We start from the raw sequence: 461,373 nt of genomic DNA on the forward strand, positions 1-461,373 counted from the left end.
ATGTGGCGTCCGACCGTGCCTGTTGCGCCTGTGACCAGGATTGTCATGAGGAGTCCCTTCTTCGTGTGAGACTCACTCTCTCGGTCGATGCGGACAGATTCGGTCCGCGATCGATTCTGAGCCGGAACCCGCAGGGAGCGGGAGCGCCAGCGGGAGCGCCTATGCGGTGAAGTAGCTGCTCGTGGCGTTGTCGAGGATGCGCTCCATGCCGTGCATCCAGTTGAGCTTGAGGGCCTCGACGGCACCGGGGATGTCGCCATCGGCGAGGTGTCGTGCGATCTCGGCGTGCTCGGCGGCGACGCGTTCGACCTTCACGTCTTCGGGGACGAGCAGCGACTCGTAGCGGTGGAACGAGCTGCGCACGCTGTCGATCACGGCGAGGAGTCGGGTGTTCGGGCAGGCCGACAGCATCACGCTGTGCCACTCGTCGTCCTTGGTGATGACGAGCTGGTGCTCGACGAGCTCGTCGGCGAAGGCGTCGGCCATCTCCTGGAGCTGTTCGCCGATGCGGCGCAGCTCCTCGAGCGGGCTCAGTTCGAGGGCCAGGCTCTCGAGGGCGGCCATGACGGGCGCGAGGTCGCGGAACTCGGAGGCGCTGAGCGGGACGAACCGGAAACCCTTGCCGTTCTCGCTCTCGATCTGCCCCTCGGACTCGAGCGCGATGAGAGCCTCGCGAAGGGGAGTGCGACTGACGCCGAGCTCGGTGGCGAGCTGCACCTCGTTGATGCCCTCGCCGGGCTGCACGAGTCCGGCTCGCATACGGGTCAGCAACTCCTGACGGACCTGCGAGCGCAGGTTCTTGCGTTCGATCGCCATGCGTCCCCTCTTCTGCCGCCTGCCCGTCAGCCTATGGGTTGACGGGCTTCTGACGACGTCTTAGTGTGTTGTATACAGAATACAGGTGATCGTGGATTCGCACCAGTGAAATACCCGATCAGCAGGTGACGACTCAGAGAGGAGACTTCGTGCCCGCACCCGGTGGCGACCAGCCCATCCGACGTGTCCGCCTCGATGCCCTCGCCTACGGCGGCGACTACAACCCCGACCAGTGGTCGGAGGAGACCTGGCACGAAGACATCCGTCTGATGCGCGAAGCCGGCGTGAACATGGTGAGCCTGCCGATCTTCAGCTGGCCGCAGCTGGAGCCGGAGCCCGGCGTCTACGACTGGGCCTGGCTCGATCGCATCATCGACCTGCTGTGGGAGGCGGGCATCGCGATCGACCTCGCCACGGCCACCGCGACCCCGCCGTCGTGGCTGCTGCGCGCCCACCCCGAGATGGCGCCCTGGGACTCCGACGGGCACCGGCTCGAGTTCGGTTCCCGCCAGACGTACTGCCCCTCGTCGCCGGTCTGGCGCGAGAACGTCGCCCGCATGACGCGGGCCATGGCCGAGCGCTACGGAGATCACCCCGGCCTCGCCATGTGGCACATCTCGAACGAGTACGGCGATCACACCTCGCGCTGCTGGTGCCCCGAGTCGGCCCGGCACTTCCGCCGCTGGCTGCAGGACCGCTACGGCGACCTCGACGGTCTGAACGAGGCGTGGGGCGTGAACGTGTGGGGTCAGCGCTACACCTCGTGGGATCACATCGAGACGCCGAAGAAGGCACCGGGCCCGATCAACCCCACCAAGCTGCTCGACTTCGAGCGCTTCTCGTCCGACGCGCTGCTGGAGCTGTTCCAGATCGAGATCGATGTGCTGCGCGAGGTCACACCCGACATCGCGGTGACGACGAACTTCATGAGCATGTTCCGCGACCTCGACTACTGGGACTTCGCCGCGGTCGAAGACGTGGTGACCGACGACGCCTACCCCGAACCCGCCGACCCGACTTCGCACGTCGGCGCCGCTCTCAACTATGGACTCATGCGCTCGCTCAAGGGCGGCCAGCCGTGGCTGCTGCTGGAGTCCTCGGCGAGCGCGACCAGCTGGCGCGACGTGAACGTGCCGAAGGCCCCGGGCAAGATCCGCATCGAGAGTCTCCAGGCCATAGCGCACGGCTCGGATGCGGTGATGTTCTTCCAGTGGCGCCAGGCCAAGTACGGCCAGGAGAAGTTCCACTCCTCGATGCTCGGCCACCGCGGCGAGCGCTCGCGCAGCTTCCGCGAGACCAAGGCGCTGGGTAACGAGTTGAAGAAGCTCGAGCCGGTGCGCGGCACCCGAGTGCGCTCACGCGTGGCGCTGGTCGTGGACTGGGACTCGTGGTGGGGTATCAGCGCCGTCGAGTCGCTGCCTTCGCAACGACTGCAGTGGGCGCAGCAGGCCCGCGCGTGGCACCGGGCGCTCTACACGCTCGGCCAGCCGGTGGATGCTGTTCGCGCCACGGGCCCGTTCGACGCATACGACGTGGTCGTGGTGCCGAACCTCTACATCGTGGAGCAGCCTCAGGCCGAAGCGTTGCAGGCGTTCGTCGAGCGCGGCGGACACCTCGTGGTCGGACCGTTCTCGGGAGTGGTGGATGCCACCGAGAAGGTGCACGACGGCGGAGCCCCCGGGCCGCTGCGCGACCTGCTCGGCATCGAGGTCGACGAGCAGTGGCCGATCGCCGACGGTCTGACCGAGAGCATCGACTACTCGGGCGAGACGCTGACCGTACCGACCTGGAGCGAGTGGATCGAAGCGGATGCCGACGTCGAGGTGCGCGGCACCTATGCGAGCGGCGAGCTCGACGGGCTGCCGGCCGTGACCCGTCGCGCCTCGGGTGAGGGATCGGCCTGGTACGTCAGCGCGATGTTCGAGCCCGCAGGCCTGCTCCCGGTCTTCCGCGACGTGCTGCGCTGCGCCGGAGTCCCTGCCCGCGAGCACACCGACATCGACGTCGAGGTCGTCACCCGCGCCGACGACACCACCGACTACACGTTCTACCTGAACCACGGACGTATCCCCGTCGTGTTCGAGATCCCGTCCCCGGCGGTCGACCTGCTCACCGGCATCCGCCATGCGGACCGCCTGGAGCTCGACCGCTACGGCGTCGCCGTGCTCGCCGCGCCCCGCGCCGAGTCCATCCCTTTCGCCACCCTCATCCCCGTGAAGGAGGACGCATGACCACCTCGTTCGTGCATCCGTACATCCCCAACACCGCTCCGGAGTCGCGCGCGGCGATGCTCGCCGCCGTCGGTGCCGCGTCGGTCGACGAGTTCTACGCCGACGTCCCGGCAGCCCTCCGGCTCGGCCGCCCGCTTGATCTGCCGGCACCCTTCGTGGCCGAGCAGGACCTCGCCCGCCACGTGCGGGGGCTGCTCGCCAAGAACCGCTCGACCCAGGAGCGGCTGAGCTTTCTCGGCGCGGGCACCTACAACCACTACGTGCCCGCCGTGGTCGACGAGGTCATCGGCCGCAGCGAATTCCTGACCGCGTACGCCGGCGAGCCGTACGAGGACCACGGCCGGTTCCAGGCCCTCTTCCAGTACCAGTCGCTGATGGCGGAACTGCTCGAGATGGATGTCGTGAACGTTCCGGTCTACGACGGGTACCAGGCGACGGCCACGGGCCTCACGATGTCGGGCCGCCTCACCGGTCGGGACCGGGTGCTGGTCGTCAGCGATGTGCTCCCGGCGAAGCTCGCCAAGGTGCACGACTACGTGCGGGCTCATCTGACGCTCGAACACGTGGCACCGGTGAACGGCACGGCAGACGTGGCCGCCGTTCGCGCGGCGCTGAGCGACGACGTCGCTGCAGTCTGGGTCGAGACGCCCAGCGCCACCGGCGCGGTCGAAGCGGCGCTGCAGGAGATCGCGGATGCCGCGCACGTGGCGGGTGCCGTGCTCGTGGTCGGCACCGACCCCATCGGCTACGGCACCCTCACCCCGCCCTCGGTCTCGGGAGCGGACATCGTCACGGGCGACATCCAGTCGCTCGGACTGCACCAGTGGTTCGGCGGCGCCCACGGCGGCTTCATCGCCGTGCACGACGACCCGACATTCGTGATGGAGATGCCGTCGCGACTGTTCGGCCTCGCCACCACCGACGTGCCCGGTGAGTACGGCTTCGGCGACGTGGCCTACGACCGCACCTCGTTCGCGCACCGCGAGGAGGGGAAGGAGTGGGTCGGCACGGCCGCCGCCCTCTGGGGCATCGCCGCCGGGGTCTACCTCGCGCTGATGGGACCGGCCGGCATGGCCGAGCTCGGCGAGGTGCTGCTCGCCCGCACCCGGTACGCACAGCACGCGCTCGCCGCGGTGCCCGGCGTCTCGCTCGACGACGACGCCGTGCATCTGCGCGAGTTCACGGTGACCTTCGCCGACGTCACGGCCGACGCGGTCGTCACCGCGCTCCGCGCCCGGGGCATCGAGCCCGGGGTGATCGTGGGGCAGAACCGCCTGCTCGTCTGCGTCACCGAACTCACCTCACAGGCCGACATCGACACCCTGGCGGGCGCGCTCGCCGAGGTCACGGCATCCGATCTCGCTGCGAAGGAGCAGAACCGATGAGCCTCCCCGTCGCCCCGAAGCCCGCCCTGCGCCGCTTCCAGCAGGCTCGCTGGGACGAGCCGATCATCTTCGAACTGACCACGCCCGGCGAACGCGGCGTGCTGGTCTCGCAGGTCGAGCCGGGCGTGCGCGAGGTGGTGGGCGATGTGGTCGCCGCGCTGCCCGCCTCCCTGCGTCGTGCCGCTAAGCCGAAGCTGCCCGAGATGGGGCAGATGCGCGTGCTCAAGCACTACCTGCGCCTCTCGCAGGAGAACCTCGGCGCCGACTTCAACGTCGACATCGGGCAGGGCACCTGCACCATGAAGTACGCGCCGAAGATCAACGACCAGCTCGCGAACACCCCGCAGCTCACCGCCATGCACCCGCATCAGGACCCGGCCGACGCGCAGGGCGTGCTCGAGATCGTCTGGCAGCTGGAGCGGATGCTCGCCGAGATCTCCGGCATGGATGAGGTCTCGCTGCACACCCAGGGCGGATCGGCCGCGATCTGGGCGAACATCGCCATGATCCGTGCCTTCCACGAGGCCAACGGCGAGGGCGAGCAGCGCCGCGAGGTCATCACCACCATCTTCAGCCACCCCTCGAACGCGGCGGCCGCGAAGGCCGCGGGGTACGAGGTCATCACGGTCTACCCCGACGCCGAGGGATATCCGTCCCTCGACGCGCTGAAGGCAGCACTGTCGCCCCGGACCGCGGCCATCATGGTCACCAACCCCGAGGACACCGGCATCTACAACCCGGCGATCCGGGAGTGGGTGGATGCCGCGCACTCCGTCGGAGCCCTCGCCTCGTACGACCAGGCCAATGCGAACGGCATCCTCGGTGTCACCCGTGCCCGCGACGCCGGCTTCGACGTGTGCCACTTCAACCTGCACAAGACCTTCGGCACCCCGCACGGCAGCGGCGGTCCGGGCTCGGGCGCGAATGCCGTGAGCGCGGCGCTGGCCCCGTTCCTGCCGGGTCCGCGCGTGGTGCGGGCGGACGACGGGACCTTCGGCGTGGCCGAGGGCGGGGAGCTCTCGATCGGCGCGGTCGGCCCGTTCTTCGGAGTCATCCCCGCGCTGGTCAAGGCCTACTCGTGGATCATGGCGCTCGGGGCCGAGGGGCTGCTCGCCGCCGCCGAGACCGCGGTGCTGAACAACAACTACCTGATGGCGCGCGTGCTCGCGATCCCCGGGGCATCGGCGCCGTACGCCACCGGGCGCCGGCGCATCGAGCAGGTGCGCTACTCGTGGGAGGACCTGCACCAGGAGACCGGCATCTCCTCGGAGGAGATCGGCGTGCGCATGTCCGACTTCGGGATGCACTACTGGACCAGCCACCACCCCTACGTGGTGCCGCAGCCGTTCACCCTCGAACCCACCGAGTCGTACTCGATGGCCGAGCTCGACGAGTACGCGGCGACCCTGGCCGAAGTCGCGCGCGAGGCGCGGGAGACGCCCGAGGTGGTGCGCACCGCCCCGCACAACCAGACCGTGCACCACACGCACCATGACGATCTGGACGACCCCGACCGGTGGGCGATCACGTGGCGCGCGTATCAGCGGAAGTACTTCCCCGCGGAGTCCGTCGACGGCATCGCGGAGTCCGTCGCGTCGTGATCGGACTCGTCGTCAATCCTGTCGCCGGTGTCGGCGGGCCCGCGGGCCTCGCCGGCTCCGACGGTGCGGACGTGCAGCGCCTCGCGCTCGCGCGCGGCGCCCGTTCGCGCGTGCAGGAGCGGGCGGTCATCGCCCTGACGACGCTCGCGGAGCGGCATCCGGGGCTCGTGGTCGCGACCGTCGCCGGGCGCATGGGCGCCGATGCCCTCCGTGCCGCCGGCCTCGTGCCCCGCGTGCTGTGCTCTCCTCCCGCCGCTCTTCCCGCTGTCCTTCCCGCCGCTCCTCCCGCTGTCCTTCCCGCCGTCCAGGCTTCGCCGAGTGCACGGCTTGGTGCCGAGCGCACGGCGTATTCGCGTGAAGAACACGTGCGTTCGGCAGGATCCCGTGCACTCGGCGGAGAGCCGGAAGCGCAGCCGGAGCCGGAGCCGGACACGGACGCGGACGCGAGGACGGATGCGGGGGATACCTCGCGGGCGGTGGCGGCACTTGCCGCGGCGGGGGTCGACCTGATCCTCGTGGTCGGCGGCGACGGGACGCTGCGAGACGCGGTCGCGGGGCTCGGTGCGGCCGACCCCGCGCGCATGACTCCGCAAGAATCTGGCGATCCGGGGGATTCGAGCCGAGCGCCCGAGCCCGGCGCCCAGCTGCCCGCAGTGCTCGGGGTGCCGGCGGGCGTGAAGATGTACTCGCCCGTGTTCGCGGTCAGCCCTCGCGCGGCGGGGGCGATCGCCGCCGACTGGGTCGACCGCGGTGGTCTCCCCACCGACGACCGCGATGTGCTCGACATCGACGAGGTCGCGATGCGCCGCGCTCGCGTGGAGCCCACCCTCTACGGCATGCTCCGGGTGCCGTATCGTGCCGGTCGCACCCAGGCGCGCAAGGCCCCGACCCCGGCGACCGAAGCGGCAGCGGTCGACGCTGCTGCCCGCGGTGCCGTCGCCCGCATGCGTCCTGGTGTGCGCTATCTCCTGGGCCCCGGCGGCACGACGGCCGAGATCGCCCGACGGCTCGGCGTCGAAGGGTCCCCGCTCGGAGTGGATGTCGTGCTCGACGGCGCTGTGATCGTCCGCGGTGCGAGTGAGCACGAGCTCCTCGCCGAGGTCGCACGCGGTCCGGCGCAGGCCGTGATCACCGTGATCGGCGGCCAGGGATTCCTCCTCGGCCGCGGCAACCAGCAGCTCTCCGCGGCCGTCGTGCGTGCCCTCGGCGATGACTCGCTCCTCGTGGTCGCCCCCGAGCAGAAGCTCATCGACCTGCACGGACGACCGCTCCTCGTCGACACCGGCGACCCCGAATTGGATGCGAGACTCGCCGGACACGTGCGCATCGTCACCGGCGTCGGCACCAGCAGCCTCTACCCCGTGACCGCCCCCGAGCTCATTCCCGACCCCTCCCTCGTCTGAACGAACCCGAAAGGACACCCCATGCGTCTCGAGAACAAGAAGGCCATCGTCACCGGCGGCGCCGGCGGCATCGGTCGTGCCACGTCGATCGCGCTCGCCGCCGAGGGCGCGGCCGTGGCCGTCGTCGACCTGAACGTCGAGGCCGCCGAAGCCGTCGCGGAGGAGATCCGTGCGGCGGGCGGCACCGCGATCGCCATCGCGGCCGATGTCGCGAGCGAGTCCGACATCGAGCGGGTCGTCGCGACCTCGGTCGCCGAGCTGGGTGGCGTGAACGTCGTCTTCAACAATGCCGGCATCATCCGCCGCACCACTGCGGTCGAGACGACCGTCGAGGAGTGGGACCGCGTGTTCGGCGTGAACGTGCGTTCGATCTTCCTCATGTGCAAGCACATCGTGCCGATCATGGAGGCGGCGGGCGGCGGCTCGATCATCAACACGGGCTCCGGCTGGGGCCTCAAGGGCGGCGGCCAGGCCATCTCGTACTGCGCGTCGAAGGGCGCGGTCGTGAACATGACCCGCGCGCTCGCGATCGACCACGGCCCGGCCGGCATCCGCGTGAACTCCGTGAACCCCGGTGATGTGAACACCGGCATGCTCCGCGACGAGGCCCGCCAGCTGGCGCAGGACACGAACGCGTTCCTCGCCGAGGCCGCCGACCGCCCACTCCGTCGCATGGGTGAGCCGAGCGAGGTCGCGCAGGCGGTGGTGTGGCTGGCGAGCGACGATTCCTCGTACGTGACCGGCTCCGCGATGGTCGTCGACGGCGGCGGCATCGCCTAGCGTGAGCCGCGCCGTCGCGGCGCCCCGCGCGTCACATGCCGACTCCCGTACCCTGACCAGGTGAGCACCCCTGACCTCGCCGGGTTCCTGGACCGACTGGCTCCGCGAGACGAAGCCGCGGCCTGGTTGGCGCGCCGCCTGCTCGAGAGCGGGTGGTCGGTGTGTGAGCTCACCGGTCCGGTGCAGATGGACGTGTGGCAACTGCTGCTCGAGCGCGGGAAGCACCGCGTCCGGTTCGGGATCGAGCGCGGCCGATCGGACGGAGTGCTCGTGAGAGACGACGCGGGCGCCTACCGTCCGATCCTCGACGCGGTGTCCGTGAACGGGGAGGTGCCCGGCTCTCTTGCGGAGGACCGGACCGTTGTCCTCCGATGGCTGGATGAGGGGTCGGACGGTGACGACGAGTGACGCGCAGGGGGTGACACTCCTCCAGTCCTAGGGCTATCTTTGTTTGACTACCGAAACAAGATGATTCGAGGACACCGTGGCACCGGCTACCCAGACCGTACATTCCGAGGGTGAGATCTTCCGGCTGGTGCGCACCGGGGCGGCGCAGTCCCGCGCCGATCTCGCTCGCCTGACCGGGCTCTCCCCCTCGACCGTCGCACTCCGCGTCGAAGAGCTGATCGCCCATGACTACATCGAGGAGAACGGCGAGGGCGAGTCTCGCGGCGGCCGCCGCCCCCGTGTGCTCACGGTCAAGGCCGGTGGCAGTGTGGTCGCGGGCGTGGAACTCGGCGAGAAGCACGCCACGGTCGCGCTCTTCGATCGTCGCGCCGAGGTCGTGGCCTCGACCGTCGCGCAGGTGTCGCTCCTCGACGGCGTCGAGAGCGTCGTGAGCCAGGTGTGGGAGTGCGCACAGAAGCTGGCGAAGGACAACGGCGGCCTCACGGTCGAGGGCATCGCGATGAGTCTGCCCGGCCCGGTCGACTCGCGCACCTCGCGCCTGCTGGCGCCCATGCGCATGCCCGGCTGGAACGGCGTCGACGTGGGCGAGGTGCTCGGCTCGGTCACCGGACTCCCGTTCCTCATCGACAACGACGCGAACGCCATGGCCGTCGGCGAGTTCATCGAGCGCGGCGGCGAGCAGGAGCAGCTGGTCTTCGTGAAGGCGGGCAGCGGCATCGGCTGCGGCATCATCCTGGACGGCGCCGTCTATCGCGGGTTCCGCGGGGTCGCCGGCGACATCAGCCACGTCGCCCTGCACAACGCCCCGCCGATCATCTGCTCGTGCGGCCGGGTCGGCTGCCTCGACGTGGTCGCCAGCGGCGCCGCGATCGTCGATGCGCTGCGCGACTCCGGTGTGGCGGTCGAGACCCTCGACGACGTGCTGGCGCTCGCCCAGGATGCGCACCCCAAGGCCACGTCGGCACTGCGCGAGGCCGGAGCCCGCACGGGAGAGGTGCTCGCCACGATCATCAACTTCTTCAACCCGCAGGCGCTCGCGCTCGGCGGGCGCCTGGCCACGGCCGACGCGTTCGTCGCGGGCGTGCGGCAGGCGCTGTTCACCCTCTGCCTGCCGATGTCGACGGATGCCCTCGAGATCGGCGTAAGCCGTGCGGGTGCGCTCGCCGGCGCTCGCGGCGTCGCGTGGGAACTCCTGGAGCGGATGCTCGACCCGGCCCGGATCGACGAGGAACTGCGCACCACGGCCGCGCAATAGCTTCGATTATCGGCCCAAGTTCGCAACAAGGCGGAACAAGATGGCAGTTTTGCTTCGAGGTCCGATCTAGACTCGGAGTATGACCGAGACGTCTCCGCTCCCGCGCATCGCCATCGCCGGCATGGCCATCGAGTCCAGCACCTTCTCGCCGCATCGCGCCGGCGAACGCGACTTCCTGCGCGTGGAGGGCGAAGAGCTCATCACGCGCTACGACTCCCTGCGCGACGGAGAGCTGCGCGGCCGCGCCGAGTGGCTGCCGGTCTACTACGCACGCTCGATCCCCGGCGGCGCGGTGCTGCGCGAGGTGTACGAGAGCATCAAGGCACGCATCTGCGACGGCTTGCGCGCACTCGTGGCCGACGGCGAGAAGCTCGACGGCCTGTTCTTCGACATCCACGGGGCGATGAGCGTCGTGGGCATGGACGACGCCGAGGGCGACCTGATCACCGCCATCCGCGAGGTGATCGGAGCCGATGTCGTGGTGTCGGCGTCGATGGACCTGCACGGCAACGTCTCGCGCACCCTGATCGAGAACGTCGACATCATCACGTGCTACCGCCTGGCTCCGCACGAAGACACCTGGGAGACCCGCGACCGCGCGATCCGCAACCTCGTCGAGGCGCTCGAGAGCGGCGTCACCCCGCGCCGCGCCTGGGTGCGCGTGCCCATCCTGCTCCCGGGGGAGAAGACCAGCACCCGCGTCGAGCCGGCCAAGAGCCTGTACGCGCGCATCCCCGAGATCGAGGCGCGGCCTGGCATCACCGATGCGGCGATCTGGATCGGCTACGCCTGGGCCGATGAGCCGCGCTGCCACGCGACCGTGGTCGTGACCGGCACCGACGATGCCGCGACCGCTCGCGCCGCGGAGGAACTCGGACGCGCGTTCTGGGATGTGCGGGACGACTTCGAGTTCGTGGGTCCTCCCGGCACGCTCGACGAGGGGGTCGCGGCCGGCCTCGCCGCCACCGACACCCCGTACTTCATCAGCGACTCGGGCGACAACCCCGGTGCCGGCGGCACGGGCGACGTGACCTGGACGCTCGCGCAGCTGCTGCAGAAGCCCGAGCTCACATCCGACGACGCCCCGGTCACGCTGTGCGCCTCGGTGTTCGACAAGGGTGCCCTCGACATCCTCCGCGGTCACGCCGTGGGGGAGCGAGTCTCGGTCGAGGTCGGCGCACGCGTCGACAGCGGCCCGCACGGACCGGTCCTCGTCGAGGGCGTGCTGCACAGCCTGCACGAGGGCGATGTGGATGCCGGCGGCATCGCGGTGATCCGCGTCGGCGGCCTGCACGTGATCGTCACGGAGTTCCGCAAGGCATACCACGACGTCTCGGACTTCACCTCGATCGGACTCGACCCCGTCGCGGCGCAGATCGTCGTCACGAAGATCGGCTACCTCGAGCCGGAGCTCTACGCGATCATGCGCGGCTGGACGCTGGCCCTCACCCCTGGTGGGGTGGATCAGGACCTCGAGCGCCTCGGTCACCACCGCATCCAGCGTCCGATGCATCCGTTCGACGCGTTCGATCAGGCACCGGATCTCGCCGCCGAGATCGTCGGCTGACGCGACTCTGCGGCTTTTCGCCGCAATCGAAGAAAGTTAGTTACTTAAACGTAACAAGACCGACTTTTGCCCTGAACTTAGTTCGGGCATGATTCAAAGTACGTCATAAATCGGACGAACGCCTTGGGTGACGAGGCGTTGAACAAGGAGGTTTACATGCGATCTCAGTCGCTGCGCCGCCGGCTGCTCGCCCCCCTGGGTGCGCTCGCCGTCGCGACGCTCGCCCTCACCGCCTGTCAGGCCGGCGCCAACGGCGACACCGGCTCGGGCGAGAAGGACACCGTCAGCTTCGCGCTGCAGGTCGGCACCGGACCCAACTGGATCCTGCCGATCTCGTCGCCCGACAAGATGGCCACGCACAACAGCGCCATCAAGGCGACGATGTGGCCGCGCCTGTTCGAGTACAACGGCGTCGACGGCGAGATGGGCTGGGACGAGCTGGCTTCCGCCGCCAAGTCCTACGAGTTCTCCGAGGACCGCAAGACCATCACCATCACGCTGAACGACCTCGACTGGTCGGACGGCGAGCCCGTCACCTCGCGCGACGTGGAGTTCTGGTACAACCTGGTGCGCTTCAACGGCGAGAAGACCGGTGGCTACTCCGCCGGCCTGATGCCGGACAACATCACCGAGTTCACGACCATCGACGACAAGACGTTCTCGTTGACGATGGACAAGGTCTACAACGAGGAGTTCCTCCTCGGCAACCAGCTCAGCCTCATCTACCCGATGCCGCAGCACGTCTGGGACAAGACCAGCGCTGACGGCGAGATCGGCGACCACGACCGCGACCAGGCCGGTGCCACCGCGGTGCTCGACTACCTCTTCTCCGAGGCCGAGGACATGAAGACCTACGCCACCAACGACCTGTGGAAGACCGTCGCCGGTCCCTACACGGTCAAGAGCTGGTCGGACTCGGGCCTGGTGGAACTCACCGCCAACAAGGAGTACACCGGCGAGGACAAGCCGAGCATCGAGAACGTCGAGTTCCTGCCGTTCACCTCGGCCGACGCCGAGATGAACGTGGTGCGCTCGGGTGACGTCGACTACGGCTACGTCACCAGCTCGCAGCTCACGAACGAGAAGCAGTTCACCGACCTCGGCTACAGCATCGAGCCGTGGGCCGGCTGGTCGATCACGTACATGCCGTACAACTTCGCCAACCCGGAGAAGGGCTCCTTCTACAAGCAGCTCTACGTGCGCCAGGCACTGCAGCACGCCATCGACCAGGAGACCATCTCCGAGGTCGTTTGGCACGGTGCGGCGACGCCCGACTACGGTCCCATCCCGCAGACCGCGGACTCCAACGGACTGTCCGACGTGCAGAAGGACAACCCGTACCCGTTCGACCTGAAGAAGGCCGAGAAGCTGTTCACCGACAACGGCTGGGTCAAGGGATCCGACGGCACGCTCGAGTGCGCCGAAGCCGGTGCGGCCGAGGGCCAGTGCGGCGAGGGTATCGCTGCCGGTGACAAGGCGGAGATCGTCGTCACCACGCAGAACGGCTCGCAGGAGACCGACAACATGATGGCGGAGATCCAGTCGTCGCTCGGCAAGATCGGCGTCAAGATGACGATCGACTCCAAGCCGCTCGACACCGTCCTCACGCAGGCGCAGGAGTGCAAGACCGGCAGCTCGTGCACGTGGGAGCTCGTCTTCTTCGGCACCGCGGGCAGCTGGTACTTCCCGCCGTACGCCACCGGTGAGCGCGTCTTCGCGAAGGACACCAAGTGGAACGCCGGTCAGTACGACAACCCCGAGGCCGAGGAGCTCGTCCAGGCGATGGCGTTCTCGACCGACCCCGAGATCGCGAAGAAGTACTCCGAGTACCTCGCCACCGACCTCCCGGTCATGTGGATGCCGAACCCGGTGTACCAGGTCTCCGTCGTCCGTGACGGACTCGACATCGCCCACCAGGACCCGGGTGCGTCGTTCCTTCCGCAGCGTTGGTCCTGGACCAAGTAACGAGCAGGTGACATGAGCGTGGTGGAAGCAGCGCAGAACGCGCAGCAGAAGAAGGAGAGGGCCGGCGGCCCGCGGTTCTGGTGGTACCTGTTGCGACGGGTCGGCCAGGGCGGGATCGTCATCCTCATCGTGACGCTGATCGTGTTCGCGCTGCTCCACCTCGCGATGCCGCAGGGGCCGGCCGCCGGCATCCTCGGCATGCAGGCCTCGCAGGAGCAGATCGACGCCTTCAACAAGGAGAACGGCTTCGATCTGCCCCTGTGGCAGCAGTACTTCAACTTCCTGCTGCAGCTCGTGCAGGGAGACCTGGGCGACTCCTTCAAACTCAACCGCCCCGTGGCGGATGCCATCGGCCAGCGCCTCCCGAAGACGCTGATCCTGGCCCTCATCTCGATGCTCTTCGCGCTGATCATCGCGATCCCGATGGGCATCTTCCAGGCCGTGCGCCGCGGCAAGGCGGCGGACTACGCGCTGACCACCTGGAACTTCATCGTCTACTCGACGCCGTCGTTCTTCCTCGGCCTGATCCTCGTGATCGTCTTCGCCCAGTGGCTGCGGCTCGTGCCCGCCCAGGCGCCGCAGGGCGAGACCGTCGGCGATGTGCTGTCGAACCCGGCCGGCCTCGTGCTTCCGGTGCTCACCGCGGCACTCGGCATCATCGCGACGTTCTCGCGCTACATGCGCTCCGCCACGATCGACAACCTCTCCGAGGACTACGTCCGCACCGCCAGGGCCAAGGGCACCTCGGTGCCCGTGGTGATCACCCGCCACGTGGTGCGCAACTCCCTGACCCCGGTGATCGCCATGCTCGGCTACTACCTGCCGGTCATGTTCGGCGGCATGATCGTCGTCGAATCGCTCTTCAACTACCCCGGCATGGGGCTGCTGTTCTGGACCTCGGCTCAGACCTCCGACTACCCCGTGCTGATCGGCTGCATCCTGGTGATCGCGCTCGCGACGGTCATCGGATCCCTCCTCGCCGACATCATCCAGGCGCTGCTCGATCCGCGCACCCGAGAGGAGCTCTCGTGAGCACCACGACCATCGTGATGCGCACGCTGACCCCGCGTCAGCGGGGCACGCGCCGCTTCCTGCAGAACAAGCTCGCGGTCTTCGGCATCGTGACCATCGTGCTGTTCCTGCTCTTCTGTTTCCTGGGTCCGCTGATCCACCCGACGGATCAGATCCACACCGACCTGCGCAGCACCATGCTGCCGCCGGGCAGCCCCGGACACCCGCTCGGCACCGACGACGTCGGCTACGACGTGCTCGGACGCCTCATGGTCGGCGGCCAGATCTCGATCCTGATCGGCCTCGCTGCCGGCATCCTCGCCACCGTCATCGGCACCCTCTGGGGCGCGATCGCGGGCTACGTCGGCGGTGCCGTCGACACCGTGATGATGCGCGTCGTCGACGCCGGCATCGCGATCCCCGCGACCTTCCTGCTGCTGATCCTCTCGGCGATCCTGCGCCCGAGCGTCCCGCTGATGATCTGCGTGATCGGCCTGGTCTCCTGGCTCGTCCCGGCCCGTCTCGTGCGCGCCGAGTCGATCTCGCTGAAGTCGCGCGAATACGTGCTGGCGCTGCGGGCGATGGGCGGGACGCACTCGCGGGCCGTGCTCAAGCACATCGTCCCGAACACCGTCGGCACGATCGTCGTGAACGCCACGTTCCAGGTCGCCGACGCCATCCTGCTCGTCGCCTACATCTCGTTCCTCGGCATGGGGCTGCAGAAGCCGGCGACCGATTGGGGCGCCATGCTCACCAGCGGCATCACCTACACGTACGCGGGCGCCTGGTGGCTGATCTTCCCCGCCGGATTCTGCATCGTGCTGACCGTCTGCGCCTTCAACAGCATCGGTGACGGCCTGCGCGACTTCTTCGACGTGAAGGGGCGTGCCGCATGAGCGACGCACTGCTGTCGATCTCCGACCTCTCGGTCACGTTCCGCACCGAGGACGGATCGGTCGAGGCCGTGAAAGGCATCGACCTCGAAGTCCGCCCCGGAGAGGTGCTGGCACTCGTCGGCGAGTCCGGTTCGGGCAAGTCCGTGACGGCGATGGCCATCCTGAAGCTGCTGCCGCGCTCGGCCACGGTCACCGGTTCGATCCGGCTCGCCGGGCGCGAACTCCTGCCGCTCGCGGAAGCCGAGATGAACGCCGTGCGCGGCGCCGAGATCTCGATGGTGTTCCAGGAGCCGATGACCGCGCTCAACCCGAGCATGCGGATCGGCGACCAGATCACCGAGGCGATCCTCAACCACCGCAAGATCTCGAAGGCGGAGGCCTGGGAGCGCGCGGTCGAGATGCTCCGTCGCGTGGGCATCCCCGAGCCCGCCCGTCGGGCGAAGAGCTACCCGCACGAGCTGTCGGGTGGCCAGCGCCAGCGCGTGGTCATCGCGATCGCCCTCGCCTGCGAGCCGCAGCTGATCATCGCCGACGAGCCGACGACCGCGCTCGACGTGACCGTGCAGGCCGAGATCCTCGACCTGATCCGCGGTCTCGCGGCCGAGTCGGGGACCGCGTTCCTGCTCGTGACGCACAACATGGGCGTGGTCGCCGACATCGCCGACCGGGTCGCGGTGATGTTCCGCGGCACCATGGTCGAGGTGGGCGACACCCGCACGGTGCTCACCGCGCCGCGCGAGGACTACACGAAGAAGCTCCTCAGCGCCGTGCCGTCGCTCCCCGACATCGCGAGCGTGATCGAGCGGGAACCCGAGACCGAGATCCCGGCCGCGGTGCTCGAGCTGGATGCCGCCAGCGTCACGTATCGCCGCGGCGGACGACCGTTCCTCGCGCTCGACGGGGTGAGCCTGCGCATCGCGCCAGGAGAGATCCTCGGCCTCGTCGGCGAGTCCGGATCGGGCAAGTCGACTCTCGGACGCGCGGCACTGGGACTCCTGCCCCTGTCGAGCGGCGGGATCACCCTGTTCGGCGAGAAGGTCGGACGCGGTGGCGTCTCCGGGCGTCGGGAGCGCGCGCTGCGCGGGCGTGTCGGTGCGATCTTCCAGGACCCGGGTTCCAGCCTCGACCCGCGTATGACCGTCGGCGAGGCCATCGCCGAGCCGCTGCTCGTGCAGCGTCGGCGCTTCCCGACCTCGGCGAGCACCCGTCGCACCCGTGTCGCGGAACTGCTGGATGCCGTCGAGCTGCCCACGAACTACGCCTCCCGCTATCCGCACGAGCTCTCCGGAGGGCAGCGTCAGCGCATCGGCCTCGCCCGCGCCATCGCCCTGGAGCCGGAGCTGATCATCGCCGACGAGCCGACCTCGGCGCTCGACGTCTCGGTGCAGGCCGCGGTGCTCGAGGTGCTGCGCACCCTGCAGGAGAAGATGCACTTCGCATGCCTCTTCATCAGCCACGACCTCGCCGTGGTGCACGAGATCTCCGACCGGGTCGCCGTGATGCTCAAGGGCGAGATCGTCGAGACGGGCTCCGCCGACGACGTGCTCCTGGCGCCGCAGCATCCGTACAGCCGACGGCTGCTGGCCTCGGTGCCGGTTCCCGATCCCGACAAGCAGGCGCTGCGGCGGGAGGCCCGTGCGGCCGCCCGGGTGATGGCCCCGTGACCGGGGGAGATCCGACCCGATCGACCTGGAGTGCGCGCGCTGCGGGCCCCGTCGTGCTCGGGCTCGACGTCGGCGGATCGAGCGTCAAGCACCTGCTCGCGCCCGCGCGCACATCGCTGGATGCGCCGCCGACGCCCCTCGCACGAGGCCGCCACGCGACGCCCAAGGACTCGCCCGTCGAGGGGCTGGCGGCGATCGCCGGTGCGCTCCGCGGTGATGCCGAGCTCGAACGCGTGGTGCTGTCGATCCCGGGACTCGTCGACGAGGCGGCGGGGGTGGTCGTGCGCTCGACCAACATCCCCGCGCTCGACGGTCGTGCGCTCGGAGCAGAGCTGAGCGCCGAACTCGGCATCCCGGTCGACGTCATCAACGACGGTCACGCCGCCGCGGTCGCGGAGGCTTCCTGGGGTGCGGGCGCCGGTGTGGACGACGTCTTCGTGCTCGCGCTGGGCACCGGGATCGCGGGCGCACACGTGGCGCACGGCCAGGTCGTCCCCGGCGCACACGGCTCGGCCGGCGAACTCGGGCATATCACGATCGAGCCAGACGGCAGCATGTGCTCGTGCGGGCGCCGCGGCTGCCTGGAGACCATCATCGGCGCGCCGGCTCTGCGGCGGGCGTGGGCCGCGGTCGGCGGAAAGGGCGGTCCGGAAGGGCTGCTGGCGGCGAGCAGCGAAGGGGATGCCGTGGCCACTGCGATCGTGGAACGGGCGTCGTCGGCGCTGGCGGAGGCGATCCTCACCCTGTGCGCGCTCGTGGATCCCGGCTGCATCGTGATCGGTGGGGGCCTCGCGCAGGCGCCGCATCAGCTCGTGACGCTGGCTGAGCGCTACGTCGGCGAGCGCGCCTCGTTCCACCGCGTTCCGCCCATCGTGCCGGCCACGCTGGGTGAGTGGGCGGGCGCGAACGGCGCCGTGCTGACGGCGCTCCGTCGCCAGCGCGCCCTCGTCTGACGCGTCGCGCTGCGCCGCTCCGCGCTGCCGCGTCGAGTGCACGGGTTCGTGTCGAGTGCACGGCTTCCCCGCGTCGACAGCCCGTGCGCTCGGCACCAAGCCGTGCGCTCGGCGGCGGGGCGGATGCTTCCGCTCGTCGCGCTGCGTGCCGCGCATCGCGTCTCTCCGTGCGCATCGCATCCCACCGAGTGCACGGGTTCGTGTCGAGTGCACGGCTTGCCTGCGTCGACAGCCCGTGCGCTCGGCGACAAGCCGTGCACTCGGCAGCAGGGCGGATGCCGGGGAACACGGGCGGGGCATACCCCCAGGACACTCGCGTAAAATCGGCACAATGACCGACGCCCCCTCCGACGCAGCACCCGACCTCGGACCGGGCGTCGACCCCGACGATCTCGCCACGACTCTTCGCGTGCTGGCCGAGTTGCACCAGATCGACAACGAGCATCCGGACTTCGTCGCCGTGCGCCATGCGACCGCAGCGATGTTCAAGGCCGTCAAGCGCGTGCGCCGCAAGGAGATCCGCGACGCGATCGCCGAGGCCGACAAGGCCGTGGTCGCCCGCACCGCCACGGGAGCGCCCGACCGCATCGACGACGAGACCCGCGGCAACGACCTCGCCACCAGTGTGGTGGACGCCCCCATCGCAGGCGAGCTGCTCAAGCCTCGCAACTGCTACATCTGCAAGCAGCCGTACACCCAGGTCGACGCGTTCTACCACCAGCTCTGCCCGGACTGCGCGCGCTTCAGCCACGGCAAGCGCAACGCCCGCACCGACCTCGCCGGCAAACGTGCCCTGCTCACCGGCGGCCGCGCCAAGATCGGCATGCACATCGCGCTGCGGCTGCTGCGTGACGGCGCGCACACCACGATCACGACCCGGTTCCCGCGCGACGCCGTGCGCCGCTTCTCTGCCCTGCCCGACTCGGCCGACTGGCTGCACCGTCTGCGCGTCGTCGGCATCGATCTGCGCGACCCCGCTCAGGTGATCGGCCTCGCCGACTCGGTCGCTGCGCAGGGCCCGCTCGACATCCTGATCAACAACGCCGCCCAGACCGTGCGTCGCTCGCCGGGTGCCTACTCGCTGCTGGCGGATGCCGAGCTGCAGCCGCTTCCCGACGGTCCGCTGCCCGAGATGGAGACCTTCGGGCACACCGCCGACCCGCACCCGCAGGCGCTGCAGGCCTCGGTCGACGCGCATCCGCTGCTCTCGGTCGCGGCCCTCGGCGGCACGGTCGCCGAGCAGGGCGGCCAGGCGCTCACGGCCGAAGACCTCGCACGCCTCGCGATGGCTCCCGGATCGTCGTCGCTCGAGAAGCACGCCGACGGCACGGCCATCGACGCCGGCGGACTCGTTCCCGATGTGAACCGGGTCAACAGCTGGGTGCAGTCGATCGAGCAGGTCGATCCGCTGGAGATGCTCGAGGTGCAGCTGGCCAACACGACCGCACCGTTCCTGCTGATCAGCCGGCTGCGCGCGTCGATGGCGGCATCCGACTCGCACCGCAAGTACGTGGTGAACGTGTCGGCGATGGAGGGGCAGTTCTCCCGCCGCTACAAGGGCCCCGGACACCCGCACACGAACATGGCGAAGGCCGCGCTCAACATGCTCACCCGCACCAGCGCGGGCGAGATGCTCGAGAAGGACGGCATCCTGATGACCGCCGTCGACACGGGATGGATCACCGACGAGCGCCCGCACTACACGAAGGTGCGGCTGGCGGAAGAGGGCTTCCACGCCCCGCTTGACCTCGTCGACGGCGCCGCCCGCGTGTACGACCCGATCGTGCGCGGCGAGGCCGGCGAAGACATCCACGGCGTTTTCCTGAAGGACTACGAGCCCAGCCCCTGGTGAGGCGGCCGTGCTGCGGCCCCGGCTGTGCCGCGGCGCCGGCTGTGTTGTGCCGTGCGGGGATTGGTGAGGGGCCGCAGAACGCCGCATCTTCGATCCACGACACAGCGTGTCTTGACCTCTCGCCAAGATTGGTGCGGGCGCGCGTGCGGGGCGCGCGTGCGGGGCGCGCGTGCGGGGTGTGCGTGCGCGGTGAGACGTCTGCGTCAGTGCGCGCGTGCGGCGAGGTTGGCGGAGGCCCAGCGGCCGAGGTCGTCGAGGATCGGCAGGAGCCCCTCGCCGCTGGTGGTGAGGGCGTACGACACCGTGATCGGCGGGCCGGCATCGACCGTGCGCGCGACGAGACCGGCATCGGCGAGTTCGGCCAGGCGGTCGGAGAGCACGGTGTCGCTGATTCCCGCGACCGCGCGGCGCAGCGCGACGAAGGTCGAAGGGCCACCGCCGAGCGTCGACACGATCATCCCGTTCCACCGCTTGCCGAGCACGCTGAAGGCCAGTGTGACGGCGGCGTCACACACCTGACGTTCTTCCTCGACCTCGGCCATGCACACATCCTACCCGTGCTACGTTAACCGGTGTTGCTAATAAAAACCTAGCGACTACGAAAACGAGAGGTAGGCCCATGTCCCTGTTCCGCCTGGATGCCAGCATCCTTCCCGCGTCGTCCGCCAGCCGCGCGCTCGCCGACCTCGTCGAGGCCGAGTGGACCGCGTCCCACCCCGACTCGACCGTCACCCGCCGCGACCTGGCGAGCGACCCCGTGCCCGCGACCGCCTGGGCGGATGCCGTCACCGGCGGCTTCGTCGACGAGGCCCAGCGCACGCCGGCGCAGGTCGAGGCCCGTGCGCTCGCGACCTCGTTCGCCGATGAGCTGATCGGCGCCGACGCCCTGCTGTTCGCCGTGCCGCTGTACAACTACGGCGTCTCGCAGCACTTCAAGACCTGGTTCGACCTGGCCTACACCGACCCGCGCATCGACCCGACCGGCACCGCGCTGAACGGCAAGCCCGCGACGCTCGTCACCGTGCTCGGCGGCAACTACGCGCCCGGCTCCCCCAAGGAAGGCTGGGACCACTCGACGGGCTGGCTGCGCCGTGTGCTCGAAGACGTCTGGGGCCTCGACCTGCGCGTCGTACAGCGTCCGTTCACCCTCGTGGGCGTGAACCCGGCGCTCGACGCCTTCGCCGACACCGCACGCGAGCTCAAGGAGAACGCCGAGGCCGACGCCCGCACCTTCGGCCGCGAGCTCGCCGCCACGCGCGACCCCCGCGTGGCCTGAGCCGCGGCATCCGGGCCCGGTTCACCTTGCCCGGGTCCACTTGTCCGGGTCCACTTGCCCGGGTCCACTTGCCCGGGTCCACTTGTCGGGAGAATGTCCGGATGTCGGACCGGAAACCGCGTTCCGGTCCGACATCCGTAAAAACTCCCGACAGGTGAGCCTCGGGATGCGGGACGGACCGGGCGGGGCGGACCGGGCGGGGCGGACCGGGCGGGACGGATGCGGACCGCCGGGAGTCAGGCGGGTACGGCCGCCGGGTACGGGTGCGGCAGCCACACCGTCACGATCAGGCCGCCGTCCGGGCGTGGGGTGAGCACCAGGGTGCCGCCGTGCGCCTGGGTGATGCGGTCGACGATCGCGAGGCCGAGCCCCGCCCCGGCATGGTCGTCGCCGCGGGTGCGCTCGGCCCCGCGCTGGAACGGCTCGACGAGGGTCGCCACGAGATGTGCCGGCAGCACCTCCCCGGTGTTCTCGACCACCAGCGCGACCGCCTCGGGCATCGCGTGCGTGCGCACGGCCACGGCCCCACCGGACGACAGGTTGTGCACGATCGCGTTGAGCACGAGGTTGGTGACCAGCTGCGGCAGCAGTGCCGCCGACCCGAGCACCGGCGCGGGCGCACCGCCCACCTCTACAGCCACGCCACGTCGGTCGGCGAGCGGCAGCAGTGCTTCCACCGCCCCCTCGGCGAGGAGGGAGAGGTCGACGATCTCGCGCGGGAACGTCCGGCGGTCGGCGCGGCTCAGCAGCAGCAGCGCCTCGGTGAGTTCGATCGCCCGGGTGTTCACCTCCCGCAGACGCGCGATCAGGGCGTCGACATCCCGGTCGGGATCGGCTTCTGCCACCTCGAGCAGGGTCTGCGAGATCGCGAGCGGGGTCCGCAACTCGTGCGAGGCGTTCGCGGCGAACCGCTGCTGCTCGGCGACGTGCGCTTCGAGCTGCTCGAGCATCGAGTCGAAGACGTCGGCCAGATCGCGGAACTCGTCGCGGCGGCCCGCGAGGGCCACCCGGTGCGACAGCGAGCCCTGCGCGGCGAGACGGGCCGCGTCGCCGATGCGGTCGAGCGGCGCCAGCATCCGTCCGGCGAGCAGCCACCCCGCTCCGAGACCGAACGCGAGCAGGACCAGCATGACCATCGAGGCCACCGGCACGAAGGCCCGACTGAGGTCGCCGCGATTGGGGAAGAAGTCGACGGTGTCCGGCACGTAGCGCAGCAGGAACAGCCCGACCGCCGCGAGGAGCAGACCTCCCGACACCACCACGATCACCGCATAGCTCAGTGTGAGTTTGAGGCGGGCGCTCATCCCGCGGCGCCTAGGCATCGGCATCCGTCCCGATCCGGTAGCCCACTCCGGGCACCGTCAGGATCAGCCACGGCTCGCCCAGACGCTTGCGCAGCGACGACACCGTGATGCGCACGGCGTTCGTGAACGGGTCGGCGTTCTCGTCCCAGGCCCGCTCGAGCAGCTCCTCGGCACTGACCACCCCGCCCTCGGCGTCGACCAGCACCTCCAGCACGGCGAACTGCTTGCGGGTGAGGGCGACGTAGCGGTCGTCGCGGTACACCTCGCGGCGGAACGGGTCGAGGCGGAGCCCGGCGACCTCGAGCACCGGCGGCCGGCTGCGCTGACGGCGGCGGTCGAGGGCGCGCAGTCGCAGCACGAGCTCGCGCAGCTCGAACGGCTTGGTCAGGTAGTCGTCGGCCCCGATCTCGAAGCCGCTCGCCTTGTCGTCGAGGCGGTCGGCGGCGGTGAGCATCAGGATCGGGATCCCGCTGCCGGAGGCGACGATCCAGCGGGCGATGTCGTCGCCGGACGGGCCGGGCACATCGCGGTCGAGCACGGCGATGTCGTAGGAGTTGATGCTCAGCAGCTCCAGGGCGGCGTCGCCGTCGCCGGCGATGTCGGCCGCGATCGCCTCCAGGCGCAGCCCGTCGCGGACCGCCTCGGCGAGGTAGGGCTCGTCCTCGACGATCAGCACACGCATGGCTCAGATCCTACGCAGTGCGACATATCGGGAGCATATGGAAAAGCACATACGCCCTCGCAACCGGCGGGATCCTTCACTGGAGACATGAACACCCGCACCATCCCCCGCTCCCCGAGAGCGCGGCGCCACCATCGGTTCGTCGTCGTGGCCGTCGCCCTCGCCCTCGCCGTGATCGTCGTGTTCGCGGTGCAGCAGTCGCTGTCCGTCGCGTTCGCCGACGCCGCACGCACCGGTCCGCTGCCGGGCCTCACGCCCGTACCGAACGGAGGTGTCACCGGCTCGGTCATCGCGCCGAGCGAGGCCGACGGCGTGATCCGCGACGGGGATCAGCCGACCGTGTTCGACGTGGACAGGGTGGCGGTCGGCAACCTCGATCCCGACCTGCTCGCGGCTCTGCAGCGAGCGGCATCCGATGCCGAGGACGACGGCATCACGTTCCGTGTGAACAGCGGATGGCGCACGCCCGCCCTGCAGGAGCGGATGCTGCAGGACGCGATCGTGCAGTACGGCTCGGAGGCCGAGGCCCGGCGCTGGGTAGCCACGCCCGAGACCTCGGAGCACGTGACGGGCGACGCCGTCGACCTGGGCCCGCTGCCCGCGCTCGACTGGCTCGCGCAGCGGGGGTGGCGCTACGGACTCTGCCAGATCTACGCCAACGAGACCTGGCACTACGAGCTGCGTCCGGATGCCGTCGACGAGGGCTGCCCCGAGATGCTCGCCGACCCGACCGCCGACCCGAGGACGAAGCGATGACCACTCTTCTCGCCTCCGAGCGCGTGACGCTCTCGCGCCTGCACGCACCGACCCTGCAGACGATCCCGGATGCCGTCGCCGAGAACCTGCGCCAGGTGCGGACCGCGACGACCGCCCGCATCATGGCCGTGGTCAAGGCCGACGGCTACGGGCACGGCGCCGTCACCGTCGCGCGGGCCGCGGTCGATGCCGGTGCCGAGTGGCTCGGCGTCACGGATGTGGCCGAAGCCGTCGCGCTCCGCGAGGCCGGCCTCACGGTGCCGATCCTCTCCTGGTTGAACCCCTCCGGTGTGGATGCCGCCGCCGCAGCCGCGCACCGCGTGGACATCGCGGTCGGCTCGATCGAAGAGCTGCGTCAGCTGATCGCGGATGCCACGGACCCGGTGCGCGTGCACCTGCAGCTCGACACGGGGATGGCCCGTGGGGGTGCTCCGCTGGAGGAGTGGCCGGAGCTGCTCCGGCTGGCGCGCACCGGTCGGGGGCGGGTGGAAGTCGTCGGAGTGATGGGCCATCTGCCGCGGGCGGACGAGGCCGATCCCGCGGCGAACGCGGCGGCGGTGCGGCGCATGCGGCACGGGAGGGATGCCGTGCTGCGCGCGGGCTTCGGCCCGGTGCTCGTGCATCTCGCGGCGACGTCGGGGGCGCTGACGGATCCGGCGACGCACTTCGATCTGGTGCGGGTCGGCGCGGGTCTCGTGGGGATCGACCCCTCGGAGACGACCGTGCTCGCCGGTGCATCACGGTGGACCGCACCCGTGGTGCACAGCGCCCTCGTGCCGGCGGGAACGGCGGTCGGCTACGGGGGAACGCACACCGCCGATCGGGAGACGCACTTGAGCGTGGTCGGTGTCGGGTACGCCGACGGCATTCCGCGCGAGCTCGCCCCGGGCGCCGGGGTGGAGATCGGCGGCGTACGGCATCCGATCGTGGGGAGGATCTCGATGGACCAGATCGTCGTCGACACCGGTTCCGCGCTGTTCCCGCGCGGTGCCGTCGCGACCGTGTTCGGGCCGGAGGGCGGGGCGGTGCCGTCGGTGCAGGAGTGGGCGCGGTGGGCGGGCACCATCCCGCACACGATCGTGACGGGCATCGGCGCACGAGTGCAGAGGAGTGTGGCATGACGACGAAGGTGCTGGTCATCGGGGGCGGGCAGAACCCCGAGCACGAGGTCTCCCTGGCATCCGCGGCGGCGGTGGCCGCGGCGCTGCGGATGGGCGATCACGACGTGACGACCGTGACGATCGACCGCGACGGGATCTGGCGTGTGGAGGGGCGCCCGAACGGGGGATCGGCGGCGGAGTCGCTCGCGCTCGCGCTGCCGCTACTCACCCGCACCGACGTGGTCTTCCCTGCGGTGCACGGTGCGTTGGGGGAGGACGGCGCACTCGCGGCGCTGTGTGCGCTCGCCGGAGTGCGCGTGGTCGGGTCGGGGCTGCGGGCGGGAGCCATCGGCATGGACAAGTGGACGACCAAGCTCGTGGCGGATGCCGTGGGCCTCGGCACCGCCCGCGGCCGACTGGTCTCGTCCGACGACATCGGCGACGTGGAGTTCGAGGGGGAGGTCGTGGTCAAGCCCGTGTCGGCGGGTTCGAGTCACGGAGTGGGTCTCGTGACGGAGGAGGGCCAGCTGCTCGCGGCGCTACGGGAGGCGGCGCGCTTCGATCGCCGCATCCTCGTCGAGGAGGTCGTGCGGGGGCGCGAGATCGACGTGGCGGTGCTGCGCGAGAAGGGCGGCATCCGGTGGGCGGCGCCGCCGCTGGAGATCCACGCGACCGGGCTCTTCGACACGGCCACCAAGTACGACGGCAGCGCGCGGTTCACGGTGCCGGCGCAGCTGGAGGCCGCCGAGGCTGGCGCGCTCAAGCGGGCCGCGATCACCGTGTTCGATGCTCTCGGGTGCGACGGCGTCGCGCGCATGGACTTCTTCCTCACCGAGCGGGGGCCGGTGCTGAACGAGGTCAACACGATGCCGGGGCTCACCGCCGCCTCGCAGGTGCCGCGCATGTTCGCCGCAGCGGGCGTGACTTACGTCGACCTGGTCTCGCGACTCGTGCGCGCGGCCTCGTGACCGCGCCGGCGCCACGGGTCGGATGGCCGGATGTCGCAAAGGGCATCTGCATCCTGCTCGTCGTGCTCTGGCACGTGGTCACGAAGGTCGCGGTCGGCATCCCCGGCGCGGGTCCGGTGACAGATGCATGGGTGATGCTGAACGCGCAGCTGCTGCCGTTGCGTATCCCGCTGTTCTTCCTGGTCTCCGGGATGTTCGCCGCACGGGCGGTCTCCGCGGCGAGCGGCGACTCGTGGCGACGACGGGCCGGGCGGCTCGCGCTGCTCTACCTGGTGTGGGTGCTCATCCAGACGGTCGTGCTCGCGCTGGCGCCGGAGTTCGACACGGCCCGGGCGACCGACGGGTGGCAGCTGCTCGCGCAGCTCACCATCAGTCCGACGAACCTCTGGTACCTGCTCGCGCTCGCCGTGTACCTGGCGGTCGGACGGGCGACGCGCGGGCTCCCGACCGCCGTGGTGCTGCCGGCCGCGTTCGTCATCGCGGCGGTCGCCGGTGCGGGACTCCTTCCCGATCTCGGCAACCTGTGGCAGCTGGTGCAGAACCTGTTCTTCTTCCTCTTCGGGTTGCGGCTGCGTGCACTCGTCGAACGCTTCGCGACGAGGAGCGGGGTCGGGGTGCTGCTCGCGCTCGCCGCCGGGTACGCGGGAGCGCTCGCGGTCGTCTCGGTGCTCGGTATCCGCCTCGTTCCGGGAACGTGGCCGGTGCTCTGCCTGGTCGCCGTGGCGTTCGGGGTGTCGCTCAGCGTGCTCCTCGACCGGCACGCGGAGGTCATCGCGCGACCGCTGCGGTGGATCGGCCGACGGACCCTGCCGATCTACGTGCTGCACATGATGCCCCTCGCGCTGATCGATGCGGGGCTGCACGCTGCCGGATGGCGGACGACGCCGGTGCTCGAGGCGGTCGGCCCGATCGTGCTGACGGCGGTGGTGATCGCGATCTGTCTGGGGGTGCATGCGCTGCTCGTGCGTTGCGGTCTCGAAGTGCTGTTCGACCCGCTGCGGGCGACCGACCGGCTCGCGGCCGGCATCCGTCGATGACCCCCTCGACAACCGCCGGGCGACGGCGGACCATGGAGTCATGGCGGCCTTCACAGCGGACAACGCATTCAGCGGATTCAGCGTCGACGACATCGATGCGGCGAAAGAGTTCTACGGCACGACCCTCGGCCTCGACGTCGAGGTCAACGCGATGGGGTTCCTCGACCTGCGACTGCCCAGCGGCGGGTCGATCCTCGTGTACTCGAAGCCGAACCACACACCGGCGAGCTTCACGATCCTGAACTTCCCGGTGGCGGATGTCGATGCCGCGGTGGACGAGCTCATCGCGCGGGGCGTGCAGACGAAGATCTACAGCGACGAGGAGTTCCCCTCCGACTCCCGCGGCATCGTCCGCGGCAACGGGCAGGGCCCGGACATCGCGTGGTTCCGCGATCCTGCCGGTAACGTGCTCGCGGTCATGCAGGCGTGATCCGGGGCGTGGCCTGAGTCGGATGCTCTCCGGGGCGGATCGGGTCGGGTGCCGTGTCTGAGGTCCCTCCTATCGTTCAGGGATGATCTTCGACGGCACTCCTCTCCGGTGATTCATGAGTGAACTCGTGCCCGACGACTACGCCGCCACGCTCGAAGACGTGAAGCGACACGTCCATGCCGCACGTCTGAGGGTGCAACGCCAGGCCAATAACGCGCTCCTCCAGTTGTGGTGGCAGATCGGCCACACGATCCTGGATCGACAGGCGGCTCAGGGGTGGGGCACCAAAGTCCTGGACCGGCTTGCTGCTGACCTTCGGGCAGAGTTTCCGTCGATGAAGGGGTTCTCGCGTCGGAATCTGCTCTATATGCGCGCCTTCGCCGTTGCATGGCCTGACGCTGAGGCAGTTGTGCAACGACCCATTGCACAACTGCCGTGGGGGCACGTGATCGAGCTGCTCGACAAGCTCGATGATCAGGAGCTGCGTGACTGGTACGCGGCCAAAGACGTGCATCACGGGTGGAGCCGATCAGTGCTCGCACACCAGATCACCACACGGCTGCACGAGCGGGAGGCAGCGGCGCCGAGCAACTTCGCCGGTGCGCTCGATCGTGCCGATTCCGACCAGGCGCAGGAACTCACGAAGGATCCGTACGCGCTGCAGTTCCTCGCCGTCGACGGCGACACCTCCGAGCGCGAGCTCGAGCAACGCATGGTCGATCGGATCCTCGACACCATGCGCGAGCTCGGTCCGGGTTTCGCATTCGTCGGCCGGCAAGTGCACCTTGAGGTGGGCGACAGCGACTTCTACATCGACCTCCTCTTCTTCCACGTCGAGCAACTGCGATACGTGGTGATCGAGTTGAAGACCACAAGCTTCACTCCAGCGGATACCGGTCAACTCGGCTTCTATGTCACGGTTGTCGACGACATGCTCCGGATTCCGGACAAGCATCAGCCGACCGTAGGGATACTCCTTGTCGCGGGCAAGGACGACACCGTCGTTCGGTACGCGCTCGCGTCGACGACCCAGCCGGTCGCAGTCAGCCGTTACGAGCTGACAGAGGACGCGCAAAAAGCGCTTCCCGATGAAGACGTGATCACCCGGGCCTTCGCCGACGAGTTGTCCCGCAGCGCCTAGGATCCGAGCGGAGTCGGAGCGCTACAGCCGGTCCACGCCCGTCACGGTCACGACGGCTTGACCTGCTTCGTCGGAGGCAGCCAGGTCGATCGTCGCGGTGATGCCCCAGTCGTGGTCGCCGGCGGGGTCGTCGAAGATCTGTCGCGCGGTCCAGGCCGTGGCACCCTCGGTGAGGATCAGCAGCTTCGAACTGCGGGCATCTCCGCCGGTGAGGATCTCGTCGTGGTCGTCGTAGTAGCCGTCGAGCGCATCCGACCAGGCGTCGGCGCCGAAACCGGGGTCGAGCTCGGCCAGGGCGTCCACGTCTTCTCGCGCCGCGAGCTGCACGCGGCGGAACAGCTCGTTGCGCACCAGGATGCGGAAGGCGCGGATGTTGCTCGTGAGGCGCTTGGGGGCTGGGGGGACGATCGGTTCGTCAGGCGCGTGCGGATCGAAGCGGCCGTTGTCGACCCCGGCGATCAGCTCCTCCCACTCGTCGAGCAGGCTGGAGTCGACCTGGCGCACCAGCTCGCCGAGCCACTCGATGAGGTCGCGCAGATCCTCGTCCTTGAACTCCTCCGGGATGGTCTGCGAGGCCGCGCGGTAGGCATCCGAGAGGTAGCGCAGCACCACGCCTTCGGAGCGAGCGATCTTGTAGTAAGCGACATATTCCCCGAACGACATGGCCCGCTCGTACATGTCGCGCACGACCGACTTCGGATGCAGCTCGAAGTCGCGGATCCACGGTTGCGCGGCACTGAAGGTCTCGAAGGCGGCGGTCAGCAGCTCGTCGAGCGGTTTCGGGTACGTGATCTGCTCGAGCAGCTCCATCCGCTCGTCGTACTCGATACCCTCGGATTTCATCGCGGCGACCGCTTCGCCGCGGGCGAGGAATTCCTGCTGGCTGAGCACCGCACGCGGATCGTCGAGGGTCGACTCCACGATCGAGATCATGTCGAGCGCGTACGATCCGGTGCCAACCCCCTGGGTCGCTGAGCTGTTAGAAGCGTCGGGGTCGAGCAGTTCGAACGCGGCGAGGGCGAATGGCGACAGCGGCTGGTTGAGCGCGAAGTTCGGCTGCAGGTCGACCGTGAGGCGGATGTCGCCCTCCGGAGTCTTCTCGACGATGCCCGATTCGCGAAGCGTGCGGTAGATGCCGATGGCGCGGAGCGCGAGCTCGCGCTGCCGTTTCCGCGGCTCGTGGTTGTCGTATACCAGCGAGCGCATATTCGCGAAGACATCGCCGCCGCGCGCGATCACGTTGAGCATCATGGCGCTCGTGATCTGCATGTGAGAGGTCAGCGTCTCGGGGACGGCGTCGATGAGCTTGCGGAATGACGGCTCGCCCCACGAGACGAAGCCGTCGGGCGCCTTCTTGCGGACGATCTTGCGCTTCTTCTTCGGGTCGTCGCCGGCCTTCTTCACCGCGGCGACGTTCTCGCTCTCGTGCTCCGGAGCCTGGGCGACGACCGTCCCGGCGGTGTCGTACCCCGCCCGCCCGGCGCGACCGGCGATCTGATGGAACTCGCGGGCGTTCAGCTGCCGCATCCGGGTGCCGTCGAACTTCGTGAGCGCGGTGAGCAGGACGGTGCGGATCGGCACGTTGATGCCGACGCCGAGGGTGTCGGTGCCGCAGATGACGCGCAGCAGTCCGCGCTGGGCCAGCTGCTCGACCAGACGACGGTACTTCGGCAGCATGCCGGCGTGGTGCACGCCGATCCCGGCGCGCAGGAAACGCGAGAGCGTCTTGCCGAACGCGGTCGTGAAGCGGAATTCGGCGATCAGCGCCGCGATCGCATCGCGCTGTTCGCGGGTGGCGACCTTCGTGCTGGAAAGTGCCTGCGCCCGCTCCATGGCCGCGGCCTGCGAGAAGTGCACGACGTAGATCGGCGCCTGACCGGTGTTCAGCAGGTCGTCGATGGTCTCGTGGATCGGCGTGGTCTCGTAGAAGAAGTGCAGCGGCACCGGGCGCTCGACGCCGGTCACGGTCGCCGTCTCGCGACCCGTGCGACGGGTCAGGTCGGCGGCGAGCTCGCTCACGTCGCCGAGAGTCGCCGACATCAGGATGAACTGCGCCTGCGGCAGTTCGAGCAGCGGCACCTGCCACGCCCACCCGCGGTCGGGGTCGGCATAGAAGTGGAACTCGTCCATCACGACCTGGCCGACGTCGGCATCCGTGCCCTGGCGCAGCGAGAGGTTCGCGAGGATCTCGGCGGTGCAGCAGATGATCGGGGCGTCGGCGTTGACTGAGGAGTCGCCCGTGACCATCCCGACGTTCTCGGCGCCGAAGACGTCGACCAGCGCGAAGAACTTCTCGCTCACGAGCGCCTTGATCGGGGCGGTGTAGTAACTGCGCCGGCCGGCGACGAGAGCGGCGAAGTGCGCGCCGATCGCGACGAGCGATTTCCCGGTCCCGGTGGGAGTGGAGAGGATCAGGTTGTTTCCCGAGACGATCTCGATGACCGCCTCGTCCTGTGCGGGGTAGAGGCTGATGCCGGTCGACTCCGCCCATTCGACGAAGGCGAGGTAGACGGCATCCGGATCCGCGGCGTCCGGAACGAGGGCGGGATCGAGCCGCGGTGGGGAAGTCATGGTCCCTCGATCATCCCCCATGCGCGTGCGTGCCGCGTTTCACCCCTCCTGCGCCGGCCGCATCAGGCAATCGCGCGAGATCAGGAGGATCTGTCGCTGGATCGCCTGATGCGGCGGTTTCGCCTGATCTCGCTGACCGGCCGAACGGCCAGGCGCGGCGAATCGCGCGGGAGAGGAACGGTGCCGCGCTCGGCGGGGGAGCAACGGATGCCGCGCTACGCGGTCGCGGCGCGCAGGGCGATGCGGATCATGTCGCCGAAGGTCTGTTCGCGCTCCTGCGCCGTGGTCTCCTCGCCCGTGACGATGTGGTCGCTGACCGTGCAGATCGCGAGGGCGCGCCGACCATAGAAGGCCGCGAGCGTGTAGAGCCCGGCCGCTTCCATCTCGACGCCGAGGATGCCGTGCTGCACGAACGGCTCCGTGAGCTCGGGGCGGGTGCTGTAGAACTGGTCGCTCGAGAACAGCTGCCCGACATGCACGGTCGACTCGAGGTCTTCCGCCTCGCTCGCCTCCACGGCCGCGCGCAGGAGGCCGAAGTCCGCGACCGGCGCGTAGTCGAGTCCGAGGAAGCGCACGCGGTTGATGCCGGAATCCGTGGATGCGCCGTTGGCGATGATGATGTCGCGGGTCTTGACGCGCTCGGTCAGCGCGCCGCACGACCCGACCCGCACGATCGTCTGCACGTCGTAGGAGTCGAACAGCTCGTTCGCGTAGATCGCCATCGACGGCTGGCCCATGCCCGAGCCCTGCACCGAGATGCGGTGCCCCTCCCACGTGCCGGTGAAGCCCAGCATGCCCCGGGTCTCGGAGTACAGCTCGGCGTCGTCGAGGAACGTCTCGGCGATCCACTTCGCTCGCAGCGGGTCGCCGGGGAACAGGACGATGGGGGCGATCTGGCCGGGCTCTGCGGCGATGTGCGTGCTCATGGCCCCAGCGTAGCCAGCGACCGCGGGGCTAGCCGGGCACGCCGGCGAGTCCCAGAGCGGTGATGAGCTCGTATGCCGCGGAGCGTGCCTGCACGATCACGGTGCCGACCTGGACTCCCGCTGCCGACACCGACAGGAGCAGTTGGCCGTAGGGTGCGAGGACGAAGCTGAGCAGTGACAGCTGGCTCTGTCCGATCGACACCGAGACGACGGCCGACAGACTCGGTTCCGTCCCGCCGGAGATGATCTCGGCCTCGGCCCTGGCGACGCCGAACAGCGAACCGTTGATCGCCGCCAGCCGCTCGCCCGTCTCCTCTCGCGTGCCGACGGAGGCGATGTGCAGGCCGTCGGCCGTCGAGAGGACCGCCGTCGTCAGCTCGGGGAAGCGCTCCTGCAGATGACGCAGTCGAGTGAGCGCGGCCTGGCTGACGACGCTCGACCAGAGCTCCCAGTGAGCCGCGATCTCCGGATGCATGAGCACGGGGTCGCCTCCGTGGGGCGCGTCGTCCCGCTGCGCGGCGTCGTTCGGCAGAGGGGGTTCGTCTGTTCGGATGTGTGTGTTCACGACTCTTCTTCCGGAAGGTCAAGGGCCACGCAGGCGACGCGCATCACGCTGTCGCGATCGCGGGCGTCGGCGGGATGAACGCGGTTCGCGGGGATCCCGTATCGCGCCAGGACCTCAGTGAGTTCCCGGCGTACTGTGCCCATCGCCTCTTCTGCGCAGTGGCTGACGGCGATGACCATTCGATGACCGTCGCCGGCGAACCGAGGAATCCACGCGGCGGCGTCGGCGGCGAGGCTCGTCCGATCGGCGCGCAGCCAGAGCAGGATGCGCGTGTCTGCGGTCGAGGATCTTCGTCGGGCGGGAGCGAAACGGTCCTGCCCGGGAACCCCGATGAGGGTGACGGAGATCTCGGGCGTGGGTTTCCACGCGCCGTAGTCCAGGCCCACCGTGGTGGTGGTCTTCTCGCCGTCGCCGTACTCCGCCGATCCGGCCGAGATCGGAACGTCGGTGTCGACCGGCGGGACGTCACTCAGTGCGCGGACGGCCGTCGTCTTCCCCGCGCCGACCGGCCCGGCGAAGATGAGCCGGTAGCGGTTCGGCAGATTCACGTGCCTCCAGCGCGCCCGCCGCATCGGCGTCTCCACCGACGCGGCGCGCACCCACGAGATCTCCTCGAGGCCGTCGTTGCGCACGGCCTCCCTGGTCAAGCGTTCAAAGCCGCCACATGGCGGTTCACGGCGGAGCGGAGAAGTGCGAGGTTCGTCGCCTGGCGGTCGGCTGCGAGATAGATGAAGGTCTCGTCCGTGATCATCTTGAGCAGGTGGAGCTGCGTGTCGAGGGTGAGCAGCATGTCTTCGAGGGTCGCGTCGAGACCGAGCGCCTCGATCGTGCGCATCTTGTTCTTGACGATCTCACTGTTGTAGGCGCTGGCCACATCGAGGTCGAAGTCCGGTCGGACCGAGCTCGAGGCCAGTAGCATCCCGGATTCCAGATCGACGACGGAGGCTCCGATGAAACCGTTGATGTCGTGCGCGATGTCGGTGATGAGCGCGTTCAGTTCGTCTTGCGTAGCCATGATGCTCCCCAGGTCGTGTCGCACGCGCAGAGACCACCCTGTGCAGTCCCCCCAGAGCCCGCGCAACTCATAAAGTGTATAACGTTACTGTCTCAAATGCGGAATCGCGGTGGGACACGCCTGGTGGTCTCCCAGGCGGATGCAGCGGAAGCCCGTTCCGAAGGAGTTCTCACGAAATGAAGGAGCGGATGCCGGATGCTCTCCTTCAGAGCGTGAGATCTCCTTCGCGTCGTGTGTGCAGTCGGCGGGTCGGACGAGCGCTCAGCCCTCGCGGCGCCGCACGAGCTCGCCGATCCACAGCGGCGCGAAGGGGGAGGTGCAGCCCGGCGCGGTGGGGTAGTCGGCGAGGACCTGCAGGCGCTCGCCGATCTCCAGCGCCCTCGCGCGGTACGCCGGGTGGTAGATGCCGATGTTCGCGAGGGTCTCGTTCATCGCCCACTGCAGGCGCGACGGCGCATCCTTCAGCTCGCGCTCGATGAGGTCGAGCAGGTGCGGCAGGTCCAGGCCGTCCGCTTCCTTCATCACCCGAACCGTCGTGAGCGACCAGGCGGCCGCGGCAACCGTGGGATCCGCGTCGTCGAACCAGCGCAGCCGCAGCTCTTCGGCGAGCGGCGACTTCTTGGCGACGTAGTTTACGAACCAGTCGTTGACCTTCGGCGGGCGGGTCTCTCGCAGCATGGCGTCGAGTTCGTCGGCGGTGAAGTCGCGCGGGCGGCAGATCAGGAGGGCGAGGAGCCGCGCCGGGGTCTCGCCGGTCGCCCAGAGCTCCTGCGCGAGCGGCTGGTCCGTCTTGATCCGCTTCGCGAGAGCGCGCATCCGGCTGAGGTTGATGCCGTGGTCGTCGCCGCGCTTCTCGTTGGCGGCGCGCATCTTCGGGTCTTCGAGCGCGGCGAGCTCGCCCAGCGCTTCCGCGACGGTCATGTCGGACATGCCACCAGGCTACTCATCCGGATTCTCGAACCACCTCCTTCTCGCCGAGCCACCCCTCTGCGCACGTACGCAGAGGGGTGGCTCGGTCGTAAAGGGCCGGGCCGGGCCGCGCGGCTGGGGAGGAGAGGAAGATCAGTCCTCGTCGAGCAGCTCGCCCCGGATGCGGCGGAGGTCCTCCATGAGCGAGCCGATCAGGATCCAGTGCTGCGACGCCGGCGGGCGGATCACGAGCGGTGCGGTGAGCGCGGGGATGGCGCTCGTCTCCGTGTCGGGCTCGGGCGACGCCTCGGCGACCTGCACGGCCAGGCGCACATCGTGTCCGGCGCGACGCAGCTGCTCGGCGATCGCGGCCACCGCGGGCTCCTCGCCGATCGTGTCGTCGTAGTGGTCGAAGTACGCACGCGTCATGCCGATCGTCTGGGTCACGATCGGTGACAGTCGCTCCAGCAGCTCCCGCAGCTCCTGCAGTTCGCTGCGGTGGTTCGAGCGCCGCGGGTTCAGGGTGAGCGACTCCTCCCCGGCGGCGATGGATGCGTCGGCGGCATCCTTCATCGGACGCAGCAGCCGCACCTCCAGCATCAGCTCCTGCAGCTGGGCGGCCGTCTGCGGCTCCGGCAGCGCGACGGCCAGGCGGTCGAGGCTGGCGGCGAGCTCTCGCCCGAGCAGCCCGACGTCGCGCCGAGCGGGGGCGACCAGCACCGGCGGCACGATGAGCGCGTTCACGACGATGCCGATCACGACGCCGATCAGGGTCTCCACGATGCGCGCGAACGCGTACTCCGGGCTGGACGACCCCAGCGCCAGCACGAGCATCGCCGAGATCGCGACCTGATTGCCGGTGCCGGGCGAGGCGCGGAAGATCCACGCCACGAGCATCGCGACGACGATCGCGAGCAGCACGATCCAGCTCGGCGAGCCCAGGAGCAGCCCGAGCGCGACGGCGATCACCACGCCGGCGATCACCCCGATGCTGCGCTCGAGCGCCTTCGACAGCGACTGGTTCACACTCGGCTGCACGACCAGGAGCGCGGCGATCGCGGCGAACACCGGCAGCTGCGCGGGGAACACCCATCCCGCGATGAGCCACGCCGCGATCGTCGCCGCGGCCGACTTCACGACCTGCAGCAGCGGGGAGCGCTGGGAGGCGCGGATCGCGGCGGGGATGCGCATGACCTCAACGGTAGCGCCGCGACGCCGCGGATGATCGACGTGCGATGACGCGGCTGTCAACCCCGTGGCCGATCCTCGAGGCTCCGGGCTGAATGGGACCACACGAACGACGAGAAGTGAGGAGCATCACATGGTGCAGATCATCGAGACCATCGACGTCGACGTCCCCGTCCGCACGGCGTACAACCAGTGGACGCAGTTCGAGAGCTTCCCGAAGTTCCTCGACGAAGTCGAGTCGATCACTCAGATCGACGACACCCACACGCACTGGAAGGTGAAGGTCGGCGGCGCGACCCGCGAGTTCGACGCCGAGATCACCGAGCAGCACCCGGATGAGCGCGTCGCGTGGAACAGCACCGGCGGCGAGACCGAGCACGCGGGTGTCGTGACGTTCCACAAGCTCGACGACACGTCCACGCGCGTGACCGTGCAGCTGGACTGGGCGCCCGAGGGGCTGCTCGAGAAGATCGGCTCCCTCGTGGGCGCCGGCGGGCACGCGGTGAAGAAGGACCTCCAGAACTTCAAGGAGTTCATCGAGGGCCGCGGCGTCGAGACCGGAGCCTGGCGCGGCGACGTCGACGCCTGACCTCGAACCACAGGTGGCGAGGCCCGGATGCCGTTCAGGCGCCGGGCCTCGTCGCGTCGAGCGCTGTACGATCGCGCCATGACGAAGACCACATTCAAGCCGGGCGACGAAGTCATCACCCCGCGTTCACGCGGAAAGGTCATCGACATCTGCGCGACGCCCTCGGGGCAGTTCATCTTCGGCATCGAGGATGAGACCGGAGAGGTCACCTACTTCACCCCCAAAGCTCTGCAGCACGCCTGACCGGCCTTCCCGGACGACTCGAAGCGCGAGCGGACCGGAGCGGGATCTTCCGCGCGTCCGGGGTGCGTGCTTGCATGGGCGCATGGAGCGGGACGAGAAGCTGCGCGGCGAGACGAGGGCCGTCTGGGCGACCGCGGTCTGCTTCGTCGTCGGTGCCGTCGCGGGCATGCTGCTCCTTCGTGGTGACCCACGCCCGCTCACCGGTCCAGGATCGCTCGCGGTGCCGGTCGCGGCGGTCGCCGGTATCGTCGCCGCCGCCGCGTTCCTGACGAGCACGCTGATGCACCGTCGCGCGGAGACCGGGCCGATGCCGCGCTGGCAGGCCGTGGTCTCCGACCTCTCGACGGTCGCGCTCACCGTCGCTTTCGGAGCGGTCACCGTGATGGGTGTCCTGCTCACCGCCGAGATCCTCGCCGTCGGCCTCCAGGGTCTGCAGCTCGCGGCAGCCGGGGGCAGCCTGCTCGCGGGTGTCGCCTCGGCCGTCGGCGGCCGTTTCGCCTTCGGAGCCGGCATCGGACTGCGCACGGCCGACCTGTCCGCCCTCCTGTTCGGATTCCTCGTGATCGGCACGCTCTTCGCCATGGTCACCTCCGCCGACCCGCGCTGGTGGGAAGAGAACTTCTCGCAGCTCGGGTCCGGGTGGGCCTTCAACGGCACCCTCGTCGTCGCGGGGCTCCTGATCGCGACCGTCGGCTCGTACATCGGCCGCGACCTGCACCGGATGCTCGGCGACTCCGCTCTGCGGCGCATCGCCGCGGTGGTCGCGCTGTGGGCGGCGGCCGGTGTCGCGCTCGCCGCCGTCGGTCTGCTGCCGCTGCACCGGGTGCCCCTCCCGCACGACATCGCCGCCTTCGCCACACTCGTCCTGTTCCTCGGTTCTGCGGCCGCCACGGTGGCCGCGATCCCCGGTCCTCCCCGCGCATTGCTGATCACGTCGTTCGGCGTCGGACTGCTCATCGTGGTGGCCGTCGTGCTGTGGGTGCCGTTCGGCCTGTACTCGGCCACGGCGGTCGAGGCCGTCGTCGTCGGGCTCGGACTGCTGTGGATGGCCACGCTCGTGCGGGTGATGGCAATCCTCGTGCCGGCGCGGTCGCGCCCCTCGGCCCGGCGGTCGCCGCTGCGCGCGGAGACGCCGCCGGCCTAGTCGCCGGCATCACCCAGGTGCGGCATCCCTAGGCATCGGCGCAGGAAAGATAGGGAATCCGTCCGATGTCGGCGGGGCACCTCAGAGCGGAGTGTAGGGATACACCACACCGACGAGGAGATCCCATGTTCGAGCACACGTTCTTCACCGAGCAGCAGACCAGGTTTCAGCAGGAGGAGCTGGAACGTGCAGCCGCGCGTCGGCGCATGCTCATCGAGCGCGCGGACCAGATCGTTCCTCGTTCCCCGGGGGCGGTGCGTCGGATGCTGCGCCGCATCTTCCGCGCGGGCGCCGGGCGACCCGTGACGACCCGCCCCGCGACCGCGGCGACCTCGCATCCGGCCTCCGTCTGCGACCGGACGGCCTCCGTCGCACGGTGAGTGACGCGGCCGTTCGGACCGGATCGCGGTCCGCCCCGAATGTCGGCGGAGGGTGGGATCATGAACCCATGCCTTCCTCCGCACCGAGCACCGTGATGGTCGGTCGTGCGGCCGAGCTCGCCGAAGTGCGCCGGCTGTTCGACGACGTGCGTGAGGGGGTTCCGGCGGCGCTGCTCGTCGAGGGCGATGCGGGGATGGGCAAATCCCGGCTGCTGCGCGAGTTCACCGCCGAGATCGAGCACACCGCCGACGTCCATGTGGGGTGGTGCCTCGACCTCGGCGGTTCCCGCACGCCATACGGCCCGCTCACCGGCATCCTCCGCTCGATCGTCACGCGCATGGGAGTCGAGCGGGTGCGCGAGTCGGTCGGCGTGGGCGCCGAGGCCCTGGCCATGCTGCTGCCGGAGCTCGTGGATACGCCGACCGACCGCGAGCGCACCAGCCCCGAGCGACTCCGCGACGCCATCGCCTCCCTGATCGAGGCAGCCGCCGAGCGGGCACCCCAGGTGCTCGTGGTCGAAGATCTGCACTGGGCCGATGATTCGACGCTCGCCATCCTGTCCTTCCTCCTGCGCGCGCTCGACCGTGGGCGCATCCTGCTGCTCCTCACCTGCCGGAGCGACGACGTGCGACGCGGAGACGCGGTGAGCCGCTTCATCGGCGAGGCCACGCGTGGGCGTCTGCTCGAGCGCCTCACGCTCGCCCGGCTCGACACAGCCGCGGTGCGGGAACTGGCCGAGCGGATCAGCGGCCGTCCGCTCTCCGAGGCCGCCTTCGATCGCATGCAGGAGCGGGCCGAGGGCGTGCCGTTCTTCGTCGAAGAGATCGCGGGATGCGCGAACGGCCCCCTCCCCGACGGACTCCGCGACCTGCTGCTGGCTCGGTTCGACCGTCTCGGCGACGATGCGCAGCACGTCGTCAAAGTCGCGTCCGGTGCCGAGCGTCCGCTGTCGCATCCGCTGATCACCCGCCTCGCTGACCTTCCGGAGCAGCGGCTCGACGAGGCGATCCGCGAGGCGACGCGCAGCGGCATCCTGGTCGTGGCCGAGGACGACTACCGGTTCCGGCATGCCCTCCTGCGCGAGGCCGTGCACGACGACCTGCTTCCCGGTGAGCGCGCCCGCCTGCATCGCGCCTATGCCGAGGCCCTCGAGGCTGCGGCTTCGAGCAGCGACACCAGCGAAGACGCCGCCGCGCTCGCGTACCACTGGCAGCTCGCGCAAGACGATCGGAAGGCTCTCGTCGCGGCGGCCGATGCCATGCGCCACGCGAAGGCGCAGTACGCGTTCGCGACCGCCGCCCGCTTCGGCGAACTGGCGCTGGAGCTGTGGCCGCTCGTTCCCGATGCCGCCGATGCCGCGCGCCTCGAGCGCCTCGATCTGCTTCTGGTGCTGGGCTCGATCCTTCGCAACGCCGGAGACGGCGAGCGGGCGCTCGCCGTGGCGAACCTCGCGCTCGCCGAGGTCGACCCCGAAGCCGTCGAGCCGCGTCTGCATGCGCGACTTCTGCGCAACAAGGCGCTGTACCTGGTCAACCTCGGCCGCCTCGGGGCGATCCCGCTGCTGCAACAGGCCCTGGCCATCGCCGAGGCGCGTGTCGACGACGAGGTCTTCCGGGCCGAGCTGCTCAACCAGCTCGCGAGCCGGCGCATGATCGCGGGCGACCGCGAAGAGGCGATCCGGCTCGCGGATGAGGCCGAGCGGGGGGCCGCAGGGGCGCCGTCCACCGATCAGCTGTCGATCGCGGCGAATGTCCGTGGCGGCTCCCTCGCGCATCTGGGCGAGGTCGAGGCGGGCGTGCGCGAGTACGAGCGTGCCCGTGAACTCGCGACCGGCTCGAACGCCGAGATGCGGTACCGGGTGAACTACTCCGACCTGCTGACCCTGCTCGGCCGCTACCGCGAGGCCGTCGAGGTCGCCGAAGAGGGCCTGCGCCGCGCGCGCGAACTCCGCGTCGAGCGCACCTCGGGGTCGATCATGGCGCAGAACATGGTGGTGCCCCTGCTCGAACTGGGCGAGATCGACCGGGTCGAGGAGATGCTCTCGCGTGACTTCGTGCAGGGCACCCTGCGGGTGTTCCGCATGTACATGAGCATGACCCACGTGCGGGTGCTGGCCTGGCGCGGCCGGTCGGTGGAGGCCGCGGAGATGCTGCAGGTGTGGCTGCCGGCGTTCGAGGAGACCGGCATCTCCGAGCGGCAGATCTGGTACGACCGGGTGATGATGGCGGTCGCGGTGGCCGAGAGCGCGGGCGACCTCCGCGGAGCGCTCGACACCATCCTCGAGATGCTGAGCGACGAACGGCCCGCGCTGCTGCACCAGAGGCGGCTGCTGCTTCAAGGAGGTGCGCTCGTCGCCGAGCTGCGGGCGGAGGGTGCCGATGTCGCCGCTGCGGCCGGCACGATCAGTGCCGCGTGGCGTGCTCAGCCTGCACAGTTGCGAGACGACGCCTGGTCGACCATCCTCGACGCCCTGCTCGAACCGCACCCCGACTCGCTCGACGCGGCACTGTTGTTCGCCGACGGCGACGACGTTCCGGTCACGTTCCGCATCGTTCTCCGGCTCGAACAGGCGCGCATGCGGGTGCATGAGGGCGACCGGGCGGCGGCGTCGGCCGTGCTCGCCGAGGCGGCCGAGATCGCGGAAACTCTGGGGCATGCGCAGCTGCAGGCCGCCGTCGCGCGGTTCGCGACCGACGCGGGGCTCGGCGTCCGCCGCATCGCGGAGCCTTCCCCCGGCGCCGACCCGCTGACTGCGCGGGAGAAGCAGGTGCTCGAGCTGATCGCCGATGGGTTGAGCAACCGCCAGATCGGCGAGCGGCTCTTCATCAGCGTGAAGACCGTGAGCGTCCATGTGTCTGCCGTGCTGCGCAAACTCGGGGTGAGCACGCGCACCGAGGCCGCCCTTCTGCAGAAGAATCCGTCGCACAGTGCTACTCCTCAGCCTGTCGTGGTAGCGTGACAGAGCGCGCGTGTCGGATGTTCCGACTCGGCGTAGGCCGTGTAAACGGCTAAGTCAACAGAAAGTAGAAACACATGGCCACTGGCACTGTGAAATGGTTCAACGCGGAAAAGGGCTTCGGCTTCATCGCTCCCGATGACGGCTCGGACGACCTCTTCGCCCACTACTCGGCTATCGCCGGCTCCGGTTTCAAGGAGCTCCGCGAGAACCAGAAGGTCGAATTCGACGCTGAGCGTGGCCCCAAGGGCATGCAGGCGGCGAACATCCGCGCTCTCTGAGCGCGCGCTGACTTCCTGAAGCCGGCCGGATCCTCACGGATCCGGCCGGCTTTTTCTGTGCCCGCAGCATTCGAGTCGCGCGAATCGTCCGATTCGGCGGTGATCTGCAACCATTCGCGCGATTCGAAACGAGGTCTGTGGCCAGGACTCGAAGTGAGGCGGACCTAACCTCCGTGTTAGATTAGGCCAGGCTTACCAAAGGCTGGGCGCATCTCTCGCGCCGCCCCCTCACCCCGAACCCCGAAGGGAACGCCTGTGCGCACCTCTCGAATCCTCGCCATCGGCGCGGCCGCTGCACTCGCCGTCGGCCTGTCCGCCTGCGCCTCCTCCGCCCCGGAATCGACCGGGACCGCCGGCGGCAACCCGGCTTCGGCCGATGCCTTCCCCGTGACGGTCGAGCACGTCTACGGCGAGACCACCATCACCGAGAAGCCCGAGCGCATCGCGACGGTCGCCTGGGCGAACCACGAGGTGCCGCTGGCCCTCGGCATCGTCCCGGTCGGTATGAGCAAGGTGAGCTGGGGCGACGACGACGGCAACGGCGTGCTGCCCTGGGTCGAGGAGAAGCTCGACGAGCTGGACGCCGAGACACCGGTGCTCTTCGACGAGACCGACGGCATCGACTACGAGGCCGTCGCCGACACCGAACCCGATGTGATCCTCGCCTCGTACTCGGGTCTCACGCAGGAGGAGTACGACACCCTCTCCAAGATCGCACCGGTCATCGCCTACCCCGAGGTCGCCTGGGGCACCTCGGTCGACGACATGGTCGAGATGAACTCGAAGGCACTGGGTCTCGAGGATGAGGGTGAAGCACTGATCGAGGAGCTGCACGCCGAAGCGGAGGCCGCTCTCGAGGAGAACAGCATCCTGAAGGACAAGAAGGTCCTGTTCGCCTACCTCGACCCGACCGATCTGAGCCAGATCGGCTACTACACGGCGACGGACACCCGCCCCGGATACCTGCACGACAACCTCGGGCTGCCCTACCCGTCGCTCGTGGAGGACACGGCGGACACCGACAAGTTCGACCTGACGATCAGCGCCGAGGAAGTGGCGAAGTTCGCCGACGTCGACGTGTTCGTCACGTACGGCGACGACTCGCTGATCCCGCAGCTGCAGGCGGACCCGCTGCTGTCGAAGATCCCGGCGATCGCCGAGGGGCGCATCGCGATCCTCCCCAACGCGACGCCGATCGCGGCATCCGCGAACCCGTCGCCGCTGTCGATCCCGTGGGGACTCACCGACTACCTCGCGATGCTGGCCGCGCCGCTGTCGAAGTAATCGTTCGATCCGCATCGGCGGAGTGAATCCCCCGTGACCTCAGCAACCGTCATCGCACCCGCACCGGGCGCCGCAGACCTGCGACGCCCGGTGCTGGTGCGCACCCTCTGGCTGCTCATCGGGGTCGCGGTGCTCGTCATCCTCAGCATCCTGTCGATCTCGTTCGGCGTGCGCGCCGTCTCGTTCGACGACATCGTCGCGGCCCTCGGCGGCCACACCGACACGATCGCCCAGGCCGCGATCGTCAAACGCATCCCGCGCACCGTGCTCGCCCTCCTCATCGGCGCCGCCCTCGCGCTCTCCGGCGCGACCATGCAGGCCGTGACCCGCAACCCCATCGCCGACCCCGGCATCCTCGGCGTCTCGAACGGGGCTTCGCTCGCCGTCGTGTGCGGCATCGCGTTCTTCGGGCTCAGCAACCCGTATGGACAGATGGGGTTTGCCATCGCCGGAGCCGGGATCGCCGCCGTCTTCGTCTACACGGTCGGCTCGCTCGGACGCGGGGGCGCGACGCCGCTCAAACTCGCGCTCGCCGGTGCCGCCACGTCGGCCGCCTTCGCGTCGCTCATCAGCGCAGTCATGCTGCCCCGCGTCGACCTGCTCCAGACGTTCCAGTCGTGGCAGATCGGCGGCGTCGGCGGGGCGGAGTGGCCGCGCATCGCCCTCACCGCACCCGTGCTGGCCGTCGGCGCCCTGATCTGCTTCCTCAGCGCGCGCGGCATGAACTCCCTCGCCCTCGGCGACGACATGGCCAAGGGGCTCGGCGAGCACGTGTTCCGCACGCGCATGATCTCGGCGCTCGGTGCGGTGATCCTCGCCGGCGCGGCGACAGCGATCGCCGGACCCATCGGCTTCGTCGGCCTCATCGTGCCGCACATGTGCCGGATGCTGGTGGGCACCGACCACCGCTGGCTGCTGCCGTTCTCGGCCATCGCGGGCGCCGCGCTGCTGACCGCGAGCGACATCATCGGCCGCGTGATCTCGCCGTCGGCGGAGGAGATCCAGGTCGGGATCATCACCGCGATCATCGGCGCCCCCTTCTTCATCTGGATCGTCCGTCGGCAGAAGGTGCGTGAGCTGTGAGCACGACCGAGCACACCGAGCACACCCTCGATCGCGTCGACGAGCCGGCATCCGCCCGCATCGCCCGGATCGTCGCCGGCCGTCGCTCGCGCCACCGCCGGCACGCGATCGCGACGATCGTGCTCGGCGTCCTGCTGCTCGTGCTCTTCGCGGTCGCCCTCATGGTGGGCAACACCTTCTACTCGTTGGATGAGGTCATCCGCGTGCTCCTCGGCGAGACCGTCCCCGGAGCCTCCTTCACCGTCGGCGACCTCCGACTGCCGCGCGCGGTGCTCGCGGTCCTCACCGGCATCGGCTTCGGCATGGCGGGCGTGTGCTTCCAGACGATGCTGCGCAACCCGCTCGCCTCGCCCGACATCATCGGCATCTCGAACGGCGCCGGGGCTGCCGCGGTGTTCGGCATCGTCGTGCTGTCGGTGAACGGACCGGTCGTATCGCTGCTCGCCCTCGGCGGTGCCATCGTCACCGCTCTCGCGATCTACCTGCTCTCGATCAAGGGCGGCTTCGCGGGCACGCGCCTGATCCTGATCGGCATCGGCGTCGCCGCGATGCTGCAGAGCGTCATCTCGTACATGCTGTCGCGGGCGGCGAACTGGGACATCCAGACCGCGATGCAGTGGCTGACCGGAAGCCTCAACAACGCGTCGTGGGAGCGGGTGCTGCCGATGGCGATCGCCGCGGCGATCATCGTCCCGTTGATGCTGTCGCAGGGCCGTGCGCTCGGCACCCTCCAGCTCGGCGACGACTCCGCGGCCGGCCTCGGGATCCGTGTCGACGCCACACGCCTGCTCCTCATCCTCGGCGCCGTCGCGCTGCTCGCGTTCGCCACCGCGGCGACCGGCCCCATCGCGTTCGTCGCGTTCATGGCCGGGCCCATCGCCGCCCGCATCACCGGGCCGGGAGCGAACCTGCTCCTGCCGTCGGCGTTCGTCGGGGCCGTGCTCGTGCTCGGCGGCGACCTGATCGGCCAGTTCGCCTTCGGCACCCGCTATCCGGTCGGCGTCATCACCGGCGTGGTCGGCGCTCCGTACCTGATCTACCTGCTCATCCGCACCAACCGCTCCGGGGGTTCGCTATGACCGTCTCGCACAGCCTGTCCGCCGAAGGCGTGAGCCTGGCGTACGGCGACCGCACCGTCATCGACGGCCTCGACCTGCAGATCGCGCCCGGACGCATCACGACCATCGTGGGCGCGAACGGATGCGGCAAGTCGACGCTGCTGCGCTCGCTCGCCCGCCTGCTCTCGCCGACCGAGGGGCAGATCGTGCTCGACGGCAAGTCCGTGCACGCCCGCCCCACGAAAGAGGTCGCCCGCATCCTGGGCCTGCTGCCGCAGTCTCCGGTCGCGCCCGAGGGCATCGCGGTGGCGGATCTGGTGGGCCGCGGCCGGCACCCGCACCAGAAGATGCTCGCGCGCTGGAGCACCCACGACTACGAGGTGGTGGCCGATGCCCTCGACGCGACCGGCATCACCGACCTCGCCGACCGCAGCGTCGACGAGCTCTCCGGCGGGCAGCGGCAGCGCGTCTGGATCGCGATGGCCCTCGCGCAGGAGACCGACATCCTGCTGCTCGACGAGCCGACCACGTTCCTCGACGTCGCACACCAGGTCGAGGTGCTCGACCTGCTCACCGACCTGAGCGTCTCGCGCGGCACCACCATCGTCATGGTGCTGCACGACCTCAACCTCGCCGCCCGCTACGCCGACGAGCTGGTGGCCATGAAGGACGGGCGTGTGCACGCGACCGGCGCCCCGCAGGACGTCGTGACCGCCGAGCTCGTCGAAGAGGTCTTCGGCCTCGCCAATCAGATCACCATCGACCCGGTCTCCGGCAAGCCGATGGTCACACCCATCGGGAGGCATCATGTCCGCTGAGACGACCACGACCGAGCGTCCGACCTACATCCTCACCCGCGCCGAGGTGCGGGCCGTCGCTCGGGTCTCGCCCTCGTTCGTGCGGGTGACGTTCGGCGGCGACGATCTGTTCGAGTTCGGCACCCCCGGCGAGGTGTTCGACAGCCGCATCAAGCTGGTCTTCCCGCCGGCATCCGGGGTGCTGCCGGAACTCGACCGGGCCTCGGACAACTGGTGGCAGTCGTTCCTCGCGGTGCCGGAGGAGGAGCGCGGCTCGATGCGCACCTACTCCGTGCGCGAGCTGCGGGTCGACCCCGCCGCGGGCACCGAGGTCGACGTCGACTTCGTGCTGCACCTCGAGCCGGGACTCACCGGGCCCGCGTCGCTGTGGGCGAGCCAGGCCGCGGTCGGGCAGGAGCTGTACCTGGTCGGACCGCGTCGCGGAGTGGACGTGGATGCGCACGGCGGGGCCGAGTTCGCGCCGGGCACTGCGGCCTCGGTCGTGCTCGCCGGCGACGAGACGGCTGCTCCCGCCATCGCCCGCATCCTGGAGGACGCGCCTCGCGACCTGCGGGGAGTGGCCTTCATCGAGGTGCCGTCGCCCGCCGACATCCTGCGTATCGACGTGCCGGCCGGCGTCGAGGTGCACTGGCTGCCGCGCGACGCGGGCGACCCGCACGGCCTGCGCCTGATCCCCGCGGTGCTCGGCTACCTCGGCGACGCGGACGCGGCGGACGAGATCCGCGTGAAGGACATCGACGGCGAGGATCTGCTGTGGGAGACGCCGGATTACTCCGGCCTCGGGGAGTCGATCGACAGGGCGGATGCTCCGGCCGAGCGCTACTTCTGGATCGCGGGGGAGAGCGGCGTGGTCACCACCCTGCGCCGCCACCTCGTCAAGGACCTCGGCATCGACCGCGGGCAGGTCGCGTTCATGGGCTACTGGCGCCGCGGCGTCGCGATGCGGGGCTGACATGACGACGACAGCGCCCCACGCCCTGCAGGGCGAATCCCTCGTGCTCGGATACGGCCGTGCCCGGGTGGTGCACGACGTCTCGCTCCGCCTCGCTCCCGGACGGGTGACCGCCCTCATCGGCCCCAACGGCAGCGGCAAGTCGACCGTGCTTCGCGCCCTCGCCCGCCTTCACCGCATCGAGGCGGGGAGTGTGCGCATCGGCGGAGACGAGACGCGCGACGCCACCGCCCTCTCGGCGAAGGAGTTCGCGAAGGCCGTCGCGATGCTCTCGCAGTCGCGGCCGCATCCCTCCGGCATCGAGGTGTCCGACGTCGTGGCGTACGGCCGTCACCCGCACCGGGGTCGCTTCTCCGGTGTCAGCGACGCCGACCGCGCCGCCGTCGCCCGGGCGCTCGAACTGACCGGGCTCGCCGCCATGGCCTCCCGCCCCGTCGACCAGCTCTCGGGCGGCGAACTGCAGCGCGTGTGGCTGGCGACCGCGCTGGCGCAGGAGACCGGCGTACTGCTGCTCGACGAGCCGACGAACCACCTCGACCTGCGGTACCAGGTGGAGACGCTCGACCTGGTGCGCGAGCTCGCCGACGACCACGGCACCGCCCTCGGCGTCGTGCTGCACGACCTCGACCACGCGGCATCCGTCGCCGACGACGTGGTGCTGCTGCACGCCGGTCGGGTGCACGCGGCCGGCACCCCCGCCGAGGTGCTGACGGGCGAGAACCTCTCGCACGTCTACGGCCTGCGCATCGACACCGAGATCGACGACGAGACCGGCCTCGTGCGGGTGCTCCCGCGCGGTCGGCACCACGGTCGGCATCGCACCGCTGCAGCATCCTGAACCCCCTCACCCCTCCCGGAGGAAGAACCGAATGAAGAAGAAGCCCCTCGCCCTGATCGCCCTCGGCGGCGCACTCGTGATGGCCCTCGCCGGCTGCGGCACCACTCAAGCGCCCGCCGCCTCCGACTCCGACGCCTCGGCCTCGACGAGCGCGGGCTGCGGCGACGACACCACCGCGACCTCGACGGGCGCCGTCTCCGTCACGGACGACCTCGGCCGCACGGTCGAGCTCGACAAGCCCGCCGAGCGGATCGCGGTGCTGGAGTGGCAGCAGATCGAGGATGCGCTGTCGCTGTGCGTCACGCCGGTCGCGGTCGCCGACGCCGAGGGCTACAGCACGTGGGTCAGCGCGGAAGAGCTGCCGGAGGGCGTGACCGATGTGGGCACCCGCCAGGAGCCGAACCTGGAGACGCTGTTCGGCACCGAGCCCGACCTCGTGATCGTCGAGGTCAGCGCCGCAGACGACCCCATCGTCTCCCAGCTCGAGGCCTACGACGTGCCGGTGCTCGCGACCGTCGGTGCGGATGCCGCCGACCCCATCGCGAAGATGCTCGGCACGCTCGACCTCATCGCCCAGGTGACCGGCCGCGAGGAGCGCGCCGAGGTCGTCGCCGACGAGTTCCAGGCGCACCTCGACTCGGCCTCGGCCGAACTCGCCGATCTCGACCTGCCCACGAAGGAGTTCGTGTTCTTCGACGGCTGGGTCGACGGCGGCAACGTCGCGCTGCGTCCGTTCGGTCAGGGCTCGCTGGTCGGTGAGATCGGCGAGAAGCTCGGTCTCGAGAACGCCTGGACCGGCGAGGTCGACCCCACCTACGGCCTCGGGCAGACCGATGTCGAGGGCATGACCACGGTCGGCGACGCCAGCCTGTTCTACACGGGCACCGAGGACCCCGAGTCGGAGAGCTTCATCGACGCCCTGCAGGACAACCCGGCCTGGACCTCGCTGCCCGCCGTGGCCGACGACCGCCTCACCGCCTTCCCCGCCGGGATCTGGACGTTCGGCGGACCGCGCTCGACCCAGCAGATCATCGACGGCTACGTCGAGGTGCTCTCGAAGTGACGGGTGCCCTTCGCCTCGACGACGCGGCGGCCACGACGGAGCCGGCGCGCCCGGCTCCCGCTGTCGCGCCCGGCGAGGCGGAGGGACGCCGGCCGGGCGCCCTGCTGACGGGCATCGGGGTGCTCGTGGCCCTCGCCGTGGTGCTCTTCGCCGTCGCCTGCTGGCATCTCACGCAGGGCACGAGCGGTGCCGTGTTCGCCGACACCGAGGTGCTGTGGGGGTCGCGGGTTCCGCGCCTCGCGGCAGGCATCGCCGTGGGCGTGGCGCTGGGCGTGGCCGGCATCCTGCTCCAGTCGCTCGCCCGCAACGCCCTCGCCTCGCCGGACACACTGGGCGTGACCGCCGGTTCCTACCTCGCGGTCACGGCGCTCGCGGCGTTCGGCATCGCGGTGCCGGTGTGGGCGTCGGGCGCTGTCGCGTTCGCCGGCGGCCTCATCGCCGCGGGGATCGTGCTCGGGCTCGCGGGCGGCGCGGGTTCGTCCACCACGCGGCTGATCCTCGCGGGCACGGCACTGGCCCTCGCGTTCCAGGCCGGCACATCGACCCTGCTGATCCTGTTCGACGAGGAGACGAAGGGCCTGCTCGCCTGGGGAAGCGGCAGCCTGTCGCAGCTCGGCCTGACCGCGTTCCTGCAGGCGGCCCCGGTCGTGGTCGTGGTGACCGCGGCGGCCCTGCTGCTCGCGCGACGGTTCGACATCCTGGCGCTCGGCGACGACACGGCATCGTCCCTGGGCGTGCCGATCCGCTCGACGCGGGCCATCGGCATCCTGCTCGCCGTCACGCTGACCGCGGTATCGGTGACGCTCGCGGGGCCGATGGGCTTCGTCGGACTGTGCGCACCCGTGCTCGCCCGCCTGCTGACGCGGGTGGTGCCGAGCCTGAACCGCCATCTGCTCCTGATCCCGGCCGCCGGGCTGCTCGGCGCGATCGTCGTGATCCTCTCGGATGCTCTGCTGCGGGCGATCATCGGGGCCGAGGCGGCGATCCTCATCCCGACCGGCGTCGCGACGACGCTGCTCGGAGCGATCGTGCTCGTGCTCATGGCGCGGCGCCTGCGTGACGCCGGTCCGACGCGAGAGCCTCCGCGGGTGCGCTTCGGCGTGCGCAGCCGCCTGCGGTTCCGCATCACCATGGTGGTCGTCGTGCTCGGCGTGATCGGGGTGCTGATCCTCGGCCTGCTCGCCGGGCACACGTGGCTGCTCACCGGCGACATCGCGCTGTGGCTGCAGGGCGAGGCGCCGGCGGCGATCGCCTTCGCGCTGGACGAGCGCGCGCCGCGCATCGTGGCCGCCGTCGTCGCCGGTGGGGCGCTCGCGCTGTCGGGGGCCATCATCCAGGGTGTGAGCCGGAACCCGTTGGCCGACCCGAGCATCCTCGGCGTCACGGGGGGTGGCGGACTCGGTGCGGTGCTCGTGATCACGAGCGCCGTCTCGTCCACCGCGGGCATGATCGCGGGCGCCATCGCCGGGGCGCTGCTGGCCTTCGCGCTCGTGTACCTGCTGTCGTGGCGCGGCGGGTTGAACGCCGACCGGTTCCTGCTGATCGGCATCGGCGTCTCCTACTTCACGGTGTCGCTCACGACGTTCTTCCTGCTGAGGTCGAACCCCTGGGACACCCCGAAGATCTACACCTGGCTGTCGGGCACCACCTACGGCCGCGTGTGGGAGCAGGTGCTGCCGCTGGCGATCGTGCTGGCCATCGCGCTGCCGTTCGTGGTGATGAGCCGTCGCGAGCTCGATGTGCTGTCCCTCGATGAGGACACCCCGCGGCTGGTCGGCATCCGGCTCGAGCCCGTGCGGCTGACGCTGCTGGTTGTGGCGGCGGTGCTCGCGGCGCTCAGCGTGACGGCGATCGGCGTGATCGGCTTCGTGGGGCTCGTCGCTCCGCACGCGGCACGGGCGCTCGTCGGGGCCAGGCACGCCAGGGTGATCCCGGTCGCGGTGCTGCTGGGCGGTCTGCTCGTCGGGGTCGCCGACACGATCGGGCGCACCGTCATCGCCCCGGCGCAGCTTCCGGCCGGACTCGTGGTGGCGCTGATCGGAGCCCCGTACTTCGTCTGGCTGCTCTGGCGCTCGCGCGACGCGTAGCTCGGGCCAGGACGCAGCAGCGACGAGGCCCGGCATCCGTGGGGATGCCGGGCCTCGTCGTCACCGAGGGGTTACTTCGCGAGGAAGTCCTTCAGTGCGGCGTTGACCTCGTCGGCGTGCGTCCAGAGCAGGCCGTGCGGGGCACCCTCGACCTCGACGTAGTCGGCATCCGGCACCGCCTGGTGGAAGCGGCGGGCGGTCGCATCGATCGGGAGGATGTTGTCCTTCGTGCCGTGCAGGATCAGGGTGGGCTTGGCGGCGGCGCGGACGGCTTCGACGTCTTCACGGAAGTCCTCGATCCAGGCCGAGACGACCGCATAAGCGGCGACGGGCGCGCTGCCGACGGCGACGTTCCAGCTGCCGGTCACGGCCTGCTCGCTGATGCGCGAGCCCAGGTTCTCGTCGAGGTTGTAGAAGTTCTTGTAGAAGTCGGTGAACCACGCGAAGCGGTCGCCCTTGGCGGCAGCCTCGATGCCGTCGAAGACCTCCTGCGGCACGCCCTCGGGGTTGTCGTCGCGCTGCACGAGGAAGGGCTCGAGCGAGGCGAGGAAGGCGAGCTTCGCGACACGGTCGTGGCCGTACTTGGCGACGTAGCGGGCGAGCTCTCCGGTGCCCATCGAGAAGCCGACGAGCACGACGTCGCGCAGGTCGAGGGTCTCGAGCACCGTGTTCAGGTCGGCAGCGAAGGTGTCGTAGTCGTAGCCGGCGTTGACCTTGGAGGATCCGCCGAAGCCGCGGCGGTCGTAGGTGATGACGCGGTAGCCCTGGGCGAGGAGTTCGCGGGTCTGCCGCTCCCAGCTGTGACCGTCGAGCGGGTAGCCGTGGATCAGGACGACGGGCTGACCCGAACCCTGGTCTTCGTAGTAGAGCTCGATCGGAGTGCTGTTCTCGTTGCCGACGGTGATGTAGCCCATGATCCTGTCCTTTCGGTTGCGGTGAGAACGACCGTTCTCGCTCGATATGAACAATCTAGAGAACGTTCGTTCTCATGTCAAGTAAACTTCTGGGTATGACCGAAGACGAGGCCCGCGAGCGCATCCTGTCCGCCGCCGAAGAGCTCTACTACCGCAAGGGATACGCGGCCGTGGGCATGGACGAGCTGCGCGCCGCGGCCGGCGTGTCGCTGCGACGCCTCTACGCGCTGTTCCCCGCGAAGACCGACATCGTCACCGCCGTCCTCGCCCGCAAGCACGCCCAGTGGGAGTCCGGACTTTCGGGAGCCGTGACGGATGCCGGCGACGACCCGCGCACACGTCTCCTCGCGGTCTACGGGTACCTCGAGAACTGGTTCTGCGCCGACGACTTCCGCGGGTGCGCTTTCATCAACGCGTTCGGCGAGCTCGGCGGCACGAACCCCGAAGTCGCGGAGATCGTGCGCACGCACAAGGCGTCGTTCCAGGAGTACATGGCGGGGCTCGTCGCCGACACCGGTGCGCCCGCGGCGCTCGCCGCACAGCTGTCGATCCTCGCCGAGGGCGCGCAGAGCACGGCCGCGATCTCGAAGGACCCTTCCGTGGCGGTGCAGGCGCGCGGCGCGGCGGAGGTCTTGATCGACGCAGCCTTCGCTCGGGCCTGAGCGCCGCCCGTCGCTCGGAGCCCGTGCATCCGTAGGACCCGCACGCCTGTCGGGAGAATTCGCGGGTGTCGGGGGATCTGACGGCGTTTCTCCCGACAGGTGTGCTTTCTCCCGACGGATGCATGCGTGCGGACGGCGGTCGGGACGTTTTCCTAACCTGGTTAGCGAAAGCCTCGGCCGGTGTCAACCCCGATGCGCGGCGGCTCACCGCGCCGTAGCGTCGCGGCCATGGACTCACGTACGAAGGGCATCGGCCGGCAGACCCTGATCATCGCGGCGGCATCGTTCATGCTGATCGCGGCCGCCATCGGCGCGGGAGCGTTCGGCGGAACATCGGTCGATGACCTGCAGGACGGCGCGCTCTCGGCACAGGGCTCCTACCTCGCGCCCGCCGGCCCCGCCTTCTCGATCTGGTCCCTGATCTACATCGGGCTGATCGCCTACACGGTGTGGCAGGCTCTTCCCGCTCAGCGACAGGATGCTCGGCAGCAGGCAGTGGGCGGATGGATCGCTGCCTCGATGGTGCTGAACGGGCTCTGGCTCGTGACCGCACGGTATCTGACGCTGTGGCTCACGGTCGTCGTGATCGCCCTGCTGTTGGCCGTGCTCGCGCGGGTGATCGTCGTGCTCGGGCGCTTCCCGGCGCGCAACCTCGCCGACCGCATCCTCACCGACGGGGCGAACGGTCTGCACTTCGGCTGGGTGACGATCGCGACGGTCGCGAACACCGCGGCGTGGCTGACGCAGATCGCGCCCGAGAACTGGGCGCAGGCGGCGGATGCCTGGGCGATCGCCGTGCTGGTGGTCGTGCTCGTGATCGGAGCCGCCGCCGCGTGGGCGACCGGTCGCATCGCACCCGCACTCGCGACGGCCTGGGGTCTGGCCTGGCTCGCGGTCGGCCGACTCACCGGGGAGCCCGAGAGCACCCCGACGGCGATCACCGCGATCATCGTGGCCGTGCTGCTCGTCGTCGTCGGGGTCGTGGCGGTGCTGCGTCGCGGTGCTCGCACGGCTCAGAGAACGAGCCGGTAGCCCATCCCCGCCTCGGTGAGGAGGTGCACCGGAGCCCCGGGCGCCCGCTCGAGCTTCTTGCGCAGCTGCGACATGTACAGCCGCAGGTAGCCCGAGTCGGACACCTGCTCGCTGCCCCAGATCTCCTTCAGCAGATCCTGTCGGGTGACCAGGGCTCCCGGATGCCGTGACAGGTGCTCCAGCATCCGCCACTCCGTCGGCGTCAGGTGCACGCGCGTTCCGGCCCGGGTGACGGTCTTCGTCGCGAGGTCGACCACGACATCGCCGAACGCCACGGTCGACTCCCCGTTCGCCGGCATCGACCGGCGGGAGAGCGCCCGCAGCCGCGCGAGCAGTTCGTCCACCTGGAAGGGCTTCGTCACGAAGTCGTCGGCTCCGGCATCCAGAGCCTCGACCTTGTCGGCCGACCCGGTGCGGCCGGAGACCACGATGATCGGCACGTTCGTCCATCCGCGCAGCGCCTGGATGACCTCGATGCCGTCGAGACGCGGCATCCCCAGGTCGAGCATGATGAGGTCGGGATGCGTCTGCGCGGCGGCGGCGATCGCGGCGGCGCCGTCTGCCGCCACGACGACCTCGTATCCGTGGGCGGCGAGGGTGATCCGCAATGCCCGCACCATCTGGGGGTCGTCGTCGGCGATGAGGAGCTTCACTCCGTGCCCTCCGTGTCGGGAAGCCCTGCGCCGAGCGGCAGGGAGATGACCATGGTGAGGCCTCCGCCCGGGGTGTCCTCGGGTGTCAGGGTACCGCCCATGCCCTCGGTGAACCCGCGCGACAGGGCGAGTCCGAGACCGAGGCCCGTGGTGTTGTCGGTGTCGCCGAAGCGCTGGAACGGCTGGAAGATGCGGTCCCGTCGCTCGGGCGAGATACCGTCGCCACGATCGATCACCCGGATCTCTGCGCGATCGCCGAGAGTGCTGGTCGACACGATCACCCGGCTCCCCTCGGGCGCGTGGCGGTGCGCGTTGGCGAGCACGTTCACCAGCACCCGCTGCAGCAGCACCGGGTCGGCGAACACCGGCGGCAGCTCGGCGTCGAGGGCGAGTTCGACGTCGGCCGGGCCCAGCCCGAGCTCGTCGATGGCCGCGAGCACCGTGCCGGCGGCATCCATCCGCGAGGAGGAGACCGCGAGCACGCCGGCCTGCACGCGGCTGACGTCGAGCAGGTCGGTGACCAGCGTCGACAGGGTGGCGAGGCTCTCGTCGGCGGTCGCGAGCAGCTCCTGACGATCGGATGCCGACAGCTCGTGCGCACCGCGGAGTCCGCCGATCGCGGCGACCGCCGAGGCCAGCGGGCGCCGCAGATCATGACTCACCGCCGACAGCAGCGCGCTGCGCACCTGGTCGGTCTCGGCCAGCGCTTCGGCTTCGCTCGCGGTCGCCCGCAGGTCGGTGTGCTCGATCGCGGCCGACAGCTGCGCCACGATCGCGTCGAGCAGCCGACGTTCCGGACCCGCCAGCGGCTCGCCGTTCAGCTCGAGCACCGCGCGCGGGCCGCCGCCGGGGCGGACGCCGACCGGGATGTTCGTGGCGCGGCCGTCGGCGACCGGCTCCCCGTCGCTCGCGAGCACCTCCCCGTCGGGGGAGAGCACGCGCACGCCGCTGAGTCCGAACGCCTCCCGGGTGCGGCTGACCAGGGCCAGCACGGCGTTGTCACCCCGCAGCACGTTGCCGGCGACCGCGGCGAGCAGCTCGGCCTCGGCGGTGGCGCGCTGCGCGGTGCGGGCGCGGCGGGCGGCCTGGTCGACGATGATGCTCACCAGGATCGCGATGAGCACGTACAGGGCGAGGGCGAGCACGTGCAGCGGGTGCGCGATCGTGATGGTGAACAGTGGCGCGACGAAGAGGAAGTCGAGCGTGACCCCCGACAGCACCGCCGCGAACACCGCAGGACGGATGCCGCCGATGAGGGCGACCACGACCACGAGCAGCTGATAGGCGAGCACCTCGGCGGTGATCGACTCGGGGCTGCGGAAGGTGAACATCAGCCACGACAGCAGCGGTCCGAACACGAGGGCGACCGCGAAGCCGAGCAGCTGCCGCCGCCACCCCAGTGCCCCGCCGGTCATCCGCGGCAGGGCGAGCCGCCCTCCCGCCGCGGCGTGGGTCACGATGTGCACGTCGATGTCACCCGAGCGGCGGATCACCTCGGACCCGATGCCGGGGCCGGTGAGAGCGGCGGCGAGTCGACTGCGACGGCTGACGCCGATGACGAGCTGCGTGGCATCCACGCCCTGCGCGAACTCGACCAGGGTGGCCGGAATGTCGTCGCCGACGACCTGGTGATAGCTCCCGCCGAGAGATTCCACGAGGGTGCGCTGCGCGGCGAGAGCCCCCGGAGTCTCGTTCCGCAGCCCGTCCTGGGCCGAGATGTGCACCGCCAGCAGCTCGCCGCCTGCCGAACGGGCGGCGATCCGCGCACCGCGACGCAGCAGCGTCTCGCCTTCGGGGCCGCCGGTCAGCGCGACGACGACGCGCTCCCTGGCCTGCCAGGTGCCTTCGATCCCCTGCTCGGCGCGGTAACTGCGCAGGGCGCTGTCGACCTCATCGGCCAGCCAGAGCAGGGCGAGTTCGCGTAGGGCGGTGAGGTTGCCGAGGCGGAAGTAGTTCGACAGGGCGGCATCGATGCGCTCGGCCGGATACACCAGCCCCGCGGAGAGCCGGTCCCGCAGCGACTGCGGCGCGAGGTCGACGACCTCGATCTCGTCCGCGGCCCGCACCACGGCATCCGGGATCGTCTCCCGCTGCGCGACGCCGGTGATCTTCTCGACCACGGCGTTGAGCGACTCGATGTGCTGCACGTTGACGGTGGTCACCACGTCGATGCCGGCGGCCAGCAGGTCGTCCACGTCCTGCCAGCGCTTCGGATGCCGCGAGCCGGGGGTGTTCGTGTGCGCGAGTTCGTCGACGAGGGCGATCTCCGGGGCGCGGGCGAGCACGGCGTCGAGGTCGAGTTCGGTCAGGGCGACACCGCGGTGGTCGTCGACGCGGCGGGGCACCTCCGGCAGCCCGACGGTCTGCGCCAGGGTGGCCGCGCGCTCATGGGTCTCGACGATGGCGATGACGACGTCGTGTCCCTCTTCGCGCAGGCGCCGTCCCTCGGCGAGCATCTCGAACGTCTTGCCGACACCGGGAGCGGCACCCAGCAGCACGCGCAGGCGGCCGCGTCGGGGGTGTTCCGGTGCCGGGCGCTGCGTCCGATCTGCGCTCATTCGCCCTCCTGGCCGTCCAGCGCGAGGTTGAGCTCGGCGACGTTGATGCGCTCCTCGCCGAGGAATCCCAGATCCCGCCCTTGAATCCTAGACTCCACCAGGTCGCGCACCTCTTGTTCGGGCATGCCGCGTTCCTCGGCCACTCGCGGCACCTGCAGCAGGGCGTACGCGACGCTGATGTGCGGGTCGAGTCCGGAGCCCGAGGCGGTGACCGCGTCGGCCGGCACCTCGGAGGCATCCACGCCCTCGCGCTCCGCGATCGCGGCCTTGCGCTCCTCGATCGAGGCGACCAGGTCGGGGTTCTCCGGGCCGAGGTTGCTGCCGCTGGAGCCGGCCCCGTCGTAGCCGTCGCCGGCCGCGGAGGGGCGGGACTGGAAGTACTGCGGCTGGGCCTCGCCGTCGGCATCCGTGAAGGACTGGCCGATCAGCGCGCTGCCCCTGTCGTCGGGAAGGGGGGAGCCGTTCGCCTGCCCGGGGAGTGCGAGCTGCCCGATGCCCGTGACGAGGAGCGTGTACCCGACGCCGAGGATCAGCGTGAGGACGAGCATCGCGCGGACGGCGACCCCGGTAGTGCGGAGGGCGGTGCGAGTGGAGGACATGAGTGGGTTCCTTTTCCGATCCGGGTCAGAAGCCCGGGATGAGGCTGACGACGAGGTCGATGAGCTTGATGCCGATGAACGGGGCGATCACGCCGCCGAGGCCGTAGATCAACAGGTTGCGCTGCAGGATCTGCGAGGCGCTCGCCGGGCGGTACTTCACTCCGCGCAGGGCCAGCGGGATCAGGAACACGATGACGATCGCGTTGAAGATGATCGCGCTGGTCACGGCGGATGCCGGTGAGTGCAGCTGCATGATGTTGAGCGCGGCGAGCCCGGGAAAGACCCCCATGAACATCGCCGGGATGATGGCGAAGTACTTCGCCACGTCGTTCGCGAGCGAGAACGTGGTGAGCGCGCCCCGCGTGATGAGCAGCTGCTTGCCGATGCGCACGATGTCGATGAGCTTGGTCGGGTCGGAGTCGAGGTCGACCATGTTGCCGGCCTCCTTCGCGGCCGAGGTGCCGGTGTTCATGGCGACTCCGACATCCGCCTGGGCGAGGGCGGGGGCGTCGTTCGTGCCGTCGCCGGTCATCGCGACCAGACGCCCACCCTCCTGCTCGCGTCGGATCAGGGCCAGCTTGTCCTCGGGGGTCGCCTCGGCGAGGAAGTCGTCGACCCCGGCCTCCGCGGCGATGGCCTGGGCGGTCAACGGGTTGTCGCCCGTGATCATCACCGTGCGGATGCCCATGCTGCGCAGCTCGTCGAACCGCTCGCGCAGCCCGTCCTTGACGATGTCCTTGAGGTGCACGACGCCGAGGATGCGGCCTTCGGCGGCGGGTTCGCCGGACACCTGTCGGGAGTTCGCACGGATGTCGGTCCGTTCCGCGGCGTGTCCGCCGACATCCGTCTGTTCTCCCGACAGGTGGACGGGGGCGGATGTGCCGGGTGTCCGCACGGCCACGACGAGCGGGGTGCCACCGCTTTCGGCCACGGAGTCGGTGCGGGCGGTGAGCTCCGCATCCTCGGCGTCGAGCCCGAGCCAGGCCCGCACCGCGGAGCCGGCGCCCTTGCGGATCTGCGTGCCGTCGGCGAGGTCGAGCCCCGACATGCGCGTCTGCGCGGTGAAGGGCACGACCACGGCATCCTCCGGAGCGGTCACGCGGATGCCGCGGTCGGCGGCGAGCTCGACGATCGAGGCACCCTCGGGGGTGGGGTCGGCGAGCGAGGACAGCGCCGCGACCCGCAGCAGCTCGTCGGCCTCGACACCCGGGAGGGGCAGGACCTCGTGCGCACGGCGGTTGCCGTACGTGATGGTGCCGGTCTTGTCGAGCAGCAGCGTGGTGACGTCGCCCGCGGCCTCGACCGCGCGTCCCGACATCGCGAGCACGTTGCGCTGCACGAGACGGTCCATGCCGGCGATGCCGATGGCCGAGAGCAGCGCGCCGATGGTGGTCGGGATCAGGCAGACGAGCAGGGCGATGAGCACCGGGATGCTGACGGGCGAGGCCGCGTACGAGGCGATCGGGTTGAGGGCGAGCACCACGACCACGAAGATGATCGACAGGCTCGCGAGCAGGATGTTCAGGGCGATCTCGTTGGGGGTGCGCTGGCGGCTGGCACCTTCGACCAGGGCGATCATCCGGTCGACGAAAGTCTCGCCCGGCTTCGAGGTGATGCGCACCACGATCCGGTCCGACAGCACCCGGGTACCGCCGGTGACGGCGCTGCGGTCGCCGCCAGACTCGCGGATCACCGGGGCGCTCTCGCCCGTGATGGCCGACTCGTCGACGGTCGCGATGCCCGCGATGATGTCGCCGTCACCGGGGATCAGCTCACCGGCGGTCACGACCACGACGTCGTCGCGCTGCAGTTCGGCGGAGGAGACCTCAAGCGTCTCGGCGCGCTCGGCGGCGGCATCCGAAGCATGGTCGTACCCGACCACTCGACGGGCCATCGTGCTGGTGCGGGTCTTGCGCAGGCTCGCCGCCTGGGCCTTGCCGCGGCCCTCGGCGACCGACTCGGCGACGTTCGCGAACAGCACGGTGAGCCAGAGCCACACGGCGATGCCCCAGGTGAACGGAGCGGGCACCGGGGTGCCGCCCGAGTCGGCGGGGCCGCCGAGGAACGGTTCGGCGATCGCCAGCACGGTCGCGAACGCGGCGCCGACCCAGACCAGGAGCATCACGGGGTTGCGGATGAGGGCTGCGGGGTTCAGCTTGCGCAGGGCGCCGGGCAGGGCCGCCACGAGCTGCGACCAGCCGAAGGAGCGTGTGGGCTGCGCGGGGGTGGATGCCGCGGCATCCTGCTGTTCGGACGGGGATTCGGAAGGGGTGGTGAGGAGGGTCATGGTCAGACGAGTCCTTCGGCGAGGGGTCCCAGCGCGAGCACGGGGAAGTAGGTGAGGGCGGTCACGACGACCGTCACGGTGAGGAGGAGGCCGACGAACTGCGGCCGATGGGTAGGCAGGGTTCCCGACGTGGCAGGGACCCGTTCCTGCGCCGCGAACGATCCGGCGAGGGCCAGGACGAGCACGATGGGGAGGAAGCGTCCGAGCAGCATCGCGACTCCGAGTGCGGTGTTGAACCACGGGGTGTTCGCGGTGAGTCCGGCGAACGCAGAGCCGTTGTTGTTCGCGGCCGACGTGAACGCGTAGAGCACCTCGCTCATGCCGTGCACGCCCGGGTTCAGGATGCTGGTGGACTCCACGTCCTCCCGGATGCCGGGGATCGCGAAGCTCAGGGCCGTGCCGCCGAGGACGAGCGCGGGAACCACGAGGATGTACAGGCTGGCGAGCTTGATCTCCCGCGGACCGATCCGCTTGCCGAGGTACTCGGGGGTGCGGCCGACGAGGAGTCCGCCGACGAACACCGCGATGATCGCGAGCACGAGCATGCCGTAGAGACCCGAGCCGACGCCGCCGGGGGCGACCTCGCCGAGCATCATGTTCAGCATCGGCATCATGCCGCCCAGTGCGGTGTACGAGTCGTGCATCGAGTTGACGGCACCGGTCGAGGTGAGGGTGCTGGCGCTGCCGAACAGCGTGGATCCGAGGATGCCGAACCGCACCTCCTTGCCCTCCATCGCGGCGCCGGCGAGCTCGGGGGCGCTGCCCCGTCCGGCGAGTTCGAGTGCCGAGAGGGCGAAGGTCGAGATCAGGAAGATCGTGCCCATGACCGCGGCGACCGCGTAGCCCTGGCGGTGGTCGCCGACCATGCGTCCGAAAGTGCGGGGGAGGGAGAACGGGATCACGAGGATCAGCAGCACCTGCAGCAGGTTCGTGAAGCCGGTCGGGTTCTCGAACGGGTGCGCGGAGTTGGCGTTGAAGAAGCCGCCGCCGTTCGTGCCGAGGAGCTTGATCGCCTCCTGCGACGCCACCGGTCCGCCCGGAATGGTCTGGGTGCCGCCCGACACCGTCGTCACGTCGGTGAAGCCTGCGAAGTTCTGGATCACGCCGCCCGCGAGCAGCGCCACCGCGCCGATCACGGCGATCGGCAGGAGGATGCGGCCGAGGCCGCGGATGAGATCGACCCAGAAGTTGCCGATGGTCGCCGAGCCCCGGCGCGCGAGGCCGCGGATCAGGGCGATCGCGATGGCGAGGCCGACCGCGGCCGACACGAAGTTCTGCACCGTGAGGCCCGCGAGCTGCACGGTGTACCCCATCGTCTGCTCGGGCGAGTACGACTGCCAGTTGGTGTTCGCGACGAAGGATGCCGCGGTGTTGAAGGCCAGTCCCTCGGGCACGGCCGGGAGACCGAGCGACTGCGGCAGGAATGCCTGGAGTCGCTGCAGCCCGTAGACGAGCAGCAGCCCGACGACCGAGAACGCGAGCACGCTGCGGGCGTAGGCGCGCCAGGTCTGCTCGGAGGAGGAGTCGACGCCGATGAGCCGGTAGACGCCGCGCTCGACGCGCAGGTCCTTCGCCGAGGTGTACACCCGGGCGATGTAGTCGCCGAGGGGGCGGTAGAGGAGGACGAGCACCACGACGACGGCCGTGAGCTGCAGGATGCCGAACCAGATCGCCGCGCTCATCAGAACCGCTCCGGGGCGACGAGCGCGACCACGAGGTAGACGACGGCGGCGACGGCGAGGACGGCCGCGATGATCTCGAAGACGATCATGCGCGGTCCACCGCCTTGGCGACCAGGGACACGAGGGCGAACAGCGCGAGAGTCAGCGCGATGTAGATGATGTCGAGCACGGATCCGATCCAACTCCCGCACGCGGGCGGATCCGTCGATCCTCACGGTTCCCCTACGCCCCCCGCGCGGATGCATGCGGGTTGCTCACGGCATCCGGGTCCCTGTTTCCTCGTCGCACTTTCTGTCGCTTTCCCACAGCGAGAGCGACAGAAAGTGCGACGGGAAGGTGTCGGCAGGGGTCAGACCCGCCGCATCTCCGCCGCGAGTGCGCCGTTGGTCTCGGCGAACCGCGCGGTGATGTTCTCCCGCACCTCTGGCGGCTTGTTCTGGCTGAGCTTGGCGCGTGCGTCGAACCGGGTGACGCGCATCCGCAGGCCGACCGTCCCCTTCGCCGCTCGGCGGGTGCCCGGCTCGTCCTCCGACAGATGCCGGCCGTGCTCGCGCCCGTCCTCGAAGTGGTCGGTCAACCGCGTGAGCATGGCGTAGTTCTCCTCCTCGCTGAGGATCTCGGGGGTCCCGTAGAGGTGCGCGGTCACGTGGTTCCACGTCGGCACCAGATCTCCCGGCGCGTACAGGCTCGGTGAGACGTAGTCGTGCGGCCCCTGGATGATCACGAGCACCTCCTGCCGACCGAGTTCGTGGAGCTGATCGTCGGGCCGGCCGAAGTGGCTGGCGATCACGATGTCGTCCTCGTCCTCGATCAGCAGGGCGGGGTAGTGCGAGGCGACCAGTCCGGTGCTCGCCGGGGAGACGAACGTCGCCCACGGGTTGCCGCGGATGAGGCGCTTGACCTCGTCGGGGTCGGTCATCAGGTAGCGGGGTGTGTGGCGCATCAGGACTCCTCTTCTCGGGGCGGTCGTTCGGTTCGGGGGCGGTCTTTCAGACGGGTGCGCACCGCGAGTGCGGCGCAGAGGATCACGGCGAATCCGCCGACGGCGGTGGCCCAGCCGATCGGCTCGTGCAGCAGGAGGGCGGCCCACGCGATGCTCATCACGGGCTGGACGAGCTGGATCTGGCTCACCTGCGCCATCGGTCCGATCGCGAGCCCGCGGTACCAGGCGAAGAATCCGAGGAACATGCTCACCGCGGCGAGGTAGCCGAAGGCGAGCCACTGCACGGGGTTCGCCGCGGGTGGCTGCTGGATCGCCGACACCACGGTCAGGACGCCCATGAGGGGAGCGGCGACGACGAGCGCCCACGACACGGTCTGCCAGGAGCCGAGTTCGCGGGCGAGCAGACCCCCCTCCGCGTAGCCGATCGCCGCGGCGAGGACAGCCCCGAACAGCAGCAGGTCGGCCGTGGTGAGGGAACCGAGTCCGCCGTTCTGCAGAGCCGCGAACACGACGGCGGCGACCGCGCCGAGGATCGCGAAGACCCAGAAGGAGCGGTTCGGGCGCTCGCCGGTTCGGAGCACCACGGCGACGGCGGTCGCGGCGGGGAGCAGGCCGACCACGACGGCGCCGTGACTGGCCGGGGTCGTGGTCATCGCGAACGAGGTGAGCAGCGGGAATCCGGCCACGACCCCGCCGGCGACGACGGCCAGTCGCCCCCACTGCGCCCTGGTCGGGATGCGCTGTCGCGTCGCGGTCAGGGCGATGCCCGCGAGGAGGGCCGCGACGACCGCGCGCCCTGCGCCGATGAACAGCGGCGAGAAGCCATCGATGGCGATACGCGTGAACGGGAGGGTGAACGAGAAGGCGACGACACCGAGAAGCCCCCACCCGAGGCCGGCGCGCGTCGATAGCACTGTCGATCGCGGTGCGATAACGCTACTCTCTAGTTTCATGAATCAGGATAGCAGTGACCGGATCGTCGCCGGTGTCCGTGCGTGGATCGCCTCCGCCTCCCCGGGCGCACGAGTGCCGTCGAACCGTGCGCTGATGGCCGAGTACGGGGCGAGCCCGGTGACCGTGCAGAAGGCGATGCAGCAGCTCGTCCGGCTCGGGCTGGTGGAGTCGCGTCCGGGGGCCGGAACTTTCGTCCGCGCACTCCGCACCGCGCGATCGGCCGACTACGGCTGGCAGACCGCCGCGCTCGGCACGGCCCCCTCGGGACTCGTGGGCCTGTCGTCCACACAGCGCACGATCTCCCCCGATGCGATCGGACTCCACTCCGGCTACCCCGCGGTCGAACTGCTCCCGGAGCGGTTGGTGCGACAGGCGCTCGTGCGGGCCGCGCGCACCGACGCGGCACTGACCCGCTCGCCCGCCGCCGGCCTTCCCGAGCTGCAGGCGTGGTTCGCCGCAGAGCTGGCATCCACCGCGCCCGCCGGGGTCACGCCCGCGTCGGCGCGCGACGCCCTCATCATCTCGGGCAGTCAGAGCGGGCTGAGCTCGATCTTCCGTGCGGTCGTGGGCCCGGGGCAGCCGCTGCTCGTCGAGTCACCCACCTACTGGGGCGCGCTGCTCGCCGCCGCGCAGGCGGGTGTGGTGCTGGTCCCGATCCCCTCCGGGCCGCAGGGACCCGATCCGGATGACGTGGAGCGGGCGTTCGCGCAGACCGGCGCGCGGGCCTTCTACGCGCAGCCGACGTTCGCCAACCCGACCGGCGCGCAGTGGCCGATCGCGACCGGGGAGGCCGTGCTCGACACCGTCCGCCGACACGGGGCGTTCCTGATCGAGGACGACTGGGCGCACGACCTGGGGATCGATGCCGAGCCGTGCCCGGTCGCCGCATCCGACGACGACGGTCATGTCGTGTACCTGCGCTCACTCACCAAGAGTGCCTCTCCCGCCCTCCGCGTCGCGGCCGTGATCGCTCGGGGGCCGGCGCGGGAGCGGATCCTGGCCGACCGCGCGGCGGAGTCCATGTACGTGAGCGGGTTGCTGCAGGCCGCCGCGCTCGACGTGGTCACGCAGCCCGGCTGGCGCACGCACCTGCGCGGGTTCCGCGAGCACCTGCGCGCGCGCCGCGACCTGCTGGTCTCGAGCCTGACCGAGCACGCCCCGTCTGCGCAGGTCGAGATCGTGCCGGCGGGTGGCCTGAACCTGTGGGTGCGGCTGCCCGAGGGGACGGATGTCACACAGGTCGTCCGCGACTGCGAGGTGCGGGGCGTGATCATCTCCCCGGGATCCGAGTGGTTCCCCGCCGAGCCCTCCGGCTCGTACGTGCGGCTCAACTACGCGAACGCCGACCCCGCGCGCTTCGCCGAGGCCGCCGGCATCCTCGGTTCGGTGCTCGACGGCTGACGGCTGACGGCTGACGGCTGACGGCTGACGGCTGACGGCTGACGGCTGACTCCGGTCGCACTTGATGCCGGAATTGCTGCGTCAATGCGACATAAAGTGCGACCGGAACGGAAGAGGCACGGAACGGAAGCGGCGCGGGAGCGGAAGAGGCGCGGAACGGAAGAGGCGCGGGAACGGAAAGGGGGCCGGGTCACTCCTGCGGCGGACCGGCGGGACGATGCGCGCGGCGTCCGTTCACGACCACCGGCCGCCCGGCGCGCTCCTGACCGGGCAGCGGACGGGAGCGGCGACCGTAGATGAGCTCCGACGAGTCGAGCAGCCAGGGCACGAGGGTGATCGAGACTCCGTGCACGAGCATCAGCTGATTCGCGAGGCGGCGGGCGCGACGGTTGTGCAGGAACGACTCCCACCAGTGCCCCACGATGTACTGCGGCAGGTACACGGTGACGACGGACGAGCCGTGCTTCTCGCGGTACTGCTTGATGAACTGCGTGACCGGCTGCGCGAAGGAGCGGTACGGCGATTCGACGATCACGAGCGGGATGGGCACGAGGTGGTCGGCCCACTCCTGCTGCAACGTCGCGGCATCGTCGGAGGCGACGGCCACGTGCACCGCGAGCGTCTTGCCGTGCTTGGCCGCGATCGCATAGTCGATGGCCTTCACGACGGGCTTCTGCAGGCGGTTGACGAGCACGATCGCGAGGTCTCCGGTGGCGCCGAACTTCGTCGTGTCGTCGATCGCGATCTCGTGTTCGACGTCGCGGTAGTACCGCTTCACACCCAGCATGAGGAACGCGAGGATCGGGATCGCGAAGAACACCAGGTAGGCGCCGTGCGTGAACTTGGTGACGGTCACGATCAGCAGTACGGCCACCGTCATCACGGCGCCGGCGGAGTTGATGATGAGCCCGATCTTCGCCGAACGACGATCGGAGGCGGATGCTCCGTCGATGCCGGATCCTGCCCTGTCCTCGACCGGTCCTCGCAGCACGCGTCGCCAGTGCCGCACCATGCCGATCTGCCCGAGGGAGAACGACACGAAAACGCCGATGATGTACAGCTGGATCAGGGTGGTGAGCTTCGCCTGGAACACCACGAGCACCGCGATCGCCGCGATGCCGAGCAGGATCATGCCGTTCGAGAACACGAGGCGGTCGCCGCGGGTGTTGAGCGACTTCGGAGCGTAGCCGTCGCGGGCGAGCACCGCCCCCAGCAGCGGGAAGCCGTTGAAGGCGGTGTTCGCGGCGAGCAGCAGCACGCACGCGGTCGCGGCCTGCACGATGAAGAAGGCGATGCTCCCGCCGCCGAACGTCGCCGAGGCGATCTGCGCCATCAGGCTCGGCTGCGGGTTCGTGCAGTCGAAGCCGATCAGGTCGCACGGGTTCTCGGCGTAGTGCACGCCGGTGATGAGGGCGAGCGCGGTGAGCCCCGCGAACAGGCAGGCCGCGATCGACCCCATCAGCACGAGCGTCGACTGGGCGTTGCGCACCTTGGGTGCCCGGAACGCGGGCACCCCGTTCGACACCGCCTCGACGCCGGTGAGGGCGGAGCATCCGCTCGAGAACGCACGCAGGATCAGCAGGATCACGGCCGCCTGGCTGAGACTCTCCGCCTGCACGGAGAAGTCGTGGCTCGAGGCGACGGGGGCATCGCCCAGGAACGTGCGGATCAGGCCGGTGACGATCATGACGCCGACCGAGCCGATGAACACGTACGTGGGGATGGCGAAGACGAGCGAGGCCTCGCGCACCCCGCGCAGGTTCACGACGATGATGAGGATCACGAAGCCGACCGCGAGTTCCACGCGGAACGGGTCGAGGCCGGGCACCGCCGAGATGATGTTGTCGACACCGGAGGCGACCGACACGGCCACGGTCAGCACGTAGTCGACCAGGAGCGCTGCGGCGACGATCACCCCGGGGATCTCGCCGAGGTTCTTCGATGCGACCTCGTAGTCGCCACCGCCCGAGGGGTAGGCCTTGATGAGCTGCCGGTAGCTGAGCACGACCACGATCAGCAGCACCACGACCGAGATCGCGACGAGCGGCGTGAACGAGAGGAAGGTGAGCCCGCCGATGAGCAGGATCATCACGAGCTCCTGCGGCGCGTAGGCCACCGAGCTCAGCGCATCCGACGCGAAGATCGGCAGCGCCATGCGCTTGGGGAGCAGCTGGTCGTCGACCTGCTGGCTCGTCAGGGGTTCCCCGATGATGATGCGCTTCGCGCGCGGTGGCGCGTCCGCGCCTTCCCTGTTTTCGACTGACACGTCCGGCGACACTACGCCCGCTGACGGCATCCTCACGCGATCCTCACGGAATCCCTACGGCCGGATGCGCGACCCTCACGGAATCCTTACGCCCGCGGGAGAGGGACGGTGAGGGGGAGTGGATCACCGTCCCCCGGTCCGATGGGCACCGCCGCTGCCGAACGGAAGAGCGGTGCACCTCGACACTCTCCGTCCCGGTGTCCCGGGCGCGAGGGGCCGTCGTCCCGAGCCCGGGGGAGACCTCGTCCGGGTGCCCGACGGCGCCGCCCGTCGAGTCGTGACGCCCGCCCCTGACGCCCGGGATGGCCGGACGCCGAGAGTGGCGGCGTGCCCGCTCGGGGCGCACTGACAGAACAGGAGAGACGGATGTCTCAGACCACCGCCGCGCGAACCCGCGGCTCACGCCCACCGGCCGCACCCCGTGCAGGCCGCCTCTGGCTGCTGTGGGGTGTCGCCGCCGGCCTTCTCGGCTTCGCGGCCACCATCCTCTTCGACGTGCGGCCGTGGACCGAGGCCGACTACGAGCGCGGCGGTGTGCTCATCGCCGCGGCCGAGGATATGCCCAACCTCGATCCGATGGGCAACCAGCTCGGCTTCCTCTTCGGGTTCGCCGCCGTCGCCTGCCTTCTCGTGCTGCACGGCGCCTGGCGCGTTCGCACGGAGCGGGTCCGGAACTCGGTGGCCTCCCGGGTCTTCTCCGCGGGACTCGTCACCTCGGCGGCGGGGCTCACGTTCGGGTACGGGTGGAAGGGCTCCCTCGCCCTCTACGGCCACGGCGGCCCGGAGTTCGGGAGCTTCGGCGACGAGGGCCTCCTCGTGTTCTACGCGCTGACCGACTTCGGCGCCTTCATCCCGTGGTTCGGGGTGCTCGTGTCGCTGGGAGCGCTCGCCGCCATGGCCTGGGTCGAGCGCTCGGTGTCGCGCATCCTCGGCACTCTGCTCGCGGGGCTGGTGCTGTTGGTGACGGCGGGGTACATCGTCACCGGCGTCCCCGGACTCGCGGGCCCCGTGGGCGGTCTCGGCCTCGCTTTCGCGTCGCTGTGGATGCTGGTCGGCCGCCGCGGCGTTGCGATCGGGGACCGTGTGGCGACGCACCAGGTCGCGGCGGCCTCCGCCGAGTCCGGCGCGGAGCAGCGGCGCTGATCATCTCAGCCGTGGGTCGGCGGCACGCACCAGCACGAGCGTGCCGCCGTCCGCCGGCTGTTCCCAGGCGATGCGGAGCCCCGCCTCCTGCGCCCACTCGCGCATCGACGCGAGACCGACGCCCGCGCCCGAGGCCTCACGCATGCCGCGCCCGTCGTCGCGCACGCACAGGACCACGCCCTCTTGGCCGCCCAGCGTGACCTCGACGGACGCGGCCTCGGCGTGGCGCACCGCATTCAGAAGAGCCTCGGCCGCGATGCGCAGCAGGATGCCGGAGCGGCCGGGATCGAGGACGAGGGTCTCCGCGACGGAGAGATGCACCGTGCTTGCCGCGCCGGCGAACGACGTCACGAGGCTGTGCAGCTCGGCCGCGAGGTCGTGCACCTCAGTCGTGCCTCCGCGCGCCAGTCCGGTCAGCGTCACGGTCTGCGCGTCCAGCAGAGCGTCGACTCCGGCCGCGGCGGCCTCCGCTGCCGCGCGATCGCCGCGGGCCAGGAAGTTGGATGCGGCGGCGAGTGAGAATCCGGCACCGGCGAGTGCGGGCCCCAGGCCGTCGTGCAGCTCGCGGCGGAGCGCCCGACGCTCGGCATGCCGCGCCTCCGCCGCCCTCCCCCGCGCCTCGTCCAGTGCGGTCGATGCGATGGCGAGGCGCACGACGACGCCGATCACGGGGACGAGATCGGCGATGGCTTCACGGGCTCGTCGCCCCACGGGCAGCTCCGGGTCCGGGCCGGTGACGGCGAGCACCGTCATCGCCCCGCTCTGCCCTCCGGGTCGCAGGGTGAAAAGGGAGGGGAGACCCTCCGGTGTGCCGACCAGCACCCCCACGGCGTCATCGCCCGCCGACGGCGCCCCCGGCTCGGCGGTGGTGCTGATGCGCACCGAGCCGAGTCGCAACGTGCGGCGCAGCGCCGAGGCCAGCGCGCGCAGGCCATCGGTGCCGGTGGCGATCTCGCCGACCTCGGCTCCGAGAGTGCGCACGAGACGTTCCGGCGCTCCGGATTCGCCGTAGACGAGCCGGTCGACGCGGCGGTGGATGAGGCGCCTGGCGGGGAGCAGGCCGATCGCGATCACCGCGGCCGTCGTGAAGACCGCGATCGGGGTCGGCGGCGCCAGGGTCTCGAGTGTCGTGACGATGAGCAGGTATCCTCCGGCGGCCAGTACCGCGAGGATGCTGGTGGTCAGCACGGCGCTGACGGCCACGTCGATGCCGCGAAGACGGTGTTGCAGGCCCATCACCAGCACGGCGGAGGGATAGAAGATCTGCCCGACGATCGGGGCGATGGTGCCGAAGACCCAGATCGGCGCTGCGAGCTGAAGCGACGCGGGCAATACGGTCACCACGTAGGACGCCGTGAGGAACACGTGGCCGACGAACAGCCACAGCAGCGGCGACCTCTCGTCGCGCTGTGCCCGCATCGCCTGGCGCGCCAGGATTCCGGCGACCACGAGCGACGAGCACAGCGTCAGCGCCGCCGCGACCGCGTACGCGCCCGGGAGCAGGCTCTGATACTCGGGCCAGGGTGGTGCGAGTGGGTTCTCGAGGGGGCCGTCGCCCTGCTGCGTCAGGGACGACACGGTGGCCACGGCGGCGGCGACCACGACCACGCGCACCAGCACGCGGCGGAGCACGGACCGTCGTCTGGGCAGGAGCAGCACCGGCACGATCGCCGTCAGGAAGGTCCCCGGCACGAAGGCCCACCCGCCGGCATACGCGAGCAGTCCCGCTCCGGGGAGCGATGGATGCGCGAGCGACAGCAGACCGTACTGCACCCCGAACGCCGCGAGTCCGGAACCGACCGCGTGCACACCGAGCAGGATCGCCACCGGCTGCGGGCGGCGCAGCAGCAGCACGGCGGCGAGCGGCGCGTAGACGACCGCGACGGTGACGCCGATGTCGTCGAAGCGCGCCTGAGCCTCCGGCGGCGCCGGGGAGAGGAAGGTGCCGGCGACGGGGGCGGCGGGGAGCTGGAAGATCCAGGCGAGGGCGACCGACGCGGCAGCCAGTCCCCACGCCGGGATCAACACGGCGAGTGCGGCGAGGGTCCGTGCCGGTGCGGGGCGGTTCATGCCTTCCCCGTCACGGTCAGAGTGGTGGTCGACCCGTCGTCGTCGGTGCGGTATCCGGCCTCTTCCGCCCGTGCTCGGATCGCACCGAGTATCGGTCGGACGTGCTGTCGGGCGCCGACCAGCCGCAGCTGCCACCGGTCGTCGGAGTCCACGACGACTTCGATGCGCTCGATGCCGCCGCGACGCCGAGCGCGCAGGACCGCCTCCGCGACGAGGTGGTACACCGCCTCCGGGCGCTCGGGCTCGTGCCGCACATCTGCGAGAAGGGTCGGGTGTTCGAAGCGTGCCGCCAGATCGGCGAGGGCGCCCGGCAGGTCGCCGGCATCCAGCGATCCGGGCAGGAGCGTACGTGCCAGGTCTCTCACGTCGGTCGTGGCCGCCTGCAGCGCCACGGTGGTCCGGCTGAGGAGCGCCCCTGGATCCGTGGCTCCCGGCAGGCCCTGCAGGTCGCGGCGGATGCTCGCGAGCGCCGGAACGATCCCGGCCTCGATCTCGGCACGGGCGAACCGGCGCTCACTCGCGGCGATGCGTCGGGCCCGATCGCGCGCCTCGCGAAGTCCCTCGTTGACCTCGGCGAGGAGCACGGCGACGCTCAACACCCCGCCGATCCGGCGCAGCGCATCGATCGTCCGCGGTTCGGGGCGACGACCTGCGGTTCCGCACACCTCCACCGTTCCGCATGGTCCGTCTGCCGCGACGAGGGTGATGGTCTGCCGGGTCGCCGGATCGATGCGCCCGGCCTCGACGCGGGTCCCCTCTCCCGTCGAGGAGGTGATGGCGACCCCGCCGAGCCGCAGGGACTGCCGGAGGGCAGCAGCCAGGGCGCCGAGCGACCCGCTCTCCCCTCCCGCGATCTCCTCGCTGACCGTCCGGAGCAGTGCGCGGGGATCGGCCGATCGCCCGTAGAGCAGCTGGTCGACCGCACGCTGGATGCCGCGGCGGGCAGGCTCGGCGCCGATGGCCAGGAGCACGACGGCGATCATCCCTCCACTGGTGGGAGTGGGCGGGGCAAGCTGGGCCGCGCTCGCCGCGACCGCGCCGTACGCGACGAGCAGGGCGGACACCAGCAGCACCCCGACCGCGAAGCGCGCACGCGGTGGGTCGACGGCATCGGGAGCACGCGCGATCGCCGTGAGGAGGAAGGATGCCGCGGCGAACAGCACGCCGGCGGGGAGGAATGCTGCGGCGAACGCCGTGCCGATGAGGGAGGGTCCGCTCTCGTCGCCGACGATGTAGCCCCCGACGCCCGAGAGCAGGAGTGCGAAGTGCGCGATGGCGAGCCAGAGCGCGGCTTCTCGATCCGGGGAGGGACGACGCGCCGCCGCCCACAGGATCATCAGGCCGGATCCGAGCGCGAGCGCGAGCCACACGATCCACAGTGCGGCGGCGAGCGGGACAGGCCGACCCTGCTGGAGTTCCGCGGCGCTCGTGACACCGATCGCGGTGGAGAGCAGGGCTCCGGCGACCAGGAGGGAACGCGACCGGAGCATGACCGCCGCTCCGAGAACGCCCGCGACCGTGAGGCCGCCCGGCATCCAGGCGACGCCGAGGATATCGAGCCAGAGGCCGCCGTCGATCCCGGTCGCGTGGAGTCCCGAGGCGAGGGTGGACAGCCCCGCACCGACGGCCGTCACCGCCAGGGCGATCGGGAGCAACGGACCGCCGCGCCCCCCATGCCCGCCTCGGGCCGGGAGCAGGGCTGCGGCACCGCCGAATCCGAGCGCGGCGCTGAGGGTGCCGACGGCCTCGATGCCGGAGGCCGAGAGCAGGCACAGCACCATGCCGGTGAGGGCGGGCAGCCACGAGGACACGAGCAGGAGAGCGACGGGCAGCGTGCGGGTGGCGCGCGGCAGTGCCTCCGTCGTCGTGCGTGCGGCGGCCGTCATGGGCACGGGCGCTCCTCTCTGCGCCTCAGTGTGCCCGAGCGGTGACCGGCGAATCCAGCATCCGACGCGTCCCGGGTCGCATCTCCCGTGACGTCGGGACGCGGCCCCCTCTCGATCGGGACATCGGGACGCCTATCGTCGGCTCTGGTCGACGATGTCACGTCGACGCGAGGAGGGACCATGCGCGGTCGAGCGGGGCGAACCGTGCCAGAACGGGCGCAGACTGCGGTCGGCGTCCGTCGGCGTGCTGGGGGACGCCGATCCGGGTGGCTCTCGACGGCTTCGAGCCGGTCGGGCGACAACGGGGACTCGGCGGAAGCAGATGGGGCTGCTTCCGCCGAGGATGCGCCGCGCCCGCGCCCGCGCCCGCAGCCGCCGGAGCGCAGCGGTGATGCGCCACGGTCTGGGGACCGCTAGCGTGAGCGGCATGCCGGAGCAGCCGATCGATGCGGGTGCGTCGGAGCTCGAGGGCTCCGTGCGCATCTTCGTCGTCGACGACCATCCCGTCTTCGCGTACGGCATGTCGAGCTTCCTCGAATCGATCGAGGGCTTCGAGGTGGTCGGTCGGGCGGGCACGGAAGACGACGCCGTCGAGGGGGTCCTGGCCGCGCAGCCGGACGTCGTGCTCATGGACGTGGACCTCGGCTCGGGGTCGGGTATCGAGGCCACGCGCCGCATCGTCCGCGCCGCCCCCGGTATCGGGGTGCTCATCGTCACGATGCTCGGCGACGACGATTCCGTGTTCGCCGCGCTGCGTGCCGGAGCCCGCGGCTACCTGCTCAAGAGCGCTCTGCCCGACGAGATCGAGCGGGGGCTGCGGGCGGTGGCCGCGGGCGACGTGCTGCTCACCGCGGAGGTCGGGCGGCGGGCGATCGACCTGCTCTCCGGGGCACGCACGACCGGGCCGGTGGTGTTCCCCGAGCTCACGCACCGGGAGCGCGAGGTGCTCGACCTCATCGCCCGCGGGCTCGACAACCAGGCGGTCGCCCGCCGGCTGGTGCTCTCCTCGAAGACGGTGCGCAACTATCTGTCCGGCATCCTCGCGAAGCTCGCGGTCTCCGATCGCAGCGCGCTCATCGTCCGGGCGCGCGAAGCCGGACTCGGCCAGGACGCCGCCGCGCCGCATCCCGACCCGGGCTGAACGCGCAGCTACACTGGCACGCTGTGGAAGATCAGGTGCTGCTCGGGTTCATCGCGATCGCGATCGGAGTGGCTTTCGGCATCCTCCTGTTCGTGCCGTTCGTGGCGATCAGCTACCGCCGGCGCGGGCGGCTCGGCCTCGGGCGCACGCTGCTCTGGCTGTCGGCCCTGATCTACTTCTGGGCGATCTGGACATACACCCTGCTTCCGCTGCCCGACCCCGACATGATCCGCTGCGTCGGGGCGATCACCGATCCGATGTCGGTCGTGCGCGACGTGCAGAAGGCGTTCGCGGCGCCGGGCAACCCGCTGCGGCAGCCGGCCCTGCTGCAGCTGGTGTTCAACGTGCTGCTGTTCGTGCCGCTCGGATTCTTCGTCCGGGTGCTCGCCGGCCGCGGCATCCTGACGGCGCTCGTGGCCGGGTTCGGACTCTCGCTGCTGGTCGAGACGACGCAGCTGACCGGAGTGTGGGGCGTCTACCCCTGCGCGTATCGCTTCTTCGACGTGGGCGATCTGATGACGAACACCCTCGGCGCCGTCGTCGGCTGCACCCTGGCGCTCATCGTTCCACGGCCGATGCGCGGCGCGGAGGCGCGCCCCGACGCCGATCTGCCCCGTCCGGTCACCCGCGGCCGCCGTGTGCTCGCGATGTTGTGCGACTTCCTCGCCTACGGGTTCGTGAGCATGGGAGCCGGCGTGATCGTGCAGGTGTGGCTGGAGTTCGTCGTGGACGATCGCGCCGCGGTTCTCGACGGCAGCCTCGCGTCGGCGGCGGCCACGATCGTCCCGTCCGCGCTGTTCCTGGTGCTCATCCTGGTGGGCGGGCGTTCGATCGGCGACGTCGCCGTGCAGCTCCGCTACGGCGGGTCGCGTCTGCCGGCACCGTTCGCACGTCTTCTCCGCTGGGCGGGCGGCATCGGCGGGATCAGCGCTCTTCAGCTGCCGGGCGGGATCTTCGGGTTCGCGGCGGCCGTCCTGTTCCTCGCCGCGGTCGTCCTGCCGTTCACCACCCGCGCCGGGCGCGGGCTCCCCGGCATCCTCTCCGGCCAGCACCTTCGGGATGCCCGAACCCCCGCCTCCACCTCGGCGCTCTAGCCCCCACCCGCCGCGACCGGAAGCGCCCGGTGGCGCGCCCGCATGGGAATCGTGAGGACATCGGACTTCCACAGCGGTTTCCGATCACGAACGCGTAACGTCGATGCCATGTCGACCGTTCACGTCACCGAGGACACGATCAACCAGGCCCGCGAGTTGCGTGACGAGCTGCAGCGGTTCCTGCGCGAGTACGAGTTCGGGATGCGCGAGGTCGAGACCAAGATCTCGATCCTCCGCGACGAGTTCACGCACGACCACGCGTACAACCCGATCGAGCACGTGAAGAGCCGGCTGAAGTCGCCGGACAGCATCGTCGAGAAGATCGCCCGCAAGGGGATCGATGAGCCCGACTTCGACCGCATCCGCGCCGAGATCACCGACATCGCCGGCGTGCGCGTGACCTGCAGCTTCGTCGCCGACGTGTACCGCCTGTTCGACCTGCTCACCGCGCAGGACGACGTGACCGTGCGCACGGTCAAGGACTACATCGCGCACCCGAAGGACAACGGCTACAAGAGCCTGCACGCGATCATCGAGGTGCCCGTGTTCCTGTCGACCGGTGCGCTGTCGGTGCCGGTCGAGGTGCAGTTCCGCACGATCGCGATGGATTTCTGGGCCAGCCTCGAGCACAAGATCTACTACAAGTTCTCGAACCAGGTGCCCTCGCACCTCGTCGACAGTCTGTCCGACGCCGCGGATGCTGCCTCCGAACTCGACAGTCGCATGGAGCGCCTGCACCGCGAAGCCCACGGCGTGCCCCAGCGTCAGCTCGCGCCGCCGCCGCCCCCTGCGCCGCGCTCGACCCCGCCCGCCCCGGCTGATCCGCGGGTCGTCGGGGTCTAGCCATCCGGCGCCCACCCGCGTCGTCGCTGCTCGCGCCAGCTGCGGCCAGTCGCACTTCCCGCGGACGTTTGGCGGCAGAACGGCCGACGGGAGTGCGATTCACCGACGGGAGCGCGATTCACGCTCGCACGAGCGGGCCGCCTCAGCCCTCAGTCTCCCGTCGCTGACCCGAGCTCGGCCGGGTGGGTGAGCCGCCACCACTCGGACGGCGGGTCAACGCTCCCCTTGATCTCGACCGGGGCGGTCACGGTCTGCGGCCCGGCGGTCCAGGTGATGCTCCCCACGACCGTGCCGTCGCGGTAGGTCGGCGGAGTCTCGATGTCCATCGTCGCGACGATCGGGGTGTCCGACCAGGTGAAGATCGCCGCATCCTCGCCGACCACAAGCTGGGCCGTGGATCCCCAGGGTGTCGTGATCGTGCCGATCTCCTGTCCGGATGTCGCGACGGGCACTTCGTGGAAGCCGGTACGGATGCTGTCCAGGGTGGCGAGCACGCTCCCGTTCACGGATTCGCGTGTCGGTCCTCCGAGGATGACGCCGGTCACCGCGAGTGGGTCGGCGGTGCCCACGACGAGTGTCGCGGTGTACAGCAGGCTGTACGTGCCCTGGCCGAGGGAGCCGGTCTTCAACCCGGTGATGCCACTGGTTCCGAGCAGGCCGTTGGTGTTGTACAGCTGGCCGGCGCCGGGGAGAGAGATCGACGGGGTCGCGACGATCTGAGCGATCGTCGGATCCGCCGCGGCCAGCTTCCCGATGGCCAGGAGGTCGGCAGCCGTGCTCGTATTGCGCGGGCTGATGCCGGTGGGCTCGGTGATCGTGGTGCCCGTCAAGCCGTGGGCGGAGAGCCAGTCGCGCGTCGCGCCGAGGAACGCGTTCTGCGATCCGAAGATGTGGGAGGACAGTGCCTCGGCGTAGTTGCTCGCCGAGGGGATCAGCATGGCGGCCAGGGCATCGTGCAGCGACATCGAGGTGCCCGTGGGCATGGGGGCGATGGTCGCGCCCAGCACGTAGTAGCGGTCGTAGAGATCGTGGTCGGCCTTGCTGAAGGTGATGGTGGGCCCGGGATCGTCGGCGGAGGCGAGCGGCACGGCGTCGAGGATCACGAGCGCGGTGATGAGCTTGGTGATGCTCGCGATGGGGAGCGGGTCGCCGGTTCCGCTCGACGACCAGATTCCGCTCGCCCCTGCACCCAGGTATTCGTCCGCGCCGGAGATGCTGATCGCCGATGAAGAGGCGGGGACTGCGGCGATGGACGCGGCCGCACCGGCCGGCACGGGCGGAATCTGCGACGTCACCTTCGGCGGATTCACGGGAGCGGTGAGAGCCCACGCGATGTAGCCTCCGGTCGCGGCCAGCAGCAGGACGACACAGACGGCGGTGATGAGGAGCCCCCGGCGTCGGCGTCGTCTGCGGACCCCCGGATCGAGATCGCGAGAGGAGGCGAACTCCTGCTCGTGGGTCATCAACTCCGCGAAGTCGGACAGCTCGTCCGTCGGTCGGTCCGGCCCCGTCAACGAGAGAGCCCGTCACCGAGCGCGTCCGGCATGAGCACGAGGTACCTCCATGAAAGTCCGCTCCGACCTCGAGGCAGAGCCCTTCCGAGGAACCATGTGTAGTCATCATGGCGGACAACCGCCGCCCGCGCTATCGGCCATTCGGGGGACACGCGCCCTGGCCTCGCACCGGCCGCGGAGATCGGCACTTCCGTCGGCCGTTTCTCGCCAGAACGGCCGACGGAAGCGCGTTTCACCGAAGGAAGCGCGGGCGGGCCGGGCCGCAGCCGCGACCGAGCCCGCGGTCTAACCCAGGAACTCCCGCGCCGCGGCCGACAGTGCCGTCACGCCGACCTCGATGGTCGGGTGGATCTCCGGGGCGAAGAACGGCGAGTGGTTGGTCGGGATATCCTTCTCCAGGCGCCCGGCCGCGCTCGCCTCGGCAAAACGGACCGGGTCGATGCCGCCCCAGAACCAGAACACCAGCGGCACCCCGGCATCGCGAGCGAACCACGAGACGTCCTCGCTGCCGGTGAACATGCCGGGGTCGATGACGGATGCTTCGCCGAGGGCACGCTGGAGTGCTGCGGTCACCCGTGCCGTGGCATCCTCGTCGTTGATCGTCGCCGGAAGTGTGTGGTCGGTGCGGATCTCGGGCTCACGCTCGGCGCCGGATGCCGTGGCCTCGGCCCGCACGATGCGCTCGACGCTCGCGAGCACCTTCTCGCGCGCCTCTTCGTTCGGATAGCGCAGGCTCAGCTCGAGCTTCGCCTCCGCGGGGATGATGTTGTTCTTGAGGCCGGCGTGGATCGAGCCGACCGTCACCACGGCCACGCCCTGCGGGTCGATCTCGCGCGAGGTGATGGTCTGCAGACGCATGACGGTCGCCGCGGCCATGACCACCGGGTCGATCGTGGCGTGCGGGCGGGAACCGTGGCCGCCGCGTCCGTGCAGTGTCACGGTCAGGCCGTCGGATGCCGCCATCTGTGTTCCGCTGCGCACGCCGATGATGCCGGCGGGCAGCGGGGTCACGTGCTGGCCGAGCACGACGTCGGGCTTCGGGTAGCGGTCGAGGATGCCGGCGTCGAGCATCGCGCGCGCGCCGGCGCCGTACTCCTCGGCGGGCTGGATCACCACGACGAGGGTGCCCGACCACTGATCGCGTTCGGCGACGAGCTTCTCGACCGCGCCGATCATGGCGGTCACGTGCATGTCGTGGCCGCAGGCGTGCATGACGGGAACGGTCGTGCCGGCGGGGTCGACGCCGTGGGCGGTGCTCGCGTAGGCGAGACCGGTCTGCTCCTCGACCGGCAGTGCGTCCATGTCGGCGCGCACCCACACGACCGGCCCGTCGCCGTTGCGCAGCACGCCGACGACGCCCGTGACGCCTACGCCCTCTTCGACCTCGAGCCCGAGGTCGCGCAGATGCTGGGCGGCGATGCCGGCGGTGCGCGTCTCCTGGAACGAGAGCTCCGGATGCTGATGCAGGTCGATGTACAGCGCTTCGAGGTCGATCGTCATGGCCCGAGCCTAGCCGTGGCAGCTCGCCTCGCCGAGACCCCTGGTTTCCGCCGACACCCCGCCTCCGCGACAGCGCCAGGGCGGGGTCTCGACGAGAAGTCGGGGTCTCAGCTCGTGGAAGCCGCGTACCTCGACAGCTCGGGTCCGGGGTGCAGCACGCCGTTCACGATCGCGCGGATCGCGAACTCGCTCGCGCCGCCCAGCTCGACCGTTCCGGGGTGCAGGAGCCACTGCAGCTGCAGCCCGTCCATCACCGCGAGGATCGCGGCCGCCGCGTCGGCGATCGTGTCGGGGTCTCGCACACCCTCCTGGGCGCACAGCTCGTGGAACGCCGCGGTGACCTCGCGCCGGAGCGTCGTGTACCGGTCCTCGAAGTACTCCCGGCCGGGGTGGTCGTCGGTCACGGATTCGGACGAGAGCACGGTGTACGCCTGCACGATACCGGGGCGACGCTCGTTGGCGTAGGCCGTGCGCACCAGGTGCAGGAAGAGCTCGGGGCCGCCGGGGATGTGCTTCTCGGCGAGTTCGGCGACGTCGGTCTGATCGCGATAGGAGAGCACTTCGAGCAGCAGCTTCTGCTTCGATCCGAAGTGGTGGAGCACCCCGGCGTGCGTGATCCCGACCTGGTCGGCGACGTCGGCGAGGGTGCCGTTGGTCGAGCCCTTGTTGCCGAAGATCTCCACGGCCGCCTTGAGGATCTGCTCGCGTTTCGCGAGGGTCGCCGGGCGCACGCGGACGGTCTGGTCGCTGTCTGCCACCGCGGCCTCCTCTCTCTCGCAAGCCGTGCTTGCGAACTAACTTACTCCTCGGTAACCTCACGGAAGCTTACTTTCTCGACAGTAAGCAAATCACGACGGCCGGCGGACCCCCATCCACCGGCGCCACAGCACAACGACCGTGCCCAAGGAGAAGCAATGAAGCTCAGAAAGTCTCTGATCGCGGCGACCGCGATCACCGCCCTCGGTATCTCGGCCCTCGCCGGATGCTCCGCAGGAGGTAACGACGACTCCGGCAGTGCCGCCGGCGGCGCCGCCCTCACGATCGCGAAGCCGGATGGCGCGATCACCACCGAATCCAACAACCCGTACGTCGGCGACTCGTCCGCATCGAAGTACGGCTACGGCAAGGTGATCTTCGAGACCCTCGCCCTCGTCAACCAGACCGGTGACCGCGGAGTGACCCCGTGGCTCGCCGAGAGCCTCGAGTGGAACGACGACTACACGCAGCTCACGGTCGTCCCGCGCAAGGACGTCACCTGGAGCGACGGCGAGCCGTTCACCGCCGACGACATCGTCTACTCGTACGAGCTCGCCTCCACGCCCGCGCTCGACACGGCCGGTCTCCAGCTGGACAGCGCCGTGGTCGAGGGCGACAACGTCGTGCTGACGTTCGGCGCATCGAAGTACGTCAACCTGGGCCGCGCCCTGCACGTGCCGATCGTCCCGAAGCACATCTGGGAGAACCTCGACGACCCGGCCACCGATCCCGTCAAGGGCGACGACCTGGTCGGCACCGGCCCCTACGTCCTGTCGAACTGGTCGACCGAGTCGGTCACGCTCGACGCGCGCGACGACTACTGGGGCGGCGACCTCGCCGTGCCGGAGCTGCACTACGTCTCGTACGGTGACAACACCGCGCTCACCACGGCTCTCGCAGGCGGCGACGCCGACTGGGCGCAGGCCTTCATCCCGCAGATCCAGGAGCAGTTCCTCGACGCCGACCCCGAGCACAACAAGTTCTGGGCAGCTCCCACCACCGGCTCGGCGACCCTGTTCATGAACCTGCAGCAGAAGCCGTTCGATGACCCGGCCTTCCGTCAGGCGCTCGCCTGGGTGATCGACCGCGACGCCTACGTCGACATCGCACGCGAGGGCGCCAGCGAGGCCGTCTGGTCGGTGACCGGTCTGTCGTCGATCCTCGAAGACGAGATCCAGCCCGAGTTCAAGGACGTGGACTACTCGGTCGACGCCGAGAAGGCCCGTGACCTGCTCGAGACCGCCGGCTACACCTGGAAGGACGACGCGCTGATCGACCCCGACGGCGCACCCGTCTCGTTCACGCTCTCGGTGCCCTCGGGGTGGAGCGACTGGAACACCGCGCAGGAGCTCATCGCCGAAGACGTGACCGATTCCATCGGCGCCGAGGTCAAGATCGACATGCCCGACTGGGGCGGCTGGGCGGACCCGCGCGACAACGGCACCTTCTCGGCGATCATCCACTGGCTCGAGGACAGCGGCACGGCCTACGGCCTCTACACCTCGACCATGGACCCGCGCTGGATCTCGGACGGCAAGGCCGGTTTCAACTTCGGCCGGTTCGAAGACCCGGAGGCGACGGCCGCGCTGAACTCGTACGCCAACGCCTCGTCGGATGAGGAGCGCACCGCGGCACTCGACACGCTGCAGACGATCTTCTCCGAGCAGGTGCCGGCGATCCCGCTGGGCGCGCACCCGCTGCTGGGCGAGTTCAACACCCGCAACTACGTGGGCTGGCCGTCGGAGGAGGACCCGTACGCGTCCGCCGACCCGACGCAGCAGAACATCGTGCAGATCCTCACGAAGCTCAAGCCCGCCGAGTAGGACTTCGACAGGCTCAGCCACCCACGGCCGGACTTCGACAGGCTCAGCCACCCATCTGGGTCCCTGAGCCTGTCGAAGGGCCCGCCCCCCCACGAAGGACACCCCATGCCAGACCCCCTGCTCAGCGTGCGCGACTTCTCGGTCGTGTACGACGTCGATCCGCCCGTCGAGGCGGTGAAGAACGTGACCCTCGAACTGCAGCGCGGCGAGATCCTCGGTCTCGCCGGCGAGAGCGGATGCGGCAAGACCACGCTCGCCTACGGGGTGCAGCGCCTGCTGCGCGCCCCGGCCGTCATCACCAGCGGAAGCGTGACGTTCCACGATGCGACCGGCGTCGACATCGACATCAACGCGCTCGATGTGGATGCCATGCAGCGGTTCCGCTGGGACAAGGTGTCGATGGTGTTCCAGGGCGCGATGAACGCCCTCAACCCGGTGGCGACGATCGGCTCGCAGCTGGAGGACGTGTTCGAGATCCACCGCCCCGACATGAACCGCAAGCAGCGCCGGGCCGAGGCCGAGGAGCTGCTCGAGATCGTCAAGGTCGGGCGCCAGCGCATCCGCTCCTTCCCGCACGAGCTGTCCGGCGGCATGCGCCAGCGCGTGATGATCGCGATGGCCCTCGCCCTCCGGCCGCAGCTCATGGTGATGGACGAGCCGACCACCGCGCTCGACGTGCTGGTGCAGCGGGAGATCCTCAAGCAGATCTCGCAACTGCGGCACGAGTTCGGCTTCTCGGTGATCTTCATCACCCACGACCTTCCGCTCCTCCTGGAGATCAGCGACCGGATCGCGATCATGCGCGAGGGCGAGATCATCGAGCTCGCGACCGCAGAGCGAATCTGGACGCAGCCCGCGCACGAGTACACGAAGACGCTGCTGTCGTCGTTCCCGCGACTCACCGGCGAGAGAGGAGTGCTGGTGCGATGACCACCCTCGAATTCCGAAACGTCACGAAGGCGTACAACGTCCGCGGCGCCGGCCAGATCAAGGCGCTCGACGAGGTGAGCTTCACCCTCACCTCCGGCCAGACGATCGGCCTGGTGGGCCAGTCCGGCAGCGGCAAGTCCACGATCGCGAAGATCCTCACCCAGCTCGAGACCCCCACCAGCGGCGAGGTGCTGCTCGACGGCACACCGATTCCCCGTCGCGGCAAGGGACTGCGGAGGTACCGGCAGCAGCTGCGCATGGTGTTCCAGGACCCGTTCGCCTCGCTCAACCCGTACCACTCGATCCGGTACCACCTGGAGCGCCCGATCCGTCTCGACGACGTCGCGCCGAAGAAGGAGACGGAGAACGAGGTGCGCCGGCTCCTCGACCGCGTGCGCCTGGATGCGGATGCCGTGATCGACCGTCGACCCCACGAGCTCTCCGGCGGGCAGCGGCAGCGCGTCGCGATCGCCCGCGCGCTGGCCTCCCGTCCGTCGCTTCTCGTCGCCGACGAGCCGGTCTCGATGCTCGACGTCTCGATCCGTCTCGGCGTGCTGAATCTGCTCGCCGACCTGCAGCGCGAAGAGGGGCTCGGCGTGCTCTACATCACCCACGACCTGGCGACCGCCCGCCACTTCAGCGACGAGATCATGGTCCTCAACCAGGGGCGCGTCGTGGAGTACGGCACCGCCGACGACGTCATCCTCAACCCGCAGGATCCGTACACGCGAGAGCTGCGATCCGCCTCCCCCGACCCGGACAAGTTCTTCGCACAGGCCGCATCGAACGGAGGCGCACGGTGAGCTCCGCATTCCCCCAGCTGGATGACAACGATCTGGTCGCCCGCGACGCCCTCGAGGTCGGAACCACCGCGACCACGGCGCAGCGCGGGCAGCGGCTCGTGCCGTGGCGCTTCTTCGCCGGGCGCGCGGGCTTCTACCTGTTCACCCTGTGGGCGGCCATCACGATCAACTTCTTCCTGCCGCGCCTCATGAAGGGCGACGCGGTCAGCTCCTACCTCGCCCGCAACCCCAACGTCAGCCCCGAGGCGGCCGACGCTCTGCGCATCCTGCTCGGCATCGACACCGACAAGTCGGTGTGGCAGCAGTACATCGAGTACTGGGCGATGCTGCTGCGCGGCGACCTCGGCATCTCCACGCTGCACGGCCTTCGGCCGGTCGCCGAGGTGCTCGCCGCCGCCCTGCCGTGGACCCTCGGTCTGGTCGGCATCGCGACGATCATCTCGTTCACGATCGGCACGGTCGCCGGCGCGATCGTCGGCTGGAAGCGCGGCAGCAAGCTCGACGCGATCATCCCGGTGACGACGTTCTTCAACACCATCCCGTACTTCTGGCTCGGCCTGATCGCCATCGCGATCTTCTCCTCCACGCTGAAGTGGTTCCCCTCCTCACACGCGTATGACAAGGGGCAGTCGCCGGAATGGAGTTTCGACTTCATCGGCCAGGTGATCATGCACGGCACTCTGCCGGCGCTGACCATCGTGATCGCCTCGCTCGGCGGATGGGTGCTCGGCATGCGCAACATGATGCTGACCGTGCTCGACGACGACTACATCACGGTCGCGCAGGCCAAGGGCATGCCCAACAAGCGAGTGCTCTGGGGCTACGCCGCTCGCAATGCGGTGCTGCCGCAGATCCAGAGCTTCGCGCTGTCGATCGGCTTCATCGTCGGCGGCACGATCGTCATGGAGATGGTGTTCAGCTACCCGGGCGTGGGCAAGCTGCTGCTCGACGCGACCAACGCCAAGGACTTCGCCCTCATGCAGGGCGTGTTCCTCGTGATCACGCTGTCGGTGCTCGTGGCCAACATCCTCGCGGATGTCGTCTACGCCTACCTCGACCCGCGCACGCGCCAGATGGAGTCCTGAGATGACCGTTCCCACCACTGCAGCGAGCACCGCGCCCGACGGGTCGCCCGTCGTCTCGGGCATGCCCGAGACCGCGACACTGCGCACGCCGCCCACCGGCGCCCCGGCGCACAAGACGTTCTGGTCGCAGCTCGGCCAGGCATTCGCGATGTTCCGCAACCCCAAGTCGATCGCGGGGCTCATCATCCTCGGCGTGTTCGTGGTCATCGCGATCCTCGCACCCTGGATCGCGCCCTACGGACCGACCCAGAAGGACCGCACCGCGCTGCGTCAGCCGCCCTCCTGGGAGCACTGGCTGGGCACCACGCACATGGGGGAGGACGTGCTGAGCCAGATCATCTACGGCACCCGCGGTGTGATCGTCGTCGGCTTCCTCGCAGCCTTCATCGCCACGATCATCGCGATAACGATCGGCGTGATCGCCGGCTACGTGCGCGGCTGGAAGAGCGAGTCGCTCTCGGCGCTGACCAACGTGTTCCTGGTGATCCCCGGCATCCCGCTGATCATCATCATCGCCTCGCAGTTCGACAACCCGCCACTGATCGTGATCGCCGCGGTGCTCGGGTTGACCGGATGGGCGTGGGGTGCACGTGTGCTCCGCGCCCAGACGATGTCGCTGCGCAACCGCGACTTCATCCAGGCCGCACGCGCCAACGGCGAGCCGCTGCGCCGCATCATCACGGTCGAGATGCTGCCGAACCTGATGGCGCTCATCGCGTCGAGCTTCGTCGGCACGGTGACCGCGGCCATCCTCGGCCTGACGACGCTGGCCTTCATCGGCGTGATCCCGGTGAGCAACCTCAACTGGGGCACCATCCTGTTCTGGGCGCAGCAGAACGGGGCCTTCCCGCGGCTGTGGTGGTGGTACGTGCCCGCCGGGCTCTGCATCGCGATCATCGGCGTCGCCCTCTCGCTCATCAACTTCGGCATCGACGAGTACGTCAACCCGCGCCTGCGCTCGGCGGGAGAGCGGGCCAGGGCCATGAAGAAGAAGGGGCTGGACGTGAACGACGCCGTCACGGCCGTCCGCAGCGTGCCCCTGCCGCGAAAGAGCGCCGATCCCGTAACGTCGGCGGCCTCGCCCGACACCTCCGACTCGCCCGACACCTCCGACTCGCCCGACACCTCCGACTCCTCGACGATCTCGACCCAGAACCCGAAGTGATGACCTCTCAGACCCTCACCACCGCCCTTCCCTACCAGGACCCGGCCCTCTCGATCCCCGAGCGCGTGGCCGACCTCCTCTGCCGCATGACGCTGGAGGAGAAGGTCGGGCAGATGCTGCAGCTCGACGCGCGCGACGACCTCGACGACCACATCGCCCGGCGGCACGCGGGATCGATCCTGCACACCTCGCCCGAGCGCATCCTGCAGGCGAACGAGCTGACGGCCGAGACCCGGCTCCGCATCCCGCTGCTCGTCGGCGAGGACTGCATCCACGGGCACTCGTTCTGGCCGGGAGCCACGATCTACCCGACGCAGCTGGGCATGGCCGCGTCGTGGGATGCCGAACTGCTCGAGCGCGTCGCCCGGGCGACCGCCGAAGAGGTCGCGGTGACCGGCATCCACTGGACGTTCTCGCCCGTGCTGTGCATCGCCCGCGACCTGCGCTGGGGCCGCATCAGCGAGACCTTCGGCGAGGACCCGTTCCTGATCGGCGAACTCGCCTCGGCCATGGTTCGCGGCTACCAGGGCGACGGCCTCGACGACCCGACCGCCATCCTCGCGACCGCCAAGCACTTCGCCGGGTACTCCGAGACCCAGGGCGGGCGCGATGCGAGCGAGGCCGACATCTCGCGCCGCAAGCTCATCTCCTGGTTCCTGCCGCCGTTCGAGCGCGTCGCCCGCGAGGGGTGCCGCACGTTCATGCTCGGCTACCAGACCACCGACGGCGTGCCGATCACGACCAACGACTGGCTGCTCAGCGACGTGCTGCGCGGCGAGTGGGGGTACACCGGCACCCTCATCACCGACTGGGACAACGTCGGACGCATGGTGTGGGAGCAGCGGATCCAGCCCGACATCACGCATGCGGCCGCAGCGGCTGTGCGGGCCGGCAACGACATGATCATGACGACGCCCGCCTTCTACGAGGGGGCCCTGGATGCCGTGGCCCGCGGGATGCTCGCCGAGGATGCCTTCGACGCCGCAGCCGCCCGCATCCTGACGCTCAAGTTCGAGCTCGGACTCTTCGAGAACCCGCGGTTGCCGGGTGCCCAGCTCGACGCCGTGGTCGGCAGTGCCGCCCACGCGGAGCTGAACCTCGAGACGGCCCGACGCTCGATCGTGCTGCTCGAGAACGACGGGGTGCTGCCACTCGACCCGACTGCCCCGCTGCGGGTGGCCGTCACCGGACCGCTCGCCGACGACGCGCAGACGCAGCTCGGCGACTGGGCCGGCGGCTCGGGGCAGGCCGGCTGGCTCGACGGACAGCCGCGCGAGATGATCACGACCGTTCTCGACGGCCTGCAGGCAGTCGAGGGGTGGAGTGTCATGCACGCCCGTGGTGCCGACATCCTCACGCTGGAGGAAGACCCGAAGGGCGCCTTCTTCCCTGATCACCAGCCGCGTCCCCCGGTGGTGAAGGCCTGCGCGCCGGATGCCGCGCTGATCGCGGAGGCCGTGGCGGCGGCATCCGACTCCGACGTGGTCGTGGCGGTCGTGGGCGACCGGATCGAGCTCGTCGGAGAGGGCCGCTCGACCGCGACGCTCGAGCTCATCGGCGGGCAGAACGCCCTGATCGACGCGCTCATCGCGACCGGAAAGCCCGTCGTGATCGTGCTGCTCGCCTCGAAGCCGCTCGTGCTCCCGGCATCCGCGTCGAAGGCCGCCGCCGTGATCTGGGCGGCGAACCCGGGGATGCAGGGTGGTCGTGCGCTCGCCGAGATCATCTCCGGCGCGGTCGAGCCCTCCGGTCGGCTGCCGATCTCGTTCGCCCGGCACGTGGGCCAGCAGCCGACGTACTACAACCAGATCCGCGGACAGCACGGCGATCGGTACGCCGACCTCACGCAGTCGCCGGCCTGGGCGTTCGGTGAGGGCCTGTCGTACACGACGGTGGAGTACTCCGACCTGGAGTTGGAAGCGACCACGCTGGGGGAGTCCGACACGATCGTCGGGCACGTCACGGTGGCGAACACGGGCTCACGGCCGGTGCGCGAGACGGTGCAGGTGTACGTGCGCGATTCGGTGACGAGCGTGAGCTGGACCGACAAGGAGCTCAAGACCTACCGCCAGGTCGACATCGCTCCCGGGGAGTCCGCGCGCGTGCGCGTGGAGCTGCCGGTCGCCGACTGCACGATCGTGGATGCCGCCGGAACGCGTCTGGTCGAGGCCGGCGCGTTCGAGCTGCTGGTCGGCCCGAGCTCCCGCGACGAGGTGCTCCTCTCCGCTGACTTCGAGGTCGCCTGACCCACGCCGAGACCCCCGGTTCCCGCCGAGACCCCGTGCTGCAGCCGCAGCTGCGAGGGGGTCTCGGCGGGAGGGCGGGGTCTCGGCGCGGCGCCGCGTCAGTCCTGCAGGCGCTGCGGGCCGACGCCCTGCGTGCCGAGGGCGTCATCGGGGTTCAGCAGTCCGCACGCCTTCATCGACAGGCAGCCGCAGCCGATGCATCCGGTCAGCTCGCGCTCGAGACGCTCGATCCCTTCGCGCCGTTTCTCGAGCTCGCGCTTCCAGCGTCGTGACGCCTTCTGCCAGTCGGCGTGACTCGGGGTCTCGGTCAGCGGCACGTCGGCGAACGCCGTCTGCACGTCGGACAACGGGATGCCGAGGCGCTTGGCGACCGTGATGAGCGAGACCCGCCGCAGCATGTGGCGGGCGTAGCGGCGCTGATTGCCGGGCGTGCGGGTCGAGGCGATGAGGCCGAGCGTCTCGTAGAAGTGCAGGGCGGAGGCGGCGACACCGGTGCGTCGGGTCATCTCGCCGATCGTCAGCGGCTCGTCGGGTGCGTGCGTGCTCATCCGGTTGCCTCTCCCTCGATTTGACCTCAAGTGTACTTGAGGTCTTACGGTTGTCGAGTGGCCCCGACGTGGGCCGATCGACCCGAACGAGGACAGCGTGACCCGAACGAAGACCCCGCGATGACCTATGTGATCGCCCTGCCGTGCGTCGATGTGAAGGACAAGGCCTGCATCGACGAGTGCCCCGTCGACTGCATCTACGAGGGTGAACGGTCGCTCTACATCCACCCCGACGAGTGCGTGGACTGCGGTGCCTGCGAGCCGGTGTGCCCGGTGGAGGCCATCTACTACGAAGACGATCTGCCCGACGAATGGCAGGACTACTACAAGGCCAACGTCGAGTTCTTCGACGAGATCGGCTCGCCCGGCGGCGCCGCCAAGACCGGGATGCTCGCCTTCGATCACCCGATCATCGCCGCGCTCGCACCCCAGGGGGAACACGCATGACCGTCTCCGAACCGCGCATCGCCATCGTCGGAGCGGGGCCGGCCGGAATCTACGCCGCCGACATCCTCCTCGGCGTCGCCCCGACCGCGTCGATCGACCTGTTCGAGAAACTGCCGGCTCCCTACGGACTTGTGCGCTACGGCGTCGCCCCGGACCATCCGCGCATCCGCAAGATCACCGATGCCCTGCACGACGTGCTCGTGAACCCGCGCATCCGTCTGCTGTGCAACGTCGAGATCGGCGTCGACGTCGAGATCGACGCACTGCGTGCGGCTTATGACGGTGTGATCGTGGCGACCGGCGCCGACCTCGACGTCGCGCTCGACATCCCGGGCATCGATCTGCCGGGGTCGTTCGGCGCGGCCGCGTTCGTCGCCTGGTACGACGGGCATCCCGATGTCGCGCGCACCTGGCCGCTCGAGGCAGAGTCGGTCGCGGTGCTCGGCGCCGGCAACGTCGCCCTCGACGTCACGCGGATCCTCGCGAAGCACGCCTCCGCACTGACGCACACCGACACCCCGGATGCCGTGCTCGATCAGCTCGCCGCCAGCCCGCTGCGCGACGTGCACCTGTTCGCCCGCCGCGGCCCCGCCGATGTGCGCTTCTCGGCGATGGAGCTGCGTGAGCTCGCCGAACAGGACGACGTCGACGTGATCGTCGACCCGGCAGAGCTCGCCCTGGACGAGCATGCCGAGCGGATGGTGGCGCAGTTCTCGCAGCGCCGCATCATCGTGCGCACCATGACCGAGTGGGCCGCGCGCGACCCCGCGACGAGAACGGCCTCGCGCCGCATCCACCTGCACCTGCGGCAGCGTCCGGTGCGCCTGCTGGGCGCGGACCGCGTGACCGGCATCGAGATGGAGCGCACCGCATCCGACGAACTGGGCCGGATGGTCGGCACCGGCGAGCTGCTGCGCTACGACGTCGGTGCGGTCTACCGGGCCGTGGGCTACCGCTCGACCCCGGTTCCCGGCATGCCGTTCGACGCGGAGCTCGGAGTGGTGCCGCACGCCGAAGGACGGGTCGTGGATGCGGAGGGCACACCGATCCCGCGACTGTACGCGACCGGCTGGATCAAGCGCGGTCCGGTCGGGCTCATCGGCTCGACCAAGTCGGATGCCGCGCAGACCGTTCGGCACCTCGTCGACGATCTCGCCGATGCCGAGCCGGCCGCGTCCGGCGAGGACCCGCTCGCCCACGTGGACCACGCCGTCGACCTCGCCGGCTGGCTGCGCATCGACGCCGCCGAACGCGGGGCCGGATCGGAACGCGGACGGGAGCGCACCAAGATCGTCGAGCGCGCGGAGATGCTCGCCCACGCGAAACAGGAACAGATGACGGAGGCCGGCCGATGACCGCGATACCAGTACCCACCCCGGTCGGCGAAGGACTCAAGACCGCCTTCCGCACGCACCCCGCCGGAGTGGCGATCATCACGGCATCCACCCCGGCGGGCCCGGCCGGGCTCACGGCCTCGAGTGTCGCGTCCGTCGCGGTCGACCCGGGCGATCGTGTTCTCGGTCACTCGGGCGACCGGCTCCGCGGGCGCGATCCTCGGCGCCGACACCTTCGTCGTCCACCTCATCGACGACGAGCATTCCGATCTCGCGCAGAGCTTCGCGGTCAGCGGCTCCGAGCGGTTCACCCCCGAGCAGGGGTGGTCGGCCCTGGAGACGGGGGAGCCGCACCTCGCTTCGGCGCGGGCCGCCCTGCGCTGCCGCACCCTGCAGACCGTGGCCGTCGGCTCGTCGACGGTCGTGATCGCCGAGGTCCTCGAGGTGCTGGCGGGGCCGCAGGGGCGCCCGCTCGTATACCTCGACCGCCGCTTCCACGCCCTCCCGCACGACACCCACCACTGACCCTCATCGAAAGGAAGACGCAATGTCCACTCTCTACACACTCCCCGAGCTGCCCTACGACTACTCGGCCCTCGAGCCGCACATCTCCGGCAAGATCATGGAGCTGCATCACTCCAAGCACCACCAGGCCTACGTGACCGGCGCGAACACGGCGCTCGAGCAGCTCGCGACCGCCCGCAGCGCCGGTGACCTCGCGAACGTCAACAAGCTCGAGAAGGATCTCGCGTTCAACCTCGGCGGCCACATCAATCACTCGGTGTTCTGGCAGAACCTCTCGCCCGAGGGCGGCGGCGCTCCCGAGGGTGAGCTCGAGGCCGCGCTCGTCGACGCGTTCGGCTCGGTCGACACCTTCCGCGCGCACTTCACCGCGACGGCACTGGGCGTGCAGGGATCGGGCTGGGCCGTGCTCGCCTGGGACAGTGTGGGTGCCCGCCCCGTGATCTTCCAGCTGTTCGACCAGCAGGGCAACGCGCCGCTCGGCGTCACCCCGCTGCTGCAGCTCGACGTCTGGGAGCACGCCTACTACCTCGACTACCTCAACGTGCGCGCCGACTACGTCAAGGCGTTCTGGAACCTCGTGAACTGGCCCGACGCGCAGCGCCGCTTCGAGGCCGCCCGCACCGCGACCGCGGGTCTGATCGTCGCGGGCTGAACCTCCCGTACTCTGCTCGACCCGGCCTCATATGTGCGACCCAGCCCGTTGCGGACGTCCGCAAGGGGCCGGGTCGCACATAACGGGCCGGGTCGAGTTCGATGGGTCGAGCTAGATCAGGCGCGCGGTCGTCCCGCGCACGTTCAGCTCGTACGGCAGCGCCGACGGGATGTGCACCTCGTCGGGGGTGGTGAGCTTCGCGAGCACGGCATCCGCCGCACGCTCACCCTGCCCGAGCGGAAACTGGTCGACCGTGGTCAGGCGGAAGAACTCCCCGAGCTCGTGCCCGTCGATGCCGACGATCGACAGCTCCTCGGGCACGCTGAAGCCCAGGTCGCGCGCGGCGAGCAGCGCACCGATCGCCATCTCGTCCGATGCTGCGAACACCGCGGTCGGTCGTGGCCCCGGTCGTCCGAGCAGCTGTTTCGCCGCGCGGTAGCCACCTTCGACCGTGAAGTCGGCCGGCTCGAGGAAGGCGTGGTTGAGGGGGATCCCGGCCTCCGCCAGGGCCTTCTCGAACCCGAGTCGGCGGTTGGTGGGGATGTGGAAGTCGATGTCGAACTCGGGGTTCGCGCCGATGTGGGCGATGTCGGTGTGGCCGAGGCCGATGAGGTGCTCGGTGGCGAGCTGGGCGACAGCGACGTCGTCGACCGTGAGGGTGTCGAGCTTCGGATTCGGGCCGCCGATCGCGATCACCGGCAGGCCGAGGTCGAGCAGGTGCTGTGTCTCGTCGGCGTCGAGTTCGATCGACACGGCGATGACGGCATCCACGCGCTGCCGCCGCAGGAACGTGTCGAACACGTGCCGGCGCACATCCTTGTCGGCGGTGATGTTGTAGAGCGTGATGTCGTAGCCGGCGCGCATCAGCGCGGCCGAGACGCCCGACAGTACCGTGCTGAAGAACCACCGGTCGAGGAACGGGACGACGACCCCGATGTTGCGGGTGCGCCCGGAGGCGAGGCTCGACGCGCGCGAGGAGACGACGTACCCGAGCGACTGCGCCGCGGCCTGCACCCGCTCCCTGGCGGATTCGGACACGTGGCCGCGGCCGCTGAGGGCGCGCGAGACGGTCGCGGTGGAGACCCCGGCGAGCCGGGCGACCTCATCGATGCTGGCCATATGTTCCTCTTCGAAAAGTGTTCCGGTCGCGATTTCTGTCGCTTCACGCGGGTGTGAGCGGCAGAAATCGCGACCGGAAGGGGCTTGTCAGACCTGGGCGGCGGTGGTGTACCAGACGGCGGTGTCGACCGGGATGGCCGCTCCGTCGAAGGGCTGGCTCTGCAGGATGACCGTCGCGTCGGTGGGCAGCTCGATCGGCTCGGTGCCGAGGTTCGCGACCACGCGCACGTCGCCCCGGCGGAAGGCCACCGCGTCGGCGCCGGCATCCTCCCAGATCAGTGAACCGCTGCCGAAGCCGTGCTCGCGGCGGGCGGCGAGCAGTCGCTTGTACAGCGCGAGCGTCGAGCCGGGGTCGACCTCTTCGACGTCGCGGGCGTAGGTCGCCCACTCGGCCGGCTGCGGGAGCCATGACTTCCCGGTCTCGTTGAAGCCGAAGGCCGGAGCCTCGGCCTCCCAGGGCAGCGGCACGCGGCATCCGTCGCGGCCGTAGCGCTTGCCCTCGGTGCGGAACCAGGTGGGATCCTGACGGAACTCGTCCGGGATCTCCATCGCCTCGGGGAGACCGAGCTCCTCGCCCTGGTACAGGTAGGCCGAGCCGGGCAGCGCGAGCATGAGGGTGGTCGCCGCGCGGGCGCGGGCCAGACCGATCGCGGTGTCGGGCTTGCTCGGGGTGTTCGGCCCGATGCCCTCGCCCTGGGGGTTGTCGGCCGTGAGCGCGAGGCGCGAGGCGTGCCGCACGACGTCGTGGTTCGAGAGCACCCACGTGCTGGGCGCTCCGACGCCGCCGAACTCGTCGAGCGACTCGCGGATGACATCGCCCAGTCGCTGCGCGTCCCACGGGGTCATCAGGTACGGGAAGTTGAAGGTCTGGTGCATCTCGTCCGGACGAACCCAGAGGGCCGTCTGCTTGAGGGTCGGCATCCAGGCCTCGCCGCACAAGGCGCGGTCTCCGTCGTATTCGGCGAGCACCTTGTGCCAGTCGCGGTAGATCTCGTGCACGCCGTCCTGGCCCCAGTACGGCACGTTCGACTCGCCGCCGCCCATGGAGTCGGAGTCGGTGGGAGGCGTGTAGTCGGGGAGGCCCTCGGTCTTGATCATGCCGTGGGCGACGTCCACTCGGAAGCCGTCGACACCGCGATCGAGCCAGAAGCGCAGGATCGAGCGGAACTCCTCCTGCACCTCTTCGTTGTTCCAGTCGAAGTCGGGCTGCGTGGCATCGAAGATGTGCAGGTACCACTGGCCGGGGGTGCCGTCGGCCTCGGTCACGCGCTGCCACATGCCGCCCCCGAACACCGACTCCCAGTTGTTCGGGGGGAGCTCGCCGTTCTCGCCGCGGCCGTCGCGGAAGATGTACCGCGCGCGCTCCGGGCTGCCCGGTGCCGCCTTGAGGGCTTCCTGGAACCAGACATGCTGGTCGGACGAGTGGTTCGGGACCAGGTCGACGATCACGCGGATGTCGCGGTCGTGTGCCTGAGCGAGCATCTCGTCGAAGTCGGCGAGCGTGCCGAACAGCGGGTCGACGTCGCGGTAGTCCGCCACGTCGTAGCCGGCGTCGCGCTGCGGGCTGGTCATGAAGGGGCTGAGCCAGATCGCGTCGACGCCGAGTTCCTGCAGCGCGTCGAGTCGGCTGGTGATGCCCGGGAGGTCGCCGATGCCGTCGCCGGAGGCGTCCGCGAAGGATCGGGGGTAGATCTGGTAGATGACGGCGCTGCGCCACCACTCGGAACCGGGGGCTGCGATCTGCTCAAGCTGTGCCATGCGAACAGGCTACTGCAAACGCTTACAGTCTTGCCAGAGCGGGCATCGAATCGGTTCGATCCCGGGAGGGCGTCCATCGGGGGAGTAGCCTGACGGCATCGATTCAAGGAGGAATCATGGTTCCCGAGATCAACTACTGGGCGGTGCTGCTGGCCACCGCGTCGAGCATGCTCGTCGGCTCGGTCTGGTACGCCCCGAAGGTGTTCGGCACACGGTGGTCGAAGCTCGCGAACGTCGACATGGATCGTCCGGCGGCCACGGCGATGTGGCCGATCATCACCACCGTCATCGTGAGCTTCATCACGGCCTGGGTGCTCGCCGGGGCATCCGCCATCGCCTGGCATTTCTACGGCGGCCCGTTCTTCTGGGGCACCATCGTCACGGCGGTCACGCTGTGGGCGGGGTTCACCGCCGCACGCTTCATCACGCACGACGCTTTCGAGGGCCGCTCGACGAGACTGACGACCCTGAACATCGCGCACGAACTGGTCACGGTCGTGGTGATGGCCGTACTGATCGGCGTCTGGCCGCCGGCACTGGGCTAGGGTCCGTACGGGGTCGACGGCGGGGAGCCGTCGACGACCCCGTCTGCTCACGGCGTGGGCATGCCGCCGTTGACGTTCAGCGTCTCACCGGCGACGTAGCTCGACTCGGCCGACGCCAGGAAGACATAGGCGGGGGCGAGTTCGGCCGGCTGCCCCATCCGGCCGAGCGGGGTGTCTTCGCCGAAGCTCTCGAGCTTCTCCTGCGGCTGTCCGTCGCTGGGCTGCAGGGGCGTCCAGATCGGGCCGGGCGCCACGGCGTTCACGCGGATGCCCTTCGGGGCGAGCTGCTCGGCCAGTCCCTTCGTGAAGGCGTTGATGGTCGCCTTGGTCGAGGCGTAGTCGACGAGGATGCCGGAGGGTGAATACGCCTGGATCGACGTCGTGTTGATGATCGTCGACCCGGCGGGCAGGTGCGGCAGTGCTGCCTTCGTGATCCAGAACATCGCGTACACGTTGGTCTTGAACGTGTCGTCGAACTGCTCGTCGGTGATGTCGATCAGCGACTCCTGGTAGACCTGCTTCCCGCCGTTGTTGACGAGGATGTCGAGCCCGCCGAGCGAGGCCACCGCGTCGGCGACGAGGGTCCGGCAGTACTCGGGGTCGCGGAGGTCGCCGGGAAGTGCGGCGACCTTCACGCCGGCGTCGCGCAGGATGCCGGCGATGCGGCTCGCATCCTCCTCCTCTTCGGGCAGATAAGAGATCGCGACGTCGGCACCCTCACGGGCGAAGGCGATCGCGGTGGCCGCGCCGATGCCGGAGTCGCCGCCGGTGATCAGCGCCTTGCGTCCGGTCAGGCGTCCGGTGCCGCGGTAGCTCTCCTCCCCGAGGTCGGCCTTCGGCGCCAGATCGGCGTCGAGGCCGGGCTCCGGCATGTGCTGCTTCTCGGGAGCGATGTCCGCATAGAGCTCGGCGGGGTTGGTGAAGGTGTACTGGTCGCGGGGCATGAGGCGTCCTTTCGACAGCGGCTGCGGATGGGGCCATCGTGCGCGCGGTCAGGGGGCGCAGGCAAAACCCTTGTCAGCCTCCGCCCCCTTTGATACGGGTGAGCGGCTCGGCGTCGCTCGACGTCAGCTGATGTTCGCCGTGATGGCCGCGAGATGGGCGGCGGACTCCTCGACCGACGACGGACGCCCCTCGACGCCGGGTCGCTGCTGCCACGGGCGCGGGCCGTCCGGATGCCGGTACTCCACGCCCGCCGCATCCAGCCGGGCGAGATGCTCGATGAGCCGAGGCCGGAATTCGGCGAAGTCGCGTTCGCCGTCGGTCCACAGCGCTTCGGCGACAGCGCAGAGCCGCGGGAAGGCGCGGTAGTCGATACCGCGTGCCGAGTCGATGTGCTCGGTCCACAGGTTCGCCTGGCCGCCGAGCACGTGACGAGCCTCTGCGGCATCGAGCTCTGCAGGCACCGGATCGAACGCGTAGACGGTGTCGAGCGTGGTCACCGTGCCCACCGGGATCGGCTCCGTCGGCAGCGCCGATTCGCGGTAGTCCAGGTACACCGTGTCTTCCGGGCATGCCACGACGTCATGCCCGGCGCGCGCAGCCGCCAGCGCGCCGACCCGCCCCCGCCACGACAGCACGCTCGCCCCGGGTACGAGGCCGCCCTCGAGGATCTCGTCCCATCCCAACGGTTTCTTCCCCCGAGAGCGGAGGTGCTCTGCGATCCGGCCGATGAACCAGCTCTGCAGCTGCTCCTCGTCGTGCAGACCGAGCTCCCGCATCCGCTCCTGCGTGCGCGGGTCTTCGCGCCACTGCACCTTCGGGCACTCGTCGCCTCCGATGCAGACGTACTCCGAGGGGAACAGGTCGATGACCTCGTCGAGCACGTTCGTGAGGAAGTCGATCGTCGCCTCCTCCGCGTTGAAGATGACGGGGTTGATGCCCCACTTCGTCCACGGCGCGGCCGGCGCGTTCTGCCCGACTCCGAGATGCGGATAGGCGGCGACCGCCGCCTGCGCGTGCCCCGGCAGCTCGATCTCGGGGATGACCGTGATTCCGCGATCCGCCGCGTAGGAGACGATCTCGCGGATGTCGTCCTGCGTGTAGAACCCGCCGTGCGGCCGGCCGTCGCCGGGAGAGCCGTGGGTGGCGCCGACCTGGCTCTCTGGGCGCCAGCCGCCGATCTCGGTGAGCAGCGGATAACGGTCGATCGCGATGCGCCAGCCCTGGTCGTCGGTCAGGTGCAGGTGCAGCGTGTTGAGGCGGTGCATGGCGAGCAGGTCGATGAAGCGCCGCACCTCGCGGGCCGGGGTGAAGTGGCGGACGACATCGAGCATGGCCCCCCGCCAACCGAATCTCGGGGCGTCGCGCACGTGCGTCGCCGGCGCCGCCCAGCGCGTGCCGCGTGCGGGGGAGTGTCGATGGATCGCCGGCGGGAAGAGCTGCAGCAGGGTCTGCATGCCCCAGTGGCCCCCGCGTTCCTCGGACGCGGAGACGCGCACGGTCGCCGTGGCGACCTGCAGATCGAAGCCCTCCGGCTCGAGCTCCGCGTCGAGGTCGAACCGGATTCCCCGGCCCTGGTCGCGCGAGCCGTCGTCGTCGACCGTGAGCGGAAGGACGAGGCCGGTCGCGGCGCGCAGCCGTTCCTGCAGGCGCAGCGCCGGCTGCAGCAGCGCGGGATGCGTCGACACCGTCGTCTGGGGCGTGAGTTCGAACTCCCCCTCTGTCGAATTCCGGCTCTGAGCTCGGGGAAGGAGAGTCGGCGAGAGCATGTGGGCTGAATGCATGGGAGGCAATCCTGAATTCGTTGGTTTCATGGCCTAATAGTTAGTAAATAAAGTGACCTAATTGCAGAACGCTAATCACGGCCGATTTGGAAACAACACCGTCATCGCGCAGAAATATAACAGTTCCACATCGCGCAAGGAAATGATTGACAAGGGATATGAAACAGAGGTGTACTAACGTTCACCGCCACACACATCGACGTGTCAATTGCGGTTCCCATTCACCAAGGAGAGTTCTGTGGCAATCAAGAAGTTGACAGCGATCGGCGCACTCGGCGTCGTGACCGCTCTCGCGCTCAGCGCATGTTCCGGTTCCACCGGTGCCGGTCAAGGAGCCGCACCCACCGACGGCAAGGTCCCCGAGGTCGACGGCAAGGGACAGAAGCTCATCGTCTGGGTCATGGACGGCGACTACACCCCCGAGACCCTCGACGCGATCAACGCGAAGTTCACCGAGGTCACCGGGGCCGAGGTGAATCTCCAGGTGCAGACCTGGGACGGGATCACCACGAAGATCACGACCGCGCTCGCCACCGACACGCCCCCGGACGTTCTCGACGTGGGCAACACCCAGGTCGCGAGCTACGGTGCCAACGGCGGTCTGCTCGACCTCACCCCCTACAAGGACGACCTCGCTCAGGGGCAGACGTGGCTCGATGGACTCGTCGACCCTGCAACGATCAGCGGCAGCCTGTACGGCGTTCCTGGCTTCGCGGGCGCTCGTGCCGTCATCTACAACAAGACCATGTGGGCCGAAGCCGGCGTGACCGAGGCGCCGACCACATACGAGGAGTTCACCGCGGCGCTCGACAAGGTCAAGGCCGCCAACGCCCAGACCCCGGACTTCTCTGCGTTCTACCTGCCGGGGCAGTACTGGTACGCGGGGCTGCAGTTCGTCTGGGACGCGGGCGGCGACATCGCCAGCGAGAAGGACGGCGAGTGGACCTCGGGCTTCAGCACCGACGAGTCCCTCGAAGGGCTCGAGGCGTTCCAGTCCTTCCAGAACGAGTACTCGTCCGCGGCATCCTCGACGCTCGACACCCTGGAGCCGAACCAGAGCCAGATCTTCGCCGACGGCAAGACCTCGGCGATCCTCAACACCAACACCGGCGCCATCCTCAAGATCGACCCGGAGCTCGAAGACGACCTCGGCACGTTCCCCTTCCCCGGACTCTCCGGTGAAGCGCAGCCCGTCATGCTCGGCGGCTCGGACTGGGCGATCCCGGTGAAGTCGAAGAACAGCGATCTCGCGCTGAACTGGGTCAAGATCGCGGCCAGCCCCGAGATCCAGCAGGAGTACGTGTTCGGGGTCGACGGCTGGATTCCCAACAGCACCGAGGGCATCGAGTTCGCCCAGGAATCCCTGGACGACGTGAAGGTCAGCTTCTTCACCGCCGCGCTCAGCTCGAAGGCCACGCCGGCGAACGCCAACTGGACGACGATCGAGAGCAACAAGGACATCAACGGCCTGTTCTCGTCGATCGCCTCCGGCTCGAAGTCCGTCGAGGACGCCGCTGCCGACTTCGACGCCGCCGCCGACAAGGCACTCAACACGAAGTAGCGCGGCCGGTGCCGTGCGATCGCCCCCGATCGGTCGCACGGCACCCCGCATCCGACGGCGACCGCGCCCCGACGTCGTCGTCCCGATCCCCACGAAAGGCGAGCCCTTGGTCGACACCGCTGTTGCCGCACCTCCGCCCCTGCAGACCGTTGCGCCCCGCCCCTCTGGGCCGACCGGGCGGAAAGGGCAGCGCCGATCGACCGCGCCCCTATGGCTGCTGACGCCCGCGGGACTGATGATCGTGTTCGTCACCCTGCTCCCGATCGGGTTCCTGATCTTCACGTCGTTCACCGACTACAACCAGCGGACCCTCTTCACCGGAGCCTTCTCGTTCGTCGGACTCGACCAGTACGCGGCCGTGCTCTCCGATCAGGAGTTCTGGTGGTCGCTCCTGCGGACCGTCCTCTTCACGGCCGCCCTGGTCGGCGGCAGCGTCGTCATCGGTGCGGGCATGTCCCACCTGATGACGCGACTGCCCTCGTCGCTGCGCTACCTCACGACGGTCGTCCTGATCCTCGCCTGGGCGATGCCGAACGTCGCCTCCTCGATCGTCTGGTCCTGGCTGTTCCAGCCGCAGTACGGCGTCATCAACTGGATGCTGACGCAGACCGGCCTCTTCGGAGACATGACCAGCGTCGACTGGGCGTCCGATCCCACGCTCGCCTGGGTGTGCATCTGGCTCCTCGTCGTCTGGCAGGCCGTGCCGTTCATCGCCCTCACCCTCTACGCCGCCGAGACGCAGGTGCCCCCGGAACTGAAAGAGGCGGCGCGTCTGGACGGAGCATCCGAATGGAACATCTATCGGGTCGTCGTGCTCCCGTCGATCGCGCCGACGATGCTGCTGGTGACGATGCTCTCGATCATCTGGGACTTCAACGTGTTCAACCAGATCTGGCTCATCTCCGAAGGCGGTCCGGACGGGGCGACATCGACCCTGGGGGTCTTCACCTACACCACCGCCTTCTCGGGCAACCTGCAGATCGGGGCGGGATCGGCCATCGCGGTCGCATCGACGCTCATCCTCGTGGCGCTCAGCGCCCTGTACATCCGCAACCTCGTGCGTTCGGGAGAAGACCTGTGACCATCACCACCCCCCGGACGCGCCGCCGTCGCCGGCGTCTGCCCTGGATCAGCAGCACCATCGCGATCCTCTTCTGCATCGTGTGGGCGTTCCCCGTCTACTGGATGGTCAACACGGCGTTCAAGCCGCGGTCCGAGATGCTCAGCAGCACCCCGCACTTCCTGCCGGAGTCGCCGACGCTCGACAACTTCTTCACGGCGATCGGCAAGGGGCAGTTCCTCGTCTACCTGCAGAACTCGGTGATCGTGGTCGCCGGCGCGGTCCTCTTCTCGATCGTGCTGGGACTGTTCGCGGCCGCGGCCCTCTCCCGCTTCCGGTTCCGGGGGCGGCGGCCGATTCTCGTGCTCATCCTCATCATCCAGATGCTGCCGGCGACCGCGCTGCTCATCCCGCAATTCCTCATCTTCAATTCGATGGGGCTGCTCGGGACGTACTGGGGGCTGATCTTCGCCTATGTGGCGGGTGTGCTGCCCTTCTCCATCTGGGTCATGCGCGGATTCTTCCTCGCGATCCCGATCGAACTCGACGAAGCCGCGCGTATCGACGGCGCATCGACCTGGCAGGTGCTCACGAAGGTGCTGTTCCCGCTCGTGATGCCCGGCATCATCTCGAGCAGCGTGTTCGCGTTCATCGCCGCCTGGAACGACTACATCGTCGCCTTCACGTTCATGAAGGACCAGGCAAACTACACGCTGCCGGTCTGGCTGAATTCCTTCACGGTCTCGGTGGGCGGCGAGATGGGCACCGACTACGGCGGGCAGATGGCCGCGGCCACCCTGTTCGCGCTGCCGGTCGTGGTGTTCTTCATGATCATCCAGAGGAACCTCGTGACCGGCATGTCGGCCGGCGCGGTCAAGGGCTGACGACGTGCACCTCAACGCAGAGAGAAGCGTCATGAAGAGATCATCGGGAACATCCCTGCGTCGTGTGCTCGCCACTGCCGTCGTGGCTGCGGCGATCGCGGTCGGCGTTGCTCCCGCAGCTTCGGCGGCCGCAGCGACGGCCGAGGACGGTTGGTTCACGAGCCCCGACGGGACCACCGACTACGCGCGGTCCGCCGCGGCGGCGTACGAGTTCCTCGACAGTCGGGTCGACGAGTACTGCAGCGCCGACGGGATGTGCCTGCCGCGCAGCTACCAGGGCGGGTTCTTCTCGACGCCGACGTGGGAGTTCACGTCGTCGTTCCTCTACGACGACGCCCTGACCGTGATGGCGTACGCGGCGCGCGGCCTGCCGGACGATATCCGCCGCGCGCGGTCGATCGGCGATGCGATGCTCTTCGTCCAGGCCAACGACCCGGACTACAGCGACGGGCGCACCCGCGCCTCGTATCAGCCGGGAAGTCTCCGCGACGGTGCCGTGGAGATCGGGTCTCCGGCCTCGTACACCGGCAACCAGGCGTGGGTGGGGATGGCGCTCGCCCGGCTCTTCGACATGACCGGGGAGCAGAAGTACCTCGACGGCGCCCTCCGCCTCGGTGAGTGGATCGAGACGAACACGGCCGACACGGTCCGCGCTCCGTTCGGCTACACCGGTGGGCAGGATGCCGCCGGCACGCCCTTCACGTTCAAGTCCACCGAGCACAACATCGATGTGACCGCGTTCTTCACCCAGCTCGCGACCCTCACCGGAGACACGGTGTGGGCGGACCGGGCCGCGATCGCCGAGGAGTTCATCGCCGCGATGCAGGCGGACGACGACGGGCACCTCTGGACGGGGACGAACCCCGACGGCGTCACGACCAACTACTACCCGACGCCCGAGGACCCGCAGGCCTGGAGCTATCTGGCGACGCTCGACGACCGCTATTCGACGTCGCTGACCTGGACGGTCGCGAACCTGCATGCCGTGGACGGGCCCTACCAGGGGCCTTCGTTCAGCAGCGCCGATGTCTCGAAGGTGTGGTTCGAGGGCAGCGGTCAGCTCGCTCTGGCCCTGCGCGCTCGCGGCGGCGAAGGCGATGCCGCCTACGTCCAGACGATCCTCTCCAGCGTCGAACTCGCGCAGCGGCAGGCGGCGAACGGCGACGGCAGAGGAATCGTCGCGTCGTCGAGCGATGGCCTCGACACCGGATTCGGCGACCTCTACTACGCGAGTCTGCACACCGGGGCCACCTCCTGGTATCTGCTCGCCGTCACTGGTTACAACCCGTTCCGACTGGCCGCCGACCCTGAACCGCCGACCAGTCCCGGCACCGGCGGTCCGACCGGCGCGCCGGTGGTGTCCGACGGTGGCGGGGAGGCCCTCGCAGAGAGCGGATCCGCGACCCCGGTGGGGGTCGTCGCCGCAGCGGCCGTCATCACAGCGATCGGCGCCGTGCTGATGTTCCGGCGACGACGTGCCCGGGGCTGACGCGGCACCGCCCGTCGCAGCCGGTATCCGGACGAGGGAGGATGGAGCCGTGGCAGAACTCCGCATCACGACCAAGGCCCTCCCGGAGCACGGCCGCGTCCGCAATCGCGCGATGCTGCTGCAGGCGCTGTTCCACGACGGACCGCGCAGCCGGGCCGACATCGCGCGCCTGTTCGCTCTGAACAAGGTGACGGTGTCGGCGATCGTGGGCGAGCTCATCGAGCAGGGCATCCTCGTGGACGCGGGGCATTCCGCCGCCGTGCGCGTGGGCAAGCCCGCGACCCTGGTCGCCATCGACGACGACTCGCGGTCGATCGTCAGCCTCGACCTGTCGGATGAGCAGGCGTTCCGGGGAGCGGTGATGAACCTGCGCGGCCAGGCCTCGACGCTGACGCGTTTCGACGGGGAAGTCGACCGACGCGACGCCGCGGCCACGATCGCGCGCGTCATAGAGATGGTGGACGAGCTGATCGGCGCGGCGCCGGCGCCCGTGCTCGGCATCGGTGTGAGCAGCCCCGGCCTCGTGGATCGTGACGGCGTGGTCCGGTACGCCCCGCACCTCGGCTGGTTCGACGCCGACGTGCGAGGTGCGCTGAACGAACGCTTCGGTGTGCCCGTGCACATCGTCAACGATGCCAACGGCATGGCGCTCGCCGTGCACACCTTCCGCGAGAACGACGGTCGGAGCATCCTGATCCTCACCATCCAGAGGGGCGTCGGCGCGGGCCTGATCGTCGGCGAGAAGTTGATCGTCGGTGAGGACTTCGCCGCGGGGGAGATCGGGCATGTGGTCGTGGCTCCGCAGTGGGAGAAGGTCTGCGCGTGCGGGCGGCGCGGATGCCTGGAATCGATCGTCGCGATCCCGGAGCTGCGTCGTCGGATGGACGAGGGGGAGGCGCGCGAGAGCGTGGTTCAGGACGCCGCCGACGCCATCGCCGCGGCCGTCGCGCCCATCATCGCTGTGCTCGGCGCCACGCGCGTGGTGCTCGCCGGGCCGGACGACGTCCTCGACGACGACTTCGCTGCCGCGGTGCAGCGATGCCTGACGGCCCGGACCCTCCCCGCCACGACGCGGCCGATCGGCGTGGACATCGGCTCCGACGGCGGGCTGCTCGGCCTGCAGGGGGCGGCCGTCGCGGTACTCTCGGCGGAGCTGGGCATCTCGTGACCACGGGGGTCGGATGCCGTCATGAGCGGGGGCGTGCCTGATGGGGTCGAGGAAAGCGGATGCGATCGTGGCGAGCCGCGGCACCGAGAAGGCGCTTCCGGAGCACACCCGTCAGGTGAACCGCTCGCTGATCCTGCGCACGCTGTTCCACGGAGCGGCCATGAGCCGTGCGGATCTCGCCAGGGTCACCGGGCTGACCAGGGTCAGCGTCTCGCGCATCGTGGACGATCTCATCGCCGAGGGGCTCGTCCTGGAGCACGAGCCGAGCTCCGGTGGCCGCGTCGGCAAGCCGAGCACCTCCATCGCGCTGAACCCCCACGCCTACCACGTGGTGACCCTCGACCTCTCCGCCTACGCCGAGCTCACGGGCGCGATCATGAGCCTCGACGGCGAAGTGGTGCACTCCATGAGCGTGCCGATGGACGGGGCGACGGGACCCGCACTCCTCGAGAAGGTGTGCGCGCTGGCGTCGGCGCTCGTGAAGCGCTCCACCGTCCGGGTCCTCGGAGTGGGCGTCGGGTCGCCCGGCGTCGTCGATGCCACGGGAGTCGTGCGCGAGGCGGTCGCCTTCGACTGGCACGATCTCGACGTCGGGTCCGCGATCGCCGCGGTGGTCCCGGTGCCGGTGCACATCGCCAACGACGCCAACGCCGCCGCCCTCGCCGCCCGGACCTATGGTCAACCGGCCGTCGACGACCTCGTCCTCGTGCGGATCGGGCAGGGCATCGGCAGTGGTGTCGTCGTCGGGGGCACGCTCGTCACCGGCCATCGGTTCACCGCAGGAGAGATCGGTCACGTCCTCATCGACCGTGACGGCGCGCGGTGCCGGTGCGGTCGCCGTGGTTGCCTGGAAGTCGTCGCGGCCGTCCCCTACGTCCGGCAGCTGCTGGCCGAACCGAGTGCATCCTCCGCCGAGGTCCTCGGTGCCGCCGGGAGGGCGCTGGGGCGGGTGCTGACTCCGGTCGTCACGGCTCTCGGGCTCGAGCAGGTCGTCCTGTCCGGTCCGGAAGACATCGTGGGAGGCGTGTTCCTCGAACAGGCCAGGGCGACGATCGAGGAGCAGACCCTGGCGATCGTCACCGACGCGCTCGACATCCGCGTGGCCGTGCGCGGGGACGACATCGTGCTGTTGGGCGGCACGGCACTCGTCATCGCCGAGGAACTCGGCATCCGCTGAGTCGAGCCTCCAAGCCATGTGAGATGCGGTCACGGGCGACGGAATCTAGACCTTCGCCACTTCTGCGAGGCTCCGCGATATGCGAATGTTCCTCTGGTGGCCGTCCGGCCGCCCGCGGGCCGCACCCGGACCGTGGTCCTGCCAGAGGGGTTCCGATGTCCGGTTCGTCGCGCCGAAGGATGCCGTCGGTGGTCACCGCCGCGCTCGTCGCAGCGGCGCTCGCGGCCGCCGTGCCCGCCGTCTCAGGCGCCTTCGCCGCGGCCGACGGCTCCGCATCCGGGGGCGATGCACCGGACCCGTCGCGCTCGGTGGCCCTGGCCTACGAGTTCCTCGACGCGCGCGTGGACCAGTTCTGCGACGGCGCGGGCCGCTGCCTGCCGCGCAGCTACGAGGGCGGGTTCTTCACCACGCCGAGCTGGGACTTCACGCCGTCGTTCGTGTATGACGACGCACTGGTGATCATGGCGTACACCGCCCGAGGTCTGCCGGACGACATCCGACGTGCGCGGACGATCGGCGACGCGCTCCTCTTCGTGCAGGAGAACGACCCGATCGGCGACGGCCGCACCCGTGCGTCGTACGAGCCGCACGGTATCCGGCAGGGGCGCGTGGAGATCACCGGGCCCGGCACGTTCACCGGGAATCAAGCCTGGGTCGGGATGGCGTTCACGCGGCTCGCGCGCACGACCGGGGATCCGCGGTACCTCGAAGGGGCACTGCGTGTCGGTCAGTGGATCCAGGACCACACGGCAGATATGGCCCGCGCGCCCTACGGCTACACCGGCGGCCAGCTCGAGGATGGAACGTCGCTGACCTGGAAGTCCACGGAGCACAACGCCGACGTGGCGGGGTTCTTCACGCAGCTGGCGCAGCTCACCGGCGATGCGGTGTGGTCGGATCGGGCAGCCGTGGCCGCGGGTTTCGTCGCGGCGATGCAGAGCGCGGACGGTCACGTGAACACCGGCACCGGCCTCGACGGCTCGACGATCAACACCCGGCCCATCCCCCTGGACGCACAGACGTGGAGCTCGCTCGCCACCGGCGACCCGCGGTACGGGACAGCGCTGGATTGGACTCTCGAGAACCTGATCGCGACGGACGGCCCGTACACCGGTCCGTCGATCAGCGAGGTCGACGTGTCGAAGGCGTGGTTCGAGGGCAGCGGACACCTGGCGCTGGCCCTCCGGCTGCGCGACGGATCGGAGGATTCCGCGACGGCGGAGACGCTGCTGGAGAGCATCCGCCTGGCGCAGCGCGACGCGCCGAACGGCGACGGCAAGGGGATCGTCGCGACCTCGAACGACGGTCTCGATTCAGGCTTCGGCGACCTCTACTACGCGAGCCTGCACACCGGTGCGACCGCGTGGTACCTGCTCGCGTCTGCGCAGGACAACCCGTTCGTCCTGCCGGTGGACTGAGCCGGACTACGCGGCGACGCGGGCGACGGCGGCGATCGCGCTCGTGAAGAAGTCGAGTCCGTCGACACCGCTTCGCATGGCGGCTGCGGTGTCGGGGCCGAAGCCGGCTTCGGTGGCGTGCTCGGGGTGCGGCATGAGGCCGACCACGTTGCCCGCTTCGTTCGTGACGCCGGCGATGTCGCGGAGGGAGCCGTTCGGGTTCACGCCGGCGTAGCGGAAGGCCACGAGACCTTCGCCCTCGATGCGGTCGAGGGTCTGCTCGTCCGCGATGTAGCCGCCGTCGGCATTCTTCAGCGGGATCACGATCTCCTGGCCGCTGCGGAACGCGTTCGTCCAGGCGGTGTCGGAGTTCTCGACCGTGAGGCGCTGGTCGCGGCGCACGAAGTGCTGGTGGTTGTTGCGGATGAGTCCGCCGGGCAGCAGGTGCGCCTCGACGAGCATCTGGAAGCCGTTGCAGATGCCGAGCACGGGCATGCCCTTGGCAGCGGCATCCTTCACCTCGGACATGATCGGGGAGAGCGCGGCGATCGCGCCGGCGCGCAGGTAGTCGCCGTAGCTGAAGCCACCGGGGAGGACGAGCGCGTCGACGCCCTCGAGGTCGTGCGAGCCGTGCCACAGGGCGACGGGCTCGGCGCCGGCGATGCGGACGGCGCGCTGTGCGTCGCGGTCGTCGAGCGAGCCGGGGAAGGTGACGACGCCGATGCGGATGGTCACTCCGCGACCTCGATGCCGACGACGTCTTCGATCACGGAGTTGGAGAGCACCTCGTCGGCGATGCGGCGGGCCTCGGCGAGCACCTCGTCGGTGACCTCGCCCTCGACCGTGAGCTCGAAGCGCTTGCCGATGCGGACGTCGGTGAAGCCCTCGACGCCGAGGCGGGCGAAGGCGCCGGACACGGCCTTGCCCTGCGGGTCGAGCAGTTCGGGCTTGGGCATGACGTCGACGACGATGGTGGGCATGACGGCTCCAAGAGTCGCGGGCGGACGGGCGCACCCAGTCTACCGTCCCCGCCCTGCCTCTCCCGCCCCTCCCGTGCACCGCGCGCCCGCGCGCACACTTCCGCCGAGTGCACGGCGTGGTGTCGAGCACACGGCTTGTTCACGCGCCGAGGCCGTGCACTCGGCGAGAAGCCGTGCGCTCGGCGACGGGAGTGCGGGCGACGGGGAGCGCGGGCTACGGGGAGTGCAGGCTACGCGGAGTGGAAGACGGTGTGCAGGTCGCCGACGGCTTCGCGACCGCCGAGGCCGTCGATCTCGAACAGCACCGAGATGCCGATGACGTGGCTGCCGAGGCGTTCGACGAGTTCGCGCCCGGCGGCGAGCGTGCCGCCCGTGGCCAGCACGTCGTCGATGAGCAGCACGCGGGAGCCGGCGGGCAGGTCGTCGTGCATCTCGATCGTGGCGGTGCCGTACTCGAGGGCGTAGTCGACGGATGCTGCCGGGCGGGGCAGCTTTCCCGCTTTGCGGATCGGGATGAGGCCGACGCCGGCGGCAATGGCGGCGGCGCTGGCGAGGATGAAGCCGCGCGCCTCGATGCCTGCGATCACGTCGAACTGGCCGGCGAAGGGCTCGATGATCGCCTCGGTCGTGACCCGCAGCGCCTCGGCGTCGGCGAGGAGTGGCGTGATGTCGCGGAAGATGATGCCCGGCTGCGGGTAGTCCGGCACGTTGCGGATCAGGGTTTCGGCACGGACGAGGGCAGGAGACAGGGCGGCTTCGGGCACCGGACAAGGGTACGCCGCTCGACCCGGCCTTGACGATTCGCCGACGGGGCGACGATCGGCCGAGGTTTTCGCGGCATCCCCTCGGTGAATCGTCCTTCCCTCGGCGGATCGTCGGCAACCAGACCGGCTTGACACCGTGGGAGCGCTCCCATAGAGTGACTGCTCAGTTCGTGGGAGCGCTCCCACGGCGTCCCGAAAGCAGCAACACCGCACGACCCCCACCACACAAAGGAGTGAACCGTGAACACACGTGCCCGCCACCGGATCCTCGCGATCGCCGCCGTGGCATCCGTCTCCGCCCTCGCCCTCGCCGGCTGTGCCGGTAACGCCGACGGTGCCGACGAAGGCAGCGCCGACGAAGAGGTGACGCTCACCGTCACCACGTTCGGCACCTTCGGCTACGACGACCTCTACAAGGAGTACGAGAAGGCGCACCCGAACGTCACGATCGAGGCGACCAACATCGACACCGGCGGCAATGCCCGCACCGATGCCTTCACCAAGATCGCCGCCGGCTCCGGCCTCAGCGACGTCGTCGCGATCGAGGAGGGCTGGCTCGGCGCCGTCATGGACGTGTCCGACACCTTCGTCGACCTGCGCGATTACGGCATCGAAGACCGCAAGGCCGACTGGGTCGACTGGAAGTACGGACAGGCGACGGATGCTGAAGGCCGCGTCATCGGCTACGGCACCGACATCGGCCCGAGCGGCATCTGCTACAACGGCGCAGCGTTCGAGGCCGCCGGCCTCCCGAGCGACCGCGAGTCCGTCGCCGAGCTGCTGAACGGCGATTGGGAGAACTACTTCCAGGTCGGCGCCGACTACACGGCCAAGACCGGCAAGGCCTGGTACGACCACTCCGGCTTCGTCTGGAACGCCATGGTCAACCAGCTCGACGAGGGCTACTACACCACCGACGGCGAGCTGAACGTCGAGGACAACGCCGAGCTCAAGGAGCGCTTCGAGCTGCTGGGAGCGGCGACCGAGGGCGGCCAGTCGGCTGCCCAGACGGCGTGGGACTGGAACGGCGGCAAGTCGTTCGTCGACGGCACCTTCGCGACCTTCGTGTGCCCGGGGTGGATGCTCGGTGTCGTGCAGGGTCAGGTCGAGGCCGGCGGCGGAGACGCCTCCACCGGCTGGGACTTCGCCGACGTGTTCCCCGGCGGCGCAGCCAACTGGGGTGGCGCGTTCCTGTCGATCCCAGAGTCCTCGCAGCACAAGGAGGCGGCCGCCGAGCTCGCCGACTGGCTGACGCAGCCCGAGCAGCAGGTCAAGCAGTCCGCCGCCGCGGGCAACTTCCCCTCGACGATCAAGGCGCAGGAGACTCTGGCCGCCGACGCGACGCCGAACGAGTTCTTCAACGACGCTCCCACCGGGGCGATCCTCGCCGAGCGTGCCAAGGGCGTCGTGGCGCAGTTCAAGGGCGCCGATGACTCGGTGATCCAGGAGAACGTGTTCGGCCCGGCCCTCAGCAGCCTCGACCGCGGCGAGACCGACACGCAGGGCGCCTGGGATCAGGCCATCGGCCTGCTGAACGACCTCGTCGACTGACACCCCCGTTCCGGTCGCAGTTCCTGCCGCCTCCACCCCACGGTCGGCGGCAGGAACTGCGACCGGAACCCTCGGAACCCCGGGACAAGGACCCCTCCATGACTCTTACCGCCCCGCCCGCGGAGCAGCAGGCCGCGGCATCCGCCCACAAGACGGATGCTCCGCCGAAGCGCTCCTGGCGCCACCGCGTCTCGCGGTTCGACCAGAACGCCTCCCCATACTTCTACATCTCTCCGTTCTTCCTGCTGTTCGGGCTGGTCGGCCTGTTCCCGCTGCTGTACACCGTGTGGGTGGCCGTGCACGAATGGGACCTGCTCAAGGGCGAAGGCGACTTCGTCGGCGTCGGCAACTTCGTCGAGATCCTCGGCGACGCCATGTTCTGGAACTCGATCGGCAACACCCTGAGCATCTTCCTGCTCTCCGCGATCCCGCAGCTCTCCGTCGCGCTCGTGATCGCCTACCTCCTCGACCGGGGCCTGCGCGCCCCGACCTTTTGGCGGATGAGCGTGCTGATCCCGTTCGTGGTCACCCCGGTCGCGGTCGCCATCATCTTCTCGAGCATCTTCAACGAGGCCGACGGCCTGGCCAACAACCTGCTCAACCTCATCGGCATCGCCGACCAGGAGTGGAAGCACAACACCGCTCTGTCGCACATCGCGATCGCCGTCATGGTGAACTTCCGCTGGACCGGCTACAACGCCCTGATCCTCCTCGCCGCCATGCAGGCCGTGCCGCGCGATCTCTACGAGTCGGCCGCCCTCGACGGGGCAGGCGCCGCCCGCCGATTCTTCTCGATCACGATCCCGACGATCCGGCCGACCCTGATCTTCGTGATCATCACCGCGACGATCGGCGGCCTGCAGATCTTCGCCGAGCCGCGCCTGTTCGACGTGTCGACGGCCGGCGGGATCGGCGGCAGCGATCGGCAGTTCCAGACGACCGTGCTGTTCCTGTGGGAACTCGCGTTCTTCCGCCGCGACCTCGGTGAAGCGTCCGCGGTCGCCATCCTGCTGTTCCTCCTCATCGTCGGAATCGGCGTGATCAACTTCCTCATCTCCCGGCGCATCTCCACCGGGGACGGGCCGAAGAGCCGTGCCGCCCGCCGGCGCGCCCGCACCGCCGACACGACGGCCGCCGCCGCGGGAACGACGATCGCCACCATCACCGAGGAGAACGCGCGATGACCGCCACCCAGGCACTCAGCGTGCCCGAGAAGATCCGACGTCGGCGCAGCGCAGCCGGAGGCACCGCCGGCATCGGCAGCCGCCCTGGCTTCCTCACCTACGGGCTCCTCGCCGCCTTCATCATCGGCAGCGTGTATCCGCTGTGGTGGTCGGTCGTGGTCGCCAGCGGCACGAACGCCACCCGCGGCGAGACGCTGCCGCTGATCCCCGGGGGCAACTTCTTCGCCAACGCGGCCAAGGTGTTCGACGCGATCCCGTTCTGGCTGGCGCTCGGCAACTCGTTCCTGATCTCCGGCATCATCACGATCTCGGTCGTCACGTTCTCCACCCTCGCGGGCTACGCGTTCGCGAAGCTGAAGTTCAAGGGACGCGACGGGCTCATGATCTTCGTGATCGCGACGATGGCGATTCCGACGCAGCTGGGCATCATCCCCCTGTTCATGCTCATGCGTGAGCTGGGCTGGACCGGCTCGATCGGCGCGGTCATCGTGCCGACCCTCGTCACCGCATTCGGGGTGTTCTTCATGCGCCAGTACCTCGTCGACGTCATCCCCGACGAACTGATCGAGGCCGCGCGTATGGACGGCGCGAACCAGTTCCGCACGTTCCTGACCGTCGGGCTGCCCGCTGCTCGACCGGCCATGGCCATCCTCGGACTCTTCACCTTCATGACGGCGTGGACCGACTACCTGTGGCCGCTGATCGTGCTATCCCCGCAGAACCCGACGCTGCAGACGGCGCTCAGTCAGCTGCAGTCGGGCTACTACATCGACTACTCGATCGTGCTCGCCGGTGCGGTGCTCGCGACCCTTCCGCTGCTCGTGCTCTTCGTGGTCGCGGGTCGGCAGCTGGTCAGTGGCATCATGGCGGGCGCGGTGAAAGGATGACCCCTATGACCCGCTCCTTCCCCGAGAACTTCCTCTTCGGCGCCGCGACCGCGGCGTACCAGATCGAGGGGGCGGCGTTCGAGGACGGACGCACGGCATCGATCTGGGATACGTTCGCCCGCGTTCCCGGTGCCGTGATCGGCGGCGACAACGGCGACGTGGCCTGCGACCACTATCACCGGTACCGCGACGACGTCGCCCTGATGACCGAGCTCGGCCTGCAGACGTACCGCTTCTCCACGTCGTGGTCGCGGGTGCGGCCCGACGGCGGCACCGTGAACCCGGCAGGCGTCGACTTCTACGAGCGCCTGGTCGACGAGCTGCTCGCCGCCGACATCCTGCCCTGGCTGACGCTGTACCACTGGGACATGCCGCAGGCGCTGCAGGATGCCGGTGGCTGGACCAACCGCGACACGGTCGACCGGTTCCTCGAGTACGCCGGCACCATGCACGACGCTCTCGGCGACCGGGTCAACGTGTGGACGACGCTCAACGAGCCGTGGTGCTCGTCCTTCCTCTCCTACACCGGTGGTGAGCACGCGCCGGGGCACACCAGTGTCGCCGAGGGGCTGCTCGCGTCGCACCACCTGCTGCTCGCGCACGGCAGGACGGTGCAGGAGCTGCGGGGCCGCGACGCCTCGCTGAACCTCGGCATCACCCTGAACCACACGGTCGCAGACCCCGCCGACCCGCAGAACCCGGCCGACGTCGATGCCGCGCGCCGGGTGGACGGGCAGTTCAACCGCTGGTTCCTCGACCCGATCTACCGCGGTATCTACCCGGCCGACATCGTCGAGGACATCCGCGCGGTGGATGCCGACGCCGTCGCACAGTTCGAGGCCGCGGTCCGCGACTGCGACCTCGAGACGATCTCCCAGCACATCGACACGCAGGGCGTGAACTACTACCACGGCGACTTCCTGTCGGGCACGGCTCCGGCCCAGGCGCCGGTGTCCGGAGGGCCCGCCACCGAGCGGCCCGGCCGCAGCCCCTACCCGTCGAGCGACGGCATCCACTCGGTCGAGCGCGGTCTGCCGCGCACGGCGCAGAACTGGGAGGTGCAGCCCGAGGGGCTCACCCGGGTGCTGCAGCGGGTCTGGAACGAGTACGCCGAGCCCGCGGGCACCGTGCTGTACATGACCGAGAACGGTGCCGCCTATGACGACGTCGTGGTGGTCGAAGACGGCGAGACGCGCGTGCACGACGCCGACCGCACGGAGTTCCTGCGCCTGCATCTCGGTGCGGTGCTCGATGCCGCGGAGTCGGGCGTCGACGTGCGGGGCTACTTCTACTGGTCGATGTTCGACAACTACGAATGGGCCTGGGGTTACGACAAGCGCTTCGGCATCGTGCGCGTGGACTACGACACGCAGGAGCGGAGCCTCAAGGACTCCGCCCGGGAGTACGCCCGCATCATCGAGTCCCGGTCGCTGTAGCCCTCCCCGGCTTCCGAATCGTGCGAATGGTCCCATCCGGGGCCGGGATGGGACCACTTGCGCGATTCGAAGCAGGACGTCAGTGAGAATAGGGCGATGGAAGAGTGCGTACGTTGATGTCGCCACGAGCGACCATCGAAGAGGTGGCCGCGGCCGCCGGTGTCTCCCGGTCGACCGTGTCGCGGGTCGTGAACGGGTCGACGGCGGTGAGTCCGGAGGCGCTCGCCGCGGTGCGCGCCGCGATCGATGAGCTGAACTACGTGCCCAACCGTGCGGCCCGTTCGCTCGCTTCCCGCCAGACGCACGCGATCGCCCTGATCGTGCCCGAAGACACGAACCGCTTCTTCGGCGACCCGTTCTTCGCCGCGATCGTCGCCGGCATCACGGGTGCCCTCGGCGGTTCCGACTACCTGCTCAACCTCCTCATCGCGAGCGACGACCCGGGCGACAAGATGACCGGCTTCGTGCGCAACGGCGGCGTCGACGGCGCGCTGATCGTCTCGCATCACACCAGCGACGCGTTCATCGACCGGGTCGCGGATGCCGTGCCGGTGGTCTACGGCGGTCGGCCGGTGCGTCGGCTCGAGGGCGACTACGTCGTCGACGTCGACAACGTCGCGGGCGCCCGCGCGGCGACCCGTCGACTCATCGACATCGGGCGCACGCGCATCGCGACCATCTCGGGTCCGCTGACGATGGTCTCCTCGGGCGACCGCATCCAGGGCTTCCGTGCGGCGCTGGCGGATGCCGGGCTGACGCCGTTCGCCGAGGAGGAGGGCGACTACAGCGAGGCCAGCGGCGCAGATGCCGTGCGGCGCATCCTCGCCGCCGGTCGCCCCGATGCGATCTTCGTGGCCAGCGACCTGATGGCGCGGGGTGCGCTGACCGCGCTGCGTGCCACCGGTGTGCGTGTCCCGGAGGACATCGCCCTCGTCGGCTTCGACGATTCTTCGGTCGCGCTCACGACCGATCCGCAGCTCACGACGATGCGGCAGCCGATGTACGCGCAGGGTGAGACCATGGCCCGCGTGCTGCTGTCGCGTCTCGCGGGGCAGGATCCGCCGCAGACGACCATCCTGCCCACCGAGCTCGTGGTCCGCGCCTCGGCCTGAGGTCGGTCTCGGCCCGAGCGTCTCGGCCCGAGCCGGGAGGAACACGGGCGCGCCCCTGACGCCCCCTCCTGGCCAGGGACGCACCCGTGCGTCTTTGCTGCACAACTTCGGAGATCGGCGGCGAACCGCCGGTGGAAGGCGCGGATGCCGCGGCGTGGCGCCCCGGATCTCCGAAGTTGTGGTCGGCTGAACTGGTCAGCCGAAGATCGCATCCATTCATAGGTTGAACGGGCGTTCAGTGAGTAATCTATACGGCAGGGGGCGCATTCGGAAAAACGGACCGGTTGAACTCAGGAGGTGGATGCCGCGTGGCACGCTCCGACGAGCAGAACCGACTGGCCCGTCAGCGCGCCAGGGAGAACATCCTGGAGGCCGCGATCGAGGTCTTCAGCGAACGGGGCGTCACCGGCGCGAGCATCGCCGCGATCACCAAGCGGGCGGGCGTCGCACAGGGCCTCGTCAACTACCACTTCGGCGGCAAGGAACAGCTCGTCGCGGCCGTCATCGATCGATGGTTCGAGACGGTGCTCGGCTTCGCGCGCGTGGAGGGCAGCCCCGACGAGATGCTCGCCGCCGTGATCGACGGAGCCCTGACGGCCACCGCCTACGCGATCCCGCTGCAACGGGCGGTGCTGGCGATGCAGCAGCAGCCCGCCACACATCGACTCTTCGCCGAATCGGAAGCTCGCCATGAAGCGCGCGCCACTGCGGCGGAGGATGCCGTGCGACAGCTGTTCCGCGCCCGCGGCGCCGAAGACCCCGCCCTGGAAGAGGTCATGCTCCGCAGCACTCTCGAGGGTGTCTTCGTGAAGTTCGCCGTGTTCGGCGATACCTATCCGCTCGAGGACGCCCGGCGCTGGGTGCATCGCCGGTACGGACTGCCCGAGCCGACGACACCCATCGCGCCGCCGGTTCCGCTCCGTGACGGCGAACCGCGCCCGCGCGCGACGGCGGCGCTGGGCTCGGGGCGGCAGGCGTGATCGCATGACGTCGATCGACCTGAACTCGGACCTCGGCGAGAACGTCGCCGACCGGATCGTCAGCGACGACGCGAGCATGCTGCGCCTGGTCACGAGCGCGAACGTGTCGTGCGGATTCCACGCGGGCAGCCCGGAGGGGATCCGCGAGACGCTCGCCGCCGCCGTCGAGGGCGGCATCGTGATCGGTGGGCACCCCGGCTACCGCGACTACGAGAACTTCGGCCGCACCAGGGTGGACATCGACTCGGCCACGCTCCAGGCGCATGTCGAGTATCAGCTCGGTGCCCTCATGGGTCTCGCTGCCGCGGTCGGTGGCACGGTCTCCTACGTCAAGCCGCACGGGGCGCTCTACAACACCATCGCCCGTGACGAGCGGCAGTCGAAGGACGTGGTCGCGGCGATCCGCGCGATCGACCCGAGCCTGGTGCTGCTGGGTCTCTCCGGGGGAGTCGTGCTCGACGTCGCCGAGCGGGCCGGGCTGGCGGTCGCCGCCGAGGCCTTCGCCGACCGGACCTATCAACCCGACGGGCAGCTCGTGCCGCGCACCGAGGCGGGAGCCGTGCTGCATGACCCGGCCGTGGTGGCGGAGCGCATGGTGCGTCTCGCGGCCGACGGCGTGATCCGCGCGATCGACGGCACCGACGTGCCCGTGATGGCGCAGTCGATCTGCGTGCACGGCGACAGTCCCGGCTCGGTGGCGATGGCCGCCCAGACCAAGCGGATGCTGCAGGACGCGGGCATCACGATCGCCCCGTTCGCGGGCACCCGATGACACAGTCGGCGCAGGTCGGCTGATGCGCATCCTCACGGCATCCGATCACGCGCTTCTCGTCGAAGCGGACGACCTCCATGAGGCGATGCGGCTGAACCGGGCGTGGGAGGGCGTGCCCGGCATCGTCGAGCGCATCCCGGGTGCCCGGACCGTGCTGGTGCGCTTCAATCCGCTGCGGGTATCGGCCGCCGATCTCGCGCAGACGTTGGCGGCGACCCGAGTCGATGCCGCATCCCTCCCGGGCACCGGGGAGGTCGTGATCCCCGTGCGCTACGACGGCGAGGACCTCGATGAGGCGGCATCGCTGCTCGGCGTCTCGGTGGAGGAGCTCGTGAACCGGCATCTCGCCGCGGACTGGCGGGTCGCGTTCGCCGGGTTCGCCCCCGGCTTCGGCTACCTGGTGAGCGACGATCCGCTCTTCGCCGTGCCGCGCCGCTCGTCTCCGCGCACGCGTGTGCCTGCCGGGTCGGTCGCGCTCGCTGGGGTGTTCACGGGTGTCTATCCGCGCGAGAGCCCCGGTGGGTGGCAGCTGATCGGCCGCACGGATGCCGTGATGTGGGACATCGACCGCGATCCGCCTGCGCTCCTGTCCCCGGGGACGGCGGTGCAGTTCGAGCGGGTGCGGGCGGATGCTCAGTCGGGGGCGGCTCAGCCGGGCCGAAACGGAGACGTTCCGGCGTACGCCCGGCGCGCCGTCGAGCGACTCGCCGGCGCGGATGCGGATGCTCCGGGATTCGGCACGGCATCCGCGGTCGAGGTCATCCGGCCGTCGCTGCAGCTCCTGGTGCAGGATGCCGGGCGCCCGGGTTACGCGGCGCTCGGGGTCTCGGCATCCGGAGTCGCCGACCGGCGCGCGATGCGTGACGCGAACCGCGCCGTGGGGAACGACGCCACAGCTGCGGTTCTCGAGAGCGTCGGCGGAGCGGTGCTCCGGTTCCACGGGGCAGGCGTCGCGGTGGTCACCGGCGCGATCGGCGCGCTCACCCTGAGCGGCGCTGCGGGGCTCGTCCGTCCGGTCCTGCACGGCGAGCCCTTCGCGACCGTCGACTGCGACGAACTGACCCTCGGCCATCCGGACCGCGGTCTGCGGTACGTCATCGGGGTTCGCGGCGGAATCGAGGCGACTCCCGCGCTGGGCAGCCGTGCGGCCGACACCCTCGCGGGGCTGGGGCCGGAGCCGCTCACCGCCGGTGCGGCGATCGCGATCGGCGATGCCGCCCCGAACCTGGTCGATCCCGGGTCCGTTCCGCGCGACCTCCCGGCCTCCGGCGACCTCGTCGAGCTCGACATCACCCTCGGTCCTCGCGATGAGTGGTTCACGGCCGACGCCCTCGAGGTGCTCACGACCCAGGAGTGGACGGTCACGCCGCGCTCCGACCGCGTCGGCATCCGACTCCATGGCGCGATGCCGCTGGAGCGTTCCGTCGGCGGCGAGCTGCCCAGCGAGGGTGCGGTCACCGGCGCGATCCAGGTGCCGCCCGACGGGCAGCCGGTGCTCTTCCTCGCCGATCACCCGCTCACCGGCGGATACCCGATCATCGGCGCCCTCACCGACGGCAGCCTCGACCTCGCCGGTCAGCTGCCGCCGGGAGTGCGCCTGCGGTTCGCCCTCCGGGTGCCGTCCGACGGCTGAGTTCCGCCGCCGGTCGGTTCACAACTCAGGAGGAATCGCACGCATCTGGCGTGATGCCGCCGTACGAGGCCGTGCGGGCCCGTTTCTGAGGAGTTGTGAACGCGCCAGGTGCCGCAGTCGACGACGCGGGGTCGGGTCAGGCGGGGTCGCCGCCGAGCGGGCCGACCGCCTCGAGCGGCTTCGGGTCGTCTGCGCCGGTCTTGCGCAGGCGGGCGATCAGGTTTCCCAGGTGGTAGATGAGGATCGCCGCGACCGTGGCGATGACGATGCCGCCGAGCTCGAAGCCGGATGCCTCGTCCTTGATCATGAAGCCGCCGACCGCCATGATCAGCGCCACGGCTGCCGTGTACTGGTTGACCGGGCGCGAGAAGTCGACGCGGTTGTCGACCCAGATCTTGATGCCGATGACGCCGATGAGGCCGTACAGCGCAGTGGTCACGCCGCCGAGCACACCGGCCGGCACGGAGTTGATGACCTCGCCGAACTTGGGCGAGAGGCTGAGCAGGATCGCGGCGGCTCCAGCGACCCAGTAGGCGGCCGTCGAATACACGCGGGTGGAAGCCATCACGCCGATGTTCTCGCCGTAGGTCGTGGTGCCCGAACCGCCGAAGAAGCCGGCCAGGGTGGTCGAGACGCCGTCGGCGATCAGAGCCTTGCCGGTCTGCTGGTTCACGCTCGCGTCGCCGGTCATGGTCGCGACGCCACGCACGTGCCCGACGTTCTCGGCGATCAGCACGAGCACGACCGGGAGGAACATCGCGAGCGCCGTGAGGGTGCCGGGCTCGGTGAAGTTCGGGAAGTGGAAGGTGGGGAGGCCGACCCAGTCGGCCTTCTCCACGGCGGAGAAGTCCAGTTCGCCGCGGAACACCGCGAAGATGTATCCCGCGATCACGCCGAGGAAGATCGAGATGCGTCCGAGGAAGCCGCGGAACACGACGGCGAAGAGGATCGTGATGGCGAGCGTGAACGTCGCGGTCACGGGGGCTGCGGCGTAGTTGTTGTGCGCGGCGCCCGCGAGGTTGAATCCGATGAGGGCGACGATCGTCCCCGCGAGGACCGGAGGCAGGAAACGGTCGACCCACTTCACGCCGACCGTGTGCACCACGACGCCGATGATGGCGAGCAGCACACCGACCGCGACGATGCCGGCCAGGGCGGTGCCCATGTTCGCGGAGGCGGTGGCGGCGGTGACCGGTGCGATGAACGCGAACGACGAGCCCAGGTAGCTGGGGAGCTTGTTGCGCGTGACGAGGAGGAACAGGATCGTGCCCACACCGCTGAAAAGCAGGGTCGTGGCGACCGGGAAGCCGGTGATGATCGGCACCAGGAACGTCGCGCCGAACATCGCGACGACGTGCTGGAGTCCGATCGCGATCGTGGCGGGCCAGTTCAGGCGCTCGTCGGGACGGACGACGGCGCCGGGCTCGACCGTGCGGCCGTTTCCGTGCAGCTTCCACAGGGCCATGCGGGCTCCTCAAGGTTCGGGGGATGGCGGGAGTGCTGGAGCAACACTATCGATTCCTGAGTTTTCCCTGAGCGCTTCTACCATGGTAGACGCGACGGTAGAATGGTAGACATGAGTCTGAACATCAAGAACGAGACGACGCATGAGCTGGTGCGGCGGCTCGCGGCGCTCACCGGGCAGAGTCAGACCAGTGCGGTGGAAGACGCCGTTCGGCGGCGCCTCGCCGAGTTGGAGCAGCAGCGCACGGATGACGATATGGAGCGCCGTCGTCGTATCCGTGCGGTGATCCGGCGAGCGCAGCAGATTCCCTCCACCGGACGAACGACCGAAGAGATCATGGACGAGCTCTATGACGAGACGGGAATGCCGCGGTGATCGTCGACTCCTCGGCCCTGGTCGCCGTGCTCATGGCAGAACCGGAAGCCGACGAGATGAGCGATCTGTTGGAGTCGCGCAGCTTCTCCCTCTCCGCGGCCACGCTCACGGAGTGCACGATCGTGCTCCGCAGCAAGGGGGGCGAAGCGAAGATGCTCGCGCTCGACGAGCTTCTGGAAGCAACTCGAGCAACGGTCGTTCCCGTCGACGAGGCGCAGGCGCGCCTGGCGGGCGGGGCATACGCCAGATATGGCCGAGGGTCAGGCCATCCGGCTCGCCTGAACTACGGCGACTGCTTCTCCTATGCGCTCGCGATCACCCGTGACGAGCCGCTGCTCTTCAAGGGAGACGACTTCGTCCACACCGACGTGCGTCTCGTCGAACCGGCCGGTCCGACCGGCGACTGACCGGCGCGAGATGGGGAGTCAGGCGCCGAGACGGTCGATCAGCTCGCGGTAGCGGTCGGCGGTGCGCTCCACCACGTCGTCGGGGAGGGCCGGCGGCTCGCCCTGCTTGTCCCAGTTCGCGGTCATCCAGTCCCGCACGATCTGCTTGTCGAAGCTCGCCATGCGCGCGCTCGGGGTGGTGCCGGTGCGCCAGGCCTCGGCGTCCCAGTAGCGCGAAGAGTCGCTCGTGAGCACCTCGTCGGCCAGGCGCAGGGTGCCGTCGGCATCCGTCCCGAACTCGAACTTGGTGTCGGCGAGGATCAGCGCCTTCTCCTCGGCGATCGCGGCAGCGCGGGTGTAGATCGCGAGCGAGGTGTCGCGCAGCTCGGCCGCAGGCTCGGCGCCGACCAGTTCGACGGTGCGCTCGAACGTGATGTTCTCGTCGTGCTCGCCCATCGGCGCCTTGTAGGCCGGGGTGAACAGGGGCTCCGGCAGGCGGTCGCCGTTCTGCAGGCCGGCGGGCAGCGGAATGCCGCACACCGTGCCGCTCTCCTGATACTCGGCCCAGCCGGAACCGGTGATGTAGCCGCGCACGACGCACTCGATCGGCAGCATCTCGAGCGACTGCGCGAGCATGGCGCGGTCGGCGACTTCCTCGGGCAGCTCGCCCTCGGCGATGTGGTTGGGGAATTCGGAGAGCTGAGCGAACCACCAGCGGCTCAGTCGCGTCAGCAGCGCGCCCTTGTCCGTGATGCCGGGCGAGAGCACGAAGTCGAAGGCGCTCACGCGGTCGGAGGCGACGACGAGGATGCGCGTGTCCGCCGGATCCTCGGAGGCGTACAGGTCGCGGACCTTGCCCGAGTAGATGTGCCGCCAGCCGGGGATGCTCTGTGCCGTGCCTTCTGAAGGAGTGCTCACCCGCCCATTATCCCGGTTCCGCCCGACCGTGAACGCCGTCGGTCGTGGGTCGCGCCGCCCGGTGTCGGAGCGTTTGTCTAGCGTGGAGGCGTGGCTGACGACATCTTCACCGACCGGCTCCGCCTTTCGCGGGCGACCCCGTCCGACCTCGATGCGGTCTTCGCGATCCAGAACGATCCGCGGGTGTGGACGCACTTTCCGAGCCTTCGACACACCGACCCCGCGACGACCCTCGACATGATGGAGCGCTGGGAGCGCAGCTGGGAGCAGGCGGGGCTCGGATCCTGGGTCGCGCGTCTGCGTGACACGGGCGAGATCATCGGCAACGGTGGGTGCACGCTGCTGCGCGGCGAGGTGTGGAACGTCGGCTACCGGATCGCGGCCGACCATCACGGACACGGGTATGCGACCGAGCTGGCGCGCGCCGGCATCGAGCAGGCACGCATCATCGCACCCGATCGCCCCGTGATCGCCTATCTCGTGGAGCACAACCGGGCGTCGGCGCACGTCGCGGAGAAGCTGGGCCTCCAGCTCGTGCATCGGGCGCCGGATGTCGGGAACCCCGATCCCGCGGTGATGCGGCTCGTGTACGCGGATCGCGCGCTCACCCCGAAGCAGCTCGCGGCCGCCCTCGGCTGACCGACCGCGGGGCCGTCGCCTTGTCGCTGTCGGCGGTCCGGCGTATAGTCCATATGGACTATTTGAGCGCGACACCCGGGGAGGAGCCATGCAACGACTGACCCCGATGGGGGTGATGATCCTCTCTCTGCTGCGCGAGGGCGACATGCACCCCTACGAGATGGTGCGACTGATGCGGGTGCGCCGCGACGATCGGCTGCTGACCATCACGAACGGCACGCTCTATCACACGGTCGCCCGGCTTCAGCGGGCGCGACTCATCGACGAGGTCGGCAGCGACCGCGAGGGGAATCGCCCGGAGCGCACGACGTATTCGCTGACCGACGCTGGCCGGGAGACCCTCATCGCCTGGCTGCGACGCGAGCTGTCGACGATCGATCGTCCCGCCGAGTTCCGGATCGCGCTCGCCGAGGCGCACAACATGGAACGCGGCGATGTGCTCCAGAGCCTGCGGTCGCGTCGCGTCTCCCTCGACGACGAGCACGTCGCGCATCGCGACGGACTGATCGAAGCGAGACGCGATGGCGTGCCCGAGCAGGTGCTCGTGGAGTACGAGCGGCAGGAGGTGCTGCTCGAGGCCGAGCTGCGCTGGGCCGACGCGCTGATCGCCCGCCTCGAAGCCGAAGACCTGCCGTGGGGACCCGCGGCATTCCCGAACTCAGACCGCTACCGCGCTCAGCGAAAGGCTGCACAGCAATGACAGATTCCACCCGCGACGGAGACCGCCCACCGGTCTCCGCGCCCGCCTCATCCGGCCCCTCGACCGGCACCTACTCCCTCGGGCACAAGCCCACGAGCCCCTGGCCTGCCCTCTGGGCCCTGGTCATCGGCTTCTTCATGATCCTCGTCGACACCACGATCGTGTCGGTCGCGAACCCGGCGATCAAGGCCGCGCTCGATCCGAACACGAACAACCTCGACAACGTCGTGTGGGTCACCAGCGCCTACCTGCTCGCCTACGCCGTGCCGCTGCTGATCACCGGACGCCTCGGCGACCGCTTCGGCCCGAAGAACATCTACCTGATCGGCCTCGCGATCTTCACGCTCGCCTCGCTGTGGTGCGGACTGTCGAACTCGCTCGAGGGACTGATCGTCGCCCGCGCCGTGCAGGGCCTCGGAGCGGCGTTCATGACCCCGCAGACCATGGCCGTGATCACCCGGACCTTCCCGCCCGAGCGCCGCGGCGCCGCCATGGGTCTCTGGGGTGCGACGGCCGGTGTCGCCACACTCGTCGGTCCGCTCGTGGGCGGCCTGCTCGTCGACGGCTTCGGCTGGGAGTGGATCTTCTTCGTGAACATCCCGGTCGGCATCGTCGCGTTCGTGCTCGCCTGGCGTCTGGTCCCGAAGCTCGCCACCCACCCGCACCGCTTCGACATCGTGGGCGTCGTGCTCAGCGCCGTGGCACTGTTCCTGATCGTCTTCGGACTGCAGGAGGGTGAGAAGTACGACTGGGGCGTGATCTGGGGTCCCATCTCGGTGTGGAGTCTGATCATCGTCGGCCTCATCGTGCTCGGGCTGTTCATCGTGCAGCAGGCCAAGACCCGCAGCGAGCCGCTGGTCCCGCTCGAGCTGTTCCGCGACCGCAACTTCTCAGGCGCCAACGTCGCGATCGCCGCGGTCGGCTTCACGGTGACGAGCATGTCGCTGCCGATGATGTTCTTCCTGCAGTCGGCGCGCGGGCTCACCCCGACCGAGGCCGCGCTGCTGCTGATCCCGATGGCGGTGCTGTCGGGTGTGCTCGCCCCGGCGGCGGGCAAGCTGCTCGATCGGGTGGATCCGCGCATCATCCTGATCCCCGGTCTGCTCTGCGTCGCCGGCGCGCTCGTCTGGTACTCGGTCCTGATCAACATGGACACCCCGATCCTGATGTTCCTGCTGCCCTCGGCTCTGATGGGCATCGGCAACGCGGGCATGTGGGGCCCTCTCGCCACCACCGCGACGCGCAAGCTCCCGCCGCGCCAGGCGGGTGCCGGAGCCGGCATCTACAACACCACCAGGACGATCGGCTCGGTCATCGGCTCGGCATCCATCGCCGCGTTCATGCAGTCCCGCCTCGAGGCCAACCTGCCCGGTCTCGCCGATGCGCCGGCCGGCATCTCGACCGGGGGGACGCTGCCTCCGCAGGTGGCCGACGGGTTCGCGGCCGGCATGTCGCAGGCGATCCTGCTGCCGGCCTGCGTCATGGTGATCGCGCTCGTCGCCTCGCTGTTCCTCGGCCGCTACGACAAGGCGGATGCTGCGGCTCCGTCGACCGCGCCGTCGGAGTAGGAGGCGTGGCATGAGCACTTCGGTGGATGACGCTGTCGCGACCGGATTCCTGATCGACGACCGCGAGCTGCACGTGCACATGAAGGACGGACGCACCATCAGTGTTCCTCTCGACTGGTTCCCGCGCCTTGTCGACGCGAGCGCCGATGAGCGAGCGGACTGGCGCCTGATCGGCGCGGGGGAGGGTATCCACTGGCGGCAGCTGGACGAAGACCTCTCCATCGCCGCGCTGCTCCGAGGCCGCTGACGCCCTTTGCGGGGTATCGCGGAATGTGATGTCATCGGGCGATGACGATCGCACTCGCTCGACCGACCATCGACCTCTTCGACTCCTGGGCCGCGGCCGTGGCCGAGTTCGACGGCGGACACATCGACGGCGGCGGTTACGAGCAGGGATTCGTGCCCGACCGGGCGGCATGCGCGGCGTTCGTCGAGAAGGCGGAGCTGTATGCCACTCCGGGGGCGGTGCTGCCCGAGGGGCGCGTGCCGTGCGACTTCTTCTGGATCACTGAGGGCGACCGCGTCGTCGGGTTCATCGCGTTCCGGCGTGAGCTGAACGAGTGGCTGCGTCGCTTCGGCGGCCACATCGGCTATGCGACGGTCCCCTCGCGGCGCCGGGAGGGAATCGTGCGCGAAGCCCTCCGCCTCGTGCTCCGCTTCGCGAAGTCCGAAGGCTACGACCGCGTGATGCTCACCTGCGACGACGACAACGTCGGCTCCATCCACACGATCCAGGGTGCCGGCGGGGAGCTCGAAGGCGTGATCGATGCCTCGGCGCCGGGGCAGCCGCGCGTGCGGCAGTACTGGATCGAGCTGTCGCTGGCCTGAGCCGCCGGACGCGACGCGGAGGTCTTCGGTCACCCGCGCGCACCCCCTTCTCGCGGCTGCGGAGTCCGGCCGCGGGCGTGGGCGCGCGCGGCGTGGCGACTAAGGTGGATGCTCGGCGATCGTCCGGTCGCATCATCCGATCCCGAGGAGCACACGTCGTGATCCGAAATCCATCCGCCGCGACCGGCCGCCTGCGCCGATCGATGCGCCGCGCCGGTGCGGCCGCACTCGTCGCCTTCGTCGCCGTGGGAGCGCTGCTCGCCGGAGCCGCCCCCGCCACCGCCGCCGATGACGGCGAGAAGTACGTCATCGGCACCGACACGACGTTCGCCCCGTTCGAGTTCACGAATGCCGACGGCGACCTCGTCGGCATCGACATGGACCTGCTCCGTGCGATCGCGAAGGACCAGGGCTTCGAGGTCGAGATCCGCCAGCTCGGATTCGACGCCGCCGTGCAGGCGCTGCAGTCGAACCAGGTCGACGCCGTCATGGCCGGCATGTCCATCACCGAGGCGCGGCAGGAGACGTTCGACTTCAGCGAACCGTACTTCACCAGCGGCATCCAGCTGGGCGTGCTCGAGGAGAGCGACATCCAGTCCCTCGACGACCTCGACGGCAAGGCCGTCGCCGTCAAGACCGGCACGCAGGGTCAGACCTTCGCCGAAGAGAACAAGGACGAGTACGGCTTCAAGGTCACCCCGTACCAGGACACGACCGACATGGTGGATGCCGTGAAGGCCGGCCAGGCTGTCGGCTACTTCGAGGACTTCCCGGTGCTGGCCTACGGCATCCAGCAGGGCTCCGGCTTCCGGCTCATCGGCGATCCCGAGTTGGGTGGCGAGTACGGCTTCGCGGTCAACAAGGGCGAGAACCCCGAGCTGATCGAGATGTTCAACGAGGGTCTCGCGAACCTGAAGGCCTCCGGCCAGTACGACGAGATCGTCGACACCTACCTCTCCGGCGGCGAGGAGTCCGCGCAGCCGACCGACATCATCTCGGTGGCCGTCGAGTACTGGCCCGCGCTCATGCAGGGGCTCTGGCTCACGATCCTCGCGACGATCGTCGCGATCGTGGCCGCGTTCATCCTCGGCATCATCTTCGGGTTCGGCCGTCTCGCGAAGTTCGCTCCCCTGCGGTGGATCTCCACCGCGTACGTCTACGTCTTCCGCGGCACCCCGATCCTCATCCAGGCATTCTTCGTGTTCTTCGCGATCCCGCAGCTGATCCCCGATCTGAAGTTCGATCCGTTCGTCGCCGGTGCGATCACGCTCTCGCTCAACACGGGTGCGTACATGACCGAGATCATCCGCGGCGGCATCCAGGCCGTCGATCCCGGTCAGAACGAGGCCTCGCGTTCGCTGGGGCTCAGCCACTGGAAGACGATGCAGAAGGTCGTGCTCCCGCAGGCGTTCCGCATCATGATCCCGTCGTTCGTGAACCAGGGCATCATCACCCTCAAGGACACGTCGCTGATCAGCGTCATCGGGCTCGCGGAGCTGACGTTCGTGTCGCGCCAGATCATCGCCTCGACCTATCTGTCGGCCCAGGTGCTGACGATCGTCGCCATCATCTACTTCATCGTGATCACGCTGCTGACGCTGCTCGCGAACCGCCTGGAGAGGACGTTCAACGCATGAGCAAGATCGTGGTGCAGAACCTGCACAAGTCGTTCGGCGACAACGAGGTGCTCAAGGGCATCGACCTGGCGGTGGAGGACGGCGAGGTCGTCGCGGTCATCGGTCCGTCGGGGTCGGGGAAGTCCACGCTGCTGCGCTGCCTCAACAAGCTCGAGGAGCCGACCTCGGGGCACGTCATCATCGACGGCGTCGACCTCACGGACAAGAGCGTGAAGCTCGACGAGGTGCGTCAGCGTATCGGCATGGTGTTCCAGCACTTCAACCTGTTCCCGCACATGACCGTGCTCGAGAACATCACCCTCGCGCCGGTCGAGTGCGGCAAGATGACCAAAGCTCAGGCGCGCGAGCGTGCGCTGGCGCTGCTGGAGCGCGTGGGCCTGTCGGAGAAGGCGGACGCGAAGCCGGCATCCCTCTCCGGTGGTCAGAAGCAGCGCGTGGCGATCGCCCGTGCGCTGGCGATGGACCCCGAGATCATGCTGTTCGACGAGGCGACGAGCGCCCTCGACCCCGAGATGGTGGGCGAGGTGCTGCAGGTCATCCGCGACCTGGCCTCGGGCGGTATGACGATGGTGCTGGTGACGCACGAGATGGGCTTCGCCCGCGAGGTGTCCGGACGCACGGTCTTCATGGACGGCGGCGTCGTGGTCGAAGAGGCCCCGCCCGCCGAGCTCTTCGGCGCCCCCAAGAACGAGCGCCTGAAGGACTTCCTCTCGAAGGTGCTCTGACCCTCCCTTCCCGGGGGTCGAGCGTTCCCTTCGCCTCCGTCGAGTGCACGGGTTCGCGCCGAGTGCACGGGCAGTTCACGTGAACAGGCCGTGCACTCGGCAGCATCCCGTGCACCGGAGGCGACGGGGATGATGGCGCGGGGATCCCGGGGCGGATGCCGGGACGGTGGGGAAACGGGACGGACTACTCGCGGGCGCGGGCGCGGGCGGGGGTGGGGTGTCGACGGATGGTCGCGCTGACGAGGGCGGCGACCGCGCAGAGGCCCGCGGCGGCGAACCACGCGAACGTGTACTGACCGGTGTGGTCACGCACGAGCCCGGCGAGCACGGAGGCGATGCCCGCGCCGATCTGGTGCGCCGCGAACACCCAGCCGAACACGAGCGGTCCCTTGTCGCCGAAGACCTCACGGCACAGTGCGATGGTCGGCGGCACGGTGGCGACCCAGTCGAGCCCGTAGATGACGATGAACACGATGATGCTCGGCTGCACCTCGGCCGAGAGCAGGCTCGGCAGGAACAGCAGGCTCACCCCGCGCAGCGCATAGTACGCGGCGAGGAGGATGCGCGGGTTCACGCGGTCTGTCAGCCAGCCCGAGAACACGGTACCGACGATGTCGAAGACGCCGACCACCGCGAGGAGACCTGCCGCGGTCGTGGTCGCCATCCCGTGGTCGTGCGCGCTGGGGATGAAGTGCGTGCCGATGAGTCCGTTGGTGGTGGCCCCGCAGATCGCGAAGCCGATCGCCAGCGCCCAGAATGTCCGGGTGCGCGCCGCCTCGCGCAGAGTGGTGAGGGCGAGCTTCGCGGCTCCCCACGCCGTTCCGCGGCGAACCGGCGCCGGCGCCACGGTGGGAGTGGTCTCCCCATAGCGGGCGACACCGAGGTCGATCGGGCGGTTGCGCAGGAAGATCCAGACCAGAGGCATGACCGCGAGGGCACCACCCGCGATGATGAGCGAGGCCCCGCGCCATCCGACGTCTTCGGCCGCCGCCGCGATCACGGGCAGGAAGATGAGCTGTCCGGTCGCACTGCCCGCCGTCAGCACGCCGGAGACCAGTCCGCGCCGAGTGGCGAACCAGGTGTCGGTGATGGTCGCGGCGAACACCAGCGCCATGGATCCGGTGCCGAGCCCGATCAACACACCCCAGGTCAGGATGAGCTGTCCGGGTGTGGCGACGAACACGCTGAGTGCCGCGCCCGCCCCGATCACGAAGAGTGCGACGACCGTGACGGCGCGGATGCCGAAGCGCTGCATGAGCGCAGCGGCGAACGGGGCGATGAGGCCGTAGAGCAGCAGGTTGATCGAGACCGCCAGCGACAGCTCGGCCGTGCTCCACCCGAACTCCTCTTCGAGCGGCACCATGAGCACGCCGGGGGCTGCGCGGAATCCGGCGGCTCCGATGAGGGCGATGAGGGCGACGAGGGCCACGGTCCACGCCGGGTGGAAGCGGCGCTGACGCGCGCGGACGGGCTCGGCGGTCGGCTCGGCGGTCGGCTCGTCCACTGATTCGGCGGTCATGCCGCGCGCCCGGCGTGGAGCGCGAAGGGCTCCCCGCCCATGCTGCGTCGTGCCCAGCGGGTGCTGTCGGCGTCGAGCGGCGCCGCACAGGTAACGCACCAGTCCACCGACTCCGAGACGTCGCCGCACCGGCTGCAGCTGACCGTCAGGCCCCAGGACCCCTCCGGGTCGGTGATGCGGGAGAAACGTGCGTAGGCGTGCAGGATCGGGAGCGTCTGATACCCCGCCTCCGTCAGCCGGTAGCCGCTGCGGGCGTCGTCGGATTCTTCGCGCGCGACGAGGTCGGCCTCGCCCATCGCGGTCAGCCGCCGGGAGAGCACCGAGTCGGCCGCGCCGGTCGCCTCGCGTAGCTGCTCGAAGCGCGTGCGACCCGAGAAGAGCTCGCGCAGGATGAGCAGCACCCACGGGTCGGCGAGCACATCGGCGGAGTGAGCGATCGGGCAGGTCGAGGACGACCAGTCGGAGCGGAGCGGCATCCACCTACTTTCTTGAAGAAAGCCAGCCGCGTCAACCGCGAACTCGACGTTGGCAGGATTCGCGTCGGGATTCGTCCGGAATCGCGCGCCAGCGCTGCCGTGCGCGCCGGATGCTGCCGAGTGCACGGGATGCTGTCGAGCTCACGGGGTGTTCGCGTCGATAGGCCGTGCGCTCGGCGCGAAGCCGTGCGCTCGGCGAGGTGGTCGGTGGCGGAGACTAGTTTGCGACGCGGGCGGCGATGTCGGTGCGGTAGTGCGAACCGTCGAGGCGGATGCGTGCGATCGCGTCGTATGCGCGGTCGCGCGCGGTGCGGAAGTCGGAGGCCACAGCCACCACGTTCAGCACGCGTCCGCCCGTCGCGATCAGCGATCCGCCGGGAGCATCCGGGCTCGCGGTCGCGGCGTGCACGAGGCGGACGCCCTCGACGGCCGCGGCCTCTGCGAGACCCTCGATCGGGCGCCCGGTCTGCGGTGCCTCGGGGTAGCCCTCGCTGGCCAGCACGACCGTGATCGCCACGTCGTCGCTGAACTCGGGCTCCGGCTGGTCCTCGAGGGTGCCGGATGCCGCGGCGAACAGCAGCTGCGACAGCGGGGTGACCAGGCGGGGCAGCACGATCTGCGTCTCGGGGTCGCCGAAGCGCGCGTTGAACTCGATCACGCGAACGCCCGCCGGGGTGAGGATCAGGCCCGCGTAGAGAAGCCCGATGAACGGGGTGCCCTCCGCGTCGAGCTGGCGCACCACGGGGAGAGCCACGTCGCGCGTGACCTCTTCGACGAAGGCCCGCTCGCTGCCGAACTGCTCGGCGAGCCAGGGCAGCGGCGAGTAGGCGCCCATGCCACCTGTGTTGGGGCCGGCGTCGCCGTCGAGTGCGCGCTTGAAGTCCTGGGCGGGGCTGAGCGCGCGCACGGTGTCGCCGTCGCTCAGGAAGAACAGGGAGACCTCGGGGCCCGAGAGGAACTCCTCGATCAGCACCGGACCGGCGGGGAGGTACTGCTGGGCGTGGGCGAGGGCCTCGGCGCGATCGGACGTGACGATGACGCCCTTTCCGGCTGCGAGGCCGTCGGCCTTGACCACGTACGGTGCGCCGAGATCGTCGAATGCGGCCTCGACCTCGCTCGTGCTGGCGGCGCGGACAGCGCGCCCGGTCGGTACTCCGGCGGCATCCATCACCCGCTTCGCGAACGACTTCGAGCCCTCGAGCTGTGCCGCGGCCTTGCCCGGTCCGAACACCGGGATACCGCGGACGCGCAGGGCGTCGGCCACTCCGGCGACGAGGGGGGCTTCGGGTCCGACGACGACCAGATCGATCGCGTGCTCGTGGGCGAAAGCGGTGACCGCTCCGCCGTCGAGAGGATCGACCGAGACGGGGGTCGCATCCTGCGCGATGCCGGCGTTGCCGGGAGAGACGAAGATCTCGTGCTCCGTCTGCTCGGCCCGCAGGGCGAGGATGATCGCGTGCTCACGGGCACCGGAACCGAGGACGAGAATCTTCACCCGTCCAGACTACCGAGGCTCGCGCTCCGGGTTTCGGCGTCGCGGGCAGAACCCGGCTCCTCAGATGGCTCAGACCTCGACGGTCCGTTCCACCGATGAGTCCCACGGAACGGTCCAGCCCGCCGCGTCGAACAGCGCATCGAGCACCATCGCGGTGAAGCCCCACACGATGGTCCCGTCGACGTCGAAGGCTGGTCCGCGGAAGGTGCGGCCCATCCGCGTGAGTGTCGAGGTGAACCGGGTCGCGGGGTCGAGCAGCTGCGCGACCGGAACCCGGAACACCTCGACCGTCTCGGCATGGTCGACGGCCACGACCCTCGACGGAGACTGCCACCAGGCGAGCACCGGTGTGACGAGGTGGTTGCTCGCGGCGAGGGGGATCACGGGCAGCGTCGCCAGGATCTCGACTCCGGTCGGATCGAGCCCGGTCTCCTCCTCGGCCTCGCGCAGCGCCGTGGCGACCAGATCGGCATCGTCGGCCTCGACTCGACCGCCGGGGAACGAGACCTGTCCCGGGTGGGAGGAGAGGGTGGGCGCTCGCCGTTGCAGCAGCACGTCGAGGTCGCGGGCGACGGCGGCGTCGGTCGTGGGGGCGGGAGTGCGGTCCAGCACCCCGAACAGGATGAGCACCGCGGCATCGTGCGCGTTGTGCGGGTCGGCGAGGGGCGGGATCCGGACGCCCCAGGAGTGGTCGGCGACAGCGGCGAGCAGCTCGGCGCGGGCGCCCTGCGGATGCATGCTCATGCGTCCGAGCTTAGGACGCGTCGGGAGCGCGTGGCCGGTTCTAGGCTGGGGGAATGGCCAGGAAGATCGACATCATCGACGGGCGATCAGCGCTGGATGCCGTACGCGCCGCGGACGCCTCCGGCACGAAGCCGCAGCGGACCGACCTCGCCACCGCCGTGCGCTACCTGCTACAGCTGCTCGACGAGAAGGCGCCGGGCAACAGCGTCGAAGTCCGGGTGCCCCCGTTCGGCGCGGTGCAGGTGATCCAGGGCCCTCGCCACACACGCGGAACCCCGCCGAACGTCGTCGAGATGGATGCCGCGACGTGGATCGCCGTGGCCACCGGCATAGAGCCTTGGGCGGATGCCGCAACGGCGGGCCGCATCCACGCCTCGGGCACGCGCGCGGATCTGAGCGACGTGCTTCCGGTTCGGCCGTAGCCGCCACTCAGCGCCGCGCGACCACCAGCGGAACTCCCGTCGCGGGGTGCGGGAACACGTCGACCGCCTGGCCGTAGACCTGCTCGATCCGTTCGGCCGTGAGCACCTCGGCTGCCGGGCCCGTCGCCGCGACCCGGCCGTCGGAGAGCAGCGTGACCCGGTCGGCATGCGCGAGCGCGGCGTTGAGGTCGTGCAGCACGATGGCCACCGCGACACCGTCATCCGCGCGCCCGCGGATGAGCCGCATGACGTCTTCGTGATGCTTGAGGTCGAGGGCGGCGGTCGGTTCGTCCAACAGCAGGATGCCGGTGCTCTGGGCGATCACGCGCGCGAGGGCGACGCGAGCGCGCTCGCCCCCGGAGAGCGAGGGCACCGCGCGGGCTTTGAGGGCTGTCACCTCCGTCTGCGCCATGGCCGCCGACACCAGCTCGTCGTCTTCGTCGGCCGCGGGCGTGCGTGCCCACGGCGTCCGCCCCATGCGCACGACCTGCTCGGCGCTGAACGGGAAGGTGACCGTGTTCTCCTGCAGCAGCACGGCCCGCTCCCGAGCGAGGAGGCGGGGCTTCACGCGCTCGATGGGCTGACCGTCGATCTCGACCGTGCCCGCCTGCGCGCCGACATCGCCGGCGAGCACCCCGAACAGGGTGGATTTGCCGGCGCCGTTCGGGCCGACCAAGGCATGGATCTCCCCGGCGTGGATCTCGATCGAGGCATCGTCGAGGATCGTGCGGCCCTCGCCGACGCGCACCGTGAGCCCCGCCCCGCGGAGCCGCACGGTCACGCCCATCCTCCCGAGCGACGGCGCGTGCGCACGAGCAGCCAGAGGAAGAACGGGCCGCCCACGAGCGAGGTGATCATGCCGATCGGCAGGTCGGCGAGCGGCACGGCCGTGCGCGCGACGAGGTCGGCGACGGCGATCAGCAGCGCACCGCCGAGAGCCGAAGCGATCACCAGCGGCAGGTGCGCCGGGCCGATCAGCATGCGCATCAGGTGCGGCACGACGAGCCCGGCGAAGCCGATGATCCCGGCGAACGCGACCGCCGCGCACACCAGCAGAGCGACCGTCACGATGACCACGACTCGCAGCAGCTCGACGTTGACGCCGAGGTGCCGTGCGGTGCGCTCACCGAGGGCGAAGAGATCGAGGCTCGGAGCGACGATCAGGGCGACGACCACGCCGATCAGGACCAGCGGTGCGACCAGCTGGATGTTCGACCACAGGGCGCCGTTCAGCGACCCCAGCTGCCAGAACACGATCTGCTCGCGGGTCGACGTGGTGCCGAGGAAGGTGAAGAACGCCATTCCCGCGCCGGCGATGGCGTTGATCGCGATGCCGGTGAGCAGCAGGGTCACGACCTCGGTGCGGCCCCCGGAGCGACTGATGAAGTACACCGAGAACACCGCGATCAGGCCGCCGAGGAACGCGAACGCAGGTGTGGTCCACATGCCGAAGGTGGCCAGGCCGAACGTGATGCTCGCCGCCGCACCGAGCGCCGCGCCCGAGGAGACGCCGACGACACCGGCATCCGCGAGCGGGTTGCCGAAGATCGCCTGCATGAGCACACCCGAGACCGCGAGCGCGGCGCCGACCAGGAGCCCGAGCACGATGCGCGGCATCCGCAGGTTGAAGATGACGCCGTAGTCGGTGGATGCCGCGGGCGCCCAGGCGGTGTCGATGCCGATGCCGCGCAGCAGCACGCCCACCAGCGAGGTGGGGGACAGGTCGTACTGCCCGCTCGTGATCGAGACGACGCAGGTGATCGCGAGCGCGACGATCAGGCCGGTCGTCACCAGGGCGAAGCGCAGCCCCCGGTGCCTGGTCGGCGTGGGCGTGACGACCTCCCCGGTCACGTCGCCGGCTCGGGGGCGTACAGGGCACGGGCCAGCGCGCCGATCACACCGGCGGTGCGCGGACCGAAGCTGAGGATCTCGCTGTCGGCCATGTCGATCACGCGACGGTTCGCTCCGGCGGGCGTCTCGGCGACGGCGGGGATCCGCTCGATGAGACCGTCGATGCCGCCGACCGACTCGAGTCCGTCGGTCATCATCACCAGCACGTCGGGCTGCGCGGCGACGAGGGCCTCCGCGGTCATGGGCTTCATGCCCTCCCAGCCGATCTCGGCCGCGACGTCGACCCCGCCGACCGCGTCGATGAGGGAGTCGGCGCCGGAGTCCTCGCCGAAGATGTAGTAGACGTTGGCGCTGCCGCGCACGTAGAGGAAGAGCATCCGCGCGCGATCGGCCTCGTCAGCGGGCACGATGTCGGCGATCTCGGCGAGCGTCTCATCGACCGAGGCGTCGAGCCGCGCGATGAGCGCCTCGCCCCGGCTGGGCACCCCGAGGGCCGTGGCGATCTCGGTGACCAGCTCATCGGTGGTGTCGAGCCGCCGGTCGCTGGAGATCACCACGACCGCGATGCCCGCGTCGCGCAGCTGCTGACGGACCTCCTTCGGACCGATCGTGGTGTCGGTGAGGACGACGGTCGGCGCGAGTTCGAGGATCGCCTCGGCGTTCAGCGTGTGACCGGTCTTCGTGACGACCGGGAGGTCTTCCGTTCCGGCGAAGACGGTGGACGCGTCGCGCCCGACGACCTGATCGCCGAGTCCGAGGGCGAACACGGTGGAGGCGATCGTGCCCGAGATATCGATCGGGAGGATGCGGTCGACGTCGGTGATCTCGATCTCGCGGCCTTCGCTGTCGGTCACCGTGACCGGGAGCGTCGGCGCGGTGTCGTCGTCGACGGCCTCGATCGCGCGGCTGGAGAGGCACGCGGTGGAAGGGCCCTCATGCCCGCGGACGTCGTCAATCAGATCGAGCGAGGCGAGGGGAGTGGATGCCTGCGGGCAGGTGTCTTCTGCGGCGGCGGGTGGTGCGGCGGTCGCTCCGGGCTCGGCGCACGCGGTGAGACCCATGGCGAGAGCGGCGACGAAGAAGACGGCAAAGACGCGACGCATTAGGCAAGGCTATCCTAAAACTTGACGCGCGCTGATTCGCACCTCTACGCTCAGGAACGGCGGCTTGCTTAGCCAAGCCTAACCAACATCCGACCCTTCGCCCGACTGCATTGCGGCACCGCCGGCGCGCGTGCTCTTCTGCGTGCCCGGAGCCGTGGAGAAACGTGAACGCCACAGCCACAGCATCCTCAGGGAGCACCCGCATACGCGTGCTGCTCGCCGCTTTCGTCTCCTTCCTCCTCGTCGCCGCCGGTGTGGTGATCGTCCCGCCCGCGCATGCCGCCGGAGCCGCGGTCACAGCGACGGTCGCCTCCGCGACCACCTCCGGCGTGAGCGCGCAGGTGCAGGTGAGCGGCCTGCCGGAGGTCGAAGGCGCATACGCGGCCCTCATCGTGAAGGGCACCGAGGCCGGCCTCAGCGGGAGTGGCGGATACGCGGCGTTCGTGATGCCGACGGTCGCCGGAGGGGCGAGCACGTTCACGCTCGATGCGCCCGCCGGCTCGCTCGATCGGACGAAGTCCTACGAGGTGCTCGTGTGGCAGAAGCACTCGAACCCGAACGAGACGACGATCTACGGCCGCGGCGACGTCGCGATCTCGGCGGGGCAGTGGGACGCCGTGTTCGGTCCCGTGCCCACCGACCCGGGCACCGATCCGGGGACCGACCCTGGCACGGATCCCGGCACCGATCCCGGGACCGACCCTGGCACGGATCCCGGCACCGATCCCGGGACCGACCCTGGCACGGATCCCGGCACCGACCCCGGCACGGACCCGGGTACGGATCCCGGCACCGACCCGGGCACCGACCCCGGCACAGACCCGGGCGAGACGCCGTTCTCCCCGGCGATCGAGGTCTTCCTGGCCGACGGCACGACCCCCGCGACGGGCAAGGCGCTCAAGGCCGGCGACGAGATCGTCGTGAAGGGCTCGGGCTACGACCCCGCGGCCAACGTCGGAGGCCGCGGCGCTCCGATCCCGAAGGATCTGCCGCAGGGCACGTATGTGGTGTTCGGCAACTTCGCCTCGGCATGGCAGCCGTCCTCCGGTGCGGCGTCGTCGACCCGCTCGGTCGGAGCGCAGGTCTGGGCGCTGTCCGAGGGAGTGCTGAACCAGGTTCCGCAGCAGTATCAGGGTGCGATCCGCGCGCAGTGGGTCGACATCGCAGCCGACGGCACGTTCCGGGCGACCCTGACGTTGAAGGACGCGGCGGCGACCCCCGGCTCCTACGGCGTGTACACCTACGGCGCGGGCGGAGTGTCCAACGCCGCCCAGGAGAAGAGCGTCGCCCTCGACTACACCGAGAACGCTGTCGCCTCCGCGAGCGTGAAGGCCGCGACCGCGAAGGAAGGGCTGACCGTCACCGCATCCGGTTCGAAGCTGGGCACGATCACCGGCGCGTACGCCGCACTGATCGAGACGGGCACCGAGTCGGCGGTCACCTCGGGCGGCGGGTTCCTCGCGATGCAGTACGTGCGCGGGATCGAGGGCGGCGCGTTCACCGTCGAGCTCACCGCCCCGGCCGACAAGCTCGACCGCACGAAGTCGTACGAGGTGATCGTATGGAAGCAGCACACGATGCCGAACGCCGACACCATCTATGCTCGCGGCGCCGTCGCGATCAGTGACGCCGAGTGGGATGCGCTCGTCGCTCCGACGTTCGCTCCCTCGATCGAGGTCTTCCTCGCCGACGGCACCACCCCGGCCGGAGGCTCCGCACTCGCGGCGGGCGACAAGATCGTCGTCAAGGGCTCCGGCTACGACCCGGCGGCCAACGTCGGGGGCCGCGGCGTTCCGATCCCGAAGGATCTGCCGCAGGGCACGTATGTGGTGTTCGGCAACTTCGCCTCGGCGTGGCAGCCGTCCTCCGGTGCGGCGTCGTCGACCCGCTCGGTCGGGGCACAGGTCTGGGCGCTGTCCGAGGGAGTGCTGAACCAGGTTCCGCAGCAGTATCAGGGTGCGATCCGCGCGCAGTGGGTCGACATCGCCGCTGACGGCACGTTCCGGGCGACCCTGACGTTGAAGGACGCGGCGGCGACCCCCGGCTCCTACGGCGTGTACACCTACGGTGCCGGCGGAGTGTCCAACGCCGCGCAGGAGCAGAGCATCGCACTGAACTACGGCGACGCCGCGGGCCTCACCGCCACGGTGAAGGCGGCGACGGCGAAGGACGGCCTGACCGTCACGGCCGCGGCCACGAAGCTCGGTGCGATCCCCGGCGCGTATGTCGCACTGATCGAGAAAGGCAGCGAGGCGGATGTCACGGCCTCCGACGGCTTCCTCGCGATGCAGTACGTGCGCGGGATCGAGGGCGGCGCCTTCTCCGTCGACCTGACGGCTGCCGCCGACAAGCTCGACCGCACGAAGTCCTACGAGGTCATCGTGTGGAAGCAGCACACGATGCCGAACGCCGATACCATCTACGCCCGTGCGACCGTGCCGGTCAGCGACGAGCAGTGGAACGCGATCCTCCCGGAGGGCCCCGCACTCGGCGCGACCGTGAAGACGGCGACGGCGAAGGACGGGCTGACCGTGACGGCCGCGGCCACGAAGCTCGGGTCGATCCCGGGCGCATACGTCGCACTGATCGAGAAGGGCACGGAGGCGGATGTCACGGCCTCCGGAGGCTTCCTCGCCATGCAGTACGTGCAGAGCATCACGTTCGGCTCGTTCGCGGTCGATCTCACGACGGCGGCGAAGAACCTCGATCGCACGAAGTCGTACGAGGTGATCGCGTGGAAGCAGCACTCCATGCCCACCGCCGACACGATCTATGCGCGCTCGACGGTTACGATCACGGACGCCCAGTGGCGCGCGCTGTTCGGTGAGAAGCCCACCGACCCGAAGCCGCCGACGACGCCGACGACCCCGCCGGCGAGCGTTCCCGGCGGGTCACTCCGCTGGGCGATCTCCTCGGACTTCGCCCGCTACGTCACCGGTGGCATCGCCCAGGGGGCCATCTCGGTCTCCGACGGTGCGACGCGCTCGGGCAGCCAGTTCCAGTTCGGTCAGACCGTCGGGGGCGACTTCGACGTGAAGACCGGGCTCGGCAGCGTCGTCTACCGCGGATCGGTGCGCTTCACGGGCCACCACGGGGTGCTCGACGTCACCGTGTCGAACCCGCAGATCCGCATCACCTCGGCGGGAGCGGCGACACTTTCCGTGACCAGCGGCGGTGCGCAGGTGCCGTTCGCGACGCTCGACCTCTCGCGGGCGGCGCGCATCTCGGCGAACGGTGCCGTCACCTACACCGCAGCACCGGCGTCGTTGACGGCCGCCGGACGCGATCGGGTGCTGGCGGGGTACTCGACCGACCTCAACCCGGTCACGTTCACGATCGGCTCCGTCGCGGCGGCGCCCGCGGGGAACACGGGCACCGTGGCTGCGGCCGCCGTGAAGGCGAAGACGACCCTGCCCGCGGCCCCGCCGGCATCGGACGGCATCGACGTCGACGCGGAGAACCTCGCCGCGCTCGAGTCCGGGCAGCCGGCCACCATCACCGCATCCGGTTTCCAGCCGAACGAAGAGGGCATCAAGGTCGTCGTGTACTCGACCCCCGTGCTCCTCGACTCCGTGACGGCGGATGCCGCGGGCGTCGCGACCTGGTCGGGCACGCTGCCCGCCAGCCTCGAAGACGGCGCGCACACGCTCACCCTGCAGGGCTCGGTCGACCGCGGTCTGTCGTTCACGCTCACCCGCGCGAAGACCGTGATCGGCGCGTGCACGGTCGAGGGCGCCACGCTCCAGTGGGGGTACAAGGAGTCGTTCCGCACCTACATCGAGGGCATCGCGAAGGGCGGCTGGACGCTGACCGACGTCGAGTACCGCTACCCGGACTACGTCTGGGAGAGCGGCACCGGCTCGTTCGATGACGAGACCCTCTCCGGTGTCATCACCTACGGAGGCAGCATCACGTTCACCGGCCACGACGGCGCGCTGAACACGACGCTGGGGAACGCCCGACTCGAGCTCGCCGGCGACAACGGCTACCTCGTCTTCGACGTGAGCGGCACCACGCAGGACGGCGCGAGCGTCGACCAGAAGGCCGTCCGCCTCGCGGAGTTCGCCCTCGGTGATGCCGCAGTCGTCGACGGGAAGCTCTCGCTCGACGCGATCCCGACGGCACTCACCGAGGCGGGGGCTGCCGCTTTCGGCACCTACGCCGCGGGCGAGGCGCTCGACCCGGTGACCGCGGTCGTCCCGGTCGACGCGGAGTGCGGCGTCGCGGTGGAGGAAGAGGCCGAGGTCGACTCCGAAGCCACCACCGCCGTCAACGCGGTGACCGAGCCGGCAGACGAAGAGGGCGCCCCGGTGTGGCCGTGGATCGTCGGCGGCCTGGTGGTCGTGGCGCTCGCCGCGACCGGCGGTGTGCTGATCGCCCGTCGCAACCGCAAGTCCGAGACCGCGGAGACGACGACCGAGGTCTGAATCGAGAACCCGGTACGGATGTCGGGAGAAAGTACGGATGCAGGGAGCGGTGGGCCTGATTGGTCCGGCATCCGTACTTTCGCCCGACAAGTGCACGACCTCGCGGACGCCACCCCGGGTTCCCGGCATCGGCCGACGGTGGGACAATGGAGGTATGGCCCCCACCGATACCCACCAGACCGTCGAAGCGACCGTGCGCCGTGTGCCGCGGTACGGCGTGCTCATGGGCATCGGCGTGGTGCTCGGCATCATCGCCGCCGGCATCCTCACCTGGACCGGCAGCTTCGACGAGTCGCAGGCTCTCGACATCGTCTACCCGCCGGGCCAGGTCTTCGGCTTCCTGCTGCTGTGGACGGTGCCGATCGGCATCGCCCTGGGGGGCGTCGCGGGGCTCGTCATGGAGCGCATCGCCCGCCGTCATGACCGCGTCGTGCAGGTCGACCGCGAAACCGTCGTCGAGGACTGAGCTCCCTCCGCACCTGCTTTCGCGCCGAGTGCACGGCTTGTTGCCGAGCGCACGGCTTTCGCGCGCGCGTTTCCCGTGCACTCGCGAGCAACCCGTGCACTCGGCGCCCCATCGGCGCCCTCGCGGAGCGCTACGCCAGCTCGGCGATCACCGGGCGGATGGCGGTGTCGAACGCCACGACGTCGCGGCGCAGCCCGTCGGTCACCGCGACCGTGAGGTCTCCGATCCACCAGATGCCGCGCTGCGAGAACGGCAGCACCTGCACGTTCAGCTCGAACGAGTGCGCGCGACGGCCGACCTCGCGCTCGAACTCCGCGATCGCGCTGGCATAGGCGCGGTAGGCGTCGCCTCCGGTGTGGCTCTTCATCGAACTCACATACCGATCGTGCGCGGCGTGCGCATAGAGGAGAGCGGATGTCGCCTGCGGGGCGATCGCGGCGGCGAGCTCTTCCGCACCCGTGGCGGGCAGGGCCACGAGGGTCTCGAAACCGTCGATGAGCTCGAGCGGCACATCCGAGGGGTGCGCGCGCGGCTCGACCGTCATGTCCCAGTAGTTCCGCCACTGCTGTTCGACGGCCGAGGAGGCATCCGTGGCATCCGGCGCGCGCACGGCGAGGTCGCGAAGGGCGGGAAGGTCCTCCGGTGCGCGGATCCCGAGTCGCTGACGCAGCGCGAGCGCGACGAGCACCGGAACGCTCGCGTCTTCGCGGATGAGCCACTGCGGCTTGTCGGCCATGGCCCCATCGTAGGCGGCGAGGGGGTCCGGATCCGAGGTGCGACTTCGCGGAGAGTCGGACCGGCTGCGGGCGGTAGGCTGGAGGGGTGGCTGCCTCCCCCACCAATCCCTATTCCGAAGCCGGCGTCGACACCGCTGCAGGTGATCTCGCCGTCGAGCTGATGAAGTCTTCCGTGCGCGCGACGCACGGCCCCGAAGTGCTCGGCGGTGTCGGCGGATTCGCCGGCCTGTTCGATGCCAGTGCGCTGCGCGACTTCCGTCGCCCGCTGCTCGCGACCAGCACCGACGGCGTCGGCACGAAGGTCGCGATCGCGCAGGCGATCGACAAGCACGACACGATCGGCCAGGACCTGGTCGGCATGGTCGTCGACGACATCGTCGTAGTGGGAGCGAAGCCTCTCTTCATGACCGACTACATCGCGTGCGGAAAGGTCGTTCCCGAGCGCATCGCCGACATCGTCCGCGGCATCGCCGAGGCGTGCGCGGCCACGGGTACCGCGCTGGTCGGCGGCGAGACCGCGGAGCACCCCGGACTCCTCGGCCCGCGCGACTACGACGTCGCGGGCGCGGCCACCGGAGTGGTCGAGGCGGATGCCATCCTCGGCGCGGATCGAGTGCGCGACGGCGATGCCGTGATCGCGGTGGCCTCCAGCGGACTGCACTCCAACGGCTACTCGCTCGTCCGCCACATCGTGACCCGTGCCGGCATCGGCTACGGCGACAACGCCGCCGACTTCGGCACCACCTGGGGCGAGGCACTCCTCGAGCCGACCCGCCTCTACACCCTTCCCCTGCTGCGTCTCATCGAGCAGCTCGGCGGCGGGGTCCACGCGCTCAGCCACGTCACCGGCGGCGGCATCGCGGCGAACCTCGCGCGCGTGCTCCCGCAGGGCAGCTGGGCCGAGGTCGACCGCAGCAGCTGGTCGCCGAGCCCCGTCTTCCGGGTGCTCAGCGATATCGCCGGCTCCACGCTGGAGTCCGCGGAGGGCACCTGGAACCTCGGCATCGGCTTCCTCGGCGTGGTGGCCGCAGACAAGAAGGATGCCGCGATCGCGGCGCTGAACGCTGAGGGCATGCCCTCGTGGCAGGTCGGGACCGTCGGCTTCGGCGCGCGTCCGGCCGGCGAATTCGAACAGGGCGCCAAGGGCGTCGACGGTGGAGCAGTGCGCCTGGTCGGCGCCTACGCGGACGGAGCGAAGTAAGAGCCCATGTGCGGCATCGTCGGAATGGTGGGCTCTGCCCCGGTCAATCAGGACATCTACGACGCACTCCTGCTGCTGCAGCACCGCGGCCAGGATGCGACGGGCATCGCCACCGCCGAGGCGAACGGCGTGATGCACAACGCCAAGGCGCAGGGCATGGTCCGCGAGGCGTTTCGCACTCGTGACATGCGCGCGCTGCTCGGCAACGTCGGCCTCGGTCACGTGCGCTACGCGACCAAGGGCACGGCCTCGAACGAAGAGGAGATGCAGCCGTTCTACGTGAACGCGCCGTACGGCATCATCCTCATCCACAACGGCAACCTCACCAACACGCGTGAGCTCACCGCCGACATGGCAAAGCGCGATCGCCGTCACCTCAACTCGTCGAGCGACACCGAGCTGCTGCTCAACGTGCTCGCCGGTGAGCTGCAGAACACGACGTCGACCGTCGACCTCGACCCCGAACGGGTCTTCGAGGCCGTCGCCCGCACGCACGAGCGCATCGAGGGCGCCTACGCCGTGATCGCCGTGATCGCCGGCTACGGTCTGCTCGCGTTCCGCGACCCCTTCGGCATCCGTCCGCTGATCCTGGGTCGTCGTCCTTCGACCGTCCCCGGCGCGGAGGGCAAGGACGAGTGGGTCGTCGCCAGCGAGTCGCTCGTGCTCGAGAACGGCGACTACGAGGTGGTCCGCGAGGTCGAGCCCGGTGAGGCCGTCTTCATCACCAACGATGGCGAGCTGTTCTCCAAGCAGTGCGCCACGGCCGCGACGCTCGCGCCCTGCGCGTTCGAGTACGTCTACCTCGCCCGCCCCGACTCGGTCATGAACGGCATCTCCGTCTATGAGTCGCGCCTGCGCATGGGCGACCGTCTCGCCGACACCATCGCCAAGCACGTGCCGATGGACAAGATCGACGTCGTCATGCCGATCCCCGACTCCTCGCGCCCCGCGGCCATGGAGGTCGCCCGCAAGCTCGGCATCGAGTACCGCGAGGGCTTCTACAAGAACCGCTATGTCGGCCGCACCTTCATCATGCCGGGGCAGGCGGTGCGCAAGAAGAGCGTGCGCCAGAAGCTCAACGCCATGTCGACCGAGTTCCAGGGCAAGAACGTGCTGCTGATCGACGACTCGATCGTGCGCGGGACGACCTCGAAGGAGATCATCCAGATGGCGCGGGACGCCGGCGCCGCCTCGGTGACCTTCGCCTCTGCGGCGCCTCCCGTGCGGCATCCGCACGTCTACGGCATCAACATGCCGTCGCGTCACGAGCTCATCGCCCACGGGCGCACGATCCCCGAGATCGCCGCCGAGCTCGGCTGCGATCACCTGGTCTATCAGGAGGTCGAAGACCTCAAGGCCGCGATCATCGAGGGGTCGGTCCTCACCGATCTCGACATGAGCTGCTTCGACGGCCGGTATGTGACCGGCACGGTCTCGGATGAGTACCTCGCGTGGGTGGAGGGGTCACAGACCTCTTGATGTCCGGGTCCCTGAGCTCGTCGAAGGGCCGACCGCTGTGGCAGGGTCGGGCTCTCGCGCTCGTGGGGATCGTCCTGGTGGCGTTCTCGCTGCGCTCGGCGGTCGCCTCCCTGTCGCCGGTCATCGACCACGTCGCCGCGGACTTCCCGGTCTCGCCGGTGGTCGTCGGCCTGATCGGCGCCGCACCCCCGGTTTGCTTCGCGATCTTCGGCCTGCTCACCCCGCTGCTCGAGCGCCGATTCGGGCTGGAGCGGATGGCGGTCGCCGCGATCACCCTGATGGCGCTGGGCATGCTGCTGCGCGGGTTCGCGGTGGACTCGACGACCCTGCTCGCCGCGACCGTCGTGGTGTTCGCGGGTGTCGGCTCGGGCAACGTGCTGCTGCCGCCGCTGGTGAAGAAGTACTTCCCGGATCGGCTCGGGATCGTGATGACGATCTACTCGACCACGTTGGCGGTGTCGACGTTCCTGCCGCCGCTGGCGGCCGTCCCGGTCGCCGACACCCTCGGCTGGCGGGTGTCGCTGGGGATGTGGGGCATCGTCGCGGGGATCGCGCTCGTGCCGTGGGTGGCGCTGCTGCTCAAGAACGGCTCGCGCCGCGATGAGCCGATGAAGACGGAACTCCTCGTCCCCGATCCCACCGACGGAGTCGACGACTTCCGCGATGCCGTCGCGACCGCCACCGGACCGATCTCCAACGCCCCCGCGAACCGGCGGCACTTCGCTCGCCTGTGGCGGCTGCCTCTCGCGTGGGCGCTCGCGGTCGTCTTCGGCACCTCGTCGACCATGGCCTACGTCTCGTTCGCGTGGATGCCGACCATGCTGATCGACATCGGCGGTGTGACCCCGGCGACGGCCGGCTTCCTGCTCTCGCTGTTCGCGCTGATCGGTCTGCCCTGCTCGCTGCTGGTGCCGGTGCTCGTCGTCCGCTTCCAGGCCACGCGCCCGCTCTTCTTCGTCGCCGTCATCGGCGGTCTGGTCGGGCTCGCCGGGCTCCTGCTGTTCCCGACCGTCGCGCTGCCGCTGTGGGTGAGCATCTTCGGACTCACAGCCATCATGTTCCCGCTGAGCCTCGTGCTGCTGAGCATCCGCGCTCGCACGTCGGAGAGCGCGGTCGCACTGAGCGGTTTCGTGCAGAGCATCGGCTATGCGATCGCGGCGACCTTCCCGCTGCTGGTCGGTCTTCTCCACGAGACGACCCATGGCTGGCAGATCCCGTTGCTCGTGATCGCAGGTGTGCTGATCGTCGCGATCCCCGCGGGTATCGTCGCGGGCCGTCGGCGCACCGTCGAAGACGAGTGGGAGCGCCGGCACGGACGCTGGTGAGTTCGGAAGCTGGGATCTGACTCGCGGTCGCAGCGATCCAGCGGTCGTCGACCCGCCATCGGGGACGAGGTGGACTGGAACTACCTGCTCTGCCCCGAGCACTCGATGAGCAAGGAGTTGAATTCCCGGTTACTCGCCGCTTCCCTGACGGACTCGAATTCGTCTCGGGGAATAACTCCAAGAGCCAGGCTCTCACCTAAGGTCGATGACTCTTCGCCACCATTGCATGCGGCCACGATGGCCCAATCGTCTTTCTTGTCAGAGTCCTCGTAAGTCGGTTCGATGCCGAGGATCGGAAATGAGAGGTCGTAGATGAGCCAGGCGTAATCACGCTCTTCGGGCAGATCGGAGAGTGTCCTGCCCACCAGCCGGTCCGCCTCGTAAGGTTCGCCTGACTGGCACCCTGCCAAAGCCAAGAGTGAAACAAGAAAAGCGGCGACGATGGCCCTGGTGCCGAAGGGGTGGTTGCTCAAGACACGCCACATGCAATGTCCTTCGATCGGTGTGTTAAACCGACCGTAAGTGCCGCAACTGAATATGCCAATATTCTCTGAATGGACGTCGGTTGGAGCTGATGACCGCCCACATTCGTCTGCGCCCGCAGGTGCTCGAGAACGTCGATCTTCTGTCGCTGCCTGCTGCTGCGGACGCTGGTGAGGGGGATCTCCGGCGTCAGCGTGCCGAGCGCGGGGGTGCCGTGGACGAGCGCACGATGAGCTGCGGGTCGGTGGACGGCACCTCGCCGACCGCCTCGTGCCCCTCGATCTGGGCGATGACCCGGAGAGCGGCCGCGCGCCCCATCGCCTCGAACGGCTGGCGGACGGTCGTGAGCGCGGGAGAAGCGTAGGCGGCGAGGGCGATGTCGTCGACGCTCACCACCGAGACGTCGTCGGGCACGCTGCGGCCGGCCTCGTGCAGGGCCCGGATGAGACCGAACGCCATCTCGTCGCTGCTCACGAACACCGCGGTGACCTCGGGGATGGCCGCGATCGTGCGGCCGGCGCGGTAGCCCGATTCTGGGGTCCAGTCGGCGGGGATGACGGGCGGCGGCGCGATGCCGTGGTCGCGCAGCGTCTGCTCCCACGCTTCGCTGCGCTGCTGCGTCTCGGTCCAGTAGTCGTCGCCCGACACATGCCAGACGGTCGAGTGGCCGAGGTCGAGGAGGTGCTCCACGGCGAGACGGGCGATCGCGCGCTGGTCCACGGCGAGCGGCGCATCCTCGTCGAGGGAGGTGCGCTCGCTGCGGGTGGCCGGGGTGCGCTCGGTGCGGGCCCGCATCGCGGGGCTGTCGAGTTCGACCGGCACGCCGAGGATGATGCCTTCGGCGCCCTGACGTTCGAGTCGATCGAAGGCCTCCAGGAACGATTCGGCGGAAGCATGATCGGCGACCGCCGCCGTGGTCACCGTGTACCCGTTCGCCGCGGCCGCCTGCTGGATGCCGACGCCGAGGGCTGCAGACGAGTAGCGGTCGGTCGAGACCACGATCACGCCCAGCACGCGCGTGCGGCCCGAGGCGAGGGAGGCGGCGGCGGCGTGCACGCGATACCCGAGCTCTTCGACCGCGGCCATCACTCGCCGGGCGGTGTCGGGGCGCACGGTGTCCTGCCCGGACATGACGCGCGAGACGGTCTGCGTCGAGACGCCGGCCAGTCGGGCTACATCGACCTGGCTGGGCGCGCGGTCGTCTTTCGGGCGGCGTGGTGACATGTGACCAATGGTAGCGATCAATCGCCGGAATATCAGGAGGCGGTCGCCATGGTGATGCGATAATGTGAACGCAAACACTCGTGCTTGGAGCGCTATGCCTGACCTTCTCGCCTCGGCTCTCGACGGCTCTTCCGCTGCCGTCGACGCCCCGGAAGCCGCGCCGCGGATCGACGTGCCCACCCTGACCTGGCGGGACGGGGAGATCCTCCGCGAGGGCGTCTCGCATCGCATCCTCGCCGGTTCGATCCACTACTTCCGCGTGCATCCGGACCAGTGGGAAGACCGCCTCCGCCGCCTCGCTGCGATGGGCGCGAACACGGTCGACACCTACGTCGCCTGGAACTTCCACGAGCGTGTCGAAGGAGACATCCGCTTCGACGGCTGGCGCGACATCGAACGCTTCATCCGGCTCGCGGGCGAGGCGGGTCTGGATGTGTTCCTGCGGCCCAGCCCGTACATCTGCGCGGAGTGGTCCAACGGCGGCATCCCATTCTGGCTCTCGGGTCGCGTCGCGGCGCTGCGCACCAGCGATCCGGCGTTCCTCGCCGCGGTCGATGCCTGGTACGACGAGCTCATCCCGCGGCTCGTCCCGCTCCAGGCCTCGCAGGGCGGGCCGATCGTGGCCATCCAGGTCGAGAACGAGTACGGCTCGTTCGGCAGCGATGCGGGCTACCTCGCCCACCTCCGTGACGGGCTGCGCCGACGGGGGATGATCGAGATGCTCACGACGGCCGATGGCATCACCGGCGACATGATCGAGCACGGCAGCGTGCCGGGCGCGATGGCCACCTTCACCTTCGGCACCGGCGTCGCGAGGGCCGTGGAGCTGCGACGCGAGGGCGATGCGCTCATGTGCAGCGAGCTGTGGGGCGGCTGGTTCGACCACTGGGGCGAGCGGCACCACGTGCGCTCCGCCGCCAGCACCGGGGGCACGATCGGAGAGCTGCTCGCCGCCGGCGGATCCGTCAGCCTCTACATGGCGCATGGCGGCACGAACTTCGGTCTCTGGAACGGCGCGAACCACGACCGGGTGCTGCAGCCGACCGTGACGAGCTACGACTCGGATGCGCCGATCGGCGAAGACGGAACGCTCAACGAGAAGTTCCACGCGCTCCGGGCGATGTTCGCGCCGTTCCATGCGCGCGAACTCCCGCCCGTTCCCGCAGCCCCGCGGCGACAGGTCGCGTCGTCGGCCACGCTGCATCCCCGGGGGTCCCTGCTCGACCTCGTGGCGAGCCTGCCCGTGACCGGCCACGTCACCCCGCGCCCGCTCACGTTCGAAGAACTGGGTGCCGAAGACGGCCTCGTCGCCTATGAGGCCGAGGTGTCGTACCCCGCCGATGCGGCGCTCACGATCGACGGACTGCACGACCGCGCGGTGGTGTTCCTCGACCGTCGTCCCCTCGGGGTGCTGGAGCGCGACGGTGAGACGTCTCTCGCTCTGCCCGCCGCCGGCGGGGGCGGCCGACTCACGATCGTCGTCGAAAGCCTCGGCCGCATCAACTACGGCCCGTACACGGGCGAGGGCAAGGGGATCATGCGCGGCGTGATGATCGGCCGTCGCCTGGTGAACGGATGGACGCACCGCCTCGTCCCGCAGGACGCTCCGGACTCCGCCGCGTGGATGGATGCAGGAGTGCGGGGTGGCCTCGCCACGGATGCGGGAACCGAGGTCTCCGACGGCGTGGCCGCGGCATCCTTCGAGATCTCCGAGCCGCTCGATGCCTGGCTCGCCTTCCCCGGGGGGTCGAAGGGGATGGTCTGGCTCAACGGATTCCTCCTCGGCCGGTACTGGAAGGTGGGTCCGCAGGAGACGCTTTACGCACCGGCGCCCCTGTGGAGAGCCGGGCGGAACGACATCGTGGTGCTCGACACCGACGGTCTCGGCGCGATGGTCGAGATCCGCGAGGAGCCCTCCTTCGGCGAGACCGAGGAGTTCATCGGCTCCTGAGTCGCGCGCTCGTGCTCGTGCTCGTGCTCGTGCTCGCTCGCTCGCCGAGTGCACGGCTTGTTGCCGACTGCACGCCTTGTTCTCGTGTGTAGCTCGTGCACTCGTGTGCAACCCGTGCACTCGCGGTCGTGGTGGCGGTGGCGGTGGCAGTGGCAGTGGCAGTGGCAGTGGCAGTCGCAGTGGCAGTGGCGGTGGCGGTGGTGCTCGTGCTCGTGTCGCCCAGTGCACGGCTTGTTGCCGAGTGCACGCCTTGATCTCGTGTGTAGCCCGTGCACTCGTGTACAACCCGTGCACTCGCGGTGGCGGTGGCGGTGGCGGTGGGCTGGCGGTGGCGCGCGGCGGTGGGCTGGGGGTGCGGTGGGGTGCGGGCGGCGAGTCCATGTGGGCGACTTTCGGCCAATGTTTGCGCTCGCTCTCGGCGGATGCTTGATATGGCCTCGGACGTCACTCTAGAGTGATAGCGCAAACATCGATGTGAATCGATGGCATCCATCTGCGACGCATCGGGGCGTCTGTTCTCCCGGGCTTCGCTCCGCTCGAGAGGCAAGACGTGTCGAAACCTTCCCGACCGCCCCGCACCGCCGTCGCCGTCAGCTCGCTGCTGGCGACCGCGCTCGCGTTCGGCGGTGTGTTCGCCCAGGCGCCCTCCGCGCAGGCCGCCGACCTCATCCCCGTGCCCAAGTCCGACTATCGCCTGCATGCGGTGTCGAGCGAATCCGATCCGTATCCGGCACCGCCGTCGCTCGACGGCACGGCGCTCGGGGCGTTCGACGGTGACTTCGGCACGCAGTGGACCTCGCGGTACTCCGTGAACGCGCCGTTCCCGCACTGGATCTCCGTCGACCTGCAGCGGTCGCTCTCGGTGAAGGCGCTCGACTACTCGGTGAAGCGCGGGCAGAGCGTCGCGGCGAAGACGGTCGAGGTCTACGTGACCGACGACGCCGCCGTCGCTCTCACCTCCCCGGCGGACGGCGGCTGGGGATCGGCCTCCGCCACGGCGACCCTGCACGCCCCGACCGCGAACGACGAGAAGCAGCGCATCGCGCTCGACGCCGCGAAGGACGGCCGCTACGTGGCCCTGCTCGTGATCGACGCACAGGGAACGACCGGTGGGGGTGCGGGCGAGATCGAGATCCTCTCGGACGAGGAGCTTCCGCCGATCCTCACCGAACCCGAGAACCCCTCGGCGGGCGAGACGATCGAGATCACCCGGGGCGGGACGACCGCGACCGTGGCGAAGGCCTTCCCGCAGATCACCGGCTACCGCATCGGCAGCACGACGTTCGGCGGACAGCGCACGTCATCCGAGAAGTGGGCCGTCAACGGCACCGCCTACGCCGCGGCGACCACAGCGACCGCGTCGGCATCCGGAGTCGACTATGTCTCGGTGCTCGACGGGATCGACGTCACGGTGCAGAGCACCATCCGCGTCACCGACGAGGGGACGGTCGAGTTCGAGGTCACCGGCGTCGAGGGATCGGCCGCCGTGAACACCCTCGGTCTGCCCGACAACGCGTTCCTCTCCTCGAGCGCGGCGGATGCCGGATCGGTCCTCGACCGCACCGTGATCAGCCCCGACAGCACGAAGAACGCCGACGAGCACATCGCCGTGAACGGGTCGACGGCCGTCGGCCAGAAGGGCGCGGCCTTCGCGTTCCTCGGAAACGGCACGCTCGTCGGCAGCGTCATCACCAACGCGACCACGCAGGCCTCCGGGGGAACCGCCTCCTGGAACACCCGCCTCACCACCCGCGTCACCGAGGCGGCAGGGCGCACGGCCGAGATCGGCTCCAACACCTGGCTGATCCACCCGACCACCGCGGTCGACGATCGTGTGAAGACGTTCGCGCTGCCCCGGGTGACGGTGCTCTTCACCGCTGACCGCAACGACGACTCCGCGGTCGACTGGCAGGATGCCGCGATCCGCTACCGCGAGGTCGACACCCCGCGGCTCGGAGCTGATCGCGTCGCCGAGCGCGTCGTCAGCCGCATCCCGTTCAACTTCGCCTCCAGCGCGACCAACTACTTCGACCTGGTGCTCGACAACACCAAGCGCATCGCGAACCAGACCGACGGCCTCGGCCAGTGGGTGCTCAACAAGGGCTACGGCAGCGAGGGCCATGACTCGGCGAACACCGACTACGGCGGGAACTACAACGAGCGCGCCGGTGGGCTCGCCGACCTGAACACCCTCGTCGACGAGGGCGCGAAGCTCAACGCCGACATGAGCGTGCACGTGAACGCCACCGAGATCTACCCGCAGGCGAACGCCTTCGACTCGGCGATCCTCGACGGCACGGCACCCTACAAGCCGGGCTGGAACTGGCTCGACCAGTCGTACTACATCAACCAGCAGACCGACCTCGGTACCGGGCGTGTGCTCGACCGCTTCCAGCAGCTGCGCGACGAGGTGCCCGGCCTCAGCGGCGTCTACATCGACGTGTACTACTCCAACGGCTGGGTCGCCGAAGAGCTCGCGGACGAGCTGAACGGCATGGACCTCGAGGTCGCGACCGAGTGGGGCGACAAGTTCGTCGACAGCACGGTCTGGTCGCACTGGCCGAACGACCTCGCCTACGGCGGCAAGGACAACAAGGGCATCAACTCCACCATGGTGCGCTTCATCCAGAACGGACAGGCGGACGTCTGGAACGACGACGCCCTGCTCGGCCAGCAGCGGCTGATCGACGCCGAGGGCTGGGTCGGCAACCGCAACTGGGACGGCTTCGTCGACAACATCTGGAAGCAGAGCCTGCCGACCAAGTTCCTGCAGCACTTCGACCTGCTCACCTACGAGGCGGGAGCCGAGGCGACGCTGACCGACGATGTCGCGGTGCGCATGGACGGAAGCACCAGGGTCGTCACGATGGAGGGGGCGACGGTGCTGCGCGGCGACTCGTACCTGCTGCCGTGGCAGTCGCTGGAGTCGAATGAGGATGCCGGCTCGCCGGTCGACGCCGACAAGATGTACTTCTACTCCGCATCGGGCGGCGAGAAGACGTTCGGTCTCACCGGGGCCTTCCGTGGAAACACCGCCTTCGACCTCTTCGAACTCGGTGACCAGGGGCGCGTCAAGGTCGGCACTGTCAACGCGACGGGTGGCGAGCTCACTCTCAGTGGCGACAAGGGCACGGCCTACGTCGTGGTGCCGCAGGGTGGCGCGCAGCGCGCTGCCGTCGAGTATCACGATGCCGGCCTCGACGACCCGGGGTTCAACTCCGGTTCGCTCGATGTCTGGCACCCGAAGGGCGATGTGACGATCGAGCGCACCGACCTGGGCAGCGCGAAGAACGAGTCCCGCGGCGACAACATCGCCGTGTTCGGAGCATCCGCATCGTCGATCTCGCAGACCGTGGCCGGGCTTAACCCCGGCCAGCGGTACGCGTTCTCCGCGCAGGTGCAGATCGACCCCACCGCGACCCGCGACGTGAGCGTCTCGGTCGACACCGGCTCCGGTGCGGTGACCCGCACCTGGAACCTCTCGCCGACCTACAACTACATGCGCGCGGATTCCAAGGCAGGTCAGTACTACCAGCGCGGTTCGACGTCGTTCCTGGCTCCGGCATCCGGCGAGGTCACGGTCTCGGTCGGTGCTGCCGCGGGTGACGCGAAGGTCCGCATCGACAACGCCCGCGTCTCGGCCGACACCACGTCGCCGTTCGCGGCCGGCACGGTGTACTCGAACGACTTCGAGGGCAACGAGGCGGGCTGGGGCCCGTTCGTGAAGGGCGACGCCAACGGCATCGACGATCCGCGCACCAGCATCTCGCGTCGTCACGATCCGTACGCGAGCAGCGACTGGCGCAACACCGCCAAGCCGTTCGATGCGGGTCCACTCGCCGGGCTGGCGGTGGACACCACCCTGACCGGCGAGCACTCGCTCATGTCGCACTCCGAGAACAACGGCGTTGTCTACCGCACCGACCCGACGCTCGTGCCGCTGCAGGCGGGGCACTCCTACCGCATCGGCTTCGACTACCAGGTCGGCGCGAGCGGGGCGTACCGCTGGCTCACCGGGACGGATGCCGTGGCGGGTGGCAAGATCACCTCGACCACGCTCAGCCGCACCGGAATCACGCAGGCGCTGGAGACGACGGAGTTCTCGCAGGATGTGATCGTCGGATGCGGTGACTACACCTGGGTGGGCCTCGAGCGGGTCGGCGGGCCGGACGTGGACTTCGTGCTCGACGACTTCACCGTCACCGATCTCGGCCCAACGACCGGCGGCACTCCCTGTGCGACCGTGTCCGGCGAAGCCGGCGTCTTGAGCCCCGGCGCCCAGACCGCATTCACCACCACCTTCACCAACAGCGAGCCCATCGCGGTCGAGAACATCGGCGTGCAGCTCGAGGTGCCGGAAGGCTACGCGGTCGAGGTCGCCGACGACTCCTCGAACCTGTTCGATGAGGTCGCGGCCGGCGACAGCGTGCAGACCACGTGGCTGGTCACCGCGCCGGCGGAGGCTGCCGGTACGACGGTCGGCATCGGGATCGCGGCGACGTACCTCGCGGACTGCGATGTGCGCACGGTCGGCACGACCCAGGAGGTGTCGGTGTCCTCGCGGGCCCGCATCCCCAACGCGCAGATCACCGCGTCGGCGAACTCCGAGGAGACCTCGGGCGAAGACGGTGCGGCCGCGAACATGCTCGACGGCGACGCCGGGTCGTTCTGGCACAGCCGGTGGAGTTCGGCCGCGACGTCGTACCCGCACGTGCTGACGTTCGACCTCGGTGACGCGGAGCAGGTCGACGGCATCTCGTACCTGCGCCGTGGGGCCAACCAGAACGGTCCGATCAAGGGCTACGAGGTCGCGGTGTCGACCGACGGTCAGGCGTACACCCCCGTCGCGACGGGCGAATGGAAGAACGTCGCCGAGTGGCAGGACGTGGACTTCGCGGAGACCACGGCCCGCTACATCCGGGTGATGGCCACCTCGTCGATCTCGGGCACGCAGTTCGCCGCCGTCGCCGAGATGGCCGTGTACGGCTCTTCTGCTCCGCAGGAAGGTCACGCCCCCGAGGCGCGTCCGACGGACGACCTGAGCGAGTGCAACCCGGTGACGGATCCGAAGCTCGGACTCGACGCCGACTCGGTGCGGGCCGGCGAGACGGTCGGCATGGAGCTCACGGGCTTCGCGCCGCGGTCGACGGTCTCGGTCTGGCTCGACGGCGAGAAGCTGACGGATGCCGCGGTCGATGCGAAGGGCGCCTTGACGACGCGACTGCTGATCCCGGCCGATGCCTCGGTCGGGAAGCACCGGGTGATCGTGCAGGACTCGGCGGGCGTCGAGCTCGCGAGTGCGGCGCTGAAGGTCAAGAAGGCAAAGCCCGGGAAGGATGCGCGCATCACGGCATCCATCGGCTCGGTCGCGGCCGGAGCGAGCCTGACCGTGCAGCTGAGCGGCTTCGACCCCGACGCGCTGGTTCAGCTCTGGCTGCATTCCGAGCCGGTGCGCATCGGCGAGGTGACGACGTCGGCTGCGGGCGACGCCGTGGCCACGGTGACGATTCCCGCGGCGACACCGGCGGGGGCGCACGCTCTCGTCGCGACGGATGCGCAGGGTGCGGAACTGGCGCGCGCGGACCTCGCGGTCACGGCGGGCGCGGAAGGCAGCCGGGGCGACCTCGCCACGACCGGTGCCGACGGAGCGCTCTGGGCCGGGGCGGCAGCGGTCGGTCTGGCCGCGGTCGCTCTCGGCCTGGTCCTCTGGCTGCGGAGACGCCGCCTGAGCTGATCCCGCCGACGCACGACGGCCCGGAGGAGTCTCCTCCGGGCCGTCGTGCTGTCCGCCTCCTGCATCCGCCCGCTGCATCCGCCCGCCTGCTGTCCGCCCTCTGCATCCACGTCCCCCGCCTCTCGCCCCTCGTGTCCGTCCTAGCGCCGCTCACTTCTTCCCGAGTGCACGGCTTGCTGCCGAGTGCACGGCTCAGCGACGTGAGCAACCCGTGCGTTCGTGAGCAACCCGTGCACTCGCGAACCATCCCACTCGCGAAGCCGTCGCTGCGTGCGCCATCGCGCTCCCGCTCATCTCTTCCCGAGTGCACGGCTTGCTGCCGAGTGCACGGCTCAGCGACGTGAGCAACCCGTGCACTTGCGACCAACCCGTGCACTCGCGAACCATGCCACTCGCGAACCATGCCACTCGCGAACCATGCCACTCGCGAACCATGCACGCACGCTCACGCAGAAGTCCGCCCTCAGCATGGTGCTGAGGGCGGACGGGATGGGGCGACGGCGGGGGAGGATCAGCCCTTCACTGCACCCGCGGCGAGGCCGGAGCGCCAGTACTTCTGCAGAGAGAAGAACAGCAGGATGAGGGGGATCACGCCGAGCAGGGCGCCGAGCATGACGGCACCCTTGTCGGGAGCGAAGTAGCTGACCATGCCGTAGAGGCCGAGCGTCACCGGCTTCAGATCCTGGCTCGAGATCATCATGAGCGGCAGCAGGAAGTTGTTCCAGGTGGCGACGAAGATGAACAGGAAGATGGTCACCATCGCGGGTCCCAGCAGCCGCAGCACGATCGTGAAGAAGATGCGTCCCTCGCCGGCGCCGTCGATGCGGGCGGCCTCGAGCAGCTCGGTCGGAACGGATGACTGCGCGTAGACCATGCCGAGGAACACTCCGAAGGGCGACACCGCCGAGGGGATGATGATCGCCCATATCGTGTTCGTCAACCCGAGCGCGTGGAACTCGATGTACAGCGGGACGGTCAGCAGTGCCACGGGGAGCAGGAGTCCCGCCATGATCACGCCCACGGCGATGCGCTTGCCGGGGAAGGCGAACTTCGCGATCGCGTAGCCGGCCATCACTGCGAACAGAGTGCCGATGACCCCCGCGCTCACGGAGTACAGCAGGGAGTTGCCCACCCAGCGCCAGAACAGCCCCTGGGTCCAGCCCATCAGGCTGTCGTAGTTGGTGTCGAGGTTCCACTCGGCGAACCAGAAGCCGAACGTCGACGTGAGGTCTGCGTTGTTCTTGGTCGATGCGACGATGAGCCAATAGACCGGCACCAGGAAGTACAGCGTCGCGATGACCAGCGCGATGATGCCGAACGCGCGGGCGACTGGGGTGGGCGCGATCGAGGGCGGCGGAGCATCCACGTCGGGCGCGCGGCGGGGGCGCCGGCGCGGGGATGCCTCGGTGGTGATGAGGCGTGTGGTGGTCATGCGTCGCCCTTTCGGCGCTGCAGCAGCGCGTAGACGATCGCGAGTACGCCCGCGATCAGAGCCATGAGCAGGGAGTATGCGGATGCCGGGCCGCTGCCCGACGGCGAGATCTCGCCCATCATCGTGTTGTAGGTGAGCATCATCGGGGTGAAGTCCTTACCCATCCACGAGTTCGCGGCCTGCAGCACCACCGGCTCGTTGAACAGCTGGATCGTGCCGATGATCGACAGCAGCACCGCGAGGAGTGCTGCTCCCCGCACCAGGGGCACCTTGATGCGCATCGAGATCTGGAATCCGGATGCTCCGTCGAGGCGAGCCGCTTCATAGAGGTCGCGCGGCACCGCCTGCAGGGCCGACAGGAAGATGAGCATGTTGTAGCCGGTGTACGTCCACGTGGTCATGTTGGCCATCGAGAACAGGATCGTCCCCGGCGCCATGAGGTCCGTGCCCTCCGGGAGATAGGGGAGGAAGGGCGAGACCGCCGGTGTGTAGAGGTAGAGCCACATCATCGCCGCGATGATGCCGGGCACCGCGAACGGCAGGAAGAAGGAGAGACGGAAGGCCGCGGGCCGGCGCACGATGAAGGAGTCCAGCAGCAGCGCCAGGCCGAGCGCGACGAGGATCATCACCGGGATCTGCAGCGCGGCGTAGAGGACGACTCGCCCCATCCCGGTCCAGAATGCGCCGTTGGTCGCCGCGGTGACGAAGTTCTCGATGCCGACGAACGTGTCGACGAGCTCGCCGCCGCCGTAGAGTCCGTCACCTGCCGGCACCTGCGCGAAGAATGACGAGCGGATCGACACGATGATCGGCACCAGGAAGACGACCACGAACAGCACGGCGAACGGCGTCATGAACAACCACCCCGTGAGCCCTTCGCGTCGGGTCCCGAACCGGCGTCGGCGGGCGGGGTCCGCGGGGGTGCGCGGTGTCGGCGCCGGTGCCGTCCCTCGCGTTTCGGTCACTGTGACCATGGTGTCGCCTCTCGATCTCAAGACGACGGCGGAGTGCACGATTGCACGTGCACTCCGCCGTCGATCATCCGATGATGCCTTCTCGTGCGCTCACTTCGCGACCGGGAGGCCGAGGTCATCCAGCGAGGCGACCGCCGTCTCCTGGGCCGTCGTGAAGATGTCGGCGACCGATGCGGTGCCGGCGACGGCGGCCGCGGCGGTCTCGTTCATCTTGGACAGCGTCGAGAAGCCCGGTGCGTACGGGAAGTCCGGGTTCAGGTTCTCGGTGGCCGTGCCGAGCTCGGCGAGCACATCCTGACCGCCGAACTGGCGAAGCATCTTCTCGGGGGTCTCCACGTCGCCCTTGGCGGCGACGACGAGTCCCTGCGAGGCGAGGTCGTCGACCTGCGTGTTGAGCCAGTCATTGAACTCCATGGCCTCGGCGGGGTGTTCGCAGCCCTTCAAGACCGAGACGCCGGAGCCGCCGTCGGGGCCGCTCATGGCGCCTGCACCGAAGTCGGGGAGCTGGGCGACGCGCCACTGCCCCTCGGCCGGCGTGCCGTCGAGGGAGTCGAGGAGGAACCCGGCCTCCCACGCGGCCCCGACGTGACCGATGAGGCTGCCGTCGTTGAGCGCTGCGGTGAAGCCTTCGCCCCAGCGCTCGGTCGCGAGAGTCTGCTTGCCGTCGAGGAGGCCCTGCCAGAAGGCGGCCACGCGCTCGGACCCCGCGCCCTCGGCGTCGACCTTCCACTCATCGCCGGCGGTGCCGAACCAGGTGTCGCCGGCGGCTGCCGACTGGGCGGAGAGCCAGTTCTGCGCTTCATCGGGCGTGAAGGCGGTGACGTACTTGCCGGCAGCGGCCGCCGCGGCGGAGTCGGCCGTGAGGTCGTCGAGCGTCTTCGGCGCGTCGAGGCCCAGTGCCGTGAACTCGGCCTCGTTGTAGAAGTAGACGAGGGGGCCGGTATCCTGCGGGAGGCCGACGATGGCGTCGCCGACCTTCATGCCGCTGAACGCTCCGGCGGAGAAGTCGTCTTCGTACTTCTTGGCCTCGTCCGCGACATCCTGCAGCAGTCCCTTGACGAACAGCTGCGGCACTTCCGAGTAGCCGGTCTGCGCGAGGCAGGGGCCGTTGCCGGCCTTCACGTCGGTCTCGAGCTTGAGGATCATGTCGCTCGACTTGCCGTCGAACTTCGTGGCCTTCACCTGGATGTCGGGGTGATCGGCGTTCCAGCGGTCGACGATCTCGGCGACGGGGGTCATGCCCTCGCCGTCGGGCAGACGGTGCAGGTACTCGATCGTGACGGGTTCGCTGCCGGCGCCGCTGTCGCCGGAATCGCCGGTCGAGCAGGCTGCGAGGCCGAAGGCCGACACCGCGCCGACCGCGACGATCGCGGCGGTACGGGTGAAGCGAGGGGTGATTGCCATGCTGTTCTCCTCTTTGAGGTCATGTTCTGCGGATCGCCCTGGGCGGGGGCCTGACGCCGAGGCATCATCGATCACATGCACATCAAATCAGAAAATGTTTGCGCTCACAAGCCTGGGCCAGGCAGGACTGAGCCGAAAATGAGTCGGCTCAAGAGAGCGCTGACATTCCTGTGCACGGGTCCCGAGAAGGTCAGTACGCGTGGACCTCGTCGTCGATGCGGATCACGCCACCCTGCACGACGCCGCCGTCCGAAGGCTCCCACCCGGGAAGCAGGAGCTGTCCGAGGGTCGGCTCCTGCTGTGCGAGTGCTCCGGTGAGGGTGGTGAGCACCTTGGCGTCCCGCACCCCGGTGTCGGGGTTCGCGTGGGTCGCGAGACAGCGCACGATGGGACCGGCCGCTCGGAAGCGCAGGTCTCCGATGCGCACCTCTCCGCTCCAGTCGAGTTCGCTCCACGGGCCGACGTCGTCGATCACGACGTTGGAGCGGAACCGTCGGTCATCGACGTGCATCCCGAGGGCGTCACCCAATGCATGAACGCTGCTTCGGCCGTGCACCGACACGTAGCCGCGGGGGCGATCCTGAAACCTGGAGGTCTCGCCGTCCCCCACGAGCGCGAGCGGGAGGCGCCCGGGGCGTCGGAGGCGTCGCCCCTCCGGGGTGCCGAGGACGAAGTCGGTGACGGCCTCCGCCAGCTTGCCGCGCCCGTCGTCATCTATCGACGCCTCCACGAGAACGCTGTCGCCGTGCTCGATGCGGATTCGCCGCGTGTCGTCGTCGTAGCTCGTGCGCAACGCGGCGAGTGCGGGGAAGTCCTGCAGTGCGAGCCCCTGGGACTTCGGCCAGTAGTCGAGGCCGTCTCGGTCCTCGGGTTCCGTGGCATTCGCGAAGCGGAAGGCCAGGACGCGGTCGGCGGCGACCCTGCCGTCCGGCTGCACGGTCAACGCGTCCCGACGCTCGGGAGTGAGCCCTTTGATCGGGTGGCGGTACAGTGCGACGACACGGGCCATGAGGAGATCCTCTCAGCTGCTGATGTCCACTCGCGACGAATGAGGGTTCGGCGTCTCGACGGGGATTCGCATCCGGACACGACGAAACACCCGCACGTGGTGTGCGGGTGTCACGAGGCAGAGCGGGCGGTCAGGCCTTCTCTAGCTCGTCCTCGTCTTCGTCTTCGTACTCATCGGCCCACTTGTCGACGTATGCGTCTTCGTCGGTCGGGTGAGCCAGCTCGCGCTCGAGCGCGGAGTAGTTCACCGACGGACTGTACGCCTTGAGTTCGCGGGCGATCTTGGTGTGTTTCGCCTTCTGACGGCCACGGCCCATGCGCGAGACCCCCTCACGAGTTAAGCCGCGGGTGTTTGAGGCCCGGGGCATTTCACGACACCGGCGCGAAGCCGGTAAGAGTAGCATTCAGAATAGCACGCGGGGAAGATGCACTGGCCGAGGCCAGTCTGGTGAAGGGAAACGATCTTCATGACCGACAACACTCCCACTCCGTCCGACGAAGCCGCACAGAACGCGGCGCTGCAGAAGGCCGTCATCGTCGGCATGCAGCTGGACCAGGATCCCCATGTGATCCACGAGGCCGTGCGCTACGCGCGATTGCTGAACGCGCCTCTCGTCGTCGCGCACGTGGACGTCACGCGGTTCGTCACCTACGAGGACCCCGACGGCTACGTGCACTCGGCCCCGATCGACATCAACTTCGACGCGGGTGCCGCCGAGTTCGAGGCGGTCGAGGCGTCTGCCGCGAAGATCCTGGCGGGGGTGGACGTCACCTGGACGGCGCGTCAGCTCGTCGGCGACCCGGCGCTCGCGATCAAGCAGCTCGCCAACAAGCTGGATTCATCGCTCATCGTCGTCGGCACCCGCAAGCGCGGCATCGGCGAATCGATCCGCGAGTTCTTCACGGGTTCGGTCGCAGCGCGGCTCGCGCACCGGCAGCATCGCTCGATCCTGGTCGTGCCGCTCGGCGAGTCGGTGCCGGATGAGCAGAAGGAGATCTGGCCGGAGTCCTAGAGGGCGAACGCGCAACAGCAGAGGGCCCCGTCGGCTGTTCGCCGACGGGGCCCTCTGCGTGTTCAGGATCCGGAGCTGCTCAGGGAGACCGTGACTCCCCGGGCCGCGTTGTCGAGCGCATCCTCCAGCTCGGTCACGACCGACGGAGACAGCGTGCCGCCCTTCGCGAGGTGCGTGCGCAGGTCGGTGCGCACCCGGGCGCGGAACGCGTTGATGACGGCATCCGCCCGGTGCATCTCCTCGCGACTGAGGAGCCGGGAGTCGTCTCCCGCCGTGCGCGGGCGGTTCTTGGCCGCGGTGCGCTCACCCTTCTCGGCAGCGGCGAGATCGGCGCGGAGGCTCTTCATCGCGTCCTGGACGCTCTGTCGGACCTCGCTCGCGATCAGTCGCACCGAATCGGTGAGACCCGCCTCGATGCCGGCGAGGTCGCCCTCGCGCGACGCGAGCTCCGCCCGACCGGCCTCGGTGATCGCGTAGATGGTGGTGCGGCCGTCGACGGTCTTGGTCACCAGACCCTCCTCCTCGAGCTTCGCGAGGCGGGGATAGATGGTGCCGGCGCTCGGCGTGTAGGTGCCGCCGGTGCGATCGGTCAGCGACTGGATGATGCCGTAGCCGTGCTGCGGCGCCTCGGCGAGGAGAGACAGCAGGTACAGGCGCAGGTCGCCGTGAGAGAAGACGGCGGGGCTCATGCTTCCCACTCCTCGTCTTCCGTGATCGAGGCCGGCGTGCGGCGGAGGACGGTGACGCCGCCGGAGACGGAGTTCGCGCGCAGGTCGACGAATCGTCCCGAGAGCTCGCCCTTCGTGCCGGTGTAGTTGCTGGGGCCGGAGGTGCTGCGCTCGACGCCGTCGATCAGCAGCCGACCGCTGAGGGAGCGGACGACGTAGTTGGCGGCCAGCGACTCGTCGAGGCGCACCGTGGTGCCGCCCGAGACGGAGTTGATGTTGATGGTGTTCACATCTCCCGCAGCATCCACGAGGGTGGAGCCCGAGACGATGTCGACGGTCGCCTTGCGCACGGCACCCGTGACGGCCACGTCGCCCGAGACGCTGTTCGCGTTGATCGAGCCCGTGAGGCCGCGCACCTGCACGTCGCCCGAGACCGAGTTGACCGTGAGGTCGCCGATCAGGGTGTCGACGATGATGTCGCCGGAGACGGTGTTGAGGCGGGCGTCGTTGCGGATGCCCGAGACGAGGGCGCCGGCGCTGACGACGCCGAGGTTGAGGGCGATCGAGCGGGGGACTGCGACGCTCACCTCGGCGCGGGGGCCGCCGGAGCCGAAGTTGCGGAAGACCTCGAGGAAGTTGTCCCAGCCCAGCTGCGGGTGGTCGATCTCGACCTCGCCGTCGTGGGACTCGATGCGGAGGTCTTTGGTGGTGACGCCGTGCACCTCGATGCGGATGCCCGGTTCGTCGTGGGCGATGATGTCGACCTGTCCTCCGACGAGGCCCACCTTGAGGCGGGTGACGGACTCGATGTCGATGACGCGTTCCTCGCCCGGGGCGATGAGCCACTTCTCGGTCATGTGTGCTTCTCCTGTGTGTAGGGTCACGATATATCGTGTGTGGCCAGCGTAACACGATATATCTCGATGTTGTCAAGCCTCCGCGTGAAGTTCGAACGAATCCCTCATGGGAGAGGAGGTCGTCAATGCGGCGGCCGCGCGTCCGTCCGGGGCCCGCGGGGCCGACCGGTAGTCTTCGACGGAAGGACTTCGAGGGGAGAAAACGTGGCCGGGCGATCGACGAAGCAGCCCATCGCCGACCGAATGTACGAGGTGCTGCTGCATCAGTTCATGTCGGGAGAGCGGGCGGCAGGGCAGAGCCTGAACATCGGAGCCCTGTCGCGCGAGCTGGACGTCAGCCAGACCCCGCTGCGTGAGGCGCTCGCGCGCCTGGAGCACACCGGGCTCGTCCAGCGCGAGGCGTTGCGCGGCTACCAGGTGGCCCCGGTCATGACGCGCGAAGAGGTGGAGCAACTGGGGGAGGCCCGCGTGCTGCTGGAGCCCCGTCTCGCGTACGAGGCCGCACTGCGCACGACGCCGGAGTTCCTGGAGGGGCTGCGTGAGGCGGTCGAGGACTTCCGCCGCTCGGCCGAGGTCGCCGACACCGAGACCGAGGGCTTCGACCTCTATTGGCGCAGCGACGCGCGCTTCCACATGATGATCGCGGCGCAGTCCGGCAATGCCTTCCTGGAGATGTCGTACGCCGCGCTCGGCGGGCAGATCCAACGGTTCCGGCTGTTCTCGAAGTTCGGCCGCACGGGCGCCGTCAGTGCGGCACCGGAGCACGATGCGGTCTATGAGGCGATCGTGGCCGGCGACGCCGACGGTGCTGCCGAAGCGATGCGCCACCACATCATCGGTGCGACCCAGAGGCTTCTCGAGGGCTGATTCCCTCCGCCGGGTGCCCGGTTTTGCGCTATACTATTTTTTGTGATGGCGCAGAACGAGGGACCCCAGTCGACGCCGACGGTCGGATCAGCCGGATCGTCGGGGTACATCGCGCGCCCGCTCGTCGAGGGCTTCCCCGGAAAGTCGAGTTCGCACGGGGCTTTCGGCTGGAGCAGCCTGTGGCTTCTCGACGACGGCGTGCGCCGGGTGCTCATCGATGCCGGCCAGCCTGCGTACATCCCCCTCATCCACGCGGGCCTCGAGCGTCTCGGACTGACGACGGACGACGTGACCGACGTGCTGCTGACCCACATGCACTGGGACCACGTCTCGAACTTCCCCATGTTCGCCCACGCGACCACCTGGGTCGGTGAGAAGGAGCTGCGTTGGGCAGCGGATCAGCCTGCGGGCACCCCGTTCATCCCCGACCTGCACGTGCAGGAACTGCTCCGACGCACCGACCGCGTCGAGCGCATGGCGGCCGGGCAGGAGGTGCTCCCGGGTGTCCACGCCATCGACAGCGCCGGGCACACCCCGCATCACCTCGCGTTCTATCTCGACCGTGCGCAGGAGAAGCGTGTGTTCGCGGGCGACGCGGTGAAGAACGTGTACGAGCTCGCCTCCGGGCGGGTCGATTCCACGCTGGACGCCGAGGCCAGTACCGCGACGATCGACGTGTTGCGCTCGCTGCTGACCGACACCGGGGCCGCGCTCGTTCCCGGGCACGATGTGGAGCTGCGCTGGGACGGACGCACCGCCCGGCGTCAGCGCCCCCAGCGGGCCGAGATCGGGTTCTTCGCCGACGCCTCGACGGGCGAAGAGGACCGCAGCATCGGCTGAGCGCCGATGCCGAAGGAGAGGATGACGATGACGACAGTGCTGTACACCGGCGGGACCGGACGGATGGGCCGCGTGATCCGCGAAGGACTCGCCTCCCGCTACGACCGTGTCGTGCTGTTCGCGCGCTCCGACGCCGACGAGCCGCTCTTCCCCGGGGAGCAGGTGGTGGTCGGCGACCTCGGCGACCTGGATGCCCTCACCGCGGCTGCCGAAGGCGTCGACGTCATCGTGCACCTCGGTGGCATCGCCGATGAGGCTCCGTACGACAGCATCCGCAGCGTCAACATCGACGGGACCTACCACGTGTACGAGGCCGCGCGACGGGCCGGTGTGCGTCGCGTCGTCTACGCCAGCTCGAACCACGTCGTCGGCTTCCACCCCGCCAGCGAGGTCTTGGACGAGAGCGCACCGCTGCGCCCCGACACCTTCTATGGGGTGTCGAAGGCGTTCGGCGAAGCCCTCGCCAGCCTCTACCACGACAAGTGGGGGATCGAGTCGGTGCTCGTGCGCATCGGCACCTTCCGCCCCGCGCCCGAGGACCGGCGTCAGCTCGCCCTCTGGCTCAGCTGGCGCGACGGCATCGAACTCTTCCGCTGCGCGATCGAGAGCGCTCCTGTGGGCTGCCAGGTCGTCTACGGCTGCTCGGCCAACACCGAGCGCTGGTGGAACGGCGACGCGGGCTGGGCGGCCATCGGCTACGTGCCCCGCGACGACGCTGCCGACCACACCGACGCGGTGGACTTCAGCGCCCCCGCACCCACCCTGCACGGCGGCGCATTCGCCGCCCCCGACTATGAAGGAGGGATCTGGTGACGAAGACCGATTCCCACGACGTGCTGATCACCACCGCATTCCTCGAGCCCGGCGACGAGGTCGATCGGATGCTGCGCGACGCCGGCCTCACGACGCGGCACGAGCCCGAACTGGCCACGCTCGACGCCGACGACCGGGCCAGCGCGCTCGCCGGAGCACGCGCGATCATCGCCGGTACGCGGCCGCTGGGCGAGGAGGAGTTCGCGCTCGCCGACGCGCTGCGGATCGTCGTGCGCACCGGCGTCGGGTACGACAGCGTCGACGTCAACGCCGCGACCGCACGTCAGGTGCCCGTGTGCGTCACGCCCGGCGCCAACCGACAGGCCGTCGCCGAGCATGTCTTCGCCCTGGCGCTGGCGTGCGCCCGCCGTATCCCCGAGAACGTGAGCAACCTGGCCGCGGGCACGTGGCAGCAGCTCACCGGACGAGAGCTGCAGGGGTCGACCCTCGGAATCCTCGGCCTGGGCTCGATCGGCAAGGCGGTCGCCGCGATCGCTGCCGGGTTCGGAATGCACATCGTCGCCTACGACCCGTACTTCGACGAGGACTTCGCTGCGGCCCACGGCATCCGTCGTCTCGATCTGGACGACCTGCTGCGCGAGGCCGACTTCGTGACCCTGCACCTCTTCCTCGACGAATCCACGCGGAACCTCATCGACGCCTCCCGACTGGCGCTGATGAAGAGCGATGCGGTGCTCATCAACACCGCCCGCGGGGGGATCGTCGATGAGGACGCGCTGGTGGACGCGGTGCGTGAGGGGCGCATCGCTGCCGCCGCGCTCGACGTCTTCGCCGACGAGCCTCTGGGCGCGTCGAGCCCGCTCCTGCACACCCCCGGCATCCTCGCCACGACGCACGTCGCCGGTGCGACCCGCGAGGCACGCGGCGAGTCGGGCCGGATGGCGGCCCGCAACGTGATCGCCGCTCTGGGCGGTGCAGCGCCGGAGTTCGTGGTCAACCCCGACTACGACGCGGTGTCGGCATGATCGTCGAGACGTCGTCGGGGCCGGTGCGCCTTGCCGCCAACCTGAAGTGGATGTTCACCGAGGTGCCGTTCGCCGAGCGGTTCGACGCGGCGGCCGAGGCCGGGTTCACGGCCGTGGAGTTCGCTTCGCCGTATGAGCTCGCTCCCGCGGAGGTGCGGCGGTTGCTGGATGACGCGGGCCTGACGCAGATCCTCATCAACACCCCCGCCGGCGCACCGGGCTCGCCCACCGCCTCGGGCGCGGCGTACGTTCCCGGAGCGGAGCAGGAGTTCCGCGACGGCGTGCTGCGCGCGCTGGAGTACGCGCAGGTCCTGGGCGCCGGTGTGGTGCATGCGATGGCCGGGATCAAGCCCGCGGATGCCGAGGCGGACGCGGCGTACGCGACGTACGTGTCGAACATCTCCTGGGCCGCCGAGCAGGCGCGCGGGACGGGTGTGCGCCTGGCGCTGGAGGCCATCAACAAGCGCGATCAGCCCGGCTACGGCCTGGCTTCCATGGAGACCGCGGCGGCGGTCGCGCTGGAGGTCGATCCGGAGGGCGTCGGCGTGCTGTTCGACGTCTATCACGCGCAGGTCGACCGCGGGAACCTCATCGAACGGTTCGAGCAGCTGCGTCCCGTGGTCGCGCACGTGCAGATCGCCGACAACCCCGGTCGCGGCGAGCCCGGCACCGGCGAGATCGCCTACGAGCGCGTGCTCGCCCGCATCGCGCAGAGCGGCTATCCCGGGTGGATCGGCTGCGAGTACGCCCCCGTCGCGGGCACCCGCGACGGGCTCTCCTGGATCGAGAGGATCATCCGATGACCGACCCGAAGATCGCGCTCATCAGCGCCACCCCGCTGGCGATCGCCCCGGCCGCGACGGCGATCACCGCTGCCGTCCCCACGGCGACCGTGTGGAACCTGCTCGACGATCGTCTGCTCGCCGACGCGCACGTCGAGGGCGGCATCACCGCGCCGCTGGCCGCGCGCATGGACGGCCTCATCGAGCTGGCCCTCGCCGGGGGAGCGGACGGCGTGCTGCTCACCTGTTCGCAGTTCGGGAGCCGCGCCGACCGGCGTGATCGCGAGGCCGACGGCGTCACCGTGCTGTCCGCCGACGGGCCGCTGTTCGCCGAGGCCGTCGCGGCCGCCCCCGCGCGGGTGCTGCTGGTCGCGTCGCTCGAGTCGTCGGCGAGCGACAGCACGGCGCGTCTGACCGACGCCTTCGTCGCGAGCGGATCGTCGGCGCAGGTGCACCCGCTCGTGGTCCCCGCGGCGGCCGTCCCGCTGGCTGCGCCGGACCTGATCGACGCCCTCGCCACCGCGATCGCCGATGTCGACGAGCCCTACGACCTGATCGTGCTCGCCCAGTATTCGCTCGCCGCCGCTGCCGCGTCCCTCGCGGATCGCTTCGGCGTCGCGGTGCTGGACGGACCCGCCGCAGCCGCGCGTCGGCTGACCGCGGCGCTCCGGGAGGATCCTCGATGATCGGCGTCATCGCCGACGACGTGACCGGCGCCACGGATGTCGCCGCGGCGCTCCGCCGTGCCGGTCTGCGCACCCTCCTGGCCCTCGGCGCGGACATCGACGACACCGCGGTCTCGGCCGACGCCGTCGTCATCGGCCTGAAGACGCGCTCGCTTCCCGCCGCGGAGGCGGTCGCGCAGAGCCTCGCCGCGCTCGCGGTGCTGCGAGAGCGGGGAGCCGACCGCATCTATGTCAAGTACTGCTCGACCTTCGACTCCACCGCCGAGGGCAACATCGGACCGATCACCGAGGCGGTCGCCCGCGAGCTCGGCGCCGACCTGGTCGTGACGACCCCGGCCGCGCCCCTGCACGGTCGCACCGTGTATCGCGGTCACCTCTTCGTCGGCGACACACTGCTCGCCGAGACCCATATGCGCGATCACCCGGTGACGCCCATGCGCGACTCCTCGGTCGTGCGGCTGCTCGCGGCGCAGAGCGCGGAGCCGGTCACGGCGCTGCCTCTCGACGTGGTGCAGCGGGGTGCCGATGCCGTGCGTGAGACGCTGCGCCGGGCTCGCGCCGACGGTGCTCTCCAGGTGGTGGCGGATGCCGTCACCGATGCCGACCTCGCCGCCCTCGCCGAGGCCGTCGACGGCGACGCGCTCGTCGCAGGATCCGCCGGCCTCGTCGGAGCCATCGCGCTGCGGGAGACGGCGGGTGGCACAGCGGCCCCGGTGCCGCCGACGGGTCGTACCGCGATCATCGCGGGCAGCTGTTCGCGGCGCACCCTCGAGCAGATCGATCGCTTCGTCTCCTCCGGGAGCCCCGCCTATCGGGTCGCGGCCGCACCCGATGACACGGCCGAGCAGTTGGCCGCACGAGCCGTGGAGTGGTGGGACGAGCAGCCCGCCGATGCGGCCGCCCTCATCTACTCCTCCAGCCCCGCCTCGGAGCGTCGCGACGATGTGCCGGGCGCCGGCGAGCTGTACGAGCGGACGGCGGGCCTCATCGCCGCCCAGCTGTCGGATCGCGGGGTGAAGCGCATGCTCATCGCCGGCGGCGAGACCTCGGGCGAGGTCATCCGCGCGCTCGGCACCACCGTCGCCGTCGTGGGCGAGGAGGTCGCGCCGGGTGCGCCGTGGATCCACGACGAGCGGCGCGACGTGCACCTGATCCTCAAGTCCGGCAACTTCGGCGATGAGGAGCTGTTCGTGGACGTCGCTCGGCAGGGGCTCGCCGCATGAGTGCCGCCACCCGCCGCGCGATCGAACGCGTCGCGCACTCGATCCACCGCCGCGGTCTCACTCATGGCCGCACCGGCAACCTCGCGGTGCGGGACGGCGACCGCGTCCTGCTCACGCCGACGGGCATCAGCCTCGCCGACATCGAGGCGGACCAACTGTCGGTGGTGGCTCTCGACGGCACGCACATCGATGGCCCGAAGCCGACGAAGGAGGCGTTCCTGCACGTCGCGATGCTACGGGTGCGTCCGGACCTCAACGCGGTCGTGCACACCCACTCGGTTTACGCCGCCGCCGTGTCGTGTCTGGCCGATGTCGATGCCGAGGAGCCGATCCCGCCCCTCACCGCCTACTACGGCATGCGTGTCGGAACGCTGCGGATGCTTCCGTACTTCGCCCCGGGCGATCGGGCCGCGACCACCGCCGTGGAGGATGCCGCCCGCGTGACGCACGCTCTGCTGCTGCGCAATCACGGTCCCGTCGTCGCCGGCGTCGATCTGGATTCGGCGGTGGATGCCCTGGAAGAGCTCGAGCACACCGCGCAGCTGTTCTTCCTCACCCGCGGTCTCGCCACGGCCCCGCTCACCCCCGCGCAGCTGCAGTCGTTCGCAGTGCCCTCCGAAAGGACTCCCTCGTGATCACCCTGTACAGCGGCCTCGTCGTGAAGAAACCCCTCGTCGAGCAGATCATCCCGGCGTTCGAGAGCGCCACGGGTGCCCGCGTCGACGCGACGTTCGAGCCCACGACCGTGCTGCTCGACCGCATCGCGGCGGGGGAGCGGCCCGACCTGGTGCTCGGGGTCTCGTCGTCGGTGACCGACCTCGCCGAGAGGGGGCTGGTGGACCCCGCCCACGTCGCCGAGATCGCGGTGTCGTCCGTGGGATTCGCACGGCTCGACGGCACACCCGGACCAGCTGACGACTCGGCGGCGGCGTTCCTCGACTACCTGCTCGCCGCGCGGTCCGTCGCGTACACGCTGAGTGGAGCGAGCGGCGTGCACTTCATGAAGGTGCTTCGGGAGCGCGAGCTTCTCGAGCGCATCGATGAGCGTGCCGTTCGCTGCGAGTCGGGTCTCACCGTGGAAGCGCTGCTCGACGGTCGGGCCGATGTCGCGGTCCAGCAGGTCAGCGAGCTGCGTTCGGTCGTCGGCCCGCAGATCGTCGAACCGATCCCGCACGAACTGCAGTCCTATGGACGGTTCGCGATCGGCGCGCGCCCCGGTGCCGGGGATGCCGCTGCGCGATTCGTCACCCTCCTGACCGAGAAGTCGACGCAGGACGCGTTCGCCGCGTTCGGGCTGTCGCGTCCCTGATCCCCCTACGAGGAGAGCACCCATGAGAAAAGTCATCGTCGACACCGACACCGGGGTGGATGACGCCCTGGCCCTGATGCTGCTGGCCGCCGATCCCGAGGTCGAGATCCTGGCGGTGGTCAGCGTGTTCGGGAACACCACCGGCGAACGCGCGGCCGACAACGCCCGGTACGTGCTCGACACCTGCGGACGCACGGATGTGCCGGTCTACCGCGGTGCGGACGCCCCGCTCGTCCAGGAGCTGCGCATGAACCCCGGCATTCATGGGGAGGACGGCTTCGGCAACACCGGGCTTCGTCCGGCGCAGTCCGTGGATCCCGAGCCGGTGGGTGTCGACGTCGTACTCGACCTGGTCGATCGGCATGAGGGCGAGATCGACTACCTCGCACTCGGGCCGCAGACGAACCTCGCTGCTGCCATCGAGACGCGGCCCGACCTGCTGCAGCGACTCCGCTCGACCACCATCGTGGGGACGCTCGGGCCGGCGCTGTATCACGACACCGCGCCGTGGGAGGATCGCCGGTTCCGGGTCTCGCGCGATCCCAACGTGTCGTTCGACATCGACGCGGCGCGTATCGTGGCCGCCCACGCGGGCGATGTCACCTGGTGCGGGCCGTACGTCACCCGTCAGGCCCTCGTCCCCGAGGACTTCTTCCTCGACATCGCATCATCGACCGGCTTCGCCCCCGCACAGCTGATCACCGCGATCAGTCGGGACTACGCCGGCTTCTACTCGCGCTCGTACCCGCAGCCGGAAGGGCGCCGGGTCATGGGCATCAACGACAGCATGGCGGTGGCGAGCCTGCTCTTCCCCGAGCTCGTCACCGGTGCGGTGATGCGTCCGCTGGAGACGTTCCTCGACCAGGAGACCGGCGACCGTTACCTCGCCGGGGTGCATCCCGTGAAGGACGAGACGCGGCCGATCCATCGTGTCGTCTTCGACATGGACTTCGACGGCGTGCTCGAGCGGATCGGCGAGGTGCTGCGGCGCCCGCTTCCCTGGCGCTGAGGCGCGCGATCGAATCAGTCGTAGGAGCGTGCGCGCACCCACGGCATCGGCAGCAGGTCGGCGGCGGTCACCCACACCGGGTGGCCGCCGTCGTCGGCGAGTGTGCGGATGCCCGGAGCGATGGCGGGCACGAGCTCGCGGCACACGCCGCAGGGGTTGAGGATGACCGTGGTTCCGTCTTCGCGCAGCCCGACCGCGACCATGGCCTCGATGTGCTGCTCGTCGCCGATCCTGGCGTTCGCGAGGGCCGAGCTCTCGGCGCAGACGCTCACTCGAGGGGAGCGCAGGCTGAGGCCGAGGTAGATCTCTCCCGACGCTCCGCGGGCGGCCGCCGCGACGCGGTGCAGGTCGGCGTCGTGCGTGCGGATGAGCAATTCGGTAGCGGCATCGACGAGGCGGCGGTCGGTGTCGTTCAGCGGTGAAGTCACGATGCACTCTTTCTGTCACGAAGCGGAATTCTGCTATACTATAGTCGTCAACGGGTCGATCACCTCCCCCTCGAGGGCAGAGCAAAGGAGCTCCATGAGCACTGAAGAAGTAGTGGCAGCCACGCCGCCGCAGCAGTTGACGAGCAAGGCGAGCAAGACCGAGCGCCGCAATCTCCGGGCGTTGAGCTGGGGGCACGCTCTCGAGTGGTACGACTGGGCGATCTTCGGGCTCCTCTCGGTCTACCTCGGCGCAGCGTTCTTCCCCTCCGACAGTCCGCTCGCCTCCACGCTGAACGCCCTGGCCGTCTTCGCCGTCGGGTTCGTCGCTCGACCGCTCGGCGGTGTCGTCTTCGGGTTCGTCGCCGACCGCTACGGGCGCCGCAAGATCATGATCTTCGCAGTCGGGGCCGTCGCCCTCGGCAGCTTCATCATCGGCATCCTCCCCGACTACCAGACCATCGGCGTTCTCGCGCCGATCATCGTCGTCGCCGCACGCCTGCTCCAGGGCCTGTCCGCCGGCGTCGAGGCGCCGCTCGGAACGGCCTACGCGCTCGAGCTGGTTCCCAACCGTCCCGGTTACGTCGCCGGGTTCTTCGCGTTTTTCAACAACCTGGGCAACCTGCTCGCACCGCTGTCGATCTTCTTCATCAGCCTCCTGCTCGGACCGGAAGCGCTCGCCGCTTACGGGTGGCGCATCCCGTTCATCGTGGGTGGCGCGTTCGGTCTGATCGTGCTGTGGCTGCGCCGCACGCTGCCGGAGACGCTCGACACCGCCGCCATCCGCACGGTCGGCGCGATCCCCACGAAGGACAACTCCGTGTGGCGCGATGTGCGCAAGTACTGGCTGAGCGTGCTCGCCACGGTGTTCATCGTCGGTGCCATCCAGGCGTACAACTACACGTGGATCGCCGGCCTGCCGAACCTGGCGAACGGCACGTTCGGCGAAGACCCCACCGCGGTGTTCGCGATCACGACGGGCATGGGCGTCTTCCTGACGCTCGGCGCCTACGGCCTGAGCCGCATCCTCGACCGGTTCCCGATGTCGCGGTGGTTCGTCGTCGCACGTCTGCTGGCGATCCCGACCATCTTCTTGGCGCTGCTGTACTCGCAGCCCGGAGTCGGCACGCTCGCCGGCGTGATGTTCGGTGGCGCGATCGTGCTGCTGCTCAACATGACGATCTTCGTCGTCGTGTCCAACTCCCTGCTGCCGCAGCACATCCGCGGCACCGGTCTCGGACTCGGATACGGTCTCGGCGTGGCCATCTTCGGCGGCACGGCCTCGTACCTGCTGCTGTGGCTGCAGAGCCAGGGGATGATGTGGGTCTTCCCGATCTACATCGCGACCCTGTGTGCGATCAGCGTGGTGCTCTACGTCCTCGCCAAGCGGCGCAACGGCCTCTTCGTGGGCAAGTGACCGTCTGATGGATCCCTGGCGTGAGATCGTCGGCTGGGCCGGAAGTGCCCTCTTGATCATCTCGATCCTCCAGCCGACGATCTCTCGCCTCCGGTGGCTGAACCTCGGAGCATCGGCGATGCTCATGGCCTACAACCTGATGCTCGGCAGCGCGCCCATGGTCGCGCTCAACATCACCCTGATCGCGATCAACTGCTGGTACCTGTTCGTCTACATGCGTTCCGCCCGTGCCGCACGGGCGGAGCCGGTGGTCGCGGAGGGGCTCAGTGAAGCGTCCGAACGGCATGCGTAGCCGCGAGGACATGACAGAAAGCATGGATATGGAACGACTGATCATTGACACCGACCCCGGGATCGACGACGCGGGAGCGCTTTTCTGGGCGCTCGCCTCGGACGCCTTCCACATCGAGGCGCTGACCACGGTGTTCGGCAACGTCGATGTCGACACCGCCACGGCGAACGCCCGCAAGATCGCGGCGCTCGCCGGTCGTCCCGACCTGCCCATCTGGAAGGGCGCGAGTCGGCCGCTGGTCGGTGAGCCGAACTTCGCGGAGCACATCCACCGCCCCGGCGGCGTGGGCTACTGGGAGTACCCGGACCCCGATCCCCAGGCCGACGTCAAGCCGGATGCCGTGCGCCGGATGATCGACACGGTCATGGCGGCGCCGGGCGAGGTGACCATCATGGCGCTCGCTCCGCTGACGAACGTCGCGCTGGCGATCAAGCTGGAGCCGGAGTTCGCGCGCTCGGTGCGCCGCATCATCTACATGGGCGGAGCGGCCCTCACCTGGGGCAACGTCACCCCGGTCGCGAGCGCGAACATCTACAACGACCCCGAGGCCGCGGAGATCGTCATCCAGTCCGGGGCTCCGCTCACGCAGGTCGGTCTGGACGTATCCCGCAGCTTCTCGCTCTCGCCGGACCACATCCGCACCCTCTGGGAGTCCCGCTCGCCGATGGGCGTGGCGCTCTGCGAGATGATCGGCTACCCCGACCGTCAGGACGACCGCGACGAGATGCCGGAGTGGAAGACCGAGGGCATGCACCTCAACGACGTGCCCTGTGTCGCCTACGCGCTCAACCCCGAGTGGTTCACCGTGCGGCGGCTGCGTGTGGACGTGGAGCTGAACGGCACACACACCCGCGGTCAGACGGTCGTGCAGATGATCGACCGGTGGCAGGGAGTGCCCAACGTCGACGTGCTCTTCGACATCGACGCGCAGGCGGTCGCCGACGCTCTGACGGCCTCCGTGACTGCGTTCGGAACCGCCGTGGACTGACCCTCGTTTCCGTCGCGACCAGCGGCCCCACCCTCCCGACCCGGGGGTGGGGCCGTTGTCGCGTTCGGACGAGGTGGCGTGATGGAGGGGCGTCAGGGAGCGGCGGTGTAGACCGCCGTGGAGACGAACGTGTTGTTCGCGGTGTCCGGGTCCGAGCCGCCGGCGGGGGTGACCGTGACCGTGAGAGGGCGGGCATCCCCCACCCACGTCGTCGCGTTGAACGTCGCGAAGAAGACCTCGATCGGGATGGTCGTGCCGTTGGCGGGGATCCCGAAGGGGAGGATGAAGGTTGCGGTCGTCACGACTCCGTTCTGCTGCAACGAGGTTCGCTGCGCGGGGGTGCTATCCATGGTCAAGGTGGGTTCGTCCAGCAGGCGGTTGTCGAAGGTCAGGGTCACGAGGGCTCCTTCCGGAGTGCGCGTGGTGCCGCCGGTGGTGAGATCGAAACCGGCTGGAACGGCGAGTTCGAGCGTGGTCCCGTCGGGGCCGGTCGCGGAGACCGCGGATCCCCGGGCCTGGGCTGCGATCGATACGTCTCCGGTCGCGCTCGCCGCGGCGAGGGGGGTGGCGACGGCAACGGCGACGATGGGCAGCGACCAGGCGGAGGCCTTGAGTACGGCGCGGCGGCTGGGGCCGTTCGGATTCGGACGGGCGGTCTCTGGCATTCGTGCACTCCTCGGCTGGATGGCGGAGGGGGTGCCCCTCTCGCTTTCGAGCAGGGTAGTCGAATGACGTGACACGGAGGAGTCGCCTTGACAAGACCTCGACTTCTGGGGTTGAGATATCGAACCGAATGCGGCGCGGTGGAGGTCGCCGCAGGCAGATGATGCGGCCCTCCGAGTGCACGGGAAGCTGTCGAACGCACGGCTTGTCAACGTCGACAACCCGTGCATTCGCCGGTAAGCCGTGCACTCGGGAAGGCGTGGCGAGCGGGCGGGAGCACGAGGAGACCAACTTTCGCTTGACCTTGACGCAACGTCAACTTCTAGAGTCGAGATATCGAACGGGAAGGAGGCGACATGGAGCGGGACGACTGGTCCATCCAGGAGATCGCGCGGCTGGCGGGCACTACGAGTCGCACGCTGCGGCACTACGACGACATCGGACTGCTGCCGCCGTCGCGCATCGCGCCCAACGGCTACCGGCACTACGACGGGCCGGCGCTCGTGCGCCTGCAGCGCATCCTCCTGCTGCGGGAGCTCGGACTCGGCCTGCCGCAGATCGCGGAGGTGCTCGGCCCTTCGACAAGCTCAGGGACCCAGGACGCGACAGGTTCGGCAGAGAGGGAGCGTGGCGAAGCATCCGCCCTCGAGACCCATCTCGCGCTGCTGCGCGAGGAGCAGGCCCGGCTGGCGCGGCAGATCGCGTCGGTCGAATCGACCATCACAGCATTGAGAGGAGGTGAGAACCTCATGGCAGAGAACATGTTCGACGGCTTCGACCACACCCAATACAAGGAGGAGGTCGAGGATCGTTGGGGTAAGAAGGCCTACGCCGACAGTGACCGCTGGTGGCGGGGGATGACGGATGCCGAGCGCGCCGACTGGCAGCAGCGCGCGTCCGACCTCGGACGCGACTGGATCGCCGCGGCGGAGAGCGGCATCGACCCGGCATCCGCCGAGGCTCAGGATGTCGCGCGACGCCACGTGGAGTGGCTCACGGGCATCCCGGGTACGCCCGCGGCCGTCCCCGGCGGCGACACCAAGGCGTACGTCATCGGGCTCGGCGAGATGTACGTTGCGGATCCGCGCTTCGGCGCGAACTACGCCACGTCATCCGGCGGCACCCACGGCGCGGAGTTCGTCCGCGACGCACTCCGCATCTACGCGGAGGCGAATCTGTAAACCGCATCCTTCCGGATGCCGAGCGGCCCCCTTACGTGCGAACCACCCCGTTGTGGACGTGCGTAAGGGGGCCGTTCGCGCACAAAGGGGCCGCTCGACGAGAAGAGAGGAAGGGAAAGGGGGGGAGGGAGAGGAAGCAAGGGGGCGATATCGGATGGGCGGACCCGCGTGCAAGGGGCAGCCCCCGACATGGGCGCGGGCGTAGGGTCGTGCCATGAGTCGGCGGCAAAGGGACAGGGATGCATCGCCGCTGTTCCTCGTCGCGACCACGGCCTACGCGGCCAACTGTGCGCTCGGAGCCTCGGTCGCCGCGCGGCTCATCGACACCAGCCGCTTCCGCTGGCTGCATCACGCGCTCTACATCGTGACCTGCACGACCGTCGCCGCGGCCACTGCGGTCGGCTTGTCCCATGGCCCCCGCACCTCCGGTCGCCGAGCCGCCCTCGCGCTGCTCCCCGCGGCCGCACCCCTCGCCGCGATCCCGTACCTCGGCAGCCACGGCCGCCGGCATCCGCTGGTCGCGCTCGCCGCGGCCCCCTTCATCGTCGCGGGACTCCTCGTCTCGCGCCTGCCCGCCGACCGGAAGTGACCGCATGGAACTGCTCGACGCCATCCGCCGCCGCAAGACCACGAACGGGCCCTTCCTGCCCGACCCGGTCTCGGAGGAGCACCAGCGCATCCTCCTCGAAGCCGCGGGCCGTGCGCCCTCGCAGCTGAACAGCCAGCCGTGGCGGTTCGTCGTGATCGAGAGCCGCGACACGATCGAGCAGATCGCGCGCATCTCGGGCGAGAGCATGACCGAGGCGATGTCGAACGGCACGTTCTTCGAGCGCTACAAGCCGTACTTCCGCTTCAGCCAGGCCGAGATGGAGGAGAAGCGCAGCGGGATGCTGTTCGACAAGCTGCCCGCCGCGCTCCGCCCGTTCACGAGCCAGGTGTTCACCAAGCGCGGGCAGACGCTCATGAACACGTTCGGGGTGCCGAAGACCCTCGGCTCCGAGAACCGCAAGCTCGTCGCGGGGTCGCCGCTGCTGCTCGGGGTCATGCTCGACCGCAGCGAGTACCGGCCGGGGCAGCTGTCGTCGTTCTACTCGGTGTTCAGCATGGGCGCGGCGATGGAGAACATCTGGCTCACGACGGTCGAGCTCGGTATGGGCATCCAGTTCATCTCGTTCCCGATGGAGGTGCCGGGGCGCTGGGACGAGATCGTCGAGCTGCTGCGCGTGCCCGACGACCTCGAGCTCATGGCCGTCTACCGGCTGGGCTACCTGCCGCCCGAGCAGCGCCGCCCCGCGATCGACTGGTCGAGCAGCCAGCGCAAGCTCGTGTCGCAGTACGTGTTCCGCGAAAACGGAGACACACCTCAGGAGGGATGGGACGACGGCCCGACGGCCGGCCCGGTCACTCCCGGCCCGAGCGCGGCAGGCGACTGAGGTCCTTCACCGCCGGACCCTCGATGCGGGTGCCGTCGGCGGCGAACCGCGAGGCGTGCAGCGGGCAGTCCCACGTGCACTCTGCATCGTTCCACTCGAGCACGCCGCCCAGGTGCGTGCACACAGCGCCGACCGCGCGCGTCACGCCGTGGACCGTCGAGACGCCGATCGGACGACCGCCGCGGTTCGCCACCACACCCTCGCCCTCGGCGGGCTTCGCGACGGGAACCGATCGGCTCTCGGCATCCGCCCATCCGCCGGCGAGCGCGGCCGCGACCTTCCCACCCTCGACGGCGCCGCGCCCGAGGTCGGCGGGCATGGTCATGCGCGTGCCGATGGTCGTCATCCAATCCGCACGCTCGCGCCACGGCACCCCGAGGATCTCAGCGGTGAGACGCTGTGCGGCAGCCGGTGCGTTCGACAGCCCCCACTTGGCGTAGCCCGTCGCGATGCGGATGCGGCCGAGACCGCGGGGCATCGCGCCGACGAACGGGATCAGGTTGTGCGACTCGTAGTCCTGCGCCGACCACCGATGCGTCTCCTCGGCGCCCGGGAAGTGCAGCTGCGTCCACGCGACGAGGTCGTCGACCGCGGCCTTCTCGCTGTCGGACCTGCCGACCGGGTGACCGTTGCCTCCGACGACGAGCTGCGCCTCGCCCCCGGGCCCGTCGGCCGCGCTGACCGGACGCACCGAGCGGGTCGGGCCGTCGACCGAGAGGAACATCCCCGCGGGCACGTCGCCCGGCACCCGGAACGACACGCAGTACGACCGCAGCCCGTGCGTCTTGGCGAAGTACAGGCCGCGATCGGTGATCGGGGTTCCGGTCGCGAGCACGATGTGGTCGGCGAAGATCGGCCCCGCCGTGGTGTCCACGCGACCGGGCAGCGCGCGGGTGCCGGTGGCGCGGACGCCGATGTGCAGCGTGCCGCCGGCGCTCAGCAGCTCGTGGGCGAGCGCGGCGGTCACGGCGACCGGATCGATCGCGACCTGGTCGTCGAGGGCCACGGCGGCGGCCACCGGGAACGGCGTCGACGGCACCGTGGTGGCGGCCAGCATCCGCGTCGGCAGGCCGGCCTCGCGGGCGGCGTCGTGCTGATCGCGCACGTCCGATGCGCCATCGGGCCCCTGCGCGTAGGAGTGGTCGGTGTGGCGGGTGAACGGCACCCCGGCACTCTCGGCGAAGGCGGTCAACCAGTCCATGCCGGCACGGTTGGCGTCGACGTATGCGCGCACGAGCGACGCCGGGTGATGGCGGCGGATCGTCGCGAGCCGCATGCCCTGCAGGAGCGAGAGCTTGCCGGTGTTCGCACCCGTCGCGAGCTCGGCGATGCCTCCCGCGTCGATCACCGCGACGTCGAGACCGGCCCTCGTGAGCATGACGGCGGTCGTGAGGCCGGTGAGACCGGCGCCGACGATGACGACGTCGTGGCGCGCACCCGCCTCGAAGGGCGATCCGGTCGGCAGCGACTTCTCGAGCTTCCACAGAGGGGTCATGCCGACAGTCAACGGCGTGCGCTGCGCGGCATCCACGCCCTTGACATCGCCTCGGCGCACTGTCACGCGCGACTACAGTGGCGACGTGACCCTCCGCCGCATCCTCCTCGTCGCCCTCGGCGGCACGGTGGGCACGGCGGCACGGCTCGGCCTGGGGCTCGCGCTCCCCGACATCGGGGGCATCCCCCTCGCGGTGCTCGTCGCGAACGTGGTGGGCGCGCTGCTGATCGGCGTGCTGGCCGCGCGGATTCCTGCCTCCACGGACCTACGGGTGCTGCTCGGCACCGGGGTGCTCGGCGGCTTCACGACGTACAGCGCCTTCATGACGGGGAGCGTGCAGCTGTGGGCGGATGCCCCCGTGCTCGCGTTCGCCTACGCCGCGGGGAGTCTCGTGCTCGGCCTCGGCGCGGCAGTTCTCGGGCTGCGTATCGCCCGCCCGCGCTCCGGAGCGGCCTCGTGAACCCGGTGCTGTTCCTCGCCGCGGCGCTCGCCGGAGGAGTCGGCGCGGTGCTGCGGTACCTGGTCGACCTCGGCGTCGCGCGGCTGGCCGGTCGCCGGTTCCCGTGGGGCATCCTGCTGGTGAACCTGTCCGGATCCTTCGTGCTCGGCGTCGTCACGACCGCGCTGCCGGATGCCGCGTTCCTCCTCGGTGCCGGACTCCTCGGCGGCTACACGACCTTCAGCACCGCGATGCTCGACACGGTCGCCCTGTGGCGCGACGGCGAGCGCCCGGCATCCGTCTTCAACGCCGTCGGGATGCTCCTGCTGGGCCTCCTCGCCGCGGGTCTCGGGCTCGCCGTCGGCGCGCTGCTCTGACCGCTCCCAGCGTCCTCACAATCCGAAAATGTACAAACGTACATGTACGGGATGTCCAGGGGGTTCGGATGGGTGATGGGTTGCGTCGTCGACGTGACCCTGAAGCGCGCCGTCGCGAGATCGTGACCGCCGCCGCCGAACTCATCGTCGAGGTGGGGGCCGAGGCCGTCACGCACCGCAAGGTCGCCGCTCGCGCCGGGGTTCCCCTCGGTGCGACCACCCAGTACTTCGACACCCTCGACGACCTGCGCGCCGCCGCCTTCCGGGCGCTCGCCGACGAGGTCGACGCGCGCCTCGACGGGGTGCGTCAGACCATCGCCGAGCGCGGGGACAGCCCCGCCGTGATCGCGGCCCTCGTGTTCGAGAGCATGGACGACGCGCATGCCGTGCAGGCCGACCGCGCCGTGGTGACCGCCGCCGTGCACGACCCCCGTCTGCGCGAACTCGCACGCCACCTCTCCGACCGGCTCGTGGAACTTCTCGAGCCGACCTATGGCGAAGACCGCGCCCGAGCGGCGATGATCTTCATCGACGGCGTCATGTGGAGCATGCAGATCCGCGACGCCCGCCTCGAACAGTCCTTCATCGAGACCGCACTGGCGCGGATCCTCGGAGATTCCGTCTCCACTCCCTCCGCAGCGACAGCCACACCCTGACACCGAGGAAACCGCCTTGTCGAAACTCGCCATCCTGAGCCTCAAGAACCGCGCGCTCATCGCCCTGATCACCATCGTCGCGGCGGTGTTCGGCGGGCTCGCGCTCACCAACCTCAAGCAGGAGCTGATCCCCTCGCTCGAGCTGCCGGCGCTCGTCGTCATGACGACGTACCCCGGCGCGTCGCCCGAGGTGGTCGAGAACGACGTGTCCACGCCGATCGAGTCGGCGATCCAGGGCGTGCCGGGGCTCGAATCGACCACGGCCACCAGCACCACGAACGCCTCGATCGTGCAGGCGATGTTCGCCTACGGCACGAACCTCGCCACCGCCGAGCAGAAGATCCAGCAGGCGATCAACCGCGTCTCCTCGCAGCTGCCGGAAGACGTGAGCCCGCAGGTGCTGTCGGTCTCCATCGACGACTTCCCGGTGATCCAGGTGGCCGTCACCGGATTCGAGGATGCCGACAACGCGCAGGCCGAACTCGAATCCGTCGCGATCCCCGAGCTCGAAGACGTCGACGGCGTGAACGCCGCCGAGATCGTCGGTGGGGTCGGGCAGCGCATCAGCATCACGCCGGACCCCGCGAAGCTCGCCGCCGAAGGCCAGACCACGCAGGCGATCAGCAATGCGCTGCAGCAGAACGGCACTCTCTTCCCCGGCGGCGACATCACGGAGGACGGGCAGACGCTCACCGTGCAGACCGGCGCGAAGATCACCACGGTCGACGAGATCGCGGCCCTTCCGCTCGTCGGCACCACGCTGACCATCGGCGATGTCGCCACGGTCGCGCAGGAGTCCGACCCTGTCACCTCGATCTCGCGGGTCGACGGCGAGGACGCGCTCTCGATCTCGATCACCAAACTCCCCGCCGCGAACACGGTGGAGGTGTCGAACGGCGTGATCGCCGCGCTCGACACGATCAGCGAAGCCTTCCCCGACGCCGAGTTCACGATCATCTTCGACCAGGCGCCGTTCATCGTGCAGTCGATCGAGACGCTCGCGACCGAGGGTCTGCTCGGCCTGGTGTTCGCGGTGATCGTGATCCTCGTGTTCCTGCTGTCGATCCGCTCCACGCTCGTCACCGCGATCTCGATCCCGACCAGCGTGCTCATCACCTTCATCGGACTGCAGGCGTTCGGCTACTCGCTCAACGTGCTGACCCTCGGCGCGCTCACGATCGCGATCGGCCGCGTGGTCGACGACTCCATCGTGGTGATCGAGAACATCAAACGTCACTACGTCGGTGATGCCGACAAGGGTGATGCGATCCGCCTCGCCGTGCGCGAGGTCGCGATGGCGATCACGGCATCCACCATCACCACCGTGGCGGTGTTCCTGCCGATCGTCTTCGTCGGCGACATGGTCGGTGAGCTGTTCCGACCGTTCGCCATGACCGTGACCATCGCGATGGTCGCCTCGCTCCTTGTCGCCCTCACCATCGTCCCGGTGCTCGCGTACTGGTTCCTGAAGCCGGGCAAGGAGTTGCTCGACGAGCACGGCAACGCGATCGACCCCGAGCACCCGGATGCTCCGCCCACCCAGCTGCAGCGCGTCTACCGGCCGATCCTCGGCTGGACGCTCAAGCATTCCGGTCTCACGGTGATCCTCGCTGTCGTGGTGCTCGGCGCCACACTCGCTGCCGCACCGCTCATGAAGATCAACTTCCTCAGCGACTCCGGCCAGAACACCATGACCGTCACACAGGACCTCGGCCCGACCGCGAGCCTGCAGGCGAAGTCGGATGCCGCGGTCGAGGTCGAGGACGCACTCCTCGGCATCGATGGCATCGAGCACGTGCAGGCCTCGATCGGCACCAGCGGCTCGGCCCTCAGCGACGCGTTCTCGGGCGGAGCGGGCGTCACCTACTCGGTGCTCACCGACGGTGACGCCGACCAGGAGAAGCTGCGCGCCGACGTGCAGGACGCGATCGACGGCCTCGGCGACGACGTGGGCGAGGTGTCGGTCGCGGCATCCGCCGGCTTCGGCTCGAGCGACATCGAGATCACGGTCACGGCATCCAACGCCGATGACCTGCAGACCGCGACGACCTCGGTCGTCGACGAGCTCGACGGACGTGACGGCGTCGGCCAGGTGACCGACAACCTCGCCGCATCGCTGCCCTACATCGCGGTGGTGGTCGACCGGGAGGCGGCCGCGCAGCGCGGTCTCTCCGAGGTCGCGGTCGGCTCGATCGTCTCGAACACCATGCGTCCGCAGCAGGCCGGCTCGGTCGAGATCGACGACACCGCGCTGACGGTCTACATCGTCACGCCCGAGCCGCCCACCACTGTTCAGGCGCTCAAGGAGCTCGCGATCCTGACCCCGCTCGGCGTCGTGCAGCTGCAGGACATCGCGACCGTCGAGGAGCGCAACGGCCCCACGTCGATCACCACCGAGCAGGGGCGCCGCACGTCGACGGTCACCGTGCCGCCGGCATCCGACAACCTCGCCACGGCCACGCAGTCGGTGACCGAAGCGCTCGCCGCGGCCGACCTGCCCGACGGTGCCTCCGCCGAGGTCGGCGGTGTCGCCTCGCAGCAGGCCGACTCGTTCTCGCAGCTCGGACTCGCGATGCTCGCGGCGATCCTGATCGTCTACGTGGTCATGGTCGCGGTGTTCAAGTCGCTGCGCCAGCCGCTGCTGCTGCTCGTGTCGGTGCCGTTCGCGGCGACCGGTGCGATCCTGCTGCAGATCGTCACGGGCGTGCCGCTCGGCGTCGCCTCGCTGATCGGTGTGCTGATGCTCATCGGCATCGTGGTCACGAACGCGATCGTGCTCGTCGACCTCGTCAACCAGTACCGGGAGAAGGGTCTGTCGACCATCGAGGCGGTGAAGGCCGGTGGGGAGAAGCGTCTGCGGCCGATTCTCATGACCGCCCTCGCGACGATCCTCGCTCTGACGCCGATGGCTCTGGGCATCACCGGTCACGGCGGGTTCATCTCGCAGCCGCTGGCGATCGTGGTGATCGGCGGTCTGCTCTCCTCGACCGTGCTGACGCTGATCGTGTTGCCCACGCTCTACAACCTCGTCGAGGGTGCCAGGGAGCGGCGGGCCGCGCGCAAGGCCGGCGGCTCGGATGCGGGCGGGACGCCGAAGCCGGATGCTCCGGTCGACCCCGACGCCTCCGGTGCCGCTGCAGTTCCGGCCGGTTCGGTGCTGATCGACGCGTCCGGTCTGCCGCACGCGCCGCAGCTCACCCGGCGGGAGCTGCGCGACCGCGAGTAGTCCCGCTCGGCGTTCATAACTCCGCAGAAAGGCCCCGGATCCGCAGTCAGATGCGTGATCCGGGGCCTTTCGGCTCAAATCTTGAGGAGTTGTGAACGGCTCGACTCGAAGACGGTGGGAACCGGGGTCAGCTGAGGGCGATGCCCCAGTGCAGCGTCCAGGTCTCGTCCGGGGCGAGGCGACGGATGCCGAGGCCACTGTTGAGGGCGTCGGCGGGTGCGGTCATCGGCTCGATCGCGACCGCGAGGCTCTGACCGGGATAGGCGGGCGTCGTGTAGACCTGCACATAGTCGAAGCCCTCGCCCTGCCACAGGGTCACGCGGCGACCGTCGGGTGCCGTGAGCGAGTGCCGCACGCGACCGTCGGCGTCGCGGGCGAGGTCGGTGAACCCGGTGTCGAGCGTGACATCGCCCAGCCGGACACCGTCGCGCAGGGCCGCCTCGACGGGGCGCGTGCCGGTGGGGAGCATCCGCTCGTCGGTCGTGAACGCCGTCGCAGCCGGAACCCGCAGCACCAGGTCGTGCGGGTCGACGTCGCCGATCGTCACGAAGGGGTGCGTGCCGAGGGCGACCGGGGCGGGCGTTGTCGAGCGGTTGGTGAGCGTGTGCGCGACCGCGATGCCGTCGGCGGTGAGCGTGTAGGTCACGGCCGTCTCGATCAGGTACGGGTAGCCGGTCTGGGGCACGATCGTCGCCCGCAGCACGGCCTCGGCGTCGGTGTGCGACACCTCGTACGCCGTGAAGCGCAGCAGGCCGTGGCTCGCGTTGTTCAGCTTCGGCTCGGTGATCGCGAGCAGCCGTGACGTGCCGTCGTCATCCCAGCGACCGTCGCGCACGCGGTTCGGCCACGGGGCGAGGACCACACCGGAACAGGCTGGCGTGGGCTGATCGAGCGGGTACGGAGGGACGAGGTCGACGCCGCCGATGCGCAGCGACCGGAGGGATGCGCCGACCTGCGCGATCTGGGCGGTCGCATCGCCGAGTCGGAGGCTGATCTGGGCGCCGGTGGGGGATGCGGTGGTCACTTCGACATCGTACGGCCACCCCCGCGTCGGCAGTCTCTCAGGCGCGTCGGCTACACTTGTGCGGTCGGCTTCGGACACCCGCGCGTTGGCGCGGACGTTTTATGTGTGTGAAGTGTGAGTCCAGGGGCCGATGGTGAGCGTCGCTCGACGCTAATCAACCATCACATGAATGGCCCCGGCCGCTGACAGTCCGGAACCCCGCTGGTCGCATCCGACCACGCGCTGGGTGCTCGCGCGTGTGCGCAGCGCTGTTCTCGTGCGAGAACACAGGAAGACAACGCAATGCCCAAGAACAAGAAGCCCCGCGGCGGACGTCCCGCCGCCAACTTCGAGCCGCGCTACGGCGCCAAGAAGACCTCCTTCCACGACCGCCACAACGGCGGCCCCGCCCGTGACGGCGCGCGCGACGAGCGCGGTGGACGTGCGGATGCCGGCGACCGCCGATCTGCCCCCGCCGCCGGCGGCTACGACCGTCGTCCCGGCAGCCGCAGCGCCGGTCACCGCGGCTACCGGCCGGCCGAGGCCGAGTCGGGTGCGCCCAAGCAGCGCTGGGGCGCCTCCGAGCGCGCCGGCCGCGACGAGGCCCGTGGCATCCGCAACCGCGCCGAGTCCGGACGCCGCGGGGCGCCGCACCACCGCAACGACGAGCGCAACGAGCGCCCTCGCTACAACGACCGGCCCAGCACCGGCGGCCGCTTCGACGACCGTCCGCGTCGGGACGACCGGGGCGGACAGCGTCCGACCGGACAGCGTCCGACCGGTCCGGGAACCTACCGCGACGAGCGCGGCGGCGACCGCCCCCGTTACGACCGCGACGACCGCTCGCGTCGTGACGACCGCGGTGCCGGCACTCAGCGCCAGGGCTTCCGCGACAACGACCACCGTGACGGCGGGCGTCCGGTTCGCGACGATCGCCGTGGTGGCGAGCGTCCCCGGTTCAACAGCGACCGTGGCGCCGAGCGTCCCCGGTTCAACAGTGACCGCGGTGCCGAGCGCCCCCGGTTCGACCGTGACGAGCGTCCGCGTCGCGACGACCGCGGCGGCGACCGTGCCCGGTCCAACGACCGCAGCAACGACCGTGGCGGCGAGCGTTCGTACGACGCCGACCGCGCGCGTCGCGCCTTCGACCGCGACCGCACGCAGCGTTCGTACGAGGGTGGCCGTGACGAGCGTTCGCGTCCGTCGACCGGTGGCGCGTACCGCACCGAGCGTCCGCGCCCGCTGACCTCCGACACCCGCGGGCGTCCGGCGCGCAACGAGCGTCCGAGCCGCAACGACTGGAACGCCACCAGCCGTCCCGAGTCGACCGGTGCGAAGTTCACCCCGGGCGACGACGTGGTGCACGAGCGCCTCGAGGCGAAGTCCGTCGCGGCCGTCGAGGTCGACGGTGTGACCTTCGGCGACCTCGGTCTCGGCTCGAACATCGTCGAGACCCTCGTCGGCATGGGCGCGGCGACGCCGTTCCCGATTCAGGCCGCCAGCATCCCGGCCGTCCTCGCCGGGCGCGATGTGCTCGCCCGTGGTCGCACCGGATCCGGCAAGACCATTGCGTTCGGCGCACCGCTCGTCGAGCGCGTGCTGCAGTCGCAGGCCGGCAAGCGCCGTGAGTTCGGACGGTCGCCGCGCGCGATCATCCTCGCTCCGACGCGCGAGCTCGCGCTGCAGATCGACCGCACGATCCAGCCGATCGCCCGCAGCGTCGGCCTCTTCACCACGCAGATCTACGGTGGTGTCCCGCAGGGCCGCCAGGTGGGTGCGCTGAAGAAGGGCGTCGACATCGTGATCGGCACGCCCGGTCGCGTCGAAGACCTCATCAACCAGGGCAAGCTCGACCTGTCGGACTGCCGCATCGCGGTGCTCGACGAGGCCGACCACATGTGCGAGCTGGGATTCGTCGAGCCCGTGCAGCGCATCCTGCGTCACACCGCCGACGGCAGCCAGAAGCTGCTGTTCTCGGCCACCCTCGACCGTGAGGTCGCGGCTCTCGTCGACGAGTTCCTCGTCGACCCGGCCGTCTACGAGGTCGCCGGTGAGGACCAGGACTCCAGCACGATCGAGCACCGCGTGCTCGTGATCGAGCACCGCGACAAGGCCGACATCCTCACTTCGCTCGTCGACCGTGCCGGCAAGACGCTGGTCTTCGCCCGCACCCGTGCCTACGCCGACATGCTCGCCGAGCAGTTCGACGACGCCGGTATCCCGGCCGTCTCGCTGCACGGTGATCTCAACCAGGCCAAGCGCACGCGCAACCTCGAGCGTCTGACCTCGGGTCGCGTGAACGTGCTCGTCGCCACGGATGTCGCCGCCCGCGGCATCCACGTCGACGACATCGACCTGGTCGTCCAGGCCGACGCCCCCGACGAGTACAAGACGTACCTGCACCGTTCCGGTCGTACCGGTCGCGCGGGTCGTTCGGGTCGCGTCGTCACGCTGATCACGCGTCAGCGCCAGCGTCGTATGACCGAGCTGCTCGACCGCGCCGAGATCGACGCGCCGTTCGAGAACGCGCGCCTCGACGACGACGTGATCGAGGAGATCGCCGGCCGCGTGCCGACCGCGGCCGACCTCACCGCCTGAGTCTCGTCTCGCCAGAGGCCCCGTCCCGCTTCTGCGGTCCGGGGCCTCTGTCGTCCCCGCCCCGCCCCGCCCGCCCGCCCCGCCCGCCCCGCCCCCGCCCACAGTGCTGCCGAGCGCACGGGATGCTGCCGAGTGCACGGCTTACCAGCGTGAGGAAGCCGTGCGTTCGACGCGGAGCCGTGCACTCGGCGTGGGTGAGCGTGGGCACTGGCGCCGCCGCCTCGCCTCGCGACGCGCGACGCGTCGCTGCCGAGTGCACGGGATGCTGCCGAGCGCACGGCGTGTCTCCGCGAACAAGCGGTGCGCTCGGCACCAAACCGTGCACTCGGCGGGAGGGGAAGGGAGGGGAAGAGGAGGAGGAGTAGGGGGAGGCAGCCTGCTGTCGAAGCTCGCGGCACGGGACCGCGCGCAGCTCGTGATCGCGGCGTACGAGCAGGGGCTCGTGGGCGCCTGAGACTTGCGCGGTGTCAGGCCGGCTCGTGCACGTGCACGGTCGAGGTCAGGCTCGTGCCGTTGAGGTCGAGGTAGATGACGCTCTCGGCCCGCGTGAGAGTCATGGTGTTACGGCGCTCGATCAGGGCGGCCGCCGTGTCGATGAACCCCGGGTCGAAGCTGTACACGCGGATGTCCTCGCGGCGGTGGATGCGCTTGTCGGTCCACGGCGCCATCACCTTGGCCGGGTCGCGATGCGTGTAGACAACCGTGCGCTCGGCGAGGCGGCTGCCGTGATGCAGTCGCTCGGCATCGGGAGCCCCGATCTCGACCCACGCCGTGATCAGCCCGGTCATGTCGCGCACGAGCACCGCCGGCTCTTCGGTCGAGGAGATGCTGCCGCCGAATGTGATGCCCTCGGCGAACTCGAGCCCGTAGGCGAGCACCCGCGTGAGCATGTACGCATCGGTCTCGGACGGATGCCGGGCCACTCGCAGCGAGTAGTCCTCGTAGATTCCGCGGTCGGTGTCAGCGAGCTGCACCTCGAACGTGTGGACTGTCGAACCGATCGCCATGATCCCCGAGCCTACGCGGGTGCGGGAGCGGAGGCCGACCGGGGGCCGGCGCCGCTCAACACGATGCGTATCGCGCCGGCATCCGCGGGAACGGTCGGGTCGAGGCCGGTGGCGAGGGCGAAGCGGGTCAGCCGGTTCAGCACGGTGTTGCGGTGACAGTAGAGGGCGGCGGCCGTGCGGGTGACCGAACCGTTGGCGAGGTACTCCCGCACCGCTTCGATCAGGAGGCTCTGTTCGCGCTCCGGCAGCGCGTGGAGCGCCTCGAGCGTCTGACGCGAATACGCTCCGGCGACGGCTCCCAACCGATCGGTGAAGAGCCGGTCCCAGTGACGGTCGAGCGTCGCCGCTCGGTCTGCGGCATCCACGAGAGCGGCCAAGTCGCGCGCGACCCGCCACAGGTCACCAATCTCTTCGGCTCCCTGAGCGATCGGAGGGAGGCCGACGGGCAGGGCGTGGAGCGCCTCGAGTTCGCGCGCCGACAGCGAGCCCACGTCGAGGATGGCGAACTCGGAACCGTCCAGGCGGTCGACGGGCACGGCGGGGAGGAGGGTGCGCATGCCGGCGCGGAACTCTGCGGCGAATGGCAGACTCCCCACCACGACCAGGAATGAGCCGACCGGGTCGAGACCGAGCGATTCGGCCGCCTGACGGGAGAGGCGGATGTCGCGGCTGCCGTCCTCGAGCAGTCGGCGGAGGAGGAACGCCCGAGCGAGTTCCAGCTCTCGATCCATGTCGGCGAGTTCAGCCATGTATCCGGCGTGGACGTTCATGGTGTGGACCTCGACGGCGTCCCAGATCTTCACGACCTCTTCGGCGAACGCCGGGAGGTCCTCCTCCGCCACGTAGCCTCGCATCGCGTTCCAGAGGAAGCGGAAGTCCATGCGAACCGCCCTCAGCAGCGAGTCCAGCGGGATCCCCTGCCGTGCGCGTCGTCGACCGAGCCGGTCGGAGTGCGCCATCAGCTGGGCGTCGAGGTCGTCGCCGATGATCAGCCCGAACAGCATCTCCAACGAGCCGCGAGCCGCGCGGAACAGCTCGGCGTCGTCGATCACCGAATCGAGATACCCGGAGATCTCGCGGACGTCGTGGACGTAGCGCCACGCGACCTCATCGAGATCGGCGAGGCAGGATTCGGCGATCTGCGCCGCGAAGCTCCGAACGTGATTATGCATCTGCACAGTGTAGGGCCCAATCTGGGGGCGATCATCGGTTGTGAGTGCAGCATTTCGCTACGACGATGGAGGTATCCATCGCGGATGTCTGCCTTTCAACGGAGAACTCATGACGAACCCGACCCCGGAAGTCCCGCCCGGCACGACCCCGCCGATCAGCGGCGGAGACGCGGCCCGCGTCGCGTGGGCGGCGTTCGTCGGCACGGCGCTGGAATGGTACGACTACTTCCTCTTCGGCACCGCCGCCGCCCTCGTCTTCAACCGCCTGTTCTTCACCGACCTCGACGCCACGGCCGCCACGCTCGCCGCCTTCGCGACCTTCGGTGTCGGCTTCGCGGCCCGCCCCATCGGCGCTCTCGCCTTCGGCTACATCGGTGACCGGTACGGGCGGCGCCCTGCGCTCCTCATCACCATCGTCATGATCGGCTGCGCGACCGGGCTGATCGGTCTGCTCCCCGACTATCTGGCGATCGGCATCGCCGCGCCCATCATGCTCGCTGTGCTGAGGCTCCTCCAGGGTCTGGCGGTCGGCGGCGAATGGGGAGGCGCCATGACGCTCGCCATCGAACACGCGCCGATCGAGAAGCGCGGCCGCTTCGCCGCGCTCATCCAGATCGGCTCCCCGGTCGGCACGCTGATCTCCTCCGGCGCGTTCGCACTCGTGCTCCTGATGCCGCCCGCGGTGTTCGATGCCTGGGGCTGGCGGCTCCCGTTCCTGCTCGCGTTCCCGTTGCTGGGGATCGCCCTGTACATCCGACTCAAGGTCGAGGAATCACCGATCTTCAAGGAGCTCGTCGCTCTCGAAGCCCGAGCCAAGGTGCCCGCGCTCGACCTCTTCCGGCGTGCCGGCGGACGGCTCGCCGTCGCCGTCGCCGCGGCGATGCTCGGCGTCGGCGGGTTCTACCTGATGACGACCTTCGTGGTCAGCTATGGCGCGAACACCCTCGGCGTCGACCGTGGCCTCATGGTGAACGCGACACTCATCGCGGCCGGGGTCCAGATCGTCGTGACGGTCTTCGCCGGACGATTCGCCGAGCGCTTCGGCCCCGGGCGGATGACGGTGGTCGGTGCGATCGCCACCGCCGTGGCGGCCTTCCCGCTCTTCTGGCTCATCGACACCCGGAACCCCTGGGCGATCATCTTCGCGGTCACGCTGGGCATCGCCCTCCTCACGATCGCCTACGCGGTCACGGGCGCCCTGCTCACCGAGCTGTTCCCGCCCGAGCTGCGGTACAGCGGCGTCGCGCTCGGATACAACATCGCCGGCGCGATCACGGGCTTCCTGCCCCTCATCGCCACGGCACTGCTGGCCTCGACGGGCGGGGCCTCCTGGACGGCGGCGCTCCTCCTCATCTTCATCTCACTCATCACCGCGCTCGGCGGCCTGCTCGGGGAGCGCCTGCGCGTCCACGACAAGCCGGTCGTGCACTGACCTAAGGAACGACGAACCATGAAGCTGACCAGCGAAGTCGCCGACAAGATCTGTGCGGCCGTCGATGCCGCCTTCGACCAGCAGATCGCCTTCACCCAGGAGCTGGTGCGCCATCCGTCCCTCCGCACGCGGGAGGCATCGGCCCAGGACCTCCTGTTCGACGCGATGCGCGAACGCGGGCTGGAGATGGATCGGTGGGACCTCGATCCGGCCGAGCTGGCGCAGCACCCCGGCGCCGGACCCGTGGCCGTCTCCTATGAGAACGTCGGCAACGTGGTCGGCACCTATGCCCCGGCATCCGAAGAGGGACGGTCGCTGATCTTGAACGGGCACGTCGACGTCGTGCCGGAAGGACCGCACGAGGCGTGGGCACGGTCGCCCTGGGACGCCCCGGTGATCGACGGCTGGCTCTACGGGCGCGGCAGCGGCGACATGAAAGCCGGCCTCGCCGCGAACCTCTTCGCCTTCGACGCCGTGCGAGCAGCGGGATTCACCCCGACCGGGCGCATCCACTTCCAGTCGGTGGTGGAGGAGGAGTGCACCGGCAACGGCTCGCTGTCTGCCCTGCAGCGCGGCTACGTCGCCGACGCCGTGATCATCCCCGAGCCCGAGGAGGACATGCTCGTCCGGGCGAACGTGGGCGTGATCTGGTTCACCGTGCGCGTCGCGGGTCGCCCGACCCATCCGCGGGAGATGAGCTCCGGCTTCAACGCGATCGATGCCGCGCACCACGTGATGGAGCGACTGCGAGAGGTCGAGGCTCGGTGGAACGCCGAGAAGGACGAGCACCGGTACTTCGAGGACCTCGACCACCCCATCAACTTCAACCTCGGCGGCATCCGCGGCGGCGACTGGCCGTCGAGCGTTCCGGCCTGGTGCGAGCTCGATGTCCGCATCGCGCTGTATCCCGGTGTCACGGCGGACGCGGCCTGGGCCGAGATCGAGGAGTGCCTGGCCTCGATCGACGTCGACGGATCCGGGAACCCCGTCGAGGCGGTGGCCACCCGCAACGGCTTCTACTCGGAGGGCTACGTGCTCGACGAGGGCTCCGATGCCGAGGCGGCGCTACGCGGCGTGCACCGCGAGGTATTCGGTGACGAGCTGCGCACGTTCACCACGCCCGGCTACCTCGACGGGCGAGTGTTCGCCCTCTACGCGAACACCCCGGCCCTCGTGTACGGGCCCATCTCCGAGGCGATCCACGGATACGACGAGCGCGTCGACGTGGAATCGGTTCGCCGCATCACGAAGTCGATCGCGCTGTTCATCGCAGAATGGTGCGGCGTGAGTGTGCAGATGCACACCGCGTAGCGAAAACTGAGGGAAGATCTCCCTTGTCGCTCGGGCATTCGCCCCCACAGAGTTGTCTCACCCGCATAACCCCCACCCCCACCCCTCCTGGAGGATCTATGTCCGCCACACCCTCGTCGGCACTGTCGCCGGCCGAATCAGGTCGTCTCGACCGAGCCAAGATGCGCAAGATCTCGACCGCGAGTGTCATCGGCACCACGGTCGAGTGGTACGACCTGTTCTTGTTCGGAACCGCTTCGGCGCTCGTCTTCAACCAGGTGTTCTTCCCCGACCTCGACCCCGCCGTCGGCACCATCCTGTCGTTCCTCACCTTCGCATCCGCCTACCTCGCGCGGATCGTGGGCGCCATCCTCTTCGGTCACTTCGGAGACCGACTGGGCCGCAAGTCCATGCTGCTCATCTCGCTCATCACGATGGGCGCGGCCACACTCTCCATCGGACTCATCCCGGACTTCGCCACGATCGGCATCGCCGCGCCGTTCATCCTCCTCACCCTGCGGGTGATCCAGGGCCTCGCTCTCGGCGGCGAATGGGGTGGCGCGGTTCTGATGACCGTCGAGCATGCTCCGTCCGCCAAGCGCGGGTGGTACGGATCGCTCGTGCAGGTGGGTGTTCCGGCGGGAACGTTGATCGCCAACATGGCGTTCCTCGTCGTCACCGCGATGATCGACGACGAGGCGCTCGTGGCGTGGGGATGGCGCGTGCCGTTCATCGGCTCGATCATCCTCGTCGCCGTCGGCATCTACATCCGTCTGAACATCGAGGAGACCCCCAGCTTCCGCAAGGTGCGCGAGCGCGGTGCGAAGGCGAAGCTCCCCTTCGCCTACCTCATCCGCCACTACTGGAAGCAGGTGCTGCTCGGCGGGATCGCGACGCTCTCGACGGGCTCGACCTTCACGCTGCTCGTGGCCTCCGGCGTCAACTACGGCACCTCCGAGCTCGGCCACTCCAGCGACCTGATGCTCTGGGCCGTGCTGGTCGCCTGCATCGTCGCGCTCTTCGCGATCCCCGCCTTCGGACGCCTGTCCGACCGCGTCGGACGCAAGCCCGTGATCGCCGGTGGCATCATCGCCGAGGTCGTGCTCGCCTTCCCGTTCTTCTGGCTGCTCGACACCGGCAGCGACGCCATGGTGTTCGTCGCCTACGCGCTCATGATGCTGGCGTTCTCGGCGAACTACGGCCCGATCGCCACGTTCCTCGCCGAGCTCTTCGGCTCCAAGATCCGGTACTCGGGGCTCTCGGTCGCGTACATGCTCTCGGGGCTGCTCGGATCGGCCATCACGCCCGCGATCACCGTCGCGCTGCTGTCCATCACCGGACAGAGCTCGTCGATCGCGTGGTACGTGGGCGGTGCGGCCGTACTGTCGCTCATCGCGCTGCTGCTCCTCGCGGAGGGTCTGCACAAGAACATCGACGTCGTGGATACCGAGGATTCGTCCGCGGGCGATGCGCCGGTGCGCGACGACCTCCCGGAGGCGGTGGGACGATGACGATCAGAAGGGTGCGGACGGTCGACGGCCTCGCGGGCCCGGTGGGCCCGTTCTCGCAGGCGGTCGTCGCGAACGGCTTCGTGTACACCTCGGGGCAGATCCCCGCGGGCGTGGACGGCAGCATCCCCTCGGACTTCGAGGAGCAGCTCGAGGCCACTCTGCACAATCTCCGCACCCTTCTGGACGGCGTCGGCAGCAGTCTCGAACACGTCGTCAAGGTGAACGGCTACCTCACGGATGCTGCCGACCTCGAGGCGTACAACCGCATCTACGTGCGGTGGTTCGGGGAGCACCTGCCGGCCAGGACGACCGTGGGCGTGAGCCTGTGGGGCGTCGCGCTGGAACTCGAGTGCGTCGCCGTGCTGAAGGATGAGACGGATGACTGACGTCGCGTCTGCCGGTGCCGATCCTCTCGTCGAGGCGCTCCTGCAGGTCGAACTCCCCACCCTCGGCCACTTCCTCGAAGAGGGGTTCTGTGATCCCCGCATCCGTCCGATCGGCGAGGTCGGGCGGATGGCGGGGCGGGCGGTGACCGTCGATCTCACCGAACCCGATGCGATCGCGGTGAACCGTGCGCTCGTGCGAATGCGGCCGGGCGCGGTGCTCGTGATCCGCGTGCAGAGCGGGCGTCATGCCCCGGTCGGCGCGGTGACCGCGACGGCTGCCCTCGCCCGGGGAGCCGCAGGCATCGTCGTCGACGGTCCGGTGACCGACCTCTCGGCGCTGACCGCCACCGCGGCGGCACTGCCGGTGTTCGCGACGGGCACCACGGCGCTGACCACCAAGCGCCTGGGCACAGCCATCGCGGGCGTCGGTCGGCCGGTGATCATCGGGGGCGTGTCCATCGCCGACGGCGACCTGGTCGCCGGTGATGAGAACGGTGTGGTCGCGTTCCGCTCCGACGCGCTCACCCCAGAAATCCTGGATGCCGCACGACGCTCCGATCAGGCAGAACCCGAACTGCTGGCGCGCATCCGCCGGGGCGATCCTCTCGAGGATCTGCTCGCCCTGGACACCGAAACACTCTGAAAGGCTTCGAATGACCATCGAGATCACCACCGACTCGCGCGCGACGGACGAGCAGGAGCTCGCGTCCGTGTCCGAGACGCGTTCCGCCGGGCACCTCATCGTCGCCCAGTTGGAGCGCGAAGGCGTCGAGCGCGTGTACGGCGTTCCGGGCGAGTCCTACCTCGACGTGCTCGATGGTCTGCACGACTCGTCGATCGAGACCGTCATCACGCGGCATGAGGGTGGGGCGGCCTTCATGGCTCTGGCCGAGGGGCGCCTGACCGGCCGCGCCGGTGTGGCGATGGTCACGCGCGGGCCCGGGGCGGCGAACGCCTTCATCGCCGTGCACACCGCGTGGCAGGACGCGACGCCGATGGTGCTGTTCGTCGGACTCATCCCGGTATCCGATCGCGGGCGCGAGGCGTTCCAGGAGTTCGACCTCACCGGATGGTTCGGCTCGACGGCGAAGCACGTCACGACGCTCGACGATCCATCCTCGGCGGCACGAGTGGTCACCGAGGCCATGCGCATCGCGCGCTCCGGGCGACCGGGCCCCGTGGTCATCGGCCTGCCGGAGGACGTCATCCGGCTTTCCGCTGAGGGCGCGACGACGCTGGAGCCCACGGTGGCCGCCGGGGCCGAGGCGGGAGCCACAGCCGTCGAGGAACTGGTCGCGCGTCTCGCGCGGTCCGAGCGTCCGGTCGTCGTGGTCGGCGGCGAAGGGTGGTCCGCCGAGACCGGGCGCACCCTGGTCGACTGGGCCGAGCGGCACTGCATCCCGGTCCTCGCGGACTTCCGGGCCTACGACGCCGTCCCGCACGACGGGGCCTACGTGGGCGCGCTCGGCTACGGCCGGGCCGACCACGCCGCCGACCTGTTCGACGACGCCGACCTGCTCGTGTTCATCGGAACCTCTCGCACGGATGTGCTGAGCGACGGCTACCGGCTCGGACACGACGCGGCCACGGTCGTCGTGCTGCCCGGGGAGCCGAGTGGGCACTCCGGGCGTCTGGATCAGCTGATCGCCTCCGACGCCGCGAACCTCGTCGCCCGTCTGCCGCAGTCGTTGGGCGTGACGTTCGACGAGTCGCGTCTTCAGCGGGCGCGCGATGCGCATCTCCGGTTCTCGACGCCGTCCCCCACCAGGGACGCGGCGACCCCCGCAGAGGAGTACGTCGACCTCACGGAGGTGATGGCGGTGCTCCGCGAGGAGCTGACCTCGGACGCGGTGATCACGTTCGGCGCCGGCAACCACGCCATCTGGCCGGCGCGGTACCTGCCGCACCACGCACCGGCGACGCTCGTCGCCCCCCGCAACGGCGCCATGGGCATGGGCATCCCCGCCGCGGTCGCGGCCTCGCTGGCTCTGCCCGGACGCGAGGTCGTGTCGATCGCCGGTGACGGCTGCTTCATGATGAACGGGCAGGAGATAGCCACCGCCGTCGGCTACGACGCTCCCTTCATCGCGATCGTCGTGGACAACGGCGTGTTCGCGACCATCCGCGAGCACCAGGAGGCCCACTACCCGGGTCGTCCGTCGGGAACGCATCTGACCAACCCGGACTTCGCGGCTCTCGCCCGCTCCTATGGGGCGTACGGCGAGACCGTCGCCCACTCCGCCGACTTCCGCGACGCCTACCGGCGGGCCCGCTCCAGCGGCCGCCCCGCCGTGCTCCACCTGCGTCAGGACCCGGCCGTGCGTGCACCGTCGACGGCCGTCTGAACACCGTGACGATTCGAGGAGGATCCGCCATGACGATCCAACAGGGAGCGGCCGACCGGCCCGCCGCGTCCACCCACGCCGAGGGGTTCCTCGCGGACTTCGTGCGGCTGAGCGAGTTCGGCGCCACCGCGAACGGCGGGGTCGACCGGCAGGCGGGCAGTGTCGCCGACGTGGCTCAGCGGCGCTGGTTCGCCGCGCTTCTCGAGTCGCACGGTCTGCGTGTGGAATGCGACCGCATCGGCAACCAGTTCGGGTTGCTCGAGGTCGTCCCCGGGGCGCCGTTCGTCGTCGTCGGTTCGCACCTCGACTCGCAGCCGACGGCGGGACGCTATGACGGCGCCTACGGTGTGCTCGCAGCGGCTCATGCCGCGTTCCGGCTCGCGGAGGAGTGGGCCGCCGACGGCGCCACCGGGCCGCGGTACAACATCGCCGTGGTCAACTGGTTCAACGAGGAGGGCTCGCGGTTCACCCCGTCGATGATGGGGTCGAGCGTCTACACGGGCGTCCTGCCTCTCGAGGAGGCGCTCGGCACGACGGATCGCTCGGGCATCACGGTGGCCGAGGCTCTGGAGCCCGCGGGCTTCCTCGGTGCCGGTGACGGCCCGGAGGCGGCGTTCTGCGCCGAGATCCACATCGAGCAGGGGCGTGTGCTGGAGAACTCCGGCAGCACGATCGGACTCGTGACCGCCAGCTGGGCGGCCAGCAAGTACGTCGTCACCGTGGAAGGCGAGCAGGCGCACTCCGGGGCGACCGTGATGGTCGATCGGAGAGATGCGCTGTACGGTGCCTCGCTGCTGGTGGTCTTCGCCCGTGAGCTCGCCGACAGGTTCCCCGGGGTGCTGCACACCGCGGTCGGGCAGCTCGACGTGTATCCGAATTCGCCGGTCGTCGTCGCCTCGGAGGTTCGGCTGCTGCTCGACCTGCGCTGCGCCGACGAAGCCGTGCTCGCGGAGGCGAACGCCTTGCTGCAGGAGCGGTTCGCCGAGATCGAGGAGACCGCGAAGGTCGGCATCCGCCGGTCGCTCTCGCACGAATGGGGGATCGACCCGTATCAGCCGGAGGGTGTCGAGCTGGCACGGGGATCTGCCGAGCGGCTCGGGTACTCCCGCGAGGAGATCCTCACGGTCGCCGGGCATGATTCGATAAACATGAAGAGGCGAGTGCCCACCGTGATGCTGTTCGTGCCATCGGTGGACGGGATCTCACACAACGAGGGCGAGTACACCCGCGACGAGGACCTCGTGGCAGGCCTCGACGTCCTGACGGATGTCGTGCGGAGACTCGCACAGGGAGAACTGGCGCCGACTCCCGGTGCCGTGGAGGAGCGAACCAGATGACCGATTACGCCGTCACCGACCCCACGACGAACGAGATCGTGCGCCGGTACGAGTCCGCGACCGACGCCGAGGTGGATGCCGCTGTCGAGCGTGCGGCTGCAGCGTACCCGGCCTGGCGAGCGCTCACGGTCGAGGAGCGCTGCGGATATCTCGCCGCGGTCGCTGCGGAGTACCGCGCGGACAGCCAACGCCTCGCGCGCATCATCACCAGGGAGATGGGCAAGACCACGGCGGAGGCCCTCGGCGAGATCGGGATCGTCGCCGACATCTACGACTACTACGCGACCAACGGTCCGGCGTTCGCGGCCGACCGGCCGCTCCCCGTCGCGACGGGCGAGGCTGTCGTCCGCACCGCTCCGGTCGGTGTGCTCCTGGGGATCATGCCCTGGAATTACCCCTACTACCAGGTGGCGAGGTTCGCGGCACCCAACCTCGCGCTGGGGAACACGATCGTGCTCAAGCACGCGCCGAGCTGTCCGGAATCGGCCGCGGCGATCGCCGAGCTGTTCGAGCGGGTCGGTCTTCCCGAGGGCGCGTACGAGAACGTCTACGCCTCAGAGGATCAGGTCGCGCGCATCATCGCGCATCCCGCCGTGCAGGGCGTCTCGCTCACCGGTTCGGAGCGTGCCGGTCGGGCCGTCGGCGAGCTGGCCGGACGAGCCATGAAGAAGGTGGTGCTGGAGCTCGGCGGGTCCGACCCCTTCATCGTGTTGCAGGATGCCGACGTCGACGCCGCTGCGCGTGCGGCGGTGGTCGGACGGATGGGCAACGCGGGGCAGGCGTGCACCGCTTCGAAGAGGTTCATCGTCGCGGATGAGGTGTACGACGACTTCGTCGAGCGGTTCACCGATCTGGTCGGCGAACTGCGCGTCGGCGATCCGTCCGAAGAAGGCATCTCCTTCGGGCCGTTGTCGTCGGAGGCCGCCGCACGGTCCGTCATCGATCAGGTGGACGACGCGACCGCCAACGGGGCGACCGTGCTGACCGGTGGGCGTCGCCTGGATCGCCCCGGCGCCTTCGTGGAACCCACGATCCTGGCCGACGTCACCCCCGAGGCTCGCGCCTACCGCGAGGAGATCTTCGGGCCCGTCGCCGTGGTGCACCGCGTCGGCTCGATCGACGCCGCCGTCGCGCTGGCGAACGACACGCCCTACGGCCTCGGCAGTGTGATCTTCGGTTCCGATCCTGCGCTCATCGCCGATGTCGCCGACCGACTCGACGTGGGCATGGTCTCGATCAACGGGCCGTCGCAGACGCAGGCCGACCTGCCTTTCGGCGGCGTCAAGGCCTCGGGGATCGGCCGCGAGCTGGGCGAGTACGGCATGGCGGAGTTCGTGAACCGCAAGCTCATCCGCACGCACGATCGCGGTTGATCTGCCGTCGGAGTCGGGCGACGGTCGTCTTCGGGGCTCTCAGAACAGCATCGGCTGCGCAGCCGCGGCGGCGCTGGGCGTGAAGCGCACAGCTGCCGCATTCGTCGCCCCTGTCTGCAGGTGGCCCGACTGCACATGGCCCTGCCCTGGGCGGAACCCGCGCCGCGGGTAGTCGTCTTCGTGGCGGCCTTCGAGTCCGTGCATCCGGATGAGCGGGCGGGCACGCTTCGCGAGCCACTGCCGGTATCCCTTCGGTGCCTCCGCAGAGACGCCGGGATAGAGCCCGCGGTACGACGACACGAGGTCGGGGCGGTGCGCGCCGAGCCATTCGAAGAACCACGGCTTGACGCCCGGTCGCAGGTGCAGGGCTCCGTAGATGACGGTGCGCGCCCCGGCGTCCTTGATGCGCACGAGGGCGCTGTCGATCGCCTCGAGCGAGTCGGTCATATGCGGCATGATCGGCATCAGGAAGACGGTGACCGGGAACCCGGCGTCGGCCAGGGCGCGCACGGTGTCGAGACGGGCCTGGGTGGTCGGGGCTCCGGGTTCGATGGCTTTCTGCAGCTCGTCGTCGTACATCGCGATCGACATCTGCACGTCGACGGGCACGCGCTGCGCGGCCTTCACGAGCAGGGGGATGTCGCGGCGGATGAGCGTGCCCTTGGTGAGGATCGACATCGGGGTGCCGGACGCGGCGAGGGTCTCGATGATGCCGGGCATGAGCTTGTAGCGCCCCTCGGCCCGCTGGTACGGGTCGGTGTTGGTGCCCAGCGCCACCGTCTCGTGCTGCCAGCTGCCGCGCCGCAGCTCCTTCTCGAGCACCTCGACCACGTTCACCTTGACCACGATCTGCGAATCGAAGTCCGATCCGCCGTCGAGGTCGAGGTACTCGTGCGTGCCGCGGGCGAAACAGTAAGAGCAGGCATGACTGCATCCGCGATACGGGTTGATGGTCCAGGCGAAAGGCATGCGCGAAGCTCCGGGCACGTGGTTCAGGGCCGACTTCGACAGCACCTCATGGAAGGTCATCCCGGCGAACTCGGGGGTGGTCACCGACCGCAGCACGCTGGATCGGTCTTCGAGTCCGGGCAGCGCCGCCGCATCCGTCTCGCCGAGTTTCTGTCCCTGCCACCGCATCTCCACATTCGAACATAATGACGATAAGAACGCAAGTGGTTCTGCGACATAGCTTCGAGTGAAAGAATGGACCAATGCCCCTCTCGCCGCACGCTCAGCATGCGGCTCCGCGCTCCCCGATTCACGGTCCCGCGCTACCGCTCGGCATCGTCGTGACGGCGATCGGTGTGCTGCTCTCGATCGCCTCCGCTCCCGTCGCGGCGGTGGAGGCCGCGCCGATGCCGGAGCCGGTCGCCGTGATGCAGGTGCCGACCGTGCAGGTCGAGGCGACGACGGCCGCCGACCCGTGTGCGGACCCGGCCGTGCAGCAGGCGGTGCAGGCCGGCGACGACGCGGCCGTGGTCGCGGGCTTCGGCGGGGGTCCGGCTTTCCGCGAGGCCGTGGTGGCGGGCAACGCACCCTGCATCTCGCTCCGCGATCCGGCGCGGGTCTGGGTCGTCGTGAACAAGAGCCTCCCGCTGAAGCCCGCGGACTACGAGCCAGGGGCGCTCGACTCGGTGCCGCTGCAGATGACGACGCTGTCGGGCCGGGTGCGGACCGATGTCGCGGCTGCCGTCGGGCGGATGGCCGAAGCGGCGGAGGCTGCCGGCGTGGGGCGCATCGGTGCCAACAACGGCTACCGGTCCTACGGGCTGCAGGTCACGACCTACGACACCCACGTGCGCTCGCAGGGTCAGGGGCAGGCGGATGCCGGCTCCGCCCGGCCCGGCCACAGCGAGCACCAGACCGGGCTCGCCCTCGACGTCGTCGCGTGCGGCAGCGGCTGCGGTGGACTCGACGGCTTCGGCGGCACCGCGCAGAGCGACTGGGTTGCGGCCCACGCGTGGGAGTACGGGTTCATCGTGCGGTACGAGCAGGTGGGCACGCCGGTGACCGGCTACGCGCCCGAGCCGTGGCACCTCCGCTATGTCGGGATCGACCTCGCCAGGGCCTACCACGACGGCGGATTCCACACCCTGGAGGAGTTCTTCGGACTCCCGGCGGCCCCTGACTACGCGCACTGAATCGGTCGGAACAGCCCGTTCTGCGGCATCCGACAACCGCGGTACCCAGTGTCACCTCTGATGGGATGCATTCTCACAACGTCCTGTCCGAGGCGGTGTCCGGCACGTAGAATCGCCGGAGCAACGATGCACGACACGTTCGGGAGGACGCAATGGAACGCGACATCTACGAAGAGGATCACGAGGCATTCCGCGACCTCGTCAAGGACTTCGTCAAGCGCCACGTGAACAACGAGGCGATCGAGCGGTGGGATGCCGCGGGAGAGATCGACCGGGCGACCATGCTCGCTGCCGGCGAGGCCGGCCTGATCGGTCTTTCGGTCCCCGAGGAGTTCGGCGGCGCCGGGATGCTGCAGGACTACCGCTTCCGCACGATCGTCATGGAAGAGGTCATCGCCGCAGGGGCGGGTTCGCTGGCCGGTGCGTTCGGCATCCAGGACGACCTGGCCGTGCCCTACCTCGTGCACATGGGAACGCAGGAGCAGAAGGAGAAGTGGCTGCCCCGCATGGCCACGGGCGAAGTGCTCGGCGCGCTCGCCATGACCGACCCGGGTGCGGGTTCTGACCTGCGCGGCATCAAGACCAACGCCAAGAAGGTCCACGGCGGCTACATCCTCAACGGCGCGAAGACGTTCATCTCCTCGGGCACGACGGCCGACGTGGTCGTGACCTTCGTGAAGACCGGTGAGGGCAACCGCCCTGACGCGTTCAGCCTGCTGCTCGTCGAGAAGGGCATGGAGGGCTTCGACCAGGGCAAGAAGCTCAGCAAGATGGGCTTCCACGGCTGGGACACGGCCGAGCTCAGCTTCACCGACGTGTTCGTCCCCGACGAGAACCTGATCAGCGGCAAGGAGGGGCAGGGCTTCATCCAGCTGATGCTCAACCTGCCTCTCGAGCGTCTCTCGATCGGCGTCGCCGCAGCTGCGGCCGCGCAGGCCGCTCTCGACTGGACCGTCGCCTACACCAAGGACCGCGAGGCGTTCGGCGAGCGCATCGCCGACTTCCAGAACACCCGCTTCCGGCTCGCCGACATGGCGGCGACCACCGATGCGATGTGGGCGTACATCGACCGCGCGCTGCTCGCGTACAAGAACAGCACGCTCACCGCGGAGGACGCCGCGAAGGTCAAGTTCTGGGCGACCGAACGCGAGTGGGAGGTGCTCGACACGGGCGTGCAGCTGCACGGCGGCTACGGCTACATCATGGAGTACCCGATCGCCCGCGCCTTCACCGACGCTCGGGTGCACCGCATCTACGGTGGCACGAACGAGATCATGCGCGACCTCGTCGGTCGTCAGATCGTCGGCAAGCGCTGACACACGGCTGAAGAGGCCCCCGGATGCTGCGGCATCCGGGGGCCTCTTCGTCTGCAGCCTCTTCGTCGCGTCCGGCCTCTTCTTCGTCTCCCGGCCCTTCTTCGTCTCCCGGCCCTTCTTCGTCTCCCGGCCCTTCTTCGTCTCCCGGCCCTTCTTCGTCTCCCGGCCCTTCGTCTCTGCGGCATCACCCGTTCCCCGCGACACAACTTCGGAGATCGGGCGCGACTCGCCGTCGGAGGGCGCCACGGACCGGCGTGTCGCCGCGGAACTCCGAAGTTGTGTCGGGGGAGGGGGTCGGGGAGACGGGGAAGGAGAGGGGGAGGGGAGGGAAGGGCCCGTGGACACGGATGTCCGGGCGGGGTTGAATCGAGGGCATGACGAGCTCGCTCCCGCAGATCCTCGCTGACCACGTCGTTCGGGGCACCGCGCCAGGAATCATCGGCGTGCTCGGCTCTCCGGGCGGGAAGGTCGAGATCTTCGCGACCGGGGATCTGCCGCCGGAGGCGATCGTCCGCATCCAATCGATGACGAAGCCGATCCTCGCGGTTGCCACGCTGCGGCTCGTGCAGGAGGGTCGCCTCGGTCTCGACGATCCGGTGGAGCGGTGGATGCCCGAGCTCGTCGACCGTCGGGTGCTGCGCGCGCCGGACGCCGCGCTGGACTATGTCGAGCCGGCGGCGACGCCCATCACCGTGCGGCATCTGCTCACGAACACGTCGGGATACGGAGTGCAGGTCGCACCGACCCCGTTGGCGGAGGCGATGATCGCCAACCGGACGGCAGCGGGCCAGGAGCCCGTGGCGCTCGGTGCGCAGGAGTGGTTAGACGCGCTCGCGGCGCTGCCGCTCACCTTCCAGCCCGGAACCGGATGGCGTTATCACCACTCGTTCGGCCTTCTCGGGATACTGCTCTCCCGCGTCGTCGGCGGCACGCTCGAGGAATATCTGCGGCGTGACCTGTTCGGCCCGCTCGGCATGGTCGACACCGGGTACACGGTTCCGCTCGACCAGGCGCATCGGCTGCCCGCCGCGTACCGGCACGAAGGCGGCCGTCTGGTCGAGATCGAGCCTGCAGCCGGAGGATTCTCGCTGGCGCCCGCACCGTTCGACCTCAGCCATTCCGAACTCGTGTCGACGGCGTCCGACTATGCGGCGTTCGCCGGGATGCTGGCGGCGGGCGGGCGCCACGACGGGAAGGTCATGCTCGCCCCCGAACTGCTCGCGCTGATGCGCACCGATCAGATCCCGTCGATTGCGAAGACACCGGACAGCTTCTTCCCGGGATTCTGGGAGGGCACGGGCTGGGGTTTCGGTGTCGCGGTGCAGACCGGAGGGGACGCAGCCGGCCGATACGGGTGGTCCGGTGGACAGGGAACCGACTTCTCCATCGACCCGGACGGCTCGTTCCGGATCGTGCTGACCCAGGTCGAGATGGGGCCCGAGGTCATGGGCCTGTTCGCGGAAGTGCAGGAGAGCGGACTCGCGGACGCCAGCGGCGACACTTCTGCCGAGTGATGCGACGACGGCCTTGCAACGGCGTGAGTACTGCCGCGCGGCTGGCGGGGGTGGACGCTCGCGGTGATCGTCTCGGCCCACGTCGCCCACCGATGCTTGACTGTATTCGTGGATAAGTACGTATCTGGGGTGCTTGTGGAGGAGTGGTCCTTGGGCGTGCTGTGGCGTGTTTGTGCGGAATTCTGGGATGTGATGCGGAGACAGCTTCGAAGGTAGCGTGTTACCGGGTTAGGGTGGAGCATGTCCACTTTGACCGGGTTGCGCGAGGCGATGAGTCGTCTCGATGCGGCGTGGGCGGGTGCCGGCGAGGCGGGGGATCTGTCCCGGTCCGAGCTGGTGGCGGTGGGGGCGGCGGTCGGGGTGCTGCAGCGGCGGTTGGATGCGGTGCAGGTCGAGGTCGCCGCGCGGATCGCGTATGAGTCGCGGCCGGAGCTCGGGGCGGAGAGTCTGGCGAAGCAGCAGGGGTTCCGCACCCCGGCGACGTTGATCGCCGCGACCACCGGAGTGTCCACGGGTGATGCGGCCCGGTTGGTGAAGGTCGGGGAGGCGACGGCGCCGCGTGCGGACCTGTTGGGGGCGCCGCTTCCGGCGAGGTATCCGTTGGTGCGCGCCGTGCTGGGCTCGGGTGCTCTCAGTGCGCCGGCCGCGGCGATGATCATCACGGTCCTGGATCGGTGCCGGGTGACGGCCGGGCCGGAACGGGTCTCCGAGGGGGAGCGGGTGCTGGTCGAGAAGGCGCAGGGTCTGGCGCTCGACGATGTGCGAAAGCTCGTGGTGCGGGCAGAAGCCTGGCTGGATCCCGATGGGGTGGAGCCGAAAGAAGAGGAGCGGCGGGGGAAGCGGGCGTTGACCCTGTTCGAGCGGGACGGGATGGTGCACCTGAACGCGGTCCTCGATGCCGAGACCGCCGCCCCGATCGTGACCGCGATCCGCGGGTTCGTGAGCGCCGCGTTCGCCGCCCGGAATGACGCCCCCGACCCCGACGCCCCGGATGCGGACCGGCGCACGGTCCCCATGATCCAGGCCGACGCGCTCGCGGTGTTCTGCGCGCACGTCCTCGGCTGCCAGACGCGGGTCCCGGTCGCCGGGGCCACCGTGATCGTCCGGATGAACCTCTCGGACCTGGAATCGGGGGCAGGGTCGGCGACCGTGGATGGTATGGATCAGCCGGTCAGTGTCGGGGCAGCGCGGCGGATGGCCGCCGGCGGCGGGATCATCCCCTGTGTCTTCGGCGGGAACAGCGAAGTGTTGGACTGGGGGCGGGAGAAACGCCTGTTCACCCGCGCGCAACGCCTTGCCCTGGCCGAACGCGATGGCGGGTGCGCGATGTGCGGGCTCCCACCCGAGATGACCAAAGCGCACCACGTCCGCTGGTGGAAGCGGGACCACGGACCCACCGACCTCACCAACGGAGTCCTGCTGTGTGAGACGTGTCACCACCGCATCCACGACAACGGATGGGACATCCACATCGACCATCCCCGATACGGGACCGGGACCGGGGGACGAGTGTGGTTCCTCCCACCCGCCTACGTCGACCCCGCCCGCACCCCGCGACTCGGCGGGCGCGCCCGCTTCGACATCGCCGCATGACCATGCATCCGCGCGGATCGGGCTCGGGGCACCGGGCAGCGGTCGCGACCGGCGTCACCTCAGGATCGTTGCGAACGACGCCCGCCGACGCCCGCCTTGCGGAGCTGGTCGGCGATGAGGATGCCGAGGGCCGTGGTCCCGACGCAGCTCGCCAGCGTGATCGTGAAGAACAGCGCCTGCACCGCGAGCGGGAAGCTGCCCAGATCGAACGACGCCCACGCCAGCACCGGATACACGAAGCTCACCACGACCGCGCCGACATAGTGCATCCACGTGCCCCAATACCGCCAGATCACGAAGAGGAACGGCAGCTCGGTGAACGCCGCCCACCACAGATTCGTCGCCACACTGCCGAACCCGTACCCGGAGAACGGCACGATCACGAGGCCGGCGAGCAAGCCCACCAGGAGCCCGACCAACGGGCGTCGCAGCAGACGCAGCGCGATGACCGACGGCAGCATCCAGAGTCCGGCCAGCGCCACGCTCGCGAAGGGCGCCACGGGGAAGAGCAGCGTCGACAACCAGTTCGCCGGCGCCAGCAGCAGGCCGCCCGCGACACCGAGTGCCGCGCAGGTCAGCAGGATCGCAGTGGGAAAGCGGAATCGACCACCCGGCTTTCGCGCGGTACCGCCCGATCCTCGCCGGGGCGCCGCCGCGCCCGTCGCACCGGCCGCGCCCGTCGCACCTGCCGCGTCCGTCGCACCGGCCGCGCCCGTCGCACCTGCCGCGTCCGCCCCGCTCATGCCAGCGGCTCCGCTGCCGCCTCGCGAGCGGCCTTCGACGCCGGAGAAGCCGCGCCGATCTTCCAGTACCCGCAGAAGCTCACGGCGTTCTTGTCCACACCGCGCTCGCCCACCAGGTGCTTGCGGGCACCGGAGGCGAGAGCCTGCTCACCGGCCGCGTACGCGTGGAACGGGGCATCCGGCAGGGCGGTGCGGCCCAGCGCTTGCAGCGCCAGCGCACCGGGGGCGACGTCATGAGGGCGCACGAGCCAGACGACCTCGAGACCGGACGGATGTGGGAACTCCAGCGCATCCTCCTCGCTCGGCACCTCGATGATCGCGGTGCCGGTCGCATCCACGGGCAGCGACGCACTGATCGAGGCGATCGCCGGCAGTGCCGTCTCATCCCCGACGAGCACGACGCGATCCGTGCCGCGCTGCGGGTTGAAGGTGAGCCCCTCGTCGATGATCAGCACATGCTCACCCGGCTGGCAGGTCTCGGCCCAGCGCGATGCCGGACCGGCCGTGCCGTCGGCGGCCGAGCCGTGCAGTACGAAGTCCACGTCGATCTCGGCGCCGGCCTCCGATGTCGCCGCACGATATGCCCGCACACTGTAGTTGCGCATCACGGGCCGTTCGCCGTCGGGGATGCGCAGGAACTTCAGATACCCGAACATCTTGTTCGCCTTCGCGGGCACCCGCTCGAGGCCCGCATCGCCCCCGATCGGCAGGAACAGTCGGAACCACTGGTCGAAGCCCATCGGCCGGAACTTCTCGATCTCGCCGCCGCCGAGGCTCACGCGGATCCAGTGCGCCGAAAGCCGCTCGGTGCGCAGGACCGTCAGATGGATGAGCTCGGTCGTCTCGGGCTTGACCAGCTTGCTGTATGCCATGGGGCGCCTTTCAGGGAAGCTGCCAGGGAAAGAAGGCGACGAAGATGGCGGCGGACGCCAGCAGTGTCGTGAGGGTGAAGACGGTGTCCCGCGTGCGGAACGGCACGAGATGCCGCTCGGTGCGAGTGGGATGGGCGCCGAAGGCCCGCGAGTCCATCGCCAGGGCGACGCGCTCGGCATGGCGGATGGCGCCGGCGAGGAGCGGCACGATGTAGCCCCAGCCGCGAGCGATGCGGGCGAAAGGTCCGCGTCCACCGTGGTATCCGCGCACCCGGTGGGCAGCGCGGATCACGGCCAGCTCATGCCCGAATCTCGGCACGAACCGGAACGCAGCGAGCGCCGTGTACCCGACGCGGTATGGCACCCGCAGCTGCTGCACGCTCGCCCGCACGAGATCGGGGCCGCTGGTGGTGAGTCCGCCGACAAGGGCGAGCGCCATGATCGAGCCGAGGCGCAGCGCCGTCGCCGACCCGATCACGAGGGCACCGCTGTACAGCGTCCAGTCGCCGATTCGCACGAGCGGCGCGCTGCCGTCGACGAGTCCGGCATCCACCCACAGCGAGAATCCGACCGCGACCAGCAGCATGCCCGCCGGGAGTCCGAGCAGCAGCAGAGCGAGCAGTCGACGCGTGAGGCGGGCGCCGACCAGGATCAGCGCGTACGCGAGCAGGAGGAATGCAGCTGGGGTGGCGAGGTCGCGGACGAACACGAGCAGCACCATCGCCGGGGCGAAACCCGCCACCTTCGCGAGCGGGTTCAGAGCGTAGAGGAACTGGCGCGGCGAGGTCGCCGTCATCCGGGCATAGGGGTCGAACGCAGGAACTCCGGCGGCGTCGGGAACGCGGCGTGCAGCGCTGCCCGTGACGTCGGCGCTCATCGGGTCACCTCGAGGCCCGCGGACGCCAGCACGCGCTGCAGCGCCGGCATGCGGAGCCCGGCGTCGGCGAACAGCTGCTGATCGCGGAACAGCGACGCGGTGGGGCCCGACGCCCGCACCCGCCCGTCGGCGAGCATCACCACGTGCGTGCTGTGCTCCGCCACGAGCTGCAGGTCGTGCGTGACGATCACGATCGTCGTGCCCTCGGCGCGGAGGTTCTGCAGCAGATCGAGAAGTTCGGCCGCCCGCGCGCGGTCCTGCCCGAACGTCGGCTCATCCAGCGCGAGGACGCGGGGCCGCGTGATCAGAGCCGTGCCGACCGAGAGGCGTCGCTTCTCGCCGCCCGACAGCAGGAACGGGTGCACGTCCGCCTTGTGCTCGAGGCCGAACCGCACGAGCATCTCCTCGACACGGGAGGCGATCTCCGGCACATGCCGCAGCCGCAACCCGTGCGCCAGCTCGTCGAACACCGTGTGCGCGATGAACTGGTGCTCCGGGTTCTGGAACACGAAGCCGATGCGCGCGGCGAGGTCGCGGGGCGAGGCGGTACCCGGATCGATGCCGTCGACCGACACCTGACCCCGCGGCGGCGGCACGACGCCCGCGAGAGCCTGGATCAGGGTCGTCTTGCCGGCACCGTTCGCTCCCACGATTGCGGTGAGGCTCCCCGGCGCGAGGTCGAGGTCGATCCCGTGCAGGATCGCGGTGCGTCGGCGCCGCACGGTCAGCCCGCGGGCACGGATGATCGCCTCGGTGGCGCGTTCCTTCTCCTCGCCCCGCTCGTCGCGCAGCTCCTCGCTCGTCGACCGCGGCGGTGTTCCGGTCGTCGACCGGGCGGAGGGGGAGGAGGCGGCATCCTCCGCGAGGGCGGTGCCGAGCTCGTCCGGAGTCAGCGGCAGGGGATCGAAGGAGAAGCCCTGATCCCGCAGTCGCAGCGCGGCGAGCGTCGCCGCCGGCAGCCAGACGCCCATCCCGACGAGTTCGTCGGCATGGGTACGGATGATCTCGGCGGCCGGCCCGTCGAACACGACCCTGCCTTCGCGGTCGAGCACGATGGTGCGCGTGACGAAGTCCATCGCCGCGTCGAGGTTGTGCTCGACGAGGAGGATCGCGCGGTCTCCGGCGGCCACCACATCGGCCAGGGCCGCGTAGACATCGTCGATGCCCTGCGGGTCGAGGTTGGCCGTCGGCTCGTCGAGCACGATCAGCGGAGAGCCCATCGCGAGGGCACAGGCGATCGCGAGCCGCTGCCGCCCTCCGCCGGACAGGTGATCCGGGTTCTCGTCGCGCCGATCCCAGAGTCCCACCCGGCGCAGCGCCGCTTCGACGCGGGCCTGCACGACGTCGAGTGCGAGCAGGAGGTTCTCCGGGCCGAACGCCACCTCGTCGTAGACGGTGCCCGTGACGATCTGCGCATCCGGGTCCTGGAACACCATGGCGACGTGGGTGCTCAGCGTGGCCGGCTGCGCGGCGGCGGTGTCGATTCCGCCGGCCTCGACCGTGCCGGCCATCGTCGCCGGCAGCGCGTGCGGGATCAGCCCGTTGAGGGCGAGCGTGAGGGTGGACTTGCCGGATCCGGATGGTCCGAGCAGCAGCACGACCTCTCCGGGGTCGATGTCGAAGGTCACGTCGCGGGGCGAGGGGTGCGCGGCATCGGCGTGGGTGAGCGAGAGCTCACGCACGCTCAGCAGGGGCGCGGATGGGCGCACGGCGGAGTCCCGGGTCGACGGATCGTACCCGTCTAACTTAGCTGAGCCTTACCTGATCCGCCATCGACGGAACTCCGGCCGTCAGCGCCGAGCGACCCCGGCCCTGCGCAGCGCCGAGCCGATCGCGAGCCCCACCGCGGTCCACGCGATCGGGCCGAGCACCGAGATCGCCAGGTACAGGATCTGCGCCCACACGGGCATGACCGACAGGTGCGCGGCGAAGAACACCACGACCGCGACGATGACGCCGATGACGGCCGCCGAGATGAAGAAGCGCCACGGGCCCCAGGACCGATAGCGGGTGAGGGCGGCGACGCCCTCCTGGATGAGCCCGAACAGCAGGGCGGTGCCGATGAACCGCAGCGCCCACGCCGGGTTGAAGGCGCTCGCGATCAGCGCCGCGAACACGTGCGTGATCAGGGCGACCAGCGGCAGTCGCAGCACCTCCTGGGCGATGATCCCCGGCAGTACATGCGAGCCGAGCACGAGGCCGTAGAGGAACAGCAGGGGACTCGCCAGCAGCACGGGGGTCACCCATCCGGCGATGCCGGCGAGGATGCCCGTCGCGACGCCGATCGCTGCGCAGACGAGCAGTACTCGGGTCGTCAGGACGGGGGTGCGGGCCACCTCTCCAGCTTACTGTCGACCTATCGGGAGGGCGGCCGTGCATAACCCTGGCCGATCGGCGAAGGCCGGTTGGCCGATCGACCAGTTCTCTCTCCAGCCGCGAAGAGCGGGGCTATGTTGGCCGCGGTGCAGCAACGCGGTTGCACCGTGATCATCGGGAGCAGCACATGGGTCGAACACCCCTCCGGATGGCAGCAGCCACCACCCTGGCGACTCTGTTCATCGCATCGACGGCAACCACCGGCTACGCCGCGACCGAGGAGGTGACGCACCCTGTCCCGGTCGCGGGCACCCCCGGCCACTACATCGTGGTCATGAAGGCCGATCCGCTCGCCAGCTACGAGGGCGACGTCAAGGGCCTGAAGGCCACGAAGCCCGCCGAGGGCGAGCAGCTCGAGACGCAGTCGCAGGACTCGCAGCGGTACGTCGAGCACCTCCAGACCCAGCAGACCGACCTGATCGGCGACGTGGGCGTCACGCCCGACAACACCTATCAGGTCGCACTCAACGGCTTCAGCGCCGACCTCTCCGGCGAGCAGGTCGATGCGCTCCGTGCGTCGAAGGATGTCCTCGGCGTCTACCCGGATGAGGTCCGGCACCCCGACGCGCAGACGTCCACCGACTTCCTCGGGCTCGGCGACGACCGCAAGGGCCGCGGCGGCGTGTGGCAGCAGACCGGCGGCGTCGAGAAGGCCGGTGAGGGGGTCGTGGTGGGCGTGATCGACACCGGCATCGCGCCGGAGCACCCCTCCTTCGAGGGCAAGAAGATCAAGAAGCAGAAGAAGCAGCAGAGCCGACACAAGGGCAACCAGCCCTACACCGACGGCACCTACGTGTACTTCGACAAGTCCGACGGCGGGCAGTTCCAGGGTGCGATGGTCGAAGGCCAGGACTGGGACAAGAGCGACTACTCCTCGAAGCTCATCGGTGGACAGTACTTCTACGCCGGAGCCGAGGCCGCCGGCTTCGACTTCCAGTACGACTACCTCTCGCCGCGTGACGGCGACGGCCACGGCTCGCATACCGCGAGCACCGCGGCGGGCAACTTCAAGGTCGACGCCGCGATCGAGGACGTCGACTTCGGCACGGTCTCGGGCGTCGCCCCCGGTTCGAAGGTCGCGGCCTACAAGGCCTGCTACGTCGGCCCGGACACGACCGTCACCACCGACGACATCTGCGCGCTGAGCGACCTCGTCGCCGCGATCGATCAGGCCGTCGCCGACGGCGTCGACGTGATCAACTACTCCATCGGCGGCGGGGCTGCGAGCACGGTGCTGGCGCCGGAGGACATCGCGTTCTTCAACGCCGCGGCTGCGGGCGTCTTCGTCGCGACGAGCGCCGGAAACGACGGCCCCGACCCGGTCACGGCCGACCACGCCTCGCCCTGGTACACGACGGTCGCCGCATCGACCATCCCCACCTGGGAGGGCACGGTGCAGTTCGACGGGTTCGAGCAGGCCGGAGCATCGGTGAGCGTGCCGTTCGGTGAGAGCGTCACCGGCCCGTCGATCGCCGCGGTGGATGCCGCCGCAGCCGGAGCCGTCGACCCGCAGCTCTGCCTGCCGGGCACCCTCGACCCGGCGAAGGTCGCCGGACACATCGTGGTCTGTGACCGCGGCGGCAACGCGCGCGCCGAGAAGTCGCAGGTCGTGAAGGACGCCGGAGGCATCGGCATGGTCCTCGTGAACGTGCCGGGTGGAGCGGACTCGCTCGACAACGACTTCCACGCCGTGCCGACCGTGCACCTGAACGCCGTGCACCGCGCCGCCGTGCTCGCCTACGTGCAGGGCGGCGTCGATCGCCCGATCACGCTCGTCGGCGAGAACACCACGGGCGTGACCACCCCGACCCCGCAGATCGCGGGCTTCTCGAGCCGCGGGCCGATGCTGGCCGACGGCAGCGATGTGCTGAAGCCGGATGTCGCGGCCCCTGGCGTCGCGATCCTCGCGGCGACGAACAACGGACCCGATGAGGAGCCGACCTTCGGCATCCTCTCCGGCACCTCGATGGCCTCGCCGCACGTGGCCGGTCTCGGCGCGCTGTACCTCGGTGAGCACCCGAAGGCGACGCCCGGGGAGATCCGGTCGGCGATGATGACCACCGCGTACGACACCGTTCTGCCCGACGGATCGAAGAACACCGACCCGTTCGAGCAGGGCGCGGGTCAGGTCGACCCGAAGCGATACCTGAACCCCGGTCTGCTGTACCTCAACGGGGTCAAGGACTGGGCGGCGTTCCTCGACGGGAAGGGCCTGTCGGACTTCCCGGGGATCGAGCCCATCGATGGCAGCGACCTGAACCAGGCGTCGATCTCGATCGGCTCGCTCGCCAGCGCGCAGACCGTCACCCGTACGGTCACGTCGACCGAGAAGGGCACCTTCACCGCGAAGGCTTCCGTTCCCGGAGTGAACGTCAAGGTCACCCCGCAGCAGCTGAAGTTCGACCGACCGGGTCAGACCAAGTCCTTCACCGTCACGTTCGACAACAAGAGTGCGCCGGTCGAGGAGTGGGCGACGGGGTCGCTCACCTGGAAGAGCGCGAAGAACTCGGTGCGCTCGCCGATCGCGGTGTTCCCGGTCACGGCGGATGCTCCGGCAGAGGTCACCGGCACCGGCGTCGACGGCAGCACGTCGGTGGAGATCACCCCCGGTCTCGACGGCGACCTGGCTCTCAACCTCTCGGGCCTCACCGCCTACGAGCTGCTCAGCGACCCGGACAACCCGGTCGAGGGGCACTCGGGCGACGAGAACTCGGGTGATGCGAACAAGGACGTCGCGTGGATCGTGGACGTGCCGGAGGGAACGACGCTCTCCCGGTTCGACCTCGACTCGTCGGACGACGACGGCAGCGACCTCGACCTCACCGTGTACCGCGTGGTGAGCCCGGACGACCTGCGGTACTACGAGAACTGGCAGTCGGCGACCGGCTCGGCAGACGAGCAGGTCACTGTTCCGGCCCCGACCGCCGGCACCTACCTTGTGGTGGCGAACGTGTACTCGACGACGGGGCCGATGACGTGGGACATGTCCTACGCCAACGTGCAGCCGGGCGGCGAGGGCGCGTTCACTGCGACGCCGAACCCGATCGCCGCCATCCGGGGCGAGAAGACGAGCTACGACCTCAGCTGGACCGGCCTCACCGCCGGCGCCCGCTACCTCGGGCTCGTCCAGTACGGCGACTCGGCCGTCCGCACCGTCGTGACGGTGACGGCGCCGGACGCGGTGGTCCCCGAGGCGAAGGAGCCGGCTCCCACCCCGGAGCCGACGCCGGAGCCGACGCCGGAGCCGACGCCGGCGCCCACCCCGGAGCCGACGCCGGAGCCGACGGACGCCCCGCCGACGGATGCTCCGGAGACAGCCAAGCCGGAGTAGACCCCCACAGCACGACGCCCCGCGGCCTCCCTTCCGCGGGGCGTCGTGTGCGCGCCGCGCGAGAACAGGCGATCCTGTGGAAACAGGGCGGTTCCGGCGGCAATGGCCTGATGCGGCGTGACGGCCTGATGCGGCCCACCGACCGAGGGGCGCTGTGCGCACGCGGGCATCCGTTCATCGCGTGATCGGTGCCGCTCGTCGCAGCATCCGCTTCCGGCTCCGTGTCCGGGCTCCGCACTTTCCTAACGTGGGGGAACGCAATGTCGCGTATCCCGAGGAGACTGCCATGACCGCACCGGGCACCGAACCCGTCATCGTCACCGACCCGAAACTCCCCTCCGTCGCCCTCACCGAGGAGCATCACGAGAAGGCGAACCGCTGGACCCTGCCGAAGATCATCCTCTGGGCGGCGATCGCCCTGCTGGGTGCTGTCGCCTGGACCATGCTCGCGATCGTCCGCGGCGAGACCGTCAACGCGATCTGGTTCGTGTTCGCCGCGGTCTGCACGTACCTGATCGGCTACCGCTTCTACTCGAAGGTGATCGAGAAGTACATCACCCGGCCTGATGACCGTCGGGCCACGCCCGCCGAGGTCCGCCAGGACGGCAAGGACTACGTCCCCACCGACCGGCGCGTGCTCTACGGCCACCACTTCGCCGCCATCGCCGGCGCCGGACCGCTCGTCGGACCGGTGCTCGCCGCGCAGATGGGCTACCTCCCCGGCACGATCTGGATCATCGTCGGCGTCGTGCTCGCCGGTGCCGTGCAGGACTACACGGTCCTCTTCTTCTCGATGCGTCGCGGCGGTCGCACGATCGGCCAGATGGCGCGCCAGGAGCTCGGCAAGATCGGCGGCACCGCTGCGATCATCGCCTCGCTGCTGATCATGCTGATCATCGTCGCGATCCTCGCCCTCGTCGTCGTCAATGCGCTCGGCGAGAGCCCGTGGGGCGTCTTCTCGGTCGCCATGACCATCCCGATCGCGCTCTTCATGGGCGTCTACCTGCGCTACCTGCGTCCCGGCAAGGTCACCGAGGTCTCGATCATCGGCTTCGCACTGCTGATGGCCGCGATCATCGGCGGCGGTTGGGTCGCGGGCACCGAGTGGGGTCAGGCGATCTTCCACCTCGACCGCACCACCATCGCCTGGGGCATCATCATCTATGGCTTCATCGCCGCCGTGCTCCCGGTGTGGCTGCTGCTCGCCCCGCGTGACTACCTGTCGACCTTCATGAAGATCGGCGTGATCGTCATGCTCGCCGGAGCCATCGTGCTGGTGCGCCCCGAGATCACCGTCCCGGCGATCAGCATCTTCGGTGAGAACGGCATGGGTCCGGTCTTCGCCGGGCCCCTCTTCCCCTTCCTGTTCGTGACGATCGCCTGCGGAGCGCTGTCGGGATTCCACGCGCTGATCGCGTCCGGCACCACGCCGAAGCTCATCGAGAAGGAGCGCCAGACCCGCTTCATCGGCTACGGCGGCATGCTCATGGAGTCCTTCGTCGCGATCATGGCCCTCGTCGCCGCGATCTCGATCGACCAGGGCATCTACTTCGCGATGAACGCACCGGCCTCGGCGACGGGCGGCACGGTCGAAGGGGCCGTCGCCTTCGTGAACTCTCTGGGTCTGACGGGGGTGAACCTCACACCCGAGATGCTCACCGGCACGGCCACGCTGGTCGGTGAGGAGTCGATCGTGTCGCGCACCGGTGGGGCTCCGACACTCGCACTCGGCCTCGCGCACATCATGCAGCAGGCCCTCGGTGGCCAGGCGCTCATGGCGTTCTGGTACCACTTCGCGATCATGTTCGAGGCGCTGTTCATCCTCACCGCGGTGGATGCCGGCACCCGTGTCGCACGCTTCATGCTGCAGGACTCGATCGGTGCCTGGTTCCCCAAGTTCCGCGACGTGTCCTGGCGCCCCGGCGTCTGGATCTGCACCGCGATCATGGTGGCAGGCTGGGGAGCGATCCTCATCCTCGGCGTCACCGACCCGCTCGGCGGCATCAACACCTTCTTCCCGCTGTTCGGTATCGCGAACCAGCTGCTCGCAGCGATCGCGCTCGCCGTGGTGCTGGCGATCGTCGCCAAGCGCGGCCGGAGCTACTTCAAGTGGCTGTGGATCATCGCGCTGCCGCTCGCGTTCACCGCGGTCGTGACCATCACCGCCTCGCTGTACAAGATCGCGTCCCCGGTGCCGGCCATCGGCTACTGGGCGAACCACTTCAAGTACGTGGCCGCCCGTGACTCGGGTGACACCGCGCTCGGTGAACCTGCGGTGCTCGACGCGGTCATCCGCAACACGGCCGTCCAGGGCACCCTGTCGATCATCTTCGTCACGCTCGCGATCGTCGTCATGGTCACCGCCGTGATCGCCACGGTGAAGGCCATCCGCAACGGCGGCGGCGAGAACACCGAGGACGCCCCGGTCGCCTCGCGCCGCTTCGCCCCGGCCGGGTTCCTGCCCAGTTCCGCGGAGCGCGAGCTCGAGAAGCAGTGGGAGCCGATCCTCGCCGACGAGCGCAAGGCCTCGTCGCACTGAGATGGCCGACACCATGAGTCGGACGGATGCCGCGACCACCCTCCTGCGGACGCTGCTGGGCGCCGTGGGGCGGGTGGGCCGCGGCATCCGCTGGTACATGACGAACCTGATGGGCGACAGCGCCTATGCGACCTATGTCGCCCATCAGCGGCGCGTGCACCCGGACGAGGAGCCGATGACCGAGCGGCAGTTCTGGCGGCAGCGGATGGACGACCAGGACCGCAACCCCGGGGCGCGCTGCTGCTGAGATCTGCGGCGGCGCCCTAGGCAAGCTATGACGAACATTCTGGTCATATCTCCGCGTTATGGCTAGTATGTTCGTCATAGCTACGTCGAGGAGGTGGCACGCATGGCCGGATATCGCATCACGCGGGACATGGAGGCGTTCGGCGAGCACGTCCGCGGATGGCGCATGGTGCTGGGGTTGACGGCCCAGCAGGTCGCGGAGCGAGCGAACATCTCCCGGGACACGCTGCGCAAGATCGAGACGGGCAACGCGTCGGTGACGTTCGAGAACGTCGCTCAGGTGCTGCGGGCGCTCGGCATCCTCGAGGCGGTCGTGAACGCCGCCGACCCGTTGAGCACCGACATCGGTCGGCTCCGCGCATCGAGCCTCGAGAAGACACGCGCGCGATGAGCGACTACGAGGTCTACAGCGACGACCGTGGTGACATGCAGCTGGTCGGACAAGCGCATTTCACGACGGGCAGGTCGCTCGCCACCACCTTCCTCTATGACGCTACGTACCTCTCACGTGGCGGCGTGAACATCGATCCGTCGCTGCAGCTCGTTCCCGGCCCCCAGTATCAGCCGGGGATGCTGCGGGCGTTCTCGGACGGTTCGCCAGACCGTTGGGGCCGCAACCTCATCGACAAGGCCGAGCGGATAGCCGCCCGCGAGGCCGGTCGGGCTCCGCGGAGCCTCGACGACGTCAGCTACCTCTTAGGCGTCAGCGACGACACCCGCCAGGGCGCGCTGCGCTTCCGCGCCGTGGGGACGGAGAACTTCCTCGGTGCGGAAGCTCATGTCCCGGCGATCGTCGAACTTCCGAACCTCCTGCGCCGCAGCGACGAGCTCGCCGGCGACGACGACTACACCGAGGCGGTCAAGCAACTGCTGGATACCGGGACCACCGGCCTGGGAGGCGCGCGGCCGAAGGCATCGGTGCGACTCGAGGACGGGTCTCTCGGGTTCGCGAAATTCCCGCATTCCAGCGACGATTGGGACGTCATGGCCTGGGAGGCGACCAGCCTCGGTCTGTTGTCGGATTGCGGTATCGCCGTGCCGGGGTTCCGTCTCACACGACTGGGGGAGCGCTGCGTTCTCATCCTGCGCCGCTTCGACCGGGACGCGACGCAGCAGCGCGTCGGATACATCAGCGCCATGACGGCGATCGGCGCCGCGGACGGCGAGCACCATGACTACGTCGAGATCGCCGACGCCATCCGCGACATCGCGCGTTCGCCTCGCGTCGGGCTCGCCGACCTCTACGACAGAGTGATCGCCAACGTCGTTCTCGGCAACACGGACGACCACCTGCGCAACCATGGTTTCCTCAGCGATGGCAACGCCTGGACGCTCAGCCCCGCCTTCGACGTCAATCCGAATCCGGATCTCGCCAGGAGCCGGTCGACCTCGATCGCCGGAGCCGACACGTATGACACGGAGATCGACGGTCTTCTCGCGCTCGCGGACGACTGCGACCTGACGCAGAGCAGGGCGCGGGAGCACATGGCGAGGGTGTCCGAGACGCTCTCGTCGTGGCCGGATCGCGCGCGACGCAATCGCATCTCCGAGAAGGAGATCTCACGCATGGATGAATCGATCGCACCGAGGCTCGACCTCGTGGCCGCGGCCGGTCGAAAGTAGCTGATCCCATGACCGACGTCGTTCTCGCCGCTGTGCTGGGTGTGCTCGGCGGCGTCGTCCTGACGCTGCTGCTGTTGCTCGCACGTCGTCTCGCGCGCGGGGCGACCTACCTCGGGAGCGATGCGGAGCAGGCGGCGCTGACTGCTCTGCATCAGGCGAGCCTCGCCGCTCCGCACCTGCGCGCAGGTCTGGCGGCCCCCGATGTCGTCAAGGCGGCACGCCATCTGCGGGTGCTGCTCGGCAGCGCCGCGGTGGCCATCGTCAGCTCCGACGACACCGTCTCGTTCGACGGCTCGTCCGACGGGCTGGAGTCGGCGGCGGTCCGCATCGCGGCGCAGGTCAGGGCCTCCGGGCGTCGGCAGGTGTTCCCCGCATCGGGGCGCGACGACGACCTCGAGGCCGTCGGCGCTCCGATCCGTGTCGACGGCCGGGTCGTCGGCGTCGTCGTGGCGTTCGCGGCACCTGTCGGGGCGGCACTCGTGCGGGCCGCCGAAGAGGTGGCCGACTGGTGCGCGGCGCAGGTCGAGCTCGGCGGACTCGATGCATCGAGGACGCAGCTGGCCGAGGCAGAGCTGCGATCGTTGCGGGCGCAGATCTCGCCGCACTTCATCTACAACGCCCTCACCGCGATCGCCTCGTTCGTCCTCACCGACCCCGAGCGTGCCCGCGAGCTGGTGCTCGAGTTCGCCGACTTCACGCGCTACTCGTTCCGCCGGCAGGGGGAGTTCACCACGCTCGCCGAGGAGCTGGGCAGCATCCACTCCTACCTCGAACTGGAGCGCGCGCGCTTCGGCGACCGGCTGCGGGTGACGCTGCAGATCGCGCCGGAGACCCTCGCGACCGTGATCCCCTTCCTCTCCGTGCAGCCGCTCGTCGAGAACGCGGTGCGGCACGGACTCGAACCGGGAGAGGGCGGAGGAGAGATCCGCATCGCCTCGCGCGACGACGGCACGCACACCGAGATCACCGTCGAGGACGACGGCGTGGGAATGGACCCCGAAGCCCTGCGGGCCACGCTCACCGCGAGTGACGACGGCGTGCACGTCGGCCTCCGCAACGTCGACACCCGGCTGCGCCAGCTCTACGGTGCCGACGGCGGTCTGGTGGTCGAGACGAACACCGGCGCGGGTACCCTGGTGCGCATGCGGGTCCCGAAGTCCCAACCGCAGCACGATCCGGACACCGAGTGATGACGATGACGATGCCGACGAACAGCGCGCTGCCGGTCGATGTCCTCGTCGCGGATGACGAGAACCCCGCCCTGGACGAGCTCGTGCACCTGCTGCGCACCGATCCGCGCATCGGCGTGATCCTCACGGCGTCGTCGGGGGCCGAGGCGCTGCGGCTGATGTCGGAGCGCGCGGTGCGGATCGCCTTCCTCGACATCCACATGCCGGGGCTCAGCGGCACCGACCTCGCGCGGGCCCTGATGACTCTCGCCGTGCCGCCGGCGGTCGTTTTCGTCACGGCCGACGATGCCAAGGCGGTGGAGGCGTTCGAGCTGCGCGCGGCCGATTACCTCCTCAAGCCCGTGCGGGCCGCGCGGCTGCGCCAGGCGGTCGACCGGGTGATCGAGGTCGGCGACGCCACGGCATCCGGTGACGACGAGGTGCTGCCGGTCACGGTCGGCTCCGCGGTGCGGTTCGTGCGGCGCAGCGACGTGACCTGGGTGCAGGCACAGGGCGACTACTCCCGGCTGCACACCGGCGACGGCGCGGGCCATCTGGTGCGCATCCCCATCTCCGAGCTCGAGACGCGGTGGACGGATGCCGGGTTCCTGCGCATCCACCGCTCGTCGCTCGTGCGCATCGCCGCCGTGACCGAGGCTCGGCTCTCCGGTGCGGAGGCGGCCGTCTCGATCGGCGGGCTCTCGCTTCCGGTGAGTCGGCGGATGGTGCCGGCCGTGCGCGAGGCGCTGCTGCGCGGAGAGGGCGCGGGGTGACCGAGAAGCCGAAGCGGGTCCGCGTCACCGCCGACCTCCCCGATCGGCGTCCGGCGACCCTCACCCGCGGCATCGCACTGCCCGGTGCTCCCGTGGACGAAGCGGATGCCGTGTACGCGCGGGCTCTGATGCGCAGCCAACTCCGCCTCGCACTGGGAACGGTCGCCGGGTTCGTGGTCGTGGTCGTCGCGCTCGCCCTGGCGATCGCGCTCATCCCCGAGATCGGCCGCATCCTGGTGTGGGGTCTGCCGCTGTCGTGGCTGCTGCAGGCGTATGCCTTCTATCCGATCATCGTCGTGTTCGCGGTGCTGTACGTGCGCACCGCCCGCCGCAACGAGCGCCGGTATCGGGCGCTGCGGGATCGCGAATGAACGCGGTGCTCGACCTCGTCGGGGTCGCGCTCGTCATCGTCGCGACGCTGCTGATCGGCATCTACGGTCTTCGCATCTCGCGCACGACGGGTGACTTCTTCGTCGCCTCGCGCACCGTGCGCCCGGTGTGGAACGCCTCGGCGATCAGCGGCGAGTACCTCTCGGCCGGCACGTTCCTCGGCCTGTCGGGGCTGGTGCTGCTCGACGGTGCGCGCGGCTTCTGGTTCCCGATCGGCTATGCCGCCGGCTACCTCCTGGTGCTCGTGTTCGTGGCGGCCCCATTGCGGCGGAGCGGCGCCTACACGATCCCCGACTTCATCGAGGCCCGGCTGGAGTCGACCTCGGCCCGTCGCGTGACGAGCATCGCGGTGCTCGTCATCGGCTGGCTGTACATCGTGCCGCAGCTGCACGGAGCCGGGCTCACCCTGCTGGTCGTCGCCGGTCTGCCGGAGTGGGTGGGAGCGGTGACCGTCGCGGTGCTCGTGGCCGCGGCGGTCGCGGCCGGTGGCATGCGGGCGATCACCTATGTGCAGGCGTTCCAGTACTGGCTCAAGCTCACCGCCCTCCTGGTGCCGGTGGTGTTCATCGCCTTCGCGCTCAGCGGTGGGCCCCACGACTTCGATCCGGCACTCGTGTTCCCCGTCGAGGCGGGGCCCTCGGGGTTCGACGTCTACGAGACCGCTTCCCTCCTGCTGGCACTGCTGCTGGGCACGATGGGCCTGCCGCACGTCCTGGTGCGGTTCTACACGAGCCCGACCGGGGTGTCGGCGCGTCGCACGACGGTGATCGTGATCGGCATGGTGAGCGCGTTCTACGCGGTGTCGAGCACGATGGGGCTGCTGGCCCGCATCGCCGCTCCCGACCTCGCCGTTCCCGGTGTGGCGGACACGGTGGTGCTGCTGCTGCCCTCCCGTGTGTTCCCCGGGCTGCTCGGCGAGCTGCTGACCGCGCTGATCGTCGCGGGGGCGTTCGCGGCATTCCTGGCGACATCTGCCGGACTGGTCGTGTCGCTCGCCGGCGTGATCAGCCAGGATGTGTTCTCCGGCTCGGTGCGCTCGTTCCGCCTGTCGGCCGTGCTCTGCGCCCTGGTGCCGCTCGCGGTCGCGCTGCTCACGGCCCCGGCCGGGCTCGGGTCGAGCGTCGGCGTGGTGTTCGTGGTGGCAGCGTCGACGCTGTCGCCGGTGGTGCTGCTCGGCGTGTGGTGGCGCGGACTCACCGCTCGAGGAGCAGTCGCCGGGATGGTGTCGGGCGGGCTGGCTGCCGGTCTCGCGCTGCTCGTGCACGCGGCGGTCGGGGGAGTCGGGGTCGCGGCGCCCTACCTCGCGCAGCCCGCGGCCTGGACCATCCCGCTCGCCACGGCGGTCACGGTCGCGGTGTCGCTCCTCGACCCGCGAGGGCCGTCGCCGCGCACGGAGCGGTTCCTCGCGCGCGTGCACAGCCCGGAGCGCGGCTGAGCCCGGAGGTCCTCGTTCCGGTCGCGCTTTCTGTCGCTCTGGGCGCGCCTCAGCGGCAGAAAGTGCGACCGGAACAGGTGCGGGGCGCGGGGCGGGGTCAGGACTCGATGGACCGCAGGGTCCAGGCCGGCCACCAGCCGTCTGGGAGGCGTGCGAGGAGGTCTGCGGCACCATCGAGCTGTTCCGCCGAAAGGGTCGGGTGGGGTTCGCCGCCGCCTGACCGTCTGCCACCACCCGGAGTGCGCAGCTCGGTGTGCAGCCAGCGCCGCTGTCCGACCGGGAAGACCTCCCGCAGTCCACCGGCGGCGATCGCGAGCAGGGTCTCCTCGAGGTGGTCGGCCACACTTTCGGCGGTCTCGTCGCAGGCATCGCAGGTGCAACTGGGCGCGTATTCCCGGGTCAGGGCTCCGGCCTGGATGCGGACGGATTCGGCCGGCCCGGTGAGGATGATCGTCGCCCCTGTCGTCGGGCGCAGGTGCCAGACGCGTTCTCCCGACTCGTCGGTCCGTCGATCGACGTCGACCTCGTACCAGGTCTCGAGGTGGTCGACCAGGGCGTCGACGACGGACACCACCGGCGCGAAGCGCTCCGGATGCGAGACCCGCGAATAGGCGTCTTCCGGCGGCGAACTGCCGGCCCAGCGGGATCCGTATTCGATCACCCGGCCGGACTCGTCGACGAACTCGGGAACCGCGAGCGCCGGACGCGTGAACGGCACCGGGGCGACGGCGAAGTCGATGTCGACCTCGTCGCGGGAGAGGGCCGCGAGCTCTTCCGCGTCGCGGTCGGCCTGCGGCCAGGAGGCGAGCATCTCCCGGAACGCCTCGCGCTGATCCGGGTGCTCCACGATCCCCCGCAGGAGGCCGGCGACCGGAACCGACATGGTCGAGGTGCCCACTTCCGGTTCGCTCGTGAAGCGCCACGTCGCCCCCGGATGCGCCACGGCGATCGCGTTCCCCAGGAACCGCGCCGTCGCCTCGGCCGTCTCGGGAGCATCGACGAGTTCGGGATGTGCGGCCACGAAGTCCCACAGGGCGCCGAAGTCGGCGGCGAGTGCGGCGGGGTCGGCGCCGTCGTCGCGCGCGAAGGCCTCGAAGGGCTCGAAGCCCTCCACGAACCGCGGGGGCGCGACCGGCTCGGGGCTCGGCCAGACCAACATGGCGGATGCCGTGGCGTCCGGCATCGGCGCGAGCGCGCCGGGGAAGGTGTCCGTCGACGGCATCGGACTCAGAGCTTCCGGCTGCGTGGCATGAGCCGCACGTCGGGGAGCGGCGGGGCCGGGATGCGCACGTCGTGCCCCATGACGGCGCCGAAACGGGGGGATGCCGCACCCGTGGCGGATTCCGCCTCCCACTCCTTCCGCGCCGCGACGATCTCATCGTGCGTTCGTCCGGCGAAGTTCCACCACATCACGATGTCGTCCTCGAAGGGTTCGCCGCCGAGCAGGAACAGCAGGGCGCCCTCGTCGCTTGCCACCTCGACCGCGTCGCGGGAGTCGCCCAGATAGAGGAGCCCGTTGCGGTCGAGTGGATGCTCGGCGACCACGGCATCGCCCTCGACGAGCATGAGCGCGTGCTCCCAGTCCCCGCGCAGCGGCAGGCGCACCCGCGACCCGGGCGCGAGCACGATCTCCGCACCGACGATCGGGGTGTGCACCGTGGCGGGCGAACGCACGCCGGCGAACTCGCCGAGCACGACCGTGGCCTCGGCATCCGCGCCGTCGTCGGCCGGGAGCGCGACGGAGGGCAATTCGGTATGGCGCTCGAACCCGGCCGCACCGTGGCGCGCGGAATCGGGGAGCACGACCCAGAACTGCAGGGCGTCGAGGGGCACCGGCCCGTCGCCGATCGAGTACTCGGAGTGCGAGATGCCATTGCCGGCCGTCATCAGGTTGAGCTGACCGCGGCGCAGGTCGGCGTCGCTGCCGAGCGAGTCGCGGTGGCGGATCTCGCCGACGAGCGGCCAGGTCACCGTCTGCAGCCCGATGTGCGGATGCGGTTCGACCCGCATCTTCGTGTCGGCGGGCCCGAACCGGTCGAGGAAGCACCAGGCTCCGATCGTCGGCAGGTTGCGGTGCGGCAGTGCCCTCAGCACGTTCATGCCGCGTACCCCGCCGAGCGGCACTTCGCGCGGCTCGAGGATGAGGCGGCGCTGCCCGATCATTCGGCTCGGCCCGTCGGGTCCTCACCTGCGGATCCGACGGGTCCGGAGGGAGACTTCGGCCAGCGGATCTCCGCGCCCGGGACCTCGTGCGTCTCGAGGTACTTGGCGATGTAGGGGCACAGCGGGACGATCGCCTCACCGCGCTCCGTGGCATCCGCCAGCGCGGCCGCCGCGAGCTTTCCCGCCAGTCCGTGTCCCTGGAACGCCGGGTCGACCTCGGTGTGGAGGAAGCGGATGGTGCCGGGACGCAGGTCGAACACCGCGAAGCCCGCGAGCACGTCGTCGGAGCGGATCTCGTAGCGCGACTCTTCGTCGTCGCGGGTCACGGTGATGTCGGCCATCGGATGCTCCTTCATACGGGGTGCCTCCAACCTACGCCCGCCCGTCGGGGGTGCGGGTGGCTACGGCACTGGCAGTGCGATGTGGCTCACCTGATGCGCGATCACCGCCCCGATGAGTACGAGCACGATCCCGCCGGCGGGGAGCCACCACGTGCTCTGTCCCCGGCGGAGGCGGATGAGCCCGAGCGCGACGACGGCGAGGAGCACCACGGCGTCGAACAGGAGAAAGACGTTCACCGTGTTGCTCTGCAGTGTGTAGTCGCACTGATCGGCGCCGCACCCCGCGATGCTGAGCGTCGTGAGAAAGATGTCTGCCGCGAAGAAGGATGCCACGACGATGTAGATCACCAGTAACGCGACCGCGCCGCCTGTATCTGGGGCCCTCGTCCGTTCGCCGCTCACGACGCCCACTCTAGGCGGGCGTCGTGAGGGGGCGGGCGTCAGGTCACACCTTCTCCATCACGGTGATTCCGTGCGCATCCTCCCGGCTCTTCTCGGGGAAGAGGAAGGTCAGTGCCAGGAAGGCGACGAGCATGATCGCGGGGACGATCAAGGTCTGCTGATAAGCCTGCGCCGCCGTGCCCGACCCTGCGGCCTCGAAGAACACCGAGGCGAAGATCGCGACGCCGACCGCGCTCGCGATCGCCTGGACCGCGGTGAGAACGCCCGACGCCGAACCGATCTCGTCATCCTTCACCGCCGCAAGGATCGTGCTGAACAGTGCGGCGATGATCGCACCTCCGCCGACGCCGAACAGGGCGATGCCCGGGGCGATGGTCCAGATGCTGAAGTCGCCCGGCTGCTGCAGCTCGATCCACAGCAGCCCAGCGCCCAGCAGCTGCGTCACCGCGCCGAGTTGGAGCACGGATCGGCCGATCTTCTCCGCGAGCCACGCGCCGCTGATCGCACCGCCGACCGCGGAGCCGAGCGCAAGCGGAAGGTTGCCCAGCCCTGCCTCACCCGCACTGAAGCCGTTGCCGACCTGCAGGAACAACGTCAGCACCAGCTGGGTACCGGTCAGGCTGCTGAAGAACAGGGCGATGCCCACCAGTCCGAATGTGTAGGCGCGGCGGGTGAACATCGTCGCCGTGACGAGCGGGACTCCGCCGCGGGCGAGCAGCTGTCGTTGCTGCCAGCCGAAGATGACGAAACCGGCCAGACCGGCTGCCACGCACGCCCACGCCCACACCGGCCAGTCCAGCTCGGGGCCGAAGGTGAGACCGAGCACGAGAATGCCGGAGGACGCGACGATGACGGCCGCGCCGAGCATGTCGATTCGGACGGCACGATCTCCGGATCGTCGTGGCAGGATGCGCCACGCCACGATCAGTGCGACGACGCCGATGGGGATGTTCACGAGGAAGACTGATCGCCATCCGAGACCGAGGATGTCGGCCTCGATGAGTCCGCCACCGATGATCGGGCCCAGGATGCCGCCCAGGCCCAGGGCCGGACCGAAGATGCCGAAGGCGATGGCGAGTTCGGCGCCGGAGAGGTTCTCCCGCAGGAGCCCGAGCCCTTGGGGGAGCAGCAGGGCTCCGGCCGCGCCCTGGATCAGGCGGAACGCGATCAGCAGCTCGGCGGTCGGGGCGAGCGAGCAGAGCAGCGAGGCGACGGTGAACGCCGCCAGCCCCACGAGGAACATTCGCCGACGTCCGTAGCGATCGCCGAGGCGACCGCCGAGGATCAGCCCGGCTCCCAGCGCAAGCGCATAGCCGCCGATGACCCATTGCAGCCCCAGGGCGTTCGTCCCCAGGGAGGATTCCAGCGAGGGGCCGGCGACGTTGACGATCGTGGCGTCGAGCATGTCCATGATCTCGGCCGCGAGCATCACTCCGAGGATCGCCCAGCGCCAGCGGTACGGGGCTTCGGTCGCGTCTGTCATATCGTCTCAATTCTTGATTATCAACCAAATTAGCAATAAGAAGTATTACCATGGAACGCATGGATGTCAAACGGCCCGAGCGGGCGCCGGAGGCGGGTTCGACGTACGATCCGTCACGTCGGCACGACGCTGGCGAGATTCACGAAAGCGACATCCGAACCCGCGTGCAGCAGCTCACGATGAGGCAGCAACGCTTCGAGCGATCGATCGCGAAGCAGCTCGAACTCGATGCGCCGGGCCTCGAGGTGCTCGACCACCTCATCTCGCGTGGCCCCACGACTCCGACCGAGCTGGCTCACCGCGTAGAGATCTCGACAGCCGCCATGACCCTTGTCCTCAACAGGCTCGAGGACCGGGGGCACGTGCGTCGGGACCGGCATCCCTCCGACGGGCGCAAGCTCATCGTGACGGCGTCGGAGGCTGCTGCCGCCGACGCGGAGAGCCTGGTGCAGCCGCTCATCGGCGAAGTGGAGGCGCAGATCGCCGCCATGAGCGACGAGGAACGAGCGACGGTGGCGAAGTTCCTCGACGACCTCATCCGCGCCTACGACCGGTCGACCGCGGGCTGAACCCCCGTCGGCTGTGGACGACGCGCCGCCCGCGTCGGCGGGGGTCGTTACGCTGGAGGGATGCCGCAGACTCCCCGTGACCCGTACGCGGATCTGCCGTACGCCGACGAGCCCTACGACGACGGCTGGGAGTCCTCCCTCCCGCCCGAGCCGATGGACTGGGAGCCGCAGGGCGCGGGCTACGAGCCGCCGCTCGACTGGGGGCAGGGGCCGGTCACCCCGGTGGCGCCGTCTTCGTCTGCCGGCCGTGCGCCTGCCGTACGCCGGGCCACCCCGAGCCGCTATCCGACAGCACATGAGGCGCTGCACACCGTCTTCGGGTACGACGAGTTCCGCGGCGACCAGGCCGATATCGTGGAGCAGGTCATCGCCGGGGGAGATGCCGTCGTGCTGATGCCGACAGGCGGCGGGAAGAGCATCACGTACCAGGTTCCGGCGCTCGTACGTGAGGGCACGGGGCTCGTCATCAGCCCGCTCATCGCGCTCATGCACGACCAGGTCGACGCGTTGCGCGCCAACGGTGTCAACGCCGCGTACCTCAACTCCACCCAGGCGATCGACGAGCGTCGCGAGGTCGAACGGGCCTACGTCGCCGGCGAGCTCGACCTCATCTACGTCGCCCCCGAGCGCCTCTCGAACGCGCAGACCACGGCGCTGCTGCAGCGCGGAACGATCAGCGTGATCGCGATCGACGAGGCGCACTGCGTGTCGCAGTGGGGTCACGACTTCCGCCCCGACTACCTCGCCCTCGGCGACCTGGGCGAGCGGTTCCCCGGGGTGCCGCGCATGGCGCTCACGGCCACGGCGACGGCGGCGACGCACAAGGAGATCACCGAGCGACTGCACCTCGACGGTGCAAAGCACTTCGTCGCGAGCTTCGACCGCCCGAACATCCAGTACCGGATCGTGCCCAAGGTCGACCCGCGCAAGCAACTGGTCGCGTTCATCAAGTCGCAGACGCCGGTGACCGACGACGGCGCCCAGCCCGCCGGCATCGTCTACGCGCTCAGCCGCAAGTCGGTCGAGCAGACCGCCACGTATCTGGCCGCGCAGGGGCTCGACGCGCTGCCGTATCACGCGGGTCTTCCCGCCGAGGTGCGGGCGGCCAACCAGGCGCGCTTCCTCCGCGAAGACGGCGTGGTCATGGTCGCGACCATCGCGTTCGGCATGGGCATCGACAAGCCCGACGTGCGCTTCGTCGCTCACATCGACCTGCCGAAGTCGGTCGAGGGGTACTACCAGGAGACCGGTCGTGCCGGCCGTGACGGCGAGCCATCGGTGGCGTGGATGGCGTACGGACTCGGCGACGTCGTGCAGCAGCGCCGGCTCATCGACCAGAGTCCCGGCGACCGCACGTTCAAGATGCGCATGGGGCAGCACCTCGACGCGATGCTCGCGCTGTGCGAGACGGTCGAGTGCCGCCGGCAGAACCTGCTCGGGTACTTCGGCCAGGAGTCGCAGCCCTGCGGCAACTGCGACACCTGCCTCGACGACACCGAGACCTTCGACGGCCTCGTCCCGGCGCAGAAGCTGCTCTCGACGATCGTGCGACTCAAGCGCGAGCGCAACCAGGCGTTCGGTGCGGGGCACCTGATCGACATCCTCCGCGGAGCCTCGACCGAGCGCATCCGACAGCAGGGGCACGACAAGCTCGCGACGTATGGCATCGGCAACGACCTCTCCGACCAGGACTGGCGCAGCGTCGTGCGGCAGCTGCTGGCCCGCGGCGTCCTGGTCGCCCAGGGCGACTACGGCACCCTCGCTCCCGGTGACCAGGCGGCCGGAGTGCTGCGCGGTGAGACCGCGGTGCCGCTGCGCAAAGACACGATCGGGCGCCCGACTTCGTCGTCGCGGGCGCGCAAGGCGAGCGCTGCCGACGCGCTGGATGCCGGTGACCGCGGGCTGTTCGAGGCGCTGCGCGCCTGGCGGGCCGAGACCGCACGTGAGCAGGGTGTCCCCGCGTACATCGTGTTCGGAGACGCCACGCTCCGCGCCCTCGCCGAGCATCGCCCGGCCTCGCTCGCCGACCTCGACGGCATCACCGGCATCGGTGCGAAGAAGCGCGAGGCCTACGGCGAAGGCGTGCTGGCCGTCATCGCCGCCGCCTGACCTCCGCTCCGGAAGGCGCTCCTGTCGTGAGGTGACAACGCGAGGCAGGGGCATCCCGGTCCCCGGTTGGAGGATGCTCACAGCGCACTTCGTCCGGCTTTGTCGCAGACCTACCATGGGGGCACCCCTACTTTCCTGGAGGAATGCCATGGTCGACGCTGCCGTCCGTCCTTCGACGACACCCGATGAAACGCCCGCGACCGCGCTCGCCCCGCAGATGGACGTCGCCCGAGTGAACGAGGCGCTGATGGGCACCTGGGGCGACGTGCGCCGTCAGGCGCGCGAGATGATCAAGGACTCCGCATTCTGGCGCAAGGATGAGCTCGGCAAGGACGAGCACCGCGAGCGCGTGCTCAGCCAGCTGCATCTGCTGGTCGAGAACAAGGCCGTGCACCGCGCGTTCCCCAAGTCGCTCGGCGGCGAGGAGAACAACGGCGCCAACATCGCCGGCTTCGAGGAGCTCGTGGTCGCCGACCCGAGCCTGCAGATCAAGTCGGGTGTGCAGTGGGGGCTCTTCGGATCTGCGGTGCTGCAGCTGGGCACGGCGGAGCACCACGAGAAGTGGCTCCCCGGCATCATGGACCTCTCGATCCCCGGCGCCTTCGCGATGACCGAGATCGGCCACGGCTCGGATGTGGCCGCCGTCGGGACGACCGCGACCTACGACGTCGCCACCGAAGAGTTCGTCATCAACACCCCGTTCCGGGCCGCCACCAAGGAGTACCTCGGCAACGCGGCGCTGCACGGTGTGGCGGCGACCGTGTTCGCGCAGCTGATCACCAACGGCGTGAACCATGGCGTGCACTGCTTCTATGTGCCGCTGCGCGGTGAAGACGGCAGCGACCTCCCCGGCATCGGCCGCGAGGACGACGGCCTCAAGGGCGGACTCAACGGCATCGACAACGGCCGTCTGTCGTTCGACCACGTGCGCATCCCGCGTACGAACCTGCTCAACCGCTACGGCGACGTCGCAGTCGACGGCACCTATTCGAGCGCGATCGACAGCCCCGGCCGTCGGTTCTTCACGATGCTCGGCACCCTGGTGCAGGGCCGCGTGTCCCTCGACGGTGCCGCATCCTGGGCATCCGCTCTGGGCCTGCACATCGCGATCACCTACGCCACCCAGCGTCGCCAGTTCGATGGCGCGGACGGGCAGGAGGTCGTGCTCATGGACTACGGCAAGCACCAGCGTCGCCTGCTGCCGCGCCTGGCCACCACGTACGCGCAGATCTTCGCGCACGACGAGTTCCTGCAGAAGTTCGACGGCGTCTTCTCGGGTCGCACCGACACCCCGGCCGACCGCGAAGACCTCGAGACGCTCGCCGCAGCCCTCAAGCCGCTGTCGACCTGGCACGCCCTCGACACGCTGCAGGAGGCCCGCGAGGCCACCGGCGGGGCCGGCTTCATGTTCGAGAACCGTCTGGTGGGCCTGCGCGCCGACCTCGACATCTACGTCACGTTCGAGGGCGACAACAACGTGCTGCTGCAGCTCGTCGGCAAGCGTCTGCTGACCGACTACGCCAAGCAGTTCCAGGGCAAGGATGCGGCCGCGCTCGCCAAGTTCGCGGTCGGGATGACCGCGGGCAAGCTGTTCCACGGTGCCGGGCTCCGTCAGCTCGGCCAGGCCGTCTCGGACTTCGGGCAGGTGAGCCGCTCGGTCGAGCGGGGACTCCGTGAGGAGCAGCAGCACGATCTGCTCGCCGGGCGCGTGCAGCAGATGGTCGCCGACATCGCGTCCCGCCTGCGTCCCGGCGCGAAGGACAAGGCCCTCGGCGCCCGCCTGTTCAACGAGAACCAGGCCGAGCTGATCGAGGCCGCGCGCGCCCACGGCGAACTGCTGCAGTGGGAGGCGTTCACCGATGCCGTGCATCAGATCGACGACGCCGACACCAAGAAGGTGCTCACGTGGCTGCGTGACCTGTTCGGTCTGCAGCTCATCGAGAAGCACCTCGCCTGGCACCTGATCCACGGGCGTCTGTCGACCCAGCGTGCCGCGGCCGTGTCGAGCTACATCGACCGGCTGTGCGCGCGGCTGCGCCCTCATGCCCTCGACCTGGTGAACGCGTTCGGCTACGAGCCCGAGCACGTGCGGGCGCCGATCGCGAGCGGCATCGAGAAGCAGCGGCAGGACGAGGCTCGGGCCTACTACGCCGACCTCGCCGCTACCGGCAAGGCGCCGATCCAGGAGAAGGCGCTCAAGAAGAAGCAGCGCTGACCCGGCGGCTACGGTTCATCTGTCGGGAGATCGTGCAAGGTGCAGGGCGAATCCACACGATCCTCCCGACAGGTGTGCATTCTCCCGACAGGTGTGCCGAGCGAGCCGGATGCCGACCGACCCGGCGCCGGTCAGGACGACCACTTCGTGAGGTCGATGCCGCGCTCGGCCGCCAACGCCTGAAGGTGCTCGGCGGAATCCGTCTCGACGCAGACGCACGCCTGCAATCCTGCGGTGTCTTCGTCGCGCAACAGGTAGTAGCTGTTCGCGTCGGTCAGCAGCTCTCCCGCGGCGTCGCGGAACAGCCACCGGACCTTCACCAGCACGAGTCGCTCGGACAGCTCATTCGCGTCGAGGAGCTCGTGGCCGACGGACGCCAGACCGAGTTCGCGGTACAGGGGGTACGACTGCTTCAGCCCCGCGATCATCTCCTCCCGGGTGTCCAGGACGCCGGAGACCCGGTCATCTGCGATCATCCCGGGCGTCGACCACAGCGTCACCGCGGCCTCGGCGTCGAACGCCGTCAGGGATGCCGCATAGCGCGCGAGGTACTGTTCGATCCGGTCGGTGTGGATGCTCATGTGCCGAGGGTACGGACTGTCCGCACTGACCGTCAGGGGCCTTGACGGACCGGGGTGGACGTCCCTCACGGGTACGCCCGGCGGCACGCGATGCGTAGGGTGGATGCCGCCACCAGAAGAAGGAGTCCCCGTGACCCGCGTCCACGCCTACGCCGCACCCCGCGAAGCCGCCCCGCTGGAGAAGACCGTGATCGAACGGCGGGAGCTCGGGCCGCTCGACGTGCTCATCGACATCGCGTACGCCGGCATCTGCCACTCCGACATCCACACCGTTCGAGGCGACTGGGGTCCGCAGAGGTATCCGCTCGCACCCGGACACGAGATCACGGGAACCGTCGCGGCCGTGGGAGAGGCCGTGACCCGGCACGCGGTCGGCGACCGCGTCGGCGTCGGCTGTCTGGTGACCTCGTGCGGCGAGTGCCGCAACTGCGTGCGCGGCGAGGAGCAGTACTGCACCGAGGGCGCGGTGCAGACGTACGGGAGCACGGACCGTGACGGCACCGTCACGCAGGGCGGCTACTCCGAGCAGGTCGTGGTGACCGAGAAATTCGTCCTGCGCATCCCGGATGCCCTGCCACTGGATGCCGCAGCTCCCCTGCTGTGCGCCGGCATCACCACCTACTCGCCGCTGCGGCACTGGAACGTCGGCCCCGGCACCCGTGTCGCGGTCGTCGGCCTCGGTGGACTCGGGCACATGGGCGTGCAGATCGCGCACGCACTGGGCGCCGAGGTGACCGTGCTCTCGCAGACCCTGAACAAGAAGGAGGACGGTCTGCGGCTCGGCGCCGACCACTATCGCGCCACGAGCGACCGGGAGACCTTCCGCGAGCTTCGTTCTTCGTTCGACGTGATCCTCAACACCGTGAGCGCCGTGATCGATGTGCGCTCCTACCTGAGCCTGCTCGACGTCGGTGGCGCGCTGGTGTGCGTCGGCGCTCCCGCCGAACCGCTGTCGGTCGGGGTCATGTCGCTCATCGGCGGGCGGCGATCGCTCGCCGGCAGCAACATCGGCGGCATCCGCGAGACGCAGGAGATGCTCGACTTCTGTGCCGAGCACGGTCTCGCCGCCGAGATCGAGGTGATCCCGGCCTCCGAGATCAACGCCGCCTACGAGCGCGTGCTCGCCTCCGACGTGCGGTACCGGTTCGTGATCGACGCGGCCACCTTCGCCGACTGACGTCGGTGGGGGCGGATACGTTGACACGATGACCTCTCTTCTCACGGGCCCGGACGCCCGCGATCGCTGCGCCTGGGTGGGCGACGACGACGAGTACCGCCGCTACCACGACGAGGAGTGGGGTGTGCCCCTGCACGGCGACCGCGCACTGTTCGAGAAGATGGCGCTCGAGGGCTTCCAGGCCGGGCTCTCGTGGATCACGATCCTGCGCAAGCGTCCGCGGTTCCGAGAGGTGTTCGCCGGCTTCGAGCCCGAGGTGGTGTCGGAGTTCGATGAGGCCGATGTCGAGCGACTCATGACGGATGCCGGCATCATCCGCAACCGCGCCAAGATCCTGGCGACCATCGGCAACGCCCGCCTCGTGCACGCGATGGCGCCGGGCGAGCTCGACGAGTTGATGTGGTCGTTCGCCCCGCCGGCATCCGGCACCCGTCCGGCGTCGTTCGCGGAGGTTCCGGCCGTCACCCCGGCGTCGACGGCGATGAGCAAGGAACTGCGTCGACGAGGGTTCCGCTTCGTGGGGCCGACCACCATGTACGCCCTCATGCAGTCGGCCGGGATGGTCGACGATCACATCTCGGGGTGCTGGCGCGCCTAGCAGGTTGCAGTGGGGAATTCTCCCCATCGAGCGGAATATCAGTGCACGGTTAGGATGTACGAGTGCTCAGCGGCCAGTCGGGCCCGCGCACGAGTAATCGGAGAGTGTGACCCTGGGGGGGAACCGGGCATGAAGGCCTTGTCATGGATGCGCGCGCGACCCAAGACGCTGGCGTCCGCCGCGGGCGTCACCGTCGGCGTCATCGCCATCACGACCATGGCCTTCACCTATGAGGGGTTCCCGACCACCAAGGTCGACCTGAACGACGGCGGCGTCTGGATCACCAAGACGTCGAGTCTGCTCGTCGGCCACTTCAACAACGAGTCCACGATCCTCGACGGCGGTCTGCGCACCACCAGCGAGAACTACGACATCCTCCAGGCCGCCGCCAACGTGCTCGTCGTCGACGAGAGCGCATCCACGGTCACGGCGATCGATCCGGCCCGGGTCTCGCTCGGCGACTCCACGATCATCCCCTCGTCCGCCAAGGTGGCGATGGGCGCCAACACGGCGGCCATCCTCGACGAGAAGTCCGGCGACCTCTGGGTCGTGCCGGTGCAGGGCATCGCCTCCTTCGAGATCGAGGCGGCCGAGCCCATCGTCGAACTCGGCGAGAACTCCGATGTGACGGTGGCCGAAGATGGCACCGTCTTCGCGCTCTCCGGAGAACGCGGCGAGGTCGTCACTGTCCCCGTCGACAACGAGGGCGCTCCGGGCGAGGCGTCGGCCGCGTCGGTCGGCGAACTCGACCTGTCGGTGCGCCCCACCATCACCGCCGTCGGACGCACGCCGGTCGTGTTCGACGAGGCGGCCGGGGTCGTCACGACTCCCGGAGGCCTTCGCACCGAGCTCAAGGGCGCGGCGGACGCCGTGCTGCAGCAGGCATCGGCCGAGACCGATGCCGTCGCGATCGCCACCCCGACGGCACTCGTGCGCGTCCCCCTCGACGGTGGCGAGCCGGAGCAGACCTCGGCGGGTGGTGACGGCACCGCGGCGGCACCCGTCTGGCTCCGCGGCTGCACCTACGGGGCCTGGGCGGGATCGGCCACCTTCATCCGCGAATGCCCCGGCGACAGCAACGATGTGAATGCGCCGATCGACGGCGCCGAGGACTCCGCGAGCCTGACGTTCCGCGTAAACCGCGACGTGATCATCCTCAACGACGCGGTCGGCGGCGCCGCCTGGATGGCGAACGAGAGCCTGCAGCGCGTCGACAACTGGAACGACCTGACTCCGCCCGAGGGCGAGACCGAGAACCAGGAGGACTCGACCGAGGAGACGGTCGAGACCACGCTCCCGGAGCGCAGCGAGGAGAACACGCCTCCGATCGCCGAAGACGACTCGTACGGCGTGCGCCCCGGCGCCACGACGCTGCTCCCGGTGCTCGACAACGACAACGATCCCGACGGCGACGTGCTCGTCGCGGCGCTCGCCGAGGCGCAGCCCTCCATCGGCACCGTGCAGCCGATCAACAACGGCGGCTCGCTGCAGATCACCGTCGGCGAGGATGCCTCCGGAACGGCCAGCTTCACCTACGAGGTCGACGACGGCCGCAAGGGCAAGGACACGGCGGTCGTGTCGCTCGCGGTGCACGACTGGAACGAGAACGCCGCCCCCACATCGAAGCGGAAGACCTCACTCGCGGTCGAGACCGGCGGCACGATCTCGTACAACATCCTCCCGGACTGGATCGATCCCGACGGTGACGACATCTACCTGAAGGAGGTTCTCGCCGCCCCGGGCGACGAGGTCGACTTCAGCAAGGACGGTCAGATCACCTACAAGGCGACCGCGAGCCTGCAGGGGCGCAAAGACGTGCAGGTCACCGTCGCCGACGCCTTCGGCAAGCTCGGCACCGCGAGCATCGCCCTCGACGTGCGGCCCCAGGGTTCGACCAACCCCAAGACCAACGCCGACCACGTGATCACGCGGGCCGGCGAGCAGGTCACCGTCGCCCCGACCGCGAACGACACCAGCACCTCGCGTGAGCAGCTGCGCCTGAGCCGGGTGCTCGACACCCCCGGCGCCACGATCGTCCCGAACACGGCCAACAAGACCTTCTCCTTCATGGCCGAGAAGCCGGGCGTCTACTACGTGCAGTACCAGGTGACGACGGGTCCGAAGAACGGCGAGGGCATCGTCCGCGTCGACGTGATGCCCGAGTCGGAGACCGACCTCCCACCCGTCGCCGTCCGCGACGTCGCACTGCTGCCCACCGGCGGCGACGTGCTGCTGGGCGTGCTCAACAACGACACCGACCCCGCCGGCGGCATTCTCGTCGTGCAGTCGGTCTCGTTGGAGCCGAGCAGCGGCATCTCGGTCTCGGTGCTCAATCACGAGACGCTGCGGATCACGGATCAGGGCGCGCTCGAGGAGCAGGTGCGCGTCAAGTACCGCATCTCGAACGGCTCCAAGTCCGCCGAGGGCGAGGTCGTGGTCATCCCGATCCCGGCTCCGGAGGAGCTCCTGCAGCCGATCGCCAACCCCGACACCGCGACCGTCCGCGCGGGTGATGTCGTGACGATCCCCGTGCTCGACAACGACACCCACCCCAGCGACGACGTCATGCACGTCGAGCCCGAGCTCATCGAGCCGTTCGTCGACCCCGAAGACGGCGAGGCCTTCGTCTCGCAGGATGCGGTGCGTTTCAAGGCGGGCCCCGAGGCGAAGACCGTGTACCTCACGTACGAGGTCTCCGACTCGCGCCAGCAGAAGGCCGCCGGCTACGTCACGATCCAGATCCTCCCGGTCGACGAGGAGAACAACGCGGCACCGCGTCCGCAGGATCTCGTCGCGCGCGCGCTCGCCGGCACCGAGGTGAACATCGCGGTGCCGCTCGACGGCATCGACACCGACGGCGACTCCGTCGAACTCGTCGGCATCGAGTCGAGCCCCACCAAGGGACGCATCACGAACGGCCCGAACTACTTCACATACGAGGCCTCCGACGGGGCATCCGGTGTCGACGTGTTCAAGTACCGGGTGCGCGACCGGCTCGGCAAGGAGGGCGTCGCCACCATCCGCGTCGGCATCGCTCCCACCGAACAGACCAACCAGCCGCCGTATGCGGTGAAGGATGCGGTGGTGGTGCGACCCGGTCGCGAGATCGCCGTGCCCGTCCTCGCGAACGACTCCGATCCGGAGGGCGACAAGGTCTCGCTCCTCAAGGACGGCCTCGAGCTTCCCGACGGTCTGGAGGCGCGCGTCTCCGGTGACCGGGTGCTCGTGCAGGCGCCGAACGGCCCGACCGAGACTTCGCTGCAGTACACCGCCGTGGACGCCCGCGGGGCCGAGGCGACGGCGACCCTGCAGATCACGGTCGACGAGGACGTTCCGCTCCAGGCGCCGGTCGCCCGCGACGACCGCCTGCAGCCGGTGGACCTCAAGGACGGCGGCCTGAGCGCCGACTTGGACATCCTCGCGAACGATGAGGACCCCGACGGCACCACCGACAGCCTCACCGTCGAGATCGGCGAAGGTGGAACGCAACTCGAGAACGGCAAGGTGCGCGTCACCGTCACCGACGAGCTGCAGCTGATCCGCTACACCCTCGTCGACCGCGACGATCAGCGGGCATCGGCGTTCATCTTCGTGCCATCGCGATCTGATCTGCGCCCGACGCTCACCTCGACGAAGCCGCTCGAAGTGGTCAGCGGCGAGACCGAGGAGATCCCGCTGTCGGAGTACGTCACCGTCGCAGGCGGGGGTGACGTGGTGATCACAGAGAAGGCGAAGATCAGCGCGAACCACGCCGACGGCTCCGACCTGCTCAAGGATGCGAAGACCCTCGTCTACACGTCGGCCGCCGGATTCTTCGGACCCGATTCACTCACGTTCGAGGTGACCGACGGCGATGGGCCCGACGACCCCGAGGGGCGAAAGGCCACGCTCAGCATCCCGATCAACGTGCTGCCGCCCGAGAACCAGCAGCCGACCTTCGTGCAGGGGCAGGTCAACGTAGCCCCCGGCGAGCCGGCGAGCTCGCTCGACCTGGCCGCTCTCACCGACGACCCCGATCCCGAAGACGAGGGCAAGCACGACTTCTCCCTCGTCGGCGGTGAGGAGAAGGGTGTCTCGGCCCGGATCGACGGCGACGACAAGCTCGTCGTCGAGGCGGCCTCGAACGCCAAGAAGGGCACCACGGTCACGCTCAAGATCCGCGTCTCCGACGGCACGACCGAGCCGGTCGAAGGCACCGTCGCCGTCCTGGTCACGGCGTCGACGCGGCCGATGCCGGCGGCGAACACCGACACGGTCGCCGAGGCGGATGCCGGCAAGACCATCACCGTGCCCGCGCTCGCGAACGACTACAACCCGTTCCCCGAGACGCCGCTGAAGATCGTGACCGCGGTCGCGGAGTCGGGTTCCGGCGAGGTCACGTTCACCGACAGCGACGTCACCATCACGCCGAACGAGTCGTTCGTGGGAACGCTCGTCGTCCGCTACCGCATCCAGGATGCGACGGAGGATGCCGACCGCGAGGTCAACGGCCAGATCGTGGTCACCGTGCAGGACGTGCCGGATGCGCCAGGAGTCCCGGTCATCGCGAGCGTGCAGGACCGTACGGTCGTGGTGTCGTTCTCGGCACCCTCGAACAACGGCGCCGAGATCACGAAGTACACCGTGAAGTCGGTCGGCGGCAGCGCGTACACCAAGGAATGCCAGTCCACCACCTGCACGCTCGACGGCCTCACCAACAACGTCGAGTACACGTTCCAGGTGACCGCGACCAACCGCGTCGGCGAGTCCGATCCGTCGGCCCTGTCGGCGCCCGCACGCCCCGACGCGCGGCCGGACACCCCCAACCCGCCGACCCTGAAGTTCGGCGACAAGTCCCTCCAGGTGGCGTGGGTCACCCCCACCACGCCGGGCTCTCCCGTCGACCGGTACACGCTCGAGATCTCGCCCGCACCGCCCTCCGGCGTGACGCAGAAGGAGGTCACGGGCAACTCGATCACGTGGGAGGGGCTGGAGAACGGCTCGGACTACCAGGTGAAGGTGCAGGCGCACAACAAGGCGCCCGACCCCTCCAGCTGGAGCGGCTGGTCGGCCTCCGAGATCCCGGCGGGGCCCCCGCTGGCGCCGGCGGCCCCGACGACGGTCGAGCTCTCGCCCGTCGGCAGCCAGGCGCAGATGCAGGTGAACTGGAAGGCGCCCGACAAGAACGGCGACGCGATCCGCGGCTACACGCTCGAGGTGCTGCGCGGCGGCCAGGTCGTGCGCACCATCACCCCCGGACCCGAGGCGACGAGCCAGGCGGTCGTCGTCGACACCTCGGAGACGGCGTACACCTACCGCATCAAGGCCTACAACAAGGCTGGATACGGCGAGATGAGCGCCCCGTCGGCACCCCGCCGCGGCGTGATCGCCCCGGGAGCACCGACCAGCCTGAAGGTGACTCAGGAGGCCGATCGTGCGCTGGTGATCGACTACCGTGCGGGATCGACAGGCGGCGCGAAGTCCGGCGAGATCACCTACCAGTACCGCCTGGACGGCGGCGCCTGGAACACGGTGCCGGGCAACAAGACCATCGGCGGGCTCACGAACGGTCGCGACTACACCGTCGAGGTGCGCGCGGTCGCGAACGTCGACGGCTCGACCTATGCCGGTGCCGTGTCGAACGCGGCGAGGGGCAACCCGCACGGGAAGCCGTCCGCACCGGCGGTGAGCGCGGAGTCGCTCGCGAGCCAGGTGCGCCTGAACTGGAACGCGAACGGCTCGGCAAACGGCCGTGCCATCGACACGGTGCAGATCAGCATCGACGGGGGCGGATGGCAGGGCGTCGCGGCGTCGGGCCACGTCGACGTGGGCAGCTACAGCGAGTACCACACCATCAAGGCGCGGGCGAGGGACAACACGGGCGCGTGGTCGGACGAGAGCGGAACCGCCGGGAACACCGCGCAGTCGAAGCCGCAGCCGCGCTGGTGGGCCTCGCAGGGAGTCGACTCCCGCAACTGCAATCCCGACACGTGCTACTACCTGAACCTGAACACGGCGAACGTGCCTCCGGGCCGGTACATGATCCGCTGCCTCGACAACGGCCAGCCGTACCGCTCGTCCTCCGGACAGACCTCGACGTACAACGCATACAACGTGCCCGCCAACGGCACGATCCAACTCTCCTGCTGGCATGGCGGCATGGGCAGGACCCTGCAGGCCGACATCCAGGGCATCGGCGCGTCCGAAGGCACCAGCTGGCCGTAGCGGCCGCCGCTCCCGCTGCACGAACTCCCTCACGACAAGGAACCCCACACTCATGACAATGACCCCCGAGCAGGCCGCCTGGTTCCAGGGCACCTTCCAGCGACTGGTCGAGAACGTCGACAAGGCGGTGCAGGGCAAGAAGGAGATCGTCGGTCTCGTGATGGCGTCGATGCTCGCCGAGGGCCACGTGCTCCTCGAGGATGCGCCCGGCACCGGCAAGACGAGCCTCGCCAAGGCGCTCGCGGCGACCGTGCAGGGCACCAGCGCACGCATCCAGTTCACGCCCGACCTGCTGCCGTCCGACGTCACGGGTGTGACGATCTACGACCAGCAGTCGCACCGGTTCGAGTTCCACAAGGGCCCGATCTTCGCGTCGATCGTGCTGGCCGACGAGATCAACCGTGCCTCGCCGAAGACGCAGTCGGCGCTGCTCGAGGTCATGGAGGAGTCGCGGGTCACGGTCGACGGCGTCACGCACGAGGCCGGTCGCCCGTTCCTCGTCATCGCCACGCAGAACCCGATCGAGCAGGCGGGAACCTACAAGCTCCCCGAGGCCCAGCTCGACCGCTTCCTGATCAAGACCTCCATCGGATACCCCGACCTCGCGGTCACGGAGAGCATTCTCGCCGGAGCATCCGATCGCAACCCTTCGGCGGGCCTCTCGGCGATCATCACGACGAGCGCCGTCGCCGACATGGCCGACCTCGCCGCCACCGTGCACGTAGAGCCGGCCGTGCTGCGCTACGTGGCGGAGCTGGCCGAGGCCACCCGTGAAGACGGCGCGATCCGCCTGGGCGTCTCGGTGCGTGGCGCGATCGCGATGATCCGCATCGCCAAGGTGTGGGCCGCGGCGCAAGGCCGGCACTTCGTGCTGCCCGACGACATCAAGGCCCTCGCACGGCCGGTGTGGCAGCACCGTCTGCTGCTCGACGCCGAGGCGGAGTTCGCCGGCACGAGCAGCGACACCGTGATCGCCCGTGTGCTCGACGGCGTCGCGGCACCCCAGGCCCGAGCAGCGGCCTGATGACCGCGGAGGCTCTTCAGGCGGCGCCGCCGCAGACGGAACGCGACGCCGGATGGCGTGACGTCGCGGCCGTCATCGGCGCGCGCCTTCTGACGCGCCTCCGGAAGATCACCGCGGCGATCCGCCCGTTGGCCTGGGTGCTGATGGCCATCACCGTCGGCTTCTGGGCGATCGGGCAGATCGCCGGGTGGGCGGAGTTCGCGATCGCGGCTGCGGTGATCGCGATCGCCGTGGGCGTGTGCGCGCTGTTCCTGATCGGCCGCACCGCCTACGATGTCTCGCTCGACCTCGCCCGCACCCGCGTGGTCGTGGGGGAGCGCGCGGTCGGCGCACTCACCCTGGCCAACCGCGGCAGCAGGGCGATCCTGCCCTCGCGCGTGGTGCTCCCGGTCGGCTCCGGTCGCGGCGAGTTCGGCATCCAGCGCCTCGCACCGGGAGAGGAGGCGGAGGAGCTCTTCGCCATCCCCACCCAGCGGCGCGGAGTGGTCAAGGTCGGCCCGGTGAGCGTCGTCCGCGGCGACCCGCTCGGTCTCTTCGAGCGCGCACACCGCCGCGACGATCCGGTCGACCTGTTCGTGCACCCGCGCACCGTGCTGTTCGACGGCCAGTCGCTCGGCTACCTGCGCGACCTCGAGGGGCTTCCGGCGGCGGATCTCTCCCGTGACGACGTGTCCTTCCACGCACTGCTCGAGTACCAGCCCGGTGACGACCTGCGCCACGTGCACTGGCGCTCGACCGCCCGTACGGGGACGATGATGGTCCGCCAGTACGAGGAGACCCGTCGCTCGCACTTCGTGATCGGTCTGTCGCGCTCGGCGGGCGACTACGCCACCGCCGACGACTTCGAGCTCGGCATCTCGGCGGCGGGCTCGATCGGTCTCCGGGCGCTCCGCGACTCGCAACGCGTCGATGTGCGCGTGCAGGGCCGTGAGCTGCCCGCCGGCACCGGCAAGCAGCTGCTGGACTCCCTCGCCGCGGTCGAGAACAGCAAGGCGAAGGAGGGCGGCATCGCCGATCTCGCCGGTATCGTCTCGGCCACGATGCCGCTGGCCAGCGTGGTGGTGCTCGTGTGCGGCTCCCGCGTGCCCTCCGACGACCTCCGCCTCGCCTGCTCGCGGCTGCCCTTCGGCGCCAAGGTGCTCGCTGTGGTCACCGACACGACCGCGACCGCGCCGACGCTGCGACGCATCGGCGACGCCGACGTCGTCACGGTCGGCGCGCTCGAACAGGTTCCCCTCGCTCTGCAGAAGGTGCTCGCATGACCGCGCCCGCCACCGCGTCCGCCGCGTCCACCACGCTCGCGCCTCGCCGATGGATCCTCGACCTCGGGGCGACGGCGCTCCTCGTCGCGACGGCGATGGTGGGGTTCTGGCCGACCTTCGCGGGGCCCTCGTTCCTCCCGGCCGTCATCGGCGGCATCCTGCTCGGCCTCGCGATCGCGGCCGTCGCGACGTGGCGTCGCTGGGGCATCCTGATCATCGCGGGGCTCACCGTCGCGGCGTACTTCGTGTTCGGCGCGGCCTTCGCGCTGCCGCAGACCGCGATCCTCGGAATCATCCCCACACTCGAGACGCTGCAGAAGCTGGCGCTGGGCACGGTCACGGCCTGGAAGCAGATGCTCACCACGGTCGCCCCGGTGGCGGCGGCCGACGGGCACCTGATCGTCCCATTCCTGCTGGCGCTCGTGGTCACGACGCTGACCGCCTCGCTCGCGCTGCGCCTGTCGCAGGTCGCCTGGGCCCTGCTGCCGGCCGGCGTGCTGCTGATGCTCGTGATCGCACTCGGCACCCCGGAGCCGGCGTTCCCCCTCGTGCAGGGGCTCGTGTTCGCCGTGGTGAGCATGTCGTGGCTGGCTCTGCGTCAGCTCTGGGCGCCGCAGAACATGGCGGTCTCGGTGAGCGAGGTCGACCCGTCCCGTGCGGCGCACATGCGCACCCGGCGTCTGCTGGCCGGGGTCGCCGTGCTGGCCGTCGCGGGTGGCGCGGGCGTCGCCACCGCAGCCGTCGCGACCCCCGCACAGCCGCGGCACGTGTTCCGCGACGTGATCATCCCGCCGTTCGACATCCGCGATTACCCGAGCCCGCTGCAGGCGTTCCGCAAGAACGTGCGCGACGAGGCCGAGGAGACGCTGTTCACCGTGCAGGGTCTGCCCAAGGGCGCCCGCATCCGCACGGCCGTGATGGACCAGTTCGACGGCATGGTCTACAACGTCACCGACGGCGGCCCGACCTCGTCGAGCGCGTTCGCCCCGCTGCGGTCGAACATGGCGCCGGAGGCGGAAGGCGTCCCCGTCACGCTGAAGTTCGCGATCGACGAGTACCGCGGCGTGTGGATGCCGACGGCGGGAGAGCTGTCGGAGATCCGGTTCGACGGCGACCGCGCCGAAGACCTGCGCCGCGGCACCTTCGTCAACACGGTGACCGGCACAGCCGTGGCCACCCCGAAGCTGACCGGGGGCGACGAGTACGTGGTCGACGCCGTGATGCCGAGCGAGCCCGACGACGAGCAGCTGGCCGAGGTCGCGTTCGGCAGCGTGTCGATGCCCAAGCCCAGCAACGTGCCGGAGGAGCTGACCTCCCTGGCCGCCGAGACCGTGGCAGGCGCCGAGACGCCCATCGAGCAGGTGCGGGCACTGGAGACCTTCCTCTCCGAGGGCGGCTTCTTCAGCCACGGCCTCGAGGGTGAGGTGCTGTCGCGTGCCGGCCACACCGCCGAGCGCATCTCGACGCTCGTAGGCGCCGACCAGATGATCGGCGACGATGAGCAGTACGCCGTGGCGATGGCCCTGCTCGCCGGACAGCTCGACATCCCCGCCCGCGTCGTCATGGGGTACTACCCCGACGACGAGCAGGCGGGAGAAGCGGTCTTCACCGCCACCGGCGACAACGTGCACGCGTGGGTCGAGGTCAACTTCGAGGGCGTCGGATGGATGACGTTCAATCCGACCCCGCCCGAGGACCAGGTCCCCAACGACCAGAACACCAAGCCCCGCGTCGACCCGAAGCCGCAGGTGCTGCAGCCCCCGCCCCCGCCGCAGGAGCCCGTGGACCTGCCGCCGACTCTGCCCGACGACCGCGAGTCGGAGGACGAGAGTCTGAACCTCGCCGGCATCATCGGCGCAATCCTGCTGATCGGCGGGATCTCGCTCGCGGTGATCGCCGTGCTTGCCTCGCCGTTCATCGTGATCGGTGCCTGGAAGGCCGCGAAGCGCCGTTCTCGTCGCGCCGCAGCCCGCACCTCCGACCGCATCAGCGGTGGGTGGGACGAGCTGACCGACCGCGCCGTCGACTACGGTGCGCGTCTGGCCCCTGGCGGCACCCGCATCGAGGAGGCCGCGGTCGTGGCATCCTCGCTGACCGTCCCGCAGGTCACCGCGCTGGCCGAGCGCGCCGACGCCGAGGTGTTCGGTCCGGCCGAACCCAGCCCGCAGGACGTGGAGTCGTTCTGGCACGAGGTCGATGAGATCGTCGGCGGACTCGGCAAGGAGGCCGGGTTCTGGAAGCGCGTCAAGGCGCGACTGAGCGTGCGGTCCCTGGTCGGCGGAACCGCGGTCTCGAACGGACTGCAGAATCTGAAGGAAGCGGCGGCCGCGCGCGTGCGCCGCGAACCTGGCACCATCAAGAACAGCACGACGACTTCGTTCTCCGAGAGTGAGACCCCATGACGCAGCCAGCGCTCGATCAGATCGCGCCGATCTCCCGTCGCGCGGTCGCGTATGTCGTCGACGCCCTGATCGCCGGCGGACTCGGCATCCTTCTCGGCGGCGGTCTGCTGCTCGCATCGATGCTCTCGGGCGGGCTCGAGGCCTCCATCGCGGTGCTCCTCGTCGGCGGCTCCGTCGTGAGCCTGGTGCTGCTCGCCTGGTTCTTCGTGTACACGGCCATGCAGGCGGGGAAGGGTTCCATCGGCATGCGCGCGCAGGGGCTGCGGCTCGTGTCGGCGGCCGATGGGAGCCCGCTCGGGTTCGGACGCACGCTGCTCCGCAACATCATCTTCGGCCTCGCCGGTGCGATCGTCGTCGGGTACTTCAGCCCGCTGTTCGACGGTTCGGGCCGCTTCCAGGGGTGGCACGACAAGGTCGCGTCGTCGCTGATGCTCGACGCCCGGGTGCCGGCACCGGAACCCGTCGTCGAGGAGGCTCCGGTGCCCGAGGCGCCGCCGCTCCTTCCGGCGCCGTCGTTCGAGCGCCTCCCTCCCGCGCCGATGCCGGGGTTCGCTCCGGCGGCGCATCCCGCACCCGCGCAGCCCTCGGTGCCTTCGGAGCAAGCATCGCCCGCTGCGGCACCGGCCGCCCGGAGCTTCACCGCCCCGGTGCAGGACTCCGGCATGATCGCCTACGTCCCCGGGGTCACCCAGCCGTCGTCACCCGCGAAGGCGCCGGCACCCGCCGCCCCGGTCGCCCCGGTGGCTCCCGCGACCCCTCCTGCTCCTGCCGCGCCCGCTGCCGCGAGCGCTGCGCCCGCCCCGCCCACCCCGCCCGCCCCGGTCGCCGCCCCGCCGGCGCCCGTCGCCGCCCCGCCGATTCCGCCCGCACCCGTGGCGCCGCCCGTGCCGCCCACGCGGGTGGCACCGCCGGCACCACCGGTCCCGCCGAGCGCACCGGCTCCCGCAGCACCGGCTCCCGCGACGCAGGCTCCCACCGGGGCCGCACCCGCGCCGGCGGACGATGACCTCGAAGAGACCCGCATCAGCATCCCGGGTCACCGGCTCGTGTTCACCTGGGACGACGGGACGCGCATCCCCGTCTCGCGGCGCACCGTGTTCGGGCGCAATCCCGCTCCCGAAGAAGGGGTCGTCGTCGTGCCGGTGCGCGACGAGACGCTCTCGCTGTCGAAGACGCATTTCGAGGCCGCAGCCGAGACCTCGGGCGGCTGGATCCTCGACCGTCATTCGACCAACGGGCTGACCCTCGTGCGCGAGGGCCAACGCATCTCCTGCCCCGCAGGCCAGCGCGTGCCGATCAAGCTCGGCGACGTGATCGAGATCGGCGACCGCGTCGTCATGGTCGGAGGATACGCATGACTCGTCCGCTCATCGTCGCCACGGGCGCCGCGACCCATTCGGGTCTGCGCCGCCCGCTCAACGAGGACTCGTACATGGCCAGTCCGCCACTGTTCCTGGTCGCCGACGGGATGGGCGGGCACGAGGCGGGCGAGCGCGCGAGCGCGACCGTCATCGACGAGTTCGCGCGCTACATCGGCCGAGTCGACCTGGAGCTCGAGGATCTGCTCGAGGCCCTCGCGCGCGCCCGATCGGCGGTCGAGGCCCTGTCCTCCGACGGCAACGGTCGAGCGGGCACCACACTGAGCGGCGTCGTCGTCGCCTCGGTCGAGGGGATGGGCTACTGGCTCACCGTGAACATCGGCGACTCTCGCACCTACCGCCTTGCCGACGGCGAACTCGAGCAGATCAGCGTCGACCATTCGGTGGTGCAGGAGCTCATCGAATCGGGTGAGCTCACCGCGGCGGAGGCGGCCACGGATCGTCGTCGCAACATCATCACTCGCGCGATCGGCGCCAGCAGCACCGGCGATGCCGACTACTGGCTCTTCCCGGCGGAGCTCGGCGACCGGATGCTCATCTGCTCCGACGGACTGACCACCGAGGTCTCGGACGAGCGGATCACGCAGATCCTGGCCGCGGAGCCCGACCCGCAGCGGGCGGCCGACATCCTGGTCGACGAGGCCGTGCAGGCGGGCGGTCGCGACAACATCACCGTGGTCATCGTCGATGCCGTGTCGGTGGCGGCGCGCCGAGGGGCGCTGCTTCAGGCCGACGACGTCGATGCCGACACGCGTCCACGAGAAGCCGCAGCAGGAGGGGTTCGCTGATGCAGACGATCTACCGACCGGGACAGTGGTACCTGATCGTGATTCCGGGCGCCCTGGTGGCGCTGCCACCCGATGCCACCGGCGAGACGGTCGCCGCACTCTGGGATCGGCTGCCGCGCGAGCGCAGCCTGGCCACGGTCATCGACGTGCTCACGACGCAGGCGGGCGGCTCGTTCGCCGACATGCCGCCGTTCGTGGCGGCCGTGCTGGAGGGCACCGACGCCAGGGTTGCCGTACGCGGCTCTCTCGCCGTGCGGGTCACTGGCGCGGATGCCGAGGCCCAGACGTTCTCCGGCGCCGACGTCACCACCTGGAGCGAGCGCTTCGTGCCGGGCGTCTCGAAGGTGGAGATCACCGTCGATGAGGGTGGCTCGGGCTCCGCGCTACCCGTGCAGAGCGGCATCGTGCTCGCGGCAGCCGTGAGCGCCGACATCGAGCCCGCCGACGCCGAGGCGATCGCGGGCACCGCGGGCCCGGCGCCCGTGCTCGACCCGGCGTCTGCACCGGATTCCGCGCCCTCTGTCGCCCCGGCGCCTCCGGCTCCCGTAGCGGGCACCTCGGTGCCGCTGCCACCGCCTCCCGGCGCCGTTCCCGCGGGCTCTGTGCCCGACGCGGCATCCGATCTGCCTCCCGCGCCCTCGGCCACCGCCGCCGACTCCGCCGCCGACGAGACGCCGGACGCCGAGTCCGACGCCGAGACAGAGCCGGCCGACGCCGACCTGATCGAGTCGACGCTGGTTCCGGGTGAGGCGACCTTCGCTCCGCCCGTCGACGAGTTCGATCACCTGTGGGGCGCGACCGTGCACACGCCGATCGAGGCTGCGGCGGTCCGCCCGAGCGAGGAGTCGGAGACGCCCGCCGTCGATGCCGGCTCCGCGACCGGCGATCACGACGGAGCGACGATCTCCGCCGAGGAGCTCCGCAGCCTGCGACAGAGCGCCCCGGCGGCGCCCGACGCTCCGACCGAGGTCATCCCGGTGGCCGCTGCCGCTCCGGTGTCCACGGGGCGCATCCGGGTCTCGTCGGGGCAGGTGGTGGCGCTGGACCGGACGGTCATCATCGGACGCCGACCGCGCTCCACCCGGGCGAGCGGAGCGAACCTGCCGCACCTGATCGCGGTGGACAGCCCGCAGCAGGACATCTCGCGCAGCCACCTCGAGATCCGGCCCGAGGGTGACACGGTCGTGGTCATCGACTTGCACACCACCAACGGCTCGACGCTGCTGCGTCCGGGCGCCGACCCCATGCGATTGCACCCCGGTGAGCAGACTCTCGTCCTGTCCGGGGATGTGGTGGACCTCGGCGACGGGGTGACCGTCGCGTTCGAGGATCTGCCGTGAACCGACGCCCCTCTCCGCCGCCCGCGCTGCCCGGCTTCACCTATGTGGAGCCGCTGGGCACGGGTGGCTTCGCCGACGTGTTCCTGTACGAGCAGGAGATGCCGCGGCGTCGCGTTGCAGTGAAGGTGCTGCTCGCCGACCGCATCTCCAGCGGCGCGGCGCAGGAGTTCGCCGACGAGGCGAACGTCATGGCGATGCTGTCGACGCATCCGGCCATCGTCACGATCTACCAGGCGGGTGTCGCCGGGGACGGCCGCCCATACCTGGTGATGGAGTACTGCCCGCGGCCGAACCTCCAGATCCGCTCCCGCAAGGAGCCGTTCTCGGTGGCCGAGGCGCTGCGCGTCGGCATCCAGGTGGCCGGAGCCGTCGAGACGGCCCACCGGGCCGGGGTGCTGCACCGCGACATCAAGCCGGCGAACATCCTCGTGACCGAATACAACCGTCCGGCGCTGACCGACTTCGGCATCGCCTCGACGACCGGCGCGACCGGTGAGTCCTCCGGGATGTCGATCCCGTGGTCGCCGCCGGAGTCGTTCGCCGAGCCGCCGCAGAGCGGTCCGCGCACCGACGTCTGGGCGCTCGGTGCCACGCTGTACACGCTGCTGGCCGGACGCTCACCGTTCGAGCGGCCGGGCGAGCGCAACTCCAGCGCCGATCTGATCGAGCGCATCGAACGCGCCGCGCTGCCGAACCTCGCCCGGCCCGATTCGCCCGACAGCCTGCAGCGTCTGCTCGACCGCGCGATGGCGAAGAACCCCGACGACCGCTTCCCGAGCGCCGTCGCCTTCGCCCGTGCGCTGCAGAAGGTGCAGATCGAGCTCTCGCACTCGGTGACGCCGATCGACATCGTGGATGACCACCCGCCGGCTGAGGACCTCGAGGACGACGGCGACGGTCTCACCCGCGTGCGCGAGATCGTCAGCATCGATCCGGGGATGCAGAGCGCGACCCGCCCGTCTGCGATGACGCAGCCGAAGGGCCCCTCGGTCGTGGTGCCCGACGCCCCGCGCTTCGAGATGCCGCCGCGTCCCGAACCGGCCGTCGAGCAGACGCAGCGCCGCCGGGAGACGGAGGCCTCCGTCCCGGGCCCGACTCCGCCGTCACCCGCCGCCCCGGTCATGCCCGATCGCGATGACCGCACCATCGTGCGGCCGCCGCAGGTCGTGCAGCCGCAGGCACCCGTCGCGACCCCCCGGATCGAGCAGGCAGCGCCCTCCGCTGCCGCGCCCGCCCCGGTCGCCGAATCGACCGACCGGCCGCAGCGCAGCCGCAGGGGTCTGTGGATCGGTCTCGCCGCAGCGGCCGTCGTCGTGGTCGGGGGCGGGATCTTCGGGCTGAACGCCCTGGTCGCGAACCTCGGCACCGAGCCCCAGCCCGAGGCCACCAAGCAGGAGGTCGACCCGCAGGACCCGGTATCCGACGCGGTACCGAAGGTCACCGAGCTCAGCGGCACACGGCAGGGAGACCAGGTGACATTCACGTGGACGAACCCCGATCCGGTCGAGGACGACAGCTTCATCTGGTCCGAGACGGGCGGCGCCGCCGACGGTGCGGTGCGGCAGGCACCCGACGAGACGGTCACGTTCACGCCCGCATCGTCCGGTGAGGTGTGCATCGAGGTGATGCTGCGTCGAGGCGACGGGCGCGCCTCTGAACCCGTCACGGGGTGTGTCGGATGACCGCGCCGGCGGGGGTCACGGTCGAGTTCGCGGGGGAGTACTTCCCGATCGAACCGGGGCGGCGCTTCATCGTCGGACGCGAGGGAGACCTCGAACTCGACGACAATCTCTTCCTGCACCGCCACTTCCTCGAGATCAGCGACGGCGAGGGGCTCTGGTGGCTCGCGAACGTCGGCACGCGTCTCACCGCGACCGTGACCGATTCGGCGGGCGGCGTGCAGGCGTGGCTCGCGCCCGGTGCGCGGCTGCCCCTGGTGTTCGAGACCACGACGATCGTGTTCAGCGCCGGCCCCACCACGTATGAGCTGGTGCTGCATGCCGCCGAGCCGACGTTCCGCGCGACCAAGCGCGAGCACGACGACGGAGGCGCCTCCACGATCGGCGACGTTCCCCTCACGATGAGCCAGAAACTGCTGATCCTCGCGCTGGCCGAACCGCAGCTGCGTCGCGACGGCACCGGTATGAGCGAGATCCCGTCGTCGGCCGCCGCCGCGGAACGCCTGGGCTGGGCGGTCACGCGCTTCAACCGCAAGCTCGACAACGTGTGCGACAAGTTCGACCGCGTCGGAGTGCCGGGGATGCGCGGCGGTCAGCGCAGCTTCGCGACCAACCGACGTGCCCGCCTGGTCGAGCACGTCATCGCCTCACGGCTGGTGAGCAAGGACGACCTCCCGCTGCTGGATGCCCCGCAGCCGAGTGAGGCAGAGGGAGAGAACGAGTGAAGGTACGGCTGACCCTGCTCCGTCAGGGCGCGGCATCCAGTGACATCGAGGTCACCGCCGAGAACACGGCGACGATCGGCGAGATCGCGGCGATGATCGTCCGGGCGGACCCGCTCGGGTCCTTCGCCACCGCCGATCCGACCGCGGTGACACTGGAGGCGTACAGCTCGGTTGTCGCCGGCTCCGGCGACCTGCTCGCGCCGGAGTCGACCTTCGCGCACGTCGGGCTCGCTCACGGAGCGACGGTCCGCGTGGTCCCCGCCACGTACCAGCAGCGCCCGGTGATCGGTCGCATGGAGGTCGGCGCGGGGCCGGGAGCGCGATCGATCGCTCTCACCCGCGGCACGATCGTGCTCGGTCGAGACGACTCCTGCGATGTCGTGATCGATGATCCGTTGGTGTCCAAGCGGCATGCGCGGCTCGAGATCGGCGATCGGGTCGAGATGATCGACCTGAACTCCGCGAACGGCATCCTGATCGACGGGGCCTCGGTCGTCCGTCTCGTAGCGGCCGAGGGGGAGCTCGCGGTCGTGATCGGCGACACCCCGATCACCGTCAAGGTCGAGCCCGATGCCGCGGCTCCCTCGCCGGCCGTCGCCTCGATCCGCCAAGTCGAGTTCGTCCGGTCGCCGCGCGTCGAGGAGCGGTATCTCGGCGAAGAGCTCGACGGCACGGATCTGCCCGTCCCCGCTCGCAAGCAGCCGTTCCCGATGCTCGCCCTGGTCGCCCCGGTGCTCATGGGAGGCGCGATGTTCGCCTTCACCCAGAGCCCGCTGTCGCTGATGTTCGTGGCACTGTCGCCGCTGCTCATGATCGGCACGTGGGTCACGACGAGGAACCAGAACAAGCAGGAGCTCGAAGAGGACAAGAAGCGGTTCGAGGAGCAGCTGGAGCGTCTGGACGCCCGTCTGCAGAGCGAGCGCGAGCGCGAGATCGACGTGCGTCGCCGCGAGGTCCCGCTGCTGCGCGAGGTCAGCGACGCCGCGCTCGCGGCCGGACCCACCATCTGGACGCGTCGTGCCGAACACTGGTCGTTCCTGCACGTCCGGCTCGGCATCGGCGACACCGGCTCCCGCAGCTCGGTGAAGGACTCCAACGGCCGGGATCGTGCGATTCCCGAGTACGTCGAGAAGCTGGATGCGGTGGTCGATGCGACCAGGATCGTGCCGCAGGTGCCGATCCTGGAAGACCTCAAGGACGTCGGCGCGCTCGGCATCGCCGGGCTCGGAGGTCGCTCCACGGGATACGCCAGAGCACTCCTCGCCCAGATCGCCGGCCTGCACGCGCCCGCCGACGTCGGCGTCGTGGGCCTGTGGGGTCCGCGCTGGGGCGCGCAGCTCGCCGACGCGAAGTGGCTGCCGCACGCCTGGTCGGCACAGGCCGTGCTCGGCGTGCAGCCGATCGGCGACGGCCCGTCGTCCGCCGGGCAGATCGTGGCCCGCCTCGAAGAGCTCATCGACACCCGCTCCAACCGTGGCGGCGAGGCCGTCGAGCTCGGTGCGCTGCAGGCCGAGAAGGCCGCGACGAACAGCGGCTCGAAGGTCGGCGAGGACTCTTCGCGCAACCGCAACGACTCGGTGCCGAAGCCGGCGATCGTGGTGCTGATCGCGCCGGATGCGCCCATCGATCGCGGTCGCCTCATCCAGCTCTCCGAGCGCGCCGCCATGCGCGGGATCTTCCCGGTGTGGCTCACGGAGGACGCGGCCGCCCTCCCGGCATCCTGCCGCACGTTCGTTGAGCTCGGTCAGACCGACAGCGCGCATTTCGTGCGGCTCGGCGAGACGGTCGAGAACCTCGCCGTCGATGAGCTCACGCGCGAGCAGTTCGCCGTCTTCGCCCGTGCCCTGGCACGCCTGACCGACGCCGGAGAGGTCGCCCTCGACCGCAGCGACGTGCCGCGGACCATCTCGATGCTGCACCTGCTCGGCCGCGACATGGCCACGCAGCCCGAGAGCGTCGTCGACCGCTGGACCCAGAACGACTCGCTGCATTCCCGCCGCAAGTCCGGGTCGGCGCGGCGCTACCAGCCCAAGCTCCGCGCCCTGGTGGGTGCCGGCGCGGAGGGTGCGCTGCAGCTCGATCTGCGCCAGCAGGGACCGCACGCCCTCGTGGGTGGCACGACAGGCTCGGGCAAGAGCGAGTTCCTGCAGGCGTGGGTGCTCGGCATGGCGACCGAGTACAGCCCGGAACGACTGACGTTCCTGTTCGTCGACTACAAGGGCGGCTCTGCGTTCGCCGACTGCACGAGCCTGCCGCACTGCGTCGGCATCGTGACCGACCTGAACGAGCACCTCGTGCGCCGCGTGCTGGTGAGCCTCCGGGCCGAGCTGCACTACCGCGAGCACCTGTTCAACCGCAAGAAGGCCAAGGACATCCTCGAGCTCGAGCGCGCCGGCGACCCGCAGGCCCCGCCCGCGCTGGTGCTGGTGATCGACGAGTTCGCCGCCCTCGCCAAGGAGGTCCCGGAGTTCGTCGACGGCGTGATCGACATCGCGCAGCGCGGCCGTTCGCTGGGCATCCACCTGATCATGGCCACACAGCGTCCGGCCGGCGTGATCAAGGACAACCTGCGGGCGAACACGAACCTCCGTGTCGCCCTGCGCATGGCCGACGAGACCGACAGCAACGACGTGATCGGCACGAAGGACGCATCGCTGTTCGATCCGGGCACGCCGGGTCGAGGCATCGCGAAGACCGGCCCCGGGCGGATGACCCTGTTCCAGTCGGCATACGCCGGTGGCTGGAGCCTCGGCGAGAGCGACGGCGTCGATGTGGCGATCGCCGCCTTCGGAACCACCGACCAGGGGCCGTGGGAGCTGCCCATCGACGAGAACGCGGTCGTGGTGGATGAGGACCTCGGTCCGAACGACCAACAGCGCCTCGTCAGCACGATGGTGCTCGCAGCCCAGGCGGCCCAGGTGGAGAAGCCGCGCCGGCCGTGGCTCGACGAGCTGGCACCGACGTTCGATCAGCTCAAGCTGCCGCAGCGCACCGACGCTGCCCTGCTGCTCGGCGTGGTCGACCAGCCGGAGCGCCAGGAGCAGGTGCCGTTCCACTTCCTGCCCGACACCGAGGGCCACATGGTGATCTACGGCACCAGCGGCGCCGGCAAGAGCGCCGCGCTGCGCACCCTCGCGGTGTCGGCCGGCATCACCCCGCGCGGCGGTCCCGTGCACGTGTATGGGCTGGACTTCGGCTCCGGCGCGCTGCGGATGCTGGAGCCGCTACCGCACGTCGGCTCGGTCATCTCGGGCGACGACGCCGAGCGCGTGGCCCGGCTGTTCGCGACGCTGCGCAGTGAGCTCGACCGTCGTGGTGACGCGTACTCCGCGGTGGGGGCGGCGACCCTGACCGAGTACCGCGCGTTGTCCGGCAAGTCCGACGAGCCGCGGATCGTGGTGCTCATCGACGGCTTCGCGGCGTTCCGCAACGACTACGAGGCCGTGATCGGCCGCTCCGACACTTACAACGCGCTGCAGGAGGTGCTCTCCGACGGGCGCGCGGTCGGGATCCACGTGGTGCTCTCGGCCGACCGGTTCCAGAGCATCCCGAGCGCGCTGAACGCCATGATCCAGCGCCGCGTGGTGCTGCGCATGTCCGACACCGATGCATACAACATCCTCAACGTCCCCAAAGACGTGCTGAACGCGGAGTCCGTCCCCGGGCGCGCGATCGTCGGCGAGAACGAGGCGCAGATCGCGATCATCGGCGGCACGCGCAGCATGAAGGAGCAGTCCCTCGCGATCGAGCGGATGGCGGCATCCATGTCGCGTCGCGGCGTTCCGGATGCGCCGCCGGTGCGGGCGCTCCCGCTGAGCTACCGCATCGACGAGGTCCCCGCTCTCCTCGGAGACCAGCTGGTCGTCGGACTCTCGGATGCCGACCTCGGTCCGTTCGGGATCGAGCCGACCGGCACGTTCGTGATCGCCGGACCTCCCGCGAGTGGGAAGAGCAACGCGCTCGCCGCGATCACCCAGCAGGTGCTGAGGGCGCGGCCGGGCACGCCCACGCTGTACCTCGGATCGTCGCGCTCGCCGGCGAAGAACGCGCTGGCGTGGACGGCTTCGGCGGCCGACGGCATCAGCGGCACGGCGGCGGTGGCCGACATCGTCGAGAAGGCCGAAGCGGGTCTCAAGCCCGTCGTGGCCGTCGAGGGCGTGGCGGAGTTCGCGTCGTCGCTGCTCGAGATGCCGCTGTCGGACCTCGTCAAGCGGGCCGGTCGCGGCGAGCTGCTGCTGCTGTTCACCGGCGACACGAGCGAGTGGACGAGCAACTTCGGTCTGCTCGGCGAGATCAAGCAGTCGCGCCGCGGGGTGGTGCTCCAGCCCGAGACGATCGACGGCGAGCTCGTGCTCAAGGCTCCGCTGCCGCGGATCGGTCGGGGCGAGTTCCCGGTGGGTCGTGCGGTGCTCGCGCAGCGCGGCAAGGTGGTGCGGGTGCAGTTCCCGCTCGTCATCCCCGAGACCGTCTGACGCACATCCGAGACCGATGGGGACTTCTCCCCATTTGCAGACCAGAACCGCTTCGTTAGTCTCGAAGCACAAGAACTCTCCGGCACCCGCCGGGGCGACCGGAAGGTAACACCATGACGAACCTCAAAGTCAGCTACGCCGACATGAAGGATGCTGCTGGACGTCTCCGCACGGGCCAGCAGGACATCGAGACGCAGCTGAAGAACCTCCGCGCATACGTCTCGCAGCTCGTCTCGGGCGGCTTCGTGACCACGTCCGCCTCGGGTGCGTTCGACGCGTCCTACGCGCAGTTCAACCAGGGCGCGACCGCGACCATCGCCGGTATCGAGGGCATGGCTCGCTTCCTCGACGTCGCAGCCCAGTCGCTGCAGTCGACCGACGAGCAGCTGGCCGCGCAGATCCGCCAGTAATCGCCGCACACCACACGAGGGGATGCCGACCTCGGCATCCCCTCGTGTGCGCCTGAACGACCTTCATCCAACTCCGGGGGGAACGATGAGCGACCTCACGCTCGAGAGCAGTCTGCTGGATGCGTCGCGTTCGTCGATCAGCGCCGCCATCCAGACGTTCGCGAACGCCGACCGGTTCGGCGACGACGTCGCCGGGCTCACCGGCCACGGCGGGCTCTCCGGCAAGGTGCAGGACTTCGCCGGCAACTGGGATCGCAAGCGCGGCCAGCTGCAGAAGAGCCTGGAAGGCATCCGCGACACCCTGCAGGCGATCGCCGACACGTTCGGCGACCTCGACCGCAACATGGCCAAGAGCGTCACCGACGCCATGGGGCACGTCGAGCGGCCGCGGGGCGGCCACGCCGAGACGCCGCCCACCGTCGGCGGCGGTCCCGACGGTGCCACGGGGCCGACTCCCGGCCCGGCTCCCGGCCCTTCGCCGGCCCCATCGCCGGCCCCCGGTCCTGCACCCGAGCCGATTCCGGCGCCGCTGCCGTCTCTTCCGACCGAGCCCGGCGTCGGTGGCGGTCCTGCCCCGGTGCTCCCGTCGCTTCCGGATCCGATTCCCGCGCCGCTGCCGTCTCTACCGACCGAGCCCGGCGTCGGTGGCGGGCCTGCCCCGGTGCTCCCGTCGCTTCCCGACTTCATCGCGGATCCGCCGCGGGTCAACCTGCCGTCGCTGCCGGATGGGGTCGCCGGCCCCGACCTCCCCGACCTGATCGCGGATCCCCCGCGGGTGGATGTGCCCTCGCTTCCCGGCGAGCCGATCGCGCCCGCCCCGGGCATCGGTCTCCCGACGATCGAGGCCCTGCCCATGCCGTTCCCCGTCGCCGATCCCCCGACCGCTCCCGAGTTCGCGACCCTTCCGGCCGAGGCCGTGCTGCCTCCGGAGAACCTCATCGCCTACTCCGCGCCGGCAGAGCGCATCGACACGGTGCTCACCGATCTCGGCTCCCTGATCGACATGCGCAGTGAAGGCGAGACTCTCCGATGAACGGCCTCTGGAACCAGAACGACTGGTCGCAGCTGCTCGAGGGCGACCCTGGCACGCTCGAGGTCCGCTCCGGTGCACTGTCGCGTCAGGCGACCGCGATCAACGACGCCGCTCAGGCGCTGCAGGACATCGTCTCCGGTCAGCTGAGCAAGTCGACGACCGCGCTGCGCTCGACCGCGGCAGAGCTCCAGACCTCGATGTCGCAGGCATATCTGCGCTACGACGAGACCGCCACGGCGCTGCGCACGTACGCCGTGACGCTCGCGCCCATCAAAGAGCAGGCGGCCAGGGACATCCCGGCTCTCGAAGCCGCGCAGGGCCGGTTGGGTACGACCGAGCACGCGGCCGGCGACGCGCAGCGACGGCAGTGGTTCGAGGGGCTGAGCAACTCGCCGCAGGACGTGCGTCAGGACACCGCCGACGACCTCTCCCGCGCCGAGCGCCAGGCGTCGGCCGCCCAGTCCGACATCAACGCGATCGTCGCCCGTCTCCGCGCCGGCGCACAGAGCAAGGAGGATGCGGCCCAGGCTGCCATCCGTGCGATCGAGAGCGTCATCAGCCAGGGCAAGGACTCGGTCCTCGACAACATCGCCCAGTTCTTCGAGGGCGTGGGAGATCTGCTCGCCAGCATCGGGCGCTGGGTCACGGATGTCATCAAGGGCGTCCTCGACACCCTCTCCGACATCTGGAACGCGCTGCTGCCGAAGATCATGGCGGTGCTGCTGCTCGCACTCATACCGATCGTCCTCGGGCTGGCGGGACTCCTCCTCGGCGGACCGCTGTTCGGTGCGGTGCTGGCCCTCCTCGGCGGTGCTGTCGCGCTGACGATCGGCGGGGTGCTGATCACCCGCATCCTCACCGACGTGCTCGCGCCCGACCCCGAGGTCACCCCCTTCGAGATCAATGAGCGGGACAATCCGATGCCGTCGCGGGCCGACTACGCGACCGATGCCGAATATCAGGCGGCCCTCGAGGCGTGGAAAGCCCAGACCTCGACGATCGGCTCTCCCTCCCTCGAGAACGCCTTCGCAGAGGCCGGGCTGGTGGACTGGCTCGGAGGCACCTCACCCGCTGATGAGCAGGGGGTCATCCGCGTCGAGCAGGTCGTCGGAGCCGACGGAGTCACCCGGTGGCGCGTGGTGCTGCCCTCGACGCAGGACTGGGTCATGAGCCTCGACGGGATCAACGACGCGGGGGCGACGAACGACCTCGACAGCAACCTCGCTCTGATGCTGACACCTGAGCTGCAGACGCAGTACGAGCGTGCGGTGATGCAGGCGATGCAGGATGCCGGCATCGACCCGGGGCCGAACGGCGACCCGGTGATGCTGGTCGGCTTCAGCCAGGGTGGCATCATGGCTGGGCACCTCGCGGCGAACCGGTCGAGCGCATACAACTTCGAGGCCGTGATGGCGTGCGGGTCTCCCATCGATGCCATGCGCATCCCGCCGACGACGCAGGTCATCTCCATGCAGCATCAGGGCGATCCGGTGCCGATGCTCGACACGCTCACCAACGGCGCGGTGAACCCTCGGCAGGAGGAGAACTGGCGCACGTTCACGCCCGTCGCTCCCGGCCACCAGCCGGCAGCGATCGACGCCGGTGCGCACAACGCGGCTCTCTACAACCTCAGCTGGCAGGAGCAGCTCGCGAATCTGCCCGCCGACGAGCGTGCGAGACTGGAGCAGTTCTACGCGCACGACGGTGCGACGGTCGCGACCGAAGAATATGCATGGAGTGAGTGATGTTCCGACGTCTGACACTGACCGCCGCAGGGATCGGCGTCGCCGGGCTGCTGCTGACCGGGTGCTTCCCCACCGGTGCGCCCGCGCCGGAGAAGACTCCGCCCGCATCCACCCAGGAGGCTGAAATGACCGATCCCGCACCCGTGATCGAAGCGGTGACGGCCGCGCTGCCCGAGTCGATGCAGGTCGAGGTCGAAGCGGTCAGAGACGGTCTCACCGGCGGATGGCTGATCCACGCCGAGGTCCCTCTCGGCTACGTCGTGACGGGCGATGCGCTGCAGTCGGTTCTGGTCGCCGCCTGGAACGCCTCGGAGCCGAAGCCGGCGTTCGTCGCGTTCAACCCATGGTCGACCTACGAGGGCAAGGAGGGCGCCATCGAAGCCCAGCGCGCGGCCGACGAGCTCGGCATCGACTGGAGCCCGAGCTTCTCCGTGGGCGTGAACGTGCCCGACTACGAGATCGAGAAGCTCGCCGGTGAGTGAGGTCGCCGTCGAGGCGGCGACGCCCGAGCTGCGCTTCCGGCTTCTCGGGGCCTGGCATCCGGTGCTCCTGAACGACCTCGACAGCGGTCCGCTGGTCGCCGACTTCGTCGACGAGGTCTTCGGCCGTCGCGACGAGGATTCGACGCTGCGGGCGTTGACCCGTCGTGACCTCACCGAGGCGGTGGCGAGCGCTCGCGCGCTGCACGCCAAGGCCATGTTCCTGATGACCGAGCTGCGCCCCGGCACGCCGCTGTCGGTGACGCTCACGGTGTTCGAGCAGCCCGACCTGCGGATGTCTCCGGCGATCGGGGTGTCGTCGCAGGCGGTCATCGCGACGCTCGAGAAGGTCTTCACCGAACTGCAGCGTCCCCACCTCGACACCGCTCACCGGCTGCAGATCCCCGGATCCGCGATCCTCCGACTGCATAGCGTCGAGGAGCAGAAGCTGGCCGACGAGGAAGATCTCCGTGAGGCTCCCGCAGAGCTCGCGGCCGAGGCGGGGGCGGCATCCATCCGCCGTCTTTCCGCCGACTACTGGTACACGGTTCCCGGTTCGAAGCAGGTGCTGCTCGTGAACCTCTCGACGCCGGTCGGCGACATCCCGCACGTGCTCCTCGGCTTGTTCGACAGCATCGTCGAGGCGTCGTACTTCGAACTGCCGGGTGTGCCGTCGGAAGCGTCCGCCGAGGCGTGAGCCCCGGGTCGTCGCGCTCAGTGCGTGGCGGCAGCGGCGTCGGCGAGGTGCCGGGCGTTGTGACTGAGCACCTTCACGATGATGCCGTGGCGGCGAAGCTCCGCGACCGTCCTGGCGCCCTCGTCGCTGTCGCGCCCGAGCGCGGCGATCGACACGACCACAAGCACGTCGCCGGGGCGCAGGGTGCCGATGAGGCGCGAGAGTCGGTCGCTCCAGCTCTCCAGGATGTCGGGTGCGGGGTGACGGAACCCTTCGATGGGCACACCGAAGCGCGTGAGGTCGGCACGCTGCTCCACGACCGACGGCATGTCGTCGCGGGAGACCACCAGTCCGACCAGGCGTGAGCCGTCGGGGCGGGCGAGCCAGAAGTTCCGGTTCTCCTGCAGCTCCGTGAAGCACTTCGGGCAGACCGCCGCGTCATGCGGAAGGTGCAGCGGGCTCGTCAGGGCAGCATCAACGGATGCCGTCGTCGTGGGTTCGATCGTTTCGCTCATCGCGCACCTCCGCGTTCCATTCTGCCCTGTCGCGGGTGCGGATGCAGACCGTTGTCAGGGGGTGGTGCTGTTCGCCGCGCCCGTGATCTCGGCTTCCTGCGTCTCGAATGCGGTGGCGGAGTCGCGGGCGACGACGCCGGCGCCGGCGGTCATGCTCTGCAGCTGCAGCAAGGATGCCTTGGCCCACATGGCCCAGGTGTCGGCAGCGGCCGAGACCGTGGAGCTGCCGCAGCCGGCGAGGGAGAGGTCGACATCGAGGCTCATCCCCCATGCCGTGCTCTGGAGGGTGCTGCCGGTCGCGCCGACGGCTTCGGAGTCGAACTGGAGATCGGTCATCACGGCACCTTCACGTCGTCGGGAGAATACGTCTCGGTCGGGTCGGGCTGCGGGTCGAAGAGGCCGATGCTCGCATCGGTCAGGTCGCACTCCTCGGCAGTGGGGGCAGCTCCGCTCGCGCGTCGGTTACCGCCACCGGAATAGACGCGGTACTCCTTGATCTCTCCCACGAGGTCCGCGGGGATCTCAGGCTGCTCGGTGCTGATCTGCCAGTTGGTTGCCGCGCAGACCCGAACGATCGCCTGCGTGTCGCTCTCTTCATCGACCGACAACGGGATCATCGGGGTCGGCCCGGGGAACGTCGCGAAGTCCTCGCGTCCGGCCCTGCCGACCTGCGAGGCCGCGACACGGTCGATGACGAGCGACTCCGTCGTGGATTGCAACTGCTGCGCGGTGTAGTCGCGCGTCACCCAGGCGGTGTTCAGCGCAAGGTCCGATGCGCGCACAGCCTGCACCCACGGGCTGTCTTCGAGCTCCCCAGAGGGAGCGCCGTCCTTCCAGGCCACCTCGGGTGCCTCCACACCCGGCGTAGGAGTGCATCCCACGAGGGCGATGCCTGCGATGACGAGTGCCGTCCACGCGTATTTCCGCTGCATTCTCAATGTCCTTCTGCCCACGACGCGTTCGCTTCGACGCCTCGCTGATAGTCCCGGAAAAGCTCTCCGGTGAGTTCTTCGATCTGTGCGGGCGTGCGCCCCTCGGTCATCCCGAGCTGCTCGAGCATCTGACTGAATGCCTCGCGGGCGGCGGCTTCTCGCCCTTCGGCGCTGTTCTCCTGCTCCTGCAACAGTACTTCGTGGTTGTTGGCCCACGTGGCCGTCGCCCCGCCGGAGGCCCAATCGGAGGCGCCGCCGATCACAGCATCTTGCACGACGTCGATGGCGACGCTGCCGCCCTCGACGAGCACGTCGCCGACAGCGGGGATCGGGATCAGGCCGACGACGGTGCTCACTCCGTCGATCGCCTCCTGCACGGCCGCATCGTGGCGGCTGGCTTCGGCGAGCGCGGAACCCGCGGGCGAGCCGTCGAGCCAACCCTGCAGCTCGACCACGCGCTCCAGCAGATCCGCTTTGACGTCGCTGCCGTCGGGGGCCAGGTCGGCGATCGCGATGAGCGCGTCCTGATACTGGCCCACGGATTGCGCCATGACCGCGGCTCCCGCAGACGGCGTCTCGCCATCGCTCCACGTCGCCGTGCCCAGCAGTTGGGCGAGCACATCCGGCTCCAGGTTCGGGATCGCGCGGGAGATGTCGTCCGTCCCGACCATGATGTTCATCGAGAAGGGCCCGTCGGCTGCGGTCGCGTTGCTGTCGCTTATCGCTTCGGAGAAGTACGGCATCGAGAGAGAGATCCCCTCAGCGAGACGGACCTGGCCGATGCTGGTCAGGTTCTCGGGAAGGAAGGAGTCGTTGCCCGTCAGAGCGGTGACGACCTGCGTCGTCAGGGTCGCCACGCGCTCCCAGGTCTCCGGGTTGTACGTGTGCGTCGCGTCGGCCGGGCCACCTGCGGCCTGCTGCGCCCCGGCCCACAGAGCGCTCGGCCCCTCGAACCCGTCGCCGCTGCCGTCGGCACTCCAGTCGCGTTCTCCGAACCAGTACTCCACCCGCCCAACGCCGAGACCCACGTCGCCGTCACCGTACGGGTCGTTCTCGGTCGAGGTGAGCCAGTCCAGTGCCGCGTCGGGGTAGGTGCCGAGCGTCGAGAAGACACGGCCGGCGAGGTCGTCGACGCGGTTGCCGTCGAGCCCGGTCGTCTCACCCTCGAGCTGCGCGAGGATGCGGCCGCCCGCATTCGGCGAGGTGTCGAACCATCCGCCGTTCTGCATGCTCATCGGGTCGCGCTCGATGCGGTCGATCTCGTCGGCCATGGCCACCGTGAGGTTCACGCCCAGCGGGTTGTTCTTCTCGTCGGAGAAGAGGAAGCCGATCGCAGCGACCGCGCCGCCGACGGTCGACGACGCGCCTTCGAGCATGCTGTCGGCGAAGTCGCTGGAGGTCGACGGCATCCAGATCTGGGATCCGGTCGACAGGCCACCGCGGATCATGGTGGCGAGCGCGAGCGCCGCTGCGGGGTCGAAGCCGTCGGTCATGACCGCGTCACCCAGGTTGTCGATCATCGAGACGGTGCTCTCGCCGCCGACCTCGAGGAAGAACTGCGACATCACGAACGTGTCTTCGCCCCAGACCGAGAAGAAGTCCTGCATCGCCTGCACGTTCTCGTCGGTGACGTCGCCCTCGGCGATCTCGTCGGCGAGGTTCGCGAACGCGTCTCCGAGGTTGTCGAAGGTCAGATCGTCGATGTCGTCGATGCCCGCGGCGCTCAGTGCCGACTGCATCTGGTCCCATCGCGCCGACGCCGGCGGCTGGAGGGCCGTGGCGAGCGTGCTGTCGGCGGTCTCGCGCTGGTCGGCGAGGGTGCGCAGCTGCTGCGCGGCCATCCGCATGTCGTACAGGCCGGGCTTGTTCCCGCTCGGCACCCAGAGGTTCGACCCCAGGGTGGCGTTCGGCGCGTTGGGGGTGAAGGCCGACGGCAGGAAGGGGCTGTCCTCCTGCTCCGCGGCCTTCCAGGTGGCGTAGCCGGTGGCGTATGCCTGGTGAGCCGCCGTGGTGGCGACGCGGATGCGGTCGACCTCGGTGGCGTAGGCGGAGAGGGCGGCCTGCACGGCGGCGAACTCGGTCTTGAGCTCATCGCACAGGGTCTGCGGCTTCGCCAGCGAGGTGCGGAACGCGGCACCCGCGTCGCCCGCCCAGATCTCCTCGGTGGTGCCGGTGGCCGCGTTCGACAGAGCCGTGCGCACGGTCTCGGTGCCGGTGCTCCGGTTGCTGACGCGCGTCGCGGCGTCGGCGACCGCTCCGGTGTTCCCCCGGCCTGGATGCAGTTCGTCCCACTGAGTCATGTCGTGCGCCCCTCCTCGACGGTGTTCCCGTCCCCCAGCAAATCTAGCGGGGGTGACGAAGACCGGCGATGGGCAGAACTCCCCATGCGCTCGACCGCTCGTGCGCGGTCAGGCGATCACAGCATGCCGAGGGCGCGCACGGCTTCGCGTTCGTCGACCAGCTCAGCCACCGAGGCGTCGACGCGGGCGCGGGCCCAGTCGCTCAACTCGAGGCCTTCGACGATCCGCCACTCGCCGTCCACGGAGCGCACGGGGAACGACGAGATGAGGCCCTCAGGCACCCCGTACTCGCCGTGCGAGACGACGCCGGCTGACGTCCAGTCGTCCGAGCCCTGCACCCAGTCGCGCACGTGGTCGATCGTCGCGCTCGCCGCAGAGGCCACCGACGACGATCCGCGCACCTCGATGATCTCGGCCCCGCGCTTGGCGACCCGCGGAATGAAGGTCGTCTCGAGCCAGGCGGGCACGTCGCCGACGATCTGCTCGAGTGCTTCGCCGACCGGCTTCCCGCCGACGGTCGCGTGCGAGATGTCGGGGAACTGCGTGGCCGAGTGGTTCCCCCAGATGGGCACCCGGCGCACGGTGTGCACGGGAACGCCGAGCGTCTGCGCCAGCTGGGCACGAGCCCGGTTCTCGTCGAGCCGGGTCAGGGCGGTGAACCTCTCGGCGGGCACGCCGTCGGCTGCCGCGGACGCGATCAGAGCGTTGGTGTTGGCCGGGTTGCCGACGACCGTGACGCGCACGCCGGATGCCGCGTTCGCCGCGATGGCCGCGCCCTGCGGGCCGAAGATGCCGGCGTTGGCCGCGAGCAGGTCGGCGCGCTCCATGCCGGGGCCGCGCGGGCGGGCGCCCACGAGCAGCGCGAGGTCGGTTCCGTCGAAGCCCACGGCGGCGTCATCCGTCACCTCGACGTGCTCGAGCAGCCCGAACGCGCCGTCCTGCAGCTCGAGCGCCGCACCCTCCGCGGCGCCGAGTCCCTGCGGGATCTCCAGCAGCCGCAGCCGCACCTTCTCATCCGGTCCGAGCAGGTCGCCCGCCGCGATGCGGAACAGCAGTGCGTAGCCGATCTGTCCGCCCGCGCCGGTGATGGTGATCGTGGTCGTCATGCTCCGAGCCTACGACCGTTCGGCGAGCTCCGCGCGGAGTACCCTCGACGCATGACCTTCAATCCCGACGCCGACATCTCGGGCAACACCACGCGTCGCCGCGGCCGCAACGGAGCCATCGCGGGCGGCGTGGGCGTGGGCGTGCTCGGCATCATCGCGCTCATCGCCGGACCGCTGCTCGGCATCGATCTGACCGGGCTGATCGGCGGCGGGGCACCGAGCGGAGGCGACGAGCCGGCCGGAGGATCGGTCATCGAGAACTGCGACACCGGCGCGCAGGCGAACGCCGACGTCGACTGCCGCATGGCGGGTGCGCAGCTCGTGCTCGACGAGTTCTGGGCCGACGAGGTCGAGGGGTACCGCAAGCCCGGATTCATCGTGGTCGACGGTGCGACGAACACCGCTTGCGGCACGGCATCCAACGCGGTCGGGCCGTTCTTCTGCCCGGGCGACGAGACGGTCTACATCGACCCGACTTTTTTCCAGCTGATGCAGGAGCAGTTCGGCGCATCCGCCGGCGAACTCGCCCAGCTCTACATCGTCGGGCACGAGTGGGGCCACCACATCCAGTGGATCACCGGGGTCATGGACGACTACCCGAACAACGGCACCGGTCCCGGAAGCAACGGCGTCCGCACGGAACTGCAGGCCGACTGCTACGCGGGTGCCTGGATCGGACGGATCTCGGAGGAGACCGACAGCAAGGGCGTCCCGTACCTGCAGCCGACCACGGAGAAGCAGCGCGTCGATGCGCTGAACGCGGCGTTCGCGGTGGGCGACGACCACATCCAGGAGCAGTCCGGTTTCTCGAACCCGGAGAGCTGGACGCACGGCTCCAGCGAGCAGCGGCAGCGCTGGTTCGCCGAGGGGTATCAGAACGGCCTCGGCGTCTGCGAGCAGGTGCTGACGCTGCCGGCCGATCGGCTGGATCCGTAGCCCAGCGCGCGAACCGCTACCGTTGACGAAGAAGTCGGCACGACCGGTTGGGGGACCGATGAAGAAGAAGACGGATGCACTGTATCCACCGATCGAACCGCACGAGACCGGGGAACTGCTCGTCGGCGACGGCCACCGCGTCTACTGGGAGGTCAGCGGCAACCCCGAGGGCAAGCCGGTGGTGTTCCTGCACGGCGGGCCCGGCAGCGGCACCTCACCGTGGCAGCGCCGGTTCTTCGACCCCGAGGTCTATCGCATCGTGCTGTTCGACCAGCGCGGCTGCGGACGCAGCACGCCGCACGCGAGTGCCCCGGACGCCGACTTCCGGTACATCACGACCGCACACCTGATCGCCGACATCGAGCTGCTGCGCAAGAACCTCGGCATCGACAGCTGGCAGGTGTTCGGCGGGTCGTGGGGGAGCGCCCTCGCGCTGGCATATGCGCAGGCGCACCCGGATGCCGTGACCGAGCTCGTGCTCCGCGGGATCTTCACGCTGCGCCGCGCCGAGCTCGAGTGGTTCTACGAGGGTGGTGCGGCCGCGCTGTTCCCCGATCTCTGGGAGAGTTTCCTCGCGCCGATCCCGGTGCTCGAGCGCTCGCACATGATCGAGGCGTACCACCGGCGCCTGTTCGACCCGGATCCCGCCGTGCACGTACCGGCTGCCATCGCCTGGTCGACCTGGGAGGCGGCGACGGTGACGCTGATACCGGATGCCGCGCAGATCGCGGCGATGTCCGACCCCGAGAAGGCGACCGCATTCGCCCGCATCGAGAACCATTTCTTCGTCCACCGCGGTTGGTGGGAAGAGGGGCAGTTGATCGCCGGGGTCGACGTCATCCGCCACATCCCGACCGTCATCGTGCAGGGGCGGCACGATGTCGCGACGCCGATGATGACCGCGTGGGACCTGCACCGCGCTTGGCCGGAGGCCGAGTTCGTCGTGGTCGACGATGCGGGTCACGCGGCCACCGAGCCCGGCACCCAGAAGGCGCTGCGCGCCGCGACCGACCGCTTCGCCCGCGCCGCCCGTTGAGTCTCGGCCTCAGGCCTGCAGTGCCTTCGTCAGCGTCTTCAGGAGTCCCACGACGCCGCCGTTCGCACGGTGGCGGGTCAGCCCCTCACTCACGGCCGCTCCCGTGCGGGCCGAGACGAACCACGGCGGCTTCGGCAGGATCGTGAGGCGTCCGCCGCCGCCCTTCGACAAGCTCAGGGACCCAGCGATCCACCTCGGGAACGGGCGGAAGGGTCCGCGGAGCACGGAGCGCTCCACCCCGTCGAGCAAGAGCGCGTTGTGCACCACGCCGATGCCGCTGCCGACGTCGTCGATGGTGCCGCCCGGGAAGGCGCCCCAGGTGAGGGTCGGGGTGATGAAGCCGAATGCGGTCCATCCGTTGATCGCGATCGAGCCGTAGTGCAGAGCCGTGATCGCGCGCTCGAAGCCGGCGCCGAGTGACTTCTCGGTCGCCGGATCGATCAGCAGGTTCGCGCCGAGTGTGCCCTGGAGCTTGTCGTTCGCGTGGGCGACGGCGGCGTCCAGGAACTCCTGGCCCGTCCCAGGGACCGTGACCACGCCCAGCACCGGCGCGAAGTACTCGGTCGTCTCGAGCGCGGAGGCATCGTCATCGGCGTCGATCTCGACGAGCACCCGGTCGCCCAGCACGAGCGCGTCGGGGTAGGCGTCGGTCGCGAGGTCCATCCGCGAGGGTGAGCCGGGGTACCAGATGGGGCGCTCGGGGGCATTGGCGTACGCACGGCGCAGCGCGGCGCGGAACGCGTCGGCCTGATCCCAGTCGGACGACATGATGACGACCTGCCCGGCGATGCAGTTGTGGCCGGAGTTCTGCAGGCGCATGGTCGCGATGTGCTCGGCCTGGTAGGTGAGGTCGGCATCCGTCCAGGCGCCCGGCACCACGATGATGGGGGAGACGCCGCCGAGCTCCGCCGTGATCGGCTTCTTCAGCTGTGGGCGGTTCTCGCGGCGGCGGCGCTTCGTCGCGGCAGCTCCATCGCCCTTCGACGGCCCCCAGACGATCGTGTCGAACGTCGCGGCCGAGCCGGTGATGTGCACGTGCACGAGCCCGGGATGGGCGGTGAGGTACGCGCCGACCGCCGGGCCGCCGCGGACGATGCGCAGCAGTCCCGGCTCGATGAGGGGTGCCAGCGCGCGCTTGTACACCGGGACCAGGGCGTCCTGCGTGGGGTTCACCTTCAGCAGGGCGGTGCGGTTGTGGGCGAGCAGTTCGTACAGCACGTCGAGGACCGGGATAGATGTCACGTTGCCCGCACCGAGCACGAGTCCGACGCCGCCCGGCTCGGTGGGGGTGCGCTGCGCGAGGCCGGCACCGGCGCGCGCGGCGTTCGGGGTGATGCCGGGCTCGAGCCAGACCTCGCCGGTGAAGCCGGACAGCAGGAACTTGTCGATGCCGGTCAGGGGGAAGGCGTGCACGCGGGTGCGCCCGCCCGGGGCGCGGTCGATGGTGATGCCGTCGAGCGGGTTCGCCCCCTTCGCCAGGCGGGAGAGCGTCTCGATGTAGGCGTCGAGGGCGCCGAGCACGCTGTACGGCCCGCTCAACCACTCCTCGCCGCGCAACGGGTGCTTCCCGTCGAGCCCCTTGGAGGCGGCGGCGGTGTTCGCCCAGTCCTCGGCCGTGGCGGCGACGCTCGTGCGCACCGCGCGCAGCAGGGTGACCCGCTGGGCGACGGTGAGGGCGGACCAGGTTCGAGATCCGGCCTGCAGGTCGTCGACCGTGGTGTCGAGGCGTTCCCGTTCGCCCTCGCTCAGCGACGCGGGCGGACTCGTCGGCGTGCTCTTCGAGGCGGATGCAGGGGCGGGGGCTGTGCTCGCAGAAGTCATCGGCGTCTCCTTCGGACGGGATCCCAGCTTAGGCGTCGGAGGTTCCGACGGTCTCGATGTCGGCGCGACGCAGACGGTAGCGCCGGAGCGTCAACAGGCTCGCAGCCATCAGCACGGCGGGCAGGATGCTGAAGCTGAGCACGATGCCCGTGATCGCGGCCTCCGGCTGCTCGACCGTGGTGCCGGCGACGGTCGAGATGTAACCGGTCGTCGCGAGCGTCAGCGACACCGCGGTGGCGCCGAGTGCGAAGCCGACGGTCTCGCCCGCGGTCCAGATGCCGGTGAACGTGCCGGCCTGTCCGGGCCCGGTGGTGCGCTCGTCGTGGGAGATCACGTCGGGCAGCATCGCCATGGGCAGCGACTGGAGCCCGGCGTAGGCGATGCCGGCGACCGCGACCGAGGCGTAGATCCAGGCACCGGGCGCCCAGACCGCGAACACGAGGGTCGCCGCCGCGGCGGTGAACAGGATGCTGGCCATCGCGAACGCCCGCTCCTTGCCGACGCGCCTCGCGATGACGGTCCAGGCCGGTGTCGCGAGGAGCGCGGGTCCGACGAGGGCGACGAACACGAACGTCACGGCGTCCTCGCTGCGCAGCACCCACGTCGCGACGTACTGCGCGCCGGCGAGCATCGTCCCCGTGGCGAGCGCCTGCAGCACGAACGTGCCCAGCAGGGCGCGGAACGGCTGGCTGCGGCGCAACGCCCGGAAACCCGACATGTACTGATCGCGCCACGTCGAGCCGGCGATCGCGGCGGCCGGTGCCACCTCGGTGCGCCGCGCGGCGATGGACGCCGTCCGGGCGGCGATCAGCATTCCGATCCCGATCACGATGCCCGAGGCGATGCCCATCAGGAGGTACCCCATCACGGGGTCGTCGCCGGCATTGCGCAGCGCGGGGCCGCCGGCACCGAACAGCAGGATCGCCGCAGTGAGCACGACCACGCGCCAGCCGAGCAGACGGGTGCGCTCGTCGTAGTCGCCGGTCAGCTCGGCGGGCAGGGCCACGTACGGCACCTGGAAGAGGCTGAACGCCGTCGCGGTCGCAAGGAAGGCCAGCAGCACGCTGATCGCCCCGGCGACCGGGCCCCAGGACGGCGGCACGGCGAACGTGAGCGCGAAGAACAGGGGGAGGGCCAGAGCGCCGGTCACCATGAAGCCCCGACGGGATCCGGTGCGGGCGAGCTGACGGTCGGAAGCCGCGCCGATCAGAGGGTCGATCAGGACGTCCCAGATCTTCGCGGCTGTAACGATGAGTCCGGCCGCGAGCGCGGCGACACCGAGGTTGTCGGTGAGGAAATACGTCAGCACCAGCCCGGGCAGGGTGGCGTAGCCGCCGGTCCCCAGCGACCCGATCGCATACAGCACGATCGTGCGCGGGGAGAGGCGGACGGATGCTCGTTCGGGCCGAGCCTCAGTGCTCATCGCGCCAGTGTAGCGGCGCGATGAGGACCGCTCAGATCAGTGCGAGCTCGCGCAGCTTCGACTCGACGTCGGCGTTCGACGGCTCGACGTGGTGCGAGGCGTCGGGGTACACGACGACGGGGATGTTCGTGCGACCCGAGATCTCCTTCGCGACGTCCGCAGCGGCGGGCTCGGCGACGAGGTCGACGTACGTGTATTCGACCCCCAGTGCATCGAGCTGCTTCTTGGTGCGGATGCAGTCGCGGCACCAGTCGGCGCCGAACATCGTGATGGTGTCGGAGGCAGCAGAAGTCATGCTTCCAGCCTACGGCCGCCGGGATGGGGTGGCGCTGAGAGCGGGTCGGGGTCCTGCGAGCGGTGGCTCAGGCGAAGAATCGTCCGAGCGCTGCAGCGACGGCCGGAGCAGCCTCCTCCGCCATGTGATGTCCGCTGTCGATGGCGAATCCGACGGGTTCCGTGGCCCAGTCGCTCCAGATCTGGAGCGGGTCGCCGTAGAGGGCTTCGAGGTCGTCTCGCTTCGACCACAGCACGAGGGTGGATGCCTGGACGCGGCGACCGGCGGTGCGGTCGGCTTCCTCGTGGTCGCGGTCGACGGAGAGGCCGGCGCGGTAGTCCTCGAGCATCGCGCGGACGACGCGCGGCTCCTGCACCGCCGTCATGAGTTCGGCATGGTTCGCCTCTCCCATGGTCGCGGGGTCGGCCTTGGGTGAATACCAGGCGCTGGGGTCGGCGCCGATCACGCGTTCCGGGATCTCCGGTTGGGCGAAGAAGAACCAGTGCCACCAGCTCATCGCGAACGTCGCGTCCGCGCGCCGGAGGTGTTCGCTGATCGGGATGCAGTCCATGACGGCGAGGCGGTCCACGACCTGCGGGTGATCCAGGGCGAGACGCAGCGCGACGTAGCTTCCCCTGTCATGCCCGGCGAGGTGGAAGTGGTCATGGCCCAGCTGCCGTGCGACCTCGACGATGTCGGCGGCCACGGCACGCTTGGAATGCGCGGCGTGGTCGGCGGTGGGTTTCGGTCCGCGGGAGCGACCGTAGCCGCGAAGGTCCGGGCAGATGACGTGGAAGCCGCGATCCACGAGCAGCGGGGCGACGCGATGCCAGGTGGCGGAGGTTCGCGGATGCCCGTGCAGCAGCACCACCGGCGGGCCGGAGCCCCCGTGCCGCACGAAGATCTCGGCGGCGTCCGTCGTGATCGTCGTCGTGGCGAAGCCCGGGAAGAGCGCGTCCTCCTGATCCGGGCTCGGGATCCTCATCGACCCCTGTCCACTTCTTCGGGCAGGTGCTCCACGGGGATCACGACCACGTCCTGCATCTTCCAGTCGATGTCGGCGATCCCCTCCGCAGCGGCGGTGAGGTCGTCCAGTGGCACCTTTCGCCGATGGGGCACGACGAACGCCTCGATGTGGAAGACCTGACCCTGATCGCGCATCCGCACACCGGCCTGCGCAACCCAGGGGCGGCTGCGCAGGTACGACACGATGTCGGCGGCGAGCGGGTGCGGGTGCTTGCTGTCGTAGGTGCGCGCGCGCTGATCCATGAGGTCGACCACGGCCGTCTTGGTGTTGCGGAAGCCGTCCCAGATGATGCCGAGGGAGATGAACAGGGCTGCCGCGCCATCCAGCCACCACGCGCCGACGCCGATGCCGAGCACGCCGACGACCGATGCCACCGTGGTCTGCCAGTCCGCCTTCGCCATGTCCGCATCCGCGTACAGCAGCTTGTTGTGCAGCACGGGCGCGAGCTTCGATTTCGCGGGGCCGTAGAAGAACACGGGCCCGATGATCACGACGACCATGACGCTCACCATGAGCCACCCGAGCCAGATCGTCTGCCCGAACAGCTGCACGGTGCCGATCGTGGGATGCTCGGCCGCGATCAGTCCGGTCACGGCCTCGACAGCGAGGTTCAGCCCCACGGCGAGCAGCGCCACTCCGGCCACGAGATGCCCGACGCCCATCGCCCGGTGCAGGCCGTATGGGTGCTTCTTCGTGGGGCGGCGGCGCACGAAGATCAGCGCCGTCAGGAAGGCGAACTGCGGGATCAGGGAGAGCATGTCCTCGATCCAGGCTGTCCGCATGGCTTGCGACTCACCGACCACGAGGGCGATCACGGCGATCGTGATGGAGGTGTACACGATCGTGAAGATCTCCCACTTGACCGCGCGACGAACTGCGCGCGCCTGCTCGGCGGGCAGGGTGGTGCGGCCGAACTGCCGGGTCTCGATCATCTGCCGACCTCCTCGTCGAGGAAGGTCTCCAGGGCCGACAGGAATGCGTTCTCGCCCAGCGGCACCAGCATCACGAGTTCGCGACCCTCGGCGCCCTCGATCCCGCGATAGCCTCGCGTGACGCCGGCCTTGTCGACCCAGGGGGTGTCGGGGGTGATGCCGCCGGCGATGAGGTCGAGGTTGCCCGCTTCGAGTTCCGTCACCAGCGTCTCCTCCGAGGCGACGGTCCAGTCGGTCTCGGCGTCGATGCGGTCGGCGAAGCGGTCCACGATGTCGACGATCGCGCCGGAGGGGTCGTCACCGATCACCTCCACCAGCTCGCCATCCGGGGACGTGCCGACGCGGAGCACTCCTCCCGTCACGGAGTCCAGGGTGCCGTCGGGGTCGGTGGGGACGGTGAGTCCGCACCCGGAGAGGAGCGCGACGACGGCGATCCCTGCGAGGACGGAGACGGGGCGTCGAATGCGCCGTCGGTACGGCATCTCAGATCGATCCACGCTCCGAGAGTCCTCCGGGCGGCATCGTCGCGCAAAGGCGTTGACGAGCGGCTCTGCCGAGCGCTAGAGCCGCGCGGGTCACGGACCACCCTCTTGTGAGTAAGGGTACCCTTACCTATACTCGAAGCCATGAGCAGCGCATGCGAGCACCTGCAGGATCCCGACTGGGACGACATCGAAGGTGCCGTGCTCATCGCCGGCGACGCGGCCGATGCCGGCATCATCGCGAGCATCGCAGCGCGACTGCCGTGGGACGCGCAGGGCGTGATCCTCCTCGAAGCCGCGGCGCGCATCCAGTTCCGTCACATCGACGTGCCCGAGGGGGTGTCGGTGCGCTGGTTGGTGCGCGGTGACGGCATCCGTGCGCACACGCGTGGTGAGCGGCTGGCCAACGCCGTGCACGCCTGGTGCGTCGAGTGGACCTGCTCCGAGCCGCCGTCGCAGTGGACGGTCTGGCTCGGGCCGCACACGCCGCCGCACGTCGCGCGGATGGCGCGCAGCCTGCTCGGCGTCGCGAACTGAGCGATCCGGGGATGGGCCCCGGCGTCAGCGACTTGCGGCGACGGCTGGCGCGCTCGCGCCGGCGGTGATCGCGTCGAGCGCACGGCGCAGCGACGAGCTCGACGTGTGAGCCGTGTACGGGAAGTAGACGACCTCGACCCCGACCTCGGCGAAGTCGCGCTCCAGGCGCAGCCCCTTGTCGGTTCCGCGCCAGTCATCGCCCTTGAAGAAGTGCGTGAACTGCACGTCGCGCCACGAGTCCATCTTCGACGGCGTCGTCTCGACGTAGACGTCGTCGACGAACGAGATGTGCTTCACGATCTCCGCACGCTCGGCCGTCGGGATGACTGGCTCGATGCCCTTCACCTGACGCAGCATCTCGTCGCTGACGACGCCTGCGATCAGAATGTCGCAGTGCTGCTTGGCGTGACGAAGTAGATTCAGATGCCCGACGTGAAACAGGTCGAAAGCACCAACGGCGTAGCCGATACGCGTCCCCATGATCTCCCCAGATCAGTAATTCCCCAGTAAGCGGATCCCCACCCGCTTCGCGACTCCCACAGCCGCGGTTCGACAGTCTAGCAGGTCTGGGTTTCGTTCCCCACAGCAACCCATGGAACGATGGAGGCCGCACGCGGTGCGTGCGCGGAACAGGGGGCTGACGTGGGGACACCGGTCACGGTCATCGTGCCGACGTTCAACGAACGCGACAACGTCGCGGAACTCGTCGCCCGCACCGCCGCCGCGCTCGCCGGATGGGACGCCGAGGTCCTGTTCGTCGACGACAGCGCCGACGACACCGCCGCCGAGGTCGAACGGGTCGCGGTCGACGCCCCGATTCCCGTGCGGGTCATCCACCGCACCGACAACAGAGGCGGACTCGGCGGAGCCGTGGCCGTGGGACTCGAGGCCGCGGCATCCGATGTCTGCATCGTCATGGACGGCGATCTGCAGCATCCGCCCGAACTCCTTCCGATCCTGCTCGAGCGGTTCGCGCAGGGTGATGCCGACCTCGTCGCCGCGTCCCGCTACATCGGCGGAGGCGACACCAGCGGCCTCGGCACCGCCGTGCGCTTCGGCGTCTCCCGCGTGGCGACCTGGCTGACCAGGGCGATGTTCCCCATCCGTCTCGCGCGCAGCACCGACCCGATGACCGGCTTCTTCCTCGTCGACCGGCGTCAGCTCGACCTGTCGGCGCTCCAGCCGCAGGGCTTCAAGATCCTCCTCGAGATCCTCGCGCGCAACGATCTGCGCATCGCCGAGGTGCCGATGGAGTTCGCGGAGCGCCGGCACGGCACGTCGAAGGCGAGCCTGCGCCAGGGGGCGACCTTCATCGCGCACCTCGCCCGCCTGCGCTTCGGGAAGATGTCGCTGTTCGCGCTCATCGGCGTGATCGGCGCGGCCGCGAATCTCGGCATCATGTGGGCTCTCACCGCCGCGGGTGTGCCGTACGTCTGGGCGGCCATCATCGGGGCCGAGGTCACGATCATCGGCAACTTCCTGCTGCAGGAGCGGTTCGTGTTCGCCGACATGCGCACGGATGCCCGCGCTCTCGGTATCCGCTTCGCCAGCTCCTTCGCGTTCAACAACGTCGAGGCCGCACTGCGGATCCCGATGATGGCGCTCATGGTCGAGTCCTGGCACATCTCGAGCGTGCTCGCGACGGCGCTCTCGCTGATCGTCGCGTTCTTCGCCCGGTTCCTGTTCCACTCGCTCGTCGTCTACGCGCCGCAGCGGCGGCGCAAGGGCGATGCCGCGGGGGCCGAGCCGCCGACGGACACCGCCGCCCTGCGCGTCATCCGCGCGATCGATGCCGAGGCGATGAAGCCGGGTGAGCTCTAGCTGCTCGCGGCGAGGTACGCCTCGAGGGCGGCGTCCGCGTCCCGCGGCGTCCATCCCGTCGCCTGGATGCGGTCGAGGTCCAGCACGCTGTTGAGCGGGCGCGGGGCGATCGGGCCGGCCTGGTCGGCGAAGTACTCCGTCGTGGTCACATCCGTCACGGCGGACGGGTCATGTCCGGTCAGGCGGTACACGGCGCGCGCGATGTCGGCCCACGACCGCGGCTCTCCCGCACCGGTCACGTTGTAGACGCCGTAGGGCGCGGCTGTCGACAGCAGGTGCAGGATCGCCGAGGCCAGATCTTCGGTGAAGGTCAGGCGCCCGATCTGGTCGCCGACGACCCGAGGAGCGATGCCCCGCTCGGCGAGCGATGCCATCGTGCGCACGAAGTTGCGCCCCTCGCCGATGACCCATGATGTGCGGACGATGTAGTGTCGCGGCACCGTGGCGGCGACCGCGTCGCCCGCGGCCTTCGTCTGTCCGTAGACCCCGAGCGGGCGCACCGCGTCGGTCTCCGTGTACGCGCCGGCTTTCATGCCGTCGAACACGTAGTCGCTGGACACGTGCACGAGGGTGATGCCGTTCTCGGCGGCGACGCGCGCCAACGCGGTCACTCCGCCGACGTTCGACGACCAGGCGTCAGCACGCCCTTCGTCGGTCTCGGCGAGATCGACCGCTGTGTAGGCGGCGGCGTTGACGATCGCGCGGTAGTCGCGCCAGCGCCGCGCCGTGGCCAGGTCGTCGGTCCGCAGATCGAGGGTCTCCCGCGTCGTGTACTCCACGTGCTCGACGTCGCCGAGCGCGGCGCGCAGGGCGAGCCCGAGCTGACCGGCGCCGCCGAGCACGAGGATCTTCTTCGGTCCGATCGGCGTCACGTCGGCGAGGCGCGGGTGCGCGAGGTCTTTGGGCGAGACCTCGACGTCGGCGAGCGGGATCGGCCACGCGATCGCCGCGGTCTCGTCCGCGAGGTTCAGGAACGAGTATTCGGCGTCGGGTGACCAGTGGTCGTTGACGAGGTAGGTGTAGGCCGTGTCCGCCTCGAGGGTCTGATACGAGTTGCCGACGCCGCGGGGCACCAGGATCGCGCGCGACGGATCGATCTCCGTCGTGAAGAGCGTGCCGAACGTATCGCCGGCACGCAGGTCGACCCACGCGCCGAAGATCTTCCCGGTCGCGACCGAGACCCACTTGTCCCAGGGCTCCGCATGGATGCCGCGCGTGGTGCCGACGGCATCGTTGAAGGAGATGTTGTTCTGCACCGGGCCGAAGTCCGGGAGACCGGCGGCGACCATCTTCTCGCGCTGCCAGTTCTCCTTGAACCATCCGCGCGAATCCCCGTGCACGGGCAGGTCGACGACGAGCAGGCCGGGGATCGGCGTCTCGGTGACCGTGAGCGCCTTGCCGAACTCCGTCATCACTGACCCTTCGCCGCGTAGAACGACTCGGTGGCGTCCTTCGCCGGCGCCCACCAGTCCTCGTTCTCCCGGTACCAGTCGATCGTCGAGGCGAGGCCCGACTCGAAGTCGGAGAACTGCGGCGCCCAGCCCAGCTCGGTGCGGAGTTTCGTGGAGTCGATCGCGTAGCGCAGGTCGTGACCGGCGCGATCGGTCACGTGGTCGTAGGCGTCCGCCGGCTGCCCCATCTGCGTGAGGATGAGCTCGACGACCGACTTGTTGTCCTTCTCGCCGTCGGCGCCGATCAGGTACGTCTCGCCGATCTCGCCCTTGTCGAGGATCGTGAGCACGGCGGAGGAGTGATCGTCGGCGTGGATCCAGTCGCGCACGTTCTGGCCTGCGCCGTAGAGCTTCGGGCGGATGCCGCGGAGCACGTTGGTGATCTGACGCGGGATGAACTTCTCGACGTGCTGGTAGGGGCCGTAGTTGTTCGAGCAGTTCGAGATCGTCGCCTGCACTCCGAACGACCGCACCCAGGCGCGCACCAGCAGGTCGCTGCCCGCCTTCGTCGACGAGTACGGCGACGAGGGGTTGTACGGGGTGTTCTCGGTGAAGCGCTGCGGGTCGTCGAGCTCCAGATCGCCGTACACCTCGTCGGTCGAGATGTGGTGGAAGCGGCGCTCGTGCCGGCGCGCGGCCTCGAGCAGCGTGTACGTGCCGATGATGTTGGTGTCGAGGAAGGGCCGCGGGTCGTGCAGCGAGTTGTCGTTGTGCGACTCCGCCGCGTAGTGCACGACCGCGTCGGTCTTCGCGAAGAGCGCGTCGACGAGCTCGGCATCGGCGATGTCGCCCTCGACGAGTTCGACCCGGTCGGCGGGGAGCCCGGCGAGCGACGCGCGGTTGCCCGCGTAGGTCAGCTTGTCGAGGACGGTCACGTGCGCGTCGGTGTGCGCCACGACATGGTGCACGAAGTTCGATCCGATGAAACCGGCGCCGCCGGTCACGAGCAGCCGGGTCATCGCTTTCCTCGTTCCAGGAGTTCGAGCAGGTAGGAGCCGTAGCCCGACTTCACGAGCGCCTCGGCTCGTACCCGCAGCTCGTCGTCGTCGAGGAATCCCTGGCGCCAGGCGACCTCTTCGGGCACACCGATCTTCATGCCGGTGCGGCGCTCCATCGTGCGCACGTAGTCGGCGGCATCCGTCATCTGATCGAACGTCCCGGTGTCGAGCCAGGCGGTGCCGCGGGGCAGCACCTCGACCTGGAGCTTGCCGCGCTCGAGGTACTCGCGGTTGACGTCGGTGATCTCGTACTCGCCGCGCGCGCTCGGCGCGAGGTCGCGAGCGATCGCGATCACGTCGTTGTCGTAGAAGTACAGTCCGGGCACCGCGTAGTTGCTCTGCGGATGCTTCGGCTTCTCCTCGAGCGAGATCGCCTGGCCGGCGTCGTCGAACGCCACGACGCCGTACGCCTCCGGCTCGGCCACCCAGTAGGCGAAGACCGCGCCGCCGTCGATGTCGGCGAAGCGCTTGAGCTGCGTGCCGAGGCCCGGGCCGTAGAGCAGGTTGTCGCCGAGCACGAGCGCCACGCTGTCGTCGCCGATGAAGTCCGCACCGATCGTGAACGCCTGCGCGAGTCCGTCCGGCGACTCCTGCTGCGCGAACGTCAGCGAGATCCCGAACTGCGAACCGTCTCCGAGGAGTCTCTCGAAGTGGGCGGCGTCGTGCGGGGTGGTGATGACGAGGATGTCGCGGATCCCGGCCAGCATCAGCGTCGACAGCGGGTAGTAGACCATCGGCTTGTCATAGACCGGGATCAGCTGCTTCGAGACCCCCAGCGTGATCGGATGCAGTCGCGTGCCCGAACCGCCCGCCAGAATGATGCCCTTCATGATCCCCCTCGTGAAAACGTCGATGTCCATGGTGGCGTCACAGAAGGGACGGCCATCCCCTGCCGTCCGACGACCCCCACAGTCGTACGCTCGACTCTAGCGGGTCGCATCGCCGCGTGGTGGGCGGATGCTGTGACGGCCGGGGTCTGAGCCGAGCAGCTGCCCGGCGGAAATCGACACTTGTCAGGAATCGAGCCGGGGGTCCATAGTTGGCTCGTGGAATCCGAGGATGGGGCCTCGCTGTCTCTCACCTGGGCTCATCGCGCCGAACAGTCGGCGCCGGCTTGGGCGCAGAGCCATGCCAGGGGCGAGGTGCCGAGCGTGTGGCCGTACGGACTGGACGCGCTGCGTGATCATGCGGCCGTGCAGGTGATCGATCTCCCGCCGCCCGGTCGAGTTCCCCGCGTGCGAGCGCGGCTGGGCATCGGGCCCCGTCCCGTCGCGGGCCTGGCGGTGTCCTGGGACGAGAACACCGCATATCGCCTGCAGGTCCTGCGTCCCCGCGCGCGATTCGCCACCGGCGTGATCTGGCTCACCGACATGGCGCGGGCCGGGTCCACACCGCCGCGCCTGCTCTCGATGCTGAGCGGTGCGGAGTCCGCGTGGGTGCTCAGCGAAGCACAGGTCGATCCGCTCCGGGACCTGCTGGGGACCCGAGGTCCGCGGGTCTTCCCGATCCCGTTCGGCATCGACAGTGACTTCTTCAGCGCGCGGCCTTCTCCGACGCAGCCGCGGATCGTCAGTGTCGGCAACGATCGTGACCGCGATCCGGCGACGCTCTACGCGGCGCTCGCGCGGGTGCTGGCCGCGCGGCCGGACACGGAGGTCGTGGTGCAGACCGCTTCAGAACTCGTGCCGCCCGAGGGGGTGCGGGTGGTCCGGCATATGCCGCATGCGGAGCTTCGAGATCTCTATGCGACCGCCAGCGTCATCGTGGTCCCGACCAGACCGAACCTGCACGCCTCGGGGATGACGGTGGCCCTGGAAGCACTCGCGACCGCCCGCCCGGTCGTGGTCTCGGACACGCCCGGCATGGCGCAGTACGTGAGCGAGGGCCGGACCGGACACCTCGTGCCGCCCGGAGACGCGGAGGCACTCGCGGGCGCCGTGCTGCGACTGCTCGATGACCCGGGACGTGCGGCCGAACTCGGGCGGAACGGCCGGATCGAGGTGGAGCGCAACTTCACGACGCAGATCATGGTCGCAGCTCTCGTGCAGGGGCTGCTGTCCCGGGCATGACGGCGGCGGTCACGCACCGAGGCCCGGGCGCGACCACCGCCGGTGTCACGTCGTGGTCGGCACGTCGCTGATGACGTACTTCGTCTTGCCGCCCGTGTATGGCAGCGCGTCGACGTACTCGACGGTCACCGGCACCTCGTCGGCGATCCGCTCGCGCAGGGAGGTGACCGCGCTCTCGATCTGATCCCGCGCCTGCGCACCGTCGCCGACGACGACGCGGATGATGATCGAATAGTCGGAGAGCTGATGGATCTGGAAGAGCCGGACTGCTTCCGGGTGCGCGGCGAACATCCCCATGAGGCGATGCGCGAGCACGGTCCCGCTGGGCAGACGGATCAGGTCCGTCGTCCGGCCCTGCGGCTGTTCCATGAGCGGAAGGGCGCGGCCGCAGCGGCAGGGTTCCCCGCGCAGGATGCCCTTGTCGCCCGTGCGATATCGGATCATGGGGAACACGCGATTGCGAAGGTCCGTGATGACGAGGTCGCCGAGCTGGCCCGGGGCCGCGGGAGCGCCGTCTTCATCCACCACCTCGACGCGTCGGACATCCGCGAACACGTGGAGCCCGTCGCGGTGGCCGCACTCGCCGGCGATCCAGCCGAACTCGGAACCGCGGTACTCGTCGTAGACGGGAGCGCCGAAGACGGACTCGAGACGAGCGCGGACGGATGCCGTGAGCGGCGCAGCCGTCGTCGCGATCGCCGTCGGTGCGGGGACGGTCAGCTTTCGGCGTTCCAGGAAGTCGGCGAACTCCAGCATCGCTCCCACGTAGCCCTCGATCAGGCGCGGTCGGGTCGCCGTGAGCTGGCGATGGAACGTCTCCATGGTCTGCGCCGAGATGAGACCGGCGTCGAGGTAGACCTGCTTGGTCGGCCACCAGGCCACGTCGTTCTTGAGGGTCGCCAGGCGGCCGAAGTTCCAACGACCCACACGGGCGAGGTCGTCGGACGGCTCCACTCCCCACCAGGAGTACATCCGCCAGCTCAGCGCGAGTGACGGCACCCGGGCGTCGTGGAACGTGGCCAGCGGCTCCCCGGTGCTCCCCCCGGTCAGCGCGGGACGAGCGTTGGCGTCCGTCGCCTCTGCGGTGCGGAACTCCGCCGCGTGCTGTTTCACCGTGGCGCGATCGAGGATCGGCAGCGCCGCCCACGCCTCCGGATCGATCAGGGAGTTCGGGCGGATGCCGAGCTCGCCGTAATGCCGGCCGTAGAACGGCGAGGACTTCATGGCGAACGCCGCGATGTCGCGGGCGAGCCGGTTCTGCATCTGAGTGAACTCGTCCGGCGCGAGGCGCTCGTTCGCCAGGAGCTCGCGGTGGAACGAACCCGCTTTCGCGCGCACGGTCGCTGCTTTCGCGCGGAAGAACGCGCGTCTCATCGGTGTGGACATCAATACAGCCTCTCGTCGTCGAAGGAAGCGCTCGTCGGATCCGGCTCAGTGGCGCCGTCGTTTGTGGACGACGGCCGCGCGGAACGCGTCCCGGTGCGCGCGGCCGGCATCGGCCCACTCGCGGCGCGACAGGTCGGGCGAGCCCGTCAGCGTCGACACGGCACGCCACGCCTCGACGACCGTCGAGGCGTCCAGGTCTCCGTCGTACATGAGCACCCATTCGGGGCCGACCTCGCGCGCGAGCGCCTCGTTCGCCTCGTTGCGCGGCACCAGCACCGGACGTGCCATCGACAAGGCGGCGAGGACGCTGCCGGAGTTGTGCATGAAGCGGTAGGCCAGCACGATGAGCTCGGACGAGGTCGCGAGCTGGACGAGCTCGGCGTCGCTCAGGAAGTCGAGGTGCAGCTCGACACCCGGAAGGCCCGCGGTCCGGGCTCGCAGGTCGTCGCCGAGCTCGGGGGTGGACGGGCGTCCGCCGATCTTCAGGCTGAGTGTCGGCTCGGTCGCGACGGCCTCCGCATACGCGTCGATGAACCCTTCCAGGCCCTTGTAGCGGCGGACCCCGCCGAAGGATCCGAGTCGTCCGGGCACGCGCTCGGCGGAAGGGAACTTCGCATACCAGTCGCGGTAATGGCCGTGCAGGATCAGGCTGTGCGGTGTCCCCGGAGGCAGCGGCGTCGTCTCGTTGATGAGGATCCGGTAATCCGTGTGGCGGTCGATGAAGCGCAGCAGCCACAGTCGCGGCGCGTTGTCGTCGGGGAGCTCGATGTTGTGGACCGTGCGCACCACCGCGATGCGCCGTGACAGGCGGTGACGGGCCACGAGCGCCGTCGTGAGGAGGTACTTCCCGGTCGACTTCCACCAGCTCGAACCGTGCAGCTTGGCCTCGGGCCAGTGCCAGTGGAAGGCATCGTAGCGGCCGAAGAGGGCCGTCTTCCAGGAGAAGCGCAGGTGCACGAGCCCCTCGGTGGAACCCAGCGCCTCGTCGAGCATCTTGTTGTACGGGTTCGTCGTCGGGCGCGGCGCTCCGAGGGACTGCATCACGCGGACGGTCGATGCGGGGTCGGTCATGGTCGTGTCGTCCTCCGATGGGCGGCTGTACTCGTCATAGCGCCGGCCGAAGGCGGCTGCGACCATCCCGCGGCCGCGGTGCGCTATGCGGGTGCCTCTGGCGTGATGGTCGATGCTCGAGGTGACGGCGCCGAACGCCCGGCGAAGGACGCCGGCCACGATGCGGACGACACCGCCCAGCAATGCGCGTACGCGGAGTGCGCCACGACGCAGCGCGCCCTCCGTCAGCTGCAGCTCGATCCGCGTGTTCGCGTTCGCCGAGCTGAACGCTCGCTGCGCGGCCCAGGATCTGCTGAGTCTCGCGGCGACGACGGGGTCCTCGGTCTCGGACTCGTTGCACCACACGATCAGGCCACCTCGGCGCACCAGCTGCCGAGAGAAGAGGGTGTCCTCGCCGCCGCCGAGCCCGAGCGACTGATCGAAGCGGAGGCCGAGTCGACGGATGCAGCGGAGGTCGAGCAGGAGGTTCCCTGCCGCCGCGACCTCGAGCACGGTGCCGGTCTCCCGCGTCGGCCGCCGAAAGGTCCCGGAGGTGAGCAGCCAAGGATCCACGTCCTCGTCGAAGATCGAGATCACGCGCCCCATCACCGCATCAGCACCGTGCTCGCGCCAGACCGTGAGAAGGGAGGAGAGCCAGCGCTCCCGCGGGATCTCGTCGTCGTCGATGAAGGCGACCAGATCGCGCGCCGCGCATTCGTCCAGGATCCGGTTGCGGGCTGCAGCGATGCCGGGGGTCGGTTCGACGACGTACCGCACCGGCAGGTCTGCGCGCTCCGCGACCTCCCGAGCGGAGCCGGCGGCGTCGTTGTCGACGACCAGCACATCGATCTCGACCCCGAGCTCCCCGCATTCCGCGATGCGCGGCGGGAGCGCGAGGAGCAGAGCCTCGAGGAGCTCCGGCCGTCGATACGTGGGTATGCCGATCGTCACCGCGATCATGTCGCTCGATTCCCGTCCCCTGGTCATCCACACCATCCCCCATGGCAGTCGTGCCATCCCCATGGCAGTCGTGCGCCTGACTGCGACGCCGGCTCATCGTACCGCGAACCTCGGATTTCCTTCACCGCGTGGCCCTCTCGCGTATAGTCGTTCTCCTGGGAGTCGACGCCGGTCGCGACTCTGGGGAATTCGACCGGCGACCCGATGCGATCCGTGATGCGGATCCGGGGGGAGGATCACGTGTCGTTCGTCCACGGGCGCTTCGCCGTCGTCGTCGTGAACTATGCTTCGGCGGCACTGCTGCGACGCAACCTGGTGGTCGTCGCGCGCGAGGCACGAGAGATCGATCCGGACGTCTCGGTCATCGTGGTCGACAACTGGTCGAGCGCGGACGAGCGCCGTGCCGCCGAAGAGGTCGCTGCCGAGAACGACTGGCTGCTGATCTCGCCCGACACCAACTCGGGCTTCGGCGGAGGCGTCAACATCGGCGTGACCCGCGCGCTCGCCGACGGGGCGACCGATGTCCTCGTCATCAATCCGGATGCGCACATCGACCGGGAGTCGCTGCGGCTGCTCGCCTCCACCACGGCGAACGCACGCACGACTCTCGCGTCCCCGCGCATCTCGGACTCCGAAGGACGCACCTGGTTCGACGGCATCGACCTGCTGCTCGACGACGGCACCATGCGCGCTCGACGCAGGCGGGTCGCGGGGGATGCGCGACCGTTCGAGCCCTGGCTGAGCGGGGCCTGCCTGTGGATCACGCGCGAGGTCTGGGAGCTCGCCGGCGGCTTCGATGACGACTACTTCCTGTACTGGGAAGACGTCGACTTCTCGAGGAAGGTGGTGTCGGCGGGCGGCTCGCTGGCGCTCGTCGAGGAGGCGAGCGCCGTGCACGACGAGGGCGGGACGCAGCGCTCCGGACCGGAGCTGTCGCGAGCCAAGTCCGAGGCGTACTACTACTACAACATCCGCAATCGGATGCTCTTCGCGGTGCGCCACCTCGACGACGCGGACGTGCGACGCTGGCGTCGCTCGATCCCGCGGACGGCCCGAGAGGTGATCCTCCGCGGAGGACGTCGGCAGCTGATCCAGTCGGCCGCACCGATCCGCGCCTACTTCCGTGGAGTTCGCGAGGCGCGGCGGATCGCTCGTACGCAGGGGGCAGACCAGAAGGGCAGGAAATGGTCGTAGACGCTTACCACCGTCTCGCGCGTGCGCAGAAGGGGCACGCTCGTGGCGCGCCCGCGTACTCCGTGTACGTGAATCGTCGGATCGGAAGAGTCCTCGCCGCCGTCGCGTACCGGATCGGTCTCACCCCGAACCAGGTCTCGATCATCAGCGCCGTGCACTCGTTCGTGGCCATCGGCCTCATCGCCTTCGGGCCGGTGAACGTGCCGCTGGGCCTGCTGATCGCGCTGCTCCTCGTCCTCGGCTACGCGTGGGATTCCGCCGACGGGCAGGTCGCACGACTCCGGGGTGGAGGCAGCCCGCAGGGCGAGTGGCTCGATCACTTCATCGACACGCTGAAGATCGCGTCGCTCCATCTGGCGGTGCTGATCGGTCTCTACCGCGTGCTGCCCGACACCCCGCTGCTGCTGCTGATCCCGATCGTGTTCAGCATCGTCGCGTCCACGACGTTCTCCGGCATGCTCCTCAACGACCTCCTCAAGGGCAAGCACGCGGTGGCGTCGACCCACGAACGCGGCGGCGGCACGCTCGTTCGATCGCTCATCCTGCTGCCGACCGATTTCGGTCTGGTCTGCCTGGTCTTCGTGCTCTGGGGCTGGACGTCGGCGTTCCTCATCGGATACGGCCTGCTCTGCGCCGCGGCGACCCTGTTCCTCGCGCTCGCCGCCGTCAAGTGGTTCCGTGAGATCGGAAGGCTCGGTGCCGACGCATGACCGGGGAGAAGATCCTGGTGGTCTGCGCCGCGAACGTCTGCCGGTCTCCGTTGGCAGAACTCGCGCTGAGACGAGGGCTGGGGCCGGAATCCTCCATCTCGGTCAGCAGTGCGGGCGTCCGGGCGAATGACGGCGACGCGATCTGCACGCTGGTGTCGTCGCTTCATGACGACGAGGGCTGGGCGGCGCAGGTGGAGGCTCATCGAGCACGACCGGTCTCCGTGGAACTGATCGAGCAGTCCACCCTCGTCCTCGCGGCGTCGCGGGACATCCGAGGAGAGCTCGTGCGGCTCGCTCCGCGCTCGCGCGACTGGATGTTCACGATCAAGGAGGCGGCGCACCTGGGAGCGGGGTTCTCGTCTTCGGCGGCCGACCGGGTGGCGGAGTACGTCGCACACCTGGATCGCGCCCGCTCGCGGTCGGTGCCGCTCGCCGTCTCGAACGGCGTCGGAAGCCGGGTCCGGCGGCTCTTCGGGAACAGGGGCGCGGCGGATCCGAGCAGCATCGCGGATCGCCACGGCGGCCGCGGTCACCGGGAGACGGTCGCCGAAGTGGAAGCGGCGACGGCGAGTGTCGTAGCTCAGCTGGGCGGGCACCGCAGACATGCGTCCTGAGCCGGCTCTTGTGGTTTTGCGATTCCCGCACTACGATTAGCCGACGCCGCGTTCTGCGTGGTTGAGGGGACCGAAGCCGAGGGGGCTTCGGGATGGGGAATCTGGGTTCTGGGGAGCTGCAGTGTTCAATGTTTCATCATGCCGTTCTGGGGACGGCTCTTCGCGCTCGAGACGCGCGTCGTTCATCGCGCCTCTGGTGGCGCTCGCGCTCGTGACGGCAGGCTGCACCGCAGCCCCCGAGGCCTCCGAGACGCCGACGCCCGAGGGCACAAGCACCACCGACTGGACGCCGCCGGCTGACGATGAGGCCGCAGGGCCCACCGAGGCTCCGGCGCTGACGGAGGAGAGCGGCGCGCTCGACGAGCCGATCACCCTGTCCACAGACATGGTCGTCACCGTCGACGAGGTGTCGACCATCACCGTCGAACCCGAGACGCCGGGCGAGTACGCCGGTCCGGCCGTCGTCGTCGATGTCTCCGTGACCAACGACTCGGACCGGGCGCAGAGCGTCGATTCCGCCGTCGTCAGCCTGACGACGGACGACGGCGACATCGGAGTGTCCACCACGGCGGGGCCGAACGAGCCGCTGACCGGTGAGGTGGCTGCGGGTGCCGAGGCCACCGGCACCTATGTCTTCATGCTCGATCCGACAAAGGGTCGCTCGGTGAAGATCAGCGTCAACTACGCAGCGGGAGAGCCGGTGGCGACTTTCGCCGGCACGCTGCCCTGACGAACGCGCTCCGGCGCACACATTCTCGAATCATCCTTTTCAAGCACTTTCGTAATTTCACACATTCACAACACGTTCTGCGGCTGGGGAGTCACTAATGGGGAACACAACAACCACGAGGCGGGCGCTGGGAGCGCTGGCTTCCGTCGTGACAGCAGCGTTGCTGGTCGCGGGGATGACGACGCTGGGGGCGCAGTCGGCTTCGGCTGCTGACGTCTCGCCGCCGCCGCTGCTGCAGCGCGACGAGAACGTCGTGACGTCGGATCCGATTCCGACGGTCCAGATCGACAACGGCTACGTCTGGTCGCAGACCGTGATCGGGTCGACCGTGTACGCGGTGGGCAAGTTCGACAATGCGCGTGCGCCCCTGGCGGTGCCGGGGACGAGTCTGACCGCGCGGTCCAACGTGCTCGCCTACGACATCAACACGGGACAGCTGCTGTCGTTCGCTCCGCAGGTCAACGGTGTGATCAAGGCGGTCGCGGCCTCGCCCGACGGCAGCCGCATCTACATCGGCGGATCGTTCAACTCGGTGAACGGGCAGGCGCGCTGGAACTTCGCGGCTCTGGACGCGGTGACCGGTCAGCTGGTGCCCGGGTTCAACCCCTCGATCGGCGGCAGCGGTGTCTATGCCATGGCCACGTCGGGGTCCAGTGTCTACGTCGGAGGCCTGTTCACGCAGGGCAACGGCACGGCGCGCAAGAACCTCGCGGCGTTCAACGCCGCCAACGGCGCACTGCTGGGCTGGGCACCGCAGACCGACCTCCAGGTCGATGCGATGGTCATGGACCCCGCAGGCCAGAACGTCATCGCGGCAGGCCGCTTCTCGCAGGTCAACGGCGATCTGACGATGCGCGGCGCTGTTGCCCTCGACAAGTCGTCCGGTGCTGTGGACACCTCCTGGGCGCTGCCGCAGACCGTCAAGAACGGCTCGAACACGGGCGCGAGCTCGGGCAAGGCCGGCATCTTCGGGCTCGCCGCCGATTCCACCGCCGTCTTCGGGACCGGGTGGGTCTACGCCAGCGCCGACGTCGGCAACCTCGAAGGCACGTTCGCGGCTGAAGCCGGGACCGGCCAGGTGCGCTGGATCTCGGACTGCCTCGGCGACCACTACGGCGTGTACTCCACCGGCAAGGTCGTCTACACGACGAGCCACACCCACGCCTGCAGCACGCAGGGCATGCACCCGGAGCAGAACCCGCGCACGCACCGCTACTCCGAGGCGTACACGGCGGACGCCCGCGGAACCCTGGGCAATCAGCCCGCGGCGGGAAGCACCTACAAGAACTGGGCCGGTACTCCGGCGCCGTCCGCGTACGCCTGGACGCCCGACTGGGCTGTCGGTGTCACGACGGGCATGGGACAGGCCGGCCTCTCCATCACCGGAGCCGGCAACATGATCTCGATCGGCGGAGAGTTCCGGTCCGTGAACAACGGACGCTTCGAGGGCCTCGTGCGCTTCTCCACGACGCCGCCGGCCGGAGCGAAGGATGGCCCTCGGGTGTCCGGAGCGAACTGGACCGCCACGGCGCAGTCCTTCATCCCCGGGCGCGTGCGCGTCGCGATCCCGGCCAACTGGGATCGTGACGACCTGAAGCTCACGTATGAGCTGCGCCGCACGGGTACCGCGACGCCGGTCGCCACGACGACCGCCGACGCCACCTGGTGGAACCGTCCCACGGTCAGCCTCGAAGACAAGACGGCGCCTCCGGGAACGCAACAGGAGTACACCGTCGTCGCGAGAGACGGCAACGGCAACGCGGTGAGCAGCCAGGCCGTGAGCGTGGCGGTGACGGCAGGAGCCGCCTCCGCGTACGTCGATGCGGTCACCGCCGACGCCCCGCAGCTCTACTACCCGCTGGGCAATGCCGCACAGGACTGGGCGGGAACGAACACGCCGGTCTTCGGCTCGGGCGTCACGACGTCCACGTCCGGTGTCGAGAACACCGCGACGGGAGCATCGACCTTCACCGGCACGTCGTCGGGGCGGGTCGCGACCACGAACAGAGCAGCCGCTTCGACCGAGTTCTCGACCGAGGTGTGGTTCAAGACCAACACCACCAACGGCGGAAAGCTGCTCGGCTACGGGAGCGCAGCGTCGGGTGATTCCACCAGCTACGACCGTCACCTCTACATGACCAACAACGGTCGGCTCGTCTTCGGCGCCTATGACGGGAACACGCGGACGATCCAGAACAGCACGGCGCTGAACGACAACAACTGGCACCATGCTGTGGCGACGCAGAGCGCAGCCGGGATGAAGCTGTTCATCGACGGCACGCTCGTCGCATCCGACGCCTCCGCCACCACCGCGGAGAACTACCTCGGGTACTGGCGTATCGGTGGGGACAACCTGACCAGCTGGCCCTCGGCGCCGAGCTCCAAGTACTTCAAGGGAGCGCTCGACGAGGTCGCGGTCTACCCGTACGCACTGACCGCGACTCAGGTGCAGACGCACTACGGCGTCGGCAAGGGCTTCGAGGCCCCGACCGCCTCCTTCACGGCTACCGCGACGGACCTCGATGTGGCCTTCGACGCGAGCGCCTCCGCTCCGGCCGGCTCGGCCACGATCACCGGCTACAAGTGGGACTTCGGCGACGAGTCTCCGACGGCCTCCGGGGCGACGGCGTCGCACACGTACTCGGCCTCCGGAACCTACACCGCGAAGCTCACGGTCACGGACAGCAACGGGCTGGCCGCGACGACGGAGAAGCAGGTCGTGGTCCAGGCGGCGAACGTGTTGCCGACGGCGTCCTTCGAGGTCACCGGCACGGGATTGTCGGTCTCGGCGGATGGTTCCGCATCCACGGATTCCGACGGCACCATCGCCTCGTACGCATGGAACTGGGGCGACGGGACCACATCGAGCGGTCAGGTCGCCAGCCATGTGTACGCCACGGCGGGCACGCGCACGGTGACCCTGACCGTCACCGACAACCGTGGCGGCTCCGCGTCGACCACGCGTCAGGCCGTCACCACTCACGCCGACCCGGTTGCCACGTTCACGTCGACGGCTTCGGGTATGACGGTGAACGTCTCTGCCGCGGGGTCGAGTGCCTCCGACGGAGCCACACTCTCCTATTCCTGGAACTGGGGTGACGGCACTCCCGCCGGATCGGGAGCCACTGCCGGCCACACATACAGCCAGGCGGGCGCGCACGACGTCACCCTGACGGTCACCGACAGCCTCGGCGGAACGGCGAGCGTCACCAAGACCGTCACCACGCAGGCTCAGGTGTTCGCGGCGTCCGATTCCTTCGGCCGTGTGGTCTCGAGCGGCTGGGGAGCAGCCGATGCGGGGGGCACGTGGGCGCCCATGAGCGGTTCCGCTGCTGTCACCTCCGTCGCCGACGGCGTGGGCAAGATCAATCTCGCTCCGGGCGAGACGCGCGAGATGCTCCTGCAGGGGACGTCTCTCCTCGACACCTCGGCGCGCATCAGCTACACGCTGTCCGCCGGGCCGTCGACAGGGGTCGCCTACGAGGGGCTCGGCGCGCGGCGCTCCGGTTCGAACGGCTATCGCGCTCTTGCGTGGCACCGCGCTGACGGAGCCACGTGGCTCGTGATCCAGCGCAACGGCACGGCGATCGCCAGCACCGCTGTCGCGGGACTGACCTGGACCGCCGGCAGCACGTTCAACCTGGCGATGGAGACGACCGGTTCGTCGACCACGACCATCCGCGCCAAGCTGTGGGCGGGAGGCGCCGCAGAACCCGCCGGCTGGCAGCTGTCGACGACCGACGCGACCGCGGCCCTGCAGGTCGCTGGAGCGCCGACGGTGTACTCGTACCGTTCCGGTACGGGCACCGGGAGCAACCTCGCGAGCTTCGACAACTTCACACTGAAGAACCTCGGTGCCCCGGCGCCGGAGCCGGAGCCGGAGCCCGAGCCCGAGCCCACCAACGTGGCGCCGACGGCTGCCTTCTCCGCCACCGCGGCGGCACTGACGGTCAACGTCGACGGCAACGCCTCGACCGACTCGGACGGCACCATCGCCTCCTACGCCTGGAACTTCGGCGACGGGACGACGGGGTCGGGAGCGACCAGCTCTCGCACCTACACCGCAGCCGGCACCTACACGGTGACGCTCACGGTGACCGACAACAAGGGGGCGACGCACACCGCCACCAAGCAGGTCACGGTCGCCGCGGCTCCCGTCGACCCGGATCCCGAGCCCGAGCCCGCCCCGCTGGCCGGTGACGAGTTCGACCGGACTTCCGGGCCCGGGTGGGGCAGCGCAACCGTCGGAGGTGCCTGGTCGATCGCCGGCGGCTCGCAGGCGGCGGCCACCGTCGCCGACGGACAGGGAAAGATGGCCCTGATCGCCGGGGACACGCGGCACGCCACGCTCAACACCACGTCCATCACCGACGCGGTTCTCCAGACGCAGTTCCGGGTCGATCAGGCGCCGGCGACCGGCGGCGCCTACGTGGGAGTCATCGCGCGTCAGTCGGCCGCCGGCAAGTACCTGGTGCGTGCGTGGCTCCGTCCTGACGGGACGATCTGGCTCGTGGCCCATCGCGAAGGCACCGTGCTGCTCGCGCAGCCCGTGGCGGGACTCGCCTTCTCGGCGAACACCTCGTACACGCTGAAGGTCTCCGTCACCGGTACGTCGTCCACGGCGATCTCGGCGAAGATCTGGGCGACGGGCGGCACAGAGCCGGCGAGCTGGCAGCTCAACACCACGGATGCGACGCCGTTGCAGGCGGCCGGGTCGGTCGGATTGAGCGGCAACCGTTCGGGGAACGCGACGGCGGCACTGGGTGTCTCCTTCGACTCGTTCCGGGTGACCGCCCCGTAGCAGCATCAGGCGACGCATGTGAGGTGCGTTCCCGGACGCCGGCAATCCGAGCCGGCGTCCGAGGGCGTGCCTCACTCGCCTTTGCGCGCTGACGTGTTACACATTGATGAGGTCGGCAGCCGGCGCGAGGGGAGGCTCATGAGATTCGTTGAGCGTCACCACCCCCGAGTAGGATCCTGACGCATGGCCACTGCTGTTCCGATCGTGCTCCTCGCAGTCGGAGGTCTCGCCGCACTGGCCCTCGTCGTCCTGGTTCTCCGGATGATGCCCCGAGCGGCGTTCGCCGTCTGGGCGTGCGTGCTCTTCTTCGTCCCGCTCTGGGTGGGTGTGAACATCAGCTTCTACTGGGCCGCGATCACGCTCCTCACGGGGCTGCTGATCGTCGTCAACTGGTCGATCGTGCCGTTGCGGGCGGCCGACGCCTGGGTCGCCGTCTTCATCGTCGTCATCGTCGGCCTGTACGCCTTCGGCTCGGTGGACCTCGCGTCTCTCGTCGCCGCACTGCTCGAATGGGTCATCCCGTACATCTGGGGTCGGGTGGTGCTCGCCCGGGTCGGGACCGCGTGGGTGACTTCGACGATCGCTGTCGTCGCCGTCATCGCCGCGGTACTCGCCGTCGTGGAGTTCTTCACATCGTTCAACCCGTTCGTGCTCATCCCGGGGTCCGGGGTCGTCTACGACACCTGGAGCCCGTTGCAGGAACGCGGGGGAGTGCTGAGAGCGGAAGGCGCTTTCGGGCACTCGATCGCGCTCGGCGCAGCCCTGGCGATGTCGTCGGCCTTCGTCGTCGCGACCCGGTGGCGACTCCTCCCCAAGATCAGCGGAGTGGTGATCATCGCGGTGGCGACGGTCCTCACCTTCAGTCGCGTGGGTCTGCTCACGCTCGTGCTCACGCTCGTGCTGTCCACGTTCCTGATCGTCGGCGTCTCCACCCGCTTCCGGGTGACGGTCGCCGTGGCCGGCGCGATCGGAACGGCCATCGTCATCCCCATCATCGACACCGTCTTCGGAGCGGCCGGGGAGGAGGCGGGCGGGAGCGCGGATTATCGGACCGATCTGCTCGTGCTCCTCGAACAGGTGCAGGTCTTCGGCAACCCGGGCGACTGGCACTCCCTCGTCACGGGCGACTATTACCTCGGCTACTTCGCCCGCTCCGTCGACAACGCGCTCGTCCTCACCCTGCTGCGGTACGGGTACGTGCCGACCTTCCTCATCATGGCCGCGGTCGTGTGCGCTGCGTGGATGGCGCTGAGGCGTTCGACGCGAAGCCCGGCTGCGCTCGCGGTCGTCGGGCAGCTTCCGAGTCTGGTGGTCGTGGCCCTCATCACGCAGTACAGCATGTTCCTCTGGTTCTGCGTCGGTCTCGCCATCACCTGGGCCAGAGATGCGGCCGGGCTCGGGGGGACCGACGAAGAAGTCGCGGGCGTCGACATCGGTGCTTCGGAGGGGCTGCGACTGCCGAGCAGCGCCCGGCCGTCGCATCCACAATCGTGAGGCTGGCGAAACGTTGACTCATCTAGAATCGAAATCTCAGGGGGAATGGGGAACCATGGGCGAGAGCCGGGTCAGTCTGCGCGTCATCGCGAGTTCGCTGCGCAAGTTCTGGTGGCTGATCGTGCTGACCGCCGTTCTCGGCGCAGCGGGGTCCTACGGATACGCGTCCCTGCAGACACCGCTCTTCCAAGCGACGACCTCTCTGTACTTCGCTCTCAATCAGGGAACCAGCGCCTCCGACCTCAATCAGGGGTCGGTGTACACGCAGAGCCAGATGCTGTCCTTCGCTCAGCTCGCCACCAGCTCGCGGGTGCTCGAGCCCGTCATCGAAGAGCTCGACCTCGACACCACTCCGCGTGCCCTGGCCCGTGACATCGAAGTCTCGATCCCGCAGAGCACGGTCACGCTCCGGGTGACCGGAATCGCGGACGACGCGGAAGCTTCGGCAGATCTGGCGAACGCCGTCGCAGACCAGCTCATCGTCGCCGTCAAAGACGTGGCTCCCAAGGATCCGCAGGGCGAGTCCACGATCACAGCCCAGGTCATCGATGACGCGGTGGTGCCGGAGTTCCAGTTCACACCGAGCAAGCCTCGTGATGCCCTTCTCGGCGGCTTTCTCGGCGGGGTGCTCGGTCTGGCCGTCGCCATCCTGATCGGGGTGCTCGACACCCGAGTGCGCAACGAGGAGACGCTCACGCAGGCAGGGGGCGACCCCGTGCTGGGCGTCGTCTCGAAGTCCGCGCTGCTGGCGACGCGCGGCATCGCCGTGGCGCAGGAGCCGCTCGGACACACGTCGGAGGAGTTCCGCCGCATCCGCTCCGCGCTCGCCTACGCGAACGTGTCGTCGCGCGTGAAGGTGCTCCTGGTCACCTCTGGCATGCCGGCCGAGGGCAAGTCGACGGTATCGGTGAACCTGGCCATGACGCTCGCGGGCCTCCGCAACTCCGTGCTGCTGATCGACGCCGACATGCGCCGTCCACGAGCGCACGAGCACGCCGGCATCGACGGCTCGATCGGTCTCACGAGTGTTCTGCTGGACGAGGTCGAGTTCGAGGTGGCCAAGCACAGCGTCGCCGACAGCACTCTGGACATCCTCCCCGCCGGCACGGTGCCGCCCAATCCCGCCGAGCTGCTCACGTCGTCGCGCATGGCGCAGCTGCTCGATTTCGCCGCGGCGGAGTACGACTATGTCGTGATCGATTCGCCACCGACGCTGAGCGTCGCGGACGCGAACCTCTTCGCCACGCAGACCGACGGCGTCATCCTCGTCGTCGATGCGACCAAGACCCGCCGTGCTGCGCTGACGAAGAGCATCAAGTCGCTGGAATCCGGCGGTGCCCGCATTCTCGGGACGGTGCTGAACAGGGCTCGTCCCGATCGGCATCGCAGCGAGTACTACAGCGATTGACCCCGAAGCGCGGTCCACGCCATCATGGCGTGTATATCGGTCGGAGGGCGCAGTCCGTTTGTCTTTGCCTCCCGAGCCGGTTACTCTTCATGAGTTGCGAGGGGGACTCGCACTTCACCGCCGGGGTGTAAACAGCGGCGAGGTGCTGGTTGATCGTAGAACCTGCCCCAGAAAACGGTGACATCATGTCCTTTCCGTTCCTTGTGCTCCCCCCTTCTCGGGGGACCTCCTCTCGGCTCCGACAGCGCCCCCGGCGGGCGGTCGCGGGTGCTCTCGCCGCCGTGCTGGGGGTCACCGCCGCCCTGACGTCGGTGCCGGCGTCCGCTTCGGCAGACGTCTCCCCGGCAGCGACGCGCCCTGCAGCGGCGGCTCCTGCGCCCGTCATCGACGACGACATGGACCGCACCGTCGGTGCCGGATGGGGATCGTCGACCGTCGGCGCGTGGCGCGTCGTCGAAGGCTCCTCCAGTGTCACGGGTGATGTGGCGCTGCTCGCCAGCCGCAAGCCGGGGATCACCGCCCGGGCGAGCGTCGCCGGCGTCTCGGCTGCCGACGTCGACAGCCGGTTCTCGCTCTCCATCCCGAAGCTCCCCGTCGGCGGGCCGCTCTATCTGGCCCAGGCGGTCCGTGTCTCCGGCAAGGATTCGTACGCGGTGCGGGTGCGCGTTCACCCTGATGGCTCTGCCTACGTGTCCGTCGTGCGACTCGCCGACCTCACCGGAGTGCAGAACCTCGCTGAGCGCCGCCTGCCGCTGACCGTGAAGAGTGGAACCTCGCTCGACGTGGCGCTTCGCGTGACCGGTACCAACCCGGTCGCCCTCTCGGCGAAGGCGTGGGTCTCCGGTACTGCGGAGCCGGCGGCGTGGCAGGTGTCGCACACGGATGCATCCTCCACCCGCATCCAGAAGCCCGGTGGCTACGCCTTCGCGCTCTACACCTCTTCCGGAGCGAAGTCGGCGGTGCCCGTCGGCATCGACGACATCCACGCCACCGCCGTCGCTGCTCCGACGCCGACCCCGACGCCGACCCCGAAACCGACGCCTGCTCCGGCGCCCGCGCCTGCTCCGGCGCCCGCGCCGGCACCCGCTCCTGCTCCGGCCCCTGCTCCGGCACCGGCCACGCCGGTGGGCGTGCGTGGCGAACCGGGCGCGCGAGTCCCTGGCTCTCTCTCCTACGAGGCTCCGGCGACGGCGATCTATGCCGCGCCCTCGGGGTCAGACGGCGCTGCCGGCACCAAGAACTCACCGGTCAAGACGATCGGAGCCGCGCTGCGTCTGGTCCCGAACGGCGGGACCATCGTCCTGCGCGGGGGCACGTATCACGAGCAGGTCGTGATCCCGCCGCAGAAGAAGGTCACCATCCAGCCGGCGTCGAACGAGGCGGTCTGGCTCGACGGGGCGAAGTCGGTCACCGGGTGGAAGGCATCAGGAAGCACCTGGGTGGTCGACGGCTGGACGACCAAGCTCGACTCCAGCCCGACCTACGTCAAGGGCGCCCCCGACTACACCCAGGCTGACTGGCGCTTCATCGACCCGGCGCGTCCGATGGCCGCTCATCCGGACCAGGTCTGGGTGGCAGGCGTGCAACTGAGCGAGGTCGCCACCGCAGCGCAGGTGAAGGCGGGGACGTTCTTCGTCGATGACGCAGCGAAGCGACTCGTGATCGGCACGAACCCCACGGGCAAGACGGTCGAGGCGGGCGTGCTCTCGCAGGCCCTCTCGATTCGCTCGGTCGGGTCGGAGATCCGGGGGATCGGCGTTCGTCGATACGCCACCTCCGTTCCCGAGATGGGCACGGTGATCGCGGCGGCTGCCGACGTGTCGCTCACGGATGTGACGATCCGCGACAACTCCACGACCGGCTTCTACTCGTGGTCTCCGCGCACGACCTTGACCCGGGTGTCGTTGATCGGTAACGGACTGCTCGGGGGCGGCGCCTCCCAGGCCGACGGACTCAAGGTCACGCAGATGCTCTCCACGGGCAACAACTCGGAGGGCTTCAACCACTCCCCGGTCTCGGGTGCCTTCAAGGTCACGCGAACGCAGAAGGTGACCGTGACCGACAGCGCGTTCACCGGGAACAAAGGGCGCGGGCCGTGGTTCGACGAGTCGGTCCTCGACATCGCCTTCACCGGCAACGACGTGATCGGCAACACCGGTCACGGCCTGATGGTCGAACTGTCCGAGCGTGCGGTGGTCGCGGACAACATCATCGCCCGCAACGGAGACTTCGGCCTCTTCGTACTCAACTCCGGCAATGTGAAGATCTGGAACAACACATTCGTCGGGAATGCGAACCGCAACATCAGCATCGGGCAGGACTCGCGCCGCGCGTCCGACCCGAACGCGGCGGGTCATGACCCCCGCACGCGGTACGCACCGCTGGCGCCCTGGATCGTTCGGAACACCGTGGTGTCGAACAATGTCATCGCGGAAAGCGCCGGCAACTGCCTCGTGTGCGTGCAGGACTTCTCGCTGGTGTTCACCGGTGCGCAGATGGTGTCGAGTATCGACGGCAACCTCTACCACCGCGCGGCTCCGGGCACTCCGCGATGGTTCTCGGCATGGTCCAGGGGTGCGGTGTCGAGGGACCCGGCGGTCACCGATACGCTCGCGGCCTTCACCGCAGCGACCGGGCACGACCGTCGGTCGCAGTTCGTCGAAGGCCCGAGCATCGTCGGCGCCGGGTACGCGCTGCTGACCCCCCGGACGCCGGGTCAGGCATCGGGAGCGGTGCCCGTACCGGCAGATGTGGCCTCGGTATCGCGACTCCCCGCCAACAGCGCGACACTGGGGGCCCAGCAGCGGTGACGATGTAGGTATGGGTTCACTTCTCGCTGTCGGCGCCCGCGCGCTGACGATGGTCATCGCGCTTGTCTGTGGCGTTCTCACGACGCGCATGATCATCGGCGGCGCGGGCGTCGACAGCTTCGCCCTCTACACCTTGCTGATCACGATCCCCTCGCTGCTGACGTTCACCGACCTCGGCAGCGGGGCGGTCCTGGTCAACGCCGTCGCAACGAGCGACGATGTGCGCACGGACGAGAAGCTGAGGTATCAGCTCACCTCCGTCGGCCGGGTGCTGCTCCTGTTCGCGGCGAGTGCGATGGCGATCAACACCGTCCTCGTGCTCACCGGGGCGTGGGAGGTCGTCTTCGGGGAGGCCGGCGGACGCCCGGGGGCGTCACTCGCGGCGTTCTACTGCGTGACGATCTTCTGCCTCGGGATTCCGCTCGGTGTCTGGGCGCGCATCATGCTGGGCCAGCGACGCAATCACGTCGTGATCCTCCTCCAGGGATTGATCTCGCCGCTGACGATGGTGGGCGTGTGGTTGATCCTCACCCTGGGCGGGGAGAACCTGCACTCGTTCGTCGCGATCGCATCCTTCGCGGCGTCCTTCCTCGTCTCGGTGCTGGGCATCCTGATCACGGCACGCACGACATCGCCCCTCATCCCGTCGGCGGCCCGGATGGTCCTGCGTCCGCGGCGGTTTCCCGGCGTGCGCGTGATGGATGTCGGCTGGCCGATGCTGGCGCAGATGGTGACGTATCCGATCGCCGTGGGTTCGCAGCGCTACGTGATCGCTCAGCTCGGCGGGCCGACGGATGTCGCCGAATACGGAGTGGCCGGACAGGTCTTCTTCGCACTCAACGGGCTGGTGATGGCCGGTGGGCTGGCGCTGTGGCCGCATTTCGCCCGCAAGCGCCACGACGGCGGTCTCCAGCGCGGTCCGTTCCTGCTCTCCGCGCTGTTCGCCACCGCCATCGCGGTCGCGACGGTCATGGTCTGGCTGGTCGGCCCGTGGCTCTTCGGCTTCATCACACAGGGTGAGCTGACCGTGCGTCCGAGCACCATCTTCGCCTTCGGCCTCATGATCATGATGACCGCAGCCGTGTACCCGCTGGGGATGTTCATCATGGACAAGCCCGGCATCCGCTTCCAGGTCATCCCCACGCTGAGCATGGCGGCCGTGGGCATCGGACTCTCGTTCGTCCTCACCCCGGTGCTCGGCATCGCCGGACCTCTGATCGGCGTGGCGTTCGCATTGCTGGTGTGCCAGCTGATCCCGTTCTCGATCTACATCGTGCGTCACAAGACGCGGCTCACGGCCGGCAGCCAGGAGTCGGTGCCGCAGCCGAGCGACGACGTCGCGTAGACGGGCGTCCGCGCGGCGGCCGGGTCAGGGCAGGACGTGCGCGGTGATGCTCGAGCGGTACACGTCGGGGGCGTGGCGTCGGAGCGCCTCGGCGCGGCTGTCGGCGACGGTCGAGACCATCTCGTCCCAGCGCGCATGGATGTCGGTCAGCGCGGTGGCGATCGACTCCGCGTCGCCGGCGGTCACCAGCTGGGCGGTGGCGTATCCACCCGCTGCCTCGCGAAGCCCGCTGCTGTCGCTCGCGATCACGGGCCGCAGAGCGAGGATGCCCTCGACGGCCGTGTTCCCGAACGGTTCGTCGACGCGTGAGGGGACGACGAGGACATCCGCTTCGGCGAGGAACGGCCAGATTTCGGAATGGAACCCGGCGAAGTCGACGGGCACGCCTGCCGCTGCGGCCTGTTCTCGAAGGTCGCGCTCGAACCACTCGTACCCTTCGAAGACCGCGCCGAGAAGGGTGACGTCGACGCCCCGTCCCGCGGCATGCAGCGCTGAGGCGGCCTCGATGACGAGGTCGGGACCCTTACGCGGCGACAGCCGGCCGATGTAGAGCACGCGAAGCGCCCGTTCGATGCGCGGACGGGGCGAGATCGGATGCGGAGGAGAGGCGACGCCGTTGTAGACCACGTGCGCACGTCGCGCGAGGATCGGCAACGCGGCGCGGATCGTGTCGAGGCTGAACCGGCTGTTCACGATCGTGCGCTCAGAGGCGAGATGCGGTGAGTAGAGGATGCCGTTCACGATCCTGTTTCCGGACGCCTCGGCTTCATGTACGTGACTCACCGAGCGGGTCCGCCGCAGCCGCGCGATCAGCGGCCACTGGGGGATGATGATCGTCGAGACGTACACGGCGTCGGGCCGAATCCGTCCGATCAGTCGCCATGCGGCACCGAGGCCGCGGAAGGTGTCACGGAAGAGGCGGGGCAGCCCGCGCGGAGTCAGCAGGACTTTTCGCAGGACCAGCATCGGGATGATGACCACCTCGGCACCGGCCGCGCGGAGCTCCGGGACGAGCAGGCCTGAACTCGGCAGCGCGACCACGACCCGTGCGCCCGCTTGGACCAGGCCGATCGCGCTCTCGAGCAGCATCCGGTCCGAACCGAACATCTCCGCGCCGGGGTGCACGAGAAGGACTGTGCGCCCGTTTCCGCCGCCGCTCATCGCGTTGCCGGATCGGCAGGAGCGGGGGACCAGTCGGTGGTGCGCCGCCGCGCTCGTCGCGCCGATCGATGGATGCTCGATCCCTCCGCGAGCCTGTGTGCGAGGGCCTCGTACTCATCCGCGACATCGTCCCAACGGAACCGGGTGCGCGCGATCTCCTGCACGATCTTCCCTCGTGAGGCGGTCAGGTCCTGGTCGGTCTCCGCGGCGAGGACCTGAGCGGCGACGTCGGCGGCATCGGTGAAGAACCATCCGTTGCCGTCGAGCACTTCGCGGTTGAAGGGCACATCGAAGCCGATCACCGCTGTTCCGGCACCCATGGCGCGCAGGAGCGAAGGGTTCGTGCCACCGACGGAATGGCCGTGCAGATACGTCATCGCGTTCGCATAGAGGGCATCGAGCAGCTCCTGGTCGTACACGCCGCCGACGAGTCTGATCCGTTCGTCGCCCTCGGCAACGCGCTGGATCTCCTGGGTGTAGCCGGCGCTGTACGGCGCCGACCCGACGACGACGAGCGGGAGCTTCGCATCGCTGTCGCGGTACCCCTCGACGATCTCGAGTACGTGGTTCTCGGGCTCGAACCTGGCCACGACGAGGTGGTAGCCGCCCGAGGTGAGCCCCATCTCAGCGACGCCGCGTTCCGGCAGCTCTTCGAGGATCGGGGCGCCGTAGCGGATCATCTCCGTCGGGACGTCGAACTGATGGCGGTAGTAGTCGGCGATTCCCGGTGCATCCGCGATCAACGCGTCGGCGGTCCGGACGCCGAACTGCTCGGCCCACCGGTAGTAGGCCCTGCCGCGCGGGCCCCACTTCGAGCGGCGCCATTCGAGGCCGTCCATGTGCAGGGCGACGGCGGCCCGGCGCAGACGGAGGAGCGGGAGGAAGGGCGAGTTGGCGGCATTGAACACGAAGGTCGCGTCCGGGCGCCTCCGAAAGCACAGGTGAAGTGCCGATAGCCCGGTGTGGCTGAGCGTCTCGACCTGTTTCACCGGGACGGCGGGAAGGTGCACGACCTTCATGCCGAGGTACTCCTTCTCCCGATGCTCCGACCCGCGCGTGTAGACGACGACGTCGTGACCGCGATCCGCGAGACGGCGGCCGACTTCCTCGACCGCCGTCTCGAATCCGCCGTATGCCGCGGGCACTCCTCGGGTCCCCACCATCGCGATGGTGAGGCGGTTCGAATTGCTCATTCGATCAGTATGCCCCGCTGGGCTGCACCATGACCTTGGCAGTTCGCCACATGATCTGCAGGTCATTCATCACGGACCAGTTCTCCACGTAACGCAGGTCGAGGCGCACGCTCTCATCCCACGAGAGGTCGCTGCGGCCCGAGACCTGCCACAGACCGGTGATCCCCGGCTTGATGTAGAGGCGGCGGAAAACCGTGCCGTCGTAGGCGGTGACCTCGCTCGGCAGCGGCGGACGGGGTCCGACGACGCTCATGTCGCCCACGAGCACGTTCCAGAACTGCGGCAGCTCATCGAGCGAGAGCTTGCGCAGCACTCGACCGACGCGGGTGACGCGCGGGTCGTCCTTCATCTTGAAGAGGAGGCCGGAGCCCTCGTTCTGCGCCTTGAGCGCGGCGAGCTGCTGCTCGGCGTCGGTCTTCATGGAGCGGAACTTGACCATCTTGAACCGGCGACCGTCACGGCCGACCCGCTCCTGGAAGAAGAAGACCGGACCCGGCGAGTCGAGCTTGATCAGCAGTGCCAGCACCGGCGCGATCAGAGCGATCGGGATGAGCGCCAAGGTCGCCACCGCGGCGTCCAGCGCCCGCTTGAGCAGGTGCTGGCCACCTTCATAGGTCGGAATCTGCACCTGGATCAGCGGCAGACCTTCGACCGGGGCGAAAGAGATGCGCGGACCCGCGACATCGGTGAGGCGGCTGGAGAGCACGAGCTCGGCAGCGGTCCCTTCGAGCTGCCAGCTCAACTGCTTCACGAACTCCGGCTCACCTTCGGGTCGGCTCGCCACGATGATCGTGTCTGCGCCGACTTCGGCGGCGATCGACGACACGGAGTTCACGTTCCCCAGAACCGGGAACCGCGTGTCGTCGATCACGATGTCGCGCGCGTTGCCGTCGAGCAGCGTCGCGCCGACCACCTGGTACCCGGATGCGCCGATCGGGTGCAGCGTCCGGACCACATACTCCACGTCGTCCCTGTTGCCGACGACGAGAGTGCGGGAGGCGAACCTCCCCTGGGAGCGCTGCGTCTGCAGCCAGTGGCGCCACAGCCACCTGGTCACCAGAAGCGTCAGCACACCGACGGGCAGCCCCAGCAGCAGCGTCAGTTGCATCGACTTCCATGCGAGCAGGACCGCCACGATGGCGATGATCCCGAATGCGAGTCCGGTGGCGTGCACGACGCCGCGGTACTCGGTGGCGCTGGCGCGGAACAACGCGGCGTCCCGCGTGTGCATCGCGCTGAGCATGAGGTACCACAGTGCGGCGAGCGGGATGCCGTCGCGCAGGACCTCTGCCCCGGAGACACCGGTGACCAGCTGGATCGCTGCCGTCAGACCGAGCGCGAACAGGATGACGGCCGCATCCGTGATCCGCAACCGCATCCGATAGCGACGCTCCCACTGACGGCGCCGTTCCAGAGTCGCCGAAGCGCGCGGTGTGACCACCGTGCGCGTCACCGACTTGGTGGCTCGCGGAGCCGCGACCGGCACGAAGGCCGTGCGAGTGATGCTCAGGGCATCCTCGACGGAAGTCATGCCGAGGCTCCTTGAGCCGTGAATGTACGCAAAAATCCCCAGTGCGACATGTGTTTCCCCAGTTTCCCCAGACCATGAACCCCACGTTCACGGCGTCGTCTGCGTCCCGACCCCTCGGGTCCTGCTGAAACTCCCCGTGATTCCCACATCACGGAGTGCGTTCTCACCGTCCCACACGGTGATCGCTGACAGCAGGCACTGCAGACTTTCTTACTGTAGCGGAACCTCCCTATGAATCGGAAGTATTTCTCACGAATGGACGAACTCGTCTCCCGAACGGGTGCCCGGCGAGCGCTATTCTGTGGCGGGTGACCGCCGATTCCGTCGCCTCGCGCTTCCATCTCCGCACGATGTCGCCTCGTGATCCCTCGCAGCCGCATCGCACCGCGAGCGCCCTCGAGCTGTTCTTCGATCTGGTGTTCGTCGTGGCGGTGAGCATCGCCTCGGCGCAGTTGCATCACGCACTCGGTCATGGCGACTTCCTGCACGGGGTCACCTCCTACGCCATGGTGTTCTTCGCGATCTGGTGGGCGTGGATGAACTTCACGTGGTTCGCCACCTCCTTCGACACCGATGACTGGCTCTACCGCGTGACGACGTTCGTCCAGATGGGAGGAGTCCTGGTTCTCGCCGCGGGTATCCCCGGCGCGTTCGTCGAAGGGGACTTCACCATCCCCGTGCTCGGCTACGTCGTGATGCGCATCGCGATGGTCGCGCAGTGGCTGCGTGCCTCGCGTTCGGCCGGGCCGCTGCGCTCGGCGACCCGACGGTATGCGTTCGGGATCGCTGCGGTGCAGGTGCTGTGGGTGCTCTTCCTCCTCATTCCGACCGGATCTCTGCAGCTGATCGCCTTCGTGGTGTTCGCGCTCATCGAGATCGGCGTCCCGGTGTTCGCCGAGTACCGTCGGCAGACGCCGTGGCACCCGCACCACATCACCGAGCGGTACGGACTGTTCACGCTGATCGTCCTCGGTGAGAGCCTGCTGGCGTCGGCCAACGCCATCATCGACGCGCTCGACGAGGTCGACTCCCTCGGTCCGCTGATCGCCATCGCAGTGCTCACCCTCGTGGTGACCGCATCCCTCTGGTGGATCTACTTCTGGCCGCCGCATCACCGCGCGATCACGACCTTTCGGCGCTCGCTTCGCTACGGCTACACCCATTACTTCGTGTTCGCGGCCGCTGCCGCGTTCTCGGCCGGGATCGAAGTCGAGATCGACGTCTTGACGGGGGTCAGCCACCTGTCCAATGTCGCCGCCTCGTTCACCGTCACCATCCCGATCGCGACGTTCCTCATCGGCATCTGGTGGATCGCGATCCGCGAGAACGCCGACCGCGTCGTGAACACGGTCGTCCCGCTGGGCGCACTGCTGGTGCTGTTGGATCCCGTGCTCCCCATCCCCGTGACGCTGACAGCCGCGATCCTCGTCTGCATCGTCGTGGTGCTCGTGATCCGACCGCCGGTGGTGCGGGAGGACATGGTCAACACATAGGCCGAGCAAAGACGCCTGATCAGGTGCTCGGGAACCATGGTGGTCGACCACCACCGGTCCGCTCGAGAGGAGCCAGATCATGCGCATTCCCGAACCCACTCAGACCCCCGACGGCCCCGCATACGAGGGGCGGTTGCTCGACCGCGTCGATGAGGAGGTCGTCGATCAGGGCGCGGCGTTCGACATCCGTACGCTGATGAGCAGGCGGGGCGTCCTCGGTCTGGCCGGCATGGGGCTCGGCGCCGTCGTGCTCGCGGCCTGCGCGCCCATTGCCTCGGGTGGTTCCTCGGGTGTGGCGACGCCGTCCGCGTCCGCCGACGACAGCGACGGCGCGGCGAGCGCGACGGAGATCCCCGATGAGACGGCCGGACCCTATCCGGGTGACGGGTCGAACGGTCCCGACGTGCTCGAGGACTCGGGTATCGTCCGTCAGGACATCCGCTCGTCAATCGATGGAGCGGCGACCGCGGACGGGGTGCCGCTCACGTTCGAGCTGCAGATCCTCGATCTGGCCAACGGGGGCGTGCCCTTCGCCGGGGTCGCGGTCTATGCCTGGCACTGCACCGCGCAGGGCGAGTACTCGATGTACTCCTCCGGCCTGGAAGACGTCACGTATCTGAGAGGCGTGCAGGTGGCGGATGCCGACGGAGCAGTGTCGTTCACGTCGGTCTTTCCCGGCTGCTACGCCGGCCGCTGGCCGCACATCCACTTCGAGATCTATCCGGATGTGGCGTCGATCACCGATTCGTCGACGGCGATCGCCACGTCGCAGCTCGCGCTTCCCGAGGCGGCATGCGCGGCCGTGTACGCGGACGTGGCCTACGACGGATCTGCGCGGAACCTCGCGCAGATCACGCTCGAGAGCGACAACGTGTTCGGCGAAGACTCCGGGGCCCTCCAGATCGCGACCGTCAGCGGGGGAGTCTCGGCGGGATACATCGCCGCGTTGACGGTCGGCGTCGACACGACGACGGCACCCACCGCAGGCGCTGCACCCGGAGGCGGGGCGGGAAGACCGGGAAGCGGCGGGCAGCCGCCGGCGAGTTGAGGTCGGCACTGCGGGATTCGAACGCGAGAACCCGATCTGCTATGCTGATGATGCAACGTGTGTGCTCGCCCCCTCTCGGCCGCCACGTCGCCACTGATCAGGGCCATCACGGACCGCGCACATCGATGCGTGCGGATTCCGCCCTCGATCTCACATCTTGCGGAGCGCCGATGCGTGTCCGCCACACAGCAATGAGCATCACCATGAGTACGACCACCTTTCCTCCATCCGATCCGTTGACCTGGAAGCAGGCCGACGCCGACGTGCACGTCGCGACCCGTGCCGGTGAATTCGCCGGATTCGTCGAGTTCGACGGCGCCACCCATCTCGTGCGCGACAACCACGGCTCCGAGCTCGGCACGTTCGATGCCCTCGACGACGCCTTCCGTGCCCTCGAAGAGGCGCACGAGCCTGCGGGGCCCGGACCCGCCTTCGCCCCGATCCTTCCGCGGGCATGGCGTCGGATGACGCGCCGCGCTCGCGCCTGAAACGGGGCTTCACGCACACCGAGAGCAGTCCGTCAAGGGGTGCGGATGTATTCCCGTAGGCGCATGAGGCCGGGGCTACTGTGAGGTAAGCGTTGGGCAATCGCCTTGGGCTTTCACAGCTCAAGGGCTCCGATCGTCAGGAGAAGATCATCTCCATCACACAGATCGAACCGACCGCGGCAACGCTGGGTCCGATTCGTCAGACGTATTCCGGCAACGCGGATTTCCCGCCCATGGCCAAGGCATACAAGCAGGTGTCGCAGGTGGTCAAGGAGACCGGGCTCCTCGGCCGCACGCAGTGGTTCTACGTCTTCGTGGCCGCCGGTATCGCCGTCGCCCTCGGTGGCCTCATCACCGGGTTCATCCTGCTCGGCGACAGCTGGTTCCAGCTGCTCATCGCCGCCGGCCTCGGCATCGTCCTGACGCAGATCGCCTTCCTCGGACACGAGGCCGCGCACCGTCAGATCCTCACCACGGGTCCGGCGAACTTCAAACTCGCCCGCATCGTGATCGCGAGCATCGGCATGAGCTACTCGTGGTGGGACTCGAAGCACACCAAGCACCACGGAAACCCGAACCAGGTCGGCAAGGACCCCGATATCGAGGTCGACACGATCTCCTTCCTCGAGGAGGACGCCGCGAAGGCGAAGGGGTTCATCAAGCTCATCACCCGCAAGCAGGGCTGGCTCTTCTTCCCGCTGCTCACGCTCGAGGGGTTGAACCTCCACTTCCTCGGTCTGAAGTACTTGCTGACGACGAAGAACGTCAAGGGTCGCTGGACCGAGCTGAGCATCATCGCCCTGCGGTTCGCCCTCATCCTCGTGCCCGTGTTCATGATGCTTCCGCTCGGAATGGCGTTCGCCTTCATGGGCGTGCAGTTCGCGGTGTTCGGCGTCTACATGGGTGCCGCGTTCGCTCCGAACCACAAGGGCATGCCGATCATCGAGCCGGGCGCTCGTCTCGACTTCTTCACCAAGCAGGTCCGCACCTCCCGCAACATCAGCGGCGGATGGTGGACGACCTGGCTCATGGGCGGCCTCAACTACCAGGTCGAGCACCACCTCTTCCCGAGCATGCCTCGACCGCACCTGGCGAAGGCGCGCGAGATCGTGCGCGACTACTGCGCAGCGAACGACGTGCCGTACACGGAGACCAGCCTCGGTCGCTCGTACATGATCGTGATCGAGTACCTGAACCGTGTCGGACTCTCCGCCGGCGCCGACCCCTTCGACTGCCCCGCAGTGGCGCAGTTCGGTCGGCCGTAGCGCACAGACATCACCGGGCCCGATCAGTCCGGGAACGACAGAGGCGCGAGCAGGAATCCCTGCTCGCGCCTCTGTCGTTCGCGCGTCTACTTGGAGGACTTCTTCTTGGTCTCCACCACGTCGATCGTGATCTTCTCGAGCGGGCGGTCGTCATCGAGTTCGTCTTCGAGCACCTCATCGCCGAGGAAGGTCTCCTCCGGCGTCTCGTCGGCGACGGCCTCAGCGGGGGCCGGGGCGACCGGTGCGTCGGCTCCGGTGATCTCCGTCGGCAGCGAGTCGTCGGAGAAGATGCCGTCGGGGCGGATGAGTTCCTTGACCTCGGCCATGAAGCTCGACAGCTGCTGCTGCTGCCACCGCAGCTGACGGGTGCGGTCTTCCGCGTCGTGCAGCACCGCAGTCGTGTGACCGGTGACCGAATCGACGATCTTCTGCGCCTTCGCGCGAGCGCGCTCGAGGGTCTCGCGGGCACGCACCTGGGCTTCGGCTTCGATCGCCTGCGCCTGCGAGCGGGTCAGGCGCTCGTAGTCCTCGGCACGAGCCGAGATGCGCTGAGCGTGCTCGAGTGATGCCGAGACCTGCTCGTTCGCGTCATTCGTGATCCGCTCGGCGTGCGCCACGGCCTGGTTGTGCAGCACGAGGAACTCCTGCTGCGCGTCGTCCTGGCGCCGGGTGAGGGTCTCTTCGAACTCCAGCACGCGGGCGTTCATGTCGCGGACATCGCGCTCGGCATCGGCGCGCAGCTGAGTGGTCTCGCGCGTGACGAGAGAGCGTAGGGCTGCCGCCCCCTTCTCGGCCTCGGTGCGGATGGCCGTGGCCTCCTGAGCCGCCTGGTTCACCTTCTCGGCGGCGTGGGCGGCTTCGCGCTCGATGCGAGCCTCGTGCGCCGTGTACTCGGTGTCCATCTTCAGACGAACCTGGTCGGCGTCGCGCTGCGCCTGGGCGGTGATCCGCTCGGCGTCCGCCTCCGCCTCGGCGCGCTGCGCGGTCACTTCTTCGCGTGCGGATGTCATCAGGCGGTCGGCCTGGACGGCTGCGTTCTGGATGAGCACGTTCGCCTGCTCCTCGGCGACCCGCAGGATCGCCTCGAACTGCTGACGAGACGGGGCCTCTTCGCCGTCGGCCTGAGGAGCATCGACGAGCTCGGAAGTGAGGGTCGCGACCTGCTGCTCGGCATCGGATGCCTTGGCGTTCGCCGCCGTCAACTCGCTCTCGAGCGCCTCGCGGGACTTGCGCTCCTCTTCGCGTACGGCTTCGACAGCTTCTTCCTCGCGTGCCTGTGCTTCGGCGACGTCGGCCGCCGCCTGCTTGAGCTGGTTGCGAAGGGTCGCGAGTGCGGCGTCGACCTCGCCCTTGTCGTAGCCGCGGAAACCGACGGTGAACGCGCCCTGCTGGTCACGGGGTGCAGTCTCGATCAGCTGGTCGAAGAAGTCCGGCGAGCGCTCGCCGTCGCGGTCGGCGGTTCCGGAGGATTCGCTCATGAGGTTCATGCCTTTCTGGCGTGGCCACACGGCGGAGCTGCGGCTCCATCCCGATGGACGGGATCGTGCGACCGGAGGAGGAGGTCGTCTGGGCTCACGCCACGACCGTGACCCGGCGGAGGTCCGGCAGGGCGAGGCGCGCCTCCCAGCCTAGTTGCGAAGGCCGGATATTGTGTGCTCGGTTCTGCGAACTCGGTACTAGTTCGGAGCGATCAGGTGGTCCAGGACCAGTTCGCCGGAGGCGTTGAGGGCCTTCATCATCTCGGCGACCAGCCGGGCATCGACGGCGGGCGGTTCGGCCTCGTCGAAGCCGAACTGCAGGGGGATCGCGGGATGGATCCACACCGTCGCCCGCTTGTCGGTTCCGCTCGAAGGGCGCCACGTCATCATGAAGCTCTCCTGGCGGCGGAGCTTGGTCGCGATCACGATCTTCAGGTGCGCAAGGGTCTCGTCCTCGATGAGGATCGGCTCCGACGTGCCGTCATACCTGAGTCTTCCCATGACTGCACGCTACACCGTGAGAGGGCGCGGATCCGCCTCTTCCCCGCGGCGTTCGCGGAAGGATCCCGCAGCACTGGTACGGTGACGACGGAGGGCATCACGTCCCTGGGGCCGCCGAGCAAGAGAGAACTTCGAGATGAAGCGACCGTCCCGTGTGCGCCTCGCCCGCATCGGGATCGCCACCGTGCTCGCGGTCGTGATCGGAGCAGTGGCTCCCTCCCTGTCGGCAAGCACCTCCGCGACAGCTGCTGTCAACGACCAGATGGTGTATCCGTCCTCGGGCAACATCCAGTCGAAGGTCGGCGACGGCTGTCGGGGCAACTACCGTGCGCACGACGGCATCGACATCGGTGGTGGGGGCGGCACGCCGATCGTGGCCTCCTACGGCGGAGTGATCAAGTCCCGCACAGCCAACAGCGGCTACGGCAACTACACCGATATCGAGCATCCCGGCGGTTACGTCACGCGGTATGCGCACATGGCCTCGCCCGGCAAGTACGCCCCCGGCACCCGGGTCTCCCGCGGGCAGCAGATCGGCGTCGTCGGCAACACCGGGAACTCGCCGGCGTATCATCTGCACTTCGAGGTGCGGCTGAACGGCGCGGTGTACACAGCGATCAACAACGGCTTCACCTGCTTGTCGAACGTGGCCCGCGGTGGTGTTCTCCCGCTTTACTTCCCCGGACTCGGTTCTGGGCAGGCGCCGGGCGTCGCTTCGGCCGACTACTCCGGTGACAAGAAGGCCGATCTGCTGACGATCGCCGGCAACGGCGACCTGCGTCTGCGTCCGGGCACCGGTTCCGGCGGCTTCGCGGCGGTGAAGACCCTCTTCAGCGGCTGGGGCGGATCCCGCAGGCACCTCACCCATGCGGACTTCAACAACGACGGCAGGGCTGACATCCTCGCGACCAGGTCCGACGGGGATCTGGAGTTCTACGCCGGCAACGGCGCCGGGGGGTTCGCGCCGGCCATCAGCATCGGCAAGGTCTGGTACGACCTGCTTCACGTGACGTCGGGTGCGGACTACACCGGAGACGGCAAGCAGGATGTGATCGGCGTCTCCGCAACCGGCCTCCTGACGATCTACCGGGGAAACGGCTCCGGTGCGTTCAGCGGACCGCACATCCCGCTCGGCGGAGGATGGCAAGGGTTCCACTTCCTCGTCGGCGGGGACTTCGACAACGACGGCGCCGGCGACATCATGGCGATCGATACGGACGGCGCTCTCCGGTTCTACTCGGGAGTCCCCGGGGGGTTCAGAGCGATGCGGGTGGTCGGGACCGGATTGGGGGAGTTCACCGCCCTGACCGGAGGGGTCGATTACAACGGCGACGGTCACGCCGACCTGCTCGCCCGCACCGCGTCCGGACAGCTCTATCTGTATCCCGGCCTCGGAAACGGCACCTTCGGCGGACGAACCCTGGTGAGCGCAGACTGGGCGGACCACCTCGCCATCGAGTAGCGGCGGCACTCCGTGTCTCGTGCGGAGGCGCGGCGTATCGTTGGCGCATGGCCGACCCGACGTTCGAGGAGATCGCCGCCACGCTGTACAGCGGGCCTCCGGACGCGTTCGTGGCGTCGCGGAAAGCCCGGGCGAGGAGCGTCGACGATCGTGAACTCGCGTCCAGGATCCTCGCGCTGCGAAAGCCGTCGGTCGCGGCCTGGGTGGTGAACGTGTTCGCGCAGGAGCGCGCCGGGCAGCTGGGGGAGGCGCTGCAGCTGGCCGCAGAGCTCCGCGAAGCGCAGGACGACCTGGATGCGCCGGCGCTGGCGAAGCTCGGCAGGGAGCGCCGTGCGCTCACGAGACGCCTTGCGGAGATGGCGGCCGAGCTGGCCGGTTCCCGCGGCGAACGGATAACGCCGGCGACGCGGGATGCGGTCGAGGGCAGCATCTCCGCCGCCTTCTTCGACCCTGCGGCAGCGGGTGCTGTCGCCTCCGGCCGATTGGTGCGGACGATCGAGCCGACCGCGTCGCCCGACGACATCCGCGATGCCGTGGCGGGCGAGATCTCGGTGCTGGAGTCGGTGCCGCAGCGGCCACCGGATGAGCTGCAGGCGCGGCGCGCGCGCCGCGAGGCGGAGCGACTGCTCGCCACAGCCGAGAAGGAGCAAACGGCTGCCGAGCGTGAGCTCGAGAAACGAGACGCGGCGCTTCGGGATCTGCAGGACAGTGCGACGGAACTCGCCGACCGGGTGTCAGAGCTCGAGGCCGAGCTCGCTCGCGCCCGCGCCGAGGCGGCTCGCGTGGGGGAGGATCTGCCCCCTGCGAAAGAGCGGCGTGCAGATGCCGCGAAGCGTGCGGAAACAGCGGCGGATGCCGCCGATCGCGCACGCCGGGCCGTCGACGCGCTGTAGCCCGGTCCGACGCCGGACCCCGCCGCGGCTGCGGACGACACGGCCGGTGAACGGGTGAGAGGCCGGGTGAGAAGCCCTGGAACCTCGACTGATATGCCCATATGCTGACCGCATCTCGGGCATGCTCAGGGGGTCGCCATGGAACGGCAACGACGACGGTTCTTCGCGGGGTTCACCGTGGCTGCTCTGGCCGCCGCCTCGATACTCGCGGGCGCGGCACCTGCGGCGTTCGCCGTCGCGGCCTTCTCGATGCAGAAGACAGCCGTCGAAACAGGACCGTTCGGTCCCGGTGATCCGGTGACCTACCAGATCACGGTCAACTGCTCCTCCACGAACGACCCGGGCTGTTTCAACACCGAGCTGAGCGACGATCTCCCGGAACCGCTCATCTTCAATCCCGCCTTCCCGAATCCGGTCTCGGTGCAGATCAATCCGCCCGCGGGACAGCCGACCGGTGAGTACGACCTCCAGGTCGACGCTGCCGGCGGCAGTTTCACCGTCGCCCCCGGGCTCGACCCCGCAGCCGATCCTGTGGTGTGGCCGGCCGGATACAGCATGACGGTCACGGTCAACGCCCAGGTCGACCCCGCCGCCGACGGCACGTGGGACGGTGCGACCGTGACCAACACGGCTACCGCCACGGGTGACAACGCACCGACCACTCCCGCATCGGCCGACATCGTCCTCGACGTCGAGACGACGCTGGTCCCGAGCATCGCCAAAGCAGTCTCGCCTTCCAGCACCCTGCCGGCGCTCCCGGGTCAGCCTGTCGATTGGACGGTCACGCCCGGCAACGCCTCGAACCAGAACGTCGACACGATCGTCGTGCAGGATCCGGTGACGCCGCCCGGACCGTTCGGCGGCTACCTCGACGTGACGGGATACGACATCACGGCTCCTCCGGGAACGACGGACACCGTCACCGAATACTTCGTCGATGGCGCATGGACGACGACCGAACCCGTCCCCATCTCGCAGGCCCAGGGCATTCGAGTGACGTTCACCGGCTCTTTCGCCCCGGGCGCGACCGGCGAGGTCGTGACCCACACCGTGACGAACGACACCGTGACCACGATCCCCGACGGGACCGACGTGGTCGTGACGAACGACGCGTCTTCCGCGGTCGAGCGCGGCGACGACGCGAGCGATCCCGTGACCGCCGACGCCGCCATCACGATCGCGCAGCGGTTGCCGGACGTGGCGATCGAGAAGTCCTTCGACGACAACACCCTGGTCAGCGGTCAGAGCACGACGGCAGACGTCACCGCGACCGTGGGCGCGCAGGACGTGCAGACGCTCACGATCACGGAACCCTCAGCGGGCAGCGCGACGTTCTCCGAGCAGGGCCTGTCCTTCGACGGCTTCGGCGACGGCGTCGCCTGGCCCGTGGCGGCGACCGCGGCGGAGATCACATACAGCTACAGCGACTGCCCGGCCAGCACGGACTCGACGACGACCGCCGACACCCTCCCCGCACCGGATGACGGCTGCACCGTCGAGGGATTCACCGTCGTCTACTCGGCCGACGCCGACGGCATCGTGTCCGGCGCGTACGCGACCATCCCGATCGAGGTGACGGCACTGCCGACCGACGATGCCGTCACCGCCACGAACGTCGTCGATACGTCCGTGGAGAACACCGGTGGGCAGACCGGTACGGATGACGCGGAGGCGCCGTTCTCCATCGCCCCGCTGACCCTCGACACCTCGGTGACGAAGTCGATCGCGCCCGACACGATCTGGGGGGCGCCCGGGACGGACGCCGACGTGACGCTGACCGGCAACGTCACCCCCGACTCGACGACGGGGTCGGAGAGACTCGTGATCTCCGATCCCCCCTTCCCCCAGGTGGAGACGGAGTTCTGGAACGCGTTCACAGCCACCGAGATCTCGAACACCGACATCCCCGAGTGCACCACTCTCACGGTGCGGTACTGGCAGAAGACCGATGGGCCCTGGACCGATTTCCCCGGAGCCACCGAGATCCCGGGGCCGGAGTCGCTGTGGTCCTACCAGATCCCGAGCGACCTGCAGGACGATGTCGGCGGAATCCAACTCGAATACCTCCCGATGGACGCGGAAGGATGTCCTGCACTCCTGCCGCCGGGCTTCACCGTGGCCGCGCATGTCGGAGTGGAGCTCACCGACCCGGTCGACGAGGAGACCACGTTCGACAACGCGGCCCAATCTCTCGTGGACAACCCGGACGCCGGTGGTGAGAAGACCGACACCGCGACCGACGACATCGATGTGCTGCCGATCGACGGCGGCGGGCCCGGCCCGGACTTCCTCGACAAGCAGTGGCTGGAGGACGACGTCCCCGCGCTGTCGGCGGAAGAACGGACAGTGCGCCTGCTGTGGTCGACCGACGGGCTCGAGCTGACCTCGATGACGCTGACCGACGTCTCCGAGACCCAAGACCCCGCCGACACGGCGACGTCGGTATACGACGCGTGGGATCTCGTCGGCATCGATCCGATCACGACGGCCACCGATCCGCTGATCGCCGATGACGTGATCTCCGAAGTGTCGCTGTACCTTGAGGGCGACGGATGGACGGACATCACCGCCGATGCCTGCGCTGACGGGTGCGACGGTGGATTCGGCGGCTATCGCCTCACGGAAGAGCAGAGCGCCGACGCCCTCGCAGTGCGCATCGTGATCGCCGAGGGCGCCGACGGCACCGGGGTGGGCTCTTCCTACGACCGGCGGCCCCTCGACCTCGACTTCCGCGTGCGGGACACGCTGCGCAGCGAACCGGGACAGCCGGTGCTCGGCAACTTCCACCCGTACGCGTACAACACCGGCCAGCCCGGCCTGGTCGACAACACCGCCAGTGCGCACGGCGTCAACGACGACACCGGAGTGGACAGCACGGACACGGCGGACGACACGATCCTCATCGTCGACCAGCCGATCAACGCCACCCTCACCAAGACCTTCGATCAGGATCAGCTCGGACTCCCCTCGGTCGACCCCGCCGTGGATCCCGACGACTATCCGCTCATCAGTGCGACGCTGGTCGCGACCAACATCTCGGCCGCCCGGGTCTCGGGCATGGTGATCGACGATCCGACAGCGGGTCAGGCCCTCACAGACACCGCTTTCGACACACTCGACCTGCACGACATCGATTCCATCGAACTTCCGGCAGGCATCTCCGAGGAGGAGACCGTCGTCACGCTGTCCCGCGGCGGTGCGACCACCGGATACACCTACGCCGAAGCCCTCGCGCTCGCGCCCGCAGCCCTCGCCGACGTCACCGGCATCTCGGTCGCCTTCCGCTCGTCCGACGGGACGCCGGCGATCCCGACGGGCGCCGTGGGACGCGTGACACTCACCTGGCAGCTGCGCGACGCCCTGCGCTCCGACCCCGGACAGCCGGTGACCGTGACTCCCGCCGGCGAGTCGATCGCCAACGACGCCCACGTGCAGCTGGAGAGCCCCGTCCTCGACGACTGCGCTGAGAACCAGTGCGGGACCGGTATCGCCGATGCCGCCGATGAGTTCGCCATCGTCGACGCCAGCTACGCCATCGAGACCACGAAGTCCATCACTCCGTCGTCGGTCTACGAAGACGAGTCCGCGACCTACGTCACCGAGCTCGGCGGACGCCCGGACGGCACCGCGAGGACGACATCCTTCACACTGACCGACACCACGCCCACGTTCTGGAACGCGATGGATTTCGTCGCCGCGGAGATCGACGTGCCGGCCCCCGTCAACGAGGTCGCGATGGATGTCCTGGTCGATGACGACGACGGCAGCGACATCGAGTACGCAGACGCCGCCAGCACACTCGTCGCCACCTGCAACGGGGTTCCCCTCGCTGACGACTCCGACTGCTGGCGCGCCGGCGACTGGGTGTCGGCCCCGTCGCCGTCGAGCGTGACGCTGGATCCGCCCGCGTCGGTGGACGAGGAGACGATCGTGGGCGTGCGGTTCCGCGCCAGGCAGGTCGACGCCGACGGTGTCGTGCAGCAGTGGGAGCGGCCGTTCAACCCGCAGCTCGTCTTCGAGGTGACCACGGATCGCCGTGAGTTCCTGCGAAGCGATCCCGCCGTCCTCGTCGGGACCACCCGTCCCGACCTGCAGCCCAACCCGGGTGAGACCGAACTCGGTGTGATCAGCGACGACGTGCAGTCCGAGAGCACCGCCCAGTTCGGCCCTGACCAGACCTTCACACAGACCGGCGAGGCCGCCGACTCCACCATCGTGCTGCACCGACCGAACGAGGTCGAGGTCACGAAGACGCGCGGCGCCTCGTCTCTCATCAGCGCCTCCGGAACCATCCCGTATCGGATCACGGTCACCAACACCGGTGAATGGGACATGACCGGTTTCGAGGTCACGGACCAGGTGGAGACGGATGCCGAGGGCTCCCTCCTCGTCGAGCCCACACCGCCGGCCTACGTCTTCACCCTGAGCGGGTCGGGGGCTCCTGCCGATGACCCCGGGTTCGCAGCGGACCTCGATGAGAGCACCGGTGTGCTCACCATCACCGCTCCCGACGACTTCGTCTTCGAGGCAGGGTGGACCCTGACGGTCGACGCGCCGCTGCTCTTCCGCTCCGACGTCACGCCGGACACCACGGTCGGCAACGAGGTCACCGTGGCCTCGGACCGACTGTTCGAGACCTGCGCGGGCACCACCGTGGTGGACGGAACCGACCTCACACCCAAGGCCCCCGAGGCGGGTGTCGAAACGTGTTCGGCCGACACCGAGATCACACCGCTGGCCAGCGCGACGATCGCTGCCAAGAAATACGTCAAGGGCGCGCTCGCCGGCGATCCGGCCACCTCTGACGACGACCTCGGCGTGCTCAACGTCGACGGCGACGCCGCAGCGTGCGACCCGAGCACCCCCGGCGTCGTCGACGACGGCTTCTACTCCTACCCGTGCGCCCCGGTGACGCGGCCGGGTGGCGAGGCGACGTGGCGAATCGACTTCACCAACAGCGGCAACACCAGTGCCAGGGTGGTGGCTGCCGTCGACACGCTGCCGACGGTGGGAGACCAGGGCGTGATCGTGCCGTCGGGACGAGGGTCGCAATTCGACGTGACGCTCTCCGGCTCCCTCGCAGCCAACTTCGCGGAGCTTCAGGACAGCGAATACGCGACGTACGGCATCTATCTCTCCCCCGTCCAGCTGAGCCAGTCGTGCAACGACAATGCGATCAAGGTGTTCACGGAGGACGCCGCGCCTGATCCCGCATGCGACTTCGACTGGCAGCTGGCCGACAGCACCACTGCCCCGTCGGTGCTCGCCGCCGCACGCAGCATGCTCTTGATGCTCGAGTACGCCAATCCGGATGCCCTCTCCCCGGCGCCGGGTCTCCGGCCCAACGAGACGCTGCGCTTCACGTACGAGACCCAGACGCCGTTCGTCCTTCCCGCGGCTTCGGCCGTGCCCTCGGGGCTTCCCGTCGCCTACAACTCCTTCGCGACCGCGACCCGCTCGAACGCGACCGTGACCCAGCCCGAGCGTCCGTCCCTCGTGGTCGAGCCCCAGAAGGTGGGCGTGGCAGCCGCGACGGGGCAACTGCTCCTGTCGAAAGACGTCACCGCTCCCGACTACGCCGCCGACATCCAGTTGCCCGACAGCTACCCGCTCCTCGTCAGCTGCACTTCGGGTGGCGAGGACGTGACGCTGCTGCGCGCGGACGGGAGTGACGCGAGCCGGCCGTCGGTCGACGCCGACGGCACCGTGCTCGAGTACAACAGCGTCACGGGCCCGGTGAACCTTCCGCTGTTCTCCACCTGCACGGTGGTGGAAGATCCCGTCATCCCGGGCGTCACGGTGGAGATCGACCCCGTCGACGGGGTGACCGCGGATCGCGACTGGAGCGAGGAGCCCTCGGTCTGGAACGCGTACACCGGTGACCCGGAACAGGCCTCCATCCTGATCTCCAACGAATTCGCCGCCGGCGGCTTCGAGGTGACGAAGGTCGTGGACAACGGCGGGGCCGAGACCGCAGACGGTGAGCCGATCGTCTACGACCGCAGCTATGCGTTCGAGGCCAGTTGCGCGTACCTCGGTCAGGAGGCGATCCCGGAAGCCGACCGTTCCTTCACTCTTCAAGATGGCGACACGAAGGTGTTCTCGGGCCTGCCTGCGGGCGCCGAGTGCACGGTCTCCGAGACCGACGCGGACGGTGCGGAGGAGACGAACATCGTCGTGACCGAAGACGGCACGGCGGGCGACCCGACCGCCGGAACCGAAGCCTCCTTCGCGATCCTGCCGTACGAGGACGGCTCGACCACGGCGCTGACGCTTCTCACCGTCGAGAACACGTTCGCGACCGGCGCCGTGGAGGTCACCAAGTTCGTCGCCGGCTCCGGGGCGGATCTCTGGGGCGACGGTCCCTTCACCGTCGAGATGACGTGCTCGCTCGACGGTGCCAGCCCCGACCCGGTGTTCGAGGATTCTGCGACGCTCACTCGAGATGACCCGACGTGGCTGGTCGACGACCTGCCCACCGGCGCGGAGTGCATCGTGACCGAGACGGCCGATGGCGGCGCGAACTCCTCCAGCGGCACGGTGACGGTCGTCGTCGGCGATGACCCCACGGCGCCGGTGGCAGCCGATGTGACGAACACCTTCACGATCGGCGCACTCGAGGTGCGGAAGGCGCTCGACGGAGACCCGGCGGCGAGCCTGGCGCCGGCGCTCGAGACCGACTACGAGGTCAGTCTCTCGTGCACGCGCGAGATCGATGGGCAGACCGTCCCCGTGGCGGTGCCCGGCGGCGCGACGCGCACGATCACCGGCGCCGGCACGGCTCTTTACGGCGGGCTTCCCACGGGAGCATCGTGCACGGTCACGGAGACGGATGCGGGACACGCGACCGGAGTCACGATCAGTCCCGACCAGCCCGTCACGATCGGCGAGGGGACGACGCCCGTCGAGGTGACGGTGACGAACGAGTTCGCGAACGGCGCGCTGTCCGTCGTGAAGGCGATCAACGCGCCGGATGGGTTCCCCGCGCCCACGTCCTTCACCGCGACAGTGTCGTGCACCTGGTTCGGTGCCGATGTGCCCCTGGCGGACGACGGTGTCGTGACGATCACCCCCGGCGGCCCGCCCGCCGTCGTCTCCGGGATTCCCGTCGGATCGGTTTGCACGGTCGAAGAGGAAGACGCCGGCCAGACCGGGACGACCGTCGATCCCGCGTCGATCACGATCGAGGATGCCGACCAGACCTTCCTCCTGGAGATCGAGAACACCTACGAGTGGGCCGCGCTCGAAGTCGGCAAGGTGGTCGAATCGGACAGCCCGTTCACGCCCACCGCCTTCGAGTTCGACGTCGTCTGCACGTTCCAGGGCGAGACCGTGGTCGATGAGACCTTCCTGCTCGACGGCGGCGAGACCGAGACGATCGCTCCCATCCCCGCGCGATCGGAGTGCACGGTCACCGAGACGGATGATCGTGGAGCGGACGACACGGTCACCGAGGCCGAGGTCATCGGAGCGGACGGCGCGCTGGCGCCCCAGGTCGACCAGGCGACGCGGACGGTGGTGATCCCCGAATTGCAGCCGGGCACCGACACGGTCGTGAACACGGTGACCTACACCAACCTCTACGATGCGACCGCGCTCCTTCTGGTGAAGGAGTTCGAAGGCGGCGGCGCCGAACAGTTCGGCATCGACGAGACCTTCACGTTCACGGTCACCTGCCGGTTCGAAGGTGAGGTGGTGCTGTCGGCGCAGGTCGAGCTGAACGCAGAGAACGGGTGGTCCTCGCCGATCACCGACGTCGTCGCCGGATCCGAGTGCACGGTCGTCGAGGACGACCTGAACGGTGCGGATGCCGTCGTGATCGAGCCGAACGATGGGCAGGACACCGCGACCGGCATCGGGATCGTGCCTGCCGACGGTGGATTGGTCACGGTGACCGCCACGAACTGGTACCTCACCGGCTCGCTGGAGGTGACGAAGTCGTTCGCGGGCGATGGAGCCGAGAAGTTCGGCACCGCGGCCTACGAGTTGCGGCTGATCTGCGTCAGGGACGGCGAAGTGGTCGACCTCGAGGGCGGCGGCGTGCGCGTGGTCAGCGCCGATACCCCGACCGCGCTGTGGGAGACCCTGCCCTCCGGATCCGAATGCCGTCTGAGCGAAGTGGATGACGGCGGCGCGAGCACGACCGAGATCCTCGACGCCGATGGAGACGTCGTCGCCGGGGACGGAGAGGCCTACACGTTCACGGTGGAGACCGACCCGGAAATCCTGAGTGTCGATGACCAGCCGCAGCCGGGGCTGGAGGTGCGCAACACGTTCGACTTCGCGCAGGTGTCCGTGACCAAGGCCGTCGATGACGGTGGGGCCGTGGACCAGGACGGCGATCCGATCACCTATGGACCGTTCGAGGTGACGCTCTCGTGCCTGTGGAACCAGGAACGGGTGGAGGCGCTCGAACCCATGACGCAGTCGATCGCCGACGGCGAGACCGTCACCTGGACGGAGCTGCCCGAGGGTGCCGAGTGCACCGTGACGGAGACGGACACGGCGGGCGCCGAGTCGACCACCATGGTCGTGACCGAGGGCGGCGCGGAGGCCGAGGCCTCCGCGGGGACGACGACCGCGCTCGCACCGCTGCCCGACACGAGCGCGCCCGACCAGAGTTCCGTGACGATCACGAACTCTTACGGCGTGGGAGACCTGCGCATCTCGAAGATCGTCGACGGCTCGGGGGCCTCCGCGGTGACGCGCACGTTCCCTGTCGAGGTGGTCTGCCTTCTCGTCGACCCGTCGCACCCCGACCCTGGCCTCGTCGTCCACGATGCGGCCTACGAGATCGGCGGTCCGGACGGGCTCACGGTCGAGATCGAAAATCTGCCTGCCGGGAGCTCGTGCACCGTCAGTGAAACCGATCAGGGAGACGCGACCGGGACGACGATGACCGTCGACGGGCAGGAGCAGCCGGGAGCGGCGGGCACTGTCACGATCAGCGCGGGATCGGTCGGAATCGTCTTCACGAACACGTTCGTCGCCCCGCTTCCCACCACCGGCGCGGATCCGGGGGCGATCGGACTCACGCTTCTCCTGGGCCTCGGCATCCTCGGCGGCGGTACGCTGCTGGTAGTCGCGGCCAGAAGGCGTCGTCTCATGCGATGAGGTCTGGGTGCCCCGGGGGAGCAGCGGAGAATCCCGCTCTCTCCCGGGCAAAGCAAAACCCCCGCCATGTAGAAGCTAGGCGAGGGTTTCTGGAGTGATTGTAATGATCACTCGTGTGGCTCCGACCGGCATCGATCCGGTGACCTTTCGATTTTCAGTCGAACGCTCTACCAACTGAGCTACAGAGCCGCGCGACCGGCGAACCTGTCGCGTCCTAGACGAAGAGCCCTCTCCGAAGAAAGAGCTCATCGCACGGAGCGACCCTGACGGGACTTGAACCCGCGACCTCCGCCGTGACAGGGCGGCACGCTAACCAACTGCGCTACAGGGCCATACTTGTTTTCAATTGTATCGGAAGGTGTGACCCCAACGGGATTCGAACCCGTGCTACCGCCGTGAAAGGGCGGCGTCCTAGGCCGCTAAACGATGGGGCCGAGTCAGTCCCGGGGGACTTCCTTGCCGACGCTCAAGCATAAGGGATGTTTCGGGCAAATCGCGAATCGAGGGCGCGGCGGCTTCCCCCGGGCGTGTTTCGGGAGGACGATGGACCTGTCCGGCGTGCGTCGTCGACCGTGCGGTCGGCCTGGTGCTGATGTGAAGGTTGTTGTTAGTGTGGCATTTGTGAAACCGGCGGAAGGGGCCGTGTGAACGACGACCAGAACACTCTGGACGCTGCGGTCGCCGCGGCTTCAGACGATTGCGGCTGCGCGCCCAGCCCGACCGAACGCCGTGCGTTCAGCAAAGACGGCCTCAGCCGCCGTGGTGCACTCGGTCTCGGCGTGCTCAGCGTCGTGGCACTCAGCGCTTTCGGCATCTCCAACGGGGTCTCCGCCGCCTATGCCGCTTCGTATCCGAGCTGGGACGACGTGCAGCGCGCGAAGAGCAGCGAGGCCGCCAAGGCCGCCGAGGTCACCCGCATCGAGGGGCTCATCCAGTCGCTGACCCAGAAGGTCGCCGAGACGCAGGCGGTGGCGAAGGCCACTGCCGACGAGTTCTACGAGGCGCAGCAGAAGTACTTCGCTGCGGCCACCGAGGCTGATTCGCTTCAGGCCAAGGCCGACGAGCAGTCGGCGAAGGCGGACGAGTCCGCGAAGAAGGCCGGTCAGGTCGCCGCGCAGCTCTACCGCAACGGCGGTGACGACACCTCCCTCGAGCTGCTCTTCACCGGTTCTGCCGACAATGCCGACGAGTTGCTCGCTCGGCTCGGCACGATGGACAAGCTCTTCGAGTACAACCAGTCGGTGTACGACGATGCGGTCGCCGCCCGGAACTCCGCGCAGTCGATGAGCGACCAGGCAGTGGTCGCCCGCGACGAGCGCGATCGGCTGCAGAAGATCGCCGAAGAGAAGATGGTCGTGGCGCAGCAGGCCGCCGACGCCGCTCAGGCCGCGCTCGACGAGCAGTCCGCGAATCTCGCCACGATGCAGGCTCAGCTCGCGGCGCTCAAGGACGCGACGGCGAAGACGGTCGAGGGCTACAAGGTCGGCGTCGCCATCGAGGAGAAGAAGCGCAAGGAGCGCGAGGCCCGTGAGGCCGCAGCGGCCGCCGCCGGAAACGGTGGCGGTGGTGGCGGTGGCGGTGGCGGTGGATCCCAGGGCAGCGGCGGCTGGTGCCGTCCGCACGGTGGGGGCAAGAGCTCGGGCTACGGTCCCCGCTCGCAGCAGTGCGGTCCGCAGGGCTGCTCCTCGAGCTTCCACTACGGCACCGACTTCGCGAACGGCTGCGGAGCCGCGATCTACGCCGCACAGTCCGGCACCGTCGACTACGCGGGCTACAACGGTGGCTACGGCAACTACATCCGCATCCAGCACGGCGGCGGGATCGGCACCGGCTATGCGCACATCCGCAACGGCGGCATCGTCGTGAGGTCCGGCCAGTGGGTCCGCTCCGGTCAGGTCATCGCGTACGCGGGCAACACGGGTCGCTCGTTCGGCTGCCACCTGCACTTCGAGGTCTACCAGAACGGCAACGCCGTCAACCCCGTGCAGTTCCTCGCCCGACACGGCGTCTCCGCCTGAGCTCAGGGTCACAGCAACCGAAAGACCCCCGGCCGCTTCTGCGGGACCGAGGGTCTTCCGTGTCTGGCGATGCAGCGGGTCAGTGACCCTGCTCGCCGAAGCGGACGATCGCCTCGTCGAGGATGCGCTGCGCCTCGGCGGCGTTACCCCACTCGTCGACCTTGACCCACTTGTTGGGCTCGAGGTCCTTGTAGTGCTCGAAGAAGTGCTCGATCTCCTTCTTCGTGAAGTCGGCCACGTCGTCGATGTCCTGGATGTGCGCCCAGCGCGGGTCCTTCGACAGCACGGCGACGAGCTTGTCGTCTCCGCCGGCCTCGTCGCTCATCTTCAGCACGGCCACGGGACGGACCTCGACGACGACACCCGGGTAGATGGCGTGGTCGAGCAGCACCAGCACGTCGAGCGGGTCGCCGTCCTCGCCGAGCGTGTTGTCGAAGTAGCCGTAGTCGGCCGGGTAGCCGAAGGTCGTGTAGAGCACGCGGTCGAGGTGCACTCGTCCGGTCTCGTGGTCGACCTCGTACTTCACGCGGCTGCCGCGCGGGATCTCGATGACGGCGTCGTGTGCGCCCATGCGTGTGCTCCTCAGGAAAAGTTCGGTTGGATGCCGCGGACTAGCCTACCCGCGGCTCGCTCGGCGCTTTCGGAAGAGGCGATTCAGGAGGCGGCTCATCGGGTCGCTCAGCAGCAGCAGGAACAGTCCCGCGTATCCGTTCGGTGAAGCCGCGACGGCGATCGTGAGCGCCGCGGCGAACAGGATGATCGCGGCGATGTCGCCGATCGCCCCCAGGCGGATGGTCTCGTTGGACACGGTGCCGAGCTCGGGGTGACGTGCCAGGTAGAGCCATCCGGCGAGGGTCGTCACCTGCGTCATGATCAGCGTGCCGATGTACACCACCGCCTGCAGAGGGTCGGTGTCCATCTGCCCGATCATCGCGGTCGGAACCGGCAGCCACACGATGGTCGCCATCCACGCGACGTTGATCCACAGCAGGGGACCCGTGACGAATTCCACGTCGCGGTACTGGCGGTGGTGCCCCATCCAGAACGTCGCGATCAGGAGGAAGCTCAGCCCGAAGCTCAGCAGCTGACCGGAGTGCTCGTGCAAGAAGTCGGCCGTGCTCATGTGGCCGGATGCGGCTTCGGACACCGACTCCATCAGGGGGAGTATGAGCAGCGTCATGGCGATCGCCACCACGGCGTCGACGAACGCCTTGAATCGCTCGGTCCGGAACGGCCGCGTGCGCGGGATATCGGTCACGGCGTCAGGATAGACCTGTCGTCGTGCCGCCCGCACGGGCGTGGGCGAGAGCCGGAGCGTGCCCTAGCGTGGAACCGTGCCATCACTCTCTCCCGCCATCGCCGAGATCCGCCTGGCCGTGCGCACAGCGCTCCCCGACCTGCCCGAGGGGTCGACCGTGATCGTCGCCCTCTCCGGGGGTGCCGACTCGCTTGCTCTCACCGCCGCCACGGTGTTCGAGGCACGAGGCCGCGGGATCCGGGTGCTCAGCCTGACCGTCGATCACGACCTGCAGGACGGGTCGTCCCTCATCGCCGGCGCGGCGGCGGTCGCGGCAGAGGGCATCGGAGTCGACGGCGCGCTGCAGACCCGCGTCGAGGTCGACAGGTTGTCCGGCGCGGGGATAGAGGCTGCCGCCCGTGATGCCCGCTATGCGGCGCTCGCCGGTATCGCGCGTGCGGAAGGAGCGGCCGCCGTGCTGCTCGGACATACTCTCGATGATCAGGCGGAGACCGTGCTCCTGGGGCTCGCGCGCGGTTCGGGTGCCACGAGCCTGCAGGGAATGGCACCCTCCCGCGAGGACGACGACGGGCTCCGCTGGGTCCGTCCGCTGCTCGGCGTCCGTCGCGAGACCACACGGGCGTTCTGCGCGGCATCCGATCTCGAGGTGTGGGACGACCCCCACAATCTCGACGAGCGTTTCGCCAGGGTTCGGGTGCGCGAGCGCGTGCTCCCCGTGCTCGAGGCCGAACTCGGTCCTGGCATCGCGACGGCGCTCGCCCGAACCGCGGAGCAACTGCGGGAAGACGCCGAGGCCTTCGACGAGATGATCCACGAGACGATCGAGGACATCGTCGAGCACGCGGAGGCGGGCATCTCGGTGAGCGTCGCGGCGCTCGCCGCCAACCCCGCGGCACTGCGCAACCGCATCATCCGCCTCGTCGTCGACAGCGAGTTCGGGGTGAGCCTCACGAGGACGCAGACCGTCGAGGTCGCGCGGCTGGCCACCGATTGGCGCGGTCAGGGGCCGATCGATCTGCCCGGGTGCTCGGCTGTGCGCCAGGGCGGACGCATCGTCTTCACCGCATCCGGCCGCTGAGGACCCTCCGCCGCAGCGCCTTCGCCTCGCGACCGGATGCGTCGGGCGACCTCCTACTTCTTGCCGCCGAAGAGGCCGCCCAGGATGCCGCCGAGGTCGATGCCCCCGCCGGAGCCACCGCTGTTGCCACCGCCGAGCAGCCCGCCGATCACGTCGCCGATTCCGCCTCCGCCGGATGAGCCACCGCTGTTGCCGCCGCCGAGGATCCCGCCGATGACGTCGCCGATGCCGCCCGAGCTCTCGGCTCCGGCATCCGCCTTCGCCGTCTTGTCCTTGGTCGCGTTCGCGATGAGGCCCATCACGATCGGGGCGAGGATCGGGAGGAGTTTGCCGAAGTCGATGCCGGGGGTCGCCTTCGACTCGGTGAGCTCCTTCGTCACCTCCGTCTTCTTGGAGCCGAGGATGTGCGCGACGATCTTGTCGCCGTCGGCCTGATCGATGTCGTCGACCTTCGAAGCGCCGGCCGTGCCCTCGTGCTTCTTCAGCGCGTTCTGGATGGCCGCGGAGCCCTCGTCGGTCTCCGCGTTCTTCGCGAGCCCGCCCAGCAGCACGGCGCCGCCCTGCTCGACAGCGAGCTTCGCCTCGTCCCGCGAGACACCCAGCTTCTCGGCGATGTCGTCGATCGGAACCTGCGTGAGGATGTCGTCAAGAGCCATGGTGAATCCTTCCGTCCGGGGCATCCGCCCACATCACCGCTCACAGTAGTGCGGATGCGGTGGGGATGGGGAGATCTGCCCATCGCCACCGTCGGCCGCACGTTCTATGGTGGAGGCTTCCGGGGGGAAGGAAGATCGGTGACCGATCTCGATGTGCAGAAAGAGGCGCTCGACGCGGCGCAAGCTCGGCTGACGGCGGGGGCCGCGCCGATCGTCACGTCGTGTCTGTCGTTCGGCGGCACCGGGTCGTCCGCGGTGGAAGGTGCGCTGGGCGAGGCTGAATCGCTGCTCACCCAGATCCTGTCGGCGCTTGCGCGGACGGCGACGAACTCCGCGACCGATGCGGCATCCGTGGACAGCACCTTCACCGCTTCCGACGAGGCTCTCGCGCAGGCGGCGCGATGAACCTCCCCGGACTGATCGACGATCCCACCCGCGGCGACGTCGGCACCGTCAGCGGCTACGCGACCACCTTCTCCACGCGGGCCGGGTCGTCGCGGGAGCGCAAGGGCGACGCGGATGCCGCGCTCGCGAGCATCACCTCGATGACGGCGTCGTCGGCCGATGCGCTCGGTGCGCGGGTCGTGCTCCTCTCGCAGCGCTTCGGCGAGGCGGCCGAAGGACTCGATGGCATCTCGACCGCGATCTCCGCCTACGCCACCGATCTCGAAGGGCTGAAGAGCGAGGCCGCGCGGAGGCTTCGCGCCGCGCAGAACGCGTACGACCACATCTTCGTGCGTCGGGCCGAGGCATTGAGTGCGGCGAGCGAGTTCGTCACGGGCTGGGCGCTGCCGTGGGACGCGGTGCTGCCGTCGTGGATGTACGTCGACGACCCGAGCTACCTGCGTCGCTGGCAGGACGCGATCGACGACTATTACACGGCGCGGGCGTCGTACAACACGCTGGCGGAGGAGCGCACTGCGATCGACCAGCGTGCCGTGAACGCGATCGCCGCCGTACCGCTCATCTCCTCCGTCACGCAGGGCGGGAAGGTCGGCGGTGCGGGGTTCGCGGCAGCCAGCCTCGCGTGGGCGGGGAACGTCAATGCGATCACGGCCGAGTCCCTGGCCGGTCTCGGGGATCCGGACATCATCCGTGAGACGTGGAACACGATGGATCAGGCGACGCGGGATGCGCTGCTCGCCGCATCCCCGATGATCCTCGGGAACCTCAACGGCATCCCGATCCGTGACCGGGTCACCGCGAACCACACCAACATCCGCGACGAGATCGCGCGCCGGGAAGCCGAGATCGCGCGGCTGCAGGAGAAGCTGGACGTGATAGACGCGCGGAACCACTGGAGCGCCCAGCGGCGGAAGAGCCTGAGCGACGAGATCGCGCAGCTGCGGGAGCCGATCGGCTACTGGAAGAGCTTGCTCGAGCAGGACTATGAGTGGCGCGATGAGTGGAACGCCCCACAGGAAGAGAAAAAGGCTGGTGCCCGCGTGGTGGTCTTCGACCCGGCGGCGGATGCGATCGCGACCTATCACGGCCCGATCGATCCGTTGACTGGCGATATCCCGAAGTGGATACGCAACGTCGCCGTCTCGGTGCCGGGCACGGCGACGTCCATGACTGCTTTCGGGGATTCAACTGCGCGGAACCTTTATCAAGCGGCCGGATACGAAACGGCAGTCTTCCAGTGGGCCGGTGGTTCGTTCCCGCAGCTCGAACTCCCGGGGCCCACAGATGCTTCCTTCTCGAAGGATCTGGCGCCAAGACTCGTGGACTTCGTATCCGCGATACGTGAGCCGAGCGAATCGGCGCTGACTGTGTTGGGGTACAGCTACGGCGGCGCGACCGTCGGTCTGGCCGAGACCGCGGGACTGGCCGCGGACCGGGTCCTCTACGTTTCGGCAGCCGGGATGGGCGCCGGCGTTAGCGGCATCGGCGACTTCCCAAACACCTCTGCGGTTCCGCACTACTCGATGATGGCGCGCGACGACTTGGTTGTCGGACTGATCCAGGGGAATGGTCCGGGGCAGATGCACGGCCAGTCGCCACTCACGGCGGACGGTGTGACTCGCCTGGAGACCGGTTGGATCCAGGATGAGCGAGGCGGCCGCATCGTTGATCTCGAGGACTTCAATATCGAGGGCAACGGGACCCCACGCGGTATTGACAGCCACAGCTCGGTGTACGACCCGAGATCGGTGGCGTTTGACAACATCATCGCCGTCATCACAGGGGGTGACGCGATGCTGTACGCGCCGGACGAGGTGTACAACCCGCGGCCAATTGTAGTGCCGGGAGCAGGGCCGGTCATCCAGGCCCCGATGCGCACCGACGGCATCGACAAGTCGGATTTCGAGCCTGAGTACGTGAGGATTGACGGATGAGACGAGTATGGGCTGCGGCGATCATGGTCGCCGTGTTCGCGTTGGGGGGGTGTGCGGTGAGTGTAAGCGAGAGCCGGCTCGACGACTACAAGATTGAAGCTGAGGAACGGGTTGCGGAGATCGTCGAGCTGATTCCGGGTGAGCTCCAACCGAGTCCGGTGCAGACGCTGGATTCGTCTGGACGGATGCTGCAGAACCCGATCTCGGCCGACCCGTCACCGAACGACTCCGTGTGGTGGCAGGTCGACGCGAACGTCGAACTCGGGAGTGGGCCGGGGTCTTCTGAACGCGCGTCGACGGCGCTCGTCGATGGGATGACGGCCGATGGGTGGGAGCACGAGCGGGTCCGAGAGACCTCGGAAGGCCGGCTCGTGACAGAGGGCTTCCGGCGCGACGACTGGTACGTGGAGGTCGTCTGGGTGACCGCGGCGTCGGGGCTTCACGAGGCGATCGATATCCGAGTGCTCAGCCCCAAGACGGTGCGCGGCGATCACGACGAGATTCGGTCCTGACAGACCCGATGGGATCAACATCGGGCTGCGATCTCATCAGCCGCGAGGATCGACTGATGCGGGATGGTGGGGAATCGTTGCACTGCTCGCGTCGGTGGGCTTGATCGGAGGGTGTGCCGTGTCGGCTGACAGTCGGTTGGATGAGTTTCGAGCCGAAGGCGAGGCGATCTCGAAGCAGGTCGTGGAGTCCATTCCCGCAGCAGTGATTGCGGATGAAGCCCCGGATAGTGCCTCCGCCGGGCGGCTGGCGCAGAGCATGGGAGACACCCCTCAAACGCCCGCCTTGTGGGAAGTGAAGACCTCGGTGGTCATGCTCGACGAGCCTGCGGCGTCCGAGACCGCGGCCACAGCGATCAAAACCGCGCTCGTTGACGACGGATGGAAGAAGGCTGAAGAGTCGGGCTCCCCGGATCCGGTCTACAAGACGGATGAGTATCGACGGGACGGATGGTATGTGCGTGTCGCATGGGTACGCTCTACTCCGAAAACGATCGAGAGCTTGAGGGTCCTCGTGGTGAGCCCTGACACGATCCGTGGCGATCACGACGAGATCCATTCCTGAGCCGAATGGTGCGAAGACTGACGGGAGTGATGGTCGCGCTCGTCTGCGTGATGATTCTGGGAGGATGCGCGGTGACACCGACACCGGAGAGTCGACTTGACGAGTACAAGAAGGAGAGCGAGTCGATCGCGATGAGCGTGGTCGAACTCATCCCGGCCGACCTGGAGCCGACGCTCGATACCGAGCTGGACTCACGGGGGCAAGCGCCACAGAACGGGGCCTCCACCGAGAAACGTCCGGGCGATCCCGCCTGGTGGCAGGCTCAGGCCTACGTCAGCCTCGTGGAGCGCGAGGGAGCGGCGGCTGAGGCGATTGCCGCGGTGACGGAGGCCATGCAATCAGATGGCTGGACGGTGGAGCGCGTCAGGGAAACAGGCGAGGGTCGCACCACCACAGATGGCTTTCGTCGTGACGACTGGTATGTGGAGATCGCCTGGGTGCGGTCTGAACCGGGCAAGGTCGAGCGCTTCGATATCTCTGTGGTCAGCCCGACGACGGTGCGCGGAGACCATGATGAAATCTCCTCTTGACCGAGGCCGAACAGGGAGCCAGCGCGTCCTCATGGTGAGCCCGGAGACGGTGCGCGTCGACAGCGACGAGCTGTCGTCCTGACGCATGAGGCGTCTCTGGGGTGCGTTGGCCGTGCTTGCTGCGGCATGCATCGTGGGAGGGTGTGCGATGACGGCCGAGAGTCGCCTCGATGAGTATCAGGTGAAGGCGGAGGCGCTGGCGGAGGAGATCGTGGGGATGATCCCGGCGGACCTTGCGCCGACGACGACTCCCGACGTCGAGTCCCGAGGGCGGATGCTCCAGCACCCGGTCTCCGCCGAACCCTCGGCGGACGACTCCGTCTGGTGGCAGGTCGACACCTACGTCGAGCCGGTTCAGCGCGACGGGGCGTCTGAAGAGGCGGCGAAGGCGATCGCGGCGCAACTACTCGCAGACGGGTGGGAGCACACGGACGCTCGTGAGACGTCGGAGGGGCGACGCATCGCCGACGCCTACGGCAAGGACGACTGGTATGTCGAGGTGACGTGGGTGCGCTCCGAGGAGGGCAAGTACGAGACCATCGAGATCGGTGTGCTCAGCCCGAAGACCACCCGCGGCGACCACGACGAGATCCATTCCTGATCGCAACGGCGAACCCTGAACCGGAGCATCCGGTTCCGTCACCTAAAATCGATCCATGCGCGCCGCGGAGATCCAGGACGACCTTGCTCAGATCCTCGTCACAGAGGAGGAGATCCTCGCCAAGCTCGATGAGCTGGCGACGCAGGTCGCCCAGGACTACGAGGGCAAGGACCTCGTGCTCGTCGGCGTCCTCAAGGGGGCCGTCATGGTCATGGCCGACTTCGCGCGGGCACTGCCGTTCCACGCCCCAATGGACTGGATGGCGGTGTCGAGCTACGGTGCCAGCACCAAGTCGAGCGGTGTCGTGCAGATCCGCAAAGACCTCGACACCGACCTCAACGGCAAGCACGTCCTGATCGTCGAGGACATCATCGACTCGGGTCTGACCCTCAGCTGGCTGCTGGAGAACTTCGGATCCCGTGGCGCCGAGTCGATCGAGGTGCTGGCTCTCCTGCGCAAGCCCGAGGCCGCGAAGGTCCACATCGACTGCAAGTACGTCGGCTTCGACATCCCCACCGACTTCGTCGTCGGATACGGCCTCGACTACGACGAGCGCTACCGCAACCTGCGCGACGTCGCCGTGCTCGCTCCGCACGTCTACTCCTGACGCGCGGCACGCTACGCCGTGGGTGAACGTACAGCGACCCCCTAGGGCGCGCGCGATACGCTGATCCGATCATGGATGTGAAGAAGCTCACCCGGAATCCGCTGATCTACGTCGCGCTGATCGGCCTGCTGCTGTTCGGCGGCTTCCTGCTGATCTCGAATCTGGGTGCGCCCAAGCAGATCACGACGCAGGAGGGGCTCAAGCTCCTCTCCGGCACCACGGTCACCGAGGTCGTCAACACCGACGGCGACCAGCGCGTCGACATGACGCTGTCCAAGGCGTTCGAGGGCTCCGAGAACGTGCAGTTCTACTACGTCGACGCCCGCGCCGACGAGGTCGTCACCGCGATCAACGAGGCGGCTCCGAAGGACGGCTTCAACGACGCCGTGCCGCGTGCGACCTGGTTCGACGGCTTCCTCTCGCTCCTCCTCCCGCTCGTGCTGCTGGGCCTCCTGTTCTGGTGGCTGCTGTCGTCGATGCAGGGCGGCGGCGGCAAGGTCATGCAGTTCGGCAAGTCCAAGGCCAAGCTCGTCAACAAGGAGACCCCGACCGTCACCTTCGCCGACGTCGCCGGTGCCGACGAGGCCATCGAAGAGCTCCACGAGATCAAGGAGTTCCTGCAGGATCCCGCCAAGTTCCAGGCCATCGGCGCCCGCATCCCGAAGGGCGTGCTGCTGTACGGCCCTCCCGGAACCGGCAAGACGCTGCTCGCCCGCGCCGTGGCCGGTGAGGCAGGAGCCCCGTTCTACTCGATCTCCGGATCGGACTTCGTCGAGATGTTCGTCGGTGTCGGTGCCTCTCGTGTGCGCGACCTCTTCGGCCAGGCCAAGGAGAATGCCCCGGCCATCATCTTCATCGACGAGATCGACGCCGTCGGCCGCCACCGCGGTGCCGGCATGGGCGGTGGAAACGACGAGCGCGAGCAGACCCTCAACCAGATGCTGGTCGAGATGGACGGCTTCGACCCGAACGCGAACGTCATCGTGATCGCCGCGACGAACCGCCCCGACATCCTCGACCCCGCACTGCTGCGCCCCGGCCGCTTCGACCGCCAGATCGGCGTCGACGCCCCCGACCTCAAGGGCCGTCAGAAGATCCTCGAAGTGCACAGCAAGGGCAAGCCGCTCTCGAAGAACGTCGACCTCGAGGTCGTCGCCCGCAAGACCCCCGGCTTCACCGGCGCCGACCTGGCCAACGTGCTCAACGAGGCAGCTCTCCTCACCGCCCGCTCGAACGCGCAGCTGGTCGACAACCGTGCCCTCGACGAGGCCATCGATCGCGTGATCGCCGGACCGCAGCGCCGCACCCGCGTGATGCGCGACAAGGAGAAGCTGATCACGGCGTACCACGAGGGTGGACACGCACTCGCAGCAGCGGCGATGAACTACACCGACCCGGTCACCAAGATCACGATCCTGCCCCGCGGCAAGGCCCTCGGCTACACGATGGTGCTGCCGCTGGACGACAAGTACTCAGTCACCCGCAACGAGCTGCAGGACCAGCTGACCTACGCCATGGGCGGTCGCGTCGCGGAGGAGATCATCTTCCATGACCCGACCACCGGTGCATCGAACGACATCGAGAAGGCGACCTCGATCGCCCGCAAGATGGTGCTCGAGTACGGCATGACCACACAGGTCGGACCGGTCAAGCTCGGCAGCGAGGGCGGCGAACCCTTCGCCGGTCGCGACATGGGACGCGGCCGCGAATACTCCGAGCGGGTCGCCGAGCGGGTGGATGCCGAAGTGCGTGCGCTCATCGAGCAGGCGCACAACGAGGCCTACGAGGTCATCAGCGCGAACCGCGACATCCTCGACAAGCTCGCCCTGGCGCTCCTCGAGGAGGAGACCCTCGACCACAACCAGATCGCCGAGATCTTCACCGAGGTGAAGAAGCTTCCGGAGCGTCCGCTGTGGCTGTCGAGCGAAGACCGCCCGGTGTCGGAGCGACCCCCGATCGAAGTGCCCAAGAAGGACGTCTCGCTCGCGGCATCCGTCGAAGCTCCCGCCACCACGCCGCGTGCGCAGCAGGGTTCGGCGGGAGCCGGGAACCCGCGACCCGCGACGGCGTGACGTGACCGTCGACAGGCACCGTGTCGAGCGACTCACCCGCGAGCTGCTCGAGGCCATCGGCGAAGATCCTGATCGACCGGGGCTGAAGCAGACGCCGTCGCGCATGGCCGAGCTGTACTCCGAGTTCTTCGCGGGCGTCGGGGAGGATGCCGCCGAGCCGCTCGCACGCACCATCAGCGTCTCCCGCGGACCCGCACCCGACACCCTGCCCTCGGGGGCCGTGCTGCTGCGCGACATCCGCTTCCGTTCGGTCTGCGAACACCATCTGCTGCCCTTCGCGGGGCACGCCCACATCGCGTACCTCCCGGGTGAGCAGGTCGTCGGTCTCGGCGCGCTCGTGCGCGTGGTCGAGATCCTCGCCGCCCGTCCGCAGGTGCAGGAGCGCCTCGGCGAGCAGATCGCCGACACGATCGCGGAGCACCTCGACACCCGGGGAGTGCTCGTCGTGCTCGACGCTTCGCACGGCTGCGTCACGATGCGCGGCGGACGCCAGAGCGAAGCGTCGACGCTCACGATCGCGGCGCGCGGGGAGTACACGGATCCCGTCGCCAGGACCGAGCTGATCACGCTGATCGGCGCGTCGGCGGGCTCTGGGACAGCGCGCTGATGACGAGCATCTGGGGCATCGTCAACGTCACCCCCGACTCCTTCAGCGACGGTGGTCGTTACCTCGACGTCGATCGGGCGGTCGCCCACGGTCTGCGGTTGCGGGCCGACGGCGCTGCGGTGCTCGACGTCGGCGGTGAGTCGACCCGGCCCGGTGCCGAACGCGTGGGTGCCGACATCGAACAGCAGCGTGTGATCCCGGTGATCGAGCAGCTGGCGTCGGCGGGCGTGCCCGTCAGCATCGACACGCTCAACGCGGCCACCGCCGCCGCAGCCGTGCGGGCCGGCGCGCGGATCGTGAACGACGTCTCCGGAGGTCTCGCGGACCCCGAGATGCGGGCGGCCGTCGCGGAGTCCGGCGCCGACTACTCGATCGGGCACTGGCGCGGATTCTCCGCAGACATGTATGCGAAGGCCGAGTACCGTCGCGTCGCGCGCGAGGTGGCGGGGGAGCTGCAGGAGCGCATGGGCGAGGCCGCGGCATCCGGGATCGCGCCGTCTCGGCTGATCCTCGACCCGGGTATCGGGTTCGCGAAAGCCGGTGCGCAGAACTGGGACGTGCTGCGCGGACTCGACGAGATCGTCGCCCTGGGGCCGCGCGTGCTCATCGGCACCTCGCGCAAGCGCTTCCTGGCGGAGGCGCTCCGTCGGGAAGCCGGCGCGGACGACGAGGTCTCCGAGTCGCGCCGCGATCTCGCGACGGCCGTGACCAGCGCCCTGGCGGCCCGCGCCGGAGTGTGGGCCGTGCGCGTGCACGACGTCGCCGGCACCCGCGACGCGCTCGCGATCGAGCACGCCTGGGCCGGCTGAACTCCCACCCAGCCGATGGGGTGGGTCCCCCGTACGCTAGAGGCATGGATTTCCTCGATGAGATCGTCCTCACCGGTCTGACCGTCTTCGGCCGCCACGGCGTCTACACGCACGAGCGGGAGGAGGGCCAGGACTTCACGATCGACCTTCGCCTGCGCTTGTCGCTGGATCAGGCCGCGGCCTCCGACGACGTGACCGACACCGTGCACTACGGGGAGCTCGCCGAGAAGGTGGCGGGCGTCGTCGCGGGCGCGCCGGTGAACCTGATCGAGACGCTCGCCGAGCGCATCGCCTCGGTGGCGCTCGAGGACGAGCGGGTGCAGAACGTGACCGTGACCGTGCACAAGCCGCACGCTCCGATCGCGCTGAACTTCGCCGATGTGGCGGTCACCGTGAATCGCAGTCGCCCGCCGCAGGCGCTCGAGGACATCACGATATGAGCCGCGACCTCGCGAAGGCGCCCGAGGTGCCCGGGGCCCGCCCGCCTCGCCCGGAGACCGTGGCGGTCGTCGCCCTCGGCGCGAATCTCGGCGATCGGCACGAGACGATCCGCGCGGCGGCGCAGCGGATCGCACGCCTGCCGTTGGTGAGCGACGTGCGTCTGTCCGAACTGTTCGAGACCGTCGCCCTCCGCCTCGACGGACCGGATCCGGAGGCGCCGGGGTACGTGAACGCGGTCGCACTGGTCACCACGCGTCTCGCCCCGGAGATCCTCCTCGGGATGCTGCACGCCATCGAGGACGAGAACGGTCGGGAACGTCGTGAACGGTGGGGCGATCGCACGCTCGACCTCGACCTCATCGCTTATGGCGACGTCGTCTCGGACGAACCGCGTCTGCAGCTGCCGCACCCGCGCGCCGCCGAGAGGCTGTTCGTGCTCGACCCGTGGCTCGACGTCGACCCGGATGCGGAGCTTCTCGGACGAGGGCGGGTGGCCCACCTCGCGGCCGAGCTGCGCAGCCGGGGCGAAGGATGAGGCGCACCTCTGCAGGGCTCCTGCTCCTCCTCGCTTTGCTCGCAGCCGGCGGCGGCTTCCTGCTCGATCATCTGCTCACAGCGGCGGGGCGCGTCACCTTCACGCCGTCGCTGCTCCTCCCGGTACTGCTCGTGCTGATCGCGGCCGCCTCACTGGGCGTCGCCTGGCCGGTGCGGCGCAGTGTGCGCTCGGGCGTCCGCATCGACCCGTTCCGCGCACTGAGAGCGGCCACGCTCGCCCGCGCGTCCAGCCTGCTCGGCGCCATCATGGCGGGTTTCGGGGCGGGACTGCTGGCATTCCTCCTCTCACGGCCAGTCGATCCACAGGTAGGGTCGACTGTGGCCATGCTGGCCCTCATCGGCAGCGCGATCGTCCTCACGATCGCCGCGCTCGTCGCCGAACAGTTCTGCACCCTGCCGAAGGATCCTGATGACTCAGAACCCAGAGACCGCGCCCCTGAACCCGGCGGAGGGCACTGACCTCGCCGCCCTCGACCAGGGCACGTACTCCGAGTTGCGGACAGCTCGGAACGAGGCCCGGCTCGAGCTCGACGGCGCGTGGCACCAGATCTCGCCGCGCTACGTGGTCTCGCAGATCGTGCAGAACGTGATCTTCATCGTGATCGTCGCCGCCGCGGCGCTCGTGCTCAGTCTGGTCCTGGACCAGCAGTGGGTGTGGATCCCCGCCGGTATCATCCTCCTCATCACGGTGATCGCGCTCATCATCCTTCCGCGGCAGGCGAAGGCGATCGGCTACATGCTGCGCGCCGACGACATCGTGTTCCGCAAGGGCATCCTCTGGCAGCGCATGATCGCGGTGCCCTACGGTCGCATGCAGCTGGTGGACATCACCCAGGGCCCGCTCGACCGCGGCTTCGGCATCGCACAGCTCAAGATGGTGACGGCCGCCGCGACCACCGGTGTGCAGATCCCCGGTCTCACGCAGGAGGCCGCGGAGGCACTGCGCGACACCCTCATCCACGTCGCCGAGACCCGCCGGACCGGCCTGTGAGCGAGCCGCAGCTCCCGCCGTCTCCGCCCGCGCAGGCCGGCGGCGCCCCGTCGACGACCCTCGCCAACGGCGAGTGGCATCGCATGCACCCCCTCACCCCGCTCTTCAAGGGCGGACTGGCGCTGATCATCATCGCGGGCATCGTGATCGCGAACATGCGCGATCGCCTCATCGGGTGGGCCGTCGACCTCTTCGCGCCGGATGAGGTGAACTACGGCGACTACTCCGGTGGGGATCCCGTCGACTGGGTCCTCTCCAACAACCTGATCCTGGTCGCGCTGCTGAGTGTGCTGGGACTGGTGATCGTGCTCGTGCTGATCTTCTGGTTCGTCTGGCGTTTCCAGCAGTTCCGGATCACGGGCGACCACGTCGAGGTTCGCAAGGGCATCATCTTCCGCTCGCACCGCCGGGCTCCGCTCGATCGGGTGCAGGGCGTCAACCTGACCCGACCGTTCCCGGCGCGCATCATCGGACTCGCGAAGCTGGAGGTCGTCGGCGCCGGAAACGATGCGAACGTCGAACTCGAGTACCTCGCGACGTCCCGCGCCGAATCCGTGCGTGCAGACATCCTGCGCCTCGCCTCGGGTGCCAGGGCGGCGCGCAACGCCGCGCTGAACCCCGGAACGTCCGTGGCGCCGGCGGAGGTCGCGCCGACATCCGCTCGCGCACAGCTGGTCGGTTCCGTGAACGCCGGCGTCAACGACCTCCTCGCGGGCGTCGACCTCGCCGACGTCGTCCCCGAGAGCGTCGTCAAGATCCCGACCGGTCGCCTCGTCGGATCGCAGTTGATCTCGGGCCTGCTGTGGTTCGTGTTCTTCGGCGCGATCTTCGCGATCGCGTTCGGCAGCGCGCTGATCGGTTTGCTGATCGACGGCGACACCGACGGCGGAGTCGTGCTTCTCGGCCTGGGTCTGGGCATGGGCGTGCCGATCGTGATCGCGGTGGTCGGTATCACCTGGGCGCAGATCTCGAAGTCGCTCCGCTACTCGATCGCCCCCACCCCCGACGGCGTGCGCATCACCTACGGACTCCTCACGACCGTGACCGAGACGCTCCCGCCGGGGCGCATCTTCGCCGTCGAGGTGACGCAGTCGCTGCTGTGGCGGCCGTTCGGCTGGTGGACGATCAAGATCAACCGGATGAGCGGCAAGAGCGCGGCTCAGCAGTCCTCCGGAAGCGGGCAGCAGTTCAACGTGGTGCTGCCGGTCGGCAAGCGCGCCGACGTCGAGCGCGTGCTCGCGCTGGTGCTGCCCGACGTGCCCGTCGAGAGCATCCCCTCCCTCTGGGAGCAGGGTGTCGTCGGACCGGTCGAAGGCGACGCGTACCGAACCATGCCGCAGCGTGCGTGGTGGCGGCGTCCGTTCTCATGGAAGCGTCACGGGTACCTGGTGGAGGAGTTCGGCCTCGTGCTGCGTCGGGGGATCGTCTGGCGCAAGCTCGCCGTGTTCCCCCTCGCCCGCCTGCAGGGTGTCTCGCTCAGCCAGGGGCCGATCGACCGGGTGCAGCGGGTCTCCGGCGCGCAGGTGCACACTGTTCCGGGCCCCATCACGGGCTACCTCTCGGGTCTTGAGCGCGCCGATGCCCTGGCACTGCTCGACGACGTCAGCCGCGCGGCCGCCGAGGCCGCATCGCGCGACACGACCCACCGATGGAGCGAGCGGGTGGCCGCCGCGCCGGATGTCCAGCCGGTGGGGCCGCCCGCGTACGCAGGCACGCCCTCCGTGACCCCGCCGTCCTTCGTGCCGAACCTCGCACCGCCGGCTCCCGGTGCGCGACCGGCTCCGTTCGCCCCGCCGGCACAGGCCTTCACGCAGCCCGCACCTGCGGCGCCGCCTGCTGCGCCTCCGGCACCGCCCGCATCTGCCGCCCCGCCGGCTGCACCTCCTGCACCGCCCGTGGCGCCACCTGCTGCGCCTCCGGCGCCGCCCGCTGCGCCTCCCGCACCGCCCGCACCTGCCGCTGCGCCGCCCGCACCTGCCGCTGCGCCGCCCGCACCTGCCGCTGCGCCGTCTGCACCTGCGCCCGCGCCGGCGGCGACGCAGCCTCCTCCTCCTCCTCCCGCAGAGCCTCCTCCCGCAGAGCCGCAGCTCCGGCGTCGGAGGACGCCTCCGCCCGCACCGTCGGATCAGCCGAAGGAGTGACTGTGGCGCGGGACGGACGCCTCGGCGTCGGAATCATCGGCGCGGGACGTGTCGGTCCGGTGATCGGTGCGGCGCTCGGCGGGGCAGGGCACGCCGTGATCGGGATCACGAGCGGCTCCGATGACGAGCGCGCCTCTGCCGTGCTGCCGGATGTGCCCGTGCTCGACGCGCTGGAGGTCGTGCGTCGAGCCGAGCTCGTGGTCATCGCGGTGCCCACCGAGCAACTGCCGTCGCTGGTGGCCGGCATCGCCGAGGTCGGAGGCTGGCAGATCGGACAGCTCGTGCTGCACACCGATCCCGCGCACGGCATCGACGTGCTGCGGCCGGCCGCAGAGCGAGGCGCGATCCCGCTCGCCGTGCATCCCGCCATCACCTTCACCGGAACCTCGATCGACCTGCGTCAGCTGCAGGCGGGGTTCGCCGCGGTGACAGCTCCCGCCGCGGTGCTGCCGATCGCCCAGGCGCTCGCCGTGGAGATCGGGTGCGAGCCGGTCGTGATCGCGGAGGCGGATCGAGCGGCCTATGCCGACGCGATCGCGACGGCCACCGAGTTCTCGCGGTCGATCATCGGCCAGTCGACTGCCCGGTTGCGCGAGCTCGGCGTGGAGAACCCGGGCGGCTACCTGTCGGCGCTGGTGCAGTCGACGGTCGAGCGTGCGCTGCGCGAAGCCTCCGACGCCCCTCCCATGCTCTGAGAGTGCCGGCGGCTCATCGTCCGCCCGAGAAGCCTCCGCCTCCTCCACCCCCGGAGAATCCGCCGCCGAACGATCCTCCGGCGCTCGACGAGGAGCCCGTCGACGGTGCGGAGTACGTCGCCGCGGACTGCGACGAGGCCATGAACGACGCCAGCTGCATGCGAAGGGCGAACGAGGCCGGGTCGCCGATCCAGGAAGCGCCTCGCTGAGCCTGCGCGTACGCACGCTCGAGCACGTCGCCCCACTCGTCTTCCAAGCCGAAGAGGATCGCGTAGGGGAGGAGCCGTTCGTAGACGTGGATGACGTCTGCCGTGCCGTCCGGCCGGCGCTCGGCGCCGCTGTAGGACTGCAGCATCTGCAGACGGTCGGCGTCTGCGACGCGGATGAACTCCTTCACGCCCTGCAGATACTCGGAGGTGCGCGCTCCCTCGGCCGTGAGGACGGTGTGCTTCGAGAAGGCGTACACGCTCGACAGGAACACGAGGAAGGCCACGATCGACATCACGACGAGCGCGGGGATCGCGGAGAGACGGCCGCTGGTGGCCGCCCAGATTCCCAGACCCAGTCCGATCAGGGCGACACCGATCGCGCACCACTGCAGGATCGCGGCGCCGCGACTGCGCACCCTCTCGGTGAAGCCACGGGATGCCGCCGCCGTCGTCCCGCTCTGGTGCAGAGCGGTCATGCGGGCGGCGAAGGCCTCATCGGCGGCGGGCAGATCGACCACGCCGTCGGCATCGGCGTCGAGGAACAGCGCTTCCAGCGCCTCCGCATCGAGCTCGTCCGGTCCGGTCACCTCCGGCAGGCGGCGCAAGCGCGGCTCTTCGGCCTCCAGGCCTTCTTCGATGCGCAGGGCTCCGCGCACGGCGAGGTGCACGATCTCTGCGGGGATCACGTCCTTCGCTCCGGTGATGGTCGTCGCCGCGATGAGCGGGGGCAGGGAATCCGGCACGTCGTACTGAGCCACCACGATTCCGGTGGCCACCCGGCGTCTCCGAGTGAATGCCGACACCGCGAACCAGCTGCCGACCGACAGCCCCGCGGCTCCTGCGGCTGCGACGAACGGGGCGACGTCGCCGACCGGGTCGGGTGTGCGCGCGAGGGGCTGCGTGACCGTGCCCGACTCGAACCCGATCGCCACAGTGACGCCGTCGCCGGCCGGACGCTCTCCCGACTCGACGCCGAACACCGTCACGCGGCCATCGGTCTGGGGGCCCCGCAGCTCGCACTCCGCCCGGGATTCCGATGGCCCGGTGTAGCAGCGCGTCGAGCCGGTGAGCGCCGCGCCCAACTCCTCATCGAACGCGATGTCGGTGCGGAACCGCTCGATGGGCTGCGTGCTGTCGAGCGGCAGGAGGTTCCAGTAGAACTCGTCCACCGCCGGCGTCGAGGAACCGGCGGCCGGCTTCGTCGCGAGGATCACATCGCGCATCTCGTACTCGATCACGTAGGTGGTGAGCCCGTGCACATAGTTGTCGTCGTCGCCGGTGAGAACGTACAGCAGCCCGTCTTCCTCGTCGGTCTCATAGGGCACCTCCTGGCCGTCGTCATCGGTCACGGATAGCACTCGCGTCTCGGTGCTCGCCCCCTCGTAAGCGGTCGTGAGGCCGCGGACGATGCCGTGATTCTGGTCGGTCTCCGGGAAGCGGGCGACCAAGGTCTCGGTCACGTGCATCCGCGCGCGGCCCTCATCGTCGAGCCCGACCTCGTACACGGCATCCCAGGATGCGTAAGAGAAGTCGTTCACGTCGTCTGACTCGGCCCACGCGCGCACGTGCGGTGCGAGTCCCGATCCGGCGGCGGCGGCCGCAGTGTCGGCGGCGGCCGTAGCGGGGGCGGCGACCGCGCCAACGGCGAGCGAGAGGGCAGCGAACGCGCGGAGGATCCGTGGATGGGCCATTCTTCGAGGTTACCCAGCACGCACCGAGCGCCTGTGCGCCGCCTCGGTAAACTGGGATGGACTTTCAAGGAGCCCCCACATGACTGACGCGTCTGCCGCGCCCGAATCGGCCTCGACCGACCCTTCTCCCGAAGAGGACGTCCACGAGCAGAAGGCCGTGCGCCTCGCCAAGCGCGAGCGTCTGATCGAGAAGCGGACGGATGCAGGCGGCGGAGCGTTCCCGGTCGGCGTGCCGGTCACGCACACGATTCCGGCGCTGCGCGCGGAGTACGGCGAGCTCGAGGCCGGCGCCGAGACGGGCGTCGTCGTCGGTATCGCGGGTCGTGTCGTGTTCAGCCGCAACACGGGGAAGCTGTGCTTCGCCACGCTTCAGGCCGGCGACGGCTCGCGCATCCAGGCGATGATCTCGCTCGCGAACGTCGGCGAGGAGTCGCTCGCGGACTGGAAGGAGTACGTCGACCTCGGTGACCACGTCTTCGTCCACGGTGAGGTCATCTCCAGCCGCCGCGGGGAGCTGTCGGTCATGGCCGATGGCTGGGCGATCGCCTCCAAGGCGATCCTCCCGCTTCCCAACGCGTACTCCGAGCTCAGTGAGGAAGGGCGCGTGCGCAGCCGCTACCTCGACCTCATCGTCCGTGAGCAGGCGCGAACCACCGTGCGTGCCCGTGCCGCAGTGAACGCCAGCCTGCGTGCGACGTTCACGAGCCACGACTACCTCGAGGTCGAGACCCCGATGCTGCAGGTGCAGCACGGCGGCGCCTCCGCTCGCCCCTTCGTCACCCACTCGAATGCGTTCGACACCGAGCTCTACCTGCGCATCGCGCCCGAGCTCTACCTGAAGCGCGCGGTCGTGGGCGGCATCGAGCGCGTGTACGAGATCAACCGGAACTTCCGCAACGAGGGAGCCGACTCCACCCACAGCCCCGAGTTCGCGATGCTCGAGGCCTACCAGGCGTACGGCGACTACAACCAGATGGCCGCGCTCACGCAGGAGCTCGTGCAGAAGGCGGCGATCGCCGTCGCCGGTTCGACGACGGTGACCTGGGCCGACGGCACCGAGTACGATCTCGGCGGTGAGTGGGACCGCCTCTCGATGTACGAATCGCTCTCGGCCGCCTCCGGTCGCACGATCACGCCGCAGGATTCGGTCGAGGACCTCATCGCGTTCGCCGAGGCGAGCGACGTCGACCTGCCGCCGCAGGCCACCCACGGCAAGCTCGTCGAGGAGCTGTGGGAGCACTTCGTGAAGGGTGATCTTGTTCGCCCGACCTTCGTGATGGACTTCCCCGTCGACACGTCCCCCCTCGTGCGCGAGCACCGCTCGATCTCCGGCGTCGTGGAGAAGTGGGACCTGTACATCCGGGGCTTCGAGCTGGCGACCGGATACTCCGAGCTCGTCGATCCCGTGATCCAGCGCGAGCGGTTCGAAGCGCAGGCGAAGCTCGCCGCGCGAGGTGACGTGGAGGCGATGCCGGTCGACGACGAGTTCCTGCGGGCGCTCGAGCACGGTATGCCGCCGTCCGGTGGAATGGGCATGGGGATCGATCGTCTGCTGATGGCGATCACCGGCCTCGGCATCCGCGAGACCATCCTCTTCCCGCTGGTCAAGTAGTTCTCGAAGCTCGACGGTCATGCCGCCGAGCTTCTGCGGAACGCCCACTCCGGAAGCATCGCGCCGGCGATCATGGTCTCCAGCAGGGCGGCGAGAGAGTATCGAGGGTCGATCTCGCGCACGAGCTCCAGATAGCGAGCGGCGTGGCTGGCTCGGCCGAGAGCCCACGACAGCCACGCCGCAGCGGTGAGTGGCGCCGGTCGGGCAGCGCGCGGTGCCCGTGCTGCCGCCTCGCGGACGACGGAGAGCGCGAGACGGAGCCGATCGAAGTCCGGGGCCGGACCCTGGCCCAGGAACAGTCGCCCGAGCTCATCGGGGACCATCTCGCCCGACTTCGCGAACGCGGTCTGCGCGTCGAGCGCGCGGAGGCCTCCCGCGAGGTCGCTCGCCCATTGCGCGATTGCCACATCTCGGAGCAGAGGACGCTCCATGCACCACAGCAGCGTCGCAGTCGCATACGGCGGAAGGGCGTCGGGTGCCGAGAGCACCGATTCGAAGAATGCGGGCACGTCTTCGAGCAGCACGAGCGCGGCGATCAGATGCGGATTCTCCCGCCCGGTCACCCGCCCCTTTCCCTCGCCGTCTTCATCGAGCAGCGCCGCGAGCTCGCGTGCCGCTCTCCCCACCCGTTCCTTCTCGGCAAGATCCACCTCCGGAAGTCGGGCGCCCGCAGCCTGATCCTCCGAGATACCAGGTGCATCCGGACCCTCGGATGGGCGGCAGATCTCTTCGAGCGGGTGCAGGTACGGATCACGCTCCACATAGCTCGACCATCCCGACGGTGTCACGCAGAGCGCATCGACGATGCGTAGCCCCGCGTCTTCCGCGCAGCCGAGCAGTTCGTCGACGGCCACGGCATGCGGGAGGACGAGACCGTCGCGGGTGGCCTGCGGCTCCTCGTCCGTGTATACGACCACGGCGACGGCATCCGTTCCCCGGACGCGGGCGAGGAGGCTGACCGCAGCGTCACCATATGCCTCGATATCGGCGCCGTCAGGGGGCAGATCGAGTCGCATGGCCCCGTCGGTGCGCGTGCCGTGGAAAGGCAGCAACACAATGCTCCGACGAGGAGTGAAACCCGCGAGAGTGGGGACGATGCCGAGGAAAGCGGCGGAATCGGTGGCGCGAAGCAGTGTTGTCATCCCGAGAGTGTCGCGGAAGCGCGATCTCGGAGCAGCGGGAAAGCCGGGTTGTGGATGCAGAACCTGAACGCGCGGCGATGTGCACGAGGAGTGGCTCGCGTACCATGGGATGATGGACAACTTCTGGCTCGCCGCGGCCTGGTCGCTTCTGCCGACCATCGGAGTGAGCGTCGTGTTCGTCTTCGTGCTCCGCGGGATCCTCCGCTTCGACCGCACGGAGCGCAAGGTCCACGCCCAGATCGAGGCGGAGGAGCGCGCGGCCCGGGGTCTTCCGCCGCGCGTCTGAGTCCCACCCATCCGCTACTGTGAAGCCAGCGCACCGGCATCGGCGCGCTCCCGGGGTGATCGTCACCGCGGTGGGGAGGGTGCACGATGACGGCAGAGACCTGGGGCTGGTGGTTCGCCGCCTTCCTGCTGGTGCTCGACATCGTCATCCGCGTCACGGCGATCATCGTCATCCCGCGCAATCGTCGCCCCACCGCCGCGATGGCCTGGCTCCTCGCCGTGTTCTTCATCCCGTTCGTCGGAGTCTTCCTGTTCCTGTTGATCGGAAACCCGCGACTGCCGCGCGCGCGTCGACGCAAACAGGACCAGATCAACGAGTACATCGCCGAGACGAGCGAGCACCTGCACTTCGGGACGCTGCGCCCGAACGCCCCCGCCTGGTTCGGTCCGATCGTCCAGATGAATCAGAGGCTCGGGGCGCTTCCGCTCTCGGGTGACAACGGCGCGCACCTGATATCCGACTACCAGGAGTCCCTCGACGAGATGGCCGAGGCCATCCGCACCGCCCAGGACTACGTGCACGTCGAGTTCTACATCCTCCAGTCCGACACATCGACGGACAACTTCTTCCGGGCGCTCGAAGAGGTGTCCGAGCGCGGCGTCGAGGTGCGGGTACTTCTCGACCACTGGGCCAACCGCGGCAAGCCCCGGTACCGGCAGACCATCGCCCGACTCAACGCGATGGGCGCGGACTGGCACCTGATGCTGCCCGTGCAGCCGCTCAAGGGCAAGATGCAGCGTCCCGATCTGCGCAATCACCGCAAGCTGCTCGTCGTCGACGGCAACATCGCCTTCCTCGGATCGCAGAACATCACCGACTCGACGTACAACCTGCCGAAGAACATCAAGCGCGGGCTGCACTGGGTCGATCTCATGGTCCGCCTCGACGGCCCTGTCGTGCTGAGTGTGAATGCGATCTTCGTCGCCGACTGGTACAGCGAGACCGACACGGTGCTCGAGGGGATAGACATCGCCCACGCGAACATCGGCTCGGGGGACCTCGACTGCCAGGTGGTTCCCTCGGGCCCGGGGTTCGAGGTCGAGAACAACCTGCGCCTCTTCCTCGGGCTGCTGTATGCGGCGAAGAAGAAGATCATGATCGTCAGCCCCTACTTCGTCCCCGACGAGGCGCTGCTGCTCGCCGTGACCGCGGCCGTCGATCGCGGTGTCCACGTCGAGCTCTTCGTCTCGGAAGAGGGCGACCAGGCGATGGTCTACCACGCCCAGCGCAGTTACTACGAGGTGCTGCTCAAAGCCGGCGTCCGCATCTGGATGTACCGCAAACCGTACATCCTGCACACCAAGACCCTCACGATCGACGACGAAGTCGCGGTCATCGGCTCCAGCAACATGGACATGCGCTCCTTCGGTCTGAACCTCGAGGTCTCGATGCTGGTGCGCGGCGAGGAGTTCGTGAAGGAGATGCGCGAGGTCGAGGACAAGTACCGCTCGCTCAGCCGCGAGCTGACCCTCGAGGAGTGGATGCAGCAGCCGCTGCGCTCGACCGTGCTCGACAACCTCGCCCGCCTGACCTCCGCCCTGCAGTAGTCTGCACGGCGCGTCCGGGCTACCGGGGCGATCTGCCGGCGGGCTACCCTGTGAGCATGACCTCTGCGCTTCGTCCCCTCGCCTCCGCCGTCGGCCTCATCGCCGCAGCGTTCCTCGTCGCGGGATGCACCGCCGGCCCCGGTTCCGACGCCCCGTCGAGTTCGCCGGCTCCCGGTGCGGGAGACGTCGACGACCAGAACGACTTCGAGGGCGCGCTGCTCGACGACGGCCGCATGTTCGCCGTCATCACCGTGGGCTCGTCGACGTGCGTGCCGCAGGTCGATCAGGTCACGGCCGAGGGGCAGACCGTCACCGTGACGCTCGTCGACCCCGAGGGCGAATCGCCGAAGCCGTGCACGAAGGATCTCGCTCCGCGGGCGAGCCTCGGCGCGCTGCCGGAGGGCGTCGACCCGAAGTCGGACATCACCCTGAACGTGACATACGGCGACCTCACCGACGACGTCGACCTCGACGGTGACCCGGCCGCCACCGGCACCCCGGGAACCACGACCGAGTTCCAGCCCTCCGCCGCCTGGCTCGACGACGACGGCCTCGTGCTGCTCACCTGGGGATCTTCGACCTGCCTGCCGCAGATCGAGTCTCTCGAGGGCGCGGGAAACACCGGAACCGCGTACTTCGTTACCGACGAGAATCAGGTCTGCACGATGGACATGGCGCCCCGTGCGACGCTGCTCGCGTTCGGCGAGGACACGGTCGACGACGACGGCACCTTCACGCTGACGCTGGTCGGCGGCGGGCTCGACGGCACGGTAGAGGTCCGCTGACCCCTGCGGGTAACCGTGGAGATCTTCTGGGCCACGCTCGTCTTCTTGGCCGGGCTCAGCGTGATGATGGTGATCAAGCGACGTAAGCGCTGACGGGCGCCGCTCCGCCTCAGAGCATGTGCACCGGGTGGCCGGGCGGCAGCGCGAGCAGCAGCGCGCCGGGGTCGGCCCAGCACGTGATGCGCACGGCGGTGCCGAACTCGTCGCCGTCAAGCTCGATCGGGATCGGTGCGGGAGCGGCGGCCTCGGCCGCGGTCCCGTGGAAGTAGTGCACCGACGCGTTCTTGCCGCGACGCTCGAGCACACGGCGACCCGCACGGAAGCGCCGCAGCACGGAGTTGTCCCACCAGATCTTGCGCCACACCGCGAACCAGCCGAGCACCCCGGTGGGCTGGATGACGGCGATGTCGAGGGCGGCATCCGTGATCGACGCGTCCGGGATGAGGGCGATGCCGGCAGGAAGCGTGCCGCAGTTGGCGAAGAGCAGACTGTAGGCGCGGTGCGAATGCAGTCGCCCCTCATCGATCTGGTACACGGCACGGAAGGGCTTCGCGCGGGGGAGGGAGCGGGCTGCACCGTCGACGTAGGCGATCCACCCCACGGATTTCTTCAGGTCCGAGCGGGTGTTCGCGATCATGTCGGCGTCCAGCCCCATGCCCGCCAGCACGACGAACGCGTGCTCCTCCTCATCGCCGTTCTCACGGGTCAGCCGCGCGCGACCGATGTCGATCGGGTGGCGGAAATCGCCGAGGGCCGCACGGATCATCTCGGCCGGATCGGCGAGCGGCAGGCCGAGATTGCGCGCGAGCAGGTTGCCGGTGCCGCTCGGCAGGATCGCCAATGCCACTCCGGAGTTCGCGATCGCCTCCGAGACGGCGCGCACGGTCCCGTCGCCGCCGGCGACCAGCACGACATCGACGTTGCGCGCGAGCGCCTGCGCGGTCGCGCCCTGCCCGGCATCCTCGATCGTCGTCGGATAGAAGGCCGGGTGGTCCCATCCGGCCTCGCGCGACAGATCGCGAACGGTCTCGCGCAGATTCTTGCCGTCGACCTTGATCGGGTTGTAGATGAGCGCCGCCTGTCGGAGAGCGGGGGCGCTGGTGGTCATGGCGCTACTCTAAACCGGGACGCGGCCGGGTCGCTCACCCCGATCGGGTGAGGCGGAGGGGCCGCTCGGCACCGCGGCACCGCACCGTAGACTTGGGAGATGATCGACCTCGCACTCCTCCGCGAAGACCCGGAGCTCGTCCGCCGTTCACAGGCTGCCCGTGGAAACGACCAGAGCACCGTCGACGTCGCACTCGAGGCCGATCGATCGCGCCGGGCCGCACTCTCCGCGTTCGAGGAGCTGCGTGCCGAGCAGAATGCGTTCGGCAAGCAGGTCGCGAAGGCTCCCAAGGAGGAGAAGGCCGCCCTCGTCGCGCAGGCGAAGGACCTCGCCGAGCGCGTGAAGCAGGCGCAGCACGCGTCGAACGAGGCGGCGGAGGCGGCATCCGCAGCTCTCGCCCGCATCGAGAACGTCGTCATCGACGGCGTCCCCGCCGGCGGCGAAGCGGACTTCGTCGAACTGCGACGGGTGGGCGAGGTGCCCGCATTCGACTTCGAGCCGCGCGACCACCTCGAGCTCGGTGAACTCCTCGGCGCGATCGACATGGAGCGCGGTGCGAAGGTCTCGGGCGCGCGCTTCTATTTCCTGCGCGGCATCGGGGCGCGCCTCGAGATCGCCCTCATGAACCTCGCGCTCGACAAGGCCCTGCAGAACGGTTTCGTACCGCTGATCACGCCGACCCTCGTGCGCCCCGAGATCATGCAGGGCACCGGGTTCCTCGGCGAGCACGCCGACGAGGTCTACCACCTCGACAAGGATGACGACCTGTACCTCGTCGGAACCAGCGAAGTCGCGCTCGCCGGGTACCACAAGGACGAGATCGTCGACCTCGCCGACGGCGCCCTCCGCTACGCGGGCTGGTCGACCTGCTACCGCCGCGAAGCGGGTTCGCACGGAAAGGACACCCGCGGCATCATCCGGGTGCACCAGTTCAACAAGCTCGAGATGTTCGTCTACACGACCGCAGAAGAGGCCGAGGCGGAGCACCTGCGCCTCGTCGCGTTGCAGGAGGAGATGCTCACCTCCCTCGGGCTCGCCTACCGCGTGATCGACGTCGCCGCGGGTGATCTCGGCTCGAGCGCGGCACGCAAGTACGACATCGAGGCGTGGGTGCCGACGCAGGGGGCGTTCCGTGAGCTCACCTCCACGTCGAACTGCACCACCTTCCAGGCGCGCCGACTCGACGTGCGGCACCGTCCCGCGGTCGATGCGGCGGATGCTGCCGCTCAGGGCGCCGCGAAGACGCAGCACGTCGCCACTCTGAACGGAACGCTCGCCACCACGCGCTGGATCGTCGCGCTGCTCGAGACCCACCAGCAGGCTGACGGATCGGTGCGCGTGCCCGAGGTGCTGCGTCCGTACCTCGGCGGGCTCGAAGTGATCCAGCCCCTCGGCGACGGGCGGGCAGCCCGGTGACGGGCCCCTGGCTGGTCGGGCTCGACGTCGACGGCACCATCCTGCTGCAGGACGAGACGATGAGTCCGGGCGTGCCCGAGGCCGTCGCCCGCGTGCGCGATGCAGGACACGTGGTGACGATCGCGACCGGGCGCAGCTGGATGGCCACGCGACGCTACGTCGAGGAGCTCGGGCTCACGGCCGACTACGTGATCTGCTCCAACGGCGCCGTGACGATGCGCCGCGACGGCGAAGACTGGGAGCGCTGGAACGTCGAGACCTTCGACCCGACTCCCGTGCTCGGACTGCTGCGCGACCGTCTTCCTGACGCCCGGTACATGGTCGAACTCGCCTCGGGGCAGCGGCTGTTCACCGAGCAGCTCGACGACTGGACGCTCGACGGCGGACGGCAGGTCGACTTCGACGAACTCGGCGCGCTGCCGGTCTCCCGCATCGTGGTCGTGTCGCCCGGACACGACGAGGACGACTTCCACCGCCTGGTCGCGGACGCCGGCCTCAACGAGGTCTCCTACGCGATCGGGTGGACCGCGTGGTTGGACATCGCCCCGCAGGGCGTCGACAAGGGCACCGCGTTGGAGCAGGTGCGCACCGAGCTCGGGCTCGACGGCGGGCGCATCCTGGTCGCCGGCGACGGGCGCAACGACATCGGCATGTTCGGGTGGGCGCGCGCACTCGAGGGGCGCGCCGTGGCGATGGGGCAGGCCCCCGACGAGGTGAAGGACGCCGCGAGCGAGGTCACCGCCGATGTCGAGGACGGCGGGCTGGCGCAGGCGCTCGACACGCTTCCAGCGCCCGCCCAGGTCAGCGCGGGAGAATAGAACTCGGCTAGACTCACGCCTTGTCGACAGATGCGTCTGTCGAGGAGGGTTGTCCGAGCGGCCGATGGAGCTGGTCTTGAAAACCAGTGGGCAGAGATGTCTCGTGGGTTCGAATCCCACACCCTCCGCACAGTGAGCACGGTGACCCCGCACCGGTGCTGAATCCGAAAGGGTCCGAGTGAGCGACAACCCCCGACGCCGCCGCACCATCGCACGACACGGTCAGCTGGAGACGCCGAGCTCGCTCAGCCAGCTGCTGAAGTTCATCGCGATCGGCCTGGCCGTGGTGCTCGTCAGCGGATTCGGCGTCGGCGTCTACATCGCGTACGACTTCTCGAGCACCGTCGCGGCGAACGCCGTCGATCTGGAGGGCCAGGAGGTCGTCCCGCCGGACATCGGCGAGTACGAGAGCGGCTTCAACCTCGTCCTCACGGGAGTGGACACCTGCGAGGAGAAGTACAAGGACCTCTTCGGCGACCGGTGCACCGGGGGCGATGCCGAGGGCACGCTCAACGACGTCAACCTGCTGGTGCATGTCTCTCAGGAGCCCCGCCGGATCACCGTCGTCAGCTTCCCGCGCGACCTGATGCTCCCGATCCCGGAGTGCACCGACGACGAGGGCAACGTCCACTCGGCGATGAGCAAGCAACCACTCAACACGGCGTACACGGACGGCGGCCTGAACTGCGTCGTCAAGACGATCTCCGAGCTCACCGGCCAGGAGGTCCAGTTCGCGGCATCCGTGACCTTCGGCGGAGTGATCGAGATCACCAACGCCATCGGGGGTGTGGACGTGTGCCTGGCGAACCCGATCAAGGACCGCTACACCGGTCTGGACATGGCCGCGGGAACGCATACCGTCGAGGGCCTTCAGGCGTTGCAGTTCCTTCGCACCCGTCACGGTGTCGGCGACGGCAGCGACCTCGGCCGCATCGGCAATCAGCAGCAGTACATGTCGAGCCTCGCCCGCAAGATGATCAGCGGCGAGGTGCTGGGCAACGTTCCGGTCATGCTCAAGCTGGCGAACACCGCGCTGAGCAACCTCGAGGCGAGCACGTCGCTCGCGAACAACCCGATGACGCTCGTGCAGATCGCGCTCGCCGTGAAGTCCGTCCCGTTCGAGGACATCGTCTTCGTGCAGTACCCGACGGGTGCCGATTACGCCGACCCGAACAAGGTCGTCCCCAACGAGGAGGCGGCCGCGGCTCTCTGGGACGCGATCGAGGCGAACGCGCAGCTGCAGATCACGCACGAGAACAACATCAACGACGGTGTCGTCGTGCAGGAGCCGACGGAGCCGACCGCGCCGACCGAAGAGGCGACGCCCGATCCCTCCGCCACCCCGGAGAACGTCGTGGCGCTGCCCGACTCGATCAAGGGCAACTCGGCTGCTCAGGAGACCTGCTCCAACGGCAACGTCCGCTGAGACCAGACCGCAACGGCGCAACCCGCTTGCGCAGTCTTGCAAGAACTTGCGTACACTGACCCCATGTCGAAGCGACTCGCCGAGGTGGCGCGCAAGGTCGGTGTGAGCGAGGCCACGGTCAGCCGGGTGCTGAACGACAAGCCCGGCGTCTCCGATGCCACCCGTCAGGCGGTGCTCACCGCGCTCGACGTGCTCGGCTATGAGCGCCCGACGAAGCTGCGCGGCGAACGCGCTCGCCTGGTCGGTCTGGTGCTGCCCGAGCTGCAGAACCCGATCTTCCCTGCCTTCGCCGAGATCGTCGGGGGCGCGCTCACTCAGAACGGGTACACCCCGCTGCTGTGCACGCAGAACGCCGGCGGGGTGACCGAGTCGGACTACGTCGACCTGCTCCTCGCGCAGCAGGTGTCGGGGGTGATCTTCCTCGGCGGGAACTACACGCAGGCGGACGCCGCGCATGAGCACTACGAGCGGCTGCGCCAGGTGAACCTGCCGACCGTGCTCGTCAACGCCCGCGTCCCCGACCTGCAGTTCGCGACCGTCTCGACCGACGATGCGGCCGCGGCCGAGCAGGCGGTCCTGCATGTGCACCAGCTTGGGCACCGCCGCATCGGCCTGCTGCTGGGGCCGGCAGACCACGTGCCTTCGCAGCGCAAGCTCGACTCCGCCCGCCGACTGCTCGAGAAGCTCGGAGCGCCGCTGTCGGACGACCTCGTCGTGCGGGGCATGTACTCCCTCGAGTCGGGACAGGCCGGTGCGGCGCGACTCTTCGCCGCCGGAGCCACCGCCATCGTGTGTGCGAGCGATCCGATGGCACTCGGTGCCGTGCGTGCCGCACGTCGCGCAGGGCTGTCGGTGCCGGGAGACGTGAGCATCGTCGGTTTCGACGACTCGGCGCTGATGAGCTGCACCGAGCCGCCGCTGACCACGGTCCGGCAGCCGATCGAGTCGATGGGTCGGGCCGTCATCGCACTGCTGCTCGCGCAGATCGCCGGCACCTCCCAGCCGAGCGATGAGCTGCTGTTCGAGCCCGAGCTGGTGCTGCGCGCCTCGACGGGTCCGCTGACCTGACCTGATCCCGACGGAGGAGGCCTCTTGCGCTCGCAAGATATTGCAAAATTCCAACAAACTGTTTAGTTCTTGCATCAAACGTTTGGAAAAGCTACATTCGACTCATCGCCACCGACGACGAGGAGATCCGTGGACACCGACGTTCTGCGCACGGCTGCACCCGCACGCACGCTGACCATGCCCGCGGGCGAGGGATGGTGGCGCACGGCGGTGATCTACCAGGTGTACGTACGCAGCTTCTCGGACGGCAACGGCGACGGGATCGGCGATCTCGCCGGCGTGCGCTCTCGGCTGCCCTACTTGAAGAGCCTCGGTGTCGACGCCCTCTGGTTCACGCCCTGGTATGAGAGCCCTCTCGCCGATGGCGGGTACGACGTGCAGGACTACCGGCGGATCGACCCGCGCTTCGGTTCGCTGGAGGAAGCGGAGCAGCTGATCGCCGAGGCGCTCGAGTACGGCATCCGCACGATCGTCGACATCGTGCCGAACCACATCTCGGACCGGCACGACTGGTTCCAGCAGGCCCTGGCGGCGGAACCGGGGAGCCCGGAGCGCGAGCGCTTCTGGTTCCACCCCGGTCGCGGCGCGGACGGCGAGGAGATGCCGACGAACTGGGTGTCGAGCTTTCAGGGCGAGACGTGGACGCGCACGCGGAACGCAGACGGCACGCCGGGGGAGTGGTACCTGCACCTGTTCACGCCCCAGCAGCCCGACCTCAACTGGAACCACCCGGACGTGCGCCGCGAGCACGAGGACGTCCTGCGCTTCTGGTTCGACCGCGGAGTGGCCGGCGTGCGCATCGATTCAGCCGCCCTCCCGGTCAAGGATCCGACGCTGCCGGACCTCCCCACCGGCACCGCGCCGACGTCAGGGCATCCGCACATCGACCGCGACGAGCTGCACGACATCTACCGCGACTGGCGTGCCGTAGCCGATGAGTACGACGGCGAGCGCGTGCTGGTCGGAGAGGTCTGGCTCGACGACGCGGAGCGCTTCGCCCGCTACCTGCGCCCTGGCGAGATGCATACCGCCTTCAACTTCGGGTTCATGACGCAGCCGTGGAGTGCTCAGGCGATGCGCGACTCCATCACGCGCACCCTCGCCGAGCACGCCCCCGTCGGTGCCCCCGCGACCTGGGTGCTCTCGAACCACGACGTCACGCGGCCGGTCACCCGTTACGGGCAGGCCGATTCGTCATTCGCGTTCGAGCGCAAGAGGTTCGGCACCCCGACCGACGCGGTTCGGGGCGTGCGTCGGGCCCGCGCTGCCTCGCTGCTCGTCGCCGCCCTCCCCGGCAGCCTCTACATCTACCAGGGCGACGAGCTCGGTCTCCCCGAGGTGGAGGTGCCGGTCGATGCGATCGAGGACCCCATGCACTTCCGCTCCCGGGGTGTCGACCCGGGACGCGACGGATGTCGGGTGCCACTGCCCTGGGCGGGAACAGCGACACCCTACGGCTTCGGCGGTACCCCGTGGCTTCCGCAGCCGGACGACTGGGCGACGCTCACCGTCGAGGCGCAGGACGCCGACCCCTCCTCGACTCTGAACCTGTACCGCGCGGCGATCGCCCTGCGCACACGTATCGCCGACTTCACCGGGAGCGACCTGGAGTGGTTGGAACTCGGAGCGGACGTCCTCGCGTTCCGCCGTGGCGACGGAACCGTCAGCATCACCAACCTGGGTGTCGTGCCGGTGCCTCTCCCCGCGCATCACGAGGTGCTCCTCTCCAGCGCCCCGCTCGACGGTGCGCTGCCCCCTGATTCCACCGCCTGGCTCGCGCTCCGCCCGTCGGCGGTCGCGCCGCGAGCGACCGACTAGCCCTGCACCACCCGATCAGCACCACATGGAAGGACACAGACAATGAAGTCACCGATGAAAGCTCTCGTCGCCGGCGTCGCCGTGCTCACGACGGTCGGCGCGCTCGCCGGCTGCACGTCGAGCGGGAGCGACGACAGTGCCGACGGCAAGACCGAGCTGCGCGTCGCGACGTTCCCCCCGGGAGCGGATGCTGCCGCCTATGAGGCGTTCGCCGAACAGGAGAAGCAGTTCGAGAAGGAGCACCCCGACATCGACATCGTGGGCGTCGAGTACGAATGGGAGGGGCCGACCTTCGCCGTGCAGCTCGCCGGCGGAAGCCTGCCCGACGTCTTCACCGTGCCGTTCACCGACTCCAAGACGCTGCTCGAGAACGGCCAGCTGATGGACGTCACCGACGCCATCGACGAGCTCGGCTACACCGACAAGTTCAACCCGATCATCCTCGACGGCGTCACGGGCGACGACGGCAAGATCTACGGCTTCCCGCGCCAGGCGTATGCGGCCGCACTGCACTACAACCGCGACCTGTTCGAGCAGGCCGGGCTCGACCCCGACAACCCGCCGGAGACGTGGGACGAGATCCGCGAGGCGGCCAAGGCCATCACGGACGCCACGGGCAAGGCCGGCTACGCGCAGATGGCGATCAACAACACCGGCGGGTGGCAGCTGACCTCGCAGACCGTGGCGCGCGGAGGCCGCACGCAGACCGACAATGGCGACGGCACGGCCGAGTCGACGATCGACAACGACGCGACCAAGGCCGCCCTGCAGTTCCTGCACGACGTGAAGTGGGAGGACAACGCCTTCGGATCCAAGGTCGACCTGGACTGGGGAACCATCAACCAGGAGTTCGCGGCCGGCAACATCGGCATGTACACCTCGGGTTCCGACATCTACACCGCGCTCGTGCGTGACTTCGGCATGGACTCGGCGATCTACGGCATGACGGTCGTCCCGATGGAGGGCGACGACCCCGGCACGCTCGGCGGCGGCGACATCGCCGTGATCAGCCCCACGGTGGATGAGGCGACAAAGGCCGCCGGCGTCACCTGGATCGACTGGTACTACATGCAGAAGTTGATGGACGAGGATGCGGCGGTCCTCGACGCGAAGACCCTGAACGAGTCCGGCCAGGCGGTCGGAACCCCGCTGCTCCCGGTGCTGAGCCGCGAGCTGTACGACGAGTCGCAGGAGTGGATCGCCGACTACATCAATGTGCCGGTCGATCAGATGGCGCCGTTCAGCGACCGCATCTGGGACCAGACGCCGGTCGGTGAGCCGAAGGTGAAGACGCAGGAGGTGTACGCGCTCCTCGACACCGCGGTGCAGACGGTCTTGACCGATCAGAACGCAGACATCGACGCCCTGCTCGCCCAAGTGCAGACCGATGCGCAGGCGAAGCTCGACGAGTAACACTTCATGACGATGACGCTCCCCGAGCAGCGGGCGGCGGTGGAGGACTCTCCGCCGCCCGCTGTGCGCACCTCCCGTCGCCGCTCGCCGCTCACATGGTTCCGCGGCGGCGGGCTCGCGAACCTCCTGTTCGTGCTCCCCATGCTGTTCGTGTTCGTGTTCTTCTCCTGGTCGCCGATCGTGCAGTCCGTGATCATGAGCCTGCAGAAGACGAACCTGATCGTCTCCGAATGGGTCGGGTTCGACAACTACCTCGCGGTGATCGGCGACCCCGAGCTCGGTCGCGCCGTGATCAACACGCTGTGGTTCGCCGTGCTCGCGCTGCTCTTCGGGTTCCCGCTGCCGCTGCTGATGGCCGTGCTGATGAGCGAGGTGCGCCGCGGCAAGGGCATCTACTCGGCCCTCGCCTACCTCCCGGTCGTGATCCCGCCCGTGGTGGCGGTGCTGCTGTGGAAGTTCTTCTACAGCGCCGACCCGTCCGGCGTGTTCAACACCGTGCTCGGTTTCATCGGCATCCCGCCGCAGCCGTGGATCCAGGACGCGGTGCAAGCCATGCCGTCGCTCGTGCTCGAAGCCACGTGGGCGGGAGCCGGCGGGTCGATCATCATCTACCTGGCCGCTCTCCTCGGCGTGCCGCCCGAGCTCTACGACGCGGCCGAGGTCGACGGTGCCGGCATCTGGAAGAAGGTCTGGCACGTCACGCTGCCGCAGCTCCGCGGCATCCTCTTCATCATGCTGATCCTGCAGGTGATCGCCACCGCGCAAGTCTTCCTCGAACCGTTCCTGTTCACCGGGGGTGGGCCTGCCGGAGCGACCAAGACCGTGTTGCTGTACATCTACGACAAGGCATTCCGCAACAGCTTGGGCGGCGACTACGGCGAGGCGACGGCCGTCTCGGTGCTGCTCGCGATCGTCCTCGCTCTGCTCTCCTGGCTGTACTTCAAGCTGACCGACCGTTGGAGCACGACGTGAGCCTCACCACCCGCCTCTCGACCCGTGCTGCCGAGAAGGCGGCGGAGAAGGCCGCCGACCTCTTCGGCGATCGCACGGTCATCTCCGACTCGGAGCGCCGTCGCCCCGGCATCCGCGTCGGGATGTCCCTCACGCACGTGTTCCTCGCGTTCGGTCTGGTCGTCGCCGGTCTCGGCCCGATCCTGTGGCTGGCGAAGTCGGCGATCACCCCGACGCAGGACACTCTGCAGCAGCCGTTCGCGCTGTGGCCGAACGGCATGGACTGGGAGAACCTGTCGACCGCGTGGAACGACATCCACATCGACCAGTACTTCTTCAACACGGTGATCATCGCGCTCGGCGCCTGGTTCGTGCAGCTGTTCATCGCGACGACGGCGGGCTACGCGCTCTCGGTGCTGCAGCCGAAGTACGCGCCGATCCTGAACGCCCTGGTGCTGGCGACCCTGTTCATCCCGGGGATCGTGCTGCTGGTGCCGCTGTACCTGACGATCGTGCACCCGCCGCTGCTGGGAGACGTGAGCCTGCTCAACAACTACCTCGCGGTGTGGCTGCCGATGGGGGCGAACGCCTTCAATATCCTGCTGGTCAAGCGGTTCTTCGACAGTCTTCCCCGCGAGGTGTTCGAGGCCGCGCGCACCGATGGCGCCGGGCCCTTCCGGCTCTTCTGGTCGATCGTGCTGCCGATGTCGAAGCCGATCCTCGGCGTGGTGTCGGTGTTCGCGATCATCGCCGCCTGGAAGGACTACCTCTGGCCCATGCTCGTGCTGCCGGATCCGTCGGTGCAGCCGCTGTCGGTCCGTCTGCCGGCCGTGCAGTCGCAGACCGAGCTCGATGTGTTCCTCGCGGCTCTCGCGATCGCCACACTGATCCCCATCGCGATGTTCCTGCTCTTCCAGTCGGTGTTCCTGCGCTCGGCCGGCCTCGGGGGAGCGGTGAAGGGGTAACGCCCTCGCGAGACCCCCGACTCGCGTCGAGACCCCGTCTTTTCTGCGCAGACAGGGCGGGGTCTCGACACGAAAGCGGGGTCTCGGGTCAGCCGGTGGTCGAGCGCCGCACGATCAGCTCGGGCGGGAAGACGGTCTGCCGGGGGATGCTCTCGGGGTCGGAGGCCTCTTCGAGCACGATGCGCAGCGCGGTGCGGCCGATCATCCGACTGGGCTGGCGGATCGACGAGAGCGGCACCGCGGCGGCGGCGGCGAAGGGGATGTCGTCGAACCCGATCAGCGCGATCTCGTCCGGGACGAGCACCCGCCCGCCGGCGACGAGCGACTGCAGCAGGCCGAGCGCCAGCAGGTCGTTCGCGGCGAACAGTGCGTCCGGCCATTCGCGGCGCGGGCGGGTGAGCAGCTTCGCGCCGGCGGCAGCCCCCTCCTCCACCGTCATAGCCGAGGTGGGCACGACTTCGAGGTCGACGTGCACCGAGGCGTTCTCAGCGGCGGCGCGCGCCCCGGCGAGCCGGTCGGTGACCTGGCGCATGTCGAAGGGGCCGCCGACGAAGGCGATGCGTCGTCGTCCCGCCTCGATCAGGTGTTCGACCGCCAGCCGCCCTCCCGCGACGCTGTCGACGGAGACCGATGAGAATCCGCTGTCGGCGCTGAACCTGTCGACGAGCACCGTCGCGATGCCGCTGGCGCGGAAGCGGCGCAGCTGCGTCATGACATCGCCGTAGGGAGCGATCAGGAGACCGCGCACCTGCTGTTCGCGGAAGAGGTCGAGGTACACCTTCTCGCGAGACGGGTCGTCGTCGGTGTTGCCGTAGAGGATCGCGATGCCGTGGCTGGACGCCTCGTCCTCGGCTCCGCGCACCACGTCGCTGTAGAACGGGTTCTGCCCGTCGAGGACCACGAAGCCGACGGTCGTGCTGATGCCGGCGCGCAGCTTCCGCGCGGCGTCGTTGCGCACGTACCCGAGTTCCTCGATCGCGCGGCTCACGCGTGCCACCGAATCGCTGGAGACCTCCTCCGGACGGTTGAGGACGTTCGAGACGGTGCCGACGGACACCCCGGCGCGGAGGGCGACATCGCGGATGCTGACCGGCACGTCCGTCCTCTCGTCGTCGGGTGGATCACGGTTCGGGCATCAGGGGTTGACCTGCGGCCCGCATCACATACACTAGCCTGAAACCTACCTGAATCGATTCAGGTTGATTCATTCCGAACATCATCCCCCTCAACGGAGAGGAAAGCCAGTGGTCGACGAAGCACCCGTCCGCAGTGCTCCCCCCACAGCGCTCGAGCTGCACCGTGTCGTGAAGTCCTTCGGACCCGTGATCGCGCTCCGCTCCGGAAGCCTCACGCTGCAGGCGCGGTCCATCCACGCCCTCATCGGCGAGAACGGCGCCGGCAAGTCGACGCTCGTGAAGATCATGGCCGGGCTCTACCGCCGCGACTCGGGCGACTTCCGTCTGCACGGCGAAGACGTCGACTTCACGAGCACGGCCCAGTCGAAGGCCGCGGGCATCGCGGTGATCTATCAGGAGCCGACGCTCTTCCCCGACCTCTCCGTCACCGAGAACATCTTCATGGGACGGCAGCCGACGGGAGCCCTGGGCCGTATCGATCGCAAGGCCATGCGCACCGAGGTCGATCAGATCTTCCGCCGCCTCGGCGTCGCGCTCGACCCCGACCGCATCACCGAGGGCCTCTCGATCGCCGACCAGCAGATCATCGAGATCGCGAAGGCCATCTCCCTCGACGCCAGCGTGCTGATCATGGACGAGCCGACCGCGGCGCTCAGCGGGGTCGAGGTCGATCGGCTGTTCGCGGTCGCGCGGAGCCTGCGCGACGAGGGCCGCGCGATCCTGTTCATCTCGCACCGCTTCGACGAGGTGTTCGACCTGTGCGACACCGTCACCGTGATGCGCGACGGCGCCTACATCGACACGACGCCCATCGCCGAGACCACGGTCGACGACCTCGTTCGGCAGATGGTCGGCCGCGACGTCACCGAGCTCTTCCCCAAGCAGGAGGCCGAGATCGGCGATCCGCTCCTCGAGGTGCGCGGGCTCACCAGCCCCGGTGTCTTCCATGACATCTCCTTCACGGTCCGCGCGGGCGAGATCGTCGCACTCGCCGGACTCGTCGGCGCCGGCCGCAGCGAGGTCGCCCGCGCCGTGTTCGGCGTGGACGGCTACCGCGAGGGGGAGGTGCGGATGCTCGGGGTCGGTGTTCCGCGCCGCAGTCCGACCGCCGCGATGCGCAGCGGCCTCGCCCTCGTCCCGGAGGACCGTCGCAAGCAGGGCCTCGTGATCGATGCGAGTGTCGGCGGCAACATCACGCTCGCCATCCGCCGCAATCTCGCCAAGTGGGGCCTGATCACCACCGGCATGGAGAACCGTGCGGCGAAGGTCTGGGCGTCTCGCCTCGAGGTCAAGACGCACGCCCTCGACACCGTGTCATCGACGCTCTCCGGTGGTAACCAGCAGAAGGTCGTTCTGGCGAAGTGGCTGGCCACCGATCCGCGAGTGCTCATCATCGACGAGCCGACCCGAGGGATCGACGTCGGCACCAAGTCCGAGGTGCACCGGCTGCTCTCGCAGCTGGCGGGTGAGGGGATGGGGATCCTGATGATCTCGTCCGAGCTCCCCGAGGTGCTCGGGATGGCCGACCGGGTGCTCGTCATGCGCGAGGGCCGGATCACCGCCGAACTCGACCGCGAGGACGCCACCAGCGAGAACGTCATGTTCGCCGCCACGCACGCATCGGAGCAGCACGCATGAGCACCACGGCACTGGCGACACCCGCTCCCACCTTCGCGAAGAAGCCCGGCGGCATCGGTCGCGCGCGCGAACTCGGCATCTTCGCCGCCCTCGTCCTGGTGGTCATCGCGGCCACCGTGAAGAACCCGAACTTCCTGTTCAGCGCCGACGGCTGGCGCGACCTGCTGCTGACTCCGTCGATCCTCGTGCTCGTCGCGGTCGGACAGGCGATCGTCATCATCACCCGCAACGTCGACCTCTCGGTCGGCTCGGTCATGGGGCTCACCGCCTTCCTGACGGGACGGCTCTTCATCGACGTCCCCGGCATCCCGATCCCGATCGTGGTCATCGCCGCCGTGATCTTCGGCGCCCTTCTGGGCCTGGTCAACGGTGCGCTGGTGGCCTTCGCCAAGGTGCCGGCGATGGTGATCACGCTCGGCACGCTGTATGCCTACCGCGGCATCAACGTGCTGTGGACCGGCAGCGACCAGGTGCACCCCTCCGATCTGCCGAAGGACTTCCTGCGCCTGGGAACCCAGCAGATCCTCACGATCCCGGTGCTCTCCATCGTCGCCATCATCGTCCTCGCGCTCGCCGCCTGGTACATGCGCAACACTCGCGGCGGCCGCGAGTACTACGCCATCGGCTCCGACCCGGCAGCCGCCGAGCTCTACGGCCTGAAGACCACCCGCCGGGTGCTCAGCGCATTCGTCCTCTCCGGGGCACTGGCGGGACTCGCCGGTGTCTTCTACGTGACGCGGTACGGGTCCGTGAGCTCGCAGGTCGGATCAGGCTGGGAGCTGGATGCCGTCGGTGCGGCCGTCATCGGCGGCATCGCGATCACGGGCGGCGTCGGCTCCGTCTGGGGTGCGGCGATCGGCGCGATGCTGCTGATGACCATCAACCGGGCCCTGCCCATCCTCGGCATCCCCGACTTCTGGCAGCGCGCCGTGGTGGGTGTGCTCATCATCGGAGCGATCGTGCTCGACCGGCTGCTCGCCGTACGACAGAGACGGCAGCTCATCGAGGCAAGGGACGAATCATGACCACGACCACCACCACCTCGGGGGTCCGCGTGATCCGGGACTACGACCAGCCGCTGTGGCGGCGCATCCTCATCAACCGCGAGTTCGCCATCATCGGCCTGCTCGTGCTGGTCGTGCTCGTGTCCGCCGTGTCGATCCGCGGGTTCGCGCAGCCCATCACGGTCAACTACCTGCTGCTGGACGTGGCGCCGATCCTGCTGATCGCCCTGCCGATGACCCTGGTCATGATCACCGGAGAGATCGACCTCTCGGTCGGATCGATGGTCGGCCTCGCCAGCGTCGTCACGGGTGTGCTCACCGAATCGGGTGCGCCGTTCGAGGTCGCCGCGCTGGCCGCGCTCGCGGTCGGCGTCATCGGCGGAGCGTTCAACGGCTTCCTCGTCACGGTCGTGGGGCTGCCATCGCTCGCCGTCACCATCGGCACCCTGGCGCTGTTCCGCGGACTGGCTGTCGGCCTGCTCGGGACCACTGCCGTGACCGACTTCCCGGAGATGTGGACGGCATTGGCGAAGGCCAAGATCGCCGGTACCACGATCCCCTACATCGTGATCCCGTTCCTGATCCTGCTCGCGATCTTCGTCGTGATGCTGCACTTCACTCCGTTCGGCCGGGGCATCTACGCGATCGGACTCTCGAAGGACGCGGCCCGATTCTCCGGAGTGCACGTCGAGCGGACGAAGTTCATCCTCTTCATGCTCTCGGGTGTGGTCGCGGCGTTCGCCGGCATCTTCTACACACTGCGCTTCGGCAGTGCCCGCGGCGACAACGCCACCGGGCTCGAGCTCCAGGTGATCGCCGCCGTGGTCCTCGGCGGGGTATCGGTGTTCGGCGGCCGCGGTCACCTGCACGGCGTCGTCGCGGCGGTGCTCCTGATCGGGGTGCTCGGCAGCGGGCTCCGTCTCGCCGGCGTCACCTCCGACGTCATCAACATCATCACCGGTGGCCTGCTGATCTTCTCGGTCGTCGCAGCCAGCGTCCTCGCCTGGGCGCAGCGCGTCCGTGCGAAGGCTGGACCACCACCCCGCGTCGCAGCCTCTCCCGCACCATGAGGCAGCCTCTCGCCGTCGGCATCCGCCTGCGGTGATCATCACGAAAGGAAGAACAATGACGTTTGCACGCAAGAGGGTCTCGGCGTTCGCCGCCGTGGCCGTCGCCGCAGCGCTCGTGCTGACCGGCTGCGCCGACACCGGCAGCGGGTCGGGCGACGCAGGCTCCGGAGAGGGCGGCGGATCCGACAACCTGTCGATCACGTTCCTGCCCAAGAACCTCGGCAACCCGTACTTCGACACCTCCAGCGAGGGCGGCAAGAAGGCCGTCGAGGAGTTCGGCGGCACGTTCGCCGAAGTCGGCCCGGCCGAGGCCACCCCCGACGCCCAGGTGAGCTACATCAACACCGCCACGCAGCAGGCGGTCGGCGCGCTCGTCGTCTCGGCGAACGACCCGAAGGCCATCTGCGACGCGCTCAACGAGGCACGGGATGCGGGAGTGAAGGTCGTCACCTTCGACTCCGACACCAACCCGGAATGCCGCGACCTGTTCATCAACCAGGCCGACTCCGAGGGCATCGCCAAGGTGCAGATCGACCAGATCGCCGAGCAGATCGGCGGCGCGGGCGAGATCGCCGTCCTGTCGGCATCGGCCAACGCCACGAATCAGAACGCCTGGATCGAGCTCATGAAGGAGTACGTCGCGAGCGACTACCCCGACATCACGATCGTCGAGACGGTCTACGGCGACGACGACGACCAGACCTCGTTCGACAAGACGGCGGCCCTCCTGCAAAGCCACCCCGAGCTGAAGGGCATCGTCTCACCGACCACGGTCGGCATCGCGGCCGCGGCGCGCTACCTCTCGACGTCGGACTACAAGGGCAAGGTCGCCCTGACGGGACTCGGTACGCCGAACCAGATGCGCGAGTACGTCGAGGACGGCACCGTCACCTCGTTCGCACTGTGGAACCCGGCCGACCTCGGCTACCTGTCGGCCTTCGCGGCCAAGGCGCTCGTCGAGGGCGAGATCACCGGCAAGGAAGGCGACACCTTCGAGGCGGGTGACCTCGGCGAGTACGAGGTCGGCGCAGACGGCGTTGTCCTGCTGGGCGACCCGTTCGTGTTCGACGCGGACAACATCGGCGACTTCGACTTCTGAGTCGCGTCGCAAGAGGGCGTCGGGGCTTCGGCTCCGGCGCCCTCTTCGTGTGGAACGCGGCGGGGACCCCCGGGGAGCGCGGGTCGGTGCGGGTCAGCGGGGGTCGAAGCGAGCCGGCGTGTGCGTCGCCGCGACCACGGCGCGCAGTTCCTCGAGCGATGCGGGCGCGGCGCCCAGAGCGCGCGCCTGGACGAGCACGTTGCCCAGGGCCGTCGCCTCGACCGGGCCCGCGAGCACCGGCAGGCCCGTGCGGTCGGCGGTGGCCTGGCACAGCAGCCGGTTGAGAGATCCGCCGCCCACGAGATGGATGCTGTCGAGCTCGCGGCCCGACAGATCGGCGGCCGTCCGGACCGCGCGAGCGAACGCCGCGGCGATCGACTCGACGATGGAACGCGCGAACGCCGGTCGCGGTTTCGGGGCGCGGTCGCCGAGGAGCGCCGCGATCCGTCCCGGCATGTCACCGGGCGCGCTCAACGACGGGTCGTCGGCATCGAACACGGGCACGTCGCCGGAGACCTCGGATGCCGCAGCGAGCAGCTCCGGCAGATCGATGGCCCCGCCGTCCTCGGCCTCCCAAGCGCGCACCGTCTCGCTGAGCAGCCAGAGCCCCGTGACGTTGTGCAGGAACCGGTAACGGTCGTCGACGCCGAGTTCGTGGGTGAAGTTCGCGGTGCGCGCGGCATCCGTCAGCACCGGCTGCGTGAGTTCCACCCCGACCAGGCCCCACGTGCCGCACGAGATGTACGCGGAGGCAGGGCTGGAGAGGGGAGCGGCCACGACGGCCGATGCGGTGTCGTGCGAGCCGACCGCGATCACGGGCAGGGCGGCCCCGATGCGGGCGGCGAGCTCCGGGCGGAGAACGCCGATCGTCGTGCCGGGGTCGACGAGCCGCGGCAGGATGCGGGTGGCGATGCCGAGGCGGTCGGTCAGCGCCGTGTCCCATTCGCCGTCCGTGACACTCAGCAGGCCGGTGGTCGAGGAGTTCGTGCGCTCGGCCGCCGCGACGCCCGTGAGCAGGAAAGCGATGAGGTCGGGGATGAGGAGCGCGGTGTCGGCCTCGGCGAGGCGCTCGTCGACGCGGTACTGATACAGCGTGTTGAACGGCAGGAACTGCAGTCCGTTGCGCTGATACAGCTCGGCGAACGGGACGATGTCGTGCACCTCGTCGACGCCGCGAGCAGAGCGCTCGTCGCGGTAGTGGAAAGGCTCTGCGAGCAGCGCACCGTCTTTCAGCACGCCGTAGTCGACGGCCCACGAGTCGATGCCGATGCTCTCGATACGCGGTTCGCGGCGGACGGCCTCGGCGAGTCCAGCCACGACGTGCTCGTACAGGGCGTCGAAGTCCCAATGCAGTCCGTCTTCGCGCTCGACCGGTCCGTTCGGGAACCGCGACACGAGCTCGAGGTCGAGCCGCCCGTCTCCGATCCGCCCGATCATCACGCGCCCGCTGGTGGCGCCGAGGTCGACGGCGACGACTGCTCGGACGCTCATCGGCGTCCTCCGCTCGTCGAGTGCACGGCATCCGCTCGAGTGCACGGCCAGGCGACGTGAACAGGGCGTGCCTTCGGCGTGAAGCCGTGCACTCGACAAACGCGGGTCATCGCAGGAACGCCGCGGCGACGCCGGAGTCGACGGGGATGTGCAGCCCCGTGGTGCGGCTGAGCTCGGGTCCCGTGAGCACGTACACCGCGTCGGCGACGTTCTCGGGGACGACCTCGCGCTTGAGGATCGTGCGATTGGCGTAGAACTGGCCGAGGTCCTCTTCGGCGACGCCGTAGGTCGCGGCGCGGTTGGCGCCCCAGCCCGAGGCGAAGATGCCGGAGCCGCGCACGACGCCGTCGGGGTTGATGCCGTTCACCCGGATGCCGAACTCACCGAGCTCAACTGCGAGCAGCCGCACCTGGTGGGCCTGGTCGGCCTTGGTCGCGGAGTAGGCGATGTTGTTCGGCCCGGCGAAGACCGAGTTCTTCGACGAGATGTAGATGATGTCGCCGCCGAGCTTCTGGTCGATGAGCACGCGTGCGGCGGCTTTCGACACGAGGAACGAGCCCTTGGCCATGACGTCGTGCTGCAGGTCCCAGTCGTTCTCGGTCGTCTCCAGGAGCGGCTTCGAGAGCGACAGTCCGGCGTTGTTCACGACGAGGTCGACGCCGCCGAACGCGAGCACCGCTTCGTTCAGCGCGGCCTGCACGGCATCGGCATCCGCGACGTTCGCGGCGACACCGATCGCGACATCCGTGTTCCCGAGCTCCGCGGCGGCGGCCTGGGCCTTCTCGAGGTCGAGGTCGGCGATCACGACGCAGGCGCCCTCGGCGGCGAGGCGGGTGGCGATGGCCTTGCCGATTCCGGATGCGGCGCCGGTGACGAACGCGATGCGGCCCTGGTGCGTCTTCGGCTTCGGCATGCGCAGCAGCTTGGCCTCTTCCAGCGCCCAGTACTCGATGTCGAACTTCTCGGCGTCCGAGATGGGCGCGTAGGTCGACAGCGCCTCGGCACCGCGCATCACGTTGATCGCGTTCACGTAGAACTCGCCGGCGACCCGGGCGGTCTGCTTGTTCGCCCCGTAGGAGAACATGCCGACGCCGGGGACCAGCACGATGAGCGGGTCGGCGCCGCGGATGGCGGGCGACTCGGCGGTGGCGTGCGCGTCGTAGTAGGCCTGGTAGTCGGCGCGGTACTGCTCGTGCAGCTCGTGCAGCCGCGCGATCTGCTCCTCGGCGGATGCCGTGGCCGGCAGGTCGAGGATCAGCGGCTTGACCTTGGTGCGCAGGAAGTGGTCGGGGCAGCTGGTGCCGAGAGCGGCGAGCTCTGGTGCCTTCTCGGATGCCAGGAACTCGAGGACCACGTCGGCGTCGGTGAAGTGTCCGACCATCGGCTTGTCGGTCGACGCGATGCCGCGGATGGTGCCGGCGAGGGCGGCCGCACGCTCGCGGCGCTCGGTCGCGGCCAGAGCCTCGAATCCGGCGCGGACGCCGCCGAACGGCTGAGCCTTGCCCTGCTCGGCGATGTACTGGGCGGCGGTGTCGATGATCCAGAGCGAGTTCGCCTCGGCCTCTTCTGAGGTATCGCCCCAGGCCGTGATGCCATGGCCGCCGAGGATCGTGCCGATCGCCTGCGGGTTCTGGGCCTTGATCGCGGCGATGTCGAGTCCGAGCTGGAAGCCGGGACGACGCCAGGGTACCCACACGACCTTGTCGCCGAAGATGGTCGTCGTCAGCGCCTCGCCGTCGGCCGCCGTGGCGATCGCGATGCCGGAGTCGGGGTGCAGGTGGTCGACGTGTGCGGCATCCACGAGGCCGTGCATGGCGGTGTCGATCGAGGGGGCGGCGCCGCCCTTGCCGTGCAGGCAGTAGTCGAACGCGGCGACCATCTCGTCTTCACGGTCGAGGCCCGGGTACACGTCGACCAGTGCGCGCATGCGGTCGAGGCGCAGCACGGCGAGGCCGCTCTCGGTCAGGGTGCCGAGGTCACCGCCGGAGCCCTTGACCCACATCAGCTCGACCGGCTGCCCCGTCACGGGGTCGGTCTCGGTGCCCTTGGCGGAGGTGTTCCCGCCGGCGTAGTTCGTGTTCTTCGGGTCGGCGCCGAGGCGGTTCGACCGGGCGATCAGGGCGGCGGCGGTGGGGTTCGTCATGACGGATTCCTTCGATGGGCGGCGGCGCCGCGGGAGTTCAGGGAGTGGGCACCGGGAGCGCGAGGATCGGTGTCTCGCGCTCCCGATGAGTCGGAGTGCTCAGGCGCCCCAACCGGCCTGCACGCCGCCGACGCGGTCGGCAGCGATCTTCTGCTGGTAGCCGGAGGCGGCGTAGGCGGCCATCGGGTCGGCGGCCAGGCCGCGAGACTCGCGCCACTCGGCGAGAGCCGGGCGCACGTCGGTGTAGAACGCATCCATGAAGACGGCGTTCGCGGCGAGCACGTCGCCCGACTTCTGCGCGGCGGTGAGAGCATCGCGGTCGACGAGCAGCGCGCGGGCGGTCATCTCCTGCACGTTGAGCACCGAGCGGATCTGGCCGGGGATCTTGTCTTCGACGTTGTGGCACTGGTCGAGCATGAACGCCACGTCGGCGTTGTTCAGGCCCCCGCCGCGGATGACCTCGAACAGGATGCGGAACAGTTGGAACGGGTCGGCGGCGCCCACGATCAGGTCGTCGTCGGCGTAGAAGCGCGAGTTGAAATCGAACGATCCGAGCTTGCCGAGGCGCAGCAACTGCATCACGATGAACTCGATGTTCGTGCCGGGGGCGTGGTGACCGGTGTCGAGGCAGACCATGGCCTTGTCGCCGAGGGCGCTGACCTGGGCGTAGGAGGTACCCCAGTCGGGAACGTCGGTGTGGTAGAACGCTGGCTCGAAGAACTTGTACTCGAGCACGAGGCGCTGGTCGTCGCCGAGGCGCGCGTAGATCTTCTGCAGCGACTCCTGCAGGCGGTCCTGCCTGCCGCGGAGGTCTGCCTGGCCCGGGTAGTTCGAGCCCTCGGCCAACCAGATCTTGAGATCGCGGCTGCCGGTGGCGTCCATCACGTCGATGCAGGCGAGGTGGTGGTCGATGGCCTTCTGGCGAATGGCCGCGTCCTCGTGCGTGAGGGCGCCGAACTTGTAGTCGTCGTCCTGGAACGTGTTCGAGTTGATGGTGCCGAGCGTGACGCCCAGGTCTTCGGCGTGCTTGCGCAGATCGTCGTAGGAGTCGACCAGGTCCCACGGGATGTGCAGGGCGACCGAAGGCGCGAGGGCCGTGTACTTGTTGACCTGTGCCGCATCGGCGATCTTCTCGTACGGGTCGCGCGGGGTGCCGGGGGTGCCGAAGACTTTGAACCGGGTGCCGGAGTTGCCGAACGCCCAGCTGGGCAGCTCGATGCCCTGCTTCTCGAGGGTTGCGAGGTGGTCGGGGGAGAGGATGCTCACGATGCACTGCTTTCGTTGTCGGTCGCGGGGGTGGGGATCTCGCCGCTGGCGGCGAGTTGGTCTTCGAGGTGGAACACCTCGGTGAGCGCGGTGGCGGCCTGGTCGGGGCGACCGTCGAGGCCGTGGAAGAACCGGCTCATCTCTGCCTCCCAGCGCGCGGCGACCGGTGAGGCGGCGAGGTACGCCTGTGCGGCGGCATCGTCGTCTGTCTCGTAGTAGCCGACGAGCGTGCCGCCCTCGCCGAGGAACAGCGTGTAGTTGCGGCGCCCGGCAGTGGCGATCTCGGCCAGCATCTCAGGCCACACCGGGGAATGCCGTTCGAGGTACTCGTCGAGCAGCTCGGCGCGGATCTGCAGCTGGAAGGCGACGCGGGTCATCGGGGGCTCCTCTGCCGTGTTGACGTGCTGCACCTGAATCGTTTCAACAATCATGCTAGGCCGAGCCGCGGGCGCGAGTCAACCCGGAAGGACCGCGTTCGATTGCCGTACACTCTCGGACAGCATCCGGGAGCGACGAGGAGCAGTAGTGGCAGTGAGTGTGCGGGACGTCGCAGCGGCGGCAGGAGTGTCCGTCGGCACCGTATCGAACGTCCTGAACCAGCCCGACAAGGTCGCCGCGACGACCGTCGAGCGGGTGCAGGGGGTGATCGCCGAGCTCGGCTTCGTGCGCAACGATGCGGCACGCCAGCTTCGCGCCGGTCGCAGCCGCAGCATCGGACTGATCGTCCCGGACGCGGGCAACCCGTTCTTCGCCGACGTCGCCCGTGGTGCCGAGGCGCGCGCGGACGAAGACTCGCTCGCCGTGCTGCTCGGCAACAGCGACGAGAATGCCTCGCGTGAGGACAGCTACCTCGACCTTTTTCGCGAGCAGCGGGTGAACGGTGTGCTGATCACCCCCGCATCCGAAGACGACGACAAGCTGCTGCGAGTGCAGGCGTCGGGCATCCCGGTGGTCCTGGTCGACCGGGAGGTGCCGGGGTCGGCGTTCTGCTCGGTGTCGGTCGACGACGTCGAGGGCGGATTCCTCGCCGCCCGGCATCTGCTGCGGATCGGACGGCGTCGTCTCGCCTTCGTGGGTGGCCCCGAGGGGATCACTCAGGTCGCTCAGCGTCTCGAAGGTGCCCGCCGAGCGATCGCCGAGGTTGCGGGAGCGACGCTCGAAGTGATCCGGATGCCCGCGCTCACCGTGTTGCACGGTCGTGCTGCCGGCGAGGAGATCGCCGCGCGGCGAGAGCGTCCGGATGCCGTCTTCGCTGCGAACGACCTGCTCGCAGTGGGCTTGCTCCAGGCGCTCACGATGTTCCGTTCGCTGCGGGTGCCGGAGGACATCGCGTTGGTCGGCTACGACGACATCGACTTCGCGACGGCCACGGTCGTGCCGCTGACCTCGGTGCGCCAGCCCGCTCAGTTGATCGGACGCACGGCCGTCGAACTGCTGCTGCGGTCGATCAGCGACCCGCACGGCGACTACGAGCGACGGGTGCGGTTCCGTCCCGAGCTGATCGTGCGGCAGTCGACTGACGGCTGACCCGTAACTCGCGGCCGACGGTCACCCCGCCAGCGACACGGATCGCGCATGCGACCCGTGTCCGAGCTCCTCGACAGCGAGGCCGGGAAGGTCGAGCTCGGCGGTGGTGCCGACGGGGACGGTCACGTCGACGTGCAGTCTGTCGTGCTCGATCCGCCACGAGATCGAGGCCTCGCCGTACGGCGTGCGCTGCGTTGCCGACGCATGCGTCAGCCCGCCTCCCGGCCGAGGCGCGAACCGGATGCGGCGGTAACCGGGTTCGGCCGGGGCGAGTCCGGCGACGCTGCGGTGGAGCCAGTCGGCGACGGCGCCGAGCGCGTAGTGGTTGAACGAGGTCATGGTTCCCGGGTTGACCGAGCCGTCCGGGAGCAGGGCATCCCACCGCTCCCAGATCGTCGTCGCTCCCTGCACGATCTGGTACAGCCAGGACGGGCACTCCGTCTCCTGCAGCAGGTCGTATGCCGTGTCGGTGTGCCCGGTGAGGGTGAGCGCGTCGTATACGAGGGGAGTGCCGACGAATCCCGTCGCGATGCGGTTTCCGTCGGCGCGGACCAGCTCGGCCAGACGCGCGCCCGCCCGCGCACGCTGCGCAGGGTCGGGGAGCAGATCGAACACGATGGCGAGGGCATAGGCGGTCTGGGCATCCGAGGTCATCGTGCCGTCGGGCTTCACGTACGCGGCGCGGAATGCTGCCGCGACCTCGCCGGCGAGGGCGGCGTAGTGGGCGGCATCCGCGGACCTGTCGAGCACGCGCGCCATGTCGGCGACGGCCCGCGCGGACCGGGCGAAATAGGCGGTCGCCACCAGGTAGCGGTCGGTGCGCGCATCGCCGGGGTCTTGAGGCGGGGCCGCGGGGTCGAGCCAGTCGCCCAGCTGGAAGCCCTCGTTCCACAGCCGGTCGGGACCGGCTGCGGATTCCACCTTGTCGACCCAGCGGCGGGCGCTCTCGAACTGGGTGGCCAGCACGCCGGTGTCACCGAAGCGCTGATAGATCGTCCAGGGCAGCAGCGTGGCGACGTCGCCCCACGCGGCACCGGGCCGGATCGGATCCCACACCTTGTGGGTCGGGATGACGGGGACGAACCAGGGGACTGTGCCGTCGGGCAGTTGGTCGGCCTCCAGATCACGGAGCCATCCCGAGAGCATCCCCGACACGTCGAACAGCGTCGACGCGGTCGGGCCGAACACCTGGATGTCGCCGGTCCAGCCCACGCGTTCATCGCGCTGCGGACAGTCGGTCGGGATGTCGACGAAGTTGCCGCGCATACCCCAGACCACGTTGCGGTGCAGCTGCTCGACCAGTGGGTCGGAACAGGCGAACCAGCCCGTCCGTTCGAGGTCGGTGTGCAGCACGCGCGCGGTGAGCGCGCCGGCTGCGGCATCCGCATCGAGGTCGCCCGGCCAGCCGTCGACCTCGACGTAGCGGAATCCGTGGAACGTGAAGCGCGGCTCCCACTCCTCGCCGTCACGGCGCCCGGCGAGGGTGTAGTGGTCGGTGGAGCGGGCGCTGCGCAGCGGACGTGTGAAGATCTCACCCTCCTGCAGCACCTCGGCCGTGCGGAGGGTGACTGTCGCGCCCCGCGGTCCCATGGCGCGGATGCGCACCCGTCCGACGAGATTCTGACCGAAGTCGAGGATGCGCGCACCACGGGGCGAGGTGAGCACGGCGACGGGAGCGACGTCTTCGGTCACTCGGACGGGAGGCCCGGTCGGGGCCACCAGGGTGCGCGGATCGCGCTCGCGCACGGCGACCGGGGCCCAGTCGCCGTCGTCGAACGCGGGCGTCGACCACCCCGGCACCTCCTGCCGTGCGTCGTGGTCCTCGCCGTCGTAGATCCCGGAACGGAGGATGGGGGAAGGGGCGGCCCTCCAGGTGTCATCCGTCCCTAGCGTCACGCGTCGGCCGTCGGCATACGTGATCTCCAACTGGGCGAGGAAGGACAGATCCCGGCCGAAGACGTTGCGGTGACCGCCGCGCCAGCCGAGTCGACCTCGGTACCAGCCGTCGCCGAGCCAGGCGCCGATCGCGTTATCGCCGTCGCGGAGCAGGCCCGCCACGTCGTAGGCGTAATACCGAAGTCGCTCGCGGTAGACGGTCCAGCCCGGCGACAGGGTGTCGGAGCCGACGCGGATGCCGTTGATCTCGGCGTCGTACAGGCCGTGGGCAGTGGCGTAGAGACGTGCGCGGACGATCTGGCCGTCGACGCGGAATCCACGCCGCACAAGAGTCGCTCGGCGGGCGTCGCTCTCCGGATCCTCGTCGAGCTCCAGTCCGATCGGCCTCGCGGACCAGTCCTCGGCATGCAGCAGACCCGTCTCGAGCCAGGTCGCGGGGCTCGGATCGAACCAGTCGCCGTCGTCGCCCTGCACTGCGACCCGCACGGCGACGCGCTCGCGGGATTCCAGCGCACGGCTCGGCCACGGCACCAGCACCTGCTCGGACGAGGCGACGTCGAAGGTCTCCTCTCCGTCGATTCGCACGACGGTGATCGCATAGGCGTGCTGCTGCCAGTCGGCGGGAGCATCGCTGAGCGTCCAGCTCAGGCGTGGACGGGACTCCCCGATGCCGAGCGGATCCCGGTGGTGTTCGATGCGCGGCGCGGAGACGGTCGTCATGCTCCTCATCCTTGCCGATCGACCTCCGTCTGTACGGTTCCGGCCTCAGGCCGTCGTCTCGCTGCGCCGATCCCGCACGGCCTTCGCGTTCGGTATCCCCCTCGAGAACAGGAGGGACAGGAGACTGATCAGGATCAGCCCGAAGAAGGCGATGCGCAGCGACGACAGCTGCGAATCGCGGTAGACGGTCGCCAGGGTGTCGGCATCCGCGTCGCTCAGACCGGCGTCTTCGGCGATGGTGGCGACGTCGGCGGCGGGCACGATCGTGACGCCGTGTTCCGTGGCGGACGCGACCGTGGTCTTCGTGGTGTCGGGCAGATCGCTCGCCGCGACCCCCGACGCGAACGACGTCGACAGCGCCCCGATGAGGATCGAGCCGATGAGTGCGGTTCCCAGCGATGATCCGAGGTTCTGAAACACGCCCTGGAGGCCGCCCACCTCGCTCGTCTCCTTCTCGGTCACACTCGACATGTTCACGTTGCCGAGCTGCGAGGCGAGCAGCCCGAGCGCAGCGCCGGCGAGGAACATCCCGGTGGCGAAGAATCCGCTGCGCAGGTCGCTGGTGGCCGAGCCGAGCAGGATGAGTGCGCTGACGACGAGCACCAGCTGGCCGATCCGCACGATCCTCCGCGGCGACAGCATGCGCGAGAGCCGGGTGCCGACGATGGAGAACAGCACGAGGGCGATCGAGAGCGGGAAGATCCGGATGCCGGTCTCCAGGGCGTCGAGGCCGAGCGTCATCTGCAGGTACACCGGCACCATGAAGAAGAGACCGGCCGTCACGGTGTACTGCGCACCGAGCACCGACAGTCCGCTGCGGAGGGAGGTGATCGAGAACATCCCCACATGCACGAGCGGTGCCCGCCCGGCGCGTTCGAGTCCCCGCTGCCGGGAGAGGAACAGCGCGAGCAGTACGACCCCGAACACGATGAGCCAGGCGGCGGGAGAGATACCGAGCGGAGCGATGGAGACGCCGCCGATCTCAGGAGGGTTGAGGGGCAGGATCCACCCCCAGGTCTTGCTCTGCAGCATTCCGAACACCACGGCCACGAGTCCGATCGAGGAGAGCGCGACGCTGAGGATGTCGATCCGCACGGTCTGTCTCGGCGTCGGGTCGGTGACGATCCGTGCGCACAGCACGACTCCGATCATGATGAAGACCTCGGCCACGAAGACGTAGCGCCAGTCGAGGTACGTCGTCACGAAGCCGCCGATCAGAGGCCCTGCCGCGACGGCCGCACCGGAAACGGCGCCGATGATCGCGAAGGCCGTGATCCGCTCCCGACCGCGGTAGTTGTCCGCGACGAGGGCTGCGATAGCCGGGATCACCAGCACAGCGCCGAGCCCCTCGATGATCGACCAGCCGAGGAAGAGGAACTGCACGTTCGACTCAGTGCGGTGATCAGCGAGCCCAGCGCATACACGCACGACCCGATCACGAATGACCTGCGGCGGCCCCACACATCGCCGAGTTTCGCGCCAAGCAGCATGAACGCGGCCATCGTGAGGGTGTAGAAGGTGATGGCCCCCTGCATTGCGGTGACGGTGGTGTCGAGATCGGACACGACGGTCGAGATCGACACGTTCATCACCGTGCCGTCGAGCACCATCACGAACTGCGCGGAACCGAGGACGGCGATGACGCCCCACTTCTTCATGACGTCTCCTTCGAGCGCGCAGCGGACGCGACGGGGGTGGTGGTGTTCGCGCCGGCGCCGCGCATGATGCGCGCGACGGCCGTGATGAGGAACAGCTGACCGGTGATCGCCTCCGCGACCGCGACAGCCTGCGATGTCGCGTTCGCCGGAACGAGGTTGCCGTAGCCGGTGGTCGTGAGGGTGGTGAACGAGAAGAAGAGCTGATTGGCGAGCGAGTCCTCGCCCGCGTCGCCGAACACGGGGGAGGAGGAGGCGAGCGAGAGCAGGTTGAAGACGAACGTGAAGAAGAGGCCCACGAGGACGTAGGCGGTGATCGCCGCCAGCAGGGCCTCGACGTTGAGCCCGCGTCGCTTCACCTGGTGCCCGATGATCGCGATGGGAGACACGAGCAGTGCGAACATCGTCGCCGCGGAGAACACGATGTCGAGGACGTGCCCGCTCGCACCGAGAAGTGTCGTGACGATGGTGGCCACCCCGGCGGCTGACAGGATGATCCACGCCACATGCTGCACCGTGCGGGGCGCGGCCGTGACCCGGAAGACGACGGCGACGGTCATGAGCGTGACCAGGAAGGCCCACGGGCTCGGATTCGTGCCACGCTGCGCGGCGCACAGTGCATACGAGACCACGACCAACGCAGCGACGACCGCATACCCCGATGCCCCGCTGAAGTGCAGATCGGGACGTCGATCATCGGCTCGGGCTTTCGCCGCACGTGCGGACGCGGTCACCGACCCGGCTCCCCGGGAACCATCGTCGGCGTGTCGGTCACTGGCCATGTCGCACCTCGCACCCGCTCGATGACGGCGCGGGATCCGGATGACCGGGGCGGATCCCCGGGGTCGGGTGCGGGCGGCGTCGCATCGCTCATCGTGCCAGTGCCCGACGGGGCACGAGAGTCGCGCATCACCCCTTCCGGGCGAGGGTGCCCGGGGTGCGTCGGCGCCCCTCAGACGTCGCTGGTCGTGGCGCGCTTCGCGCTCGCGCCCCGCATGATCCGCGCGACCGCCGTGATGAGGAAGAGCTGACCGGTGATGCCCTCGGCGATCGCCACCGCCTGACCGCCGGTGCCGACCGGCACGAGATTTCCGTAACCGGTCGTCGTGAGCGCCGTGAAGGAGAAGAACAGTTGGTTGCCGAGCGAGTCGAGGCTCTCCTCTCCGAACAGCGGATCCGGCGAGATCTGCGACATCAGGTTGTACACGAAGGCGAAGAACATGCCGACGAGGATGTACGCGGTGATCGCGGCCAGCAGTGCCTCCAGGTTGAGGCCGCGACGGGTCACCTGGTGGGCGATGACCACCCAGGGGGCGACGAGGAGCGCGATCATCGACGCGGCCGAGAGCGGGATGGCGAGCAACGGGCCCTCGAGTCCGAACAGATCGGCGACGACGGCAATGACCCCGGCGGCGGAGAGCACGACCCAGGAGACCCGCTGCACCATCGGTCGGGCCCTGGTCACATGGAAGACCATGGCGACCGTCGCGAGCATGGGGAGGAAGGCCCACGGGCTCGGGTCGGTGCTGGGCTGTATCGCGCACAGGCCGTACGACACGATGAGCAGGACGAGGACGATCCCGTACCCGAGAGCGCGGTCATCCCACCGGCGGCCGAGCCGGCCTGTGGCGCGTTGCTCGTCCACCGCTTCTGTCAGGGGCATGTCGACTCCACTCCGGTGCGGTGGACGCCGTCGTCCACGATGTGCGGCCAGTATCCCAGCGCCGGAGCGCATCCCGTCTCAGGGCGGGTGCGCGTCGGCGGGAACGGGAACCTCGACCCGGTTCGAGACTGCTCGCCGAACCCGTTATGATGGCTGAGTGCATCCGATCTTCGGGTCGGATCCACGGAGACGTCGCATAGTCCGGCCGAGTGCACCACCCTGCTAAGGTGGAGTCCCCTCACGGGGACCAGGGGTTCAAATCCCCTCGTCTCCGCACTTCTTCTTCATCGTTTCGCGGCCCTGGTCGTCGCCGTCCGCGGCAGACTGGAAGCATGTTCCGCGACATCACGACCGTTGTGTTCGATGTGCTCGGCACCCTGGTCGACGAGCCCCGCGGTCTCCGCGCCGCCGTCGTCGAAGCGGCGGGCCCGCGCGGCGATTCCGCAGGGCTGCTCGGCATCTGGCAAAGTCACATCGAACAAGAGCAGGCACGCATCGCGCGGGGCGAACGCGACTACGCCGACACGGAGACTCTCGATCGCGAGGCGGCTCTGCGGGTGGCTGAAACGGCGGGGATCGACGACCAGGCCCTCATCGGCCGCCTGGCGTCGGCGGCTGAGCGGCTTCCGCCCTGGGACGACTCCGCCGACGGTGTCGCGCGACTCGTGCAGCGGTTCCGTGTATTCGGGCTGTCGAATGCGACGACGAAGACGCTGCATCGGCTGGCAGAGCACGCCGGGCTGGAATGGGATCTGGCGCTGTCGGCTGACGCCGTGCGCGCCTACAAACCTGCCCCCGAGGTCTATGCTCTGGCGGTGGAGGCGGCGGGCGGCGATCCGTCGAGAGTGCTGATGGTCGCGGCCCATGCCTGGGATCTGCGGGGCGCGCAATCGATCGGCATGCGAACCGCTTATGTGCGACGCCCGGTGGGCGACCCGCCGACTTCGACAGACACGTTCGATGGTCGATTCGACGGACTTCGGCAACTCGCCGCCGCGCTGATCTCGAGCACGTGACGCATCGATCTCGTTGTCTCAGCGACTTCCCGCGGAGCGGGCGACGCCGATGGGATCGACCTCCGTCGACTCGGTGGCGATGCCGAACCGGATCAGCGCGCGCGGATCAGACCGGTAGTCCGGAGGCGGCACGTCGAGCGCGTTGGCCTGGAGAAGGGTGAAATCGGCCGCGGAGCCGACGACGCGGAGCGTCCCGACCGGGAGGCAGTCGACCACGAGCTGGAACTCCTTCTCGCCCTGGTGCACGGCGGCTCCGGAGATCGACCAGGCGGTGAACTCGTTCGCCGTGCGCGTGCTCAGCCAGTTCTGCTGCACCACACCGGTCACCCGCAGCAGGGCGGTGGTGCCGCGGAGGCGCGAGGACTGTCGCAGCTCGAGCAGGACGCCCACGACTCCGCCCAGGACATCGACGAGGATCCGCGTGATCTGTGCGCCGACGAGAGCGTCCGTGTTCAGGAACGGATTCTCCTCGCGCGGGAGCGGCGGTAGCTCGCCGGGGACGCCGATGAGCAGGTCTTTAACCATCATGTCGAATCGTCTCCCCAGTCCCCCGACCCTTCAAGAATATGTGATCGCGGTTCACATACTCTGTGCGCCGAGTGTGAACGGGGTTTCCGGAGCGCCGCTCGATGCTGCTCAGGGCACTGCGACGGCCGCAACCTTCCGATAGTCTCGCCCGCGTGGCCGGCCCGGGCGGCAGGAGCCCGAGCCGATCGAATCGGATCCGAGAAGTCGGGTTCCTGCGGCCCGGGCGCGGCGACGATGGTGGGGAAAGGAGGACCTCATGATCGGAACGCTCAACGCCCTGGTCGACCTGGTCGAAGCCGGCGGCTCCGATGAGATCGATGTCGCCGGGTTCGCGCGCGATCACGGCACGACCGAATATCACCTGCGTCGGATGTTCTCGGCGCTGGCCGGCATGCCGCTGTCGGAGTACGTGCGGCGGCGTCGCATGACGCTCGCCGGTGCGGAACTCGCCGCCGGTGCTTCGAGCCTGCTCGATGTGGCCGTGCGCCACGGCTACGGCTCGGTCGAGGCTTTCGGCCGCGCCTTCCGTGCGGTGCACGGCATCGGCCCGGCCGACGCGCGCCGAGACGGGGGCCCTCTCCGTACACAACCCACGCTCCGGTTCCGCCTGAGCGTCGAAGGGAGCACCCCGATGGACGTCACCATCACCCACCGTCCCGCATTCGTCCTCGCCGGCCACGCCGCCGAGGTTCCGCTGATCCACGAGGGCGTCAACCCGCACATCCAGGCGCACATCGCCGCGATCCCGCCCGAGGAGCATGCGCGCCTCAAGGCGCTCGGCGACGCCGAACCGGCGGGGATCCTCGCGATCACGGCCGACGTCGAGCCGGATGCGGCGGAGGGCACACCGCTCACCTATCTGCACGGCGTTGCGCTGCAGCACACGACCGCGGTGCCTGACGACCTCGACTCCCTGCGCCTCGACGAAGGGTCCTGGGCGGTCTTCGCCGCGCGGGGGCCGTTCCCGGCGACGCTGCAGAACCTGTGGGCGGCCACGGCGACCGAGTGGTTCCCGTCGAACCCCTGGCGGCTGCGGCCCGGCCCCTCGATCGTGCGCTACCTCGAGTTCACCGGCGACTTCGCGTCGTGCGAGCTCTGGCTGCCCGTCGAACAGGGCTGAACCGGGTGCCCCGCGCGGAGATCGCTCAGCGCGGGGCATCGCCCTTCATCGGCGGGCGATAGGTGCCGATGATCGCGGCGATGAGGTCGGAGTAGGCAGCATCCTGACTGGAGAAGCTGCCGTTGTTGCGGCCGTGTCGCAGCACCTCGACCCGGTCGGACACCGCCTGCACGTCGGCGATGTTGTGACTGATGAACACGACGCCGAGCCCGAGCTCCCGGAGCTGCTCGATGTGGGTGAGCACGTCGGCGGTCTGAGCGACGCTGAGCGAGGCGGTCGGCTCGTCCAGCACGACCAGTCGAGGTTGGCTGATGAGCGTGCGCGCGATCGCCACGGCCTGTCGCTGGCCGCCGGAGAGGGCGTTGAGCGGGGTGCGGGTCGAGGGGATGTTGGCGGCGAGATCGCTCAACGCCTGCCTGGTCGCGTTCTCCATCTCGCCCTCGCGCAGCATCCCCTTTGAGGTGCGCAGCTCGCGTCCGAGGAAGACGTTCGCGGTGACGTCGAGGTTCTCGCAGACCGCGAGGTCCTGGAAGACCGTCGCGATGCCGAGTCGGTTGGCTTCGGCGGGGGAGGAGATGTCGACGCGCTCGCCGTTGATGCGGATCTCGCCGGACGTGGGTGTGAGGGCACCCGCGATGACCTTGGCCAGCGTCGACTTGCCCGCGGCGTTGTCGCCGACGAGGCCGACCACCTCGCGGGCGTTCACGGTGAAATCGACATCGGTGAGGGCTTCGACGGCGCCGAAGCGCTTCGTGATCCCGCGCAGGGTGAGCAGCGGCTCGGCCTGCGACGCCGAGAGGATCATGCGCGGCCCTCGAGAAGCTGGGACGGGTCGGTCGACTGCAGGATGTGGATGGTCGCGCCGACGAGAACCGTGTCTTTGCCGAAGGAGGCGGGAATCGGCTCGCGGCGAGGAGCGCGACGTTGCGGCGCGTGCTCGCGCAGGGACGCAGCGAACGGCAGCAGGAAGACCGGGCCGGCGTCGGTCAGCTCGCCGCCGATCGTGATGATCTCGGGGTCGAGGGTCTGACAGACGCCGGCGACCACGCGTCCGAGCGTCGCGCCCGCATCGGAGACGACTCGCGCGCAGCCGGGGTCTCCGGCGGCGGCCCGGGCGATGACGTCCTTGAAGGTGACCTGCCCGTACGTGGCGCGCAGCGGCGCGGTGACGGCCTCGGCTCCGACGACGGTCTCGAGGCAACCGCGCTGGCCGCAGGGGCAGATGGATCCGGCGGGGTCCACCTGCACGTGTCCGATCTCGCCCGCCGTGCCTCCGCGTCCGCGGTAGAGCCTCGAATCGAGGATCACGCCGGCGCTCGTCGTGTACGAGGCGCTGACGAACAGGCTGTCCGAGACGTCGCGCGCGGTACCGAGCGTCGCCTCGGCGAGAGCGGCGAGATTGGCGTCCTTCTCCACCAGCACGGGGCATCCGAGACGCTGTTCGACGACCGTGGCGATGGGCTGCGATTCCCACCGCCTCATGACGCCGGCATAGGAGACCAGACCGGTGTCGGGGTCGATGGGCGCCGGAACGGCGATGCAGATGCCGATCAGTTCGTCGGCCTGCGCCGCGATCATCTCGAGCATCTCGACGATGAGGAGGGTGATGCGATCGAGCACCGTGTCCTCGGCGTGATCCGCCGGCAGCGGCATCGAGCGGTCGGCGAGCACGGACTGCCCCACGTCGTTGAGACGCACCCGCATGCTGCGACTTCCGATGTGGACGGCGGCCACGAGGCCCGCACGCCGGGCGATGGTGACGAGCTGTGCGCGCCGGCCGCTCCGCGAGGTGGGGTGCGTCTCCACGAGGCCGGAGAGCGACAGCTCCTTCACGATCGCCGACACCGTGGCGGTGGACAGGCTGGTCGCTTCGGCGAGCTCGACCTGGGTGAGCCCGCCGAAGCGCTTGACCGCATCGACGATCTTGGCCGTGTTGGCCTCGCGCAATCCCGACTGGGAACCGCTCGACCATCTGCTCATAGCGGGAGCATATCGCCTCGGATCGGCACTGCCGGGGTCAGCGTGCGGCCCCCGCCCGACGCTTGTTCCAGACGTCGAACGCCACGGCGATCAGGAGCACCAGACCCTTCACGACCTGCTGTGTCGCCTGGTCGAGACCCATGAGCTGCATGCCGTTGCTCATCACCGCCATGATGAGACCTCCGACGATGGCTCCGCCGACGCGTCCCACACCGCCGGTGACGGCGGCACCGCCGATGAAGCAGGCGGCGATCGCGTCGAGCTCGAACATGTTCCCCGCTCCCGGTTGCGCGCCGTTCGTGCGCGAGGAGAACACGACGCCCGCGACGCCGGCGAGGAGCCCCATGTTTACGAAAATCCAGAAGTTGACCCGACGCACGTTCACGCCGCTCAGCAGTGCGGCGTGCAGGTTGCCGCCGATGGCGTAGACGTGACGCCCGAACACGCTTTTCTGCGTGATGACCGAGTAGGCGATGATCAGGACCGCGAGGAGGATCAGCACGAAGGGGAGGCCGCGGCTGGTGGACAGCTGGTAACCGAACCACATCACGACGGCCGCGATCAGGACGATCTTCAGGATGAACCATCCCAGTGCCTCGACCGACTGCTGGTGTGCGACCTTCGATCGCCGGCTGCGCACCTGCCACACCGCGTAGCCGCTCACGCCGATGGCGAAGATCACGAGGGTGAACACGTCGACCCCGTAACCGCCGAAGAGCCCGTTGAAGAATCCGTTGGCTATCGAGTAGTAGGTGCCGCCGAAGGGAGAAAGGGAGACGTTGCCCAGCACGATGAAGGTGAGCCCACGGAAGAGCAGCATGCCGGCGAGGGTCACGATGAACGCCGGGATGCCGACGAACGCCACCCAGAACCCCTGCCATGCGCCGACCAGGAGGCCGACCACCAGCGCGGCGATGACGCCGACCCACCACGGCAGCTGCATGCGGATCACGAGGACCGCGGCCGTGGCACCGGTGAGGGCGACGACCGAGCCGACCGAGAGATCGATGTGACCGGCGATGATGACGATCACCATGCCGATCGCGAGGATCAGGATGTAGGAGTACTGCAGAACGATGTTCGTGAGGTTCCCGGGGGAGAGGAACGTCGGGTTCAGGATGGCGAAGAACGCCACGATCGCGACGAAGGCGACGAGGATGCCGCTCTGGCGCAGATTGCGCGTGGCGAGGCTCAACAGGTTGGTGACGCCGGTCATCGTTCGGCCGTCCTTTCGACAGTCATGAGTTGCATGAGGTTCTCCTGGGTGGCCTCGGCGGCCGGCAGCTCACCGGTGATCCTGCCGAAGGCCAGGGTGTAGATGCGGTCGCAGATGCCCAGCAGCTCGGGCAGCTCGGACGAGATGACGAGCACGCCCTTCCCCGCCGCGACCAGGCGGTTGATGATCGTGTAGATCTCGTACTTGGCGCCGATGTCGATGCCGCGGGTGGGCTCATCGAGGATCAGCACGTCGGGCTCCGTCTGGATCCACTTGCTGAGCACGACCTTCTGCTGGTTGCCGCCGGAGAGGTTGCCCACGAGCTGGAGCACACTGGGCGTCTTGATGTTCATCTCGGCCCGGTACTGCTCCGCGATCCGGAGTTCCCGGTTCGCGTCGATCCAGCCGCCGGGGCTGATCATCCGCAGCGAGGCGAGCGTGATGTTGTGGCGGATGTCGTCGATGAGGTTCAGCCCGAACTTCTTGCGATCCTCGGTCGCGTAGGCGATCCCCGCGCGGATGGCCGCGCTCGTGGTCGACGTGTCGACCTCTTTGCCGCGGACGAGGACCCGCCCCTTCGCGTTCCGTCCGTAGGTGCGGCCGAAGACGCTCATGGCGAGCTCCGTGCGCCCAGCACCCATCAGCCCCGCGATGCCCACCACCTCTCCCGCACGCACGGTGAGGGAGGCGTCGTCGACCATGATCCGTCCCGGCTGGGTCGGGTGATGCACGGTCCAGTTCTCGATCCGCAGCACCTCCTCGCCGAGCTCCGGTACCCGCTCCGGGAAACGATGGGCGAGGTCGCGGCCGACCATGCCGCGGATGATCCGGTCCTGCGTGGAGGCCGGATCGCTCATGTCGAGAGTCTCGATGGACCGGCCGTCGCGGAGGATCGTGGTGCGGTCGGCGATCGCATCGATCTCGTTCAGCTTGTGCGAGATGATGATCGACGTCATCCCGCCGTCGCGCAGGCGCCGGAGGAGGTCGAGCAGATGCGCCGAGTCGGTGTCGTTGAGCGCCGCGGTCGGCTCGTCGAGGATGAGCAGGCGCACGTTCTTCGACAGTGCCTTCGCGATCTCGACGAGCTGCTGCTTGCCCACGCCGAGCTGGCCGACCGGCGTGGCGGGGTTCTCGTCGAGACCGACCTGGGCGAGCAGCTGCGAGGCCTCGGAGTTCGCGCGGTCCCAGTCGATGAGCCCGCCTGCGCCGCGACGCTCGTTGCCGAGGAAGATGTTCTCGGCGACGCTGAGGTAGGGGATCAGCGCGAGTTCCTGGTGGATGATCACGATGCCCACCTGCTCGGAGTCGCTGATGGATCCGAACTTCGCCTCCTCGCCCTCGTAGACGATCTCACCCTCGTACGCGCCGTGCGGGTAGACACCCGACAGCACCTTCATGAGGGTGGACTTGCCCGCGCCGTTCTCGCCGCAGATCGCGTGGATCTCGCCGCGGCGGACATCGAGGTCGACGCCCTGGAGCGCCTTGACTCCGGGGAAGCTCTTCTCGATCTCCCGCATCTGCAGTACCGGTGTCGTCATGAACCGGGTCCTTTCCGTCGAGAGGGGCGTGACGTCGTGTCGACGTCACGCCCCGGAGCGATGACTATTCGGCGACGCCGGAGTCGACCTCGGCCTGAGTCCAGTAACCGGAGTCGACCAGCAGCGAGGTGATGTTGTCCTTGTAGACGATGTCCGACTGCAGGAGGTACGACGGCACGACCTTCACACCGTTGTCGTAGGTCTCCGTGTCGTTCGCCTCGGGCTCCTCACCCTCGAGCATGTCCTCGGCCACCACGACCGACTGCTCGGCGAGCTTGCGCGTGTCCTTGAAGATCGACGCGAACTGCACGCCCTGGTCGATCAGGGCGATCGATCCGATCTCGGCATCCTGTCCGGTGACGATCGGGAGCCCGTCCGCGATGGTCGCGCCGAGACCGCCGGTGCCCTGCAGCGCCGTGATGATGCCGCGTGAGATCCCGTCGTAGGGGGAGAGTACTCCATCGAGCTTCGTGCCGCCGCCGTAGGTCGAGGTGAGCAGATCCTCCATGCGCTTCTGCGCCGTCTCCTGCTGCCACCGCAGGATCGCCGCCTGCTCGATGTCGGTCTGACCCGACGGCACCGTGAGCACGCCCTCGTCGATGTAGGGCTGCAGCGTGTCCATCGCTCCCTGCCAGAAGAAGTGGGCGTTGTTGTCGTCGAGCGAGCCGGCGAAGAGCTCGATGTTGAACGGACCCTTCTCTCCGCTGTCCTTGCCGTCCTGGTCGAGCACGCCGAGGCCGACCAGCAGCGAGGTGGCCTGCTGCACGCCGACCTTGTAGTTGTCGAACGTCACGTAGAAGTCGACGTTCTCGCTGTCGCGGATGAGACGGTCGTAGGAGATCACGGGGATGTTCGCTGCGGCGGCCGCGTCGAGCTGCGAAGACAGCGCGGTGCCGTCGATCGCGGCGATGATGAGGAGGTCTGCGCCCTTGGTGATCATCTGGTCGATCTGCTGGCCCTGCGTCGGGATGTCGTCGCCGGCGTACTGCAGTTCGACCTGGTAGCCGGCTTCTTCGAGGCCGTCCTGCACGGCCTCGCCGTCGGCGATCCAGCGCTCCGAGGTCTGGGTTGGCATGGAGACGCCGATCAGGAGATCGCCCTTGTCGCCGGAGGCCTTCTCGCCGCCGCCTGCGGCGCCTGCTCCACCTCCACCGCAACCGGCGAGGGCGAGGACTCCCGCGAGGCCGAGGGCCGCGAGTGCATACTTCTTCTTCATTCCGAGCTCCTTTGCTGTGCAATGCGTCCCCCGGCCGAAGTCCGGAGGGTCAGCGTCCCCGGCCATTCGGGATCCGCCTCGGATCACTTTCTTGAGTTCGAGACTCGAAGTCAAGGAAACGTGATCGATTCGTGATGATGAACACGAGGCGGCTTCGTTCCCGGATTTCTTCTCGAGCACGGGGATTTTGTGGGGATGGAACGCGAAGGAGTGGCTTTTAGCTTCGAGACTCGAAGGTAAAACAGACCGGAGAAGCCGTTGTCAGTGCCTCGTGCGACACTGAGCGCACGGACCAGGGAGGCACGTCATGGCGGCGATCGACCCCAAGAAGACGATCGATGCGTACCGGGCGAAACGCGGTGAGTTCCGCATCGTCGAGGTGCCGCCGATGCAGTACCTGATGATCGACGGCGCGGGCGATCCGAACACCTCTCCGGCCTATGCGGAGGCCGTCTCGGCGCTGTTCCCCCTGGCCTACACGCTCAAGTTCGCGAGCCGGAACGAGCTCGGCATCGACACGGTCGTGATGCCCCTCGAGGGGCTCTGGCACGCATCGGACATGGCGTCGTTCACCACGCATCGCGACAAATCGGCCTGGCAGTGGACGCTCCTGATCATGGTCGGCGACCACGTCACCGCTGCGATGTTCGCCGATGCGGTGGAGTCCGTGGCTCAGAAGGCCGCGAAGAAGAAGGTGCCGGTGCCCGCACTCGGATCCGTACGGCTGGAGACCCTCGACGAGGGATTGAGCGTGCAGACTCTGCACGTCGGTCCGTTCGACGACGAAGGGCCCGTCCTCGACGACCTGCATCACCGTTTCATCCCCGAGAACGGTCTGACGATGAGCGGGCTGCACCACGAGATCTACTTGAGCGACCTGCGTCGCACCGACCCGGCGAAGCTGCGCACCATCCTCCGGCAGCCGGTTGTGCGGAGCGCATGAGGGCAGAGGGCGTCGGGAATGCAAGCCCCTCCACGGGGTCGGCCGTCGGCGATACTCTTCGAGGATGAGCACGGTCAAGCACGCTGCACGCGTCGCCCAGGGATCCACGGCCTTCCGTCGCATCGCCCGTGTCGGGTTCGTCGTCCTCGGTCTGATCCACGTGATCATCGGCGCCATCGCCATCACCATGGCCGCCGGGGCCTCGGGAGACGCCGACCAGGACGGCGCGATGGAGCAGCTCCGGAACAACCCGGTCGGCGGATTGCTGCTCGTGCTCGTCGCCACCGGGCTGATCGCTCTGGCCGTCTGGCAGATCGCGAGCGCGTTCCTCGCCGCCGACCCCGCCGAGACGAAGAAGTGGGGGCAGCGCGTCAAGCTCTTCGGCATCGCGCTCGCCTACCTCGTGGTCGCGGGCATGGCGCTCATCTATGCGCTGGGCGGCGATGCCGAGTCGGAGACCGCGTCGAAGACCCTGAGCGCGGTGGTGCTGTCTGCCCCGGGCGGCGTCGCTCTGCTCGTCGTCATCGGACTGTCCGTGGTGGGCGTGGGGATCGGCTTCGTCGTCGGCGGCTTCACGCGCGGTTTCAAGAAGCTGCTCGACCTGCCGACGGGCGTCGCACGCGGGGGCATCGTGACGCTCGGAGTGATCGGCTACTTCGGCAAGGGCATCGCGGTGGCCGTGACCGGCGTGCTGTTCGTCGTCGCCGCGGTCACGCAGGATCCGGAGAAGGGCGCGGGGCTCGATGCGGCGCTGCGCAGTCTGCTCGAGCTGCCTCTCGGCGGACTCGTCCTGGGAGCGGTCGGAGCGGGCTTCGCGATCTACGGAGTCTTCTGCATCGCCCGGGCGCGCTACGCCCGCATGTGAGCAGGGCGCGCCGGGCGCTCACGCGGTCGCGGGCTTCTCGCTCCAGGCCAGCAGGAAAGCACCGAGAGTGATCATGAGCCCGCCCCCGGTCGCGCCCATCGCCTCGATGCGTCGGGGCGAGCGCCCGAACCAGTCTCGTGCGGCGCTCGCGAGGAGCACCCACACGGCGTCGCAGCTCACACCGATGACGACGACGATCACCCCGAGCAGGAAGAGCTGCGCGGGGACCGAGCCCGCATGCAGATCGACGAACTGCGGCAGGATCGCGAGGAAGAACGCGATGGATTTCGGATTGGTGACACCCACGACGAAGCCCTCGGCGAGCAGCCGCCATCCCGAGCGTCGCGCGGGTGTCGTGACGATGGCGCGCGCCGCATCCTTCCGGTGCCGGATCGCCTGGATGCCGAGGAAGATGAGGTATCCGGCGCCGAGCACCTTGACGATGGTGAACAGCACGGCCGACTGGGCGATGATCGTGCCGACGCCGAGCGCGACCGCCACGACCAGCACGATCGAGCCGACGGCGGTGCCGAGGATGCTGAGGAAGCCGCCCATCCGCCCGAGAGCCATGGCCCGTCCGATCGTGAACAGCACGGTCGGACCGGGGATCACGACCATGACGAACGCCGCGACGACGAAGGCGAGCAGCGTATCCGGGGCGATCATGGGTCGAGCCTAGGGTGCGGACGTCGGGCGGTCGAGAGTGCGGCCGCCCGACGCCGTCGGTCAGGCCTGACCCCAGAAGCGGTCTTCCGCCTCCTGGTCCTCGCTGATGAGCCAGACCTCGGCGATGCGGTCGCCGGCGACGCGGAAGACGTCGACGCCGTGCTGGTCGAGGTCGTCGTGTCCGGCACGCTGCGCACGGAAGTGCACGGTCGCGGACACGAGGTCTCCGCTCTCGGTCGCCGAGTCGGTCTCGAGCACGAACGTGCCGCCGCTGAGCTCCATGAAGCGGCCGAGGTGGGCGAGGATCGCGTCGGGGCCGACGTGGTCGCCGGATGCCTGGTTGGCGCCGGGCTGGTGCCACACGGCATCCGGATGGAAGGTGGCCGCCAGTGCCCCCATGTCTCCCGCGGCCAGGGCCGCACCGTACTGTCCTACAACGTCGATCGCCGACATGATGCTCCTTCTCGTGTGGTCGGTACTCTGGAGCATCCAGCGTCTCGCCGAGGGCGCGGTTACTTCAACGTCACCGGGAGGAGCACCGCATGTCGCGCACGTGGACGGTGTTCTCCGCCAGCTGCCCGTCTCGGGCGTCGCTCGCCCGCATCGCGAACAAGTGGACCGCGATGATCGTCGTCCTCCTGCACGAGCAGCCGCTGCGCTTCGGCGAGCTGCACACCCGGATGGACGGGATCACGAAGAAGGTGCTCGTCGACACCCTCCGCGCCCTCGAACGCGACGGGATGCTGGAGCGCGCCGTCGGCGACGACGGCCATTCGCGCTACCTGCTCACCCCGCTCGGGCGGAGCCTGCATGAGCCGCTCCAGGCGCTGCAGGTCTGGGCGGAGTCGCACGTGGAGGACGTGCTCGACGCGCAAACCCGCTACGACGAGGTCGCCGACGCGAAGACGCTCGACGGGCGCTGACCCGCGGGCCCACCCACGGCTCACAGGTGGGAAACTGGAACGATGAGCGTTTCTTCCGGTGTCGACGTGATCGCCCCTCTGAGCGAGACCGAGGTGCAGCGCATCCGCGAGGACTTCCCGATCCTGCACACGCAGGTGCAGGGGCACCCGCTCGTGTACCTCGACTCGGGGGCGACGTCGCAGCGGCCGTCGTCCGTCCTGGATGCCGAGCGCGAGTTCTCGACCACCATGAACTCGGCCGTGCACCGCGGGGCGCACACGCTCGCCGCCGAGGCGACCGAGCTGTTCGAGGATGCTCGCAGCAGCGTCGCGCGCTTCATCGGGGCGGACGACGACGAGGTGGTCTGGACCTCGAACGCGACCGAGGCGATCAACCTCGTCGCCTACTCGCTGTCGAACGCGTCGCTCGGACGCGGGGGAGCGGCTGCCGAGCGGCTTCGGTTGCGTGAGGGCGATGAGATCGTCACGACCGAGATGGAGCACCACGCGAACCTCATCCCGTGGCAGGAGCTCGCGGCCCGCACGGGCGCGACGCTCAAGGTCATCCCGCTCGACGACGACGGTGCACTGCGCCTCGACGCCGCCGCCGAGCTCATCACCGTGCGGACGAAGCTCGTGGCGTTCACGCACGTCTCCAACGTGCTCGGCGTGGTCAATCCGGTCGAGCGTCTGGTCGCTCTCGCCCGCGAGGTGGGCGCCTTGACCCTGCTCGACGCCTGCCAGTCGGCGCCGCACCTGCCGCTCGATGTGCGCGCGCTGGGCGTCGACTTCGCCGTGCTGTCCGGCCACAAGATGCTCGGTCCCACCGGCATCGGGGCGCTCTACGGACGCCGCGAGGTCCTGGCCGTGATGCCTCCGCTCCTCACGGGCGGTTCGATGATCACCACTGTCACCACCACCGAGGCCGAGTACCTCCCGCCGCCGCAGCGGTTCGAGGCCGGCACGCAGCGGGTGTCGCAGGCCATCGCGCTCGCCGCGGCCGTGGGCTATCTGACCGAGGTGGGGATGCCGCGCATCGCCGCACACGAGGCCGCTTTCGGCCGCCGTCTCGTCGACGGGCTGAGCGCGATCGACGGGGTGCGGGTGCTCGGTGCCGGGATCGATCTGCCTCGCGTGGGACTCGCGAGCTTCGATGTCGCCGGCATCCACTCGCACGATGTGGGGCAGTTCCTCGACGACCTCGGGATCGCCGTGCGCGTCGGGCACCACTGCGCCCAGCCGCTGCACCGGCGCCTGGGCGTCACCTCGTCGACCAGGGCGAGCACCTACCTGTACACGACCGAGGCCGAGGTGGATGCTGTGATCGACGGCGTCGCCGGAGCGATCGCTTTCTTCCGGAGGGGCGCATGAGCGACCTGCAGAACCTGTACCAGGAGCTGATCCTGGACCACTCGCGCACCCCGCATGGCTACGGCCTTCGCGAGGAGATCGCGGCGCAGTCGCACCAATTGAACCCGACGTGCGGCGATGAGATCACGCTGCAGGTGCACCGCGGCTCCGACGGGGGTGTCGAGGCGATCGCCTGGGAGGGACACGGCTGCGCGATCTCGCAGGCATCCGCTTCCCTCCTCGCCGAGCTCGCCGAGGGGCTCACCGTCGAGGAGCTCGAGGTGCGCATCGCGGCGTTCCGCGAGGCGATGCGCTCGCGCGGCAAGATCGAGCCCGACGAGGAACTGCTCGGCGACGCCGCAGCCCTCGGCGGGGTGTCGAAGTACGTGGCGCGGGTCAAGTGCGCCATGCTCGCGTGGGTCGCCGCGGAGGACGCCCTCACCCGCAGCTGAGGTGCAGGATGGACGCATGCCCGTGCATCTGAAGCCGCTGCCCGCCGGACGCTTCGACGAGTGGCGGGCTGCGGCGAGGCAGCGCCTCATCGACGGCAACCGCGCTTCGGGGAGACGCATCGGGGATGATGCGATCGCTTTCGCGGACGAGTACTTCGACGAGCTGCTGCCTTACGGGGCGGCGACGCCGGCGGCACGGGTCATGCGGATCGTCGACGAGGGACAGCGCGAACTCGGCACCCTGTGGCTGGTGCTCGCCGGCACGAAGCTGTTCCTCCTCGACCTCGCCGTCGAGGCCGAGCTGACCGGCACCCAGAACGATGAGCTGGTCGCACGGATCGTGACCATCGCGCGCGACATGGGCGCGACGCAGATCAGCGCACCCGTGTTCCCGCCGGCGGCGGCATCTCGTGCGCTGGTCGACGGTCGCGGCTTCACGGTCGCCTCGATCCAGATGGTGCTCGAGCCGCTGCCACTGCGCGAGGTCTCACCCCATGTCGTCGTGGCTCCGATGCCCGAGGAGCGGTTCCCCCGATTCCTCGCGGCGTCCGAGGAGGGTTTCGCGCAGGACCTCGTGGAATCCGGCCGCTACTCGCCGGAGGAAGCCGCTGCGGAGTCCCACCGTCAGCTGGTCGAGGAGCTGCCGGACGGACTCGCCACCCCGGGACAGGAGTTCTTCACGGCCGCGGTCGACGGTGTCGAGGTCGGCATCCTCTGGCTCGGCATGCGCGAGCGCGATGGACGCGCGCATGCGTTCGTGCTCGACATCGAGGTCGCCGCGGATCAGCGCCGCAGGGGGTACGGGCGCGAGCTGATGCACGCCGCCGAACGTGAGGCCCGTCGGCTCGGCGCCGACTCGATCGGGCTGCACGTGTTCGGCTTCAACTCCGCCGCCGTCGAGCTGTACGAGAGCCTCGGTTACCGGCGGACCGAGGAGAGCCTGCTGCGCGAACTGTGACGCCGGTCATCGGAGGACACGAAGGGAATAGTGCGGTGTGCTCGACGTTGCCCCCAGCATGACAACTCTCGGAATCATCGGTGCAGGACACATCGGCAGCCAGGTCGCGCGGGTGGCGGTGGCGAACGGTTACGACGTCGTGATCGCCAACTCGCGTGGGCCGGAGACGCTCGCGGGCCTCGTGGAGGAGCTCGGGCCCCGCGCGAAGGCCGCGACGGCGGAAGACGCCGCGGCAGCCGCGGATGTCGCGGTCGTCACCGTCCCGCTTCGCGCGATCGACGCGCTCCCCGCCGCACAGCTCGCCGGCAAGATCGTGCTCGACACGAACAACTACTACTTCGAGCGTGACGGTCGCATCGACGCCCTCGACAAGGGGGAGACGACGACGTCGGAGCTGGTGCAGCGCGCGCTCCCGGACTCGAAGATCGCGAAGGCGTTCAACCACATCTACGCCTCGGAGATCACGAGCGACGGCAAGCCGGCTGGAGCCCCGGACCGCCGCGCGCTGGCCACAGCCGGTGACGACGCCGAGGCCGTCGCCTTCGCGACGCGCTTCTACGACGAAGCCGGCTTCGACACGGTCAACGTCGGGTCACTCAGCGAGTCGTGGCGGGTCGAGCGTGATCGCCCGGCGTACGTCGTGCGGCAGAATGCCGAGGAGCTGACCGCGAACCTCGCGATCGCGAACCGTCTGCCCTGAGCGCCGCGGGGCGAGCGCGACGGACGCCTTCCGTGTCTCGCGCTCGTCCCGGACCGGGGCATCCCGGGCGTGTTGGGATACCAAAAGTTGAGTAACCCGGCCCGTGATGCGAGAATGCCCAGATGGCGGGGGCTATGGGGACAAGCGGCGAACTCGAATCGGTCAGGGTCACGCGCATCCTGCGCGACGACATCGTGCTGGGGCGACGGGTGCCGGGGTCGCGTCTGGTCGAGCGCGACATCGCGGCCGAGCTGAACGTCTCACGCCTCCCGGTCCGCGAAGCCATCCGCACCCTCGTGTCCGAAGGAGTCGTCGTCGCACGCCCTCGCACCTGGGCGGTCGTGCGCGAATTCACCCCGCGTGACATCCAGGACTTCGCAGAGGTGCGCGAGGCCATCGAGACACTCATCTTCGTCTTCGCCGCCGAACGGCACGATGAGGCGGGTATCGCGCGCATCAGGGCTGCCTACGAACGCGAGCTCTCGGCGGCCGAAGCCGATGACTCGGAGGCAGCGCGGATCGCGGCGGCCGAGTTCCACGAGGTCGCGGTCGAACTCGCCGGGAACGAGATGCTCGGGGAGCTGATCGCGGTGTTCCTCACCCGTCTGCGGTGGCTGTTCGGACAGCACGACGATCTGCTCGCCATGGCCGACGAGCACCGCATCATCCTCGAGGCGATGGTCGCACGCGATACGGCGGCGCTCCGCCGCATCATTCCTGCGCACCTCGCCAGCGGCCAGTCGGCGGCGGAGCGGCGCCTCGCCGACGGCAGCGACCTGCTCGTCTGAACCCCGCCGTCCCGCTCGCGCACATTGGGGGACACCGACGACGGGTGCAGTTGTATATTGGTCCGGTCGGAGTCGGTCCGGAAACGTTGCGCTGTTCTGGGGAGCGAGATGCGGAGTCTTGCTGTCGCGGTCGGGTGCCTGCTGCTTCTGGGGGGAGTCGCGCTGGTCGCGATCGCCGATCAGGAGCGGGTGGCGGACATCACCGCCGTCAAAGCGGAGATCGTGCGCGTCGAGCGCGCCCTGGACGAGTCCCACGGCGAGAATCTCGAGCTCGCGCAGAAGCTCACTGCACTGCGGTCGCAGATCGCCGAGCAGGATTCCGAGATCGGCGACACCACGGGGTTCCTCCGGTGATGCGCCGGATGCTGGCGGTCACGCTCGCGGCGGCGACCGTGCTCTCCGCCGGAGTGCTCGCGAGGGCGGACGGCCTCGAACGGGAGCGCATCGCGGTCGTGGCGGAGTTCGGCACCCTGTCGCAGGAGTACCACGCGGCCACCCAGCGCACCGAGTATCTCGAGGCGACGATCGAGCAGGCAGAGCAGGTCACCGCTGATCGCGCCTCGGTGCTCGCCGTCCGTCCGGCGTTCGTCGCCGAGATCGCCGCGCTGAGCCGTGCCTTCGACAACGCGGAGGGGATGGTCGACACCGCCGCGCATCGGGCGGCCGCGCTGTCGGCGCAGCAGACCGTTCTGGCCGAGTCGGACGACCCCGCGGTCGTCACCGCGGCGACAGCCACGGTGCACGCACTCGCCGAGAAGGTCGGCACCCAGGTCGCCTCCGTGCAGGCCGCGCAGAGCGCAGGACCGGGCGGCCCGGCCTGGTCATCGAGCGGTCCCGAAGGCTACGCCCGAGTGCGGGCGGCGCTCGACCTCGTCGGCGGCGGGGGCGTCGGGCTGTACGAGTCGTCCTCGTGCGCGGGTGGCAACGCACCCGCCTGCGCCAACAGCAACGGCTACATCAAGTACCGCGCCGACATCGTGAACTGGAGCGCCGGTCGGTTGAACTGGGCCATGGCGCACGAGCTCGCGCACATCTACCAGTTCCGGGTCTGGGGCGCTCTCACGTCGTCGGGCGCGTACGCCTCGATGTTCGGCAATGACCCGGAGTTCCTCGCCAACTGCATGGCCGTCGTCCGCGGCTATCCCGGCTCGGTCGGGTGCAACGGCGATCAGCAGGCCTGGGCCTCGGGCATCTGGGTGGGCGCGGTCCGCTGACGCCGCCCCGGTGCGGTCAGGCGACCGGTGTGGTCGTGTCGATGGCCGCGCGCAGCGGCCGCCGCATCACGCGCCAGTACGACGACGGGGCGATGCGCGTGAGCACGTCGATCAGCCGCGCCTCGCGCCCGACCATCGTGCGGGCAGCCCTTCGCTCGGTCGCTCGGACGATCCGGGCCGCGGCATCCGCCGGATCGGTGTGGTACATCGCCGCCTGCGCCGCGGCGGCACGAGCGGCGACGGCCGGATCGATCGCGGCGGCGTAGCGCCCGTGCAGGATGATGCCGGTGCGGACGCCGGCCGGGTAGACGGCGCCGACGCTGACCGTCGTGCCCTCCAGCTCGTGCCGCAGCGCCTCGGAGAACCCCCGCACGGCGAACTTGCTCATCGCGTAGGGGATGCGCCCCGCCGGAGCGGCGAGCGCGTACACGCTCGCGAAGTGGGTGATGTGTGCGGCGGGTGCGGCGCGCAGGGCGGGGAGCAGCGCCTTGGTGATCGACACCGTGCCCCAGAGGTTCACGTCGGTGAGCCAGCGCATCTCCTCCATCGTGAGCTGGTCGAGGTTCCCGAGCATCGACGAGCCCGCGCAGGTGATCAGGGCGTTGATCCGCGGATGCTCCGAGGTGATCTCGTCGGCTGCGGCGAACACGGCGTCGTCGTCGCGGAGATCGACCACGTGCGTGGTGACCGTCGAGCCGCCCAGTTCCGCAGCGATGGTCGCGAGCGCGGCGCCGTCGTGATCGATCAGGGCGAGGTGCGTGCCGCGGGCTGCCAGCAGTCGGGCGATGTCGGCGCCCATGCCGTTCGCCGCCCCCGTGATCACGGTGGTGCTGCCGGCGAGATCGAGGTGTTTCATGAGTCTCCTGCGGTGCGCGATCCGGGGCCGTGGGGGCGGATGTCGGAGGGGTGGGGCATGCTGATCCGGAACCATTCTGGCCGACACCGGGCCCCAGTGATACCGGTACGCTCGTGGAGAGGAGGTGCCGGTGGGACGGACAGCGGATGCCATCGCCGAAGGTGTCGCGATCGCGACGGCTGCCGCGCGCCTCGCGGTGAAGAATCACATCCTCATCGGCACCATCGCCGAAGACGGCGTCTTCGACATGGAGAAGTACATCGACGACGCGCGGGAGGCGCTGCGGGCGATGGCCGAGGAGTCGGAAGAGGCGGCCGCCAACGTCACCGCGCTGCGCAAGCGGGCGAGGGGCAGGCACTCCGACCCCGTGGGCACGCACGACTATCGCGACCGCGATGTGCGAAACCTGCGCCGCCGGGCCAAGCAGTCCACCGGTGTCGGCCAGCGCCTGCGCGAGATGATGGAAGACCGGGAACGTCTCGCGCAGATCGTCGAAGAGGCGCGCGACGCCGCCTGGGCCGACGTGCGCCACAATCTCGACCGTCGACTGCGGGTCGAGGGCATGCGTCCCGACCAAGATCCCGACTACAACCGCATGCGCGAAGCCCGCATGCAGGCCCTGCGCCTCGTCGACCTGCAGGCGCTCTCGTCCGAGCAGCGCGCGAGGGCCAAGCGGCGCAAGAAGCAGCAGAAAGCCGAGGCGGCGAGCGACTGACGCCTCGTTTCGCTTTCGCGTCAGGACTGTTGTAGGCTGTTCCACGGCCCGCTGAGCGGGCTGGGCGCCCGTAGCTCAATGGATAGAGCATCTGACTACGGATCAGAAGGTTAGGGGTTCGAGTCCCTTCGGGCGCACACTGTGTTGAGACAGTACAGAATCCCCGTCGCGAAAGCGGCGGGGATTCTGCTGTATCCGGTCCGCTTCGTCGCGACTGCTGTTGGGGCGCCCTCGGACTGACCGTCGACAGGCTGCTCAGAGCAGGCTCGTGATCGCGGGGTCGCGACGGGCGACCTCCGCGGCCGTGGCCACGATGACCTCGCGGATGGCCGCGACCGCGACCGCAGGGGTGACGTCTGCACGGTGGGCGAGGCTCACGGTACGGGTCATCATCGGGTGCGTCAGCCGGACCGACCGCAGCGCGGGGCGATCGAGCAGCACCATCGCCGGAACCACCGCGACCCCGACACCGCGTTCGACGAAGCGCAGCACCGCATCCATCTCGGCGCCCTCGAGCACGTGGGTGGGCACGAGGCCCTCCGCGCGGAAGGCGGCGTCGGTGGTCGCTCGGAGTTCGTACGTCTCGTCGAGAGCGATCAGCGGGAGCGTGGCCAGGTGGGCGAGGCTCATCGCGGGCATGGTCGAGACGGGTGGCTCCGTCGCGGCCGAGATGACGACGAGCTCTTCGGCGAGCAGCGGCATGCGCGTGAGGCTGAAGCCCGACGGCGGCGGGCCGTCGGATTCGGTGATGAGCGCGATGTCGACGGCGCCGACGGCCAACTGCTCGACGAGTCGACGGGAGCCGCTCTCGGTCAGATGCAGATCCACGCCCGGATGGCTCGCGTGGAACACGCTGATCGCCTCGGCGACGAGGCTGATGCAGAGGGTCGGCGGAGCGCCCAGCCGCACCCTTCCACGGCGAAGGCCTGCCAGCTCGCCCATCTCGTCGCGGATGGCGTCGGCTTCGGCGAGCATGCGCTGTGCGCGGGGGAGGAGTGTCTCGCCCGCGGCGGTGAGCGCGATGTGGCCGCGTGCGCGATGGAACAGTTCGGCGCCGAGTTCGCGCTCGAGGGTCGAGATCTGGCGGCTCAGCGACGGCTGTGCCAGGTGCAGGTGCTCGGAGGCGCGGGTGAAGTGTCCGAGGCGTGCGACCTCGACGAACCCGCGGAGCTGCTCGAGGTTCATGGCCATAGCCTACCGGCATCGTTTCCACTCGAACTATGCATTGGAGTTATTAGGGTCGCCTAATTAGCGTGGAAAGCATGTCTACCCCCGAACGTCAGATATCCACCACCGTCCTCGTCATCGGCACCGGCGGCTCCGGGCTGCGGGCGGCGATCGAGATCGCCGAACACGGCGTCGATGTGCTCGCCGTCGGCAAGCGCCCGCGTCAGGACGCACACACGTCCCTCGCGGCCGGCGGCATCAACGCGGCACTGGGCACCATGGACGCGGAGGACAGCTGGCAGCAGCACGCGGCCGACACCATCAAGGAGAGCTATCTGCTCGCCAACCCGCACACGGTCGAGATCGTCACTCAGGGCGCCGAGCGCGGCATCCGCGACCTCGAGCGCTGGGGCATGGACTTCGCCCGCGAAGACGACGGCCGCATCTCGCAGCGGTTCTTCGGTGCGCACACCTTCCGCCGCACGGCGTTCGCCGGCGACTACACCGGCCTCGAGATCCAGCGCACGCTCGTGCGCAAGGCCGAGCAGCTCGAGGTCCCGATCCTCGATCACGTCTACATCACCCGTCTGCTCGTGCGCGACAACGTCGTGTTCGGCGCCTACGGCTTCGACCAGGCCGACGGCACCCGCTACCTGATCCACGCGGATGCCGTGATCCTCGCGGCCGGCGGGCACAACCGCATCTGGCGCCGCACCTCGTCCCGTCGCGACGAGAACACCGGCGACTCCTTCCGTCTCGCGGTCGACGCCGGCGCACGCCTGCGCGACCCCGAGCTCGTGCAGTTCCACCCGTCGGGCATCATCGAGCCGGAGAACGCCGCCGGCACCTTGATCTCCGAGGCGGCACGCGGGGAGGGCGGCATCCTCCGCAACGCCCTCGGTGAGCGGTTCATGGAGAAGTACGACCCCGAGCGCATGGAGCTGTCGACCCGCGACCGCGTCGCGCTCGCCGCGTACACCGAGATCAAGGAAGGACGCGGCACCGAGAACGGCGGCGTCTGGCTCGACGTGTCGCACCTGCCGCGCGAGACGATCATGACCCGGCTGCCGCGCGTCTACCAGACGATGATGGAGCTGCAGATGCTCGACATCACGACCGATCCGATCGAGATCGCGCCCACCGCGCACTACTCGATGGGTGGAGTCTGGGTGCGCCCGGAGGATCATCAGACCGACGTCGAGGGGTTGTACGCGATCGGCGAGGCTTCGAGCGGACTGCACGGCGCGAACCGGCTCGGCGGCAACTCGCTCATCGAGCTGCTGGTGTACGGGCGCATCGTCGGGCAGGCGGCGATGGAGCACGCGGCCGGTCTCGACGCGCAGCGCCGGTCGGCGGAGGCGGTCGCTGCGGCACGGGCCGAGATCGACGATCTTCTCGCCGCGGAAGGGCGCGAGAACGTCCGCGCCCTGCAGCGTGCCATCCGCAACCTCATGACCGAGTACGCCGGGGTCGTCCGCTCGGAAGACGGGCTGCGCGCCGGACTCGCCGACCTCGACATGATCGAGGGGCGCATGGAAGACGTGGGGATCCACCCCGACATCGCCGGGTTCCAGGACCTCGCCCACGCGTTCGATCTCAAGGCCTCGGCGCTCGCCGCTCGTGCCACGCTCGAGGCCGCGCTGGAGCGTCGGGAGACCCGCGGATGCCACAACCGCAGCGACTTCCCCGACACTGACCCGACCCTGCAGGTGAACCTGGTGTGGTCGCCGACCGCGGGCGTCACGCGTGAGGAGATCCCCGAGATCTCGCCCGAGATCGCCGAGCTCATGCGTGAGGTCGACACCGAGGGCAAGCTCGTCGAGTAGTTCCGCCGAGACCCCGACTTCGCGCCGAGACCCCGACTTCGCGCCGAGACCCCGACTTCGCGCCGAGACCCCGCCCTGCTGATGTCTGCAGGGCGGGGTCTCGGCGGTAACCCGGGGTCTCAGCGAGGTGCTCAGTCGGCCTGCGGGTCCTCGGTGTCGATCACGCCGATACCGACGGCCTCGTGGTCGGGCTCGGGCTCTTCGCGCTTCGGAGCCTTCGGCTCTTGGCCCGGGTCCTTCTCGGTGCTCGGCTCCTCGAGCTCCTCGGTGCTGGGCACCTCGCTCGGGTCGGCGTCTTCGGGCGATTCGGCCTGGTCAGGGGTCGTCGCCTCGCCCTCGCTCGTGTCGGAGGCCGGAGTGGGGGTGGGAGTCTGCGCCTCGGGCGAGAGCTCGTCGGAGGGATCCTGTCCGGGAGTGGCGTTCGTCATGATGGCCCCTTTCATGGTGTCGTCCGAACAGGATGCCTCGCCGGCTGATGTGACTGAAGGGGCTTGACGCGGCGCCGAGTTAATCGGGGTGAACCGAGGGCGCGGATGCGGCGTAGCCTGGAGGGGTGACTGCGTACGTCTCGGCTTTCGACCTCTTCTCCATCGGAGTGGGGCCTTCGAGCTCCCATACGGTCGGACCGATGCGGGCGGCCCTCGACTTCGCGCGACGGCTCACCGCGACCGGCACCCTCTCGCACGTGGCGCGCGTCGGCAGCACGCTGTACGGATCGCTCGGTGCGACCGGCATCGGCCACGGCACACCGGATGCCGTCGTCGCCGGGCTCCGTGGACTCGCACCGGAGACGTGCGATCCCGCCGACGTGAGGTCGGCGTGGACGGACTTCCCCGCGGGTGGCGCGCTGTCGATCGACGGCGCCCACGACGTTCCTTTCGCGAAGGACGACATCGTCTTCGCGCCGCGCACCCGGCTGCCCGGACATCCGAACGCCATGACGATCATCGCGTGGGATTTCGCGGGGCAGGTCGTCGCCGAGGAGACCTACTACTCGGTGGGCGGTGGATTCATCCGCCGCGACGGCGAGGAGGCGAAGCTCACGACCGCAGGTTTCCCGTACTCGTATGCGGATGCCGCCTCACTGCTCGCCCTCTGCGACGAGAACGGTCTGTCGATCGCCGAGGTCGCCCGCCTCAACGAGACCTCGCTCCGCGGCGAGGAAGACGTTGCGGCCGGGCTCGATGCGATCTGGGACGCGATGTCGGGGTGCGTCGAGGCGGGCCTGCACGCCGACGGCACGCTTCCCGGCATCCTCAAAGTCAAGCGGCGGGCAGGAGTGATCCGCGGCCAGCTCGAAGCGGTCGAGGCCGACGGGCATCGTGAGCTGCCGGGCGAATGGCTCGGCGCCTTCGCGCTGGCCGTCAACGAGGAGAACGCGGCGGGCGGACGAGTCGTGACCGCGCCGACGAACGGTGCCGCCGGCATCCTCCCCGCTGTCGCCATGTACTGGTGGCGGTTCCTCGCCGACTCGGGACTCGGCGCGGGGAATGCCGTCACCCCGTACGGCGAGCTGGTCGGCAGTGCGCTGCTGGGGTTCGAGCCGGATGTGCGGGCCCTGGACGCCGCGAGCGACCTCGACGAGGAGCTGACGGCAGAGGCCAACCGTCGCCGTGGCATCCGTCGCTTCCTGCTGACCGCGACGGCCCTCGGGTCGCTGTTCAAGGCCAATGCGTCGATCTCGGGGGCTGAAGGCGGGTGCCAGGCCGAGGTCGGCTCCGCGTGCGCGATGGCGGCCGGTGGACTCACCGCGGTGATGGGTGGCACGAACCGTCAGATCGAGAACGCCGCCGAGATCGCGATGGAGCACCATCTGGGGCTCACCTGCGACCCGATCGGCGGTCTCGTGCAGATCCCCTGCATCGAACGCAACGCGATCGCGGCCTCGACGGCGGTCACGGCCGCTCGTCTCGCACTGCGCGGAGACGGCAGCCACTACGTCTCGCTGGATGCCGTCGTCGAGACGATGCGCCAGACGGGTGCCGATATGTCGACCAAGTACAAGGAGACCAGCGAGGGCGGCCTCGCGGTCAACGTTATCGAGTGCTGACCGCGCTCGCGCGACTCCGTGTCGGCGGATGCCGGTAACCTCCACGAGAAGCGCGCGGAGGGATCACTATGGATGCGTTCTGGGAGCCGACCTCTCGGCAACGGCGGCAGCAGCCGGTCGTGGCGGTGCGTCCGAACGACGACGCGCCGACCCCCGGAGCGGGGTGGCCGACGAACATTCCCGCCGTCGCCCAGGTGCTGCGGGAGGGGATCGATCTCGACCCCGGGGTCACGTTCCTCGTGGGTGAGAACGGCAGCGGCAAGTCCACCCTCGTCGAAGGGATCGCGCTCGCCTACGGCCTCTCTCCGGAGGGCGGTTCTCGGCAGGCGCGGCACACCACGCGCGCGACCGAGTCTCCGCTGTCGGACTGGCTGCGGCTGCAGCGGGGCGTGGGAGCGAACCGGTGGGGCTTCTTCCTCCGCGCCGAGACGATGCACTCCTTCTACACCTACCTGGAAGAGAACCCCTCACCCCGTGGCGATGTCGCGTTCCACGAGATGAGCCACGGCGAATCGTTCCTCGCTCTGCTGGAGAGCCGGTTCGACGAGCCCGGTTTCTACTGTCTCGATGAGCCCGAGGCGGCGCTGTCGTTCAATTCGACGCTCGCCCTGATCGCGGTGCTCCGACGCATCGCCGACGAAGGCGGCCAGGTGCTGTGCGCGACGCACTCGCCGGTGCTCGCGGCCCTGCCCGGTGCGAAGATCCTCGAGGTGGGGGAGTGGGGCGTCCGTCCGGCCGAGTGGGGCGACCTCGAGATCGTGAACCACTGGCGCTCGTTCCTCGAGCATCCGACGCGCTACCTGCGTCATCTGCTCGACTGAGGGCCGAGCCCCGCGCCGTCGGCACGCGTCATAGGCTGGCGGTCATGACCGAGCAGAAGGCGCCGCGCCGGCGAGGGCGCCCCCGGGGCGGCTCCGACTCGAGGGCGCGCATCATCGCGTCGGCGGTCGACGACTTCGCCGAGAAGGGGTACGACGGGGCGACGGTCCGCTCGATCGCCGCCAGAGCCGGCGTGGACTCGGCACTTGTTCACCACTACTTCGGCACCAAGGCCGATCTCTTCGCGGAGGCTGTGGGCATCCCGCTGCGACCCGACGTCGACGTGCCGAAGATCCTCGCGGGTCCGCGTGAGGAGGTCGGTGAGCGGCTCATCCGCTACGTGCTCGAGGCTTTCGAGCAGCCGGAGGTCCGTCGACGAGGAGTCATGCTGCTCCGCACCGCCATCGGCAGCCGGCTCACGACCCCACTGCTGGCGGGCTTCCTGTCGCGCGAGCTGCTCTCCCGTGTCGCCCGGAGCCTCGAGGCCGACGACGCCGATCTGCGGGCCTCGCTCGTGGCCTCGCAGATCGCCGGCATGCTGATCGCACGGTACGTGCTGCGACTCCCGGCGCTCGCCGCGGCGTCGGTCGACGAGCTCGTCATCCGCGTCGGCCCGACTGTACAGCGCTACCTCTTCGGCTGACCAGCCCCGGGATCCCCCCCCCCCCGGCCCCCCGGCTGCCGACACAACTTCGGATTCCCCGGCCGACACGCGGGGCAGGCGGTCGACCAGCCGGCGTGTCGGCTCCGATCTCCGAAGTTGTGCGGGGGCGGAGCGTGGGCACGGGCGTGAGGAGGGGCAGCCGAGTATCCCGTTGACGCGATCGATCTGCGGGCGCATAATTCATCACATGATGAATAACTCGGCCGTCGAGATCGCCCAGCTGCGCGTGCGCCGCGGAGCAGTGCAGGTCTTCGACGGGATCGACCTCACGATCCCGCGCGGACAGATCACGGGGCTGCTCGGGCCGTCGGGGTGCGGTAAGACCACCCTCATGCGGTCGATCGTCGGTGTGCAGCGGATCGCCGAGGGAGACGTCACGGTTCTCGGCGAACCCGGCGGATCGCGACTGCTCCGGCATCGTGTCGCCTACGGCACGCAGGGGGCCGCGGTCTACGGCGACCTCAGCGTGCGCCAGAACCTCTCGTACTTCGCCTCGTTGCTCAAGGCGCCGAAGGGGGACGTCGACCGGGTCATCGATGAGGTCGGGCTGCGGGCCCAGGCGGGACAGCTCGTCGACGCGCTCAGCGGCGGCCAGGCGACGCGCGTGTCGCTCGCGGTCGCACTGATCGGCTCACCCGAGCTGGTCGTCCTCGACGAGCCGACGGTCGGGCTCGACCCCGTGCTGCGCGCCGAGCTGTGGGCGTTGTTCCGAGGGCTCGCCGACCGCGGAGTGACGCTCATCGTCTCCAGCCATGTCATGGACGAGGCGGTCCGCTGCGACCGGCTGCTCCTGATGCGGGAAGGGCGGATCATCGCCGACACCACGCCGTCGGCGCTCCTGGCCGACACCGGCACGACCGACGCCGAGTCCGCGTTCCTGGCGCTGATAGAGCGGGACCGCAACGGTGACGCGGACACCCCACGAACACGTCGTGAAGCGCGGGAACACCGCGAGGAGGCCACAGAATGAACGGCCGCCGGATGCTCGCCACCGCGGGGCGTGTGCTCGCGCAGCTGCGGCATGATCCGCGATCGATCGCGTTGATGCTCATCGCACCGAGCCTGCTGGTCGGGTTGTTCGCCTGGCTGTTCAGCGACCAGGAGGGGGTGTTCGACCAATTCGGCGGTGCGATCCTGGCGCTGTTCCCGTTCATCGTGATGTTCCTCATCACCTCGATCACCACCCTGCGCGAGCGCCGGTCGGGAACCCTCGAGCGCCTGATGACGACGCCGCTCGAGAAGGCCGACTTCATCCTCGGTTATGCGCTCGCCTTCGGGCTGATGGCACTGCTGCAGGCAGTGATCACGGTGTCGTTCGCGGTCGGGGTCTGCGGCCTCGACGTCGACGGGCCGCTCTGGCAGCTGGGGCTCGTCGCGGTGGTCGATGCTCTGCTCGGCACCGCGCTGGGGCTGCTCGCCAGTGCCTTCGCGCAGACCGAGTTCCAAGCGGTGCAGTTCATGCCGCTACTGGTGTTCCCGCAGATCATCCTCGGCGGCCTGTTCATGCCTCGAGACCAGATGCCGGATGTGCTGTACGCCATCTCGGACTGGCTCCCGCTGAGCTACGCGATCGACACGATCAACGCGGTGGCTGCGGGTGACGAGGGCTGGGACGTGTTCGGTCCACTGCTCATCGTCGTCGCTTTCGCGGTGGGCGCCCTCGTGCTCGCGTCGCTGACGCTGCGGCGGCGCACGCGCTGAGTCTCCGACTCCGGTCGCGGCTCAGCGCGCCGCGCGGTTCTTGGTGTGCTTCGTCGGCACGGCGGCCCACGGATCCTCGGGCCACGGATGCCGGGGGTAGCGCCCGCGCATCTCGGCGCGCACCTGGCTGTAGGGACCGGACCAGAAGGATGCGAGGTCGTCGGTGACCGCGAGCGGACGCCCCGCAGGCGACAGCAGGTGGAACAGGACCGGCACCCGCCCGTCGACGAGCCGCGGAGTCGCGGCCCACCCGAAGCACTCCTGCAGCTTCACGGCGACGACCGGCCGTGCGTGCGGGTCACCGTCGGGCTCCGGATAGGCGATGCGGACGCGGGATCCGCTGGGCACCTCGAGTCGTTCCGGCGCGAGCTCATCGAGGCGCGCTGCTTCGGGCCACGGAAGCAGACGCCGAAGCGGCGATGACAGCTCCAGCCGTGCGGCGGGGGTGCCGGCTGCCAGGCGATCGAGCTCAGGCGCCAGCCACGCGTCGAGGGAGTCGACCAGCCCGGCGTCCGAGACATCGGGCCAGGGGCCGCCGAGCTCTCGTCGCAGCAGGGCCAGTCTCCGGCGCAGCGCGTCTGCGGTGTCGGACCAGGTGAACATGCCGAGCCCGTCGCGGCGGAGGGCCCGGCGCACGGCGTCGCGGCCCTCCTGAGCCGATGCCTTCACGGGGGCAGAGGACCGAAGGATGGCGCCGATGCGCCGTTCGCGTCGGGCCTGGACGCGACCTCCGACGAACTCCGCCTCGACGCGGTCGGTCATCAGGTGGCTCGCGGCCTGCTCCATCTGCGCTTCGGTGAGCACGGCGGCCGAGCGGATGATCGCGCCGGACCCGGCTGCCGCGCGCGCGGTGGCGCGCGCGACGTCGGCGACGGCGAGCCATTCCACTGCGGCGAGCGAACCCCTCACCCCCGCTCGGGTACCGGATGCCAGCAGGAAGGTCGCCCCGTCGGCGGTGCGCTCCACGCGGAGCGCGATCCTCTCTGGGAATGCCAGCGCGATCACGAGCCCGACTCCGTCGAGGTCCGAGCGGACGCCCGGTGTCGTCGCGACCATGCGCTCTAGGCGGTTCGCATCGTCGCGCCATCGGCGGGCTTCCGGAGTCCGACCGCCGCGCAGCGCGATGAGTGCCTGGGCGACGTCGGCGTCCGCGATTCGCACGTCACCGCTCACAAGTGCCACGACCTCTGCAGCGAGGCGGCTCCCCACGATCGGGCTGCCGTCACGAAGCGCCCGGGCGAGTCGTGGATCGGTCGGAATCCGTGCCAGGATGCGGCCATCCGCGGTGGCGCGACCCTCGTCGTCGATCGCGCCGAGGCCCCGAAGCACCGAGATCGCATCGGCCAGGTTCTCGGCGGGCAGCGGATCGATCATCCGCAGCCCGGTGCCGCTCGGGGCACCCCAGCAGGCGAGAAGCAGGGCGGCATCCGCGAGGTCGATCACCGCGATTTCGGGCACCGGTCGAGCGGGCGCCGCCGCGTAGGTGCGCTCGTCGACGCAGCGGATGACCGTGCCGGGACCCCGACGGGTGCCGCGCCCCGCGCGTTGCACGCACGACGAACGAGAGGCTGCGCTGGTGACCAGGCCCGTCATGCCGCGGCCGGCATCGCGCTGCGGATGCCGTGACAGGCAGCTGTCCACGACCAGGCGCACCCCCGGCACGGTGAGCGAGGACTCGGCGAGCGACGTCGTGACGATGATGCGCGGGCGGTCCCGTGGGGCGCGGCCGCGGATCACGGCATCCTGCTCGGCCGGCGGGATTTGGCCGTGCAGCTCCCGCACATCGAAGGCATCGGTCGAGTCACGGACACGCCGGGCGATCTCCGACACCTCGCGGGCGCCCGGCACGAAGACCAGCACGTCTGCATCGGGGTCCTCGCGCACCAGTTCCCGGGCCGCGGATGTCGTGACGCGCGCGACGTGGTCGAGGAACCCCCACGTGACTCCACGCTCGTCGAGGCGTGGCACGGGGCTCGGCGCCCAGCGCTCGGTGAGCGGGAAGGCGGGGACATCGTGGTCGACGACCGGTGCGGGGGAGTCGTCCGTGCCGATCACGGCGGCGATGCGCGCGGCGTCGAGGGTGGCCGACATGGCGATCACCACGAGGTCGTCCCGCAACTCACGCACCTCCGACAGCAGGCCGATCAGGAGGTCGGTCTCGAGCGCGCGCTCGTGCACCTCGTCGAGGATCACGGCATCCACACCGTCGAGTCCCGGGTCATCGAGCATCCGTCGAAGCAACACCCCGGCCGTGACGAACTCGACCTGCGTCTCGGGCCCCGCCGAGCGCTCGCCGCGGACGGTGAAACCCACGCGGGAGCCGAGGGGTGATCCGTCGAGGTGGGCGAGGCGCCGGGCGGCCGCGCGGGCGGCGACCCGGCGAGGTTGGGTGACGATCACGCGACCGGTGCTCCGCGAAGCGAGGAGCGGTGGCACGAGGGTGGTCTTGCCCGTGCCGGGCGGGGCGGTGACGACGACCGATCCGCTCGCATCGAGTGCCGCCGAGAGCTCGTCGAGTGCCGCCGCGAACGACAGCCCCGCGCCGATGGCGGCGAGATCGAAGGCGGCGGACGTCATCCGTCCAGTCTGCCCGGTTCGGTCGACGAAACAGCGGATGCCGCGACCGGAGAGGCCGCGGCATCCGCTGACGTGAAGGTGGGACTACTCCGCTGCGGGCGCCGGCGGCGCGGGCGGCGGCGGGGTGGTCGGCGTCGAGACACGCGGCGCGGGTGCCGCCGGCGTGGCCTCCGCGACTCCGGCCCCGAAACCGCGACCGACGGCCTGCCCCTGGATGATGCCGGCGAGGTCGAGCCCTGTGGCCGAGTGGACGCTGTCGAACACCGAGCGCAGTGCCTTGGCGCTGTCGGCGCCGACGACGTTGGAGGCGCCGTCTTCGCCGGAGCTGCCGATGATCGACACGTTGCCGATCGCCGCATAGCCCTTCGAGAACTCGGCCATGATCGACGGCAGCACCTCGAGCACGCGCTGCGAGAGGAAGGCGTCCTGGTTCGAGGCGATGGCCTTGGCTTCTGCCTCGAGGGCGGCAGCACGGGCATCACCCTCGGCGCGGATGGCGTCGGCTTCGGCGCTGGCACGCAGTCGGCGGGCCTCGGCCTCGGCTTCGGCCTGGGCGCGCAGGGCGTTCGCCTCACCGCTGGCTTTCGCGATCGCGGCCGCGGCCTCACCATCGGCGCGTGCCTTGTCGGCCTGGGCCTGCTGCTCGGCGATGCGAGTGCGGGCCTCGGCTTGCTTGACCTGCTCGATCGCGGCGGCCTCGGCGGCGCGCTCGCGCGTGTAGAGCTCGGCCTGTGCGCGCGTCTCGGCCTCATACCGCTGCGCGTCGGCGACGCGCTTGACGTCGGCGTCGAGCTGGGCCTGCTTGTTCTCGGCCTGCTGCTGGAGAACTGCCTGCTCGGCCTGGGCGCGGGCGAGGGCCTCCGCCTGCTCCGCCTCGGCGCGAGCGCGACCGATGCCGGAGTCGGAGTTGGCCGTGTTGGTGTCGAGCGCGGTCTGCTCGATCAGGTTGGCTTCCTTGTTGGCGATGTTCTTCTGGTTGATCGCGCGGTCGGCGTTGGTCTGCGAGATCTCGGCGGCCTGACGCTTCGCCTGGATCTCGGGGGCGCCGAGGGACTGGATGTAGCCGACCTTGTCGGTGATGCCCTTGATCTGGAAGGAATCCAGGATCAGACCCTGCTCCGCGAGCTCCTGCGAGACATCGGCGGCGATCTGGTCGGAGAACTTCTTCCGCTCCCGCATCAGCTCGACGACCGACAGCGTGGCGACGATTCCACGGAGGGCGCCTTCGAGCTGCTCGGTGGTGAACTGCTCGATCGCCTTGTCCTGCGAGGCGAAGCGCTCGGCCGCACGACGGACATAGAGGGGGTCGGAGCCGATCTTGACGATCGCGACGCCGTCGACGTTCAGGGTCACGCTGTCGAGGGACTGCGCTTCGGCGTTGAGGGAGACCTGGCGCGAGCGCAGGGAGATGATCTCGTGGCGCTGCGTGATCGGGTTGACCAGCGACTTGCCGTTCACGATGACCGTGACCGGCGATTCGGCCATCTCGGAACTGGTCGTCCCGTCGGCGGCGATGACCGCGCGCTGGATCTTCTGCTTGCGCCCCGAGATGACGAGTGCCTCGTCGGCTCGGGCGACCTTGATCCAGCTGCGCGCGAACAGCAGCAGGATGAGCAGCAGGACGACGGCGACGACGACTGCGATACCGACGATGACGAGGATGCCGACGATTCCGGCGATCTCCATGGATGACCTCCCTGGTTCCCCCCGAGGGGGCGGTCTGACGTGCCCGCGGCGGTGCAGGCGTACGCCCCCACCCTGCCAGAAAACGGAAGCGGGCCGTTCTCACGGCCTCCGCGTCAGCGGGTGCGGAGCTTCTCCGCGAGTTCGCGCAGTGTGCGCAGCTCGTCGTCGTCGAGACGCGACATGCGGTCGGCGATCGAGCGCCCGTGCACGGTGGCGAGGGAACGGAACGCCCGTGCACCTTCATCCGTCGCGCGGATCAGGGCACCGCGTCCGTCGTCGGGATCGGCGCACTTGGCCACGAGCCCGCGTGTGACCATGCGGTCGACCAGGCGTGAGACGCTCGGCTGGCTGATCAGCATGTTCGCGGTGATGTCGCGCAGCCGCGCGGTCATGCCGGGGGAGCGGGTCACCGTCAGCAGAACGTCGTACTCGGCCTGAGCCAGGTCGCTGTGCTCGAAGTCCGTCATCATCTCGGTGAACAGCTCGTGCTGCGCGCGGAACAGGCTCTCCCAGGCCTCCAGGGCGAGCTTGCGATCGGTCATCCTCACAGAATAGTGGGAACAGTAAAGGGCCGGTCGGAGAGGCTCCCGACCGGCCCTTGTCCCTTGCACCAAGAGTGTCCTGCAATCACATGCGGTGTATGCCACAGCAAACATTCACCGTGTGATCACTGTATAACGGCGAGATAACGAATGCAACGGTTTGGTCACGGAAATCTCAGGATCGGAGCGGCACCCCGATCGCGAGCCGCTGCTCCGCGAGCGGGCAGGCGAACACGTCGCGCTCGCCGAGTCCGACGCGGTTGATGTAGCGCACGACGATCGCGTACGAGGCGAACAAGCCGACCTGGGTATAGGCCACCCCGTGGGCCCGGCAGTAGTCGGCGATCAGAGGCGCGGCGCGGCGCAGGTGCGGATGCGGCATCGAAGGGAACAGGTGGTGTTCGACCTGATAGTTGAGGCCGCCCATCGCGATGTCGAGGAAGCGGCTCCCGCGGACGTTGCGACTCATGAGCACCTGCCGGCGGAGGAAATCGAGGGTCATCTCCCGCGGTACCACCGGCATCCCCTTGTGGTTCGGGGCGAAGGCGATGCCCATGTAGAACCCGAACAGCCCCAGCTGCACCGCGAGGAAGACGAACGCGATACCGGGCGAGAGCACGACGAACACCAGCACCAGGTACCCGATCATGCGGATGCTGAGGAAGGTGATCTCCGCCCACCGGCGTTCCAGCCGCCCGCGCGCGAACATGCGCCGCACGCTCGATGCGTGCAGCGACAGCCCCTCGAGGAGCAGGATCGGGAAGAACAGCACTCCCTGGTGTCCGCGCAGCCACGTGATGACCGGACCATGATGCCGGGCCGCGGCCTCGGGCGACACGGCGATGACGGGGAGTTCGATGTCGGGATCGGAGCCCAGCTTGTTCGGGTTCGCATGGTGGCGGGTGTGCTTGTGCTGCCACCAGCCGTAGCTCATGCCGACGAGGAGGTCGCCGAGGATCAGGCTGATCCAGTCGTTCCAGCGACCGGACACGAAGATCTGCCGGTGCGCCGCATCGTGTCCGAGGAAAGCGATCTGGGTGAACACCACCGCCAGGACAGCGGCCGTGAACAGCTGCCACCAGGTGTCGCCGATCCAGACGAAAGTGAGGAGGCAGGCGCCCAGGAGCACGGGGGCGGCGATGAGCTTGGTCCAGTAGTAGCCGTACCGGCGGTGGAGCAGCCCGCGATCTCGGACCTGCTGCGCGAGCTCGGTGAAGGCGCTCGCGGGACGAGGTGCGCTGTCAGGCGGGCGAGTGCGAACGGTCGGACGGATGCCGTCCATGATGACCTCTTCTCCGCGCCGACCTCTGCGGCGGCGCGTTCTGCGACCCTCGTCCTCAGCGATTCCCGGTCGTCGTCGAAAGCGGCCCTCGCCGGCGGGGTCAGCGTCAGGCTACGCCGCGAACCTGCGTACGCTCCCAGGTGGGGGCGGCCAGCCGCATGAGGTTTTACACGGATCACCGTCCTGGATGCGATACATTGCATGATAGGTAGAACTTCAGGCTCTACGTCGCTTCAGGCTCAGTGGAGGAAAATTGGCACTCTCAGGCGGACCCCTCGAGCGCAGGTCGATGAGCGACGAGGCCTATGCCCGTTTGCAGGACGCGATCATCAGCGGCGAGCTGCGTCCGGGCGAGCGTCTGCGGGACTACGAACTCGCCGAGCGACTGGGCACGTCGAAGACGCCGATCCGTCACGCGCTCGACCGCTTGGCCGATCACGGCCTGGTCGAGATGCAGCGCAACCGCTACACGCGGGTGGCGCCGATCGATCTCGATCGTGTCCGCAACGCCGTCGACCTCTTCGGCGACATCTGGATCGGCTCCGTGCGCCACGTCATGCCCGTGATCCAGGATGACGACGTCGCTTACCTCACCGACCTCGCGGACGACATGGCGAGGGCGGTCAAGTCCCGCGACGTCGCGGGCTTCGGTGTCGCTCTGCGTGCCATCGCCACCGGATTCGCTCGCATCGAGGGCAACTCCGCACGAGCAGTCGTCATCGAGCGGCTCGGGCCGCAGATCCGACGTTTCGGCGAGCACTCGCGGGACGCATTCGAGTGGGACAAGATCGAGGCGTTCGCGGCCGCCCTCCGCGAGGCGATGAATGCGCGCGACGCGGTCCAGACCCGTGCGGTGCTCGTCACGCTCTTCGACGACGTGCTCCTCACCACGATCGACCGCGCGGAAGCCGCAGGCTTCCCTGGGGTCGACGAGGACTGATCCACCCTGGATCGGGCATTCCGGGCGAACCCACAGGAACCGCAAAGGGTCGTCTCTTAGCCTGGAGAAACCAAGGGGAGTACTCCGATACGGTCGGGTCGTCATTACGGATGCACGTCGCATCCCGGGCCACCGGTTCCTGTTCAGGAATGGAGAAGACTTTGGCGGCGCTTTCGCGCCCCGAATCTGGAGTACCCGTTTGGATATCACCCCCCTGATCTGGATCATCACGATCGCGGTCACGATCGCCTTCTTCGTCTACGAGTTCTTCGCGCACGTGCGCACGCCTCACGAACCGACGATCGCCGAGTCGGCGCGCTGGTCGATCTTCTACATCAGCCTCGCCCTGCTGTTCGGCGTCGGCATCGGCGTCTTCTCCGGCTGGACGTTCGGCGGCGAGTACTTCGCCGGCTACCTGACCGAGAAGGCGCTGTCGATCGACAACCTGTTCGTCTTCCTCATCGTGATGACCGGCTTCGCGGTGCCGAAGATCTATCAGCAGAAGGTCCTGATGATCGGCATCGTGATCGCGCTGATCCTGCGCGGCATCTTCATCGCCGTCGGCGCGACGCTCATCGAGAACTTCTCCTGGATCTTCTACCTGTTCGGCGCGCTGCTGCTCGTGCTCGCCTACCGTCAGGCGTTCAGCAACCACGAGAGCAACCCGGCGAACGGCCGCTTCATGACGTTCGTCCGCCGACACCTGCCCGTCAGCGACGAGTACAACCGCGACAGGCTGACCGTCGTCAAGAACGGCAAGCGCTTCGTCACGCCGATGCTGTTGACGATCATCGCGATCGGGTTCATCGACCTGGTGTTCGCCGTCGACTCGATCCCCGCCATCTACGGACTCACCGACCAGGCGTACATCGTCTTCACCGCCAACGCCTTCGCGCTCATGGGTCTGCGCCAGCTCTACTTCCTCATCGGCGGACTGCTCGAGCGGCTCGTCTACCTGGCCCAGGGCCTCGCGGTCATCCTCGGGTTCATCGGCGTCAAGCTCGTCCTGCACGCGCTGCACGTCAACGAGCTGCCGTTCATCAACGGCGGCCAGGGCGTCGAGTGGGCGCCGGAAATCCCGATCTGGTTCTCGCTGCTGTTCATCGGCACCACCATCGCGGTGGCCACCGCGGCGAGTCTCATCAAGACCCGTCGAACGCCGGGCGCCGTCACCGCTTCCACCGACACCACCCCCACCATCACGCAGAAGGAGCACTCTTGAGCGCGCAGCGCTGTTCTGACTCTTCGGACTCTGACAGTACGAGCGCCCGGTTCATCCCGGGCGCTCACCCCACCACAGACGAGGCGGCCCGCTGATGGGCGACCTGCTCTGGAACATCGCCCTCGTCTTCGCGTTCGTGCTCATCGGCGGTGTCTTCGCCGCCACGGAGATGGCACTCGTCACGCTGCGCGAGAGCCAGATCAACGCGATCGGCCAACGCGGACGCCGAGGGGCGAAGGTCGCGGACCTCGCCCGCAACCCCAACACCTTCCTCTCGGCGGTGCAGATCGGTGTGACCGTGGCCGGGTTCGCCTCGGCCGCGTACGGTGCGACCTCGATCGCGCCGTCGCTGGCACCCGTGCTGGTTTCGTGGGGGCTCGCGCCTGCACTCGCCCTCACGATCGCGACACTCGTGCTGACGCTCGTCATCGCCTACCTGTCGCTCGTGCTCGGTGAGCTCGTGCCCAAGCGGCTCGCGATCCAGCGCAACGCGCAGTTCGCGTATGCGGTGGCGCCCGCCCTCAACGGCTTCGCCACGGTCATGCGTCCCGTGATCTGGCTGCTCTCGGTGTCGACGAACGCCCTCGTGAGGCTGCTCGGCGGCGACCCGCATAAGACCAGCGACGAGATGACCGACGAGGAGGTGCGCGACATCGTGGCCAGCCATCAGGGTCTGCCGGACGACGAGCGACGGATCCTCGACGACGTGCTCTCCTTGCGGGGCCGGCAGGTCAGCGAGGTCATGCGACCGCGCCCCGAGGTCGTCGCCCTCGACGAGGCCGCGAGAGTCGGCGAGGTGATGGCCCAGGTGCGGGACCTTCCGTACTCGCGCTACCCCGTCTCGGAGACCTCGATCGACGACATCACCGGATTCGTGCACGTCCGCGACCTGTTCGAGGCCGCGGCCGACGACCCGACGCGTCCGCTGCGCGCGCTCATGCGCGAGATCCCGTACATCCCGTCGTCTGCCCGGGTGCTGCCGACCCTGACCCGGATGCGCGCGGAGGGGCACCACATCGCCGTCGTCGTCGACGAATACGGCGGCACCGACGGCCTGGTCACCCTGGAAGACCTCGTGGAGGAGGTCGTCGGCGAGATCTTCGACGAGTACGACGCCGAGGTGTTCATCTCTGCCGACGACGGACTCGACGGGCGCCTCAACCTGCAGGACTTCGAGGAGGCCACGGGGCTGGCCATGCCGCGCGGCTCGTCCGACACGATCGCCGGGTTCGTGACGGAGCAGCTGGGCAGACTCGCCGTCGTCGGTGACACGGTCGAGGTGCCGGGCGCGACCATCCAGGTGGCGGAGCTCGATCGACGCCGGATCTCTCGCGTTCGAGTCACCCCCGCGCAGGTCGTGGAGCCGCAGGCCTGACCGCGCGATCGGCGGCGTTCAGGGCTGCGGCACGCGGCTGCCCAGGTCGCGGAGGCCCTCGGTCAGAATCTCGACCAGCAGGCGGGCATAGCGCCCGTCGCGGTCGAGGTCAGGATCGAAGACCGTGATCGAGGCGCCGACCGCGTGCGGGGCGATTTCGCGCAGCAGTGCGGTGAGATCGGCCGCCCCGATGCCGCCGGGGTCGGGGCTGTCGACGGCGGGCATGATGGCCGCATCGAGCACGTCGACGTCGACCTGGAGCCAGTACGCGGAGCCCGCCACGGCGGCGGCCGCGGCCCCGACATGGGCGGCGCCGCGAGAGAGGACGTCGGCGGAGGAGAAGACACCGCCCAGGGCGCCGCGCACCTCCGGCAGGTCTTCGTCATCGTCGCGGTGGCCGATGTGCGCGGTGCGCTGCGCGGGAAAGAGGGGACCGAACCCGTCGATGTCGGAGACGGCCGGCCAGTGCCTGCCGATCGCCGCGGCGAGAGCCTCTCCGGCCACGCTCGCACATTCGTCGCTGTTGCCCGGGTGGCGGAAGTCGGTGTGGCCGTCGACGTGCACCAGTCCGATGTCTCCACGGCGCACGGTCGCGAGACCCGCACCGAGCAGGATCGCGCAGTCGCCCCCGATCACGAGCGGAGCCTCGCCCCGGTCGAGTGCCGTGCCGATGCGTGAGGCCAGGCGCCGCGAATGGTCGATGGTCGCGCTCTCGTTGCGCACGTGCCCCGGCGCTCTCGTGGCGTCGTCGTCGACGTAGCGGCCGGCCAGGACGACCCCGGAGTCGGTGGCGCCGAGCTCGGCGAACTGTGCGAAAAGCCCGGCTTCGCGCAGGGCCTCCGGGGCCTTTGCGGCGCCGGGGACGCTGCCCGGCTCGGGGGGACGGAGGCCGAGGTTCGAGGGAGCCGACAGCAACGTGATCATGCCTGCATCCTGCCCCGGGGGTCGGACATTCGTGCGGGCTCAGGCCGGGAAGCGCACCCCGGTGATGCTCTCCGCCGCCGCCCACAGCGCCGACCCGATCGCCGCGGAGTGCACCTGGTCCGACGCGGCAACCCGCGCCGGTGCTCCACGGAACTCGAGCAGACCACCGGGACCCCAGTAGTCGCCGTTCCTCACCTCTTCGGCCGTGGCCGCATGGACGACGGGCAGTGCACCGCCGTCCTTGCCCTGCACGAGCAGGCGGGTCGGCGCGGACAGGGCGCGGACGAAGCCCGAGACTTCGGCGAGACTCGGACGCGGCGGGGTGAGCGGGTCGACCGCATAGCCCGGGTGTGCGCAGACAGCCATTCGGTTGGAACCCGACCAGCGTCGGGACAGTTCGAAGGTGAAAGACATCAGCGCTGCCTTCGACCGCCCGTACTGCCGGAGCGAGGAGCCGGTCCACGGGGCGTCGAGAGTTGCGGGATCGAGGGTCGCGAAACGGTGGGCGATCGAGCCGACGGCGACGACGCGGGCGTCCGGGGCGAGAACCGGCTCGAGCTGCGCCGCGAGCGCGAAGTGCCCGAGGAAGTTCGTGCCGACCATGAGGTCGAACCCGTCGCCGGTGCGGGCCGAGCGGTCGGCCGCCTTGACCCCGGCGTTGCAGATCACCGCGTCGATCCGTTCGCCGATTCCCGCCGCAGCGCCGCGCACGCTGTCGAGGGAGCCGAGGTCGAGCGGCAGCACGCGCAGGTCGGCACCCGGTGCCTGATCGCGGATCGCTGTCACCGCCGTCGCCGCGCGTTCGGGGGAGCGGCATCCGAGCAGCACCCGCGCACCCCGCGCGGCGAGCTGCTCCGCGCACCAGTACCCGATGCCGGCGTTCGCGCCGGTGACGAGCATCGTGCGTCCGAGCAGATCGCGGGTGGAGTTCATTCTTCCAACCTACGGTGCGCTGGGTGAGATCGCCGTTGCGCAGGGTGATCGTGCGTCCTCGCCGGCGAACTCAAGCTCCGCGGGTCGTTGTAGAGCGGGACGAACCGTCGTCGGCAGGAAACCGAAATCATCGCCGAGAACGTGAACGCATCCACACGGTCCGCAGGCTCCGTCATCGTGAACAGGGACGGGCGATGACCGGCCGCTCAGGCGAGCGACACCGGGCCCCTGGCCGCGCCTTCCTGACCGGCAGCGACGTCTGGAATGGACTAAGCCGCGCTGCCGCGGGAGCGGTAAGCCCCGATGGCTTGCCACACTCGCCGACCCTCCCGTCGAACCGGCGCGACCCATTCGAGGGGGTCAAGACTGAAGGTCGCGCGGCGAGTCTGAGGAGGTCTCCGAACTCAGTCCCTGCATATGAGGGCAAGCATTGCCTGATGTATTGCGGCAGCAATCGAGCAGTCCCGTCTCCTTAGTGTCAAGAGCATCGATCCCCAAGTCGTCGACGCCGATAGCGGCCACGGCGTCCGTAATCGCGCTCCGCTTCGAGTCCGCAGTGCGTTCTCGGCTCGGGCCGGGTTGTCCCAGAAATCGATATGTCGGTATGGAACAGCCCATCTTCTGGACTGCACCCCAGGAGAGTGAAAGATTCGTGTTGATGCATCGCGATGAGCATCGCCGCAACGCTTTAAGGGAAATTGACTTCGTGAACACCAGCAGCCAGCAGCGCCCTGAGCGTCCACTGCGATTGAACTACTCGCTCTTCGTGGCGGAGACCGATCAGGGGCTAGCCATTAACGTCGCGGATGCTGACCCCATCACGCTTCAGGGTGACTATGAGTTGCTCTTGCGTGTACTCGCAGCGGCTGATGGGGTGGCAGTTGAAGCCGAGATCGTCTCTTCCCTGCGCAGCGATTACTCCCAGGACCAGGTCACGCAGGCTCTTGAGTTCGCGCGGTCTCGGAACCTCGTCAGAGAGGTCTCCACGATCGACCCTATTCACTCGCGAGACCTGGGTAAGTGGGACCGTCAGATTCGGAATTTCACCAACCTGAGTGGGGTGAGCGATGACGAGGCCCTGAGCTTCCATCAGCAGCTGGCTGAGTCCCACGTCCTCGTTCTCGGTGTTGGCGGCGTAGGCGGTTATGTGGCCTCCGCCGCAGCAATGATGGGGATCGAACGGTTGACGGTCGCCGACTTCGACACGATCGAGCTGAGCAACACCTCCCGGCAGATCCTCTACACCGAAGCCGACGTTGGCCGCACCAAGCTAGAAGTAGCCCTCCAGGAACTGACCAGAAGAGCGCCGGCTGCGAGCATCAACGCTATCGACGCCGAAGTTACGGACGTCGACTCGATGAAGAGACTGCTGAACCAGGCGACGGAGAAAAACGGACACATCGATCTTCTTGTCCTGTGCGCCGACCAGCCGCGCGGCAAGATTGCCTACATCGTCGATCAAGCGTGCAGCGAGTCAATGACACCGGTCCTGATGTGCGGCCCGCACGACTTCTCGTGGGCGTCGGTTGGACCGCTGATCATTCCGGGAACCACAGGTAGCTATTCCGAGCTGTTCCCCAAGGACTCCACGCGGATGACCGGTCCTCTGGTCAGCAAAGTAAATGATCGATTCGTAGCCAACATCATGGAGCCCTACAACGGACTCGCAGCGAAGATGGCACTCGTCGAAGCAGTGAAGTTCCTTTCTGGGTACGCACGACCATTTGTCGAAGGACGAGTGGTCGACCTCGACACCACGAATTGGTCCGTGACTGTCCATGACATCACCTAAAGGCACTCCGATTCCCCAGTCTGTGACAGGGGCGCGCGGCGTCTACGACGCACTTGCGATCCTGCATCGACGTGGATTCGCGAAGCTAGACCTCAACGCAATCAAGCAGTATCGCGACGTCTCAGATCCGGTGAAACTTGCCCGGCTCTTGCGCGGTGTAGACACTGTGGAAGAGCTAATCATCAAGATCGGGCGATCAGACTCCGACTTTCGACACTCGATCGTTCCAAGTCCGGCAGAAGTGTCGGAACCAGCTGCACGGCGACGAGAACGTCCGTCCTTCGCTCAGCCAATCGAACCATTCGCGGGCACCATCACCCGTGTCAAGGAGGTGCGCGGAATCGAGGTCATGCTTCGAAAGCGCACGAAGAACAACGTCATCGTCTGCGGCGAAGCAGGAAGCGGGAAAACTGCACTGGTCGAAGCGCTTGCAACCCTTCGACCAGACCTGGGGCCATTCTGGCGAGTGGACCCAGGCGCACTGGTGGGGGGAACAGGGCATCGCGGAGAGCTCGAAGGCCGCCTCAGCGAGCTCTTCACGTTCGCCTCGTCAACCAAGAGCACGATCTTCATTGACGAGATCCACTCCCTTGCACGGATGGGCGTCGCCGAAGGCTCCATCAACGTTCTAGATGTGATGAAACCGCACCTCGTGCATCCAGACTTTCGAGTCATCGGCGCGACGACGCCCGAGGAGCTTCCATTCATCCTCCGTGATTCCGCCTTCCAGCGCCGGTTCACAGTCATGCGTCTTCAAGAACTTTCGTCAAATCAACTCAAAGACGTCTTTGACGGATACATTTCCAACTCGGAGACGCTACAGCCTTTCACTGGGGCCTTCAGCGAAGTCATGCACTTCGTCGATCGTCTAGGCCGTCCGACGAGCCATGTCGATGCTCTCCTCGATTTCCTCGAGCATGCAGAGGCCTACCTCGCTCTCAACCCAATCCGCTCCACTCCGGTTCATCAGGTCCTGAGTGCGGCCGGAGCAAGCTACTTCGAGTTCCAACATCTTCCCGATGCACGGGAACCCGACCGCATGGAAGGAGGTGAAAGATGAGCAACGACACTCAGGTGATCGCAGACGCCTATACGGTGATCGCGACTGACGCCAAGACGGTGGCTGCCGTTCGCACCCACTCGATGACGCCGTAAGGTCATTGGTGGGACGTCGCCGAAACGCGACGTCCCACCTTTACGTCCGAGGAAACAAGATGAGAATGAAGTCCTATTTTGGCGTGAGCTCACTCGCAACATTTGCGAGAGTGCTGCCCCAGGCAGTACTCACCCCGATCCTGCTCTCCAAAGGTCTGCAATACGACAGCATCATTTGGACGCAGGTCGTCTATATGATTGCCCTCACGCTCTTCGAGTTTCCCTCCGGATTGCTTGCGGACCGATTCTCCCGAAAGAAGCTCTACGTACTCTCGATCGTCGTCATCGGGGGAGCATACGGAATCGTCTGGTTTGGAGAGGGTCTCGCCGTCATGTGCGTCGCGTGGGCGATGTACGCGGCAGGAACGGCGTTGAGCAGTTCGACCATGGACATACACTATGCGTCGATTCTTCGCGACGATGAGCCATCGTTCCGACGGTTCTTTGCGCTTGATCGCAACGTGATCCTCGCCGCCACCATCATCAGCGCCCTTGCTACCTCCGCGCTGTACCCACTCATCGGGATCGGTGTGTACGTCGTCTCGATCATCAGCTTCGCGATCGCGGCAGCATACGGTGCGATCGCCCTGCCCAAGACACCCATCGTTCGCGAAAGTCAGGAAGAAGCGCCTCCCCGGGTTCTTGAGGCACTGCGACGTGACCCATGGCTTGTCCTGGCTATGCTGCTCTTCGCGCTCACCCAACTCGCCTTCACGCCGTTCTTCCAAATGTGGCAGATGGTATTCCTCGACGTGGGACTCGATCCAAGCTGGTTTGGCGTGATCTTCGTCGCATTCCAGATCATCAACATCGCTTCGAACGTGGCCTGGGCACGCCTACGGCATCGGCAGAGCGTGAGCTTCGCGCTGCTCGGCGCCCTCCTGGCTCTTGGAGCTGGAATCTTGGCGGCAGGAGGAGGGTGGACCATTGTTCTCGTCGCACTGATTCCGTTCCCCCTGTTCCTGTACTCCAATAGTCTGGTCTTCTCTCTACAGTCCCGAGCCCCTGTGGCTCTGATGTCGTCGATGAGCTCTCTGATGGGAACAGCCAGCACTATTGGCGCAATTCTTGCTCTGAGCATCTGCCTTCTTGGGCTTCAGATCACAGCGCCCAGCGTGATTCTTGGTGGTAGCTTGATCACGTTCGGCCTACTCTCCGTGGGGCTCCTCGCTGTAGCCATCCGCCAGAGGTTCGCCGATTCTCCCGCGCAAGGGCGTGATCCTGTGGAGTCTGCCGCCTGATGGCCTCAGTGCGGGCGACAGGAACGGCGTTGCCGCCGCGGAGATGATGGTGGCATCAGTGACTCCCGCCGTCGCGCGACCCTCACCTTGCTTGCTCACTGAACCGGCGCTGGCTGGGGTAGGCCGCGCGGATGCCTCCCAGCTCAGTGATGGTGCTCGTCGTGCTCATCTTCGAGGAGCATGCCGACCGAGGTCGCGCAGGCGTCGCCCTTCCACGCCTCGACGCCCTCGCGCACGGCGAAGGCCGCGATGACCAGCCCGGCGACGGCATCCGCCCACCACCACCCGAGCAGGGAGTTCGCGACCAGTCCGATCAGGACCGCGGCCGAGAGGTACGTGCAGATGAGTGTCTGCTTCGAGTCCGCGACGGCGGTGGCGGAGCCGAGTTCTCGACCCGCACGGCGTTCGGCGAACGAGAGGAAGGGCATGACAGCGACGCTGACGGCGGTCAGCACGATGCCGACGGTGCTGTGCTCCGGGCGCTCGGCCGTGACCAGCGCCGCCACCGAAGTCGCGGTGACGTAGGCGGCGAGGGTGAAGAAGGCGACCGCGATGACGCGCAGGGCCGGCTTCTCCCAGCGCTCCGGATCACGGCGGGTGAACTGCCAGGCGACCACCCCCGCAGAGAGGACCTCGATCGTAGAGTCCAGGCCGAACCCGATGAGCGCGGCAGAGGAGGCAACGGATCCGGCGGCGATCGCGATGACCGCCTCGATCAGGTTGTAGGCGATCGTGATGCCGACGATGAGGCGGATGCGGCGATGCAGGGTCTCGCGGCGGGTGAGGGTGAGTGTGGCGGTCATCAGCAGGTGCAGCCTTCGCCGGAGCAGCAGTCCGGCTCCACGATGAGCGTCACCCGCATGAGCATGTCGAGCGCGGGTGCGAGGTGCCGGTCCGCCAGGCGATAGCTGCTGCGGCGGCCGTCGGGCACGCTCTCGACGAGGCCGCATCCGCGCAGACACGCGAGATGGTTCGACATGGTCTGGCGCGAGACGCCGAGCGCTTCGGCGAGGTCGGCGGGATAGCGCGGGGACTCTCGCAGCGCGAGCAGGACGCCGGCACGGGTGGGATCGGAGAGTGCGTGTCCGAGGCGGGCGACGGCGGCAGTGTGCGTGGGGGAGGAGGCGAGCGCGGCGGTCACGAATCCAGTGTACAGAGAACACTGAATTCACGAGATGATGAACAGAGGCGGGGCGACGAGTCCGTCGCCCCGCCTCGTGAAACTCAACGGATCGCGTACACCGCGCTGCCGACGATGACGGCCACGATGGTCGTCCAGCCGATGATCGCCAGCGCCTGCCAGAAGAGGATGCGGCCCTTGCCGATGCCGGACGCAGCGAGCATCGTCGCGGTGAACTGGGTCGGCAGCAGAAGCGGGCCGAGCAGGCTGACTCCGGGAACGCCGTAGCGCTCGAACGCGCGCTGGAACTTCTCCCGACGCGCGGTACCGCGCCCGGTGTCAGCAGTGTCCGCGTGCACCTCGTCTGCCGTGCCGCCGCCGGCGAGGGCCACTGCCTTTGCGCGCGAGCGATTCACGACGGCCTGTCGCGCTCCGGAACTCACCAGCACCACCACCAGGACGCAGAGGAAGTTGCCCACGATCGCGGCGATCGCGGCGACCACGGGCGGGATGCCGCCGATGATGCCGATGCTCACCGCGCCCTCGCCCTCGATGAAGGGGATCGCGCCGGCGAGGGCGACGATGAGCGGCTGCACGAGCTCGGGAACCTGGGCGACCAGGTTCTGGAAGGTCTCGATGAGGTTCATGGGGATGCTCCCTGGTGTCGGTGCCAGCGGTGTCTCCGCTGCGATGACTCCAGTCCACTCGACGGGCGGTCCCCGCGGCAGTGTCGGGCCGTCACCGCTTCCCGGGTGGATCGCATGACGCATCCGTGACAACTGTCACGGCCCTATCGTGGGAGCGTGAGCAGCCCCGCCGAGCCCCTCGCCCCCGTCGAACCGAGTCCGGGGGCGCGTCAGCTGTCCCGCGGGGTGACGGCCACCTGGTGGTACACGGCGAGCGCCGTCGTCATGTTCGAGGTCGCCCTGGTGGCCGCGTGGACGCTCGTGATGCTCGCGATCGACCGTCAGGGCTTCTCCGCTCTGGTCGTCGGCGGTGGCGGACTGCTCTGGAGTGCTTCCACGCTCCCGCTGCTGGCCGACTATCGGCACCGACTCGACGCCGAGCCGGGCGTGCGATGGCTGCGTCTGGCCGTGCCGTTCCTCGTCGCGGTGGTATACGGAGTCGCCGCCGGAGCAGTGGTCGGCAGCTGGCAGCTCGCCCTGATGCCCATCGTGCAGTCGCTCGTGCTGCTCAACTGGCAGCGCGGCGTGCGGTACAAGGTGGTCATCGCCGCCACGATCGTCCTCGCCGCCGTCGCCGTCGTCGATTCCACTCTCGACGTCTCGGACGAGATCCCGCTCCTGGTTCCCGTCGTCTACACGGTGTTCCTGCCCGTGATGACCGTGACCTCGCTGTGGTGGTGGGACGTGCTGATCACGCTGGATCGGGCTCGCGCATCCGAGGCGAGGCTCGCCGCCACGCAGGAACGGCTGCGGGTGGCCACGGATGTGCACGATCTGCAGGGTCATCACCTCCAGGTGATCGCCCTGCAGTTGGAACTGGCGGAACGTCTGCTGCCGACCGACCCCGACGCGGGGATGGAGCAGCTTCGTGCCGCTCGGGTCAGCGTCGATGAGGCACGTCAGGGCACCAGGGACCTCGCCACCCGCTTCCGCTCGGTGCCGCTGGGGGATGAACTCGCCAATGCCCGCGACCTGCTGACGGCGGCGGGGTTGGATGTGGAGTCCGCCATCGATGCGGATGCCGATGCGGCGCCGGCGTCAGCGCTCGGTCCGGTGATCCGGGAGACGACGACGAACGTGCTGCGGCACGGCGGCGGCCGACATGCGCGTCTCCTGCTTGCCCGAACCGGCGATGCCTGGCGGTACGAGATCGCGAACGACGTGATCGCCGGTGCCGAGACCGAACACGACGGCTCGGGCCTCGAGGGCGTGCAGCGGAGGATCGAGGAGGCGCACGGCTCGCTCGAAGTTCGGCGCGACGCCGAGGAGTTCGTGGTCGTCGTGACCGTACCGACGCGCGAGGAGGGTGCTCGATGATCCGCGTGCTGCTCGCTGACGACGAGGTGATGATCCGCTCCGCTCTCGCGGCGCTCCTGCGCCTGGAGCCGGACATCGAGGTCATCGCCGAATGCGCCGACGGCGAGCAGGCCGTCGCCGAAGCCCTGCGCCTGCAGCCGGACGTGTGCCTGCTGGACCTCGAGATGCCGGGCCTCGACGGCGTGCAGGTCGCCGAGAAGCTGAACAGGACGATCGCGACGCGGTGCGTGGTCGTCACCCGTCATGCGCGCCCGGGCGTGCTCCGTCGCGCTCTGGCCTCGGGGGTCTCGGGCTTCCTGCCGAAGTCCCGCGGTGCCGACGAGGTCGCCGCCGTCATCCGCCGGGTCGCCGCCGGCGCCCGCTACGTGGACCCCGAGATCGCCGCGGATGCTCTGAGCGACGAGCGTTCCCCTCTCACCGACCGGGAACTCGACGTGCTGCGCGCCGGGCGCCGCGGCGAGACGACCGGGCAGATCGCGCGGGCGCTCTCTCTCGCCCCGGGGACCGTGCGCAACCACATCTCGGTCATCCTCGGGAAGCTCTCCGTCGGCACGCGTCAGCAGGCCGTGCTCATCGCCGAGGATCGCGGCTGGATCTGACGGCCGATATGCTGTCGGGCATGGGAACGATATGCGCCGCGCCCGTGATGGGGCGCAACCTCGTGTTCCGCGACCGCCGCGCCTGACGGCGCGCTCGCTCTTCGCACGCATCTGCGCGCCGTCCACCGAGATGTCATCGCACCTCGGGACGGGCAGTCCTCACTGACGCCGCCTGGCGTCCTCCCTCCTTCGAGGTGCTCCGATTCTTCTTCTGGAGCGCACTCATGCCTCGTTCAATCCATGGCGGCCGTCACGAACTCGGCCAGAACTTCCTCACCCATCGTCCGACCCTCGCCCGCATCACCGACCTCGTCGGGCGCACCTCGGGCTCGATCCTCGAGCTCGGCTGCGGTGATGGCGCACTCACCCGCTCGCTCACGACACTCGGCAGACCCCTCGCTGCGATCGACATCGACGAGCACCGTGTGCATCGGCTCCGAAGGGCACTGCCCGGCGTGCGCATCGAGGTCGCGGATGCGACCCGCCATCCGCTCGACGCGGACGTCGTCGTCGGCAACATCCCCTTCCATGTGACGACGCCCATCCTGCGGCGGCTGCTGTCGAGTCGTGGGTGGGGCCAGGCGGTCCTGTTGACGCAGTGGGAGGTCGCGCGCAAGCGGGCCGGCGTCGGCGGCGGCACGATGATGACCGCGCAGTCCGCGCCGTGGTTCGAGTTCTCGCTGGAGGGCCGCGTCCCGGCATGGGGGTTCTCGCCGCAGCCGAGCGTCGACGGCGGGGTGCTCGCCATCACCCGCCGCGGCTCACCGCTCGTGCCGGCACCCGATCGCCGGGCGTACGAGGCGTTCGTGCGAGCGATGTTCACGGGCCGAGGATCGAACCTCGCTGCTGTGGTGGCCACGGCGGCGCGCGCACCCCTGTCTCGGGGTCGACAGTTGGTCACGGCGGCCGGCGCCGAAGACCGGCGTCTTCCCCGCGATCTCGGCCCCGAGCACTGGGCGGCGCTCTGGCGCCACGTCTCCCGCGGGTGAGATGACCGGGCCGTCTCGCGCACCCGGCGCGCGTCGGCCCGGCCTGCTCGTGGTGAGCCCGACGTCGGAGCATCCGGGTAGCCTCGACGCATGTCCGCTTTCGGAACGCTCGCGACCCCGGTCGGTGTCGTCGGCGTCGTCAGTGACGGCGTGGCGATCACCCGGGTCACGTGGCGGTCCACTCCGCCGGACGGCGCCACCGAGCAGCCGGATGCGCTGCTCGCGGAGGCGCTCGCGCAGCTGGCCGCCTACTTCGCGGGCACGCTGCGCCGATTCGACGTTCCCGTCGACCTCGGCGTGCAGACCGTGGCGACCAGAGCCGTGCTCACGGCTCTGCACGAGACGGTCGGGCACGGCGAGACGATCACGTACGGCGGCCTCGCCGCGCGCAGCGGCACCGACGTCCCGGCTAGGGGCATCGGGTCGATCATGGGGGCGTACCCCGTCCCGCTGATCGTGCCCTGCCATCGGGTCGTGGCCGGCGACGGCCTCGGCGGATACTCGGGCGGCGACGAAGGTCGCGGGCTCGAGACCAAGCGTTGGCTGCTGGAGCACGAGGGGGCTCTGCCGACCTCGCTGTTCTGAGCCGGAGCGACGGCCTGCGTCATCCCGTCATCTTGCCGGCGAACACCCTGCGAGAATGGACGTGCCGAGTCCCGAGCCGAGGAGCCAACGTGCAGTTCATCTCCACCCGCGGCGGCATGCAGCCGCAGTCGTTCAGCGAGACGCTGTTGGAGGGCCTCGCGCCCGACGGCGGACTGGCGGTGCCGGAGTTCATGCCGACGGTCGACGGTGAGACGCTCGAGCGCTGGCGTGCGCTGACCTACCCGCAGCTCGCGACTGAGGTGCTGGGCCTGTTCGCGACCGACATCCCGCGCGCAGACCTCGCGCGGATGACCGACGCGGCCTACGCCGACTTCCCCGACGGTGTCGTGCCGCTGCGCGCCATCGACGACGAACTGACTCTCGTCGGTCTCTCCGAGGGCCCCACGCTCGCCTTCAAGGACATGGCGATGCAGTTCCTCGGCCAGGTGCTCGAGTACACGCTGGAGCGCAACGACGCCGTGCTCAACATCCTCGGCGCCACCTCGGGCGACACCGGCTCGGCCGCCGAGCATGCCCTGCGCGGCAAGGATCGCGTCGCGGTGTTCATGCTGTCGCCGCAGGGCCGCATGAGCGCGTTCCAGCGGGCGCAGATGTTCTCGCTCGACGACGCGAACGTGCACAACATCGCGGTCGAGGGCGTCTTCGACGACTGCCAGAACCTCGTGAAGAAGCTCGCCGGCGACCTCGACTTCAAGCGCGCGCAGCACCTCGGAGCGGTGAACTCCATCAACCTCGCGCGCATCACCGCGCAGACCGTCTACTACTTCTGGGCCTGGCTGCGGGCGACGGATGCCGGTGGCTGGACCGAGCTTTCCTTCACCGTGCCCTCCGGCAACTTCGGCAACATCCTCTCCGGCTTCTTCGCGAAGCAGATGGGACTGCCGATCCGCCGCCTGGTGCTCGCCGCGAACGAGAACAACGTGCTCGACGAGTTCTTCCGATCCGGCGTCTACCGCCCGCGCAGCGCCGCCCAGACGCTCGCGACCTCCAGCCCGTCGATGGACATCTCCAAGGCCTCGAACCTCGAGCGCTTCATCTTCGAGCTCGTCGGCCGCGACCCCGCCCGCGTCGTGGGGGCGTGGGACGACCTCGAGGCGCAGGGGTACTTCGACTTCTCGGCCGAGCAGGAGCGCTTCCTCGAGGAGTTCGGCATCGTCAGCGGCACCTCGACGCACGAGGACCGGCTGGCGACCATCCGCTCGGTGTACGAGACCACGGGTGAGGTCATCGACCCGCACACGGCCGACGGCGTCAAGGTCGCACGCGAGTATGTGGAGCCGGGCGTTCCGATGCTCGTGCTCGAGACAGCCAAGCCGGAGAAGTTCGCCGAGACGATCCACGAGGCCATCGGCGTCGAGCTCGGCTACGCGCCGGAGCTGCAGGAGATGCTTGACGCACCCCAGCACGTGACCGAGATGGCCGACGACGAGCAGGCTCTCCGCGCCTTCATCGAGACGAACGCGCTGCACTGATCGTCGCGGCGGTCGTCGAAGCCCCGCCTTCCCGCCGAGACCCCCTCCTGTCGCTGCCGACGCGAGGGGGTCTCGGCGTTTCATCGGGGTCTCGGCGGGAGGTCTCCCGGGCGCGAACGCCGCGCGAGAGTCGCGTGCAATGCGCACATACCGACGTGATTCTCGTGCGATGTGCACATATCCTCGGGCCGGAGGGCGTGGCTACTGTGGCCCACAACCCGTTCCCTCCCCCCGAAGGACCCTCATGGCACGCACGGCGCACGCAGACGACTTCGCGCTCTCCCGAGTGACTCCCGAGGCCCGCAAACCCTGGTTCGGAATCGCAGTGCAGCGATTCGGACAGGTCTCGGCCCTCTCGCAGTTCCTCCTCGGCGCGACCCTCGGTTACAGCATGACCTTCGGCGAGGCCGTCCTCGCCTTCCTGTTCGGCTCGCTCATCCTCGAGGTGATCATGTGCGTGGTCGGCTTCATCGGTCAGCGCGAGGGCCTCAACACCGCGCTCCTCGCCCGCTGGACAGGCTTCGGCGAGATCGGCGCATCGCTGGTCGGGCTCGCCATCGGCATCAGCCTCATCGGCTGGTTCGGCATCCAGTCGGCCATCTCCGCGCAGTCGCTCGACGCCCTCATGCCCGGCGCGCTGCCGGTGTGGGCCTGGAGCCTCATCTTCGGACTCGCGGTCACCGCGATCGTGGCCTTCGGGTTCGTCGGGATGCAGTGGCTCGCGAACATCACCGTGCCGCTCTTCCTCATCCTCGTCGGCTGGTCGGTCATCACCGAGCTGAGCCGTCACGACATCGGCGAACTGCTCACGGGCCCCGCCCCCGGACCGAGCATGAGCGTCTGGGCGGGAACCGGCATCGTCGCAGGTGGCCTCATCGTCGGAGCGATCATCACCGGCGACATGACCCGCTTCAACCGCTCGCGCGCCGACGTCATCAAGCAGACTGTCCTCGGCGTCTCGCTCGGCGAGTTCGTGATCGGCCTCGCCGGAGTGCTGCTCGCCCACGCCGCGGCCACGGGTGACATCGTCGCGATCGTGACCTCGTCGGTCGGCTTCGTCGGTCTGTTCATCGTGCTCACGGGCACCCTGAAGATCAACGACTGGAACCTGTACTCCTCGACGCTGGGTCTGGTGAACTTCATCTCCACCGCGTTCGGCAAGAACCTGCACCGCGTGACGACGACGATCGTCCTGGGTGTCGTGGGGTCCGTCCTCGCCGCGGTCGGCATCCTCGGTCAGTTCACCGAGTTCCTGATCGTGCTGAGCGTCGCCTTCCCGCCGATCGCCGGCATCATGGTCGCCGAGTACTACGTGGTGCGACGCTGGCGCCCCGACCTCGACGCGACGCGCGAGGCCGGCACCCTCCCGGCGACCGCGCCGCGCATCGTCCCCGCGACGATCGTCGTGTGGCTGGTCTCCGCTCTCGTCGGCTACTTCGTCACGTGGGGCATCCCGTCGCTGCTCAGCCTCTTCCTCTCGATGGCGCTGTACATCGTGGCGGGCAAGCTCGGCTGGGTCCGCGGCGTCGGCGTCGCGACCACCCGCCAGGCCGCACCGGTCGAAGAGACCGCAGCGGCCTGAGCCACCAGAGACAGACACCCCTCACAGGAAAGCGAGAATCATGCACATCGGCATCGACGTCGGCGGCACCAACACCGACGCAGTCCTCATGGACGGCACCCGCACGCTGGCGGGGGTGAAGCACTCGACCACTCCCGACGTCACCAGCGGCATCATCCAGGCGATCGAGGACCTGCGCGCCGGACACGCCTTCGAGGGCACCGACATCGACGCCGTCATGATCGGCACGACGCACTTCATCAACGCGCTCGTGCAGGCCAGCCGTCTGGCTCCGGTCGCCGCGCTCCGGCTCGGGCTTCCGGCCACGCGGGCGCTGCCGCCGCTGATCGACTGGCCCGAGGTGCTGGTCGAGGCGACGCAGGCGCGCAGCTACCTCGCGCACGGCGGCTACGAATTCGACGGCCGACCGATCTCGCCGCTCGACCCCGACGAGATCCGGGCGCACGCCGAAGACATGAAGGCGCACGGCATCCGCTCGGTGGCCATCTCCTCGGTGTTCAGCCCCGTGAACCATGATCTCGAGGTGCGGGCGGCCGAGATCGTCGCGGAGGTGCTCGGCGCGGATGCTGCGATCTCGCTGTCGCACGAGATCGGGCGGATCGGCCTGCTCGAGCGCGAGAACGCGACGATCATCAATGCGGCGCTGCGCGAGCTCGCCTCCGAGATCGTCGACGGCCTCACCTCGGCCGTGCGCGCGCAGGGCATCCAGGCGCCGATCTTCCTCAGCCAGAACGACGGCACGCTCATGGACGAGGAGTATGTGCGTCGCTACCCGGTCGCCACCTTCGCCTCGGGCCCGACCAACTCGATGCGCGGTGCCGCAGCGACCAGCGGCCTCGACGACTGCGCCGTGATCGACGTGGGCGGCACCACCGCCGACATCGGTCTGCTGATCAACGGCTTCCCGCGCGAGACGGCGAACGAGGTCAAGGTCGCCGGCATCCGCACCAACTTCCGGATGCCCGACGTGCTCTCGCTCGGCATCGGCGGTGGCAGCATCGTCGACGAGGAGACGGCCGAGGTCGGTCCGGCCTCCGTCGGATACAAGCTGACCACCGAGGCGCTGGTGTTCGGCGGTTCGACCCTGACCGCCACCGACATCGCCGTGGCAGCCGGTCGCGCTGAAGTGGGCGATGCGAGCAAGGTCGCCCACCTCGACCCCGCGTTCGTCGAACGGGTGCTGGCGCGCATCGCCGAGCGCGTGTCCGAGGCCGTCGACCGCATGCGCACCTCGCCCGAGCCCATCGCGGTGGTCGCGGTCGGCGGCGGCTCCATCCTGCTGCCCGACGAGCTGCCGCTGTTCGGCACCGTGCACCGCCCCGAGAACTACGCGGTCGCGAACGCCATCGGCGCCTCGATCGCACAGGTCGGCGGAGAGATCGACAAGGTCTACGCGATCGAACCCGGCCGCCGTGAGGAGACGCTCGCCGAGGTACGGGCCGAGGCCGTCGACAAGGCCATCGCCGCCGGTGCGAGGCCCTCGACCGTCTCGATCATCGACTTCGACGAGGTGCCGATTCCCTATCTTCCCGGCAACGCCACGCGCATCCGCGTCAAGGCCGTCGGCGACCTCGACATGGGGGCGTGACATGAGCTGGACCATCACCCCCGCCCACATCGACGGACTCGCCCGTGGCGCCGCCGTGCTCGGTACCGGCGGCGGAGGAGACCCGTACATCGGTGCCCTCCTCGCCCGCCAGGCACTCGCCTCCGGCGACGTCACGGTCGTCGGCCTCGAGGAGGTGCCCGACGATGCCCTCGTGCTCTTCGTCGCCATGATGGGTGCCCCGACCGTCATGGTCGAGAAGCTCCCGAGCCTCGCCGAGGTGATCGAACCGGTCAAGGCGCTCAGCGTCCATCTCGGCCGTCCGATCACGCATATCGCCTGTGCCGAGGTGGGTGGCGTGAACTCGACCATTCCGATCGCCGCTGCTGCCGCGCTCGGACTGCCCCTGGTCGACGCCGACGGCATGGGGCGCGCGTTCCCCGAGTTGCAGATGGTGCTCCCGACGCTCTACGGCGTGACCGCATCGCCTCTCGCCTTCAGCGACGAGAAGGGCAACACCGGCGTGCTGCAGACGGCCGACAACTCCTGGACCGAGCGCATCGCCCGCGTGGCCTGCGTCGAGATGGGCTGCTCGGTCATGATCTCCGGGTTCTCCATGTCGGGCGCGGCCGCGCGGGAGTCGCTCGTCTCGGGCTCGCTGTCGCGCTGCATCGAGATCGGGCAGCGCATCACCATCGCGCGTGACGAGAAGACGGACCCGGTGGACGCGGTCGTCGACCTGCTCGGTGGGCGCGAGCTCTTCGACGGCAAGGTCGTCGACGTGCACCGCGCCACCACCACCGGATTCGCCCGGGGTCGCGCGCGCATCGACGGTGACGGCGGCACCACGCTGACCCTGCAGTTCCAGAACGAGCATCTCGTCGCCGAGGCCGATGGCGCGATTCTCGCGACCACCCCCGATCTGATCATGGTGCTCGACGGCGAGTCCGGCGAGCCGATCACGACCGAGGGCCTGCGGTACGGTCAGCGCGTGCGGGTGATCGCGGCCCCGGCCGACGAGCGCTGGCACTCGGAGGCCGCCCTCGCGATGGTCGGGCCCGGCTACTTCGGCTATGACATGGCGGCGCACCGCTACGACGGCAGCATCTCCGCCGGAACGGCATCGGCGGGAGTCGCGGCATGAGCTGGCAGCTCACCGCCGCAGACCTCCCCGACCTCGCCCGTGGCGCGACGCTGCTCGGTACCGGCGGTGGCGGCGACCCCTACATCGGCAAGATGCTCGTCGAGCGGGTGCTGGGGGAGGGGAGCATCACGATCCTCGACCCCGACGAGCTCGCCGACGACCTGTTCGTGATCCCGACCGCGCAGATGGGCGCCCCTACCGTGATGATCGAGAAGATCCCGGCCGGCACCGAGCCCACCCTCGCGTTGCGCACGCTCGAGGAGCACCTCGGCCGGAAGGCGGATGCCACCATGCCGATCGAGTGCGGCGGCATCAACTCCATGATCCCGCTCATCGTCGCGGCCGAGACCGGGCTCCCGGTGGTGGATGCCGACGGCATGGGCCGCGCGTTCCCCGAGCTCTCGATGGAGACCTTCGCGGTCTACGGCGTGCACGGGTCGCCGTTGGCGCTCGCCGGGGAACGCGGGGAGAAGGTCGTGATCGACACCGGCGACGACGACCGGCAGATGGAGTGGCTCGCCCGCGGCATCACGATCCGCCTCGGCGGCGTCGGGCACATCGCGGAGTACGCGATGACCGGAGCCGACGTGCGGCGCACGGCGGTCCCGCGCACGATCTCGATGGCCCTCGCGCTGGGCCGCGCCATCCGGACCGCCCGCGAGGAGCACCGCTCGCCGTTCGAGGCGATCGCCGACACGCTCGCGACGACGCTCTATCCGCACCTGCGCGAACTCTGCGTGGGCAAGGTCATCGATGTCGAGCGGCGTACGACCGAGGGCTTCGCCAAGGGACGGGCGGTCATCGCACCGCTCGGGGCCGAGGAGGGCGACACGTTCGAGATCTCCTTCCAGAACGAGAACCTCATCGCCCACCGCGGAGAGACCCTCGTGGCGATCGTGCCCGACCTCATCTGCGTGGTCGACCACGAGACCGCCGAGCCGATCACGACCGAGGGGCTCCGGTACGGACAGCGCGTGCGGGTGCTGGGCATCTCGACCCCCGAGATGATGCGCACCCCCGATGCGCTCGCCGCCTTCGGCCCGTCGGCATTCGGGCTCTCGGCGGAGTTCGTCCCGGTCGAGACGCTGTCCGTAGGCGAGGGCGTTTCTCCCTAGGCTGGAGCGCATGATGCTGCAGCGCGACGACCTCACGGCACTCGCCCGCGGGTATGCGCTGCTCGGCTCGGGCGGCGGCGGCTCGACGACCATGCTCGAACTCATGCTCGCGCGCGCCGGAGACTGGCCGATCGAGGTGTCGCCGATCTCATCGCTCGACCCGGACACGCCCTGCCTCGGGGTCGCGTTCGTCGGCTCGACGATGCTGCTCGGGGAGCGGCTTCCGAGTGAAGAGCCGTTCGCCCGTCTCCTCGCCGCGGTCGAGCGGTGGGTCGGGCATCCGATCCCCGCGGTCTGCTCGCTCGAGGGCGGGGGCATGAACGGGCTCGCGCCGCTGACGCTCGCCGGGTCGCACGTCGTCGTCGATGCGGACTGCACCGGTCGCGCGGTGCCCGGTCTGGATCAGATGTCGCTCTTCGTCGACAGTGTGCGGGGGCTCGTGTTCGCGTGCGACACCGGTGCCGACGGAGTCGCGCTCGTGGAGGCGCATCGGGCCATCGATGCCGAACGGGTCGTGCGGTCGGCGATCATCCAGGCCGGTGGTGTCGGTTGCGCGGTGCTCGGCGGCTTCACCGTCGGCGACCTGCGGGAGCACGCGATCGGCGGCCACCTCGCGCACGCGCTCGAACTCGGCAGGGCGTATCTCGCCTCCGTCTCCGCGCCGCTGCCGCTCCTCGCCGACGCCCTGGGGGCCGAACTGCTCGCCGAAGGACGCATCGTCTCGGTCGTGCCCTCGCTCCAGGACCCGCACGTGAACGCGGTCGAGATCAGCGGGCTCGGTGGCACGGTGCACCGGGTCGTCACCCGATCCGAGGCTCTTGCCGTGCTCACCGACGGACTTCTCGTCGCCTCGGCCCCGACGATCATCGTGATCGTCGATGCGGTGTCCCGGGAGATCCTCGAGGCCACCGAGTTGGGTCTCGCCCGGAATGTGGCGGTCTTCGCCGTCCCCGCGCCGGCATGGTGGAACGCTCGGTCGGATCGGCGAGCCAAGGTGCTGCCGTCGGCCTACGGCCTCGACGATCTGGATGCCGCATGATCGAGCGGCTGCGGTTGCGTGCCCTGCTCGCCCATGCAGAGAACGGCGGGCTGCGGAGAGTCGCCGGCCCCTCGGATGCCGCGTGGGACGCCGTCGCCGTGGGGGCGGGAGAGGCGGAGCTGACCGAGAGCGGGGCAGACCGGCTGGCTATCGTCACATCGGCGGCTCCGACCGCGACCTGGCAGCAGGACGCGCTGCTGCGACGACTGCGCGACCGCGGTTTCACGGGACTCGCGATCCCCGGTGCGGTCGGCTTCGACGCGGGCGCGTTCCGGCTCGCGGACCGCATCGGTCTGTGCCTGCTCGACGTCGAGCGACCGGTGCAGCTCGCGAAGGCCTGCTGGATGCTGATCGAGGCCCGCGATGCGCTGACGCTCAGCCAGGTGCGAAAGGTCGCCCAGTCCTTCGAGTACGCCGCCGACGACCTCGCCGACCTGCTGGGGCACATCGCGGCGAACCTCGGTGTCGGGGCCGCGCTGATCGACTCGTCCGGTGTCCTGGAGGAGGCGGGCGCCCATCTCGACGAACGTCTGCATGCCGCGATCGGGTTCGACTCCTGGCTCGATCAGGCGAGCGCAGACGGTTCAGCGGCGGCGTCCGTGCGCGTCGACAGCCCGGGGCGCAGCGGTCTGCGGCTCGTGCTCTTCGGGCGCGGACTCGGCGAGGCGCAGGTGCAGTCTCTCTCGGTCGCCGCCGAGATCGCGATGCCGGCCGTTGCGGCGCGCATCCTGATCGACGAGGTCGCGGCCGTGAACGACGTCGCCGTGTCGTCGGGTCTCCTGCGTGACTTCGTCGACCTGCACGGGGCGGCCGATGCCGATGTCGAGCGCCGCATGGCGGAGCGCGGTTGGCGCACGGGCGGGTATCACATCGGCTTCCGGGTGGTGGCGAGGGGACGGCTCGATTCGTTCTCGCTGCTGCGTTCGGTCAGCGCTGCTCTCTCGGCGATCGACGGAGAAGCACATGCGACGACGGCCGGCCGCGGGCTCAGTGGATGGCTGTCATTCCCGGAGGCCCCGGACCCGGATCGGGTGGAGCGCGCCGTGGCCGCTCTGCGCGAGCTGCACCTGGGAGCACTGCGTGATTTCACCGTGGCGACCGGTGTGGGCTCGCTGCAGGCCGGGGCGGAAGGCCTCACCACCACCCTGGACGAGGCGGGCGACGCAGCGCGTATCGCGGCATCGCGCTCCGCGACGGGATGGTTCGTCCGCGTCGACAGTCTCGGCCTCGAGCAGCTGCTTCTCGCCTGGACCGGGAACGACACCTTCGTCCCGGCGGCGGAATCACTGTTGGCGCCGTTGCGCGACGGCGGAGGGGAGCTGCTCACCACTCTGTCGGCGTACCTCGACCACGAGTCGGGCATCGCAGCGACGGCGCATGCGCTCGGCCTGCACCGCAACACCGTCATGGTCCGGATCCGGCGCGTGCAGGAACTGCTCGGCATCGACATGACCGACCCCGAGGCGCGACTCGCCCTGCACCTCGCGTGTCGCGCCGTGCAGCCGCGCTGAGCAGCGTGTTCCGTCTTCCCGCTCAGTCCTCCGGGTCGCCGTGCAGCATCCACGGGATGCCGAAGCGGTCGATGAGCATGCCGAAGAGTCCGCCCCACGGCGGCACGTCCAGGGGCATCGTGATCGTCGCCCCCTCGGCCAGTTTCTCCCACACCGTCCGGGTGGCGTCCTGCGAGTTGCCGCTCAGCGAGACCGAGAACCCCTGCGGCTTCTCATAGGGCATGCCGTCGGGAGAGTCGGACGCCATGAGCACGAGTCCGCCGGGGGCATCGAGCTGGGCATGCATGACGAGGTCCTTCTGGCTCGGATCCTGCACCATGTCGGGGAACTCTCCGAAGGTGCTGATCACGAGCTCACCACCGAGCACGCTCTGATAGAACTCCATCGCCTCGCGGGCTTCGGTGCGAAACGAGAGGTACGGGTTGAGAGCAGGCATGTGGACTCCAGAAGGTGTGAGATGAAGTGACGGCACCGCTGACGCTCAGTCTGCGCCTGGGGGCGTGCCTCCGCAAGGGGCCGACGGGGCCGAGTCGCTCAGGTCGGCAGCGCCTTGACCGCGGCGGTCAGCACCTGGGGGACCGTCGGCACGCCCTCGGCGCGGAACACCTCGACTCCTGATGCATCGCGGATGATCACGGTCGGCGTGAAGCCGATGTCGAGCGCCTCGGCGGCGTCGGGGTCGCGGGCCACATCGATCTCCGTGATCGTCGCGTCCGGGAGGAAGCGCGCCGCATCGGCCAGCACAGACCTGGTCCGCGCACACGCGCCGCAGAACGACGATGACACCAGGGTCAGTTCCACGTGCACCTCCTCGGATCGGGGTCGGATCTGTGTGGTGCAACAGCAGTGGTCGCGGCACTGTTCCCGCGGTGCTCAGGGCTGCGGGGCTTGGGCGAGCCAGTCGGCGAACGTCTGGACGCCCAGGTCCGCATCGGGCCCGGGCAGAGCATGCCCCGCGCGCATCCCCGCCATCTGCGGCCCCGGCACGTTCAGGGCCGGTATCCATCCGCGATATCCCTCGCGGCGGGCGAAGCCGCGAATCATGTCGGACAGGCTCTCCTCGCGCGGGCCGGCGAAGTCGCGCACACGACCCTGCGGCGCCCCTGCGGCGAGTGCGGCGAGGCGTGCGCCCACTTCGGCGGCAGCCACGGGCTGCGTGCGCGCGTTCGGCGCGAGGTGCAGCGGCCCGACCTTCGCCCGCTCGAACATCTGACCCGCGAACTCATGGAACTGGGTCGCGCGGAGGATCGTCCACGGAACGCGTGACGTCTCGACGATCTTCTCCTGCGCGACCTTGCCGGCGTAGTAGTCGTAGGGGATGCGATCGATGCCGACGATCGACAGCAGCACGACGTGACGGACTCCCGCATCCGCTGCCGCCGACAGCAGGTTCCCGGTCGCGGCGGTGAAGAACTCGATCGCCGCGCTCGCCTTGAGGGTCTGGATGCTCGCCACGTCGATCACCGCGTCCGCACCGGCGAGGCCGGCATCCAGGCCACGCCCGGTTACCAGGTCGACACCCTGCGATCTGCTGAGCACCACCGGCTCATGCCCCGCTGCCCGCACCGCCTCCACGGTGTGCCGGCCCACGGTCCCGGTTCCTCCTGCGACGGCGATTCTCATGTGTGCTCCTTCTTCTTCTTCTCGGTACATCCTTCTCCATGGCTGACCGGACAGGTGCTCGAAAGCGAGACGTCGGCAGAAACCGCTCGCTACGATTCCCCAGAGCGGATGACCGCTTGACCTTGTCCCGAGGGCAGAGAGCATCGTGAAACCTGTGAGCCACCCCGACGACCTCCTCAGCATCGGTCCCTTCTCCGAGGCCGCCCTGCTCTCTCCGAAGGCCCTGCGCCTGTATGAGAAGCGCGGCCTCCTGAAGCCGCATGCGGTGGACCCGGACAACGGGTACCGCTTCTATCGGATCGAGCAGGCGAGGACGGGGCGGCTCATCTCCCTGCTGCGGACGGCTGGCATGAGCCTCGACGCGATCCAGGAGGTGCTCGCGCTGCCCGACGGCGACGCGATCGCGGTTCTGGATACGTTCCGGGATCAGGTTCGGACGGCCGCGGCCTCGACCGCCACGCTCCTCGACCAGGCGCGCGGCCATTTCAGAGGATCACCGATGAACACGAAGTCCCTCACGACCGACATCCGCCCCGAGCAGGCGGTGCTCAGCCTGCTCGTCACCACCTACGTCGGCGAGCTCGACGAACGCATCCGAGAGGCGTATGAGCGGTTGAGCGCGCTGGCGGCCGAGCGCGGTCTCACCGTCCTCTCCGACGCTTTCGGCATCTTCCACGCCCCGATCACCGCCGACAGCGACGGCCCCATCGAGGTGTGCCTGCCGGTCGATCGCGTCATCCGCGACACCCCGGAGGGGATCCGGAGCCATCGACTCAGCGGCGGTGCGGCCGTCGCCGTCACGGTCGAAGGAGACGACACGGCGTTCCCCGCGATCCTCGCCGCCTACGATCGCGGCTGCGAGTGGATCGACGAGCAGAAGGCGACCAGGGTGGGACCGCCCCGGGAGATCTGGCACGTGCTTCCCTGGGACGACACGCGTCCGGCACGCATGACGGTGCTCTGGCCCTACGCATAAGCGCCGCTCGGCGACGCTGTGTCCGGACGGAGGCAGCCGGCGACGGGGCGCTCGGTACGATGGCGACTGTGACCACATCGACCGTGCGCCCCGGCATCGCCGAACGGCTTTCGCAGATGATCCGAATCCCGACGGTCTCCGCCGAGCTCGACGAACGCGGGGCCGCCCCGTTCGAGGAGTTCGTCGCGCTGCTCGCCGAGCTCTACCCGCTGACGCACGAACAGCTGCGACTCGAACGGCACACCGACTTCGGGCTGCTGTTCCACTGGGTGGGAAGCGGAGCGGCCACGGGTGGCCCCGCCGTGCTGATGGCGCACTACGACGTCGTCCCGGTCGACGAGAGCGACGCGTGGACCCATCCCCCCTTCGACGGCGTGATCGCCGACGGCTCGGTGTTCGGACGCGGCGCGCTGGACGACAAGGGCCCGCTCATCGTCGTGCTCGAAGCGGTCGAGAATCTGCTCGCCGACGGGTTCGTCCCGCCCCGCGACGTGTACCTGTCCTTCGGCGGCAACGAGGAGACGTACGGGAAGGCGGCCGAGGAGATCGCGCGGGTGCTGCGTGCACGCGGCATCGTTCCCTGGCTGGTGGTCGACGAGGGCGGAGCGGTCGTGGATGCGCCGCTGCCATTCGTCCCCGGTCGGGCGGCGATGATCGGCGTCGGCGAGAAGGGCGTCATGACGCTCCGGCTGTCGGCGCGCGGCGAGGGCGGGCACGCATCGGCCCCGCCGTCGCTCACCGCCGTACGACGGATCGCCCGAGCCGTCGACAGACTCGGACCCGCGACCTTCCGTCCTCGCGCCTCGAAGGCGGTCCTGCGGATGCTGTCGCAACTGGCCGCGCAGACACCGGGGCCGGCGCGCCACCTGTTGCGCTTCCTCGGCTCGGCGCCTCTGCTGACCGGGCAGGTTTTCGCGGCGCTCGGCGGCGAGCCCGCGGCACTCGTACGCACGACCGTCGCCCCGACGATGCAGTCGGGCGGGACGGCTGCGAACGTGCTGCCCTCCCAGGCATCCGCGACCGTCAATCTCCGCATCGCGCTGGGGGAGACGACGCAGCAGACCGTGTACCGCGTGCGCCGCCGCATCCGCGATCCGCTCGTGTCCGTCGAGGTGGTCGAGGCCAGCGAGCCCTCGCCCGAGTCGCCCACCGACAATGCGCAGTTCGCCCTGCTCGCGGCGGCGCTCGAGGTCTCGCATCCCGGGGTGCCGGCAGTTCCGTACGTGATGATGGCCGCCACCGATTCGCGGCACTTCCATCGATTCTCGCCCGCGGTTTACCGCTTCGCTCCGCTGGACATGTCGAACGCGCAGCGCGCCTCGATCCACGGGGTCGACGAGAGCGTGGAGATCGCTGCCTTGGAGCGCGGAGAGCGATTCCATCGCGCACTCCTCGAACAGCTAGGGTGATCTCACCCTCCTCCCGCCCCGCGCGGGAGTACCCGAACAAGAAGCAGGAGACGCGATGACGCGCACCCGCACTCTGGGCACCCTCGCCGTCGTCGTCGGCTTCCTCGCATTCGTGGAGTTCACGAGCGGTGTGCTGCAGGGCTACTACACGCCGATGCTCAGCGACATCGCCCGCCACCTCGACATCCACGACGCCGACGTGAACTGGCTCGAGGGCACGCAGCTCATGCTGTCGGCGCTCGTCGTCCCGGCGTTCGCGAAGCTCGGCGACATGGTCGGACACAAGCGGATGCTGCTGATCTCCACCGCCGTGACCGCCGCGGCGGCCCTGGTGCTGCCGTTCACAGACTCCTTCGGCGTGTTCCTCGCGGCATGGGCGCTCATGGGTTTCTACGTCGTGTGGCTCCCGCTCGAGATCGCCTTGATCTGGTCGCGGTCGCGCCGCATGGAAGGACGCTCCTCGATCACGGCCAAGGCGGCCGGTCTCCTGGTCGCCGCCCTCGAAGGTGGTGCGATCATCGGTGCTCTCGTCGGCGGCGCGCTGATCGACGTTCTACCGCTCACGGTCGTCCTCTTGGTCCCGGCCGTGCTCATCGTGGTGTGCTTCTTCGTGATCCTGTTCGGGGTCAAGGAATCGCCGGAGCCCACCGGCGGCATCTTCGACACGGTCGGCCTCGTGCTGATCTCCCTCGCCCTCGTCTGCTTCACCGGCGGACTCAGCCTGCTCCGTCTCGAGGGTGGTCTCGTGAATCCCTGGTCCTGGGCCGTGGTCGTCTTCGGTGTTCTGCTGGTGATCCCGTTCGTGCTCTGGGAGCTGCGTTGCGACGACCCGCTCATCGACGTGCGCATGTTCCGTTCGCCCGCACTCGGCCCGGTGTTCCTCACCGCGGGCCTCTTCGGCGTCAGCGTGCTCGGTGCTCAGGCTCCGCTGTCGACGTTCGCGCGCACAGACCCGTCGGTCTACGGCTACGGTCTCGGCACGAGCGGTTTCGCGACGTCGCTGATCATCGGCGTGTACCTCGTGGCGATGATCGCGGGTGCGCTGCTGTTCCCGACGATCGCGCGCTGGGTCACTCCGCGGGTCACCCTGATGGGCGCGTCTGTACTGGTGGGCCTCGGCTTCCTGCTCTTCCTGCCGTTCCATGACACGTACGGTCAGGTCATCACGAACATGGTCGTCGTGGGGCTCGGCTCCGGCGCGCTGGTCGCCGCTCTCCCCGCTGCCGCCGCCTCGGCTGCTCCTGCCACGCAGACCGGCGTCGCCACGGGGCTCACGAACTCGGTGAAGACCGTGGGCGGGGCGATCGCCTCGTGCGTGTTCGGCATCGCGCTGCTGCACGGCGTCGCCACCACCGCCGGTGCGACCGAGGGCACCGCCGGTTCGCTTGCGGGATACTTCACCGTCTGGATCGTCTGCGGTGTCACCGCGCTCGCCGCGGCGGTCATCCTCGTGTTCGTGCCGAAGACCGCATTCACCGATCGGTCGGTCGATGCGGAGGTCGCCCCGGTCGTCTGACGTCGGCCGGATCAGTCGCGATCGAAGCCGAAGGTGCGCTTCACGATGGCCTGCACGTCGCCGTCGAGCCCGTCGATGCGTGTGTTGACCGCATCGAACCGGGTGTCCACGGCGTCGAACCGCGTGTTGACCGCATCGAACCGGGCGTTCATCTCGTTGCGGAGTCCGCCGATCTCACTGCGGACGACGTGGATGAACAGGGTGGAGACCACGGTCAAGGTGCTGAACATCAGCGCGCTGAACGCCCCGATCATGGTCCAGATCTGCGCGTCATTCATGAATTCCACCCCGTCATCGTCGCATCGATTCCGCAAGCCTGCCAGGGCGGGAGCAGCGAAGATATCGGTGACCCGGGAATGGGGGACAAGGCGTTTCAGGCGTGCCGGAGGAGGAGCAGTCGATCCGCCTCCGCGCGGACGGCACACGAATCGGGCGGTGGGGTCCCACCGCCCGATCCTGCTCAGTCGCCCTTCACGTTGACGAGCTGCCGCAGCGTGTGCCGGATCGACACGAGGCTCGCGGCGTCCGCCATCACCTGGTCGATCGGCTTGTACGCCTGCGGGATCTCGTCGATGAAGGCGTCGGTGTCACGGAACTCGATGCCCGTCATCGCCTCCCGCAGCTGGTCGTGGGTGAAGGTCCGCCGGGCCGCCGACCGGGAGTACTCCCGTCCGGCGCCGTGCGGCGAGGAGTTCAGCGACTGCGGGTCGCCGAGACCCTCCACCACGTACGACGCGGTGCCCATCGACCCGGGGATGAGTCCCGGTCGACCGGCGTCAGCCTGGATGGCGCCCTTTCGGGAAACCCACACCTGCTTGCCGTAGTGCTTCTCCGACTCGGTGAAGTTGTGGTGGCAGTTGATGCGCTCCACGTCATCGACCGCTGTGCCGAGGAACTCCGACACCTGCCGGATGACCCGGTCCATCATCTCCTCCCGGTTCAGCAGTGCGAAGTGCTGGGCCCACCGCAGCTCGCGGATGTACCGGGTGAACTCCGGTGTGCCCTCGACGAGGTAGGCCAGGTCGGGGTCGGGGAGGTCGATCCACCACTGCTTCGCCAGCTTCTGCGCGACACCGATGTGGTGACCCGCGATCTTGTTGCCGACGCCGCGCGAACCCGAGTGCAGGAACAGCCAGACCCGGTCGACCTCGTCGACCGACACCTCGATGAAGTGGTTGCCGGAGCCGAGCGTGCCCAGCTGCAGACGCCAGTTCCCTGCGTAGCTCGCGGGGTCGAAGCCGTTCTTCTCGGCAAGCTGCTCGAGCTCCGCGATGCGCGGTTCAGCCGTCGCCACGACCTTGCGGTTGTAGCGACCTGCCGAGAGCGGGATGGCGCGCTCGATCTGCTCCCGGAGCTCGGCGAGGTCGCGGCCTTCGAGGTCGCTCCTCGTGAACTGGGTGCGGACGGCGATCATGCCGCACCCGATGTCGACGCCGACGGCTGCGGGGATGATCGCGCCGAGCGTCGGGATGACCGAGCCGACCGTCGCCCCCTTGCCGAGGTGTGCATCCGGCATCAGTGCCAGGTGCGGGTGGATGAACGGCATGCGGGCCGTGGTGTGCGCCTGAGCGAGTGTCTTCTCGTCGATCAGTGACGCCCACGACAGCAGCCGTGCGGAGAGCCTCTCCATGATTCCTTTCCTTGTGGTGGTGTCCAGCCACAGGTCAGGGTTCTGCTCTCCATACGGATAACGCCCCGGACCTGACGGTGCGGGGCGTTGCGAAAGCGGATGCTGTCACACGGCGCGCGCCGGAGGGTACGACTCGTAGCGGTCATTGAACTTCGGCTGAAGCTGCAACACCGCTCCGATGGGAAGGTTCCGCTGGGCGGTCATCCGTCGACTCCTGGGCTGGCGTGCTGCGCCGATCGGCACAGCTTTGCCACATTAGAGGGCGACACGCCCGGGAGTCAAGCCGTCTCGCGAGGCGGGTTGTACATGAACTCGATGCGGATGCCGTCGGCGTCTTCGACGAAAGAGGCGTAGTAGCGCTCGGAGTAACGGGGGTACTCCTTGGGCTCGCGCACCGCCGTCCACCCGGCCTCGACGGCGATCGCGTGCAGGCGCTCGACCTCTTCGCGCGTCGGCACCGCGAAGGCGATGTGCTGCCAGCCGATCTTGCCGTGCTGGTGCGGAGCGGAGTCTTCATCCCAGGTGTACAGGATGATCTCGGTCTCGTCGCCGTTGTTCCAGGAGACCGAGTGGTCGTCTTCGCCGCCGCTCCGGTAGCCCAGAGCGGTGAGGACCGGATGGAATTGCGCGCGGCCGCGCTCGAGGTCGTCGACGGTGATGCCCAGATGATCCAGAAGTGCCATGCGCCCCAGTGTTGCAGAAAGGCTTGATCCCGTCAGGGTGCGATCCTCCCGAATGTGGCGGGGTCGACGGGCCGCTGACGCCGGGGGAGGTTCTCCACGACGAGAAGATACGACTCGGTCACCAGCTCCCGGACGAGGTCTTCCGGCAGCTTCCCACCCGGGCGGAGTGTGATCCAGTGCTTCTTGTTCATGTGATAGCCGGGGATGATGTCATCGAACTGCCGGCGAAGCGCGTCCCCGTCTTCGGGCGCCGCCTTGAGGGTCACGATCTCCGCTCCGGTGACCGCGGTGAGCAGCATGAACACCTTGTCACGCACCTTGAACACGTCCCATTCCGGACCGAAGGGATGCTCGAGACGAGATCCGGGGAGTTCCTCGGCGCGGTCCTTCGCGCACCGCTGCAGGCGGTCACCATTCATGAGCACTCCACCCTCGAGACAGCGGGAAGCCACGGCACGCATCTACGGTACCCACCCCCACCGACAGGGACGCTGCAGAAGCGGAGACGGCGTCAGTGCGGTGCGTGGTACTCGGCTTCGCCGCGCTTCCAGTAGCCCTTCACGACGGCGTTCGCGGTGTCGACTCCCCAGCGCTCGAGCAGGGCCCGGCCCGGCTTGACGATCGACTGCTCGGCCGCGATGAAGACGAACGGGTCGGACCCGACGGCGTCTTCCGCGGTGAGCGCCTCGAGGAAGGCGATGAGCGCCGAGCCCGACGGAGCATCCCCGCGGTGCAGCCACTCGATCTCGACCGGCGCCTCGATCTCGAACTCGCGCCCCTGGTTCACCGTCTCCACGACGATGCGTGCCGGAGCTCCCGCGGGGATCAGCGCGGCGAACCGCCGGATGGCGGGGATCGCGGTCTCGTCGCCCACGAGCAGCCAGGAGCCCGGGGTGCCCTCGATCACGGCCGACCCGCGGGGCCCGCCGACGCCGATCGAGGAACCGAGTGGTGCCGTCGCCGCCCATGGCGCCGCGACGCCCTGGTCGCCGTGCACGGCGAACTCGACGTCGAGCCAGTCCTCGCCCCAGGCGAGCGGTGTGTATTCGCGGCTGGGCGACGCACGCAGCTCCTCGACGGAGCCGACCGGCCCTGCCGGGAAGAACAGCCGCATGTGGTCGTCCGAACCCAGCGACTCGAAGCCGGCGAGGTCGGAACCGGTCAGCCGCACCCGCACGAAGTCCGGAGCCAACCATTCACGGGCACTCAGAGTCACGTTGCGGAAGCGCAGCTCGAGGCCGCGACGCTCAATCGAGAAGCCGGATTTCGTATCGCTCATGAAGTAAGGCTAACCTAAATAAGCCGAGGGAAGGTGACCCTAACCTCGTCGTCCCGGCGCCATCGTGTGCGCACAGATCCCGCAGAACAGGAGTCTCTCCATGTCCGTGCCCAGAACCCTCACCGCCACGAGCACCGCCCTCGTCGGCCTCCTCGTCCTCGCCGGCTGCGCTACCGGCGAGACGGCCGAACCGGCGAAGACCGAACCGGCGGCAGCATCCGTCACGATTGAGGACAACACCGGCACTCACGAGATCGCGACCCCTCCGGCCTCCGTCGTCGCCCTCGACAACCGCACCTTCCAGACGCTCTCCGACTGGGGAGTCGAGCTCTCGGCGGGTGCTGTGGCACTCATGCCCGAGACCGTGTCGTATGTGAAAGACGACGGCATCGTCGACATCGGCCTGCACAGCGAGCCCGACCTCGAGGCCGTCGTCGCGGTCGAGCCCGACCTGATCATCAGCGGTCAGCGTTTCACGCAGCACAACGCGGCCATCGCCGATCTCGTGCCCGAGGCCACGATCATCGATCTCGAGCCGCGCGAGGGCGAGCCCTTCGACGAGGAGCTCAAGCGCCAGGTCACCGTGCTCGGCGAGATCTTCGGCAAGCAGGACGAGGCGAAGAAGCTGGTAGACGACTTCGATGCCGCGGTCGAGCGTGCCAAGGACGCCTACGACGACGCCGACACCGTCATGGCCGTGAACACCTCGGGTGGCGAGATCGGATACCTCGCCCCGACCGTCGGCCGCTCGCTCGGCCCGATCTACGACATCCTCGGCTTGACTCCCGCGCTCGAGGTCGACGACGCGACCGACGACCACCAGGGCGACGAGATCTCGGTCGAGGCGATCGCGGCGTCGAACCCCGACTGGATCCTCGTGCTCGACCGCGACGCCGTGTTCGCCGCGGAGACCCCCGACTACGTCCAGGCGGCCGAGATCCTGGAGAGCTCTGAGGCGCTCGCCGGCGTCACGGCGGTGAAGGACGAGCAGATCGTCTACATGCCCACCGACACCTATCTGAACGAGGGCATCCAGACGTACACGACGTTCCTCGAGGACTTCGCCGACGCCCTCGAGGCGAGCGCGAAGAACTGAGGTGACGCGGCGGCATCCGGATGACTCGGGTGCCGCCGCGCCGTCATCATGACCTCCACAGAAACCACCCCGCCGCCCCGGTACGCCGGGCGGCTCTTCGACGGCAAGCTGCTCATCGGCGTGCTCGTCGTCGTCGTGCTCCTCGTCGTCTCGCTCTTCACCGGCGTGTACGACATCGCCGGAGCCGACGACGGCGCGGAGATGTTCCAGATCACGCGCGTGCCTCGGACGATCGCCCTCGTCCTCTCGGGTGCGGCGATGGCGATGGCGGGCCTCGTGATGCAGCTGCTCACCCAGAACCGTTTCGTCGAGCCGACGACGACCGGCACCACCGAGTGGGCGGGGCTCGGGCTCCTGACGGTCATGATCCTCGTCCCGCAGCCGTCGCTCCCACTGCGGATGGCGGGCGCTGTGCTCGCGGCGTTCATCGGCACGATGGTCTTCTTCGCCTTCCTGCGCCGCGTCGCGCTCAAGTCGTCGCTCATCGTCCCGATCGTCGGCATCATGCTCGGCGCGGTCGTCGGCGCCCTATCGACCTATCTCGCGCTCGCCACGAACTCCCTGCAGATCCTGGGCGTGTGGTTCGCCGGCAGCTTCACCTCGGTGATGCGCGGCCAGTACGAGATGCTGTGGATCGTGGCGATCATCGGGGTGATCGTCTTCGTCGTGGCCGATCGGCTGACCATCGCCGGTCTCGGCGAGGAAGTGGCCACGAACGTCGGGGTGAACTACAACCGGATCATCCTGCTCGGCACCATCCTCATCGCGATCACCACGGGTGTGGTCACGGTCGTCGTCGGCAACCTGCCCTTCCTCGGACTGATCGTGCCGAACATCGTCTCCATGGTGCGCGGCGACGACCTGCGCAGCAACCTGCCGTGGGTGTGCCTGCTCGGCATCGCGATCGTCACGGTGTGCGACATCATCGGACGCACCATCATCATGCCGTTCGAGGTTCCGGTGTCGCTGATCCTCGGTGTCGTCGGCGCTGTGGTGTTCGTGCTCCTCCTGCTCAGGCAGCGTCGACGTGGCTAGCGGCGTGGGGGAGCAGGTGGCGGCGGTTCCGGTGCCGCGATCGTCGGGCTCGTTCACGACCCCTCGCGCGCGACGACGCTACGTGGTCGTGCTCGGCCTCCTCATCGTCCTGGCCGCGGGCTCCGGCTTCGGCCTGCTTGCCTGGGGGAACCCCATGCCGGTCGGCTCGACGGGGTTCTGGCGCATCGCCCAGCACCGGGCGATCGATGTGACGGTCATGGCACTCGTCGCGGTCGCGCAGGCCATCGCCACGGTGAGTTTCCAGACGGTCACGAACAACCGCATCATCACCCCGTCGATCATGGGGTTCGAATCGCTCTACCGAGTTGTGCAGACCTCGACCGTGTACCTGTTCGGGGTGGCGGGGCTCGTGGCTATCCAGGGCGTCGGCCAATTCGCGATCCAGGTCGCCATCATGGTCGGGCTCGCGGTCGCGCTCTACGGCTGGCTGCTGTCCGGGCGGTACGGCAACCTGCAGATCATGCTCCTGGTGGGCATCGTGATCGGCGGGGGACTGGGCGCGATCGCCACGTTCATGCAACGCCTGCTCACGCCCAGCGAGTTCGACGTGCTGGCCGCCCGGCTGTTCGGCAACGTGTCCAACGCCGATCCCTCCTACCTCCCGTTGGCGATTCCGCTCGTCGTCGCGGCCTCCGCACTGTTGTGGCTGCGATCCCGGCGGCTGAACCTGATGGCGCTTGGGCCGGATGCCGCGCGCTCCCTCGGGGTCGACCATCGACGCGAACTCTTCATCGTGCTCTTCCTGGTCGCGGTGCTGATGGCGACCTCGACCGCGCTCGTCGGACCGATGACGTTCCTCGGCTTCCTGGTGGCGACCCTCGCGTATCAGTTCGCCGACACGCACGATCACCGGCTCATCTTCCCCGTCGCGGTGCTCACCGCCTTCACGATCCTGGCCGGTGCCTACTTCGTGATGAAGAACGTCTTCTACGCACAGGGGATGGTATCGATCCTGATCGAGCTCGTCGGCGGCACCGTGTTCCTCATCGTCATCCTCAGAAAGGGCCGACTGTGATCTCACTCGACGGCGTCCGCCGTGCCTACAGCAGCGAGGTCGCGATCGGCCCCGTCGACCTCGAGATCCCCGCCGGCGGCATCACCGCGCTCATCGGACCGAACGGCGCCGGCAAGTCGACCCTGCTGACGATGATCGGCCGACTGAACGGCATGGACGCCGGCGCGATCGAGATCGCCGGACTCGACGTCGCCTCCACCAAGTCGAAGGACCTGGCGAAGGTCGTGTCGATCCTGCGGCAGGAGAACCATTTCGTCACCCGGCTCACCGTGCGTCAGCTGGTCGGTTTCGGGCGCTTCCCGCACTCCAAGGGGCGGCTGACCAGGACGGACGAGGAGATCATCAGCCAGGCGATCGACTTCCTCGACCTCGGACCGCTCGAGGGCCGCTATCTCGACGAACTCTCCGGTGGGCAGCGCCAGCGCGCCTATGTCGCGATGGTCCTGGCACAGGACACCGAGTTCGTGCTGCTGGACGAGCCGCTGAACAACCTCGACATGCGGCATGCGGTGCAGATGATGAAGCACCTGCGCCGGGCCGCGGAGGAGCTCGGACGCACGATCGTCATCGTGCTGCACGACATCAACTTCGCCGGACACTACTCCGATCACATCTGCGCCATGAAGGACGGGGCGGTGGTGGAGTTCGGCTCACCGGCCGAGATCATGACCGACGACGTGCTCACGCGCGTGTTCGACACCCCGGTCCGCGTCGTCGACGGACCCTCGGGGCCACTCGCCGTCTACTACTGAGCGGACGGATGAGGTGCGCGAGGCTGCGCTCAGAGCTCGATGCCGTGGTCCTCGTCGTTCACGCCGGCGTTGTTACCGCGGCGCGACTCGTAGCCGAGGAACCATCCCAGCCAGACGATGGCAGCCAGCAGCACGCCGAGCCACACATTCTGGAAGATCAGCCCGACCACGACGCCGACGATGAGCAGGCCGACGGTGATGGAGATGCGCAGCGCAGAACGGGACATGGCACCAGCATAGGTGGCGGCGTCAGCGGTGGCGATGGTCTTCGGGCGCGAGACGGGGCCCCCGGCGCGGCTCCTGAACACCGCTGGCGAAGATGAGGCGCACGACGCGCTGCCGTTGACCCGCCCACGGCTCGAGGAGCTCGAGCATCCCCTCGTCGTCGGTGCGTTTGCCCGTCAGCGCGTAGCCGACCTCGTGGGCGAGGTGATAGTCGCCGACGCTGACCGCATCGGGATCGCCCAGGGCGCGGATACGGGTCTCCGCCGCCGTCCAGACCCCGACCCCCGGCAGGCTGGTGAGCACACGGTCGCGGTCAGCGCCCGTGGGAGCAGCCGTGTGCACAGCGCTGGCGATGCGGTCGCCGCGCTCGGCCGCGCGCACGATGGTGCGGGACTGCGGCGGTTCGACCCCGGCGCGGTGCCAGGCCCAGGACGGGATGCGGAACCACTGCGCGGGAGCGGGAGCAGCGAACATCGGTCGCGGCGTCGGACCGGGTGCGCGCTCGCCGAAGCGGGACACCAGCCAGCGCCAGGCGCCGAAGGCCTGCATGCCGGTGACCTTCTGCTCGATGATCGCGCACGCGAGGGCGTCGAAGACCTCGTTTGTGCGTGTCAGGCGCAGGCCGGGATGGCGTCGGGCGGAATCGGCGATGAGCGGATGCCGCGACGCATCGAAATCCCCGGCATCGTCGTGGGCACCGCACAGCGCGGGCACGAGTGAGAGCGCGTGTTCCGCTCCGGGGCCCCAGGCCGCGGCCCTGACCTCGTCGCCCGACATGCGCAGGGCGAGCGTCGCGGGGCCGAGCGGCGTGCGCATGGCGCGCCAGATGACGGGGCCGTCGATGACCATCGTCGGGTCGGTGCCACCGCGTCGGAGCATGCCGACCGTGCGTCGGAGATCGAGCGGGTGCGGAGGCCGGTAAACGGTCTCACTGCGACCATCCGCAGACGCGGCGTCGGTCGTCGCAGGATGCTCGATCAGGGTCATGCGCCCACCCTACGCGCCGGCCCTGACACGGACCCGAGGGTGCTCAGAAGCGGTCGGGCGAGGGGGTGCCGTGGCCGTAGCGGATGACGACGTCGGCGTGGCGGTCGAACCGGTACCCGATGCCGCGCACGGTGCGGACGATGTCTTCGTAGCGGCCGAGCTTGGCGCGAAGCCGGCGGACGTGCACGTCGATCGTGCGCTCGCCGGGCGTCTCGTCATCTTGTGCCTGCCAGAGCGCCGAGACCAGCTCGCTGCGCTCGATGGTGCGTCCCTCGCGGAGCACCAGGTACTGCAGCAGCTCGAACTCTTTGTAGGTGAAGGCCGCGGACTCTCCGTCGATGAGCACGCGCTTGCGGGAGATGTCGACGGTGACGCCCGTCTCCTCTTCCACGACGTCCTCTTCGGCGGCGGCCTTGGTACGGGCGATCGCACCCGGCTCCTGGAGGGCGAGGCGGACGACGTCGAGGTCGCGGCCTCCTGAGCCGTGCGGGGCGAGGGCGACCGTGGCGTGCGTCTCGGCACCCGGTGCGAGCTCGGCGAGGGTGCGACGCAGCGCGTCGACGAGGAGGGGGAGGCTGACTCCGGCTTCGGCTGCCTTGATCTCGTCGAGCCCGACGTAGAGGGCGAAGCCGCGGGGCGAGCGGACGGCGGGCAGGTCGGCGCCGGCGGCGGCCAGGGGGGCGGCGGCCTCGGGCTGCGTGCGGATCGCGGCGGTGGTGGCGGGACGCTCGAGAAGTGCGGTGTTCGACATGATGATGAGTCCTCAGGACGTGAGCCCGAATCGAGCGGGGCTCTGATGCGTTGCATGAATGACCGGCGGAGCCGGGAAGCGAGCAAAGGGTGGATGCTCGGTGACTCTGCCCTCGCAGATGGCGAGGCGTCAGGTCAGGCGGGGTGGCTGTTCGTTCAGCGACACATTCGGCAACACATGCCAACGCGACCGGGCATCATCATCCCGGCAGTCCTGTTCGCCTCCTGGGCGGACAAAGGGCTTGCGTTGGTGGTCATGGGGGGATTATGTCCGATCGTGACCGCCCATGTCAAAACGCCCGGGCGTCCGCGAGCGGGCGTAACGTTGCTCGGATGACGATCTCGCACACCGTCGGCGGCTTCATCCTGACCGACGAGAAGGACGCGTCGCGCTACACGCTCATGCGCGACGGAAAGCTCGTGAGCGTTCTCGACTACCGCGACGACGGACACACGATCGCCCTCACCAGGGCCTTCACCGTCCCGACTTTCCGCGGCCACGGCTATGCCGGGAAGGTCGTCGAGGGGGCCGTCGCCGACATCCAGGAGCGCGGCGACCGCAAGGTCGACGCCGTCTGCTGGTACGTCGCCGACTGGTTCGCAGCGCACCCCGAGCATGCCCCGCTGCTGCGCTCGCGCTGACTCGCGTGCATTATGACGCCGTGTTACGGTCCGCTGCTGCGAGGATGGGCCCATGAAACTCGCTGAGGCCCTCACCGCACGCGCCGATCTGCAGCGTCGCATCGAGCAGCTGCGCGCGCGCATCGTCGCGAACGCCCGCTACCAGGAGGGTGAGGAGCCGGCCGAGGACGCCGCAGCGCTCATCGTCGAAGCGGACGCCGCGCTGACCCAGCTGCGCGACCTGATCCGTCGCATCAACGCGACCAATGCGCGGCTCGACCTCGACGCCGACGGCACGATGACGGATGCGCTCGCCGCCCGCGATGTGCTGCGTCTGCGCCACTCCGTGCTGACGGACGCGGCGGCCGCGGCATCCGGATCGAACGACCAGTACCTGCGCCAGATGAGGTCCGAGCTGCGGCAGGTCTCGGCGCTGCCGGTCGCGCAGCTGCGATCGAGGGCCGACGCCGTCGCACAGGAGCTGCGCGAGCTCGACAACCGGATCCAGCAGGCGAACTGGGCGAACGACCTCGAGGAGGAGAGCGGAAGTCGGTAGTCGCGACGAAGCGGGCACAACCCTCAGCCGGCGGGGCAAGCCGGCACCTGTTGGGCGGAGGGCAGCCCTGATATCGCATCGCGCAGCCCCGCACGCCGCACAGGTGATGGTGCACAACGCATCTCGCATCACCGCGTGCCGATCGTCGCGACGAGGGTGGGTCAGGGGACCTTCCGCTTCCTCCTCGAAAGGACATGACGGGATGCCGCGGCACGCCTCGGACGTAATGTCGGAGGGTGTTCGTACCGTGTGAGTATGCGAATCCTGCACACCTCCGACTGGCACATCGGCCGGACGTTCCATGGCAACTCGACCATGGACGCGCTGGCCGAGGTGCTCGGGGCGCTCACGGAGCAGGTTCGCGAGAACGCGGTCGACGTGGTCGTCGTCGCGGGTGACGTCTTCGACTCCGCGACACCCTCGGGCGCCGCCTACACGCTGCTCGGCGATGCTCTCGTGTCACTGCACGAGACGGGCGCCCGCGTCATCGTCACGAGCGGCAACCACGACTCGGCCGCGCGGCTCGGCTTCCAGGCCCGTCTGCTCCGCGAGGGCATCCACGTGCTGACCGATCCGCTCGCAGTCGGCGTTCCGGTCACCATCGCCGATGCCGAGGGGCCGGTGCACTTCTTCGGCGTCCCCTATCTCGAACCGGCGATCGTCCGTCAGCACTGGCCCGAGGGCGACAGCTCGGGGCGGCAGCTGCGTACCCAGGCGCAGACCATGGCTCATGCGATGGATCTGGTGCGTGCCGGCATGCGCGAGCACGAGGGGCGCTCGGTGGCGATCGCGCACTGCTTCGCGGCCGGCGTCGACGCGACCGTCGGGCTCGAGCGCGAGGTCCGTCAGGGTGGACTCGACGTCGTGCCGCTGAGTGTCTTCGACGGCCCCGACTACGTCGCGCTCGGACACATCCACGGGCGGCAGCAGATCAGCGAGCGCGTCCGGTACGCCGGCGCCCCGCTGCACTACAGCTTCGGCGAGCAGCACAAGCCGCGCGGAAGCTGGCTGGTCGAGCTCGACGCCGAGGGACTCGCCGCAGTCGAGTGGCTCGAACTACCGGTGCCCCGTCGACTCGTCACGCTCACGGGCTCGCTCGAAGAGATCCTCGCAGCCGACATGGTCGCCGAGCACGCCGACGACTGGGTCTGCGCCGTCTACACGGATGCGGTGCCGCAGTCCGAGCCGATGCGGCGTCTGCGCGAAAGCTATCCGCACTGCGCGATGGTGCAGCATCAGCCGGTTGCTGTCGCCGAGGTGGAAGAGAAATCGTACGTGCAGCGGCTGCGCACCGCCGTCACCGACGCCGACCGCATCGAGGCGTTCCTCGAGCACGTGCGGGCAGGTCGCGGGCCCACCGCAGTCGAGCACGAACTGATCCGCGCGGTGCTCGATGAGCGCGTGCGCGCGGAGGCACTCGTCTAGATGCGTCTCCATCGCCTGGAGGTCGAGGGCTTCGGTCCCTTCCGTTCGCGGCAGGTCGTCGACTTCGACGCCTTCGCCGACGACGGCATCTTCCTGATCGCCGGACGCACGGGGGCGGGCAAATCGAGCATCCTCGACGCCGTGTGCTTCGGACTCTACGGCGGCGTGCCTCGCTACGACGGTGGCGAGAAGCGACTGCGCAGCGATCACTGCGAGCCTGACGATCCGTCGGAGGTAATGGTCGAGTTCAGCACTCCGGCGGGCCGCTTCCGCGTGACACGCTCGCCGGAGTACCTGCGTCCCGCCAAACGAGGTGGTGGCATGACCAAGCAGGCGTCGGCCGTCGCCCTCGACGAGTGGACCGACACCGGCTGGATCGGACGCGCCGCTCGGGCGGTCGATGTGGGGAACGAGCTCGACGAGATCCTGCAGCTCAGTCGCGAGCAGTTCCTCCAGGTGATCCTGCTCGCGCAGAACCGATTCTCCGAGTTCCTGCTCGCGGGCAGCAGAGACCGCCAGGCACTGCTGCGGCGACTGTTCGGCACGCAGCGGTTCGAAGACGTGCAGGCGCGGTTCGACGAGCGTCGCCGGGAGGCGGAACAGACACTCGGTGCCCGGCTCGCGACGGTGAATGCGCGTATCGACGAGGCCGAGCAGCTGGTGGTTGCGAGCGGGCTCTCCGACGACGGGACAGCTCCGACGGAATACCTGGCCGTGTCCGGGCCGCTGCCGGTCGACGAACGTCTCGAAGCGCTCCGGCGCGCAAGAGCGCGTGCCGACTATCGAGCGGACCGCCGAACCTCGGAGCGGGCGGAGGCGGAGCAGCGTGCGGCTGATGCCGACGCGGCGCTCGCCACGGTGCGAGAAGAGCAGCACGCCCAGCGGGAACGCGATCGCGCCCGGGCAGCGCTCGAGCGGTTGGATGCCGAAGCGCCGTTGATCGACGCGGCCCGTGCAGAACTCACGGCCGCGCGCGCCGCGGAGGCGGTGCGGTCGACGATCACTGCCGCGGCCCGCGCGCAGACGACGCTCGCCCGCGCGTCCGAAGACGAGCAGCAAGCACGAGAGGTGTGGGAGGCGTACGAGGTCTCCGTCGAGGGCGACCTCGAGACCTGGGTGGCCGACCGCACCAGGGAGAGCGGATCCTGGGAGCGGGCGCGCGAGCTCGAGGGACAGGCACCGGCGCTCGAGGCCGAGCTGCTGTCCGCCGAGGAGGCCGTAGCCGCGGCGACCGCGCGTCTCGAGGCCGGAGAGGCGGCGCGCACCGACCTCCCCTCCGCGATCACCGCGCTGACGGCGGAACGCGATGAGAAGCGCCGCCTCGCCGACCGGGCGGGCGATGCCCGAGCGGCCCAGGAGGAAGCGGACGCGCGACGGACGGCTGCTCGCGAGGCGCAGCGGCTGCAAACGGCGCTGGCCTCGACCGAGGTCGAGCTCAACGACGCCACTGCCGTGCACGCGACCGCGCAGTCGAACCTCGCACAGCTGCGCCAGCGTCGTATCGACGGGATGTCCGGTGAACTCGCGTCGAGCCTGCGTGACGACCAGCCGTGTCCGGTCTGCGGCTCCCTCGAGCATCCGGCTCCTGCTACGCACGCCGATCCCGTCTCGCCCGAAGACATCGCCCAAGCCGAGAGTGCCCGAGACTACGCGGCGCAACAGGAGCAGGGACTCTCCTCGGCGTCGTCGACCCTGCGTGCCGAGCTGGCGGCTGTCACCGCACGCGCCGATGGGCGGAGCATCGAGCAGGCCGACACGGAGTATGAAGCGGCTGCGGAGGCGCACGCGCGGAGCCTCGCCGCAGCCGACGAACGGAAGACGCTCGACATGCGACTGAGTGAGCTTGTCGACCGGGTTGCACAGCTCGACGCCGAGAAGACAGAGGGCGCGGCGGCCCTCGCTCAGGCGCGCGAGCAGCACGCTCTGCTGCGGCAGCGGAGCGCGGAGGCCCGCGAGCTGATCGCCGAGGCGCGAGGCACGTTCGACACGGTCGCCGAGCGTCTCGCCGACATGGCCGCGAGGATCGCTGCTGCCCGGACGGTCGCCCAGGCGATCGCCGAGCGTCTGCGGAGGGCGCAGGCGCTCGCCGAAGCGGAGGCCGAGCGGGACGCGGCGCTCGGCGACTCGCCGTTCGACGATGCGACTGCCGCCGAGCACGCTCTTCGGCCGGCAACGGCGCAGGAGGCACTCGACCAGCGGATCGGCGAGCATGCCGTGCAGCGGGAGAAGGAGCGGGCGATCCTCTTCGACCTGGAGCTGAGGACACTCCCCGAAGAGCCGATCGACGTCACTTCCGCCGAGGAGGCTTCGGCGGCAGCCCGCACGGCGTGGACCGATGCGGTCGACGCCGCGGCTCGAGCTGCGGGCACCGCCGAACGTCTCGGGAGCCTGATCGATTCCGCCGCCGCCGAGCACGCGCGCACCGCCGAAGATGCGGCCGCGTTCGAGGTCCTGCAGAACCTCGCCGACACGATCGCGGGGCGGGGCGCCAACACCCGCAAGATGACCCTCGAGACATTCGTGCTCGCGGCCGAGCTGGAAGAGATCGTCGAAGCGGCGAACCGGCGGCTGCACGATATGTCGACCGGCCGCTACCAGCTGCAGCACTCCGATGCGCTCGCGGCTCGAGGGGCCGCCTCGGGGCTCGGGATCGTGGTCTCCGACGCCTTCACGGGGCAGACGCGGCCGCCGCAGTCACTGTCCGGCGGCGAGACCTTCCTCACGTCGCTCGCGCTTGCACTCGGCCTCGCCGAGGTGGTCACGGCCCGGGCCGGCGGCATCCGCCTCGACACGCTCTTCATCGACGAGGGATTCGGATCGCTCGACGGCGACACGCTCGATGTGGCCATGCGCACTCTGGACGAGCTGCGCCAGGGCGGCAGGACCGTCGGAGTCATCAGTCACGTCGAGGCCATGCAGGAGCAGATCCCGGCGCAGCTCACGGTCCGGGCGCTGCCGAACGGTCCGAGCATCATCGAGGCGCGCTGAACCGAGGCGCGCTGAACCGAGGCGCGCTGAACCGAGGCGGAGCCGAAGGCGTCCGCGGTCTCAGACGCCGTACTCGGCGCGGATGAAATCGCGTAGCTGCACGCTGCAACGGGCGACGGCCTCGCGCCAATCGGTCAACGCGCCGTCCTCGGCCTGGTCGGACACGGCGCGGAACACGCGGATGGGCACGCCGAACTGCTCGGCGACCCAGATGTAGGCGTAGGTCTCCATGTCGACCAGCGCCGCTCCCGACGGCCGGATCACGGCGGTGACCTCGGCGTCCTCGACGAAGTGGTCGCCGGTGGCGATCAGGACGCCGTCGCGCCCGGTGCTGACGCGCGCCGGCAGCGAGACGTGCTGACCGGCGACGCCGTCGAGGTCGGTGACGTCGTGCTGGAACGCCGTGCCGACCTCGTGGACGGTCGCCTCGAGGTCGGGATCGATCGCGCCCGCGGTGCCGACGACCACGATCTCGTCGTAGACGTTGGCGTCGAGGGCACGCGTGAGGGCGTATGTCGCCTGCAGCTTGCCGGGGCCGGTCACAAGTCGGTCGAAGCCCTCGACCTCCTCGGGGAATGCGGACAGTTCGGACGCGAGTGCGGCAACGAGGAGTTTCACTGCCTCATTCTCTCAGGTCGAGACTGACAGGAGCATGCAAGCGACGCGGCGTCACCCCGACGTAACACGGAAGGGAGATACTGATTCGAGGAAACGAGCGGAGGATCACATGTCGTTGCAGCAGCAGATCTCTGAGGATCTCGGTGTCAGGTCCCAGATCGACCCCGAAGCCGAGACCGAGCGTCGCATCGGCTTCCTCGCGGACTACCTGCGCACGACCGGAGCGAAGGGCTACGTGCTCGGCATTTCCGGCGGGCAGGACTCGACGCTCGCCGGTCGCCTGGCCCAGCTCGCCGTCGAGCGGGTGCGGGCCGAGGGCGGCGAGGCGAAGTTCCTCGCCGTTCGTCTGCCGTACCGCGTGCAGCACGATGCCGACGACGCCCAGGCCGCCCTCGAGTTCATCGCGCCCGATTCCTCGGTCGAGGTCAACATCCAGAACGGCGTCGACGGCGTCGAAGAGGACATCGAGTTCGCGGTCACGAGCGACATCAGCGACTTCAACCGCGGCAACATCAAGGCGCGCGTCCGCATGGTCACGCAGTACGCGCTCGCAGGCCACGACGGGCTTCTCGTGATCGGCACGGACCACGCCGCCGAGGCGGTGACGGGCTTCTACACGAAGTTCGGCGACGGCGCGGCCGACATCCTCCCGCTGTCCGGCCTCACCAAGCGCCAGGGGCGCTCGCTCCTGCAATTCCTCGACGCCCCGGATCGCCTCGCGTTCAAGGTGCCGACTGCCGACCTGCTCGACGGCCAACCCGGTCGAGCCGACGAGGACGAACTCGGTCTCACCTACGAGCAGATCGACGACTTCCTCGAGGGGCGTTCGGTCGACCCCGAGGTCGCCGGTCGCATCGAGGCGCGATACCTCGCCACGCAGCACAAGCGACACCTCCCGGTGACCCCGGACGACAGCTGGTGGCGCTGACTGCCCGCCCGCCCGCCTCTGCGGGGTGCCCCGCTTCGCGTCGTGTCCGATGTCGCGGATAGTGTCGAAGCATCCGACAGAACGGGAGCATCGTGCGGATCGACACTCAGGCGCAGCGCGTCATCTGGAGCGCGAGCGACCTCAAGGCGGCCGCCGAATGCGAGTTCGCTTGGTGTCGGGCGATCGACGCGAAGCTGGGGCGGGTGCCCGCCGTCGAGGAGCCGGAAGATGCGACTCTGAAGCGTGCCGCAGAGCTGGGCGACGTGCACGAACAGAATGTGCTGGCCCGATACATCCACGACCTGGGTGATGCGAGCGTCCACCGCATCGAGAAAGTCTCATCGGTCGATTCCGAGGCGCTGGCAGCCGCGATCGACGAGACGGTCAGGGCGCTGCGCTCCGATGCGCTCGTGGTGTTCCAGGCGGCTTTCGCCACCGACGAGTTCGTCGGTTTCGCCGACTTCCTCCGCAAGGACGACGACGGCCGATGGCGTGTTCAAGACTCCAAGCTGGCGCGCAAGGCTCGGGTCACGGCTCTCATGCAGCTCGCGGCATACGTCGACCAGCTCGACCGGCTCGGCATCCCGCGGTCCGATGAGGTCGACCTCATCCTCGGCGACGGCACGCTCAGCACCCATCAGGTGGATGACCTCCTTCCGCTCTTCCAGGTGCGGCGGGCCCGGCTGCGCGCGCTCATCGCCGACCGTCGCATCACCGATGGTGCGACGGGCGAGCCGCTCGGCTGGGGAGACGATCGGGGCGATCTGCAGGTCGTGGCCTGCGGGCGCTGCGCCACCTGCGAGGAGCAGGTGCTCGCGCATCGCGATCTCCTGATGGTCGCGCGGATGCGCCCCGTGCAGCGTGCGCGTCTGCGGGCATCCGGCATCGAGACGATCGATGCCTTGGCCGAAGCTTCCGCGGCGCCGGCCGGCATGAACGTCGACACGTTCGAGACGCTTCGTGCCCAGGCGCGGCTGCAGCTGCTCGCCGATGCCGAGGGGCGGCCCACCTACGACGTGCACTACGCCCCGGCGATCCACACCCTCCCGCTTCCCAGTCACGGCGACATCTTCTTCGACTTCGAAGGAGACCCGCTCTACACCGAGCCCGCCGCCGACGGAGAAGGGCACTGGGGCATCGACTACCTCTTCGGCTGGGTCGACAACGCCGACCAGTACTCGGCGCTGTGGGCGCACACCTTCGCCGACGAGAAGCGGGCGCTCGAGACGTTCCTCGACTTCGTGAATGCACGCCGGATCGCCCACCCCGGAATGCACATCTACCACTATGCGCCCTATGAAACCTCGCACCTCATGGCGATGGCGGCACGGCATGGTGTGCGCGAGGGCGAGGTGGATCGGCTGCTGCGCGAGGGCGTGTTCGTCGACCTGTATCCGCTCGTGCTGCGGACGGTGCGCGTCGGTTCGCGTTCGTACTCGATCAAGAAGCTCGAGCCGCTGTACATGGGCGAAGACGTGCGGACCAGCGACGTGCAGAAGGGCGACGACTCGATCGTGCAGTACGTCGCGGCTCGTGAGCTCGCGGTGGCGGGGGAGCAGGCCGGGGCGGACGCGGTACTGGCAGACCTCGCCGATTACAACCGCTACGACTGCGTGTCGACCAGGCGCCTGCGCAACTGGCTGATCGACATCGCACGCAAAGAGGGCGTCACCCCGGCGCCACCCGACGAGGCCGACGAGGTCATCTACGAGCCGTCGCCGCGCTCGGTCGCGCTCCTCGCCGATGCCGAGCGTGCCGTCGAAGCGGGCGACGACGGGCTCGTGCATCGCCTCGCGGCCGCCGCGATCGACTACTTCCCGCGTGAGGCGAAGAGCTTCTGGGTGTCGCATTTCCAGCGGCTGCGCGAGCCGGTGACGATGTGGGACGGCACGCGCGACGTGGTGCGCGTCGACCGCCCCTCCTCGACGGTCCGTCGCGACTGGAGCATCGGAGAGGGCCGCAGGGTGATGTCCCGCGACGTCGAGATCCGCGGCGAGGTGTCACCGGGCACCACCCTCGGTGCCGGATCGCAGCCGTTCGCGCTCTATGGTGTTCCGGCGCCGTTCGACACCGAGGTCCCCTCGCGCGCGGTGCACGTGCCGCACACCGTCTCGGTGGCGGAGGTTCTCGACGACGGCTACCTCATCACCGAGTCGGCGGTGCAGGGGCAGACGTGGGACGAACTGCCGCTCGCCCTCACCCCGGCGGCGCCGCCGCGTGTCGTGTCCCTCCAGGGGGCGATCGACGAGTGGGCCGATGCGTTGCATGCCGCGGCTCCGGGGTTCCCGCACGACGCCGCGACCGACATCCTCCGCCGGATTCCGCCGCGCACCGTGTCGGGGAAGCCGCTGCTCGCTGCCGGCGACGACACGGTCGATGCGATCGTGTCGGGGGTGCTCGACCTCGACCACAGCTATCTCGCGGTGCAGGGCCCTCCCGGAACCGGGAAGACCTACACGGGATCCCGGGTGATCGCGCGCCTCGTGAACGAGCACGGCTTCAAGGTCGGCGTCGTCGCGCAGTCGCACGCGATCATCGAGACCCTGCTCGAGCGGGTCGTGGCCGACGGCGTCGCGCCGGCTCAGGTCGGCAAGGCGCCGAAAGACCCGGATGCGGAGCATTCGTACACGACGATTCCGAAGACCGGGATGGTGTCGTTCCTCGCCGAGCACGCCGGTGAGGGTGCCGTCGTGGGCGGCACGGCCTGGGACTTCAGCAACACCCAGCGCGTCGACCGCGACGGACTCGACCTGCTCGTGATCGACGAGGCCGGTCAGTTCTCGCTCGCCTCGACCATCGCGGTCGCCGCCGGCGCGAAGAGGCTCCTGCTGCTCGGGGATCCGCAGCAGCTTCCCCAGGTGAGCCAGGGCGCCCACCCCGAACCGGTCGACGCCTCCGCGCTCGGGTGGGTGATGGACGGCGATCCGGTCGTGCGGCCGGAGTACGGCTATTTCCTGGCGCGCTCCTGGCGGATGCATCCGTTCGTCGCGGCCCCGGTGTCGAAGCTCGCCTACGCCGGGCAGTTGGCGTCAGCCCCCGGCACCGAGCTGCGATCGGTCGAGGGGATCGACGCCGGCCTGCACGTGATCCCGCTGCGGCATCGTGGCAACTCGACGCAGTCTCCCGAAGAGGCGGCGGAGGTCGTCCGGCTGGTCCGTGACCTGGTCGGACGCCCCTTCACCGACAACGATGCGTCCCGGTCGGCCAGGCCGCTGGTGCCCGCCGACATCATCGTGGTCACGCCGTACAACGCGCAGCGTCAGCTGGTGCTCGATGCGCTCGCGGAGGCGGGCTACCACGATGTCCCGGTCGGCACGGTGGACAACTTCCAGGGCAAGGAGGCGGTCGTCTCGATCACGTCGCTCGCGGCCTCCAGCGGGCGGGACGCACCCCGCGGCCCCGAGTTCCTCCTGCTGCAGAATCGACTGAACGTGGCGATCTCGCGGGCTCAGGCGGTCGCTTACCTGATCCATTCGCCGGCGCTGCTCGACGACCTTCCGTATACGCCGGAGGGGGTCGCTCGCCTCAGCGCCTTCGCACGTCTGGTCGGCGCAGCGGACTGAGCACTGCGCGGTCCGGCGGCCTCTGCGGCCATGACCGCGCAGCCCATGACTGCGCGGCCCATGACCGCGCAGTCATGACCGCGCAGCCCAAGCGTCGGGTCAGACCGTGCCGTAGAGGCGATCGCCCGCGTCGCCGAGCCCGGGAACGATGTAGCCCTTCTCGTCGAGACGCTCGTCGAGTGCACCGAGCACAAGGGTCACGTCGCGGTCGCCGGCCATGGCTTCGATCGCGGCGACACCCTCGGGCGTGCCCAGCAGGCAGATCGCGGTGACGTCCTTCGCTCCGCGGTCGAACAGGAACTGGATCGCTGCCGCGAGCGAGCCACCGGTCGCCAGCATCGGGTCGATCGCGAAGCACTGACGGTCACTGAGGTCGTCGGGGAGGCGCTCGGCGTAGGTCGTCGGCTCGAAGGTGGTCTCGTCGCGGACCATTCCGAGGAACCCGACCTCGGCGGTCGGAAGCAGCTTGACGAGGCCCTCGAGCATGCCGAGGCCGGCGCGCAGGATCGGCACCACGATCGGGCGCGGCTCCGAGATCTTGACACCCATCGTCCTGGTCACCGGGGTGGTGATCTCGATCGGGCTCACCTTCACGTTGCGGGTCGCCTCGTACGCGAGCAGCGTGACGAGCTCCTCCGTCAACTGCCGGAACACCGGTGAGGGGGTACGCGCGTCGCGCAGCACCGAGAGCTTGTGAGTGATGAGAGGGTGGTCGGCCACGTGAACGCGCATGGATACAGGGTAATGCGCCGCGCCTCCCGGAACGACATCGAGACCGCCGGCTGCTGTCCCGGGCCGCGATCGGCGGCTGTCGTAGGCTCGACGCATGACCGCTGCCGACGACCTCGCGATGCGGCGGGCGCTCGAGCTCGCGGCCGAGGCCGCTGCGGCATCGGAGATCCCTGTCGGCGCCGTGGTGCTGGACCCCGCCGGATGGATCGTCGCCGAGGGGCGCAACACCCGCGAGGCCACGAACGATCCGACCGGGCACGCCGAGGTCGAGGCGCTTCGGCGTGCGGCGACATCCGCCGGCTCCTGGAATCTCGAGGGGCACACGCTGGTCGTCACCCTCGAGCCGTGCGTCATGTGTGCGGGGGCGATCCTGCAGGCGCGCGTCGGTCGGGTGGTCTTCGGTGCCTGGGATGACAAGGCGGGGGCGGCGGGCTCGATGTACGACGTGCTGCGCGACCGGCGGCTGCCCTACCGCGCCGAGGTGATCGGCGGCATCGAAGCGGACGCGGCGACCGCGCTGCTGCGGACCTTCTTCGAGCAGCGGCGCTGAGCTGCCGCCGCAGCGCACGCGCGTCGGGCCCGTCAGCCCTCGGCTTCGACGGTCCACCAGGTGACATCGACGACGCACAGCCCGTCATCGGTCTCCTGGTAGAAGACGTAGCCAGGGAATTCCACGCCTCCGGCCACCCGTTCCGTGGGCAGGGAGAGGCCGATGTTCCAGCGTGGCTCCAAGGGAACTTGATCTGGCCAGTAGCCCGGCACGAAGCGTTCGGGCTCCTCTGCGGACAGCCCTTCCCAATCCGCCGGTTCGCGCAGCTCCGGGTCGTGACCCTCGCACATGTACGAGTCGGCTTCGCCTTCCGTCGCTGCGTCGATCAGGCCCTCGGTCGTTTCGATCACCCCTGCTCCGTCGTCGCCCCAGAGCATCGTGTTCAGGGAGCAGCCGGAGAGAAGGACGGCCAGACCGGCCGCAGTTACGAGGCCGAGGAGTTTTTTCGCCCGCGTCATGTCGGACTCCGCGATCAGTCCGACGACTTCAGCACGAAGACGTCGGTCGACGGCTCGGGATCGATCGCCGGGCGGTACACGTCAGGCTCGATGTACACGATGCGAGCGACCGGCACGGCCTCGCGGATGCGGGCCTCGATCGCATTGATGTCGTCGGCGGCTTCACGCAGGGGCTTGTCGGCGTTGAGGGCGATCTTCGCGGCGACCATCAGCTCGTCCGGGCCGAGGTAGAGGGTCTTCATGTGGATGATCTTCTCGATCTCGTCGCCTGCGTTGATGGCGTCCACGATCCGGTCGTGGTCGGCCTGAGTCGCTCCTTCGCCGACGAGGAGGCTCTTGGTCTCGATGCCCAGCACGATCGCGATCAGCACCAGCAGCACGCCGATCATCACGGTGCCGAGTGCGTCGAACACGGGGTTCCCGGTGAGCAGCGTGAGGCCGACGCCGAGCAGGGCGAACGTGAGACCGGTCAGCGCGCCCACGTCTTCGAGCAGCACGACCGGCAGTTCGGGCGCCTTCGAACGGCGCACGAACGACACCCACGACTGTCCCTTCTCGCGCACGACGTTGCTCTCGCGGACGGCCGTGCGCAGAGAGAACGACTCCAGTCCGATCGCGACGACGAGCACGACGAGGGGCAGCCACCACCAGGTCTTGTCGAGCTCGTGCGGGTTGGTCAGCTTCTCGACACCCTCGTAGATGGCGAAGAGACCGCCCACCGAGAACAGGATGATCGAGACGACGAACGCGTAAACGTAGCGCTCGCGGCCGTACCCGAACGGGTGGGCGCGGTCGGCCTCGCGTCGCGCCTTGCGTCCGCCGAGCATGAGCAGCAGCTGGTTGCCGGAGTCGGCGACCGAGTGGATCGCCTCCGCGAGCATCGAGGCGGAGCCGGAGAGGGCCCAGGCGACGAACTTCGCGAGGGCGATGCCCAGGTTCGCCAGGAACGCCGCGACGATGGCCTTATTGCCTCCGGATGCACTCATGGGACGAGTCTAGAACCGCCCGCCCGAGGTTGCGGGAGTGCCCGCCGTAGGATGACGACATGGCTGATTCGCTTCCTTCTCTCGCTTTCCTGGGTGCCGGCTCGATGGGCGGTGCGATCCTCCGAGGAGTGGTCGCCTCCGGCATCCGGATCGACGGTGGAATCATCGCGACGAACCGCACTCCGGAAAAGGCCGAGGCATTCGCCGACCTCGACGGGGTGACCAGCGTCGCTCTCGCAGAGCGGCCGGACGGCAACGCCGAGGCCGCCGCGCAGGCACGCATCGTGCTCGTCGGCGTCAAGCCCGCGATGGTGCCCGACCTGCTCCGCGAGATCGCTCCGCACCTGACTTCGGACGCGATCGTGGTGAGCGTCGCTGCCGGCGTCACGCTCGACACCTTCGCCGACGTGCTCGGTGCCGACGCCCGCGTCATCCGCTCGATGCCGAACACGCCGTCGACCGTGCGCAAGGGCGTCACCGGCCTCGCCGCAGGTTCCGCCGCCACGCCCGAGGATCTCGCCCTCGTCCGTCGGCTGTTCGAGACCGTCGGCGCCGTCGTCGAGGTCCCGGAGTCGCAGATCGATGCGCTGTCCACGATCTCGGGCTCCGGGCCCGCGTACGTGTACCTGCTGATCGAGGAATTCACGAAGGCGGCTGTCGGTATGGGCTTCACCGAGGCCGATTCTCGGCTGATGGTGGAGCAGACCTTCATCGGCGCGACCGCCCTGCTCGACGCTTCGGGGGAGGACCCCGCCGAGCTGCGTCGTCGCGTCACGAGCCCGAAGGGAACCACCGAGCGCGCGGTCGCCGTGCTGCAGGACGCGCACCTCGACCGCACCTTCGCGGATGCCGCGGGCGCGGCCCTCGCGCGGGCGAAGGAACTCGCCGCCGGGGCCTGAGCCATGCAGCTGCGGATCGAAGGAGCCATCTGGTACTGGCGGGGACCTGCGCCGTTCCACTTCGTCACCGTGCCGGCTGCCGAGAGCGAGATGATCCACGACGTCGCGTCGATCGTCACGTACGGGTGGGGGATGATCCCCGCATCCGTCTCCATCGGCTCCACGACCGTGACGACGGCCCTCTGGCCGAAGGACGGCGGCTACATCGTGCCGATCAAGAAGGCGCTCCAGGACCGCGAGGGCCTGGGCGTCGATGACGTGGTCGAGCTCGTCCTCGACATCGACGCCTGAGCGCCTGAGCCCTCGCGTCCGGTCAGCTCTCGCTGGAGACCTCGGCGAGCACCTCCGGCCAGCGCCGGTTCAGGATGCTGCCGCCCAGCATCGTCCCGCCCCACAGGGCCACGGCGCCGAGCACGACGCCGCAGACGAGGCTCACCCAGCCGAACGCGGGAGTCCAGATGCCCGCGATCGCGAAACCGAACGCCGGTGCCCCGAGCACGAGCGTGATCGGTCCGATGATGATCATCGCCAGCAGCGACTGCACGCCACCGGACGAGCCGCGGCCGAGGGGGTTCGCCTCGGGGGCGGGCGCGCGACCGGGAAGGAAGCTGCCGACCCACGCCCCGGCGCCTGCGGAGATCGCCGTCAGGCCGAGGGCGGATCCGATGCTGCCCGGGAGCAGGTCCATCCGACCCGCGATCAGGCAGGTGGCCACGCACAGCAGCAGCGTCACGGGAATCGCGATCAGCCCGAAGCCGAGCAGTCGTCCTGCTCGGTCGGCTGAGCCGCTGACGCCGCTCAGGATGTGCGCGGCGACCGCGTCGTTGTCGTAGGCGATCGCCATCTGCACGACGGTGCCGGTGAGAAGGGCGTTGATCGTCGGGATGAGGGTGATCGCGGGGCCGAATCCGATGGACTCGTCCTGCAGCCCGTTCATCAGGGACAGGCCGATGAAGATCGCGGGCAGCAGCAGGAGCATCACGATGTTGACGATCTGCCGGGGATCGCGTCGGAAGTACCGCAGCGTGCGGGCGGCGATCGCCCCGACCGGGCTGGCCGGCAGCACCCGATCGAGCAGCCCGACCGAGCGCACGCGTCCGCCGCCGGTGTCCTGGATGGGGGCGACCAGCCGCGCAGCGAGCAGCCCCTGTGCCGCGAACCACAAGGCGGCGACCGTGGCGAGGGCGATGACCAGGCGGAGTGCCGCAGCCGGGAAGTCGCCCTGAGCGACGGACCCGGGTACGCCGAAGACGGCGCCCATCGGCGTCCACGCGGCGATGTCCGCGATGGTGGTGAACGCTCCGCCGACGTCGTTCACCCGGACCAGCGCGCCGATCCCCACATTGAGCAGGACGCCGGACGAGGAGAGGAGCACCACGCCGACGATCACGACCAGGTCGCGGGCGCTGCGTCGCGCGAGCCAGCCGGCCAGCACACCGCTCACGACGCGGGCGCCCAGCACGCAGGTGGCGACGGCGACGGGGGTCATGATGAGTGCGGTCAGCAGCGCGGGCACGCTCACCGACCAGCCGAGCAGCATGAGGAGCAGCGCGACGGTGGTGCCGATGCCGCCCACCGTCGTCGCCCCCGCGACCACGAAGCCCGGCAGCAGGGAGCGTGCCGTCAGGGGGAGCAGCGCGAATCGTTCGGGTGCGAGCGAGTCGTCGGCGCTGACCAGGATCGACCCGATCCACCAGCCGAGGACGATGACCGCCCCCGCCAGCACGATCACCGTGACGGCGGCGTCGGGAGCGGCGAACCGCAGCGCCACCAATCCTGCGGCGAGGCCGGCGAGGAAGCCGAGGGCGATCAGTCCCGTGATGACCAGGGTGACGATCATCCACGGGTTCCGCGACAGCTGATGGCGCAGCTGCCGCCAGCGCAGGCTTACGAGGAGCGCAACCACGCGAGCGTCTCCGTCCCCAGGTCGTGTGCCCCCACGAGTGCGAGGAACCGCTGCTGCAGCGACAGTCCGGCTCGCACCTCATCCAGAGTTCCGTGCGCGAGAAGGCGGCCCTCCGCGACGATCGCGACCCGGTCGCACATCGACTCGACGAGCTCCATCACGTGGCTCGACAGCACCACGGTGCCACCGCCGTCCACAAACGCCCGCAGGATCTGGCGGATCGTCTCGCCGGACACCGGGTCGACGGCTTCCAGCGGTTCGTCGAGGATCAGCAGGCGGGGCGCGTGGATCAGTGCGCAGGCCAGGCCGATCTTCTTGCGCATGCCCGCCGAGTAGTCGACGACGAGCCGGTCCCGCGCGTCCGTGAGGCCGAGTGCGGCGAGGAGCTCATCACTGCGCGAGACGACCTCGGCTTCGGGCATGCCGCGGAGCAGCCCCGTGTAGCGCAGCAGCTCGGCGCCGGTGAGGCGGTCGAGCATGCGGATGCCGTCGGGCAGCACACCCATCCGGGCCTTCGCGTCGGCGGGGTTCTGCCACACGTCCGCGCCTAGTACCCATGCGGCACCGGCATCCGGCCGCAGCAGGCCCGTGGTCATGGCGAGGGTGGTGGTCTTGCCCGCACCGTTCGGGCCGAGGAGCCCGAGCATGGATCCGGCCGGCACGTCGAGGGAGAGGTCGTCGACGGCGATCTTCTGCCCGAACTGCTTGCGGAGCCCGCGGAGGGCGAGGACGGGAGGGGCCGCTGCGTTGTCGGTCATGCGTCCCATCCCACCACGGCCGTGGACGGCGGTGCATCCGCCGCGAGGGGGAGTCGAGGTATCGGATGTATCCGAGCGTCAGCGGTCGAGGCCGGCGAAGCGCTCGATGTCGCTGTTGGTCCCCGAGACGATGATGAGGTCGTGATTCGTGACGATGGTGTTCGCCTCGGCGTAGCGGAACGGCTTGCCAGGGCTCTTCACGCCCACGACGGTGACCTTGTACTTCGAGCGCACGCCCGACTCGTTCAGGCCGACGCCGCGGATGAATTTCGGCGGGTACATCTTGGCCAGGACGAAGTCGTCGTCGAAGCGGATGAAGTCGAGCATGCGCCCGCTCACGAGGTGCGCCACGCGCTCGCCGGCCTCGCGCTCCGGGTAGATGACGTGGTTCGCGCCGACCCTCGCCAGGATCTTGCCGTGCGACTGCGAGACGGCCTTGGCCCAGATCTGCGGCACCTTCAGGTCGACGAGGTTCGCGGTGATCAGCACGGATGCCTCGATCGACGAGCCGACGGCGACGACCGCGACCTGGAAGTCCTGGGCGCCGATCTGGCGGAGCGCGTCGATGTTCTTCGCGTCGGCCTGCACCGTGTGGGTGACCCGGTCCGACCACTTCTGCACGAGCTCGAGGTTGTCGTCGATCGCGAGCACCTCGCGGTCGAGGCGGTCGAGCTCTCCAGCGCAGGCGGCGCCGAATCGACCGAGACCGATGACGAGGACGGGAGCGTCGCCCCGGAGGACTTCAACCAACGATCGGCCTTTCCACGGGCAGTGAGTAGTACTGCGTTCGCGATGTCGCGGCGACCGCCGCGGCGAGTGTCACTGTACCAACGCGGCCCATGAAGATGGTCGCGGCAAG

General features: G+C 69.2%; 402 protein-coding genes, 6 tRNA genes and 2 pseudogenes (2 of these 410 only partly in view). 259 read left to right on the top strand and 151 right to left on the bottom strand.

Annotated elements, in window-relative coordinates:
- Both ACFC14_RS07460 and ACFC14_RS07465 read right to left on the bottom strand, forming a co-directional pair.
- Nucleotides 1-47, bottom strand: partial view of an SDR family oxidoreductase gene (locus tag ACFC14_RS07460; RefSeq protein WP_376102455.1) — the start only. It extends 772 nt beyond the left edge of the window; the window shows 47 of its 819 coding nt (coding positions 1-47); its start codon is at nt 45-47; its stop codon lies beyond the left edge, outside the window.
- A 112-nt stretch (nt 48-159) separates the two neighbouring features.
- On the bottom strand, nt 160-816 hold the full coding sequence (locus tag ACFC14_RS07465; protein WP_376102458.1) for a GntR family transcriptional regulator: 657 nt from the start codon (nt 814-816) through the stop codon (nt 160-162).
- Between the two features lie 149 nt (nt 817-965).
- Here ACFC14_RS07465 and ACFC14_RS07470 point away from each other — a divergent pair, with 149 nt between their 5' ends.
- From ACFC14_RS07470 to ACFC14_RS07535, 14 genes are all read left to right on the top strand, one after another.
- Nucleotides 966-3,047 carry a beta-galactosidase gene (locus ACFC14_RS07470; RefSeq protein WP_376102460.1) on the top strand — a complete coding sequence of 694 codons (2,082 nt, stop codon included), beginning with the start codon at nt 966-968 and terminating at the stop codon, nt 3,045-3,047.
- Complete coding sequence (gcvPA, locus tag ACFC14_RS07475; RefSeq protein ID WP_376102463.1) at nt 3,044-4,432, top strand: aminomethyl-transferring glycine dehydrogenase subunit GcvPA; 1,389 nt, start codon at nt 3,044-3,046, stop codon at nt 4,430-4,432. The genes ACFC14_RS07470 and gcvPA overlap by 4 nt, the downstream gene beginning before the upstream one ends.
- Complete coding sequence (gene gcvPB, locus ACFC14_RS07480) at nt 4,429-6,033, top strand: aminomethyl-transferring glycine dehydrogenase subunit GcvPB (protein WP_376102466.1); 1,605 nt, start codon at nt 4,429-4,431, stop codon at nt 6,031-6,033. Before gcvPA ends, gcvPB begins: the two co-directional genes overlap by 4 nt.
- Nucleotides 6,030-7,436, top strand: coding sequence for an ATP-NAD kinase family protein (locus ACFC14_RS07485; RefSeq protein ID WP_376102469.1), 1,407 nt, complete (start codon nt 6,030-6,032; stop codon nt 7,434-7,436). Before gcvPB ends, ACFC14_RS07485 begins: the two co-directional genes overlap by 4 nt.
- A 21-nt stretch (nt 7,437-7,457) precedes the next feature.
- Complete coding sequence (locus tag ACFC14_RS07490; RefSeq protein ID WP_136041378.1) at nt 7,458-8,216, top strand: SDR family NAD(P)-dependent oxidoreductase; 759 nt, start codon at nt 7,458-7,460, stop codon at nt 8,214-8,216.
- A 60-nt stretch (nt 8,217-8,276) separates the two neighbouring features.
- Entirely contained in the window at nt 8,277-8,624 is a 348-nt protein-coding gene (locus ACFC14_RS07495; protein WP_376102472.1) for a hypothetical protein, read from the top strand.
- 76 nt (nt 8,625-8,700) lie between these two features.
- Nucleotides 8,701-9,879: an ROK family transcriptional regulator gene (locus ACFC14_RS07500; protein WP_376102474.1), complete on the top strand. Its 1,179-nt coding sequence runs from the start codon at nt 8,701-8,703 to the stop codon at nt 9,877-9,879.
- A gap of 79 nt (nt 9,880-9,958) precedes the next feature.
- Nucleotides 9,959-11,446, top strand: a complete 1,488-nt coding sequence (locus ACFC14_RS07505) for a M81 family metallopeptidase (protein WP_376102477.1) — start codon at nt 9,959-9,961, stop codon at nt 11,444-11,446.
- 156 nt (nt 11,447-11,602) lie between these two features.
- Nucleotides 11,603-13,411, top strand: a complete 1,809-nt coding sequence (locus ACFC14_RS07510) for a peptide ABC transporter substrate-binding protein (RefSeq protein WP_376102480.1) — start codon at nt 11,603-11,605, stop codon at nt 13,409-13,411.
- Between the two features lie 12 nt (nt 13,412-13,423).
- Nucleotides 13,424-14,443, top strand: a complete 1,020-nt coding sequence (locus ACFC14_RS07515; RefSeq protein WP_136041373.1) for an ABC transporter permease — start codon at nt 13,424-13,426, stop codon at nt 14,441-14,443.
- On the top strand, nt 14,440-15,318 hold the full coding sequence (locus ACFC14_RS07520; protein WP_231481714.1) for an ABC transporter permease: 879 nt from the start codon (nt 14,440-14,442) through the stop codon (nt 15,316-15,318). Before ACFC14_RS07515 ends, ACFC14_RS07520 begins: the two co-directional genes overlap by 4 nt.
- Nucleotides 15,315-16,982 carry an ABC transporter ATP-binding protein gene (locus ACFC14_RS07525; protein WP_376102483.1) on the top strand — a complete coding sequence of 556 codons (1,668 nt, stop codon included), beginning with the start codon at nt 15,315-15,317 and terminating at the stop codon, nt 16,980-16,982. Before ACFC14_RS07520 ends, ACFC14_RS07525 begins: the two co-directional genes overlap by 4 nt.
- Nucleotides 16,979-17,935 (top strand): ROK family protein, encoded by a 957-nt coding sequence (locus ACFC14_RS07530; RefSeq protein WP_376102486.1) that lies wholly within the window; start codon nt 16,979-16,981, stop codon nt 17,933-17,935. Before ACFC14_RS07525 ends, ACFC14_RS07530 begins: the two co-directional genes overlap by 4 nt.
- 331 nt (nt 17,936-18,266) lie before the next feature.
- Nucleotides 18,267-19,787: an SDR family NAD(P)-dependent oxidoreductase gene (locus ACFC14_RS07535; protein WP_376102489.1), complete on the top strand. Its 1,521-nt coding sequence runs from the start codon at nt 18,267-18,269 to the stop codon at nt 19,785-19,787.
- 203 nt (nt 19,788-19,990) lie between these two features.
- Here ACFC14_RS07535 and ACFC14_RS07540 read toward each other — a convergent pair whose 3' ends face one another.
- On the bottom strand, nt 19,991-20,329 hold the full coding sequence (locus tag ACFC14_RS07540; RefSeq protein ID WP_376102491.1) for a winged helix-turn-helix transcriptional regulator: 339 nt from the start codon (nt 20,327-20,329) through the stop codon (nt 19,991-19,993).
- Nucleotides 20,330-20,406: 77 nt separating this feature from the next.
- On the opposite strand from ACFC14_RS07540, the gene ACFC14_RS07545 reads away from it, so the two are divergent.
- Complete coding sequence (locus ACFC14_RS07545) at nt 20,407-21,063, top strand: FMN-dependent NADH-azoreductase (RefSeq protein WP_376102494.1); 657 nt, start codon at nt 20,407-20,409, stop codon at nt 21,061-21,063.
- Nucleotides 21,064-21,299: 236 nt separating this feature from the next.
- Here the strand turns inward: ACFC14_RS07545 and ACFC14_RS07550 are convergent, their stop codons facing one another.
- Nucleotides 21,300-22,367, bottom strand: a complete 1,068-nt coding sequence (locus tag ACFC14_RS07550; protein ID WP_376102496.1) for a sensor histidine kinase — start codon at nt 22,365-22,367, stop codon at nt 21,300-21,302.
- Nucleotides 22,368-22,377: 10 nt separating this feature from the next.
- Nucleotides 22,378-23,049 (bottom strand): response regulator transcription factor, encoded by a 672-nt coding sequence (locus tag ACFC14_RS07555; RefSeq protein ID WP_372468079.1) that lies wholly within the window; start codon nt 23,047-23,049, stop codon nt 22,378-22,380.
- A gap of 87 nt (nt 23,050-23,136) precedes the next feature.
- Between ACFC14_RS07555 and ACFC14_RS07560 the strand changes: the two genes are divergently transcribed.
- From ACFC14_RS07560 to ACFC14_RS07585, 6 genes are all read left to right on the top strand, one after another.
- A complete protein-coding gene (locus ACFC14_RS07560; protein ID WP_376102499.1) occupies nt 23,137-23,805 on the top strand; it encodes a M15 family metallopeptidase in 669 nt (222 codons plus the stop codon).
- Entirely contained in the window at nt 23,802-24,926 is a 1,125-nt protein-coding gene (alr, locus tag ACFC14_RS07565; protein ID WP_376102502.1) for an alanine racemase, read from the top strand. Before ACFC14_RS07560 ends, alr begins: the two co-directional genes overlap by 4 nt.
- The gene (locus ACFC14_RS07570; protein ID WP_376102505.1) at nt 24,923-25,873 is read left to right on the top strand and encodes a D-alanine--D-alanine ligase; all 951 of its coding nucleotides are present in this window, start codon (nt 24,923-24,925) and stop codon (nt 25,871-25,873) included. The genes alr and ACFC14_RS07570 overlap by 4 nt, the downstream gene beginning before the upstream one ends.
- Nucleotides 25,870-26,910, top strand: coding sequence for an acyltransferase family protein (locus tag ACFC14_RS07575; protein ID WP_376102508.1), 1,041 nt, complete (start codon nt 25,870-25,872; stop codon nt 26,908-26,910). The genes ACFC14_RS07570 and ACFC14_RS07575 overlap by 4 nt, the downstream gene beginning before the upstream one ends.
- 40 nt (nt 26,911-26,950) lie before the next feature.
- Nucleotides 26,951-27,340, top strand: a complete 390-nt coding sequence (locus tag ACFC14_RS07580) for a VOC family protein (protein ID WP_376102511.1) — start codon at nt 26,951-26,953, stop codon at nt 27,338-27,340.
- A gap of 115 nt (nt 27,341-27,455) precedes the next feature.
- The gene (locus ACFC14_RS07585; protein WP_376102513.1) at nt 27,456-28,481 is read left to right on the top strand and encodes a YhcG family protein; all 1,026 of its coding nucleotides are present in this window, start codon (nt 27,456-27,458) and stop codon (nt 28,479-28,481) included.
- 21 nt (nt 28,482-28,502) lie between these two features.
- Here the strand turns inward: ACFC14_RS07585 and ACFC14_RS07590 are convergent, their stop codons facing one another.
- From ACFC14_RS07590 to ACFC14_RS07620, 7 genes are all read right to left on the bottom strand, one after another.
- Nucleotides 28,503-31,052: a DEAD/DEAH box helicase gene (locus ACFC14_RS07590; protein ID WP_376102516.1), complete on the bottom strand. Its 2,550-nt coding sequence runs from the start codon at nt 31,050-31,052 to the stop codon at nt 28,503-28,505.
- A gap of 215 nt (nt 31,053-31,267) precedes the next feature.
- The gene (deoD, locus tag ACFC14_RS07595; RefSeq protein ID WP_376102519.1) at nt 31,268-31,978 is read right to left on the bottom strand and encodes a purine-nucleoside phosphorylase; all 711 of its coding nucleotides are present in this window, start codon (nt 31,976-31,978) and stop codon (nt 31,268-31,270) included.
- A gap of 28 nt (nt 31,979-32,006) precedes the next feature.
- Nucleotides 32,007-32,543, bottom strand: a complete 537-nt coding sequence (locus ACFC14_RS07600; protein ID WP_376102522.1) for a hypothetical protein — start codon at nt 32,541-32,543, stop codon at nt 32,007-32,009.
- Nucleotides 32,540-33,190 carry a hypothetical protein gene (locus tag ACFC14_RS07605; protein WP_376102525.1) on the bottom strand — a complete coding sequence of 217 codons (651 nt, stop codon included), beginning with the start codon at nt 33,188-33,190 and terminating at the stop codon, nt 32,540-32,542. The genes ACFC14_RS07600 and ACFC14_RS07605 overlap by 4 nt, the downstream gene beginning before the upstream one ends.
- Nucleotides 33,187-33,558, bottom strand: coding sequence for a hypothetical protein (locus ACFC14_RS07610; protein ID WP_376102528.1), 372 nt, complete (start codon nt 33,556-33,558; stop codon nt 33,187-33,189). The genes ACFC14_RS07605 and ACFC14_RS07610 overlap by 4 nt, the downstream gene beginning before the upstream one ends.
- 261 nt (nt 33,559-33,819) lie before the next feature.
- Nucleotides 33,820-34,488: a DNA alkylation repair protein gene (locus ACFC14_RS07615; RefSeq protein ID WP_376102530.1), complete on the bottom strand. Its 669-nt coding sequence runs from the start codon at nt 34,486-34,488 to the stop codon at nt 33,820-33,822.
- Between the two features lie 132 nt (nt 34,489-34,620).
- Entirely contained in the window at nt 34,621-35,658 is a 1,038-nt protein-coding gene (locus ACFC14_RS07620; protein WP_136041403.1) for an aromatic acid exporter family protein, read from the bottom strand.
- A 130-nt stretch (nt 35,659-35,788) separates the two neighbouring features.
- Here ACFC14_RS07620 and ACFC14_RS07625 point away from each other — a divergent pair, with 130 nt between their 5' ends.
- From ACFC14_RS07625 to ACFC14_RS07690, 14 genes are all read left to right on the top strand, one after another.
- Nucleotides 35,789-36,244 (top strand): SRPBCC family protein, encoded by a 456-nt coding sequence (locus ACFC14_RS07625; protein ID WP_136041402.1) that lies wholly within the window; start codon nt 35,789-35,791, stop codon nt 36,242-36,244.
- 78 nt (nt 36,245-36,322) lie between these two features.
- Complete coding sequence (locus ACFC14_RS07630; protein WP_168429539.1) at nt 36,323-36,487, top strand: hypothetical protein; 165 nt, start codon at nt 36,323-36,325, stop codon at nt 36,485-36,487.
- Between the two features lie 82 nt (nt 36,488-36,569).
- Entirely contained in the window at nt 36,570-37,631 is a 1,062-nt protein-coding gene (locus ACFC14_RS07635; RefSeq protein ID WP_376102535.1) for a DUF998 domain-containing protein, read from the top strand.
- Nucleotides 37,632-37,756: 125 nt separating this feature from the next.
- The gene (locus tag ACFC14_RS07640) at nt 37,757-38,011 is read left to right on the top strand and encodes a hypothetical protein (protein ID WP_376102538.1); all 255 of its coding nucleotides are present in this window, start codon (nt 37,757-37,759) and stop codon (nt 38,009-38,011) included.
- A 68-nt stretch (nt 38,012-38,079) separates the two neighbouring features.
- Nucleotides 38,080-40,971, top strand: a complete 2,892-nt coding sequence (locus ACFC14_RS07645; protein WP_376102541.1) for an AAA family ATPase — start codon at nt 38,080-38,082, stop codon at nt 40,969-40,971.
- Nucleotides 40,972-41,045: 74 nt separating this feature from the next.
- Nucleotides 41,046-41,249, top strand: a complete 204-nt coding sequence (locus ACFC14_RS07650) for a cold-shock protein (RefSeq protein WP_017831237.1) — start codon at nt 41,046-41,048, stop codon at nt 41,247-41,249.
- Nucleotides 41,250-41,504: 255 nt separating this feature from the next.
- Nucleotides 41,505-42,533 (top strand): iron-siderophore ABC transporter substrate-binding protein, encoded by a 1,029-nt coding sequence (locus ACFC14_RS07655; RefSeq protein WP_376102546.1) that lies wholly within the window; start codon nt 41,505-41,507, stop codon nt 42,531-42,533.
- A 33-nt stretch (nt 42,534-42,566) separates the two neighbouring features.
- Complete coding sequence (locus ACFC14_RS07660; protein WP_376102549.1) at nt 42,567-43,616, top strand: FecCD family ABC transporter permease; 1,050 nt, start codon at nt 42,567-42,569, stop codon at nt 43,614-43,616.
- Nucleotides 43,613-44,695 (top strand): FecCD family ABC transporter permease, encoded by a 1,083-nt coding sequence (locus tag ACFC14_RS07665; protein WP_376102552.1) that lies wholly within the window; start codon nt 43,613-43,615, stop codon nt 44,693-44,695. The genes ACFC14_RS07660 and ACFC14_RS07665 overlap by 4 nt, the downstream gene beginning before the upstream one ends.
- Entirely contained in the window at nt 44,692-45,492 is an 801-nt protein-coding gene (locus ACFC14_RS07670; RefSeq protein ID WP_376102555.1) for an ABC transporter ATP-binding protein, read from the top strand. The genes ACFC14_RS07665 and ACFC14_RS07670 overlap by 4 nt, the downstream gene beginning before the upstream one ends.
- The gene (locus ACFC14_RS07675; RefSeq protein ID WP_376102558.1) at nt 45,482-46,444 is read left to right on the top strand and encodes a siderophore-interacting protein; all 963 of its coding nucleotides are present in this window, start codon (nt 45,482-45,484) and stop codon (nt 46,442-46,444) included. Before ACFC14_RS07670 ends, ACFC14_RS07675 begins: the two co-directional genes overlap by 11 nt.
- A gap of 1 nt (nt 46,445) precedes the next feature.
- Nucleotides 46,446-47,282, top strand: coding sequence for an ABC transporter ATP-binding protein (locus ACFC14_RS07680; protein WP_376102560.1), 837 nt, complete (start codon nt 46,446-46,448; stop codon nt 47,280-47,282).
- 31 nt (nt 47,283-47,313) lie between these two features.
- Nucleotides 47,314-48,345 carry an ABC transporter substrate-binding protein gene (locus ACFC14_RS07685; RefSeq protein WP_376102563.1) on the top strand — a complete coding sequence of 344 codons (1,032 nt, stop codon included), beginning with the start codon at nt 47,314-47,316 and terminating at the stop codon, nt 48,343-48,345.
- Nucleotides 48,342-50,432 carry an iron ABC transporter permease gene (locus tag ACFC14_RS07690; RefSeq protein WP_376102566.1) on the top strand — a complete coding sequence of 697 codons (2,091 nt, stop codon included), beginning with the start codon at nt 48,342-48,344 and terminating at the stop codon, nt 50,430-50,432. Before ACFC14_RS07685 ends, ACFC14_RS07690 begins: the two co-directional genes overlap by 4 nt.
- Before the next feature lie 71 nt (nt 50,433-50,503).
- Here ACFC14_RS07690 and ACFC14_RS07695 read toward each other — a convergent pair whose 3' ends face one another.
- Complete coding sequence (locus ACFC14_RS07695; protein WP_376102568.1) at nt 50,504-51,346, bottom strand: alpha/beta fold hydrolase; 843 nt, start codon at nt 51,344-51,346, stop codon at nt 50,504-50,506.
- Between the two features lie 95 nt (nt 51,347-51,441).
- Here ACFC14_RS07695 and ACFC14_RS07700 point away from each other — a divergent pair, with 95 nt between their 5' ends.
- Both ACFC14_RS07700 and ACFC14_RS07705 read left to right on the top strand, forming a co-directional pair.
- Nucleotides 51,442-52,008, top strand: coding sequence for a TetR/AcrR family transcriptional regulator (locus tag ACFC14_RS07700; RefSeq protein ID WP_376102571.1), 567 nt, complete (start codon nt 51,442-51,444; stop codon nt 52,006-52,008).
- A gap of 228 nt (nt 52,009-52,236) precedes the next feature.
- Nucleotides 52,237-53,040 carry a TspO/MBR family protein gene (locus ACFC14_RS07705; protein WP_376102574.1) on the top strand — a complete coding sequence of 268 codons (804 nt, stop codon included), beginning with the start codon at nt 52,237-52,239 and terminating at the stop codon, nt 53,038-53,040.
- Here ACFC14_RS07705 and ACFC14_RS07710 read toward each other — a convergent pair.
- The 8 genes from ACFC14_RS07710 to ACFC14_RS07745 form a co-directional block, all read right to left on the bottom strand.
- The gene (locus ACFC14_RS07710) at nt 53,022-53,693 is read right to left on the bottom strand and encodes a response regulator (protein ID WP_376102577.1); all 672 of its coding nucleotides are present in this window, start codon (nt 53,691-53,693) and stop codon (nt 53,022-53,024) included. The genes ACFC14_RS07705 and ACFC14_RS07710 overlap by 19 nt on opposite strands.
- On the bottom strand, nt 53,690-56,251 hold the full coding sequence (locus ACFC14_RS07715) for an ATP-binding protein (protein ID WP_376102579.1): 2,562 nt from the start codon (nt 56,249-56,251) through the stop codon (nt 53,690-53,692). The genes ACFC14_RS07710 and ACFC14_RS07715 overlap by 4 nt, the downstream gene beginning before the upstream one ends.
- Nucleotides 56,248-56,850, bottom strand: coding sequence for a potassium-transporting ATPase subunit KdpC (gene kdpC, locus ACFC14_RS07720; RefSeq protein WP_376102582.1), 603 nt, complete (start codon nt 56,848-56,850; stop codon nt 56,248-56,250). Before kdpC ends, ACFC14_RS07715 begins: the two co-directional genes overlap by 4 nt.
- Nucleotides 56,851-56,875: 25 nt before the next feature.
- A complete protein-coding gene (gene kdpB, locus ACFC14_RS07725; RefSeq protein ID WP_376102585.1) occupies nt 56,876-59,137 on the bottom strand; it encodes a potassium-transporting ATPase subunit KdpB in 2,262 nt (753 codons plus the stop codon).
- 2 nt (nt 59,138-59,139) lie between these two features.
- Nucleotides 59,140-60,819, bottom strand: coding sequence for a potassium-transporting ATPase subunit KdpA (gene kdpA, locus ACFC14_RS07730; RefSeq protein WP_376102588.1), 1,680 nt, complete (start codon nt 60,817-60,819; stop codon nt 59,140-59,142).
- Nucleotides 60,819-60,908 (bottom strand): potassium-transporting ATPase subunit F, encoded by a 90-nt coding sequence (locus ACFC14_RS07735; protein ID WP_036303189.1) that lies wholly within the window; start codon nt 60,906-60,908, stop codon nt 60,819-60,821. Before ACFC14_RS07735 ends, kdpA begins: the two co-directional genes overlap by 1 nt.
- Before the next feature lie 260 nt (nt 60,909-61,168).
- Nucleotides 61,169-61,762, bottom strand: a complete 594-nt coding sequence (locus ACFC14_RS07740; protein WP_376102592.1) for an FMN-binding negative transcriptional regulator — start codon at nt 61,760-61,762, stop codon at nt 61,169-61,171.
- Complete coding sequence (locus ACFC14_RS07745) at nt 61,762-62,715, bottom strand: DMT family transporter (RefSeq protein ID WP_376102594.1); 954 nt, start codon at nt 62,713-62,715, stop codon at nt 61,762-61,764. The genes ACFC14_RS07740 and ACFC14_RS07745 overlap by 1 nt, the downstream gene beginning before the upstream one ends.
- Here ACFC14_RS07745 and ACFC14_RS07750 point away from each other — a divergent pair.
- A complete protein-coding gene (locus tag ACFC14_RS07750) occupies nt 62,714-64,117 on the top strand; it encodes a PLP-dependent aminotransferase family protein (RefSeq protein WP_376102597.1) in 1,404 nt (467 codons plus the stop codon). The two genes, ACFC14_RS07745 and ACFC14_RS07750, sit on opposite strands and share 2 nt — an antisense overlap.
- Nucleotides 64,118-64,307: 190 nt before the next feature.
- Here the strand turns inward: ACFC14_RS07750 and ACFC14_RS07755 are convergent, their stop codons facing one another.
- On the bottom strand, nt 64,308-66,413 hold the full coding sequence (locus ACFC14_RS07755; protein WP_376107125.1) for an APC family permease: 2,106 nt from the start codon (nt 66,411-66,413) through the stop codon (nt 64,308-64,310).
- Nucleotides 66,414-66,749: 336 nt separating this feature from the next.
- Here ACFC14_RS07755 and ACFC14_RS07760 point away from each other — a divergent pair, with 336 nt between their 5' ends.
- The gene (locus ACFC14_RS07760) at nt 66,750-67,526 is read left to right on the top strand and encodes a hypothetical protein (RefSeq protein ID WP_376102600.1); all 777 of its coding nucleotides are present in this window, start codon (nt 66,750-66,752) and stop codon (nt 67,524-67,526) included.
- Here the strand turns inward: ACFC14_RS07760 and ACFC14_RS07765 are convergent, their stop codons facing one another.
- Together ACFC14_RS07765 and ACFC14_RS07770 are read right to left on the bottom strand one after the other, a co-directional pair.
- Nucleotides 67,527-69,596, bottom strand: a complete 2,070-nt coding sequence (locus ACFC14_RS07765) for a sensor histidine kinase (protein WP_376102603.1) — start codon at nt 69,594-69,596, stop codon at nt 67,527-67,529.
- Nucleotides 69,593-71,482: a hypothetical protein gene (locus tag ACFC14_RS07770; protein WP_376102606.1), complete on the bottom strand. Its 1,890-nt coding sequence runs from the start codon at nt 71,480-71,482 to the stop codon at nt 69,593-69,595. Before ACFC14_RS07770 ends, ACFC14_RS07765 begins: the two co-directional genes overlap by 4 nt.
- A 427-nt stretch (nt 71,483-71,909) precedes the next feature.
- On the opposite strand from ACFC14_RS07770, the gene ACFC14_RS07775 reads away from it, so the two are divergent.
- The 3 genes from ACFC14_RS07775 to ACFC14_RS07785 all read left to right on the top strand — a co-directional run bounded on the left by ACFC14_RS07775 (nt 71,910) and on the right by ACFC14_RS07785 (nt 74,560).
- Nucleotides 71,910-72,623 carry a response regulator gene (locus tag ACFC14_RS07775; protein WP_376102609.1) on the top strand — a complete coding sequence of 238 codons (714 nt, stop codon included), beginning with the start codon at nt 71,910-71,912 and terminating at the stop codon, nt 72,621-72,623.
- A 23-nt stretch (nt 72,624-72,646) separates the two neighbouring features.
- Nucleotides 72,647-73,717 (top strand): VanZ family protein, encoded by a 1,071-nt coding sequence (locus ACFC14_RS07780; protein ID WP_376102612.1) that lies wholly within the window; start codon nt 72,647-72,649, stop codon nt 73,715-73,717.
- Nucleotides 73,718-73,825: 108 nt separating this feature from the next.
- On the top strand, nt 73,826-74,560 hold the full coding sequence (locus tag ACFC14_RS07785) for a GTP pyrophosphokinase family protein (protein WP_376102615.1): 735 nt from the start codon (nt 73,826-73,828) through the stop codon (nt 74,558-74,560).
- Between the two features lie 149 nt (nt 74,561-74,709).
- Here ACFC14_RS07785 and ACFC14_RS07790 read toward each other — a convergent pair whose 3' ends face one another.
- From ACFC14_RS07790 to ACFC14_RS07800, 3 genes are all read right to left on the bottom strand, one after another.
- On the bottom strand, nt 74,710-76,074 hold the full coding sequence (locus ACFC14_RS07790; protein WP_376102618.1) for a D-alanyl-D-alanine carboxypeptidase family protein: 1,365 nt from the start codon (nt 76,072-76,074) through the stop codon (nt 74,710-74,712).
- Nucleotides 76,075-76,359: 285 nt separating this feature from the next.
- The gene (locus tag ACFC14_RS07795) at nt 76,360-77,574 is read right to left on the bottom strand and encodes an amidohydrolase (protein ID WP_376102620.1); all 1,215 of its coding nucleotides are present in this window, start codon (nt 77,572-77,574) and stop codon (nt 76,360-76,362) included.
- A gap of 107 nt (nt 77,575-77,681) precedes the next feature.
- A complete protein-coding gene (locus tag ACFC14_RS07800) occupies nt 77,682-78,332 on the bottom strand; it encodes a TetR/AcrR family transcriptional regulator (protein WP_376102623.1) in 651 nt (216 codons plus the stop codon).
- A gap of 156 nt (nt 78,333-78,488) precedes the next feature.
- Between ACFC14_RS07800 and ACFC14_RS07805 the strand changes: the two genes are divergently transcribed.
- The 6 genes from ACFC14_RS07805 (at nt 78,489) to ACFC14_RS07830 (ending at nt 86,382) form a co-directional block, all read left to right on the top strand.
- Complete coding sequence (locus ACFC14_RS07805; protein ID WP_376102625.1) at nt 78,489-80,153, top strand: ABC transporter substrate-binding protein; 1,665 nt, start codon at nt 78,489-78,491, stop codon at nt 80,151-80,153.
- A 105-nt stretch (nt 80,154-80,258) separates the two neighbouring features.
- On the top strand, nt 80,259-81,083 hold the full coding sequence (locus tag ACFC14_RS07810; RefSeq protein ID WP_376102628.1) for an ABC transporter ATP-binding protein: 825 nt from the start codon (nt 80,259-80,261) through the stop codon (nt 81,081-81,083).
- Nucleotides 81,080-81,886 carry an ABC transporter ATP-binding protein gene (locus ACFC14_RS07815; protein ID WP_376102631.1) on the top strand — a complete coding sequence of 269 codons (807 nt, stop codon included), beginning with the start codon at nt 81,080-81,082 and terminating at the stop codon, nt 81,884-81,886. Before ACFC14_RS07810 ends, ACFC14_RS07815 begins: the two co-directional genes overlap by 4 nt.
- A complete protein-coding gene (locus tag ACFC14_RS07820; protein WP_376102634.1) occupies nt 81,883-82,971 on the top strand; it encodes an ABC transporter permease in 1,089 nt (362 codons plus the stop codon). The genes ACFC14_RS07815 and ACFC14_RS07820 overlap by 4 nt, the downstream gene beginning before the upstream one ends.
- A 1-nt stretch (nt 82,972) precedes the next feature.
- The gene (locus ACFC14_RS07825; protein ID WP_376102637.1) at nt 82,973-84,136 is read left to right on the top strand and encodes an ABC transporter permease; all 1,164 of its coding nucleotides are present in this window, start codon (nt 82,973-82,975) and stop codon (nt 84,134-84,136) included.
- A complete protein-coding gene (locus ACFC14_RS07830; RefSeq protein WP_376102640.1) occupies nt 84,136-86,382 on the top strand; it encodes a glycoside hydrolase family 3 N-terminal domain-containing protein in 2,247 nt (748 codons plus the stop codon). Before ACFC14_RS07825 ends, ACFC14_RS07830 begins: the two co-directional genes overlap by 1 nt.
- A 98-nt stretch (nt 86,383-86,480) precedes the next feature.
- Here the strand turns inward: ACFC14_RS07830 and soxR are convergent, their stop codons facing one another.
- Complete coding sequence (gene soxR / locus ACFC14_RS07835) at nt 86,481-86,930, bottom strand: redox-sensitive transcriptional activator SoxR (protein WP_136042094.1); 450 nt, start codon at nt 86,928-86,930, stop codon at nt 86,481-86,483.
- Nucleotides 86,931-87,050: 120 nt separating this feature from the next.
- Here soxR and fdxA point away from each other — a divergent pair, with 120 nt between their 5' ends.
- The 4 genes and pseudogenes from fdxA to ACFC14_RS07855 all read left to right on the top strand — a co-directional run bounded on the left by fdxA (nt 87,051) and on the right by ACFC14_RS07855 (nt 89,888).
- On the top strand, nt 87,051-87,377 hold the full coding sequence (gene fdxA / locus ACFC14_RS07840) for a ferredoxin (RefSeq protein WP_091032694.1): 327 nt from the start codon (nt 87,051-87,053) through the stop codon (nt 87,375-87,377).
- Entirely contained in the window at nt 87,374-88,732 is a 1,359-nt protein-coding gene (locus ACFC14_RS07845) for an FAD-dependent oxidoreductase (protein ID WP_376102643.1), read from the top strand. Before fdxA ends, ACFC14_RS07845 begins: the two co-directional genes overlap by 4 nt.
- Nucleotides 88,729-89,236, top strand: a pseudogene (locus ACFC14_RS07850) (flavin reductase family protein). Before ACFC14_RS07845 ends, ACFC14_RS07850 begins: the two are co-directional and overlap by 4 nt.
- A 22-nt stretch (nt 89,237-89,258) precedes the next feature.
- A complete protein-coding gene (locus ACFC14_RS07855) occupies nt 89,259-89,888 on the top strand; it encodes a superoxide dismutase (protein ID WP_376102645.1) in 630 nt (209 codons plus the stop codon).
- A gap of 111 nt (nt 89,889-89,999) precedes the next feature.
- Here the strand turns inward: ACFC14_RS07855 and ACFC14_RS07860 are convergent, their stop codons facing one another.
- Both ACFC14_RS07860 and ACFC14_RS07865 read right to left on the bottom strand, forming a co-directional pair.
- Nucleotides 90,000-91,007 (bottom strand): LacI family DNA-binding transcriptional regulator, encoded by a 1,008-nt coding sequence (locus tag ACFC14_RS07860; protein ID WP_136040787.1) that lies wholly within the window; start codon nt 91,005-91,007, stop codon nt 90,000-90,002.
- A gap of 87 nt (nt 91,008-91,094) precedes the next feature.
- A complete protein-coding gene (locus ACFC14_RS07865) occupies nt 91,095-92,765 on the bottom strand; it encodes a glycoside hydrolase family 13 protein (RefSeq protein WP_376102647.1) in 1,671 nt (556 codons plus the stop codon).
- 116 nt (nt 92,766-92,881) lie between these two features.
- On the opposite strand from ACFC14_RS07865, the gene ACFC14_RS07870 reads away from it, so the two are divergent.
- Nucleotides 92,882-93,310 carry a DUF1761 domain-containing protein gene (locus tag ACFC14_RS07870; RefSeq protein WP_376102650.1) on the top strand — a complete coding sequence of 143 codons (429 nt, stop codon included), beginning with the start codon at nt 92,882-92,884 and terminating at the stop codon, nt 93,308-93,310.
- A gap of 47 nt (nt 93,311-93,357) precedes the next feature.
- On the opposite strand, the gene ACFC14_RS07875 is transcribed toward ACFC14_RS07870, so the two are convergent.
- Together ACFC14_RS07875 and ACFC14_RS07880 are read right to left on the bottom strand one after the other, a co-directional pair.
- Entirely contained in the window at nt 93,358-94,254 is an 897-nt protein-coding gene (locus ACFC14_RS07875; RefSeq protein WP_376102653.1) for an SDR family oxidoreductase, read from the bottom strand.
- A gap of 123 nt (nt 94,255-94,377) precedes the next feature.
- Complete coding sequence (locus ACFC14_RS07880; RefSeq protein ID WP_376102655.1) at nt 94,378-96,036, bottom strand: beta-N-acetylhexosaminidase; 1,659 nt, start codon at nt 96,034-96,036, stop codon at nt 94,378-94,380.
- Between the two features lie 238 nt (nt 96,037-96,274).
- Between ACFC14_RS07880 and ACFC14_RS07885 the strand changes: the two genes are divergently transcribed.
- From ACFC14_RS07885 to ACFC14_RS07915, 7 genes are all read left to right on the top strand, one after another.
- Nucleotides 96,275-97,597 (top strand): extracellular solute-binding protein, encoded by a 1,323-nt coding sequence (locus ACFC14_RS07885; protein WP_376102658.1) that lies wholly within the window; start codon nt 96,275-96,277, stop codon nt 97,595-97,597.
- A 106-nt stretch (nt 97,598-97,703) separates the two neighbouring features.
- Nucleotides 97,704-98,678 carry a carbohydrate ABC transporter permease gene (locus tag ACFC14_RS07890; RefSeq protein ID WP_376102661.1) on the top strand — a complete coding sequence of 325 codons (975 nt, stop codon included), beginning with the start codon at nt 97,704-97,706 and terminating at the stop codon, nt 98,676-98,678.
- Complete coding sequence (locus ACFC14_RS07895) at nt 98,675-99,541, top strand: carbohydrate ABC transporter permease (RefSeq protein ID WP_376102664.1); 867 nt, start codon at nt 98,675-98,677, stop codon at nt 99,539-99,541. The genes ACFC14_RS07890 and ACFC14_RS07895 overlap by 4 nt, the downstream gene beginning before the upstream one ends.
- Nucleotides 99,542-99,572: 31 nt before the next feature.
- A complete protein-coding gene (locus ACFC14_RS07900) occupies nt 99,573-101,030 on the top strand; it encodes a hypothetical protein (RefSeq protein WP_376102667.1) in 1,458 nt (485 codons plus the stop codon).
- 49 nt (nt 101,031-101,079) lie between these two features.
- Entirely contained in the window at nt 101,080-102,198 is a 1,119-nt protein-coding gene (locus ACFC14_RS07905; RefSeq protein WP_376102670.1) for an ROK family protein, read from the top strand.
- Nucleotides 102,199-102,238: 40 nt separating this feature from the next.
- Nucleotides 102,239-103,375: an ROK family protein gene (locus ACFC14_RS07910; RefSeq protein ID WP_376102673.1), complete on the top strand. Its 1,137-nt coding sequence runs from the start codon at nt 102,239-102,241 to the stop codon at nt 103,373-103,375.
- Nucleotides 103,376-103,554: 179 nt separating this feature from the next.
- Nucleotides 103,555-104,793, top strand: a complete 1,239-nt coding sequence (locus ACFC14_RS07915) for a hypothetical protein (RefSeq protein ID WP_376107129.1) — start codon at nt 103,555-103,557, stop codon at nt 104,791-104,793.
- Between the two features lie 6 nt (nt 104,794-104,799).
- Here the strand turns inward: ACFC14_RS07915 and purQ are convergent, their stop codons facing one another.
- The 3 genes from purQ to ACFC14_RS07930 all read right to left on the bottom strand — a co-directional run bounded on the left by purQ (nt 104,800) and on the right by ACFC14_RS07930 (nt 106,516).
- On the bottom strand, nt 104,800-105,507 hold the full coding sequence (gene purQ / locus ACFC14_RS07920) for a phosphoribosylformylglycinamidine synthase subunit PurQ (protein ID WP_376102675.1): 708 nt from the start codon (nt 105,505-105,507) through the stop codon (nt 104,800-104,802).
- The gene (gene purS, locus ACFC14_RS07925; RefSeq protein WP_017204254.1) at nt 105,504-105,752 is read right to left on the bottom strand and encodes a phosphoribosylformylglycinamidine synthase subunit PurS; all 249 of its coding nucleotides are present in this window, start codon (nt 105,750-105,752) and stop codon (nt 105,504-105,506) included. The genes purQ and purS overlap by 4 nt, the downstream gene beginning before the upstream one ends.
- Before the next feature lie 230 nt (nt 105,753-105,982).
- A complete protein-coding gene (locus tag ACFC14_RS07930) occupies nt 105,983-106,516 on the bottom strand; it encodes an adenine phosphoribosyltransferase (protein WP_136040796.1) in 534 nt (177 codons plus the stop codon).
- A gap of 240 nt (nt 106,517-106,756) precedes the next feature.
- Here ACFC14_RS07930 and ACFC14_RS07935 point away from each other — a divergent pair, with 240 nt between their 5' ends.
- The 8 genes from ACFC14_RS07935 to ACFC14_RS07970 all read left to right on the top strand — a co-directional run bounded on the left by ACFC14_RS07935 (nt 106,757) and on the right by ACFC14_RS07970 (nt 116,071).
- A complete protein-coding gene (locus ACFC14_RS07935; RefSeq protein ID WP_376102679.1) occupies nt 106,757-108,067 on the top strand; it encodes an ABC transporter substrate-binding protein in 1,311 nt (436 codons plus the stop codon).
- A gap of 98 nt (nt 108,068-108,165) precedes the next feature.
- Nucleotides 108,166-109,251, top strand: a complete 1,086-nt coding sequence (locus ACFC14_RS07940) for a carbohydrate ABC transporter permease (RefSeq protein ID WP_376102682.1) — start codon at nt 108,166-108,168, stop codon at nt 109,249-109,251.
- Nucleotides 109,248-110,138 (top strand): carbohydrate ABC transporter permease, encoded by an 891-nt coding sequence (locus ACFC14_RS07945; RefSeq protein WP_376102685.1) that lies wholly within the window; start codon nt 109,248-109,250, stop codon nt 110,136-110,138. Before ACFC14_RS07940 ends, ACFC14_RS07945 begins: the two co-directional genes overlap by 4 nt.
- 5 nt (nt 110,139-110,143) lie before the next feature.
- Nucleotides 110,144-111,574, top strand: coding sequence for a glycoside hydrolase family 1 protein (locus ACFC14_RS07950; protein WP_376102688.1), 1,431 nt, complete (start codon nt 110,144-110,146; stop codon nt 111,572-111,574).
- A gap of 116 nt (nt 111,575-111,690) precedes the next feature.
- A complete protein-coding gene (locus tag ACFC14_RS07955; protein ID WP_376107132.1) occupies nt 111,691-112,686 on the top strand; it encodes a LacI family DNA-binding transcriptional regulator in 996 nt (331 codons plus the stop codon).
- A gap of 308 nt (nt 112,687-112,994) precedes the next feature.
- Nucleotides 112,995-113,666: a TetR/AcrR family transcriptional regulator gene (locus tag ACFC14_RS07960; protein ID WP_376102691.1), complete on the top strand. Its 672-nt coding sequence runs from the start codon at nt 112,995-112,997 to the stop codon at nt 113,664-113,666.
- A 4-nt stretch (nt 113,667-113,670) separates the two neighbouring features.
- Nucleotides 113,671-114,438: a LamB/YcsF family protein gene (locus ACFC14_RS07965; RefSeq protein ID WP_376102694.1), complete on the top strand. Its 768-nt coding sequence runs from the start codon at nt 113,671-113,673 to the stop codon at nt 114,436-114,438.
- Nucleotides 114,439-114,460: 22 nt separating this feature from the next.
- On the top strand, nt 114,461-116,071 hold the full coding sequence (locus tag ACFC14_RS07970; protein ID WP_376102697.1) for a carboxyltransferase domain-containing protein: 1,611 nt from the start codon (nt 114,461-114,463) through the stop codon (nt 116,069-116,071).
- Nucleotides 116,072-116,207: 136 nt separating this feature from the next.
- Here the strand turns inward: ACFC14_RS07970 and ACFC14_RS07975 are convergent, their stop codons facing one another.
- A complete protein-coding gene (locus ACFC14_RS07975; RefSeq protein ID WP_376102699.1) occupies nt 116,208-117,536 on the bottom strand; it encodes a uracil-xanthine permease family protein in 1,329 nt (442 codons plus the stop codon).
- 111 nt (nt 117,537-117,647) lie between these two features.
- On the opposite strand from ACFC14_RS07975, the gene ACFC14_RS07980 reads away from it, so the two are divergent.
- Both ACFC14_RS07980 and ACFC14_RS07985 read left to right on the top strand, forming a co-directional pair.
- Complete coding sequence (locus ACFC14_RS07980) at nt 117,648-117,911, top strand: type II toxin-antitoxin system VapB family antitoxin (protein ID WP_376102702.1); 264 nt, start codon at nt 117,648-117,650, stop codon at nt 117,909-117,911.
- The gene (locus ACFC14_RS07985; RefSeq protein ID WP_376102705.1) at nt 117,908-118,318 is read left to right on the top strand and encodes a type II toxin-antitoxin system VapC family toxin; all 411 of its coding nucleotides are present in this window, start codon (nt 117,908-117,910) and stop codon (nt 118,316-118,318) included. The genes ACFC14_RS07980 and ACFC14_RS07985 overlap by 4 nt, the downstream gene beginning before the upstream one ends.
- 18 nt (nt 118,319-118,336) lie before the next feature.
- Here ACFC14_RS07985 and ACFC14_RS07990 read toward each other — a convergent pair whose 3' ends face one another.
- Nucleotides 118,337-119,215 carry a phosphoribosylaminoimidazolesuccinocarboxamide synthase gene (locus tag ACFC14_RS07990; RefSeq protein WP_376102708.1) on the bottom strand — a complete coding sequence of 293 codons (879 nt, stop codon included), beginning with the start codon at nt 119,213-119,215 and terminating at the stop codon, nt 118,337-118,339.
- A gap of 90 nt (nt 119,216-119,305) precedes the next feature.
- On the opposite strand from ACFC14_RS07990, the gene ACFC14_RS07995 reads away from it, so the two are divergent.
- From ACFC14_RS07995 to ACFC14_RS08025, 7 genes are all read left to right on the top strand, one after another.
- A complete protein-coding gene (locus tag ACFC14_RS07995) occupies nt 119,306-119,854 on the top strand; it encodes a GNAT family N-acetyltransferase (protein WP_376102711.1) in 549 nt (182 codons plus the stop codon).
- An 88-nt stretch (nt 119,855-119,942) separates the two neighbouring features.
- Nucleotides 119,943-120,554: a PadR family transcriptional regulator gene (locus ACFC14_RS08000; RefSeq protein ID WP_376102714.1), complete on the top strand. Its 612-nt coding sequence runs from the start codon at nt 119,943-119,945 to the stop codon at nt 120,552-120,554.
- The gene (locus ACFC14_RS08005) at nt 120,551-122,122 is read left to right on the top strand and encodes a DHA2 family efflux MFS transporter permease subunit (protein WP_376102717.1); all 1,572 of its coding nucleotides are present in this window, start codon (nt 120,551-120,553) and stop codon (nt 122,120-122,122) included. Before ACFC14_RS08000 ends, ACFC14_RS08005 begins: the two co-directional genes overlap by 4 nt.
- A 10-nt stretch (nt 122,123-122,132) precedes the next feature.
- A complete protein-coding gene (locus tag ACFC14_RS08010; RefSeq protein WP_376102720.1) occupies nt 122,133-122,369 on the top strand; it encodes a DUF2442 domain-containing protein in 237 nt (78 codons plus the stop codon).
- A gap of 41 nt (nt 122,370-122,410) precedes the next feature.
- A complete protein-coding gene (locus ACFC14_RS08015; RefSeq protein WP_376102722.1) occupies nt 122,411-122,950 on the top strand; it encodes a GNAT family N-acetyltransferase in 540 nt (179 codons plus the stop codon).
- A gap of 158 nt (nt 122,951-123,108) precedes the next feature.
- Nucleotides 123,109-124,587: an amino acid ABC transporter substrate-binding protein/permease gene (locus tag ACFC14_RS08020; RefSeq protein ID WP_376102725.1), complete on the top strand. Its 1,479-nt coding sequence runs from the start codon at nt 123,109-123,111 to the stop codon at nt 124,585-124,587.
- On the top strand, nt 124,584-125,312 hold the full coding sequence (locus ACFC14_RS08025; RefSeq protein ID WP_136040817.1) for an amino acid ABC transporter ATP-binding protein: 729 nt from the start codon (nt 124,584-124,586) through the stop codon (nt 125,310-125,312). Before ACFC14_RS08020 ends, ACFC14_RS08025 begins: the two co-directional genes overlap by 4 nt.
- Before the next feature lie 184 nt (nt 125,313-125,496).
- On the opposite strand, the gene ACFC14_RS08030 is transcribed toward ACFC14_RS08025, so the two are convergent.
- The 4 genes from ACFC14_RS08030 to ACFC14_RS08045 form a co-directional block, all read right to left on the bottom strand.
- Nucleotides 125,497-126,831, bottom strand: a complete 1,335-nt coding sequence (locus tag ACFC14_RS08030; RefSeq protein WP_376102729.1) for an MFS transporter — start codon at nt 126,829-126,831, stop codon at nt 125,497-125,499.
- Nucleotides 126,828-127,307: a winged helix-turn-helix transcriptional regulator gene (locus ACFC14_RS08035; RefSeq protein ID WP_376102732.1), complete on the bottom strand. Its 480-nt coding sequence runs from the start codon at nt 127,305-127,307 to the stop codon at nt 126,828-126,830. Before ACFC14_RS08035 ends, ACFC14_RS08030 begins: the two co-directional genes overlap by 4 nt.
- Nucleotides 127,308-127,524: 217 nt before the next feature.
- A complete protein-coding gene (gene purD, locus ACFC14_RS08040; protein ID WP_376102735.1) occupies nt 127,525-128,802 on the bottom strand; it encodes a phosphoribosylamine--glycine ligase in 1,278 nt (425 codons plus the stop codon).
- A 69-nt stretch (nt 128,803-128,871) separates the two neighbouring features.
- Complete coding sequence (locus ACFC14_RS08045; protein WP_376102738.1) at nt 128,872-129,546, bottom strand: NUDIX hydrolase; 675 nt, start codon at nt 129,544-129,546, stop codon at nt 128,872-128,874.
- Nucleotides 129,547-129,599: 53 nt separating this feature from the next.
- On the opposite strand from ACFC14_RS08045, the gene ACFC14_RS08050 reads away from it, so the two are divergent.
- Nucleotides 129,600-129,968 carry a sterol carrier family protein gene (locus tag ACFC14_RS08050; protein ID WP_376102741.1) on the top strand — a complete coding sequence of 123 codons (369 nt, stop codon included), beginning with the start codon at nt 129,600-129,602 and terminating at the stop codon, nt 129,966-129,968.
- Between the two features lie 7 nt (nt 129,969-129,975).
- Here ACFC14_RS08050 and ACFC14_RS08055 read toward each other — a convergent pair whose 3' ends face one another.
- From ACFC14_RS08055 to ACFC14_RS08065, 3 genes are read right to left on the bottom strand one after another with little or no spacing between them, the layout of a single operon-like run.
- Complete coding sequence (locus ACFC14_RS08055) at nt 129,976-130,755, bottom strand: heme ABC transporter ATP-binding protein (protein WP_376102744.1); 780 nt, start codon at nt 130,753-130,755, stop codon at nt 129,976-129,978.
- Nucleotides 130,746-131,819, bottom strand: a complete 1,074-nt coding sequence (locus tag ACFC14_RS08060) for a FecCD family ABC transporter permease (RefSeq protein WP_376102747.1) — start codon at nt 131,817-131,819, stop codon at nt 130,746-130,748. The genes ACFC14_RS08055 and ACFC14_RS08060 overlap by 10 nt, the downstream gene beginning before the upstream one ends.
- The gene (locus ACFC14_RS08065) at nt 131,816-132,922 is read right to left on the bottom strand and encodes a hemin ABC transporter substrate-binding protein (protein WP_376102750.1); all 1,107 of its coding nucleotides are present in this window, start codon (nt 132,920-132,922) and stop codon (nt 131,816-131,818) included. Before ACFC14_RS08065 ends, ACFC14_RS08060 begins: the two co-directional genes overlap by 4 nt.
- Nucleotides 132,923-133,086: 164 nt before the next feature.
- Between ACFC14_RS08065 and ACFC14_RS08070 the strand changes: the two genes are divergently transcribed.
- Both ACFC14_RS08070 and ACFC14_RS08075 read left to right on the top strand, forming a co-directional pair.
- Complete coding sequence (locus ACFC14_RS08070; protein WP_376102753.1) at nt 133,087-137,349, top strand: HtaA domain-containing protein; 4,263 nt, start codon at nt 133,087-133,089, stop codon at nt 137,347-137,349.
- 154 nt (nt 137,350-137,503) lie between these two features.
- A complete protein-coding gene (locus tag ACFC14_RS08075) occupies nt 137,504-137,815 on the top strand; it encodes a potassium transporter Trk (RefSeq protein WP_136041115.1) in 312 nt (103 codons plus the stop codon).
- A gap of 130 nt (nt 137,816-137,945) precedes the next feature.
- Here ACFC14_RS08075 and ACFC14_RS08080 read toward each other — a convergent pair whose 3' ends face one another.
- Nucleotides 137,946-138,551 carry a zinc-binding alcohol dehydrogenase gene (locus ACFC14_RS08080; RefSeq protein ID WP_376102756.1) on the bottom strand — a complete coding sequence of 202 codons (606 nt, stop codon included), beginning with the start codon at nt 138,549-138,551 and terminating at the stop codon, nt 137,946-137,948.
- 86 nt (nt 138,552-138,637) lie between these two features.
- Here ACFC14_RS08080 and purM point away from each other — a divergent pair, with 86 nt between their 5' ends.
- Genes purM through ACFC14_RS08095 form a run of 3 tightly spaced genes read left to right on the top strand, consistent with a single transcriptional unit; the run spans nt 138,638 to nt 142,557 of the window.
- A complete protein-coding gene (gene purM / locus ACFC14_RS08085; RefSeq protein WP_376102759.1) occupies nt 138,638-139,753 on the top strand; it encodes a phosphoribosylformylglycinamidine cyclo-ligase in 1,116 nt (371 codons plus the stop codon).
- Between the two features lie 6 nt (nt 139,754-139,759).
- Nucleotides 139,760-141,232, top strand: coding sequence for an amidophosphoribosyltransferase (gene purF, locus ACFC14_RS08090; RefSeq protein ID WP_136041112.1), 1,473 nt, complete (start codon nt 139,760-139,762; stop codon nt 141,230-141,232).
- Nucleotides 141,232-142,557: a CynX/NimT family MFS transporter gene (locus ACFC14_RS08095; RefSeq protein WP_376102762.1), complete on the top strand. Its 1,326-nt coding sequence runs from the start codon at nt 141,232-141,234 to the stop codon at nt 142,555-142,557. Before purF ends, ACFC14_RS08095 begins: the two co-directional genes overlap by 1 nt.
- 80 nt (nt 142,558-142,637) lie before the next feature.
- Here the strand turns inward: ACFC14_RS08095 and ACFC14_RS08100 are convergent, their stop codons facing one another.
- Together ACFC14_RS08100 and ACFC14_RS08105 are read right to left on the bottom strand one after the other, a co-directional pair.
- Nucleotides 142,638-143,042, bottom strand: coding sequence for a hypothetical protein (locus tag ACFC14_RS08100; protein ID WP_376102765.1), 405 nt, complete (start codon nt 143,040-143,042; stop codon nt 142,638-142,640).
- A gap of 187 nt (nt 143,043-143,229) precedes the next feature.
- The gene (locus tag ACFC14_RS08105; RefSeq protein WP_376102767.1) at nt 143,230-144,264 is read right to left on the bottom strand and encodes a LacI family DNA-binding transcriptional regulator; all 1,035 of its coding nucleotides are present in this window, start codon (nt 144,262-144,264) and stop codon (nt 143,230-143,232) included.
- Nucleotides 144,265-144,358: 94 nt separating this feature from the next.
- On the opposite strand from ACFC14_RS08105, the gene ACFC14_RS08110 reads away from it, so the two are divergent.
- Both ACFC14_RS08110 and ACFC14_RS08115 read left to right on the top strand, forming a co-directional pair.
- Entirely contained in the window at nt 144,359-146,215 is a 1,857-nt protein-coding gene (locus tag ACFC14_RS08110) for a beta-galactosidase family protein (protein ID WP_376102769.1), read from the top strand.
- Between the two features lie 550 nt (nt 146,216-146,765).
- The gene (locus tag ACFC14_RS08115) at nt 146,766-151,949 is read left to right on the top strand and encodes an endo-alpha-N-acetylgalactosaminidase family protein (RefSeq protein WP_376102772.1); all 5,184 of its coding nucleotides are present in this window, start codon (nt 146,766-146,768) and stop codon (nt 151,947-151,949) included.
- Between the two features lie 511 nt (nt 151,950-152,460).
- On the opposite strand, the gene ACFC14_RS08120 is transcribed toward ACFC14_RS08115, so the two are convergent.
- From ACFC14_RS08120 to ACFC14_RS08140, 5 genes are all read right to left on the bottom strand, one after another.
- Nucleotides 152,461-153,381, bottom strand: coding sequence for a carbohydrate ABC transporter permease (locus ACFC14_RS08120; RefSeq protein ID WP_376102774.1), 921 nt, complete (start codon nt 153,379-153,381; stop codon nt 152,461-152,463).
- On the bottom strand, nt 153,378-154,355 hold the full coding sequence (locus ACFC14_RS08125; RefSeq protein ID WP_376102777.1) for a carbohydrate ABC transporter permease: 978 nt from the start codon (nt 154,353-154,355) through the stop codon (nt 153,378-153,380). The genes ACFC14_RS08120 and ACFC14_RS08125 overlap by 4 nt, the downstream gene beginning before the upstream one ends.
- 90 nt (nt 154,356-154,445) lie before the next feature.
- Nucleotides 154,446-155,759 (bottom strand): ABC transporter substrate-binding protein, encoded by a 1,314-nt coding sequence (locus ACFC14_RS08130; RefSeq protein ID WP_376102780.1) that lies wholly within the window; start codon nt 155,757-155,759, stop codon nt 154,446-154,448.
- 190 nt (nt 155,760-155,949) lie between these two features.
- Entirely contained in the window at nt 155,950-156,768 is an 819-nt protein-coding gene (locus tag ACFC14_RS08135) for an MOSC domain-containing protein (protein WP_376102783.1), read from the bottom strand.
- A gap of 130 nt (nt 156,769-156,898) precedes the next feature.
- A complete protein-coding gene (locus ACFC14_RS08140) occupies nt 156,899-157,084 on the bottom strand; it encodes a DUF3073 domain-containing protein (protein WP_029263716.1) in 186 nt (61 codons plus the stop codon).
- Between the two features lie 150 nt (nt 157,085-157,234).
- On the opposite strand from ACFC14_RS08140, the gene ACFC14_RS08145 reads away from it, so the two are divergent.
- Nucleotides 157,235-157,780 (top strand): universal stress protein, encoded by a 546-nt coding sequence (locus ACFC14_RS08145; RefSeq protein ID WP_376102785.1) that lies wholly within the window; start codon nt 157,235-157,237, stop codon nt 157,778-157,780.
- A 62-nt stretch (nt 157,781-157,842) separates the two neighbouring features.
- Here the strand turns inward: ACFC14_RS08145 and ACFC14_RS08150 are convergent, their stop codons facing one another.
- Nucleotides 157,843-158,469, bottom strand: coding sequence for a PadR family transcriptional regulator (locus ACFC14_RS08150; RefSeq protein ID WP_136041098.1), 627 nt, complete (start codon nt 158,467-158,469; stop codon nt 157,843-157,845).
- A complete protein-coding gene (locus ACFC14_RS08155; RefSeq protein WP_136041097.1) occupies nt 158,466-159,305 on the bottom strand; it encodes a DUF4097 family beta strand repeat-containing protein in 840 nt (279 codons plus the stop codon). Before ACFC14_RS08155 ends, ACFC14_RS08150 begins: the two co-directional genes overlap by 4 nt.
- A gap of 204 nt (nt 159,306-159,509) precedes the next feature.
- Here ACFC14_RS08155 and ACFC14_RS08160 point away from each other — a divergent pair, with 204 nt between their 5' ends.
- The 10 genes from ACFC14_RS08160 to ACFC14_RS08205 are packed head-to-tail and all read left to right on the top strand — an operon-like array spanning nt 159,510 to nt 167,820.
- Nucleotides 159,510-160,172 carry a GntR family transcriptional regulator gene (locus ACFC14_RS08160; protein ID WP_240745007.1) on the top strand — a complete coding sequence of 221 codons (663 nt, stop codon included), beginning with the start codon at nt 159,510-159,512 and terminating at the stop codon, nt 160,170-160,172.
- Between the two features lie 45 nt (nt 160,173-160,217).
- Entirely contained in the window at nt 160,218-161,012 is a 795-nt protein-coding gene (locus ACFC14_RS08165; protein WP_376102789.1) for an MBL fold metallo-hydrolase, read from the top strand.
- Nucleotides 161,013-161,039: 27 nt separating this feature from the next.
- Nucleotides 161,040-161,825, top strand: coding sequence for an NAD-dependent epimerase/dehydratase family protein (locus ACFC14_RS08170; protein WP_376102792.1), 786 nt, complete (start codon nt 161,040-161,042; stop codon nt 161,823-161,825).
- A complete protein-coding gene (locus ACFC14_RS08175; RefSeq protein ID WP_376102794.1) occupies nt 161,822-162,811 on the top strand; it encodes a phosphoglycerate dehydrogenase in 990 nt (329 codons plus the stop codon). Before ACFC14_RS08170 ends, ACFC14_RS08175 begins: the two co-directional genes overlap by 4 nt.
- Entirely contained in the window at nt 162,808-163,614 is an 807-nt protein-coding gene (locus ACFC14_RS08180; RefSeq protein ID WP_376102797.1) for a hydroxypyruvate isomerase family protein, read from the top strand. Before ACFC14_RS08175 ends, ACFC14_RS08180 begins: the two co-directional genes overlap by 4 nt.
- A complete protein-coding gene (locus tag ACFC14_RS08185) occupies nt 163,611-164,279 on the top strand; it encodes a hypothetical protein (protein ID WP_376102800.1) in 669 nt (222 codons plus the stop codon). The genes ACFC14_RS08180 and ACFC14_RS08185 overlap by 4 nt, the downstream gene beginning before the upstream one ends.
- A complete protein-coding gene (otnK, locus tag ACFC14_RS08190; RefSeq protein WP_376102802.1) occupies nt 164,276-165,502 on the top strand; it encodes a 3-oxo-tetronate kinase in 1,227 nt (408 codons plus the stop codon). Before ACFC14_RS08185 ends, otnK begins: the two co-directional genes overlap by 4 nt.
- Entirely contained in the window at nt 165,499-166,137 is a 639-nt protein-coding gene (locus ACFC14_RS08195) for a class II aldolase/adducin family protein (RefSeq protein WP_376102804.1), read from the top strand. The genes otnK and ACFC14_RS08195 overlap by 4 nt, the downstream gene beginning before the upstream one ends.
- Nucleotides 166,134-166,811: a substrate-binding domain-containing protein gene (locus tag ACFC14_RS08200; RefSeq protein ID WP_376102807.1), complete on the top strand. Its 678-nt coding sequence runs from the start codon at nt 166,134-166,136 to the stop codon at nt 166,809-166,811. The genes ACFC14_RS08195 and ACFC14_RS08200 overlap by 4 nt, the downstream gene beginning before the upstream one ends.
- 22 nt (nt 166,812-166,833) lie before the next feature.
- Complete coding sequence (locus tag ACFC14_RS08205) at nt 166,834-167,820, top strand: nucleoside hydrolase (protein WP_376102809.1); 987 nt, start codon at nt 166,834-166,836, stop codon at nt 167,818-167,820.
- A gap of 14 nt (nt 167,821-167,834) precedes the next feature.
- On the opposite strand, the gene ACFC14_RS08210 is transcribed toward ACFC14_RS08205, so the two are convergent.
- Nucleotides 167,835-168,248: a hypothetical protein gene (locus ACFC14_RS08210; protein ID WP_376102811.1), complete on the bottom strand. Its 414-nt coding sequence runs from the start codon at nt 168,246-168,248 to the stop codon at nt 167,835-167,837.
- Between the two features lie 94 nt (nt 168,249-168,342).
- Here ACFC14_RS08210 and ACFC14_RS08215 point away from each other — a divergent pair, with 94 nt between their 5' ends.
- From ACFC14_RS08215 to ACFC14_RS08225, 3 genes are read left to right on the top strand one after another with little or no spacing between them, the layout of a single operon-like run.
- On the top strand, nt 168,343-169,662 hold the full coding sequence (locus ACFC14_RS08215; protein ID WP_376102813.1) for an MFS transporter: 1,320 nt from the start codon (nt 168,343-168,345) through the stop codon (nt 169,660-169,662).
- Nucleotides 169,663-169,669: 7 nt separating this feature from the next.
- Entirely contained in the window at nt 169,670-169,954 is a 285-nt protein-coding gene (locus tag ACFC14_RS08220; protein WP_376102816.1) for a hypothetical protein, read from the top strand.
- 28 nt (nt 169,955-169,982) lie between these two features.
- On the top strand, nt 169,983-170,942 hold the full coding sequence (locus tag ACFC14_RS08225; RefSeq protein WP_376102819.1) for a nucleoside hydrolase: 960 nt from the start codon (nt 169,983-169,985) through the stop codon (nt 170,940-170,942).
- Between the two features lie 92 nt (nt 170,943-171,034).
- Here the strand turns inward: ACFC14_RS08225 and ACFC14_RS08230 are convergent, their stop codons facing one another.
- Nucleotides 171,035-171,607, bottom strand: coding sequence for a hypothetical protein (locus tag ACFC14_RS08230; RefSeq protein ID WP_376102822.1), 573 nt, complete (start codon nt 171,605-171,607; stop codon nt 171,035-171,037).
- A gap of 354 nt (nt 171,608-171,961) precedes the next feature.
- Between ACFC14_RS08230 and ACFC14_RS08235 the strand changes: the two genes are divergently transcribed.
- The 3 genes from ACFC14_RS08235 to ACFC14_RS08245 all read left to right on the top strand — a co-directional run bounded on the left by ACFC14_RS08235 (nt 171,962) and on the right by ACFC14_RS08245 (nt 174,219).
- Nucleotides 171,962-172,786: a MerR family transcriptional regulator gene (locus tag ACFC14_RS08235; RefSeq protein WP_376102824.1), complete on the top strand. Its 825-nt coding sequence runs from the start codon at nt 171,962-171,964 to the stop codon at nt 172,784-172,786.
- A gap of 214 nt (nt 172,787-173,000) precedes the next feature.
- Nucleotides 173,001-173,375, top strand: coding sequence for a hypothetical protein (locus tag ACFC14_RS08240; RefSeq protein ID WP_376102827.1), 375 nt, complete (start codon nt 173,001-173,003; stop codon nt 173,373-173,375).
- Between the two features lie 4 nt (nt 173,376-173,379).
- Nucleotides 173,380-174,219: a nitroreductase family protein gene (locus ACFC14_RS08245; RefSeq protein ID WP_376102829.1), complete on the top strand. Its 840-nt coding sequence runs from the start codon at nt 173,380-173,382 to the stop codon at nt 174,217-174,219.
- Here ACFC14_RS08245 and ACFC14_RS08250 read toward each other — a convergent pair.
- Entirely contained in the window at nt 174,188-175,714 is a 1,527-nt protein-coding gene (locus ACFC14_RS08250) for an FAD-dependent oxidoreductase (protein ID WP_376102831.1), read from the bottom strand. The two genes, ACFC14_RS08245 and ACFC14_RS08250, sit on opposite strands and share 32 nt — an antisense overlap.
- Nucleotides 175,715-175,799: 85 nt before the next feature.
- Here ACFC14_RS08250 and ACFC14_RS08255 point away from each other — a divergent pair, with 85 nt between their 5' ends.
- From ACFC14_RS08255 to ACFC14_RS08270, 4 genes are all read left to right on the top strand, one after another.
- Nucleotides 175,800-176,174: a fluoride efflux transporter FluC gene (locus ACFC14_RS08255; protein WP_376102834.1), complete on the top strand. Its 375-nt coding sequence runs from the start codon at nt 175,800-175,802 to the stop codon at nt 176,172-176,174.
- Complete coding sequence (locus tag ACFC14_RS08260; RefSeq protein WP_376102837.1) at nt 176,171-176,530, top strand: fluoride efflux transporter FluC; 360 nt, start codon at nt 176,171-176,173, stop codon at nt 176,528-176,530. The genes ACFC14_RS08255 and ACFC14_RS08260 overlap by 4 nt, the downstream gene beginning before the upstream one ends.
- A 68-nt stretch (nt 176,531-176,598) precedes the next feature.
- Nucleotides 176,599-177,186 carry a TetR/AcrR family transcriptional regulator gene (locus tag ACFC14_RS08265; protein WP_376102840.1) on the top strand — a complete coding sequence of 196 codons (588 nt, stop codon included), beginning with the start codon at nt 176,599-176,601 and terminating at the stop codon, nt 177,184-177,186.
- Nucleotides 177,187-177,202: 16 nt separating this feature from the next.
- Complete coding sequence (locus tag ACFC14_RS08270) at nt 177,203-180,412, top strand: efflux RND transporter permease subunit (protein ID WP_376102843.1); 3,210 nt, start codon at nt 177,203-177,205, stop codon at nt 180,410-180,412.
- 127 nt (nt 180,413-180,539) lie between these two features.
- On the opposite strand, the gene ACFC14_RS08275 is transcribed toward ACFC14_RS08270, so the two are convergent.
- On the bottom strand, nt 180,540-181,436 hold the full coding sequence (locus tag ACFC14_RS08275; RefSeq protein WP_376102846.1) for an aldose 1-epimerase family protein: 897 nt from the start codon (nt 181,434-181,436) through the stop codon (nt 180,540-180,542).
- A 282-nt stretch (nt 181,437-181,718) separates the two neighbouring features.
- On the opposite strand from ACFC14_RS08275, the gene ACFC14_RS08280 reads away from it, so the two are divergent.
- Nucleotides 181,719-184,013 (top strand): DEAD/DEAH box helicase, encoded by a 2,295-nt coding sequence (locus ACFC14_RS08280; RefSeq protein ID WP_376102849.1) that lies wholly within the window; start codon nt 181,719-181,721, stop codon nt 184,011-184,013.
- Between the two features lie 467 nt (nt 184,014-184,480).
- Here ACFC14_RS08280 and ACFC14_RS08285 read toward each other — a convergent pair whose 3' ends face one another.
- Together ACFC14_RS08285 and ACFC14_RS08290 are read right to left on the bottom strand one after the other, a co-directional pair.
- Nucleotides 184,481-185,020, bottom strand: coding sequence for a YaeQ family protein (locus tag ACFC14_RS08285; RefSeq protein ID WP_136040474.1), 540 nt, complete (start codon nt 185,018-185,020; stop codon nt 184,481-184,483).
- Nucleotides 185,021-185,031: 11 nt separating this feature from the next.
- Nucleotides 185,032-186,192, bottom strand: a complete 1,161-nt coding sequence (locus ACFC14_RS08290; RefSeq protein ID WP_376102851.1) for a helix-turn-helix domain-containing protein — start codon at nt 186,190-186,192, stop codon at nt 185,032-185,034.
- Between the two features lie 109 nt (nt 186,193-186,301).
- On the opposite strand from ACFC14_RS08290, the gene ACFC14_RS08295 reads away from it, so the two are divergent.
- From ACFC14_RS08295 to ACFC14_RS08330, 8 genes are all read left to right on the top strand, one after another.
- The gene (locus tag ACFC14_RS08295; protein ID WP_376102854.1) at nt 186,302-187,624 is read left to right on the top strand and encodes an MFS transporter; all 1,323 of its coding nucleotides are present in this window, start codon (nt 186,302-186,304) and stop codon (nt 187,622-187,624) included.
- 18 nt (nt 187,625-187,642) lie between these two features.
- Nucleotides 187,643-188,935, top strand: coding sequence for an ArgE/DapE family deacylase (locus tag ACFC14_RS08300; protein ID WP_376102857.1), 1,293 nt, complete (start codon nt 187,643-187,645; stop codon nt 188,933-188,935).
- A gap of 98 nt (nt 188,936-189,033) precedes the next feature.
- Entirely contained in the window at nt 189,034-190,425 is a 1,392-nt protein-coding gene (locus tag ACFC14_RS08305; protein ID WP_376102859.1) for an MFS transporter, read from the top strand.
- The gene (locus ACFC14_RS08310; protein WP_376102862.1) at nt 190,422-190,811 is read left to right on the top strand and encodes a RidA family protein; all 390 of its coding nucleotides are present in this window, start codon (nt 190,422-190,424) and stop codon (nt 190,809-190,811) included. The genes ACFC14_RS08305 and ACFC14_RS08310 overlap by 4 nt, the downstream gene beginning before the upstream one ends.
- The gene (locus tag ACFC14_RS08315) at nt 190,804-191,454 is read left to right on the top strand and encodes an RraA family protein (protein ID WP_376102865.1); all 651 of its coding nucleotides are present in this window, start codon (nt 190,804-190,806) and stop codon (nt 191,452-191,454) included. Before ACFC14_RS08310 ends, ACFC14_RS08315 begins: the two co-directional genes overlap by 8 nt.
- Nucleotides 191,455-191,464: 10 nt before the next feature.
- Complete coding sequence (locus ACFC14_RS08320) at nt 191,465-193,156, top strand: thiamine pyrophosphate-dependent enzyme (protein WP_376102868.1); 1,692 nt, start codon at nt 191,465-191,467, stop codon at nt 193,154-193,156.
- A gap of 29 nt (nt 193,157-193,185) precedes the next feature.
- On the top strand, nt 193,186-194,493 hold the full coding sequence (locus ACFC14_RS08325) for a M20 family metallo-hydrolase (RefSeq protein ID WP_376102871.1): 1,308 nt from the start codon (nt 193,186-193,188) through the stop codon (nt 194,491-194,493).
- The gene (locus ACFC14_RS08330; protein ID WP_376102873.1) at nt 194,490-195,866 is read left to right on the top strand and encodes an NAD-dependent succinate-semialdehyde dehydrogenase; all 1,377 of its coding nucleotides are present in this window, start codon (nt 194,490-194,492) and stop codon (nt 195,864-195,866) included. Before ACFC14_RS08325 ends, ACFC14_RS08330 begins: the two co-directional genes overlap by 4 nt.
- A gap of 39 nt (nt 195,867-195,905) precedes the next feature.
- Here the strand turns inward: ACFC14_RS08330 and ACFC14_RS08335 are convergent, their stop codons facing one another.
- A complete protein-coding gene (locus ACFC14_RS08335) occupies nt 195,906-197,003 on the bottom strand; it encodes an Rv2578c family radical SAM protein (RefSeq protein WP_376102876.1) in 1,098 nt (365 codons plus the stop codon).
- Between the two features lie 74 nt (nt 197,004-197,077).
- On the opposite strand from ACFC14_RS08335, the gene ACFC14_RS08340 reads away from it, so the two are divergent.
- From ACFC14_RS08340 to ACFC14_RS08355, 4 genes are all read left to right on the top strand, one after another.
- Nucleotides 197,078-198,007, top strand: coding sequence for a M15 family metallopeptidase (locus ACFC14_RS08340; protein ID WP_376102879.1), 930 nt, complete (start codon nt 197,078-197,080; stop codon nt 198,005-198,007).
- 152 nt (nt 198,008-198,159) lie between these two features.
- Nucleotides 198,160-199,323: an acyl-CoA dehydrogenase family protein gene (locus ACFC14_RS08345; protein ID WP_376102881.1), complete on the top strand. Its 1,164-nt coding sequence runs from the start codon at nt 198,160-198,162 to the stop codon at nt 199,321-199,323.
- Between the two features lie 374 nt (nt 199,324-199,697).
- A complete protein-coding gene (locus ACFC14_RS08350; RefSeq protein ID WP_376102883.1) occupies nt 199,698-200,837 on the top strand; it encodes a serine hydrolase domain-containing protein in 1,140 nt (379 codons plus the stop codon).
- Between the two features lie 240 nt (nt 200,838-201,077).
- On the top strand, nt 201,078-202,430 hold the full coding sequence (locus ACFC14_RS08355) for a DUF222 domain-containing protein (RefSeq protein ID WP_376102886.1): 1,353 nt from the start codon (nt 201,078-201,080) through the stop codon (nt 202,428-202,430).
- A gap of 59 nt (nt 202,431-202,489) precedes the next feature.
- On the opposite strand, the gene ACFC14_RS08360 is transcribed toward ACFC14_RS08355, so the two are convergent.
- The 5 genes from ACFC14_RS08360 to ACFC14_RS08380 form a co-directional block, all read right to left on the bottom strand.
- Complete coding sequence (locus ACFC14_RS08360) at nt 202,490-203,173, bottom strand: ECF transporter S component (protein ID WP_376102889.1); 684 nt, start codon at nt 203,171-203,173, stop codon at nt 202,490-202,492.
- Nucleotides 203,170-204,045, bottom strand: coding sequence for a siderophore-interacting protein (locus ACFC14_RS08365; RefSeq protein ID WP_376102892.1), 876 nt, complete (start codon nt 204,043-204,045; stop codon nt 203,170-203,172). The genes ACFC14_RS08360 and ACFC14_RS08365 overlap by 4 nt, the downstream gene beginning before the upstream one ends.
- A gap of 10 nt (nt 204,046-204,055) precedes the next feature.
- Nucleotides 204,056-204,841, bottom strand: coding sequence for an energy-coupling factor transporter transmembrane component T (locus ACFC14_RS08370; protein ID WP_376107135.1), 786 nt, complete (start codon nt 204,839-204,841; stop codon nt 204,056-204,058).
- 77 nt (nt 204,842-204,918) lie between these two features.
- Nucleotides 204,919-206,631, bottom strand: a complete 1,713-nt coding sequence (locus ACFC14_RS08375; protein ID WP_376102895.1) for an ABC transporter ATP-binding protein — start codon at nt 206,629-206,631, stop codon at nt 204,919-204,921.
- Nucleotides 206,632-206,712: 81 nt separating this feature from the next.
- On the bottom strand, nt 206,713-207,258 hold the full coding sequence (locus tag ACFC14_RS08380) for an ECF transporter S component (RefSeq protein WP_376102898.1): 546 nt from the start codon (nt 207,256-207,258) through the stop codon (nt 206,713-206,715).
- A 188-nt stretch (nt 207,259-207,446) separates the two neighbouring features.
- On the opposite strand from ACFC14_RS08380, the gene ACFC14_RS08385 reads away from it, so the two are divergent.
- From ACFC14_RS08385 to ACFC14_RS08425, 9 genes are all read left to right on the top strand, one after another.
- Complete coding sequence (locus ACFC14_RS08385) at nt 207,447-210,629, top strand: S8 family peptidase (protein WP_376102901.1); 3,183 nt, start codon at nt 207,447-207,449, stop codon at nt 210,627-210,629.
- A gap of 286 nt (nt 210,630-210,915) precedes the next feature.
- Entirely contained in the window at nt 210,916-213,168 is a 2,253-nt protein-coding gene (locus ACFC14_RS08390) for a carbon starvation CstA family protein (protein ID WP_376102904.1), read from the top strand.
- Nucleotide 213,169: 1 nt separating this feature from the next.
- Entirely contained in the window at nt 213,170-213,415 is a 246-nt protein-coding gene (locus tag ACFC14_RS08395) for a YbdD/YjiX family protein (RefSeq protein ID WP_136040899.1), read from the top strand.
- 102 nt (nt 213,416-213,517) lie between these two features.
- Nucleotides 213,518-213,805 carry a helix-turn-helix domain-containing protein gene (locus tag ACFC14_RS08400; RefSeq protein WP_136040900.1) on the top strand — a complete coding sequence of 96 codons (288 nt, stop codon included), beginning with the start codon at nt 213,518-213,520 and terminating at the stop codon, nt 213,803-213,805.
- Nucleotides 213,802-215,037 carry a type II toxin-antitoxin system HipA family toxin gene (locus tag ACFC14_RS08405; RefSeq protein ID WP_376102909.1) on the top strand — a complete coding sequence of 412 codons (1,236 nt, stop codon included), beginning with the start codon at nt 213,802-213,804 and terminating at the stop codon, nt 215,035-215,037. The genes ACFC14_RS08400 and ACFC14_RS08405 overlap by 4 nt, the downstream gene beginning before the upstream one ends.
- Nucleotides 215,038-215,045: 8 nt before the next feature.
- Nucleotides 215,046-216,227, top strand: coding sequence for a sensor histidine kinase (locus ACFC14_RS08410; RefSeq protein ID WP_376102912.1), 1,182 nt, complete (start codon nt 215,046-215,048; stop codon nt 216,225-216,227).
- Between the two features lie 11 nt (nt 216,228-216,238).
- Nucleotides 216,239-216,979 carry a LytR/AlgR family response regulator transcription factor gene (locus tag ACFC14_RS08415; RefSeq protein WP_376102915.1) on the top strand — a complete coding sequence of 247 codons (741 nt, stop codon included), beginning with the start codon at nt 216,239-216,241 and terminating at the stop codon, nt 216,977-216,979.
- Nucleotides 216,976-217,350 carry a heavy metal transporter gene (locus tag ACFC14_RS08420; RefSeq protein ID WP_376102917.1) on the top strand — a complete coding sequence of 125 codons (375 nt, stop codon included), beginning with the start codon at nt 216,976-216,978 and terminating at the stop codon, nt 217,348-217,350. Before ACFC14_RS08415 ends, ACFC14_RS08420 begins: the two co-directional genes overlap by 4 nt.
- The gene (locus ACFC14_RS08425; protein ID WP_376102920.1) at nt 217,347-218,804 is read left to right on the top strand and encodes a cation acetate symporter; all 1,458 of its coding nucleotides are present in this window, start codon (nt 217,347-217,349) and stop codon (nt 218,802-218,804) included. Before ACFC14_RS08420 ends, ACFC14_RS08425 begins: the two co-directional genes overlap by 4 nt.
- 97 nt (nt 218,805-218,901) lie before the next feature.
- On the opposite strand, the gene ACFC14_RS08430 is transcribed toward ACFC14_RS08425, so the two are convergent.
- The 5 genes from ACFC14_RS08430 to ACFC14_RS08450 form a co-directional block, all read right to left on the bottom strand.
- Nucleotides 218,902-220,026, bottom strand: coding sequence for a DUF6226 family protein (locus tag ACFC14_RS08430; protein ID WP_376102923.1), 1,125 nt, complete (start codon nt 220,024-220,026; stop codon nt 218,902-218,904).
- A 5-nt stretch (nt 220,027-220,031) separates the two neighbouring features.
- Nucleotides 220,032-220,967, bottom strand: a complete 936-nt coding sequence (locus tag ACFC14_RS08435; RefSeq protein WP_376102925.1) for a pirin family protein — start codon at nt 220,965-220,967, stop codon at nt 220,032-220,034.
- Nucleotides 220,964-221,308, bottom strand: a complete 345-nt coding sequence (locus ACFC14_RS08440) for a GNAT family N-acetyltransferase (RefSeq protein WP_136040908.1) — start codon at nt 221,306-221,308, stop codon at nt 220,964-220,966. The genes ACFC14_RS08435 and ACFC14_RS08440 overlap by 4 nt, the downstream gene beginning before the upstream one ends.
- A 60-nt stretch (nt 221,309-221,368) precedes the next feature.
- Entirely contained in the window at nt 221,369-221,656 is a 288-nt protein-coding gene (locus ACFC14_RS08445; protein ID WP_376102928.1) for a hypothetical protein, read from the bottom strand.
- Nucleotides 221,657-221,753: 97 nt separating this feature from the next.
- Complete coding sequence (locus tag ACFC14_RS08450) at nt 221,754-223,193, bottom strand: MFS transporter (protein WP_376102931.1); 1,440 nt, start codon at nt 223,191-223,193, stop codon at nt 221,754-221,756.
- A 179-nt stretch (nt 223,194-223,372) separates the two neighbouring features.
- Between ACFC14_RS08450 and ACFC14_RS08455 the strand changes: the two genes are divergently transcribed.
- The 3 genes from ACFC14_RS08455 to ACFC14_RS08465 all read left to right on the top strand — a co-directional run bounded on the left by ACFC14_RS08455 (nt 223,373) and on the right by ACFC14_RS08465 (nt 228,086).
- Entirely contained in the window at nt 223,373-223,762 is a 390-nt protein-coding gene (locus ACFC14_RS08455) for a MarR family winged helix-turn-helix transcriptional regulator (RefSeq protein ID WP_376102933.1), read from the top strand.
- A 60-nt stretch (nt 223,763-223,822) separates the two neighbouring features.
- The gene (recQ, locus tag ACFC14_RS08460) at nt 223,823-225,871 is read left to right on the top strand and encodes a DNA helicase RecQ (protein WP_376102936.1); all 2,049 of its coding nucleotides are present in this window, start codon (nt 223,823-223,825) and stop codon (nt 225,869-225,871) included.
- A gap of 148 nt (nt 225,872-226,019) precedes the next feature.
- Entirely contained in the window at nt 226,020-228,086 is a 2,067-nt protein-coding gene (locus ACFC14_RS08465) for an acyl-CoA dehydrogenase (RefSeq protein WP_376102939.1), read from the top strand.
- Between the two features lie 131 nt (nt 228,087-228,217).
- Here ACFC14_RS08465 and ACFC14_RS08470 read toward each other — a convergent pair whose 3' ends face one another.
- Nucleotides 228,218-228,667 carry a hypothetical protein gene (locus ACFC14_RS08470; protein ID WP_376102942.1) on the bottom strand — a complete coding sequence of 150 codons (450 nt, stop codon included), beginning with the start codon at nt 228,665-228,667 and terminating at the stop codon, nt 228,218-228,220.
- 130 nt (nt 228,668-228,797) lie between these two features.
- Here ACFC14_RS08470 and ACFC14_RS08475 point away from each other — a divergent pair, with 130 nt between their 5' ends.
- The 17 genes from ACFC14_RS08475 to ACFC14_RS08555 all read left to right on the top strand — a co-directional run bounded on the left by ACFC14_RS08475 (nt 228,798) and on the right by ACFC14_RS08555 (nt 256,081).
- The gene (locus ACFC14_RS08475) at nt 228,798-229,844 is read left to right on the top strand and encodes an NAD(P)-dependent alcohol dehydrogenase (RefSeq protein WP_376102945.1); all 1,047 of its coding nucleotides are present in this window, start codon (nt 228,798-228,800) and stop codon (nt 229,842-229,844) included.
- A 28-nt stretch (nt 229,845-229,872) separates the two neighbouring features.
- The gene (locus ACFC14_RS08480; protein ID WP_376102948.1) at nt 229,873-230,442 is read left to right on the top strand and encodes a DNA-3-methyladenine glycosylase I; all 570 of its coding nucleotides are present in this window, start codon (nt 229,873-229,875) and stop codon (nt 230,440-230,442) included.
- A gap of 129 nt (nt 230,443-230,571) precedes the next feature.
- Nucleotides 230,572-236,646 carry an Ig-like domain-containing protein gene (locus tag ACFC14_RS08485; protein ID WP_376102951.1) on the top strand — a complete coding sequence of 2,025 codons (6,075 nt, stop codon included), beginning with the start codon at nt 230,572-230,574 and terminating at the stop codon, nt 236,644-236,646.
- Between the two features lie 52 nt (nt 236,647-236,698).
- Nucleotides 236,699-237,670, top strand: coding sequence for a MoxR family ATPase (locus tag ACFC14_RS08490; RefSeq protein ID WP_029261313.1), 972 nt, complete (start codon nt 236,699-236,701; stop codon nt 237,668-237,670).
- On the top strand, nt 237,670-238,932 hold the full coding sequence (locus ACFC14_RS08495) for a DUF58 domain-containing protein (RefSeq protein ID WP_376102954.1): 1,263 nt from the start codon (nt 237,670-237,672) through the stop codon (nt 238,930-238,932). Before ACFC14_RS08490 ends, ACFC14_RS08495 begins: the two co-directional genes overlap by 1 nt.
- Nucleotides 238,929-241,334, top strand: coding sequence for a transglutaminaseTgpA domain-containing protein (locus ACFC14_RS08500; protein ID WP_376102956.1), 2,406 nt, complete (start codon nt 238,929-238,931; stop codon nt 241,332-241,334). Before ACFC14_RS08495 ends, ACFC14_RS08500 begins: the two co-directional genes overlap by 4 nt.
- Entirely contained in the window at nt 241,331-242,692 is a 1,362-nt protein-coding gene (locus ACFC14_RS08505; protein ID WP_376102959.1) for an RDD family protein, read from the top strand. The genes ACFC14_RS08500 and ACFC14_RS08505 overlap by 4 nt, the downstream gene beginning before the upstream one ends.
- Nucleotides 242,689-243,501, top strand: a complete 813-nt coding sequence (locus ACFC14_RS08510; protein ID WP_376102962.1) for a PP2C family protein-serine/threonine phosphatase — start codon at nt 242,689-242,691, stop codon at nt 243,499-243,501. The genes ACFC14_RS08505 and ACFC14_RS08510 overlap by 4 nt, the downstream gene beginning before the upstream one ends.
- Nucleotides 243,501-244,841: an FHA domain-containing protein gene (locus ACFC14_RS08515; protein ID WP_376102965.1), complete on the top strand. Its 1,341-nt coding sequence runs from the start codon at nt 243,501-243,503 to the stop codon at nt 244,839-244,841. The genes ACFC14_RS08510 and ACFC14_RS08515 overlap by 1 nt, the downstream gene beginning before the upstream one ends.
- Nucleotides 244,838-246,523: a protein kinase gene (locus ACFC14_RS08520; RefSeq protein WP_376102968.1), complete on the top strand. Its 1,686-nt coding sequence runs from the start codon at nt 244,838-244,840 to the stop codon at nt 246,521-246,523. Before ACFC14_RS08515 ends, ACFC14_RS08520 begins: the two co-directional genes overlap by 4 nt.
- Nucleotides 246,520-247,245: a hypothetical protein gene (locus ACFC14_RS08525; protein ID WP_376102971.1), complete on the top strand. Its 726-nt coding sequence runs from the start codon at nt 246,520-246,522 to the stop codon at nt 247,243-247,245. Before ACFC14_RS08520 ends, ACFC14_RS08525 begins: the two co-directional genes overlap by 4 nt.
- On the top strand, nt 247,242-251,717 hold the full coding sequence (locus tag ACFC14_RS08530) for an FtsK/SpoIIIE domain-containing protein (RefSeq protein WP_376102973.1): 4,476 nt from the start codon (nt 247,242-247,244) through the stop codon (nt 251,715-251,717). The genes ACFC14_RS08525 and ACFC14_RS08530 overlap by 4 nt, the downstream gene beginning before the upstream one ends.
- Nucleotides 251,718-251,830: 113 nt before the next feature.
- Nucleotides 251,831-252,127 carry a WXG100 family type VII secretion target gene (locus ACFC14_RS08535; RefSeq protein ID WP_017204355.1) on the top strand — a complete coding sequence of 99 codons (297 nt, stop codon included), beginning with the start codon at nt 251,831-251,833 and terminating at the stop codon, nt 252,125-252,127.
- An 85-nt stretch (nt 252,128-252,212) separates the two neighbouring features.
- Nucleotides 252,213-253,160, top strand: a complete 948-nt coding sequence (locus ACFC14_RS08540; RefSeq protein WP_376102976.1) for a hypothetical protein — start codon at nt 252,213-252,215, stop codon at nt 253,158-253,160.
- Complete coding sequence (locus tag ACFC14_RS08545; protein ID WP_376102979.1) at nt 253,157-254,905, top strand: hypothetical protein; 1,749 nt, start codon at nt 253,157-253,159, stop codon at nt 254,903-254,905. Before ACFC14_RS08540 ends, ACFC14_RS08545 begins: the two co-directional genes overlap by 4 nt.
- A complete protein-coding gene (locus ACFC14_RS08550) occupies nt 254,905-255,387 on the top strand; it encodes a hypothetical protein (RefSeq protein WP_376102982.1) in 483 nt (160 codons plus the stop codon). Before ACFC14_RS08545 ends, ACFC14_RS08550 begins: the two co-directional genes overlap by 1 nt.
- Nucleotides 255,380-256,081, top strand: a complete 702-nt coding sequence (locus ACFC14_RS08555; RefSeq protein WP_376102985.1) for a hypothetical protein — start codon at nt 255,380-255,382, stop codon at nt 256,079-256,081. Before ACFC14_RS08550 ends, ACFC14_RS08555 begins: the two co-directional genes overlap by 8 nt.
- Nucleotides 256,082-256,098: 17 nt before the next feature.
- Here the strand turns inward: ACFC14_RS08555 and ACFC14_RS08560 are convergent, their stop codons facing one another.
- The 5 genes from ACFC14_RS08560 to ACFC14_RS08580 form a co-directional block, all read right to left on the bottom strand.
- Nucleotides 256,099-256,575: a recombinase family protein gene (locus tag ACFC14_RS08560; RefSeq protein WP_376102988.1), complete on the bottom strand. Its 477-nt coding sequence runs from the start codon at nt 256,573-256,575 to the stop codon at nt 256,099-256,101.
- A gap of 54 nt (nt 256,576-256,629) precedes the next feature.
- The gene (locus tag ACFC14_RS08565; RefSeq protein WP_376102991.1) at nt 256,630-256,911 is read right to left on the bottom strand and encodes a hypothetical protein; all 282 of its coding nucleotides are present in this window, start codon (nt 256,909-256,911) and stop codon (nt 256,630-256,632) included.
- Nucleotides 256,911-257,507 carry a hypothetical protein gene (locus ACFC14_RS08570; RefSeq protein ID WP_376102994.1) on the bottom strand — a complete coding sequence of 199 codons (597 nt, stop codon included), beginning with the start codon at nt 257,505-257,507 and terminating at the stop codon, nt 256,911-256,913. Before ACFC14_RS08570 ends, ACFC14_RS08565 begins: the two co-directional genes overlap by 1 nt.
- Nucleotides 257,508-257,509: 2 nt before the next feature.
- Nucleotides 257,510-259,807: a hypothetical protein gene (locus ACFC14_RS08575; protein ID WP_376102997.1), complete on the bottom strand. Its 2,298-nt coding sequence runs from the start codon at nt 259,805-259,807 to the stop codon at nt 257,510-257,512.
- A 116-nt stretch (nt 259,808-259,923) separates the two neighbouring features.
- Complete coding sequence (locus ACFC14_RS08580; RefSeq protein ID WP_376103000.1) at nt 259,924-260,913, bottom strand: malate dehydrogenase; 990 nt, start codon at nt 260,911-260,913, stop codon at nt 259,924-259,926.
- A 51-nt stretch (nt 260,914-260,964) separates the two neighbouring features.
- Between ACFC14_RS08580 and ACFC14_RS08585 the strand changes: the two genes are divergently transcribed.
- Both ACFC14_RS08585 and pip read left to right on the top strand, forming a co-directional pair.
- Complete coding sequence (locus ACFC14_RS08585) at nt 260,965-261,849, top strand: neutral zinc metallopeptidase (RefSeq protein ID WP_376103003.1); 885 nt, start codon at nt 260,965-260,967, stop codon at nt 261,847-261,849.
- Between the two features lie 58 nt (nt 261,850-261,907).
- Nucleotides 261,908-262,885, top strand: coding sequence for a prolyl aminopeptidase (gene pip / locus ACFC14_RS08590; RefSeq protein WP_376103006.1), 978 nt, complete (start codon nt 261,908-261,910; stop codon nt 262,883-262,885).
- Between the two features lie 9 nt (nt 262,886-262,894).
- Here the strand turns inward: pip and ACFC14_RS08595 are convergent, their stop codons facing one another.
- The 6 genes from ACFC14_RS08595 to ACFC14_RS08620 form a co-directional block, all read right to left on the bottom strand.
- Nucleotides 262,895-264,706 (bottom strand): aldehyde dehydrogenase family protein, encoded by a 1,812-nt coding sequence (locus tag ACFC14_RS08595; RefSeq protein WP_376103009.1) that lies wholly within the window; start codon nt 264,704-264,706, stop codon nt 262,895-262,897.
- Nucleotides 264,707-264,734: 28 nt separating this feature from the next.
- Nucleotides 264,735-266,129, bottom strand: coding sequence for an MFS transporter (locus ACFC14_RS08600; protein WP_376103011.1), 1,395 nt, complete (start codon nt 266,127-266,129; stop codon nt 264,735-264,737).
- Between the two features lie 31 nt (nt 266,130-266,160).
- Nucleotides 266,161-266,424: a glutaredoxin family protein gene (locus ACFC14_RS08605; RefSeq protein ID WP_376103014.1), complete on the bottom strand. Its 264-nt coding sequence runs from the start codon at nt 266,422-266,424 to the stop codon at nt 266,161-266,163.
- A gap of 67 nt (nt 266,425-266,491) precedes the next feature.
- A complete protein-coding gene (locus ACFC14_RS08610) occupies nt 266,492-267,388 on the bottom strand; it encodes an alpha/beta fold hydrolase (protein WP_376103017.1) in 897 nt (298 codons plus the stop codon).
- Nucleotides 267,385-268,362 carry a cation transporter gene (locus ACFC14_RS08615; RefSeq protein WP_376103020.1) on the bottom strand — a complete coding sequence of 326 codons (978 nt, stop codon included), beginning with the start codon at nt 268,360-268,362 and terminating at the stop codon, nt 267,385-267,387. The genes ACFC14_RS08610 and ACFC14_RS08615 overlap by 4 nt, the downstream gene beginning before the upstream one ends.
- Nucleotides 268,359-268,859 carry a hypothetical protein gene (locus tag ACFC14_RS08620; protein ID WP_376103023.1) on the bottom strand — a complete coding sequence of 167 codons (501 nt, stop codon included), beginning with the start codon at nt 268,857-268,859 and terminating at the stop codon, nt 268,359-268,361. The genes ACFC14_RS08615 and ACFC14_RS08620 overlap by 4 nt, the downstream gene beginning before the upstream one ends.
- Before the next feature lie 129 nt (nt 268,860-268,988).
- On the opposite strand from ACFC14_RS08620, the gene ACFC14_RS08625 reads away from it, so the two are divergent.
- A complete protein-coding gene (locus ACFC14_RS08625) occupies nt 268,989-269,381 on the top strand; it encodes an SIP domain-containing protein (protein WP_376103026.1) in 393 nt (130 codons plus the stop codon).
- Between the two features lie 24 nt (nt 269,382-269,405).
- On the opposite strand, the gene ACFC14_RS08630 is transcribed toward ACFC14_RS08625, so the two are convergent.
- Nucleotides 269,406-269,861, bottom strand: coding sequence for an adenylyltransferase/cytidyltransferase family protein (locus tag ACFC14_RS08630; RefSeq protein ID WP_376103029.1), 456 nt, complete (start codon nt 269,859-269,861; stop codon nt 269,406-269,408).
- 120 nt (nt 269,862-269,981) lie between these two features.
- Between ACFC14_RS08630 and ACFC14_RS08635 the strand changes: the two genes are divergently transcribed.
- The gene (locus ACFC14_RS08635; protein WP_376103032.1) at nt 269,982-271,202 is read left to right on the top strand and encodes a glycosyltransferase; all 1,221 of its coding nucleotides are present in this window, start codon (nt 269,982-269,984) and stop codon (nt 271,200-271,202) included.
- Here the strand turns inward: ACFC14_RS08635 and ACFC14_RS08640 are convergent.
- Genes ACFC14_RS08640 through rfbA form a run of 3 tightly spaced genes read right to left on the bottom strand, consistent with a single transcriptional unit; the run spans nt 271,199 to nt 274,481 of the window.
- On the bottom strand, nt 271,199-272,614 hold the full coding sequence (locus ACFC14_RS08640) for a sugar nucleotide-binding protein (RefSeq protein WP_376103034.1): 1,416 nt from the start codon (nt 272,612-272,614) through the stop codon (nt 271,199-271,201). The two genes, ACFC14_RS08635 and ACFC14_RS08640, sit on opposite strands and share 4 nt — an antisense overlap.
- Nucleotides 272,614-273,612 carry a dTDP-glucose 4,6-dehydratase gene (gene rfbB, locus ACFC14_RS08645; RefSeq protein ID WP_136040989.1) on the bottom strand — a complete coding sequence of 333 codons (999 nt, stop codon included), beginning with the start codon at nt 273,610-273,612 and terminating at the stop codon, nt 272,614-272,616. Before rfbB ends, ACFC14_RS08640 begins: the two co-directional genes overlap by 1 nt.
- Nucleotides 273,609-274,481 carry a glucose-1-phosphate thymidylyltransferase RfbA gene (rfbA, locus tag ACFC14_RS08650; RefSeq protein WP_376103037.1) on the bottom strand — a complete coding sequence of 291 codons (873 nt, stop codon included), beginning with the start codon at nt 274,479-274,481 and terminating at the stop codon, nt 273,609-273,611. The genes rfbB and rfbA overlap by 4 nt, the downstream gene beginning before the upstream one ends.
- A 216-nt stretch (nt 274,482-274,697) precedes the next feature.
- On the opposite strand from rfbA, the gene ACFC14_RS08655 reads away from it, so the two are divergent.
- Complete coding sequence (locus ACFC14_RS08655) at nt 274,698-275,720, top strand: glycosyltransferase family 4 protein (RefSeq protein ID WP_376103040.1); 1,023 nt, start codon at nt 274,698-274,700, stop codon at nt 275,718-275,720.
- A gap of 45 nt (nt 275,721-275,765) precedes the next feature.
- On the opposite strand, the gene ACFC14_RS08660 is transcribed toward ACFC14_RS08655, so the two are convergent.
- Together ACFC14_RS08660 and ACFC14_RS08665 are read right to left on the bottom strand one after the other, a co-directional pair.
- Nucleotides 275,766-277,106 (bottom strand): phenylacetate--CoA ligase family protein, encoded by a 1,341-nt coding sequence (locus ACFC14_RS08660; protein WP_376103043.1) that lies wholly within the window; start codon nt 277,104-277,106, stop codon nt 275,766-275,768.
- 45 nt (nt 277,107-277,151) lie between these two features.
- Nucleotides 277,152-279,143, bottom strand: coding sequence for a glycosyltransferase (locus ACFC14_RS08665; protein ID WP_376103046.1), 1,992 nt, complete (start codon nt 279,141-279,143; stop codon nt 277,152-277,154).
- Nucleotides 279,144-279,356: 213 nt separating this feature from the next.
- Here ACFC14_RS08665 and ACFC14_RS08670 point away from each other — a divergent pair, with 213 nt between their 5' ends.
- From ACFC14_RS08670 to ACFC14_RS08710, 9 genes are all read left to right on the top strand, one after another.
- Complete coding sequence (locus ACFC14_RS08670) at nt 279,357-280,310, top strand: glycosyltransferase family 2 protein (protein ID WP_376103049.1); 954 nt, start codon at nt 279,357-279,359, stop codon at nt 280,308-280,310.
- Nucleotides 280,301-281,020: a CDP-alcohol phosphatidyltransferase family protein gene (locus ACFC14_RS08675; RefSeq protein ID WP_376103052.1), complete on the top strand. Its 720-nt coding sequence runs from the start codon at nt 280,301-280,303 to the stop codon at nt 281,018-281,020. Before ACFC14_RS08670 ends, ACFC14_RS08675 begins: the two co-directional genes overlap by 10 nt.
- The gene (locus ACFC14_RS08680; protein WP_376103054.1) at nt 281,017-281,634 is read left to right on the top strand and encodes a hypothetical protein; all 618 of its coding nucleotides are present in this window, start codon (nt 281,017-281,019) and stop codon (nt 281,632-281,634) included. Before ACFC14_RS08675 ends, ACFC14_RS08680 begins: the two co-directional genes overlap by 4 nt.
- Nucleotides 281,635-281,830: 196 nt before the next feature.
- Nucleotides 281,831-282,364 (top strand): DUF4352 domain-containing protein, encoded by a 534-nt coding sequence (locus ACFC14_RS08685; protein ID WP_376103057.1) that lies wholly within the window; start codon nt 281,831-281,833, stop codon nt 282,362-282,364.
- A 97-nt stretch (nt 282,365-282,461) separates the two neighbouring features.
- Entirely contained in the window at nt 282,462-287,165 is a 4,704-nt protein-coding gene (locus ACFC14_RS08690) for a PKD domain-containing protein (RefSeq protein ID WP_376103060.1), read from the top strand.
- Between the two features lie 183 nt (nt 287,166-287,348).
- Nucleotides 287,349-288,659 (top strand): hypothetical protein, encoded by a 1,311-nt coding sequence (locus tag ACFC14_RS08695; RefSeq protein ID WP_376103063.1) that lies wholly within the window; start codon nt 287,349-287,351, stop codon nt 288,657-288,659.
- Nucleotides 288,660-288,714: 55 nt separating this feature from the next.
- Nucleotides 288,715-290,067: a polysaccharide biosynthesis tyrosine autokinase gene (locus ACFC14_RS08700; protein WP_136040981.1), complete on the top strand. Its 1,353-nt coding sequence runs from the start codon at nt 288,715-288,717 to the stop codon at nt 290,065-290,067.
- A gap of 185 nt (nt 290,068-290,252) precedes the next feature.
- Nucleotides 290,253-292,877, top strand: coding sequence for a right-handed parallel beta-helix repeat-containing protein (locus ACFC14_RS08705; RefSeq protein ID WP_376103066.1), 2,625 nt, complete (start codon nt 290,253-290,255; stop codon nt 292,875-292,877).
- A 10-nt stretch (nt 292,878-292,887) separates the two neighbouring features.
- Nucleotides 292,888-294,222 carry a lipopolysaccharide biosynthesis protein gene (locus tag ACFC14_RS08710; RefSeq protein WP_376103069.1) on the top strand — a complete coding sequence of 445 codons (1,335 nt, stop codon included), beginning with the start codon at nt 292,888-292,890 and terminating at the stop codon, nt 294,220-294,222.
- A gap of 24 nt (nt 294,223-294,246) precedes the next feature.
- Here ACFC14_RS08710 and ACFC14_RS08715 read toward each other — a convergent pair whose 3' ends face one another.
- The 3 genes from ACFC14_RS08715 to ACFC14_RS08725 are packed head-to-tail and all read right to left on the bottom strand — an operon-like array spanning nt 294,247 to nt 298,107.
- On the bottom strand, nt 294,247-295,347 hold the full coding sequence (locus ACFC14_RS08715; protein ID WP_376103072.1) for a glycosyltransferase family 4 protein: 1,101 nt from the start codon (nt 295,345-295,347) through the stop codon (nt 294,247-294,249).
- A 32-nt stretch (nt 295,348-295,379) separates the two neighbouring features.
- Nucleotides 295,380-296,576, bottom strand: coding sequence for a DUF1972 domain-containing protein (locus ACFC14_RS08720; RefSeq protein ID WP_376103074.1), 1,197 nt, complete (start codon nt 296,574-296,576; stop codon nt 295,380-295,382).
- 4 nt (nt 296,577-296,580) lie between these two features.
- Nucleotides 296,581-298,107, bottom strand: coding sequence for a sugar transferase (locus ACFC14_RS08725; RefSeq protein WP_376103077.1), 1,527 nt, complete (start codon nt 298,105-298,107; stop codon nt 296,581-296,583).
- Between the two features lie 350 nt (nt 298,108-298,457).
- On the opposite strand from ACFC14_RS08725, the gene ACFC14_RS08730 reads away from it, so the two are divergent.
- From ACFC14_RS08730 to ACFC14_RS08745, 4 genes are all read left to right on the top strand, one after another.
- On the top strand, nt 298,458-299,600 hold the full coding sequence (locus ACFC14_RS08730; RefSeq protein ID WP_376107138.1) for a low temperature requirement protein A: 1,143 nt from the start codon (nt 298,458-298,460) through the stop codon (nt 299,598-299,600).
- 79 nt (nt 299,601-299,679) lie between these two features.
- Complete coding sequence (locus ACFC14_RS08735) at nt 299,680-300,648, top strand: intradiol ring-cleavage dioxygenase (protein ID WP_376103079.1); 969 nt, start codon at nt 299,680-299,682, stop codon at nt 300,646-300,648.
- A gap of 203 nt (nt 300,649-300,851) precedes the next feature.
- Nucleotides 300,852-301,136 (top strand): hypothetical protein, encoded by a 285-nt coding sequence (locus ACFC14_RS08740; protein ID WP_376103082.1) that lies wholly within the window; start codon nt 300,852-300,854, stop codon nt 301,134-301,136.
- Nucleotides 301,137-301,282: 146 nt separating this feature from the next.
- Nucleotides 301,283-302,401: a fatty acid desaturase family protein gene (locus ACFC14_RS08745; RefSeq protein ID WP_376107141.1), complete on the top strand. Its 1,119-nt coding sequence runs from the start codon at nt 301,283-301,285 to the stop codon at nt 302,399-302,401.
- Nucleotides 302,402-302,487: 86 nt separating this feature from the next.
- Here ACFC14_RS08745 and ACFC14_RS08750 read toward each other — a convergent pair whose 3' ends face one another.
- Complete coding sequence (locus ACFC14_RS08750) at nt 302,488-303,879, bottom strand: cell division initiation protein (protein WP_376103083.1); 1,392 nt, start codon at nt 303,877-303,879, stop codon at nt 302,488-302,490.
- A 198-nt stretch (nt 303,880-304,077) separates the two neighbouring features.
- Complete coding sequence (locus ACFC14_RS08755; protein WP_376103086.1) at nt 304,078-304,380, bottom strand: hypothetical protein; 303 nt, start codon at nt 304,378-304,380, stop codon at nt 304,078-304,080.
- Between the two features lie 136 nt (nt 304,381-304,516).
- On the opposite strand from ACFC14_RS08755, the gene ACFC14_RS08760 reads away from it, so the two are divergent.
- The 3 genes from ACFC14_RS08760 to ACFC14_RS08770 all read left to right on the top strand — a co-directional run bounded on the left by ACFC14_RS08760 (nt 304,517) and on the right by ACFC14_RS08770 (nt 315,849).
- A complete protein-coding gene (locus tag ACFC14_RS08760; RefSeq protein WP_376103089.1) occupies nt 304,517-305,842 on the top strand; it encodes an FG-GAP-like repeat-containing protein in 1,326 nt (441 codons plus the stop codon).
- A 47-nt stretch (nt 305,843-305,889) separates the two neighbouring features.
- Entirely contained in the window at nt 305,890-306,735 is an 846-nt protein-coding gene (locus ACFC14_RS08765; RefSeq protein ID WP_376103092.1) for a transposase, read from the top strand.
- A gap of 138 nt (nt 306,736-306,873) precedes the next feature.
- A complete protein-coding gene (locus tag ACFC14_RS08770) occupies nt 306,874-315,849 on the top strand; it encodes a DUF5979 domain-containing protein (protein ID WP_376103095.1) in 8,976 nt (2,991 codons plus the stop codon).
- 116 nt (nt 315,850-315,965) lie between these two features.
- Here ACFC14_RS08770 and ACFC14_RS08775 read toward each other — a convergent pair.
- The 3 genes from ACFC14_RS08775 to ACFC14_RS08785 form a co-directional block, all read right to left on the bottom strand.
- Nucleotides 315,966-316,038, bottom strand: a tRNA-Phe gene (locus ACFC14_RS08775).
- Nucleotides 316,039-316,107: 69 nt separating this feature from the next.
- Nucleotides 316,108-316,181, bottom strand: a tRNA-Asp gene (locus ACFC14_RS08780).
- 29 nt (nt 316,182-316,210) lie between these two features.
- A tRNA-Glu gene (locus ACFC14_RS08785) sits at nt 316,211-316,283 on the bottom strand.
- A 210-nt stretch (nt 316,284-316,493) separates the two neighbouring features.
- On the opposite strand from ACFC14_RS08785, the gene ACFC14_RS08790 reads away from it, so the two are divergent.
- Entirely contained in the window at nt 316,494-317,867 is a 1,374-nt protein-coding gene (locus ACFC14_RS08790) for a peptidoglycan DD-metalloendopeptidase family protein (RefSeq protein WP_376103097.1), read from the top strand.
- A gap of 79 nt (nt 317,868-317,946) precedes the next feature.
- Here ACFC14_RS08790 and ACFC14_RS08795 read toward each other — a convergent pair whose 3' ends face one another.
- Both ACFC14_RS08795 and ACFC14_RS08800 read right to left on the bottom strand, forming a co-directional pair.
- Nucleotides 317,947-318,438 carry an inorganic diphosphatase gene (locus ACFC14_RS08795; RefSeq protein ID WP_376103100.1) on the bottom strand — a complete coding sequence of 164 codons (492 nt, stop codon included), beginning with the start codon at nt 318,436-318,438 and terminating at the stop codon, nt 317,947-317,949.
- 45 nt (nt 318,439-318,483) lie between these two features.
- A complete protein-coding gene (locus tag ACFC14_RS08800; RefSeq protein WP_376103103.1) occupies nt 318,484-319,125 on the bottom strand; it encodes a TMEM175 family protein in 642 nt (213 codons plus the stop codon).
- A 76-nt stretch (nt 319,126-319,201) separates the two neighbouring features.
- Here ACFC14_RS08800 and tilS point away from each other — a divergent pair, with 76 nt between their 5' ends.
- Nucleotides 319,202-320,203 (top strand): tRNA lysidine(34) synthetase TilS, encoded by a 1,002-nt coding sequence (gene tilS, locus ACFC14_RS08805; protein WP_376103106.1) that lies wholly within the window; start codon nt 319,202-319,204, stop codon nt 320,201-320,203.
- Between the two features lie 53 nt (nt 320,204-320,256).
- Here tilS and ACFC14_RS08810 read toward each other — a convergent pair whose 3' ends face one another.
- Nucleotides 320,257-320,859 (bottom strand): DUF937 domain-containing protein, encoded by a 603-nt coding sequence (locus tag ACFC14_RS08810; RefSeq protein ID WP_376103109.1) that lies wholly within the window; start codon nt 320,857-320,859, stop codon nt 320,257-320,259.
- 138 nt (nt 320,860-320,997) lie between these two features.
- Here ACFC14_RS08810 and ACFC14_RS08815 point away from each other — a divergent pair, with 138 nt between their 5' ends.
- From ACFC14_RS08815 to ACFC14_RS08890, 16 genes are all read left to right on the top strand, one after another.
- Nucleotides 320,998-321,264 carry a hypothetical protein gene (locus ACFC14_RS08815; RefSeq protein WP_376103112.1) on the top strand — a complete coding sequence of 89 codons (267 nt, stop codon included), beginning with the start codon at nt 320,998-321,000 and terminating at the stop codon, nt 321,262-321,264.
- Nucleotides 321,261-323,198 carry an alpha/beta hydrolase gene (locus ACFC14_RS08820; protein ID WP_376103115.1) on the top strand — a complete coding sequence of 646 codons (1,938 nt, stop codon included), beginning with the start codon at nt 321,261-321,263 and terminating at the stop codon, nt 323,196-323,198. The genes ACFC14_RS08815 and ACFC14_RS08820 overlap by 4 nt, the downstream gene beginning before the upstream one ends.
- Nucleotides 323,195-323,710, top strand: coding sequence for a hypothetical protein (locus ACFC14_RS08825; protein ID WP_376103118.1), 516 nt, complete (start codon nt 323,195-323,197; stop codon nt 323,708-323,710). The genes ACFC14_RS08820 and ACFC14_RS08825 overlap by 4 nt, the downstream gene beginning before the upstream one ends.
- A gap of 118 nt (nt 323,711-323,828) precedes the next feature.
- The gene (locus ACFC14_RS08830) at nt 323,829-324,272 is read left to right on the top strand and encodes a hypothetical protein (RefSeq protein ID WP_376103120.1); all 444 of its coding nucleotides are present in this window, start codon (nt 323,829-323,831) and stop codon (nt 324,270-324,272) included.
- Between the two features lie 29 nt (nt 324,273-324,301).
- Nucleotides 324,302-324,802 carry a hypothetical protein gene (locus ACFC14_RS08835; protein WP_376107143.1) on the top strand — a complete coding sequence of 167 codons (501 nt, stop codon included), beginning with the start codon at nt 324,302-324,304 and terminating at the stop codon, nt 324,800-324,802.
- Between the two features lie 148 nt (nt 324,803-324,950).
- Nucleotides 324,951-325,403 (top strand): hypothetical protein, encoded by a 453-nt coding sequence (locus tag ACFC14_RS08840; protein WP_376103123.1) that lies wholly within the window; start codon nt 324,951-324,953, stop codon nt 325,401-325,403.
- 55 nt (nt 325,404-325,458) lie between these two features.
- Nucleotides 325,459-326,010: a hypoxanthine phosphoribosyltransferase gene (gene hpt / locus ACFC14_RS08845; RefSeq protein WP_029262844.1), complete on the top strand. Its 552-nt coding sequence runs from the start codon at nt 325,459-325,461 to the stop codon at nt 326,008-326,010.
- Nucleotides 326,011-326,081: 71 nt separating this feature from the next.
- Complete coding sequence (ftsH, locus tag ACFC14_RS08850; protein ID WP_376103126.1) at nt 326,082-328,082, top strand: ATP-dependent zinc metalloprotease FtsH; 2,001 nt, start codon at nt 326,082-326,084, stop codon at nt 328,080-328,082.
- Between the two features lies 1 nt (nt 328,083).
- Nucleotides 328,084-328,689 carry a GTP cyclohydrolase I gene (gene folE, locus ACFC14_RS08855; RefSeq protein ID WP_376103129.1) on the top strand — a complete coding sequence of 202 codons (606 nt, stop codon included), beginning with the start codon at nt 328,084-328,086 and terminating at the stop codon, nt 328,687-328,689.
- Nucleotides 328,689-329,498, top strand: coding sequence for a dihydropteroate synthase (folP, locus tag ACFC14_RS08860; protein ID WP_376103132.1), 810 nt, complete (start codon nt 328,689-328,691; stop codon nt 329,496-329,498). Before folE ends, folP begins: the two co-directional genes overlap by 1 nt.
- A gap of 44 nt (nt 329,499-329,542) precedes the next feature.
- A complete protein-coding gene (folB, locus tag ACFC14_RS08865; protein WP_376103133.1) occupies nt 329,543-329,938 on the top strand; it encodes a dihydroneopterin aldolase in 396 nt (131 codons plus the stop codon).
- On the top strand, nt 329,935-330,474 hold the full coding sequence (gene folK / locus ACFC14_RS08870; protein ID WP_376103136.1) for a 2-amino-4-hydroxy-6-hydroxymethyldihydropteridine diphosphokinase: 540 nt from the start codon (nt 329,935-329,937) through the stop codon (nt 330,472-330,474). Before folB ends, folK begins: the two co-directional genes overlap by 4 nt.
- Nucleotides 330,471-330,953, top strand: coding sequence for a DUF3180 domain-containing protein (locus tag ACFC14_RS08875; RefSeq protein WP_136040959.1), 483 nt, complete (start codon nt 330,471-330,473; stop codon nt 330,951-330,953). Before folK ends, ACFC14_RS08875 begins: the two co-directional genes overlap by 4 nt.
- The gene (locus tag ACFC14_RS08880; RefSeq protein WP_136040958.1) at nt 330,904-331,485 is read left to right on the top strand and encodes a PH domain-containing protein; all 582 of its coding nucleotides are present in this window, start codon (nt 330,904-330,906) and stop codon (nt 331,483-331,485) included. The genes ACFC14_RS08875 and ACFC14_RS08880 overlap by 50 nt, the downstream gene beginning before the upstream one ends.
- Nucleotides 331,482-333,626, top strand: a complete 2,145-nt coding sequence (locus ACFC14_RS08885; RefSeq protein ID WP_376103140.1) for a PH domain-containing protein — start codon at nt 331,482-331,484, stop codon at nt 333,624-333,626. Before ACFC14_RS08880 ends, ACFC14_RS08885 begins: the two co-directional genes overlap by 4 nt.
- Before the next feature lie 2 nt (nt 333,627-333,628).
- Nucleotides 333,629-334,321: a DUF2520 domain-containing protein gene (locus ACFC14_RS08890; RefSeq protein ID WP_376103142.1), complete on the top strand. Its 693-nt coding sequence runs from the start codon at nt 333,629-333,631 to the stop codon at nt 334,319-334,321.
- A gap of 13 nt (nt 334,322-334,334) precedes the next feature.
- Here ACFC14_RS08890 and ACFC14_RS08895 read toward each other — a convergent pair whose 3' ends face one another.
- The gene (locus tag ACFC14_RS08895; protein WP_376103145.1) at nt 334,335-336,221 is read right to left on the bottom strand and encodes a DUF2207 domain-containing protein; all 1,887 of its coding nucleotides are present in this window, start codon (nt 336,219-336,221) and stop codon (nt 334,335-334,337) included.
- Nucleotides 336,222-336,300: 79 nt separating this feature from the next.
- On the opposite strand from ACFC14_RS08895, the gene lysS reads away from it, so the two are divergent.
- Nucleotides 336,301-337,833 carry a lysine--tRNA ligase gene (lysS, locus tag ACFC14_RS08900; RefSeq protein ID WP_376103148.1) on the top strand — a complete coding sequence of 511 codons (1,533 nt, stop codon included), beginning with the start codon at nt 336,301-336,303 and terminating at the stop codon, nt 337,831-337,833.
- A 17-nt stretch (nt 337,834-337,850) separates the two neighbouring features.
- On the opposite strand, the gene ACFC14_RS08905 is transcribed toward lysS, so the two are convergent.
- Nucleotides 337,851-338,975, bottom strand: a complete 1,125-nt coding sequence (locus ACFC14_RS08905) for a DUF4192 family protein (protein ID WP_376103150.1) — start codon at nt 338,973-338,975, stop codon at nt 337,851-337,853.
- 112 nt (nt 338,976-339,087) lie between these two features.
- Between ACFC14_RS08905 and ACFC14_RS08910 the strand changes: the two genes are divergently transcribed.
- The 3 genes from ACFC14_RS08910 to ACFC14_RS08920 all read left to right on the top strand — a co-directional run bounded on the left by ACFC14_RS08910 (nt 339,088) and on the right by ACFC14_RS08920 (nt 341,593).
- Nucleotides 339,088-339,261 carry a hypothetical protein gene (locus ACFC14_RS08910; protein ID WP_167381640.1) on the top strand — a complete coding sequence of 58 codons (174 nt, stop codon included), beginning with the start codon at nt 339,088-339,090 and terminating at the stop codon, nt 339,259-339,261.
- Between the two features lie 86 nt (nt 339,262-339,347).
- Nucleotides 339,348-340,808 carry a cardiolipin synthase gene (gene cls / locus ACFC14_RS08915; protein WP_376103153.1) on the top strand — a complete coding sequence of 487 codons (1,461 nt, stop codon included), beginning with the start codon at nt 339,348-339,350 and terminating at the stop codon, nt 340,806-340,808.
- A gap of 56 nt (nt 340,809-340,864) precedes the next feature.
- Entirely contained in the window at nt 340,865-341,593 is a 729-nt protein-coding gene (locus ACFC14_RS08920; RefSeq protein WP_376103156.1) for a hypothetical protein, read from the top strand.
- Nucleotides 341,594-341,702: 109 nt separating this feature from the next.
- On the opposite strand, the gene ACFC14_RS08925 is transcribed toward ACFC14_RS08920, so the two are convergent.
- Nucleotides 341,703-342,701 carry a diacylglycerol/lipid kinase family protein gene (locus ACFC14_RS08925; protein ID WP_376103159.1) on the bottom strand — a complete coding sequence of 333 codons (999 nt, stop codon included), beginning with the start codon at nt 342,699-342,701 and terminating at the stop codon, nt 341,703-341,705.
- Between the two features lie 99 nt (nt 342,702-342,800).
- Between ACFC14_RS08925 and serS the strand changes: the two genes are divergently transcribed.
- The 9 genes from serS (at nt 342,801) to ACFC14_RS08970 (ending at nt 352,576) form a co-directional block, all read left to right on the top strand.
- On the top strand, nt 342,801-344,117 hold the full coding sequence (gene serS, locus ACFC14_RS08930; protein ID WP_376103161.1) for a serine--tRNA ligase: 1,317 nt from the start codon (nt 342,801-342,803) through the stop codon (nt 344,115-344,117).
- On the top strand, nt 344,114-344,935 hold the full coding sequence (locus tag ACFC14_RS08935; protein ID WP_376103164.1) for an HAD family hydrolase: 822 nt from the start codon (nt 344,114-344,116) through the stop codon (nt 344,933-344,935). Before serS ends, ACFC14_RS08935 begins: the two co-directional genes overlap by 4 nt.
- Nucleotides 344,936-344,978: 43 nt before the next feature.
- Nucleotides 344,979-345,063 (top strand) — tRNA-Ser (locus ACFC14_RS08940).
- 50 nt (nt 345,064-345,113) lie between these two features.
- Nucleotides 345,114-346,361 (top strand): LCP family protein, encoded by a 1,248-nt coding sequence (locus tag ACFC14_RS08945; RefSeq protein WP_376103167.1) that lies wholly within the window; start codon nt 345,114-345,116, stop codon nt 346,359-346,361.
- Nucleotides 346,362-346,424: 63 nt separating this feature from the next.
- The gene (locus ACFC14_RS08950; RefSeq protein ID WP_376103170.1) at nt 346,425-347,429 is read left to right on the top strand and encodes a LacI family DNA-binding transcriptional regulator; all 1,005 of its coding nucleotides are present in this window, start codon (nt 346,425-346,427) and stop codon (nt 347,427-347,429) included.
- 177 nt (nt 347,430-347,606) lie between these two features.
- Nucleotides 347,607-349,247 carry a glycoside hydrolase family 13 protein gene (locus ACFC14_RS08955; RefSeq protein WP_376107146.1) on the top strand — a complete coding sequence of 547 codons (1,641 nt, stop codon included), beginning with the start codon at nt 347,607-347,609 and terminating at the stop codon, nt 349,245-349,247.
- A 42-nt stretch (nt 349,248-349,289) separates the two neighbouring features.
- Nucleotides 349,290-350,660 carry an ABC transporter substrate-binding protein gene (locus tag ACFC14_RS08960; protein ID WP_376103172.1) on the top strand — a complete coding sequence of 457 codons (1,371 nt, stop codon included), beginning with the start codon at nt 349,290-349,292 and terminating at the stop codon, nt 350,658-350,660.
- Between the two features lie 6 nt (nt 350,661-350,666).
- A complete protein-coding gene (locus tag ACFC14_RS08965) occupies nt 350,667-351,632 on the top strand; it encodes a carbohydrate ABC transporter permease (protein WP_376103175.1) in 966 nt (321 codons plus the stop codon).
- On the top strand, nt 351,629-352,576 hold the full coding sequence (locus ACFC14_RS08970; RefSeq protein ID WP_376103178.1) for a carbohydrate ABC transporter permease: 948 nt from the start codon (nt 351,629-351,631) through the stop codon (nt 352,574-352,576). The genes ACFC14_RS08965 and ACFC14_RS08970 overlap by 4 nt, the downstream gene beginning before the upstream one ends.
- Before the next feature lie 88 nt (nt 352,577-352,664).
- Here ACFC14_RS08970 and ACFC14_RS08975 read toward each other — a convergent pair whose 3' ends face one another.
- Nucleotides 352,665-353,672, bottom strand: coding sequence for a LacI family DNA-binding transcriptional regulator (locus ACFC14_RS08975; protein ID WP_215068028.1), 1,008 nt, complete (start codon nt 353,670-353,672; stop codon nt 352,665-352,667).
- Nucleotides 353,673-353,820: 148 nt separating this feature from the next.
- Here ACFC14_RS08975 and ACFC14_RS08980 point away from each other — a divergent pair, with 148 nt between their 5' ends.
- The 4 genes from ACFC14_RS08980 to rhaS are packed head-to-tail and all read left to right on the top strand — an operon-like array spanning nt 353,821 to nt 358,523.
- Nucleotides 353,821-355,350 (top strand): sugar ABC transporter ATP-binding protein, encoded by a 1,530-nt coding sequence (locus ACFC14_RS08980; RefSeq protein ID WP_376103181.1) that lies wholly within the window; start codon nt 353,821-353,823, stop codon nt 355,348-355,350.
- Nucleotides 355,347-356,375, top strand: coding sequence for an ABC transporter permease (locus ACFC14_RS08985; RefSeq protein WP_376103183.1), 1,029 nt, complete (start codon nt 355,347-355,349; stop codon nt 356,373-356,375). Before ACFC14_RS08980 ends, ACFC14_RS08985 begins: the two co-directional genes overlap by 4 nt.
- A complete protein-coding gene (locus tag ACFC14_RS08990; protein ID WP_136040954.1) occupies nt 356,372-357,424 on the top strand; it encodes an ABC transporter permease in 1,053 nt (350 codons plus the stop codon). Before ACFC14_RS08985 ends, ACFC14_RS08990 begins: the two co-directional genes overlap by 4 nt.
- A gap of 55 nt (nt 357,425-357,479) precedes the next feature.
- Nucleotides 357,480-358,523 (top strand): rhamnose ABC transporter substrate-binding protein, encoded by a 1,044-nt coding sequence (rhaS, locus tag ACFC14_RS08995; RefSeq protein ID WP_376103186.1) that lies wholly within the window; start codon nt 357,480-357,482, stop codon nt 358,521-358,523.
- A gap of 93 nt (nt 358,524-358,616) precedes the next feature.
- Here the strand turns inward: rhaS and ACFC14_RS09000 are convergent, their stop codons facing one another.
- From ACFC14_RS09000 to ACFC14_RS09015, 4 genes are all read right to left on the bottom strand, one after another.
- Nucleotides 358,617-360,014 (bottom strand): rhamnulokinase family protein, encoded by a 1,398-nt coding sequence (locus ACFC14_RS09000; RefSeq protein ID WP_376103188.1) that lies wholly within the window; start codon nt 360,012-360,014, stop codon nt 358,617-358,619.
- 106 nt (nt 360,015-360,120) lie between these two features.
- Nucleotides 360,121-362,157, bottom strand: coding sequence for a bifunctional aldolase/short-chain dehydrogenase (locus tag ACFC14_RS09005; RefSeq protein ID WP_376103191.1), 2,037 nt, complete (start codon nt 362,155-362,157; stop codon nt 360,121-360,123).
- Between the two features lie 99 nt (nt 362,158-362,256).
- The gene (gene rhaI, locus ACFC14_RS09010) at nt 362,257-363,423 is read right to left on the bottom strand and encodes an L-rhamnose isomerase (RefSeq protein ID WP_376103194.1); all 1,167 of its coding nucleotides are present in this window, start codon (nt 363,421-363,423) and stop codon (nt 362,257-362,259) included.
- Entirely contained in the window at nt 363,420-363,800 is a 381-nt protein-coding gene (locus tag ACFC14_RS09015; RefSeq protein WP_376103196.1) for an L-rhamnose mutarotase, read from the bottom strand. The genes rhaI and ACFC14_RS09015 overlap by 4 nt, the downstream gene beginning before the upstream one ends.
- 148 nt (nt 363,801-363,948) lie before the next feature.
- Between ACFC14_RS09015 and ACFC14_RS09020 the strand changes: the two genes are divergently transcribed.
- A complete protein-coding gene (locus tag ACFC14_RS09020; RefSeq protein WP_376103199.1) occupies nt 363,949-364,950 on the top strand; it encodes a LacI family DNA-binding transcriptional regulator in 1,002 nt (333 codons plus the stop codon).
- A gap of 21 nt (nt 364,951-364,971) precedes the next feature.
- On the opposite strand, the gene ACFC14_RS09025 is transcribed toward ACFC14_RS09020, so the two are convergent.
- The 4 genes and pseudogenes from ACFC14_RS09025 to ACFC14_RS09040 all read right to left on the bottom strand — a co-directional run bounded on the left by ACFC14_RS09025 (nt 364,972) and on the right by ACFC14_RS09040 (nt 370,884).
- The gene (locus ACFC14_RS09025) at nt 364,972-367,566 is read right to left on the bottom strand and encodes a family 78 glycoside hydrolase catalytic domain (RefSeq protein ID WP_376103202.1); all 2,595 of its coding nucleotides are present in this window, start codon (nt 367,564-367,566) and stop codon (nt 364,972-364,974) included.
- Nucleotides 367,567-367,611: 45 nt separating this feature from the next.
- Nucleotides 367,612-369,224: pseudogene (locus tag ACFC14_RS09030) on the bottom strand (MFS transporter).
- Nucleotides 369,221-370,003 carry an ion channel gene (locus ACFC14_RS09035; protein ID WP_376103205.1) on the bottom strand — a complete coding sequence of 261 codons (783 nt, stop codon included), beginning with the start codon at nt 370,001-370,003 and terminating at the stop codon, nt 369,221-369,223. Before ACFC14_RS09035 ends, ACFC14_RS09030 begins: the two are co-directional and overlap by 4 nt.
- Before the next feature lie 170 nt (nt 370,004-370,173).
- Nucleotides 370,174-370,884, bottom strand: a complete 711-nt coding sequence (locus tag ACFC14_RS09040) for a potassium channel family protein (protein ID WP_376103208.1) — start codon at nt 370,882-370,884, stop codon at nt 370,174-370,176.
- A 185-nt stretch (nt 370,885-371,069) separates the two neighbouring features.
- Here ACFC14_RS09040 and ACFC14_RS09045 point away from each other — a divergent pair.
- Together ACFC14_RS09045 and ACFC14_RS09050 are read left to right on the top strand one after the other, a co-directional pair.
- Nucleotides 371,070-371,158, top strand: a tRNA-Ser gene (locus tag ACFC14_RS09045).
- Between the two features lie 58 nt (nt 371,159-371,216).
- Nucleotides 371,217-371,900, top strand: coding sequence for a haloacid dehalogenase type II (locus ACFC14_RS09050; RefSeq protein ID WP_376103211.1), 684 nt, complete (start codon nt 371,217-371,219; stop codon nt 371,898-371,900).
- An 18-nt stretch (nt 371,901-371,918) separates the two neighbouring features.
- On the opposite strand, the gene ACFC14_RS09055 is transcribed toward ACFC14_RS09050, so the two are convergent.
- Nucleotides 371,919-372,428, bottom strand: coding sequence for a hypothetical protein (locus tag ACFC14_RS09055; RefSeq protein WP_376103214.1), 510 nt, complete (start codon nt 372,426-372,428; stop codon nt 371,919-371,921).
- Between the two features lie 256 nt (nt 372,429-372,684).
- Here ACFC14_RS09055 and ACFC14_RS09060 point away from each other — a divergent pair, with 256 nt between their 5' ends.
- Complete coding sequence (locus tag ACFC14_RS09060; RefSeq protein WP_376103216.1) at nt 372,685-373,548, top strand: GyrI-like domain-containing protein; 864 nt, start codon at nt 372,685-372,687, stop codon at nt 373,546-373,548.
- Nucleotides 373,549-373,573: 25 nt separating this feature from the next.
- On the opposite strand, the gene ACFC14_RS09065 is transcribed toward ACFC14_RS09060, so the two are convergent.
- From ACFC14_RS09065 to chvE, 5 genes are all read right to left on the bottom strand, one after another.
- Nucleotides 373,574-374,353 (bottom strand): ATP-binding cassette domain-containing protein, encoded by a 780-nt coding sequence (locus ACFC14_RS09065; protein ID WP_376103219.1) that lies wholly within the window; start codon nt 374,351-374,353, stop codon nt 373,574-373,576.
- Nucleotides 374,350-375,528, bottom strand: coding sequence for an ROK family transcriptional regulator (locus ACFC14_RS09070; protein WP_376103222.1), 1,179 nt, complete (start codon nt 375,526-375,528; stop codon nt 374,350-374,352). The genes ACFC14_RS09065 and ACFC14_RS09070 overlap by 4 nt, the downstream gene beginning before the upstream one ends.
- 37 nt (nt 375,529-375,565) lie before the next feature.
- Nucleotides 375,566-376,744 (bottom strand): multiple monosaccharide ABC transporter permease, encoded by a 1,179-nt coding sequence (mmsB, locus tag ACFC14_RS09075; protein ID WP_376103225.1) that lies wholly within the window; start codon nt 376,742-376,744, stop codon nt 375,566-375,568.
- Entirely contained in the window at nt 376,741-378,282 is a 1,542-nt protein-coding gene (gene mmsA / locus ACFC14_RS09080) for a multiple monosaccharide ABC transporter ATP-binding protein (RefSeq protein ID WP_136043066.1), read from the bottom strand. The genes mmsB and mmsA overlap by 4 nt, the downstream gene beginning before the upstream one ends.
- 64 nt (nt 378,283-378,346) lie before the next feature.
- A complete protein-coding gene (gene chvE / locus ACFC14_RS09085) occupies nt 378,347-379,498 on the bottom strand; it encodes a multiple monosaccharide ABC transporter substrate-binding protein (RefSeq protein ID WP_376103228.1) in 1,152 nt (383 codons plus the stop codon).
- Between the two features lie 370 nt (nt 379,499-379,868).
- On the opposite strand from chvE, the gene ACFC14_RS09090 reads away from it, so the two are divergent.
- Together ACFC14_RS09090 and ACFC14_RS09095 are read left to right on the top strand one after the other, a co-directional pair.
- The gene (locus tag ACFC14_RS09090) at nt 379,869-380,441 is read left to right on the top strand and encodes a GyrI-like domain-containing protein (protein ID WP_376107149.1); all 573 of its coding nucleotides are present in this window, start codon (nt 379,869-379,871) and stop codon (nt 380,439-380,441) included.
- Nucleotides 380,442-380,505: 64 nt separating this feature from the next.
- Nucleotides 380,506-381,306: a DUF1206 domain-containing protein gene (locus tag ACFC14_RS09095; protein WP_376103231.1), complete on the top strand. Its 801-nt coding sequence runs from the start codon at nt 380,506-380,508 to the stop codon at nt 381,304-381,306.
- A gap of 18 nt (nt 381,307-381,324) precedes the next feature.
- Here ACFC14_RS09095 and ACFC14_RS09100 read toward each other — a convergent pair whose 3' ends face one another.
- Nucleotides 381,325-381,972: a LysE family translocator gene (locus ACFC14_RS09100; RefSeq protein ID WP_376103234.1), complete on the bottom strand. Its 648-nt coding sequence runs from the start codon at nt 381,970-381,972 to the stop codon at nt 381,325-381,327.
- 60 nt (nt 381,973-382,032) lie between these two features.
- The gene (locus tag ACFC14_RS09105; RefSeq protein WP_376103237.1) at nt 382,033-382,425 is read right to left on the bottom strand and encodes a nuclear transport factor 2 family protein; all 393 of its coding nucleotides are present in this window, start codon (nt 382,423-382,425) and stop codon (nt 382,033-382,035) included.
- A gap of 89 nt (nt 382,426-382,514) precedes the next feature.
- On the opposite strand from ACFC14_RS09105, the gene ACFC14_RS09110 reads away from it, so the two are divergent.
- From ACFC14_RS09110 to ACFC14_RS09145, 8 genes are all read left to right on the top strand, one after another.
- Complete coding sequence (locus ACFC14_RS09110) at nt 382,515-382,895, top strand: winged helix-turn-helix transcriptional regulator (protein WP_376103240.1); 381 nt, start codon at nt 382,515-382,517, stop codon at nt 382,893-382,895.
- Nucleotides 382,896-382,937: 42 nt separating this feature from the next.
- Nucleotides 382,938-384,245 (top strand): aminotransferase class V-fold PLP-dependent enzyme, encoded by a 1,308-nt coding sequence (locus tag ACFC14_RS09115; RefSeq protein ID WP_376103243.1) that lies wholly within the window; start codon nt 382,938-382,940, stop codon nt 384,243-384,245.
- Nucleotides 384,242-384,676, top strand: coding sequence for a Fe-S cluster assembly sulfur transfer protein SufU (gene sufU, locus ACFC14_RS09120; RefSeq protein ID WP_136043059.1), 435 nt, complete (start codon nt 384,242-384,244; stop codon nt 384,674-384,676). Before ACFC14_RS09115 ends, sufU begins: the two co-directional genes overlap by 4 nt.
- A 16-nt stretch (nt 384,677-384,692) precedes the next feature.
- Complete coding sequence (locus tag ACFC14_RS09125) at nt 384,693-385,634, top strand: GNAT family N-acetyltransferase (protein WP_376103246.1); 942 nt, start codon at nt 384,693-384,695, stop codon at nt 385,632-385,634.
- A gap of 58 nt (nt 385,635-385,692) precedes the next feature.
- Nucleotides 385,693-386,334 carry an NADPH-dependent F420 reductase gene (locus tag ACFC14_RS09130; protein ID WP_376103249.1) on the top strand — a complete coding sequence of 214 codons (642 nt, stop codon included), beginning with the start codon at nt 385,693-385,695 and terminating at the stop codon, nt 386,332-386,334.
- A 134-nt stretch (nt 386,335-386,468) separates the two neighbouring features.
- Complete coding sequence (locus ACFC14_RS09135) at nt 386,469-387,122, top strand: GntR family transcriptional regulator (protein ID WP_376103252.1); 654 nt, start codon at nt 386,469-386,471, stop codon at nt 387,120-387,122.
- Between the two features lie 108 nt (nt 387,123-387,230).
- Nucleotides 387,231-387,476 carry a hypothetical protein gene (locus ACFC14_RS09140; protein WP_136043055.1) on the top strand — a complete coding sequence of 82 codons (246 nt, stop codon included), beginning with the start codon at nt 387,231-387,233 and terminating at the stop codon, nt 387,474-387,476.
- On the top strand, nt 387,476-388,336 hold the full coding sequence (locus tag ACFC14_RS09145; RefSeq protein WP_376103255.1) for a hypothetical protein: 861 nt from the start codon (nt 387,476-387,478) through the stop codon (nt 388,334-388,336). Before ACFC14_RS09140 ends, ACFC14_RS09145 begins: the two co-directional genes overlap by 1 nt.
- 16 nt (nt 388,337-388,352) lie before the next feature.
- Here the strand turns inward: ACFC14_RS09145 and ACFC14_RS09150 are convergent, their stop codons facing one another.
- A complete protein-coding gene (locus ACFC14_RS09150) occupies nt 388,353-389,192 on the bottom strand; it encodes an SDR family NAD(P)-dependent oxidoreductase (protein WP_376103258.1) in 840 nt (279 codons plus the stop codon).
- A 130-nt stretch (nt 389,193-389,322) separates the two neighbouring features.
- Here ACFC14_RS09150 and ACFC14_RS09155 point away from each other — a divergent pair, with 130 nt between their 5' ends.
- On the top strand, nt 389,323-389,907 hold the full coding sequence (locus tag ACFC14_RS09155; RefSeq protein ID WP_376103260.1) for an asparagine synthase: 585 nt from the start codon (nt 389,323-389,325) through the stop codon (nt 389,905-389,907).
- 64 nt (nt 389,908-389,971) lie between these two features.
- Nucleotides 389,972-390,044 (top strand) — tRNA-Arg (locus ACFC14_RS09160).
- A gap of 118 nt (nt 390,045-390,162) precedes the next feature.
- Here ACFC14_RS09160 and ACFC14_RS09165 read toward each other — a convergent pair.
- Nucleotides 390,163-391,098 (bottom strand): LysR family transcriptional regulator, encoded by a 936-nt coding sequence (locus tag ACFC14_RS09165; protein WP_376103263.1) that lies wholly within the window; start codon nt 391,096-391,098, stop codon nt 390,163-390,165.
- A gap of 71 nt (nt 391,099-391,169) precedes the next feature.
- Between ACFC14_RS09165 and ACFC14_RS09170 the strand changes: the two genes are divergently transcribed.
- Entirely contained in the window at nt 391,170-392,900 is a 1,731-nt protein-coding gene (locus tag ACFC14_RS09170; RefSeq protein WP_376103265.1) for an L-aspartate oxidase, read from the top strand.
- A 131-nt stretch (nt 392,901-393,031) separates the two neighbouring features.
- Here the strand turns inward: ACFC14_RS09170 and ACFC14_RS09175 are convergent, their stop codons facing one another.
- Nucleotides 393,032-393,328, bottom strand: coding sequence for a hypothetical protein (locus tag ACFC14_RS09175; RefSeq protein WP_376103268.1), 297 nt, complete (start codon nt 393,326-393,328; stop codon nt 393,032-393,034).
- Between the two features lie 125 nt (nt 393,329-393,453).
- Between ACFC14_RS09175 and ACFC14_RS09180 the strand changes: the two genes are divergently transcribed.
- The 5 genes from ACFC14_RS09180 (at nt 393,454) to ACFC14_RS09200 (ending at nt 398,134) form a co-directional block, all read left to right on the top strand.
- The gene (locus ACFC14_RS09180) at nt 393,454-394,950 is read left to right on the top strand and encodes an L-serine ammonia-lyase, iron-sulfur-dependent, subunit alpha (protein WP_376103271.1); all 1,497 of its coding nucleotides are present in this window, start codon (nt 393,454-393,456) and stop codon (nt 394,948-394,950) included.
- 68 nt (nt 394,951-395,018) lie between these two features.
- The gene (locus ACFC14_RS09185; protein ID WP_136043047.1) at nt 395,019-395,771 is read left to right on the top strand and encodes an AAA family ATPase; all 753 of its coding nucleotides are present in this window, start codon (nt 395,019-395,021) and stop codon (nt 395,769-395,771) included.
- Between the two features lie 44 nt (nt 395,772-395,815).
- Nucleotides 395,816-396,412, top strand: a complete 597-nt coding sequence (locus tag ACFC14_RS09190; protein WP_376103274.1) for a TetR family transcriptional regulator — start codon at nt 395,816-395,818, stop codon at nt 396,410-396,412.
- Between the two features lie 208 nt (nt 396,413-396,620).
- A complete protein-coding gene (locus ACFC14_RS09195; protein ID WP_376103277.1) occupies nt 396,621-397,403 on the top strand; it encodes an ABC transporter ATP-binding protein in 783 nt (260 codons plus the stop codon).
- Entirely contained in the window at nt 397,400-398,134 is a 735-nt protein-coding gene (locus ACFC14_RS09200) for an ABC transporter permease (protein ID WP_136043044.1), read from the top strand. The genes ACFC14_RS09195 and ACFC14_RS09200 overlap by 4 nt, the downstream gene beginning before the upstream one ends.
- A gap of 21 nt (nt 398,135-398,155) precedes the next feature.
- Here ACFC14_RS09200 and hrpB read toward each other — a convergent pair whose 3' ends face one another.
- From hrpB to ACFC14_RS09220, 4 genes are all read right to left on the bottom strand, one after another.
- The gene (gene hrpB / locus ACFC14_RS09205; protein ID WP_376103280.1) at nt 398,156-400,711 is read right to left on the bottom strand and encodes an ATP-dependent helicase HrpB; all 2,556 of its coding nucleotides are present in this window, start codon (nt 400,709-400,711) and stop codon (nt 398,156-398,158) included.
- An 84-nt stretch (nt 400,712-400,795) separates the two neighbouring features.
- Nucleotides 400,796-402,397: an SPFH domain-containing protein gene (locus ACFC14_RS09210; protein ID WP_376103283.1), complete on the bottom strand. Its 1,602-nt coding sequence runs from the start codon at nt 402,395-402,397 to the stop codon at nt 400,796-400,798.
- A 113-nt stretch (nt 402,398-402,510) separates the two neighbouring features.
- Nucleotides 402,511-402,939, bottom strand: a complete 429-nt coding sequence (locus ACFC14_RS09215; protein WP_376103286.1) for a MarR family winged helix-turn-helix transcriptional regulator — start codon at nt 402,937-402,939, stop codon at nt 402,511-402,513.
- A gap of 175 nt (nt 402,940-403,114) precedes the next feature.
- Nucleotides 403,115-404,221: a fatty acid desaturase family protein gene (locus tag ACFC14_RS09220; RefSeq protein ID WP_376103289.1), complete on the bottom strand. Its 1,107-nt coding sequence runs from the start codon at nt 404,219-404,221 to the stop codon at nt 403,115-403,117.
- Nucleotides 404,222-404,510: 289 nt separating this feature from the next.
- On the opposite strand from ACFC14_RS09220, the gene ACFC14_RS09225 reads away from it, so the two are divergent.
- The 3 genes from ACFC14_RS09225 to ACFC14_RS09235 all read left to right on the top strand — a co-directional run bounded on the left by ACFC14_RS09225 (nt 404,511) and on the right by ACFC14_RS09235 (nt 407,758).
- Nucleotides 404,511-405,161, top strand: a complete 651-nt coding sequence (locus ACFC14_RS09225) for a GntR family transcriptional regulator (protein WP_376103292.1) — start codon at nt 404,511-404,513, stop codon at nt 405,159-405,161.
- A 199-nt stretch (nt 405,162-405,360) separates the two neighbouring features.
- Nucleotides 405,361-406,383 (top strand): TerC family protein, encoded by a 1,023-nt coding sequence (locus ACFC14_RS09230; RefSeq protein WP_376103295.1) that lies wholly within the window; start codon nt 405,361-405,363, stop codon nt 406,381-406,383.
- Nucleotides 406,384-406,477: 94 nt separating this feature from the next.
- On the top strand, nt 406,478-407,758 hold the full coding sequence (locus ACFC14_RS09235; protein WP_376103297.1) for a hemolysin family protein: 1,281 nt from the start codon (nt 406,478-406,480) through the stop codon (nt 407,756-407,758).
- 18 nt (nt 407,759-407,776) lie between these two features.
- Here ACFC14_RS09235 and ACFC14_RS09240 read toward each other — a convergent pair whose 3' ends face one another.
- Both ACFC14_RS09240 and ACFC14_RS09245 read right to left on the bottom strand, forming a co-directional pair.
- The gene (locus tag ACFC14_RS09240; protein ID WP_376103300.1) at nt 407,777-408,682 is read right to left on the bottom strand and encodes an arginase family protein; all 906 of its coding nucleotides are present in this window, start codon (nt 408,680-408,682) and stop codon (nt 407,777-407,779) included.
- A 39-nt stretch (nt 408,683-408,721) separates the two neighbouring features.
- Entirely contained in the window at nt 408,722-409,615 is an 894-nt protein-coding gene (locus tag ACFC14_RS09245) for an SDR family NAD(P)-dependent oxidoreductase (RefSeq protein ID WP_376103302.1), read from the bottom strand.
- Between the two features lie 604 nt (nt 409,616-410,219).
- On the opposite strand from ACFC14_RS09245, the gene ACFC14_RS09250 reads away from it, so the two are divergent.
- From ACFC14_RS09250 to ACFC14_RS09260, 3 genes are all read left to right on the top strand, one after another.
- Nucleotides 410,220-411,407, top strand: coding sequence for a ThiF family adenylyltransferase (locus ACFC14_RS09250; RefSeq protein WP_376103305.1), 1,188 nt, complete (start codon nt 410,220-410,222; stop codon nt 411,405-411,407).
- Nucleotides 411,394-412,467, top strand: a complete 1,074-nt coding sequence (locus ACFC14_RS09255; protein ID WP_376103308.1) for an AAA family ATPase — start codon at nt 411,394-411,396, stop codon at nt 412,465-412,467. The genes ACFC14_RS09250 and ACFC14_RS09255 overlap by 14 nt, the downstream gene beginning before the upstream one ends.
- 154 nt (nt 412,468-412,621) lie before the next feature.
- Nucleotides 412,622-413,803 carry an MFS transporter gene (locus ACFC14_RS09260; protein WP_376103310.1) on the top strand — a complete coding sequence of 394 codons (1,182 nt, stop codon included), beginning with the start codon at nt 412,622-412,624 and terminating at the stop codon, nt 413,801-413,803.
- 143 nt (nt 413,804-413,946) lie between these two features.
- On the opposite strand, the gene ACFC14_RS09265 is transcribed toward ACFC14_RS09260, so the two are convergent.
- From ACFC14_RS09265 to ACFC14_RS09275, 3 genes are all read right to left on the bottom strand, one after another.
- Complete coding sequence (locus ACFC14_RS09265) at nt 413,947-414,606, bottom strand: cation transporter (RefSeq protein WP_376103313.1); 660 nt, start codon at nt 414,604-414,606, stop codon at nt 413,947-413,949.
- Nucleotides 414,606-414,944, bottom strand: a complete 339-nt coding sequence (locus tag ACFC14_RS09270; RefSeq protein ID WP_376103315.1) for an ArsR/SmtB family transcription factor — start codon at nt 414,942-414,944, stop codon at nt 414,606-414,608. The genes ACFC14_RS09265 and ACFC14_RS09270 overlap by 1 nt, the downstream gene beginning before the upstream one ends.
- Nucleotides 414,945-415,027: 83 nt before the next feature.
- Complete coding sequence (locus tag ACFC14_RS09275; RefSeq protein ID WP_376103317.1) at nt 415,028-415,570, bottom strand: small multidrug efflux protein; 543 nt, start codon at nt 415,568-415,570, stop codon at nt 415,028-415,030.
- A gap of 156 nt (nt 415,571-415,726) precedes the next feature.
- Here ACFC14_RS09275 and ACFC14_RS09280 point away from each other — a divergent pair, with 156 nt between their 5' ends.
- The 11 genes from ACFC14_RS09280 to ACFC14_RS09330 all read left to right on the top strand — a co-directional run bounded on the left by ACFC14_RS09280 (nt 415,727) and on the right by ACFC14_RS09330 (nt 428,529).
- Nucleotides 415,727-416,926 (top strand): sensor histidine kinase, encoded by a 1,200-nt coding sequence (locus ACFC14_RS09280; protein ID WP_376103320.1) that lies wholly within the window; start codon nt 415,727-415,729, stop codon nt 416,924-416,926.
- Nucleotides 416,923-417,525: a response regulator gene (locus ACFC14_RS09285; protein ID WP_376103323.1), complete on the top strand. Its 603-nt coding sequence runs from the start codon at nt 416,923-416,925 to the stop codon at nt 417,523-417,525. Before ACFC14_RS09280 ends, ACFC14_RS09285 begins: the two co-directional genes overlap by 4 nt.
- Before the next feature lie 224 nt (nt 417,526-417,749).
- A complete protein-coding gene (locus ACFC14_RS09290; protein ID WP_376103326.1) occupies nt 417,750-418,514 on the top strand; it encodes a ribosomal RNA small subunit methyltransferase A in 765 nt (254 codons plus the stop codon).
- 90 nt (nt 418,515-418,604) lie between these two features.
- Nucleotides 418,605-419,099, top strand: coding sequence for a methylated-DNA--[protein]-cysteine S-methyltransferase (locus tag ACFC14_RS09295; protein ID WP_376103328.1), 495 nt, complete (start codon nt 418,605-418,607; stop codon nt 419,097-419,099).
- 89 nt (nt 419,100-419,188) lie between these two features.
- Entirely contained in the window at nt 419,189-420,592 is a 1,404-nt protein-coding gene (gene thrC / locus ACFC14_RS09300) for a threonine synthase (RefSeq protein WP_376103331.1), read from the top strand.
- Between the two features lie 244 nt (nt 420,593-420,836).
- Nucleotides 420,837-422,174: a purine-cytosine permease family protein gene (locus ACFC14_RS09305; RefSeq protein WP_376103334.1), complete on the top strand. Its 1,338-nt coding sequence runs from the start codon at nt 420,837-420,839 to the stop codon at nt 422,172-422,174.
- Between the two features lie 40 nt (nt 422,175-422,214).
- Nucleotides 422,215-423,762 (top strand): hydantoinase/oxoprolinase N-terminal domain-containing protein, encoded by a 1,548-nt coding sequence (locus ACFC14_RS09310; protein ID WP_376103337.1) that lies wholly within the window; start codon nt 422,215-422,217, stop codon nt 423,760-423,762.
- Between the two features lies 1 nt (nt 423,763).
- Nucleotides 423,764-424,864 carry a DUF917 domain-containing protein gene (locus ACFC14_RS09315; protein ID WP_376103339.1) on the top strand — a complete coding sequence of 367 codons (1,101 nt, stop codon included), beginning with the start codon at nt 423,764-423,766 and terminating at the stop codon, nt 424,862-424,864.
- Nucleotides 424,861-425,979: a DUF917 domain-containing protein gene (locus ACFC14_RS09320; protein ID WP_376103342.1), complete on the top strand. Its 1,119-nt coding sequence runs from the start codon at nt 424,861-424,863 to the stop codon at nt 425,977-425,979. Before ACFC14_RS09315 ends, ACFC14_RS09320 begins: the two co-directional genes overlap by 4 nt.
- Nucleotides 425,980-425,989: 10 nt before the next feature.
- Entirely contained in the window at nt 425,990-427,018 is a 1,029-nt protein-coding gene (locus tag ACFC14_RS09325) for a DUF917 family protein (RefSeq protein WP_376103344.1), read from the top strand.
- Nucleotides 427,015-428,529, top strand: coding sequence for a PucR family transcriptional regulator (locus tag ACFC14_RS09330; protein WP_376103347.1), 1,515 nt, complete (start codon nt 427,015-427,017; stop codon nt 428,527-428,529). The genes ACFC14_RS09325 and ACFC14_RS09330 overlap by 4 nt, the downstream gene beginning before the upstream one ends.
- Nucleotides 428,530-428,551: 22 nt before the next feature.
- Here the strand turns inward: ACFC14_RS09330 and ACFC14_RS09335 are convergent, their stop codons facing one another.
- From ACFC14_RS09335 to ACFC14_RS09345, 3 genes are all read right to left on the bottom strand, one after another.
- The gene (locus ACFC14_RS09335) at nt 428,552-428,965 is read right to left on the bottom strand and encodes a VOC family protein (RefSeq protein WP_136043020.1); all 414 of its coding nucleotides are present in this window, start codon (nt 428,963-428,965) and stop codon (nt 428,552-428,554) included.
- 98 nt (nt 428,966-429,063) lie between these two features.
- Nucleotides 429,064-429,330 (bottom strand): glutaredoxin family protein, encoded by a 267-nt coding sequence (locus tag ACFC14_RS09340; RefSeq protein ID WP_376103350.1) that lies wholly within the window; start codon nt 429,328-429,330, stop codon nt 429,064-429,066.
- A 72-nt stretch (nt 429,331-429,402) separates the two neighbouring features.
- Nucleotides 429,403-430,152, bottom strand: a complete 750-nt coding sequence (locus tag ACFC14_RS09345; protein ID WP_376103353.1) for an SDR family oxidoreductase — start codon at nt 430,150-430,152, stop codon at nt 429,403-429,405.
- Nucleotides 430,153-430,306: 154 nt separating this feature from the next.
- Between ACFC14_RS09345 and ACFC14_RS09350 the strand changes: the two genes are divergently transcribed.
- The 3 genes from ACFC14_RS09350 (at nt 430,307) to ACFC14_RS09360 (ending at nt 434,053) form a co-directional block, all read left to right on the top strand.
- Nucleotides 430,307-431,128 carry a MerR family transcriptional regulator gene (locus ACFC14_RS09350; protein ID WP_376103355.1) on the top strand — a complete coding sequence of 274 codons (822 nt, stop codon included), beginning with the start codon at nt 430,307-430,309 and terminating at the stop codon, nt 431,126-431,128.
- A 68-nt stretch (nt 431,129-431,196) separates the two neighbouring features.
- Nucleotides 431,197-432,537, top strand: a complete 1,341-nt coding sequence (locus tag ACFC14_RS09355; RefSeq protein ID WP_376103358.1) for a M20/M25/M40 family metallo-hydrolase — start codon at nt 431,197-431,199, stop codon at nt 432,535-432,537.
- A 55-nt stretch (nt 432,538-432,592) separates the two neighbouring features.
- On the top strand, nt 432,593-434,053 hold the full coding sequence (locus ACFC14_RS09360; protein WP_376103361.1) for an MFS transporter: 1,461 nt from the start codon (nt 432,593-432,595) through the stop codon (nt 434,051-434,053).
- 11 nt (nt 434,054-434,064) lie between these two features.
- Here the strand turns inward: ACFC14_RS09360 and ACFC14_RS09365 are convergent, their stop codons facing one another.
- The 5 genes from ACFC14_RS09365 to ACFC14_RS09385 form a co-directional block, all read right to left on the bottom strand.
- Nucleotides 434,065-434,331 (bottom strand): hypothetical protein, encoded by a 267-nt coding sequence (locus tag ACFC14_RS09365; RefSeq protein WP_376107151.1) that lies wholly within the window; start codon nt 434,329-434,331, stop codon nt 434,065-434,067.
- A 182-nt stretch (nt 434,332-434,513) separates the two neighbouring features.
- The gene (locus ACFC14_RS09370) at nt 434,514-435,683 is read right to left on the bottom strand and encodes an RtcB family protein (protein ID WP_376103363.1); all 1,170 of its coding nucleotides are present in this window, start codon (nt 435,681-435,683) and stop codon (nt 434,514-434,516) included.
- Between the two features lie 278 nt (nt 435,684-435,961).
- Entirely contained in the window at nt 435,962-436,366 is a 405-nt protein-coding gene (locus tag ACFC14_RS09375) for a VOC family protein (protein WP_376103365.1), read from the bottom strand.
- A gap of 32 nt (nt 436,367-436,398) precedes the next feature.
- Nucleotides 436,399-436,785 (bottom strand): MmcQ/YjbR family DNA-binding protein, encoded by a 387-nt coding sequence (locus tag ACFC14_RS09380; protein ID WP_376103368.1) that lies wholly within the window; start codon nt 436,783-436,785, stop codon nt 436,399-436,401.
- A 92-nt stretch (nt 436,786-436,877) separates the two neighbouring features.
- Nucleotides 436,878-437,645 (bottom strand): siderophore-interacting protein, encoded by a 768-nt coding sequence (locus ACFC14_RS09385; protein ID WP_376103370.1) that lies wholly within the window; start codon nt 437,643-437,645, stop codon nt 436,878-436,880.
- A 100-nt stretch (nt 437,646-437,745) separates the two neighbouring features.
- On the opposite strand from ACFC14_RS09385, the gene ACFC14_RS09390 reads away from it, so the two are divergent.
- From ACFC14_RS09390 to ACFC14_RS09405, 4 genes are read left to right on the top strand one after another with little or no spacing between them, the layout of a single operon-like run.
- Nucleotides 437,746-438,741 carry a siderophore ABC transporter substrate-binding protein gene (locus tag ACFC14_RS09390; RefSeq protein WP_376103373.1) on the top strand — a complete coding sequence of 332 codons (996 nt, stop codon included), beginning with the start codon at nt 437,746-437,748 and terminating at the stop codon, nt 438,739-438,741.
- 48 nt (nt 438,742-438,789) lie between these two features.
- Entirely contained in the window at nt 438,790-439,776 is a 987-nt protein-coding gene (locus ACFC14_RS09395; RefSeq protein WP_376103375.1) for an ABC transporter permease, read from the top strand.
- The gene (locus ACFC14_RS09400; RefSeq protein WP_376103378.1) at nt 439,769-440,812 is read left to right on the top strand and encodes an iron chelate uptake ABC transporter family permease subunit; all 1,044 of its coding nucleotides are present in this window, start codon (nt 439,769-439,771) and stop codon (nt 440,810-440,812) included. The genes ACFC14_RS09395 and ACFC14_RS09400 overlap by 8 nt, the downstream gene beginning before the upstream one ends.
- Nucleotides 440,809-441,564: an ABC transporter ATP-binding protein gene (locus ACFC14_RS09405; RefSeq protein WP_376103381.1), complete on the top strand. Its 756-nt coding sequence runs from the start codon at nt 440,809-440,811 to the stop codon at nt 441,562-441,564. Before ACFC14_RS09400 ends, ACFC14_RS09405 begins: the two co-directional genes overlap by 4 nt.
- Before the next feature lie 29 nt (nt 441,565-441,593).
- Here the strand turns inward: ACFC14_RS09405 and ACFC14_RS09410 are convergent, their stop codons facing one another.
- Genes ACFC14_RS09410 through ACFC14_RS09420 form a run of 3 tightly spaced genes read right to left on the bottom strand, consistent with a single transcriptional unit; the run spans nt 441,594 to nt 443,527 of the window.
- A complete protein-coding gene (locus ACFC14_RS09410) occupies nt 441,594-441,791 on the bottom strand; it encodes a hypothetical protein (protein ID WP_136043000.1) in 198 nt (65 codons plus the stop codon).
- 22 nt (nt 441,792-441,813) lie between these two features.
- Complete coding sequence (locus tag ACFC14_RS09415) at nt 441,814-442,776, bottom strand: DNA-3-methyladenine glycosylase family protein (RefSeq protein ID WP_376103384.1); 963 nt, start codon at nt 442,774-442,776, stop codon at nt 441,814-441,816.
- 43 nt (nt 442,777-442,819) lie between these two features.
- Nucleotides 442,820-443,527 carry a winged helix-turn-helix domain-containing protein gene (locus ACFC14_RS09420; protein WP_376103387.1) on the bottom strand — a complete coding sequence of 236 codons (708 nt, stop codon included), beginning with the start codon at nt 443,525-443,527 and terminating at the stop codon, nt 442,820-442,822.
- Nucleotides 443,528-443,859: 332 nt separating this feature from the next.
- Here ACFC14_RS09420 and ACFC14_RS09425 point away from each other — a divergent pair, with 332 nt between their 5' ends.
- From ACFC14_RS09425 to ACFC14_RS09440, 4 genes are all read left to right on the top strand, one after another.
- Entirely contained in the window at nt 443,860-444,168 is a 309-nt protein-coding gene (locus ACFC14_RS09425; RefSeq protein ID WP_376103390.1) for a GNAT family N-acetyltransferase, read from the top strand.
- A 52-nt stretch (nt 444,169-444,220) separates the two neighbouring features.
- Nucleotides 444,221-444,703, top strand: coding sequence for a DIP1984 family protein (locus ACFC14_RS09430; RefSeq protein WP_376103392.1), 483 nt, complete (start codon nt 444,221-444,223; stop codon nt 444,701-444,703).
- 255 nt (nt 444,704-444,958) lie between these two features.
- Nucleotides 444,959-446,128 (top strand): exonuclease SbcCD subunit D, encoded by a 1,170-nt coding sequence (locus tag ACFC14_RS09435; protein ID WP_376103395.1) that lies wholly within the window; start codon nt 444,959-444,961, stop codon nt 446,126-446,128.
- On the top strand, nt 446,129-449,116 hold the full coding sequence (locus tag ACFC14_RS09440) for an AAA family ATPase (RefSeq protein WP_376103398.1): 2,988 nt from the start codon (nt 446,129-446,131) through the stop codon (nt 449,114-449,116).
- A 60-nt stretch (nt 449,117-449,176) separates the two neighbouring features.
- On the opposite strand, the gene ACFC14_RS09445 is transcribed toward ACFC14_RS09440, so the two are convergent.
- Entirely contained in the window at nt 449,177-449,734 is a 558-nt protein-coding gene (locus ACFC14_RS09445; protein ID WP_376103401.1) for a nucleoside phosphorylase, read from the bottom strand.
- 109 nt (nt 449,735-449,843) lie between these two features.
- Here ACFC14_RS09445 and nadE point away from each other — a divergent pair, with 109 nt between their 5' ends.
- Complete coding sequence (gene nadE, locus ACFC14_RS09450) at nt 449,844-450,662, top strand: ammonia-dependent NAD(+) synthetase (protein WP_376103403.1); 819 nt, start codon at nt 449,844-449,846, stop codon at nt 450,660-450,662.
- Nucleotides 450,663-450,754: 92 nt separating this feature from the next.
- Entirely contained in the window at nt 450,755-454,225 is a 3,471-nt protein-coding gene (locus ACFC14_RS09455; RefSeq protein WP_376103406.1) for a TM0106 family RecB-like putative nuclease, read from the top strand.
- A gap of 99 nt (nt 454,226-454,324) precedes the next feature.
- Here ACFC14_RS09455 and upp read toward each other — a convergent pair whose 3' ends face one another.
- Entirely contained in the window at nt 454,325-454,957 is a 633-nt protein-coding gene (gene upp / locus ACFC14_RS09460) for a uracil phosphoribosyltransferase (protein ID WP_376103409.1), read from the bottom strand.
- 94 nt (nt 454,958-455,051) lie between these two features.
- Between upp and ACFC14_RS09465 the strand changes: the two genes are divergently transcribed.
- A complete protein-coding gene (locus ACFC14_RS09465; RefSeq protein WP_376103411.1) occupies nt 455,052-455,507 on the top strand; it encodes a nucleoside deaminase in 456 nt (151 codons plus the stop codon).
- 32 nt (nt 455,508-455,539) lie between these two features.
- Here the strand turns inward: ACFC14_RS09465 and ACFC14_RS09470 are convergent, their stop codons facing one another.
- Together ACFC14_RS09470 and ACFC14_RS09475 are read right to left on the bottom strand one after the other, a co-directional pair.
- The gene (locus ACFC14_RS09470) at nt 455,540-455,965 is read right to left on the bottom strand and encodes a hypothetical protein (protein WP_376103414.1); all 426 of its coding nucleotides are present in this window, start codon (nt 455,963-455,965) and stop codon (nt 455,540-455,542) included.
- Nucleotides 455,966-455,979: 14 nt separating this feature from the next.
- Entirely contained in the window at nt 455,980-456,951 is a 972-nt protein-coding gene (locus tag ACFC14_RS09475) for a cation diffusion facilitator family transporter (RefSeq protein WP_376103417.1), read from the bottom strand.
- Between the two features lie 59 nt (nt 456,952-457,010).
- Here ACFC14_RS09475 and proC point away from each other — a divergent pair, with 59 nt between their 5' ends.
- Complete coding sequence (gene proC / locus ACFC14_RS09480; protein ID WP_376103419.1) at nt 457,011-457,850, top strand: pyrroline-5-carboxylate reductase; 840 nt, start codon at nt 457,011-457,013, stop codon at nt 457,848-457,850.
- Between the two features lie 3 nt (nt 457,851-457,853).
- Nucleotides 457,854-458,141 carry a DUF1905 domain-containing protein gene (locus tag ACFC14_RS09485; protein WP_376103422.1) on the top strand — a complete coding sequence of 96 codons (288 nt, stop codon included), beginning with the start codon at nt 457,854-457,856 and terminating at the stop codon, nt 458,139-458,141.
- 22 nt (nt 458,142-458,163) lie between these two features.
- Here the strand turns inward: ACFC14_RS09485 and ACFC14_RS09490 are convergent, their stop codons facing one another.
- From ACFC14_RS09490 to ACFC14_RS09505, 4 genes are all read right to left on the bottom strand, one after another.
- Entirely contained in the window at nt 458,164-459,756 is a 1,593-nt protein-coding gene (locus ACFC14_RS09490; RefSeq protein ID WP_376103425.1) for a hypothetical protein, read from the bottom strand.
- Nucleotides 459,738-460,514: an ABC transporter ATP-binding protein gene (locus tag ACFC14_RS09495; protein WP_136042973.1), complete on the bottom strand. Its 777-nt coding sequence runs from the start codon at nt 460,512-460,514 to the stop codon at nt 459,738-459,740. The genes ACFC14_RS09490 and ACFC14_RS09495 overlap by 19 nt, the downstream gene beginning before the upstream one ends.
- Before the next feature lie 78 nt (nt 460,515-460,592).
- Complete coding sequence (locus ACFC14_RS09500; RefSeq protein ID WP_021198064.1) at nt 460,593-461,264, bottom strand: TrkA family potassium uptake protein; 672 nt, start codon at nt 461,262-461,264, stop codon at nt 460,593-460,595.
- Nucleotides 461,257-461,373, bottom strand: partial view of a TrkH family potassium uptake protein gene (locus ACFC14_RS09505; RefSeq protein ID WP_376103428.1) — the 3' portion only. The gene runs 1,314 nt beyond the window's last position; only the last 117 of its 1,431 coding nucleotides appear in the window; its start codon lies off the right edge, out of view; it ends in the stop codon at nt 461,257-461,259. Before ACFC14_RS09505 ends, ACFC14_RS09500 begins: the two co-directional genes overlap by 8 nt.

The organism is Microbacterium sp. NPDC055988 (genome assembly GCF_042269505.1).
In the GTDB taxonomy this organism is placed as follows: Bacteria; Actinomycetota; Actinomycetes; order Actinomycetales; family Microbacteriaceae; genus Microbacterium.

Bases quoted from the DNA above. Each gene is read 5' to 3' on its own strand.
- ACFC14_RS07465 (WP_376102458.1), bottom strand. From the start codon at position 816: ATGGCGATCGAACGCAAGAACCTGCGCTCGCAGGTCCGTCAGGAGTTG.
- gcvPA (WP_376102463.1), top strand. From the start codon at position 3,044: ATGACCACCTCGTTCGTGCATCCGTACATCCCCAACACCGCTCCGGAG.
- gcvPB (WP_376102466.1), top strand. From the start codon at position 4,429: ATGAGCCTCCCCGTCGCCCCGAAGCCCGCCCTGCGCCGCTTCCAGCAG.
- ACFC14_RS07490 (WP_136041378.1), top strand. From the start codon at position 7,458: ATGCGTCTCGAGAACAAGAAGGCCATCGTCACCGGCGGCGCCGGCGGC.
- ACFC14_RS07505 (WP_376102477.1), top strand. From the start codon at position 9,959: ATGACCGAGACGTCTCCGCTCCCGCGCATCGCCATCGCCGGCATGGCC.
- ACFC14_RS07510 (WP_376102480.1), top strand. From the start codon at position 11,603: ATGCGATCTCAGTCGCTGCGCCGCCGGCTGCTCGCCCCCCTGGGTGCG.
- ACFC14_RS07515 (WP_136041373.1), top strand. From the start codon at position 13,424: ATGAGCGTGGTGGAAGCAGCGCAGAACGCGCAGCAGAAGAAGGAGAGG.
- ACFC14_RS07525 (WP_376102483.1), top strand. From the start codon at position 15,315: ATGAGCGACGCACTGCTGTCGATCTCCGACCTCTCGGTCACGTTCCGC.
- ACFC14_RS07535 (WP_376102489.1), top strand. From the start codon at position 18,267: ATGACCGACGCCCCCTCCGACGCAGCACCCGACCTCGGACCGGGCGTC.
- ACFC14_RS07540 (WP_376102491.1), bottom strand. From the start codon at position 20,329: ATGGCCGAGGTCGAGGAAGAACGTCAGGTGTGTGACGCCGCCGTCACA.
- ACFC14_RS07545 (WP_376102494.1), top strand. From the start codon at position 20,407: ATGTCCCTGTTCCGCCTGGATGCCAGCATCCTTCCCGCGTCGTCCGCC.
- ACFC14_RS07550 (WP_376102496.1), bottom strand. From the start codon at position 22,367: ATGAGCGCCCGCCTCAAACTCACACTGAGCTATGCGGTGATCGTGGTG.
- ACFC14_RS07555 (WP_372468079.1), bottom strand. From the start codon at position 23,049: ATGCGTGTGCTGATCGTCGAGGACGAGCCCTACCTCGCCGAGGCGGTC.
- ACFC14_RS07560 (WP_376102499.1), top strand. From the start codon at position 23,137: ATGAACACCCGCACCATCCCCCGCTCCCCGAGAGCGCGGCGCCACCAT.
- alr (WP_376102502.1), top strand. From the start codon at position 23,802: ATGACCACTCTTCTCGCCTCCGAGCGCGTGACGCTCTCGCGCCTGCAC.
- ACFC14_RS07570 (WP_376102505.1), top strand. From the start codon at position 24,923: ATGACGACGAAGGTGCTGGTCATCGGGGGCGGGCAGAACCCCGAGCAC.
- ACFC14_RS07580 (WP_376102511.1), top strand. From the start codon at position 26,951: ATGGCGGCCTTCACAGCGGACAACGCATTCAGCGGATTCAGCGTCGAC.
- ACFC14_RS07585 (WP_376102513.1), top strand. From the start codon at position 27,456: ATGAGTGAACTCGTGCCCGACGACTACGCCGCCACGCTCGAAGACGTG.
- ACFC14_RS07590 (WP_376102516.1), bottom strand. From the start codon at position 31,052: ATGACTTCCCCACCGCGGCTCGATCCCGCCCTCGTTCCGGACGCCGCG.
- deoD (WP_376102519.1), bottom strand. From the start codon at position 31,978: ATGAGCACGCACATCGCCGCAGAGCCCGGCCAGATCGCCCCCATCGTC.
- ACFC14_RS07610 (WP_376102528.1), bottom strand. From the start codon at position 33,558: ATGGCTACGCAAGACGAACTGAACGCGCTCATCACCGACATCGCGCAC.
- ACFC14_RS07615 (WP_376102530.1), bottom strand. From the start codon at position 34,488: ATGTCCGACATGACCGTCGCGGAAGCGCTGGGCGAGCTCGCCGCGCTC.
- ACFC14_RS07620 (WP_136041403.1), bottom strand. From the start codon at position 35,658: ATGCGCATCCCCGCCGCGATCCGCGCCTCCCAGCGCTCCCCGCTGCTG.
- ACFC14_RS07625 (WP_136041402.1), top strand. From the start codon at position 35,789: ATGGTGCAGATCATCGAGACCATCGACGTCGACGTCCCCGTCCGCACG.
- ACFC14_RS07630 (WP_168429539.1), top strand. From the start codon at position 36,323: ATGACGAAGACCACATTCAAGCCGGGCGACGAAGTCATCACCCCGCGT.
- ACFC14_RS07635 (WP_376102535.1), top strand. From the start codon at position 36,570: ATGGAGCGGGACGAGAAGCTGCGCGGCGAGACGAGGGCCGTCTGGGCG.
- ACFC14_RS07640 (WP_376102538.1), top strand. From the start codon at position 37,757: ATGTTCGAGCACACGTTCTTCACCGAGCAGCAGACCAGGTTTCAGCAG.
- ACFC14_RS07645 (WP_376102541.1), top strand. From the start codon at position 38,080: ATGCCTTCCTCCGCACCGAGCACCGTGATGGTCGGTCGTGCGGCCGAG.
- ACFC14_RS07650 (WP_017831237.1), top strand. From the start codon at position 41,046: ATGGCCACTGGCACTGTGAAATGGTTCAACGCGGAAAAGGGCTTCGGC.
- ACFC14_RS07670 (WP_376102555.1), top strand. From the start codon at position 44,692: ATGACCGTCTCGCACAGCCTGTCCGCCGAAGGCGTGAGCCTGGCGTAC.
- ACFC14_RS07675 (WP_376102558.1), top strand. From the start codon at position 45,482: ATGTCCGCTGAGACGACCACGACCGAGCGTCCGACCTACATCCTCACC.
- ACFC14_RS07680 (WP_376102560.1), top strand. From the start codon at position 46,446: ATGACGACGACAGCGCCCCACGCCCTGCAGGGCGAATCCCTCGTGCTC.
- ACFC14_RS07685 (WP_376102563.1), top strand. From the start codon at position 47,314: ATGAAGAAGAAGCCCCTCGCCCTGATCGCCCTCGGCGGCGCACTCGTG.
- ACFC14_RS07695 (WP_376102568.1), bottom strand. From the start codon at position 51,346: ATGGGCTACATCACCGTCGGCAACGAGAACAGCACTCCGATCGAGCTC.
- ACFC14_RS07700 (WP_376102571.1), top strand. From the start codon at position 51,442: ATGACCGAAGACGAGGCCCGCGAGCGCATCCTGTCCGCCGCCGAAGAG.
- ACFC14_RS07705 (WP_376102574.1), top strand. From the start codon at position 52,237: ATGGACTCACGTACGAAGGGCATCGGCCGGCAGACCCTGATCATCGCG.
- ACFC14_RS07715 (WP_376102579.1), bottom strand. From the start codon at position 56,251: ATGAGCGCAGATCGGACGCAGCGCCCGGCACCGGAACACCCCCGACGC.
- kdpC (WP_376102582.1), bottom strand. From the start codon at position 56,850: ATGTCCTCCACTCGCACCGCCCTCCGCACTACCGGGGTCGCCGTCCGC.
- kdpB (WP_376102585.1), bottom strand. From the start codon at position 59,137: ATGACCCTCCTCACCACCCCTTCCGAATCCCCGTCCGAACAGCAGGAT.
- kdpA (WP_376102588.1), bottom strand. From the start codon at position 60,819: ATGAGCGCGGCGATCTGGTTCGGCATCCTGCAGCTCACGGCCGTCGTC.
- ACFC14_RS07735 (WP_036303189.1), bottom strand. From the start codon at position 60,908: ATGATCGTCTTCGAGATCATCGCGGCCGTCCTCGCCGTCGCCGCCGTC.
- ACFC14_RS07740 (WP_376102592.1), bottom strand. From the start codon at position 61,762: ATGCGCCACACACCCCGCTACCTGATGACCGACCCCGACGAGGTCAAG.
- ACFC14_RS07750 (WP_376102597.1), top strand. From the start codon at position 62,714: ATGAATCAGGATAGCAGTGACCGGATCGTCGCCGGTGTCCGTGCGTGG.
- ACFC14_RS07745 (WP_376102594.1), bottom strand. From the start codon at position 62,715: ATGAAACTAGAGAGTAGCGTTATCGCACCGCGATCGACAGTGCTATCG.
- ACFC14_RS07755 (WP_376107125.1), bottom strand. From the start codon at position 66,413: ATGCCGTCAGCGGGCGTAGTGTCGCCGGACGTGTCAGTCGAAAACAGG.
- ACFC14_RS07760 (WP_376102600.1), top strand. From the start codon at position 66,750: ATGTCTCAGACCACCGCCGCGCGAACCCGCGGCTCACGCCCACCGGCC.
- ACFC14_RS07765 (WP_376102603.1), bottom strand. From the start codon at position 69,596: ATGAACCGCCCCGCACCGGCACGGACCCTCGCCGCACTCGCCGTGTTG.
- ACFC14_RS07770 (WP_376102606.1), bottom strand. From the start codon at position 71,482: ATGACGGCCGCCGCACGCACGACGACGGAGGCACTGCCGCGCGCCACC.
- ACFC14_RS07775 (WP_376102609.1), top strand. From the start codon at position 71,910: ATGCCGGAGCAGCCGATCGATGCGGGTGCGTCGGAGCTCGAGGGCTCC.
- ACFC14_RS07785 (WP_376102615.1), top strand. From the start codon at position 73,826: ATGTCGACCGTTCACGTCACCGAGGACACGATCAACCAGGCCCGCGAG.
- ACFC14_RS07795 (WP_376102620.1), bottom strand. From the start codon at position 77,574: ATGACGATCGACCTCGAAGCGCTGTACATCGACCTGCATCAGCATCCG.
- ACFC14_RS07805 (WP_376102625.1), top strand. From the start codon at position 78,489: ATGAAGCTCAGAAAGTCTCTGATCGCGGCGACCGCGATCACCGCCCTC.
- ACFC14_RS07810 (WP_376102628.1), top strand. From the start codon at position 80,259: ATGCCAGACCCCCTGCTCAGCGTGCGCGACTTCTCGGTCGTGTACGAC.
- ACFC14_RS07815 (WP_376102631.1), top strand. From the start codon at position 81,080: ATGACCACCCTCGAATTCCGAAACGTCACGAAGGCGTACAACGTCCGC.
- ACFC14_RS07825 (WP_376102637.1), top strand. From the start codon at position 82,973: ATGACCGTTCCCACCACTGCAGCGAGCACCGCGCCCGACGGGTCGCCC.
- ACFC14_RS07830 (WP_376102640.1), top strand. From the start codon at position 84,136: ATGACCTCTCAGACCCTCACCACCGCCCTTCCCTACCAGGACCCGGCC.
- soxR (WP_136042094.1), bottom strand. From the start codon at position 86,930: ATGAGCACGCACGCACCCGACGAGCCGCTGACGATCGGCGAGATGACC.
- fdxA (WP_091032694.1), top strand. From the start codon at position 87,051: ATGACCTATGTGATCGCCCTGCCGTGCGTCGATGTGAAGGACAAGGCC.
- ACFC14_RS07845 (WP_376102643.1), top strand. From the start codon at position 87,374: ATGACCGTCTCCGAACCGCGCATCGCCATCGTCGGAGCGGGGCCGGCC.
- ACFC14_RS07855 (WP_376102645.1), top strand. From the start codon at position 89,259: ATGTCCACTCTCTACACACTCCCCGAGCTGCCCTACGACTACTCGGCC.
- ACFC14_RS07860 (WP_136040787.1), bottom strand. From the start codon at position 91,007: ATGGCCAGCATCGATGAGGTCGCCCGGCTCGCCGGGGTCTCCACCGCG.
- ACFC14_RS07865 (WP_376102647.1), bottom strand. From the start codon at position 92,765: ATGGCACAGCTTGAGCAGATCGCAGCCCCCGGTTCCGAGTGGTGGCGC.
- ACFC14_RS07870 (WP_376102650.1), top strand. From the start codon at position 92,882: ATGGTTCCCGAGATCAACTACTGGGCGGTGCTGCTGGCCACCGCGTCG.
- ACFC14_RS07875 (WP_376102653.1), bottom strand. From the start codon at position 94,254: ATGCCCCGCGACCAGTACACCTTCACCAACCCCGCCGAGCTCTATGCG.
- ACFC14_RS07880 (WP_376102655.1), bottom strand. From the start codon at position 96,036: ATGCATTCAGCCCACATGCTCTCGCCGACTCTCCTTCCCCGAGCTCAG.
- ACFC14_RS07900 (WP_376102667.1), top strand. From the start codon at position 99,573: ATGAAGAGATCATCGGGAACATCCCTGCGTCGTGTGCTCGCCACTGCC.
- ACFC14_RS07910 (WP_376102673.1), top strand. From the start codon at position 102,239: ATGGGGTCGAGGAAAGCGGATGCGATCGTGGCGAGCCGCGGCACCGAG.
- ACFC14_RS07915 (WP_376107129.1), top strand. From the start codon at position 103,555: ATGCCGTCGGTGGTCACCGCCGCGCTCGTCGCAGCGGCGCTCGCGGCC.
- purS (WP_017204254.1), bottom strand. From the start codon at position 105,752: ATGCCCACCATCGTCGTCGACGTCATGCCCAAGCCCGAACTGCTCGAC.
- ACFC14_RS07940 (WP_376102682.1), top strand. From the start codon at position 108,166: ATGACTCTTACCGCCCCGCCCGCGGAGCAGCAGGCCGCGGCATCCGCC.
- ACFC14_RS07945 (WP_376102685.1), top strand. From the start codon at position 109,248: ATGACCGCCACCCAGGCACTCAGCGTGCCCGAGAAGATCCGACGTCGG.
- ACFC14_RS07950 (WP_376102688.1), top strand. From the start codon at position 110,144: ATGACCCGCTCCTTCCCCGAGAACTTCCTCTTCGGCGCCGCGACCGCG.
- ACFC14_RS07955 (WP_376107132.1), top strand. From the start codon at position 111,691: ATGTCGCCACGAGCGACCATCGAAGAGGTGGCCGCGGCCGCCGGTGTC.
- ACFC14_RS07965 (WP_376102694.1), top strand. From the start codon at position 113,671: ATGACGTCGATCGACCTGAACTCGGACCTCGGCGAGAACGTCGCCGAC.
- ACFC14_RS07970 (WP_376102697.1), top strand. From the start codon at position 114,461: ATGCGCATCCTCACGGCATCCGATCACGCGCTTCTCGTCGAAGCGGAC.
- ACFC14_RS07975 (WP_376102699.1), bottom strand. From the start codon at position 117,536: ATGGCCCTGTGGAAGCTGCACGGAAACGGCCGCACGGTCGAGCCCGGC.
- ACFC14_RS07980 (WP_376102702.1), top strand. From the start codon at position 117,648: ATGAGTCTGAACATCAAGAACGAGACGACGCATGAGCTGGTGCGGCGG.
- ACFC14_RS08000 (WP_376102714.1), top strand. From the start codon at position 119,943: ATGCAACGACTGACCCCGATGGGGGTGATGATCCTCTCTCTGCTGCGC.
- ACFC14_RS08005 (WP_376102717.1), top strand. From the start codon at position 120,551: ATGACAGATTCCACCCGCGACGGAGACCGCCCACCGGTCTCCGCGCCC.
- ACFC14_RS08010 (WP_376102720.1), top strand. From the start codon at position 122,133: ATGAGCACTTCGGTGGATGACGCTGTCGCGACCGGATTCCTGATCGAC.
- ACFC14_RS08015 (WP_376102722.1), top strand. From the start codon at position 122,411: ATGACGATCGCACTCGCTCGACCGACCATCGACCTCTTCGACTCCTGG.
- ACFC14_RS08025 (WP_136040817.1), top strand. From the start codon at position 124,584: ATGAGCAAGATCGTGGTGCAGAACCTGCACAAGTCGTTCGGCGACAAC.
- ACFC14_RS08030 (WP_376102729.1), bottom strand. From the start codon at position 126,831: ATGACCGCCGAATCAGTGGACGAGCCGACCGCCGAGCCGACCGCCGAG.
- ACFC14_RS08035 (WP_376102732.1), bottom strand. From the start codon at position 127,307: ATGCCGCTCCGCTCCGACTGGTCGTCCTCGACCTGCCCGATCGCTCAC.
- ACFC14_RS08045 (WP_376102738.1), bottom strand. From the start codon at position 129,546: ATGAGCATGCATCCGCAGGGCGCCCGCGCCGAGCTGCTCGCCGCTGTC.
- ACFC14_RS08050 (WP_376102741.1), top strand. From the start codon at position 129,600: ATGGCCAGGAAGATCGACATCATCGACGGGCGATCAGCGCTGGATGCC.
- ACFC14_RS08055 (WP_376102744.1), bottom strand. From the start codon at position 130,755: ATGGGCGTGACCGTGCGGCTCCGCGGGGCGGGGCTCACGGTGCGCGTC.
- ACFC14_RS08065 (WP_376102750.1), bottom strand. From the start codon at position 132,922: ATGCGTCGCGTCTTTGCCGTCTTCTTCGTCGCCGCTCTCGCCATGGGT.
- ACFC14_RS08075 (WP_136041115.1), top strand. From the start codon at position 137,504: ATGGCCCCCACCGATACCCACCAGACCGTCGAAGCGACCGTGCGCCGT.
- ACFC14_RS08080 (WP_376102756.1), bottom strand. From the start codon at position 138,551: ATGGCCGACAAGCCGCAGTGGCTCATCCGCGAAGACGCGAGCGTTCCG.
- purF (WP_136041112.1), top strand. From the start codon at position 139,760: ATGTGCGGCATCGTCGGAATGGTGGGCTCTGCCCCGGTCAATCAGGAC.
- ACFC14_RS08095 (WP_376102762.1), top strand. From the start codon at position 141,232: ATGTCCGGGTCCCTGAGCTCGTCGAAGGGCCGACCGCTGTGGCAGGGT.
- ACFC14_RS08100 (WP_376102765.1), bottom strand. From the start codon at position 143,042: ATGTGGCGTGTCTTGAGCAACCACCCCTTCGGCACCAGGGCCATCGTC.
- ACFC14_RS08105 (WP_376102767.1), bottom strand. From the start codon at position 144,264: ATGTCACCACGCCGCCCGAAAGACGACCGCGCGCCCAGCCAGGTCGAT.
- ACFC14_RS08110 (WP_376102769.1), top strand. From the start codon at position 144,359: ATGCCTGACCTTCTCGCCTCGGCTCTCGACGGCTCTTCCGCTGCCGTC.
- ACFC14_RS08120 (WP_376102774.1), bottom strand. From the start codon at position 153,381: ATGACCACCACACGCCTCATCACCACCGAGGCATCCCCGCGCCGGCGC.
- ACFC14_RS08125 (WP_376102777.1), bottom strand. From the start codon at position 154,355: ATGGTCACAGTGACCGAAACGCGAGGGACGGCACCGGCGCCGACACCG.
- ACFC14_RS08130 (WP_376102780.1), bottom strand. From the start codon at position 155,759: ATGGCAATCACCCCTCGCTTCACCCGTACCGCCGCGATCGTCGCGGTC.
- ACFC14_RS08135 (WP_376102783.1), bottom strand. From the start codon at position 156,768: ATGGCCCGTGTCGTCGCACTGTACCGCCACCCGATCAAAGGGCTCACT.
- ACFC14_RS08140 (WP_029263716.1), bottom strand. From the start codon at position 157,084: ATGGGCCGTGGCCGTCAGAAGGCGAAACACACCAAGATCGCCCGCGAA.
- ACFC14_RS08145 (WP_376102785.1), top strand. From the start codon at position 157,235: ATGACCGACAACACTCCCACTCCGTCCGACGAAGCCGCACAGAACGCG.
- ACFC14_RS08150 (WP_136041098.1), bottom strand. From the start codon at position 158,469: ATGAGCCCCGCCGTCTTCTCTCACGGCGACCTGCGCCTGTACCTGCTG.
- ACFC14_RS08155 (WP_136041097.1), bottom strand. From the start codon at position 159,305: ATGACCGAGAAGTGGCTCATCGCCCCGGGCGAGGAACGCGTCATCGAC.
- ACFC14_RS08165 (WP_376102789.1), top strand. From the start codon at position 160,218: ATGGCGCAGAACGAGGGACCCCAGTCGACGCCGACGGTCGGATCAGCC.
- ACFC14_RS08170 (WP_376102792.1), top strand. From the start codon at position 161,040: ATGACGACAGTGCTGTACACCGGCGGGACCGGACGGATGGGCCGCGTG.
- ACFC14_RS08180 (WP_376102797.1), top strand. From the start codon at position 162,808: ATGATCGTCGAGACGTCGTCGGGGCCGGTGCGCCTTGCCGCCAACCTG.
- ACFC14_RS08185 (WP_376102800.1), top strand. From the start codon at position 163,611: ATGACCGACCCGAAGATCGCGCTCATCAGCGCCACCCCGCTGGCGATC.
- otnK (WP_376102802.1), top strand. From the start codon at position 164,276: ATGATCGGCGTCATCGCCGACGACGTGACCGGCGCCACGGATGTCGCC.
- ACFC14_RS08195 (WP_376102804.1), top strand. From the start codon at position 165,499: ATGAGTGCCGCCACCCGCCGCGCGATCGAACGCGTCGCGCACTCGATC.
- ACFC14_RS08205 (WP_376102809.1), top strand. From the start codon at position 166,834: ATGAGAAAAGTCATCGTCGACACCGACACCGGGGTGGATGACGCCCTG.
- ACFC14_RS08215 (WP_376102813.1), top strand. From the start codon at position 168,343: ATGAGCACTGAAGAAGTAGTGGCAGCCACGCCGCCGCAGCAGTTGACG.
- ACFC14_RS08220 (WP_376102816.1), top strand. From the start codon at position 169,670: ATGGATCCCTGGCGTGAGATCGTCGGCTGGGCCGGAAGTGCCCTCTTG.
- ACFC14_RS08225 (WP_376102819.1), top strand. From the start codon at position 169,983: ATGGAACGACTGATCATTGACACCGACCCCGGGATCGACGACGCGGGA.
- ACFC14_RS08230 (WP_376102822.1), bottom strand. From the start codon at position 171,607: ATGCCAGAGACCGCCCGTCCGAATCCGAACGGCCCCAGCCGCCGCGCC.
- ACFC14_RS08235 (WP_376102824.1), top strand. From the start codon at position 171,962: ATGGAGCGGGACGACTGGTCCATCCAGGAGATCGCGCGGCTGGCGGGC.
- ACFC14_RS08240 (WP_376102827.1), top strand. From the start codon at position 173,001: ATGAGTCGGCGGCAAAGGGACAGGGATGCATCGCCGCTGTTCCTCGTC.
- ACFC14_RS08245 (WP_376102829.1), top strand. From the start codon at position 173,380: ATGGAACTGCTCGACGCCATCCGCCGCCGCAAGACCACGAACGGGCCC.
- ACFC14_RS08250 (WP_376102831.1), bottom strand. From the start codon at position 175,714: ATGACCCCTCTGTGGAAGCTCGAGAAGTCGCTGCCGACCGGATCGCCC.
- ACFC14_RS08265 (WP_376102840.1), top strand. From the start codon at position 176,599: ATGGGTGATGGGTTGCGTCGTCGACGTGACCCTGAAGCGCGCCGTCGC.
- ACFC14_RS08280 (WP_376102849.1), top strand. From the start codon at position 181,719: ATGCCCAAGAACAAGAAGCCCCGCGGCGGACGTCCCGCCGCCAACTTC.
- ACFC14_RS08285 (WP_136040474.1), bottom strand. From the start codon at position 185,020: ATGGCGATCGGTTCGACAGTCCACACGTTCGAGGTGCAGCTCGCTGAC.
- ACFC14_RS08290 (WP_376102851.1), bottom strand. From the start codon at position 186,192: ATGCATAATCACGTTCGGAGCTTCGCGGCGCAGATCGCCGAATCCTGC.
- ACFC14_RS08295 (WP_376102854.1), top strand. From the start codon at position 186,302: ATGACGAACCCGACCCCGGAAGTCCCGCCCGGCACGACCCCGCCGATC.
- ACFC14_RS08300 (WP_376102857.1), top strand. From the start codon at position 187,643: ATGAAGCTGACCAGCGAAGTCGCCGACAAGATCTGTGCGGCCGTCGAT.
- ACFC14_RS08305 (WP_376102859.1), top strand. From the start codon at position 189,034: ATGTCCGCCACACCCTCGTCGGCACTGTCGCCGGCCGAATCAGGTCGT.
- ACFC14_RS08310 (WP_376102862.1), top strand. From the start codon at position 190,422: ATGACGATCAGAAGGGTGCGGACGGTCGACGGCCTCGCGGGCCCGGTG.
- ACFC14_RS08315 (WP_376102865.1), top strand. From the start codon at position 190,804: ATGACTGACGTCGCGTCTGCCGGTGCCGATCCTCTCGTCGAGGCGCTC.
- ACFC14_RS08320 (WP_376102868.1), top strand. From the start codon at position 191,465: ATGACCATCGAGATCACCACCGACTCGCGCGCGACGGACGAGCAGGAG.
- ACFC14_RS08325 (WP_376102871.1), top strand. From the start codon at position 193,186: ATGACGATCCAACAGGGAGCGGCCGACCGGCCCGCCGCGTCCACCCAC.
- ACFC14_RS08330 (WP_376102873.1), top strand. From the start codon at position 194,490: ATGACCGATTACGCCGTCACCGACCCCACGACGAACGAGATCGTGCGC.
- ACFC14_RS08335 (WP_376102876.1), bottom strand. From the start codon at position 197,003: ATGCGGTGGCAGGGACAGAAACTCGGCGAGACGGATGCGGCGGCGCTG.
- ACFC14_RS08340 (WP_376102879.1), top strand. From the start codon at position 197,078: ATGCCCCTCTCGCCGCACGCTCAGCATGCGGCTCCGCGCTCCCCGATT.
- ACFC14_RS08345 (WP_376102881.1), top strand. From the start codon at position 198,160: ATGGAACGCGACATCTACGAAGAGGATCACGAGGCATTCCGCGACCTC.
- ACFC14_RS08350 (WP_376102883.1), top strand. From the start codon at position 199,698: ATGACGAGCTCGCTCCCGCAGATCCTCGCTGACCACGTCGTTCGGGGC.
- ACFC14_RS08355 (WP_376102886.1), top strand. From the start codon at position 201,078: ATGTCCACTTTGACCGGGTTGCGCGAGGCGATGAGTCGTCTCGATGCG.
- ACFC14_RS08360 (WP_376102889.1), bottom strand. From the start codon at position 203,173: ATGAGCGGGGCGGACGCGGCAGGTGCGACGGGCGCGGCCGGTGCGACG.
- ACFC14_RS08365 (WP_376102892.1), bottom strand. From the start codon at position 204,045: ATGGCATACAGCAAGCTGGTCAAGCCCGAGACGACCGAGCTCATCCAT.
- ACFC14_RS08370 (WP_376107135.1), bottom strand. From the start codon at position 204,841: ATGACGGCGACCTCGCCGCGCCAGTTCCTCTACGCTCTGAACCCGCTC.
- ACFC14_RS08385 (WP_376102901.1), top strand. From the start codon at position 207,447: ATGGCAGCAGCCACCACCCTGGCGACTCTGTTCATCGCATCGACGGCA.
- ACFC14_RS08390 (WP_376102904.1), top strand. From the start codon at position 210,916: ATGACCGCACCGGGCACCGAACCCGTCATCGTCACCGACCCGAAACTC.
- ACFC14_RS08395 (WP_136040899.1), top strand. From the start codon at position 213,170: ATGGCCGACACCATGAGTCGGACGGATGCCGCGACCACCCTCCTGCGG.
- ACFC14_RS08400 (WP_136040900.1), top strand. From the start codon at position 213,518: ATGGCCGGATATCGCATCACGCGGGACATGGAGGCGTTCGGCGAGCAC.
- ACFC14_RS08405 (WP_376102909.1), top strand. From the start codon at position 213,802: ATGAGCGACTACGAGGTCTACAGCGACGACCGTGGTGACATGCAGCTG.
- ACFC14_RS08410 (WP_376102912.1), top strand. From the start codon at position 215,046: ATGACCGACGTCGTTCTCGCCGCTGTGCTGGGTGTGCTCGGCGGCGTC.
- ACFC14_RS08415 (WP_376102915.1), top strand. From the start codon at position 216,239: ATGCCGACGAACAGCGCGCTGCCGGTCGATGTCCTCGTCGCGGATGAC.
- ACFC14_RS08425 (WP_376102920.1), top strand. From the start codon at position 217,347: ATGAACGCGGTGCTCGACCTCGTCGGGGTCGCGCTCGTCATCGTCGCG.
- ACFC14_RS08430 (WP_376102923.1), bottom strand. From the start codon at position 220,026: ATGCCGTCGACGGACACCTTCCCCGGCGCGCTCGCGCCGATGCCGGAC.
- ACFC14_RS08435 (WP_376102925.1), bottom strand. From the start codon at position 220,967: ATGATCGGGCAGCGCCGCCTCATCCTCGAGCCGCGCGAAGTGCCGCTC.
- ACFC14_RS08440 (WP_136040908.1), bottom strand. From the start codon at position 221,308: ATGGCCGACATCACCGTGACCCGCGACGACGAAGAGTCGCGCTACGAG.
- ACFC14_RS08450 (WP_376102931.1), bottom strand. From the start codon at position 223,193: ATGACAGACGCGACCGAAGCCCCGTACCGCTGGCGCTGGGCGATCCTC.
- ACFC14_RS08455 (WP_376102933.1), top strand. From the start codon at position 223,373: ATGAGGCAGCAACGCTTCGAGCGATCGATCGCGAAGCAGCTCGAACTC.
- recQ (WP_376102936.1), top strand. From the start codon at position 223,823: ATGCCGCAGACTCCCCGTGACCCGTACGCGGATCTGCCGTACGCCGAC.
- ACFC14_RS08465 (WP_376102939.1), top strand. From the start codon at position 226,020: ATGGTCGACGCTGCCGTCCGTCCTTCGACGACACCCGATGAAACGCCC.
- ACFC14_RS08470 (WP_376102942.1), bottom strand. From the start codon at position 228,667: ATGAGCATCCACACCGACCGGATCGAACAGTACCTCGCGCGCTATGCG.
- ACFC14_RS08480 (WP_376102948.1), top strand. From the start codon at position 229,873: ATGACCTCTCTTCTCACGGGCCCGGACGCCCGCGATCGCTGCGCCTGG.
- ACFC14_RS08485 (WP_376102951.1), top strand. From the start codon at position 230,572: ATGAAGGCCTTGTCATGGATGCGCGCGCGACCCAAGACGCTGGCGTCC.
- ACFC14_RS08490 (WP_029261313.1), top strand. From the start codon at position 236,699: ATGACAATGACCCCCGAGCAGGCCGCCTGGTTCCAGGGCACCTTCCAG.
- ACFC14_RS08495 (WP_376102954.1), top strand. From the start codon at position 237,670: ATGACCGCGGAGGCTCTTCAGGCGGCGCCGCCGCAGACGGAACGCGAC.
- ACFC14_RS08500 (WP_376102956.1), top strand. From the start codon at position 238,929: ATGACCGCGCCCGCCACCGCGTCCGCCGCGTCCACCACGCTCGCGCCT.
- ACFC14_RS08505 (WP_376102959.1), top strand. From the start codon at position 241,331: ATGACGCAGCCAGCGCTCGATCAGATCGCGCCGATCTCCCGTCGCGCG.
- ACFC14_RS08510 (WP_376102962.1), top strand. From the start codon at position 242,689: ATGACTCGTCCGCTCATCGTCGCCACGGGCGCCGCGACCCATTCGGGT.
- ACFC14_RS08515 (WP_376102965.1), top strand. From the start codon at position 243,501: ATGCAGACGATCTACCGACCGGGACAGTGGTACCTGATCGTGATTCCG.
- ACFC14_RS08525 (WP_376102971.1), top strand. From the start codon at position 246,520: ATGACCGCGCCGGCGGGGGTCACGGTCGAGTTCGCGGGGGAGTACTTC.
- ACFC14_RS08535 (WP_017204355.1), top strand. From the start codon at position 251,831: ATGACGAACCTCAAAGTCAGCTACGCCGACATGAAGGATGCTGCTGGA.
- ACFC14_RS08540 (WP_376102976.1), top strand. From the start codon at position 252,213: ATGAGCGACCTCACGCTCGAGAGCAGTCTGCTGGATGCGTCGCGTTCG.
- ACFC14_RS08545 (WP_376102979.1), top strand. From the start codon at position 253,157: ATGAACGGCCTCTGGAACCAGAACGACTGGTCGCAGCTGCTCGAGGGC.
- ACFC14_RS08550 (WP_376102982.1), top strand. From the start codon at position 254,905: ATGTTCCGACGTCTGACACTGACCGCCGCAGGGATCGGCGTCGCCGGG.
- ACFC14_RS08560 (WP_376102988.1), bottom strand. From the start codon at position 256,575: ATGAGCGAAACGATCGAACCCACGACGACGGCATCCGTTGATGCTGCC.
- ACFC14_RS08565 (WP_376102991.1), bottom strand. From the start codon at position 256,911: ATGACCGATCTCCAGTTCGACTCCGAAGCCGTCGGCGCGACCGGCAGC.
- ACFC14_RS08570 (WP_376102994.1), bottom strand. From the start codon at position 257,507: ATGCAGCGGAAATACGCGTGGACGGCACTCGTCATCGCAGGCATCGCC.
- ACFC14_RS08575 (WP_376102997.1), bottom strand. From the start codon at position 259,807: ATGACTCAGTGGGACGAACTGCATCCAGGCCGGGGGAACACCGGAGCG.
- ACFC14_RS08580 (WP_376103000.1), bottom strand. From the start codon at position 260,913: ATGACGACCACGATCACCATCACCGGCGCGGGCGGACAGATCGGCTAC.
- ACFC14_RS08585 (WP_376103003.1), top strand. From the start codon at position 260,965: ATGACCTTCAATCCCGACGCCGACATCTCGGGCAACACCACGCGTCGC.
- pip (WP_376103006.1), top strand. From the start codon at position 261,908: ATGAAGAAGAAGACGGATGCACTGTATCCACCGATCGAACCGCACGAG.
- ACFC14_RS08595 (WP_376103009.1), bottom strand. From the start codon at position 264,706: ATGACTTCTGCGAGCACAGCCCCCGCCCCTGCATCCGCCTCGAAGAGC.
- ACFC14_RS08600 (WP_376103011.1), bottom strand. From the start codon at position 266,129: ATGAGCACTGAGGCTCGGCCCGAACGAGCATCCGTCCGCCTCTCCCCG.
- ACFC14_RS08605 (WP_376103014.1), bottom strand. From the start codon at position 266,424: ATGACTTCTGCTGCCTCCGACACCATCACGATGTTCGGCGCCGACTGG.
- ACFC14_RS08610 (WP_376103017.1), bottom strand. From the start codon at position 267,388: ATGAGGATCCCGAGCCCGGATCAGGAGGACGCGCTCTTCCCGGGCTTC.
- ACFC14_RS08615 (WP_376103020.1), bottom strand. From the start codon at position 268,362: ATGATCGAGACCCGGCAGTTCGGCCGCACCACCCTGCCCGCCGAGCAG.
- ACFC14_RS08625 (WP_376103026.1), top strand. From the start codon at position 268,989: ATGAGCAGCGCATGCGAGCACCTGCAGGATCCCGACTGGGACGACATC.
- ACFC14_RS08630 (WP_376103029.1), bottom strand. From the start codon at position 269,861: ATGGGGACGCGTATCGGCTACGCCGTTGGTGCTTTCGACCTGTTTCAC.
- ACFC14_RS08635 (WP_376103032.1), top strand. From the start codon at position 269,982: ATGGAGGCCGCACGCGGTGCGTGCGCGGAACAGGGGGCTGACGTGGGG.
- ACFC14_RS08640 (WP_376103034.1), bottom strand. From the start codon at position 272,614: ATGACGGAGTTCGGCAAGGCGCTCACGGTCACCGAGACGCCGATCCCC.
- rfbB (WP_136040989.1), bottom strand. From the start codon at position 273,612: ATGACCCGGCTGCTCGTGACCGGCGGCGCCGGTTTCATCGGATCGAAC.
- rfbA (WP_376103037.1), bottom strand. From the start codon at position 274,481: ATGAAGGGCATCATTCTGGCGGGCGGTTCGGGCACGCGACTGCATCCG.
- ACFC14_RS08660 (WP_376103043.1), bottom strand. From the start codon at position 277,106: ATGTCCACACCGATGAGACGCGCGTTCTTCCGCGCGAAAGCAGCGACC.
- ACFC14_RS08665 (WP_376103046.1), bottom strand. From the start codon at position 279,143: ATGACCAGGGGACGGGAATCGAGCGACATGATCGCGGTGACGATCGGC.
- ACFC14_RS08675 (WP_376103052.1), top strand. From the start codon at position 280,301: ATGGTCGTAGACGCTTACCACCGTCTCGCGCGTGCGCAGAAGGGGCAC.
- ACFC14_RS08680 (WP_376103054.1), top strand. From the start codon at position 281,017: ATGACCGGGGAGAAGATCCTGGTGGTCTGCGCCGCGAACGTCTGCCGG.
- ACFC14_RS08690 (WP_376103060.1), top strand. From the start codon at position 282,462: ATGGGGAACACAACAACCACGAGGCGGGCGCTGGGAGCGCTGGCTTCC.
- ACFC14_RS08695 (WP_376103063.1), top strand. From the start codon at position 287,349: ATGGCCACTGCTGTTCCGATCGTGCTCCTCGCAGTCGGAGGTCTCGCC.
- ACFC14_RS08700 (WP_136040981.1), top strand. From the start codon at position 288,715: ATGGGCGAGAGCCGGGTCAGTCTGCGCGTCATCGCGAGTTCGCTGCGC.
- ACFC14_RS08705 (WP_376103066.1), top strand. From the start codon at position 290,253: ATGTCCTTTCCGTTCCTTGTGCTCCCCCCTTCTCGGGGGACCTCCTCT.
- ACFC14_RS08710 (WP_376103069.1), top strand. From the start codon at position 292,888: ATGGGTTCACTTCTCGCTGTCGGCGCCCGCGCGCTGACGATGGTCATC.
- ACFC14_RS08720 (WP_376103074.1), bottom strand. From the start codon at position 296,576: ATGAGCAATTCGAACCGCCTCACCATCGCGATGGTGGGGACCCGAGGA.
- ACFC14_RS08725 (WP_376103077.1), bottom strand. From the start codon at position 298,107: ATGACTTCCGTCGAGGATGCCCTGAGCATCACTCGCACGGCCTTCGTG.
- ACFC14_RS08730 (WP_376107138.1), top strand. From the start codon at position 298,458: ATGTCGCCTCGTGATCCCTCGCAGCCGCATCGCACCGCGAGCGCCCTC.
- ACFC14_RS08735 (WP_376103079.1), top strand. From the start codon at position 299,680: ATGCGCATTCCCGAACCCACTCAGACCCCCGACGGCCCCGCATACGAG.
- ACFC14_RS08740 (WP_376103082.1), top strand. From the start codon at position 300,852: ATGAGTACGACCACCTTTCCTCCATCCGATCCGTTGACCTGGAAGCAG.
- ACFC14_RS08750 (WP_376103083.1), bottom strand. From the start codon at position 303,879: ATGAGCGAATCCTCCGGAACCGCCGACCGCGACGGCGAGCGCTCGCCG.
- ACFC14_RS08755 (WP_376103086.1), bottom strand. From the start codon at position 304,380: ATGGGAAGACTCAGGTATGACGGCACGTCGGAGCCGATCCTCATCGAG.
- ACFC14_RS08760 (WP_376103089.1), top strand. From the start codon at position 304,517: ATGAAGCGACCGTCCCGTGTGCGCCTCGCCCGCATCGGGATCGCCACC.
- ACFC14_RS08765 (WP_376103092.1), top strand. From the start codon at position 305,890: ATGGCCGACCCGACGTTCGAGGAGATCGCCGCCACGCTGTACAGCGGG.
- ACFC14_RS08770 (WP_376103095.1), top strand. From the start codon at position 306,874: ATGGAACGGCAACGACGACGGTTCTTCGCGGGGTTCACCGTGGCTGCT.
- ACFC14_RS08795 (WP_376103100.1), bottom strand. From the start codon at position 318,438: ATGGGCGCACACGACGCCGTCATCGAGATCCCGCGCGGCAGCCGCGTG.
- ACFC14_RS08810 (WP_376103109.1), bottom strand. From the start codon at position 320,859: ATGGCTCTTGACGACATCCTCACGCAGGTTCCGATCGACGACATCGCC.
- ACFC14_RS08820 (WP_376103115.1), top strand. From the start codon at position 321,261: ATGAACCTCCCCGGACTGATCGACGATCCCACCCGCGGCGACGTCGGC.
- ACFC14_RS08825 (WP_376103118.1), top strand. From the start codon at position 323,195: ATGAGACGAGTATGGGCTGCGGCGATCATGGTCGCCGTGTTCGCGTTG.
- ACFC14_RS08835 (WP_376107143.1), top strand. From the start codon at position 324,302: ATGGTCGCGCTCGTCTGCGTGATGATTCTGGGAGGATGCGCGGTGACA.
- ACFC14_RS08840 (WP_376103123.1), top strand. From the start codon at position 324,951: ATGACGGCCGAGAGTCGCCTCGATGAGTATCAGGTGAAGGCGGAGGCG.
- hpt (WP_029262844.1), top strand. From the start codon at position 325,459: ATGCGCGCCGCGGAGATCCAGGACGACCTTGCTCAGATCCTCGTCACA.
- ftsH (WP_376103126.1), top strand. From the start codon at position 326,082: ATGGATGTGAAGAAGCTCACCCGGAATCCGCTGATCTACGTCGCGCTG.
- folP (WP_376103132.1), top strand. From the start codon at position 328,689: ATGACGAGCATCTGGGGCATCGTCAACGTCACCCCCGACTCCTTCAGC.
- folB (WP_376103133.1), top strand. From the start codon at position 329,543: ATGGATTTCCTCGATGAGATCGTCCTCACCGGTCTGACCGTCTTCGGC.
- folK (WP_376103136.1), top strand. From the start codon at position 329,935: ATGAGCCGCGACCTCGCGAAGGCGCCCGAGGTGCCCGGGGCCCGCCCG.
- ACFC14_RS08875 (WP_136040959.1), top strand. From the start codon at position 330,471: ATGAGGCGCACCTCTGCAGGGCTCCTGCTCCTCCTCGCTTTGCTCGCA.
- ACFC14_RS08880 (WP_136040958.1), top strand. From the start codon at position 330,904: ATGACTCAGAACCCAGAGACCGCGCCCCTGAACCCGGCGGAGGGCACT.
- ACFC14_RS08895 (WP_376103145.1), bottom strand. From the start codon at position 336,221: ATGGCCCATCCACGGATCCTCCGCGCGTTCGCTGCCCTCTCGCTCGCC.
- lysS (WP_376103148.1), top strand. From the start codon at position 336,301: ATGACTGACGCGTCTGCCGCGCCCGAATCGGCCTCGACCGACCCTTCT.
- ACFC14_RS08905 (WP_376103150.1), bottom strand. From the start codon at position 338,975: ATGACAACACTGCTTCGCGCCACCGATTCCGCCGCTTTCCTCGGCATC.
- ACFC14_RS08910 (WP_167381640.1), top strand. From the start codon at position 339,088: ATGGACAACTTCTGGCTCGCCGCGGCCTGGTCGCTTCTGCCGACCATC.
- cls (WP_376103153.1), top strand. From the start codon at position 339,348: ATGACGGCAGAGACCTGGGGCTGGTGGTTCGCCGCCTTCCTGCTGGTG.
- ACFC14_RS08920 (WP_376103156.1), top strand. From the start codon at position 340,865: ATGACCTCTGCGCTTCGTCCCCTCGCCTCCGCCGTCGGCCTCATCGCC.
- ACFC14_RS08925 (WP_376103159.1), bottom strand. From the start codon at position 342,701: ATGACCACCAGCGCCCCCGCTCTCCGACAGGCGGCGCTCATCTACAAC.
- serS (WP_376103161.1), top strand. From the start codon at position 342,801: ATGATCGACCTCGCACTCCTCCGCGAAGACCCGGAGCTCGTCCGCCGT.
- ACFC14_RS08950 (WP_376103170.1), top strand. From the start codon at position 346,425: ATGTCGAAGCGACTCGCCGAGGTGGCGCGCAAGGTCGGTGTGAGCGAG.
- ACFC14_RS08955 (WP_376107146.1), top strand. From the start codon at position 347,607: ATGCCCGCGGGCGAGGGATGGTGGCGCACGGCGGTGATCTACCAGGTG.
- ACFC14_RS08960 (WP_376103172.1), top strand. From the start codon at position 349,290: ATGAAGTCACCGATGAAAGCTCTCGTCGCCGGCGTCGCCGTGCTCACG.
- ACFC14_RS08965 (WP_376103175.1), top strand. From the start codon at position 350,667: ATGACGATGACGCTCCCCGAGCAGCGGGCGGCGGTGGAGGACTCTCCG.
- ACFC14_RS08985 (WP_376103183.1), top strand. From the start codon at position 355,347: ATGAGCACCACGGCACTGGCGACACCCGCTCCCACCTTCGCGAAGAAG.
- ACFC14_RS08990 (WP_136040954.1), top strand. From the start codon at position 356,372: ATGACCACGACCACCACCACCTCGGGGGTCCGCGTGATCCGGGACTAC.
- rhaS (WP_376103186.1), top strand. From the start codon at position 357,480: ATGACGTTTGCACGCAAGAGGGTCTCGGCGTTCGCCGCCGTGGCCGTC.
- ACFC14_RS09000 (WP_376103188.1), bottom strand. From the start codon at position 360,014: ATGAGCGTCCGAGCAGTCGTCGCCGTCGACCTCGGCGCCACCAGCGGG.
- ACFC14_RS09005 (WP_376103191.1), bottom strand. From the start codon at position 362,157: ATGACGAACCCCACCGCCGCCGCCCTGATCGCCCGGTCGAACCGCCTC.
- ACFC14_RS09015 (WP_376103196.1), bottom strand. From the start codon at position 363,800: ATGACCCGCGTCGCCTTCCAGCTGCAGATCCGCGCCGAGCTGCTCGAC.
- ACFC14_RS09025 (WP_376103202.1), bottom strand. From the start codon at position 367,566: ATGACGACCGTCTCCGCGCCGCGCATCGAACACCACCGGGATCCGCTC.
- ACFC14_RS09035 (WP_376103205.1), bottom strand. From the start codon at position 370,003: ATGGCCAGTGACCGACACGCCGACGATGGTTCCCGGGGAGCCGGGTCG.
- ACFC14_RS09040 (WP_376103208.1), bottom strand. From the start codon at position 370,884: ATGCCCCTGACAGAAGCGGTGGACGAGCAACGCGCCACAGGCCGGCTC.
- ACFC14_RS09050 (WP_376103211.1), top strand. From the start codon at position 371,217: ATGTTCCGCGACATCACGACCGTTGTGTTCGATGTGCTCGGCACCCTG.
- ACFC14_RS09055 (WP_376103214.1), bottom strand. From the start codon at position 372,428: ATGATGGTTAAAGACCTGCTCATCGGCGTCCCCGGCGAGCTACCGCCG.
- ACFC14_RS09060 (WP_376103216.1), top strand. From the start codon at position 372,685: ATGATCGGAACGCTCAACGCCCTGGTCGACCTGGTCGAAGCCGGCGGC.
- ACFC14_RS09065 (WP_376103219.1), bottom strand. From the start codon at position 374,353: ATGATCCTCTCGGCGTCGCAGGCCGAGCCGCTGCTCACCCTGCGCGGG.
- ACFC14_RS09070 (WP_376103222.1), bottom strand. From the start codon at position 375,528: ATGAGCAGATGGTCGAGCGGTTCCCAGTCGGGATTGCGCGAGGCCAAC.
- mmsB (WP_376103225.1), bottom strand. From the start codon at position 376,744: ATGACCGGCGTCACCAACCTGTTGAGCCTCGCCACGCGCAATCTGCGC.
- mmsA (WP_136043066.1), bottom strand. From the start codon at position 378,282: ATGACGACACCGGTACTGCAGATGCGGGAGATCGAGAAGAGCTTCCCC.
- chvE (WP_376103228.1), bottom strand. From the start codon at position 379,498: ATGAAGAAGAAGTATGCACTCGCGGCCCTCGGCCTCGCGGGAGTCCTC.
- ACFC14_RS09095 (WP_376103231.1), top strand. From the start codon at position 380,506: ATGAGCACGGTCAAGCACGCTGCACGCGTCGCCCAGGGATCCACGGCC.
- ACFC14_RS09100 (WP_376103234.1), bottom strand. From the start codon at position 381,972: ATGATCGCCCCGGATACGCTGCTCGCCTTCGTCGTCGCGGCGTTCGTC.
- ACFC14_RS09105 (WP_376103237.1), bottom strand. From the start codon at position 382,425: ATGTCGGCGATCGACGTTGTAGGACAGTACGGTGCGGCCCTGGCCGCG.
- ACFC14_RS09110 (WP_376103240.1), top strand. From the start codon at position 382,515: ATGTCGCGCACGTGGACGGTGTTCTCCGCCAGCTGCCCGTCTCGGGCG.
- ACFC14_RS09115 (WP_376103243.1), top strand. From the start codon at position 382,938: ATGAGCGTTTCTTCCGGTGTCGACGTGATCGCCCCTCTGAGCGAGACC.
- sufU (WP_136043059.1), top strand. From the start codon at position 384,242: ATGAGCGACCTGCAGAACCTGTACCAGGAGCTGATCCTGGACCACTCG.
- ACFC14_RS09125 (WP_376103246.1), top strand. From the start codon at position 384,693: ATGCCCGTGCATCTGAAGCCGCTGCCCGCCGGACGCTTCGACGAGTGG.
- ACFC14_RS09130 (WP_376103249.1), top strand. From the start codon at position 385,693: ATGACAACTCTCGGAATCATCGGTGCAGGACACATCGGCAGCCAGGTC.
- ACFC14_RS09135 (WP_376103252.1), top strand. From the start codon at position 386,469: ATGGGGACAAGCGGCGAACTCGAATCGGTCAGGGTCACGCGCATCCTG.
- ACFC14_RS09140 (WP_136043055.1), top strand. From the start codon at position 387,231: ATGCGGAGTCTTGCTGTCGCGGTCGGGTGCCTGCTGCTTCTGGGGGGA.
- ACFC14_RS09145 (WP_376103255.1), top strand. From the start codon at position 387,476: ATGCGCCGGATGCTGGCGGTCACGCTCGCGGCGGCGACCGTGCTCTCC.
- ACFC14_RS09150 (WP_376103258.1), bottom strand. From the start codon at position 389,192: ATGAAACACCTCGATCTCGCCGGCAGCACCACCGTGATCACGGGGGCG.
- ACFC14_RS09165 (WP_376103263.1), bottom strand. From the start codon at position 391,098: ATGGCCATGAACCTCGAGCAGCTCCGCGGGTTCGTCGAGGTCGCACGC.
- ACFC14_RS09170 (WP_376103265.1), top strand. From the start codon at position 391,170: ATGTCTACCCCCGAACGTCAGATATCCACCACCGTCCTCGTCATCGGC.
- ACFC14_RS09175 (WP_376103268.1), bottom strand. From the start codon at position 393,328: ATGACGAACGCCACTCCCGGACAGGATCCCTCCGACGAGCTCTCGCCC.
- ACFC14_RS09185 (WP_136043047.1), top strand. From the start codon at position 395,019: ATGGATGCGTTCTGGGAGCCGACCTCTCGGCAACGGCGGCAGCAGCCG.
- ACFC14_RS09190 (WP_376103274.1), top strand. From the start codon at position 395,816: ATGACCGAGCAGAAGGCGCCGCGCCGGCGAGGGCGCCCCCGGGGCGGC.
- ACFC14_RS09195 (WP_376103277.1), top strand. From the start codon at position 396,621: ATGATGAATAACTCGGCCGTCGAGATCGCCCAGCTGCGCGTGCGCCGC.
- ACFC14_RS09200 (WP_136043044.1), top strand. From the start codon at position 397,400: ATGAACGGCCGCCGGATGCTCGCCACCGCGGGGCGTGTGCTCGCGCAG.
- hrpB (WP_376103280.1), bottom strand. From the start codon at position 400,711: ATGACGTCCGCCGCCTTCGATCTCGCCGCCATCGGCGCGGGGCTGTCG.
- ACFC14_RS09210 (WP_376103283.1), bottom strand. From the start codon at position 402,397: ATGGAGATCGCCGGAATCGTCGGCATCCTCGTCATCGTCGGTATCGCA.
- ACFC14_RS09215 (WP_376103286.1), bottom strand. From the start codon at position 402,939: ATGACCGATCGCAAGCTCGCCCTGGAGGCCTGGGAGAGCCTGTTCCGC.
- ACFC14_RS09220 (WP_376103289.1), bottom strand. From the start codon at position 404,221: ATGGACGGCATCCGTCCGACCGTTCGCACTCGCCCGCCTGACAGCGCA.
- ACFC14_RS09225 (WP_376103292.1), top strand. From the start codon at position 404,511: ATGAGCGACGAGGCCTATGCCCGTTTGCAGGACGCGATCATCAGCGGC.
- ACFC14_RS09235 (WP_376103297.1), top strand. From the start codon at position 406,478: ATGGGCGACCTGCTCTGGAACATCGCCCTCGTCTTCGCGTTCGTGCTC.
- ACFC14_RS09240 (WP_376103300.1), bottom strand. From the start codon at position 408,682: ATGATCACGTTGCTGTCGGCTCCCTCGAACCTCGGCCTCCGTCCCCCC.
- ACFC14_RS09245 (WP_376103302.1), bottom strand. From the start codon at position 409,615: ATGAACTCCACCCGCGATCTGCTCGGACGCACGATGCTCGTCACCGGC.
- ACFC14_RS09250 (WP_376103305.1), top strand. From the start codon at position 410,220: ATGGAACAGCCCATCTTCTGGACTGCACCCCAGGAGAGTGAAAGATTC.
- ACFC14_RS09255 (WP_376103308.1), top strand. From the start codon at position 411,394: ATGACATCACCTAAAGGCACTCCGATTCCCCAGTCTGTGACAGGGGCG.
- ACFC14_RS09260 (WP_376103310.1), top strand. From the start codon at position 412,622: ATGAGAATGAAGTCCTATTTTGGCGTGAGCTCACTCGCAACATTTGCG.
- ACFC14_RS09265 (WP_376103313.1), bottom strand. From the start codon at position 414,606: ATGACCGCCACACTCACCCTCACCCGCCGCGAGACCCTGCATCGCCGC.
- ACFC14_RS09275 (WP_376103317.1), bottom strand. From the start codon at position 415,570: ATGAACCTCATCGAGACCTTCCAGAACCTGGTCGCCCAGGTTCCCGAG.
- ACFC14_RS09285 (WP_376103323.1), top strand. From the start codon at position 416,923: ATGATCCGCGTGCTGCTCGCTGACGACGAGGTGATGATCCGCTCCGCT.
- ACFC14_RS09290 (WP_376103326.1), top strand. From the start codon at position 417,750: ATGCCTCGTTCAATCCATGGCGGCCGTCACGAACTCGGCCAGAACTTC.
- ACFC14_RS09295 (WP_376103328.1), top strand. From the start codon at position 418,605: ATGTCCGCTTTCGGAACGCTCGCGACCCCGGTCGGTGTCGTCGGCGTC.
- ACFC14_RS09305 (WP_376103334.1), top strand. From the start codon at position 420,837: ATGGCACGCACGGCGCACGCAGACGACTTCGCGCTCTCCCGAGTGACT.
- ACFC14_RS09310 (WP_376103337.1), top strand. From the start codon at position 422,215: ATGCACATCGGCATCGACGTCGGCGGCACCAACACCGACGCAGTCCTC.
- ACFC14_RS09315 (WP_376103339.1), top strand. From the start codon at position 423,764: ATGAGCTGGACCATCACCCCCGCCCACATCGACGGACTCGCCCGTGGC.
- ACFC14_RS09320 (WP_376103342.1), top strand. From the start codon at position 424,861: ATGAGCTGGCAGCTCACCGCCGCAGACCTCCCCGACCTCGCCCGTGGC.
- ACFC14_RS09325 (WP_376103344.1), top strand. From the start codon at position 425,990: ATGATGCTGCAGCGCGACGACCTCACGGCACTCGCCCGCGGGTATGCG.
- ACFC14_RS09330 (WP_376103347.1), top strand. From the start codon at position 427,015: ATGATCGAGCGGCTGCGGTTGCGTGCCCTGCTCGCCCATGCAGAGAAC.
- ACFC14_RS09335 (WP_136043020.1), bottom strand. From the start codon at position 428,965: ATGCCTGCTCTCAACCCGTACCTCTCGTTTCGCACCGAAGCCCGCGAG.
- ACFC14_RS09345 (WP_376103353.1), bottom strand. From the start codon at position 430,152: ATGAGAATCGCCGTCGCAGGAGGAACCGGGACCGTGGGCCGGCACACC.
- ACFC14_RS09360 (WP_376103361.1), top strand. From the start codon at position 432,593: ATGACGCGCACCCGCACTCTGGGCACCCTCGCCGTCGTCGTCGGCTTC.
- ACFC14_RS09365 (WP_376107151.1), bottom strand. From the start codon at position 434,331: ATGAATGACGCGCAGATCTGGACCATGATCGGGGCGTTCAGCGCGCTG.
- ACFC14_RS09370 (WP_376103363.1), bottom strand. From the start codon at position 435,683: ATGGAGAGGCTCTCCGCACGGCTGCTGTCGTGGGCGTCACTGATCGAC.
- ACFC14_RS09375 (WP_376103365.1), bottom strand. From the start codon at position 436,366: ATGGCACTTCTGGATCATCTGGGCATCACCGTCGACGACCTCGAGCGC.
- ACFC14_RS09380 (WP_376103368.1), bottom strand. From the start codon at position 436,785: ATGAATGGTGACCGCCTGCAGCGGTGCGCGAAGGACCGCGCCGAGGAA.
- ACFC14_RS09385 (WP_376103370.1), bottom strand. From the start codon at position 437,645: ATGAGCGATACGAAATCCGGCTTCTCGATTGAGCGTCGCGGCCTCGAG.
- ACFC14_RS09390 (WP_376103373.1), top strand. From the start codon at position 437,746: ATGTCCGTGCCCAGAACCCTCACCGCCACGAGCACCGCCCTCGTCGGC.
- ACFC14_RS09395 (WP_376103375.1), top strand. From the start codon at position 438,790: ATGACCTCCACAGAAACCACCCCGCCGCCCCGGTACGCCGGGCGGCTC.
- ACFC14_RS09410 (WP_136043000.1), bottom strand. From the start codon at position 441,791: ATGTCCCGTTCTGCGCTGCGCATCTCCATCACCGTCGGCCTGCTCATC.
- ACFC14_RS09415 (WP_376103384.1), bottom strand. From the start codon at position 442,776: ATGACCCTGATCGAGCATCCTGCGACGACCGACGCCGCGTCTGCGGAT.
- ACFC14_RS09420 (WP_376103387.1), bottom strand. From the start codon at position 443,527: ATGTCGAACACCGCACTTCTCGAGCGTCCCGCCACCACCGCCGCGATC.
- ACFC14_RS09425 (WP_376103390.1), top strand. From the start codon at position 443,860: ATGACGATCTCGCACACCGTCGGCGGCTTCATCCTGACCGACGAGAAG.
- ACFC14_RS09430 (WP_376103392.1), top strand. From the start codon at position 444,221: ATGAAACTCGCTGAGGCCCTCACCGCACGCGCCGATCTGCAGCGTCGC.
- ACFC14_RS09435 (WP_376103395.1), top strand. From the start codon at position 444,959: ATGCGAATCCTGCACACCTCCGACTGGCACATCGGCCGGACGTTCCAT.
- ACFC14_RS09440 (WP_376103398.1), top strand. From the start codon at position 446,129: ATGCGTCTCCATCGCCTGGAGGTCGAGGGCTTCGGTCCCTTCCGTTCG.
- nadE (WP_376103403.1), top strand. From the start codon at position 449,844: ATGTCGTTGCAGCAGCAGATCTCTGAGGATCTCGGTGTCAGGTCCCAG.
- upp (WP_376103409.1), bottom strand. From the start codon at position 454,957: ATGCGCGTTCACGTGGCCGACCACCCTCTCATCACTCACAAGCTCTCG.
- ACFC14_RS09465 (WP_376103411.1), top strand. From the start codon at position 455,052: ATGACCGCTGCCGACGACCTCGCGATGCGGCGGGCGCTCGAGCTCGCG.
- ACFC14_RS09470 (WP_376103414.1), bottom strand. From the start codon at position 455,965: ATGACGCGGGCGAAAAAACTCCTCGGCCTCGTAACTGCGGCCGGTCTG.
- ACFC14_RS09475 (WP_376103417.1), bottom strand. From the start codon at position 456,951: ATGAGTGCATCCGGAGGCAATAAGGCCATCGTCGCGGCGTTCCTGGCG.
- proC (WP_376103419.1), top strand. From the start codon at position 457,011: ATGGCTGATTCGCTTCCTTCTCTCGCTTTCCTGGGTGCCGGCTCGATG.
- ACFC14_RS09485 (WP_376103422.1), top strand. From the start codon at position 457,854: ATGCAGCTGCGGATCGAAGGAGCCATCTGGTACTGGCGGGGACCTGCG.
- ACFC14_RS09495 (WP_136042973.1), bottom strand. From the start codon at position 460,514: ATGACCGACAACGCAGCGGCCCCTCCCGTCCTCGCCCTCCGCGGGCTC.